Raw genomic sequence first — 461,373 nt, 5'->3', positions numbered from 1 at the left:
CCTATGGCGATGTCTGGGTGACAGGGGCACATACTGCTACCAGTATTTCATTTAATCAGGATTTGTTTATAGAGGGAGTTCGGGTTCCAGCAGGGAAGTATGCGCTGTTCACCATCCCTGGAAAGGAAAAATGGACCTTAATTCTCAACAAGAATTATGAACAGCATTTGGCGGATGATTACAAGGAATCTGAAGATGTGGGTAGATGGGAAGTGGTGCCTTCCACTTTAAAAGAATCTGTCGAACAGCTTCGCTTTGAAGTGGTGGCTTTGGATGGTAAAAATGGCCTGCTGAAATTCGCTTGGAGTCAAACTGGATTTCAGGTGAAATTAAGAGCCAATTGATTTCAGTTTTTTTATTCCCCTATCGAGGTATTCAGATTTACAGAAAGGGCAATGCTTTCTTTGAGGGCATTGTCCAATTTCTCAGCTTCATATTTAAGCATTTGAAGAAGATCTCTATTATTATTAAAACTATTGCCCTGTTCCATTACTTCCAAAATCCCCAAGATATTGGCCAATCTTGCACGCATATCATGGGATTGATAGAAGGTAATATTTTCAAGTAATTTCTTCTGAAGCTGGATCATTTCGACCGTTTTATTTTTACTAAAGAATACAGTTTCAGTTTTATGTCCTACACCTGAAATATCCATCATTTTATTGTCGCTGTACCTAAGGAAAAACTCCCATTTTGACCACTCAAAGTCTTTTCCATCCCTTCTTAACATTCTTAGGTCTATGGTGAAACTTCTTCATTTTTGAGATAGTGTGTTTTCCAAAAGGAATTGATATTTTGAAAAGTCATTAGGAAAAATGTAATCTGATAAGCTGGAACCATTAAGTTTGGATCCTGCAAATTCCAATTCCTGGCTAAGTTTTGGGTTTGCACTGACAATTTGTTGCTTATTATCCAACAAAATGGCAAATAGGTAAGTGGAAGAATACAATTTTTCTTCTGTCTGAAGGCTTGAAAGTGAGTTTGGGTTCATTTTTAAAAATTTGAACCAATATAATTTCCATGAAATTAAAAAGCAAAAAAAAATATTCAAAAAACAATAAAATGGGTTTAAAATGAGTTTAACACATCCTCTGAACAGGTCTGAATTTGGACGAAAAGACGATCTTGGGAATGTCATGTCTTTGCCCCAAGCCATGGATTTGCTAAAAGATTGGGTGAAGAATGAAAAATTGCTTTTCCATATGCAACAGGTAGGTCATTTGATGAAGGAATTTGCAGCAGCAAAGGGTTACGATGAATTTACTCAACACTTATGGCATTTGTCTGGACTCTTGCATGACGCAGATTGGGATCAGTGGCCGGATGATCATTGCAGAAAGATTATTGAAGAGTTGGAGACCAGAAACCAAGATCCAAGGATGATAAAAACCATAGCTTCCCATGGCCCCCGGTATTTTGGAGTGGATCCTGAGTCTGAAATGGATAAAATGCTCTATGCTTTCGATGAGCTCTCCGGATTTGTTCATGCTTATTCATTGATGAGGCCCGAACGCTATGAAGGCATGGAAATCAAAGGGGTTAAGAAAAGGTTAAAAGACAAAAGTTTTGCTGCTCAGGTTAGCCGAGAAGACATAGCAGATGCTTCCCAAAGGGCTGGAATTTCCCTGGAAGATTTGATACAGTTTGTGATTGATAATCAGTTGAGGGCTTGATTTAAAAAGATTGCAAAAATTCTAAAGGAGTAAAAACTTGAAAATTTTCAATTGCATTTTTGTAATCTTTGATATGGGTAATAAAATAATCTGCCCCATGATTTACAGCAGTATAGTATGGTAAGGCATCTTCTTTATTAAAGCTTGGTTCATTAAATTATTGCCTCCAGAAATTACGTGGCATGCCCCTATAAAGTCTTTTAATTTAGAAGCTGCATTTTCAATTTTGTAAATATCGTAGGTTAAATAAATTAAGTTGGATAAGCTACATTCTCCAATAAGGAGGGCAATTTTATCCTTGATTACCGGTTCAAGTAGCTTAACAGAGACCTCGAAATGAGGGGATCTTTTAGAAATGATGTCAAATGCAACATCTGTATCAAGATGAACCTCAGGCAAACTTCCTTTTAACATGCTCTTTTAATAATTCTTCATCAGGTAATGTGTCGATAGATGATGATTTTTCAAGCGTATTTAATAAACTTTCAGCAGCTCTTTGATGCTCGGTTTTGATTGCATTCTCCTCTGAATCTTCAAAAATTTCCTCAATCATTCTTGATAAAGAAATACCTCTGGCTTTGGCTCTTTTTTCCCTGTATCAATGACACTTTTTTTGATGGTTAAGGTGAGTTTAGTTTTCATAGGAATACGTGCTTATGTAAATATGCGTATTTTTTTGTCAAATTGTTCCTAAACTGCTTCAGCTATCTTTTTTGTCAAATCAGAAAAAAAGACCTGGCAAAATTCTTTACCAGGTCTTTATGATTTTTAATCAATTAAATCTATTCAGATTCATCTTCATATTCCATTAGTCTTGGCATCTCTTCTGAAGACGAGCTTAGTTTTTCCATATTTTCCTGCCTGATTGCTTCCCTTCTTTCCTGTTCTGCTTTGACTTCACTCAGGGGTTTTAAATTGGAGGGTGGGGGAGGAAGTAATTCTTCATCGTCACGCTCGTAAGGGAACACTTCCACGATGGGGCTTTCCGTGATGTCAGGTACCCTGAAAGTTACCAACATATTGCTCAAACTTTCATGGATACGGTCATAGGCTTCTTTGACATCATGGGCAGTCACCAACATGTATTGGGTAACTTTTTTTTCCTTGCCACTGTCTGCATCTGCTACCACATAGGTGATTTTGCACTTGTGCCAAATATCAATATCATCGTAAGGGAATACATCCACAAAGTTACTCTTGGAGATATTGGTGACCTGAAAATCACCCCTAATCGTAGAGCCAAGCATATCATAAATCCTCGCCTCCGCCTCAGTAAAGGATACGGCATCAACCAGGTATTGCTCAGAAACATTTTTTAAAAGCCCTTGCTCGTTTTCTTTGGCGTATTTCACCTTGCACAAAAACCAAATTCTCATATTCCGCAAATTAAATTCAGGAAGCGAAGGTAGTGGATTGACTTTAAAGGCACAATGAAATTCAGGATTTAGAATTCATTTAAAATTCCATTATATTTTCAGGGAACAAAAGCCGTATGTGGGATAAGATTATTTACAGTTTTCCTTTTCAGTTACTATTTCTTCACCTCAAGAAAAATCTTTTACTATTAATTACTTGGGGGCTACTGTTATTGATCATTTTCCAAAGATTTGGATCGGTGCTGGGCATCCCGTATCTTTTTTTAGATCCAGAATACCTCAATAAAGTGTCTTTCCAAAGTTTTTTTCTTGTAGGGGTTGCCTTTGCCATTTTTACAATGGCCTTCCACATGACCACCTATATTCTGGATGGGCCAAGATTTAAGTTCCTTGCCATAATACCCAGACCATTTCTTCAGTACTGCCTGAACAATTCGATTATTCCTTTACTCTTTTACATCATCTACCTGATCAGATTTTTACATTTCCAGCTGGATAATGAACTTGAAAACAATTGGGTCCTTTTGGAATACCTGTTAGGCTTTATAGGAGGTACTTTGCTCACTTTTTCCTTACTGTTCCTGTATTTTGGATTTACCAATAAGGATTTTTTCATCCTTTTTGCAGGGACAGTCGAAAAGCAGCTACGGAGGACCAAGCTTTCCAGGGCCAATATGCTCAAGCGCATCAAGGAAAATAAAAGGGCAAAAAATAAGGTCCTGGATTATCTGGATATTTCTTTTCGGATAAAGCCCGTAAGACAGGATCTCTCGGGTTTTGAAGGGCAGCAACTCCTCAGGGTTTTTGACCAGAACCACCTCAACCTGGTCATAATTCAGACAGCCTTGATCAGTTTGATCCTGATCATGGGCATTTTTAGAGAAAACCCCTATTTGCAACTTCCCGCAGCGGCAAGTGGGATTCTTTTGCTTGCCATTGCCACCATGCTGGTGGGGGCAATCTCGTTTTGGTTAAGAGAATGGGGTACCCCTGCGGTGGTCGGAATGGTACTGGTTTTCAATTCGCTTTCCAATACAGAATGGTTCAATAGGCCCCATGAAGCTTTTGGTTTGGATTATGACAGAAATCCTGCCTTATATAATTTAGACAACTTGAATGAACTGCTGCATCCGGATACTATTAAAAAAGACAGGGATTTTACTTTGGAAATTCTGGAAAACTGGAGGGCCAAATTTCCTGTTGATTCCAAACCCAAAATGGTCCTGATCACAGTCAGTGGGGGAGGGCAACGTGCTGCACTATGGTCCTTAAAGGTCCTTCAGGAAGCTCAGGCTGCTACTGAAAACCGGCTTTTTCAACATGCCCAGTTGATATCCGGAGCATCAGGAGGATTGATCGGTGCAGCGATGTTCAGGGAATTATTTTATCGTTCTCAATCCGATCCGACAATCGACCTTTTTAATGAATTGTATCTGGATCAGATTTCCTCAGATAACCTTAACCCTATCATTTTCACCTTGTTGGTCAATGACCTACTTTTCAGAAATCAGTTTTTTGAATACAAGGGAAGAAAATACCTGAAAGACAGAGGTTATGCTTTCGAAAATCAATTGAATATCAATACTGAAGGGTTGTTGGATAAGCCTATTTCGGATTATCTCCTGCCGGAATATGAGTCCAAAATACCTATGATGGCACTTGCCCCTTTGATTACAAATGATGGACGCAAACTATATGTGTCCCCGTTTCCTGTTTCTTATATGGGGATTTCACCTGAAAGGTCTGAGGGAATGAATGAGAAAAGCCAAGGGATAGACTTTCAACGGTTTTTTAGACATCATGATGCTGGCGCTCTCCGGTTTATTACTGCATTAAGAATGAGTGCCACATTCCCTTTTATTACCCCCAACATACAATTGCCATCTACCCCACAGATGGAAATCATGGACGCCGGATTATCCGATAATTTCGGCATGCAGGATGCACTGAAGTTTATTCATGTCTTTAAGGATTGGATCAAGGAAAATACATCTGGTGTTCTATTACTGACTATAAGGGATTCCGAGAAGTTTTCTGAAATCGACCAAAAACTTCCTCCAACCATCCTGGAGAAATTTTTTACTCCTCTCAAAAATATCTATATCAATTGGGACAATGTACAGACACTTTATAATGAGGTACTATTCACCAGAATGAAAGAAGACCTTGATTTTCCTTTAGAAAGGATTGAATTTGAATACTCCACTTTGGAATACCTCAAAGAAAGAGGGCTGGTTGATGATGGGGGGAGTTTTAAACAACAAGAGGAACAGGAAATCCAAAGAGCCTCTTTAAATTGGAGGCTGACAGCAAGGGAAAAGAAATCCATTATCGATAATATCAACTCCCCTTACAACGGGAACTCTTTGAACCGTCTAAGGAATTTTAAACTATTGGAATAACACAATAACACATTAATCAACTTCTACTTCGGATTCAAATTTTTCCAAAGCTTCAGGTCTACCAGCCACATAGACTATGTCTCCCAATTTCAACTTTTCATCGGGTTTAATGCTGGTAATGGTTTTTCCCTCTCTCTTAATGGCAACTACATTGATTCCCAAGTCTTCCCGGATGCCGGCTTCTCTTAGGGGTTTATTGATGTACTTTCCACTGTCCCTTTCTATCATAACGCCCACAAAATTAATTTCAGGGAGGGCTATTTTTACTTTTGGTCTAGGTTCCCCTGAAGGGAAGCGGAACAATTCGTAATTGTGGGACCTGATTTCTTCTGTGAATTCCTCTATGTCATGCCTAGGAATAAGGTACTTACCCAGTACCCTGGTGAAAATTTCGATGGATGTTTCAAATTCCTCCGGTATTACCTCATCTGCACCCAGTTTGAGGTTTTCATCGATTTCATTCACATACCTGGTCCTTACGATAATGTAGGGGTTTTGGGTCAGGTGTCGGATGGATGCCACAATCCTCTTTGTCGCTTCTGCATTGGATATGGCTATTACTGCCACCCTGGCTTTGTTAATGTTAACATGCTCCAGCACTGTTTCATTGGCAGCATCTCCATAAGTGATAGGCTCTCCTTTCATGGATTCCTCTTTGACCGTTTTGGCGTTCATCTCTATGATGGCATAGGGGATTTTGGCAGATTTGGCTGCTTTGGACAGGTTTCTGCCGTTCAAGCCATATCCAATGATGACAAGGTGGTCCTTGAGCTCCTCTTCCAATTCAAGCTCTGGTAAATTTTCATTGCCAAATTTTTTGTTCAGCTGATTGGGTAAGGGTAAATTCAAAATACCACAGGAAAAGTCCTCCCGCTTTTTCAAGATAAAAGGTGTGATGGCCATGGTAAGAATTGAAACGGCCAAAAAATACTGGTAGGTTTCGGCATCCAAAAGCTGGTAGCTCCTTCCCACTTTGGCCAATAACAAAGAAAATTCGCCCACTTGGAAAATGGAAAAAGCCACTATAAATGCCTCTTTGAATCCTTGGCCAATAGCCCTCACCGATATGCTTACGGTAATGAATTTGATGGCAAAGGTCAAAACAGTCAGAGCAAGAATGGGTAATATATGCTCAAATAGGAAGGTAATGTCAAACAGCATGCCTACCGACACAAAGAAAAAACTTAGGAATACCTCCCTGAAAGGCAAGATTTTACCAGTAGCATGATGGCTGTAATCTGATTCACTGATGATGAGTCCGGCTAAGAACGCTCCAAGCCCAAGCGATAAGCCCAACAAGGAAGTGGCATAAGCCACAGCAAAGCAAATCACTATAATACTTAAAAGGAACAATTCCTCGTTTTTGGTTTTTGCAATACGGTAAAGGAGAATAGGTACCAGGTATTTGGCACTCAATAGGGTCAAAATGACCACCAAAGTTCCTTTCACTGCCATCAAAAACAGGGACCAAGCCACGTTATCCGATTCTCCGGCCAGCATTGGTGTAAATAACATCAAGGGCACGATGACTATATCCTGGAATATGAGTATGGCCAAAGTTGTTCTGCCTGAAATTGTATTTACCTGCCCGCTTTCCTGTAGGAGTTTGAGTACAATTGCGGTACTGCTCAGGGAAAATAGAAATCCAATGAAAACAGCTACATTCCAGTTAAACCCAAGGAAATAAGCCACAAAAGTGGTAGCTAAAATGGTCAAAGAAACCTGTAGCGCTCCACCTATAAAAACTGCTTTTTTGATGGCCATGAGGCTTTTTAAAGAAAACTCCATGCCGATTACAAATAGCAGGAGAATAACGCCAATCTCAGATAGGACATCTACCGTAGTGGAAGCTTGTACCAGAGAAAGGCCATATGGACCCGCTATAGCACCTGTGAATAGAAATCCGATAATTGTAGGGATTTTAAGCCGCATAAAAACCAGGATCACCAAAGTGGCCAATCCGAAGATCCAAACAATGTCGGATAGCATGGGTAATTCTACAGCTGTAAAAATAAAATGAAACATATACTGGACTTTTGCTGATTGGTTTATCTAACTTAAAAATAGCAGGAAAAAAATAAAAATCCCTTTGGGTTTTCTAAATACCATTTTTCCAATGCACATAGCCAGCTGATTTTAAATGTTTTGGAAAAAAATCCCCTGTCGAAAAACGACAAGGGATTCCATGGGATTTGGCTTGTATTAATAGGCAAGCCCCAGCTTTTTGTAAATAAAGTGCATTAACCAGGCAGGGCCTATGAGTAGGAATTGTAGATCTTTAAGAAAAGAAGGCTTTTTGCCTTCGATTTTATGTCCCCAAAACTGGAAAATCCAGGCAATCACGAAAATTCCTATGCTGATGGCCCAAAGAGGAATAGGAGATACCAAATCTATCAAATTGGCCAAAGCTAGGCAAACTGCCGAAAAAAAGAACATGCCTAAAGCAAGTGGAGGGGACAAAGAAACATAATAGAAAAGGACTATTATAAGGATGAGTGTTGCCCAGTTGGCAAAACTTCCCAAAAAAGGCAATAATCCGGATAAAAAATCAGGAGGAATACTGTAAATCAAACCAACAATGCTAAAAAATATAGCGGGAACACATATCCAGTGGATGGTTTTGTTGGTTTCATTTTGATGGCTTAGGCCATATTCATAAAGCAAATCATCAATTTTTCTCATGGTATTTTGGGCTTAATCAGCTTTAGGTTGGATAATAGTCCTGAATTTAATAAATAGCCTGAAAATTTATCTCATCTTATGCTGAGTTATTGGGAGAAAAAAAATTTTCTTCAGTACGACCTAATTGTAATCGGAGCGGGGATAGTGGGATTATCTGTGGCCATCCAATACAAAGAGCGCTTCCCTTCCAGGTCTGTTTTGGTGCTGGAAAGGGGGCTTTTTCCTTCCGGTGCAAGTACAAAAAATGCAGGATTTGCCTGTTTTGGGAGTTTGACTGAAATTTTAGATGATTTGGAAGTTTTGCCTGCGCAGGAAGTCCTGGGCTTGGTTAAAAGAAGGTATGAAGGTCTTTTGGGTATCAGAAATAAATTCGGGGACAGGCAGCTTGATTATAAGCCATTCGGAGGTTTTGAATTGATTACGGAAAAAGAGATCCATTTCCTGGAAAAAATGGACCAGGTGAATGCTTTACTTCACCCCATTTTTGAGGCTAAGGTTTTTGACTTGGTAGATGGATACCAAAGCATGGGTTTCGGTAATGGCGTAAAGGCAATAGTTCAAAATGCTTTTGAGGGGGAACTGGATAGCGGAAAATTTCTCAATGCTTTGTGGGATTATTGTTCTGAACTGAAAATCAAGATCCTAACAGGATGTGAAGTATTGGACTTATATCCTGAAGAAATGAGAATAGAAATTTCTACTGCCTCCAATAACCCTATCCTATTTAAGTCAAAGCAATTGGCAATTTGTACCAATGCTTTTACCAAATCCCTTCTTCCTGAACTTGATATCAGACCTGGCAGGGGCTTGGTGATGGTCACTGAACCATTGAAAAAGGAAATTCCCTGGAAGGGCTCTTTCCATTATGACAAGGGTTATGTTTATTTTAGGAATATCGACAACAGGCTTTTGCTGGGAGGGGGAAGAAATATGGATTTCCAGGGGGAAGAAACAGTGGAATTTGGAATAAATCCCAAAATCCGGAGCTACCTTCTCTCCATCATGGAAGAAATTATTTTTCCGGATAGTACTCCCCAAATTGAAATGGAATGGTCCGGAATCATGGCATTTGGGCCAGATAAAAGGCCTTTGGTGCAATCTCCCTATCCTCACATTGGAATAGCTGTCCGATTGGGGGGGATGGGGGTAGCCATTGGCTGGCAGACAGCAGGGGAGTTGGTAAATCTGCTCGGTTCGCATTGATTTTGCAAAATTTTATTAATTCCTAAAATCCGCAGGATTTTAGTTTGGAGATTTGAATCTGCTTGTTTGTGTTCATTTTTGGTCTAGTTCGGGAATTTCTTCCCTTTGATTGAAGAGTGTTCATAGTTTTGAGACAATGGATTTTAGGTTTGAGGATAAAATGGACGGTTTTTTTCCTCAATTTTAATGGAAAAGGCATACCTCTTCCCTGTAAATCTTTATTTTTTGAGCTCCTGAGGGGTTTTTATCTGAATTTAGTTCAAAATCGGCTTGTAATCCTTACTCGTGAACAGTTTGAGCACTTCTCTTCTTCCCGTTCTTATCCACTTGGCTGAAACAGTGATAAATCTGAAGATAAACTTCTTGAGCCTGTCGGTAGGCTTAAGCCAATCAACTTTTCTGGAATACTCTCCAATGATATAGGTGTAAAAATTGGCATACATAGCCGTCATAAGCATAAAGGAGGTATTCTCTGCAAGGAACGAACAGGGCAACTTAGACCAGCCAAAGTCATTGTTGAGTACATCAAACAAGCGTTCGCTTGCACCCCGGGCGTTATAAAACCTTACAACAGCTTCATTGGACGATGTATGTTCATTGGTCAGAATAGCCCTGTAAGTAAATGCATCTCCACTAAACACATCTGCCTGCCCGTCTTTACGCCTGATTCTGGTAATGACCAGCCTGTAAGACCTGTCTTTACCGAAAGGTTTGTAGTCGGATAGGTCAGTAACTTCCATTTCCTGTACACCCAAACGTATTTTCTGCCACTTCTCAGGGGCTATACTTCCAAGGATATTATCCAGTTTGGCACATCTGTTTGCCCGTATATAAAAGCTTTCGGTATGTGCTTCCAGTGTGCGGAGAACTTCTTCCTGATAGGATGCTGAATCGGCTCTGAACCTTCCGATACGGATATTTTCATTGGTAAGCTGCCCAAACATGCGTGTAAGTGTATCAGCCTGCAAATATTTGGCCTGACTGTTGCCATTTCTGCCCTCTACGTACACAGGAATGGCCTGTGAAAATTCAGGATGTGCTATGGAAGCTACACCTGGCTGATATCCATAGACGTGTTTATATGTCTTTTTTGAATCGTACTTTTCAGTTGGAATGACGGTGTTGTCATAATCGAGGTCGTAAGCAACACCTGACTTGAGTAATCCGGTCTTACAAGCTGATTTTAACAACAAGCTGTTGAGTTTTCCATTGATATTAAATTCATGGCTTACTCCACTGGACGGATTTATAAAGAGTTCTGTATCAACAGCAAGCTCTTTGATACCTCTCAGAATTGTATCGGCACTGCATACTGAAAATGAAGGGACCTGTTCAAGTGCGTCTCTCAAGTGAACATTGATATCTTCAGTACAGTCGCCACCATTAAAGAAAATAGCCATATGATTGGCGAAAATGTCACTGTATGAAAACCCTCCCCTTAAGGCTCTAACCCCCAATTGATTATCAATGAGTTCTGGGAGACCAGAATTTTTGAAAGAGTTAAAAACAAAATTAAAACCTCCGAAAGGTGTGATTTTTTCTGTCGAATTCGTAATTTTCATACCGCTTATCTAGTTTGAGTGGTATCATCTAAATAAGTGAAAAAAAACGAGCCGGAAAAGCCTGAATTGAATAAATTCAGCCACTTTTTCGGCTTTTTTTAAATCCGCCCTGCGGATTTAAGGTAATTTCAGATTTTAAAATGTTTTGATCTGTATTGAATGGTAACTAGTCGAAGAGCACCCACCCTACTGGAATCCTTGTTTCCTATTTTATTTTTAATTGTCCTTTTGGTCGTCAATATCATGATTTTCGGTACGGATGGATTGTCAGGATCCAATCAGCTGGTACTGGTTATTTCATCTGCAATAGCAGGTTTGGTGGCTATATTCAGGCTGAAGATCAAATGGGGCAAACTTCAGGACGGTATTGTCAAGAGCATTTCTTCTGCCATGTCCAGTATCTTGATTTTGTTACTGATAGGGGCTTTGGCAGGTACATGGCTCTTGAGTGGAATTGTTCCTGCGATGATTTACTATGGGCTTCAGATCCTGAATCCTACCATTTTTCTGATAGCTGCTTGTATTGTCAGCGCCATAGTGTCCGTGGCTACCGGTAGCAGCTGGACTACAGTGGCCACTGTGGGTGTTGCCCTTTTGGGTATTGGTAAAGCACTTGGTTTTGGTGAGGGGATAATTGCAGGAGCCATTTTGTCGGGAGCCTATTTTGGAGATAAAATGTCCCCATTATCGGATACAACCAACCTGGCACCGGCAATGGCAGGTACAGATTTGTTTACCCATATCCGGCATATGACCAAAACAACGGTTCCTTCCATTGTGATTACTTTGCTCATCTTTGGGGTCATAGGTTTTGTTTCAGGTGCTGAAGGTTCGGTTTCACAGGTAAAGGAAATTTCAGAAGTAATTGTTGAAAACTTTAATATAAACGGACTGTTATTTATTGTACCGGTTTTGGTCTTGGTGATGATCGTCAAAAAAGTTCCCGCTGTTCCGGCTCTTCTGGCCGGGGCTTTGTTGGGTGGGGTCTTTGCGGTCATTTTCCAGCCTCAAGTGATTTCTGTAATCGCAGGCGCTCCTGCTGAGTCTTTTCTTTATCAATCTTATAAAGCAGTGATGATGGCACTATATGGTGAAATAAGCATCACGACCAGTAATGATGTAGTCAATGAGCTCTTGGTCACAGGAGGAATGTCTGGTATGTTGAATACCATTTGGCTGATTATCTGTGCCATGATATTCGGTGGTATTATGGAGGAGAGTGGAATGTTAAAAGTCTTGGCAGAGGCTATTATAGAAAAAGTGCATTCCGTGGGATCTTTGATAGCTTCTACGGCAGCCACCTGTGTATTTTTCAATGTGACTACTTCGGATCAGTACCTGGCTATTCTCGTGCCGGGAAGAATGTACGCGGATATTTACAGAAAAAGGGGGTTGAAACCTGAAAACCTTAGCCGGACCCTAGAAGACAGTGCTACGGTGACGTCTGTGTTGGTTCCCTGGAATACCTGTGGCGCAACCCAGGCTTCTGTCCTGGGTGTTGCTACTTTGACTTATGCACCTTATTGTTTTTTCAATATCATCTCTCCATTTATGACCATTTTATTCGGGTATTTTAAGCTGGGCATGACTTTCTATTCCAAAGAGGAAATGGAGGATATCAAAAAAGAATTGGCTGTATGATCCTTAAGAGAATCACTAAGGAAGAAATTAACGAGTTACCGCTTGGACAGTTTGAAGGTGAAATTGTTTTGGTCAATTCCAAAGATCAGATCAAGGACGTTGCCGACGAACTGAGAAGACATCAATTATTGGGTTTTGATACTGAAACAAGGCCTTCATTCCGAAAAGGATCCCAGTATTATGTTTCCCTGTTACAGTTGGCCACTGATGAAGTCGCCTATCTTATCAGGCTCAATGAAGTCGGGATGCCTGGTTTGATACAGGAAATCTTGGAAGAACCCAGTATTATTAAGATCGGGGCAGCAGTTTTGGATGATCTGAGGGCTTTAAGAAAAGTTGCAGTTGGCTTTCAGCCCAAGAGTTTCTTTGACCTCAATGACGAACTCAAAAAAGTAGGTTTTGAAAATGTGGGCGTGAGAAATCTTGCTGCCATGGTTTTGAATATGCGGATATCCAAATCCGAACAAGTGTCCAATTGGGAAGCATCTGTTCTTACGGATAAGCAAATGCTGTATGCTGCCACTGATGCCTGGGTCTGTCTGGAAATCTATAAAAAACTTCAATACCAAGGGTATTTGGATGAGTTGTTTAATAGGTGAATTTTAGAAGATTTCGGATTTCGGAAGGTTTGGAGAAGATTAACTTTTGCGAACTTATGGATCTTTTGTGGTAAAAAAATCAAGTAAGGACTTAAAGTAATTTTGACCTATAGTAAATGGTTGGTTTAAAATGGAATCACAACAGTGACCAAAATGCACAAAAGAAAGTAATGGTTCTATTTTTATTCGTAGCCTAGGATATGCATTTTCACTCCGTTCAGATCGGAGATTTTATGACTGATTTCTTCCAGGAGTTTTTGCCGTATTTCTACTACGAGCTGACATTGGTTGTCAAAATGCTGATCTGTTATCTGAAGATCATAATCTTTGATCAGTTTCATCACTTCATTCATACTGAGGTAATCAAAATCAAGTTTGACTCTTTCATGTAGTACAGCGGTTATGATTTCATTGTTGGCAATGGCATCCGCAGCGGCTGTTTTATAAGCGTGTATCAATCCACCGACCCCAAGCTTGATGCCTCCAAAATACCTAATTACCACAATCAGCACATTGGTAAGGTGATGGGAGCGGATTTGTCCTAAGATAGGATCCCCAGCAGAATGATTGGGTTCTCCATCATCATTGGCCCTGTAAATGTTCTGGTTTTTACCCAAAATATAAGCATAACAATGGTGGCGGGCATCGTAGTACTTTTTCCTTAACTGATCCAGTATTTCCTTGATTTCAGTTTCATCCTTTACCGGAAAGGCAAAAGCCAAAAACTTGCTGCCTTTTTCCTTGTACAGACCTTCCGATTTTGCTTTTAATGTTAAATAAGTATCAGTTTGCGGGCTTTCCGACATGGTGCGTCTCAAATTTTAGCGTCAAAATTAATAAATTCATACAGGCATAGGTGGTTTTCTAAGGATAAGTTAATTTAGGATCATGAAAGCAAACCTTCATAGACCAGAACTGATCCACCTTAAAAGCCATATTACTGAAACCGGTAAACTTACTTTTTTTGAGGGTAATGGGCTTTTTCCTTTTCCGATAAAAAGGTCATTTTGGATTTTGGGTGTCCCAGAGGGTCAACAAAGAGGGGTGCATGCCCATAAACAGGAAAACCAACTTTTGATCTGCCTTAGCGGCAATGTCCAAGTCAATCTTGAATGCCTGGACGGTAAACAATATATTTTTACCCTTCAAAAAGAAGACGAGGCATTATACATTCCTAATATGACCTGGTCTTCTGTTACATTTGGAAGGGAGGCGGTTTTGCTTGTAATGGCAGATAGGGCATTTGATGAAGCAGATTATATTAGGGACAAGAATTCCTTCAGACAAATGCAGGAGGATTATTTTAAAACCGAGAAAAGATAGACCATGAATTCATCTCCAATGGTCAGTATCATCTGTACCGTATTTAACCAAGAGGATTATGTCAGGGAATCCTTGGATTCTGTTTTGCAGTCAGATTATCCAAATTTGGAGCTGATCATAGTAGACAATGGAAGTACGGATAATTCTGTGAGGCAAATCAAAGGTTGGCTGGAAGAGAATAAGGAAAAAATAAGTGTAATTTTCATTTCCCGAAATCAAAGCATTCCGTACTGTGAAAGTTTCAACCGGGCTTTTGAACAGGCAAAAGGGGAGTACTTCATAGACCTTTCCGGTGATGATCTGATTTGTAAAGAACATATTTTTAAGTCGGTAGCGTGTCTGGAAAAGTACCCTCAGGCCGCTGTTTGTTTTTCTGATGCTTACCTCTTTTCTAATGATGGGAAAATCAGGACTTTTTATCCAAGAAGTAGTAAAGGGAAACTCCAATATGCGGTCATAGATGGGGATGTTTATGAACTCATGGTGGCCAAACACCATATTCTTTCAGTCACCATGATAATCCGTTCTTCTACTTTTCGTTTGGAAGGGGGGTATGATGAGGAATTAAGTTATGAGGATTTTGACATACAGGTAAGGTTGGCAAGAAAATATCCTTTTGTTTTTTCTGACCATTTTGGGATCAAAAAGAGACTTCATCCCAAGGCCATGTCTGTGGACCAATACAAAAGGTACCAATCAGTCATGCTTCCTTCTACTTTGAAGGTCTGTCAAAAAATCAAATCTATGAACAAAAATCCTAAAGAGGATTTGGCGCTATTAATTCGTGTGCAATTTGAATTGAAGCATGCACTCTTGTCTGCCAATTTCCAGGTAGCTAGAGGATTTTTTGAGTTGGCAGATGATTTGGGCGCGAAGGGAATAAGAATGAAATTATACGAAAATTGGCTGAAGCATCACTGTGACATTTCAGCCATTTATGGATTTTTAAAGTCTCTCCGGACAGGTTAACCAACAATAATCTCCACCATTTTTTCTTTATTCAGGTATTTTCTCCCGATCTCTTGGATTTTTTCAGCTTCAAAAGTTTTGATGTATTCCAATTGTTTTTTGTAAAACCCAAAATCCAATCCTGACTGATGGATTGACTTAAACCTCGAGATGAGCTCAAAAGCAGAACTGAAATTGGAAAGCAGATTTCCTACCAGGTAATTGCGTACTGTTTCCAATTCTGCAGTAGGTATTTCCTCATGTTGGAGCTTCTGGATTTCTTTATATATTTCTTCGATTACTTCTTCTCTGTTTTCTTTGATCACATCTGCCATTACCACCCAATAATCGGCTGCTTGGAGGCTGCCTATGCTGCTGTATATGCCATAGGTATGCCCTTTGTCTTCTCGGATATTTTTGATCAGTCTGCTTCCAAAATAACCTCCAAGGAATACATTGAATACCCAAAGTCCGAAATAATCCGGATGGTTTTTTGGGATAAGATGACAACCTAACCTGATGCTGGACTGCAGTGCTTTTTCCCTATCCTCAACTAATCTTGGATGGCTTTGATTTTCAAAGTGGGGGAGGTTTTTGTTTACCTGATGGACCGGAAGGTCACCCAAAACTTCTTCAATGAATTCAAGTTCCGAGTTACTTAAATTACCGGTAAGGAATATTTCCGTATTGGTCCACAGTTGATTGCTGTAGAATGCAATGAGGTCCTCTTTTTGGATTTCCTCCACATCCTTTTCTTCGGTAATTTGGCCATAAAAATGGTCTTTACCGAAGAGCTCTTGACGGAACAATTGGGAAGCTCTGTTTCCTGTTTTTTCTTTCAGAATGTTTAAGCTCAGGATTTTTTGTGATTTCCTTTTGGCAAGTTCTTTTTCAGGGAAAACGGCTTCCGTAAGCAATTCCCTAAATACCGGTAAGACGGTTTGAAAATGTTTTTTCGTGGTCAATAGGGAAAGTCCCTGATGCTCGAAAGTATTGATAACCTCCACCTCCGAGGCATAAGTGTCGAAGAAATCATCCAAGACCGCAGAGTTTTTTCCCTTGGTTCCCTCCATCAGCATGTGAAGGGTAAAATAAGACGCCAGTTTTATTTCTTCTGCCCCAAGGGTGGCCGGCGCATCGGCATTGATCTCCAATCTTACGGCACCGATTTCAGGGGTGGGTATAAAATACAAATGGACTCCATTTTTTAGAGTCCTTGGTATGGGTGAAGGAAAGTCAATTTTATCCGGAATCTGAAAAGCCGGAGCAATTGATCTGTCTACTATCATAATCTTGGAATATTGTAAGTTAACGAGACCCTTAGGGTCTCTGCCAATGGATGGTTTTGGACTTGAGGAACTAAGTATGAAAAATCAAAAGCAAACTTTTCTTTGTAGAGGAATCCTACGCCCATGGTGAAATATCTTCTCCCACCTTTGGTGGGATTTTCAAAGAAATATCCCGTACGGAGGGCAAACATATCATTGTATTTATATTCCATACCGTAGGAAATCATCACCTCTTGCATCTCTTCCCTGAATCCTCCAGGCGCATCAGCAAATGAACCGAACATGCCGGATAATAAAGGACGGTTGGGGTTTCTACCGGATTCTATAATCAGGTTGCCATTGGCATCGGTAGCTAATGAGCCGTCTTCATTCCTTCGCCAAATGGGAGGGGAAGGTACCATCAGTTTGTTGAAATCCAGGGCAAAAGTCATGGAATTCATGTCATTGAAATTGATGGTGTAGGCTGTTCCCAATCTTAAGTTTGTTGGGATAAAATCCAGGTCTTCCGCACTATTATAGGTGATTTTTGGACCAATATTGGTGATGGTGGCTCCCCAAGAAAATACCCCTGATTTATTTCCAGGAAAAACTTCTTTGGTATAGTAGAGGCCTACATCTGTACCCACACTGATACCTGGACGGCTTTCATTGCCCCCAACAGAAGATATATTTCCAGACAGGTTGGAATGTATAAATCTGGCAGAAATGCCCAGACCTAAATTGTCGGAGAGTTTTCTGGAGTAAGTACCGCCGATCGCAATGTCGCGAGGGGTAAACTCTCCCAGTTCGTTTCCTCTTCCGTCGGTCAACTGTATATCCCCCATGTTGAAGTACCTGAGGTCAATACCCCAAGCAGATACATCATCAATCCTTTTGTAGCCAGTCAGATAAGAAACAAACATGTCGTTAACCAGCCTGCCCAGCCAAGGGGAATAGGAAAGAGAAAATGCCATATCGTTTTCTACGAAAGAAAGTTTGCCGGCATTCCAATGGGCTGAAAATGCATCCGGGCTGGTGGCAACCCCTACATCTCCCATCGCTGAAGATCTACTGTCAGGAGCAAAATTCAAAAATGGAACTGCAGTGGTGATGACCCTTCTATTGGGGTCCTGGCCTGTAATAATGGGTGAGTTCTGCGCTAGGGCTTGTATGGACAGTAGGCTTATCCATAAAAAAATAAATGAACTAACTAATGGTTTTGCCGTTATTTTCATTGAATAATAATTTTTCCGCTCCAAGAATCCGAAGTTCCATCCGCTTCAGACCTTAGCTCCAACTTGTAAATATACATTCCTTTTGTGGGATTTTTTGTTTTGTTGTGGAAAAAAATCCACTCCAAATCATCCAAAATATTTTCCGCCTCAACATAACGTTTTGAGGTACGATATATTATATCTCCCTTGATTGAGTAAACCTCCAATGTCAACAATAAGTTTTCTTTGGGCCTATTATGAAGTATCCTGAAATTACTCCTTTCAATCGCAGGATTGGGGTAGTTGATTGCATTGAGGATTTGCATTCTTAGGCTCCCTCTCACTTCTATACTGCTTGTAAGCTCAGAACGGTTGCCTACATTGTCCCAGGCGGTAACTTTTAAAGTGTTGAACCCCTCCTGAAGATTGAGCAATTGGGTGTAAATCGCCCCGATTTTAAACCCTCCAGCTAGGGCAGTAAAGCTCCTGTTCAGCCAAATAGGCGGGTCATTATTCACCTGCAAGGTGATTCCCTGGCCTGGGCTAAATCCGGAAATATTGATGCCACTTTTGTCTTCTAAGGTCATTTTCAAAGGATAGGTCCTTGAAGGAATGACAGGTGCTGTCTCCTCCAAGTTTTCCCCAAAGAATAACCTGATTTTAGGACCATCAGTATCTAGGATTTCCAAAGAATCTTTTCCGCTTATAATAACTCTTTTTGCCCCAAATGCTTCACCCTTTCCATCTTCCAGTGCTGCCAGGATCCTTATGATTCCCTGACCCGGTGCCAGATCAATGCTTCCGGGAAGCATCAACTCTGTCATAAATTCCCCATCATTAACTGTGCCACTTCCCTGAAACAAAAGATTCTTTTCCTCCCAAAATTCTACTGGACTGCTTTCGTCTCCCTGAGTTTTCACCTTTTCAGGCCTGTCAAAAAGGCTGAGGTTAAACCTTCCTTTGGAGTTGACCAAATGGGCTCCGGTCAATGGATCGGTGATTTGGCCTTTAATCCTGACTTGTTGCAAGGCTTTCAGGGTATCCTTTTCCATTTCCAGTCTAATATCCCAGATTTTTTGGGTTTCAGCTGTCAGTTCGGGCAAGGCAAGTCTTAATGATGGATCTCCTATCAATGAGAAGTTTCGGTTAAATGGACCGTTGAGGCTGTTATTTTTGGTGAGTTTAAAAATGCTGCCCAAATCCTGAAAGCTTCCCTCTACTCTCTGAAAAACTGCCTCAATGATAGCTTTGTTCAACGCAAAGTTCACTGAACTGAATACCGGCCTTCCTGTAGTCAGTAATCCAATGGCCCCTTTGTTCCGGGCAAAAAGCAAATCTTCTGCCCCTGACCGGATAAAAGGACTGTCCTGCCTTCCAAACTCGCAGGTGGCAGTGATAAATAAGGGCAGGCGGGAATTTTCAGGCCAGTCATTAATGTCTGAAACTGTAAACACCCGCTCAGCCGTCAAAGTGGTTTCATTTCCATGACCGATATAATTTAATAACAATACCCCATCCTGCAAGGTAGACCGCAAAGCGTCCCTCGCCTGTGGAGACCGCTGTATGTTATTGTCCCTTTCCTGTTCAAACCTGTCCAAATAAAGTTTGATGACTTCAAACTCAGGATGGTTATCATGAATAAAACCAGCATGGATCTCTGCATCATTCAAATGGATATTATTGTCTCCGTCATCTGCGAAAAAGGCCAATTTACGTTTCCAGCTACCCTCCGTTTGTAAATTGGTTTCATAAGAAATGATTTTGTTGACTGCCTCCCTGGCTTCCTGAAAATTGATTGCCGGTATTCTTCCAACTCCAATGCGGAGCAGTTCATCCCCGGCGGCACTTTCTTCCCATTCCCCCTGACCAATTTCCAGGAATCCAAAATAGTCATCGGAACTGTAGGTTGCCAGTGGATTCAAACTGTTTCTGGAACTGTAGGTTGGGACCAAATTGGGACTTCCCCCCAGAACCCCCTTGTAGTCAAAAGTACCTTTTCCAAAAAACAAAACATTTTTTAAGGAGCTATTTTGCTGAAAAAGAAAGGCAAGAAAATTTCTAAAAGCAGTAATGTCTTTATTTCCGTAGCCGAATGCATCATATAATTGAGAAACAGTATAAACCAGCGTGCTGACTCCAATTTGGTTTTTGTGTGCGGCTAAGCGGTTGGCTTGTGAAGAAAGTGATGCTGCGGTGATAATGATCAATTCGGCATTGCCGTTTGCATTTCTTGCATCGAGGTTTAAATTTTCCACGCTATGAATAGGGGGGATGTTTTGCGGGGCAAATAGTACCAATTGATCCCCTGGGCGTGTAATCGAAGGGTTTTCTACAGATTGGACTTCATAAAAATCCCGGATCAGCCATTGTTGCAATCCTGTTCTTCTTGGAATTACGCCACCCTCCTGGATCAAATACCGGCCTGCAGGGGCAGAAGTAGGGGAAAAAGGAAAAGTCAGGAAGGCATGAGCAAGGTAACCCGTTCCGTTCACATCTGCACTGTTGAAATTCACCTGAATATTGTAATTTGAAGTAGTAGATAAATTTGCCCGGAAAGTATTTTCCCTGCCTTTGATGCCGTATTGGGAATTGGGGATATTTGAAATGCTGACATTGCCCACTAAGTTGTTGTTGTGGAAAAATTCCATTCTTCCTTCCGATAAGGATTGCCCCATCACCTTTACGGTTAGTTGAGGGCTGCCCGTAGCCCCTTGCATGGGTGAAAAATTAAAGGATTGTCTGTCCCTATTGAAAATCGGTCTGGAATACCAAGACCTTCCAGAAGTCAAAAGATTGGTTTCTTCCCATTTGATAAACTGGATTCCATAGATTTTTTGTAATTCAGGGGCGGATAATTTCGATTGGCTATCAGGAATTTCCATCTTTTTTTCAGCTGGACCGATCACATAAAATAGGGTATCGGTATAATGGTGTACCTGTAGGTCAAAATTTCCCTCTTTTACAGAAACTTGGTGAGGTCCCGTCAGGAAAAAAAACAGGTCGTTGCCAATCCTTTTGGATGGAATCTGTCTCAAATTTAAGTCAATACTATCCAGCTTTTGGGGCAGCATACCGGGGAAACCATAGACTCCAATTGCATCAAGATCGGTAAAACCCAAAGAAAGTGCCTGCTGGGCGCTTATTTTATAGACGCCATCTTCAAGAATTGGGAATTTGAAAAAAGGTTGGCCCTGTTGGGCCAAAGTCCAAGCCTGCTTACCAAAAAAGAGATAAAAAAAGCAGAGAAAAATGGTATAGAATCTAATTGGCTTTAGCATTTCTGGTAAATAATCCCTCTATCACCGACAGTACAATATAAGAAATTATTACAAATGGTATCCCACCTATACCCAGGGTGAAGACGCAGATTATACCTATCAAAATCGTGAGGTAGCGGAATATATTGTCTTTAATTCCAAAGTTTTTGAATTTCAATGCAATCAAGGGCAATTCAGAAACCAACAAAAAAGACAAAACCAAGGCCAAAACCATGATGAAATGAGGCTGGTTGAGGGTTTGGGATATTCCCGGGAATCTTTCTGCCAAAAAGGGCAAAGTGCTGATCAATAAAGCATTGGCAGGGGTGGGGACACCGATAAACCTGTCACTTTGCCGCGTATCCACGTTGAATTTGGCCAAGCGGATCGCTGAAAATATTCCAACAATGAAAACAAAGAAAGGTAAATATCCCAGGTCTCCGTTTTGATTGATCATTTGAAATAGAACAAAAGAAGGCAAAACCCCAAAAGTTACCAAGTCGGCCAGGGAGTCCAGTTCTTTTCCAATTTCTGAATGAACCTTTAAAATCCTTGCCAAAAAGCCATCCAAAAAATCAAATAGGGCGGCAACAAAAATAAAATATGCGCCAAATTTTATATTTCCTTCCAAAACAAAGTAAATGCCCAACATGCCGGAAAGGAGATTGAGACAAGTGAGGGTATTTGGGATTTGTTTTTTGATCATCAGAACCTCGCTCTTTTTCCGACAAAGGGATTATGCTCTTTTTCAAACCCGATATTGGTCATAGGCCCATGTCCGGGATATACTTTGGTGTTTTCCGGTAATGAAAACATCTGTGTCCTGATGGCATTTAAAAGGGTGTCATGGTCACCTCCCGGTAAATCAGTTCTACCAATGCTTCCTTGGAACAAAGTGTCGCCAGCAATACAAATACCTGTTTCCTCATGGAAAAACACCAAATGCCCGGGAGAATGGCCCGGAACAAACCTGATTTCCAAGCTGCTATTACCAAATTTTAGCTGATCATTTTCATTGATGTAATAATCAGGCTGAGATTCCTCATACCCTGCAAAGCCATAGTTAGAAGCATAAGCGGATACTGATTTTAAAACAGGGTGTTCCCTTTCATGGATGTATAATGGGACTTCATATTTTCTCTTGACATAAGCATTGCCAAGCACATGATCGATGTGGCAGTGGGTGTTTATTAAATATTTTACTTTCAGGTCCTCCTTTTCAATAAAATCAGAGAGTTCCCTTTGCTCATATTTTTCAAAGCATCCCGGATCAAAAATCACAGCCTCTTTCGATTCGTCATAGAGGAGGTAGGTGTTTTCCATGAATGGATTAAAAGTAAAAGATTTAAGTTGCAGCATAGACAATCTTCTCGTTTAAGCCTCAAAATAACGAAGAAAGAATATATTTTTGGGCATGGAAGTAGATTTTTTACTCATTGGGCAGGGGCTTGCCGGTACTGCACTTTCCTTTAGGATGGTGGAAAAAAAGCTCCGTTTCATAATTTACGATACCCCTTCAGGCAATTTGAGCAGTCGGGTTGCCGCAGGTTTGTACAATCCGGTAACCGGCAAGAAAATGGTCAGAACCTGGTTGGCAGATCAACTTTTTCCTGAGATAGAGCCATTTTATCAATCAATAGAGGATTTTTTAGGGGAAAAATTCTTGATCCGTAAATCCATTTACAGGCCGTTCTTAAGTATTGAAGAGCAAAATGAATGGATGGGGCACAGTGGTGACCCTTTGCTGCAGCCGTATTTTCAAAAAATTTATACCGAAGAGCGTTACACCGAAGTAGTCAATCCTTTTGGAGGGATTATGCTTAAGAATTCAGGATATCTGGATATTCCCAAACTTTTGGATGCCTATGCTCAAAAAATGATTCATGGTGGAATGTTGAGGCAGGAACATTTTGAGGAAGATGCATTGCAAGTGGATGAAGGTGGTATCATCTATAAAGACATCATGGCCAAAGGAATCATTTATTGCAATGGGCTAGGGGCCCTTCAAAGTAAATATTTTGGCAATTTGCCATTTGCTCCCGTCAAGGGTGAGATTATGGATATTGAACAAGAATTTCATCCGGAAGAAATTATCAACAGGGGGGTATTTAGGATATCGCTGCCCGATGGCAGGCATAGGGTAGGTTCCACTTACAGTTGGCATGATCTGGATTCAGGGCCCACGGAAAGGGGGAAAAATGAAATTCTTGAGAAGCTGGATAAGCTTCTGAAAATAAAAGAAAAAAAAATTATTAGACATGTCCATGGGATACGTCCAGCCACAAAAGACAGAAGGCCCTTTTTGGGAAAACATCCAGGCTTTAAAAACGTTTACATTTTCAATGGTTTTGGGGCTAAAGGAGTATCCCTTGTTCCTTATTTCAGTAAGGTTTTCATAGAATTGTTGCTTGAAGGAAAAGAACCGGAAATTGAAGCAAACATCATACGTTGTAAATGAACATAATGTATTTTTAAGTATATTTAAGTCGAAGTGTTAATAACCGCATGAAAGAAAAGTTGACGCGTATTTTATTTTCGATTTTAATTCTGCTGGCAGTCCATCCTGCTTTCTCACAGTTTGACAAGGAGAGATTCGGTAAAAGTAGGGTCCAGCATCAAAATATAGAATGGTATCAGTATACCTCCAATAATTTCGAAGTTTTTTATTATGATGGCGGCATGAACAATGCCCGAATGGCCATAGATTACTTGGAGAAAGAATTTGACAGATTGACCCAACAGATTGGTTATGTGGCCTATACCAAGCCTAAAATTTTCATTTATAATTCAGCAGAAGAACGGCTGCAAAGTAATGTCAACCTGAATAAGGATCAATTTACCATAGATGGTCAGAAATTTTTCAGCCGCTTGATAGGTGAGGTCGCTTTTACCGGAACATGGGAACAGTTCAAAAAAGACCTCATTTATACTACCTCAAAGGTCATCATAGAAGAGATGCTATATGGTTCTACCATTGCAGATGCCTTTCAATCTACTTTGATCAACAGTTTCCCTGATTGGTATATTGAAGGTGCAGCCATGTATTTGGCATATGGCTGGAGCAGGGAGATGGATGATTTTGTGAGGCATTATCTAAGGGATACTAAGACTGTTAAATTACACCGCTATAAGGAAAAAGAAGCAGCGCTTTTGGGCCAATCTGTTTGGAATTTTATCGTGGAAAGGTATGGCAGAAGGTATGTCTCCAGTATCCTTAACCTAAGCAGGATCAATAGAAACGAAGAAAACAGCATTGCCAACACCATTGGGGTTAATTTCAATGTTTTCTTAGAGCAATGGAGGCAGTACTATGAAAGTTCCAACCAACAGGTTTTCAATGCTTTCAAAGATATTAAAAAGGATAATGTCATCAGAAGCACCGGTCCTAACCATGAAGGGATCATCAATGACATCAAATTCAGCCCGGATGCAAAGCACCTTGCCTATGTAATCAACAATGGAGGAAGATATAGGGTACAGGTCAGGGAAATGAGTTCCGGAAGAGAAAGGACAATTTATTCCGGGGGCTCTGTGTCCAATGATTTGCCCGTCAATAAAACTTCTCCGATTATTGCCTGGAAGGATACCTTAAATCTGGCTATTGCCACTTTCAGAAGAGGAACCACTACCTTGAGGATGAGGGCTATTGATGGTTCGGCTCAGGATAAGATTTTCCTGCGTAATATCACCCAGATTCTGAGTCTTGATTTTAATTCTACGGGCAGAAATATGGTGCTTTCAGCCATCGCAAATGGGAGGACAGACATCTACAGTCTAAATGCAAGAGGGGTGGGCAGGCGCTTGACCAATGATGTGTTTGATAATATTACGCCTGTATTTTTAAATGACAGTACAGTAATCTATGCCTCCAACTTTACTGAAATTCCTGATTCCCTATTGACCAGGACTCCGGATTTGAAGTTGCTGCCTGATTATTTTAACCTCTTCAAATATGATTTAAGGGACTCCTTGCCTGTTGAAAAATTGACCAATTTAAATCACAAAAGTTATCAGCCCAGGGTATTGAATTCCAACAATATCTTGACGATCAGTGACCAAAGTGGTATCAATAACCTTATGCGGTTGACTATTTCCAATGGGATAGTCAGCCAGGTATCAGCATTTAATAGAAGCATTGAGGCTTTTGATTATTCTTCCAAGACCAACAGAATAGCCTATTCCTACAGAGATGGCAACCAGAGCCGATTGGTTGTGGAGAGCTTTTCCAATATCGACCAATTTACACCCAGCACTCCAAGGATTCAATTGATGCAGGCCAAGGTTTTGTCTGAAAGGTTGGCCACCAGAAGAGCTGAGGATCAGTCGGCTGAAGTGACTTCCCCTGTTCAGGAAGTGACGAGGGAAAGAAGGGCAATGCAGCGGGCTGTTGATCCGCTTGTCACTGATCCGGCCCAGGTTAGACCCGATACACTAAGAAATATCCGATTGGAAGACCTCATGATGGGCATTCCTGTGAGCCCAGCCCCAAGAGTTGAAAGGGGAGATACCTTACGGACAACTGAAGCCGCCGCCCTGGACACCATACCCAAACCCAAGAGTCTTACAGGATCCATAAGTTTGGATAGGTTGAGGTTTGAAAGAAGGGCCGGTATTGATACAGACAACTACGTATTTGACACCATTCCACAACAGCAGCCCCAGGTGACCGAGCGTGCACAGGCAGCAGCAGGTCAAAGAAGCAATCTTTTGGAGAATTTCAGAAGGCAGACTGCCCAGCGAAGGGTTACAGGCCCAAGCAGAATGAAACCTCAGTTTCTTACCAATAATTTAGGGACAGACTGGGTGGTGGATCCATTGAGGGGATTTGGGATAGCACTTTCCGGGAAGATGACGGACATATTAGATGATCATGTATTCCAGGGAGGGATTATGTTTCCCTTGGATTTCAGATCAGGTAGTGATGTATTCTTTGAGTATGAATACCTCAAGCAAAGAATTGATGCCAGGCTAAGGTTTGATAGAAGGGCCCTTCAGATTGCGGAAGGTGAAACCTTCCAAAAATATGTGATCAATAAGGTTGAAATGGGCTTTGCCTATCCTTTCAATACACACAGTAGGTTCAGTTTGGCTCCTTTTGTAGCCAGGACCCAATATTTCAATCTCAACTCAGACTCCATATTGTTTGGACGGATACCTGAACAGAACAGATTTGATGTGCAATATGCAGGTGGAAGGGCTGAATTTGTTTTTGACAAGACAGAGACTCTGGGCTTATTTATGCAGCAGGGGATGAAAGGCAAAGTAGGTTTTGTCCACTACCAAGGGCTCAACCATAGTTCAAGGTCTTTCTCAAATTTTTACCTGGATTTCAGAAATTACCAAAAAATCCATAAAAACATCACTTTTGCATCAAGATTATACGCTGGTTCGTTCTTCGGTCAAAACCCGCAGAATTATTTGGTAGGGGGAATGAATAACTGGTTGTTCAATCAGTTTTATAACCCACCGGCCAACAGACCTGAACAATCTCCTGTCCGGAATCCCTCAGGAGTTGAAAATTCCAATATCCTGTTTGCGGAGTTTGTGGATTTGAGGGGGTATTTATTTGATGAAATAAGGGGTAGAAATGTGATTACCTTCACCAATGAACTCAGAATCCCATTATTTGCCTACCTTTCCAGAGGCAATATCACCTCAAACTTCGTCAGGAATTTCCAGATGGTGGCTTTCTATGATATAGGTTCAGCTTGGAATGATGCTGCTCCTTGGGAGAGGGTAAATGATCAAAACACCGAAGTGATAACCTCTCCAGGTTCTCCGTTTAAAATCACCATCAATAATTTCAACAATCCATGGCTTCAAAGTTATGGTGCCGGTGTAAGGACTGTCCTGCTTAACTATTATTTTAAATTTGATTTGGCAAGGCCTGTACGAAATTATCAACGTGATGATTTGAGATTTTATGTTACCTTCGGGTATAATTTCTAATCCCTATCATTATTATTTATGATCAAATCAATGACCGGTTATGGCCTGGCCGGAATAGAAAATGATAAATTCATTATAAGTGTTGAAGTAAAAACCCTCAATTCAAAATTTTTGGATTTATCCATACGGAGTCCTAAGCAGTTTTCTGAAAAAGAGTTTGAAATCAGGAATTTAGTGACCAAAATTTTGGACAGAGGAAAAGTTAACCTGGTGATAGAGTTTACCAATAAAGAAGGGGCTGAACTACCTGTTGCTATCAATGAGGAATTGTTTCGTTCCTATTATGCCACATACAGTAGATTGGCAGATGCTTCAGGAGCCAAAACAGAGGATTTGTTCAAATTGGCCTTGCAATCTCCCAGTGTCATCACCCATGTTGTAGAAAAAACTTCGGTTTCTGAAGAATGGGAAGCAGTGAAGGTAATTTTAGAAGAGGCCCTCAATAAATGCGATTCCTTTAGGAAAGACGAAGGGGCGGTTTTAGAGAGTAAATTTTTGGAAAACCTCACGGTAATCAGAAATTGCCTTGAAAAAATCAAAACAGCCGATCCGATAAGGAAAGAAAGAATCAGGACCAGAATACGTGCCAATTTCAAAGATTGGTTGGAGGAAAATGATTTTGACAAAAACCGTTTTGAACAGGAGCTCATTTATTATTTTGAAAAAATAGATATCACCGAAGAAATCGTAAGGCTTGAAACACACCTGGATTATTTTGAAAAAAACCTTTTGGAAGAAAGTAATCAGGGGAAAAAACTGGGATTCATTTCCCAGGAAATAGGTAGGGAAATCAATACCATCGGTTCCAAGGCCAATGATGCAGATATGCAGCGTTTTGTGGTGCTGATGAAAGATGAACTGGAAAAAATCAAAGAACAATCTTTGAATATTCTATAAAAAAAAGCGCCTGAGGCGCCTTTTTTTATGCATTGCTTGGACTTGTCCTCTTCAAGTTCTGCCTTTCGTAAGCTGAAATAGGCTCAAATTTTTCATCAATATCTACACCGGAAAGGTATTCATTAATAAATTCCCTTACTTCCTGGAAGGAAAGGTTATGCAGTATCTTTCCATTCTTTGCCAGGGAAACCTGTCCTGTTTCTTCCGAAATCACCAAAACCAAGGTGTCTGTAGCTTCTGACATGCCTATAGCCGCCCGGTGTCTTAAGCCAAATTGGGCCGGTACATCTCTTTCTGTTACGGGTAAGATACATCTTGCTGCTTTTACTTTCCCATTATAGATGATTACTGCCCCATCGTGGAGTGGGCTGTACTTGTTGAAAATGGAGACCAATAACCTTTTGGAAACTACAGCATCCAAAATATCCCCGCTTTCTGCATAAAATTTCAGTTCAGAATTACTGGAAATGACCATCAGAGCACCGGTATTGGTGCCAGAGAGGCTTTTGGATGCCTCAATGATGGGGTTGATGTTAAAAGCCTGTGACTCTCTCTTTTTCCAAAACAGCAGTTCCTGAAGGAAATTCTCATTGGACAATAGAGAAGACCTTCCGATAATCAAAAGGAATTTTCTTATCTCAGGAGCAAAGATGATAATGGCCGCTATCACACCTACCCCCATAAATTGTCCCAAAATGATGGAAAGCAATTCCATTTTGAGGGCACTAACCAAAAGGTATATGAGGTAAATGGAAAGGAATCCCAGAAAAATTTTGATGGCAACGCTGCCACGGAGCAATTTATAAACCTGATAAATAAGCATACTCACCAAGGTGATATCGATGATATTCACAATGGAGATGTCCAAAAATCCTATTTTAAATAAAAGGTTCAAGCCTGTAGTTTGTTAAATAATGATACGGTTTGTTTTGCTTCTTTCACATCATGTACCCTCAAAATATTTGCCCCATTCAAGAGAGCGACCATATTCAGGGCTGTTGTTCCATTTAAAGCCTCCTCAGCCGGGATTTCTAAAGTTTTATAAATCATAGACTTTCTTGAAACCCCTACCAAAATAGGTGACTGAATTGTTTTAAAATAAGATAAATTTTTGAGAATCCAATAGTTTTGCTCCAAAGTTTTGGCAAAACCAAACCCTGGATCAAATATCACATCTTTTATGCCAGCTTTTCTACATTCCTCCTTTTTTTTGGCAAAAAAATACATGATTTCAGAAAGTATATCCCGATAGTCTGTTAAGCTTTGCATGTCCCGGGGAGTCCCTCTCATGTGCATGGAAATGTAGGGTACTTCCAGCTTGCCTACAGTTGCCAACATGTCAGGATCCAGTTCCCCGGATGAGATGTCATTCACAATATCTGCTCCGGTATTAATGGATTCCTCTGCCACTTTTGCTCTGAAAGTGTCCACAGAGACCAATGTTTCCGGGAAATGTTCTTTGATCCTACTGATGGCAGGCAGTACACGGTCAAGTTCTTCCTCAATGCTTACCTCATCTGCACCCGGCCTTGAACTGTATCCTCCGATATCCAGGATGTCAGCACCTTCTTGGATCATCTGTTCCGCTTTTTTTAAGATAACATCTAAATTTTTAAACACCCTGCTGCCTGGATAAAATGAGTCTGGAGTGATATTCAAAATCCCCATAACCCATGGCCGATCCAGTAACAAAAGCTTTCCTTTAATGCGAAGTGTTATTTTTGATGGAAATAATATATCTTCGGAATCCAAAGTTTTAGGGAATAATTCAGTCATTAAAGTTAAAGAATTTGAAAACAGAAACAATCAGCGAATATAATCAAGTAATCAGGCATTGTAAAGAACTTTTCAAGAAGAAAACAATAGATTATGGTACAGCTTGGAGAATTCTGAGATTGCCTTCCATTACAGATCAGATTTTTATCAAAGCGCAACGTATCCGCTCTATTCAGGAAAAGGGTAGTCAGAAAGTAAATGACCCCATTGTGGATGAATTTGTCGGTATCATCAATTATTGCCTTATCGCTTTGATGCAGATTTCCCTCGCTAAAGATGAAAGGTTAGAGCTCAGTTTTGAAGAATTGGAGCCCCTTTACGATCATTGGGTAGAAGCTACCCGCGGTCTTTTGGAGAATAAAAACCATGACTATGGAGAAGCATGGAGGGACATGCGGGTATCTTCCATGACAGATATCATCCTGATGAAATTGTACCGTGTCAAACAGATTGAAGACAATAAAGGTGTAACCCTTGTTTCTGAGGGCATTGAAGCCAATTATCAGGATATGATCAATTATGCAGTATTTTGTTTAATTAAATTAGGTTATCACCATGCTTAAAAATACCCTGTTATTTATCATCCGCTTGCTTGTTGGAGGCTTGTTTATTTTTTCAGGCCTGATTAAAGTGAATGATCCCGTAGGCACAGCCATCAAATTGGAGGAGTATTTTGATGTGTTTTCAAATGACATTGCCTCCTTTTTTTACATCTTCAAGGATATAGCATTGCCTTTGGCAGTTTTTCTGGTGGTGGCAGAAGTAGTTTTGGGAATAATGCTCATTTTAGGAGTAAGGCTTAGGTTTACCGTATGGGCACTTTCCCTGATGATCCTTTTCTTCACCTTCCTGACTTTCTATTCCGCTTATTTCAACAAGGTAACAGATTGTGGCTGTTTTGGGGATGCCATCAAACTGACGCCTTGGGAGTCATTTACCAAAGATGTGATCCTATTGGTTTTAATAGGGGTATTGTTTGTTTTTAGAAAAGACTTTAGCAATGAAGGGCCTTCCTGGGCCAAATGGACTACCCGTATAAGTTTAGTGCTTTCCGTATATTTGGCTATCACTGCCATAAGAAATTTGCCATTTATAGATTTTCGGGCATATAAGGAGGGGGTAAATATTCCAGAAGCCATGCTGCCTTCAGCACCGCTACAGTATAGTTATGTGATGAAAAAAGGGGATGAATTATTTGTTTTTGACCAATATCCAAGTGAAGAGGGCTATGAATTTGTGGAAATGAAATTGGTAAATGAAGAAGCATTGCCAAAGATTTCTGACTTTGCGGTATGGAATGCAGATGGCGATTATACGGATGAGATTCTTTCCGGTAAGAAAGCTGTGGTTTTGATAACCAATATTTCCAAGATGGACAAGTCTCATTTGGATAAAATTGATGCCATGCTAAGTGGCATTCAATCCACCGATATTGTCCCTGTTTTGGTTGCTGCTTCCTCTGAAGAAGAAATAAAGGCACTAATTGCTGAGAGGAAATGGAAGATTGAGGGATACCAAGGTGATGCCACAGTCATTAAGACGATCATGCGTTCCAATCCGGGACTGATGCTTTTGAATGATGGAGTGGTCATTAAGAAATATCATTATAGAAATACCCCAACATCCGCAGAGGTAATAGCATTGCTGAGGTGATGAGAACCCCACTTAAAATTGTACTTGTTGGGCTTCCAGGCTCAGGTAAATCCAGTTTGGGCAAGCAGTTGGCCAAGCAGCTCAATTTTGTTTTTATAGACCTAGACCATTTAATAGAACAGGAAACAGGGAAAAAGATCAGTGAGATTTTTGCTGAACAAGGGGAGGGGAGTTTTCGGGAATTGGAGAGTTTTTACCTTAAAAAAGTCCTTGATGGGGTAGAAGGTTTTGTCCTTTCTACCGGTGGGGGAACGCCCTGTTTCAATGACAACATGGACTTAATCAACGAGAAGTCGGTCTCGGTTTATTTGGATGTGCCTTTGGAAGAGATTCTGAGGAGATTGTCAGGAGATCAGATTGGAAAACGGCCCTTATTTGCAGGTCTTGGTCAGGGGGAGGTGATCTTAAAATTAAAAAACCTCCTTGCTTCCCGAGAGATGTATTACTTACAGTCAAAAATAAAACTCCGGGGAGAGGATATCTCCCCGGAGATGTTGATATCTGAATTGATGACTTTTTTTAGAAATTGAATCCAAAAGTCAGCATACCGGTATTGATTCTGTTTTTAATAGAAATTACAGGTCCAATATTTGCACCATTTTCTATATAGGTATAAGAGCTGTACAGCTGGTCAAATGAGGAGTGGATGAATGCGAAATCCACATAAAACTTGTCCAACCGCATACCTAAGCCTCCTGTAATCTGCTGCATGCTCCTGTCAAATCCGGCCGGATTGGAAAATGGATCACCATATAATCCGTACCCACCTCTAATCCTCCATACATCAAATCGGTATTCGCCACCTACCCGATAGTTGAAAGCTTGTCCATAAAGTGCTCTGATTTCTTGGTTATCTGGTGCTGGATTAAAATCCCTCGACCTGATTGAATTGTTGCTGTAGTCAAGGAAATCAATATCAGCTGTGATAAAACCGTTTTTTCCAAAAAAGTATGTCGCACCGCCACTGAAGCGCATAGGAGTAGTCAGGTTCCATCTTCCTAAAATGATATCAGTGGCAGCCTCTTCTCTTCTAAGGATGATGTTTTCAGGTTCAAAGAAGAAATTGTCAAAATTATTGGTCATCCTGGCTTCATACCGCTCGTCGATGGTATACCAGGTTGGAGATTGGAAATTTACACCAAGATTCAATTGCTCTACAGGCTTGAATATCAACCCGAAATTCAAACTAGCCCCAAATCCAGTCATATTCAGGTTTTCATTGATCCTTGTATCAATCAAAGGTTCGTTGAAAAACTCTTCTCCGTAGGATTTAAAAGAACTATAGTTCAATGAAATCAAACCAAGTCCAGCCCCTACAAATATTTTATTCATGAAATTGGCGCCATAGGAGATATTGGTGCTGCTTGTTCTTCCTTCTGTGATGACGGTTTCATCCTGAAAGGGAAAGCCCAAGACAAATGAATCATATTGCGTGGGATTTGTAATTGGATTACCATTGGCATCCCTTGTAATTGGGTTGATCAGGTATGTTTGGTAAGCCAGACCGGTCAGCCCCATACTTTCAATTTGGCTTTCCGGAACCCCATTTGCCTGTCTTAATAAAAAATCAATAATGGAAGTCTGTCCCTCAAAATCAGAGAAATAGCCAAATTCTGTATTGAAATGATTGTTTCTGTTAAAGCTGATGCCAAATGTACCCCCTCTAAACGCTCCGGAAGAAAGTGGTCCTTTTGGTCTACTTATGACCAAACTCAAATTGGGGACGCTGAAATTATTGGTTTTTGTCTGCTGGAACTGCCCAAGGTAGTCGGTCTCAGTAGCCCATGTTCCATAAGAAGGGGTAAAACTGAATTCAGACCTTCTGAAAAAACCCAGTCCTGCAGGGTTGGTATGGATGTTGGAAACATCTCCCCCCAAAGAAATCTGAGAGCCTCCTAATCCCATGATTCTTGCTGAACCGGTAGAACGGAATTGGCTGAATCTCAATGCATCTTCAAAATAACCAATCTGTGCTTCTGCCCATCCCAAATAGAGCAAAAAGAGGAGGGTTGTCAATAATGCTTTCTTAATTGAAATCATATAAAATAATTGCTATTTAATACAGATGAAGCAAACAAATAATATGCCTTTATTTTGATTTTGGGTAAAAAAAAGGGGGAATTTAATTCCCCCTTCCACCTCTTGAACCTCCGGAGCTGATGCTGCCTCCGCCTCGGCTACCCCCGCTCATGCCTCCAGAGCTAAAGCCTCCACCGCTGCTTCTACTTGGTGCGCCGAAAGAAGAACCTCCGCTGCTTCTGCTTGGTGTGCTCATGCTGCCACCTCTAGAAGGACTTGAGTAAGTACTTCTGCTTGGAGCGGTTCTTGTATTTTGCATGGTTCCGCCCCTATTGTAAGAAGGACTTGCACCTCTTGTACCGGTATTGCTTCTATTGATTGTTCCCGGGCTTGTTCTGTTCATGGTACCCGTATTGCTTCTGGAAGGAGTTGTTCCATAAGAAGATCTGGTATTTGGATTTGTCCTATTGTCATAGGTAGGCCTTGCATTATTTATTCCTGTTCTGGTGCTAGGTCTTGTAGCTGCAGCAGAACCTGTATTTCTTACACTAGGCGCTGCTGAAGTATTGGCAACCCTACTTCTTCCACTTAAGTATTCATTTTGGGTAGAACCAAAGTCCCTGCTTGCGGTTCTGTCTCCTGAAGAAATGGCTCTTGTGCTGGTAGCTGCATCCCTTCTTGCAGCTCTTGCAGTAGCAGGCTGATAATTACCGGCCGAACCTCTTGGACCGGCAACTGCAGTACCCGCACCTCTGCTATATCTTGAACCTCTGACAAGCTGACGACCTTGCTCTCCAGGAAGGACGATGATTGGTGCACCCCAACCCCATCCTGGGCCCCAACCCCATCCGGGTCTCATGCCCCACATTCCTCCCATCCAAGGGTTACCCCAGCCCCATCCGAAGCCTGCGTTCCATCCCCACATGGAATTCCATCCAAAGCCCCAACCTGGTCTCATGCCCCAGCCCCAAGCCGGTCCAAAGCCCATACCCGGTCCCCAGAACGGATCCCAGAATGGGTCCCACATGCCCATCATCGGCATGCCCCAGCCCATCATAGGCATTCCCCAACCCCAAGGGGATCCGAATCCGAATCCTAAACCTAGGTTGAAGTTGAACCTACTCTGGCCAAAGCCTGCGCCATTGAATCCGGAGCCATAGAAATTATTGTATACATTCACATTAGGAGCATTTTGCGCTCCCTGATTTTCATCGAAATAAACCATGCCTGAATCCTCCGTAGCAGTCTGGGACTGATACCTTGCCAGATATTCTGGATTGACATTTCTGGCAGAAAAGTTCTCCTGCTCAAATGCATCAGGAGCGGTGTTGTTCAAAGACTGAAAGTTTTGAGGATTGTTGTTGCGGACTGCAAATTCAGTGGCTACCCTTGCATCAGAGGCCATGAAATACAAATCATCAGATTCGCCGCCTTTCATTGCATTGAAGCTGCTGCTGCAGGAGGACAGCATCAAAACTGCTCCAGCTCCAAGTGTCAATATTTTGTTGAGGTTCATCATGTTGTTGGTTTTTACTAATTACTCTTATATACGTGGGCGAATCCATATGGTTTACATTTTTTGGTTTATATTTGCCACCCACAGTATTTAGCGAAGATAAATAGATTTTTCAAATCAACAAATAACTATGAGTAAAGGATTACCTAAAAGAAGTGAGGACTACTCTTTGTGGTACAATGAATTAGTGAAAAGGGCAGATCTGGCTGAAAACTCCCCTGTCAGGGGCTGTATGGTGATTAAGCCATACGGATATTCTATTTGGGAAAAAATGCAGGCCCAACTGGACAAAATGTTCAAGGAAACAGGTCACACCAATGCCTATTTCCCCTTGTTTATCCCCAAATCCTACCTTTCCAAAGAAGCAAGTCACGTAGAAGGTTTTGCCAAAGAATGTGCCGTAGTGACACATTACAGGCTGAAAAATTCAGAGGACGGAAAAGGTGTGGTTGTAGATCCTGAAGCAAAACTCGAAGAAGAACTTATCGTAAGGCCGACCTCTGAAACAGTCATTTGGAGTACGTATAAAAATTGGATACAATCCTATCGGGATTTACCCCTTCTGGTCAACCAATGGGCCAATGTGGTAAGGTGGGAAATGCGAACCCGATTGTTCCTAAGAACTGCAGAATTTCTATGGCAGGAGGGGCATACCGCACACGCCAGCAAACAGGAAGCTATTGATGAGACAGTGCAAATGATGAATGTTTATGCTGAGTTTGCCGAAAAATATATGGCAGTGCCTGTTGTCAAAGGAGTGAAGAGTGCCAACGAAAGATTTGCCGGAGCGGAAGATACCTATTGCATTGAAGCCATGATGCAGGACGGCAAAGCCCTTCAGGCTGGAACCTCCCATTTCTTGGGACAAAATTTTGCAAAAGCATTTGATGTCAAATTTGCTACCAAGGAAGGTGGACTGGATTATGTTTGGGGTACATCCTGGGGGGTAAGTACCCGATTGATGGGGGCTTTGATTATGGCGCATTCAGATGATAATGGTTTGGTTTTACCTCCAAAGTTGGCACCTATTCAGGTGGTGATTGTTCCCATTTACAAGGGATACGAGGAGCTTGACAGGATATCCGAAAAGGCCAAAGAAATTATGGCGAAATTGAGGGCTAAAGGCATCACCGTCCATTATGACCATAGAGATACCCACAAACCCGGGTGGAAATTTGCCGAATATGAACTAAAAGGAGTTCCTTTGAGGATAGCCATGGGGCCGAGGGATTTGGAAAACAACACGATCGAACTGGCAAGAAGGGATACCTTGACCAAGGAAACCGTCAATCTCAACGATGTCCAAATAGACACTTATTTAGAAGCGCTTTTGGAGAAAATCCAGGACAGCATTTATGAGAAAGCCTTGAACTTCAGAAATGAAATGACGACGGAAGTCAATTCATGGCAGGAATTTGAGGATTTGATTGAAAATAAAGGAGGTTTCCTTGCTGCACATTGGGACGGAACCACCGAAACTGAGGAGAAAATCAAAGAATTGACCAAAGCTACCATCAGGTGTATTCCTATCGATCAGAAAGCAGAAGAAGGAAAATGCATTCTTACGGGTAAGCCTTCTAAAGGAAGGGTACTTTTTGCCAGGGCATATTGATGTAGTAGTTGTAGTAAATATAAGGTGGCTGTCCAAAGGGCAGCCATTTTTTTTAAGGAAGGTCTTTGGGAGAAAAATAAAATGTGTCCAATTGAGTGAGGACCTAAGAATCAATACACTATCCGTAGGTTTTATATAATTTCAAACCTTTTTTGATTCCTGTTCCGTTAAGAGCTTCTAGATCGGGATTCTTCACCGGATCGATTTTGCGAAGCGAATAAAAAAGGTTTTGGTTTCAGGAATATTTAAAAAAGGTTAATTTCAGGAAAAAAAATTAATGACTTGGTTCATTCTTCTTTCCTTGTTGATCGTGGGGCTTCTTTTGGTCCTTACAGAAATCCTGTTCGTTCCGGGAACTACCCTTGTGGGCCTTATTGGTGTCTTTTTCACGGCTGGGGGAATATATTATGCATTCCTCAAATTTGATGCACAGACAGCATGGATCATCCTTTTGTTGGCAGTTGTGGTCAATTTTTCTGCCATCATTTATGGATTTAGATCGGGTGTTTGGAGCAAATTTGCGCTGAAGGACACCATAAACAGCCATGCATTTGATGATAGGCTTCAGGGACTGGAATTGGGCATGGAAGGGACAGCCATTTCAGATATCAAACCTATAGGCAAAGCAGAAATCGGGGACAAAATCTATGAAGTAAAATCAGATTCAGGATTGATCCGGGCAGGTACCAAGATTTACATTCATAAATTGGAAAACAATAAAATCATCATTAAAGCATAACTTATGGAAATTACAGATTCAGCGTTCATTTTATTCGCAGCCTTTGCAGGGCTGATTTTACTCTTTATCTTTCTCTATTTTGTTCCCGTTAATCTGTGGATTACGGCCATATTTGCCAATGTGAGGGTGAGTATAGGGGAGTTGATAGGGATGCGTATCCGAAAAGTACCGCCTAGTGTCATTGTCAATTCATTGATTACTGCTACCAAGGCAGGCCTTCAGTTGACAACCAACGAGTTGGAGACCCATTACCTGGCAGGGGGTAATGTACCGAATGTGATCAGGGCCCTGATTTCAGCAGATAAAGCCAATATCAACCTAAGTTTCAAACAGGCCACAGCAATAGATCTTGCAGGTAGGGATGTATTTGAGGCGGTTCAGATTTCTGTTAATCCTAAAGTGATCAATACGCCGAATGTGGCTGCAGTTGCAGCTGACGGAATCCAGCTGATTGCCAAAGCCAGGGTTACCGTACGAGCAAATATTGCACAGCTTGTAGGGGGTGCAGGTGAAGATACGATTCTGGCAAGGGTAGGGGAAGGAATTGTAACTTCCATTGGCTCGGCCCAAAACCACAAAAGTGTGCTGGAGAACCCGGATAAAATTTCCAAATTAGTTTTGGAAAGGGGATTGGATGCAGGTACTGCTTTTGAAATCCTTTCCATTGATATTGCAGATATTGATGTGGGAACCAATATCGGTGCCAAACTCCAGATTGATCAGGCCTCAGCCGATTTGAAAGTTGCAGAAGCGAAGGCTGAAGAGAGGAGAGCAATGGCAGTGGCCCTAGAGCAGGAAATGAAGGCCAAGACGGTAGAAATGCGTGCTAAAGTAATTGAAGCGGAAGCGGAAGTTCCCAAAGCGATAGCGGAAGCTTTCAGAAGCGGTAATTTGGGTGTGATGGATTATTACCGCATGGAAAATATCAAGTCTGATACAGACATGAGATCGTCCATAGCAGGTACAGATAGTTCCAGTTCTTCTGAAAGTAACAAAGGAAAAGGAGGGGAGAAGAAGTAAATGTGAAGTAGGATTTCCGATTTCGGAAAACCAGATTTTGATGCATAGGGATCCGGCTGAATGCTCAGCCGGATTTTTTATTGCCAACCATTTCTTGGATTTAAGTCAAACCTTAAGAATGTTAAATTTTCTATTGAAGTATTTTGTTTTAATTGACTGATAATTTGTAGTTTAATATCGAATTAGCCAAGACTTAATTTGTTTCGGCTAAAAAAATTAGATTTGTCTAAAAAGCCAAAATGGCTTAAAATTTGATCCCTTGTTTATGATAATGTCATTTAATTCGTACCTTTAATCACTTTTTCCTGATCGATTAGTTTACTTGTAGTAGACCAGGCAAATTGAATTAAAACATTTATCACAAGTTGTAGTTAAAGGTGATGAGCAGAATGGTTAATAGAATAATTTTTGTAGACGACGATACCATCCAACATATGATCAACCGGAAGAATCTGCAGCGGTTGAAACCGGAAATAGAGCTGTTCTTTTTTGAGAATCCCTACAAAGCTTTAGAGTGGTTGGAGGGTAATGAAGCGGATCTTTTAATCTTGGATGTCAATATGCCTGAGATGACAGGTTGGGAGTTTTTAGACTTATTGAGGCAAAAAGAAAGGACCATTGAAGTTAAAATGCTTACCTCCTCCATGGACCCCGTTGACATTGAGATGAGCCTCAATTATTCCATGGTTTCCGGTTTTTTGATCAAGCCTCTTAAGAATGAAATTATGGCTGAGATTTTGGGGATTGTTCCATAAGCTCAATTGTTTTGCCTAATTTAGCGTTTCAAAAGAATTGAATTTAGAGTTTATGGAAGACAATCGACCGGTCATAAGCAAGAAGTTGGATAATTTTTTCAGGGGTCTGGCAGATGCTTTTGCCTTTGTTAAGCGATTTTTTCAGGAGGTTTGGTTCCCTCCCTATGAGTTCAAAGAAATTCTAAGGCAGTGTTATGAAATAGGCTACCGTTCATTGCCCTTGATTTCCCTGACAGGATTTATCATAGGTATTGTATTTACCAACCAATCCAGGCCCTCTCTGGCTGAGTTTGGTGCCACTTCTTGGTTGCCGGCTTTGATATCTATTGCAGTAGTCAGGGCATTAGGCCCACTTGTGACAGCGCTTATTGCCGCGGGAAAAGTAGGTTCGAGTATAGGTGCTGAATTGGGCTCCATGAAGGTGACTGAGCAAATAGACGCGATGGAAGTATCTGCAATCAATCCATTCAAATATCTTGTGATCACCAGAACCCTGGCCACTACATTCATGATACCGGTATTGGTTATGTACACGGATTTTGTGGCTTTGATGGGTTCTTTTATCAATGTCAACCAAAACGAGCTGGTTTCTCTTTCTACCTTTTTTGTTCAGGTGTTTGAATCCATTTCATTTTTGGATATTTTCTCCTCTGTGATCAAGTCTTTGGTATTTGGGTTTACCATTGGAATTGTGGGTTGTTATAAAGGGTATAACTCTACAAAAGGCACTGAAGGGGTAGGACAAGCGGCTAACTCTTCAGTTGTAATGTCCATGTTCCTGATATTTATTGAAGAACTTTTGGCACTGCAAATAGTCAATGCCATACGATATGCTTAATTATGAGGGAGACGGTAATAGAAATCAGAAAATTATACAAATCCTTCGGTGAGAATGACGTTTTGCGGGGAGTGGATCTTGATCTTTATAAGGGAGAAAACCTTGTCGTACTTGGAAAGTCGGGCAGTGGGAAATCAGTTTTGATCAAAATCCTGGTGCAGCTTTTGAAACAGGATGAAGGATATATCAATATTCTTGGTAAGGACCTTTCAAAGTTAAGTTTGAGGGAACTGAACCAATTGAGGTTGAAAATAGGGTTTGCTTTTCAGGCCTCTGCCCTTTATGACAGTATGACCGTCAGGGAAAATCTTGAATTTCCACTGACAAGAAATATAAAAAATCTTACCAGGAAAGAAATTGATTACAAAGTAGAGCATCTCCTTGATTCAGTGGGCCTTCCCCAGACCATCAATCAGATGCCTTCAGAGCTTTCCGGTGGACAAAAAAAGCGGATTGGTGTGGCAAGGACGCTGATCCTGAATCCTGAAATCATGTTTTATGATGAGCCTACAGCGGGACTTGACCCCATCACCTGTATTGATATCAACAACCTGATCAATCAGGTAAGGGAAGAATATAAAACTTCCTCTATCGTCATTACGCATGACCTAACCTGTGCCAAAGTAACGGGAGACAGGATGGCTGTTCTGGTTGAGGGACAATTTAAAGCCGTGGGATCATTTGAGGAGGTATTTGAAAATGCCACAGATCCTAACATTAAATCATTCTATGACTATAATTTCATCAAATAATGAGAAACGATAATAAAAAATCCGTCATTGTGGGCATCTTCGTCCTGATTGGGATTATCATCTTTGTGGCAGGGGTGCTTACCTTGGGGGGGCAACAGAAAAAATTTGTAAGAAGTATTCAGCTGACTGCTGTTTTTGATGATGTAGCGGGTATGCAGACCGGCAACAATGTTTGGTTTTCCGGAGTGAAAATCGGAACGGTCAGGAGAATCAATTTTTTTGGGGATTCCCAGGTGGAAATCGTGATGAATGTGGAGGAGAAGGTGAGAGAGTACATCAGAAAGGATTCCAAAGCTACGATCAGTTCAGATGGTCTCATAGGCAATAAAATCATTGTCATCTATGGAGGGACTACCCAGGCGCCTCCTGTAGAAAATGGGGATAGGCTGATGTCCGAGATGCCTTTGGATACCGATAAGATGATGGAAACCCTTCAGGAGAATAATAAAAACCTGGTCACCATTACTGAAAACCTCAAAGTCCTGACAAGTAAAATTGCGCAAGGAGAAGGGATTGTAGGAGCTGTAATGACTGATAGTGTTCTGGCCGGAAATTTTAAAAGCATCTTGAGTAATCTGGAGAGGGCTTCAGTCAATAGCAACAGGATGTTGGTGGAGTTGAATAAATTTTCAGCCAATTTAAACAAAGAGGGTAATTTGGTTCATGACCTGATGAATGATAAGGAACTGTATAAAAACTTACAGTCATCAGCTCAAGGGCTTCAGGCCACGGTGGACAATGCCAAAATCCTAACACAGAGCTTGAATGAGGTCAGCGAAAAATTCAATGATAAAAACAATGCTCTGGGGATGGTGCTGAATGATGAAGAATTTGCGGCAAGATTGAAGCATACCTTGATTTATGCGGATAGTTCCACCATGAACCTTAACAGGGGGCTAGAAGCGTTGGAATATACCTGGCCATTTAGAAGAGGCTTCAGGAGAATGAATAAAGCCAAAGAGGGCAATTGATGTTGGATAATAAAATTGAATGGAATAGGCCAAATTTCTGAAGGAATTTGGCCTATTTTTTTGGATTATCTGAAACACACCGTTTAGATTTTCTGGTGTTGTCAGTTTAATTGGCTAAATTTAGGGTGCTTGTATTTTTGATAATTCTCACGCAAAACAGATAAATGCCATGTCACAAGACCCTTTTAAAGCCCTAAAGTCCCTTAAAACCGAAAAAGGAAATTTTCAATACTGGAGTTTGGCAGTATTGAAGGAAGCAGGATTTCAAATTGATGCCCTTCCTTTTTCCATTCGCGTACTTTTGGAAAATGCACTGAGGAATTTTGATGATTTTGGAATTACCAGGGATCATATTGAAACTTTGGCCAAATGGTCTCCTGAGCCATCTGATAAGGACATTCCCTTCAAACCGGCCAGGGTGCTGATGCAGGATTTTACAGGGGTGCCGGCTGTCGTCGATATTGCCTCTCTGAGAGCAGAAGCGGTACGAAAGGGAAAAGATCCTGAAAAAATCAATCCTTTGATTCCCGTGGATTTGGTGATTGATCACTCGGTTCAGGTGGACTATTTTGGGACCAACTATTCCTATCAAAAAAATGTAGAAGTAGAGTATAAAAGAAATGGTGAGCGCTATCAGTTTTTGAAATGGGCCCAAAAGGCTTTTGATAATTTTTCAGTAGTGCCTCCCGGTATGGGCATTTGTCATCAGGTCAATCTGGAATATTTGGCACAGGGGGTCATTGCAAGGGATGGAAAGGTTTTTCCTGACACTTTGGTAGGCACAGATTCCCACACACCAATGGTCAATGGGATAGGGGTTGTCGCCTGGGGCGTGGGAGGCATTGAGGCAGAAGCAGCAATTCTGGGGCAGCCCATTTATTTTATCATGCCAGAGGTAGTGGGCCTGAAACTGACCGGCAAGCTTCCTCCTGGTACCACCGCCACTGATATGGTTTTGACCATTACAGAATTATTGAGAAAACACGGTGTGGTAGGAAAGTTTGTTGAGGTTTTTGGCTCAGGATTGGAAACTCTTACAGTCCCCGATCGGGCCACTATTTCCAATATGTCACCTGAATTCGGCTGTACGGTAACTTATTTTCCAATAGATGACAGGACATTGGATTATATGGCAAAAACCAATAGGCCAAAGGATCAAATCCAATTGGTGGAAGATTATTGTAAGTCAAATATGCTGTGGAGGGAAGGAGAAGAAAAAATAAAATACAGTTCCATTGTGGAATTGGATCTTTCATCAGTAGAGCCGACTGTTTCCGGTCCAAAGCGGCCTCAGGATAAAATCTTGGTACGGGAGTTCAAGCAGAAGTTTGGGGAAATCTTGGAAAAAGTTCATGGTAGAACTTACATTCCAATAGATAAAAGGGATGTAGGCAGGTGGTATGGAGAGGGGGGAAGTCAGCCTTCAGAAAGTAGGACTGGTGCTTTGGTAGATATAGAGGTTGAGGCTAAAGCTAATAAAGGATTAAAAACCGTGGCTGTGAGGGTGCACAATGAGGAATTTGTCCTTCATGATGGATCTATTGTAATAGCGGCCATCACTTCTTGTACCAATACTTCTAATCCTTCGGTGATGTTGGGTGCGGGTTTGGTGGCCAAAAAAGCCAGGGAGAGGGGTTTGGATGTTAAGCCTTGGGTAAAGACCTCATTGGCTCCTGGCTCTAAAGTGGTCAGTGATTACCTTAAAAAAGCCAATTTAATGGATGATTTGGAGGCGTTGAGGTTTCATGTGGTAGGTTATGGTTGTACTTCTTGTATTGGAAATTCCGGGCCTCTCCCCAAGCATATCGCAAAAGCCGTTGAGGAATACGACCTTGTTGTTAGTGCTGTTTTGTCAGGCAACAGGAATTTTGAAGCCAGGGTGCATCCACAGGTCAAAATGAATTACCTGATGTCGCCCATGTTGGTAGTAGCCTATGCCTTGGTGGGAAGAGTGGATGTGGATTTGCAGCATGAACCAATTGGTTATGATCCAAATCTTGAGCCAGTCTATCTCAGGGATATATGGCCTTCCAATGAGGAAATTTATGAAGTAATGTCCAAGGTGCTTTCACCGGCTGATTTTGAAAAGAATTATGGGGAAATATTTGAAGGAAATGAAATCTGGCAACAATTGCAGGTTCCCAATGATATGGTCTTCCAATGGTCTGAGGATAGTACTTATATCAAAGAAGCACCGTTTTTCAAGGGTATTTCAGAGGTTGTTGAAGAACCGAGGGATATTGTGGATGCCAAAGTACTGCTCAAACTTGGTGATTCCATAACCACAGATCACATTTCTCCCGCAGGGTCTTTTTCTGAAAATTCCCCCGCTGGGCAGTACCTGATTCAAAGGGGAGTAGAAAAGAAAGATTTCAATTCCTATGGCTCCCGAAGGGGTAATGATGAGGTAATGGTACGTGGTACTTTTGCCAATGTCAGGATCAAAAACCACTTGGTAAGCAGAGAGGGGGGATTTACTTTACATATCCCATCAGGTGAGGAGATGACTGTTTTTGAAGCTTCCCAAAAATACCGGGGAGAAAATACCCCTTTGATTGTATTGGCAGGCAAAGAATACGGGAGTGGATCCTCAAGAGATTGGGCAGCAAAAGGAGCCAATCTTTTAGGAGTGAAAGCTGTTCTTGCAGAAAGCTACGAAAGGATACATAGGAGTAACCTGGTTGGGATGGGAATACTTCCTTTACAATTCCTTCCGGGAGATAGTGCGGACAGATTGGGTTTAACTGGTAAAGAAACTTTTAGCATATTGGGTATAAGCGATGGATTATCAGCTATGAAAAGGCTGAAAATAAAAGCTAACATAGAAGCAAAGAAGGATATTGAATTTGAGGTTTTGTGCAGATTGGACTCCCTGATAGAGATTGAATATTACAAAAATGGAGGGATATTGCATTATGTCCTTCGGGATTTCCTTAAAAAATAGTAATGGGAAATTTTAGGGAGAAAAAACAATGAAAGACTGATTTATTCTTTTGAAATGGGGAAAAAATACCTAACATTAGGTATTTTTAGTGAAGCTGTTTTTGACTAACTTAGTAGTCTCAGTACAATTTGTTCGTTAACTTAAATTATTTTTACATGCAGAGGTTAAAGAGACATTGCCTTTACTGTAATTCGGCGATTTATGGTAGGGCGGACAAGAGATTTTGTGGAGACAATTGTAGGAGTGGCTACAATAACGGAAGGAGAAAAGATGTTGAAGATGAGGTGAGTTTGATTAAAAATATCCTCATGCGAAACAGAAGGATTTTATCTAAAGTTTTGAGAGACGGTGAAGAATCTGTCAAAGTTCAAAAAGACAGGCTTTCTTTAATGGGCTATAATTTCAAATACCATACCCATCATTTTTTACCTGGAAAGGATAAATTGATCTGGTTTAACTTTGAATATGGTTATCTGGATTTGGGTAATGGTATGGTTTTGGTCATAAGGGACATAGGAGAAAATTATCTGAAGAAATTTGGATGATTCAAGGGATTAATTTCGAGCTAAAATCGTTTCTTTAAAGAAAGAAATGAGAAATACTCCTTGACCTACACAGAACATTACGATGAGATAGCTTTGGCTGAAATGACGGCTTGGTTATATAAAACCAAGAAAAGTCCTTCTCTTGTCAATAAATTGACAAAAGGAACGCAGAAAGCCATCAATGACCTGATTCCTGAAAAAGTCCATAAGGTCATTACTTTTGCCATTGAGAATATGATCAAGGGGGTATTATTCGGCACAAAATACATTACACCTCAACCTTTTGCAGCGTCCAATCTTTCCCAAAGGGAGGAAAAGGTCAAAAATATCATCAAAATCTATAAAAATGCAGCATCAGTAGAAGGAGCGATAACAGGAGCAGGGGGACTGTGGCTAGGGCTTGTAGATTTTCCTGCTTTTTTAAGCATCAAAATGAAAATGCTTTTTGAGATCTCGGCAGCTTATGGTTATGATGTTAAAAAATTCGAGGAAAGGCTTTTTATGCTCTATGTTTTTAAACTTGCCTTTTCAAGTCAGGAAACCCGGAATCAAACCATTCATATCATTGAGCATTGGGATGATTATGTGGAAAAGCTGCCAAGGGGAATAGAGGAGTTCAACTGGAGGGAATTTCAATTGGAATATAGAGATTATATGGATCTTGCCAAATTGGCACAGTTGATACCCATCATCGGAGCGGGAGTTGGAGCGGTGGCCAATTATTCGCTAAGTTCTAAATTAGCAGAAACAGCCATGCAATGTTATCGAAGCAGGTATTTCAGCTGGGATGCTAGCTTGTAGCGTGAGTCTTATTTTACTCACTGAAAAAAGCCCTTTCCTAACTGAATTTGATCATTGGTAGAATTCCGGTGCATTTCGCGGAGGACAACTCTTATTTTTGTGAATACCCAAGCACAATTCCCCTTATTTGATGAAAAAAATCTTTCCTTTGGTTCTCCTTTTCGCCGGGATCCAAAGTTTTGCTATCGGACAAAAAATCAACGCTTCCTATAGATTGCATATTTTCAGGACTTTTGATCCAATAGCAGTGGATGGTGTCATGGATGAGCATACCTGGAAGGAGGCAGAGGTGGCGAACGATTTTTTTATGATTACCCCTATGGATACGTGTTTCTCCCGGGTGGAAACAGATGTAGGCATGACCTATGACGACAAAAACCTGTACATTTTGGTCGTCAATCACCATGCGGTTGACGGACCCTATATGGTGGAGTCATTGAGGAGGGATTTTTCTTTTGGGAAAAATGATAATTTTTTTGATTTTCATGGATGCTTTTGAAGATCAGATGAACGGCTTTTCTTTTGGGGTCAATGCGGCGGGCGCCCAATGGGACGGGATCATGTATGATGGAGGAAAGGTTGATTTAAGCTGGGATAACAAATGGATTTCCAAAGTAAAAAACTATGAGGATAAATGGATTTTCGAGGCGGCTATACCTTTTAAGTCCATCCGGTATAAAGCCGGAATAAAGGAATGGGGCATTAATTTTAGCCGGATGGATCTAAAAACAACAGAAAAATCCGGTTGGGCACCAGTACCCAGACAATTTCCCTCAGCTTCCCTTGCCTATACGGGCATTTTGGTATGGGATAATCCGCCTCCTTCTTCCGCCCCCAATATTTCCCTGATTCCTTATGGATTGGGAGGGATGAGGAAGGTGAGAAATGAAAATGGTGCTGCTGCTTATCGCTATGACTATGGAATGGATGCCAAAATCGGCTTGGGGTCTGCCCAAAACCTGGACTTGACCATCAATCCGGATTTTTCTCAGGTAGAGGTGGACAGGCAAGTGACCAACCTGGACCGGTTTGAGTTGTTCTTTCCCGAAAGAAGACAGTTTTTTCTTGAAAACGGAGATCTTTTTGCCAATTTTGGCTATGAAACCATCCGGCCCTTTTTTTCAAGAAGGATAGGGCTTGATGCCCCTATCCAGGCAGGTGCCCGGTTGAGCGGTAAAATCAATCAAGACTGGAAGATAGGAGCCATGACCATGCAAACTGCCCAAGTGGAGGAGAAGGAATTGGATTCCCAGAACTTTTCCGTCATTTCTTTGCAGCGCAGGGTTTTTGCCAGATCCAATATAGGGGCCATTTTTGTCAATAGACAGGTGGGAATATTCAGGCCTCCTTCTTACCTGGACAAACCGGGATGTTCGGATTTTGACAGGAATGTGGGGATGGAATTCAATTTGGCATCTTCCAATAACCATTGGACCGGAAAAGCATTTGTGTTAAAATCTTTTAATGCCTTGCAAAATGGATCTGGTTTGGTATATGCCGCCAACTTAAGGTATACCAGTTGGAATTTGTATTGGAACATGCAGCATGAGTATGTTTCAGAAAATTATACTGCTGAGGTTGGATTTGTGCCCAGGAAAGGATTTAGTAAGGTGCATCCCACCATTGGATACTTGTTTTTTCCAAAAAGTAAAAAAATCCTTAGCCATGGCCCTGAATTCAATTCGCGGATGTTTTTTGATACTGAACTTAATCAAACCGATAATGAAACATGGCTTTCTTACCGGGTAAGGTTTAGAACTCAAAGTAACCTCGTTGTGTGGGGAGCCCGTGATTATATCAAGTTATTGGCACCCTTTGACGCGACCAATTTTCTTGGTGATACTTTGGCCAAAGGGACCGAACACCGTTGGTATGCCTGGGGCACAGAGTACACTTCCAAGCCCCAAAGTATTTTCACCTATGTTTTTTCAACCAGAATGGGGGGGGATTTTGCTGATGGGAAAATTTACAATGCGACGGGAGAGATAGGGTATAGGTTACAACCTTATTTCAGCCTTACCCTCAATGCCAAATACAATGAAATCCATTTAACTCAACCCTGGAATGTGACCAGGTTTTGGTTGATAAGTCCGAAGTTTGACCTGACCATGACCAATAATTTCTTTTTGACCGCTTTTTTTCAGCACAATGAGCAGATTGATAACATCAATATGAATACCAGGTTGCAATAGCGGTTCAAGCCTGCTTCGGATATATTCCTCGTATTTACCGACAATTATTTACCTGCACCCTTTCAGGCAAAGGATAGGTCCATTGCATTGAAATTTACTTATTGGTGGAATATATAAGCCGAAATACGCCTCATTCGGTTTTATAGCCCTAGAATATCCATCTGGTTTTTTAAATACCCTTCTCTTTCAGGAGCATGGGCAAAAAGAGATCCATAAATCCCGGCTTCTTTTGAAAGAGCACGGAGGAAATTTCCTCCGGCCGGCAGTGTTTTGGGTTGGTTTTGATAAATAGGGTCTTCATAGGCCTCCATCGCATCGATGATTTCCCAACCTTCAGCGGCCAGGGCATCTAGCAAATCCCCTAAAAATAGACTGGCTGCCAAATTATGGTGTAATAAAAGTACATGGTTGATTTTTCTATCGGTAAGGACCGTAGCCAGACTATCATTGAAATTTGCCCTTTCCATATGGTGTTTGACGTACCAATCTCTGAAATCAGATATATCAGCTTTTGGGTTTCTCTTCAACCTGCTGAGAAGTCTGCTGTTGATGTACCAGTCAGAACCATCAATGGTCACATGGCCATTCCTAAATCCATTTTCTTCAAGAAATCTTCTGAAACCATCTCTTTTTTCTATGGTTTGTCCTTCTTTAAGGTAAGGGAAGCGGAAAAACGGCACGAAATTATCGAATTGGGAAAGGAATGGATTGTTTTTAAGGAAATCTCTTTTGTAGTCCTCCAGGCTTACTTCTTCGCTGTTGAAACTGGGGTGGGTAAAGGTATGGTTGCCAAGATAATGGCCTGATTGTACCCAATTTTCCAGTAATTGCCGGCCTTTTGGGCTATTGAGTTGTCCCCCTGTAGCGAAAAACACCGCTTTGGCACCATGTTTATCTAAATGCTTTAAGATAAGGTTGTTCCACTCATCCAAAGTGTGACCGGGCATATCCGCAGTATTGCCATCGTCAAAGGAGATGGCCAATTTGGGTTTGGGTTTTGAGTCCTTAATTTCTTGATTTTCAGTAGGGTTTTGGGGTGGTTCTTCCGTTAACGGTTGGGGTTCCGTCGTCATCCAAAAAAGCAGGAAGTACAGTAGGCTGTATGTAAACATCAAATAAATATGGAAATAATATTTTGAATATAACGAAGTAAGTTTGATAAACCAAAGAGAAATTGGCGGGAGTTTTCAAAAATTTTCAGTTTTTTTGATCGTTTAAAATTAAAAATACAGATAATCAGACGATTAATAATTTGTGAAAGTTATTTGGGCTTTGGGATTTGTAAATTCAAACTTATCGGCTACATTTGCAATCCAAAACAAGGTCACTTGTTTGGAATAGAGGAGTGGCAGAGTGGTCGATTGCGGCGGTCTTGAAAACCGTTGTACCGAGAGGTACCGGGGGTTCGAATCCCTCCTCCTCTGCACAAAAAAGACTGAGCAAGTGCTCAGTCTTTTTTGTTTGAGTCGTCGGGGCAGCCCTGCAACCTGGCCCCTCGCTAAATTGCTCCACCGGAGCAATTTTTCACGCTCGGTCCTCTCCTCCTCTGCATTCAAATGCTAAGTGTTAGGTTGGCTTTTTTCATTTTGGGTTGTCGGGAGCGGTCCTGCTTTCTGGCCAAACCTAAAAATGTCCACAATACATTTTCTTTACGGCTTGACCACTCCTCCTCTGCAAAAAAAAAAGCTGTGCATTCGCACAGCTTTTTTTAATATTTTAATTTAGTATTTGGAATTACTTTTTTTTGCCCTATTCGTCCTCTTAATGGAGGACTAGAATTTATCAATATCCTGGATTCTGAGGCAATAAATTTGGATTTCTTAGTAATTCCACAGCCGGTATAGGCCAAATTCTTTTGTTGGGGTCTGTAATACCTAATACAGAACCTAACCTGTCTGTTCTTACAAGATCAAACCATTCATGTCCTTCATAGCATAATTCCAACCTTCGGTCTTTGTACAATTGGTTGATGAATGCATTTTTTTCATTGAGTGATACCGGGCTAAGACCAGCCCGTCTTCTGATTTCATTTAATAATTCCGTCGCTTCAGAAGAAGGGAAAGAAGTTTCGGCTAAGGCTTCTGCCCTCGATAATAGCACCTCAGCCAATCTAAAGACAATGATATTATCTGATCCTGAGTTTGCCCTCGTATATTTATTCACAAAGGGTTGACCGGCTTGCATTCCAATTGTGACATTTTTTCTAAGGTCCCCTGCTTCATAAGCCGAGATGATGTCTGGATTGACTTCGAGCATTCTTACACCACCAAGGGCTCCAGGGAGGAAAGTCCTTGCCATGGTATTGGTGACGATATTGTCATAATTGATTTCCCAAATTGCTTCATCGGTATTCCTGTCGGCATAAAGGGATTGATAGGAATTGGTGAGGCTTCTCCCTCTCAATGAAATTACCTGCTCCGAATTTGAAAGGACTTGGCTATATTCTTTTCGGAAAAGGTGTATCCTTGTTGCCAAAGCAAAAGCTGCTGCTTTTGTTGCCCTTGCTTTTGTTGCCAGCGTACCAGAGAAATTATCAGGTAAGTTTTGCTTGGCAAATTCAAGGTCGGAAAAAATCTGTTCATAGACTTTTTCCGTAGGATCTCTGCTAACCTGAAGACTTACTAGATCTGCGGTGGTGGTAGGTTCTGTAATCAAAGGAACATTTCCGAAATACCTCACCAGATTGAAGTAGGCAAAAGCCCTTAGGAATCGGGCTTCAGCCAAGACCCTGTTTTTGTTTTCCGTTGATAAGTCTTCAATTCCAGGGACTCGTGAAATGATGACGTTTACCCTGCTTATCAAGAGATAATTTTCTCTCCATAAGTTGTTGTAGAACCCGTTGTCATCTAAAAACAACAAGTTGTTCATCTGTTCAAACTGTCTGTTCAATGCATTTCCAACAATATTTTTGGTGGGTATTTCTGCCATCAAAACATAGTTTTGTCCGAGACGGGCTGCAGCTTCATATGCTCCTATTATGGCGGGTTCAGCATCAGAACCTCTAGTGAAAAGCCTTTGGTTTGACACAGCATCAATAGGTTCCTGATCCAGAATATTACATGCCTGAGCAAGGAAAATGAAGCAAATCAGGATAGAAATTTTATGTATTTTCTTCATGTTTATCTTTAAATTAGAACGTAACATTTAATCCAAAAATGTAAGATCTGGCTTGTGGGTAGGAGTTGGCATCAAAACCAAATCTTGCATCATCTTCAAATCCGTTTACCTCTGGATCATATCCTTGGTAACGGGTGAATGTGAATAGGTTATTGGCTGCCAAATAGAGCCTAACCCCTTGTATTCCGATTTTTTCTAATTTTGGATTACTGTGGTTGTAACCTAACGAGACATTTTTGATCCTCAGGAAAGATCCATCTGAAATAGTACGGTCAGACACAGACCCATTTCTTGTCGGATCGCCCCAAGCGGCTCTTTGAACAGTAGTAATATCGCCTGGTTGTCTCCATCTGTTTTCAGCTATTTTTCTGCTTGAATTAAACCAGGTATGAAGTCTTCCATAAGAATATTCCGCTAAATCAAAAATCTGGTTTCCATAGACAAAGTGCATAAATACCGAAGCGTCAAACTTTCCTAATGTAAAAGTGTTGGTTAGCCCTCCTGTGAATTTAGGCTGGGCACTGCCTATAACCTGAACATCAGTGCTTGTGGAAGCAAATGGAATATTACCATCGCCATCAAGATCTTCAAAGTCGAAATTGCCTGTTTCGGGATTCACACGTATTATCCTCCAACCATAGAAAGTTCCCAGAGGAAAGCCTTCCTTGATAATGCTGGCATAACCATTAAATCCTAGCGGTCTGGGGCCTCCAGGAAGATTGGTCACTTTATTTCTGTTGAAGTTGATGTTAAAATCTGATAACCACGAAAATTTATTGTTTCGAATGTTTACAGAATTGAAGGCCAGTTCAAGTCCCCTGTTTTCAACATTACCAACGTTTTGAAGAGAACTGTTGAATCCTGAAGTGGCCGGTAATAAAACATCCAGTAAAAGACCTGAAGTCTGTTTTAAATAAACATCAGTTGAAACATTTAATCGCTTATTCAAAAATGAAAAATCAAATCCAAGATTTGTCTGCTCTGTGGTTTCCCAGGTCAGGTCAGGATTTTCCAGTTGTATTGGAGCTAATCCAGACAAACCAATGTAATTAAATCCACCAGCAAAAAGTCCTCTTGATGTGAAATTCCCTATTTCCTGATTTCCTGTTCTTCCCCAGCTGCCTCTGATTTTGAACTCATTGAGCCACTTGAGATTTCTTAGAAAATCTTCCTGTCCCAAGCGGTAAGCGGCTGATACGGATGGAAAACTTCCATATTTGTTGTTTTCAGAAAATCTTGAAGATCCGTCGATTCTGTAACTAGCGGCTAAAACCAGCTTGTTTTTGAAGGAGTAGTTAAACCTGGAAAAATAAGAGACCAGCCCCCAGCTGCTTCCAGTAGAACTTGAATTTTTTATGGAAGCTGAGGCAAGGGTAGGGATAGATTCCAAAGCAAAATTGGTGGCAGAAGCAATAGTTCTTGAAAATTCAGACGTTTGTAAAGAATAACCTAATAATGCATTAAAGCGGTGATCAGCAGAAAATTCTTTAATATAGGATAAAGTATTTTCATTGATCCATCCTATATCTTGAGTAAAGCTGTTGGTTCCAGAACCATTAGTAGTCCTTCCCACAACGGTCAAATTATTTCTTGGGACAAATAATACTTCTTCCAGGCCAAGATAATCAACTCCCAGGGTGCTTCTTAATGTCAGACCGTCAATGATTTCAAAATCGATGTACCCATTACCAATTACACGGTTATTGAAAGCTTGATTTCTGACTTGCTCAGCTATAATTACAGGGTTGTCAAGATTACTGATATAAGGATCCACAGGATTTAGACTTCCATCCTCTAATCTTACAGGAATAGCGGGTGATTTTACTATTGCTACAGCCACGATTCCCTGCCTGTCACTTGTACTTACACGGTCTTGGGTTGAACGGGTTAAACTAAGGCTTACACCTGTTTTCATTCGGTCATTAAGGTGTTGATCAAAGTTAAACCTGAAATTTCCCCTTCTAAATCCACTGGCAATAACCACACCTGATTGGTCAAAATAACCTCCGGAAAGGAAATATTGTGATTTTTGGGTTCCTCCCGATAAGGATACCTCATAATTTTGTATTGGAGCTCTCCTAAAGATTTCATCCTGCCAGTCTGTAGTGGGAAGGGTAGATGGGTCTTCAAAAATTGGTGCCAGTCCTACATTAGCACGGGCTTCATTTATAAGTTCGCCCCATTCCGGACCATTCATCAATGGTATGCGTCTGGATACTTCTTGAATTCCTGTGTATGCATTGAAGCTAACTCTGGACCGTCCTTCGGATCCCCTTTTTGTTGTGATAATAATTACACCATTGGAAGCCCTTGATCCATAGATGGCAGCGGCTGCAGCATCTTTTAAAACTTCAATGCTTTCAATTTCATTAGGGCTGATATTCGATAAAGGATTTTGAGATACTGCACCCCCTGCTGCCCCGTTGTAATTTCCAACATTGATAGGAATTCCATCAACAACATATAAAGGATCATTTCCGCCTGTAATGGAACTAGCTCCCCTAATTCTTACCGTGGATCGTCCTCCTGGAGTTCCGGAGTTTTGTGTCACATTCACCCCTGCAATCCTTCCCTGCATCAACTGTTCCGGATTCATGAGCGGAAGTTCCGCCAAACGTTTATCTGTGACTGATAGGGATGCTATAGAACCTGAGACATCTTGTTTACTTTGGGTTCCATATCCAATAATTACTACCTCATCCAGGCTTTTATTGTCTTCGTTTAGAGTTATTACTAAAAAGCTTTCATTGCCAACACGGATTTCCTGACTTTCATATCCAATAAAAGAAACCAATAAGGTTTCGTTTCTTTCCGCGTCAATTTTAAACCTTCCTTCTATATCGGTAACTGTTCCTTTCGTGGTCCCTTTAATAAGAATATTCACTCCTGGAAGAGGTTCACCAGTTTTTGCATCTCTGATAACACCCTCAATGTTTATCAATTCATTTACTGATGAATCGATGTCTTTAGCCCTGTTGCTTCGGATGGCAATATTGTTGTTCACTTGCAGAAATGAAAGACCCGATTGCCTTGCTATTTCTTCTAAAAGAGATTCGAGGTCAAAATTGCCTCCCTTAATTACAACCTCCGTAGCCAATAGATGGCTATCGTAGAATGTAAAATTGAAGTCGCTGGATTGTTCGATCTTGCGAATCACCTGTTTTAAGGAAAATGTCCCCTTCTTTGTTTGAATGAAGGTATCTTTCAATTGTTGGGCATCTGTCTCATGTGCCCAGACTATTCCACTTCCGATGTAAACCAAAAAGGCAATAGTCAACATGTGGATGCTTATCCTCATAAATAGGATGAGTAATTTTTTTTTCATAATTTAAGGTTAGTTTTTACAGTTTGTTTGGGCTGGTCTTGTTGGCGCAAGCCAGCCTTTTTTATTTTGTTGTGATTTTTAATTGTTTGTCATTTAATTCATAGGCAATTCCAGTTGAATATGAAATGGATTGTAATATTTCTTTTAAGGTTTGGTTTCTATATTTTCCGGTAATTTTAAATTCATGTATTGGACCAATCTGTTCCAGTTTTTCTAAGCCATACCATTTTTTTAAATCCTCCAAAACAAAATCTAACCTGGTGTTTTCATACCATAAAATGTTTTCAACTTTAGCGAAACTGATTTCCGGATCAATTTTCCTTTTTAAGGGGAGAGGCTCGGTTTTTTCAAAAACTATTTGTTCATTTTTGAAGAGGTTTTCTGAATAATCATGCTCATTGCTGACATTTACAATGCCTGATTTAATGGATACCGAGGAGGTTTGGCTGCTATCTGCCTGAACCAGGAAAGATGTGCCTAACACCTTAATTTTAAATTTTCCGGCATCTATGAAAAAAGGGCTCAGGGAATCATGCCGTACATCGAAAAAAGCCTCGCCAACTAACTTAATCTCCCTTAGTATTGGATAATCTTCATGGATAAATAATGATGTTGGACCAAATAATTTCACTTGGGTTCCATCATTAAGCTTGATGAGTTTTCTTTCTCCAAACTTGGCAGAAATTTCCTGGTAGAAAACAGGCTTCTCCTGCTGAGATTTTGGAAAATCCCTATTTGATAAGAAATACGCGGAAATGGCTATTGAAAAAAGTATAAATACAGCGGCAAATTTTTTGTATTGATCAACTAAAGAATATTTGTACTGTATCTGACTTTTTAAAAATTTCTTTTGACGGTTTTTGATGGTTTTGAGCGACCTGGAACTTAGGGGATAGCTGGGATGTTCATAAGCAAAAAACCATTTGTCTAAATCTTCCTGTTCATTGACCGAGGATTTGCCCCGTAGATCTTTATAGATTAAAAGCCGGATTTTTTTGGGTATGTCCATCATATAATTTGAGACTACATAGATATGTGTCTCAAAACTGACTTTCTTACCCTAAAAAATGATTACCATTTCGTTAATAAATTTTCAAAAAAAGACATGAAAAATTAATAATCAATTTAAAAATAAAAAAAGTAATAAGGGATAGTGTTTTTTCAGGTCCTGTCTAATCAACTGTTTACTTGCTGTCAAACGATTGCTGACTGTCTGGGGCGCAAGCTTTAGTTTGGCGGAAATTTCTGTTATCGAAAGAGACTCATGTTGGCTGAGCTTAAAGACTTCTTTGTATTTTTCAGGCAGTTTTTCAATGCATTGAAGATAACGGTGGTGTAGTTCATCGAACTCTAGGCAGGTCTCAGGTGTGTAGGGATCAATCCCGCATGCTTCCAATTCTTCTCCGTCCAACTGTAAAGTTTGTGTATCAATTGACTTGAAATACATATACTTCGCTACTGCCAAGAGATAATTTTTTAGGTTCGTATGTATATGGAGGCTTTTTCTTCGGTTCCATACCAAAAGAAAGACTTCTTGAACAATATCCTCCGCCTGACTGTAATCACCTGTTTTTTTTTACAATAAACTTAAAGACCATCTCCCAATATTTATTAAATATTGCTTCATAAGACCTGACATTATCTTTGATGATCTTACTGAGTAAATACAAGTCAGAGTTTTCCATGTAACCAATAAAGCCTAAAAATACCTACGCTTTAATAAAACTCTTAACAAAGTCATTTATCAAATTATTAATTATCTATGTCCCTAATGATATCAGTTATCATTATTTATGTGGTTTTTGACCAGGCCAAAATTTTTTGAGATAGGAAATTCATGGATATTGGTTCTTTAATACCGGTCAATTCTTTGAAATTCTGTTAGTGGAATGATGCCGGATGATCATAAAAGAGAATAAAAAAACAGATTGAGAATTTAAAAAAAAATTACTGTCCTCCGAGAACTGAGGCAATATAAAAAATAAAATCCTAGAATAGTACAAAAATCAAAGATGGGCAGCCCTTTTGGAGCTTACCCATCTTTTTCATATTGTTGTTTCGACCAAGAACCAACAACGTGACACAATTTAAGCATAAATTTTTGTCTGGGCATCCTATTATCGCTCAACTCCTCTCTCTTATTCCCAAAGAGCTATTGAATCAGGTCGTTGAGGAAGAAAACTCGGATAGGTACTACAAGAAACTCAAAACAAGTGATCACTTCATCTGCATGTTTTATGCGGTGTTGACCAGAAACAGCAGTCTTAGAGAGGTCTGCAAAAACATCGGCCTGATCATAACCAAGCTTATTCCTTTTGGAATGAAGCAGCTACCTGCCAGGAGTACCCTTTCTGATGCAAACCGTAAACGCAGTTATCGTGTTTTTGAACAACTATACAAAGGGCTGTATTCATACTATAGGGCATCTTTGGTAGGAAATTGGCTCGATATCGGTGGAGAGGTCGACCTCAGCCGTGTTGAGGTTTTTGATTCCTCAACGGTCACGCTGTTCAAGGAAATCCTCAGAGGGGCCGGACGCAATCCCCTGAACGGAAAGAAAAAAGGTGGTGCCAAGATATTTGCCAAAATGAATCTGGCAGAAGGCGTTCCCAACTTCATATGTATCCGTTCTGCGGCCACAAATGAAAATATGTTTTTAAAAGTGATGGATCTGCCTGAGCACGGGATAGCTGTTTTCGACAAAGGATATAACCGCTATTCCTGCTTTGAAAAGTGGGACAGTTCAAACAGATATTTTGTGACCAGAAAAAAAGACAATGCAAGATATGAAGTGGTCAGTGAGTTTGACTGTACGCATGCCTTGGACATCATCAAGGACCAGATTATCTCACTGAGCTACAGGGAGAAGGGAGTTTCTCGGACAGTTGAAGCCAGACTGGTGGTTTATGCTGACCCTGAAAGCGGTGAAACGCTGGAGTTTATCACCAATCTTAAGGGATTGGATGCCCTAACCATAGCTCTTCTCTATAAGAACAGGTGGGTTATCGAAGTGCTTTTCAAGCAGATCAAGCAGAATTTTGAACTCAGATATTTTTTGTCGGACAGCGAGAACGGGATCAAAATCCAGATTTGGGTGGCATTGATACTCAACCTCCTGTTTACAGTTCTACATAAGCGGATAAAAGAGGCTGAAGACTTCTCGACCATGGTCATGGTAGCCGCAAAAAATCTTTGCTCCTACGTCAGTCTTGAAAAGTTCCTACTTTTTCCTGAAGCTTACTTTAAAAGTATATTTCAAAAAGACATCCAAAATGTACAAACCCAATTATTCCTTTCCGGATAGGGGGTGCTTTTTGACTTTCAACAAAAAACACCTCTAAAACTTCATTAGAGGACTTTATTTTAAATTTCTTATTTTAGTCGGACGACAGTAAAAAAAAATATTTCAACAGAAGAAAAGTCAAAGAGCCACTTTGTTCAAATGGCTCTTTTAATTTTTTTCTTTTTAATTCCTGATTTCCCCTTTTTCAGCTTTCTCGACCAGGTTTTCATTGGCAGTGATGAGGATTTCTACCCTTCTGTTTTTGGCCCTACCTTCATCAGTGTCATTGCTGGCAACCGGGCGGTCAAAGGAATATCCTACGGTCTGCATTCTGCTTTCTGATACACCCTGCATTCTTAGGTAATTTCTTACAGATTGTGCTCTCCTTTCAGAAAGTCCCTGATTATAAGATCTGCTGCCCCTGTTGTCCGTATGTCCCTCTATCATGATATCCGTGTCAGGATATTCTTTTAATATTTCTGCAAATTTCATCAGGTTTTCCTGTGATGCCGGTGTGAGGGAATAGGAATCAAAACCAAAGAGAATTCCTGAAGCAAAAGTTACCTTGATACCTTCCTCAACCCGTTCGATCTCTGCATCTTTGATTTGTTCTTCCATCTTCTTGGCCTGTTTGTCCATATAAACCCCGATGGCCGTACCTGCTACACCACCTATGACTGCCCCAATCCCTGCGCCACGTCCTGCCTGACCGCTTTTATTTCCTATGACAGCACCTACAGCCGCTCCGGTTCCCGCACCGATGACTGCTCCTTTTTGGGTGTTATTCCAATTTTTGCAGGCAGCTAGAAAAGAAACTAAGATTAAAATGGATAATAGATTGGAAAATTTGGATACTCGTTTCATTGTCTTTGTGATTGATTTTTTCAATCTCCAAAAACCAATTTCATGCCAAAAAAACTTCATCATCAAACTTAATCATCGTGGGTTTTACTAGAATCTGCTACGAGAAGGTTGATCTCCCTGAGTTCTTGGGGTTTAAGATCCCTCCATTTTCCGATAGGCAAGTCCAAGGGAATGTTCATGATCCTAATTCTTTTTAATTTGGTTACATTATAGCAGAGGTATTCACACATCCGGCGGATCTGTCTGTTAAATCCCTGTGACAGGGTGATTTTGAATTTGTATTTTCCCAGTGATTTTACCTCACATTTTTTAGTAACAGTACCCAGGATAGGAATGCCGTCGGACATTTTACGGATAAAATCTGAAGTTATGATCCGGTCTACTGTCACTATATATTCTTTTTCGTGGTTGTTTTTGGCCCTCAGGATTTTATTGACAATATCCCCATCACTGGTCAAAAGGATGAGGCCTTCACTTGGTTTGTCCAATCTTCCGATCGGAAAGATCCGTTTTGGATGGTTGATGTAATCGATGATGTTGTCCTTTTCTGATTTGGTGTCTGTGGTGCAGACGATACCCACCGGTTTGTTGAAGGCAATATAAACATGTTCTTCCTCAGGCTCAGCAATCAATTTCCCATTGACCCGTATCTCATCTCCGGGCATCATTTTGGTGCCCATCTCCGGGACTTTCCCATTGATGGTTACCTTGCCCTCTTCAATCAGCTTATCGGCAGCCCTTCTGGAACAAAAGCCCACCTCACTGAGGTATTTATTGATACGTGTGCCCTGAGAATCACTCATAATTGTCAAATTGAGGGTGTAAAGTTAGGGAAATGTATTGAGGAGTAATACGAGACAAGGTAAAAGGGGGAAATGTTGAATGAGGGATTAGGAGTTGTCAGGTTGTCAAGTTGTGGAGTTGGAGTTTTGAAAGTAGGAGTGAGTGTATAGCTAACCGTCCTGATGAACGTAGTGAAGCATCTCCTTTAATTATGGAGTATTAGCGGAGAATGTAGAATGAGGAATGAGGAAGTCTTGAAGGGGTGAGGAGCTTTGTTCTTTAATAGGGAGGTTTTCCTAAATAACTCAAGCGTTTTGAGTAGATAAGACGAAAGAAGAACACCAAGCAGCTGGCGCTGGGTCTTCTCAGGTAGATGTAATAGAAGCCTTTTGTGAATCAGGCCGTAGGGCCTGTCTAGTGGTAACCCAGGGTTTTACCCCGGGTATAATGACCAATCCTCTGCCCCCGAGTCGGTGCAGGAATCTGCTGAACAATTGATTCCCGTCCCACGCCGACGATATGAAACCTGAGTGGGATTTGAACGCCCCCGCTTGCACGGACGGGAAGGGATGGTGAGATTATATTGAACCGCGGATGGCTGCAGATGGACGCGGAAAAAAGGCCACGAATTTTACAGATTTTGCCCTCTTTGGGATTTCCTTGGATTCCTTGCGGTTTAAATTACTTCAAAACCATGTACTTTTTAAGGTCGGAATGCAGGATCTCATCCAACTCCCTTTCATTACCTTCACTGGTTTCGGTAAATAGGAAACCGAAAACCCCGAATTTATCCATATTGACCTTGCGGACATGCAGGGGATTTTCAAAATCCTTGGCCAGCGTATCAAAATTAAAATAGGCGATGGACTCTTGTGGCACATCCGATTGGTTGTCCAATAAGATCAAACTGTATTTTTTATTTTCCCTTCCTTTGAAAACTTTTTCCCAATCAGGTTTTTGGGACTTGAAAAAGTATTCATAAGAATTTATACCATATGTAAACCAGGTCAGGTCTGCGGTGGTGCACCAGCCCCCAAAACGCATAGGGTTGACTTCAATCGGGATGATTTTTCCCGGAGCTGTTTCTCTGATTTCTATATGCAAAGGAAAATTCCTCAGGTCAATTTTCTTTCCCACCAAATGAAGAAATTCCATAATGGCTGGGCTTAACCTTTCAATGATTGCTTTGGAACTTGTGTAAACCCTGTCACTTACATCTGCCTCTGACATAAAAACATGGTGAAGCACATTGAGGATGGTAGGCTCACCCTTTTCGTTGAAGTAACAGTCAAAAGCGTACTCTTCCCCTTTGATGTAAGATTCTATGATGAATTCTGTATCGCTGACCACTTCCTGGGGATAAAGATTACTGGTCTTTTTGATCTGTTCTTCAATTTTACTTACTATTTCCGGCCAATCCTCCACCTTATCGACTTTGTGAACCGCGATACTGAAGAATCCAATCGCAGGTTTGATGATGAAAGGGAATTTAAATGCGGATACATCCATTTTCCTCAAATCGGAAAGTTGGGCAGCGCTGAAAAAATAATCCGGATAAGCTTCCTGAATCAATTGTCTGAACCTGAATTTGTTTTTAAAGGTCTCAATTTTTTCAGGGAGGGAAGTATCGGAAAGGTGTTGCTTAATCCAGGCGATGCTGTTTTCTGAATTGGTATATAGGTGCAAAAGTGGATTTTGCCTGATTTGCGCCACTGCCTTTTGTTCAGAAATCCAGTTGGCCGGCCTGTCCTCCATGATGGCAATCGCTTCACTCGTGGCAATTACCGGAAATTGGTTTTGTACAATGGTGTCTTTCAGGAAATCTGAAACGTAGGGATAATCCAATAAAATCATTTGGAAGTAAATTTTTGGCGCAAAAATAAATTATCTCAGGTTGATCTGAACATAATTTTTACCGGCGGTCACCCTGAAAGCGGCTTTTTCAAAACTTGGAGGTCCAAAAGTTCCCATGGCATTGTTGGAAAAACCATAGCCATCCCTCGGAATCCCTAAGGCATTGGTACGTAGCTTACCTGTATTCTGAGAATCATGAAATACCGAAAAGGCATAATTTCCGGTGGGAATATTATCAAAGGTAATACTGGCCTTATTGCCCTCAATCTTCAGGGAAGCATTGGCATAGGCTTTTTCAACCGCATCGGGAAAACCATCCCCGCCCCTGAACAAAAGGACCCTTACTACTCCCTGATTATTTTTCACCTTGGTGACCGTCAGGGTGAGGGAGTTTTTTTCCTGGATGGCTTGAAAAAAGGAAAAAAGCATCAAGATAATGATTGATATTTTCATTGGCTATTTTGAAAGGTTGCAGGTCGGTTGATTTTACCGGATGCTGTTTTTACGAATTCCTTAACATAAAGGATTTCTTTTGGTAAATGGTACCTGTTGAACAGGTTCTTCAATGCATTCCGCAATAACTGTTCCTTTGTAACGTCTTTATCCTCATGACCAATGACCAAAACCAATTTTTGGCCAAGTCTTTCATCTTCTTTGCCAAACAGGAAAAAATGCTGGTGTCCGAAAATAGCTTCAAAAGCCGGTGCAATCTTGGGTTCCATTAGCTCGGGTTGTAGTTTGATCCCCCCGGAATTGATCGTGAAATCAGCCCTGCCCAGCCATTGGAAATGACTTTTGTCTATCATTTTTACCAAATCATTGGTCTGAAGGATTTGATGTGAGGCCATAGGTGCTTTGATCCATAGCCTTTGTTCTTGGTCTGTTCCAATCTCCACTCCCGGCAAAACTTCATAGACGAGTTCCTCTCTGTTGATTTTGGCCAAAGCAATATGGGACACTGTCTCGGTCATGCCATAAGTTTGGTATGCGCGGATCCCTGAATTCAGTATATTTTGGATCAGTGTAGGAGAGGAAGGTGCCCCCCCAATAATCAGGTGTTTGATTTTTTTCAGGACAGGTACAGTTTTTTCATTTTCCAGACAGGCAGACACTTGAAGGGGAACCATGGCCGCAAAATCAAATTCCAAATACAACTCCAGCAAAGGATTGTCACTGGGCTTGACCAGGTAAAGTTCTGCCTCCCATTCCATCGCCCTGACCAACATCATCTTTCCTGCCACCATCCAAATATTCAGACAGCAAAGCATTTTGGCTCCTTTTGGGATTTGGAAAAAATCCCTCGTCGCTGCGGCTGAAATTTCCATTTGCTTCCTGTTGACCTGAATGTCTTTGGGTTCACCGGTGGAGCCTGAGGTGGGCATTTCAAATACCGTTGCCCCCTTAAGCCACAACTGACAGAACGTCAGGGCCTGATGGAAATAGGGGTCATTTTCCAACCAATTTCCTTCCTTGATTTCATCAAAACCATAAGTTCTGTTTTCAATAATGATTTTACCCATAATGATCAATCCTGCACTAAAATTCAACAAAATTCCTGTAAGGCTGTTATCTTGCAGGAAAATTTTAAATCAAATTACCATGGAAATAAACTGGAAAACGGTCAAAGAATACGATGATATCACCTATAAAAAGTGCGATGGGGTGGCCAGAATAGCTTTTAACCGTCCGGAAGTGAGGAATGCTTTTAGGCCCAAGACCACTTCCGAGCTTTTGGATGCTTTCAAGGATGCCCATGAGGATACGAGCATAGGTGTTGTCCTTTTGACGGGAGAAGGACCCTCGCCCAAGGATGGAGTGTATGCTTTTTGTTCAGGAGGTGACCAAAGGGCAAGAGGACATCAGGGTTATGTGGGGGAAGATGGCTACCATAGACTGAATATTTTGGAGGTGCAAAGGTTAATCCGTTTTATGCCCAAGGTGGTGATTGCTGTAGTACCCGGTTGGGCAGTGGGTGGAGGACATAGCCTTCATGTGGTCTGTGACCTGACCTTGGCCAGTAAAGAACATGCCATTTTCAAACAGACCGATGCAGATGTGACCAGTTTTGATGCCGGTTATGGTTCGGCCTATCTGGCCAAAATGGTGGGCCAAAAGAAAGCCAGGGAAATATTTTTTCTGGGGAGGAATTACACCGCTCAGGAGGCCTTTGATATGGGCATGGTCAATGCAGTAATACCGCATGCCGAACTGGAGACAACAGCCTATGAATGGGCACAGGAAATCTTGGCCAAATCGCCCACATCCATCAAGATGCTCAAGTTTGCCATGAACCTGACCGATGATGGAATGGTAGGGCAACAGGTATTTGCAGGGGAAGCGACGCGGTTGGCCTACATGACCGAAGAGGCTAAAGAAGGAAGGAATGCCTTTTTGGAAAAGAGAAAACCGAACTTCAAGCATATCAAGTGGATTCCTTGAAAAATGAGGGATTGGGAGTTATCAGGTTGTCATGGTTTTCGGGTTGGAGTTTTGAAAGTAGGAGTGAGTGTATATCTAACTGTCTTGCTGAACGTAGTGAAGCATCTCCTTTGATTATGGAGTATTAGTGGAGGATGAAGAATAAAAAAAGTCGGATTTGGGAAAAGGAAGAGCATTAAAGGTTCGACGAGCTTGGTTCTTCAATAGAGAGGTTTTCTACATAATTCTAGCGTTTTGAGTAGGACTAGATAAAGGAAGAACACCAAGCAGCTGACGCTGCATCTTCTCAGATGGATGTAATATGAGTCTTTTACAAGACAGGCCTGTAGGGCCTGCCTATTGGTAGCCCGGGGTTTCAACCCCGGGCAAATGGTGTCCGGCCCGTCCCCCGAGTCGGCGCAGGAATCTGCTGAACAACAGAACCTCGTCCCACACCGACGATATGAAACCTGAATGTGATTGGAACGCCCCCGCTTGCACGGTCGGGTAGGGATGGTGCGGATTATATTGAACCGCGGATGGATGAGGATGAACACAGATAGTATCAAAAAAAGAAAGTAACACCCTCACTTTAACAAAGTCTAAAATATTGAACCAAAAAACCCCATTATCGCTTAAAAACTTTTTGTCTGAAGGAATTTGGCTATCTTTCTATTCCTAAAACCCTCCAACTATGAAATTTAGACCCTTAGTCCTTTTTTGGCTTCTATTTCCCATGATGACAATTCCCATAACCGAAACCTTTGGACAGGACAATCAAGAAGAATCCCTAATCTACAGAATCAAGACCAGGGACGGAAATGAGTTTGTAGGCCAGATCACATTGGAAGATGATGAAAAACTGGTATTACTTACTGAAAAATTTGGAGAAGTGACCATCAGAAAGACCGATATTCTTGTTAGGGAACTCATTCAATCGGGTCAGGTGAAAGACGGAAAGTTATGGTTTGATAATCCCCAGGCTACCCGCTATTTTTTCGCACCGAATGGATATGGTCTTCGATCTGGTGAAAGTTATTACCAAAATGTGTGGATCTTTTTCAACCAGTTTTCTTTTGGGATCACTGAGAATTTCTCTATGTCCGCAGGGATTGTCCCCTTGTTTTTGTTTGCAGGAGCACCTACCCCTGTCTGGCTGAACCCAAAGTTTTCGGTGCCGGTAGTTAAGGATATATACAATGTTGGTGCCGGCGCATTGCTCGGAACCGTGATCGGCGGTGGAGGAGCTTTTGGGATTTTATATGGGGTCAATACCTTTGGCAATAAAGATAAAAATATCACTTTGGGCTTGGGCTGGGGTTTTTCAGATGGAGAAATTGCCAGTTCCCCAACAATCACTCTGGGCGGCATGGTCAGAACCGGTCCAAGAGGATATTTTTTAACAGAAAACTACATTATCAGCACTGGCTTTGAGACATTTGGTCTTTTGTCTATGGGAGGGAGGAGAATCATAGGGGATGTAGGGCTTGATTATGGTCTGGTCTTGCCTGTAAGTGGAAACTTTGATGGTTTTGTTGATATTCCTTGGCTTGGAATTACAGTGCCCATGGGAAGAAAATCAAGACTTTAATGGATTTTTTAATTTCCCGAAATTATAAAGTAACAATGAAGCATTTCGAAACAAAATATACCACGCATGATAATTTGGTGCTCTATCTTCAGGCTTGGATTCCCGATCAACCCAAGGCTTCTATGCTGCTTGTCCATGGTCTTGGGGAGCATAGTAGCCGGTATGCACATTTTGCTGACAAACTCGTTGGGGAAGGTATAGCAGTGTTCACATTTGACGGTAGAGGTCATGGAAAGTCCTCAAACCCCAAACCAACTGCCTATTTTGCCAATTATCAGGACTATTTGAAAGATATTGATGCCCTGTTTCTCAAGGTCAAAACCTATATCCCCGGAATTCCTGCATTTCTTTTTGGCCACAGTATGGGTGGGGGAATGACAGCGGCCTATGTCTTGGAATATCGGCCAGAGGCAAAAGGTGTCATCCTTAGTGCTCCTGCTTTGCAGCCAGCTGATGACGTCTCCCAATTGTTGATCGCTGTTTCCAGCTTGGTAAGTAAGTTGGCCCCTAAACTCAAAGTGCTCAAGTTGGACAGTAACAAGATTTCCCGTGATCCTGAGGAAGTGAGGAAGTATGATGCAGACCCTTTGGTGTATCATGATCCGGTTCCCGCCAGGACGGGTTATGAACTGCTCAGGATAATGGATGCAATTAAAGAAAAAGCCGCTTCTTTCCATTATCCCTTGCTCTTGCTTCACGGATCGGATGATCAACTGACTAATCCCAAGGGTTCTGAGATTTTCTTTAGGAATGTGGCTTCGAAGGACAAGACTTTTCACCGCTATCCTGAACTTTTCCATGAACTGATCAATGAACCTGAAAAGGAATTGGTAATCAATGATATATTGGAATGGATTAAAGCAAGAATGTCATCTTGAAAAATCAGTTGCTGCATAGTGATCAAAAGTTCCTGGTATTTCTCTTTTTTTACCATATCGCTTTTTCCTTTTTATTTACCTGGTATCTGGGAGAATATGGAGGCGATGCGATTTCCTTTTGGGAATTAAGGGCAGAAAAAGTAGATCATCCCGAACGTTGGTTTTCACATTGGGGTACCCGATCTTATTTCATGCAATGGCTGACCTATTGGCCTGCTTATGTATTTGGCCTACCATTATGGTCAGGTAATCTGTTTTTTAGTGTTTTGTCTTACTATGGCTATTATCTTCTTTATGGTCTGGTAAGGGAACAGGTGGATACCCAAAAGCATCATTGGATTCAACTAAGCTTATGGGTAGTATTTTTGATGCCTAACCTACACTTCTGGTCTTCTTCTGTTGGGAAGCAGTCCATCAGTTTTTTGGGTATTGTACTTTTTCTCCGCGGGCTGCATGTGATGAGGCCTGCTTGGGGATATCTGATCTTTGGGCTGGGTATTTCATACCTGGTACGTCCCATGCAGGGGTTTATTTTGATGGGGGGATTCATAGGTTTATTGATTTTTACTCCTTCAATATCCAACAAGTTTAAGGCGATTTTTCTTTTGGTGGCCGGGCTGTTGGCTTATGGGATGCTGGATTTTATCCTTTATATTACCCATATTCCCTTTCTACATCCCCAGAAAATCATGGAGTTCAGTGCTTCACAAATGGAATTTCTAGAGGGATTTGCTGCCCAATCTGCCGTGCCTATGAATAGTTACAGTTGGCCTATGAGGTTATGGACCCTATTTTTCCGTCCATTTATGGGAGAGTGGGAAAGCCTTTGGTATGTGGCAGCAAGTACTGAAAATGTACTGAGCCTTTTTTTAATAATAGGAGCTATAGGCTTGATGGGTCGTTCAGGATGGAAAACCGTCCCGTTGTTTACTTGGGGAGGGATTTTGTTTGGTCTGCTGCTGATGGGGGTATATGCTTTGACTTTGAACAATTTGGGAATCATCATGCGTATGAAGTCTTTTTTTATGATTTTTTTCCATTTACTTTTTGTCTTTGGATTGGCTTTTGCTTTTTCAAAAAAAAGAGAAAATAAGAATGATGAGTGAAGAATGAAGAATGTGGGAGTCTTGAAGGGTTGAGGATGTCATTTCTGAGGTGGAAAAGATTTTTTTAGCCACAAATAACACAAATTTCACTAATTAACCAGATTTAGATGTTGATAGGGATTTTGGAATTTTACTTTCATCAAATCAGCATGGGTAATGAAATTAGGCGCGAGGCTTTAGAATTTTCACGAACCCAAGTAGTCGAATCGGTGATTTTTTGGGTGCCAGCCCAGAATGGGCTGAACCATCAGTACCCCCGGGTCTAAGGCGATCGCCAGGTGGGGGCAAGACCCAGGGTTAGGATGATTACCACGGTTCCCGAGTCGGCGCACATATCTTCTAAAGGAATGAATCATCCCACGCCGACGATACAGTGGGGGAATTTTTTGAATGAAGAATTAGGAAATAAGGAGATTGGTGGGTTCATTGAAGGGTCCAAGTCTGCCTTCATCGGACAGGTCTGAATAATTCAACCAAGTAGCCAGGGGAAAATTGATGGAAATCTGCGATTTGTTCTTGGAATTTTGCTAAGTATATAATCAGCTCGAAAAAAATCCTTAAACCTTTGCATAAATCCATTCACTGAGTAAATTTGTTACTCATGAGTAAGATTTTTACTCGATTTTTGCTAGGTCTGCCTGGGACTGAAAGTGCGAAGCTGGGTTGAATGAAGAATGAAGAATGTAGAATGGAGTGTGGAAAAGGTATATATGTTGTCATGGTTGTCCTTGTTGTCGGGTTGGATTTTTTTAAATAGGCGATGCTTAAATAAAATAAATTGGATTGATTTTAAGGAATAAATAACTGTTTTATGAAATCATACAAAGACCTAGAAATTTACAATATCTCTCTTGATCTGTTTTTTCAAACTCATATTTTTTCTCTTAAAATCCCCAACTATGAGAAGTTTGAATTAGGAAGTCAGCTGAGGAGATCTTCAGATTCTATCAATTCCAATATTGTTGAAGGATACGGTAGAAAAAGATATAAGCAGGACTTTATCAAGTTTTTGGTTTATTCTCATTCTAGCAATCTCGAGACTATCAATCACCTTTTTAAAATTTCAAGATTATATCCTGATTTGTCAGAAGAAGCCAATCAACTTATTGAATGTTATGATGGTTTAGGTATCAAAATCCATAATTTTTTGAACTATGTCGATAACAACTGGAGAACATAAAAAAGTCAAAGGAATTCAGTTCTGAACAATGACAACCTGACAACCCGACAACTTTTTTCCAACTGAATAACTTACCCACCGCTCGAATTGCTAGACTCCCTCGTCACATCCAAAACCCGTATCAAGCTCTTGCTGAAGTTTTTTGCGCATAACAATTCAGGTTACCTGCGCTCCCTGGCCAAGGAATTTGATGAATCTACCAATTCGGTGCGGGTAGAACTCAACCGCCTCACCGATGCAGGATTGCTGCTGGTACGGGAAAACGGCAAGACTAAACTCTACCGTGCCAATGAATCGCATCCTTTTTACCAGGAAATCAGGAATATGGTGTCCAAGTTTCTGAGATTGGATGAACTCATGGAAAAAGTGGTCAAACGCATGGGGAATGTGCAAAAGGCCTATATCGTAGGGGATTATGCTCAGGGTATTGATTCAGGAACCATAGAGATGATCTTGGTGGGGCGGGATTTGGACTTGGACTATCTGGATTTTTTGACTGAAAAGACCTACGAAAAGTTGCAGCGTAAAGTAATTGTACAGGTGGTGGAAGCCGACCCGGAGGAGGTGAGTGGATTTTTGGTTTTCGGTTAAGTACGTGTAAAAGAGAAAAAACACTGCGCTTAGCTTTTAATACACAGAGGGGTCCAGAGGAGTCAGAGAGAAAAAGTGATGAAAATCTCAGAAGGGCAAAAAGAGAAAGTGGTTTATCCTTGTCATATTGACGAAGGAGAAATCTTAAAAACGCTTTTTTTTATTAAACAATTTGTCCCTTAATCACGGGATAGTAAAAGCTAAGCTTTCGAAATTGACCACAGATAGACACAGATGAACACTGATACTAAGCTTCGCTTTTTAGAATGAAAAGGCATCTTATATTACATAGATTAGATTTGAATATAGATGTCAGGAAATATGAGGAGCGTTATCGGGAGCAATGGGAAGCATTTATTGACCACTCCGCCAATGGCACTTTCCTGCACAAGCGTTCCTTTTTGGAATATCATGGGGACAGGTTTGAGGATGTATCGGTGATGGTATGGGAAGGAGAGGAGCTTCTGGCAGTTTTTCCGGCGCATCAGGTAGGCAATCAGATTTTTTCGCACAAGGGACTGAGTTTTGGGGGATGGATATTCAAAAAGGATTTATCTTCTTTCAGCCAAACCCAAATCATTAATAGTATTCTTGAATTTTATAAAAACCAGGAAATCAAAAGCCTCAGGGTGGCTCCTGTACCTTATTACTATGGTCAAGAGAAAGGATTGAATTCATTGGATTATGATTCCCTTGGTTTTGAGATTTCAGATAATAAAGAGGTTTATTTGATTGAAGCCCCTTTTGTTTTGAAAGATAAGGGTAAAAAAAAAGGAGTGAGACGGGCGGTAAGGAAAGGGTTGGAAGTTATGGAAGGAGAAGTGTCCCAGGTATTTTGGGAAAAGTTGATGCTTCCCATGTATGCTGCCAAAATAGGTAAAGCCCCAGTCCATAGCTGGAAAGAAATAGCTTTGCTTTCTGAGCGTCATCCGGGGAGAATTCAACTGATCTCGGCTTTTCTAGGGGAGGAGTTATTGGCTGGCATAGTGATTTTCAGGCATCCTCGGGTAATCAAAGTTCAATATTCCGCGGTTACCGAAAAAGGAAAAATAAGTAGGGCCATGGATTTGCTAATGCATTACTTAATGAATCTTCCTAATATTCATTATATAGATTTGGGAACGGTCTATGATGGACAGACAGGAAAAAAGCTTGAAAGTCTGGCTTATTGGAAGGAGAGTTTTGGGGCAAAAACTTACTTTTCGTTTATTTACGAGTTTAGCTTTCATTAATAAAAGATAAGCTCCATTAGGTAAGTGTTTTTTGGATTAGACTTTTGAAATCCAAAAACTCCTCAACCAAACTTTTACTGGTTTTTCGAATCCAAAATAAATCAATATCGAGATCAAGTAAAGAATACTTAAAATCGCAAAATAGTTAAAGCCGTTTTTGGCAAGATAGTTATGGAAGATCCCCATATGGATCAAATAAAACACATAACTGCTTTCACCTAAAATTCTTAATAATTTAGAGGAGAAAAGCTGTCTTAATATGGATGTTTCATGTATTAAACCCCATATTAGAGGTAAAATACCAAATAAAGGTAGAAAAAGGTTGTTTACCAAGATTCCTTGATAGGTTTGGTCCCCAAATCCGCCCGGTTCTGCTAACCAATAAAGAATGATAAGGCATAATCCAATGTTAGTGCAACCCATTACCGTAAAATACCTGAACTTGGTTTTCTTATTTAGAGAAAAAGCTAATCCCATACCTAGAATAAATTCAAGGATTCTTCCGAAAAATGTATAATTAAAAAGATAATACGCACCAGGAATAAATCCATAATTTATTATTTGGTCTGGAAGAATAATCAACATTAGACCTACTGTCCAAATTAATAAAACTAACGTACCAACCAATTTCAATGACTTCCTCCATGCATATGCAAATAGGGGTGCTGAAAGATAAAAGCACTCTTCTACAGTGAGTGTCCAAGCTTGAGGAATACCTGTAAAGATAAAATCACCAAAGAATCCCTTAAGCAGGATCAAGTTCATGAAAAGAGTCATCCATTGGTCAGAAGAAAGCGAAGCCTCTAAACGCCAACTCCATCCTAAAGTAAGTAGAGTTAAAAAAAATAAATAGGATAAATTTTACTAAATCGATTCCAGAGGTAAATAGAAAGGGAGACAGTGGAAAATAAAAAATACCTGTAAGTAATAATAAATCCACTAAGCACAAAAAACAGGGTTACCCCTATATATCCCTCTTGAAAAATTCCGTGCAAATATCCAAGAGAATAATCCTTGGGTATTGTATTAAAATGGTGAAAGTAAACCAAGACAACCGCAAAAAATCGAACGCCAGTAAATGAAGGAATTTGTAAGGATTCTGGGAATTGGGGTTCTTTTGATGAGATCAACATATATTTTTTTTCAAGATATTTAATTTTTCTTGATAGCAGAAATTGTGTCATCAGTGTTTGAAGAAGTAAAAAGTAAAAAAATGGCTTCGGAAAAAAATACACTAATTATTTTAAGTCTTCTTTTTTTTATGATAACTGCTAGCATTTTCCTTAGGGCATGTGCAGGGGCAACAAATTACCAATCGCCGGATTCCTTTTTTTATTTGCAGGCAGCCGAAAACCTGCTTACAGGTAAAGGTATGGTAGCGCCTTATACCTATCCGTTTGACGCTACTAGTCCAGTTCAATATTTTGCTATTTGGCCCATAGGATACCCACTGTTGATTGCTGCTTTGGGACTCTTGATTCCCGATCTGCTGTGGGCGAGTAAAGTGGTCAACCTGCTTTTTTTGGCAGGAATGGTGATACTGCTCTACAAGCGCTTTGGGAAGTTTGGACCCTGGGCAGCTTTGGCCTTTGTTTCTTACGGTATGATGGAGGTTTATTCCCATACCTGGTCAGAAGGTCCTTTCCTGTTTTTTGTTTTAGCTTTTGTCGTTCTTTTGGAAAAAAATAATACCTCAAAATACTGGAAGATCTTGACTTTGGTCTTGATTGGATTATTCACTCTGCGCTATGCCGGAATAATTTTTTGGGCCTTTCTATTTTTCCATTTTCTATACACTTATTTCTATCTGGGGACCAAAAAACAAAAACACTACGCCTATACTTTGGCATTGAGTGCCTTGTATCTACTTGCTTACTTGGGTTTCAATTATTGGCAGACAGGCCATCTTACAGGAGCACCTAGAATATATCCTGGTCAGGAAAGCACCAATACCTTTCTCTATTACCTAGGCAGGGGAGTGTTGAATATCTTTGCCTTTGCCCGAAATTTCTGGAGCTTTGGGGCCAAAGATATCCTGGCATTAGTCTTATTTCTCTTTCAGTTATTGGTGGTTTTCTTTTTGATCAAAAAAACCGGTAGGCCTTCCGGTCTTTTTCAAACTTTACCTTTTCAGGTTGCCATATTCTATTTATTGGGAATTATATTTCTTCGTATTATTTCCCCTTTTGATGCCTTTGATTTCCGTATCCTATCTCCCATTGTCCTACTCCTCTATGTGTACGGACTGGCCCATTTGGGTCAATTGGTGGAAAATGTTCAAAAGAAAAAAGTGGCGCTGCTTTCATTTTTGACAGTCTCTTGGCTGGTTAACCTGCCCAACAAATTCCTTTGGGATAAGTGGTTGGGTTTATGGGGCTGAGGAGAGAAGCGAGAGATGATAAGCGAGAAGCGAGAGGACCGACCGTTAAGAAGTGATCCATTTGGGTCATTTTAGGGCGGAGATAGGATGCAGGGCGGGGAAAATTAGAATTAAGCTCAAGAAACTAGAAACAAGCTTGCCAACCTTTAAGCAGGAGACGATTGGCTAATAAGATAGGGGCTGGATAGCCTAGGATAGGGTGTAGTCCTATCCTGAATATTCTATATTGGATAGCCCGGGACAGGAAAGCTTGTCCCGAGAATCGGGGCCACGGATAAAAATTAACCAAAAGACCTACTTCCAAAAAACCAAGTTCCTTAGGTCGGCTTTGGGTTATTTTTCAGTCAGAAGACTTCGATAAGATGGGGGTGTCCGAAAAGTCGAGACACCCTTTTTTTATTGTTGATTTTCTCTAAAATTATTATTTTAGAGTTGAACAAAATACAACAATGTCTAAGGTAGTTTTTAAAAATCAGACTGGCAATTGTCCAGAATTATTTCCGGCAAATATTTTTGATAAAATCCCTGATAACCACCCTGCTCGATTGGTTGACACTGTGGTTAACTCTTTGGATATCAGTGATATTATAAAGAGGTACAAGGGAGGCGGTACATCAGCCTATCATCCACGAATGATGATTAAAGTGCTGTTCTACAGCTATTTATCCAATGTGTATTCATGTAGGAAAATAGCCAAAGCACTTAATGAGAACATACATTTCATGTTTATCTCAGGAAACTCAACCCCCGATTTCAGAACCATCAACGATTTCCGCGGTAAAATCTTAAAAGACTCCATCAAGACATTGTTTGCCGAAGTGGTAAAAATGCTTGTTGAGATGGGATATGTAAGCCTTGATGTACAATACATTGACGGAACCAAGATTGAAGCAAAATCCAATAAGTACACTTTTGTCTGGCGTAAGACAGTTGAAAAGCACAAAGAAAGGTTAGAAGGTAAGATCAAGAGTGTTTTATCAGATATCGAAGAAAGCATCCTATCAGATAATCAAGAAGTTAATCAAGAAGAATTGCCTAAAAAAATTGATTCTGAAGAATTAAGGGAGCGGCTTTCAGCCATAAATAAAAAGCTAAAAGAGCCTTCAAAGAAGATTGCTAAGGAGCTTCAAAAACTTCAGGAAGAACATCTTCCCAAGCTGGAGAAGTATGAAAAAGACCTGGAGATTTTGGGGGATAGAAATTCGTACAGTAAGACAGATCATGATGCCACATTCATGAGAATGAAAGAGGACCACATGAAAAACGGACAACTAAAACCCGCTTACAATCCTCAGATATCAACTGAAAATCAATTCATTACCCATGCTACTATCCACCAAACAGCAGGGGATACCACCACTTTAAAATCCCACTTGGACAGTTTTGAAAAATCGTATAGTAAACAAAGTAAAGAGATAGTAGCTGATGCAGGATACGGCAGTGAGGAGAATTATGAAATGCTTGAAAAAAAGGGAGTTGATGCCTATGTGAAATACAATTACTTCCACATGGAGCAAAAGAAGAAGACAAAGAACAATCCTTTTCTTCCCCAAAATCTTTTCTACAATGCAGCGCAAGATTTTTACGTATGCCCCATGGGACAGCGGATGGAGAATGTTGGACAAGGAAAGCGCACTTCAAGCAATGGGTATGTATCTCAAGTAACTTATTATCAGGCAAAAAACTGTGAAGGATGCCCCTTAAGAGCACAATGCCACAAAGCGACAGGTAACAGAAGAATCGAAGTGAACCATAGGTTAAACTTCTTAAAACAGCAGGCCAAGGAAAAACTAATGAATAAAAAGGGGCTTGAACACAGGAGCAAAAGACCAATAGAGGCGGAAGCTGCGTTTGGCCAGCTGAAAAGCAATAATAAATTCAACAGATTTACACTCACTGGTTTAGAAAAAGTGGAATTAGAGTTCTTATTGATGGCAATTGGCCATAATCTGAGAAAAATGGTGGCTAAAAGTATGCACTCTGGACTAAAACTATCTAAAAAATCATCTTTGGGTTATAAACCCTACAATAGTCGGCCGGTATTTTACGTTCCAAAGGAAAATTCTAATCAAAGATCACTGGTAATGGCATTGGATTTTCAAAATCAAAAAATAGCGGCATAAAAAAAGCTGCCCTTTTCGGACAGCCCCATATGAGTCTGCTAAAGCCTATAATCAAACATGTAAATATTTATATCTACGCCTGAGGGCAAAAGGGAAAGCACATAAAGTAGCCATGACTGCGGTGGTGAATAAGTTGATTAAACAAGCGTTTGCAGTTGCTAAATCAGGTGTTGGATATGATAAAAACTACAGACATCTTAATCTTATTTTAAAATAATATTTTGATCAAAACTTGAAATCAAACACAATTCATTTAGACTGAAAGGAGAAATCTAATCCTTTATCCGTGACTTAGATTTCTCCTCCTCGTTCCTCGTCGTCGAAATGACAAGGTGAAGCCTAATCCGGTAGTAAACCGGCATAGCTAGGAAAGCAAAAAAACCATTTTATAAGTATGCCAACCAAATACATTCTTCCCATCCTGGGCATCCTGTACCTGATCAGCAGCTACCTGATGTTTCAGTATTTGGGGATCAAAATAGTGGCTGATTCTCCCCGCTATTTGGATTATGCAGCCAATATGAGGGAGCTGGGCTTTTTTGTGGAAGAACACAATATCTGGTACGTAACCTACCCGATTTTTATCCTGCTGCTTTCTTATCTCCATCCTTCCCCGGCGCTGATTGTTTTTGCCCAATACTCCATGGGACTTATAGCCCTGATATGCCTCTACAAGGCCGTAAGGCTTTACTCACAAAACGATTGGGCAGCGGGGGTAAGCGGATTACTGTATCTCCTTTATTTTAAAAACACCCTATATCCAGCTTACATTCTGACCGAATCCCTTTATATCTCCCTCACCTGTTTCAGTCTTTGGTGCCTGGTTCAATGGAGAAGTCAGCAATGGGGGATCCTTGGAAAAGCATTATCCTGTTTCATATTTTTGGCTACCATTTTCTGTAAACCCACAGGTATTGCCCTATTGGGCGCACTGACAGTTCCTGTTCTATATGGCTACTGGAAAAAAAAAAAGCCCATTCCTCAAAACCGGACTGGTTCTATTTACCTTGGCAGGAATGATGCTGCTGTTGAATACCATGTTGGAAACATTTTTTATTTTGTATGATTATGAAAGGGGAGACTTGATTTATGGTATGTTTTTATTTGAAGGCAAAGATTTTTATCCCTATCTGAGCTTGGAGCCACCTGCTGATTTGCGCATGCCGGACAAATCCTACTCCGTTTTTATACAAATCATCCTTTTTGTGCTCTATAACCCTTGGTTTTGGTTCAAGCAATTTGTCGGGAAACTTTTGCTTTTTTTTCTTCATGTGCGGCCCTTTTGGTCCTGGATGCATAATGTCCATTCTATTTTGCTACTCTTACCTTCTTATTACCTTGCCCTACGCTTCCTGAAATCCGGCAGGATGGACCGGTCTGCCCTTCTTTTTTCTGTGGTTTTTATTGGCATTCATGCGCTTACTGTTGGGATTATGACCGAAGATTGGGACGGAAGGTTCCTATCTCCGATCTTACCCCTTATATTTGGATTGGCGGGGATGGGGCTAAGTCAGTTCCCTTTTTTTCCATCGCCTGGTACTCAGTCTATTTCATAATCGGATGTTGCTGCTTAAGAAGTTTGTCCTCAAATACTTTACGCATTTCAGTTACTTTTACCTGCAACTGCGCTACAGGATCTTTGTGGCCCTGGGACTCAGTATCCTAGTAGGCCTGATGGACGGCTTCGGCCTCGCCATGTTTATCCCCATGCTGGAGATGGTAGGGGATGGGACAGCAAGTGCAGAAGGACTGGGCAACCTGGCCTTTCTGGTCAAGGGACTCACCATACTCGGCCTGGAACTTAGCCTGGTGACCGTGCTGCTCACCATGCTCTTTTTCTTTTCCCTCAAGGGCATCGCCAAGTTTGTGGAGCAATATTACAAGGTCATCGTCCAACAGTATTTCATCTCCAAGCTCCGATTGGACAATGTGGACAAGCTTACCCATTTCCAGTACAAGGCCTTCGTGACCTCCGATGCCGGCAGGATTCAGAATACCCTCAGCGGGGAAACCGAAAGGGTGGCCAATGCCTACCGCTTCTACATGAGTACCATGCAGTCTGCCATCATGCTGACGGTCTATGTGCTGCTGGCCTTCTTGGCCAATCCCCAGTTTGCCCTGCTGATAGCGGTGGGAGGGGTGCTGTCCAATTTTCTTTTTCAACAGCTGTACAAAAGGACCAAGGCGGTTTCCAAAAAAATCACCCTCGATGCCCATGGCTATCAGGGACTGCTGATCCAGAAAGTGGCCTTTTTCAAATACCTAAAAGCTACTGCCCTGAACAGCGTCTTTTCCGACAAACTCAAAACCGCCATCCGTTCCATCGAGGACAACAATAAAAAAATCGGCTATTACAATGCCATCTTAGAGGCTACCCGGGAGCCCCTGACCATCGCGGTGGTGGTGGCGGTGATCCTCGTGCAGGTCAAGGTCTTTGGTTCCGGATTAGGGCTGATTATCCTTTCCCTGCTCTTTTTCTTTCGGGCCTTGACCTACCTGATGCATGTGCAGACCATGTGGAACAACTTCCTCAATGTCTCCGGTTCGCTGGAGAACATGACGGGCTTCCAAAAGGAAATCAGCAAGCAACAGGAGCGCTACGGCAAGCAACCCTTGGAGCGCTTCAGGGAAGGCATACAGCTTAGGGGACTGGACTTCCGGTACGGAAACAAAATCATCCTTCAGGACATTGACCTGGCACTGGAAGCCAAAAAGACCTATGCCTTTGTGGGGGAATCGGGCTCGGGCAAGACCACCTTGGTCAACCTGATTGCCGGCCTGATGCCGCCCGAAAAAGGCCAAATCCTGATCGATGGGCAGGACATCCGGGACCTGGATATCCGCACCTATCAGTCCCGCATCGGGTACATTACCCAGGAGCCTGTGATTTTCAATGACACGGTTTTCAACAATGTGACCTTCTGGGCGGTACCGAGTTCGACCAACCGAAAGCGCTTCTGGGAAGCCCTGGACAAGGCAGCCATCGCAGACTTTGTGAGGAGCCTGGAGGGTCAGGAGGGGGCGGTCTTGGGGAACAATGGCATCAACCTCTCCGGGGGGCAGCGGCAGCGGCTTTCCATCGCCCGGGAGCTGTACAAGGAGATCGATATCCTGGTAATGGACGAGGCCACTTCGGCCCTGGATTCCGAAACCGAAAAGGCCATACAGGACAATATTGACCAATTGAAGGGGCAATACACCATCCTGATTGTGGCCCATAGGCTGTCCACCATCCGAAATGCTGATGAGGTGGTGCTGATGAGTCAGGGCCGGATAGAAGAAAAAGGAAGTTTTGAAAAATTGATCCATCATTCGGGAAATTTTAAAAAAATGGTAGAATTGCAGGAAATTCTTTGATTTGGTTCTATCATTTCCATAATTGGCGTCAAAAAAATATTTTACCTAAAATCCGCAGGATTTTAGTTTGGAGATTTGAATCTGCTTGTTTGTGTTCATTTTTGGTCTAGTTCGGGAATTTCTTCCCTTTGATTGAAGAGTGTTCATAGTTTTGAGACAATGGATTTTAGGTTTGAGGATAAAATGGACGGTTTTTTTCCTCAATTTTAATGGAAAAGGCATACCTCTTCCCTGTAAATCTTTATTTTTTGAGCTCCTGAGGGGTTTTTATCTGAATTTAGTTCAAAATCGGCTTGTAATCCTTACTCGTGAACAGTTTGAGCACTTCTCTTCTTCCCGTTCTTATCCACTTGGCTGAAACAGTGATAAATCTGAAGATAAACTTCTTGAGCCTGTCGGTAGGCTTAAGCCAATCAACTTTTCTGGAATACTCTCCAATGATATAGGTGTAAAAATTGGCATACATAGCCGTCATAAGCATAAAGGAGGTATTCTCTGCAAGGAACGAACAGGGCAACTTAGACCAGCCAAAGTCATTGTTGAGTACATCAAACAAGCGTTCGCTTGCACCCCGGGCGTTATAAAACCTTACAACAGCTTCATTGGACGATGTATGTTCATTGGTCAGAATAGCCCTGTAAGTAAATGCATCTCCACTAAACACATCTGCCTGCCCGTCTTTACGCCTGATTCTGGTAATGACCAGCCTGTAAGACCTGTCTTTACCGAAAGGTTTGTAGTCGGATAGGTCAGTAACTTCCATTTCCTGTACACCCAAACGTATTTTCTGCCACTTCTCAGGGGCTATACTTCCAAGGATATTATCCAGTTTGGCACATCTGTTTGCCCGTATATAAAAGCTTTCGGTATGTGCTTCCAGTGTGCGGAGAACTTCTTCCTGATAGGATGCTGAATCGGCTCTGAACCTTCCGATACGGATATTTTCATTGGTAAGCTGCCCAAACATGCGTGTAAGTGTATCAGCCTGCAAATATTTGGCCTGACTGTTGCCATTTCTGCCCTCTACGTACACAGGAATGGCCTGTGAAAATTCAGGATGTGCTATGGAAGCTACACCTGGCTGATATCCATAGACGTGTTTATATGTCTTTTTTGAATCGTACTTTTCAGTTGGAATGACGGTGTTGTCATAATCGAGGTCGTAAGCAACACCTGACTTGAGTAATCCGGTCTTACAAGCTGATTTTAACAACAAGCTGTTGAGTTTTCCATTGATATTAAATTCATGGCTTACTCCACTGGACGGATTTATAAAGAGTTCTGTATCAACAGCAAGCTCTTTGATACCTCTCAGAATTGTATCGGCACTGCATACTGAAAATGAAGGGACCTGTTCAAGTGCGTCTCTCAAGTGAACATTGATATCTTCAGTACAGTCGCCACCATTAAAGAAAATAGCCATATGATTGGCGAAAATGTCACTGTATGAAAACCCTCCCCTTAAGGCTCTAACCCCCAATTGATTATCAATGAGTTCTGGGAGACCAGAATTTTTGAAAGAGTTAAAAACAAAATTAAAACCTCCGAAAGGTGTGATTTTTTCTGTCGAATTCGTAATTTTCATACCGCTTATCAAGGATGTGTGGTAACACCTAAATAAGTGAAAAAAAAACGAGCCGGAAAAGCCTGAATTGAATAAATTCAGCCACTTTTTCGGCTTTTTTTAAATCCGCCCTGCGGATTTAAGGTTTTATATTAATGGAGTGAATATTTCCAAAGTAAAGCCACTAACTTCCTGAATGTTAAAAAAATATCCACTGTTGATTAACACAGGTTTTTTTAAGATTTGAAAAAAGCGTATTTGAATGGCCCTGATAATTATAGATCAAAATTATTTGCCGTAATAGAGAAACATTAACCAAGCTTTGAATACAATGGATTGGGATATGGAACAAACTCTGTCGAATGGACAAAGAATGTGATCTCAGTCTTTTTGGAAACGCAAGGGAAATAAAATGCGACTTTGTTGAATGATTTAGACTTTGACCAAATTAGGTCAATGGGTGCTACCAAATCAAAGTCTTGTAAACTTTCTGCCCTTGAAAATAATTTTAAATGGGAGAAGCCAGTTGAATTTTTCTCTGGTTGGTGATGGAATTGAAGATTTAAATGGTTAATTGATTTTGTTCTTTTTCAAAATCCAGTTAAAGAAAAAGCCGCTCATTGTTTCTGCTTGATAAGAATATCCAAAAGAATGGTCAGGATTGAATCCATAAATTAAAAATGAAATTGTACAGCTAACTTTTAAAGTTTAAATGAAAAAAATACCGTACGGCAGACAGCATATTACCCAAGAAGATATTGATGCTGTAGTGGAAGTGTTGCAATCAGAATGGTTGACACAGGGACCGAATATAAAAAAATTTGAGGAAGCATTTGCCTCTTATGTTGGCGCAAAATATGCGGTGGCTGTATCAAACGGAACGGCGGCCCTTCACTTAAATGCGATGGCATTAGGAGTACAGCCAGGGGATAAGGTCATTACAACTCCGATTACTTTCGTGGCATCGGCTAACTGTGTCCGATATTGTGGGGGAGAAGTTGTTTTTGCAGACATTGATCCAGATACATATTTATTAGATATCAATAAAGTTAGAGAACTACTTGAGGCAGATACTCAAAAAGAAATCAAAGGTATTATTCCGGTAAATTTTGCCGGCAGGGTAGTGGATATGGAAGCATTCAGAGCGTTGGCAGATGAATTTGGCTGTTGGATTATCGAAGATGCCTGCCATTCTCCGGGGGGCTATTTTATCAATAGTGCTGGCGAAAAAGTGATGTCAGGTTCGGGAAGGTATGCTGATTTGGCTATTTTTTCTTTCCATCCTGTCAAACATATTGCAGCCGGGGAAGGAGGGATGATAACCACCAATGATGAAGTATTGTATAAAAAGCTTCTTAACTTAAGAACTCATGGCATACAACAGGATCCAACGCTCAAGATAGAGGATCATGGCGTATGGTATTATGAAATGCAGGAACTGGGCTATAACTATAGACTTACTGATTTTCAGTCTGCTTTAGGCTTAAGCCAGTTAAAAAGAGCTGATGCAGGTTTGCAAAAAAGAAAGGAAATAGCAACCAGATACTTCGAAGCATTTAAAGATTTTACCCCAATCAAACACCAATCTGGAGTGGTTGAAGGACATGCCTATCACCTGTATGTGATTCAAGTGGAGAAGCGCAAAGAGTTAATAAATTATTTGAGAAGCTTGAATATTTTTGCCCAAATCCACTATATACCTGCCCATTTGATGCCTTATTACAGGCAATTTGGATGGAAAGAAGGTGATTTGCCAATGGCAGAAAAGTATTATTCTGGTTGCCTAAGCCTTCCCGTGTATCCCACGTTGACCCTTGAGGAACAGGATTTTGTGATACAGTCTGTATATAAGTTTTTTGATGAGTAAGCTTTGTATAATTCCGGCTAGGGGTGGAAGTAAGAGGATTCCCAGGAAAAATATCAGGGATTTTTGGGGGAAACCTATCATAGCCTATAGTATTGAAGCTGCTTTGCAATCCGGACTTTTTGATAAAGTGATGGTTTCAACGGATGATGAGGAAATTGCAGGAGTTTCAGTAAAGTATGGGGCAGAGGTTCCTTTTATGAGAAGTGCATCCACTGCAGATGATTTTGCAACGACTGCTGATGTGCTGGCTGAGGTTTTAAAGAAGTATGAAAATGAGGGGATAAGTTTTGAATATGCTTGCTGTTGTTATGCAACAGCGCCATTTACAACGGCCCAAAGGTTAGCAGAAGGATTTAATAAACTGATCACAGAAAATGCGGATAGTGTTTTTCCAATTTCTGCTTTTTCTTATCCCATATTCAGGAGTTTCAAAAGATCAGATGATGGAAGGGTTGGCATGATCTGGCCGGAAAACCTGAATAAAAGATCACAGGATTTTCCGGAAGCCTTTCATGATGCAGGCCAATGGTATTGGTTTGTAGTAGATAGGTTTTTGAAGTCTGGGCAATTATTTACAAATAATTCCATTGGTTTGGAGATCAGTACATTGGAAGTTCAGGACATAGACAACGAACATGACTGGCATTTGGCAGAACTGAAATATGGCTACCTACAAAGTATTAAATAGGCAGGTTTACACCTCCGGAAACTATTCAATTGCTCCAATTAGAATGGAGGATAGGTATGCCATTATGAAGTGGCGCAATGAACAGATTTATCACCTTAGACAGAATCAGCCCTTGACAGAAGCTGATCAGGATGCTTATTTTGAAAATGTGGTAGCCCAACTTTTTGAGCAGGATAAACCCAATCAGATTTTGTTTTCCTATTTAGAGAATGGAGAATGCATCGGTTACGGAGGGCTGGTCCATATCAACTGGATAGATAAAAATGCAGAGATATCCTTTATTATGGATACGGCATTGGAAAAGGAACATTTTGAAAACCACTGGGGGATTTATTTAAAGTTGATAGAAGAAGTAGCCTTTCAGGAATTGGAGTTGCATAAAATTTTCACCTATGCATTTGATAACCGTCCAAAACTTTACCCAGCTTTGGAAAAGGCAGGTTTTAAATTAGATGCCAGATTACGGGAACATTGCTTGTTTGAAGGAAAATTCATTGATGTGTTGATTCATACTAAAATCCATACTAAACTCTCATTGAGGAAAGCTACACAAGAGGATGTCAGTTTGACTTTTGATTGGGCCAATCATTCCGAAACCAGGCAATACTCATTTTCAAAGGAATGGATCAATCTTGATACGCATACCAGTTGGTTTACGTCAAAAATTTCTAACCCTGATTGTCTTTATAAAATCCTTGATGATAATGGATTACCCGTGGGTTCTATAAGATTGGATATCAAGGAACAAGAAGGAATCATCAGTTATTTGATTGCGCCCGGACATAAAGGCAGGGGATTTGGAAATAAAATTGTTCAAATGTTTTTATCTGATCTCAAGAACGAAGGAATTGGAGTGAAAAAAGTTGTGGGATTGGTTCAAACTGACAATATTGCTTCGATAAAAATATTTGAAAGTTTAGGGTTTCACAAAATCCAGCATGATAATGGCGTATTGAAATTTGAAATTAAAATTTGACATGCAAATAGGGTCATATAATATTAGCAAAACATCACCCGTATTTATTATCGCAGAGCTTTCAGCCAATCACAATGGAAGCTTGGAAACTGCCTTGGCTACGATCAAAGCGGCAAAACGGGCTGGGGCCGATGCCATCAAATTGCAAACCTATACGGCAGATACCATTACCTTGGATTCTGATAAGGAGGACTTTATCATCAAAGGAACCCTTTGGGATGGAAGGAAACTATATGACCTGTACAAAGAAGCTTATACCCCGTGGGAATGGCATGAAACGCTCTTTAATAAAGCAAAGGAAGAAGGGCTCATCTGTTTCAGTTCTCCTTTTGATAAGACAGCAGTAGATTTTTTGGAGAATTTGAATGCACCTGCTTACAAAATAGCTTCCTTTGAGATCACCGACATTCCTTTGATTGAATATGTGGCTTCCAAGGGTAAACCGGTGATTATTTCAACAGGTATCGCCACCCAGGAAGATATTGAACTGGCATTGGATGCCTGCTACAGAATGGGAAACCGGGAGGTGGCCTTGTTGAAATGCACTTCCAGCTATCCCGCCCCCATAGAGGAAGCCAATATGGTGATGGTGAAAGATATGGCGGAAAGATACGGGGTGATTACAGGGCTATCTGACCATACCATGGGCAGTACGGTACCCATTGTTGCCACCTGTTTTGGAGCAAAGATTATTGAAAAACATTTTATTCTGGACAGGTCCATAGGAGGTCCGGATGCTTCCTTTTCCATGAACGAGCAGGAATTTGGGGATATGGTTAAGGCAGTCAGGGAGGCTGAAAAGGCAATTGGGGTAGTGGATTACAATCTCACCGAAAAACAACAAAAGAGCCGTGATTTTTGCAGGTCTTTGTATGTGGTCAAGGACATTGAAGTCGGAGAAATCATTACCGAGGAGAATGTAAGGAGCATTAGACCGGGATTTGGGATGCATCCGAAGTATCTATCGGACTTTATTGGTAAAGAATCAACAATTAAATATGGAATTGGTGATCGTTTTAAATAAATTTTCCTTTTTTAAGAAAAAATATGAACTATTTACTTCCAATTGAAACCATAAATAGAGAGATTGATTTTAAACTAGTTTTGGCAGCAAAACTTGCCAGTCAAAGGAAGAAATTATGGATAGGTCAATATGATTTTTTAAGTTTAATCACTGAAAGATTGTTTGGTGGTATTTACATTGGGAAAAATATTTTTTTAAAAAGAAGTGATTTAGAAAATGGAGAGCATTATAAATCATTAAAAGCAAGAGGCTTTGAGGTTGTCTATCTTCATGAAGAAGGAGCAGTATTTTCGGGAATTGAGAGTGATTGGAAAAATACTTTGAAATCGCAGTATGACCTCAGATTTTTTAACGAAAAAGATAAAGTTTGTGTATGGGGTGAATTTCAAAATGAATTTGATAAAAATAGAAGTGAAAATGTTAAAATAATTACGACAGGGCATCCGAGATTTGACCTTTATACGAAACAATATTCATGGATATACAATCCTATTTCCTTAAAATTACAAGAAAAGTATGGTGATTTTATTTTGATAAATGGGAATTATGGAGTGGCTAATCATGGCATAGGTTTATCCCATATTTTTTCTAAGATAGGAAATTATCTTGTAGATGACATTCAATCCCGCTTAAAAAGGATAGATTTTTTCTCAAATTCAACCAATCAGATGGTGGCTATGATTCAACTAACCCATCATCTTGCAGTCAAATTCCCTGAAGTCAATTTTGTTTTCAGACCCCATCCTTCTGAAAATCATGAAACTTATAAAATTATTTTCAAGGGTGTAAATAACATCATAGTTAATCATGAAGGTGCTGTTGGACCATGGATTTTGGGTGCAAAAGCTGTAATCCATGATGGCTGTACTACTGCGATAGAAGCAGCGCTATCAGGTGTTCCGGTAATCAATTATAAACCTCATTATGATCCAAATTTGGATATTTGGTTGCCAAATCAAATGGGAGTACAATTAAAAAACCATACCGAAGTTTTTGACTACCTTCGTGATGTGCTTTCCGGTAAAGAAGCTGGATGTAAAATCAATAATATTGAAAAAGTTAGCAGCCTTTTTGAAAATTTCAAGAGCAATGCTTTTGAAAACCTGATTCAGGTAATTAAAGAAGTGGAAAAAGAAAAAGGGCAATGCAAAGTAAAAGAGATGAGTAATGCCCAAATCAAAGCACTTTACTTAAAATTTGAATTAAAAAGGAAATTGTATGCCTTGAAAAACGCTTCATCCAGGAATAAACTCTCCTATCATAACAGAAAGTTTTACGGTTTCTCCAAAGTAGATTTGGAACCAAAATTTAAATTGATCCAAGAGCATATTAATCCGGAGGTGCGTTTTAAAATCCATAATCCATTTTTGATAGAAGTTCAATGAAACAAGCTTTGGTTTCAGTCATTATCCCCACCTTTCAACGCTCAGAATTTCTTGCCAGGGCCATTGATTCTGTACTCAATCAGACGTATAAGCAAATTGAAATTATTGTAGTTGATGACAATGATGGAGAGAATGAATTTAGGAAATTGACCAAGGAATTAATTGTTAATTCTTATGGGAATAAGGGTATTGTTTATGTAAAGCATGAATGGAACAAAGGTTTACCCAGTGCAAGAAATACTGGAATAAATGCTGCCAAGGGAGAATATATTGCTTTTTTGGATGATGACGATGAATGGCTGCCTGAAAAAATCGAAAAACAACTCAGCTTATTTTTGCAATTGCCGGAGGAATTTGGGGTAATCAGCTGTGGTTGGAACCTGATAGATTCCCATCGCAATCATTCTAAAAAAGAATTTCCTAAGGTTAAAGGAGAGGTCCAAAAAGTGCTGGCATTGAATTACTTTTCTCCACCCTCTATGGTGATGGTAAAAAGGAAATACTTGGAACGGGTCAATGGATTTGATGAGCATTTTTTTTGGAGAGAGGATATTGAATTGTATTACCGCTTGGCCTTTATCTGTAAGTTTGAATTTGTGCCAGAGGTTTTGGTCAATTATTATTACCATTCGGGTTCCATGTCCAGAAATTTTCCTAAAAAATTAAGGGCAGTGGAAAATTTTATTGAAAAGCACCAAAAGACACTAAAAAGAAATAAAATCCCATGGTCAGAGATTCATGAAAGAAAAGGGGATTTAGCTGCTGCAAGTGGTGAGTTACATAAAGCTATTCGCGCTTTTTTGATAGCTTATTTCAATAGGCGTAAAAGATTTCAGATCTTGATTAAAATGATTATTTCTTTGTTTGGTGGAGAATTCTATATTAAGCAAAGAAAATTATGAAAAATTCATTTATTAGAAATCTATTAATAAATAAGGTGATCACTTAGTTAAAAATTTAAACCTTGGATATTAAATAGACATAACCATTATTTTTATTTCTTAAAAATATTCTATGAAAAAACTAGCAATCTCCATTTCTCCGCATGTAAGCGGACCTTATACCCAATATCTTAATTTAAAAAAGGGCTTAATTAAGTATGATTGGGAGGTAATTGGAGTCTCTTTAAATCAATGCTGTCCTAAATAATTTTTTCTTCTCTAAGAATATTAGCTTAGAGGTAATTGTGAAGTGATTTATTTATAATCTGGAAAAAGAACCCCCTGTGGGTTATATTTTGGGGGTTTGTCATGATCTTCAAAAGGTCTGTCCAGCCAATTTTGCAATTCAATTTTGACGAAAATATTCAATCTGATAAATGCTACTAGATTTGACAGATGCCATCCGTATTTTGCGGATGCTTTCATTGCTTTTAACAGTAAAATTGTAATCAAGGCAGTCCATATCTGTATCATTACTGCGTTTTTTGAAGTTCCAATGAATGTCTTAATGTGGAGTAGCTGCTTAATATCCCTGAAAAAAACTTCAATTTCCCACCTTGATTTATAAAGGTCTCCGATTGTCTGTGCTGCCCAGGTGAAGTTGTTGGTGATGATTTCTATGGTCTGTTGGTTTTTCTCGTCCCAGACTGCCACTCTTCTGAGTTTTTTAGGATACTTAGTCTTAGACTGTGGGTTGGTCAGTTCTATTTCTTGGTCAATTAGAACATGCTGTGCCATTTTTTCTGGCAGTTCCCGTTCGCTGATCACGGTGTAAGCCAGGTTGTCCTTATGCCTTATGACAAAGAATACCCCTTTGCTGTCCCAAATATTTAGCATCGGAAAGTCATTGTAGTACCTGTCTGCGACGATAACAGAACCTTTTTCCAAAGGTATATTGTAAGCACCTTTATTATCCGCTACGCTTCCTTCTGTAATGTTCACATAAGCAGGAAGTTTACCATCATAATCTAACAGGGTATGCATCTTAACAGCGCCCTTTTTAGTGCGGAATGTGGCCCAGTCGAAGACAGAAAGGCAAAGGCTTATGACTGTTGCATCTAAAAGATATACTGGCACCTTGATTTTAAGTTTGACACGCCTGAGTGATGCCTGCTGTCCTAAACTTCCCAAAAGAGAATAATAAAGGTCTTTAAAAAGATCAGCATCTCTCCGCTTGTTCTGATAGCTGATACTTGACTTGGAAGGAGCCTTTGAAATCCCAAGATGGTTTAGGTTCCCCGTAGCTGAACGAAGACCATTGGATATATCTCTTACCGATGTGCTTTTTGCAAAATGACAGAAAAGCATTGATACTAGATGTGTCCAGCTATCAAAACCTTTACAACCTTTATCTGTCTGCTTATCTTGAACCAGTTTTTTGAAAGTTGAACGGTCAATCTTTTTAATAATCTGTGAAAACAATGTAATATTACACATGAGAGGTCTTTGTTTTTGGTGCAAACCCAAAATACACATTTTGGGCAAAAATTCAGACCTCTCATTTTTTATTTAGGACGCTATTGTCTTTAAATAAATCTGATTTAGAAAATGACATATTTCAAATTGAAGGGGAAAATGATCCTGGCAAACTTTTAGATAGCTTTTTAAGTTTTATTGCAAATCATCATTTGGATATTTTTATTCCGATTAATTATCCTCAATTTAATTCTATTTTAGAACAAATTTCAAATCATGTGAAGGTATTGAAAAGAGCAAGTACCTTGACTTATGAAAACATTATGGATAATTTACAATATTGTTCTGCAATTATAGCAACAACTCCTAGACAACTTAGTGACCTAAAAAAAGCAGGAGTTGATGAAAAATTCATTTTTCAAGTTCCAAACCCAACTATCATTTATGAGGTGAATAAAAATAATTCAAATACGTACGACCTCGGTTATTTCGGAAGGATTTCTCATCCAAGAAAGGGTATTTTATTTCTTCCAAGTGTTTATTCGAATTTAAAAAAAAAAATTACAAATCTTTCAATAGCTTATTATGGTTCAGGTCAGGATTTAAATGCCTTAAAATTATTGCATTCATTCGATATATTGTTAAAAAGAAAAATCTTGTTTTATGGTCATTACCATCCTAATGAAATGTCAAATATGCTTGGGCAGTTTAAAATATTTTTAATGCCTTCTATTAGTGAGGGTTTTGGTATAGCTTTAATAGAAGCAATGTCAGTAGGTACTGTCCCAATAGCCACAAAGATTGAAGGAGTAACTGACTATATTATCCAGGATGGATATAATGGTTTTGTAGTTGATAGAAAAAAGGATGCGTTTGTTGAAAAAGTAGCATTTCTTTTAGAAAATCCGGATGTTTTGGAAAAAATGAAATTGAATGCTATGGAGACAGTTAGAACAAAATTCGAAATTGATGTGGTTGCCCAACAATATTCGGAACTTTTGAATAAAGTTTGTACCCAAAAAGAAAAGATAAAATTTGAATTAGGTCACGATCAAAAATATTTTAAACCAGAATTTGAGAAAGTCCTTATATCTCAAAAAAGAAAATGGATTCCTTCGTTTTTTAAGGATCTTTATAAAATTTATTCTATAACGAAGTCTGATTTTTACAAAAAAACAAGAAGTTGATTCTCTTTTATATCCCTAATTTTAGACCTGGTGGAGCAGAGCGGGTGATGATAACCATTTTGAATAGCCTTTTTAAAAGAGATTATTCGGTAACACTTTTGGTAGGTAAAAGAATAGGGCCTTTGGGAACATTGCTTGATCCTGAAATCCCAGTGTATGTATTGGGCTATGACTCAGCAAAATTTGCATGGATTCCTTTATGGACTTTTTTAAGGAAAAATAATCCAGACCTTTTGATTTCCACCTTAGGGGCTTCTGTGAGTGCAGCCATAGTTAAATCCATTAATAGGCGCTCATTTAAAATGATTTCCAGGTTGGGAAATACAATTGGTGCGGAGAAAAAATTGTATTCAAATCCTTTAAAGAGAAACTTGTTTATTTCCTTGAACAAAATGATAGCCAATGCATCGGATAGGATTGTGGTACAAAGTGAATCCATGAGAAAGGATTTCATTGATGAAACCAACACTTCCCACCAGAAAATCAGCTTAATCTACAATCCTGTTGATGCCCATTTGATTGAAAAAATGGCGGAGAAGGATACGGAAACTTTTGATTTGTTGGCCATCGGCCGCTTGCTTCCCCAAAAGGATTATCCCATGATGCTTTCTGCTCTAGAAATTTTGATTCAATCAGGATTTAAGCTGAAATTGGGAATTATAGGAATTGGTGAACTTCAGCCTGAATTGCAAAATATTATTATGGCTAAAGGCTTGGAGGAGTATGTTCAGTTTTTAGGTTTTCAAAATAATCCTTATGCTTTTATTCCCAGAGCTAAGTTACTTCTTTCCAGTTCTCGATATGAAGGATTCTCTAATGTCATCCTGGAAAGTTTGGCCTTGGGAACTCCTGTAATTGCTACCGATTGTCCCGGAGGCAATGCGGAAGTGATTAAAGATGGTTTCAATGGCTATTTATGCGAAGTAGGAAACCCCAAAGATATGGCCGAGAAGATAATCATGGCTTTAGAAAATATTGAGCATTTTGATAAATACGCCATACAAAGGGAAACGCATGCTCGTTTTAGTATTGAGAAAATTACGGATCAGTATATTCAGGTCATGCAAAATGTATTGGGTAAGCCTTTGTCTTTGAGATGAAGCAAATAGCCATGAAGGACCCCCTTTTAATCACTGATATCTGCGGAACACTCTATAAGTCGAATACTACTTATGATTTTTATAGGTATTATTTCTCCAAGCATCACAAGGTCAAATACATTTATTTTATGTTACTAATGTCCCTTCCTGCAAAGGTCTTGTATGTTTTGCTTTCCAAATCAGGACTTTCCTTACAAAAATTGCGGTACTATTTGATTGGTCTGATTGAAAATGAATCCGTGGAAAAGGTGGAAGTAACGGCGAAAATTTTTTTTGAGCAATATTTAAAGAAAAGAGTCATCCCCGAAACGGAAGTGCTAATCATGCAGTCCAATAGGTTGATATTTTCTTCCGCAAGTGTAGCACCTGTTGTCAGTCTAATCGCCGAGAAATATAATGCGATGGCATATTTTGCCACTACTTTGGAGGTGAAGAATGGTAAATATACTGGAAAGATTCTCCAAGATAACCAAGGAAAAAAGGCCAAACATTTGTTGGCATCAGATTGGAGTTCTCAGATTAAAAATGCGACCTTTATCACCGATAACAAAGAAGATGTAGACTTGCTGAGAAGGGTTGAAAGACCTATTGTAGTCAGTGCTTCAAAAGAACTTTCATTTTGGAAGAAAACGGAAATTCCTGCTTTAGAAATCATTCTAAAATAAAATTCATCATGTCGTTTTTGATTTGAAAATGAACAATTGGTTAAAATTTTCCATACCTACTTACTACTTGTTTTATTCAAGATTGAACAGGAAGTCTGAGATTTTTTCATGGGTGCTGGTTTTTCCATTGATCGTTTTTTTAGGAAACTACAGTTTGACAGATCTGCAGTTTCTTTCTTTTGTCGCTATCTTCGTCTTAGCCTATTGGTCCTGGTTTTCCTTTTATGAAATTGGGTATTTGGAGAATGATGCCCTGACTGTAAAATTGGAGGATAAACCTACCATGCGGATCCCCATGGACGAAGTAGCTTTCATTCAAAAGCACTTTAGATGGATCGCCATCATAAGATGGTTGAGTTTTTTCCTTGGACTTGCTCTATTGCATGTTTTCTTTGAAGGATTGTTGCGGTTGGATTGGATGCTGATTTTGGCCATGCTTACCAGAGCATTCTTTTGGATTCATAACCACTTCAGATCAAGGATAAATATTTTTTCTTATTTCGGTCTTTCAACTTGTAAGTATCTTTTTTTTGCCCTTGTCCTTTACAAGATTTCTTATCCTTTTTTATTAGTGGGGTTTTTCTTGGCTTTTCCATTGATCAGGACGATAGAACATGCCTGTAAAGTGAAATACCAATTACCGATACTGAAAAAATGGGTAGGGGATTTGGATAACTTCAGGGTGAGGTATTACCTGATTATTAGTTTAATCCTTTCAGTCTATCTCTACAGTTTAAATACATGGGGTCAATTGGAAAAGCAACATTTGGTTATGTTCGGGCTGGTCTTCTATTTTTTCTTATATCGTATTCTTGTTTGGCTGGTACTGAAAAACGGCCAATACAAAAGAACTAAATTTGAAGCCCATACTTGGGAGAAATAAGCGCCTATGGATTTTCTTTTTTGGATATTAATCATTTTTGCTGGCCATAGAATTGTGAATTCTAATGCAGCAAGACATGGATTGAATGCAAAACATAAAAATACATTGATCCAATTGTTTTATTGGCACATGCTCATTGGCTTGGCTTATGCATTCTATGCCAAAGGCACGGATGCCTCCTTTTATTGGAATGGTTTTGGAAACAGAGGATTTGTCGGCGAAACCTGGTTTTCTTTTTATGGTATCAGTACCACTTTTATGTTCTTTTTGAATTTCCCTTTTTCCCAAGTTTTGGGATTGAGTTATTGGACTGGTTCTTTGTTATATTCCTTAGTGGGCTATGTAGGTTTTGTTTATTTGTTTCTGATTATAAAGGAAAATTTTCCGGCTAATATCAGGCTTTTTGGCTATGCCTTATTTCCCCTAATACTGTTTTTGCCCAACCTTCACTTTTGGTCATCCGGAGTGGGAAAGGACAGTTTGTCTTTTTTTTGTATCGCAGGATTTTTTTATGCCTTGACTTCACCCAATAAACGGGTTTTACTGTTGATGTTAACTTTCATTTTGCTTTATCATGTAAGGCCACATATGGCTTTGATCATGGTAGTAGGAGGTGGAGCTGCACTTTTATTTTCAGGTGATTTAAAACCACTTCAAAAGGCATTTGCGATTTTTGTTTTGGTAATAGGTAGTTTTTTTATTTATGATAGGGTTTTTTCATTCTTAGGAATTGACGATCCATCAAATCTCGAAGCATTTGAAGAAAAAGCCGAGTTTTATTCACACCATTTGGCAACTTCTAGAGTAGGCTCTGCTGTAGATATTTCCAGTTATTCTTTTCCGATGAGGTTATTCACATACCTGTACCGCCCCTTATTTATTGATGCACATAATTTTGCCACCCTATTATCTTCTTTTGAAAACTTCTTTTATTTATTACTTACCTTCACAGCTATTTATAAGGGGAATATAATAAACGCTTTCAAGAAGTCTCCTATGGTCATCAAGGCGGGGCTTTTTTCGTTTGTTATGGCTGCTTTGGCTTTTTCTAATTCCCTAAGCAATCTGGGTATTATTATGCGTATGAAGAATATGACGATGATTTACTTTTTGTTGTTTTTGTTTTTTGCCATGAGTTTGAAAGTTTTCGAAACGAGAGTCAAAAGGGAAAAAAGAAGGTAGAAACTATTTCAGAAATCAAAGGTAAAATAAGGGTTTATTGCGCTTTGATTTTATTTATCCAATATCCCATTAACAACACCTACACGCTGCAGCATTATTTTTCGGTTTACCTTCAGGTCATTGAGGAACATAAAAAGTAAGTTACTAGCTTTCCTTGACAAGCTGCTGCGTTTTTTGGAAAAGCTTCCCCTTGTCATTCCCCGTTTTCATGAATAAGGAACATTCCACGTTGCGCCACCTGCGTATCCTTTGCGCCCGAGGCGTGAAATCACCTCATGCAGGAGGCACAGATTAAAAAGCTGCGCTTTTTAATCGCGTGTAGTAATGGATTTTTAACCATTTGGAGAATCCAAGACTCTGTTTTTTATGTTACTATTGTGGTTAAAAAAAGCTGAAAGCTCATTGACCAGTGGTCCCGCGGCGCAACCGCAGGACAACACAGAGAAGATCTCTCTCAACGTTCGAGATGACAATGCAAAGCTTTGGACAATAGCTGACCTTATTCCATAGGATGGCTTTAGGGTTGTAGTCAGTTCAATAAAAAGCCCATTGTTGAACATTTTCTTGAAGGCTAGGATGTAGTATGGAAAAGCCAAGGTACTGGCTTTGCCCGGCAGAATATTTTTTAAATTTCCCCGATAAAAAAGATATTTCTATATATTTGGAATTAAGATTGGATTCACCCTGAATATGAGGAACATTTTCATTTTGTTTTTTTTGGCTGCTGTTAGTTTTTCCTGTATCAGCAATAAAAAGATTGTTTACCTGCAAAACCTTCCCGAAAACGAACCCATTGAGCTCGATACCTTTATTCCCTATGCCAAAATGGAGAAGCAGTATATCCTGCAGCCTTTTGATTATGTGGACATTGACTTTGCGGCTACGGATGAGGAATTGATCAAAGGCTTTGAATTCCAGGGGGCCAGGGGGGCACGGGGAGGAGGAGCTAACCGCATGGGCATGATGGGCGGCGGAGATATGTTTTTCTTTACGGGCTATGGCATTGACAAGGATGGCTTTATCGAAGTACCCAAACTTGGGAAAATAAAAATAGGTGGGCTCACCGAAGAACAGGCCAAAATCGTGGTCCAAGAGGCCATCAATGATTATTTCAAGGAAGAAGTCCTGGTCCGCCTAAGGATAGCGGGTGTGAGGTTTACTACCTTGGGAGAATTCCAAAATGTGGGCAATCACGTCCTCCTCAGGGATAGGGTGACGATCTTTGAGGCCGTGGCGGCGGCGGGGGAACCCTCCCTGCTGGGCAAGCGGCACAAGATGTTCATCATCCGGCAGTACGATGAAGGGACAAAATTGCATCAGGTCAACCTCAATGACAGGGCCTTATTGGCATCTCCATTTTATTTTATACAGAACAACGACATCCTCTATCTCGAACCGATGAAAATCAGACAGTACGGAAGGGCAGACAATTTGCTGGGAGTCGTGCAGATTGTCACAGGTTTGGTGGTGACTACCTTACTTTTTGTGAATTTATTCAGTAATTAGCGTTATGGAAGATTTTGATTACAGGGATCAGAAAGAGGGGCAAAAACCGGTTGATCTTGGTTATCTATTACGGAAGTATTTAAGGTTTTGGCCTCTTTATCTGCTGACAGCAGTAGTTTTTTTGACTGCCGTCTTTTTTTACCACCGTTACACTGTAGACAGGTTTGAAGTATCAGGAACTGTCCTGGTGGGCAACAAAAGCACGGTGGAATCAAGGATTTTTGACAGGTCCAATATTTTTACAGGAGAATTGACCCTGGACAATGATGTGCTTTTGCTTACTTCCAAGATTTTGGCCAAAGAGGCATTGAAGAAATTACATTTCGATGTAGAATATTATGCCAAGACGAAAATAAAAACCGTAGAACTCTATGACCGCAGCCCTATCCGGATAGAGGTGGACTGGGACCATCTGCAGGTTGCCGGGATGGAAATGGAACTGCATATTCTGAGTCCGGAGACTTTTATGGTCAAGGATATTGAACCCGGATTCTGGGATCTCAATTCGGCCGTAGCCAATGTGGACACTGGGATCAAAGACCGGGTTTTTAGATTTGGAGAGGAAGTCAAGACCTCCAGGTCAAAGTTTACTGTCTTTTTGGTCAATCCCAATCAGGTGGGAGAGGTGATTATTTTCAAACTGATACAGCCGGCCACTTTGGAAAGCCGTATGGCTTCTGCCCTGAAGGTCAGTATGGTCAAAAGCATGGGTTCAGCTTTGGAGCTTAGCCTGGTTACTACCGTGGTGGAAAAGGGGCGGGATTACATCAATGCCCTTATGGAAGCTTTCATTGAGTATGACCTGCAGGAAAAAAACAGGAATGCTGAAAACACCTTGAAATTTATCAATCAGCAGCTCGCCTATTTGGAGGATTCACTGAAAAAAGCACAGTTGGAACTGCAGAAGTTCAAGGTGGAAAACAAATTGGTAAATGTCTCGGCGGAGTTTTCCAATATCCTTGAAAAAATGAACCGGTTGGAAGAGGAAGGGAAAGATCTGGATTTTCAGCTGTCTTATTATGAAAGTATTGAGCGTTATATCGCAGGGAAAGGCAGAGATTTTTCCCAGGTCATCGCCCCATCGGTAGTGGGGATTCCCGATCCTCTGCTCAACGGCCTGATTCAGACTTTGGTGCATTTGTCTCAGGACAGGAGAAAGCTTTTGGCAGTGGTCAATGATAACCATCCGGAGGTGGTGAAAAATGACATGCAGATGCAGAAGGTCCAGGATGCGCTGCAGGAGAATATTGTCAACCTGATTGCCAATACCAAGGGTAAAAAAGAGGTCATCCAGAAGGAAATCCAGCAGTTGCAGAGGCAGTTTGTGGGGATGCCTGAGTCAGAATCCCAATTCTCAAGCATCAGCAGGGAGTTTAATCTTAGGGAAAACCTGTACACCTACCTGCTCGAGAAAAGGGCAGAAGTGGGAATAGCCAAGGCTTCCAATGTCTCCGACAATACCATTTTGGATTATGCGAAAATAGGCAGTCTGGTCTATCCCAATAAAAGAAACAATTACCTGATTGCCCTGTTGTTGGGTATTTTTCTGCCATTGGGTTTTGTAATGGCCTCAGATCTTTTGGATCCAAGGATCAAGGACCAAAGGGATTTCAAAAACCATTTTGAAGCGCCTTTATTGGGGATTATTGGATTTAGTGACTATAAAAATAACCTGGTGGTCCTCGATCATCCAAGGTCTCCTGTGGCAGAATCCTTCCGTTCTTTGAGATCAGCTATCAGTTTTATAGCTTCCGGGAAAAAGAGCAAAAAAATATTGGTGACTTCCTCTGTTTCAGGTGAAGGAAAAACTTTCTGTGCTTTGAACCTGGCTTCCGTTATGGCATTGGCGGGAAAGAAAACTATAGTAGTGGGTGCGGATTTGAGAAGACCCCGTTTATCTGATTATTTTAACCATAAAGACGTAATAGGTCTTTCTACTTTTTTGATCAAGAAGGCAAAGGCAGAGGACATCATTCAGAAAACCCCGCAAGAAAACTTATTCTTTATCCCGGCAGGACCTGTTCCGCCCAATCCGGCGGAACTGCTTTTATCTGATGGATTGAAGGATTTGATTTCCTATTTGGAGGAAAATTATGATATGATCATTTTTGATACGGCTCCATTGGGCCTTGTTTCTGAGACGACCGACCTGATGAGAAGTTTTGACCTGAATATCTATGTGGTCAGACAGTATTATAGCCGCAAAGAACACCTGGTGATGATCAATGATCTTTACAAAAACCAACAGGTGGGCAATGTCTATGGTGTATTCAATGGAATGAAAGGTGTCGGATATTATGCAAAAGGATTTACCTATGGCTATGGGAATGCCTATATCTTTGCAGATAGGAACAAGTATTTGGGGGAATATTACCAAATGGAAAAGAAGAAGTTTTCATTCTTCAAGTGGTTCAGAAAAAATTAGTATAAGTATATAGTACACTGGTTTTTCAGATAGTTAAACCCGGATTAAGTGGTAAAAACCACGGACTTCCGGGTTTCTTTATTTAAAAGGAAATGTGGAAGAACGCACAGGTACAGTTGATTTTTTTGAGACCGCTACTTTTTCAGGGAATGGGGAGAAAGAAGGGGGATTTTGAAAGTGGGATTTCGGAAGGTGGATTTCGGAAGTTGGTGTCACGTCCTGAAATAGCTTGACAGATTAAGTCAAACTAAAAACAGGAAAAAAATGACAAAAACGGTTCGGGAATTTAACAGGTACAGTATTAGCTTCAAGAAGCAAGTAGTAGAGGAGCTGGAAAATGGAAGTTCCTATTCTTATCTTCAAAAGAAGTATGATATTAGAGGAGCGGAGACGATCCAGAGGTGGGTCAGGTCCTTTGGCAGGGATCATTTGTTGAACAAAAGGGTTAGAATAGAGACTATGGATGAGAAGAGAAGACTTAAGGAACTGGAAGAGGAGAACAAGAGGTTAAAACTTGCCTTGGCCGATTCGATAGTTGCCAACAAGATGCTTGAGACGCTGATAGATGTTTCAAATGATGAATACAAGACGGATTTAAAAAAAAACTTTGGCAACGGACTGTTTCAAAAAGGCCTGAAGAAGTGAGCGTTAAGTCCGGTTGTACTTACTTTGGTTACAGTAGGTCAGCATATTATGGTTGGATGGACTCCAAGTTGAAGGAGGAAGCGCAATACGACCTGGTATTGGAGCTTGTCCGGGATTACCGGAGGACGCATCCGATGATGGGCACAAGAAAGCTTCAGGAGTTGATCAGAGAAGATGCGGTGAGGTTGGAGATCAGCATAGGAAGGGACAGGCTCTTTGAGTTGTTGCGTTCTGAAGGCTTGCTGGTCAAGCGCAAGAGGAAGTATGTTGTTACAACGCAGTCATTTATGCGCTACAGTAAATATGAGGATCTGTTCAATGGCAATGTCTGGACCACTGCCCATCAGGCCTGGGTTTCGGACATAACCTATATCCGTGTCGGGGATTCCTTCAGGTACCTGTATCTTATTACCGATGCATACAGCAGGAAGATAGTAGGATGGTATTTGGGGAATACGCTTGAGTCAAAATGTGCTGTAGAAGCCTTAAAAATGGCGATAGAACAATGTCCGTCAACAGAAGGCATTGTTCATCACTCAGATAGGGGCTTTCAGTATTGCAGTAAGATTTATACTGAATTACTGGAAAAGGAAGGTATAAAGTCCAGTATGGGAGAAGCAGGGAATTGCTATGATAATGCAATGGCAGAGCGGGTTAACGGGATTCTGAAGATTGAATATAAACTTGGGGACAGGTTTAAGAATCTCAAAGAAGCGTTTGCAGCAGTAAGGCATGGAGTATGGGCCTACAATGAAAAGAGGCCACATTGTTCATTAAATATGAAGAAGCCGATTGAGGTACATGAGGGACTAACAGTGTTTTCATCTCTCAAACGCAAAAGTAGCCCAAGACAGAGACCTGTCAAGGCTATATAAACGTCGCTTCGCTCCGGCCTTGACAGGTCTCCTTACTTGGGCTCTAGGGCATTTAAGAGGATTGAAAATAAAAGAAAAAACAAAGAAAAAAGTGTCAAGTAAAATCAGGACGTGACAGAAGTATGATATTAGAGGAGCGGAGACGATCCAGAGGTGGGTCAGGTCCTTTGGCAGGGATCATTTGTTGAACAAAAGGGTTAGAATAGAGACTATGGATGAGAAGAGAAGACTTAAGGAACTGGAAGAGGAGAACAAGAGGTTAAAACTTGCCTTGGCCGATTCGATAGTTGCCAACAAGATGCTTGAGACGCTGATAGATGTTGCAAATGATGAATACAAGACGGATTTAAAAAAAAACTTTGGCAACGGACTGTTTCAAAAAGGCCTGAAGAAGTGAGCGTTAAGTCCGGTTGTACTTACTTTGGTTACAGTAGGTCAGCATATTATGGTTGGATGGACTCCAAGTTGAAGGAGGAAGCACAATACGACCTGGTATTGGAGCTTGTCCGGGATTACCGGAGGACGCATCCGATGATGGGCACAAGAAAGCTTCAGGAGTTGATCAGAGAAGATGCGGTGAGGTTGGAGATCAGCATAGGAAGGGACAGGCTCTTTGAGTTGTTGCGTTCTGAAGGCTTGCTGGTCAAGCGCAAGAGGAAGTATGTTGTTACAACGCAGTCATTTATGCGCTACAGTAAATATGAGGATCTGTTCAATGGCAATGTCTGGACCACTGCCCATCAGGCCTGGGTTTCGGACATAACCTATATCCGTGTCGGGGATTCCTTCAGGTACCTGTATCTTATTACCGATGCATACAGCAGGAAGATAGTAGGATGGTATTTGGGGAATACGCTTGAGTCAAAATGTGCTGTAGAAGCCTTAAAAATGGCGATAGAACAATGTCCGTCAACAGAAGGCATTGTTCATCACTCAGATAGGGGCTTTCAGTATTGCAGTAAGATTTATACTGAATTACTGGAAAAGGAAGGTATAAAGTCCAGTATGGGAGAAGCAGGGAATTGCTATGATAATGCAATGGCAGAGCGGGTTAACGGGATTCTGAAGATTGAATATAAACTTGGGGACAGGTTTAAGAATCTCAAAGAAGCGTTTGCAGCAGTAAGGCATGGAGTATGGGCCTACAATGAAAAGAGGCCACATTGTTCATTAAATATGAAGAAGCCGATTGAGGTACATGAGGGACTAACAGTGTTTTCATCTCTCAAACGCAAAAGTAGCCCAAGACAGAGACCTGTCAAGGCTATATAAACGTCGCTTCGCTCCGGCCTTGACAGGTCTCCTTACTTGGGCTCTAGGGCATTTAAGAGGATTGAAAATAAAAGAAAAAACAAAGAAAAAAGTGTCAAGTAAAATCAGGACGTGACAAGGGATGTTGGATGAGGGGTTGTCGTTGTTGTCGGGTTGTCATGGTTGTTGGGTTGGGGGGATAGTCTAGAATGAAGAATTAGGAATTAATGCCGTTTAGTTAGTGGTTAATTAACTGAAATTCATTATATTAGAGGTATAAAATAAGGCTTCCGAAAGCAGGGAGTGCTGGAAGCCTTAAAACTTTAATTGTAAATGAATTCAAGTTAAAACTAAGTTATGAAAAATTTATCATCGAAAGACACTATCCCGATAAGTGTGTAAACTTCAAATTATGGTTTTATGGTCAGGTTTCAAGAAGCCTGACCCTATCACCAAATATAAGCAGGAAACTGTTAAGAATAGCTCCCCAGTCTCTGATAGGCATAGTCCATTTTTTCGATGCTTCTCTTGCAGCGAGAAAAACAGACTTCATTACGGCATCATCTGTCGGGAAAGAGAGCTTGTTTTTGGTGTATTTTCTGATCTTTCCATTGAGATTTTCAATCAGGTTGGTGGTATAGATGATTTTGCGGATTTCTGCCGGGTAATCGAAGAAAACGGTGAGTTCGTCCCAGTTGTCCCTCCAGCTTTTGATGGCATACGAGTATTTTGAATCCCATTTTTTGGCAAAATCGTTAAGGGCAGCCCATGCGGCCTCCTTGGTAGGGGCAGTATAAATTTCCTTCATATCCCTTGTAAAGGCCCTGCGGTCTTTCCATACGACATATCTGCAAGCGTTTCTGATCTGGTGTACAACACATATCTGGGTGACGGACTGAGGAAATGAGGCCTTTATTGTATCAGTAAACCCGTTCAGGTTGTCAGTTGCTGTTATAAGAATATCTTCAACCCCTCTGGCCTTCAGGTCGGTGAGTACCCCCATCCAGAAAGCCGAAGATTCATTCCTGCCGAGCCAAAGGCCGAGGATCTCCTTGAGACCGTTTGTCCTGAGGCCAACGGCAATGTAAACGGTCTTGTTGACCACTTTGGAGTTCTCCCTGACTTTGAAGGATATACCGTCCATCCAGACGATCAGGTAAACAGGGTCAAGCGGTCTGTTTCTCCATGCAACAATATCCTCCGCTACGGCACCGGTAACCCTTGAGATGGTGGAGGAGGAAACATTGATGTCATAAAGCTCCCGGATCTGTTCCTCGATGTCCTGGTTTGACATTCCCTTGGCATACATGGATATGATCACGTTTTCAACGCCCTCCGCCATGCTTCTGCGTTTGGGCACAAGGGCAGGCTCAAAGCTGCCGTCCCGGTCTCTCGGGACTCTGATTTCAGTCTCTCCAAAAGTATTTTTTATTGTTTTGGTGGAATAGCCGTTCCTTGAATTGGGATTATCGGAATTCTGATGCTTTTCATAGCCAAGATGGGCATCCAGCTCACCTTCAAGCATTTTCTCAACGGCTCTTTTCTGAAGCTGTTGAAGGAAGGAATTAAGCTCCCCGGCAGTCCTGAACTGCTTGAGGAAGTCATCATTTAGGAGATCTTCTTTTTTCATTTTTGTAATCTGTGTGTTATAAAGGTAAGAAATTGTCCACACACAGACCGGGGAGTCGCCTACCGCGGGTTCCTCAAATTCCCTGTGCGATTTCTTCTAAATCACACAGGGAATTTCGAGGTACAACTTTAACTTCGTAAGTAGTAAAACCAACTTACACAGTTTTTGTCATAGTCCCCATCGAAAGTAGGACTTCGGTGAAAGATTTTCTTCGTGACCGTTTCTTTTCCTTTGAAGTTCTTGTGCTTTTTATTTTGTCAAAGAGCAACAAAGGACTTAATATCTGCCTTGAAGAGTTTTTTGGGGAATCTTCCTTATCGCCCACTAAAAGTGCATTTACCCAGGCCAGGAAAAAACTGTGCTATACAGTTTTTAAAAAGCTTAACGGTTTGATCTGCAGTCTTTTTTACCAACATGCAAAGTTCAAGAAATGGAAGGGGCATAGGGTGCTTTCTGTTGATGGTTCAACACTTGAACTCCCGGATCATCCCTCCATGTCAGAGAAGTTCAGCTATCATGGTTTTGGGCCCAATGCGGATGCGGGACATTACATGAGCAGGATATCTTACCTGTATGATGTTTACAACGGCCTTGTACTGGATGCCGGTATGGAAAGCTACACCACTTCGGAAGCCACCCTATGTCATGCCCATCTTGGACATATTAAAGAAGGGGATCTTCTTGTGTGCGACAGGTATTATGCATCACTGAGACTTTTTTTCGAATTGAAAGGAAAAGGGGCCGACTTTCTTTTCAGGATGAAAGACAATTGGTGGAAATGTGTCGAAGATTTTTCCCGAAGTAGTTCCTCTGATGCGGAATATACATTAATACTCCCTCCAAAATACAGATGGCTGCTTGAAAAGTATCCCTCGTTATCCCAAACCATGACCGTAAGACTGATCAAGAAAAAGAATAAGAAGGGTAAGATTTCAATATATGCGACTTCGCTGTTGGACAGGAAAAAATATACAGCCTCCTCTCTAATAAACCTGTACAAACAGAGATGGGGAATAGAAGAAGCATATAAACTGATCAAATCAAGACTTGAAGTATCTGATTTTTCCGGCAAAACAGCATGGGCGGTCCAGCAGGACTTCTATGCTAAGACCCTGATCATATCACTCTGCAATATTCTTTGCTATGATGTGGAGCCAAAAACCAAAACAGGACGGACATCAAAGTCAGCAAGGACCTTGATAATCAATAAAACTTATGCATTGTCAAAAACAAAATCCCTGATTCTTAAAATCAGAGATTTAATTGGTGAATTGGAGCAGATTATCCAGAAATATGTAAAGAAAATCGCTTCCAAAATAGAATATTCAAAAAGAAACCAGGTATTCAAGCGGAAATTCAGAGCTAAACTGAAATACTCAATGAATTACAAATCTATTTAATCACATTCCTTAACTTAACGGCATTAAATTAGGAATGAAGAATGGGGGATGTGGGATGTTGGATGAGGGGTTGTCGTTGTTGTCGGGTTGTCATGGTTGTTGGGTTGGGGGGATAGTTTAGAAGGAAGAATTAGGAATGAAGAATGGGGTGCAGCCAGGAAAGTTTGGGTGTTTTATTCTATATGGGGTCTGGGACGCGGTTAGCGTCCAATACCGAAGGTTATTTGCCCCGGGTCGCCACCCGGGGAAGGTTGATCCGTGTTAACCGCCCCTCAAAACTCCGATAGGAGTTGAATTTACAGTCTTTGATTATAATAAAGAGGTCCAAGCCTGTCTGCCTCGGGCAGGTCAGAAGACTTGAACCAAAGGGGTTTTTCAATTACACCGAGCTACACGGAGAAGTCACTGAGATACAAGGAGGGGAAAGAATGGAGAATGAGGAATGAAGTATGAGAAATGAGGAATGAGGAGTGAAGAATGGAGAATAAAGAGTTGTCATGGTTGTCAGGTTGGAGTTTTGAAGGGTTGAGGCGCTTTGTTCTTTAGGAGATCAATTTTTTGAATTACACCGAGATACACGGAGAAGTCGCAGAGGGTCAGGGAGAAAAAGGGATAAATTTCTCAGAAGATTAAAAAGAGGCGCTGGGTCTCCTCAGATGGATGATTTTGGTCTTAGCTTAACAGGCCTGTAGGGCCTGCCTATTGGTAGCCCGGGGTTTCAACCCCGGGCAAATGGTGACCAGTCCGTTTCCCGAGTCGGCGCACTGTTCTTCAGAATAATTGAATCGTCCGACGCCGACGATATGAAACCGAAATGGGAAAAAGAGGTCCACGAATTACACAAATCTCACTAATTAACTAAATTTTGATGTTGTTAGGGGTTTTGGTCTTTTTCTGCCCTTATACCAAGCAAGGGTAAGAAAATTAGGCGCGAGGCTTAGGGATTTTCACGAAAGCCGGTAGCTGAATCGGTGATTTTTAAGATAAAGGCCTGTAGGGCCTGCCTGTTGGTAGCCTGGGGTTTACACCCCGGGCAAATGGTGCCCAGCCCGTTTCCAGAGTCGGCGCACGGATCTCCTGAAAAAATGAATCGTCCCACGCCGACGATATGGAACATGGATCTATTTAGAACGCCGAAAACCCGGATTTGGGTGATTTTTGCGCCTTTTGGGGAATTCCTTACGTTCGAGGCGGTTAAAATGGGATTGTAAATCCTAAGTATCACGGATCGGGATTATAAATCCCGATCAGAGGGGAATAGAACGCCGATGACGCGGATTTGGCGGATGGTCGCGGATAAAAAGTCCACGCCTGCCTGCCGCAGGCAGGAATTACACAAATCTCACTTATTAACTAAATTTTGATGTTGTTAGGGGTTTTGGTCTTTTTCTGCCCTTATACCAAGCAAGGGTAAGAAAATTAGGCGCGAGGCTTAGGGATTTTCACGAAGGCCAGTAGACGTGTAATCGTTGATTTTGAAAAACAGGCCTGAAGGGCCTGCCTATTGGTAGCCTGGGGTTTCAACCCCGGGCAAATGGTGCCCAGCCCGTTTCCAGAGTCGGCGCACTGATCGGTTAAAGAATTTGATTGTCCGACGCTGACGATATGGAACATGGGTTGGGAATAGAACGCCGATGACGCGGATTTGGCGGATGGTCGCGGATAAAAAGTCCACGAATTACACCAATTTCACGAATTACCTTGATTTTATGTTGTTAGGGATTTTGGTGTTTTTCTATGCTCACCCCATGAAAGGAAATAAAATTAGGCGCGAGGCTTAGGGATTTTCACGAAGGCCAGTAGACGTGTAATCGTTGATTTTGAAAAACAGGCCTGTAGGGCCTGCCTGTTGGTAGCCTGGGGTTTCAACCCCGGGCAAATGGTGACCAGTCCGTTTCCCGAGTCGGCGCACTGCTGTTCTGAAAAAATGAATCGTCCGACGCCGACGATATGAAACCTTGATTTTTATAGAACGCCGAAGTGATTTTTGCGCCCTTTGGGGGATTCCTTACGTTCGATGCGGTTAAAATGGGATTGTAAATCCTAAGTGTCGCGGATCGGGATTATAAATCCCGATCAGCAAGAAGGTATTATGGATTGGGATTTACTGTCGTCCGAGAACTGATACAAGATAAAAAATAAAATCCTAGAATAGTACAAAAATCAAAGATGGGCAGCTCTTTTGGAACTTACCCATCTTTTTTATATTGTTGTTTCGACCAAGAACCAACAATATGTCTCAAGTTAAGCATAAATTTTTGTCTGGGCATCCTATCATCGCCCAACTTCTTTCTCTTATTCCCAAAGAGCTATTCAATCAGGTCGTTGAGGAAGAAAACTCGGATAGGTACTACAAGAAACTTAAAACAAGTGATCACTTTATCTGTATTTTTTATGCCGTGTTGACCAGAAACAGCAGTCTAAGAGAGGTATGCAAAAACATCGGCCTGATCATTACCAAGCTTATTCCTTTTGGAATGAAGCAGCTGCCTGCAAGGAGTACTCTTTCTGATGCAAACCGTAAGCGCAGTTATCGTGTTTTTGAGCAACTGTACAAAGGGCTGTATTCATACTATAGGGCATCTTTGGTAGGAAATTGGCTTGATATCGGTGGAGAGGTCGACCCCAGCCGTGTTGAGGTTTTTGATTCCTCAACGGTCACGCTGTTCAAGGAAATCCTCAAAGGGGCCGGACGCAATCCCCTGAACGGAAAGAAAAAAGGAGGTGCCAAGATTTTTGCTAAAATGAATCTGGCAGAAGGCGTTCCCAATTTTATATGTATCCGTTCTGCGGCCACAAATGAAAATATGTTTTTAAAAGTGATGGATCTGCCTGAGCATGGGATAGCTGTTTTCGACAAGGGATATAACCGCTATTCCTGCTTTGAAAAATGGGACAGTTCAAACAGATATTTTGTGACCAGAAAAAAAGACAATGCAAGATATGAAGTGGTCAGTGAGTTTGACTGTACGCATGCTATTGATATCATCAAGGACCAGATTATCTCACTGAGCTACAGGGAGAAGGGAGTTTCTCGGACAGTTGAGGCCAGACTGGTGGTTTATGCTGACCCTGAAAGCGGTGAAACGCTGGAATTTATCACCAATCTTAAGGGATTGGATGCATTGACCATAGCTCTTCTGTATAAGAACAGGTGGGTTATCGAAGTGCTTTTCAAGCAGATAAAGCAGAATTTTGAGCTCAGAAATTTTTTGTCGGACAGCGAGAACGGGATCAAAATCCAGATTTGGATGGCATTAATACTCAACCTGCTGTTTACAGTTCTACATAAGCGGATAAAAGAGGCTGAAGACTTCTCGACCATGGTCATGGTAGCAGCAAAAAATCTTTGCTCCTACGTCAGTCTTGAAAAGTTCTTACTTTTTCCTGAAGCTTACTTTAAAAGTATATTTCAAAAAGACCTTCAAAATATGCAAACCCAATTATTCCTCTCAGGATAGGGGGTACTTTTTGAAATCAAAAAAAAAGTCCTCTAACATCATTCTAGAGGACTTTATTCTAATTTTCGTAATTTAGTCGGACGACAGTAATTGGGATTATAAATTCCGATCAGCTTGTTCCGGTCAGCAAGTAGACACGCCATAGGTTTAAGCCAAAAAACAAAATTTTGATTGATGAAAGAAGTGGGCTTTGGTATGATTTTTGTCGTTTTTGTTCACTAAATTCCCAAAATAAAATTATAAATAAATAATTTTTTTTGATGGCGTTTAAGATTTAAATAGACTTCAATAGCGTCCTAAATAAAAAATGAGAGGTCTGAATTTTTGCCCAAAATGTGTATTTTGGGTTTGCACCAAAAACAAAGACCTCTCATGTGTAATATTACATTGTTTTCACAGATTATTAAAAAGATTGACCGTTCAACTTTCAAAAAACTGGTTCAAGATAAGCAGACAGATAAAGGTTGTAAAGGTTTTGATAGCTGGACACATCTAGTATCAATGCTTTTCTGTCATTTTGCAAAAAGCACATCGGTAAGAGATATATCCAATGGTCTTCGTTCAGCTACGGGGAACCTAAACCATCTTGGGATTTCAAAGGCTCCTTCCAAGTCAAGTATCAGCTATCAGAACAAGCGGAGAGATGCTGATCTTTTTAAAGACCTTTATTATTCTCTTTTGGGAAGTTTAGGACAGCAGGCATCACTCAGGCGTGTCAAACTTAAAATCAAGGTGCCAGTATATCTTTTAGATGCAACAGTCATAAGCCTTTGCCTTTCTGTCTTCGACTGGGCCACATTCCGCACTAAAAAGGGCGCTGTTAAGATGCATACCCTGTTAGATTATGATGGTAAACTTCCTGCTTATGTGAACATTACAGAAGGAAGCGTAGCGGATAATAAAGGTGCTTACAATATACCTTTGGAAAAAGGTTCTGTTATCGTCGCAGACAGGTACTACAATGACTTTCCGATGCTAAATATTTGGGACAGCAAAGGGGTATTCTTTGTCATAAGGCATAAGGACAACCTGGCTTACACCGTGATCAGCGAACGGGAACTGCCAGAAAAAATGGCACAGCATGTTCTAATTGACCAAGAAATAGAACTGACCAACCCACAGTCTAAGACTAAGTATCCTAAAAAACTCAGAAGAGTGGCAGTCTGGGACGAGAAAAACCAACAGACCATAGAAATCATCACCAACAACTTCACCTGGGCAGCACAGACAATCGGAGACCTTTATAAATCAAGGTGGGAAATTGAAGTTTTTTTCAGGGATATTAAGCAGCTACTCCACATTAAGACATTCATTGGAACTTCAAAAAACGCAGTAATGATACAGATATGGACTGCCTTGATTACAATTTTACTGTTAAAAGCAATGAAAGCATCCGCAAAATACGGATGGCATCTGTCAAATCTAGTAGCATTTATCAGATTGAATATTTTCGTCAAAATTGAATTGCAAAATTGGCTGGACAGACCTTTTGAAGATCATGACAAACCCCCAAAATATAACCCACAGGGGGTTCTTTTTCCAGATTATAAATAAATCACTTCACAATTACCTCTAAGCTAATATTCTTAGAGAAGAAAAAATTATTTAGGACAGCATTGAATAGACTTTAATTACCAAAAAATGGTAATAAATTAATAGAAAAATAGACCGTAATACAGAATTTTATGAGAAAGTACTTTGAACAACTCCAAACCCCCATTTTGATATTGGATGAAAATGGGCTGATCAGGTATGCGAATCCTTCCTTTAAAGAAAAAGTTTTTCAACTGGATAAATTAAGGAAAAGATTTTTGGATTTGTTTACCATAGATAATCCCGATGTTTTTCTGAGTTTTTTGGATTTGGGCAATGCCCAGGGTAAGAGGGAGTTTGAGGTGAAATTGGAAAAAGACCATTCTGTTTTTGATTATGAGATTTCAGTGACCCATTTTACCAATCCAGATAAGATCGTCTTGGAATTTAATGAAATTTCTGAGTTCAAGCAGGTAAGGAAAGACCTGGTCAAAAAGACCACCATTCTTCAAAACCTGAGGGAATACATGGAGGGCTCCAATCACCTGGAAACCACCCAGAATTACATGAAGCGGTCCCTGAACTTTTTGTTGCAGAACCTGGATTTTGAAAAAGGCTACCTGCATTTCGAAACGGAGATTGTAGCGGGCAGTACCAGGTTCAGTGCGGAAGGTAAAGGCATGGACAAGGAGGTGTACAGTCAGCTGGTCAACAAACATTTTTTTGGCAGGTCTGAATCCAACATCCCCACCTTGGTCAGCAAGGTGCTGAGGAATGTTCCCCATTTGGATCCTGAATTTGAAAACAAGTACATGATCAAAAAGCAATTCGGCCAATCTAGCCTCTATTTTGTGTTTGAGCCGGGAAGGACATACGGTTTTGAGGACAGTTTTGATGTGAATATTTTGGTGTCTATTTTAATCCATAGGTTGATCTGGACTGACCTGAGGATCAAGGACCTGAAGATGTACAATCAGTATGTTCAGTGAGGGTTGTCTGGTTGGAGGAATTGAGAATGTAGAATGGAAAGTGAAATAAGAGTCAATGTAAAAAGGTAAAAGTTGGATTTTTTTGTCCACGAATTTCCCGAATTACACTAATTAACTTGATTTAATATTGTTAGGGATTTTGGTATTTTTCTGCCCTCACCCCATCAAAGGAAATGAAATTAGGCGCAAGGCTTAGGGATTTTCACGAAGGCCAGTAGACGTGTAATCGTTGATTTTGAAAAACAGGCCTGTAGGGCCTGCCTATTGGTAGCCCGGGGTTTCAACCCCGGGCAAATGGTGCCCAGCCCGTTTCCAGAGTCGGCGCACGGATCTCCTGAAAAAATGAATCGTCCCACGCCGGCGATATGGAACATGGATCTATTTAGAACGCCGAAACCCCGGATTTGGGTGATTTTTGCGTCCTTTGGGGAATTCCTTACGTTCGATGCGGTTAAAATGGGATTGTAAATCCTAAGTGTCGCGGATCGGGATTATAAATCCCGATCAGAGGGAACCACAGAACTTGTCCCGCATGGTGGAATGAATGAGGATTAACACGGATAAAAAGTATAGGCCTGCGGACCCAACAAAGTAGCAAGAGGGTCTTTTGGGAACAATGGGTTTTACCATTTCTGATTTTTAACTTAAATTCATGGCTTCAACCCATAAACTCATCATCATGAATCTCAGAAAAATATACAGCCTTACCGCAGCAATTGTTTTAATCATTTTACATATCGGTCAGGTAAAAGCCCAGACTGAATCCAAGGACCTGATCGGACGTTGGAACATCACTTTGGATATGGATGGCAGGGAAGCGCCTTCCTGGCTGGAAGTAAAACTCTCGGGGTTTAAGGTATTGGTTGGGTATTTTGTGGGAGATGATGGAAGTGCCAGACCAATTTCCCAGGTACATTTTGACAATGGGAAGGTCCATTTCAGCATTCCGCCACAGTGGCAGGACTCGAATAAGGACATGAAGTTTAAAGGATCACTGACCCAGGGCAAGCTGAACGGAACGATTCAGTATCCCAATGGGAAACGTTATCCTTTTGTGGGAGAACGTGCCCCAGCTTTGGTGAGGGAAAAGGAACCCACTTGGGGAACACCTATAGCACTTTTTAATGGAAGGGATTTAAGCGGTTGGCATGCAGATAAAGACCAAAATCAGTGGGAGGTCAAAAACGGCATATTGACCTCTTCCAAGTCAGGTGCCAACCTGATTTCAAATGAAAAATTTGAGGATTTTCAGTTATTGGTGGAATTCCGCTATCCGGAGGGCAGCAATAGTGGGATTTACCTCAGGGGAAGGTATGAAGTGCAGATTCAGGATGATTATGACAAAGAGCCATCCAATGTATTGTTCGGTGGGGTTTACGGATTCCTCACACCCAATGAAATGGCTGCGGGAAAAGCAGGGGAGTGGCAGACATTTCAGATCAAATTGATTGGAAGAAGACTTACCGTAGTTGCCAATGGAAAAACTGTGATCTGTGATCAGATTATACCTGGGATTACCGGAGGGGCATTGGACAGCAAGGAAGGATTGCCCGGTCCGATAATGTTGCAGGGGGACCATGGCCCCGTGGAGTTTAGGAAGATCGAGTTGGTGAAGGCGGTTTATTGAATGTAGAATGAGGAATGAAGGGTTGTCGTTGTTGTCGGGTTGCCATGGTTGTCGGGGTGTTGCGTGTTGGATGAAGGGTTGTCATGGTTTTCGGGTTGTCGGATGAAGGATGTAGAATGGAAAATGAAATAAGAGCCAAGGTAAAAGGTAAAAGTGGGATTTTTTTGTCCAGGAATTACACAAATCCCACTAATTAACTAAATTTTGATGTTGTTAGGGGTTTTGGTCTTTTTTTGTCCTCAAACCATCAAGGGAAATGAAATTAGGCGCGAGGCTTAGGGATTTTCACAAAAGCCGGTAGCTGAATCGGTGATTTTTAAGATAAAGGCCTGTAGGGCCTTCCTAGTGGTAGCCAGGGGTTTCAACCCCGGGCAAATGGTGCCCAGCCCGTTTCCCGAGTCGGCGCACCGATCTTCTGAAAAAATGAATGGTGCGACGCCGGCGATATGAAACCTGGATTTTATTTAGAACGCTAAAGACGAGGATTTGGGTGATTTTTGCGCCCGTTGCAAAATTCCTTGCGATCATGGCGGTTTAAAATGGGATTATAAATCCTAAGTATCACGGATTGGGATCATAAATCCCGATCAGCGGGCCAACAATAAGATTGGGATTACTTTGTTAATTGAGCACTTCCTGTTCCAATAGTTTTTTCAATAGGATCAGAATGCTGCCTTTTTTCAGATGGGATTCAAAATACCCAAACTGTGATTCATCCCTTTTGAGGATCAGGGTCAGGAGTTTGCAGGCCTTGATTTTATTGATTTTAGCGAAGGGCCTTACCCCGTCCAGAATTTCCTTGCCTTCCATCCAGTCTTCCCAATCGTATCCCACAAGCAAACCGGATTCTGAGATATAGCGCTTGAGTTCTGTTTTGATGCCATCCATATCCAGGTATTTCTGCAGGGAGCCTTCAGTCAGATGCACGGGAACAGCTTTTTTTATTTTTTCAATCTGTCCTTCAATTTCACTGACAAAAGGTGAAAGCCCAAGGACAGCATGTTTTCCCTTTTCTCCTTCGAGAAAAAATCCGATTTCTTCTAATGGGGTGAAGACAGGTTTCATATCATTTTTCAAAAAATGTGCTTTAACAAATCTAAAACTTTTGTCGGACAATGTCTGTCATCCATTTTGTTTTTGGAGCTTATTTTTTTTGTTTTGATAAAATTAGTTTTTGGTTATGGAAAAAACTTCTGCTCCTTTTATCATTTACAAATCTTCTGCAGGCTCTGGGAAAACTTATACCCTGACCATGGAGTACCTCAAATTGGCCCTGTCGTATCCGGATGCCTTTAGGTCTATTTTGGCAGTTACTTTTACCAATAAGGCTACCCAGGAAATGAAGGAGCGTATTCTGAAGGAGCTCAAGCGGATGCGCAAGGGGATTGACGGGAAGGAGTATATGGACAAGGTGCTGATGGAAAGCCTTGAACTGGATACCCAAGGTCTTCAGGTAAGGGCAGCCCAAACACTTACAGCTATACTTCATGATTATGGGAGGTTTTCGGTCAATACGATTGACAGTTTTTTCCAAAAAGTAGTAAGGGCCTTTGCCCGGGAAATGGATCTCAATGCCAAATTTGAAGTGGAAATGGACCAGGATGCTGTTCTGGACCGGGTGGTGGACCGGGTGGTGGAAAAAGTAATGGAGGATGAGCAACTGCACGAGTGGCTGGTCGATTATGCCAAAGAAGAGATAGAAAAGGGCAATTCCTGGGATATACGCAAAAAAATCAAGGAACTGGGAAAGGAGCTTTTTCAGGAGAATTTTAAAAAATTTGCCCCTGAAATCCGGGTTTTTCTGAAAGAGAGGGATAACATTTCCCAACTTCAGCAATTTACGAGAGAGCGAAAAGCAGAACTTTTTAAAATTACCAGGTCACTCAGGGATGAAGCGGAGCGTATCCGCAAAGCCAACGGACTGGAATGGACTGATTTCTCGGGTGGTACAAGGTCCTTTGCCCTGAAGTTTGCCAAACTGGGGGACAGGGAACAGCCGGTGCCGGAATTGACCGATAATCAAATGGCCCGGGCTTACAGCGAAGAGGGTTGGTTTGCAAAAAGCAGTAAACAGAAAGATGCCATTATCACTGCTTATCATCAGGGATTGGGTGAAATTCTTGGAAAAATTCCTGAATTGTATGTCAAATGGATGACCTTGACTGCAATTTCCAGGAATATTTTTGTCTTCGGGGTATTCCGAAATCTTCTCGAAGAATTGACGGTTCTCAAAAACGAGGAAAATATGTTGCTCATTTCCGATGCCAATGAGTTTTTAAAAGAGATAACCCGGGAGAATGAGGCCCCTTTTATATATGAAAAGGTCGGAAACCAATTCAGGCATTACCTGATTGATGAATTTCAGGACACATCGGGATTTCAATGGGCAAGTTTCAGGCCTTTGCTGGAAAATTCCCTTGCCCAGGGAAATACGAATCTATTGGTCGGGGATGTCAAGCAGTCCATTTACCGTTGGAGGGGAGGGGAAATGCGCCTGCTGTTGGAAGAGGTGGAGCAGGAAATTGGTAAGCAATATATCGAGAACAGAAACCTGGATACCAATTACCGCAGCTTGCCAAATGTGATCCAATTCAACAATGCCTTATTCAAAAAACTTCCCCAATCTTTTGAGGATGCTTTGGCACTCAGTCATGTGGAGGAGGAGGGGCATATCCTCAGTAAGGCTTATCAGGATGTTTTTCAGCATGTTTCTCCAGCCAAGCAAAAATCTGCTTTTAAAGGAAAAGTGAGATTGGAGTTTTTGGAGGAAGATAAGAATCAGGAAACAGGGAAATTCAAGGAAATGGTACTTGAAAAACTTCCTGAAATGGTCATGGCCTTGCAAGATAGGGAATATGCCTTGAAGGACATTGCCTTTTTGGTCAGGACCAAGAATGAAGGAGCGCTCATCGCAGATTGTATGATGGAGTTTGCGGCCGCTCATCCTGAAACAAAATATCGTTTTGATGTGCTTTCGGATGAATCCATGTTTTTGTACAAATCTGCTTCCGTAAAGGCATTGGTGGCAGGCTTGAAATACCTTCATAGTCCTGATGACCTGGTGCAGTTTAAGACCATGTGGTATTACCGCTCCGTGTTGCAAAATGAAAAGGTTGACCATGATCTTTTTGCAATAGATAAGGTTCCTGTTTTTCTCAAGGAAAAAGTGGAGGAGTTCAAGAGGACAGAGGCTCGATTACTGCAGTTGCCTTTGATGGAGACTGTTGAGGAACTGATCGGATTTTTAGGTTTACAGGAGGACAATTTGGAATTGGCCTATATTTCCGGTTTTAAGGAAGCGGTCTATGATTTTTCAGTAAACAATAGGGCCGATCTGGCGGGGTTTTTGGAATGGTGGGAAGAGCATAAGGACAAGCGGACGGTAAGGATTCCGGAGAGCCACAATGCCATGCGGATTATGACCATCCATAAATCAAAAGGCCTTCAGTTCAAGGTGGTGTTGATGCCCTTCCTGGACTGGAAGATATTTGATACCAGCAAAAGCAATGTGGTCTGGGCTCCATTTGAAGATAAGCAAAGTAAATTTTCTGCCATTATTCCAATATCCTTGAACAAAGATCTGGCGAAATCCGATTTTAGTTCAATTTATGAAGAGGGGAAGATTCTGGCCTATTTGGATTCACTTAATATGGTCTATGTGGCTTTGACCAGGGCAGAGGAGATTTTTTGGTCCCTGTCGCCATTTACCACTAAGGCAACAGATGGTTCAAATAACCAATTGGCCTACCATCTTCAGATGGTGTTGAGTTCAAGTTATGTACAGGAAATGGGCTTTGATTTCAATAAAGACTTTGATCCGGATGGAAAGGTGTATGATTTTGGAGATTGGCCAGAGAAAGTGGATTCGAAGTCTGAAATAGCTGCTCCGGTTCCTCTTCGCTGGGCTTATCAGAACTGGTCCTCTCTGTTGAAAGTGAAGCAATATGCTGTGGATTTCTCCAAAGAGGGACTTGCCCAAAGAAAAAGACGGGATTTTGGGCTATTGGTCCATGAGTTGCTTGAAAAGTCAAAAAGCAGAGAAGATGCCAAAAACCAAATCAGGGTATTCTATTATGAGGGGCGATTGGACAGGGAGGAATTGATGGAGGTTGAAGCCCAATTGGACAGGCTTTTTGAGGATGCTTTGTTTGCATCCTGGTTTGAGACTGGAAATATATTATTGACCGAGCAGGGGATTCTATTACCGGGAGGCAAGCAAAAAAGACCGGACAGGATCATCCTAAAAGATCAAGAGGCTATTGTTGTGGATTTCAAAACAGGGGAGGAGTATGAGCGTTATGGGAAACAGGTATTGGAGTATATGGATCTTGTCAAGCAACTCAGCGGAAAACCGGTAAAGGGGTATCTGTGCTATCTGGAGACGGGGAAAATAAAGGAGGTCGGAGAATGAGGAGTGAAGAATGTTGAATTTAGAATTAGGAGTTGTTGTCGTTGTTGTCAGGTTGTCGTTGTTTTCGGGTTGTAGGGATAGTTTAGAATGAAGAATAGAAAAAGTCGGATTTCGAAAGTGAGATTTGGGAATAGGGCATCCACGCCTGCCTGCCGCAGGCAGGAATTTACCGAATTACACTAATTAACTTGATTTAATATTGTTAGGGATTTTGGTCTATTTCTGTTATCATAGATGCATGGGAAATGAAATCAGGCGCGAGGCTTGAGGATTTTCACGTCGAAAAGTAACTTGTAATCGTTGATTTTAAGAAAAGGGCCTGTAGGGCCTGCCTAGTGGTAGCCTGGGGTTTCAACCCCGGGCAAATGGTTCCCAGCCCGTCCCCCGAGTCGGCGCACTATTCTTCGGAATAAATGAATCGTCCCTCGCCGACGATAAGAAACCCGGATCTTTTTAGAACGCTGTAGGCTCGGATTTGGATGGTTTTTGCGCCTTTTGGTGAATTCCTTGTGACCATTGCGGATAAAATTGGATTAAAAATCCTGGGTATCACGGATCGGGATTACAAATCCCGATCAGCGGGAGGAATGAAGAATGAAATAAGAGCCAAGGTAAAAGGCAAAAGGTAAAAGAGGGATTTTTTTGTCCACGCCTGTCTGCTGCCAGGCAGAGATTTCACGAATTGCCTAGATTTTATGTTGTTAGTATTTATGATTTTTTTGTCCTCATACCAGCAAGGTTAAGAGAATTAGGCGCGAGGATTGCGGGTTTTCGCCAAGTTGGTTTACGTATTGACGGACCCTTTTTAAAGAACTACCCCATTGGAGCGATAGACATCTTAACATGGCGAATATTTTTTCATAGAGCTTTAATTTGGGTACATTTCCAGATTTTAACACATAGCGCAAAATATTGATAATCAACGGCATTATTAAGTATTGGTAAGTAAGCAGATCTTTCGGTACTTTGTTTGTACAATCTTTTCCTTTTTCAAGCTACTTAGTCGATCTTTTGATCAAAGAATTAAGTATTGTCAGAATCAAAAAATTGTAATGATTCTGAATATTGGGATGTCATGAAATTGGAATGATAATTGAGATTTTCGCTTTGGACCTTGATACAGGGAAGTTGAATTAAACTTGCTTGATGATTCCATTTGAAAGTCATAAAATAGAACTAATGGAAGAAATCAAATCTTACAAATATTTCGGTTTTTTTTATAAATTTCCGCTTCTCAGCGGTTTTTTAGGTTTTCTTTTAGCTTTTATTTTGAGTCAATTGATAACCTTAAAAGATTATCAGATTCTCAAAGACCAGGAAAAAGATGAGGTGTTGTCATATTCTTCGTTGATTGAGGAAAAAATCAATATTATTCTTCAGGAGGCTTATTCTGCTGCAACTGTTTTGACTTTTCTTTATGAAAGGGTAGATTTTGAAAAGGAGTTTGATGGTGTAGGCCAAGAAGTTTTGAGGAAGTTTCCCTTAATTGATGCAATTCAATGGAATGAGGAGGGAGTTATAAAATACGTGTATCCTTTGGAAGAAAATAAAGCTGCAATTGGTTTTGATATTTTTAACGATACAGTTACCCATAGGTATATAGAGGCCTATTGGGCTATTGAGAAAGGAGAAATTTTTTTTTCAGGACCCTATGAACTCAAACAAGGGGGGATGGGAATAGTTGGGAGATTGCCGATTTTTAAAGAGGGAAAATTTTTTGCTTTTTCTGTGGTAATTTTCAGATTGGAAACGTTTTTTGATATGTTGGAATACGATCCAGTAGAAAGCAAATATTATGTGCAATTTTCAAAAATAAACCCCGTAACTCATGTTGAGGAATTTTTTTTACCGCTACAAGAAGGGTATGAAGGGTTTAAAACTGTTAAAACAATAAAACAAGGAAATTGGATTCTTACAGTTCAACTAAAGAAATCTAATGCTGTTTTTCAGATGCTGCCTCCTTTCCTATCCATGTCATTTTTTTCAATACTTTTCGGAATTGCAGTATATTTTTTAGCCAAGTTGCCTTCCATTTTGGAAAAAGAGGTTTCAAAAAAGTCCAGGGCATTGAGAATAATTGTCAGGAGGTTCAGAATGGCAAGTAAAGCAACATCTGATGCGATTTGGGAATGGGATTTAATAAACGATAAGATATATACCTTAAATCCGCAGGGCGGATTTAAAAAAAGCCGAAAAAGTGGCTGAATTTATTCAATTCAGGCTTTTCCGGCTCGTTTTTTTTCACTTATTTAGATGATACCACTCAAACTAGATAAGCGGTATGAAAATTACGAATTCGACAGAAAAAATCACACCTTTCGGAGGTTTTAATTTTGTTTTTAACTCTTTCAAAAATTCTGGTCTCCCAGAACTCATTGATAATCAATTGGGGGTTAGAGCCTTAAGGGGAGGGTTTTCATACAGTGACATTTTCGCCAATCATATGGCTATTTTCTTTAATGGTGGCGACTGTACTGAAGATATCAATGTTCACTTGAGAGACGCACTTGAACAGGTCCCTTCATTTTCAGTATGCAGTGCCGATACAATTCTGAGAGGTATCAAAGAGCTTGCTGTTGATACAGAACTCTTTATAAATCCGTCCAGTGGAGTAAGCCATGAATTTAATATCAATGGAAAACTCAACAGCTTGTTGTTAAAATCAGCTTGTAAGACCGGATTACTCAAGTCAGGTGTTGCTTACGACCTCGATTATGACAACACCGTCATTCCAACTGAAAAGTACGATTCAAAAAAGACATATAAACACGTCTATGGATATCAGCCAGGTGTAGCTTCCATAGCACATCCTGAATTTTCACAGGCCATTCCTGTGTACGTAGAGGGCAGAAATGGCAACAGTCAGGCCAAATATTTGCAGGCTGATACACTTACACGCATGTTTGGGCAGCTTACCAATGAAAATATCCGTATCGGAAGGTTCAGAGCCGATTCAGCATCCTATCAGGAAGAAGTTCTCCGCACACTGGAAGCACATACCGAAAGCTTTTATATACGGGCAAACAGATGTGCCAAACTGGATAATATCCTTGGAAGTATAGCCCCTGAGAAGTGGCAGAAAATACGTTTGGGTGTACAGGAAATGGAAGTTACTGACCTATCCGACTACAAACCTTTCGGTAAAGACAGGTCTTACAGGCTGGTCATTACCAGAATCAGGCGTAAAGACGGGCAGGCAGATGTGTTTAGTGGAGATGCATTTACTTACAGGGCTATTCTGACCAATGAACATACATCGTCCAATGAAGCTGTTGTAAGGTTTTATAACGCCCGGGGTGCAAGCGAACGCTTGTTTGATGTACTCAACAATGACTTTGGCTGGTCTAAGTTGCCCTGTTCGTTCCTTGCAGAGAATACCTCCTTTATGCTTATGACGGCTATGTATGCCAATTTTTACACCTATATCATTGGAGAGTATTCCAGAAAAGTTGATTGGCTTAAGCCTACCGACAGGCTCAAGAAGTTTATCTTCAGATTTATCACTGTTTCAGCCAAGTGGATAAGAACGGGAAGAAGAGAAGTGCTCAAACTGTTCACGAGTAAGGATTACAAGCCGATTTTGAACTAAATTCAGATAAAAACCCCTCAGGAGCTCAAAAAATAAAGATTTACAGGGAAGAGGTATGCCTTTTCCATTAAAATTGAGGAAAAAAACCGTCCATTTTATCCTCAAACCTAAAATCCATTGTCTCAAAACTATGAACACTCTTCAATCAAAGGGAAGAAATTCCCGAACTAGACCAAAAATGAACACAAACAAGCAGATTCAAATCTCCAAACTAAAATCCTGCGGATTTTAGGTATATAGATCAAATAATTTTGTGAAGCTTTTCGGATACTCTTTTTCTTTTTTCAACAAGAGCCAAAAGCTATTCGAGGATCTGATCCATCCAGATGATAAAGAGCGGGTGCTAAATAATTTTAAAAAATTCCTTAGGGGGAAAGATTATCTATGGAGTCAGGAATTCCGTTTTTTAAAAGAAACAGGAGAATTTGCCCATGTGCTGGATAAAGGAATTCTCCTAAGGACCAAGGATGGGCTTCCTAAGAGGTTTTTCGGTGCAATCCAGGATATATCGATTTTGAAAGAAAGGGAGCTACAATTGATTAAACTTTCCCAAAGTCTTGATCAAAGGGCTAATGAGTTGCAAGAAGCAATCCTTCGCTTGGAGGATTCTGAAAAAAGGTATAGGGACCTTTTCGAATTGAGTCCTTTGCCCATGTGGGTGTATGATTTGGAGACTTTAAGGTTTTTGGATGTTAATCAAGCTGCCATTTCTAGTTATGGATATTCCAAAGAGGAGTTTTTGAGCATGACAATAAAAGATATTAGACCTAATAAGGATATTTCATTATTGGAGGAAAAGGTAAATGTGAAAAAAGAAATGGGAGGGCTGTTATTTTCAGGTATTTTCCACCATCTAAAGAAAAATGGTGATTTAATTGAAGTCGAAATCAGCTCAAATAGAATTGAATACAATGGATTAAAGGGGGTATTGGTTCTCGCTGTCGATGTTACCCTTAGAAATCAATATATTGAAGCCATTGAAGTACAGAATGCAAGGCTTAAAGAAATAGCATGGATGCAGTCACATGTAGTAAGGGCGCCTTTGGCCAGGCTGCTGGGCTTGGTAAATATGCTTAAGATAGAAAGGATTCATGATCCTCAACAAAGTATAGAAAATTTTGAAGAATTATTTGAATTTATTTTTAGTTCGGCCCAAGAATTGGATAAGGTGATTCGGCAGGTATCGGAGAAGACAGAGAGAATTCATCTTAAGGGAAAATTTGGGTTGGAAAAAGAGGAGTGAAGAATGTTGAATTTAGAATTAGGAGTTGTTGCCGTTGTTGTCAGGTTGTCGTTGTTTTCGGGTTGTAGGGATAGTTTAGAATGAAGAATAGAAAAAGTCGGATTTCGAAAGTGAGATTTGGGAATAGGGCATCCACGCCTGCCTGCCGAAGGCAGGAATTTACCGAATTACACTAATTAACTTGATTTAATATTGTTAGGGATTTTGGTCTATTTCTGTTATCATAGATGCATGGGAAATGAAATCAGGCGCGAGGCTTGAGGATTTTCACGAAGAAAAGTGAACGTGTAATCGTTGATTTTAAGAAAAGGGCCTGTAGGGCCTGACTAGTGGTAGCCTGGGGTTTTAACCCCGGGCAAATGGTTCCCAGCCCGTCCCCCGAGTCGGCGCACTATTCTTCGGAATAAATGAATCGTCCCTCGCTGACGATAAGAAACCCGGATCTTTTTAGAACGCTGTAGACGCGGATTTGGATGGTTTTTGCGCCCCTTGGGGAATTCCTTGTGACCATTGCGGTTAAAATTGGATTATAAATCTTGGGTATCACGGATCGGGATTACAAATCCCGATCAGCACGAGGGAAGGTAGGACGCGGTTAGCGTCCAATACCGAAGGTTATTTGCCCCGGGTTGCCACCCGGGGAAGGTTGAATCCGGATCTCCCGCCTCTTCCAACTCCGATTGGAGTTGAATTTACAGTCTTTGATTATAATAAAGAGGTCCAAGTCAGAAGACTTGAACCAAAGGGTAATGAGGTCCAAGGCCGTCTGCCTCGGGCAGGTCCGAAGACTTGAAACAAAGGGGACTCAGCCATAATTGTTCCCGCGGTGTAGCCGCGGGATAACAAAAAAAGCCCTGTCCGAAGACAAGGCCATTATTATATTGTCAAATGTTTATCCTTCCAACGCTTAGGAAAGCGACTGGTTTTCCTTAGAAGCCAATTCCAAGATCAAATCGTATTCTTCAGGGGTAAGGTCCTTGAAGAAATAATTCACAGGATTGACATATTTGCCGTCTTTTAATACCTCATAATGAACATGGGGAGCGGTAGAAGAACCTGTGTTGCCGACGGTTCCAATCTGATCTCCCCTTTTGACTTTTTGCCCTTTTTTGACATTGAAATCATTCATGTGGGCATAACGGGTTACAAAGCCAAAACCATGATCAATCTCCACATATTTTCCATATCCCCCAAAAACAGATTGAACTTCGATGACCACGCCATCACCGGTTGCATATATCGGCGTTCCTTTAGGGGCTGTGAAATCTACTCCGGTATGCATTTTCCTTACTTTTAGGATAGGGTGCAATCTCATTCCGAATCCTGATGCCAACAAATTGAGGTTTTCATTCAAAACCGGCTGTATAGCAGGAATAGAGGCCCAATATTCTTCCTTTTTGAGGGCCATTTCAGTAATCTCGTCATAGCTGATGGACTGTACATACAACTGCCTTTTCAAGGCATCTATTTTGCTGTGAAGGGCAATGATCATTTTTTCCTGATTAAGCCCTTTCTCCCTAATGTCGCGGTACCTGTCAGAACCCCCAATACCTGCCTGTCGGATTTCAGGGGCGATGGGCTCACTTTCGAAAATTATCCGGTACAAGTTGTCATCTCTCTGCTGCAAATCTCCCAGCATTTGGTTCATTTTGACGACTTCCTGTTCCAAAAACTCATAATAAAGCTTGAGCTCATTGTTTTCCTTTTGGAGCAACAATTCTTTGGGATTGTCAAAATACGTGTAGAACACCAGGATGAAAACAATGGCCAACATGGAGGACAGAGACAAAAAACCTAAAGCATTCAGTGCAATGTCCCATTTGCTACGCACATACCTTTCGTATTTACATGTCTCGGGGTCGTAGTAATATTTTATTCTACTCATTACGATTTGAAGGGTAATTCTTCTAATTTTGTAGCCCTTAACGGGCTTTGGGTGATTAATTCTCGAAGAGCAGCAAAGATAGCAATTAAATTAAATAATCCGAACATTCTCAAAAGCTTACATGGAAGCAAAAAAAATCAGAAGTACTTTTATTGAGTTTTTCCAATCAAAGCAACATCAATTTGTTCCTTCTTCTCCGATAGTGGTCAAAAACGATCCCACCCTGATGTTTACCAATGCAGGGATGAATCAGTTTAAGGATTATTTCCTGGGCAATGAAACGCCAAAATTCAGCAGGGTGGCCAATAGCCAAAAATGTCTGAGGGTATCCGGGAAGCACAATGACCTGGAAGAAGTAGGGGTGGACACTTACCACCATACCATGTTTGAAATGTTGGGCAACTGGTCTTTTGGGGACTATTTTAAGAAAGAAGCCATAGAATGGGCCTGGGAATTGCTGACCGAGGTATACAAGCTGCCCAAAGACAGACTTTATGTATCGGTTTTTGGGGGAGATGCAGGAGACCAACTTGAAAAAGATACGGAGGCTTTTGAAATCTGGAACCAAATTGTTCCGGCTGACAGGATTCTTTTTGGAAGCAAAAAGGATAATTTCTGGGAAATGGGCGATACGGGACCTTGCGGGCCTTGCTCAGAAATCCATATCGATTTAAGGTCCGATGCCGAGCGTAGCAAGGTAAGTGGATATGATCTTGTCAACAATGACCATCCCCAGGTAATTGAGATCTGGAACTTGGTTTTTATGCAGTATAACCGCCTGGCAGATGGCAGCTTAAAAGAACTTCCAGCCAAGCATGTAGACACCGGGATGGGCTTTGAAAGGCTGGTAAGGGCAATTCAGAACAAATCTTCCAATTACGATACCGATGTTTTCATGCCATTTATTCAGGCTGTGGAAGAAAAATCGGGAAAAAAATATGGGGAAGATGAGAAGGTTGATATTGCGATGCGTGTAATTGTGGACCATATCAGGGCCATAGCATTTACCATTGCTGACGGTCAGCTTCCTTCCAACAACAAAGCCGGTTATGTAATCAGGAGGATTCTAAGGAGAGCTGTTCGTTATGGCTATACTTTCTTGGGATTTCACAAACCCTTCCTCTATGAATTGTTGCCCCTTTTGGCCAAAAATTTTGGGGACATCTTCCCTGAAGTAGCTGCCCAGCAGGAATTTATTGCCAAGGTCATCATGGAAGAAGAGGCTTCTTTCTTAAGAACTTTGGATAATGGGCTCAAAAAACTGGATCAGATCAAAGCCGATCTCACCCAAAGTGGTGAAAAGGTAATTGACGGAAAAACTGCATTTGAGTTGTACGATACTTATGGTTTTCCATTGGATCTGACTTCCCTGATCGCGAGGGAAAACGGCTTTTCGGTAGATGAAAAAGGTTTTGCCCGGGAAATGGAGGTTCAGAAAAACAGGTCGAGAGCCGCTGCAGAGCAGGAAACCGGTGACTGGGTCATTGTCAATGAAGAAGAAGGAGTGGAGTTTGTAGGGTATGATTACCTCAGCAGCCAAAGTAGGATCATCAAATACAGGCAGATCAAGGATAAAAAAGGGGACAGGTTCCAGCTGGTTTTGGACAGGACGCCTTTTTATGCGGAGAGCGGTGGGCAGGTTGGAGATCAGGGTTGGCTTCAAAGTGACGAAGGAAGAATTCAGGTATTGGATACCAAAAAAGAAAATGACCTGATTGTGCATTTCGTGGACCAAATCCCTGCCAATCCACAGGCTGTGTTTCATGCCCAAGTCAATGAAGAAAAGCGCCTGTTGACTATGAACAACCACAGCGCCACCCATTTGCTTCATGCGGCCTTAAAAGAGGTATTGGGTGACCATGTGCAGCAAAAAGGTTCTTTTGTCAATGATGAACTTTTGCGTTTTGACTTTTCCCATTTCGCAAAGATGAGTGAAGAGGAAATCGCAAGGGTGGAACGTATCGTAAATTCAAAGATCAGGGAAAATATTCCTTTGGGAGAGCAAAGAAATGTTCCTATTGAAGAGGCCAAAAAACAAGGGGCAACTGCCCTGTTTGGTGAGAAATACGGGGATTTCGTTCGGGTGATCACTTTTGATATAAACTTCTCGGTTGAACTTTGCGGGGGTACCCACGTGCCCGCTACCGGGAATATCGGTCTGTTTAAGATAGTTTCTGAGGGTTCTATTTCAGCAGGAGTGAGAAGAATTGAGGCCATTACCGCCAAAGCTGCTGAAGAATATATCCAAAGCCACCTGGATCTCGTAAAAGAAATCCAGGAATTGTTGAAAAGCCCTAAGGACCTTAAAAAGGCAGTAGAGGCTTTGATTCAGGAGAGGAATGAACTGAAAAAGGAAATAGAAGCCTTACACCTACAGCAGGCAGTTGCTTTGAAATCCGAGTTGCTTCAAAAAGTAAAAACGGTAGATGGGATCAATCTGATTATCGAACAGGTGAAATTGCCATCCGCTGATGCATTAAAGAAGCTTTCTTTTGAGCTTAAAAATGAAGTCAGTCACGTATTGGCCGTGATTGCAGCGGAGATAGAGGGCAAGCCCCAGGTTGCGGTTGTCATCAATGAAGAACTGGTAAGTTCAAAAGGCTTGAATGCCGGCAACCTGGTCAGGGAACTGGCTAAAGAAATCCAAGGAGGGGGAGGGGGACAGCCCTTCTTTGCAACAGCCGGGGGTAAAAATATTGAAGGATTGCCTTTGGTGATAGAAAAAGCCAAGGCGATGTTCTCCGGGAAATGATAGAATAATGGGTTCAAATTTGGTTTTACCTGAATTTGAACCCATTTTTGGAAACCAAGAAGTAAAAATCAACACAATGCTTTCTGCAGAAATTAAAAATAAATACGAGTTGGTGGTTGGTCTTGAGGTCCATGCCCAATTGCTTACCCAGAGCAAAATGTATGCTGCCGACTCCACAGAATTTGGTAATCTTCCCAATACGCAGGTATCTGTAATCACTTTAGGCCATCCTGGTACCTTGCCCAAGGTAAACAGAAAGGCAGTGGAATATGCCATGAAGATGGGTTTGGCCTGTAACTCCAATATCACCAGGACCAACATTTTTGCCCGAAAAAACTATTTCTACCCTGATCTTCCGAAGGGATATCAGATTACCCAAGACAAAGGGCCAATCTGCGTAGGTGGAGAGGTACCTATTACCTTGCCGGATGGCTCTCAAAAATCCATTGCCCTGACCAGAATTCATATGGAGGAAGATGCAGGTAAATCCATGCACCTGGCAGGTGAGGTGGATACCTTGGTGGATTTCAACAGGGCAGGGGTTCCTTTGATAGAAATCGTTTCTGAACCGGATATCCGTTCTTCTGACGAGGCTTACGCTTACTTGGTGGAGATCAAAAAACTGGTCAGGTACCTGGAAATCTGCGATGGGAATATGGAAGAGGGGTCTTTACGTTGTGATGCCAATATTTCCGTAAGGCTAAAAGGCGCCAAGGAGTACGGTAAAAAGGTAGAGGTCAAAAATATGAACTCCTTCCGCAATGTGGCCAGGGCCATTGAGCATGAATTTGAGCGGCAGATAGAACTGATTGAGGCAGGCGTTGAGATTATTTCCGAAACAAGGACATTTGATGCTACCACAGGGACTACTTCCGGAATGAGGACCAAGGAAGACCTAAATGACTACAGGTATTTCCCGGAACCTGATCTTAGTCCGGTGATTATTTCCGAAGAATGGCTGTCCAGTGTCAAGGAATCCATGCCAGCACTGCCAAGACAACTTTACAATAAGTTTGTACGTGAATATGGTTTGCCGGAATATGATGCTGGGGTCTTGACAGACAGTAAGGAGATTGCCTTGTATTTTGAGGAGCTTTGCAGCTTGACCAACAATTACAAGGCTGCTTCCAACTGGATGATGGGGCCTGTCAAATCCTATTTGAATGAACTTACCTTACACATTGCAGATTTCCCGATTGGACCGAGACGTTTGGCAGAGTTGATAGACTTGGTTGATCAGGGCAAGGTGAGTTTTTCCGTTGCTTCCCAGAAAATTTATCCTATTCTTTTGGAAGACAGGTTAAAAACACCTTTAGAAATAGCCCAGGCCCAGAACCTGATCCAAGAAAGTGATGAGGACAGCATTAAGCCATTTGTAGAAAGTGTTTTGGCTGAAAACCCTGCTAAAGTAGCTGAGTACAAATCCGGGAAAAAAGGTTTGATGGGGATGTTTATGGGGCAAGTGATGAAAAAATCACAAGGCAAAGCCGACCCTAAAGTGGCTACAAAAATATTGACCGAACTATTGGATAATTGATATGAAAAATCTTTCTAAAGTACTGTTTGTATTTTCTTTTTCGCTGCTCCTTATTTCCTGCGGAGGGGTTGGCAAAAAGGAGTTTGATGGAGAAGTTGTGATCTCGGGAAAGCTCAGCCATATGCCTGAAGGTAAGATTGTCCTTTCTGCCCTCAATGATGAAATGTCCGCAACGATAGCTGAAATCATTCCTTCCTCCAATGGTAAATTTGAATATAAGTTGACTTTGGAAGGTCCTGGTTTTTACATGCTCAATCTGATGGATAAGAAAGAGGTCAGATTGGCCTTGTATGATGAAGATGTGGAGCTGATCTACGATTTTTCTGATGAAGGTAGTCTTGTATTGAAAGGATCTCAGGACTCCCAGTATATGCTTCAGATTGAAGCCCTGATGAAAGAATATGAAGAAAGCATCAATGGACTTAACAACGAATATTTTGAGGCCATGAGTGCAAGAGATCAGGATAAGATCAGGGACATACAGCTGAGGGCAATGAATCTGGAATCCGATCTCGGTGAAAAAGTCAAAGAGCTTGTAGGAAATATGAACGGAAGCTTTGCTGCTTTGGCAGCCCTTCCCATGATCAATCCCAAAAAGGATTTCCAGTTTATGGATGAACTTGTTACCAAGATGAACCAAAAATATCCCGGATTTAAGACCGTGCAGAATCTGATGGTTCAATTGGATGAGATGAGGGCATTGTCCGTGGGGCAGGTGGCACCTGAAATTTCTCTTCCTGATCCTTCCGGAAAAATTGTGAACCTTTCTGATCTTAGGGGAAAATATGTGCTGATAGATTTCTGGGCAGCTTGGTGCAGGCCTTGTAGGGAAGAAAACCCAAATGTGGTAAGGCTTTACAATCAATATAAGGACAAAGGTTTTGAGGTATTTGGGGTATCACTGGACAGGACGCATGAAGCTTGGGTTAAGGCCATTGAGGATGACCACCTGACCTGGACCCATGTTTCAGATCTGAAATACTTCAATTCCGTGGCAGCGGCCACCTATCAGATCAACGCCATACCTGCCACCTATATGCTTGATCCGGAGGGTAAAATTATTGCAAAGGATCTCCGAGGGCCTTCTTTGGAAAATAAATTGAAGGAGTTGTTTGATTAAAAAACAACCCATTTAAATAAAAGGCCTGAATGAAAAAAAATCAGGCCTTTTTTATTGGGAAAATAAATTTTATTTTCCTGCAAATTACCTTGTATAAAGTGTAATTATTTTGCTATACATTTGAGCAATTATTTCCGACAATTGCTGCAAGGAGCAGAGGGTTTATAAAAAAATCCTAAAAAAACATGGGAATTACTTCTATGGAATGCTTTTTGTACAATGCGGACTAAGTCAGAGAAAAAACAAACAATTTATTAAACCAAAAATGAAAAGAAGAACAATTCAATCACCTGTAAGCACCCTGCTTACTTTGGCTCTTTTCGGTCTATTGGCCATGGGAGCTTGTAAAAGTAAAAAGAAAGTGGCACCTGCACCAGCGCCAGCTCCGGTAGAACAGCCTGCTCCAACTCCACCTCCTGCTGCTCCTAAGCCTTCTGCTGAAGAGGTTGCCGTAGGTAAATTGGAAAATTATTTCAACAGCATTGCTCAGTCCACTAACGTTGATGCTGCTAACAGGACTATCAATGAAGCTTTGGGTATGTTCTCCAATCCGCAAACTCCGGTGTTGATTGTCATCCACGAGGAAAATGGTATCAAGGACTATGATGAGCCTACCACCATTGAAAAGTACCTTCACTACCTGAAGGATACTAAAAAGAATCTAAACTTTATCAGTGACATCAGGTTAGATGGTAATGGTAGGGTAACCGAATTGGAACTTCGTCGTAAAAAATAATCTGCAGAAATCTTAATCATTATGAAAAAATATATCTCACTATTTCTGATGCTGTTTTTGGCCACTGCAGCAGTGTCAGTAGCGCAATCAGACAATATCAGCCCAGCTAGAAAGCAGGCTATCGACTCCCTTGCTTTGGAAAAAGTTAAGGATTTGAGTAAATATATCAGCATCATTGGTAGCAAAGAAACACAGTTTTCTGAGGCAAATCGAGTAATGGACCGTGCTGAAGAGCTTTTCGCTCCTGGTGCTGAAATGGGGGTTTCTTCCTTGAACAGAAAAGAAATCGCTTACTACAAAGTTAGAAGGTATTTCGAAAGGCTGATGGCGCTTAACTATGACAGAGTGAACATCACCTGGTATGATATCCACTACATTTCCGATTTGGAAAGACAGCCTGATGGCCGTTATGTAGGAGTGGTAACTGTTTACCAAAGATTTGAAGGAACTTCTCTTGAATCAGGTTTGAATTACAGAGATACAACCAAAAAAGACATCACCATTTACGTGGAGAAAAAACAAACTCAGATTGCCGGTAGAACCATTGAGTTCTGGGATGTGATGTTGGGTGATATCCGCGTGACTGAAACCTCCGCATGAGAAAATTAATAGTATCAGTACTCTTATTGATCTTATCCTTAGAGATGGCTCCGGGGCAGGGTTTGTACAGCCCCGGTTCCCCTAAGGACGATGGAAGGTTCGCTGCTTCCACCAAACAGGTTAACCAATTTTTCAGAAGGTTCAATGCTGAAGAAAGTGTTGACGGTAGCCAACGTTATTATAGCGGTGATCCCCTATATAGGGATAGAGAACTTCGGGGCAAGTTTATCAGCATTCTTTTTGATAATGAAACTTCAGGTATTTCCAATGACCTCAAAAGAGAATTTATGGCTGAGGTGCTTTCAGAAGTAATGCCCCAGTATATCAATTTCCATAGGGAAGGATGGTTTGCTGAAGTACAATCCATTTTCACTTACAGAGGAAAAAGAGAAAATGTAACGCTTTTTCTAAAAATCCAGCCGGAAGGTTTGGGTTATGAATGGGTAATTGATAAGGTGATTTTCCAGCCATTCAAAGACATTTTCAACAAACCGGAAGGAGAAAATAAAGGTTTTCTTCATCCTTTAAGCCATGAGTTGGGCTTTATGAACCTTAGAAAAGCTTTCCAGGATTCGGATACGCCGGAAGCTTTTACTCCCAAGGAATACCAGCCGGATTACCTGACGCTTTTTTTGTATGAAATGAAGCGTGGCAATATCAGGTTTGAAACCATATCGGATGTAAAATTCCATTTCTTCCAGATTAACAATTGGTATTTTGAACTCAATCAATTTAATCGTCCTGGTTTCAATACAGGATGGTTGATAAGCAATTTGGTAAAACTCAATCCCGGAGATAAGGAAACCTTATTGAGATACATCTATGATCAGAAATAAACCTCTTTTTTTATTCCTTCTCGCTGTTTTTCTTGGCCAAAGCCATCTAGGCTTGGCCCAAGAGGTAGCAGGATATTCCAAGCAGGAAATCAAGGACCTCTCTTCCAAAGTAGAGGACCAAATCAGGTTTTTAGAGTATTTTTTAAACACGCTCGGCAGTCAGGATACCCCTGCCCGGGACAAAGATGTCATTATCCGGGAATCCTACAAAAAGATTTTCAGGGACGAAAAAGTCCAGGTGGAAGATGACCTGCTGTTGGACAGAAAGGTCATTACCAACAAAGATATTACGGCATACATGAAGGACATTGAGTTTTTTTTCAAAGATGCCAATTTTAAATTCAAAGTGAGGGAAATCAAACCTTTTGCGAGGGACAATGGAGAGCTCTCCTTTTTGGTTTCCATGGACAGGACCTTGACAGCCATTGGACTTAACAAAGAAAAAATCAGCAATACCAAACCAAGGTTTGTTGAGGTCAATGTGGACAAAAGATCCAATGAACTGAAAATTGCCAGCATTTATACCACCAAACTGAGCAGGGATAAGGAGTTGAAGGATTGGTGGAAAAACCTGTCTTACACCTGGGAAAACTATTTTAGAAAGAAAATCGGTTTGAGTGATACAGATTCTGTTTCCTTGGACGACCTTTATAAAATAAGTGCTATAGATAGCATCAACCTTTCGGGCAATGCCTTTGTTCAGGATCTCGATGCCATTGATGCTCTTAGGGAGCTTAAATATCTTGATATTTCCAATACCAATATTCAGGAGCTTAGTCCTATCAGCAATATTACATTTCTAACTTATCTCAATATTGCCAATACACCTACGCAGGACATTCAGTTTATTAAATATTCAGATAGACTTGTTCATCTGAACATTTCAGGTACCCAAATTAGGGATATCAGTGAACTCGGCAACCTCAAACAGCTCCATACCTTGGAAGTCGTCAATACTCCTATTTCAAGTTTTGGGGTGCTTAATTCTTTTGAAGCATTAAGAAACCTTAACCTGAGTAGAAGTGGATTCAATAATATAGAAAATATTGTTGAGCTTGAAAATCTTACACATTTGGATATCAGCGGCAATTACCTGATCAACTTGGAGATGTTGGCTGAATTAAAGAATCTGGAGCAAATCAATTTGCAGGAAACCAATATCGTTGATCTTAGTCCTCTTGCCGGACTTAATCAACTCAAGATGGTAAATATCAATCAGACAGAGGTAGCCGATTTGACCCCATTAAATGATAAATTCACCCTGCAGCGTGTATATGCGGATAGAACCAGGATTTCTGAAGCCAATGCAGACGAGTTCACTAGGCGAAATAGGCGGGTATTGCTAATCCACCATGTGGAAAATCTTCAGACCTGGTGGAATGGTCTGGCAGAAGGCTGGAAGGAGACTTTGATTGCAATCAATCCTGCGCTGTCAAAAGCAGTGCCTTCTGTTGAAGATCTTTCTGCGACGGTAGCCATGGATTCCCTGAACCTTTCAGGAAGTAGGATCTCTAACCTTGGGCCGGTACTCAAGTTCAGGAAAATAAGCTATCTCAATTTTGATAATACGGGGGTTCAGGACTTAGCTCCTTTATCCGATATGAAGACTTTGGTGTCCATTTCCGGTAGAAACAGTCAGATTAGAAATCTTTCTCCTCTTTCTAATTTGTCGGGATTGACACATCTTAATTTTGAAAATTCCCCTATTGAAAATTTTCTTTCGCTCAAAGATTTGCCTGAGTTGGTTTACTTGAATATAGACCGGTCCAGGATTGACGAAGAGGAAGTGCCTGAGTTTTTGGTGACAAATCCCAAGATCAACATCATCTACAGGACCGATGCCCTTAACATGTGGTGGGAACTCCTGACGGATGCCTGGAGAAATTTAATTGTTGATCAATTTGAAAGAGGGAATTTCCAACCGGACAGTGAGACCTTGCACAAATGGACTGCCAGTCCTGAGTTGAAAATTGGCAGGTCTTCCATTTCCAATCTTCAGCCGCTTCTTATTTTCAATAATCTTAGAAGACTGGAAGTTCATGATGTTCCATTGACTGATATCCAGGTGTTGGGAGGCATGGAACTCCTTGAGGAATTGAAAATTTCCAATGCACCTGTAAGTGATATCAATGCCTTATCTTTCCTTAAAAAGTTGAGGGTACTGGATCTTTCCAATACAGGAATTGAGGATTTGAGGTCACTTTCATCATTGAGTGAACTGAGGGTATTGAATGTGTCAGGCACCAACATCAAGGTCTTAAGGGGACTTGAGTCTTTGTCAAACCTTCAAGAGCTGGATATCGCCAATACCAATGTACGGTCTCTTCGTCCCATACAAGGCCTAATGGGTATAGAAAGGTTGATCTGTTTCAATACCAAGCTGAATAAAAGAGCAGTGGATGCCTATCGCAAGCTCAATCCTGCTGCGGATGTCAGATTCTATTGATGGCTGGGTTGTTGGGTGGCTACCATACTGAGCGACTTAGGGATTTAGAGAGGGAGAGAGGGGAATAAGTTGAAATGTTTAAAAGTTGAATGTTTAAAGTTTAACCCAGATTGCAGCTATCCGCCTGTAAGTAGCTGTAATTTGGGTATTTCTGTTTTTTTGAGTTCAAGTTTGTGTACTACGGATTTTCTTTTTTTAAACGGTTGATATTTGGCCTTAAGGATGTCGTAGATTTCTTTTAGGTTTTTGTTTGGAACTGTACACTTGCGTGTGGTAATGATTTTGTCATAGGTGTTTTTCCCTGAAGTAGTGATGACCTTTTGTGTGTTGCCTACTCTTACTATTTCACGCCAGCAGCTTTTTATTCCATTCTGTTTGAGCTGGTACCTTACTGTATTGACTATCCAATATGCAAGGATTCCCAGATGTAGATGTGCCATGGCGGCATCATCATTTTTATGGTAAATCGGTCTGAGGTCCAGGTCGGTTTTGAGGGTACGGAAGGCATTTTCTATTTCCCTGATAGTGTTATAGATATTCCAGATGATGTACTCCTCCTGCACGTTCAGGTTTGTCCGTAAAAAATAGACGCCCAGATTATCGGTTTTTGCCTGCTCCCGTTCCGGGTTTTTCTTCCATGACATTGCTGTTGCCTGTTCTGTTTTAGGGTCACTTTCAACAGTGATCTCATAATAATACTGGACTGATGGATACTTTTCTTTGGCCCTCCCGATGCGCTGGTGGACTTTATCGGTTTTTTTGACTCCTCCCTTGCTGTTGAGGGCATGGTGTATTTTTTGCAGCTCCTGTTCAAACCTTTCTTCGAACTGTAGCTTCATACCTTCCTCTTTCTTCTCTTTGGAAGGGCTTTTGACTTCTAAATAATAGTCTGTGTTTTTTTCTGTGGACACGGCTCTGAGTCTGATGTTCTGCTTTGATTTTGTTTCCAGCAGAGTTGTAAGCCTGTCGGGCACATAGCTATAATCCTTGAGTTTTGTCCTGCTTACACAGAGGTAGCTGTATCCTTTGTTCCGGATAAGATGCAGGTTTTCTTCGGTGGCTATGCCCGCATCGAGTACCACTACCGCAGGTCCTGTACAGGTGTGGACGGAAAGCTTTTCAATCATTGCGGCAAGTGTGTTGCAGTCTGCTATGTTTCCTTCCAGGATTGAGGAGTACTTGATAAACCCTTCCACATTCACTACCAGTGCCAGCACAACAAGTTTCGCATCTTTTCTTTTTTCCTTGCTCCTTCCGTATTGTGCCAGCTTACTGTTCGGCTTTTCTCCCTCAAAGTAGGTGTTGGTCAGGTCATAAAGGATGATCTTATCCTGCAGATCAAAGAGTTCATTGGTACGTTTGGAAAGGTGCTTTTCGAGTGAATCTTTGACTTTGTACAGCTCAAGCGCACTTTTGTACAGCTTGTCCTTGGTTATTTTATCCATATCATAGCCCGTAAGCTCACAGACTGCCGAGTTTTCCTTTATCCAACGGACAGTTTTGAGTTCGGAAGCGGGGTATACCGCACGGGATACAACCTGTGTGGCTGCAAGACTGGCATCTTCGGCGCTGAATCCCGCCGAAAGTAATAAAGGTGTAAGCTGTAGCTTCTCCCATGTCCGGAAAGCAATATTCTCAGCTCCTATTTCCCTGGCATTACTGTGCTGGATGGTATCCATATCCACCATCCGTGACAGCTGCTGTTCCGACTTGATATCCAGCTTCTTGGAAGATACGATCCGATTCCAGAAGTCTTCAACATAGCGTCTGACGATTGGATCTTCCTCCAGGTCAAAAAGAGAAGCCTTCTGCTCATACTTCTCGGTAAGGTGTTTCTGTATTTTGTTGAGCTGCTCGGGTGCAGCATCCTCCATGAAACCTATATTCAGGATAGTGCGATGACACACCCTGTTGTCCGCATTACGGTAACTTTCCACCAGCCGGTAGTATCCGCTGAGTATTCCCGTATCGGGATGTTTACGTAAAGAGAACTTGAAATACATGGTGTAAAGTACTGGTATTGAACCCCAAGATGCAATACCCCTTGTGTACTACAAACCGAAAAATGGCCTTATACAGCCCGTAGAAAAAAAATCACGTAGGGGGGTACGGATAATCGGAGCTAAAAAAAAGAAAATTTCCCGAAATTTTCTTTTTTAACCCCTAAAAGCTGCAATCTGGGTTAAGTTGTCCCGTGCTTGTAGCGCGGGACAATTTTTTTTAATGAGCTGAAAATTCTTTGATGCTGAGGGACTGAGGGATTTTAACTATTTTTTGAGCACTTGTTCAAGGCTGGTCCTCAATAACTGCCCCATATTTTCACAAGCCAAGAAATTGTCATTTTTATAGTGTTTGGCCAGTTCTTTTTTTAACGAATCAATATTTTCTTTTGGAGCAATGATATCTTTTTCCATGCTTCTCAATAGGTCTTCGATTTCTTTGGGAGAACTTTTCAGCCTGTTGGCAATCAAGGCCCTTTCTTCTTTCTGATATTGCCGCATGGACTCCGGTGTGATATGTTTGATCCCCAATTGGATCAGGGCATTGTTCTGTTTGAAATATTGGGGAAGGTATATGGATTTTTTTCCCTCATAAGACTGCTGATCAAAATCAATGGCCCGGATGCGGTAGTGGATTTCCTCAAAATCAGGGGTAATATCCACCACAAAGTTGGAGGAGTGCATGTCACCAAGAAGCCGGACAAAGCAGCGTTCATTGAATTTGACAAATTCTTTAGCCAATCTTATGGGGTTTTGGATATTTTCATTGACATATTGGCGCATAAACTGCTCCCCGGGTATTCCTGCAATGTGTTCTTCAATAAGGGTATTTTGGTGAACCAGATAATTGATCCGGTTTGGGGAAAGCAAATGCTCCAATTCCAAGCCATATACCCGGGAAGCATCTGCGTTTTTTACATAAAAATAATCGAAGTTGTCATTGATTCGGTTGACAATCCTTACCCGAAAGGGCTGGGTATTGCCGTAGACGCAAAGATCGATCCTGTCCACATAGAGGTGCTGCATGACGGACATGTCTCCTTCCGCCTTGAGGAGAGAGTAAATCTTTTTGACGTTGTAATGGATTTCTTCTCTGTCAGATTCGGAATAGAGTACGGTTTCCCAAAGGGTATCGTTTCCTTTGTAATCATACAGCGGGATGGATGAACTATAACGCAGCAAATCAGCATAGTGTATGGGAAAATCTACTTCCCTCCCGTACTTGATGAGATACTCCCTTAGTGTATCACTAATGGGATAAATCTTTTTTTTCTTGCTGATCAGCGCCATAATTTTCCTCTTAGTGTGTCATATTTTTCTCTTCTTTGCTCAAGTATCGGTCAAAAACAAATGGCCCAAAGGGAAGGATGGATGCAACCAATGCAAAAAAAGTTTTGCTGAAATTCCAGGAACATTTTCTTGCAGTGGGAAAAACGACATAGATATAAATCATAAAAAGAATGCCATGTGCCCACCCCACATAGGTAACCGCCAAAGGCATATCCATTACATATTTCAATGGCATGGCTACAAATAGCAAGATCAGAAAGGAAAACCCTTCAATTATACTGATCAATTTGAACCGCTTCAGCCATATGGCCTGTGTGCTAATAGGATTGCTCATGTTATTTTTTTGAAATATTGAAAAGGGCCTGCAATTGTGTCCAGAGAGAAATCTTTAGGTTTTTATCGTCATGGATGGCATTTAATTCATCTGCAAACAGGTATTCAACCCCTTCCAGTATTTGAATTTCATAATTTTTTCTTTTGGAAGCCATGAGGTCGTGCTTTAGGTTTCCAAACACAATAACTTTTTCAGGGCCTAAGGCTTGGATAATCTCCATATTTGTCCCCTCAATTTGGGGACTGCTTAATAGGGCAATATCCTTCAAAGAGCAGCCCACAGCATTCAGGATTTTAAAAAGGAGTTCACTCAGGTGGGGGGAAAGGGTTTGACCTTCATAAGCAATCAATACCCCTTTTTCGAATCCACCTTCAAATTCCATGGAGATACTTTCTTCCTCTTCCCGGATTTCCACTTCCTGAACCGTATTTTTTACTGAAAGAGCAGGCTGTTTTTCCAGATTTTGGATCAGCTGCTTTCTTTCTTCAGGCAACACATACAAGTCTGTATCAAGGAAAAGTGCCAAATCATGAATGCTGTGGTTCTCCATGTTGTGTAGGTTTACATTTTCTGGGCTTCTTTCAGGTTTTCTTGGGCAAGTTCAAAGTTAGGAACGAGTTCAAGCGCCTGACGGAAAGCTTCTACTGCTTCCACTTTATTTTTTTGTCCCATGTAAATCATTCCCTTCAGGTTGAGCGCAGCTGCTTTCATATTTACTTCCTGAGTTTCATTACTGGAAGTAGGGAAACCTACCATTTCTTCCGTGGACTTTCTGTCTTTGATCAGCATATTTACAGAATTCAGCGCTTCTTCTTCCCTGTTGAGGGAATATTGGAGGTAGGCGGATTTGTAAAGGGAAAAGAGCGTACCTGTCAATAAATAATGCCTTTCAAAGTGAGGAAGTGCTCTATCCAAAGCGCCCAATTGTTCTAAGGAATAGGCAGCGATTTCCAGTCCTGTGATGCTTTGGTCATTTCTTTCAAGCAAGTCCAAGGAGGCTACTGCTGCTGAGGCATACTGTCCTGCTTCGAAATAGAGGGTAGCCAAAAGTTCAGGGTACCGGTTGTTGGTTGGATTGCGTTCAATCAATTCCATGAGCTTTATTCTTGCTGCCGGAAGGTCATTGTACCTCATGGCAAGCTGATAGACCCTTTGATCGGCTTCGTTTCTCCTTCTCAAGCTTTCAGGATCCTGTGAGGCAGTGTTTTCTTGCTGTGCAAATGCCACTGTTCCCAAACATAGGGATAATGCAATAATTAGGGTAATTTTATTCATAAGGGTAATTAATGTTGCTTTTTTAATCCTCTTTGATCGGCTAATTTATACAATAGTTCCAAAGCTTCAGCTTTATTGTTCTGAATTTGTCCTTCCAAGATGGCTTCTTTGATTTCTTCCTTCAAATCGCCAACCATTCTGGAGGGGGGAAGACCAAATATTTCCATTATTTCTTCCCCGGAAACAGGGGGTTGGAAGTTTCGGACCTGATCCTTTTCTTCCACTTCCACCAGTTTCTTTTCAACCTTGTCGAAATTGGCCAGAAAGCGCTGTACTTTGTTGTTGTTTTTGGAAGTGATATCGGCTCTGCATAGTTTCATCAGGTCATTGACATCATCTCCTGCATCGAACAGCAATCTTCTGATGGCAGAATCGGTTACTTTGTCTGAAACCAATGCAATTGGTCTTAAATGAAGTCTGACCAGTTTCTGAACATATTTCATACGTTCGTCCATGGGCAATTTCATTCTTCTGAAAATGCCCGGAACCATCCTGGCCCCCTTGTCTTCGTGGCCGTGGAATGTCCAGCCGACCTTTGGGTTGAAGCGTTTCGTGGCAGGTTTTGCGATATCATGCATAATGGCTGCCCAGCGTAACCAAAGGTTATCTGTCATCGCGGAAATATTGTCCAAAACCTGAAGGGTATGGTAGAAGTTGTCCTTATGGGATTTATCACCAACCGAATCCACTCCGTGCAACTCCACCAGTTCCGGAAAAAACTGTTGGAGTAATTTGCTGACAAAAAGCAATTTAAACCCATAAGATGGCTTTGGGGTCATGATGATTTTGTTCAGCTCATCCATGATCCTTTCAGCTGAGACAATCTGAAGCCTGTGTGCGTCATGCACGATGGCAAGAAAAGTATCAGGCTCTATATCAAAATGTAGCTGTGCTGCAAACCTGATGGCCCGCATCATCCGTAATGGATCATCAGAGAAAGTAATAATGGGATCGGTAGGGGTTTTGATGATTTTTCGCTTGATATCACCCATGCCATCAAAAGGATCAATCAGTTCACCAAAATTATGTGCATTGACAGAAATGGCCATCGCATTGATGGTAAAATCCCTCCTTTCCTGATCTTCCTGAAGTGTTCCGTCTTCTACGATTGGTTTTCTGGAATCATGCCTGTAGGATTCTTTTCTTGCCCCAACAAACTCTACCTCCCAGTCATCGAGACGGATATTGGCGGTACCGAAATTTTTGAATACCGAAAGGGGGACATGCTCTTCAAAGCTGTCTGCTACTTTTTGGGCCAGGGCAATTCCAGAGCCAACGCAAACAAAGTCGATGTCCTTACAGGGGCGTTTTAAAATGAGGTCTCTGACATAGCCACCGACGACGTAGGTTTCCAGGCCCATCTCATCAGCGATCTTTCCTACCCTTTTGAATATGTCTATACGCTCTAAATGTTCTCTGAAATTCATGATCTATGGATTTTGATATCCCCCTCGGGACTCAAAAACAATTCTTTTGTCCCTGCACTGAGCAAAGGGAAATAATCGTCGGTCTGGAAATCGAATTCCTGAATTTTGGAATACTGAAGGATAAGGGGATGGGCGTAAGCAAACAATAGTTTGTTCCAAAACTCTTTTTTCAATACCGCGAACCGCACATTACCATGCTCAATCGGTCCGTTTTTCAAGGTGTTGTTGACAGGGGTGTGATAAATAGTGGGTTTGGTGGCAAATTCCACGATGTCCAATGATACATCAGAAAATGGCTTGGCCACAGTCCTGATCTGAAAAAGATCATAAAAAAGGAAAATACCTTCAAAATCGTCAGTTTCAGGATTCCAATCTTCCATACTGATAAGCTCAAGGATGGTTCCGTGGCCTTCCTTGATTTTGACTCTTCCCTTTTCTTTGATTTTATTTACAATTGCCCGAATGTCCACTTTTTGATTTTTTTTCAAAAATAACCCAGATTCTTGACAAATTAAGGTTTTGTGGCAGTGAATTGCTTTTGGAAGGTATTGGTAGACTTAAAAATCATTTCATTTAATGATTTTCGTCATATTTTTTTTCCGTCATTTCCCATAACTTGATTACGCTACCAAAAGCATCAATATGAGCCAATTTGTAATTCCGTTTTCCAAAATCAAAAACAGGGACATTGCCAAAGTGGGGGGCAAAAATGCCTCTTTGGGAGAAATGATGGCTGAATTGTCTTCCCTTGGGATCAATATTCCTGATGGTTTTGCTACTACTGCAGAGGCTTTTAGGGTGTTTTTGAAAGATAATCAGTTAGAAAATGTATTAAAAGACACCTTGGCCCAGCTCCATTCCAAAGACTTGAGCAATCTGGCTGAAATTGGAATGAAATGCAGGGAATTGGTTTCTAAAGGAAAGTTTAATGAAGACCTGAAAAAGGAATTTTTAAAGGCTTATGAAGCCTTAGGACACGGCAGTCCAATTTCTGTGGCTGTAAGGAGCTCTGCTACAGCTGAAGATTTGCCTACTGCAAGTTTTGCAGGCCAGCATGATAGTTTTTTGAATATAGAGGGAGCAGATCAACTGTTGGAAGCCATACATAAATGCTATGTGTCCCTGTTCAATGACCGTGCTATCAAATACCGGGAGGACAATGGGTTTGAACACATGCATGTAGCACTTTCTGTTGGGGTGCAAAAAATGGTGAGATCCGATCTTGGGAGTGCGGGCGTTGCTTTTACCATTGATCCTGAGTCGGGCTTTGGAAATTTCATTTACATTACAAGCGCTTGGGGTTTAGGAGAAAATTTAGTGCAGGGAGCGGTCAACCCTGATGAATTTTACGCCTTTAAGCCTTCCATAGAAAAAGGCATCCAAAGTGTGATTTATAAAAAGTTGGGTGCAAAAGAGAACAAAATGGTGTATTCCAAGGGAACGGAGAGGCCTGTGAAGAATATAAAAACCAGTACTGCAGAAAGGAATAGTTTTTCACTTGATTTGGAAGAGGTAGAATTATTGGCAGACTGGTGCCTGAAAATCGAAAAGCATTATGGCCTGCCCATGGATATTGAATGGGCCAAGGATGGGCAAAGCGGTGAGATTTTTATTGTTCAGGCAAGGCCTGAAACTGTCCATGGGGCCAAAGAGGGAGTAAAAATTAAGGAGTATAAAATTATTGGGAAGAAATCTGCCCCCATTGTCAAAGGTAAGTCGGTGGGCAGTTCCATTGCTTCAGGAAGGGTTTGTATAGTCCATTCTATAGCAGATGCAGGTAAGGTAAAGCAGGGTGATATCATTGTAGCTGATATTACCAATCCGGATTGGAATGCCATGCTTAGAAAAGCGGTCAGTATTGTTACCAACAAAGGTGGGCGGACCAGCCATGCTTCTATCGTCGCAAGAGAACTGGGCATCAATGCCATAGTGGGGACAGGTGATGCCACTGCCAAATTGAAGGACGGCCAGGAGATTACCGTGTCCTGCCTGGAAGGAGATGAGGGCTCGGTCTATGATGGAATTCTGGATTGGACGGTTAAAGAGATTGATTTGGGACAGCTTCCTGCTACCAAAACCAAGCCTATGTTCATTTTGGCAGATCCTTTTAATGCTTTTCGCCTGTCATTTTACCCAAATCAAGGGGTAGGCCTTCTTAGAATGGAGTTCATCATCAGCAACAGCATAAGGATCCATCCCATGGCCTTGGTAAAATTCGAGGAACTACCTGAATCAAATGACAAAAAAGCCATTGAGGCCATCACGCAGCATTATGCGGATAAGAGGAAATATTTTGTTGAAAAGCTTTCGGAAAACATTGCCATGGTGGCAGCAGCTTTTTATCCCAAAGAGGTCATAGTACGGATGAGTGACTTTAAGACCAATGAATATGCCCAACTCATGGGGGGCAAAGGGTTTGAACCTGGTGAAGAGAACCCAATGCTTGGTTTTAGGGGAGCATCGAGGTATTATCATCCCCTTTATAAAGAGGGATTTGGCCTTGAATGTGAAGCCATGCGGGTGGTGAGGGATGAAATGGGTTTGACCAATGTAAAATTGATGATTCCTTTCTGCAGGACAGTCGAGGAGGGTAAAAAAGTATTGGATGTCATGAAAACTTTTGGTCTGGAGCGTGGAAAAAATGGACTTGAAGTCTATGTGATGGCAGAAATACCAAGTAATGTGATTCTGGCTGAGGAATTTGCTGAAATTTTTGATGGATTCTCCATCGGTTCCAATGACCTGACCCAATTGACTTTGGGAATTGACAGGGATTCGGCCATCGTATCTGACTTATTTGATGAAAATAATAAAGCGGTGAAGGCCATGCTTTCTTCTGTGATCCAAACTGCTAGAAAAACAGGGAAGAAGATAGGTCTTTGTGGCCAAGCCCCAAGTGATTATCCAGCCTTTGCACAGTTTTTGGTGGATGAAGGAATAGACAGCATTTCTTTTAATCCGGATGCCTTATTGAAAGGGATTGAAAATATAATCGTAGCTGAATCCAAAAAACATTAATTCAATTATAAACACCTAATACTATGGACAGAAATTCATTTAAACAGGTTGGCGTTTGGATAGATCATTCCAAGGCCCATTTGATCGGTTATAATAATGGTGATGCGGTTTTGTTAGAAACAGTGGATTCCCCGTATGAGTCCATGAGAAGGTACGAAGGGGAAACGGATGATAAAACCAGGTTTTCTCCCAATCCGGAACATTCATCCAATAACGAATACCGAAAAAACAACATAACCCAAAACGAACTCAATGAGTATTTCAAAATGATGGAGGGCAAATTACAGGGCTATGATGATATTCTGCTTTTTGGTCCAGGTACAGTAAAAGACCAAATGAGAAACAGGTTGAGGGAGAACAAGGCATTTAACGGAAAGTGGCTTTCTGTTGAAAGTTCTGATAAACTGACTGAAAATCAACTCTTGGCTTTTGTCAGGGATTTTTACAAAAATGCCACCCCTTGATCAAACCAGTTTTTGAAAGCCTTCCCTGATTTTGGAAACTGCATCGAAGGAGTTGTCAATGTTGACGACTCCTTTTCCCAATTCATGCCAATAGCCATCTCCACAATCAATAAAATGTCCTTGATGGTTCGGGACTTGTTGCTTGGCCTTGGAGTAATCGTAATCCGGGAGAAAAACATAAGAAAGCAGCTCTTTGGTTTTGTCCCAGTCGCCATCAATGATCTTTCCATTTGATTTTATTTCCACTTTTCTGATTGAAAATTTAACAGTCAAATGGATCATTTTTTCCCCTGATTGGGTCCGGATGAGGTAGCGTAGGCTTAAGGGAAGTTCTTTTTTACTGGTTTCATAAATGGCCTGGATCAAATCTTGTGCAAAAATCTGCCATTCCTGTTGATTCTGGGGAATAACTCTTGAAGTTTTACCCTGACGGTCTTTTACCATCAGACTGATTCCTCCCTCTTCATCCATAAGTGTACTGGTCCACTTTGATTTAAGGTACAAATCCTTCAAAGGTTTTTCCCAGATTTTTGAGATTTCCCCTTTGAAGTGGAAATCATCGTCCAAAGAAAATCCTTCATCAAAAATCTCTTCTTCGGAAAGTTCTTCCCTGTCAGTGTAAATCAGATCAAGGGAAGTTTCCAATGATTTTGCCCCAAAACCGATTTTCAGTTTAAAAATATGACTGTAGGGTGGGGGGACCACCCCAGAGTCAAATTCAATTTCCATTGAGGATAAATCTTCGGCTTTAAGGTGCATACTTTTTGTTTATTTTTTGATTTTGGGTTCTTCCATATTAAAAATGGATTTAAGCTCCACCGCATCATTTGGATCCATTCTCTTGGCCAAAACCAGTCTTAATTGCCTTCTTCTCAAGGCGCCTTCATACAGCTCGATTTCTTCAGGGGATTCAGGCAAAACTTCGGGAACCTCTATCGGGCGTCCATTTTGGTCTACTGCTACAAAGGTAAAAAATGCCCTGTGGGTCTGTATTTTTTTATTGGCGGGGATATCTTCTGCCCAAACTTCAATGAAAACCTCCATAGAGGAGTTGAAAGCCCTGGTAACCTGTGCTTTAAGTGTTACCACATTTCCCAGTGCAATGGGATGTTTAAAAGAAATGCTATCTGCTGAAGCAGTGACTACAATCCGGTTGGAATGTTTTTGCGCTGCAATTGCTGCCACGATGTCCATCCAATGCATCAATTTTCCCCCCATTAAGTTGTGAAGGGTATTGGTGTCATTAGGTAGAACCATTTCGGTCATTACCACTTCGGATTGCTTGGCAGTTTTCTTTTTTGTCATAAAAACTATATTTCAGGCAAAATTACAAAATTTTAATCTACAAATAAAAGTCGGTTTTCTTCTATTCGGTATAAAATTTTGTTATTTCCATCCTTCTTCTCCCAATAGCGGTACAAATGCAAAATTTTCGAATTCCTCCTGTTCGATTTTTGTAGCCGTTACTTTGGTAAGGCGCAGCATTTTTTGGGTTTTTCTGTCCCCAACAGGGATAACCAGGATTCCGCCAATTTTCAGTTGTTTTAATAAGGATTTGGGTACTACCGGAGCCCCGGCAGTGACAAGGATTTTGTCAAAAGGAGCCTGCTCAGGTATACCCTGTGACCCGTCCCCAAAATAAAAGTGGAGAGGGATCCCCAGTTTGGCCATGAATTTTTTAGTCCGTTCGTAGAGCTTTTTTTGAAACTCAATGGTATGGACCGCTGCACCGAGAAGATGGAGAATAGCGCCCTGATACCCGGAACCTGTACCGATTTCCAGTACTTTGTCCCCCGGTTTGATCTGTAGCAGCTCTGTCTGAAAGGCCACTGTATACGGTTGGGAAATGGTCTGTCCCTCACCGATCGGAAAGGCCTTGTCTTCATAGGCATGGGAGTCTAGGGCCGTATCGAAAAAAAAGTGTCTGGGGAGGGTATTGATTGCCTGCAATACCGCTTCATTTTTGATGCCTTTTGTTCTAAGTAACTTAACCAGTTCTCGTCTTTGTCCTTTGTGTCGGTAAGTGTCCTCTAATCTCAACATGCCTTATGGAGAAACTTTTGATAAAGATGCGAAGTTAAGGGATTAATTGGCTTAAATTTGAGCAAAATTTATCTTCAGACAATTATCGTCTGACTTATTGCAATTTAAATTCAAAAAATGTTTACAGGCATCATTGAGACTTTAGGCACCGTGGTCAATGTAAAAAAGGAGGGTACCAACGTGCATTTTGATATCCAATCACCCATCACCCATGAATTGAAAATCGATCAATCTGTTGCCCATAACGGGGTTTGCCTTACGGTGGTAGCGATTGATGGGGATGTATACCGGGTAACAGCCATAGATGAGACTTTAAAAAAAACCAATCTGAAGTCATGGGCTGTTGGCAGGAAAGTCAATATTGAAAGGTGTATGCCTGCCAATGGAAGGTTTGATGGCCATATTGTTCAAGGCCATGTGGACCAAACCGGCAGGGTAGAAAATATCAAAGAGCAGGATGGTTCCTGGCTTTTTGATTTTTCTTTTGATCCCGGCAAAGGGAATATAACGGTTGAAAAAGGCTCCATCACTGTAAACGGTACCAGTCTAACCTGTTTCAATTCCAAAAATGGATCTTTTACCGTGGCCATTATCCCTTATACCTATGAGCACACCAATTTCCATGAACTGAAAGTGGGAGATGAGGTCAATTTGGAATTTGATATCATCGGAAAGTACATTCAGCGGATTATTCGGGGGTATGGAGAGTGATGGATTTTGAATGAAGAATGTTGAGTGAAGAATGAATTATGATGAGGTACTAGCGTTAAAAAAAGCTCCGGTAGAGCTTTTGGGTGAGGGCCCAGAGTGAAGAGTAGGAAAAAAAAGAGTGTGAAAATCCGGATTTCGAGATGGCATAGCTTTGAGGGTTGAGAAGCTTTTTTTTTGCAAAAAGGGTTTTTCAATTACAACGAGATACACAAAGAAGACACCGAGATACACAGAGAGGAGAGAATCAGGAGTGTTGAAAGTGTGGGAGTTTTGAAGTTTCGGTAGACCGTATTTGTAAAAGAAAAGGATTTTTTGAAGCAGGTGTGATCAGATTGAACCACAAAGCTTGTCCCGCCAGGCGGGATGAATAATGATGAACGCAGATAAGGAAAAAGCCTAGATGGGGCTTTTTTGGAATACCTCCTTGATTTTAAAGCTCTTCCAGTTCCTCTTTGTATGCCTTGATCGAACGGTAAATGGCTGAGGCGAGGTAAGTTTGGCCTTCTTTGCTGTTCAAAAATTTTTCTTCATTGGTATTGGAAATAAAGCCCAGCTCTACCAGGACGGAGGGCATACTGGTGGTCCACAGCACATAAAACGGTGCCTGCTTAACCCCTCTGCTGGAGCGGTTAACCCTTGTGCTGAAATCATTTTCGATTTTTGCGGCCAAAGATATACTATTGGAGATAAATGCCTTTTGCATGAGGTTGAACATCATGTAAGATTCAGGAGATGAAGGGTCAAAACCCTCATAATTTTCCTTGTAATTATCTTCCAATAGGATTACGGAATTTTCCCTTTTTACGATATCAAAGTTGGCTTCAAAGTTTTTGGTTCCCATCACAAAAGTTTCGGTTCCATAAACCCCTTTGTTGGCGGCGGCATTGCAATGGATAGAGATGAAAAGATCCGCCTTATTCCTGTTGGCAATATTGGACCTTTCCTTTAATTCCAGAAACACGTCTGATTTTCTGGTGTAAATGACTTCCACACCTGGAAGGTGTTCTTGTACATATTTGCCCACCTGCAGTGCCACAGCAAGGGCAATGTCCTTTTCTTTGCTGTAAGCGCCCAAAGCTCCGGGGTCTTTGCCGCCATGGCCGGCGTCTATTACAACACGCTTGAGTCTGTATTCCGGTGCTTTAGAACCGGTGGATGAAAAGCCACTTAGAAGAAAAAATGTAGTCAGTAACGAAATAGTAAGAATATTTTTAACTTTAAATCTTCTCATGCGTGTGAATACTATTAACTTTGCCCGCGTAAAATTTATAAATTTTTAAACAAATAGAAATAGTAAGTGCGTAATACTTGGATCTGTTTGCTCCTGATTCTAATTCCGCTCTGGTCCATTCCCCAGGGTGCTATGGCTCAAAAAAGAGGCCAAACTTCAGCGCCGGAACGAAGAATCGTTGCACCAGATACTGTTTTAAATCCCAACTCTTTGGTTCTTCCTGACCTGGATCCGCTTCAAGAAGTCCAGGACACAATCCCCAAAACAGATACCACCACTGTAGTTCCTCCCAAGAGCGATATCCAAACTACCATCAAATACTATGCTGAAGATAGTATCATTACGGATTTTACCCAGAACAGGGTTTACCTTTATAATGATGCCTGGTTCGAATACGGCAATATAAGGTTAGATGCTGATTTGATCATTATAGATTGGGATAAAAGTGAACTCTTTGCAACCGGAGTGACCGATAGCTTGGGGAATATCATCGGAAATCCCATTTTCAAGGAGGGAAATACCACTTATGAAATCCGCAAAGAGATGCGGTATAATTTCAAGAGCCAGAAAGCCATCATTAAAGATGTGGTCACCGAACAGCAGGATGGGCTTTTGCGCGGTACTACGATCAAAAAAGACCAGGATGGCAGTATTTATCTGGACCATGGGTACTACACCACCTGTAACCTGGCCACGCCCCACTGGCATATCAGTGCGGCCAAGATCAAATCCATCAGGGGCAAACAGGTCGTCACGGGACCTTTTAATCTCTATTTCAATAATATTCCCACGCCTGCTGGCCTGCCTTTTGGTATCATTCCAGATACTCCGGATGAGAAAGCTTCAGGAATTGTATTCCCTTCCTATGGACAGGAACAGGTCAGGGGATTTTTCCTGCGCAACTTTGGATATTACTTTGCTTTCAATGATTATATCCATACCCGTGTGACCGGGGATGTTTATTCACAGGGTGGATATGGTGCCAAAGCTGCCACCATTTATAAAAAAAGATACCGCTTTAATGGTTCTTTTGATCTGGATTACCAAAGATTCAAAAGTCCATTGACAGAGTTGAATCCTCTGGATTATAATACGGTCTGGGTAAGGTGGTCCCATCAACCTGAATCGCGAGGAAATTCCAGGTTTTCTGCTTCCGTCAATGCCGGTACGACCAATTACAACAATGTGGTCATCAATCCGACAAGTTTCATCACCAATGTCAATTCTGAATTTTCCTCCAACGTTTCCTACAGTAAAACTTTTCAGGGAACACCCTTCAGCATGTCTGCGAATTTGAGGCATTCCCAAAACGTGCAGACAGATGAAGTGAACCTTATTTTGCCGGATATTTCCGTTAACATGAACAGGCAAAATCCTTTTCAAAATGTAAAATTTGAGCCGCTTAAGACCTTTAACGTGGCCTGGAATTTTAACCTGCAAAATTCCATCAACAACAGGATTACCCCAAATTTTGGAGTGGAAAACAGTGTACTGCAACAAAATCAAGGTGTGACAGATTTTAATCAGCCCAATGTACTTCCCTTTAACCTGGCTAATCTGCCACAGCTTTTGGCGGATGCGGACAATGGAGCCAGAAATACCATACCTATTACTTCCAATTTTACTTTATTCAAATATTTTACAGGTACGGCTTCCATGAACCTCACGGAACTTTGGTACCTGGAAAGGATTAATTTTTTCTATAATCCGGCAGAAAACAGGGTAGATAAAATCCTCGAGCCAGGTTTTAATAGGGTGAGCTTTTATAATAGCTCATTCAATATGAACACCAATATTTACGGTTTTTACAATTTCAAGGGAAAGAAGAAAATTGAAGCTATCCGTCACCATATGCAGCCCTCCATTGGTTTTAATTACACACCGGATTTTTCTAATCCCGCTTTTGGCTATTACCAATGGGTCCAGGTGGATAGTTCAGGAAGGTCCCAGCTATTCTCCAGGCATCAGGGATTTATTTTTGGCGGTGCTCCACTGGGTGAGGCCAGGGCAATCAGTTTTAATTTGAGAAACGTGGTGGAGGCCAAAATCAGAGGGGATGAGGAATCAGGAGATGGAAAATCGAAAAAAATTCCTTTGTTGCAGTCTTTGAACCTGTCAACCAATTATAATTTCGCCGCAGATTCATTCAATCTCGCGCCTCTCAATTTCAACACCAGGACTTCGTTTTTTGAAGATAAAGTATCGGTCAACTTTTCCGGGAATATTGACCCCTATGCCAGGAGGCAATCCCTGAATAGCCAAGGGCAATTGATAGAGAGAAGGGTAAATCAATTTGCCTGGACTGCAGGGCAGGGGATAGGTACCTTGCGCTCGCTTCAAATGAACATCAATGGTAGCTTAAATCCAAGTAGGAATGGCAGATCCCCTGGGGAGGTAAGGGAACAAATTACAAATGACTTCTTACAACAGGGAGGAATTATGAATGAATTTGTGGAAGAAGAAATCAACAGGATAGTGAATGATCCTTCCCAATATATTGATTGGGATATTCCATGGAATCTTGGATTTGGATACAATATTGCCTATTCCCGCTCACAAAACGGTCAGACCAACATTACTTCTGCCGTCAATATCAATGGGGATGTGAAGATTTCTGATAAATGGAAAATCAATTTTAACGGTGGTTATGATTTTAGAACCGCCCAAATTACCCAAACCATGATCGGAATTGCCAGGGACTTACATTGCTGGCAAATGAACGTCAATTGGATTCCATTTGGGCGGTTCACGTCTTATAATGTGGATATCAGGGTCAAATCATCGATTCTCCAAGACTTGAAAGTTTCCCGAAGAAGGTCGTTCTTCGACAGGTAAGACCCTGTCAGACTTTGATGTAGATTTTTTTCTTGTCCATCCAAAGTCCGATCAGCCAGATTAACAACATGTAGGTAATGGAGAATAGCAGTGAAGCATCCTTGGGACTTAGCCAACTTGTAAAAAGATTTTCGTAGATGATTGCCTTCAAGGTGTTTTCTCCGATCCAAATATTGTACATAAGAGTAATTACAACACCGGATAATATATAAAGTATCAATGGATTCCTACCAAAAACTTCCAAGGGATAGGTCCAGTTTCTTTTTTGCCAAACCTCGATCACAAGCACCAGGAATGCCATGAGGAGCAGGTCTAACCCGACTGTTAAAAGTACATAGGGACTTGTCCATATTTTTTTGTTGATAGGGAACCCCATGTCCCAGATCAGGCATACAACAATCAATCCGATGCCCCAGATAATCAGGTTTTTCACGGTTTTGCTGTTATTGCCCCATTGCTGAATAGCTTTTCCGGCAAAATAGCCTGCAATTACATTGACCACCGATGGAAAGGTACTCAGGATGCCTTCGGGTTCAAAAGGGATGCCTTCTCCCATATACAGATATTTGGCTCCGATTAACCATAAATCCAATTTCAAAACAGCATTTCCTGCCAAAGAATAAGGGTCTTCTGCATCTCCGAAGTAATACAATACGCCCCAATAGGCCAGTAGCGTAACCACACTGAAAATAATGGCACCACGCTTTCCAAAATAATATAAAATGAGTGAGGCCAACATGTAACAAAGCGCTATTCTTTGAAGGACTCCCAATAAGCGTACTTCCAGCCAATTGATCATGGTATACCCTGTTTCAGGGCTGTAATCCACAAAAGGAAAGGCGTTCAGCAACCATCCGATGATGAATATCAGAAATGTTCTTTTGAATACTTTCTTAAGGAAGGGACCTTGTTCCATTTGTTCGAGCTTCTTCATACTGAAACTCATAGCATTGCCTACCACAAATAGGAAAGTAGGGAATACAAGGTCGGTAATGGTAAATCCATGCCAATCCGCATGCATGAATGGGGCATACATATGGGACCAGCTACCAGGGGTATTCACTATTACCATCAGCGCAATGGTAAGTCCCCTCAATACATCGAGGGCTAAATATCTTTCCTGTAATGGAACTCCTAAAGGCGTTTGTTGAGACATAGTGGTTTTGGGTTATGTTAAATATTGTTTTGGGTGAATTAACTTCCTCGAAAATTTAAGAAAAGAATTTGATAATAAAATATTTTTTTGGTTAAAAGCTGGCGGTTTTTATTCGGATTGCCTAACTTAATAGACTTGTAATTCTCTGCTCCTCAAATTATTGTGCCGATGTTGCGACCCTTTCTTTCAATCTTTCTTGTTTTATCCTTTCTTGGATGCGTTTCCGAAGTCAAGCACGTCAATCCGGATGAAATCCATTTGCACTGGGAGTTATTGGATAATAAGGTTGATCCCAGGCCCTCCCATCAGGCAAAATTCACTTTGGCCAATAAGGGGAAGTATGAGATGTTACCCAATTGGGAGATTTATTTCAATACCATTTTTTTGTCCCTTCAGCCCGAAATCCTTTCCGGTGAGGTAGAGATTGAACAATTGTCAGGTGATTTTTTCAGGATGCGGCCCAAGAAAGAATTTCCTGTGTTGAAGCCAGGGGATCAATATGAAATAATTTACCAATCCGGGAATTTTCTGACAAAGAACAGCCATGTTCCGGATGGTGTGTACATTGTTTTTGGGGAGCAGGAAGTGGGTTATGTTTTAGAGAACTATTCCACCAAAGCCTTTACGCTGGAAGACCAATTGAAAGCTGTCGACGGGAAACCCTTTCCCATTCCTACAGCAGCTTATTTGTTTGAGCAAAACATAAATACAAGACTCCTTGATCCAAAAAGCATCAGTCCCTTTTTGCCCAGTCCCAAAGCTTACCAATGGAAAGAAGGTGATTTGGTCTTAAAGGGCGATGTGGGGATAGATGCCGGGGCTTTTCAGGATGCAACCGAATTTTTTGCAAAGCAGCTGAGTCCCTATTTTCAGGTGAAAATCCAAGAAGGAAATTCTAATCCTGCGGCAATAAAGGTAAGGAAAAGCAAGACCGATTTGGGCAAAGAAGGGTATAGGCTTGATGTGGGAGAGCAAATTGTCATAGAAGCTTCCCAAGAGCAAGGGGCTTTTTATGCATTTCAGTCGCTTTTGGCCCTACTTCCGGTGGATTTTTTTGAAGGGAACCAAACTGAACTCCGCTTTAACAAAATTTCCATTCAAGATGCCCCAAGATTTGAGCACAGAGGCTTGTTCTTAGATGTAGCCAGGAATTTTCAGACTAAAAAAGCGGTACTCAAACTCTTGGACCTGATGGCATTTTATAAGTTGAATGTGTTCCATTTGAACCTTGCCAATGATGAGGGATGGAGGATTGAGATTCCAGGGTTACCCGAACTCACCGAAGTAGGCAGCAAAAGAGGACATTCCAAAGAAGAAAAAGACTTCCTTTGGCCCTATTATGGATCTGGACCTGACAAAGATCTATCTCCCAACGGCTCCGGATTTTACACAGTGGAAGATTTCAAGGAAATACTCCGGTATGCCAAGGAAAGGCATATTGAGGTAATTCCTGAAATAGGGGTTCCTGCACATTCCAGGGCTGCTATTCTTGCCATGAGAAAAAGATATCAAACTAAGATGGCAGCAGGGGATGAAGCTGGTGCAAGGGAATTTTTATTGGAGGATTTTGGGGACCAATCGGTATATCTATCTGCCCAGAATTTTAGAGGAAATACCATCTGTATCTGCCAGGAGTCTGCATTTACCTTTTATGAAAAAGTAATAGATGAAATTCTGGCCATGTATGCAGCATCGGGTGTTCCCATACAGACCTTTCATACAGGAGGGGATGAGGTTCCCCGGGGGGTATGGGAAGGTTCTCCAATCTGTCAAAAATTCATTGCCGAACATGCAGATCTTCGGCATGTGCATGATCTGCCCAATTATTTTTATACCAGAATCAGTAAAATGTTCCAAGAAAAAGGAATTCAAACGGCAGGCTGGGAAGAAATAGGTCAGATGGAGGTAGAGGAAAAGGGCAAAAGAACCGCCCGCCCTAACCCTGTATTTGCAGATGCGGGCTTCAGGGTGTATGCCTGGAATGCGGTGGCAGGCTGGGGAGGTGAAGATATGGCTTACCAACTGGCCAATGCCGGATATGAAGTGATTATCTGTAATTCTTCCAATATTTACTTCGACCTGGCTTATAACCTCGATCCCGATGAACCAGGTCATGAGTGGTCAGGTTATGTGGATCTCAAAGCTGCCTGGCGGATGGTTCCCTTGAATAATTTTATTTCCAATGATACAGATATGTATGGAAATCCTATTGACCATAAAGTCCTGGCAAAAGGAAAGGCAAAACTATCAGCTGAAGGGAAGAAAAATATCAAAGGAATTCAAGGGCAACTGTGGACTGAAACAGTAAAAGGTCAGCAGATGATGGAATATTATTTATTGCCCAAAATGTTGGGGCTGGTGGAAAGGGCCTGGGCACCGGATCCGGCCTGGACATCCATGGAAGATGATGCCAAAAGGTTAAAAGCCAGGGAAGAGGATTGGAACCGATTTGCCAATGTAGTGGGGCAAAAAGAACTTCCAAGATTGGATTATTTGTTTGGGGGGGTCAATACCCGGCTACCCAAACCAGGGATTTTGATCAAAGACGGATATCTTTTCGCCAATGTGGAAACCCCTGGCCTGCTGATCCGCTATACAGATGATGGATCGGAACCAAAAGCAGATTCACCGGTCTATATATCTGAATTGCCCTATAATCAAAACATTAAACTTAAAGTGTTTACTTCTTCCACCAAGTAATAACATGTTGAAGTCCTCAGGTCCTTTAGGGGACAGGTTAAAATTTTGATTTTGACTTAGGTTAGGACAATGTTTTGGTTTAGAAATTTGCGTGCAATTAATGTCCGTCAAAACTATTTTTTTTCTCCAATACAAATTAAATTAGCTTCAATCAAACCAAGCACCATGAGATTACAGGTTCCTGCCTTATTTTTTTTGATCCTTTTCCAATTTTCATGTGGCCAAAAGGAAGAAACAGTCTATCCACAAAAAGAAAATATTTCCGAATCTGTTTTTGCTTCGGGTCTGATAAAGGCAAAAGATCAGTACCGTGCATTTGCCAATACTTCGGGGATATTAAAAGAAATTTATGTAAAAGAAGGAGATCGGGTAAATTCCGGTGATGTGATTCTGGAAATTACCAATGAAACCGCCCGTCTGAACAGGGAAACCGCTGAACTTGTACGTGCTTATGCAGACCGCAGGGAGAATCTTGCCAAATTGAAAGACATGGAGATCAATATCGAATTGGCAAAGAGCAGGTATGAAAATGATTCCATCTTGCTGGAAAGGCAAAAGAAATTATGGGCACAGGGAATTGGAAAAGCGGTGGACCTCGAGCAAAGGGAATTGGGTTTTCAAAACTCGAAGACCCTCTTTAACTCTTCCAAGCTAAGGTATGAGGATCTAAAAAGGGAAATTGATTTTAATGAAAAAAATGCCAGCAAAAGCTTGGCACTGTCCAAGTCTCTGGAAAGCGATCTGTTCTTAAAAAGTAAAGTCAACGGGAAGGTATATGCCCTATTGGTAGAAAAAGGTGAAATGGTCAATCCCCAGACTCCCCTTGCGATCATAGGCAATGAGGATGAGTTCCTTTTGGAAATGCAGGTGGATGAGTATGATATAGTAAAAGTCAAAATTGGACAAAAAATCATGGTCACGATGGACAGCTACCGCGGGGAAGTATTTGAAGCCAAAGTGACAAAAATTAATCCCATTATGGATGAGCGGAACAAAAGCTTTACTGTAGAAGGGGAATTTGTTAAGAGGCCGGAAACCTTGTATCCCAACCTCAACTTTGAAGCAAATATCCTCATACAGTCCAAAGAAAATGTATTGACCATTCCCAGGGCCTTCCTTTTGAAGGAAAAATTTGTGATAGGAAGTAGAGGCGATACTATTCCTGTGGAAACAGGTATCAAAGGTTTTCAGAAAGTAGAAATCCTCAGCGGTATTGATGAAAGCACCCAACTCAAAAAACCATAACCATGAGGTTTGCTCTGATTGTTGAGATAGCGAAGGCATTGATGATGGCGAGGATCAAGCAGACCATGGTGGCAGCTGTAGGGGTGACGTTCAGTATCACGATGTTTATTGCTTTGTTAGGCTTCATGAATGGATTGAATGATTTATTGGATGGCCTGATTTTAAACAGGACTGCCCATGTCCGATTTTATAATGATATCAAACCAAATGAAGAGCAGCCGATAAGCTTATCTGAAGAATTCAAAGGTTTTTACAATATTGTCCGCTCCGTAAAGCCTTCTGTCAGCAGGGTAAGTATTCACAATAATCAAGCGATTATCCGCACACTCAAAGAAGATAAGAGGATTTTAGGTGTTGCTTCAAAAATTGCTGTTCAGGCTTTTTTCAATGTGGGCAACGTAGATATTCCGGCGGTTTTAAATGGTATTGAAGTCGAAGAGGAGAACCGTCTTTTTGCTTTCAGTGATTATGTGGTTTCGGGCAACTTCATGGACCTGCATTACACTTCCAATAGTATTATTCTCGGTAAGGGGGCAGCGGACAAAATGATGGCTGAAATCGGCGATTATGTACAGGTCACTACCGCTCAGGGAAACAGGTTGCTGTTAAAGGTAGTGGGTTATTATCAGTCAGGAATTGGGGAATTGGACAATTTACAATCCTATGTGTCTTTGGCCACTGCTCAAAAAATGTTGGGGGAGACCTCTTCTTACATTACTGATATTCAGGTCAAATTGTATGATCTTGATTTGTCGCCTGCCCTGGCCAAGGAATACCGGTCCATGTTTGGAATTGATGCTGATGACATTCAGACAGTAAATGCCCAGTTTGAGACCGGTTCAAATGTTCGGTCCCTGATCAGTTATGCAGTAGGAATCACTTTGTTGGTAGTCTCTGGCTTTGGAATCTATAATATCCTGAACATGATGATTTATGAAAAAATGGACACCATTGCCATACTAAAGGCCATAGGGTTTTCGGGCAAAGATGTCAGGAATGTTTTTATAAGTATTGCAGTTTCAATTGGGTTTTTTGGGGGGCTTATGGGATTATTTTTTGGTTTTTTGGCTTGTCTGGGTATAGAAAGAATCCCCTTTGAAACAGAAGCATTGCCTACCATTAAGACGTATCCCGTAAATTTTAACCCCAAATATTATGTGATTGGGGCGGTATTTAGTTTGGTAACTACCTACTTTGCCGGCTTTTTTCCTTCACTAAAGGCAAGCAGGGTAGATCCAGTTGAAATCATTCGCGGAAAATGATATGGAAGTTAGGAAAGCTATTGAAGGACGGAAAATCAATAAATTCTTTTACAGTCCCAGTAAAACCCAGGTGCTGATAGACATTACCTTAACTGTCAATAAAGGGGAATTTGTGTCTATAATGGGGAAGTCAGGATGCGGAAAGTCAACCTTACTTTATATTCTTTCCACCATGGATACAGATTACGAAGGGGAATTGTACCTGGATGATAAATTGATCACTGGAGAATCTTCAGATTACCTATCCCATTTAAGAAATGAAAAGATAGGCTTTGTTTTTCAGTTTCATTATTTGATCAATGAGTTCACAGTATTGGAAAATGTGATGATACCGGGGCTTAAACTCAATCAAAAATCAAGGGAAGAGCTGGAGCATATCGCCATGGAAAAACTGAAGATTTTCAGTATGGAGACTCATGCCCTAAAAAAGGCCAACCAATTGTCAGGTGGTCAAAAACAAAGGGTGTCAATAGCCAGGGCTTTGATCAACAATCCTTTGATCGTTATGAGTGATGAACCAACAGGCAATCTTGATAAAAAGAATTCAGATTTGGTTTTAGGGATATTTAAGGAACTTGTGCAGGATTTTCATCAGACAATATTGATGGTTACCCATGATCATGATATGGCGTCAAAAACTGACCGCACCATTTTGATGGAGGATGGAATGATTATTTCTCATGGGTAAAAAAAATGTGATTATGCTTCCAAGACTTCGAATTCTGGTTTTTGTTTTTCTTTTGGGCGTACTTTCTTGTTCTGAAAGTGAAGAACCCACGAGTGGCCCTTCCAACCTTTATTTCCCACCTATATCGGGCAATAATTGGGAGAGATTGGATCCTAAAGAGCTCAATTGGAACTTACAGGAACTTGATAAACTTGATGATCTGCTGGAGGCCAATGGCACAAGGGCATTTATCCTGTTGAAAAAGGGGAAAATTGTACGAGAAGTATATTTTGGCAGGAGGATTGCGAATAATTTGCCTTTTGATCAAAACTCCCAATGGTATTGGGCTTCAGCAGGTAAAACTCTTACTGCCTTTTTGATCGGAATGGCCCAAGAGGAAGGGAAACTTTTATTGACAGATCCAAGTACCGATTATTTGGGAGCAGGCTGGACATCCATGACCCGGGAACAAGAAAAAAAAATCACCATTTGGCATCAACTAACCATGACCACCGGTTTGGATGACAGGGTGCAGGATAAAGATGACTTTTCTCCAGAAAATCTAAAATATTTGGCTGAACCCGGTAGCCGGTGGGCTTATCATAATGCGCCCTATACTTTGTTGGATAAGGTCTTGGAAGGGGCCACCGGCAGTAATTTGAACCAATACTATCGCCAAAAACTGGGAGAAAAAATCGGGATGACCGGTACTTGGCAAAAATTAGGGTACAATAATGTTTTTTTCAGTGATGCCAGGTCCATGGCGAGGTTTGGCTTATTGGTTTTGGCCAAAGGAGAATGGGCAGGTGAAAAAATACTTAGGGATGAAAAATATTTCAGGGAAATGGTAAACTCTTCTCAAAACCTTAATGAGGGTTACGGATATTTATGGTGGCTCAATAAGAAAAGTACTTTTATGGTGCCCTACCTCCAAGTGCGGATTCCCGGATCTTTTGCCCCCAATGCACCATCAGACATGATCTGCGGATTGGGGAAAGACGGGCAATATGTGTGTGTTGTACCTTCGATGGATTTGGTTTTGGTGAGGTTAGGCACCAATCCGGATGATGCTGCAGTTCCCTTTACTTTTTTGGACGACATTTGGAAAACCCTGAGAAATATCATTCCGTCATCATAAGGGAATTCTTAAAATGATTTGTAACTTAGTTGACAACCAAAATAAATTTTTATGAGCAATAAAGCAGCCTACAGCCTGTTTGATGATGTTTGTGGTTTTGTGGATGAAGCGGCAAAGCACTTGGATATACATCCCGGATTATTGGAACAGATCAAGCAGTGCAACAGTATCTACAAATTTAACTTTCCCTTGAAAAACGATGATGGTACTTATGAGGTAATTACAGGCTTCAGAATACAGCACTCCCATCATAAGTTGCCGGTAAAAGGCGGTATTCGTTACAGTACGCATGTTGATGAAGAAGAAGTGAAGGGATTGGCCGCCCTGATGACTTATAAATGTGCCCTGGTCAATGTACCTTTTGGTGGTGCAAAAGGTGGTGTCAGCATAGACCCGAGTAAATTTACGGAGTCCCAACTGGAAAGAATCACCCGCCGCTATACAGCTGAATTGATTAAAAAGAAATTTATTGGCCCTGCTTTGGATGTTCCAGCGCCTGATTATGGGACCGGGGCCAGGGAGATGGCCTGGATTGTGGATACTTTTGAGGCATTCAATCCGGAGCTGATCAATGCCAAGGGCTGTGTCACAGGCAAGCCTCTTTCCCAGCATGGAATAGATGGAAGGACAGAAGCTACAGGCCAAGGGGTATATTTCGGCATCAGGGAAGCAGTAAGTGTGGAAGAAGATATGGCGGAATTAGGCTTAAGCACTGGATTGAAAGGGAAAAAGGTGATTGTCCAAGGGCTTGGAAATGTGGGCTATTATTCAGCCAAGTATATTTCAGAGGCCGGCGCCAAAGTGGTTGGGGTGGCTGAGTGGAATGGAGGGATCTGGGACGAGCAGGGGATCAATATTGAAGAACTGAAGGCTTACCAAATGAAGCATATAGGATTTAAGGGATATCCCAAAGGCGAGTTTATTGAAAACAGCAAGGACCTGTTGACCTATCCCTGTGATATCTTGATTCCGGCTGCATTGGAAAATCAAATAACCAAGGAGAACGCTGATAAAATCCAGGCCAAAATTATTGGAGAAGCAGCCAATGGACCGGTAACCCATGAAGCAGAAAGGATTCTTTTGAAAAAGGGGATTATGGTTATTCCAGATATGTACCTGAATGCCGGAGGTGTAACGGTTTCTTATTTTGAGTGGTTGAAAAACCTTTCCAGGGTTTCTTTTGGAAAACTGGAAAAGCGGTATGATATGGAAAAATATAGGAAGCTGCTTGGGACCATAGAAAATGCCACAGGAGAGGAATTTACAGATGAAGAAAAGGAATCATTGATCAGGGGGGCATCTGAGCGGGATTTGGTGCTTTCAGGCTTGGAGGAGACCATGGTGACTGCTTACCATGCCATGAACCAAAAAAGAAAAGAGAAAAATATCAAAAACTTAAGGACAGCGGGATTTATATTGGCCCTGGAGCGGATTTCCAGGAGTTATATGGATTTGGGGATTTTTCCATAAAACTGAGTGGTATGCCATTTTATCCGGAAGCGTCAAAAAAACTGGTTTCAGTTGTTTGACGCTTCTTGTTTTTGAAGGTAGGTTGCGGTTTCTTCAATAAGGGTATTGTGACCGCATTCAAGTTCCAGCCTCTGAAGATGGGCAATTTTTGAACTGAATTTTTTTAGGTTTTCAGTAGTTATCATCATGTCAAATTTTCCCGTCACGAGGGTTATGGGGGTTTGATTGATCCTGATCATTTTTATTATGCTTCCGAGGTCCGGCTTGAGGGGTTTGAATACATTCCAGGTAAAGTACACTTGTGCCCTAAGTGTACGGGTTGACATTTGGGATTGAACAAATTTCATCAAAGAGCTTTGAAGCAGCCCCATGCTGTTCAAAACCTGCATGGTTTTGAAAAACCTTTTGGGATGAAAGACCACATGTTTGAACAGGCGGTTAAGAACGCCCGGAAATGTAGCCATATTGTACCAAAAGCCTGTTTTGATTCCGTCAGGTGCCATCAGAAGAAGGGATTTGACATGGCAAGGGAAAATCTCAAAAGTGATCAGTGCAAATTTTCCACCCATGCTGTATCCCACGAGATGAAATTTGTCAATGCCTTCTTTTTCCCTAAGCTGAAGTATTATTTCTCTCCAGATTTCTTTGGTTAGCTTTTGTTTGACGGATTTCCAGCTGCTTTGTCCATGGTAAAACATATCGAATACCAAAAAGCAATCCCCTTCCTTTCTTAAAGCCAGGAATGGATCATAGGCCCTCATGTTTTGGCCAAATCCATGGAATAATAAAAAATAATTTTTTCCATGGCCATGCTTTTGATAGGCCAGGTGCCCAAATGAGGTTTCCAAAAACTCCATGATCAAAATTAAAATAAATGATGCCTAAAGTTAATACCTATTGAATTTAGATTTCATACAATTTCAATTTGCAGAATAAAAAATTGAAATATATTGAAAATCAGTATTAAGATATACTTAGTTTTTTGTTTTTGTCTTGTTTTGCAAATTTAATTTCATAAAAAACTCAAGAAACTTTGAACTTTCGTAAAGTTTCCTGAGTTTTGCATCCAAATTATGATTGGCTTGGAAAATAGAGAAAAAATTATTGAGACAGCGAAGGAGCAGTTTATGCGTTTTGGGGTAAGGTCTGTGACCATGGATGATATCGCAAGGATGGCCGGAATGTCCAAAAAGACGATCTATCAGGAATTTTCTGACAAAAACCAGCTGGTGTTTGAATCTTTTTCTTCAGCCTTGAATGAAGATATTCATAGCCTTGAAAACCTCCCCAAAATTAATGATGGGGTGATAGAGCATTTGGTGGGTCTTACGGCACATATTAGAAGGAGGTTTGCAGATATGAACCCTCTGGTTTTGAATGAAATACAGCGTTATTTTCCCCAGTGTTGGCAATTATTTGAAGAGTTCAAGAAAGAACATGTTCTAAAGGAAATTACTGAGCTCTTGGAGAAGGGAATAGAAGAGGGGTATTTCAGGCCTGAAATCAATACGGAAGTAATGGCCTTATTACGGATGGAGCAAATGATGATGATTTTTGACCCGGTCAAATTTCCCCTGTCCAAGTTCAACCCGGTAGAACTACAATTAGAAATATTTGAACATTTCCTTTATGGGATTTTTACCGAAAAAGGAAGAGAAGCTTACCTAAACCAAAAGAAACAGTACAATGAAAACCACAATTAAGATGCTATTTAGGATTCCCATTGTCCTGATGGCTATTTTGTCTCCTTTACATCTCAGCGCCCAAAAGGTGGTTGAATTGTCATTGGAAGAGAGCATAAGATATGCCCTTGAGAACAATGTGGATGCTAAAAATGCCCAATTGGAAACATTGATCGCAAAGGCCACGGTGATTGAAAGGCGGTCCCAAGGGCTTCCCCAGATCAATGGCAATGTTGATTTTACCTATAATGCTGCAATTCCTGTGGTATTTTTTCCCAATGAAGGCCCTTTTGCAGACCCTAATTCTGAACTGGATGTAGTTCCATTGCGGTTTGGAGTGCCTTTAACTTCCACGGTAGCTGTACAGGCCACCCAGATGATCTTTGATGGATCTTATTTTGTCGGCCTTCAGGCAGCAAAAACCTATAAAATGTTGACAGAATACGATCGGTTGAAATCGGAAATTGATGTCAAGGAAAGGGTGAAGAAGGCTTATCTTTCGGTTTTGATCAACGACCAAAGAAGGCAATTGATAGAGGCTAACCTCAATAGGTTAGAGAGCCTATTGACCGAAACCAATGCACTGTTTGAGGCGGGTTTTGTAGAGAAAATCGATGTTTCAAGAATCAAAGTCCAAAGAAATAACATCAAGACTGAATTGGATAAAATCATTGCCGCCACTGCCATCAGTGTCGAACTCTTGAAAATTCAGATAGGGCTTCCTTCTGACCATTTCATTTATCTGACACAGACTTTGGATGAATTGAATGATCTTACAGATATACAAAGTCTGATGGAACTTGAGGGTTCAAGACGTGTAGAACTGGATCAGATCAGGACCAATATTGACCTGGTAAAACTCGATTTAAAGAATAACACCGTCCAATATATACCCCGATTATCGGCCTTTGCCACCTATCAGAGAAATGCAGCTGCACAGCAGTTTGGTACTTTAATGGAGAATGAAAGATGGTTTACCGGTGCATTTATAGGGGGGTCTTTGTCCATTCCGATTTTTGATGGCTTATCAAAAAGTGCCAGAATCCAACAAAACAGGGTTCAGATCAAGCAATTGGAAAATCAGGAAAGATTCATTCAGGATAATATTCAACTCGAAAAATTCCAGTCCAGGGTAAATTTGAAAAACAGTCTTGCGGCTCTGGAAGTACAGGCAGAGAATATGGAACTTGCCAAAGAGGTGTTCAGGATGGCAAGGATCAAATACGAGGAAGGGGTAGGCTCCAACCTGGAGGTAGTGGAGGCGGACTCTGCCCTTAAGGAAGCAGAAACCAATTACTTTACTGCCTTGTATGACGCACTGATTGCCAAAGTGGATCTCGAAAAAGCACTCGGAATTCTATAACCAATTATTAAGAAAAACATCACAAAACATATGAAAACAAATTTTCAATTTTTAATCATTGCCATCCTTGTGTTGGTAGCCTCTTGTGGCGAAAAAGATGAATTGGCTGCCAAGAAGCAAGAACTGGCCAAAATGAAAAAAGAAGCCTCTGATTTACGACTGGCCATTGAAAATCTGGAAAAAGAAATAGCAAGCTTAGATCCTGAATTTGGCAGGCAAAACAGGAAATCAGTCCTTATTTCTACTGTAAAGCCTCAGGTGGGGTATTTTGAGCATTTTATTGATGTCACAGGTTCAGTCCTTTCCAAGAAAAATGTAAGCATCAGTGGTGAAGTTTCCGGCAGGGTACAGGAAATATTGGCGATTGAAGGTATGCGGGTTACAAAAGGACAGGTTTTGGCAAGAATAGATGCTGAAGCCATACAAAGAAATATTGAGGAAGTTGAGAAACAACTTGAGTTGGCCGCAGTGGTATTTGAAAAACAGCAGCGGTTGTGGCAGCAGCAAATCGGGACCGAGTTACAGTATCTGGAAGCTAAAAACAGAAAAGAGACCTTGGAAAAGAGCTTGGCCTCTCTGAAAACACAGGAATCCAGGACTGCTGTAAGGGCACCTTTCAATGGCACAGTCGAAACAGTATTGGTTAGGTTAGGGGAATTGGTACAACCTGGCACTCCTATGTTCCAGTTTGTTGGTGAGAGTGATCTGTTTATCGAGGCAGATGTTTCTGAAAGGTACGTGGGAATAGTAAACAGGGGGGATTCCGTAGAAATCAGCTTTCCTTCCATCAATCAGACCCTCAATACCAAAGTATCTGCTGTTGGATCTATTATCAACCCCAATAACAGGACTTTTAAAGTGGAAGTATTTTTACCCACTATTCCCAATGTAAAGCCTAACATGATTTCTGTGCTCAAAATCAAGGATTATGAAAACCCAAAGGCTGTTATGATTCCCAATTACCTGATTTTACAGGATACTAAAGGAGATTATGTCTTCACAGTAGATGAAAATCTAAGTAAAAAGCGCTACATCAAAAGGGGTAGGACTTATAAAGAACTTGCTGAAATTGTGCAAGGACTGGATGGTTCCGAAATCTTGGTAGACAAAGGTTTTAGGGAAGTTGGGGATAATTTCAATGTTAACATCGCACAGTAATTTTTTTGTGAAAAATGGAAGATAAACAAAAAGGAATCGTCCGGGAGTTTGGGCTGAGCTCACTATCGGTCAACAATCAAACTTCTGTGGTCATATTGGTGGTGATCATCACCATTCTGGGTATCCTGGCGTATAGGACTATGCCGAAGGAAAGCTTCCCGGAAATCGTCATACCGACGGTGTATGTGGGTACGGCTTATCCCGGAAATTCACCCGTGGATATGGAAAACCTGATTACCAGGCCCATAGAAAAGGAGTTGAAATCCATCAACAATGTGAAGAGCATCAAGTCTACTTCCGTTCAGGATTTTTCTTCTGTGGTGATTGAATTCAATCCAGGAGTGGAGATTTCGAAGGCCATTCAGGATGTCAAAGATGCGGTGGATAAAGCCAAAAGTGAATTGCCAACTGACCTGGATCAGGATCCGGATGTCATTGAGGTCAATACTTCAGATTTCCCGATCATGAACGTCAATCTTTCGGGTAATTTTTCGGAAGAGGAGCTGAAAAAATTTGGGGAATACCTGGAGGACGAGATCGAAAAGTTGCCTGAGGTTTCCAAAGCTGAACTGAGGGGAACGGTAGAAAGGGAAATCCGCATCGATGCAGACATTTTCAAGATGGAGGCCAATGGGGTTTCTTTCAGTGATATTTCCGATGCAGTTTCTCAGGAAAACGTGACTATTTCAGGGGGTAATATTCTCGCTGGTGATTTCAGAAAGGCGATTAGGATCACTGGGGAATTTAGGAACCCTGAGGAACTGAAAGACATCATCATCAAGACAGAAAACAATAAAATTGTTTACCTGTCGGATGTTGCGGAGGTAAGGGATACTTTTAAAGAAAGGGTAAGTTATGCCCGAAGCAATAAAAACCCTGTTGTCACTGTCAATGTGGTGAAAAGGTCGGGAGAAAACCTGCTGGATGCTTCGGATAAGATTAAAGATATCATAGATAGGGCAAAGAGAGACAGGTTCCCCGAAGGTTTGGAGGTTTCTATTACCAATGACCAATCCAAGACCACCCGCTCTCAGGTCAATGACCTGGAAAATAGTATTATCTTCGGGGTGATTCTCGTGGTATTGGTATTGATGTTCTTCTTGGGGTTCCGCAATGCCCTTTTCGTAGGGGTAGCTATCCCGCTTTCTATGTTCATTTCTTTCTTGGTATTGAATTCTTTGGGTATTACGCTTAACCTGATGGTGCTCTTTGCCCTGATTCTGGCGCTGGGGATGTTGGTGGACAATGGTATTGTTGTGGTGGAGAACATTTACCGGTTGATGCAGGAAGGTAAATCTGCCGTCAGGGCTGCCAAAGAGGGCGTGGGTGAAGTGGCCTGGCCTATTATAACCTCTACAGCGACTACTTTGGCTGCATTTATGCCGCTGGCATTTTGGGATGATATTATCGGGGAGTTTATGAAATACCTCCCTATTACTTTGATAATCGTTTTGTCCTCTTCTTTGTTTGTGGCCTTGGTGGTCAATCCTGTTCTGACCTCTCTATATATGAAAGTGCAGGATGTGGACGTGATCAAGCCAAAGAGGAAAAATCTCCTGGTGGCACTGGTATTTGCAGTCATGGCCATCATCAGCTACCTCGCTGGATGGTGGGCTTTCGGAAATCTATTTTCGATTGCTGCGGTATTGACTGTATTCAATGTGTTTGTTTTAAGGGCTGCCATCCGATGGTTTCAGAACGTTTTCTTGGTTTTTCTGGAAAACCTGTATGAAAAGACACTTAAGTTTGCGCTGAGAGGTTGGAATCCCTATTTCTTTTTGACCGGAACAGTATTCTTGTTGATACTTTCTGTAGGACTCCTTATTGTGAGGGCCCCTAAAGTATTGTTCTTCCCTGACAACCAACCTGCTTTGGTCAATGTGTTTATTGAAAATCCGATCGGTACTGACACCGAAGCGACCAATACTTTTATGCTGAATATGGAAGATGAGTTGTTTGAGGTATTGAGGCCTTATAATAACATCATCGAGTCTATCATTACCCAGGTAGGTGAAGGTACCGGCGATCAGTCCGCAGGACCTAGCATAGCCAATACGCCTCACAAAGCAAAAGTGACGATCAGCTTTGTAGAATACCAGTTCCGAAATGGAATAAATACCAACAGGGTAATGGAAGATATCCGGGATCTGGTGGAAAAATACCCCGGAGTTCTGATTACCGTGGATAAGCAACGTGCCGGACCGCCTGTTGGTAAAGCCATTAACATCGAGGTCAGCGGGGAGGATTTTGAAAAACTGATAGATTATGTGGGTGACTTCAGAGAATACCTGGCAAGTGCCAATATTCCTGGAATCGAGGAACTAAAAACAGATCTGGAATTGGGTAGTCCTGAGGTGGTTTTGAACATTGACAGGGAAAAAGCCAGAAGATTTGGCCTTTCTACGGTGACCATTGCCAATGAACTGAGAACAGCGATTTTTGGTCTTGAAGTATCCAAGTACAAAGAAGGTGAGGATGATTATCCAATTCAACTTCGATTGAAAGATGAGTATAGGTATGACCTTTCTTCACTGATCAACAAGAAGATCAGTTTCAGGGATAAATTGGGTAATAAAAAGATTGTTCCTATTTCCGCGGTCGCAGATTTACAATATGGATCCACTTATGGCTCAGTGAGAAGAAAGGACCTTGAAAAAGTCATCACGATTTTCTCCAACGTGACGGATGGATACAATGCTACTGAGATCAATAATGAGTTGAAAGACTTGGTGGCCAACTATGAAATCCCTGATGGTATAACGGTAAAATTTACAGGGGAACAGGAAGAACAGGCCAAATCTACTGCCTTCCTGGCAAGGGCCTTGTTTATTGCCGTTTCCGTTATCTTCTTGATTATTGTCGCACAGTTCAATTCAGTGACCACTCCATTTATCATTATGGCCTCTGTGGTTCTGAGTACCATTGGGGTGTTTCTAGGGCTTGTGATATTCAATATGGATTTCGTAGTGATTATGACAGGGATAGGAATCATTTCCCTTGCAGGGGTGGTGGTTAACAATGCGATTGTATTGATAGATTACACTAACCTTGTCAGGGAAAGAAGAAGAAAAGAATTGAATACGCCTGAAGGAGAGTATTTGCCTTTTGATGAACTTTTGAACAGTATTATTCAAGGGGGTAAGACCAGGCTGAGGCCGGTATTGCTTACTGCTATCACGACAGTATTGGGCTTAGTACCTTTGGCAATAGGTATGAACATTAATTTCGGAAGTTTGCTGAGTTCTTTTGATCCAGAATTCTTTGTGGGAGGGGATAATGCAGACTTCTGGGGTCCAATGGCTTGGACCGTAATATTTGGGCTAACCTTTGCGACCTTTTTAACGTTAGTAATTGTACCTGTCATGTATTTGCTGGCAGATAAATTAAACATGTTGATTCGCAGAGTGAAATAGCATGATTAAGTAAAGGTTGGTGGTTTTTAAATGTGTAAACCCTTGGGATAATATTCCAAGGGTTTTTTATTTTTCAGCGGATTTTCGGCAAAGGATTAAGAAATTTTAAGGCAGGAAAGAATTTTTAGGTTTTGATTATTGTTAAATTTGAGGATTGTAAAAAAGAAAGATTTTTCATGGCCGAATTAAGTTGGTACGTGTTGTACACCAGTTCCAGAGCAGAAAAAAAAGTAGCCCAAAGGTTACAGGAAAAAGGGCTTGAGGTCTTTTTGCCTATGATTGAAGAATTGCGCCAATGGTCGGACAGGAAGAAGAAAGTCCAGAAAGCTTTATTCAATGGCTATCTTTTTGTTAAGACCAACAGGAATCAACTTTGGGAAGCACTCCAGGTTCCTGGAGCTGTAAAATTTGTTCATTTTGCAGGAGAGCATGCTACCGTGAGACAGGAAGAAATAGATACCATTAAGAGGATTTTGGAAACAGGTGTTGCGGTAGAAACAGACAATTCCGAAATTGAAGAAGGTCAGCAGGTCCGTATTTTGGGCGGCCCACTTCAGGGAATGGAAGGAGAATGTGTCAATAAAGGCAATAAGGACTATTTTATCATTCGTATCCCCGGTATCCATCAAAGCATGCTGATCAATATTCCGAGGAAGTTTTTGGAAGTGTTAGTTTGATCGTAAAATTCATTGGTTGCTTTTTACCAGCTGATTGAGGTATTTCCTTACAATTATCTGTAATTGAAAGGGGATGTCATTTTGGGTATGGGTTGAAGTATTTCCATCAATCTTATCTGTAAAGGTTATCATAACAGTTCCTTCCAGAGAGATGTCCCAAAAATCTGCAGCTTTGAAATTAAGTCCTCCCCTAAACGGGATATAAGGGGTCAATATTTCTGATCTGAATTCCGGTGCCTGATCTTCCATTGAAAATTTTTGTTGGGTAGCACTTAAGAGGACGCCAAATCCCAGTCCTGTATATACATTGAATTCTGGCCTGATCATATGATGATAATCAGGTAAAAGATTGAAATAAGGCATCACATCGATGAAAAAAATATTGCCCCTGAAGGAAACGGCATCTTCATTATTTTTCCATCTTTCGACTAATGAGGGGAGAGGTTTGTCCCAGCTACTGATCCCCTGGATTCCTCCTGTTGTACGGAATGCCATATGGGGTGATAGTCTTTTATCATAAACCAAAGAAAAAGAAGGTCTCCATTTGAAATTGAAGATACTGTATTGGCCTCCGTTGTCGGCATATTTAAAAGAAGGCCCTAAGCCAAATCCAAAAGAATTTTCCCTTCGGTTTTTTTCCCTGAAAAAATTCTGTGCGGATGAATGGAAAGATAAAATGATTACAAGAGTGCCAGTCAACAACAAAAGCCTTTTCATTTAAAACAGTTTAATTCTTATTGGTTTACGATTTAAGGATAAGATGGGAAATACATCTGAATTAACTCTCTTCCTCCAGATTGAGGGCTTTGTTGATTTCCTCCTCAGTCATTCTCAGTTTACCTTTACATTGCTTGACCAGTTCAGCGGCCTCCTTCACCAATTCGGAAAGTTCATCCATTCCTTTTTCGCCTGATTCCAGCACCTGTAAAATTTCTTCAATTCTGCCAATTGCTTTGTCGTAACTGAAGTCCTTATTTTCCATATTTTTCAATTTTTTCAATTTTACTTTCAATTTTCATAACTCCGGAGTAAGTACTCATTATATCTCCGGTTTTTGGTCTCATTTTATGTACAGGTACTCCTGAAATCTCGGATCTTGTGTAACCCATTTCAAAAAAACGGTCGGGGTTCAGCCTGCCAAGGTCGGTTTGTAATCTTTCCAGTTTTTCCTTTTCCATTTTAACCCTGATCCTTCCTGCTTTTTGCAGGGAAACGAGCTGGTTTTCAAGCGAGATTTTATTTACCGTCAGCTGCTTTTGGGAAAGGGTTTTGATCTGTTTGAGGATAAAACTTAGTTTTTCGCCCGATCGGTGAATCAAAGTCCCTGACAATTTACCCAGTTTGTTTTCCAAATCCCTCAATTTTCTTTCTTCCCAGCCCCAAATTTGCGCGGCGTTTCTTTCAATTTGTTTCCATAAGAGTTCCAGATTGTCTTCAAACTCTCTGAATCCTGAAAGGATAAATTCAGCCGTTGCGGTCGGGGTTTTCATCTTGGTATGGGCCACCAAGTCAGCGATGGTCTCATCTCTTTCATGTCCAATGCCGGTAATGACAGGCAGCTCGCTTTTTGCTATTTCAATGGCTAATCGGTAATCATCAAAACAATCCAAATCCAACTGTGAGCCTCCACCTCTGATGAGGACAATGGCATCAAAGGGATGTTTCTGATGTGCTTCATGAACTGATTTTAAAGCCTGTATGATTGTTTCCGCTGCCTCCACCCCTTGAAGAGTAGCCTGAAAAAGCCGGTGGTGTACCTGATAGCCAAAACGGTTATTCTTGATCTGATTGACAAAGTCCCCATAACCGGCCGCTGTAGAGGATGAGATTACCGCGATTTTTTGGGGTACTGCCGGAAGTTTAAACCTTTTGTTGAATTCCAACATTCCTTCTCTTGCCAGCCTGTCTATTATCTCCTGTCTTATCCTTGCCCTCTCCCCAAGTGTGTAATTTGGGTCAATTTCCTTAACATTCAGGCTGATCCCATAAACCTCGTGGAATGTAACTGAAACCTGGGCCAAGATTTTCATACCTGATTTTAAATCCTGTCCGGTAACTGACTTAAAGCGTGAAGCCAGGCTTCTATAAGTATAGGACCAGATGGTTGCCCTGATTTTTGCAGCAATCTGATTGCCCTCTTTTTCGACTAACTCCAGATAGGCATGACCTTGCCTGGCATGGTTGATCTCTGCGATTTCAGCAACAACCCAATAGGTAGGGGCTAGCTGTATATCCAAAGTTTCTTTGATCAGCTGGTTGAGTTCTAAAAGTGAAATGGCCTCATGCATGCGGAAAAATAATCATGAAAAATGGAGAAAGAAACAGAAATTTCCTTTTGGTACAAAAAAAGCCTTTCAATGTAGAAAGGCCCTATATTCTTACAGCATCAATATTAGCGGGGCATATATTTCCTGATTCTTTCTTTCAGGTTTTCGGAACCTTTGACTAAAGGAAGTCTTACCGTTTCCCCACATAATCCCAATTCCTGCATAAGGTACTTCAATCCCACAGGATTCCCTTCTTCGTACATCATAGGATTTACATCCAAAAGTTTAAATGCAGCTTTTTTTGCTGTATCATAGTCAGCATGTGAGATCTCCCTGAATATTTCAGGATAGGCATTGGCAAGTACTGAAATCACTCCATGACCACCAATTACCCTTAAGGAAGGTGTTAAAATATCATCCCCTGAGATGATGAGGAAATCAGAAGGTACCTTGGCTGCAATTCTCATGCATTGGGATAAGTCACCGCTGGCCTCTTTGATACCTATGATATTGGGGTGTTTGGACAGTTCCACTGTGGTCTGGTAGGTCAGGTTGGACATGGTCCTGCCTGGCACATTGTACAATATAACAGGCACTGGACAAGCATCTGCAATGGCTTGGTAGTGGGCTATGATGCCGGCCTGGGAAGGTTTATTGTAATAAGGGCTTACCGAAAGGATGGCGTCCACTCCTGCAAAGTCTGTGGTCCTGATTTCATCCAGGATTGCCTGGGTATTATTTCCTCCTATACCATATACGATTGGAATTCTTCCAGCAGTATATTCAATGGATGCTTTGAGAACGGCTCTTTTTTCTTCCCTGGACAATGTGGCGGTTTCACCCGTAGTACCCTGCACCACCAAATAATCAGATCCTCCCTTGATGACGTGGTCGATTACTCTTTTTAAACCTTCATAATCTATTGAAAAATCGTCATTAAATGGGGTGATTAAGGCTACACCTGTGCCATGAAATTTTAACATGCCTCTTGTATTTTATGTAAATAATTGATCAACTGATAAATATTTTTTTCCAAATCTCCCTCTCCGTACTGCAACATCAAGTCCAGATAGGGTTCATTTTCTTCTGTATAAAAGCCCAAATTGAAATTACATTTATTTGAGAGCAGCAAATAACGCAAATATGGATTAAGGTGTAAAGATGGGACCAAAATTATATCCAACTTTTCAGTCATAAATGCATTGAAATATGCTGTTGGGTTTCCCAGAAGGTCGAAATGCTTGTAAGACATACTGTCTACTGGCTGATCCTTATTTTCTTCATAATAAAACCCGATGACCCTTACTTTATATCCCCATAGTTGGCGTACGGTTTCTTTGGTGAGCTCAAAATCAGCAGAGGAGGCAGCAATAATGCCTATGGTTTTTATTTCCTGTGGAATCCTTACATCCTTTGCTTTGAGCATATGAAGTTTTGCATTTACCTGCCTTTTTACCATCCAATCTTTAATCCACTTCATTTTTAAGATTTTTTACCCACCAACTGAAGAAATTCTTCTTCTGATATCATCTTGATCCCAAGTTTTTCGGCTTTTTCTTTTTTACTTGGTCCCATGTCTTCACCTTCTATGATGAAGTCAAGCGATTTGGAGACAGCTTTCAGGTATTGGCCTCCATTGGCTTCAATAAAGTCTATAATCTCATCCCGCTTGAAATGGTTCAATTTTCCCGAAGCGAGAATCTTCAAGCCTTTTAATACTTCACTTTCCAGAGCTTTTTCTGTGGCTTCCACTTCAAATTTCAGGCCATGGGCTTTGAGCCTTTCGATAATTTGAAGATTTTCAGGGTCCTTAAAGTAGGCATGAATACTTTCCACCAAGGTCTCGCCGACCCCGTTAATCGCCAACAATTCTTCAGTATTTGCTTCCTTAAGATTGTCAATGTTTTTGAAATGTCTCGCTAAAATCTGGGCAGTGTTTTCTCCGATATTCCTAATCCCCAGAGCAAAGAGTACCCTTTCAAAAGGTTGCGCTTTAGATGCCCTTATACCTTCCAGCATATTGGTAATCACCCCTTCCTGGAATGTGTTGGCTTTCATTTTTTTGATCCGCTCTTCCTGTTCACTGCTGATGGGAAGGTTCAGTTTGATCATAATTCCATGGACTGTATTCTCATGCAATGAAGCTTTTATCAAATCCTCTAATGAGATCCAGTTACCTATCAGCACATTTAATACTACAGGGACTGGAAGGTAATCTTCCATTTGAGGCAAATGGCTGGTAAACAGTATTTCTTCCAGCTTTCTGATGGTGCCAATATTCTGGGCGACCTTTTTATTTGAAGTTCGGATAAACATTTCAAAATTATCCAAAACTTCTCTAAGGGGTTGTTCAGCATAGCGTTCACAGAATTTCTGGATGGAAGTCAGGGATAATCCCTCCGTGAGGGCAAAGAATGCCTTGGGAAGTGAAATAAACAAATAGCCATCGTCAGATTTTTGGTATTGATCCTGGCTCATTTCCAATCCAAGAAGTTGGTCTGCTTTGCTTTCCAGTTCATACAGGTCTGCAAAATTGCTGATGTATTTCTGATCGATCAGGGTTTTGATCCTTTCAGTTCCGAGCGAATCAATATCCATGGCCCTCTTATGGACAAAATGCTCTATTCTTCCCAATATCTGTGGAGGGCAGCCTTTGGCATTCGGACAGAAATGTTTGGCTTCTCCTTCCTTTCTAATCAAGGGTGTTTCGCATTCCGGACAATGATCGATATAGGCAATGGGTTTGGAGCCAGGTTTTCTTTTTTCAAGCACCACCCCGGTGATTTTTGGGATAATTTCCCCTCCTTTTTCTACCATCACTGTATCCCCTTCATACAGTCCAAGCCTTTCAATTTCATTGGCATTGTGGAGGGATGCCCTTTTGACGGTAGTGCCAGCCAAAAGCACAGGAGCCAGATTGGCGACGGGAGTAATGGCCCCGGTCCTTCCAACTTGATAAGTGATGGATAGAAGTTCACTAGCGGCACTCTCTGTCTGGTACTTGAAAGCAATTGCCCATCTTGGGATTTTGGCAGTAAAGCCTAATTCTTCCCTTTGGTCATAATCGTTGATTTTCAAAACTACGCCATCTGTATCGAGTGGCAATTCAAATCGCTTTTCTTTCCATAGGGTAATATAGCGGAATACCTCCTCCATATTTTTACATTTGGTGTAGGTTGGGGATACATTGAAACCCCATTTTTCAATCAAATGTATAGCTTCATCATGTTTGTTGACCCCAATGTCTTCACCCAAAAGCTGGTAAAAATAACAATTCAGCCTTCTTTTTGCCACGATGGCACTGTCCTGCATTTTTAAGGTTCCAGATGCTGCATTCCTTGGGTTGGCCAGCAAAGGTTCCCTGTTTGCTTCGCGTTCGGCGTTTATTTTTTCAAACTCCTTCTTGGGCAGAAAAATCTCCCCACGGACCTCAAATTTTGCAGGGATGTCGTTCCCTTTGACATGCAAAGGAATATTTTTTATGGTTTTGACGTTTTCAGTGACCACATCCCCTCTGGTGCCATCTCCCCGGGTCACTGCTCTTACCAATTTGCCGTTTTCATAAACCAGGCTGATGGCCACTCCATCAAATTTCAGTTCACAGAAATACTCATAATTTCTATGCCCCAGGCCTTTTGCCACCCTTTCATCAAAAGCATTCAATTCTTCCTCGGAATAGGTGTTGCCCAAAGAAAGCATGCGGTATTCATGCAAAGCAGTTTCAAATTCTTTGGTAATGGTCCCGCCTACTCTTTGGCTGGGACTATCAGGTTCCAGAAACTGGGGAAATTCTTTTTCCAGTCGGATGAGCTCCTCTAAAAGTTTGTCAAATTCAAAATCTGAAATCTCTGTTCTATCTTCCTGATAATAAAGATGGTTGTGGTAATTTATCTGCCGGGTGAGTTCTTCAATCCTAGCTTTTGCCTGCTCTGGGGTCATGATTTTCAAAATAATTTTTGGCTATCCGTTCAAAATTAAACTTTGTCCAAGGAAACTCAAAGGAATCCTCGATATTGAATCCTTTTTAATTGATGGCTCAGGGAAATCTTTGGGATTAGCTATATTTGAAATCCATAAACCCTACTATGAGTAAAAAAGCAGATATTGAATCTAAAATTTTAGAGGCAGCCTACAGGCTTTTTTTAGTTCAGGGATACAGGAAAACCACCATGGATGATATTGCCCAAGGGCTATCCATGAGCAAGAAGACCCTGTATAAGTTTTATCCTGGTAAAATGGAGTTGCTGGCGGCTACCTTTGATATGTTGAAAAGCAGGCTGTCCATTAAGGTAGAAAGCCTGTTGGACAACAAATACATTCCCTATACCGCCAAGTTAAAGTCTATGCTGACCATCGTGGCGACCGATCTGGCCCCTATCAATCCGGAATTGTTAGAAGATTTGAGAGAACATGCCCCTGAAATTTGGAAAGAACTCCAAGGATATATCAGGCAGTCGGCCTATCTCCGTTTTCAAAGGCTGATTCAGGAAGGAGTGGAAAAGGGGTTTATATCTTCTCAGGTAAATGTGAGCTTGGTGGTCCTGATGTATGCATCTGCCATTCAGAACCTGATTGACCCCAGATTTTTGTCCCAGTTTCCTGATGAAATGAGCCAAAAATTAGAATTAAGCACTGCGGACATTTATGATCAGATCATTCAGATCATTTATCAGGGTATCCTGACTGATGAGGCCAAAGCCGAATTCCGAAAAGTTTGATGGCCTCCAAATCATCCAATTCCCTATCTTTGCAATCCATGAAAAATAAATCATTTAAAAGATATACCATCACTGCTGCCCTGCCTTATGCCAATGGACCGCTCCATATCGGGCATTTGGCCGGCTGTTATATTCCATCGGATATTTATGTCAGGTACCTGCGTTCCAATGAAAAGGATGTAGCCTTTGTCTGTGGATCGGACGAACATGGGGTCGCCATTACCATCAAAGCCAGAAAAGAGGGTATTTCACCACAGGAAGTGGTGGACAGATACCATGAAATGATGAAACAAAGTTTCAAGGAATTTGGAATCAGTTTCGATCATTATTCAAGGACTTCTGCTAAAATCCACCATGAGACAGCTTCTGGATTTTTCAGGGACCTTTATGAAAAAGGCGAGTTTCTGGAGCAGACTACCCAGCAATATTTCGATGAGGAGGCAGGTCAGTTTTTGGCTGACCGCTATATCGAAGGCACTTGCCCAAAATGTGGAAATGAGGGCGCTTATGGTGATCAATGTGAGAAATGCGGCTCCTCTCTCAGCCCGACCGAACTGATCAATCCTAAATCCAAATTGTCCGGCAGTACTCCGGTTCTAAAAGAGACCAAGCATTGGTTTCTCGATTTGGCGAGATATACAGATTTTCTGAAAAACTGGATTTTGGTCGAGCATGAGTCCGATTGGAAAAACAATGTGCTGGGACAATGCCGCTCATGGTTGGAAGCAGGTGAGGGACTACAGGCAAGGTCCATGACCAGAGATATGGACTGGGGGATTCCAGTTCCGGTAGAAGGTGCAGAAGGAAAGGTACTTTACGTATGGTTTGATGCCCCGATTGGCTATATTTCTTCCACCAAAGAATGGGCAGCAGAGAAAGGTATCGACTGGGAACCCTATTGGAAAGATGAGGATACCAAGCTGGTGCACTTTATCGGAAAAGACAATATTGTATTCCACTGTATCATTTTCCCGGCCATTCTAAAGACCCATGGCGGGTATGTATTACCGGATAATGTACCGGCCAATGAGTTTCTGAATTTGGAAGGAGATAAAATTTCAACTTCAAGAAACTGGGCGGTGTGGTTACATGAATATCTTCAGGAATTTCCGGGTAAGCAGGACGTGCTTCGTTATGTGTTGACCGCCAATGCTCCTGAAACTAAGGATAACGACTTTACCTGGAAGGATTTCCAATCAAGGAATAACTCCGAACTGGTAGCTATTTTTGGAAATTTTGTCAACAGGGCAGTTGTCCTGACGCACAAGTTCTTTGAAGGGAAAGTTCCTACTGTTGCTGCCTTGGAACAAATTGACAGGGAAGTGCTGGAGGAATTGAAGGCATTCCCTGAAAAAATCGCTGCATCTATAGAGCGGTACAGGTTCCGTGAAGCGCTTTCTTTTGTGATGGATTTCGCCCGTATGGGTAATAAATACCTGGCAGACACAGAGCCTTGGAAAACGATCAAAACCGACCCCGAAAGAACAGGAACGGTACTTAATATTGCATTGAATATTGCAGCTAATCTGGCCATTGTGGCGGAACCGTTTCTCCCGTTTACTGCTGCCAAAATCTTTGGAATGTTCAATCTGCAAGGCTTAAATTGGCAGGATGCAGGAACTTCTGATTTGCTTAAAGGTGATGCTAAAATCCAGCCTGCTGAATTGCTTTTCGATAAAGTGGAAGATAATGTAGTGGAAGCACAGGTGAACAAATTGTTGGAAGCCAAAAAGCAAAATGAGTTGGCAAATGCCCAGGCTGCTCCCATGAAGGATATCATTACTTACGATGATTTTGCCAAACTGGATATGAGGGTGGTACAGGTATTGGAAGCGGAGCCCATGCCTAAATCGAAGAAGCTTTTGAAGCTGACAATTGATACTGGACTTGGGAAAAGGACTGTATTGTCAGGAGTGGCTGAGCATTTCAATCCAGAAGACTTGGTGGGCAAGCAGGTGGTGATGTTGATCAATCTGGCACCCAGAAAGATGATGGGAATTGATTCCGAAGGTATGATTCTGATGGCAGAAGACCGGGATGGAAGCTTGAAACTCCTTCAACCTCATCAGTCCTTGGCCAATGGGGCAACCATTTCCTAAGGCTTTAATATTCCAATTCAATTTTTGGGATTAAAGGTTTTCCCAATTCGAACAACAGGCATGAGAGAGGTTATTTCTCATGCCTTATTATTTTTTTTTGAACGCTTCCTTAAATCAATCTGAAAAGGGAACGAAGTAGTCTAATTCATCATCTGGGTTTCATACTTTTTTTGGGAAATTCTTTCCAATCCTTGATTTCGATACCATGGGATTTTTGAATCTCAATTAAAAATCTTAGCTTGATAGGCTACATGGATTTTATGGATTTTCAAAAATGGATACAAAAAAATACGAGGTAGGTGAGAATTTTGATGAAATGTTCACTGGTGAGGGTAAATGTAGAGGGCATTACCAGGAATTTCTGAAAGTTTTAGAAAAAACCAGTTCAAAAAGAATATCCCAGCTCCAACATGCGGCCAACAAAAATCAGGTTGCTATGGGAATGACTTTCAATGTCTACCACGACAACCAAGGCATTGAGAAAATTCTGCATTTGGACATCATCCCGAGGATTATTCCCAAACAGGAGTGGGTACGGTTGGAGGCAGGATTGAAGCAAAGAATTTATGCCCTTAATCTTTTCATACAGGATATCTACAATGACCAAAAAGCATTGAAAGATAAAGTCATTCCAGAGGACCTTGTGCTGGGAAGTAAAGATTACCTCAAGCCCTGCGTAGGCCTGACACCTCCCAAGGGTATTTGGTGCCATATTACAGGGACAGATTTAGTAAGGAACAATGACGGAAATTATTATATCCTGGAAGATAACCTCCGTTGTCCTTCAGGAGTATCCTATATGTTGGAAAGCAGGGAAATTATCAAAAGGGCTTATCCCGATCTGTTCAATAAGTTGGGAGTAATGCCGGTATCGGATTACCCCGTCAAGTTGTTGAAAATGCTTCAATACATTTCCAACAAGGATAAGCCGGTTGTTGGGGTTTTGACTCCTGGAATTTACAATTCTGCCTATTTTGAGCATTCCTACCTTGCCCTGCAAATGGGAGTGGAATTGGTGTCAGGCGTAGATCTGGTTACCAAGGGGAAAAAAGTATTTATGCAGACCACTAAAGGCTTGGAACAAATAGATGTGTTGTACAGGAGGATTGATGATACTTTTTTAGATCCTCTGACTTTCAATCCGCATTCTATGTTAGGTTTACCTGGGATTTTTGAGGCCTATAAAGCTGGAAATATTTCTATTGCCAATGCGCCTGGTACAGGAGTGGCGGATGACAAGGCTGTTTATGCTTACGTTCCAAGGCTAATAAAATACTATTTAGGGGAGGATCCCATCTTGGAAAATGTTCCCACTTTTCTCTGCAGGGAGGAGAAGGACAGGAAATATGTGCTGGAAAATATTGAGCAGTTGGTGGTCAAAGAAACCAATGCTGCAGGGGGATATGGTATGCTTATCGGTCCCAAAGCAAGTAAAGAAGAACATTCCAAATTCAGGGAATTGATCAAAAAAAATCCTACCAATTACATTGCCCAGCCCACCTTGTCCCTGTCCACTGTCCCTACCTGGACAGAAGAAGGATTGCAGGGAAGGCATGTGGACCTCAGACCTTATATTCTTTATGGAGAAGAAATTGAAGTGATTCCGGGTGCTTTGACCAGAGTGGCCCTGAAAAAGGGGTCATTGGTCGTGAACAGTTCCCAAGGTGGTGGAAGTAAAGATACCTGGGTGCTTTATAATTGATGTAAAACTTTGAATTGAGAAAATATGCTAAGCCGAGTCGCTGATTCTATATACTGGCTGGGAAGGTACTTAGAAAGGGCCGAGAATTATGCCAGATTTATCGATGTCAATTACAATCTGATGTTGGACCTCCCTCCTGATATGAAGGCCCAGTGGGAGCCTTTGGTTTATGCTACGGGCGATGATGAACTGTATTTGAAAAAGTACCAATCTTTTGATAGGAAAGATGTGGTTTATTTCCTGACCTTTGATACCGATAATCCCAATTCGATTATTTCAAGCATCAATTTTGCCCGAGAAAATGCCCGTGTGATCAGGGAAAACCTCACCAAGGAAACTTGGGAGAAATTGAATGAGCTCTATCATTATGTGAAAAAAAGATCCGATAAAAAGGACTGGAGCAAAGAAGATCCAAGGTCTTTTTTCGAAAGTGTCAAAAACCAGGTACTGCTTTTGTATGGATTGGCGGACAGCACCGTAGCAAGGACAGAGGGCTGGTATTTCAGGCAATTGGGTTTGTTTTTGGAAAGAGCAGATAAGACCAGTAGGATAATGGATGTCAAATACCATATCCTTCTTCCATCGCCTAACTTGGTAGGCACACCCTTGGATTTCCTGCATTGGACAGCTTTGCTTAAATCAGTGACCGCATTTAATACCTATAGAAGGTTGTACGGGAATATAGAGCCTGCCAAAGTGGTCGAGTTCTTACTTTTGAACAAGTATTTTCCAAGGTCAGTATTTTATTGCTTAAGGGAAGCGGAGAACTGCCTGCATAAAATTTCCGGTAACCATGATACCGGATATAAAAATTCTGCTGAGAAAGCAATTGGAGAACTCAGGTCCCAGCTGGAATTTACAGATGTGTCCGAAATCATTGAAAATGGCCTGCATGAATACATCGACAGTCTCCAAATGAAAATAAATAAGGTTTCTGATAAGATAAATGCCAACTTCTTCCAAATTAAGGATAACTTTATATCTCAAAATAGCATGCAGGAATGACCTATTGCCTTGGAATAAAAACAAAATATGGGATTGTAGGGCTTTCAGATACCAGAATTACTTCCGGAACTGAGACCACCACTTCCAAAAAGGTATTTACCGTAAACAGAGAAAAGCACACTTTTTTTATCATGACCTCAGGTTTGAGATCGGTGAGGGACAAGGCAATCACCTATTTTTCTGAGATGATTGAAGAGCAGGACCAGGATTTCACCAAATTATATAAGATGGTGAATGAGTTTGGGAATCAAGTGAAGCGCGTAGCGGAGGAGGATAAGAGAAATCTGGAAGATGCAGGACTTTCTTTCAATCTGTTTTCCATAATCGGAGGCCAATTGGAAGAAGACAAGTCCCCTAAACTTTACCTGCTTTATCCTCAGGGCAACTGGATTGAAATCAGAAGGGGAACCCCTTTTGTGTCTATCGGTAATACCGGTGCAGGTAATCCGGTACTCCGCCGCTCACTGCATTATGAGGATTCTCTGGAATATGCAATGAAATGTGCTTTTTTAGCATTTGATGCCACGAGGATATCAGCCAATGATGTGGATTATCCCATTGACACAGTGGTCCTGCAAAATGACCACTACCATACTGTGGAGAGGAGATTTGAACAAAAGGAATTGGAGCATATTTCCAATTTTTGGAATGAAAGAATTAAAGAGGCCATCAAGGAACTTCCTGCGGAAGTATTGGAAAAAGCATTTTTTGAAGTTTCGCATTCAACGGACAATTCATGAGATTGGAGATTCAGCACTTTACGCAGTACCAATATTCTGAAAATGTAATACTGAATCCACATTTTTTATTTTTAATCCCCCAGCAAAGGTCTTACTTTCAGATTGAAAAGGGGCAGATTAAATGTGATCCGGAGCCAATTGCCATTCATGAAAGGATAGATATGATGGGCAATGCGCATTACCAAACTTGGTTTCAGGAGGAAACGGATCATTTGTCTATTGATGCAGATTATATCATCGAACTCAAACCTTTCAACCCATTTGGTTTTCTTTTTACTGAGTTTATAACATATCCTTTTTCATTTTTCCAATACAGCCCAGAAAAACATATTTTTCTGAAAGCCTTTCTGGAAACAGACACCCATGAAGCATTTCAAAGGTATGTCCACCGTCTCATCAAGGCCTCTGGGGATATGGTTGCTTTTTTGTTTTCATTGACAGAGAGTATCCATGCCCAATGGGGGCATATTATAAGGGAAGAGCAAAGTCTTTGGTCTCCGGATTTTACTTTTGATCAAAAAAAGGGCTCCTGTAGGGACCTCAGCTGGATGCTTGTGCATATGCTGAGAAATGTAGGTCTTGCATCACGGTTTGTCAGTGGCTATGCTTTCAATCCTGAGTTGACAGAAGGCCATGAATTGCATGCATGGGTGGAGGTTTTTCTTCCTGGTGCTGGATGGGTGGGTTTAGATCCGAGTTTGGGATTGTTTTCAGATAATCATTATATCCCCCTGGCTGCAGGCTATTCCCCGGAATTGGTCGCACCTGTCCAGGGTTCCTTTGGCGGGACCGCCTTAACTGATCTAAAAACTGAGGTGTGGATCAAGTTGCTTTGATTTTTTGAATAACTGATAATCTTTTTGGAACCATTTTGGGTCAAGCTTAGTATTTAGATGAAAACTAGACACATTCATATGAATTTATTGGGAGCCACTATTTTCCTCTTGGCGATTTTATTATTTTCTACTTTTTTGAACTGGTATGTATTCCAGGCGGTAAAGACACTTTCTCAGGGAATTTCCACAGAAAAATACAGAAATGCAGTCCACATTGGCTATTGGTTGGTATTTGGTGGAATCTCGGTCTGGTATATCTATACATTTGTCAAAATTTCCATTACAGGTGAGTTTACACTTTCTACCCAAACCCTACTGAATGTTTTTCTAACGGTAGTGGTCACCCAGTTAGTTTGTATTATTTTCCTTTTTGCAGAGGATATTTTCAGAAACATTCAGGCAGGAGTGTTGTACTTGTCCAATGGCTCAGAGAATTTCGTTTTTCCAAGCAGAAAGACCTGGGTGAGTATAGTGGCTGTCAGTGTGGCCATGATTCCTTTTTTTGGTTTTGTCTATGGAATGGCTTTCGGAAAACACAATTTTAAAGTACATAAGGAGACCATCTATTTTGAAGATTTGCCGGAGGCTTTTGATGGATTTACCATTACTCAGATTTCGGATATTCATATAGGCAGTTTTAAAAATCCAAACCATGTCCAAAAAGGCATTGATCTGGCTATGGAACAGGGGTCTGATCTATTTGTGTTTACAGGTGATTTGGTCAATCACAGGGCCGATGAAATAGATCCCTTTATTGAGCAATTTTCAAAAATAAAAGCAGCCTATGGACAGTTTTCCATTATTGGGAACCATGATTATGGGGATTACATCCCATGGCCAAGCAAAGAGGCCAAAGAAGAGAATTTTAAGTCCTTTCTAAAGCAACATGAAAGATTAGGTTTTCAATTGCTTAGAAATGAAAACGTGCGGATTGAAAAAGATGGGCAGCATCTGGTTTTGTTGGGAGTTGAAAACTGGGGAGTGGGTTTCGGTGCAAGAGGGGACTTGGAAAAAGCAATGGAAGGAACATCTTCCGATGAGTTTAAAATATTGCTTTCACATGATCCATCCCATTGGGATGAAGAGGTGAAAAGACAAAAGAATACCGTTCACCTGACCCTTTCGGGACATACCCATGGGATGCAATTTGGAATAGAAACTCCGATTATCAGATGGAGCCCTGTTCAATACAGGTATCCCAATTGGGCAGGTTTGACCTCTTTCAATGGGAGATATCTGTATGTTAACCGTGGTTTTGGTTTCCATGCTTTTTCAGGAAGGGTAGGTATCTGGCCTGAAATTACAGTTATTGAGCTAAGAAGAAAGTAGAAGTGGTTTTCGACAAAACAGAAGTTAAAAGTTGTCTTTTTTGCAAATCATTGAAAACCAATGCCGGGCTACAACGGTTATTAGGTAATGAGATTTCTTCTTTGTTTTTTTCTAATGGCAATGATGATGGGAGAAAAGCCCCAAAAAATTGAGGACCTTCGATGGAAGAACCGGATTGTCCTTTACTTTCCAGGAAAGTCGGGGACTTTTCCAAAATTAAGCCATGAATTGGAGGAGGGAGTCAGGGAAAGAAAAATAGTTTATTTTGTTTTTGATGAGATCCTAAATTCCAATTCTCAGGTAGATTTTTCAAATGCTTACATTTCAGAAATCAGAAAAAAATTTGGGGCATCCTGTGAGGAGGCATGCTGGGTGCTGATAGGTTTAGATGGAGGGGTTAAATTGCGTAAAGAAGGAGAATTGGATTGGGGTTACATTTTTAAAACCATTGACAGTATGCCGATGAGAAGATCAGAGATTGGGTCAAAAACATGACTAATCTACTATCGAGTTGAATAAAACCGCTTTTTTTAAGTAAAAAATACCCTATACAGGGTATTTTTTTTAAGGTAGCATAGGCTTAATTTTGGAAATAAACATGTACATATGAAATTCTTTTACATATCAATTGAAAGTAATCCAAACGGCATTTATGAAATACATGACAGGAACTGTTTGTCCTTACCACCTGTCGAAAAAAGAGAATATATAGGCCATTATCAACATGCAAAAGAGGCATTGAAAAAAGCTATTCACTTCAACCCCAATGCCTCCTTATGTCCCCAATGTTGTCAAAGGGGATCAAAAAGTGTGTTTCAGGCAACCGATCAGTCCTTAGAAAAGTGAATTGATCTCCTAATACTGATCGAGCATGTATTGTATGATATCTGTGGTAGTGACGATTCCTTTGAGTTCTTCACCATCCACCACAGGTAAGGCATGAAATTCTTCATTGGCAAAGATTTCCGCTACATCCCTTATGGAATCCTCCGCGTTTACAACTTTTAGTTTGGATGTCATCACCTGAGGAATGCTTAAAATTTCCAAGATTGCTTCATCCGCACCTTCCTGGTTTTCGAATAGTGCTCCGAAGGTCAATCTATTGATATCTGTTCTACTTATTATTCCGGCAATTTTCTTTCCTGAAAGGACCGGAACGTGCCTGATTTTGTGTTTTCTGAATAGGGCAACCACATCCTGTAAGGTATCATTTTCCTGTACAGCATGAACTTTGGTGGTCATGATCTTGCTGGCGGGCTCTCTATTTTTCATGGCTAAAAGGGTTTTAGTTTGATATACCCTAAGCTATTTTAAAACTTTGACTTAAACCCTGATAAAAATCACATAAGTTATTGATTTTTTGCCTTTAAATCCCTGTCCATTATTTTCAAGAATATGAACCACCCTGCACCATGTCACTTGTTCCTGCTTTGGAAGCGGGGATTTAAAATTTCATACAAAAAAAGCTCTTGTAAAAACAGTGTTTACAAGAGCCATAGTGAAGTGTTAAATTTCAATTGTCGGGGTGACAGGATTACAACCACCTCGTGCAAATCTTTATGTATCAGTAAGTTACAAAACGTAATTTCAGCGGGTTCACCGTTCAGTTCTCAATTTATTCGAACTGGTTTGAGTGCATTTGGTGAACTCCGAAACCTTTGTAAATATACAAAAAAGCCCGCTTTTTGGGTTCAAATCGTGGCAAAAAGTGCTAAATTTTATTGGTAACTGGCGATAGATTTTAGTGCCGTTTGACTGCCTTCATCTGGCAAGGTCAATCGGTGATGTAGCGCTCTACAATGGACGGTGCAAGGCCAGTGAATTCGCAAAATTCGTTTACGCTCACGAACTGGTGTGACTCTTTAGCAAGCTCCTCCCTAATCCTGTTAAGGAGCTTCCTGCCGTATCGTTCACTCTTGCCAGTGATCCGCTGCACGTCTTTTGGATAAATACAGGCTCGTTTGGTTTCGATCATACTTTATCTATACTTCATGTATGCTTTTGGTGTACTGTAAATATACGGAATGCCATTGGCAGTTCATTTTGAACCATTCGGAATAAACGGTATTCAATGTTCCTAACCGGAACCTGTTTTTTGTCTGCCCTTCGTAATTATCGGATTTTCGAAGAGTTGCAACGAAGCAACAAATCAAAATTCAAATGATATGGCAAGACAAGCTGGGATTATCAAGTTGAAGGGCAAAGTCGGTGACATGTCCTTTTACAAAACGAAAGATGGCTACCTGGCCCGGGAAAAGGGTGGGGTGGACAAAGACCGGATCCAGAATGATCCGGCTTTTCAGCGTACCCGTGAAAACGGTGCTGAGTTTGGCCGTGCCGGTGCAGCCGGACGGACTTTGAGAACGGCCTTTAGGCCGCTACTTCTGCGTACCTCTGACAGTCGGTTGACCTCCAGACTGACCAAAGAAATGGTGAAGGTGATCAAAGCGGATGCAACCAGTGCCCGTGGAGAACGGAACGTTCTCGATGGTGAGCTGGAGCTTTTGCAGGGCTTTGAATTCAATGCAAATGGCCGTCTGGGAGCTACAATATATGCGCCATTTGACGCAAGTATTGACAGAGCTACTGGTGAAGCTGTAGTCAATGTGCCGGGCTTTGTTCCCCAAAATACCATTGCTGCGCCTCAAGGTGCTACGCACCTGAAATTTGTATCTGCTGCGGTGGAGATTGATTTTGAGGCCGATGACTTCACCCTGGTTGCTTCTGAAAGTGGAGAGATTGAAATCGGGCCACAGGCGGAAGCTGCGGTGAACCTGTCCAATGGTTTGCCTGCAAACAGTACCAAGGCACTAATGCTGGTTTTTGGTGTGGAGTTCTATCAGGAAGTGAACGGTAGCTTCTACCCACTAAAAAACGGCTCCTACAACGCCCTGGCGTTGGTGGCTATTGATGGTGCTCCTGCAGTTCAGCAAACCTAATGTTGGTTCGGATGGAATTGATTCTCACAAGAAGCTATTATCCGGAGGGAACCAACGGAAAGCTCTGTGATGGTGAGCAGCTGGTCTGCTCCACCATCGAGCTTCCCTGGAGGGAAAACCAGCGGATGGTATCGAGCATCCCGGAAGGGAGGTATGAGCTTGTAAAGCGATACACCGATAAACGGGGCTGGCATTTGCTGGTGAAAAATGTACCCAATAGAAGCGGCATCCTTTTTCACCCTGCCAATGACGCCCTGAAGGAACTGAAGGGCTGTATAGCCCCGGTTTCAAAGGTCATCGGTCCAGGTAAAGGGACGGATTCCAAAACTGCCGATTCCAGGCTGAAAACACTTGTGTTTGAGGCCATGGAAAGAGGCGAAAATGTATTTCTCAATATTCAAAAAGCAAAAAGCGTATGACGATCATAGAAAGGGCGAAAGCCCCAACACCCAAGTTTTTCAAAGTGCTCCGAAACGTGGGTTTGGCACTAGCGGCAGCTGGTGGCGCTCTGTTGGCAGCACCAATCAGTTTACCGGCCGGAATAGTTGCCCTGGGCGGCTATCTCACCGTAGGTGGGACGGTACTGACTGCAGTCAGTCAGGTGACTGTAGAGGATGGTGCAAAAGCGGACAGGAAAGATGGCTAACCTGGTAAGTGGAGGAGGCACGAAGGCAGGAACTGCCGGAGGCACGTTGCTGAGTGTCCTGGTGAATATCAGCTCCGGGGATATCCTCCACACCTGTGTATTAGCTGCTGTTGGAGCGGTAGTGAGCTTTACCGTGTCCATTCTGCTAAAGGTGCTATTCCAACGGTTCAAAAGAAAACATCCACCTCCGAAGGGGATGTGATTCCCGCAAGTCGGGAAAGTTTGTGTTCCTCTCAATTAAAAGGCCTCCTCGTGGGGTCTTTTTTCATTCCAGGAGGATCCGGAACATAATTGCTCTTTTTACCTGCTTCACAAGCTCCACCTGCTTTTGGAGAATCTTGGCTTTCTTCTCAAAGTACTGAAGGAGTGCCAATGACTTTAGGTACTTCCCACGGTCTTTCAAGGCCTTTTCCTGCCCTGCCAGCAATACCGCTCTGGCATCACCTATCCTGATGAATGGGACAACAGAACCGGTCAAGTGTGGCGTGAACGCCTGTGCCTGCCAAAGACCGTAAGAGAGCCAGAAATAAAAGTTCCGTGCCTCTTCCGATTCTGTGGTGATGGCGAAGCAATTGGGACAAGGGGTATCGAGCGGCTTTCCCGCATTCAGCCCTTTGGACAAAATGAAGAAATGTGGCCGGGCACTGGAGAAGCCTGCATTGTAGGTTTTGATCTGAAAAGTGTGCATAGTATGAGCATTTAAAGTTTTGCTCGCTGCGCTTCGCACACATTTCAAAAGAGAAAAGAAAAAAGGGAAAAAAAGAAAAGAGAAAGCCTTTGGTCAGGTGGGCATGGACAGGGCAGTCAAGGTTTTTTGGAAAAATACTTCCGCCAATTGGCGGAGGAGATTTTTTCAAAAACCCGAAGGGCTTGACCTTGACGGTCCTGATTAGGGTTGGCCTAGTGCGGCCCGCCTAACTTAGTTGCACTCTTTGTTTTTGTTCTTCTTTGTCCGACACCAGAGAAAAAAAGAGCCCCCCTAAAAGGGAAGCTCTGAAAGGCACAACTCGAACCATAGAAAGCGAAGCGTATAATCTGTGATACCACAATGCTGAACGCCTGCATGGAACGGACGACCTGAGGTGCGAACGCCCGCCAGCAACCACCGGCTGCCGCAACGGACTCTAAATAATAACTTAAACATAATGCCCTTCATCACAGGAACGGTGTGATTGCGGCAAGGGCTGTGAAAAAAAAATACTACCTGAAGGGTGGAGATTTTTTTTGAAACAGGCGAAGCGGACCCTTGCAAGCTCTCACATCCGCATGCCTGTAACTTTGCTTTATGTTTTGGTTATTTTGAACCCGCTCTAATTGATGTTATTTACAATATCTCTTTCATTCAAGTAGTTGTTCAATTCATCAAACCTTAAATCCTTTAATTCATTATTCTCCCTGAGCTGGTCTATCATTATTCTTAACGAACGCCTTTGTCTATCCTTCCCTACTATTTCATTAAACCACTCAATACCATTGAGATTAGGGTCGGGTGACCTTTTATTGGTGAATTTGACGATGCTTTCGAGTCCTGACTCTGGAATAATATCCCATGAAATACAAAGCATATTAATTGCGGTAAGTAGCTCCCGATTGAAGGGATGTATTAATGCTTTGTCCTTGGATCCGGAAGAATTACTGTTGCCTGGAGAGTGATTCCCCTGCTCATGTATTAAAGGATTAAAAAGAGGAAGTGGGTCGTGTTTGATAATATCTAGAAATTCGTTGGCACAATGAGTACCGACAAAAAAGTATTTCGATTGAGCGTCATAATCACCCCTGGGTCTATACGAAAAGATGTAGTATTTGTCATCCAATGCCCCACAACAGCCTTGTTTGTGTTGACCATTAAGAAGTTTTAAGTAGTTAACGGGTTGAATATAAAATTTTCGGTTGAGTTCTTCCTTTCTTTTTCTGGTTCTACAATTCATAAATTATCAATATTGTTAGCTGTGGAAATTGAATTTAGTGCGGGAACGCAGGAAAACCAAAACGGCTGGACGGAGGCTGTGGAGCGCAGCGTAATGGACGAACGGCCAAGCCAGCCGAAGAGAGGAACGAGCGGAGGCTTGCGAGCCGTCTGCGAGTGGAGCAAGGGGGCTAGACCGGAAAGCAGTGAGGTACGAACTGCGGGGGCTTGCTATGTGTGAAGTGGAATGCAGGGCTTTTGTAATTTGATCCTCCACAAAAGCCCGGAATGGAACGGAACTACACAAGGGCTGGCGTGATTTTTTGCCTTTTGAGCGTTGGCCGGGTATAAGCGATTACCTGTGTGTTGGGAACCGGGGTTGGTGCAAAAAGCATGACAGTCCCGCAGCCCGCAGCGACCCGCAGGCGAGCAAAAACACTGGCAGCCGGTGGATTTTTTGCGGCTGAACGAAGTGCAGTGAGCACTGCCAAGCTGAAGCAGACCGCTTTCAATTAAACAATTCCTGCAAAGCCTGGCAAGCGCAACGAAACGAAGAGAAGCGGCAAAAAAGACAGAGTAGGCTGCCGTGAGGATGACAACCGAGTTGCAAGCAGCATGACAGGCTCGGAGCTTTAGCGGAGACCTGTAAGGCAACACAGCTTATTTTTTGACCTTAGAAAATAGACCCTTTCAAAAAATGGGCTGTGGTGGCCTGGCATGATGCTATGCCGAGGGCGGAAGACGAACACCGCTTTTCCTGCGTGGGGTCAGGGTTGGGAAAAGCAAGTGTGGCACGGTATGGAATGGAGCGAAGTGGAATGGAATAACGTGCTACTCTTGCTGTGCGGTGCTGGAAGCTTGTGAGTGCAGCGCAGCGGAATGAGCAGGCTGGAGGCACAGGGGTGTGGGGAGAGACTATCTTCGGTAAGGGATTGACCTTAATTCGCTTCTCTTTGAAGGAGATCATGATGTATGTTAGACATCACTCAGTAATTCCGCTTTACACTTTCTTAAAAAGTACTTGAATTGAAGTAAATCAGATTGGCTTCTGACATCATTATTGAAAGTAGAAGGCTTACCATAAATCAAGGATTCAAAAGTGATTAATACTTTGTTCGTGCTAAGGCCATCGTAAAGGTTTATAAGCCCATCAAATATTTGGTCTCCCATCATGATGAAAACTCCTCGGATATTCAGGCTTATGCCGTGTTCAAAACTCATTATTTCTGATTCTAATAATTCCTCAGAAATTAGACCTCTATCTAACAGCTGTTTTACAAATTTCTTTCTAGCCTGATAGGCATTAAATTTTTCTTGATCAAAGGTATACTCGTTAATCTGGACTGTAACTTTTTCCAAATCGAGAAATTTGCACAAAGTCATTCTGTGCTGGCCGGTGGTAGTAAAATAAAGAGAGCCAAACTTTGAAACTGTTCTGGATTCGTTGTAATCACTTTGGGCGTGCTCGATCAACTCTTCATGAGTCATGTTTGAATGACGAATATCCTTAAACCTTTTCAAATTGTTCAATAAGTCAATCCAGGTAATATCACTCTCATCGTTATAAGCATAGGCGTATTGAATACCTTTTATATCTAGCGGACTAATGATTCCTCTGTAAGTCTTTGTTGAATTCCGAGAATAGAACCTATAGTTCTCAATTTCATTTATTCTGAGAACCTTTTCAGTATGCCACTTTTTAGGACGAATTGGGCATCTTTTTTTCAGCCAATCAAGATTGCTCTGCTTACTCTCCACCATAGATTTCATCAAATGTTGAATAGTTCTTAAAGCCTTTCCCTCTGTTGATCCTGCCTTGCTTTGTATTGTCGATGCGATGCTGGAGGAACAAACATAGAGCCTCAAACTGGGCTTCTGGGACTTGGTAGGCACTGGCTTTAAATTCCTTTTTGATGATGCCCCAAATGGCAGCATAGTTCATTTTGGATTTACCAACATCGCCTTCCTTGTATTCGTTATATCGATCTATCAGATGCTTCACATAGTTTTTCAATTCCGCTTTTTTACCTATGGCACCATCAGCGAATTCCATCTTTGGTTTGCTTCTGGATTTATAAACAATGGTCTGTGCACTGATCGAATTGGCCACTGTAGAGTTGGACACATTGCCTTTGATGTTGATGGTATTTGATGACTTTGCACTGGATTTGCCTTTAGCTTTAATCATAAGATAGTTCTTGATTTGTTTGACCTCCTCCTCACTAATATCACCTTTTGTAATCTTGGAATGGCAAATCGGGCAAAGCATCAAAAGGTTGTCAGGGGAATTGTTTTCGGGAATTTCGTCAATATGATGAATTTCAAAATGATCTACATTCTGATCATCACAGATTGGGCACTGGGAGTTAATCTCTTGCTGTAAAAGAGATTTCGTTTTTTGGGGTATGGATTTTCGAGCTTTGGCCATGGTCTAACTTTGCTTCAGTAGTTGGTACAATTGCTGGTTGATGAAAATATTCTCTTTCCCGATAGGTTCGAGTTTTAGGATTCCAATGGATTCCAAAGTCTTTAAGTACCTGGAAGCGGCTTTTCTTTCTACGCCCAGCCCATTAGAGATATATTCTATTTTGGTATAGGGGTGAACAAACAATTGTTCGATCAAGTCTTTCGAGTAGATTTTAGGGGCTTCATTTTTTACCTTATCCTGAATCTCATTGAAGATGCTGTTGATCCCATGGATCTGGGAAATGGCCTTTGTCGCAGTATCCTCAATGGCCTTAAGCATAAACAATATCCAACCTTCCCAATTGTCTTTAGTCCTCACCTCTTGTAGCAATTTGTAGTAAGCTCCTTTGTGGCCTATAATGTAGCCACTGAGGTACAGCATGGGTATTTCCAACAGATTGTGAAGGATGAGGTAAAGCACGTTAATAATCCTGCCCGTCCGGCCATTTCCATCATAGAATGGATGGATGCTCTCAAACTGGTAGTGTTGTATGGCCATCCTGATCAGGGGAGACATTCTATCGGGTTCATCATTGATAAAGTCTTCCAGATTTTTCATCAGTCTGACTATTGTTTCTTTATCGTCCGGTGGTGTATAGATGGTTTTACCCGTCAGATCGTTTTTTAGGGAAGTACCAGGTAGTTGTCTAATTCCGGCCTCATTCTCTTCCAATATGGATTGAATCCGGACAATACCATTGGTGTTTAGGAAGCCTTTCTTTTTAATCTCCTCAAAACCATAGAGCAGGGCTTCCCTGTACCGTAGGACTTCCTTGGTCGAAGGATCAATTGTCATCGACTTGGCTGCCAGAGCCTGATAGAGCTTGTCATGCGTGGTAATGATGTTCTCCACCTCTGAGCTAGCCTGTGCTTCTTTGAGTACAATGGCATTGATCAAAATACCCTGGTTGGGCAAGGTCCTTGCCAATCCCTTCAGCTCTGCAAGGGCAACAGCAGCTTTACTTTCCTGTTTGAGGATTTGGATAGTCTCTACTTTTTCCACCGGAGGAGGTAGAAGAGGCAAATCATTGAGTGGTTTCGATGGATCGATATTCTTCATTCCTATTAATTACGTGAGACAAAAATACAAAAATTGGGACATGAAACAAGTTATATGTACCGTGATGGGACATGAGACAAAAACATTAAAAACGGGACATGAAAATCTGCACATGTACCACTAAGGGACACGTCATATCCTTTTGTCCTTCGCTTCCTTCTCAAAAGCAATCACGTTCATCATCTCCCTCATCCTTGATCTAACCCTATTCCCATAACAGTTCTCTATCTCACTGGCGGAAAGGTTGGTCGTGGCATGCGTGAGCATGTGGCGGCTGATGAACATATCATAGCGGCTCAAAAGAATCTCGGCCATTACATTGGTTTCGTTTCCATAATACTTGATGTTGGATTCCACGCCCAAGTCATCAAAACAATAGGCTTTAGGGATCAGCTCTCCGCTTGTTTGCTGGAAGGCTGCTTTGGAGTATTTGTTGATAACAGGATAGCCGTCCTGGATGAATTCCAGGGTGATATCACGAGCGGATTTGATGATGTATTGCTCTTTGGGAGCCAACATAAACCGTAGAAGGGTCATCAGGGAAGTTTTGCCACAACCGACCGGGCCGGTTAGCAAAATGCCTTTGTGTAGGTCAATGCCGTGCTTTTCAGCATTGGGTTTGTCCTGGTAGAAGTAGACCAGAAGTTTGAATATAATCAAGTGGTCTTCCTTCCATATCCGGAATTTTGGACTGGTGTAGGCCTTGCCTGCTTTCTCCAGAAATTCAAGGCATTTGTCGAATTGGATGATGTTGCTTTGAACACTCTCTGAGCAAGACTTAGAGTGGCTCGCCATAGTCTTTGCCGGTTCCTGAGTGGAGGTTTCCGGGTTTAGGACGTGGCTGATGGTTTCGCTGATCTTTTGCATAGGTATTGAATTTTTGAGCGTTCAGCATCCAGTTGCGGGCGGCTGCTTTCCAGTCTTTCATCTTGGAGCGGCCACCTACCAGCCAGCCATTGCTTTGGAAGTAATTATAAAACTTCTCAGCCTCCACGGATGGATAGCCTTTTTCATCAAAGTAGATTTTGACATGTTCTTCCAGAGGTGGAATTTCCGGGCCATAGCCGGTCATTCTTTCTCTTTTAGCGGAACTTTTCTCTTTCTTCATTTCCGAATCATTTGAACTTGTCTCAAAATTTTTAGCTCGCTTACCCAAGTTTGTTTCGTTTTCATAGTTTAAAGGGTTTGTATTGTTTGTATAAGGTCTCACAGCTATTTCACTGCCTGTATCAGTACCCTTATCATCACCTTTATCAAAACTGGACAGGTAAATGAGGCTGCCCCGGTGCGGATTGTAGGAAGGTTCATATCGGATAAATCCGAAACGATCCAACTCCTTCAAGCACTTGGTATAAGTATTTACCGAACCAATTTTTGACAACCTCATCAGCTCATCCCTGGATACAGAAATGGGGTTCTTGAAAAAGTTAAGGTTCCATCGCCTGAACAAGGCCATATACAAACTGATATGGTAGGGCGTGAGCCTGGTATCTGCATCCATCTGCTGGAACGCTGCGGAAAGGTGCTTGATGTAGTTCATGCCCGGCCATGTGCTTTACCTCAAGCGGTTTTGAAACTTGTTGGACTGGAGCATCGCCTGAATGTCCGCATAGTCGTAATAGATTACTCCTCCGATCTTGGTAAAGGGTAATGTGCCGTTTACCCGTAGGTTCTGTAAAGTGCCGGGCGAAATGCCCAAAAGCTTGCGGACCTCATAGGATTTTAGCCATTTCTTTGTAGGCTGACCGGAATGTTCTTTGAGTAATCTTTTGAGGTCTTCCAGGAGCTCGATCTTGAACTCACGCAGGTCGTCTGTGGTAATTACTTCTGCTGCCATATGTTAACAAATGTTTATTGAACAGCGAAGATGTTCCCGTTTAGTGGGTTTTATTCACAAGCTAATCCGAAGTTCGGAAAGATTTTATCCTATTTTTCATCAGCTTCATCCATTCTACGAATGATACTTTCCTGGAGGGAGTCCAGAAACTTGGTACGTCCGGTCTTGCGGATGCGAATTTCGAGGAAAGTACGATGATATTGCCCCAATTCGATACCAAAGGTGTCTTCAAAAAATGCTGCAACTTCTTTAAGATCCGCAGTGCCATTGTTGAACACTCCACGAGCCTGAAGAGCATACATCAGTTCGATAAGAGAGACTTTGGACTCTGTCCATGTTAATTTCCCCTTCGGTTCGACTTGTGTTTTTTCGTTGTTTAAATCTGTCAAGCTCAGCTTGTTCAACTCATCTTCCAGATAGACATTGAGCAAATCATTTGCAAGAATGTTAGAAACCTTGAAATCGTGGCTGGTAGAGAAATTTGGATCAGTCTCGAAAAAAAATGAATCAAGGGTTAAGCGTATATCTTGCTTGCCACGGACAAAATACTTGTGGTCTAGGTAGTTGCTGTGGGTACGGTAATAGCGGTAAAATTCCAGGTTATTATCAAAATACCGTTTGAGCTTGTCTAGCTCATTCTGATAGTATTTACGTTTTACCTTGATTCCTCCGTTGGGTTTGTTGGTTTCGATATTGAACACACTGAGGTGGTAGATGAGCTTACTAACAAATTTTGGCTTAATTTCCTTAAAAAACGAGATTTCATCGCTTTGTAAACGCAATCGATCACCCTTCAAATCATCTCTCAACTGATTAATTGCCTGAAGGGCTATTTGAAAGCTTTGCTCTGATTTTTTGAGAATGCTGTCCTCTTCCAGATCAATCATTCGAAGCTTATCCTCTAATTCTTCATATTTTAATAAATACTCCTCCAAATTTGAATTATAGAAAGTTTCTTATTTCGCATAGTATCTTAATAAAATCCCCTTCCACAGCGGAAGGGGGTATGGCCTCAGCTTATCATCTTCCTTTTCAGCAATTGCGCATTAATGGCCACAATGACCGTACTCAGGCTCATGAATACTGCACCTATTGCAGGACTGATCACCAGACCTGGAATAAAGCCTGTGGCCAGCGGCAATGCAATCGCGTTGTAGCCGGTAGCCCAAGCGAGGTTCTGGATCATTTTGTTGTAGGTGGCCCTGCCAAACAGTACCAGGTTGGCAATGTCTTTTGGGTTGCTGTTGACCAATATGATATCGGCTGTCTCGGCAGCCACATCGGTACCGGAACCTACAGCAATGCCCACATTGGCTTGTGCCAATGCAGGGGCATCATTTACCCCATCACCCGTCATAGCCACAAAGTGGCCTTCCTTCTGAAGCTTCTTGATAATCTCTACTTTTTGGTGTGGAAGCACCTCGCTATAGTAGCCATCCAGCCCAAGTTTATCGCTTACTGCTTTGGCCGTTTTCTCATTGTCACCAGTGGCCATATACAGTTTCATACCTTTTTCCCGAAGCGTTTCGATGGCCTTGGAGCTTTCTTCCCTGATCTTATCCGACAGGGCAATGAACCCAATAAGTTTTTCTTCCCTGAGGGCAAACACTATGGTTTCAGCTGCATCAGAGCCAGCTTTTTCTGGTATCTCTATTTTGTTTTCCTTCAGGTACCTTGGGCTGACCACCTTCCAGCTTTTCCCATCGATCTTGCCCTGAATACCCTTGGCCGTCAGCGATTCAAAATTTTCTACCTTTTTCAGTTTTAGTTTTGCCTCTTTCGCTGCTTTCACAATTCCCTGCGCTATGGGATGCTCCGATTGCTGTTCTAGCGAAGCGACAAATGACAAAAGCTCCTCTTTGGCTATGTCATCCGACAGACTCTCATGGCGGGAAACCCCAAACTTTCCTTCGGTCAGTGTCCCGGTTTTGTCAAATACCATTGCGGTAATCTTCCGGGCATTTTCAAAAGCGGTACGGTTACGGATCAGCAAGCCTTTGCTTGCGGAAACAGCCGTAGAAATGGCTACCACGAGTGGAATAGCCAAACCCAGTGCGTGTGGACATGAAATGACCATGACGGTCACCATCCGCTCCAGGGCAAAGTCCAACGGTTTGCCCAGACTGATCCAGGTTACTAGTGTAATCGTACCGGCACCAATGGCAATGAACGTGAGCCATCTGGCGGCAATGTTGGCCAGATTTTGGGTTTTGGATTTGGCTTTCTGAGCCTCTTCCACCAAGGTGATCACTTTGTTTAGGTAGCTCTCTTTGCCGGTTTTGGACACTTTCACCTTGATGGATTGGCTGCCATTTACTGATCCGCCAATGACCGGGTCGCCCTTGGATTTTTTCACCGGCTTGCTCTCACCGGTGAGCATGCTTTCGTCCAGGTGGCTTTCCCCATCCACCACTGTACCGTCCGCAGGTATTTTTTCATTGGCTTTTATCAGGATGATATCCTCCTTTTTCAGTTGATCAACCTTGATGTCCTTGATTTGGTCTCCCTGAACCAAATGAGCTTCGGAAGGCATCATCTGCACCAGTAATTCGAGCGCTCTTGATGCACCCATTACCGATTTCATCTCGATCCAATGCCCCAGCAGCATGATGACAATAAGGGTCGCCAGCTCCCAGAAAAAATCAATCCCCTCCAAGCCAAACACCACAGCCGAGCTGTACACATAAGCCACAGTAATGGCCACTGCAATCAGGGTCATCATGCCCGGGTTTTTGTCCTTCAACTCGTCCCAAAGTCCTTTGAGAAAAGGCCAGCCCCCATAAAAGAAGACAATGGTGGAAAGCCCAAAAAGGACGTACTGATCACCAAAAAAGGTTAGCTCAAATCCCAGTAATTGCTGGATCATATGAGATAGTGCCAGGATCGGTACGGTGAGCACCAGAGAAATCCAAAAACGCTTTTTAAAATCTTCGATCATCATGGCATGGTGGTCATGGTGCCCATGCTGATGGTCTGATTTGTTGATGGTTTGATGATCTGATGATTGGCTCTTTTGGTGACCCTCGTGTGTATGATGCTTGTGGTGTTCGTGATTATGCTTTTCCATGAGAAAAAATTATAGTGGTTAATCTGTTTTAAATGGAAGGGAAACACTTAGCTTCTCCCATGACATGCGTATAGCGCCTGAGCCCTCTCCCTTTTCTTCAATGGTATAAGTAAGCCGCTCGGCAAGGGGCATTCCTGTTTCAGGAGTTACTTCTATCCTGATGACATCCTCTGCCTGATCGTAATCATCAGCCAGGTGCTGCTCCCAGTTTTTGTTCAGGATCAATGTCCAGCGTTCCTGTCCGGGAATGGTAAAGAAGGCATATTTGCCTTTGGGGATGGTCGTACCTGCTATCTTGATTGCTTTGGAAAACTCCACGCTGGTAGCACTGTGGGCACCCGCAACCCAAACTTCTTCATAAGGTACCAGGCCGCCCCAAATGACCCTACTTCGAACCGCAGGTGAGTGGTAGTACACAGAAACATGGGCATTACCCACATTGCCATGCGCTTCCTGAGGGATGCTCTTTTTTGAATTTTCGGGTTGCGTGGCGGATGCAGCTTCAGGCTGGTGGTGTTCGTGACCACCTTGTTCGTTTTTTTTTGTTTTGGCAGGATGCGATTAGCAATCCCAGTGCAAGTGTGTAAATCAATTTGTTCATCATTTTTTCCTTTTACGTTTTGAAGTGGTTTTTATAAAAGTTTTAGAGGATACTGCGTAAAGTGTAAAGCCTGAAAGCACTGTAAAAAGGCCAAAGACTGAAAATGCCCTGAGCAGCCAATTGTTAAAGTTGTCCCGCCCGGCATAATCCATGGTGTGAAACATCCAGAGAAAATCGAACCAACGCCAACTGTTGTGCCTTACCCGCTCAAAGCGGCCATTGGAGGCATCAATATACGCTACCAGTTTTTCGGGATGATCAAAGTGGACAGCCCAGGCTGGTAGCGGCCTGCCACGGTATTCATGATGGTTGTCGGTTTCAGTAATCCATTCGGTTTTCAGGATTTTCAGGTTTTTTACGAGATGGTTCTGTGCGATTTCGACCGCCTCCGTTTCGGTTATGCCCTTTTTGATTTGCCCGGTCTGGGCATTGTAGAGCAGACTATCGTTGACCCAATAATGCGGTTGGTGATTGATGTAGCGAAGCTCAAGGGATGAAATACCAAGCGTTGAATCTAACTGAGCCGGACTGATTAAGTCCGGGGGTGAATGCGTCATTACATGTTCACGATGGAACTGGTCTCCATGGATTTTGTCAATATCCGTCCAACTAAAATAGAGGCCACTGATCGTCCACCCAATAAACTGAATGCCTATAAAAAGCCCCAGATACCGGTGCGTTTTGCGGATGTAGTAGTTTCTGTTTCGTTTCATTTCTCCATCTTTATCCCCTCATAATAGCAAAATGACCCGATTCGGGTATTGATAAAACCCGTTTCCTCCACATCCGAGAAACCTGCCTCACGGATGTAATCCGGCAGCAAGCCCTTTACATTGGCCGTAGTGGTTTTGAAACCGTCCAGAAGCTGCACGGTGTAAAAAACTGTGCGCATCCATCGGTTTTTTGCCTTGCCCCAATCGCCAATGATGAGCTTGCCGCCAGGCTTTAGAACCCAGTGGATTTCCCTTAAACAATGTGCTTTTGTTTCATCGTCCAATTGGTGAAATACCAGACAACTATATGCCTTGTCAAAAACAGCATCATTGTACGGAAAAATGCCCCCGTTGTAAAGTTGAAGTTCAACCAGAATGTCTTTGTTTTTGAGCTTTGAAAAGGCTATCTCCCTTACCTTCGGGTCAATGTCTAATCCGAAAAATGAAGTGTTGGGAGACCGTGAAGAGGCAATCGCCAGATTGGCTCCTGAACCAAAACCAAATTCGAGTATCGTTTCATCCGCTTGAGGATCCAGCTTCTGTATCAGCTGGTTCCTGAATTTCTTTTCAGGCATGGTCAGCCTTATGGTGGTGTCATAGAGGCCGGTAAGGAAATTATAGCCTAAAGCAGGAATGAATTCCTTCTCAACTTTATGTTCCTGATTTTTCATTTTTTCTCTTAATTGTTTTTGTTCTAATTTCTCCCAGCCTTGGCTGACTAAGCATTTATGAGAGCCGAATGCACAAAAAATGCAGCACTGATCGCCTGGAACTGTAATCTCGCATTCACATCCCTTACAAATGAAGCTATCCGACCGCACGTTATAAGGTATTCTACAAACCTGCTTCTGGCCGCATACCGGACAGGTAAGTACCGAATCAAAAAATAGCCCAGGCATACTGGTAATTTCAAGTCAATTAATGGTCATGCTCCAGTTCCAAAAATTTACCTTCCGGCCCTACACCTTCTATGTGTACCAATTGTGCTCCGTAATGCCCTGCCTGTGCTACAGCATACGCTGCGCTCAATAGCACAACTGCCACAATAGCCATTGCCCATCTTTTCGATTTGAAAATAAATAGATTGATCCCTTGTAACAGCAGGCCGATAAACCCAAGATTGATTGTCCAGTCAGCCCAGAAGTCGTGTTGTTCCAATACGAGCTTGGCATGTTCTGTTAGTCCGTGAGTATGCGGATGGAAGTATCTGCCAGCTAAGTAGGCAGCTACAAAACCTACCAGCACCATAGCGAATGCTGTCCACGCCAATTCCCTTTTGATGAAAAAGATGTTGACGACCGCCAGAATGGCTCCCACAATCAGCAATACAATAGCGAAATGCACAATTAACGGATGAATTGTGGGAAAGTCCGCAAGGTCAGCCTTAACCTTTTTTTCGTGGTGTGCATCTTGTGGATGCGCATCATGGCTGTCTGCCTCGCTGGTATGGGTGTGGTCTTTATGCCCTTCCTCGGTGGAATGAGCATTCATCACGGTATCCGCTTGTTGGGCGGTACTGTCTTGTTTGCTTTTGTGGCCGTCATGAGCCGATACGGTTGCTGTATCAAATAGTACCAGTACAACTGCTTTTAGAGTATTTTTCATTGTCAATTTCATAGATTTGGGGTTACAGGATTGTTTTTAGTTTTTCTTAAATGCGCTGTAATTAGCCTCTGATTCAAAGTATGCAACTGCGCCTTGCGTGTTAGTCACTACAATAAATGCTTCCGATTTATCTACCTGATTGCCACTAAAAGGGTCGATGGCGATCCTTGCACTTTCTATATTGTTGAGCTTATCCACGCACATTTCGCAGCAACCATAATAGGTTTTGCCATTGACCGGTACAGGGATTTGGGCTACACCCATATAGGCGTCATTGACCATACATACTAAGCTTGGGTCAATTGGAGTCTTTATCTCATCAGTGGCTATACCAACCGATGAGCCTATGCGGTAACCCTGAATCCAAAACACCGCTACAGTAGCTACAACTATCAGTGATACCAAGGTCAGATAAGCCACTAGTTTGTCTTTGCGCAATGACTTTGGACTAGCGTTGTGTTTTCTCGTTTTCATCGTATTAAGAGTTTGGTGCCTGATGGAAGAGTGGCGGCAGTGTAGGATGCAAGACTACACCTGCACAAAGGCCACTCTCCAACAGGGCTTTACTTTTTACTTATCTTCCTCTTTTTTCATTTCCTGTTCCAAGAAGAAACAGTGAGCAGCACACGCATGTAGTTTATAGTTTTTGTGTACCGTGCCTTTTTTGTGACCTTCTGGATCCAGGATTTCACATTTATCACCCATCGTTTTGGTGCTCAGAATGAATACTCCATCGTTGTTGTAATAGCGACCATCTTTTTTGGCTTTGCCAAGGGGATTACCTTCGGCATCATACACTTTGCCGTTTTTGATAAAGCCCAGTTTTTGATTCTGATTGTTAAAGACTATGTCTTCTTTACTGATGTATCCGAGTTTGGTGCCCCGGTCATCCGATACCTCGCCTTTTCCATTGATGTGGATGAGGCGTTGCTCTGTTTTGCTGCTTGGCTGAGCCAAGAGCCCATGTGCTGCCAGCAGCATTCCTCCAAGGAATGCGATGGTGAAAATGATGTTCTTTTTCATTTCTCATTGTGTTTGTGCCTGGTGTCAGGATTGGGCTCAGCTTATCGTGAACCCAATCCCTTATGCCAGGACTTGTGTCAGTTAATTGTCTCTTTTACGCTTCCGCACTTCAGCATCTTGTCACCGAAGTAAGGGTTGCGGATCTCCTTTTCGTTGGAGAGCCAATAGCCTCCTGTGTTGCCATTGGCCATTGGGCAGTATTCCAGGTAGAGTTCTCCCATGCTGATATCAGCGCCCTTCACCAAAGTGGCCATCTCATTGCTTAAGGCGGTAAAAGCCTTTCGCTGGTTTTCCAGTGAACCTGCCTGCGCCACTTTGGCCGCCTCTGCATGGACTTTATCACTGCCCTTTACATTGTGAAGGGCTTTCACCAAAGATTCAGAAGCAGATTTTGCTTTCTGAAAATCAGACGCCACCAAAGCATTCTTCAAAGTGATGTAGTGTGTGTAGGAAGAACCCAGTGCCTTGTCTTTGAACATTGGTTCCATCTTTTGACTGCTCGTTTGTGCTCCATGCGCTGCATGGTCATGTTGTGCGGTTGCTCCCCAGCTTACTAAAGCCAGGCATAGCATGATCATTGTTTTTTTCATTTTTCTATTTGTTTAAAGGTTAAATACTTGAATCAGGGCTAAACCAGTGACCAGAAGAATGACTATTCCCCAAGTAATCCGGCTGCCCCATTTTTTTATTTTAGATAGAGATGATTCATCTCCTGTTTTGCAGCAAGATTTCATTGCTTTAGTGATTATGCCCACCAGCTACTTGCTTGGCTGGCTCTCCTTCCTCAAAGACTTTTTGGCCTTTGAGATAAGTCTTTTTTACCTCACCACAGGAGAGCATGGCCTCACCGAAATAGGGGTTGAGAATCTCTTCCGTTTCACTGAGCCAAAATGCGCCTTGGTTGTCAAAAGCCATCGGGCAGAAATCTTTGAACACTTTGTCTTTTTCCAGTCCGAAGGATTCGGTGACTTCCAGCATGTTTTCAGAGAGCATTGAGAAATGCTGCCTTAGGCCGACAAGGGTTTCTTCACCCTGCATCATTTTGGCTGCCTCAGCCAGCTGCTGCTTCAGCGCCATCCAATGATCATGGGTCTTGCCCTTCAGCCCGTCCATACTTACCTTGCCCAAGGCTAAGTCCAATTGGCTCAGGGCGGATTTTGTAGCCTTTGTATCATCCGCCACCAAGCCATCTTTGATTTTGAAGTATGCATCAGCCAAGGCTGTGATTTGTTGACGGAAAGACTGGGGAACTTCCATAGTTTTGGTTTTTGGTCGCATGAGCATGCTGTAGTTCCCTGAAAGCTGTGCGGCAGCATCAATGGAAAATACTCCATTGGTCACTATCTCTTCACCCGCTTCCAGTCCGGCTTCCACCAGCCACATTTCGCCCATACGTGGGCCAATGGTGATTTCACGCATTTCGTAGGTAGGGAATTCTGTGTCGGGTACCTTGACATATACAATGGAGCGTTTGCCCGACCAGAGCAAAGCGGTACGGGGTATGGCCAGGGATGATTGTCCTTGTCGAAGTGTGGTTTTAACCTGTGCATTGACAAACATCTCAGGCCGTAGTTCCCCACTTCTGTTATTAGCTTCTGCACGAACAGAAGCCGCCCGTGTATTTGGATTAATCACCGGGTCTATGTAAGTGACCTTTGCTGTGAATGTTTGTCCGGGGATCCCGGCAGCCGTAAAGCTTACTTCATCACCAATTTTTACAAATGGCAGATCGGATTCGTACGCATCGATCATGATCCAGACTCGGCTCAGATCGACCACATCAAACAATACTGATCCGGTACCCACATAGTCGCCCACGGCAATGTTTCGCTGGGTCACTATACCTCCTTTGTCTGCGAGAACATCAAATTGATCCCTTACTTTTCCTGTTTTTTCTATTTCATCGATTTGGTTTTCGTTGAGTTTCCAAAGCCTGAGCTTCTCACGTGCGGCAGTGTAAAGTTCTGGGTAGGTCTCTTTAGTAGAGGCAGCTTCCAATAATTCCTTTTGGGCTGTAACCAACTCAGGCGAATAAATGGTGGCCAATCGCTCCCCGGTTCGTACCACCTGCCCGGTAAAGTTTACAAAGAGCTGCTCTATTCGCCCGGGAAATTTGGCCGTAACGGAAGCCAACTGGCGTTCATCGGCCTTCACTTTACCGGTAAGGAAAAGCTCACCTTCAGGTGACACTCCTGTAACCCTGGAGGTATGGATATTGGCCATGGCCACCGCCTCGGGTGTCATTTCATGAACCAATGGATTCGAACTGGCTGATGACCGTCTGGTAGCAGCAGGTATTAAATCCATTCCGCAGATCGGGCACTGACCGGGTTCGGATTGCCTGATCTGAGGGTGCATGGAACAGGTCCAAACCTCATTACCTTCATCATGGTTATGCACGGCTGCTTCCGTCTCCTGATGACCTGAAGATGGTTTTACCATCCAGCCGAGTACGCCTCCCAATGTCAGCGCTACGAGCACGATCAGTAGGAGTTTTTTATTTTTAAATATTTCTTTCATCGTTTTAACTTTTTAGATCAATTAATTCAGTTCTGTTGCTGCCAGGTTTTCCAGCATGGCAATGGTGACGTGCTGATCTACTATTGAAGTGATCAGCTTGAGTTGATAATCGAGCAATTGCTGTTGTACCCGCAGCACTTCCTCGAAATCCCGTCCGTCAGTAGCGTAGCTGGTCATCAGCAGGTTCAGAGTTTGCCTGGCCAGGTCGGTTTGCTCCCGGTACAGCTTTGTCCTTCTGGTTGCATCGTCCAAATCCCGCAAGGCGGTTGACCATCGGGTGGTCAACTGATTGACGGTGTTTTCCCTGCGCTGCTGAACGGCCAATTGTTTCAATTCCGCCTCTTTCTGTAAAGCATTGTACTTTTTCCGATAGATGGGTATAGTCAGCCTCAACATGGGCATCACCATGTCATTGCCGCCCATCGGCATTCCATTTTCTGTCCTTGGACTAAAGGGCATATAGTTGACGCCTGCCCCCAACATAGGCCTGCCTTCCAGTTTTGCCATTTTCTTCTGTGCCTCGTAGGCCTCTGCTTCAGCATCCAGCATTTTCAGCATGGGATTGTTCTGCGTAATGCTGTCCAGCAAAGCCTGGCGCTCCCAAGAGACTACTGATCCGCTCAATGAATCGGCTATGCTTACCACTTCATTGATATCCCGGTTAAGCAACTGATTGAATTCGGCTTTAATGGGCAGTCGGGAGTCTTCAAGCAAGGCAAGTGTGTTTTCCAGTTCCTTGATCTGAATCCTTACCCTGAGCACATCACTCATGCCTGACCCGCCCCCGTTCATTGATGAGGAAGTACCCATTGAAGAACCACCTTTTGAACTGCTTTTACCGGAAGTGCCACTGGTCATTCCACCGCTCATTCCACCCATTGACGATGCTGATGAGGTGGAGGAACCGCTGTTCATGCTTGTAGCTTGCTGCATATTGCTAGGGCCGGAACCGGTTCCTATATCTGCACTCTGAAAACGAATGAGCGCCAGCCGCTCATACTGTTTAAGAATCTCAAGGTTTTCCTCCGTAATGCGGATTTCCTCTTCTAGCCGATACAGTTGATACCAGGTGTTTTTTACCTGATAAAACAAGCGGTATTTGGCATCCTGAAACACTTCGTACTGCGCCAGTGCCATTTTGCTTGCTTCATCCTTTTGGGTTTTCAGCATGCCGAACCAGGGAAACATCTGCATCAACTGGATGTCGGCTTGCTGGTTGCCCATGAACCGCTCCATTGGTTGAAAGAAGAAACCCATGGTCAGTTCAGGATCAGGAAGTGCTCCCACCTGAGGTACTTTTTCCAAAGAGGCCAGATATTCATTGAAGTAGGCTTTTAACTCCGGGTTGTTTTCTGCTGCTACTTTCAGGTATTCATCCAGGCTTTGTGAAAAGCTTGTGGACTGAACTCCTAAAAACAACAGGAATATGATTGCTATTTTTTTCATCTTCCTCTATTTATGATTCAGTAAATACTTCGGGATTGCGTCTTAACTTGCGCTCTGCCCACCAGCAGTATAGGACTGGCACCAGCAGTACTGTAATGATCTCGATGATCATACCCCCGAATGAGGGAATGGCCATTGGGATCATGATATCCGAACCCCGGCCTGATGAAGTAAGCACCGGCAAAAGTGCTAACAAGGTGGTGGCTGTGGTCATCATGGCTGGCAATACCCGCTTTTGTCCGGCCTCCAAAACTGCTTTACGCACCTCTTTCACGCTTTCCGGTTCCCGTTTTTCGAAGCTTTGCTTCAAATAGGTGGCCACTACAACGCCATCATCTGTGGCAATCCCGAACAAGGCAATAAACCCGACCCAAACGGCCACACTCAGGTTATACACCTTCATTTGGAAAAGCTCCCGCATGTTGGTGTCGAAGACCGAAAAATTCATGAACCAGTCCTGACCGTAAAGCCAGATCATAATAAAGCCACCCGCAAAAGCCATGGTAATGCCTGAGAACACAAACAAGGTGGTGGAAACGGCCCTGAACTGGAAGTACAGTATCAGGAAGATGGTCATCAAGCAAAGCGGAACAACTATGGCCAATCGCTTTTCGGCCCTTACCTGGTTTTCGTAGCTTCCTGAGAATTCGTAGCGAACGCCTGCCGGTACGATGAGTTCACCCGAGTCAATTTTTTCCCGAAGGTGGCGTTGCGCATCTTCCACTACCGTTACCTCCGCAAATTCCGGGAGCCTGTCCAAGAGCACATACCCCACCAAAAAACTGTTTTCCCCCCTGATCATTTCGGGCCCAGGCCGGTAGGTGATGTCTGCAAGCTGCCCAAGTGGGATATAATTGCCCAGTGGCGTAGGCACTTGCATGGATTCTATAGCCGAAGGGTCATCCCTGAACTCACGGGCATAGCGCACCCGTATGGGGAATCGCTCCCTGCCCTCTACAGTAGTACTAAGTTTCATACCACCAATGGCCGTTTCTATGTAGTCCTGTACATCCCGGATGTTGAGCCCGTAGCGGGTAATCTGATCCCGGTCAATGTCAATTTCGAGATAGGGTTTTCCTACAATGCGGTCAGCAAAAACGGCCTCTTTCTTTACTGAAGGAACTTCTTTGAGGTATTTTTCCAACTGTAAGCCGAATTCTTCGATGGTTTTCAGGTCGGGCCCATAAACCTTGATCCCCATGGGCGCCCGCATACCCGTTTGGAGCATTACCAGCCGGGTTTCGATCGGTTGAAGTTTGGGAGAGGATGTGACACCCGGAATATTGACCACAGAAACAATTTCATCCCAGATATCATCAGGCGTTTTAATATGGTTCCTCCATTGGCGGAAATACTCGCCACTGCGGTCTTCAATGAGTTGCTTGACGTCAATTTGTTCAGGGGACATGGTCTCTGGGTCATAGGTGGTTCCATCTTTCAGTTCAAAGTGACCATTATCATTTACTTTAAACCGCAGCTTGTTTCCATTGATATCGGATACGTATTCGCTTTTGTAGTTAATGGTGTTTTCGAACATCGAAATGGGTGCAGGATCGATAGCCGTTTCTGCCCTGCCTGCCTTACCCACCACCATTTCCACCTCAGGAATGGCGGTGACCATCATGTCCAGTTTTTGTAATACTTCCCGGTTCACTTCAATGCCGGAGTGTGGCATGGATGTAGGCATCAACAAGAATGAACCTTCATTGAGCGAAGGCATGAATTCTTCCCCCAAACCGGGGAAAACCTCTGATGCTGCCGTCCATCCGGAAGTTTCCCTCAGGTTCCATCCCAGCTTTTCGGTAGCCTTGGGTATAATGCCAAATACCCGATCAAAGCCCAGCCACACATTGGCACCAATTAAAATAATAATTACAGGGGTTATAAGGAAAAGCCCTTTATGATCCAGACACCACATGAGTATTTTAGGATAGAGGCGTAAAAACAAGGCAAATGTCCCCAGTACTAAACCCAATATGACTGCAATGAACAGGAAGTTGACCAGCAAGCTGTTGGACACACCCAGCGGTACCCATTCGGTGGCCAGTAGCCAGGCAACCGCAACTACAGTGATGCCTACCCGCATCAGGTCTTGGTAGCGACCCAGCCTGTCAGGAAAGTAATGCAGTAGCAAATTGATGACGCCAAAGCCAAAAAGCACCCAGCCTGCCCATGACCATACGGTAAAGGCAATTACGGGCCCGGCAATTAGCAAAAGATAGTTCAGGTACAGTCCCGTTTTGCCTTTTGCCTTTTTCATGGAAAATATCCAATGCGAAAAAGCCGGCATGATGACAAGGGTAAAAATCACGGCAGACACCAGGGCAAAAGTTTTGGTGTAGGCCAATGGCCCGAAAAGTTTGCCTTCGGCAGCTTGTAGTGTAAATACCGGCAGGAAACTGACGATGGTAGTACTAACAGCCGTGATAATGGCTGTAGCTACTTCGGTAGTGGCTTCATAAACGGTTTTTAATTTTGACTGGCCTTCGGGGGCAATTTCCAGGTGCCGGAGAATGTTTTCATTCAGGATAATCCCCAGATCGACCATGGTGCCGATGGCAATAGCGATACCCGAAAGCGCTACGATGTTGGCATCCACTCCGAAGTACTTCATAAAGATAAAGCACATGAGCACAGCCAAGGGCAGCAGGGCGGATATCAGAATGGAAGCCCGCAGGTTGTACACCATCACGATGATGACTATGATAGTAATCAGGATCTGCAGGCTGATGGCTTCATACAATGTGCCGAGGGTCTCATAGATCAGGCCGGTGCGGTCATAGAAGGGGACGATGGTCACTTTGGATACTGTGCCGTCTTCCAGTGTTTTGGACGGAAGGCCATCGGCTATGGTGTTGATTTCTTCTTTTACTGCATTGATGATTTTCAGCGGATTATCACCGTAGCGGGCAATGACCACACCGCCCACTGCTTCGGCTCCTGATTTGTCCAGGATGCCGCTCATGTTTCTTGGTTGGGGGCCAATGTTTACCTTGGCAACATCTTTTACCCGGATCGGGACATTGTCCGTTACTTTTACTACAGCCTTGTCCAGATCAGCCAGCTCTTCTACATAACCCAGGCCTCTTACGAAATAATCCACCCGGTTTACTTCAATGGTGTTGGCTCCCACATCGATATTGCTGTTTCTTACGGCCTGCATCACATCCATGAGGCTAACCCCATGCGCTTTCAGTGCGGCAGGGTCAACATCCACCTGGTATTCTTTTACATATCCACCTACAGAAGCCACCTCTGCCACCCCTTCCACTGCAGTGAGGGCGTAGCGTATGTAATAGTCCTGGATGGTGCGCAGTTCGTGGAGATCCCAACCTCCGGTAGGGTTTCCGTCTTTATCCCGGCCTTCCAGCGTGTACCAATACACCTGCCCCAGGGCGGTAGCATCAGGGCCAAGTTTTGGCTGCACATCCGGTGGAAGCAAACCTGCCGGTAAAGAGTTGAGTTTTTCCAGCACCCGTGACCGGCTCCAGTAGAACTCAATGTCTTCATTAAAAATAATATAGATGCTGGAAAAGCCGAAGGCAGAACTACTCCGCACACTTTTTACACCGGGAAGGCCCAGCAAAGCCGTGGTGAGCGGATAGGTGATCTGGTCTTCCACATCCTGCGGAGACCGCCCCATCCATTCGGTGAAAACGATTTGCTGGTTTTCCCCAATATCCGGGATAGCATCCACGGGTACGGGATCACGAGGGAGGAAGCCCACCTCCCAGTTGAACGGGGCTGTAACAATGCCCCAGGCTACAATGAGTAGCAATACGAGAACAGTAACGAGCTTATTCTCGAGAAAGAATTTGATGATGGAATTGAGCATATTTTGATTTTGTGATGAATACAATGATTTGATGGTCTGATGGAGTAAATCCAACAATCCATGAAGCATAGTTGAACCGAACCGATAAACGCATTACCGGAAGTTCAGGTCATCAAAAATCAAATAAGGAAGGACTGAACGAGTACAATAATGTCACGCTCAATCAATGGGGGGGAATAGTCGTTAAACGAATAATAATCAACTGCAGGGGCTCTGAAAAGAAACGATACCACAGCGTAGAGCACTGCGATCATTTGAAAGTCAGGAACCGCCACTTTGGACACTTGGGTAAGGTCTTCATGTCCTTCCATTACTACAGTCTGGTCTTCGCAACAACCCTTTTTAGTGACCTGCTGATGTTCGCAATCTGGATCATGCTTATCCGTGGCACAAGGTGATTTCTGTGTGGCCATTTCGCAGGGCTCAGCCCCGGAAAAAAGTGCAATGCTCTCCAACTGCCCCATGCAAAAATGCATACCAAAGGTGAAGCTCGTGGAACTGAGCAGCACCAATATGGAAAGCAGGATGGCCGATATTTTTCTAAAACGTTGCACTTTGGAGAAAGTCTAATGCAAATTTACGGAATTTAGTTCAGAATGTTCGATTTTAACGTCAAAAATGACGGTTTGCATTTCAAATAATTCAACATGTGGATGTTCATGCTTTATTTCTATTGGAAAATCATAGTTTGCTGATGCTTATTTTTGGAGTCATTATCTTTTACACAGCAGTAAAAAGAATCCCGTGTGGATGAGTCACCCACACGGGAGTTCCGTCAGAAACTAATCACCGCTTCAACCACGACTCCACTGAACTCAGCCCCGGCAAAACGCCCTGTCCAGGCATTCCCTTCATACTGCTGCTTCATGTACTCAACTTTCGTTAAAACGTTCTTTGAAAGATACCAGCCTCCACCAAAGTTGACCCTGCTAATATCGAGATTCTCTGATGCACTTTCACGCATCTTGCCACTCACTGTATTGTATCTGCCCCCAAGATAGAAACGTTCATCTGCTCCAAATCGGTACAATACCTCTGCGGCTATTTGTGTGAATGCACCCTCTGTGTCAGCTTGAGGTGTTGTGAATTCATTGCTTCCATCAGCCAGCTCATAAATACCAAAGAACTCCAAGCCTTTGTACTTGATGAATGGGTTAATCTGCAAGGCTGTGAGTTTTGTGAACCTGGCATTGAACTGACCATCACGAGGGCCACCTTCGGTATTGCCATCCACATCCGGTACTGTAAAAAGCACATTGTAATACCTAGAGCCTCCTCGGTCTCCACCATAGAGATATGTGCCAGTTGAGGTACCTTTATTGATGTACCAGGATCCGGTCAATCGTACCCTCAAATCCTCGCTCAGTTGTTTATCGTACCCCAACTTACCGAAGAAAGAAGGCTTATTATCTGTATTGTCGTTCACAGTTACATTTTGATTGAGCTTGCCGTTTGTCAACCCAACCACTGCCAATAAACCATTCTTTTGAACTGTAAGCTCTCCGAATGCCTCGGTGGAGAATGCATCCATAAGATAATTTCCTACAAAAGGGTTGAAAATACCTCTCGCATTGTCCGTTCTCCTGAAATGTGCGTCTCCATAGTTGAACTCATCTAACCCTATGGTGATGCTTGCATATTTCATCACTCCGTCCAGAAACCCGGGTTTAACAAAGTCAAGATTATCCACTCTCATGTATCCGCCCTTAATCCATGCTTCGTTGTGTGCTCTGGAAGAAAGATAGGTCCTGAGGTGCATCCGAACTCCGTCCAATACCTGGACGTCCAGGTTGAGGTTGGCAGACGGCAAATTGAAGTCTGATCCCAGTTTGGTCAGGTTACCTGCCGTATTGCTTTGCCTAATACCTTGAAATTGCATGGCGAAATCACCGCCTACTCTTACTTTGAGGCCATCAAAGATAACTGTATCCTCTTTTGAGGGCTCGAATACATTCAGGCCGTTTTTATCGTTTGGCCTGAAATACTGCAAGGCCGGTTGCTGGGCATACACTACGCCAGATGCCAATATTAGAATGGCAACAAGCAAGGATTGAATTATTTTATTTCTCGTTTTCATTTTGTTTGAATTTTTAATTGTTTGATTGTTTAAAAAAGGTTTCGAAAGAAATCTTCAGGTCATTTCCTGTCTTTATGGTACCAAATACTGCTGTTGGCGGATCCATATTGAACTGACTGAAAGTCACGGGCAGGCTTCCTTTGAAGCGAATGTTTTTTCCAGAAACCCGATAGTCTACCTTGAACTCAACTGGCCTGGTAGTACCGGCAATGGTGAGCCTGCCACCGGCAAAGATGGTGAGGTCATCCACCTGTGCCCTGGTCAGTTCAAAGTGGATGTTGGGATGTTGCTTCGCTCTCAGCGCCTTATAGGCATTTTCGTCCATCCCACTTTTGCCGCTTTTCAACGTATTTACCGGTATGGTTACCGACAAGGACACTATTTCCTTGATCCGCTCACCGCTCAGGGTAATACTTGCCGAACCCTCCGGTTTTTCAGAAACCATCTCCCAATCGTGTAGGGTGGAGGTTCCCGCTACCTTCAAAGATTGACTGCCCATCAGCTCATAGTGCTGTTGTGCAGTTGCCGGTAGGGAAAGCGCTACGACTGCCAAAAGCAGGAAATATGTTTCTATTTTTATGAATCGTTTCATTGTTAGGTGGGTTAATGACCAATATCCAGTACCATACGGCCTTCTATCTGTCCCTTTTTCATTTGATCAAAGATTAGGTTGATATCTTCCAGCGGAGCGGATTTTACCGTGGTGGTTACCTTTCCTTCCATTGCAAAGTCGATAGCTTCCTGCAGGTCTTTCCTGGTGCCAACAATGGAGCCCCGTACCGTATAGCGATTCAATACGGTTTCAAAAATGGGCAGATCAAAGCTACCGGGAGGAAGTCCATTCATTACCAGCGTTCCTTTTCTGCGTAGCAGGTCCAGCGCCTGCAGGAAAGCCACTGGTGACACAGCCGTGACCAACACGCCATGAACACCCCCTGTTTCTTTTCGGGCATTCATCACTTCATCGGGATTCTTACCGTTGACGGCCATATCGGCTCCAAGTTTTTTGGCCAAGTTCAATTTGTCATCTGCCACATCCACTGCAAGCACATGCAGCCCCATGGCTTTGGCGTATTGCACTGCCACGTGACCTAAGCCACCTATACCGGAAACGGCCACCCACTGCCCCGGTCGTACTTCGGTTTCTTTTAGGCCTTTGTACACCGTTACGCCTGCACATAAAATAGGTGCCATCTGTACAAAGTCTATGGTCCCACTGAAACGACCAACATAGTTAGGGTCGGCCAACACGTATTCCGCAAAGCCGCCATCTATGCTGTAGCCTCCGTTTACCTGCGACTCGCACAGTGTTTCCCAACCCGTAATGCAATGCTCGCAATGACCGCAGGCACTGTAGAGCCAGGGAACACCCACGATATCTCCTTCTTTGGTATTTTTTACATTGGAGCCCACAGCCGCCACATAGCCAATGCCTTCATGGCCAGGAATGAGCGGCAACCTGGGCTTGACAGGCCAGTCCCCATCAGCTGCATGCAAATCCGTATGGCATACTCCTGATGCCATTACCTGCACCAGGATTTGGTTTTCATTTGGGGCCTTTACAGGCATCTCTTCAATTTTAAGCGGTTGGCCAAACTCTGTAACCACAGCCGCTTTCATGGTTTTTGGTAACATGGTTATTTATTTAAATGAATACTTTCTAACATTGACACATCAGTCAAATTGACATTTAGTCTGTTCCTTTCGCATCCTGCGTTTGGTTGTAGACCGCCAACCGAACGAATCCAAATAGCGCCAAACGCCTGCAAATTTATTGGCTCAACAAGCCTGATCTTTTACGTAATTTTCTTGGTGTTCCATTTTGAAGTTTAAAATTTAAAATCATCTACATTATTGATTATCAACTATTTAATTGTGATAAATTCAAGCTATCTCACATTTTGAATAGCGTTCGTTCAGGAAATTATAGTCTGTATATCCGTTTTTTACAGAATTATTGACTAGCATAGCCGATCAATAAACTTTCTCCTGTTGAGAAAGAGCTTTTGAAATTCTTAAGGGGTCATTCCTGTATATTGCTTAAACTGGCTGGTCATATACTGAACCGTGCTGTAACCCGCCTGAAAGGCGATGGCGCTCAAGGTTTGTTCATTGTAGATCAGCAGTTCTTTCACCCGCTCAATCCGTTGCAGGATGAGGTAGCGTTCAATGGTAATGTTTTCAAAAGACGAAAACAGGGTGCTTAAATAGCCGTAATCGTGTTCAAGATGTCGGCACAGATAGCTTGAAATTTTTTCTTCCTGCACTTGGTACCCGGAGCGTGCGTAATCGATTACAAGGCTTTTGATGTGCTCAATGAGCCGGAGCTTCTTTTCTTCGATAAGTTCAAGTCCTGATTGCTTTAGGAATTACTGAATCAGGCTGATCCGTTCATCATTGAGCTCCCCAATAATCACTGCCTCACCCAAATGGATGCAGGCTATTTGGAAACCGAGGTTTTCGAGCCCCTGGCGCACCACCATGATACACCGCTCGCACACCATGTTTTTGATGTAGATATGTGAAGTTTTCATTTCTTCTTTTGTTTAGATTTTACATTTGATAAAGTATTGTACACTACAGGAAGCTGTGTGTGTGACAATACAATTGAACGTCAAATGTAGAATTACAGAAGAAATGACTGGAACAGGATAGAGCGATACCGCCCTGACCAGCCGGGGGGAGCCTTTTTAGGAGTTGTGTAGTTTCTTGACTCGAAAAAATGTGTAGAAGGCAAATGGAAAGATGGCTGAGCCATTGCCGCTGGTGAAGAAGCAATGACAGGAATGTCAGAATGAGGTGTCCTGAAATCATCGAGAGAGAAGATGGTTTCCTGATCCTCACAACCATCACAAGGGTTGCTGTGATCGTCACAGCATGGTTCGTGGTGTTTTAGAAAAAGCTCGAAGCTGATCAGTTCGCCCCCACAAAAGTGCTGAAACACTGCCATCCCTTTGCCAGGGAGAAGCATTGCAATGAGCAGGACGATATATAAGTTGCGTTTCATGAGCCTTTTTGATGTAAAATGCCATCCATTGAAGGGGCATCCATTTGTATCCCCTTCAATATGACTCAAAAGTACGCAACGGTTATTGAGAGGGCTATAACATTGCACATGTCAAAACATGATGTATGTCACATAAAGCATTGTCTACCCTAGCAACATGCTTGATCAGAATCCAATTGTACTGGTGGACAAGGTGCTGAACCATAGGAGCAATACACACAGCAATCTCCTGCTTTTGGCTTTAATACCTGGTGGCAGTTTTCACATTCATAGAAATACTGACAGGCGTCAGTGGGCATGGTTTCATCTTTTTGATGTCCGCATTCCGGGCAGGAGATGGTTGATTCTAATATGATTTCCATTTATTTCTCTGCTTTATTGGTCACGGAATATCCGGTTGAGTTGATGGCTTCCTCAATTTTCGGGATACTTGTTTTGGACTTGTCAAACTCCACGATGGCATTCCCCTGGTCGGAGGAGGCGGTTACATTCAGGATGCCGCTGAGCTTATTTACTTCATGCACTACATGCGCTGCGCACCCCTGACAAGTCATGCCTTTGATTTGAAAATTTACGGTCTGAATGTCTGACTTATCAACGATGATCACTTGCTTTTCAGATTTAGGGTAGAAAATGTGAGCATAAAGCGGGAACACCAACATCAGGGCAGCAAAGACCGTGATTATTGAAAGGAACTTTTTTGTTTGCCAAAAGGAGGGCTGAAGGTCCTCCTCACAGGCACATTCTTTTTCCTCTTTGGCCTTTGGTTTGAATTTCTGATACCAGGCAAAGCCTAATACAACCACTGTGATGCCGACAAAAAAAGGCCTTGCCGGATCGAGCCATGAGAAAGTGGACGCAATCCCGCTTGCACCGGCCACTAATGCAAGCACCGGGGTGATGCAGCAAAGTGAACTTACTAAAGCAGCTAAAAGGCCGCTGGTTAAAAGGGAATTTTTCATATACTTAATTTTCAAAAAAAGAAGGGCTCTGCGCCCTCCCAGTTACTTTTTCTTACAGCAGGCGGGTACTTCCGCCACTTTCATATCATAAGGACATTCCGGAGTGCCTGCCAAAGGGCAGCTAACTTTTGGACAATCTGGAGTACCTTCCAAAGGACAAGCTTTTGGAGATGAGTTGATCCCGTAAGCAAGGCCACCAATTGCGAGAATACCCGCTGTGGCGAAAATCATGAGTTTACTTTTCATATCAATCTATTTTAATGAAACATCTCTCCAAAGGTCAGTCACGGGGGGAGGGGGTATCCAAACGTTCGGATAAAAATTTCTTCAATTCTTCTTCCACCATGCGGGCTTCTCGTAGTTTTTCAGGCACTTCTTCAAGTTTAAGCTCTGGAAATAGTGTTCTCAGCTTTTCTATTGTTTCTTCATTGCCACAGTCGCCAGGGCAGCTCTGGTAAGCTGACGAGATCCTTTCTGCTAGTGCTTTCCTGTAGGTATCATCCAATAGCTCATAAGTAGTCTTAGTAAGCATGGACTGCACAGCTTTTAGCTGCAAAAGGATATTTTCAACCTGGTCCACATCATCTATTTTGCTAAGGATGTATCCCAGCTGACCTGTTGCTGTTTTTAGCGAAACCTTTATGCTTTGAGTGAGATCATGGGGTATCATAAGGCAGGAATTGAATTTGGGAGCTTAAACAATTCGAGCACAGATGAAATGATTCGCTGACTTTGCGCTTCTACTGAATAGAATATAGTTTGTCCGGATTTTTTGGTCGTCACGATCCCAGCATCCTTTAGTTTTTTCAGATGTTGGGAGACGGCCGGCACGGTCATGCCCAAGATGTCTGACAAGTCGCACGGACAAAGTTCATTTTCCTGTTTCAAGAGGTACAGGATTTTGAGGCGAACCGCATTACCGGCAAGATTCAATACATCTGCCAGTTCTAAAAGACCTTTCTCCTTGCTTTTCAAGTCCTCCCTGCACCTATTGATCTGGTCGCTATCGGCAAAGACACGGATACATGTATTCATAACTTTTTATTTAAGCATTTGCTTAACAAAGTTAGGGAATGCCGAGTATTTAAGCAAGTACTTAAATACAGAAAAGGGCTATTTCGCCCTCTTCATCAATTTTGGTGCTGCCAGCCTTTCACGGAGAGCCTGCATGTCTTCACTCACTTTCTTCTCCACCACCTTTGCATAAACCTGAGTAGTGGTGATTTTTGAATGACCAAGCATCTTGCTCACAGTTTCCAAAGGCACACCATTGCAAAGGGTAACAGTGGTAGCAAATGTATGTCTGGCCAGGTGAAAGGTGAGGTTCTTTTCAATTCCGCAGAGGTCGGCAATTTCTTTCAAGTAGGAGTTCAGCTTTTGGTTAGAAATCATTGGAAATACCGATCCTTTCTGCAGTGCCCTTGGATGGGTCTTGTATTTCTCTATTATTTCCCAGGCTTTGGGAAGGATAGGAACCCTTACCGGCTGGTCGGTCTTCCTGACTTCGACACTGGGACACCCAAAATCAAAAACCGAACATTTTTGCGAGTTTTTGTTGACTTTCGTTCAAAAGCAGGGTCTTTCTCAGCTTTTTACCTGAAGATTTGAGCTGTATTTCAACAGTGTAAATCCCTTTTGCTATTTCTATGGCTTTCTGAGGAGAAAGTTTTGATCCTTTTTCCAATAACTGCCTTTCCAGTTCCTTAAACACTTTGTAAGCGACGAATGCGATGCTTATATGTGCTTCGATCCTGCGTTGTTTATAATGGAAAACAGGCCTGACTTTGATTTCATTTTTTGTTATCCTGAAGGCCTTTTCTATTTTCCAAAGGTTGTTGTAATTCTCAATGACCTCGTCTTTGTCAAGGTTTGTGTTGGTAATATACCCTTTGAGACCGTCCCATTTCCCATCCTGTTCAAACTTTTCAATATCAAGTGCAATCTTTACCTCCCCTTCCATTTTAAGATACTTGTTATAGCCCCTGTTGTTGATGTGGCTTTTGTTGAGCTTTCCTGATTTTAACTGTTTCTCGAGCTTTTTAAGACCTTTCTCCCTGTTGATCCTGTCTTTTTTGGCTCTTCTGTCTGAATAACTGACAACCATTCTGAGCCCGTCCTCCCAATCCAGCAGCCTGCTCTCGCCGTTTTCAAGTTCAAAAGCCAATATCCTCTCTTTACTTTTATCAGGGGAAGCTTTCAGCCTTGCTCCCAGAATAAACTCGTAACCGTTGTCCCGTAACTCTTTTACATTGCTTTTTGACAGTAAACCTGAATCGGCAACAACAATCGGAGCAGGTAAGCTATACTTCTTTCTAAAAGCTTCTATCACAGGGATCATCGTATGCCCTTCAAACTTGTTTCCCTCAAAAATCTCATAAGCCAGAGGATATCCCTCTAGTCCAACCAGCAGACCCAAAACAATCTGTGGATTTTGATGCTTTCCCTCCTTGGAAAAACCACTCTTTCTAAGATCATCTTCATGATCCACTTCAAAATAAAGCGTAGTAACATCATAGAAAACGATATTGATACTCCCTCCGAGTATTCTCTTGGTATGTTCAAAGCTGATCAGCTGGACCGTTTCCTTATAGTTGTTGTAAAGCTTGTCCATGTACCTGTAAAGGTCCTGAACCTGGAATTCGAGGCCGTGGTAGGTGAGCAGGTAATCACAGGTTTTAAGCTTGCTGGCAGGAAAACAGATCCTGGAATATACCAGCCACCTGAAGATATCATCTTGGATTGCGCTGAACCCAATATCATTGAAAATCCTGTCCAAAAGCAGCTCGGTACCTGAAACAGTGATGTTTTCAACACTTTCCAGAACAGAATCGGCAATCCGTTCTTCATCACTGAAGGGGATTTCAAGTGCTCCTTTATGGTTTTTTATCCATTCCTCCCCAAGAATAAAAAGTCTTTCAACCTCAGATCGATCAGAACTGCTTCCGATCGTTTTTACAACCTTGCTTTTACCTTTGATCTTCTCAATTACCTGAACACTGATCTTGCCACTTTTATTGGGTTTTCTCCGAACAAACATGCCTAAAAGTACAAAAAACCACCCCGGGACACCCAAATTGAGAATCTGAAAATTATAATGATCTATATTTCAATACTTTATGTAAAAATGGGACTGACGACTGTCGAAGTCAGGACAAAGTTCATTTTCCTGTTTCAAGAGGTACAGGATTTTGAGGCGAACCGCATTACCGGCAAGATTCAATACATCTGCCAGTTCTAAAAGACCTTTCTCCTTGCTTTTCAAGTCCTCCCTGCACCTATTGATCTGGTCGCTATCGGCAAAGACACGGATACATGTATTCATAACTTTTTATTTAAGCATTTGCTTAACAAAGTTAGGGAATGCCGAGTATTTAAGCAAGTACTTAAATACAGAAAAGGGCTATTTCGCCCTCTTCATCAATTTTGGTGCTGCCAGCCTTTCACGGAGAGCCTGCATGTCTTCACTCACTTTCTTCTCCACCACCTTTGCATAAACCTGAGTAGTGGTGATTTTTGAATGACCAAGCATCTTGCTCACAGTTTCCAAAGGCACACCATTGCAAAGGGTAACAGTGGTAGCAAATGTATGTCTGGCCAGGTGAAAGGTGAGGTTCTTTTCAATTCCGCAGAGGTCGGCAATTTCTTTCAAGTAGGAGTTCAGCTTTTGGTTAGAAATCATTGGAAATACCGATCCTTTCTGCAGTGCCCTTGGATGGGTCTTGTATTTCTCTATTATTTCCCAGGCTTTGGGAAGGATAGGAACCCTTACCGGCTGGTCGGTCTTCTGGCGGCAGGTAGATAACCAGTATTCCCCATCAATGCCAATGGTAATATTGGATGGGGTAAGGTTCATAGCATCGATGTAGGCCAGTCCGGTATAGCAACTGAACACAAACAAATCTCTTACCCACTGCAGGCGGACAATTTTGAAGTCCTTGTTCTCTACGGCCTCCAGCTCTTCATCATTGAGGAAATCCCGATCCACCCGATGGAATTTGAGCTGGTACTTGTCAAATGGATCCCTGCTTACCCATTCCATTTTCACGGCCATTGTCACCATCTTCCGGAACCTCTCCAGATGCTTCATCACTCCATTGTTGCCAAGCGGCTTCTGGTGGTCTTTGGGTTTATAGTTTCGGAGGTAGAATTCAAAATCGGTGATGAATTTATAAGACAGTTCCGAAAGGAACATGTCGGTAGTACCAAAGCGCTCTTTCAAAAATCGATGGATATACTTCTGAGTGGTGAAGTAGTTTTTCATCGTGCCCCAAGCCAGTGTATCCCGCATTGTCTGGTTGTGATAATCCACCAGCTTGCATAAGGTGAAGTCCTTTTGGTCTGTACCCAGGAACATACTCTTGATGGCATCAGCAGTGATCAGTCTTTTTTGGACCTGCATCTCCTGGTAGCACTCCATAATCCTTGCCCGGACTTCATCCAGGTAGTGATTGAGCGATTTGATTTCTTCCCGGCTGCCCTTGGCCATGCCTTTTGAGCTGTTCCAGTCGCATGGTTTGATCCAACGCTTCAATGATATTTCTACCCTGCGGCCATCAACGGTGACCCTGGCATAGATTGGGAGTAGGCCATCTTTGGCCTTGTTCGTTCTTGTGATGAACTGAACTCCGAAGGTGTTTGTAGTTCTCATGACAATTCAGCTTTTGAGTGTTTGTGTTAAAATGATTCCTCTCGTGGTGAACTGCTTCCACAAGGTCACTCAAACAGACCTAAAACAGTTCAAATTATGCGATGCAACTATCTGTTTTACAGCTATTTGTATCAATCTGGTGAACTAAAATAAACCATTCATTTGGTTCACCGGATAGGTCTCATTTTTGCTGAAATTGTCTAAATCGAACTGATACGTAAAAAATAAAAAAGCCCGCAAATCGTAAGATTTGCAGGCTTTTGGGTTCTGATGAACCTTTGTTGTCGGGGTGACAGGATTTGAACCTGCGACCACTTGCACCCCATGCAAGTACGCTACCGGGCTGCGCCACACCCCGAATCGGAGTCCGAAATTAATACGCATCAGCTAATAATTCCAAAAAAATGCTTCATTAAAATTCTACCTGTTAATTTCACTCCAGATGAGAAGAAATAAAGCAGATTAATATCTGTTTGATAATCAATCAGTCAACTGATGTCAACAGTTCTTCCAAAACCATCGAAGGATTTCTGAGCGCTGTGATTTTTTCTATCTCGATTTCCTTTTGAAGCTTGAGTTCCAATTCATAAATCAAACCATCCACAAAAACCTTGTCCATTTTCAGTTCTTGGAAAAAATCTGCTGTTTTCTTCTTTCCTGTCAGAGCAATGCCATAGGTTTGGAATACTTCAATGGCTTTTTTCTTTTTCTCGAAATTTTTCATAATTCTTGGCCAATAAAAGTTTGATAAACGCTTTCAAATTGTTGACGGCAAAAAAGTCCAAAGCGTTGCATTGGTCCTGTGAAAATTTCTTAAAAAAATAAGGGTTTCATTTGGCTCTAAAATAAAACAGGCATTGAATTTCAATTTAACAGCAGTTGCGCTCATCATAAAATAATGTGGATTTCTTGTATTTTTCCCAATCTTCAGCTGTGTCAATATCAGTTAGGGTCCGGATAGTTTGAAAGCTTATTTGGTTCTGCTTGAGGTATTGGATGGAAATTTCCAAAACGGAATCTGTACTCCAAGGAATATTTTGGAATAATCCATCTTGTGTTTTTTTCATGCCCAACAAATAATAGCCACCATCCATTGCCGGTCCAAAAACCACATCATGATGCTCCAGTTCTGCAGCTGCTTCATTTAAGATTTTTGCTGTGATTTCTGGACAATCTGTTCCTATGATTAAGACTTTTTGGTATCCTTCCAGAAATACTTCATCAAAGGCCACACGCATTTTCGCTCCAAGGTCCTCTCCCTTTTGCAATCTGTAGGATATTTTTCCTTCTTTTGGTTTCCAGCCTACCGCTTCAAGAAAGTCAGAATAGTAGAGGAATACATCCCAATCAGTCAATTGTGCAAGTTGTTCATGGGTTTTCTGGACCAGTACACGATAAATTTCCAGGGCTTTTTCATTCCCCAATTGCTGCGCAATCCTGGTTTTAACCCTGCCCAAGACCAAATTTTTCTGAAATACAATAATGGCAATATTTTGGCTATTCATCAGGCTGTAGCACCTCCGCAACTTGACCCGGCTCCTGCAGTGCAGCCGTAGCAATGTTGGTTGATGACAATTTCTCTATTGTTCAGTGATTCAAGGCTCCAGTCTTTGATGTGTTGGCTGGTAGTGCAGGACACCCTCAATTCCAGCATCTGGTTGAAGTCACAGTCATAAAGGTATCCATCCCAGCCTACCGAAATGGTATTCCTGCACATGACATTTGCTGCGGCGATAGGGTTATAAGCTTCTATAAGCTTTTCCATATAGCTTTGATAGTTACCACTTCTCAAAAGATATTCCAGGAACCTGCTGATAGGTAGGTTGGTTATGGTAAAAAGGGAATTAAAAGAAATGGAGTATTGACTTCCCAAGCGTCTTTTGAACTCTGCCTCCAAACCTTCCTGAGATCCGGGAAGGAATGCGCCAGCCGGATTGTAAACCAAATTCAGCATCAGTCCAGAATTTTCCTGACCGTAACCGGCTGCATTGAGCATTTGCAGTGCTTTGATGGATTTTTCAAAAACACCCTCGCCTCTTTGGGAGTCCGTTTTTATAGCTGTAAAATAGGGCAGGGAAGACACTACCTCGATTTGGTGATTTTTGAAAAACTCCGGTAAATCATGGAATTTCGGATTTGCCAGAATAATGGTCAGGTTGCAGCGGACGATTATCTTGGCATCAGGTTTTATTCGGCGGATTTCTTCCACAAACCATCTGAAATGAGGATTCATTTCAGGTGCACCCCCTGTAAGGTCAATTGTACCGATGTCATGTTTTGAAATAACTTCCAGGCATTCCATCATGGTTTCCTGGTTCATGATCTCTTTCCTGTCCGGTCCCGCATCAACATGACAGTGTTTACAGACCTGATTGCACATTTTCCCCAGATTGATCTGAAGGATTTCTATTTGGGTGGGAACTAAAGGATACAAACCGCTTTCTGCCAGTTTCTCTGAGAAGGGAATACCCGTCTCCTGAGATTCCAGTAGTTGCAATTCATATTGTGTGTCGGATAAGGGATGGTTTTGTGCCTTAAGGGACTTCATTATATGGAGATTTCTTTGACCTTGTTCATCATTTGGGTACTATGGACCAGGGATGCGCCACCCCGGATTGCGGCCGCTACATGGACAGCTTCCATCATCTGCTCTTCATCACAACCTTTTTCCATGCTGTCCACTGTGTAAGCATCAATGCAATAAGGGCATTGGATGGCATGTGCCACGGCCAAAGCGATCAGGGATTTTTCCCGGGCTGTAAGGGCCCCTTCTTTGAAGACTTCTCCATAATAAGCAAAGAATTTGTCTGCCATGGATTTTTGAAATTCACCAATCTTTCCGAATTTTTTCAAGTCTTCCGGGTCGTAATAAGTTTTCATAGGGTGTTGTAAATATTATTGGTTAGGACCTTGTTTTTCAAATTCAAATCCCAATCTACTAAAAATGTTTTCAAATTTCCTTTGAAAAAAGCACTTTTAACTTCAATCCAGGGCTAGTGTGTTGATAGTCTTTCAGATAGCGGGTAAAGAATTACTTAAATATATGTTGTGGCATTTGAATATTTGTGTCAATTTTGTTCCAATAATAAGGGTATGAGTTTTTTCGGCAAATCTTTCACCCATTTAGAAGGGATTTCAAAATGCTATTTCAATTTTTGACTTAGGGTGGAAAGTCATGACATTCAGAAACTTCATAAAACATTTTAAAAAAGCTGTCAGGGGTGAAGAGGCTGATTTTACCGGTATCAGTATCAAAAAAGCCATATTTTACCTATCGATACCCATGATTTTGGAAATGGTGATGGAATCGCTGTTTGCTGTCGTGGATATATTCTTTGTTGGAAAATTGGGGGTATATGCGGTTGCTACTGTGGGCTTGACTGAGTCTGTTCTCACCATCATTTATTCAATTTCCATAGGTTTAAGTATGGCAGCTACTGCCATCGTGGCAAGAAGGATAGGTGAAAAACAATCCGAAGCAGCTTCTTCAGCAGCCTTTCAGGCTATTGTGGTCTGTTCTTTTTTTGCAGTTGCGGTGGCAGTTTTGGGAGTGGTCTATGCCAAGGAATTATTGACCTTGATGGGAGGTGAAGAAGAAGTGATTAATTCGGGTTATCGATATACCCAAATCATCTTTGGAGGCAATGTCTGTGTGATGCTCCTGTTTTTGATCAATGGTATTTTCAGAGGTGCCGGCAATGCAGCAGTAGCCATGCGGGCACTCTGGATTGCCAATGGTTTCAATATGGTTTTGGACCCATTATTGATTTTTGGTTTGGGGCCCATTCCTTCTTTAGGTTTGGAAGGAGCCGCCTGGGCGACCACTACTGGTAGGGGTATTGGGGTTTTGTATCAGTTTTACATTCTGTTGAATGGCAAATCTTTGATCAAGTTTACCCTGAGCAATATGCAAATGAGATTGGGTACCGTATGGACGATTCTCAAAGTAGCTTCGGGAGGTATGGGACAGTTTTTGATTGAATCAGCTTCCTGGATTTTTTTGATGCGGATCATTTCGGAATCCGGTTCAGTGGCTTTGGCCGGATATACCATTGCTGTCCGTCTGATTATTTTTGCACTTTTGCCTGGCTGGGGTCTGTCCAATGCGGCAGCAACTTTAGTCGGGCAGAATCTGGGGGCTCTTCAGCCGGGTAGGGCAGAGCGTTCTGCCTGGTTGGCAGCGCACATCACTGCCGTGTTTTTGGGTTTATGCTCCCTAGTGTTTATTGGTGGAGCAGAATTTTTTATCGGGATCTTCAATGAAGATCAGGGGGTAATTGAAATTGGAAGGCTTGGCTTGACTATTATTTGTTTGGGTTATGTTTTCTTTGCCTATGGTATGGTCATGAGCCAATCACTGAATGGGGCAGGCGATACCCGGACCCCAACTATCATCAATTTGACTGTTTTGTGGGGATTTCAGATACCCTTGGCTTACTTATTGGCCAATTATTGGGAGATGGGAGCGGTAGGTGTATTCATTGCTATTGCTATCAGCCACTCAGTGCATGCCATAGTCAGCACACTGGTCTTCCGTCGGGGAAGATGGAAATTGGTGCAGGTATAAATCCATTGGGAAGTTTTGGTAATTGTTATAAATTGCCGCGATGATACATGAAGATATCCTCGAGAATTTTAGGACTTATGTTCCCTTTACCAAAGAGGAGGTTAAAGATTTTTTTGGTAAAGCGAAGCATGTAAAATACCACAAGAATGAAGTTTTAGTTGAAAAAGATGCCCAGGTATCGCCTTTTATTTTTATCAGGAAAGGTTGTCTGATGACGTATTATACAGACGGGAAAAAATTCAACCATGTAATACAGTTTGGTCTTGATAAGTGGTGGACAGGTGATCTGCAGAGTTTTATGCAGGGTACACCTTCCAATTACACCATCAAGGCCATGTCTGATACAGAAGTTTGGACATTGGATAAAAATGGGTTTGAAGGTTTGTGTGCAGATCAGCCTGCTTTTGAAAGGTACTTTAGGATCATCTTTCAAAATTCCCTAGTCAGCCATCAAAAGCGGATTATCCGGAATATTTCTTATTCTGCGGAGGAAAAGTATCTCACCTTTATCAAAAATTACCCAAGACTGGAGCTCTTGATTGCCCAAAAATACATCGCATCCTATCTGGGGATTACCCCGGAGTTTCTCAGTATGATCCGCCGAAAGTTGGCCAACAAGTCGTAAAAGCTTAAAGTAATTTAATAAATCAGCTGAATGGCATCTAATCAATGCTAAAAAGAAAACATCTGGGAGAAGGGTTATGTTGAAATCAAGTGAATGTTAACTAAAACCCATTAACCAAATGACTAATCCAGCTGAATACATCAAAGGGATTCATCACCTAACTGTGAGTGTGGGCTCTGCCCAAGAGGACGTTGATTTTGTGACCCAGGTCCTGGGCATGCGGATGATCAAGCAAACCGTACTTTTCGATGGAGCCGCAAGTATTTATCATCTTTATTATGCCAATGCAGATGCCGAAGTAGGGTCGGTGTGGACCACTTTTCCTTTTAAGAAGGCAGGAGTTTATGGGAGAAAGGGCTCTGGTCAAATTGAGACTGCATCCTTTTCAGTGCCAACAGATTCCCTCGACTTTTGGGTAAAACATCTCAAAAACCATGGAGTTGAGAACTCTGGAATCATTGAAAGATTTGGTCAAAAAATGATCACTTTCGAGGATCGTTCCGGGATCGGTATGGCCGTAGTAGGGGAAGATAATGACCACAGAAATGCCTGGCAGACTGATGAGATATCCAAAGAAAATGGCATCAGGGGGATTTTTGGAGCCACTATCCGATCAAGGGATATCATTGAGATGGATGCTTACCTGACCAAAACCCTTAACTTCAAAAAAGTAGGTCAGGATGGAGATTTCCACCGTTACCACATTAAGGACGGAGGAGCCATGAAAACCATTGAACTGCACCATGTGCCTGATATGGAGCAGGGTTCCTGGACTTTTGGCGTAGGGATTCCCCATCATATTGCCTTTGCGACAGAAAAGGATGAACACAACCTTGAGTTGAAGGCTTATATTGAAGGATTTGGATATACGGATGTGACCGAATTGAAAGACAGGAATTACTTCCATTCCATCTACAACAGGACTCCTTCCGGTGTGCTGTTCGAGTACGCTACTTCAGATATTGGATTTGCTATTGATGAGCCTGCTGATCTTTTGGGACATCAGTTGCTGCTTCCTCCAATGTTTGAATCTAGGAGATCAGAAATCGTGGAGCCTTTGGAGCCGATCCAACTTCCAAAATACCTCAATAAATAAACTGGGTGGTATTTCCTTAAAGAAGCCTCATCAAGGGGCTTCTTTATTGTATTTCTTTAATGATTTAGCTTGAAAAATATATGCTTGACAAATTTCAACCCTTGTCAGTTTTGATACAAAATCATGTCAATGATGGTGATCAGATTGCGCTGGAGGGTTTTACGCATTTAATCCCATTTGAAGCAGGTCATGAAATCATCAGGCAGGGTAAAAAAGACCTTACCCTGATCAGAATGACACCTGATTTAATTTATGACCAGTTGATAGGTATGGGCCTGGTGAAGAAGGTGATTTTTTCCTGGGGAGGAAATCCCGGAGTAGGTTCGTTGCACCGCTTGAGAGAGGCAGTTGAAAAAGGCATTCCTACCCCCCTGGAAATTGAAGAACATAGCCACGCGGCCATGGCCTGTGCTTATCAGGCAGGAGCTTCAGGATTACCATTTGCAGTTTTGAGGGGATATACAGGTACAGATCTGGCCAAGGAAAACACTGAGTACATCAAGTGGGTAACCTGTCCTTTTACAGGAGAACAGTTTGCTGCAATAAGGTCAATAAAACCTGATGTTGGAATCATTCATGCCCAGCAGGCTGACAAAAAAGGAAATGTTAAAATCTGGGGTATTACCGGTGTTCAAAAAGAAGTAGTCTATGCTTCCAAAAAAGTTCTTGTGACAGTAGAAGAAGTAGTAGATGAATTGGATACCCAAAACCAGGGTGTTGTCATCCCTCACTGGCTGGTCACAGGCATTGCCCTTGCTCCTAAAGGTGCCCACCCTTCTTATGCCATGGGCTATTACAAGAGAGACAATAGTTTTTATAAACAATGGGATGAGATCTCAAGAAGCCAAGCCAGCTTTGAGGAGTGGATGAATGCCCATGTTCTATCCAAAAGTCTAAAAAGAGTCCTATAAACCCAGCATTCAAAAAAACCTATGGAATATTCCAAAGAAGAAATGATGATCATTACAGCTTCCCGATTACTACATAATGGGGAAGTTTGTTTTGTGGGCATAGGTCTTCCGAGTACTGCCTGTAACCTGGCCAGGTTGACCCATGCCCCTGATATTGTCCTGATTTATGAATCAGGGACCATTGATACCAAGCCACACATTCTTCCACTTTCTATTGGGGATGATATTTTGGCAGAGACGGCCAGCACTGTGGTTTCTGTGCCGGAAATTTTCAATTACTGGCTTCAGGGAGGAAAAGTGGATGTAGGTTTTCTTGGCGGTGCACAGATTGATAAATTTGGGAATATTAATTCTACTGTGATTGGTTCTTATAAAAAACCGAAAGTCCGCCTGCCGGGAGCTGGAGGAGCACCTGAAATAGCCTCCAATGCCAAAAGAACCTTTGTGATTATGAAGCATAACAGCAGGGCTTTTGTAGACAAAGTGGATTTTATCACTTCAGCTGGATACCTTAGTGGGGGTGATGAAAGGGAGAAATTGGGAATCCCTGGTGAAGGACCTCAATTTATCATTACAGATATGGGAATCCTTAGGCCGAACCCTGAAACAAAAGAATTTGAATTGACCTCAATTCATCCGGGAGTTTCCATACAGGAGGTGAAGGACAATACCGGTTGGAATTTAAAAATTTCCGAAAACCTGATGGTTACGGAAGAACCGTCCTTCGAATACTTGGAAATCCTTAGGGATCTTCAAAAAAGAACATCTATCGCCCATAGCCAGTCCCAAAAATGAGGAATGTATATATCATTGATGCTGTAAGGAGCCCAATTTCAAAATTTAAAGGCAGCTTGTCCTCTATGCGGGCAGATGATCTGGCTGCTTATGTCATTAAGGGGCTGATGGATAAATTTCCTGAGCTTCCAAAAGAAGCCATAGATGATGTGATTTTGGGTTGCCATAACCAAGCAGGTGAAGATAACCGGAATGTAGCTAGGATGGCGTCCTTGTTAGCGGGGCTTCCCGTGTCCGTTCCCGGAGAGACCATCAACCGACTTTGTTCCTCAGGCTTATCTGCCATAGTCCATTCCAAAAGAGCCATTATGGCCGGTGATGGAGATTTGTTTATTGCTGGAGGCGTAGAACATATGACCCGTGGGCCATATGTCATCGGAAAGCCAAGCTCAGCCTTTGGCAATGATGCCCAAATGTACGATTCCAGCTTTGGATGGCGCTTTGTGAATCCCAAAATGGAACAGATGTATGGTGTAGATCCGATGGGGCTCACGGCTGAGCATTTGGTAGAGATGTATGGCATATCGAGAGAAGATCAGGATTTGTTTGCCTATCAAAGCCAGATGAAAGCTTCCCAAGCCAGGGCAAATGGACGTCTAGCCAGAGAAATCATTCCGGTTGAGATTCCTATAAAGAAAGGTGAATCTCTTCGACTTGTTGAGGATGAATTTATCCGGGAAGATACATCTTTGGAAAAGCTGGCGGCATTGAAACCAGCTTTCAAAAAGGATGGGACGGTTACAGCCGGGAATGCATCGGGTTTAAATGATGGTGCCGCAGCCATGTTGATTGCTTCTGAGGATGCAGTCGATAAATATGGATTAAAGCCAAAAGCAAGGATTTTAAGTTCCCAAGTAGTTGGAGTGGAACCGAGAATTATGGGGATCGGTCCAGTGGAAGCTGCAAATAAAGCATTGGCTAAGGCAGGGCTTAGTTGGGAGGATATGGATGTGATTGAACTCAATGAGGCTTTTGCCGCTCAATCTTTGGCCTGTATTAGGCAATGGGGACTCGAGGATAATGATCCACGTATCAATCCCAACGGAGGAGCCATAGCCTTGGGCCATCCTTTGGGCATGACAGGAACAAGGATAATACAAACCGCAGTGGAGGAATTAATCCTCAAACAAAAAAGTTATGCCCTAGCTACACTATGCGTAGGTGTTGGGCAGGGCTATGCCCTTGTGATAGAACGGGTAAGCTGATCGAAATACTTATTAAAAAACAACGATGATTTCATTTGATTATAAAACCCATGCTGTAAAAGTAATTTTTGGAAAGCCGATTTTGGAGGCTTTGGAGCAAGAACTGCCATCAAGCAAATCAAAAATCGCATTTATTGGAAGTCGTAGGTATGGGGATCTGGTCGAAAAACTCATGCTTCATGATAAAGTAGGAGAGGTCTTTCATTTTGATAAAATCATCCAGCATGTGCCTCTTGAATTGGTAGAGGAGGCCGAAAGATTCCTAGAGGGAAAGGAAGTGGATATAATACTTTGTCTAGGTGGGGGCTCTGCAATTGGCCTGGGAAAAGCCCTGGCGTTAAATTCCAAAGCGGAACTTTGGGCGGTACCTACTACCTACTCAGGATCTGAAATGACCAATATTTATGGCATTTCCCACAAAGGTGTCAAAACCGTCAAAAGAGACGATAAGGTTCATCCGCATAAAGTGTTTTATGATCCTTATTTATCTATAGGGATGCCCCTCGATTTGGCAGTTCCTTCGGCTTTTAATGCCATGGCCCACCTGGTGGAGGCTATTTATTCCCCTGAATCCAATCCAATTATAAATGCTTTGGCAGATTTGGGGTTAAAAAATCTCTTGGCAGGCTTAAATTCCTTGTCCCATGAAAAAGTGATGACAGCAGACATCAATGAAAAGTTATTGTTTGGGGCCTATGTTGGTGGAAAGGTGCTTTGCGAGGTAAGCATGGGACTTCATCATAAGGCTGCCCATGTTCTTGGGGGCAACTTTAATCTGGAGCATTCAAAAATCCATACCCTTCTTTTGCCTTTTGTCCTCAAATATCAATGGGACTTTTTGACTGAAGATTTACAGTTGAATTTTCAGAGTATATTTGAAGATCCTTTGCCCTATAAGACATTGAGAGAGTTACAGGAAAAATTGGGTTCAGGTTTTAGTTTGCATGAGCTTGGACTTTCTAAGGAAGATATTCCAAAGGCGGTGGATTTCTTGATGCAGATGACCTATCCCAATCCTGCCCCGATGATCAGGGATCACTTAAATATGATGTTGGAAGGGGGTGTCCGAAAAGTCGAGACACCCTTTTTTTATTGTTGATTTTCTCTAAAATTATTATTTTAGAGTTGAACAAAATACAACAATGTCTAAGGTAGTTTTTAAAAATCAGACTGGCAATTGTCCAGAATTATTTCCGGCAAATATTTTTGATAAAATCCCTGATAACCACCCTGCTCGATTGGTTGATACTGTGGTTAACTCATTGGATATCAGTGATATTATAAAGAGGTACAAGGGAGGCGGTACATCAGCCTATCATCCACGAATGATGATTAAAGTGCTGTTCTACAGCTATTTATCCAATGTGTATTCATGTAGGAAAATAGCCAAAGCACTTAATGAGAACATCCACTTCATGTTTATCTCAGGAAACTCAACCCCCGATTTCAGAACCATCAACGATTTCCGCGGTAAAATCTTAAAAGACTCCATCAAGACATTGTTTGCCGAAGTGGTAAAAATGCTTGTTGAGATGGGATATGTAAGCCTTGATGTACAATACATTGACGGAACCAAGATTGAAGCAAAATCCAATAAGTACACTTTTGTCTGGCGTAAGACAGTTGAAAAGCACAAAGAAAGGTTAGAAGGTAAGATCAAGAGTGTTTTATCAGATATCGAAGAAAGCATCCTATCAGATAATCAAGAAGTTAATCAAGAAGAATTGCCTAAAAAAATTGATTCTGAAGAATTAAGGGAGCGGCTTTCAGCCATAAATAAAAAGCTAAAAGAGCCTTCAAAGAAGGTTGCTAAGGAGCTTCAAAAACTTCAGGAAGAACATCTTCCCAAGCTGGAGAAGTATGAAAAAGACCTGGAGATTTTGGGGGATAGAAATTCGTACAGTAAGACAGATCATGATGCCACATTCATGAGAATGAAAGAGGACCACATGAAAAACGGACAACTAAAACCCGCTTACAATCCTCAGATATCAACTGAAAATCAATTCATTACCCATGCTACTATCCACCAAACAGCAGGGGATACCACCACTTTAAAATCCCACTTGGACAGTTTTGAAAAATCGTATAGTAAACAAAGTAAAGAGATAGTAGCTGATGCAGGATACGGCAGTGAGGAGAATTATGAAATGCTTGAAAAAAAGGGAGTTGATGCCTATGTGAAATACAATTACTTCCACATGGAGCAAAAGAAGAAGACAAAGAACAATCCTTTTCTTCCCCAAAATCTTTTCTACAATGCAGCGCAAGATTTTTACGTATGCCCCATGGGACAGCGGATGGAGAATGTTGGACAAGGAAAGCGCACTTCAAGCAATGGGTATGTATCTCAAGTAACTTATTATCAGGCAAAAAACTGTGAAGGATGCCCCTTAAGAGCACAATGCCACAAAGCGACAGGTAACAGAAGAATCGAAGTGAACCATAGGTTAAACTTCTTAAAACAGCAGGCCAAGGAAAAACTAATGAATAAAAAGGGGCTTGAACACAGGAGCAAAAGACCAATAGAGGCGGAAGCTGCGTTTGGCCAGCTGAAAAGCAATAATATATTCAACAGATTTACACTCACTGGTTTAGAAAAAGTGGAATTAGAGTTCTTATTGATGGCAATTGGCCATAATCTGAGAAAAATGGTGGCTAAAAGTATGCACTCTGGACTAAAACTATCTAAAAAATCATCTTTGGGTTATAAACCCTACAATAGTCGGCCGGTATTTTACGTTCCAAAGGAAAATTCTAATCAAAGATCACTGGTAATGGCATTGGATTTTCAAAATCAAAAAATAGCGGCATAAAAAAAGCTGCCCTTTTCGGACAGCCCCTTTTTCCTTAGATTCCTTTCCAGTTGATAGCTTTTCAATTTCATATTTTTTAACTTTCCTTAAAAGCATCCTTATGGAGTCAATTTGGATCTGGATTGCCATTTTTGTTTGTATTACCCAATCTGCCACTTTTTCTGGGCTCAATATCGCCTTGTTCAGCCTGAGCAGGTTACGTCTGGAAGTTGCTGCCGACGGGGGAGATTTATTGGCAGAAAGAGTCCTTTCCTTGAGAAGAGATACCAATTATACTTTGGCAACTATATTATGGGGCAATGTGGGAGTAAATGTGTTGTTGACCCTTTTGGCTGATTCTGTTTTGCTGGGTCTTGGTTCTTTTTTCTTTTCTACTTTTGTTATCACATTTGCAGGAGAAATATTCCCTCAGGCCTATTTTACACGGCATGCTTTGAAAATCGGGGCAAAACTCTCTCCTGTTTTGAAATTTTATAAAGTTGTTCTTTGGCCATTGGCCAAACCTTCAGGTGTGCTTTTAGATCATTTTTTGGGATTAGAGCCTATCCCTTGGTTACAGGAGAATGAACTGATTTCTTTATTGAAATATCAGGCAAAAAACGCCAAAACTGAGCTGGGAAGGTTGGAAGCAAGAGGGGAGGTCAATTTCCTGAGGTTAGACGATCTGCCGGCCTATAGAGAGGGGGAGAATATTGATCAGTTGAGTATCATCACCCTGCCCTATATTGGTTCAAAACCGATTTTCCCTGAAATAAAAAGGAGTTCCAAAGATCCATTTCTCCAAGAATTGGCCAAATCGGGTAAAAAGTGGGTTGTCATTCTGGATGAGGCTAACGGGCACCCACGTAAGGTTTTGAATTTTAATTCTTTTGTCAATAATTTTCTCCTTAGAAATAAAGCCAGTAATCCTTTGGAATTTTGTCATATTCCTTTGGTAATCTACGAAGCAGAGTATCCTATTGGAAAAATTTTGGAAAGATGGAGGGTCCAGCCACAGGGACCGGAGGATGATGTTATAGATGAAGACCTGGCTCTTCTTTGGACGGACAAATATAAAAAGATCATATCAGGATCTGATATTTTGGGAAGATTGATGCGGGAAATAGCAATTGAAGAAGCCTAATTATGTAATTTCTATACTAAAATGAATGATTTAACCATTCCGGCATGTTTTTACCGTGTTTCGGTCAAGGCCCTGATCTTAGATGAGCAAAATCGATTTCTCCTTGTAAAAGAAGAAAATGGCCTTTGGGAACTACCTGGAGGCGGTTTGGATTTCGGGGAGAGCCCCCATCAGGGAATAGCCCGTGAGCTTATGGAAGAGATGGGGCTTGAAGTAACCTATATTTCAGCGCATCCACTATATTTTTTTCCTGTGATCAATCCTAAGAACCAACACATTGTGAATGCTGTCTACGAGACAAGAGTCCATCATCTGGATTTTGTCCCAAGTACGGAATGTTTGGAGATAAAATTTTATTCTACAGAGGAAGTCATTCAATTAAAGGAATTGATGTACCCAAATGTGTTGGAATTTGTCAAACACTTCAATCTTTAAGGCCAAGTCTTCTCCAAGCAAACCAGCCCACTACAATAAAGCAGCAAAGTGGCAGAATAAAGGAAAAATTCACCTCAGGAACACCGAGGATAAGCATGTCATTGTAACCCGATCCACCAATATCCAAAATTACTCCCTGTAAAGTAGGCATAATGGCACCTCCTACGATGGCCATCACCAAAAAAGCGGCTCCGTATTTGGCATCTTCACCCAAATCATCCAAGGCGATGCCGTAAATGGTGGGAAACATCAAAGACATGGCAAATGAAATACCCACTAAACTGTATAGTCCTAAAACACCCTGAATAAAAATTGCCCCTAGGGTAAATGCAGCAGCCAAGAAAGAGAAGTATAACAAAAGACGGGCTGGTTTCAGATATCTCAGTAAGAAAGTACATATCCATCTTCCAACAAGGAACAAGCCTAGGGCAGTGTAAGCATAATTCACAGCAGAAGCATTGTCGATTCCGAGAACTTCCGCATATTGGTAAATATAGGTCCAGACCATGATCTGTGCTCCTACATAAAACATCTGGGCTATCACCCCTTCCACAAATCCCGGGTTTGTGGAAAGTCTTTTCATGGAAGGCCAAAAGTCTAATTTGTTATTCCCGGACTTATTTTCAGGCATCTTAGCGACAGCAATTACTACAGCCAAAACAATGACTACAAGACCCAGCATGACATAAGGATCTCTGATTACCATCAGGTCATTGGTGCGGATGATGGCTTTTGCGCTTTCGTCCAAGGTATTGAAAATCAGGTTACCACTTTCGTCTGTATTGTTGGATTGTAATGCATTTAAAATAAATTCTTTGGCTACAAAAAGTCCTGCAAGGGCACCCATCGGATTGAATGCCTGGGCTAAATTTAATCTTCTGGTGGCAGTTTCCACGGGTCCCATCGACAGCACATAAGGATTGGCAGTCGTTTCCAAAAATGCCAGACCAAAAGTGAGGATGTACAAGGCTATCAGGAAGAAGAAGTAGCTTTCCCAAGCGGCAGCCGGATAAAACAGCATCGCGCCAAATGCATACAGACCCAAACCTATCAAAACACCTGTTTTATAGCTGTATTTTTTGATAAATAAAGCTGCAGGTAAAGCCATTGTAAAATACCCTCCATAAAAAGCCATCTGTACCAAGGAAGCCTGAACATTGTTGAGTTCAAGGACTCTTTTAACCCAGATTGCAGCTATCCGCCTGTAAGTAGCTGTAATTTGGGTATTTCTGTTTTTTTGAGTTCAAGTTTGTGTACTACGGATTTTCTTTTTGTAAACGGTTGGTATTTGGCCTGAAGAATATCGTAAATTTCTTTTAGGTTTTTGTTTGGAACTGTACACTTGCGTGTGGTAATGATTTTGTCATAGGTGTTTTTCCCTGATGTAGTGATGACCTTTTGTGTGTTGCCTATTCTTACTATTTCACCCCAGCAGCTTTTTATTCCATTCTGTTTGAGCTGGTACCTCACTGTATTGACTATCCAATATGCAAGGATTCCCAGATGTAGATGCGCCATGGTGGCATCATCATTTTTATGGTAAATCGGTCTAAGGTCCAAGTCGGTTTTGAGGGTGCGGAAAGCATTTTCTATTTCCCTGATAGTGTTATAGATATTCCAGATGATGTACTCCTCCTGCACGTTCAGGTTTGTCCGTAAAAAATAGATACCCAGATTATCAGCTTTTGCCTGCTCCCGTTCCGGGTTTTTCTTCCATGACATTGCTGTCGCCTGTTCTGTTTTAGGGTCACTTTCAACAGTGATCTCATAATAATACTGGACTGATGGATACTTTTCTTTGGCCCTCCCGATGCGCTGGTGGACTTTATCGGTTTTTTTGACCCCTCCCTTGCTGTTGAGAGCATGGTGTATTTTTTGCAGTTCCTGTTCAAACCTTTCTTCGAACTGTAGCTTCATGCCTTCCTCTTTCTTCTCTTTGGAAGGGCTTTTGACTTCTAAATAATAGTCTGTGTTTTTTTCTGTGGACACTGCTCTGAGTCTGATGTTCTGCTTTGATTTTGTTTCCAGCAGAGTTGTAAGCCTGTCGGGCACATAGCTATAATCCTTGAGTTTTGTCCTGCTTACACAGAGGTAGCTGTATCCTTTGCTCTGGATAAGATGCAGGTTTTCTTCGGTGGCTATGCCTGCATCGAGTACCACTACCGCAGGTCCTGTACAGGTGTGGACGGAAAGCTTTTCAATCATTGCGGCAAGTGTGTTGCAGTCTGCTATGTTTCCTTCCAGGATAGAGGAGTACTTGATAAACCCTTCCACATTCACTACCAGTGCCAGCACAACAAGTTTCGCATCTTTTCTTTTTTCCTTACTCCTCCCGTATTGTGCCAGCTTACTGTTCGGTTTTTCTCCCTCAAAGTAGGTGTTGGTCAGGTCATAAAGGATGATCTTATCCTGTAGATCAAAGAGTTCATTGGTACGTTTGGAAAGGTGCTTTTCGAGTGAATCTTTGACTTTGTATAGCTCAAGCGCACTTTTGTACAGCTTGTCCTTGGTTATTTTATCCATATCATAGCCCGTAAGCTCACAGACTGCCGAGTTTTCCTTTATCCAACGGACAGTTTTGAGTTCGGAAGCGGGGTATACCGCACGGGATACAACCTGTGTGGCTGCAAGACTTGCATCTTCGGCGCTGAATCCCGCCGAAAGTAATAAAGGTGTAAGCTGCAGCTTCTCCCATGTCTGGAAAGCAATATTCTCAGCTCCTATTTCTCTGGCATTACTGTGCTGGATGGTATCCATATCCACCATCCGTGACAGCTGCTGTTCCGACTTGATATCCAGCTTCTTGGAAGATACGATCCGATTCCAGAAGTCTTCAACATAGCGTCTGACGATTGGATCTTCCTCCAGGTCAAAAAGAGAAGCCTTGTGCTCATACTTCTCGGTAAGGTGTTTCTGTATTTTGTTGAGCTGCTCGGGTGCGGCATCCTCCATGAAACCTATATTCAGGATAGTGCGATGACACACTCTGTTGTCCGCATTACGGTAACTTTCCACCAGCCGGTAATACCCACTCAGTCTTCCCGTGTCGGGATGTTTACGTAAAGAGAACTTGAAATACATGGTGTAAAGTACTGGTATTGAACCCCAAGATGCAATACCCCTTGTGTACTACAAACCGAAAAATGGCCTTATACAGCCCGTAGAAAAAAAAATCACGTAGGGGGGTACGGGTAATCGGAGCTAAAAAAAAGAAAATTTCCCGAAATTTTCTTTTTTAACCCCTAAAAGCTGCAATCTGGGTTAAATGCGGCCACCATTGGATTGGTGATGTCATTGGCAAATCCCCAAAGGGCAAAAAGGGAAGTGATCAGAACAAATGGGAGGATTAAGTTGCCTGGGATTAAGGGTGTTTTTTTCATGTCGATGGTTGGGTAATCTTGGGTTTGGGGTAAGGAAAGCCTGCGCGGTAAGAATATGATTGTATTGATTCTACTGATCCCTTCCGATGGCCCTATCCAGATGGGTATAGCCTCCATCCACATAGATCCATTGTCCTGTGGTATGGGAAGACCTATCAGAAAGCAGGAAAACCACCATGTCAGCAATTTCCTGTGCAGTGGTCATTCTTTTTTCCAAAGGGATTCTTGACTGGATGAGATCAAATTGTTCCTGAGGGTTTTCAAAAGTGTCTATCCATCTCTTGTATAAGGGGGTCATGACTTCTGCAGGAATGACCGCATTTACGCGGATGCCATAGGGCAATAGTTCCACAGCCCATTCCCTTGTCAAAGACAATTGTGCACCTTTTGCAGCGGTATAGCCACTGGTATTGCCTTGACCAGTCACAGCGGTTTTGCTGCTGATGTTCACGATGCTTCCTTTAGTTTTCTTTAAGTGGGGTAGGGCAAAATGGACCAGGTCGTAATAATGCCCTAGGTTTTTTTCTACCGATTTTCTGAAGATTTCGGGATTTCCGCTTTCCAATCCTACCCCATCATTGGCACCGGCATTATTGACTACCCCATCTATTCTGCCAAACACTTCAATTGCCTTTTCAACAGCCTCCCTGGCATTCTCGGGATGAAGTAGTCTGGTGGGGATTTGTAGTGCTTTTTGGTTCATCCTTTCTATTTCTGTCAACAGTAATTCCCCTTCTCCCAGAGAGGGGTCAATGAAAACAGGTATGCCGCCTTCTTCAGCAATGGTCTTGCTTATGGCGGCCCCTATGCCTTTAGCTCCCCCAGAGATCAAAAATACTTTTTTGTTCAGTTGTAAGTTCATTTTATAAGTGTTCTTATTAAGCATTGATTCCATAAAATTCGCAGGCATTGTCTCCGAAAATGGCTGCTTTTTCATCCTCAGAGAAGGGCTGAAAATATTCCCAGGCCAGATCAAATACCTGAGCATAGCTTGCTGCCACCAAACAAACCGGCCAGTCGCTTCCATAGACAAGTCTTTCTGTTCCGAAGCAGTCGGTAATATGGTCCAGATAGGGGATGAAATCCTCTTTCTTCCATTTTTTCCAGTCGGCTTCGGTGACCATTCCCGATACTTTACAATATAGGTTGGGGATTTCGGAAAGTTCTTTTATCCCTTTTGACCAATGCTCAAATTCCCCGCTTTTGATAGCTGGTTTGGCCAAGTGATCTATGATAAAAGCCTGGTTAGGAAATTTTTTCACAAATTCCAATGCCGCAGGAAGATGTTTGGGGAAGATCAGGATGTCGTAGGTGAAATGGTATTTTGATAGCAGGCTGATGCCTTGTAGGAATGCTTCTTCTTCCATCGCAGATGGGGGCAGTGCCTGCAAGATTTTTCTAAATCCCGCCAGATTTTTTTCTGCTTGATACCTCTCGAGTTGACTTTCGATATCCGGGGCACTTAAATCCACCCAACCTACCACTTTTTTGATATATGGGTGCTGATGGGACAGCCCCAATAAATACTGGGTTTCCTGTGGAGATTGGTCTGCCTGTACGGCGATGCAGCCATCGATTCTCTTGCTTCTTAACTCAGGCAGAAGGTCTTCTGGGGAAAAATCCCTCTGGATGACTTTCATGCTGTCATCAATCCAGCTGTCTCTTACAGGATCAAAGTTCCAAAAATGTTGATGGGCGTCTATTCTCATTACAGATGTTACAGATTTTTTTATTCAAACTTTGACCTGAAATGTTCATAATCCATGGCCACCTGTTTGGCTGTTCCAAGTCCATCTATTCCCAGTTCTACTACATCTCCATCATTGAGGTATCTTGGTGGTTTTAAGCCTAAGCCTACACCTGAAGGGGTGCCGGTGGAGATCACATCACCAGGCAAAAGGGTCATGTATTGGCTGATATAGGAAATCAAGGTGGGAATGTCAAAAACAAGATCTGAAGTATTGCTGTCCTGCATTTTTTCTCCATTGACATTTAGCCAGAGTCTTAGCTTATGAGGATTCGCAATTTCATCTTTGGTGACTAGGTATGGGCCTAATGGAGCAAAGTGGTCAGCACTTTTGCCTTTTACCCATTGGCCACCGTGGTGCAACTGGAAGTCTCTTTCGCTGACGTCATTATGAAGACAATACCCGGCTACATAGTCCATGGCATTTTCTTTTTCTACATAACTGGCCTTCTTTCCAATCACTACCGCCAATTCAACCTCCCAGTCAGTTTTGGTGGAGTTTTTTGGAATAATAATCGGATCATTTGGGCCGCACAGAGATGAGGTTGCTTTCATAAATAAGATCGGTACCTCAGGTAGGGGCATTCCACTTTCTTTGGCATGAAGTGAATAATTCAGACCCACACAAATAACTTTAGAAGGTCTTCCTATAGGTGAACCTAATCTTTGGGATGGATCAATTTCCTCCAGCTTTTCTTTATTGTTTTCAAGCCAAGTTTTGAGCCTATCGATACCATTGCTGCCCAAAAACTGTTCTGTCCAGTCTTCACCAAAGGAAGAACAGTCGAACCTTTTTTCATTTATTTCTATGCCTGGCTTTTCATGACCAGGTCTTCCGAATCTGATTAATTTCATATTGATATTTTATAGTGATTGAATATTGTTTTTCGGTGCTTTAAGCTTTTAATCCCAGAAATCCCCCATCAATAGGGAAGTTACTGCCTGTAATAAAGGAAGCTTCATCAGAAGCCAGGTAATACACCATTGCGGCAATTTCTTCAGGTTTGCCCATACGTCCGATGGGTTGTGTTGCAGCCAGTTTGGCAAACATTTCTTTTTCCTGTCCCGGATAATTTTTGGCTAAAAAACCATCCACAAAAGGGGTATGCACCCTGCCAGGTGAAATGCAATTGCAGCGGATTTGTTCGGCAACATAATCCCTCGCTATGGAAAGGGTCATAGAAAGAACAGCACCCTTGGTCATGGAATAAGCGAATCTATCCGGCAATCCCATGGAAGCGGCTACAGAACACATGTTGATGATGGACCCTCCTCCATTTGTCCGAAGCTTGGGAATAGCTTCAATAGAACAGGTGTAAACTCCTTTTACATTAACCTGAAACAGTCTATCAAGATCTTCTTCTGAAGTATCTTCCAAATTACCCACATGGGAAATTCCGGCATTATTGACCAGAACATCTATTGTTTCCGGTATCTGATCAAAGGCTGTTTTGACACTGTTTAAATCCGAAACGTCAGTTTGAATAAAGGTAACATCTCCTCCCTTAGCCTTAAATTCTTCTGCTACCTGATTTCCACTGTTTGAGTTAAAGTCAAGAAATATTACCTGATGGCCTTTATCGGCAAACAATCGGGTAATGGCCAGGCCTATTCCGCTTGCTCCACCTGTGATGACTATCGTTTTTTTTTGCTTCATGGGCTATATTTTTTGATTTTTTGAGAATTAAGCCAATCTGTAACCAATCTACTGAATTTCTTTCCAAATTTTACCCGCATTGAAATCATAATCTTCCAAATTTTTGTATTCAACCAGCATGATGAAGAGGGATTTGCTTACTTATCCGATTTGAAGTGCCTATTCTTGATGTTGACAGGTATGTTGCAAATTGACCAAAATATGCAGCCCTTTCTACCAAGATTTGTTATATTTTACGTATTATTTTTGCATCATTGCTTAGTGTTTGCAAAAAAAAGGCAAAATTTGGGTATGAAGGCTAAATTACTTGAGAGAAGGAACCCATTTGATAAATCCTTCAATTCAGATATTCATTCTTATCCTCATTTCTTGAATGTGTGGCATTACCACCCAGAATTTGAATTGGTATATATCATTCAATCTAAGGGGGCCAGATTTATAGGTGACAGTATCAAGCCTTTTCAGGAGGGTGAATTAGTACTGATAGGGGAGGGCTTGCCCCACATGTGGCAGAATGATCCCGAATATTTTGAAAAAGACAGCAGGCTAAAGGCAGAAGCCATTACCATTCATTTTCGAAAGGATTTTGCAGGAGGAAGTCTGTTGGAAATTCCCGAGATGATCGCTGTACAGCAAATGCTCGAAAGGGCTAAACAGGGATTGGTTTTTGACCAGGAGACCTCTTCAACTGCCAGACAAAAAATGATGGAGGTTCATGAATCTGAAGGCTTTTCAAGATTGATGTTGTTCTTTGAGCTATTGAATATTCTTGCCGGCTGCAAAAACTTTCAGCAATTAAGCACCAAAGGGTTTGTACATCCCAGCGAAAAAAACGGGGATTTAAGGATAGATAAAGTGTATTCCTTTACCTACAATAATTTCAGAAAAAACATCTCCCTGGAGGAAGTGGCCGATGTGGCCAATTTGAACCCGACAGCATTTTGTAGGTTTTTTAAGAAGCATACCAAGAAAAATTATTCGAAGTTTTTAAATGAAATCCGGATAGGGTATGCCTGCAAACTACTCCTCGAAGAAGGGCTGAATATTTCTGAGGTGGGTTATGAATCAGGATTTAATAACCTTTCCAATTTCAACAGGCAGTTTAAAAGCCTGATAGGAGTTTCTCCCAGTCAGTATCTTATCAAACATCAAAGGGGAAAGAAATAAAAGGAGCAGGAATCTTCACTACATCAACAATTGAACTGCAATAAAAAAAATGTTAGCTACATAGAAGATTGCCTGCTCCAAAAAATACCTTAAAAGTCCTACCAGATTAAAGTACCGGCTTCACTGTTTACCCCTCCTTTTCTGAATAAAAAGAAAGAGACCATAAATTCATGGGTGGGATTCGGGATTAGATAGGATTTGCTTACCGGAATTTCGTAGGCATATCCAAACCTGATGTTGTTCATCAAGAATCCAAAATGGTAGCTATTGGCATAATTGACCCGATGACCAACGCCCAACCAGAACTTGTCCATTGCCATTAATTTTACATTAAACTCTAAATTATAGGGTAGATCATCCTGTATCCTGTACATGATGTTCGTTAATACACTGAAATTGGAAGACATGGTTTGTCTAAAACCTGTTTGCAACACGTTGACAAATGGCCTTTCTTTGATAAATGCTTCTCCTTGATGTAATCTTCCCCTGGCTATGTTTTGAAGGCCATAAGCGAAGTAATAGTTTTGATGGGTAATCGCCAATCCTGCATTGAAATCCAATACCCTCATGTCAGCAAACTGATTGAGAAAAACATTAACCGTAGGATCATTTGCCTGTTCGGTAGTCAGGTTATTTCCGTCCAATCTTGCATTGGTATAATTGACGGCTACACCCAAGCGAAGGTTAGTAGATCTTGATATTCTTACCCTTGCGCCATAACTCAAGAGCATTTCAGTCTGTCTGATCGGGCCAAAAGTATCATGTACCAATTGGAGTCCCGCTGCGGTATTGCCCAAAAGGGCGGCATCTTGGCCAGCACTGATCTCCATAGGGTCAATTTCCACATTCAGGAAATAGGTCTGTGGTGCACCTTCAAAACCTGTCCATTGGTTTCGTACCAAGCCTCTCACCACAGACCCCTCATATCCTGTCAGAGCGGGATTAAAATAGCTCTGAAGAGAATTAAAGTGGCCAAAGTATTTTCTTGTCTGAGCCTTTGTTTCAGACAATGGAGAAAAAATCAGTAAAAAAATCAATAGGATGCTGAAGCCAAAAGCAGATCGGGATGCTTTTAGTCCAATAATGGATCTCAAAGCCCAAAAAAATTGATTAGAGTATTGGCGTTTCATCTTAGTTTCTTCTTAAAAGGTTCAAAATTCCTTTTCTGGATTCTTTGTTGTCATCTACCTCAATCACATAGTAATAGGTGTCAATTGGTAGTGGTTTACCCATGTAGGTACCGTCCCATCTATCAGTAGGCTTGTTGGTGAAAAATACCCTCAGACCACCTCTTTCATAGATGTGCATTCTAACACTATTGAACATTTCCAATAATGGAATTCCCCAATCATCATTGATGCCATCACCATCTGGAGTGAAGGTGTTGGGAATTTCCATTTCCTGTAAAAGTTCAGTCAGGTTTCTGGTGATGGTAAATTCCTTGGTGATCACATTTCCATCTCTATCGGTAACTGTCACAATGATGGTGAATATGTTTTTTCCAGGAGCCAAATCAGTATTGTTCCAATAGAGCTGACCATCAATGATGGAGAAAAGATCATTATCTGCCACTCCTGGAGCCAATTCTATGGTGTGGATATCATCAATCGGATCGATTACAGTAAATTCTCCTACCAAAATCGGGGTATTCATATTGGTCTGATTGAAGAAATCATTGCTCAAAATCAGATCCAATGGAGGGTCCTTTGGCAAAACCAGTACAGTGATACTAGGTATCCTGTCAAATTGAGGTTCCCAACTGTTTGGTAACTGAATTACTCCTTCCAGGATATATGGACCGCTTTGATAAGGATCATAGCCAATTGGACTCCATATGATAGGGAAAGTAAATGTTAGTCCATCTTCTGTGGTCACCTGAACTTCAGTAGGTAAGCCAATTTGATCAAATAGGGTACCCCAGGGAACTTCAATCATGGCAAAGTCCTCGAAATCTACCACTATAGTAGGTTCTAATTCGTTGACAGAGCAACCGTATTCGTCCACCTCTTCACCTTCTGGAGTATTTGGGCAAAGGTCCTTATCATCAGTTACACCGTCCTTATCTGTATCTTTTTGTGAAAGTGCACATCCATTTTCATCTACTTCTGCTCCTTCAGGGGTGTCAGGGCATAGATCCATATCATCGGTTACACCATCATTGTCAGTATCTTTTTGTGAAAGTGCACATCCATTTTCATCTACTTCTGCTCCTTCAGGAGTGTCAGGGCATAGATCCATATCATCGGTTACACCATCATTGTCAGTATCTTTTTGTGAAGGAGCGCAGCCATTTTCGTCCACTTGCTCGCCTTCTGGAGTGCCAGGACACTGGTCTAAATAATCAGGAATACCATCCTCATCTGTGTCAATTTGGTCTTTAGAACAGCCATTTTCATCTACTTCAGCTCCTGCCGGAGAATCTGGACATTGATCGAGGTAATCTGGAATACCATCCTGATCGGTATCAATCTGATCTTTGGAGCAGCCATTTTCATCTACTTCTTCTCCTTCAGGTGTATCAGGACACTGGTCTTTGTCATCAGTAACGCCGTCATTGTCAGAGTCTTTCTGGGAAGGGGCACAACCGTTTTCGTCTACTTCTTGGCCTACAGGAGTGTCGGGACACTGGTCTTTGTCATCAGTAACGCCGTCATTGTCAGAGTCTTTTTGGGAAGGGGCGCAGCCATTTTCATCAACTTCTGTACCCGCAGGGGTATCGGGGCACTGGTCCACGTCATCGGTCACACCGTCATTGTCAGAGTCTTTTTGAGAAGGGGCACAACCGTTTTCGTCTACTTCTTGGTCTTCAGGAGTGTCGGGACACTGGTCTTTATCATCAGTAACGCCGTCATTGTCAGAGTCTTTTTGGGAAGGGGCACAACCGTTTTCGTCTACTTCTTGGCCTTCAGGAGTGTCGGGACACTGGTCCAGATAATCCGGTATCCCATCTCCATCTGTATCAATTTGGTCTTTTGAACAGCCATTTTCGTCAACTTCTGCTCCTGAAGGAGTATTTGGGCAAAGGTCTTTGTCGTCTGTAACGCCATCCTCGTCAGTGTCTTTCTGAGAGGGAGCACAGCCATTGGCATCCACTGCTTCACCTGCTGGAGTGTCTGGGCACTGGTCTATTATATCAGGGACGCCATCACCGTCTGAATCGGGTAAAGGACAACCATTTTCATCAACCGTTGTTCCTGCGGGAGTATTGGGACATTGGTCTTTGTCATCAGTCACCCCATCCCCATCGGAGTCTTTTTGTGAAGGTGAACAGCCATTGGCATCTACTGTTTCACCTTCAGGAGTATTGGGACATTGGTCTTTGACATCAGTGACCCCATCGCCATCAGTATCTTTCTGTGAAGGAGAACAGCCATTGGCATCAACAGTTTCACCTGCGGGAGTATTGGGACATTGGTCTTTGTCATCAGTGACCCCATCGCCATCAGAATCTTTTTGAGAAGGAGAACAGCCATTGGCATCTACTGTTTCACCTTCAGGAGTATTGGGACATTGGTCTTTGTCATCAGTGACCCCATCGCCATCAGTATCTTTCTGTGAAGGAGAACAGCCATTGGCATCAACAGTTTCACCTGCGGGAGTATTGGGACATTGGTCTTTGTCATCAGTCACCCCATCGCCATCAGAATCTTTTTGAGAAGGAGAGCAGCCATTGGCATCTACTGTTTCACCTGCAGGGGTATTAGGGCATTGGTCTTTGTCATCAGTGACCCCATCGCCATCAGTATCTTTCTGAGAAGGTGAGCAGCCGTTTTCATCCACCGGTTCACCTGCCGGAGTATCAGGGCATTGATCCAAGTCGTCAGGAACCTCATCTCCATCACTATCTACAACAGGTTCTATAGGACATCCAAATTCATCTACAGGTGTGCCGGGAGGGGTTCCAGGACAAAAATCTAGAAAATTTGGAACCCCATCTCCATCATCATCTCTCGTTGCAGCGGCACATGCGTCCTCATCAAAAAAATCACTATTTCGATCGCATTCAGGAAGGTCCCATCTCATATTGACAGTAACGTTTCCTGCAGGGGCATTTCTTGTAAAAAAGATTTGATAAGTTCTCTGCGTTCCATCAGGATTTCTGACATCCACAGCTACTTCATTTTGCCCCGGATACAAAAAAATCTTTTTGGTACTTGCTCCATTCCTTATTTCCTGGCCTTGGATAAAAATCCTCGCATTTCTTTCGATGGAGGTTGGAGTAAGTGTTACGGAAAAAGTATAGAAGCTAAGGTTAACCCTGTAAGTAGTGACATCAGGGTTAAACCTTGGCTCCAACCTACCTTCACTGATTTGAAGGTTGCTCAGTCCAGCTCCATTGGAAAAAATATAAAAGTCATTTCGGTCTATATTAAAAGAATATAACCCATTGCTGGAAACCAGAAAAATAATCAGCCAGAGCCAAAGGCCCCAAGCATGTTTCTTTAGAAATATTTTCATTTTTTTAAGGATCTAATGTAAAACCGTTGATGTTAATTGCAGTTCGTAGCTGCTGTAAAAATCATAAAAAAAATCAATATCCAAAAAATTATTTTTTGCATAAAACTCAAAAAACCAAATAATGTTCCATGTTCAATTTTTTTTTAGTGATGAAATGCAAAAAAAAATGTGCACAAAATTTTAAATTTTTTTCAAAAAATGATCCCGAAAATAGAAAAGTAAGAGTTTCCCGACATTTTCAAACTGAATTTAACTCAGCGAAAACCTTTCATTCTTATGTTTTTTAAGTTTTTACGGAATTTAAATAGTAGGGGCTTTTTAATTTTTGGCATTTAAATTGTCAATTGTGTAGTCCCTGTGTTTTACCAAATTATGTATGGTTATGTTTAAAAAGAGGTATGGCTTGTATAGTTTAATGATTTTTCTCCTTTTGGGAAGCTGTTTGTCGGATGCTGTTGATGAAAGCAATCAGGATTCAAGTTCCACCGGAGATGCTGTTTTTTTGTTAATTGATGAGGACAGTATAGATAATGGAAATGAACCCAATAATTTTTCAGATGTAGACATCAATGATCAAATTGCCCGGATAGGCCTTAGAGATCAATTGAGGTACTTTAAACAAAATGTTGGACAAAGAATTGATCTATACACTGGACAAGTGGGGGATGAGGGTTGGTTTGCACTTACTTCTATACCAAACAGATGGATCAATGCAGGTCCAACCAATAATGGTCTTAGAAATTACCTGGCTCCAGGTCCTGGTTTGGGATCTCCCAATGTTGATGATGATAGAGAGGTACTCTTGGACGAAATCCCCAACGTTATTCCACTTCGGGCAACCGGTTTGAGAATGTTGGTGGGACAAACCGTTTTATCCGTAGTTTATGACAGTGATATCAGTATCAATTATTCCCCAATCGAAGGAAATTTGAAAGGAGATAATCTTGGCATAGTTGCCTTTAAGGTTGTGGATGTAAGAGAGAGAACAAATGGAAGCAGCTCTTCCTTGCCAATAGTTACTGTAGAGATAATGGATGCGGAGCTTGTGATCCAAAGAGATCTGGTTTTGTTTTCAAATGTTCCCCGTCCCAGATCCTCTTCAGAGCCATTTGATATACGTCCTCCAGGAAATGTCATTGCCCCCGAATTTATAGATGCCAATTAATCAAAAAACCCATCCAGAATTGAAAAGGATGGGTTTTTGGTTTATTGTCTATACGAGAATCAAAGTGTCACCATTTTCCCTGTTTTAACGGATTCGTCACAGGCAAAGGCAATTTTTAGGCTGTTCAGTGCATCTTCCAAATGATCTGACAGATCCAAATCCTCTTGAATCGCTTTTAAGAAATACCTTTGTTCTCTATTGCAAAGTTCCTGATGATCGGGTTCATCCTTCATGTCTATCCAAAGGTCTTGCTTAACAAAGTGATTTTTATCGTCCAAATCTGAAAAGTGAACTTTTAGACTTTCCGTTTTGGTGTGTGAGTCCACATCATCTGATTTACCTGCTGCTCCGGCGGTTTTGGCTACTATGGATACCGCTCCTTTTGGACCAAATACATCTTTGATAAAAAAGGCATTGTCAGAAATCATCGGTCCCCATCCTGCTTCATACCATCCCACAGATCCATCTTCAAAGCGTATCTGCAGTTGTCCGTAGTTGTAGTTGTCTTTGGAAATATCCTCTGTCAATCTTGCCCCTATGGCAGATACAGTCATAGGTCTTGATCGGGTCATCTGGCACATAACATCAATATAATGAACGCCACAGTCCACGATAGGACTGAGGGTTTTCATCAGATTCCTGTGCACATCCCACATGAAGCCATGGCTTTGCTGATTGAGGTTCATTCGCATCACCAGAGGTTTTCCTAATTTTTGAGCTTCTTCTATGAACCTTTCCCAAGAAGGATGATGCCTTAGGATGTAGCCTACGACAACTTTTTTATTGGCTTTTTTAGAAGCTGAGATGATTTTTTCTGAACCCTCTACAGTATCGGCCAATGGTTTTTCAATAAAAATATGACATCCATAATCCAGGGATTGCAAGGCGATTTCTTCATGGGTATCTGGATATGTTGAAATACAAACTGCATCCGGTCTGGTGTCCTCAAGGGCTTTTTTATAATCTTCAAAGAGTGGATAATCTGCCTCAAGTTTTTCATTCAATCTTTTTTTGCTGTCTCCTCTAGATACCAGTCCACAGATTTCGAATTCCTGCATATGATGGTAGGCTGCAGCATGGGAGGCACCCATATTTCCACAGCCAATGACCAAAATTCTGATTTTTTTCATGGTCGAAATTTTAGTTTTTAGATTGGAGTAGTTTGTTATAAGCTTCCTGGTCGAGGTAAACAATTGAAACCTTAAGTGTAATTGGATCCAAAGGAGCATCTGATGTATTTCTTTCCACAGAAACTATGGTGTCAACGACCTCCATACCTTTGATTACCTGTCCAAAAACAGTGTAATTGCCGTCCAGTCTGTGAAGCCCATCTTTATTTTGTACGATATAAAACTGGCATCTTGCCGAAAGTTTTTCAGGATTGTCATCTCTCCCGGCCCCTATAGCACCATACACATGGGTAAGGGAGGGGTGAAATTCCGGTTCTAAAAGATATTCAGGATCATTGAACCCTTCTTCAGTATCAGGGCAGCCTCCTTGGGCCACAAAATTGGGTATTACCCTGTTGAATGTCAATGAATCCCAATAACCAGCTTCAGCTAATTCAATAAAGCTTTGTTTATGCATGGGGGTTTCATCAAATAATTGGATGAATATTTCCCCCTTAGGGGTTTGAATATGACCAACCGGAATATTAGACTGGCTAAAACCATGAAAACTTAAACCAATCAAAAAGAAGACTAAGAGAAGGTAGTTTTTCATGATTTTTTAGGTCTTGGTTTTATTAGTTTTTGACTTCTTCCAGCAACCTTTTTTGGTTTAAAACCGGATTGGCATACATGGACAAGAAGCTTTTGACTGCTACAGGGTTATTTTGGTCAACGCCTCTTCTGAACCTTGCCTCGAAGAAAGCTTTTTCTTCAGGAGTATATTCGGAAGCAAATTGATCGGTACCGGTTAGCAGGTCACAAGCAATATATTTGGTCGGCCATAGTTTGTAACCAGTGATGATCTGATAATCTATCAGGTCTGCCAGAGCCTGCATTTGTTTGACATTCCCTGAAACAGTGTTTTTTATGTGCTCAATTTCTTCATTGAGTAAGTCCCCGACATGGATATGAATTCTTTTCTTTTGTCCGATTATTCCACTGAGAAGGGTCTTAAAATCTTCATTCTCTGCTTTGATATAAGTTTCCTGATTGGCTTTTGCCAGTAATTCAGGCATTTTGAGAATATCAGTAGGGTCATACTCATAGGAAATACTGACCGGGACTACATTGAGCCGTTTGAAATAATCCAGAAAATGCTCTCCCTCATCAGCAGCCATAGAAATCATTTTCAATACACCTTTCTGGGTAAGGTCGTTCCCATCTTTTGTTCTTCCTTCTCTTTGGGCAATCCAAACAGAGCGGTTTTCTCTTAATAAGGAGTGGCGGATGTAAGCTGAAACCACCTTTGAACTTTCCAATAATTCTCTGGCTGGAAGCCCCCTTTTGATAATGAAATTTCTAGTAAGTCTTGAAAGATGGTTTAAAAAAGGTTTTTTGACCAAATTATCCCCTATAGCCGATGTGGTCATAAACAAACCTTTTTCGTAGAGGCTTGCATTGAGTAAGGATGTATCCAAAATGATATCCCTATGGTTGGAAATGAAAAGGTATGAGGTGTTAGCTTCAAGTTTTTCAAAACCTGAGGTGGTTAACCCCTCAGAACTTTTTTCCAATACTTTCTTAACTCCAGGGTAGATGAAATTAATCTGGAAGTCTCTGATCGAATGACAGTGCATCATCAAATCTTTCCAATAACTATCCTGCCAATCCGGAAATGTGAAGTTCATCATGGCCTTGAGCATAGGATGATCTATGATTTGGCGGATCGCTTGATTGACTTCTGTATCGTAATAGGGCCTTATATCTTCAAAGGGTGACATGATTTCTGGGTTGGATGCCTTGCAAAGAAAATAAAAATTGATCAAAAAAAAGAAGCCGCTCCGAAATGAAGCGGCCTCTTTTAAGGATATTTATGGAATATTAATCAACTAACAAACGCTCTACCGCCGTCTGACCGAAGCGGTCTGTGATGATAATCAGGTATACACCTTTCATCATTCCACTTACATCAAACTCGGCATAACCTGTAGATGAGGTCTGTCTCGCTACCTGTAATCCTGCACCAGTACGTAACTCTACTGTAGCCGGTCCCTGAATATTTCTCATCAGGACAGAAACCTTCGAACTGGCAGGATTTGGGTATATGCGTATACTGCTTGCCTGAATCTGCTGAGGGAATCTGAAGAGAACAGAAGAAGCCTGGCAACCTCTTTCATCTTCAATGACTACCTGATAATTGCCCGCGCCATTAATCCTGATGGAGTTATTGGTTGTGGTTGCGATCAACTCTTGGTCTTTATACCAATAGTAAGTATAGTTTCCTTCAATGCTTATTAGCATACCTCTGTCAAACAGAATAACTGGCTGAGGTAGTTGTGTTACTTCAACCTCAAAAGCTTCAGTGGTTACAGGCGCACAAGATTCTGAATCCAGAATAGCCCTGAATAAGGCAGAGGAAGTAAGATCAGTGATGCGAAGTACATCTTTCCCTGCTGATTCTTCCACCAGTGCCCAGGTCTGACCTCTGTCAAGAGAAATTTCCCATCCAAGTATGTTTTCGTACATACCACCAACAAGCATCAGTTCCGCTGTACTATTTGCTCCGCAGACTTCTGTAGTTCCGAATATCTGTGCTGGAATGATATCACAGAATAAGCTGAACCTCATTTTTACAGGAATATGGTCCGATGTGGTGTTGCTGTAATTTGGAATCAAATCGAATGGTGCCACTATTCTTTCGGAATTCACCATCCAGTTTTCTTCCAATTCATTGGAGATGATGATATGGTCAATCACATTTTCAAAAGTTGGGAAGGTTCTAAGACCTGCCAAACTCAGGTTTAAGGTAACAGGAATGTAATTTTCCCTATCATTGATGAAATTGATGAAGGATGTTTCGGAAGTGTTCACTGTTGGAGCAAACTGATCCGCTACGGTTTCATCTAAGTCATCATTAAAGTCACCAAGAATAACAAGTGGTACATTTGCATAATAGCGGTCCAGAGAATCTTTCAATACATTCACGTCATACCTCCTCATGGCATATCTTGGATTTCCAGCACTTTCACCGCCACCGTTTGAACGGGTATGAACATTGACGAAATTTATTTTCTTCTCGGCCCCATTGATGGTAGCTTTTGCTTCGAAAAGGAAAGGCAATCTTCCACTGGCCCAGAATCTGTCAGGAGAAGATGGGTAGCCGACCAATTGTTCTGGCTGAACACCTTGGAGTAATACCCTGGTGCTTACCGAATCTATGGTTGCAGTTTTGTAAAGGAAGGTTAGCTTTTGCGCTTCTTCGAAGGTGCCGCCTCCCGAAACTGCCGGAGAGTGGAAACCTCTGTAGGCGGGCAGTGCTGCTACCAGTTCATAGAACTTATCCAAATTGGTTATCTCCTGGAATGCATAAATATCTGCATTCAAATCTTCGATCACTTTCTTAACATTTTGCAGCTGAAGATCAATATTGGCCGGACCTTGGTTAGGGAGTGAAGAACCAAACCATTCTATGTTCCAGGTCACCACATCCAAAGAATTCGATCTTTCCACAGTTGCACCTGTCAAATAACCTCTGATAACTTCAATATCTCCGCTTTTAAATTTGATTGGGCTACTGAAAGCCCCTTCAGAATTGGGCTGGAACCTTACCCTTACGGTATTGGTATTTGCCGCCTCAGTAGGAGAGAAAGTAAGGGTAGGAGAGTAGCTTATTCCGTCTTTAGAGAATTCGAACCCGTCTCTGGCACTGATAATAAGGTCCGTCAATCCATCGCTTAAGGAGAAAGTGAAAGTTCTTTCTTCTGAAGAAGATGTACCTACAGGAATGACTCCAAAATGCCAGTAATCCACATTTCCGATATTATTGGTCAGGAATGGTGCCGGAGCCGTTTGTGAATTTCTTAGAGAGAAATCATCCAGGGTCCATCTTGCCGCACTGGCTTCCGGCGAAGAGGTATATACAAAGGCTATTCTAACATGAGGAGCCTTGAATGCTGCTAAGTTGATGTCGCCGGAACTTGTCCATACATCCCCTTGCGCAAATCTATCAGCCAATTCAGTCCAGGTAGCCAAATGGGGATCACCATCTACATAATCCGTGGACACCAATAGTTTTAATCTTGGCCCAGTGAAAGCAACCCTGCTCCAGAATTGAAGTAGAGGAAAATCAAAACCGGTCAGGTCATAAGTAGGAGAGATCAGCCAATCCTCATTCAGCCTTGCAGCACCTGCTGCAAAACCATTGATCTGGACTCCGAAAGGTGCAGAGGCAGTAGCTGTAGTCCCTGCTCTACCAAAGTTGGAGCAGGACCATGTTTGATCACCCTGAACACTTATTTGATTCCAACCGCCTGCTATTGGGCCAAGATTAGCCAAACAGATACTGTTGAAATCTTCCACAATATTGAATGGATCAAATACATTTGCATTGACCTGTAAGGAAACAGGAAGTGTGCCGGAAGTACTGTGAATGATCTGGGCACTGAAACCTCCTGCTACAGAATTGTCGAACTTTACAAATACAGGAAGCACAGATGCCAATTCCCCCGCAGTGAATGTGATGGATTCAGAGAAATTGTTTCCGTCCTTGGAAACGCTCAATCTTGTAGGGGCAGTTATCGTTAAGTTTCCAATTAGGTTAGTGGCGGTTAATTCATACGAAAGGACAGGGTTGGCTGCATTCAAGGACAGGTTCCCAAAGTCCAAGGTTTGTGGGGAAATAGAGATGCCAGGGATAATTACGCCCTCTCCATCTTTAACAATACCGATAAGTCTTGTGCCTCCTGTGTCCCCACCTTCAAAATAATTGGTTACCCTGAAAGTACCACCAGATCCAATCGCCCCGTTATTGGCTGAAATTCCACTGGTAGTGACAATCCTGAATTCTACAGTGCCACTGAGATTTCGTAAACCGGATAAGTCGATAGTCTGATTCAGGAATTGGGCAGCAGGTTGTGTCCATGTTGCTAAAGGCGTATTGAAATTATCTCCACTGTATAACAAGGCCATATCTCTCGGTCCCGTTCCGGAAGCATTTGTTCCTATCTGAAGCTGACTAAGGTCCACTAATTTGCCGGGTGCCACAGTAAAGCCAAATGAAAAAAACCTGTTTTCACCTTCATTCCAACCATTGGAACTTATCGAATTGTTTGCCGAGGCAGGATTAATTCCCGACCCTCTGGTAAAGTTCAGTCCGGCCAATCCATCAGATACAAAATTTGGAGCAGTGAATGCCTGATTTCCTGGTTGCCCAGCAAAATTGTAGTTTATGATTTGTTCAGGTTCCGGAGTGACTCTTATAGAAAGTTCGGCAATACCGATCACTTTGCTGGACCCTGCAGGTCCTCCTCTTTCGGACGACCAGCTAATGGTGAAAATTTGGTTAGGTGCAATATTCAGGCCGCTTACAGTTGCTGAAACCCTCTGGTCAACACTGTTGAGGGTAGAGTAGGCAAGGGCTGGAATTTCTGTTCCATTGACAAGCACTGTATAAGCGGGACTTCTGCCTTGTGTGGCCCTTCCGACTCTTCCTAAATAGGAAATATCAAGACTGTTGATGGTTTTTCCTGTATTATTGATGAGGGTTAAGGTTTTGACCAATACACCGGAAGTGCCGGTATGTTGGTAGGCCAAGACATTGTTATTGCCCCGAAATCCTCCAGGAGTCAAATTATCATTGGTGAAGTCTCCCGTATAATTTAGCTGTGCCCCGGAAAATGACCATTCATTTTGGTTGCCAAATGAACTGATGGGAGTGTTTAAGGCAAAGTTAAATCCTGAAAAGTTTTGAGAATATGGCAAGTTGGCGGCTGCTACCGCCTCAGGATCGGGATCAGGATCAGTACTTCCTCCACCAGCGACCGGAATTATGATTATATCGTCAATTGCCAATGCTTGTGCATTGGAGGTAGTATTCCCGGTGGTGACGGAGTAATTCCATGCTAAATAAACAGTTTCTCCAGGCACTAAGGACAATTGTAAGGTTCCTGAAACCGTCTCAGATACACCCGGAGCATTGGCAAAACCTGTATTGTCCGAATCGCTGTTAAAGCTTTTTATGAAATCAGTTGCTTCAGTCCAATTTTCGCCGTCTTTGGAATAAAATAGACGGATACTAAACCCGGAAGCATTTGATCCATTTCTATATTTTTCAACGTTGTAGCTGATTTCAAAAGAATTGATGACTTGATCGCCAGCATTTATCCCTTCAAAAAACAGGTTACCGCTCTGTGTCGCTGTTCCGGAAGAAAGGAATCCGATGGCACGGTCTTCTGCTGAATTAGGAGCCCCTGCTCCAAAATTGTAAATGCCATTTGCGGCATTGGTGGCAAGACTATTGCCTCCGATTCTTTCTGTATTGGATACCGCTTCCGCAAAATTTACTATTCTGGCCGGTATGCCTTTGCTTACTTTCCAGTTAGCAGGAAGTGCAGCAGTAGCACTTGTACCGATTAAATCGAAATTTTGGGAAACGCTATTACCTGGTGTTAGATTTTCCTGTGCCCGGGCTTCAAAGAAAAAACCCAAAAACATAAAACCTAACAAGATTTTGGGTAAGAAGTGTTTCATACGCTTTGATTAAGGTTTATTGAAATAAAATGCGGTTAAATATAAGAGAATTGTTGGGGTGTCTGCCAAATATTATTGTTAAGTGTGTGTTAATAAAATGTTTGTTTAAAATTTTATGCTGAAAAAAGTTGAAAAGTTAAACAAAAAACAAAGTTTCCCTTTTTAGTAAAATCATCAAAACCAGGGCTTTAGGGTATAAGTATTTTCATGCTTTTTCAGTTTTGGCTCAGTTTTTGGTATGGGTCATAAAGCACAAAAAACACTCACTTTTCATCAGGAAATCAGTGTTTTATATAGATGATTAAGTTGACAAGAATTGAATTAAAGGAGGGGATGAGTTGGGTATTTGGATTATAAATTAACTAGACCGATATATTTATGATAAGTTTGAAAAGAGCCTGGATTGGCATGTTCTTGATGATGTCTCTATTCATGACATCTTGTTTGGATTTGGGGCTTTCTGATGAGAGGCCGCAAGAAAGTATTGAATTAAAAGAAATTCCGGAAGGGACAAGGGTAGAGGTTAGCGCTGAACCCAGGCCAGGTTTTAATTTTTCCCACTGGGCCATTGGCAATGAGATTGCCAGCTATGATTTGACTTATGTGTTTAATATGCCCCCAAGAGACATAAGCCTAACAGCTCATTTTATAAGAAGGAATTGATAGTGGAAATTATGGGGTAATTGATTCAATCAAGAGGGGTAAAAACAAAAAAGGCAGTTTTAAACTGCCTTTTTTGTTGACCGACTAGGGCTCGAACCTAGACTCTTCTGAACCAAAATCAGACGTGTTGCCAGTTACACCATCGGTCAGTCTTGATACCCTTCCTTCAAAAGGTGTCACAAATGTAGGGGCTCTTTCTTTTTTTTGCAAATATGGCTATAAAGTTTTTTTGGTATTCTGTCTAACTTTCTAAATTTCAATTGGAAAAAATTAGGCCTGAATTTCAGTCAGCATAAACAGGATGGCAATAAAATGAAATACAGTGCCTGCAAGTACGAAGATGTGCCAAATAGTGTGGGCAAATCTTTGATGCGGCCGGGTATAAAAAAGGGTACCAAGGGTGTAACTGATTCCTCCCCCAGCAATTAGCAGCAAAACGGTAGTGCTAAGGTTTTCTACAAGAGGTTTGATTAAAAAAATGGCCATCCATCCCATTCCCAAGTAGAGTATGAGCGATGCTTTTTTGAATCGGTGGGTGTAAAATATTTTAAAAATTACCCCGAACAGTGTCAGGCTCCAGATGATCCCAAAGAAAACCCATCCCCAAAACCCTCCAACTGCCAAAAGTAGAAAAGGCGTATATGTTCCTGCTATAAGAAAATAAATCCCTATATGATCAAAGGTTCTCAGCCAGGATTTGATTTTCTCTTCCTGAAAAGCATGATAAAGCGTAGAAAATGTATAGAGAATCAATATAGAGGCTCCGAATATGCTGCAACTGACGATGTGGATGGCAGTACCGTTCAGCATGGAGAAGGTTACCAAAAGGGAGATGGCGACTATACTGAATAAAATACCGAAGCCATGGCTAATACTGTTGGCGAATTCTTCTTGTAAACTTTGTTTCCTTTCCATCGGATTTTTTTCTGCCAAGATAAGGACTATTTGAAGAAAAAATTTCCTTTATTTTGGCCGGCGAAATCGATTTCATGTTGATTATCAATCAATAAGGGTTGATTTTTTTTGTTATTCCGAAAATAAATTCCTTGTTTTGTTGAAAATTTATAAAAGAAAACAACAATTTATTAAATCTATAAACTCATGTCTGTAAAAATTTCCGAAAAAACAATTGTTTCAACTTTGGAGAAACTTGAAAAACTTAAATTGGATGAAAAGCTTCATGCTGAGCTTTCTTGGTGCTGGAACAGTTACAAGTATGACAATAATCCAGTAGGTGTGATTGAAAAAAGTAAAAAAGCTTTGGAGCTTTTTAAAGCCAAACGAGAAGAGAACAGTAAGGCTGTTGCCAAAAAGTTGGTGGATGATCTTGAAAAAATCGTTATGAACTGATTCAATTCTTAGGATTGACTTGTTTCGAAAGACCTTATGCAATAAAAAAGCCATCTAATTTTAGATGGCTTTTTTAATTTTTTGAAGTAGGGTAAATTATTCTCCTACTACTACAAATTTCACTGCACTTTTCACTTCTCTGTGAAGATCAACTTCAGCTTCGAATTCACCAGCAGTCTGAACAGGTACATTGATTGAAATTTTCTTTCTGTCAATGTTAATTCCATTTTCAGCCAAGGCATCAGAAATCTGAAGTGTTGTAACTTTACCGAAGATTTTGCCTGATTCGCCGATCTTAGCTTTGATTTCCAAAGTGATTCCGGCAAGTTTAGCTGCAATTTCTTCAGCTTCTTTCTTGATCTTTTCAGCTTTGTGTGCAGCTTGTTTGATATTTTCAGCCAAGATTTTTTTGTTAGAATCTGTGGCTAAAACTGCATATCCTTGAGGGATTAGGTAGTTTCTTCCGTAACCTGGCTTTACTTCTACCAAGTCATTTTTATAACCTAGTCCTTTTATGTCTGTTTTTAGAATAACTTCCATTGTCTTACGATTTTTTTAATGAATGATTCGAGCAAAAACGGATTATTTCAAGCCGTCAGTTACGAATGGTAAAAGCGCCAGATGTCTTGCTTTCTTGATTGCATTGGCTACTTTCCTCTGATATTTCGCAGAGTTACCAGTCAATCTTCTAGGAAGGATTTTTCCTTGCTCATTGACAAACTTCAAAAGGAAGTTAGGGTCTTTGTAATCAATATACTTGATACCGTGTTTTTTGAAACGGCAGTATTTTTTTCTGTTTTCAACTCTGTTGATGGGTTCGTTCTTAAGTGTCATTAGGCTTGCTCCTCCTTAGCTTCAGCTTTTTTGTTAAATTCACCTTTTCTTCTTCTTTCAGCATAAGCAATTGCGTGCTTGTCCAACACTGTGGTCAAGAAACGCATTACTTTCTCGTCTCTTCTGAATTCAATTTCCAATTTGTTGATCACAGTTGGAAGTGCTTTGAATTCAACCAAAACGTAGAAACCGGTGCTTTTTTTCTGAATTGGGTAAGCCAGTTTTTTAAGACCCCAATTTTCAACATTGATGACATCTGCTCCCTCTTCTTTTAACAAGTTTACAAACTTGTCTACGGTATCCTTCATCTGAATTTCAGACAAAACGGGAGTTAAAATGAATACCGTTTCATAATTTTTCTGGAACATGTTTGTATAAGTTTATCTGTATTAATTAAACAGAGCGCAAAAGTAGAATAAATCCCCTTATTTTCCAAGTGGACATAAAAAAAAGAGGGGATGATCATCTTCACCGGTCAGCCCCCCCCCCTTTTTTTTCTTTTTAAATCTTATTTTACCTCAAATGTTTTATTGCCGATTTGATGACCTTCTGCAAAAATTCTTACTTCATAGATGCCAGGTGCATACCTGCTTCCTTTTTCGTAATAATAGGTCAAGGTCTGTTTGGTGTTGTTGAAGTAAATATCCTGATGTACTGTATAGAATTCTTCTCTGCCATCAATGGTAAATGTTCCGCTTCCTTTCGCCACATCAAATATGGGCTGGTTATTAGGAGCGATTACCTGCACATAGACATCTTTATTTCCATGCTCTGCTACTTTGTTGTCAGCCAAGTTAAAAGAAATTTTTAGTTTCTCTATTTGGCGGTTTCTAAAACCGTCTTCCCGCTCTCTTCCCCTTGAATTTACAGCGGCTATATTGATGTTTTCCGCCCTTAAAACTGCAGCAATATTGACTTTTTCCTGTAATTCCTGCTGTTTCTGATTCAATTTGACTACCTCATCTTCAATCTGGGCTTGCGTGCTTTTCAAGCTTTGGTTTTCCGTGACAAGCTGTTGATTTACCTCCCGGAGCTGAAGAATCTCTGCGTCTTTTTCCTGGAGTGTCCTTGCATAATTATCAATTCTACGATTGAGTGCCGCTATTTCTTCGGCAGAACGTTTTCTATCTGAATTCCTTTCAGCTATCAATTGCTCCTTCATTTCTTCCAGGGCCTTGACATCCCCTCCCAATTTTTCAATTTCCTGAATTCTAAGGTCCAATTGAAAGGTCATGGAATCAAGTCTTCTGTTGAGATCATTGTTTTCTTCTGACAGGATAAGGATTTCTTCAGATTTTTTTGTCTTATCTCTGTAATCAGCGTAGAGCTTGATACCGCTGATAATGACCAAAATCACCAAAACGATAATCAATATGTTCTTACCGTTTTCACTTTTTTTTGGTTTGTCTTGGAGGTTGGTTTCCATTGTATTTTCCTTGTATTTTTGTCTACTTATTAAATTTGAATGACATGTTTTTAGATGAAGCTTACTGGACCAACCGATATAATGAAAAATCTACCGGCTGGGACATAGGATCACCTTCAACACCCCTAAAGCAATATTTAGACCAAATTTCCAATAAAGATCTAAAGATTTTAATTCCGGGAGCAGGAAACGCCTATGAAGCCGTCTATGCCTTTGGTATGGGCTTTGAAAAAGTTCATATTCTTGATTTCTCTCCTGTTCCTATTGCTCAATTTAAGAAATCTTGTCCTGATTTTCCAGTTTCCAATATTTTTCTTGAAAACTTCTTTTCACATGAAGGAAAATATGATCTAATTCTGGAACAAACCTTCTTCTGCGCCCTGGATCCCCAATTGAGAAAGGATTATGTCCGGAAAATGCATGATCTTTTACTTCCAGGAGGGAAACTTACAGGGGTGATGTTTGCAAGGGAGTTTGCCCATGAAGGACCTCCTTTTGGGGGCAGTAAGGAAGAATATAGCCAATATTTTATGCCTGAGTTTGAAATATTGAAATTGGAACCATGTTACAACTCCATTCCCCCAAGACAGGGCAGTGAATTGTTTGTGCAGCTAAGGAAAAATTAAACATCCAGGATAAAATGGGATTTTTGAATGCCTTTTTTGAAAATCAGGATTCCGCACTCAAAGAAATCAATGCTTAAAGAGACCTGTTCTGTTTGACAGATCTTATTCCATGCCTTGTACATTTCATTGGACCAGTGGATATCTGCGACCGCCACGATGCTTTCCTCATGGAGATAGGGTAGCAGGGTTTGAAAATACCCAAAAGTCCCCTCAAAATTATGAGTTGCATCGATAAGTGCGAAATCAACTTTCCGGATTTTCTGAACTATTGGGGCGAGGGTTTCTTTTATGTTTCCTTGGACATAAATTGGTTTTTCGGCCCCGGGACCTTCTTTTGCTTTGTGAATAAGGCTTTCTGCTCCCTCAAAAGTAAAGAGTTCACCTTTGGTTACTCTTGAAAGGTATAAGGTGTTTATCCCTGTACAAGTACCCAACTCTAAAACCTTCAAGCCAGGAGTTTGAAGGCAAAAATATTGATAGATTTGACTGAATTTTCTCCCGGTAGTACTATATCGGGTTACATCTTTGGTCTTCCGAAATTGACTTTTTTTTAGCTTTTTCGAACCCTCTCCAAAATCTTCAATTACTAAGATGTCACTGTCTTTGAGAAGTTTTTTTCTCCAATCTTCGAGGTCCAGATCATTTGAACTGGAGTTTTTAAGGTATTTTAATAAGCCATTATAAAGATCTGAAATGTATGGCCCCTGAAGAGAAAATCTATCCTCCTTCAATAGCCAATACCGAATAGATTCGGAAATAGGGTAGAGGTATTTTTTCAAATCAATTGTCAAAAATGTCGGAGATTAATTGGAATTCAGGAATCCGAACTTCAATCAATTTGCCGTCAAAAAGTTTTTCCATGATGTATACCCCCCTCATTTTGCCCAAACCGGACTTAAGGTTACAACCAGAAACATATTCATGAGAAGCACCGGGTTCAAGAACTGGCTGTAGTCCAACCACTCCATCCCCTTCTACGAATTTTGTATTGTCCCCTGCATCAACAATTTCCCATCTCCGGCGCATCAATTGTATGGTATGACTGCTGTTGTTTTCTATCTTTACCTTGTAAGTGAAAACATAATGGTGCTGATGGGGACTTGAAAATTCTGCCTGATAGGTAGTCTCAACACTTACTCTTATACCTTCTGTAATGGCGGTGACCATAGTTCAATTCAAGGAGTTAATCAAAAACTTAAAGTTAGAATTTTAAATCTTTATTAACAACGTAATAGAGTCAAAATGGATGTCAAAATTGAGGAAAGCTGGAAAGAAAGACTGGAAGAAGAGTTCAAAAAGCCTTATTTCGATAAATTGGCTGAATTTATAAGAAGTGAATACCAAAACAATCAAATCTTTCCCAAGGGAAAGGAAATTTTCAATGCCTTTAACCATTGTAGTTTTGAAAAAACGAAGGTGGTCATATTGGGTCAAGACCCCTACCACGGACCGGGCCAGGCGCATGGACTTTCTTTCTCAGTGAGGGAAGGCGTCCCTTTTCCACCCAGCCTTTTGAACATTTTTAAGGAACTCAACAGGGATTTAGGGCTGTCCATTCCTTCTAATGGTGACCTTTCCCGGTGGGCTGATCAAGGGGTTTTGTTACTCAATGCTACCCTGACGGTCAGGGCACATCAGGCAGGATCACATCAAAATCAAGGATGGGAGATTTTTACGGATGCGGTGATCCGTAAAATTGCCCTTGAAAAAGAAAACGTGGTTTTTATGCTTTGGGGAGCCTATGCACAAAAGAAGGCTGCATTTATTTCGGATGATAAGCATCTCAAACTTCACGCTCCACATCCATCGCCGCTTTCTGCACACCGTGGATTTTTGGGATGTGGTCATTTTTCGAAAACTAATGCTTATCTGAAAGAAAAGGGATTAGCAGCGATCAATTGGTAAAAAAAAAATGCCCCACATAAATCTGTGAGGCGTTTTTTTATTTAATACCCTTGAAGAACCTGTTCCAACGGATTTTGCTGAACATGGATTTGTGCTTATCCAAAGACAGCCACAAGAACCAGGCTTTTCCTACAATATGGTCTTCGGGAACAAATCCCCAATACCTGGAATCCAATGAATCATGACGGTTATCTCCCATCATAAAGTAATAATCCTGCTTGAAGGTATATGTTTCCACTTTTTGGCCGTCAATGTAGAGTTGGTTATCCCTGACTTCCACATTTTTATGCCCCTCAAATTTTTCAATGGTATAAGAGTATTTTGCAATATTTTCGGTGTCCATTGTAATGGTCCATCCTTTGGCAGGGACTTTTAAAGGACCAAAATTATCTTTATTCCAACCAAAATAAGCGCCATCAGGAAAAATCTTTGGATCTCCCATTCCTTCTCTCTCCATACGAATGGTTACATTGCCAATAGCTGGTGATTTACGCAATCTTTCTGCAGTTTCTTCCGTGGTCATTACAAGATAACCGGAACCATTTGTGAAAGACATAAAGCCTTCCGGACTGATGCCATAATCACTGAAAAAATCAGCACTGAGGTTCCTGCTGGTCATTACATCATAGGAAAATTGTAACCCTTCCGGTTTATAGGCAGGCTCTCCATTGATAAATACGTTGGTCAGTGCTATTTCAATCTCGTCTCCAGGAATGGCCACTGCTCTTTTGATGTAATTGGTTTTGAGGTCAACCGGATATTCAAATTCCGAGGGAAAATTAAAAACGACAACATCGTTTCTTTTAACGGAAGAGAAGCCCGGTAACCTGAAATAAGGGAGTTGGATCCAATCAACATAGGAATTGGTCTCTGTGCCCCATATTTTTTGATGCGTCAAAGGAATCTGAAGAGGAGTCCTTGGGATTCGGGTTCCATAATGCATTTTGCTCACAAAGAGAAAGTCTCCTACTAGAAGGGATTTTTCCATTGAAGCTGTAGGAATAGTAAATGGTTCCAATAGTAGCCATCGGATCAGAGAAGCTGCAATGACTGCGAATACCAAAGCATCAAGCCATTCTCTTGCGGCTGATTTTTTCTTTTTTACTTCTTTCATTTCACTCAAAAATTTTAGAAAGATAGGAAATCATCCATTGATAATACACCTTTTTTGTCTTTAATCCATTCAGCCACCAAAACTGCGCCAAGTGCAAATCCTTTGCGGCTATGGGCAGTATGACTGATTTCAATATCATCTATTTCAGATTGATAGCGTATAATGTGTGTGCCCGGGGCAGGGTCGATCCGTTTTGATGTAATGATCACATCATGTTCATTAGCGGTCGGGTCGCCGGACAGTTTCCAACCGGTATAATGTGGATTTTGTTGTATGATCCCTTCTGCCAAGGTAATGGCTGTTCCACTAGGAGCGTCTTTTTTCTCGGTATGGTGGATTTCTTCCATGCTGACTTTATAGTCGGATTGATCTTTCATCAAGGAAGCCAGAAATTTGTTCACTTTAAAAAAAACATTGACCCCTATGCTGTAATTGGAAGCATAGAAGAATGCCGTTTCTTTTTCCAATGCCAAAGCGGCAATGGCAGGTTTTTTATCAAGCCAACCTGTAGTACCTGAAACTACAGGTATGCCTCTATTTATGGCCCAACTTATATTTTCGACTGCTGCATCCGGTTGACTGAATTCGATTGCCACATCAATATTTTCAGGATTTAAGCCATCCAATTCTTCTCTATTGTCAATGTTGATTTTGGCAATGATATGGTGACCTCTGGACTCGGCGATTTCTCCGATTATTTTTCCCATTTTGCCATATCCCAATAATAGTATATTCATATCAGAAGTTTATTTTCATAGATAATCCAAATAAGGTTCCCCCTGCTGTTAAGGTTTCAATATTTGGTTCAAACCGAAAGCTTAAATCATCACTGACATCAAAGGTTGACAGATGGGCGTCCACCTGTGCATCGATGATGTTGAGTGCATAGATACCGATGAATAAGAAATAATTCAAATCTCTGTTCCTTCGCCAAAAGTTGACCTGTCTCACTAACCCATCCCTGTTTAGATTGGGAAAATTGTTAGGTTCCTGCCTATCAAATTGAAATAGGGCCTCCTTTAAAGCTTGATATCTGCGGTTATTGAAATCGATAAAATAAATATTAGTAGCAAATCCGCCATAGAGTATAGGCACTTTCCAAGCTTTGCCGTTATACACTTGTCCTGCGCCTGGAATTATGGCTGATAGTATGGTTGCTTTTTTCGGATCTTTATAACCTTCCGGCCTTAGGTTGATGGATAGAGTATCTGCTTTTATTTGTTGGGCTATGCCATCCAAGGGATGCAAAACCAATAAAACAAAAACAGCAATGAAACCTTTCAGTATCATTGCCCTTTTCATATTGTAAGTTTTTGGATGGTCAACTGCCGTAATCAAGGCTTTATATTATGTCCAAGATTTCAAGAATTCGGTTCAGGTCATCAGCAGATTGGAAAGGGATTTTGATTTCTCCTTTATTTTTTCCGTCTGCTTTAAGTTGTACCTTGGTTCCGAAATGGGAGGCCAACCTTTGTTGGATTTTGCCGATTTCGTACTTTTTGACAGGATCTAATCCCTGGGTTTTAGATGCAAGTTTTTCTTCAGGTTCGCTGTTCAAGGCTTTTACTAGGGCTTCTACTTTACGGACACTGAGTTCTTCTGCAATGGTTCTTTTATAAATAGCCAGCTGTTTGTCAATATCTTCAACATTGATAATTGCCCGGGCATGCCCCATGGAAATCAGGTTATCCCGTAATCCTGCCTGAATATCCGGTGGCAATTTCAATAGGCGCAGGTAATTGTTAACAGTAGTTCTGTTTTTGCCAACCCTTTCGCCAAGTTCTTCTTGTTTGAGGTTACATTCTGTCAATAACCTTTGATAAGAATGGGCGATTTCTAGAGAGTTAAGGTTTTCCCGCTGAATATTTTCGATCAATGCCATTTCCAGCATCTGCTGATCATTGGCGGTCCTTACATAGGCAGGCACTTTTTCCAAACCTGCCATTTTGGAAGCCTGGAACCTCCTTTCGCCAGAGATCAATTGATACTCCCCATCAGCGAGTTTTCTTACTGTAATAGGCTGTATAATACCCTGAACTTTTATGGATTCGGACAGTTCCTGTAAAGCTTCTTTGTCAAAATGCGTTCTTGGCTGATAGGGGTTTACCTGGATCTCTGACAAAGGTATCTCATAGATGCCTACTACGGGTGCAGCAGGTGCTTCATCTTGGTTTTTTCCTTTCTGCGGAGAATCCTGAAGTAAGGCTCCCAATCCTCTTCCGAGTGCATTTTTTTTAACTATAGGTTTTTTGTCCGCCATAATCAATATATCAGTTTACTCTCTCCATCCCGTTTTTGGTGGCAATTTCATTGGCTAGATTGAGGTAAGCCATGGCTCCTTTTCCCTCCGCATCAAACGCGATAACAGGAAGCCCAAAACTTGGTGATTCACTCAATTTGACATTTCTTGGAATAATCGTTTCAAATACCAGGTTTTTGAAATGCATTTTGACTTCATCTACGACTTGGTTGCTGAGTCTTAACCTGACATCATACATGGTAAGCAAGATGCCTTCAATCTCAAGATTTGGGTTCAGCCTCGTTTGAATGATCTTAATCGTATTGAGTAATTTTCCCAAGCCTTCCAAAGCAAAATATTCACACTGCACCGGTATGATTACTGAATCCGCTGCCGTTAATGCATTGATTGTGATTAGACCCAAAGACGGAGAACAATCAATTATCACAAAGTCATACTTATCCTTCACCTTTGAGATTACCCCTCTCATTTTTTCTTCCCTGTTTTCCAGGTTAATCATTTCCACTTCTGCACCGACTAAGTCTATGTGCGATGGGACAAGGTCTAGATTGTCGATTTCTGTTTTTAAGATGATTGATTCGATATCTGTACCATCCACCATGCACTCATAAATACTGGTGTCAATATTCTTGGGGTCATGCCCCAATCCTGATGTGGTGTTGGCCTGAGGATCAGCATCAATGACCAATGTTTTAAATTCTAAAACAGCCAAACTGGCAGCCAAATTCATCGCGGTAGTGGTTTTTCCGACTCCACCTTTTTGGTTCGCAATGGCAATAACTTTTCCCATTTTTTTATTTATAGGGTGATTGAATCTCCAATATTAAGTAAAATCAATTCTTTTCCTGCCCTCCCAGCAGCTTTTTTTGCCGCTTCGAGATCGATCTCTATATATGGAAAAGTATCGTAGTGCATGGCTATGATTTTTTTTGTTCCTACAAAATCAGCCGCTTTGATGGCATCATCAATGCCCATGGTAAAATTGTCACCGATCGGAAGAAAAGCAAAATCAATCTTGAACTCCTCCCCAATAAGTTTCATGTCATAAGTAAGTGCCGTATCACCGGCATAGTAGAAACAGCCTTTTTCATGCTGCACCACAAAGCCACCAGGATTACCACCTGGACTTCCATCAGGAAGTGTACTGCTGTGCACTGCGTTTACATACTTGACTTTTCCAAAATCAAAAACTTTTTTGCCTCCATGGTTCATAGGATGGTATTTTTCCACTCCTTTCTGAGCAAACCATACGGCTATTTCATAATTTGAAACCAATATCGCATCTGAGGCCTTTGTTATTTTCTCAGCATCCGCAACATGGTCTTCATGTCCATGACTAAGCAATACATAATCCGCTTTGATCTTATGGATATCAATATGGGTGGCCTTTCCATTGGGGCTAATAAATGGGTCAAACAATATTTTTTTATCTCCAATTTTCACCAAAAAGGTAGAATGTCCGTAGTAAGTTATATCGATCATGTTGCTTTCGGTCTTTTGGTTTTCTCAGCTTACAAATATAGGATTTATATCCAGTCCAAAAACGAAATATTTTCCACATTGTCTTGTGGATATTTTTAAAGAATTGATTTTTACCACTGTATACTCCATCGGTCAGTTTGAAATATCAATCGATAAATAAAAAAAAGCTGTCCTAATTTAGAGGACAGCTTCGTTCAATTTTTAATCTTTTTTCTTTTTGTTGGCTTCCGCAGCTTTCATGGCTTCTTCCAACTTTTGCTGAAACTTGGATTTCTTTTTGTTGACATTCTTCTTTCTGTACTCCTCAATTTTCTCCCTGATTTTTGCATCATCAACAAACATCTTGATCAAGGCTTGCTGACCGAATGTGACCATGTTGGACACAAAATAGTAGAAGCTCAATGCCGCAGGGAAAGAGTTTAGGACAAACATGAAAATAACAGGCATAATGTAACCCAGGTTTTTCATAGGCCCAGTCTGAGCAGTCAACTGATTGTTGAAATGGGTATAGGCTATTTGCGATATTGTCATCAACAAAGTAAATAAACTGACATGTGCCCCATAGAAAGGAATGGTAAAGGGAAGTCTTACTATGGCATCATAGGTAGAAAGGTCATGTGCCCATAAGAATGATTCCTGTCTCAATTCTATAGAATTGGGGAAGAAGAAGAACATGGCAAAGAGGAATGGCATTTGCAGCAACATCGGCAAGCAACCAGAAATAGGGCTTACTCCCAATTGTCCGAAAAGTTTCATTTGCTCTTGCTGCATTTTGGCGGGATCATTACCGAATTTTTCTTTCAATTCATCAATTTCAGGTTTGATTACCCTCATTTTGGCCATGCCAATGTAGGACTTATAGGTCAAGGGGAATAGTGCAAGCTTGATGATCAAAACAATCAGGATAATGATGACACCATAATTGCTGAAATATTTCTCCAAAAACTGGAACAAATTGACGATAATGTATTTGTTTACCCAGCTTACAAAGAAATAACCCATGTCCACGTTATGCTCAAATCCCGGGGTGACTTTTTTCAGGATATTGTAATTGTTCGGTCCAAAGAAATAAGTTAATTCTGCCCTTCCATTATCCAAAGGCAAAAGCATACTTGCTTTCATGTTTTTGATAGAAAGGGTATCGGAAGGCGTTTCCTGTTTCAGACTGACATTGTTGAATTGACTACCTGCAATAATAGCAGAGGTGAAGAATCTTTGACTGAAACTTACCCACTTGACAGGTTCTTTTATGTCTGCTTCATCAGAAGAGGAGGTTAGGCTTAGGTCGTCATGGGATCCAGCAGTTGTGAAAAAATTGATATTTGTTTTTCTCCTAGACTCCTCTATGTCCTGTTCCTGCCTTTGAAGGCGGTCATCCCACAATATTTGAACTTGATTTTCCTTTAGGGTATTTCCCAGTCCGGAAAACTCAAGGTTCTTCTCCAGGGTATATTGGCCTTCCCTCAATTCATAGGTTCTGGTAATTCTGGCATTTCCGGCTTGAGCTGTAAATGTCAAAATGTTGGACTTTATTCCTTCAGTTTCTGAACTGGAGAGGGTGGGGTTGAAGAAAAGCTGGTTGAGGCTTAAAGGTCCTTTGTCTGTTTGGATGGAATAGTCAATGTCGGAACTGTTTTCATCTAAAATCACCAATGGCCTCTGGTCCCAGGTTTTAAAATCTTTGAGCTCTACCCGGGAAATTTCTGCTCCTTTGGTTGAAAAAGTAACTATCATTTTATCATTTTCCAATGTGACAGTTTCTTCTGTTCCCCTGGTCATGGGCGCAAAAATTCCAAATTGCCGTTGGGCAATGATATCCTGTATGCTGTCAGGTTCCGCTGCAAACTGGATCAGCAGGTCTCCGCCTGTCTCTGTTTCTTCAGTTTGGGAAGGTACAGTCGTTTGTTGGTTTTCTTCCCTGACCGGTTCCGGTGTTGTCGCAAAGAAAATCGAATACACCAGCAATACTACTGCGAAAAGGATTAATCCTGTCGCTTGGTTTCTATCCATACTTTTTACTTTAATAGTCCTTCAAAAACCAAAGGTAACTTAAAGCAATTAAGGTCTACCTTTCTTGTCTTTGAGTTACCTTTCGGTGAAGAGGGCCGAAATATTACTTTATTTTTTTGTTTTCCAATGTTGCCGAAATAAACCTCACAAATAATGGGTGGGGATTCAATACGGTACTTTTATATTCTGGATGGAATTGAACGCCTACAAACCAAGGATGTTCTTTGATTTCCATGATTTCAACCAGTTTGGTATCGGGGTTTATTCCTGTGGCCAGCATTCCTTTTTCTTCAAATTGAGCAAGAAAATGGTTGTTGAACTCATACCTATGTCTGTGTCTTTCATGAATTTTTTGTTTCCCATAGGCCTGAAAAGCTTTACTACCTTTTTTCAATTCGCAAGGATAGGAACCCAACCTCATCGTACCGCCCATCAATTCCAGGTTTTTTTGCTCTTCCATCAAAGCTATGACAGGATAAGGGGTGTAAGTATCCATTTCCGTACTGTTTGCATCGATGAGCCCCAGTACATTCCTGGCATATTCAATTACCGCTACCTGCATACCCAAACAAATTCCAAAGAAGGGAATGTTGTTTTCGCGGGCAAATTTAACAGTTTCTATCTTACCTTCAAGTCCTCTTTCTCCAAAGCCGGGAGCCACCAGGATTCCATCCATGTTATCCAGCTTTTTAGTGATATTATCAGCATTGATTTCTTCTGAAGAAATCAGGTGCAGATGCACTTTGCATTCAACAGCTGCGCCCGCGTGCACAAAGGACTCAATGATAGATTTATAGGCATCCGGTAAGGACACGTATTTTCCGACCAGCGCAATATTGGTCTCCTGGGTCGGGTTTTTGAGTCTTCCCAGGAAGTCTTTCCATTGATCGAGTTCAGCCTTGTTTTTTGTAGTGAGTTTCAGTTTTGACATCACCCGCTCATCCAGTTTTTCCTTTTTCATCAAAAGGGGAACATCGTAGATGGTTTCTGCATCCATCGCTTCAATCACACAATTCAGCTCTACGTTACAGAATAGCGAAAGTTTCTTTTTCACTTCCAATGGAAGAGGGTGCTCAGTCCTGCAGACCAATATATCTGGCTGTATACCTGCTTCAAGCAATTGTTTGACGGAATGCTGGGTAGGTTTTGTTTTTAGCTCCTTGGCAGCAGCCAGATAGGGGATCAGGGTTAGGTGGATGACCAAAAAATTGTTAGCACCGATTTCCCATTTAGCCTGTCTCACGGCTTCAATAAATGGCAAAGATTCTATATCACCGACACATCCTCCAATTTCTGTGATGATGACATCATATTTTTCATCTTCTCCCAGTTTGAAAAAATTCCTTTTGATTTCATCCGTGATGTGGGGAATTACCTGAACGGTTTTTCCAAGAAATTCTCCCTTCCTCTCTTTGGTGATGACATTATTATAAATTCTTCCTGTAGTCACATTGTTTGCCTGGGAAGTAGGGGTGTTCAGGAAGCGCTCATAATGTCCCAAATCCAAGTCGGTCTCTGCCCCATCCTCAGTCACATAGCACTCTCCATGCTCATAAGGATTAAGGGTACCCGGGTCGATGTTCAGGTAAGGGTCAAATTTTTGAATGGTCACACTGAATCCCCGGGCCTGAAGTAACTTGGCCAATGAGGCTGCAATGATTCCCTTTCCAAGAGAGGAGGTAACCCCTCCGGTAATAAAGATGTATTTGGTGGATGAAGCCATAAGAATGGTAGGAAATTTTTGTTTGAATTCTTATGGGATTCAAAGGTACGCTAAATATTTGATTTGAGAGTTTAAATCGGAAAGGAAATTTTGATGGAGAAGTTGCCCGATTCTTTAAATGAATTTTAAATCGGGCAATATTGGAGTTAGCTCACACTGGATGGTTGAACTTATTTTAAAACATGATAAGCCAGTAGCTGCTGTACCTCATAGACATTAACTGGTTTGTTAAACTGTTTTTTTATGCTTGGATGTACCTCACTTGAAATCCAGATTTTCAATTCCGCATCCAGATCAAAAGTCCCGGCAGTTTCCACACTGAATTTTGAGATACTTTTGTAAGAAACCGACAGGTATTCGGTTTTGCTTCCTGTACAAGGATTAATAGTTGGCTTTTATGTATTTCAGGACCTTTTCCATTTCCCTTCTGATCTCGGAAGCCTTGTTCAAATAATTATTGTTCATAAAAGAAAAAGCATATACTTTTCCGGAATCGGTACGAAGTAATCCAACCAAGGAATGATTGTTGCTGATTGTACCTGTTTTGGCAAAAACATAAGGCCTTGGTGCAGCATAATTGTTTTTCAAGGTTCCATTTACCCCTCCCTGCGGCAACAATTGCATGAGTTGAGCCCTTGGCATGAGTTGATCCAATTTGACCATTAAGGTTACCATGCTTCTTGGTGTAACCAAATTATGCCTTGATAGTCCAGAGCCATCTACCCATTGAGGCTTATCCGGAAAATCTGCCATGTGATTTTTCTTAATGAAATCAATGGCCCTTTCACTATTGAGTTCCCCAAACAAAGCATCCGATACCATCAAGAGCAGCTGTTCAGCGACAAAATTATCGCTTTCCTGCAATACCTCCTTCCATAATGGGGCAAGAAGTCCTCCTTTATAAACTTTTGCATCTGCAGGAGCTTTCTCTCTTACCAAAGTCACCGGTTTACCAAGACTTTCCTCCATTAATTTTAATTTGACCTCTGGGATGGTGATAAAAGGCATTGTTGAAAATTGGTTGACATAGAGTGAAGGATTATAATAAAAGGTGTTGGAATTGAAATCCCTTTGAACACCTCTTATTTCCCTGTCGCTTCTTGCTACCATGGACCTAAACAGCGGAATGTCCGGAACAGGAGTTTTGTTCGTATTGGTGAAGGTTACAATGTTTCCATAAACAGGAAAAGCAGACCTTTCAGGGGAATAGGCAAAGTAATAATCATCCCACTGCCATCCATAACCAAAAGGGGTGTCTTTCCAATTTTCCAGAGAAAAGTTGATTTTTTTATAGGGCCTGAAGAATTCCTGCAATTTGGGTTGAGGCAGGGGCTTGTATTTCCATGAAGGATCGCCGGATCCCCAAATGGTGATCTGATCTCCATTTTTGACATATCTAAATGTCCGGGTGCTATCTTTTAAAATCAAAACAGAGGCATAGAAGGTCAACAGCTTAGTGGTTGAGGCGGGTATGAAGTTCATGTGGCTGTTTTTTTCGAACATCACCCATTGGCTGTCCAGGTCATAAAGCATGAATCCGGTAAGGTGGTTATCGAAAAAGGAATTCTCTCCCAAAAGCTCATTTAAGCCTTCATATTTCCTTCTTGCATCATCTTCCTGAGAAAATCCGGGAAGAAATAATAGCCAAAAAAAGATGATGCCTATAACCCTCAACTTCATGCTTTATCGTTTTTTGCTGCCAAAATAATAAGAAGCCAGCCCATTATGAAGGCCACTCCGCCAAAGGGGGTAATTGCCCCAAGCCAAGTAATGCCTGACAAAGAGAGGACATAAAGAGAACCGGAAAAAACCAAAATACCAATCAAAAAAGACCACATAGCAGGTTTTAACCATTTTCTTTCAGGTTGTAGGCTATGCCAGATTCCTACAACTAACATGGCCAAAGCATGGTAAAAATGGTATTTTACTCCCGTTTCAAAAGTTTCGATTCTGCCATGGGATTCTAAAATTCCCTGCAGGCCATGGGCACCAAAAGCGCCAATACCTACTGCCAAAGCACCCAGCAGCCCGGCAACTTGAATAAAAGCCATTTTCTCCATTTCAATTGTAATTTCTCTCTCCAAAAATAGCTGTACCGATTCTGACCATTGTACTACCTTCTTCTTGGGCAATCAGATAATCCCCACTCATGCCCATAGATAGTTCTTTCATTTCCACATTTTCAGGCAAATTCCTGGCCTTAAGTCTTTCAAACAAGCGCTTTAAGCCTGCAAATTCGTTACGGATCTGATCTTCATTGTCGGTGAATGTAGCCATACCCATCAGCCCAATGATTTTAATGTTTTTCAAGTCCTTAAGTTCTTCTGACTCGATAAGCAACATCAATTCTTCTTCCGAAAACCCAAACTTTGATTCTTCTTCTGCGATGTGCACTTGCAGTAGACAGGAAATGATACGGTTGTTTTTCTCGGCTTGTTTGTCTATTTCCTGTAATAATTTTATGGAATCTACTCCATGGATCAAATAGACAAAAGGCGCGATGTATTTTACCTTGTTCCTTTGAAGGTGACCGATCATGTGCCAGCGGATATCCTTGGGGAGTTGGGGAGCTTTTTCAGTAAGCTCCTGTACCTTATTTTCGCCAAAATCCCTGACTCCTAATTCATAGGCCTCTTTAATGGCGGATACAGGATGTGTTTTGCTAACGGCAATCAACAGGCAATTTGGGTTGATGAATGTATTTTTTATGGAAAGAAGGTTTTCTTTTAAAGGCATTCTTTAAATTTGGTTTGTCAGAATTCAAAATTCAGTTAAGCAAAGATATGGCGATATTAGGTACATTACTAAAAAAAGGCATCAGATTAAGAGAATCACTTGAGCAGGAATACAGTAATCCGGCCGAACTCCAAAAGCAGGAATTGAAGAAACTGTTGATCCAGGCTAAAGATACCGAATTTGGTAAGAAATACCGTTTTGATTTGATATTGAAGGAATTCAAGAAGCAAAATAAGGATTTTTACAGGGCCTTTTCCTCCATGGTTCCAACATACAACTATGAAAAAATTTACAATGAATGGTGGTACAGGCTCAAAGCAGGGGAGAAGAACATCACATGGCCGGGGGCTATCCGATATTTTGCACTGACCTCCGGTACTTCAGGGGCTTCATCCAAATACATTCCCATTACCCAGGACATGGTGAAAGCCATAAGAAAAACCGGTGTCAGGCAAATTTTGTCCCTTTCAAAATACGATTTGCCCGACTCACTTTTTACCAAAGGCATTCTGATGCTGGGAGGGAGTACTGATCTGGATTTCAATGGTACTTATTTTTCTGGTGACCTTTCTGGCATTACTGCCGGCAGGCTTCCTGTTTGGTTCCAGCAGTTTTATAAACCCGGAAAGAAAATTTCCAAAAACAGGGATTGGGGAGAAAAAATCGAGCAGATCGTGGAAATGGCGCCTAAGTGGGATATTGGAATCATTGTAGGTGTACCGGCATGGCTGCAGATCTTGTTAGAAAAGATCATCGAACGGTACAAGGTCAAGACCATCCATGATATCTGGCCCAATTTGCACATTTTTGTCCATGGAGGGGTATCTTTTGAGCCTTATAAAAAAGGATTTGAGCAACTTCTGGAAAGGCCCTTGATTTATATGGAAACTTACCTGGCCTCTGAGGGCTTCCTGGCTTTTCAGGCATTGCCCAATAGAAGGACCATGCGGCTTGTATTGAACAACGGTATTTTTTATGAATTTGTCCCCTTCAATGAGGATAATTTTGATGAAAATGGAGAACTGAAACCTGAGGCCCAAATCTACAAAATAGATGAAATCAAGGAAGGTGAAGATTATGCTATCCTGATAAGTACTTGCGCAGGTGCCTGGCGTTATCTAATAGGCGATGTTATACGCTTTGAATCCAAAGCTGAAAATGAAATCCTGATCACAGGAAGGACGAAGCATTTTCTGAGTCTTTGCGGGGAACATTTGTCTATGGACAATATGAACAGGGCCATTGAACTGGTATCGGAGGAAATGAATTTGAATATCAGGGAATTTACCGTATTAGGTTTGCCGGATGGAACGCTCTTCAGACATCAATGGTTTGTAGGGACGGATGACAAAGTAGATCCAGATAAACTGATGGAAAGGATAGATGCCCACCTCAAGGACCTGAATGATGATTACATCACAGAGAGGAAGCATGCCTTGAAAAGGGTATCCTGTACAGTCATTTCTCCCAAGCTTTTTTATGATTGGATGCGAGAACAGGGAAAAGAGGGAGGACAGAATAAATTTCCGAGGGTGTTGAAAGGTGAAAAAATGGATCAATGGCTAGATTTTCTTAAATCCCACAAAGTAAGCCTATGATGCATGCATTAATAGAAGGTATCTACATGGGCCTTTTGCTTTCAGCCATGATAGGCCCTGTTTTTTTTACCTTGATCCAAAGCAGTCTGGAAAATGGGTTTAAATATGCCGCAGCACTTGCTTTGGGCATTTTTTTGAGTGATTTGCTTTATGTGGTCATTACTTATTTTGGGGTTAGTTTTTTGGCAGAATTTCCTGATTTTGAATGGTATCTTGCTGTATTTGGTGGTATTGTATTGGTAGGATTCGGAATTTCCAATTTTTTCAAAAAAGGAATGGACAGACCTTCCACCGGAGGTATTCCTGTTCTTAGGGCAAAGAAAAGAACTGCTTTTATTAAAGGCTTCAGCATTAACGGAATCAATCCTTTTGTGTTGTTATTTTGGATTTCAATAGCCGGACTGCTTGCCGTAAACAATGAGTTTGATAGCATGGATGTGGGTATTTACTATCTAGGTATCCTTTTGACTGTGTTTTCGATTGATTTAGTCAAAGCATTTGTGGCAAAAAAGCTAAAAAACCTGATCACAGCCAAAGTAATGACGGTACTCAATAAGGTGGTAGGGACAGCACTTATACTTTACGGGTTTAGGCTTTTTTGGTTTGCGAATACTTTGTGAAAAATATTGAGAAGGGATAATTCTGACAAAGGAGCCTTTTCTTGTTGTGGCATGCTTTCAAACTATCCTGCAAATGTCTACCTTTGTGACTTCTAAAAAAGGCTTCAACAAACAGCACATGATCCTCTTTTTCCAATCCCCCCAAAGCCTGGTATATGCAGTTCAGGCAAAACACCCATTGAACCAACAGGACATTGACAAGCTTATCTGGCTTTTTGGCCAGTCCCAGTTACTATCTTCCGAAAAAGTAGTGGGAAAATTTGCCGGTCCAAGAAAAGAAATGATTACCCCTTGGTCTACCAATGCGGTGGAAATTACCCTGAATATGGGGATACAGGGAATCCAGAGGATAGAGGAATATTATCCTCTCGCTGCAGGACAGAAGATAGACCCTATGTTGCAGAAGGTATATGAGGGATTGGATCAGGATATTTTTGATATCCACCTGCAGCCGGAACCTATAATTCCTGTGACCAATATCAGAGAATATAATCAAAAAGAAGGGCTGGCGCTTTCGGATGAAGAAATCGACTATCTTGAAGGTGTAAGCAAGCAGTTGGGAAGGCCATTGACAGATTCTGAAGTGTTTGGTTTCAGTCAAGTGAATTCTGAACATTGCCGACACAAAATTTTCAATGGCACATTTATTATCAATGGGGAGGAGAAGGAAAAAACACTTTTTCAGCTGATCAAAGAAACATCTAAAAGACACCCCAATAAAATCGTTTCAGCCTACAAAGACAATGTAGCTTTTATTGATGGTCCAAAAGCCCAACAATTCGCTCCCAAAACACAGGACAAACCTGATTTTTTTGAACCTGAAACCATTGATACGGTAATATCCCTAAAAGCCGAAACTCACAATTTCCCCACCACAGTGGAGCCATTTAACGGAGCTGCTACAGGTTCAGGTGGTGAAATCAGGGACAGATTGGCCGGGGGGACAGCGTCTATACCATTGGCAGGAACTGCTGTATATATGACCTCTTATCCCAGGTCAGAAGCTGGCCGGAGCTGGGAGAAAAACCTGACAGAAAGGAAATGGTTGTACCAAACACCTATGGATATCCTGATAAAAGCTTCCAATGGGGCAAGTGATTTTGGGAACAAATTTGGTCAACCCCTGATCTGTGGTTCAGTTCTCACTTTTGAGCATGAGGAAGGGGGTAAAACCCATGGATTCGACAAGGTGATCATGTTGGCCGGAGGTGTTGGTTTTACAAGAAAGGAATATGCCAAGAAACATGAACCGGGCAAAGGTGACAAAATCATTGTCATGGGGGGAGACAATTACCGCATTGGTATGGGCGGTGGGGCTGTTTCTTCCGTAGCAACCGGAGAATTCAGTAACGCCATTGAATTGAATGCCATTCAGCGCTCCAACCCGGAAATGCAGAAAAGGGTTTCCAATGTGATCAGGGCCATGGCTGAAAGCCACGATAATCCAATTATCTCTATCCATGATCATGGAGCGGGGGGACATTTGAACTGTCTTTCAGAATTAGTTGAAAGTACCGGAGGGACCATTCATTTAGACAAATTGCCTGTAGGTGACCCGACCCTTTCTGCCAAAGAAATTATCGGGAATGAGTCTCAGGAAAGAATGGGCCTGGTTGTAAAGGAAAAAGATGTTGCAACTTTACAGCGCATCGCTGAAAGAGAAAGAGCGCCTTTCTATGTGGTGGGGGAAACCACGGGCGACATGCATTTCAAGTTCGAAAACCAACAGACCGGAGAAAAGCCCGTAGATTGGGACCTGGCCTACATGTTTGGAAGTTCTCCCAAAACAATTTTGGAGGATACAACCCAAGATAACGTTTTTGCAGAACCTGAATATTCCCCTGAACAATTGAAATCCTATATCGAGGATGTACTTCAATTGGAAGCCGTGGCTTGCAAAGATTGGTTGACCAATAAAGTGGACCGTTCAGTAACGGGACGTGTAGCAAAGCAACAAACCGTGGGTGAAATCCAAGTTCCCCTGAATAATGTGGCCGTGATGGCTCTTGATTTTACAGGTCAGAAAGGTATAGCAACGTCAATTGGGCATGCTCCAATTGCTGCACTTGCCAACCCAGAAGCTGGTTCAAGGTTGGCAATAGCGGAGGCTTTGACAAACCTGGTTTGGGCGCCAATTACCGATGGATTAGCAGGAGTGTCTTTAAGTGCCAATTGGATGTGGCCAGCTAAAAATCCCGGAGAAAACGATAGGCTATACAGGGCAGTTCAGGCAATTTCAGATTTTGCGATAGCGCTGGGTATCAATGTTCCTACTGGAAAAGATTCACTTTCCATGACACAGAAGTATCCAGATGGAAAAACAGTGTATTCTCCTGGTACTGTTATTATCTCTACAGTCGCAGAATGTGCTGCACCGGTCATGACAATTTCTCCAGACCTGAAGCCGGTACCGGGGAGCAAGGTCTATTATATTGATTTTTCCAAGGACAGTGCAAAACTGGGAGGTTCCAGTTTGGCACAGGTTCTGAATACCGTGGGGAATGAAACCCCTGATGTGAAGGACAGCCAATACTTCAGTACTGCCTTTATGGTGATTCAGAAGTTGATTGAAAAGGGTGAGATTTTAGCAGGGCATGATATTTCCTCGGGTGGAATGATTACCGCTTTATTGGAAATGTGTTTCCCTTCCAACCAAATAGGTTTGAAAGTTAAACTTGACCGTTTGGGAGAAAGAGATTTGGTAAAAGCTCTCTTTGCAGAAAATCCAGGTGTACTGATTCAAGTGAAGAACATGGAAAGGACAAGAGCGGTTCTTGAGAATTATGGGATAGCCTACACTTCCATAGCTGATGTTACTTTGGATGGCCATGTTGACTTGACGGGAACCAATCTCAATCTGGATGTTGCTGAAATGAGGGATATATGGTTCAGGTCTTCCTATTTGCTTGATAGAAAGCAAAGCGGTGAGGAACTGGCCTTAGACAGGTTCAATAATTATAAACTACAGCCTTTGCAATATCAGTTTGGTATGAACTGGCAAGGTACTTTGGATGCTTTTGGCCTGAACCCATACAGGAGAACAGCCTCAGGTAAAAGGGCAGCCATTATCCGTGAAAAAGGAGTGAATGGGGATAGAGAGATGGCCTATTCTCTTTGGTTGGCCGGATTTGATGTGAAAGATGTGCATATGACTGATCTGATTTCAGGAAGGGAAAATCTGGAAGATGTGCAGATGATTGTTTTTGTGGGTGGTTTCTCCAATTCTGACGTCTTGGGCTCTGCAAAGGGATGGGCAGGTGCCTTCCTTTACAACGAAAAGGCCAAGCAGGCCTTGGATAATTTCTATGCCAGAAAAGATACCCTGAGTTTGGGGGTTTGTAATGGCTGCCAATTGATGGTGGAATTGGGCCTGGTTGCATCTGAGCACGACGAACGTCCTAAAATGCTGCACAATGCCAGCCATAAATTTGAATCCGCATTTGTCAATGTAAGCATACCGGAAAACAACACGGTGATGTTAAAGAGCCTTGCAGGTCAACGTTTGGGGGTATGGATTGCGCATGGGGAAGGAAAATTCCATTTGCCAAAGCCAAAAGAAGCCTATCATATTGGTATGACCTATTCCTATACTGCCTATCCTGGCAATCCTAATGGGTCTGATTATGCAGTAGCCGGAATTGCCTCTGCTGATGGAAGGCATTTGGCTATTATGCCCCATATTGAACGGTCCATTAAGCCTTGGAATTGGCCATATTATCCATCAGAAAGACAGGGTGATGAAATTACCCCTTGGGTGGAGGCGTTTGTGAATGCTTATAAGTGGGTGAGTGAGAGGTAGCAGGGGCGAGATGTGAATAGCAAGAGGCAAGGATTTCGGAAGGGTAAAGTCCGGTTTCGGAAGGGGATAATGGATTTAGAAAAAATACGGAAGAGTTAATGAATTAAGCGTTTCATTAAGGATTTTTTGTCCAGAGCTTTCAGCTCTGGACTTTACTTAATTGGCCTTTTGTGGGATTGACGGATCAATCTCCGGTAATGTTAAAAGCCACAGTCCTGACCCTTTTGGTAATTATGCCTTCCATTTCCTGTTCCAAAATCAATTTCTTAGCCTGATCTTCTTCAAATACTGCTTGTAGGTCCTTGATCTGGCCAAAAGGGATATGTTGCTCCAACATCATACCTGCCCATTCCGCTATAGGTTTTTTTAAAAACTGCTCTTTGAATTTGATAGCTAATTCAGATCTATGCTTTACCCTACCGGCATTGGTAATGAATCTTAAATCTGATTTTAATTCCTGCATTTTCAGTATCCCACACAACCTGTAAAACTGCTGATCACTTCCAATCGCCAATACTATCCATTCGCCGTCCTTGCATTGAAATGTTTCGCCATATGGAGCAATGTTGGGATGCAATGACCCTGTCCTTTGTGGGATCTGCTTGTTCATTAGCCAATTAGAGGCCTGATTGGTCAAGGAAGCAATCGCTGAATCGTAAAGGGAAACCGTTACCTTTCGCCCTTTTCCATCTACTGATCTTTGTAACAAAGCGCATAAGATACCTTCTTTAAGTTGATGGGCTGTGAGTATATCAATCATTGCCAAGGGCATCTTTAGGGGAGGGGAGTCCGGTTCGCCATTCATGGACATATAGCCTGTCTCTGCCTGCAATACCACATCATAGGCTACCCTTGGATCATTTTCACTGAAACCAACGATTTCACCATATACCAATGATGGATTGACCTGAAGTAAGGATTCAAAATCTAACTCGAGCCTAAGCGCATCTCCAGGCTTGAAATTGACCAAAACGACATCCGCCTTTTTGATCAGGGATAAAATTTCCCGATGGTCCGAATCATCACTTAAGTTCCTTAATATGGAAGTTTTTCCATAATTGGCTGATGCATAATAGGCAGAAAGGCTTTGTTCAGGATTTTCCCCGGATAGTTTCCAGCTGCGGGTCACATCTCCTCCTGTTTTGCTGTTTTCGACTTTGAGCACTTCTGCGCCCAACTCTGCAAAAAATGTCCCAACCAATGGACCAGCCAGTACACTGGATAGTTCGATGACCTTGAGGTTGTTGAAAATATTCATTTTGCAAGGATCAAAAAAATCCCCTCTTTTTACCAAAGAGAGGATTTTGTGTATCAATCAAATTTCATTTCAGGGATTTCACCTTCTACTATCAGCCTTCCTTCAGTTTTGGATTGGATTTCCTCTACACTGATGCCAGGTGCCCTTTCCAGTAGTTTAAAACCACCCTCAGGCATCACTTCCAGTACGGCAAGGTCGGTTACAATTTTCTTGACGCAGCGTATTCCTGTAATTGGAAGGCTACATTTTTTTAAAAGCTTGGATTGACCATCTTTGCTGCAATGCTGCATGGCCACAATGATGTTTTCGGCAGATGCTACCAAATCCATAGCACCTCCCATTCCTTTTACCATTTTTCCTGGTATTTTCCAGTTGGCAATGTCTCCATTTTCTGAAACTTCCATGGCTCCTAAAATAGTTAACTGCACATGTCCGCCCCGTATCATGGCAAAGGATTCCGCCGAACTGAAAAGTGCTGAGCCTTTGACCATGGTGATGGTCTGCTTTCCGGCATTGATCAGGTCTGGATCAATCTGATCTTCTGTAGGAAAAGGACCTATCCCCAATAAACCGTTCTCTGACTGAAGTACGACATTGATGTTCTCAGGGATGTAATTGGCTACTAAAGTTGGAATGCCAATCCCCAAGTTGATATATTGTCCGTTTTTTACCTCTTTGGCTATTCTTTGGGCTATTTGGTTCTTGCTAAGCATGGTTTTGGGTTATATTCTATTAAAGAAATGTTTTAAGTACTTTTTGGATTTTTGAGGTTCCACTATCGAAATCAAAATTGGCACCTCCGAAATCCATCCTGATTCTTGCCAGTTGTTGATTGCTTCTCCTCTAACCTTTTGCTTGGCTTACAGTTCTCTGTTCAATTCGCTTTTCATAATTCACCCCCTGGAAAATTCTTTGCACGTAGATTCCAGGCGTGTGGATTTGGTTAGGGTCCAACTCTCCGGCTGGCACTAATTTTTCAACTTCTGCAATGGTGATTTTGCCCGCAGCAGCCATCATCGGGTTGAAATTTCTTGCAGTGCCTTTATAAATGAGGTTTCCGGCGGTATCCCCTTTCCAGGCTTTTACGAGAGCAAAGTCGGCTTTCAGCCATCTTTCCATCAAATAAAGTTTCCCATCAAACTCTCTAACTTCTTTTCCCTCAGCTACCTCTGTTCCCACGCCTGCAGGGGTAAAGAATGCCGGAATACCGGCACCACCTGCTCTGACTCTTTCAGCAAGGGTTCCTTGTGGAATTAATTCCACTTCCAATTCCCCCGATAACAACTGGCGTTCAAATTCTGCATTTTCACCCACATAAGAGGAGATCATTTTTTTGACCATGCGCTTTTTGAGCATCAGTCCGATTCCGAAATCGTCCACGCCTGCATTGTTGGAAATACAGGTAAGGCCATCAATCTCTTTTTTAAGGAGTGCAGAGATGCAGTTTTCCGGAATACCACAAAGCCCAAATCCACCCAGCATCAATACCGCACCGGATGGGATATCGTTGATTGCTTCCTCAGCATTTGCAACAGTTTTATTGATCATATAAAGTTATATTTTGGGTTGATTTTTAAGATTGCAGGATATGGAGTGCATCAGCTTTGTCTTTTCGGAGTTGCTGCTGTAAGGCCTCTAATCCTGAGAATTTAATTTCTGGCCGTAGATAGGCTTTTAAGCGCACACAGATCCTTTTGTCATAGAGATCCCCTTCGAAATCAAAGAGGTGGACTTCAATAGTCTGGCTATTTCCATTTACGGTAGGGCGCATGCCTATGTTAAGCATGCCCTTGTATTCCTCTCCTTCCATATTGGCCATCACGGCATAGGCTCCATCACAGGGAATCAATTTGTAATCGTGTGGAATATGGATATTGGCCGTGGGAAAACCTATGGACCTTCCAAGTTGCTGTCCTTTGATGATGATCCCGTTTAATTCGTACTCCCTACCCAAATATTCATTGGCAACTTGGACGTTTCCTTCCTCTAGTGCTTTTCTGATTTTGGTGCTAGAGACCCCCACATTGTCCACATCCTCCCTGGAAATCTCCTCCAAATCAAATCCATATTGATCAATATGTTCTTTGAGGTAATCAAAGCCACCTTCTCTGTTTTTTCCGAACCGGTGGTCATAACCGATGACTAATTTACGGGTTTTGATGGTTTGGATAAGGATTTGTTGGATGAATTCTTCTGAACTTAGTTCGGAGAATTCTTTTGTAAAGGGAATGGTCAACAAATGATCTATGCCAAATTCCCTTAAGAGTTTGGCCTTTTCTTCGAAAGTACTTAGTAGTCTGAGGTTATGTTCATTGGGATATAATACGAGTCTGGGATGTGGCCAAAATGTAATGAGGACAGTTTCCCCGCCAATTTCATCTGCCAAACTGCGGATTCTTTTAAGGATTTTTTGATGGCCCAAATGAACTCCGTCAAAAGTTCCGCTCGTGACTACCGGATTTTTGACCGGTCCAAAATGTTCTGTTCCCTCATAGATTTTCATGGGGTCTCTCTTTGATTTCTTTGATCAATTCTTCCATTTCCTGAGCCTCTTCCAGCTTAAATTCCCCTATCCTGGTCCGGCAAAGGGAGGACATATACGCACCCACACCCAAAATGTCTCCTAAATCCCTGGCCAAACTTCGGATATAGGTTCCTTTGGAACAAACAATTCTAAAGTGAACATCCGGATTTTTAAATTCGGTGATCTCAAAAACAGAAACTGTAACAGGTCTTGCTTCTAACTTTACTTCCTTACCTTTTCTGGCTGCTTTGTAGACCCTTTTGCCATCTACTTTGATAGCAGAATGTGTGGGGGGTACCTGCATGATATCTCCGGTGAGTTGGGCAGCTGCAGCTTTTACCTCCTCCACAGTAAGGTGGAACGTATCAGCTACCTTCACCACCTCCCTTTCTAAATCAAAGCTTTCTGTAGTTTTCCCAAGGACAAAGGTACCGGTATATTCCTTTTCTTGCCCCATATAAGTCTCAATAGACTTGGTTTTTTTGCCTGCACAGACAATCAATAGCCCCGTTGCCAAAGGGTCCAAGGTACCGGCATGTCCGACCTTTTTGATTTTAAGGGTATTTCTGATTTTTTTGACTACGTCAAAAGAAGTCCATTCATAGGGCTTATTGACCAAAAATACCTCTCCGTAGGGTTCTTTTTCTTGCATGTTACGAATAAATGCCTGCAAATATGGCTATTAGACCCACAATGGTACAGTAAATGGCAAAATAGGTAAGCTTGCTTTTTCGTACCAGCGCAATCATCCAGGTACAGGCAAAATATCCCGAAATGAATGCCGCTACAAAACCCGCAGATAAGTAACCAAAACTGTCACCGTTGTAAGTCAAGGCTCCGTCCAATATATCTTTGACAATTTTTCCCAAAATCAGGGGTACTACCATAAGAAATGAAAATCGGGCAGCCTTGTTTTTATCTATCCCCAAAAGCACTGAAGTGGAGATAGTGGCTCCGGACCTGGATATGCCGGGCAGCATGGCGACTGCCTGCGCCAGACCAACAATAATCGCATTGGAAAAAGTTACTCCCTTTTCCGTATTTTTTGCTTTATCCGCAAGAAACAACAAGAGTGCTGTTACAAGCAACATAAAGCCGACAAAGGTCACTTTTCCACCAAAAAACTGCTCCAGCTGCTCTTCAAAAAACAAACCAATGATCACTGCGGGTATCATGGATAATATGATTTTTGCGGAGAACTGGGTCTCTTCATTCCATTTAAATTTAAACAGTCCTTCTAAAATGGCAACTATATCTTTTCTAAAAACCAAAATGGTAGCCAAGGCCGTAGCGAAATGAAGTACCACTGTGAACAAAAGACTTTCTTCTGGTAATTTTTGGTCTCCCAATATAGCAGCCCCTAACTCTAAATGCCCACTGGAAGAAACAGGTAAAAACTCGGTCAAACCCTGAACTATGCCCAGGATGATCGCATCAAGGATTTCCATAAATTACTTGGATTCTGATTTTTTGAAAATAGCGTAAAACTGAAAAAGGAAGCCGGCTAAGGTGACGATTGGTCCTAAGGTGAGGCCCAAAAAGCCAAAACCATGAGGTTCCTTGTCCAAACCAATGATGATAAAACCTAAAATAATGATTCCCAGGCCTATCAGCATCAACCTGTAGTTGTGTTTGTCAAAAGGGAAGTTAGTATTTGCCATTATTAATAAAGTTCGTCAAGTGACATATTTAAATACTTATTCACTGCCTGTAAAGTGCTGAATAATGAAAGCATGGCCCCTATTAGGACCAATCCACCAAACAGGTAAAATAGTAAGTTGTAATCTTGGAGAAGGGCAAAACCATCGATATTGGCTTTGGTATATTCAATGATTACAAATAACAAAGCAGAAGCTATCAAACCGGCCAAAATGCCAAAAAAGAAAGCCCGGGCAAGAAATGGTCTTCTGATAAATCCTCTCGTAGCACCTACCAATTGCATACTTCGGATAAGGAAACGTTGGGAGAATAAAGCCAATTTGATGGTGTTATTGATCAACATTACTACGGTAAACATCAAAATAAGGATGAATCCCCCCATTACAATGGCAACTTTTGTGAGATTTTGGTTGATTGAATCTACCAGGTCAGCCATGTAAGTCACTTCAAAAACACCTTCCATCTTTTTGATTTCTTCAACTATATTCTGAATTTGTTCAGAGGTCTGATACTCCTCGGCAATGGAAATGGTGTAGCTGTCTCTCAAAGGATTGTCATCCAGAAATTTGGTAAAGTCTTCCCCGGTATCCTCAAGGAATACCTTTGCTGCATCATCTTGGGAAATAAACTTAATTCCTGTTTTGTCTTCTTTTTTCAGGACATAAGGTTTTGATTCCAAAGCCTTTCCAATATTATTTATCTGAGCTGCAGAGAGATTTTTATTGAGAAAAACCTGAATCTCAATGTTTTCCCTGATCAGCGTGGTCAAAGTTTTCGCTTGAATTACGATGACCCCAAAAAGTCCTACGATGAAGAGAGAAAGGGTAGTACTGAAAAGTACAGAGAGGAATTTGAATCTCCCCAGCTTGGTTTTTTTTCTAGGATTTACCCTCATATCACATTAGAATTCTGCCAAAATTAAACAGCTTGACCAATTTAACCAATCTTAAGGCATGAAATTGACTGGAATTACTTTTTTCCCTGTTATCGCAAAGACCCTGTCATTTTTTTCACAGGGCATTTTAGCCAATCCGGTAAATCTTCCAAAAGCAGGAAGAATGATCCGGTTGGGACTCACATGGAAACAGGGTAGAGTGAGTTTTTGCCTGCCTGATCCATAAAGAGATATACCTGGGTGAATATGGCCACAAAGGTTAAGATTTCCTTCACTTATTTCCATCAATGGTTCATGGGAAAGGATCAGCTTTCCCAATTTCATGGTTTCATTATGGACATGCCAAAACCCTGAACGGTAAAATTGTTCCGGAAGTATATCGTGATTGCCTTTGACCAAATGAAAGTCAACTTCGGAAAAAAGAGACCTAAATGCTTCCAGATCAAACCATGAAGTATTGAAATCACTGTGAAACAGATCTCCCAAAAAGATAAGCGATTGGGGCTTTTTGAGTTCAATAAGTTTTTTGATCTTTTGATAGTCCTGTGAATGGACTGTTTCGGGTACCGGTACGCCAGCTTTACGAAAATGTGCAGCTTTTCCAAAATGAGGATCTGCGATCAAAAGGGCCTTATGATCAGGAAGGTAAACGGCTTTCTCGGGTAAAAATTGAAAGCAAAATTCCTCCTGTTTCCATTCGAAATAGTTGTCAGTGTTGTCCTTTTTTGAAACTAAATTATCTCCTATCATCACCCAAGATCCCTTCCATTGAAACATTTGGAGTCATAAAAGTATTATAATACTTTGAAATCCGGACAACAAAAAAAGTTAAGAAATGATAAAAAAAACAGTACTGATTTTGGCTTTGCTGATATTCAATGTTTTGGAAGTCTCCATGGCTCAAAAAGCTACTTCCATCATTGGAAAGTGGTACAATACAGAAAAAGACGCCATAATTGAAATTTTCGAGGAAAGAGGGAAGTTCTTTGGCAGAGTAGTCTGGCTAAAAGAGCCTTTGGAAAACGGTAGGCCTGTATTAGACAGCAATAATGCTGATAGGACCAAGAGAAATAATCCTATCATTGGGCTAAAATTGTTAGAGAATTTTGAATTTAAAGCTGGAATATGGGAAAATGGAACCATCTACGACCCTCGAAATGGCAAGACATATTCCAGTACCATCAGGCAAAAAAGTGAGCGTGTCCTTGAGGTTAGGGGATTTATTGGCCTGTCCCTCATTGGAAGAACAGTAGAATGGACCAGGGCGGAATGATTATTCCCAGATTCCTTTTGGGACAATTTCTAGGACGTGTCCAAAAGGGTCTTCAAAGTAAAAACTCTTTAATCCCCCTTTCCATTCTTGCTCATGGGTAATGATAATTCCTTTTTGCAATAGATTACTTTTGACTTTCAGGTAATCTGCTTTATTCACTTCAAAGGCGATATGTTGTTTTCCTTTGGCATAATGGGGAGGGAGTGTCGTTTCATTTTTAGTGATTTCAGGAAGGAAGCAGAGCAATACCGATGTCCCACACCTAAAGAAGATATGTCTCCCAGGTACTTTGGAAATGACAGGCATTTCCAATATGCCTTGGTAAAAATCCTCTGCCAGATCCAGGTCAGAAAGGTAAAGGCAGCTTTCTTTGATCTGAATGAAATTCATCTTAACAAAATAGGACTTTTATATCCAAGCCCCAAAGGGATTAGGAGGAGTCGCATTTATTGTTGCTAAACGGAAAAATTTAGGCAAAAAAGCTAAGTAAATACTCAGAATTCCTCAAGTTGGAAATGTGCAGTATGTTCGAACAGTCCCCTTTCCTTAAAAAAGGAAGGGGATTCTTAGGGATCAAATGGGGAAAAACCATAATAAATAAATATTCAGGTGTTCGTGTTGCTTTCCAGGTAAAAACTGCTCAAAATATATTGAAGTTGATCATATTCTATCAAAAAAGCATCATGCCCATAAGCAGACCGAATTTCTTGGTAGGTACCTTTTAGGGCATGTTGTGCTATCATTTGTGATTCTTCTTTGAGGAATAAGAGATCCTTGTCCACACCAATTGCCAATACTCTGCATTTTAATTTCGAAAGGGCTTTTTCAACCCCGCCCCTTCCTCTTCCAATGTCATGACTGTCCATTGCTTTGCTTAAGACCCAATATGAAAATGCATTGAATCGGTTGGCAAGTTTTTGACCTTGATACCTCAAATAGGAAGAAATTCTAAAATTATCTAATTTGTCCTCATTGTCTGATTGTTTTATGGCGAAATCCTGTGGATGTCTATAGGAAATCATAGCAATTGCCCGCGCTGCTTCGAGGCCTTTTTTACCTGCTGCTGGATTTTTATCGCCCCAGCTGGCGTCAGCTTCTATGGCCATTCTCTGGCATTCATTGAAGCCGATTATCCATGGAGAGGTCTTGGCATTGGAAGCAAGAATGATGGAGTTTTTGACCTTTTCTCCCAATGTATAAGCCCATTCCAAAGCAACCTGGCCTCCCAAAGACCCTCCAATTAAGGTGTGGATGCCGGAAATTCCCAAATGAATCCGTAATGTTTCCAGACTATTGGCCAAATCCCGGGTGGTCAGGTTGGGGAAATCATAATAATATGGCTGTCCAGTACCGGGATTCTCTGAAAGGGGATTGGTGGAGCCGTAGCATGACCCCAATAAATTGGCACAGACGATGAAATGCCTCGAAGGATCATAAAATTTGTCTTCACCGACCAATCCATTCCACCAGTCCTGAACATTGGCATCGCCAGTAAGGGCATGGATTACCCAGACCACATTGTCTTTTTCAGGGGTTAGATGTCCTTGCGTAGTATATGCTATTTCAAATCCATTCAGTTTTTCTCCGGATTCCAATTCCAATTCACCTTCATATGTGTAGGTTTCCTGCGCCATGTCTAATATCAGGTAATTACTTGCTAAATTCATTTTTGAAAAGGCTTAACGCGCTTTTTTTTTAACCCATTGGGGAGATATTCCCCAAAGGAAAGGTTTATATAGGTTTTCTAATGCTTTAGTTCTGCTCAATCACTTACGAGATTTTGTCAAAAGCCTGTTGTAGGTCTTCCTTGATGTCCTCAATGTGTTCGATGCCAAGTGAGAGACGTAATAGGGTTGGGGTAACCCCGGCAGCCAGTTGTTCCTCATGGCTCAACTGTTGGTGCGTGGTGGCAGCAGGTTGAATTATAAGGGTCTTGGCATCTCCTACATTGGCCAGGTGGGAAATCAATTTGAGGTTATTGATAAAGTCAGAGGTACTTTCTTTATCTCCTTTGATCTCAAAACTCAATACTCCGCCATATCCGTTTTTCAAGTATTTTTTTGCCAGGGAATGATAGGGCGAAGATGCAAGGCCAGGGTAATTTACTTTCTGTACCTGAGGATGAGACTCTAGCCAATTAGCTATCTCAAGTGCATTGTCTACTGTTCTCTGAACCCTAAGGGAAAGGGTTTCCAAACCCTGTAACAATAAAAAAGAGTTGAATGGGCTCAAAGCTGGGCCAAAATCCCTCAGGCCTTCCACCCTTGCCCTGATGGCAAAGGCGATATTCGGTAGCCCTAATGGGTTATTTTCTCCAAAAACTTCCCAGAATTTCAATCCATGGTAGCCTTCAGAAGGCTCTGTAAACTGAGGGAATTTTCCATTTCCCCAGTTGTAATTGCCTCCATCTATAATGATTCCACCGATTGATGTGCCATGGCCACCAATCCATTTGGTAGCAGAGGAAGTAACAATGTTGGCGCCATGCTTTAAGGGCTGGAAGAGGTAACCTCCGGCCCCAAAAGTATTGTCCACCACTAAGGGAAGGTCATGCTTTTTGGCCAAATGGGCAATGGCTTCAAAATCAGGTATATTGAACTCCGGGTTGCCAATGGTTTCCAAATATAGGGCTTTGGTTTTGTGATCGATGAGCTTTTCAAAATCTGCTGGACTGTCGCCTTTTGCAAATCTCGCCTCAATTCCAATACGCTTAAATGCGACTTTGAACTGATTATACGTACCACCATAAAGAAAAGAGGTAGATACGAAATTTTCTCCAGCCTGAATGATATTGTTCAAAGCCAGGAATTGTGCAGCTTGTCCGGAGGATGTGGCAACAGCTGCAACCCCACCTTCGAGAGCGGCCACTCTTTTTTCAAAAACATCTGTTGTAGGGTTCATGATCCGGGTATAGATGTTCCCGAATTCCTTGAGGGCAAAAAGATTAGCGCCATGATCAGCGGAGTCAAAAACATAGGAAGTGGTTTGGTAAATTGGCACTGCCCTTGAATTGGTGGTAGGGTCTGGGCTTTGGCCTGCATGCAATTGTAGGGTTTCAAATCTGTAGTTAGCCATTGAAATGAGATTTAAAGGTGGGAAATTTTTTAAATCCTATAGAGTAAATAGGAAAGATGTAATTTAACAACAAAATCACATGCAACAATGCATGATGTTGATTTTAGAGCAGGAAATGGATTTTTGATTATTTACCTGTACAGAGGGCTGTTGTAAATTCATATGTTCAGAATTTATATTTCCGGATGACGATATTATCTACCGGCAGGAATTGGCACCTTGGATTTTCCAGGTTGCCAGAGGGTCTGTGAGCCTGTCTCTCGCCTCTTCTTTATAAATCCTTCACGTAAAAAGTGAAAGATATCACAAAATAATAGGGGCTTATCTTTTAAAGCAAGTAATGGTATGAAAATATTTTTTCTTGGGTTAGTTTTTTAGAAAAACTGGCATTTGTTTCGCGGTGTAAATTTCATTGTTAAATATTTAATCGTTCCATGAAAAACATCTCATTGCAATTCGGATTCAAGCCTTTGTTTTTCCGATCAAAAATCACCCAATCCTTACGTTTATTCCTGATAGGACTTGTTTTGAGTTCACTTACAAGCTGCCTAGGGGATGATTTATCAGTTGTTTCCGAGATTCAGCAGGATTTTGAGGGCATTACCAAAATTGAGGTTGATGCAGAGTTTCTTGAGGTACAATATACTGGGGCGAGTGGGAGACAGGTGTTGAGTTTGAATGCAGAACTGCGTTCCAATTCCAATAAAAAATTTGAAGTGAAATACAGGGTAGTAGGAAGTACCCTTGTAGTTACTGTTGAAACGAACAACAGGCTCTTCAGTGGAGGAGCTAAAGGTGAAGGTTTTATCAGACTTACAGGCCCGAGGAATATGCTGCTTGATCTGGAAGCAGACTCTGGCAAAGTAACTGTAGAAAATGTAGTGAGCAATTCAGCTGAAATAGAAGTGGGCTCGGGAGAGATTTTTGTGAAAAATGTTGCCATCCCTCGCTTGAATGTGGAATTGGTTTCAGGAAGAGGTAAATTGGAAGATGTTTTAGGGGATATTGAAGGGAATGTTTCTTCCGGTAAATTGGAGATAATCAGGGTAGAAGGGAATGTGGAGGCATCAGTATCCAGTGGAGAAATTATCCTGAGAGACGTAACAGGTTTGGTTACCGCTCAAACCAGTTCGGGAAAAATTGAGATGTCCAATGTTCGGTCAATTGGAAGCATTTACATATCCTCTGGCCAATTGTTTGCCACCAATTCTGGATTAAGCCCCCAGACTGCTTTAAGAGCGTCTTCTGGAAATATTTACATTCAGACTACCAGCAATCTGAGGGATTTTAATTATAACATTACCGTTGGAAGCGGTTCGGCCAGGGTCGGGACTTCTCAGTCTACCTCAGGCACTTTGAATATCAATAACGGTTCTTCCACCACCATTCGGGGAGAGGTAGGGTCTGGGAAAATTGAAATTGTCAATTAAAGACTTTTTCTATCTTAACCGCTGTTCCGGCAGCGGTTACCATCAACATGCCGTCTCTAATCGTTTCATAATCCAGGTCAATGCCTATGACTGCATTAGCTCCCATAGCTTTGGCCTGCATTTCCATTTCTGCCATTGCTGTGGCCTTTGCTTCCCGCAATACCCTTTCGTAGGCACCGGATCTGCCGCCCACAATATCGGTAATACTTGCAAAAAAATCTTTGAAAACATTTGCACCTATGATGGTTTCGCCCGATACAATGCCCAGGTAAGCGGTGATTTTATAACCCTCTAATTGTGGTGTAGTACTGACTATCATATTGTTGATTTAAAAACAAAGCCGCAGCCAATATCGGCTGCGGCCTAAACTTAAATCAGATTTAGTTTTTTTCCAAACCTGGTGATCTTTCCAGAAATTCCTGATATAATTTGATATGCCTACTGCTCATCGGTACCCTGTAGCCATCAATAAATACATGCAATATTTGTGATTTGGTTTCAAAGGGATCTCCGGTGGAAACAAAAAGGGTGGCGTCTTTTCCAACTTCAATGGAACCCATCCTGTCTGCAATGCCAAAAACTTCTGCAGCATTGATGGTGATCGCTTTTAGGGCTTCTTCTTTCCCCATGCCATAGGCAGCAGCAAATCCGGCATTAAAAGGCAAGTTCCTTGTATTTTCTGCATCATTGCTTCTTATAACCACTTTTACCCCTGCTTTTGCCATTTTTCCAGGATTGGTATATGCGGCATCATACCTGTCTGATTGTCTGGTAGGAATAGATAGCATTGGGCCAACAATTACCGGAATGCCTGCTGCTGCAATTTTATCTGCAACTCTCCAACCTTCTGCGACTCCCATAAGTATAGCCTTTACTTTTTTTGATTTTATCCAATCAATTGCGGATAAAATATCCGAAGCTGCATTCACCTCAACCAATAGTGGCAATTCTCCTGCAATTACTTTGGCTAATTGCTCCATTTCAGGATAGTATTGCAATTCTGCCTTAGCTTTTTGCAACTGATAATAGGTTTCAGCTCTTGACCAAATATCATTCAGGGTCTTTTGTGCTGCTTCAGCCTCTTTCTTTATATCTTCATCACTTCTTCTGTCCCAGGTACTTCGGCGCGCAGAGGAAGGAAAGTTAAGTACGACCCCCTTGAATCCCGCAAACATTTGGTCAGGGGTATAGCCGTTCAGATTGATCAAGGCAGCAGTACCAGGGAAAAGGCCTCCGGAGGGTACTGCCAAAGTAGTAGTTACACCGCTGACTCTGGTAACCGGAATGGCAACTGAATTGGGGTTTACCGCTACCAAGGCCTGCATGTTGGGAGTAACCTGGCCTATTTCCGCATAGTCTTGGGTTTCAGGCAATGAATTGACTTCCACAAGTCCCAATCTGCTTCCGGCATCCACCATTCCAGGATAGATGTAATGGCCACTACAATCAATGATTTCAGCATCAGCTTCCTGGATATTCTGACCTACTGCCAGAATTTTTCCATTATCAATCAAGACACTGGTTTTTTCCAAAGTGCCTTTAGTAACTGTAACGACAGTTGCATTTTGGAGTAGGAATTTTCCTGTTCTGGGCTTGACGAATTCCCCATCAAATTGTGCCTGCACTAAGAAAGGCAACATTGAGATGGCAAAACTATATAGTAATTTTTTCATGTTTTTCATGGTCTTTCTATTTAATCCCTTTCAGGAAATTAATGTGAATGATTAAATAGGTTTCTACCAAAATTGGTAAAGAAGAAATCCACCCCGTGCATACACCTATGTTCGTGCTCTCTGAGGAAGATGGGTTCCAGGGCTTCACTGGCGCTGACTTTTAGCCTCATATCATCAGGGTCCTCATTGATGTCAAAATACTTTACCCCATCGACAAAAGTCATCTGTGGAATGGCATAGATAGAAAGTGGATGTCCTTCAAATATCACCAAATCAGCCTGCTTTCCTTCTTCAATAGATCCCACCTTATCGGCTATACCCAATTGTTTGGCCGGATTGATGGTGATTAAAGCCAAGGTCTGATCATCATCCAATTGTCCATAACGTTGGGCTTTTCCAGCTTCATGGTACAAATGTCTGATCAGTTCTCCTGAATCAGAATTGATGGAAGTGATGACACCATTTTCCATTAAGATAGCGGCATTGTAGGCTGTGGAATAATAGACCTCGAACTTATAGGCCCACCAATCTGCAAAGACTGAAGCTCCCATTGTATATTCCGCCAATTCCGGAGCAACTTTGAAGCCTTCATTGACATGGGAAAATACAATGTTTTTAATTCCAAATTCTCTGCAGGTATTGATCAAAGCATAAATTTCATCGGCTCGATAAGAATGACAATGGATGATGATTTTCCCATCCAAAACATCTGCTAAAGTTTCCAACCTGCTGTTATATTGTGGAGGGATAGGCTTGGCTCCCTTTTGTTTGAGTGCGTTTTCATAGTCCGCCCATGCTTTTTTGTACTGAATGGCTTCATTGAAACCATTCCTTATTACTGCATCAACCCCCATTCTGGTCCTAGGTTGAATTCCATTTCCCCTTCCATGAACCCTGGTAGGATTTTCTCCCAATGCAAATTTTATTGTCCTAGGGGCTTCTTTCATGTATAAGTCCTCAGGGTTGGAGGAGCCATATCTATGTTTGAGGGTAATGTTCTGGCCCCCTATTGCATTGGCAGATCCGTGCATGGCATGGGAAATGGTTACCCCTCCAGCCAAGGCCCTGTACAATCCTATGTCATAAGGATTGACTACATCTGCCATCTTTACTTCTGAAGTAATTGGTGCTGTGGCTTCGTTGACAGCATCCAAGGCTACGTGGGAGTGGGCGTCAATGATTCCCGGCATGAGGTATTTTCCTGATGCATCGATGACCTGGATATTGGGAGCATTTAGGTTTCTGCCTATTTTTTTAATGATGCCATTTTCTACAAGCACGTCAGTGTTTTCCAGTGTTCCCTTTGTCACTGTCAGTACTGTGGCATTTTTAATTAAAACTGAGCCTTTTGGAGTTTGGGCTTTTGATATTAAACAACCCAATACCAAAAAGCAGCTTAAGATATATTTTATCGTTTTCATTTCTCTTTGAATTATTGGTTGAGTTGATTTGGCTTTTTTACAGCGTTCAAAGGAAAGCTTCCAAAATCACTTAATGACATGGTTCCACTAAAATCGTTATCTGTTATTTCCCCTGAAACAGACACTTCTAAGGACATTCCCCCAGCTGTAACATTAAAAGTGAAGGATAAACTGTTGCCCGATAAAGTGATATTGTTCATTTGTGAGCTGGCTTTTCCGCTACCGGCAGGGTTGTCATAAGTTATGGTACCTTTGTAAGAAGTCCCTTCTCTTTTGATTTCCATCGTTCCACCTGAACTGCCGGCCGGTGTATCAGAAGTATAGTCCCAAACGCCTGTTATATCCACTGGTTTTCCGTTTCCATTATTGGAAGTGTCTTGTTTTTTATTGTTTACCTCGTACTCAAAAACATATCCATCAGCAACAACATATTTGATTTGCGCTTCCTCAGAAAATATAGGAGCTGTTGCAACCACCATGTTGGCAAGTTTGCCTTTTTCCAAAGTTCCCGTAAACTTTTGTATCCCCAGGATATTGGCATTGTTGATGGTCAAGGCTGCCAAGGCAGTGTCTTCACTTAAACCATTGGCAATCATTAAGCGGATATTTTTGAACATTTCATTGCTTCTTCCTCCCAAAGAGGTAAAGCCAAAAGGAATGCCTGCTGCTTCCAGTTTTGCGGTTTCTTTAAGTAATTGAGTATAGGCTTCTTTTACCTTTTGGGTTCTACCTTTCATTTCTTCTGAAAGTCCGTCAGTATTGGCATTGGCAGTTTTGTCGTTGGGTAGTCTAAAACTTACCAATACCTGTGCTTTGGAAGATTTTATGGCATCTATTGCAAAGTCCATATCTGTAATGCCTGCAATGACAAGCCTGAATCCATTTTCTTTTTGGAGCATTACCGCTCTTCTCAGCTCAAGATCATTTGAAACTTCAAAGATGACCGGAATGCTCTTATCCAGGACTGGGAAAAAGGCTTCCAAAGTTTTGTTTATTTCAGGTCTGGCTATTCCTGAATTTGAAGCAAATAGCCTCATATGTTGGGAGGATAATTCCGCATTTTTGTAGAGGTCCCTAAATTTGGCCATGATGCCCAGTTGTGTTCCTGGATACATTCCCCTTCCACCTCCTGAGCTTCTGAATCTACCTGCTAAAGCAGTGTTTCTTGCCAAAATATTACTGGACTCTTTTCCCCCATAGGTTACAATAGCAGTTTTTCCGGGTAGCATTCCTCCCTCAGGAATTATTTGGGCTACCGTAAAACCAACTTTCCTCCAGTCATTGATCTGGCTGTTTTTGATGTCATAATAGTCCAGAGCACTTCTCCAAGGGGTAATTCCCGCAATTTCATCCGGAGGATTAGAAGGGTCAAAGTTAGCGGGTCTTTCTGGCTCGGTAGGACGGCTTATTCCCGCAGTTGTGGCTCCGTCAATAAAACCAGGGTATATAAATAAAGAATCCCCTTTGATGACCTGCGCCTCTACAGGTATCCGGATATTGGAACCAATAGCCTCAACAAGTCCATTTTTGATGATGATAGTGGCCCCTTTCTGTGTTTTTCCAGGAGAGGTAGTAACAGTAGCATTGGTAATGGCAAAGGTACCTGTAACCCTCCTTTCACCAGTAGGATCACTTTGTCCAAATGAAATTGAAGTGATACAAAATACCAAATAAAATAGGCTACTGAATACCTTTTGATTGAATCGGATATTCATGTCAGTTGGATTGATTTTTGGTTTTTATTCAAAATGAAAGCTAACAAAAGAATTTTTTTTCAAAAATGTATTTTTTTTTAAATGTCTAAATCGGTTAAGAACGGCAAATAATTTCCTACATAATACAAATTAATTTATTTGTATTTTTTTATAAAAAAATTATACATTTTTAAGTCGGTCGGTGCTTGTTTTTTATATTTTTTAATTTTTATATTTATCCCGTTAATCATTCAAATCACTTGATTATGAAGAATATATTGGTAATTGAGGATGACAAGCTCATATCGGGTTTGGTCAGCTTCAGGTTAAAAAAAGAGGGGTTTAATATAACCCTGGCAGAAGATGGAATGGAGGGTATTAAAAAATTTGATGCCCTTGAACCGGACCTGGTAATTACAGATGTGTTGGTGCCTTATCGAAACGGTATTGAAATTGTGGAATACGCCAAGAAGAAGAGGCCTAATTGTCCTGTAATTGTTTTGAGTTGTATGGGGGAAGAAGAGGAAACGGTTATTAAGGCGTTTCAGGTGGGAGCTTCGGATTTTATGCCAAAACCTTTTCATCCGAATGAGTTGGCTTTTAGAGTAAAAAGATTGATTGAGAACTGAACTGCCTCAATTTGATTTTTCAATTTCTTTTTGATCTAAACGGCTACATTAATCACACTACATTAACACAAAATCAAAATGTCACAATTCTTGTCACAAATGACAGGCTGGAATTACTTTGGGAATTTCGAAAATGGCTGGTTAAGTGCAAAGCTCTCCATTATATCTGATTATTTGATAGTTCTCCTGGTCCTGTCGGTCACTCTTGTTATTTTTCTCTTACTCTTTATTCGATCAAGAAAAAATTTCTTGGAGAGAAGTAAGAAACTTGTTCAATACAGGATCAATGGATTTTTTTCTGAAATTATTTTTTCAAATGAGCTATCAGGGGAGGTTTATGATGAAAAAGTCAACGAATTCAAAAAGAAGATTCCGATCCATAAGGATTGGTGCAAGGATTTGTTGATCCAGAACATCATTGACCTGGATAAGAACCTAAAAGGTCAAAGCAAAGATCAACTCCTTTCAATTTTTTTCAACTTGGGACTTTTGGGTTATACTGAAAAATTAGTCAATTCAAAAGCTTGGTATCTCAAAACCAAAGGGATTTATTATTGGAAAGAACTCAATTATAGTAAAGCGGCAGAAAAAGTTTATCCCTTGATATTTCATAAAACTCCAAATATCAGGTCTGCAGCTTTGGTCGCTTACATTTCCCTTTCTGAAGCCAACCCCTTAGATGTTTTGGAGAAATACGGAGACTCCATCAGTTATATAGAGGGGCTAAACCTGATGGAAGTAATCCAAAGGAGAAGGTTTAAAAAGCCTAATAACCTTGTTCATTGGTTAGACTTTAAGGAGGATTCAAAACTGATTTTTGCACTTAAGCTGGTGGCACACTATAATGATGTCCAATCAGCGGAATCTGTTGTAAAGTTATTAAGCTCTTCTAACAGCAAGGTCAGGCAAGAAGCCATCAAATGCATTGGAAAGCTTTACTTTTTTAATGCTGAGCCAGATTTGATTTCTATGTTTTTTCACGAATCGGAGGAAAATCAAATCGAGATTATCCGTGCATTGAAAGACATTGGAGGTCCACAATCAAAGGAATTTTTACATTATGTATTGAGCCTCAACAAAAACTCCGAAATAAAAATCAATGCTATGTATGCTCTGAAATCACTGGATTCGGGATTTACACGTAAAGAAATCCAAAATAATACAGAGCTGGAATTGGTCCGAAAACATGTTGAAAACCCATATCTGGAAGTATAATGGAAGTTTATCTGAAATCATTCGAATGGTTTGTGGCCGGTTATGCCACTTTATATATTGTCATCTATTTTATGATGGCTATTTTATCTTTTTGGGCCATCAAAGTGTATAATAATGCAAAATACATCATTAAAGATGAGGTTTTGGTTAAGTCCAATCATTTATTGGGGGTGTCAATAGTTGCCCCTGCCTACAATGAAGAATTGAACATTATTCATAATGTAAAGTCTTTATTGTCTTTAAATTACCCCAAATTTGAAGTGGTTATTGTAAATGATGGAAGTACCGATAATACCCTACAAAAACTGATTGATGAATTTGAACTGGTTAAGGTTGATTTTTATTATGATGAAAAAATTCAGACTAAACCGGTTAGGGGTCACTACAAATCAGTCAATCCTGTTTATTCAAAACTTTTGGTGGTAGATAAAGAAAATGGGAAAAGCAAAGCTGATGCTTCAAATGCTGGAATTAATTCCGCCAAGTATCCTTTATTCATTTGTACGGATGTAGATTGTATCCTCCGCAATGATACCATCATGAAATTGGCAAAACCCTTTATGACCAGTAAAGAGAGAGTAATTGCGACGGGAGCACCAATCAGAGCCTCCAATTCATGCGAAGTGAAAGATGGTTTTATGGTAAAGGTTCACTTCCCTAAAAATTGGTGGGCATCTTTCCAGGAGTTGGAATACATTAGGGCATTTTTGCTGGGCAGAATGGCTTGGAGTCAGGTCAATGGTTTGCTTTTGGTTTCAGGAGGCTTAGGGATGTTTGATAGGGAAATTGCCATAGAAGCCGGTGGTTATTGGCATAAATCCTTGGGAGAAGACATGGAACTCATCACGCGCATGAGGAAAGTTATGTATGAGAGAAAAGAGAAATTTAAAATCCTCTATATTCCTGAATCACTTTGTTGGACGGAAGTCCCGGCTACCAAGGAAGTTTTCATCAGACAAAGGGTGAGATGGGCGAGGGGCTTGATTCAGACTCTTAACCTTCATAAAGAAATGTTTTTAAAGCCCAAATATGGGAAAACAGGTTTTTTGATCATGCCCTACTTCTTTATTTACGAATTTCTAGTTCCGATCATAGAAATCTTAGGTATTATCAGTTTGATTCTGGCTTTGGTTTTCCTCGATTTTAATGTTTTTTCTTTATTAAAATTCACCTTTGTGGTTTACCTTTTTTACCTCCTAGTTACTTTATTGTCGGTCTTATGGGATGAAAGTTTCTATGGTCATTATGCCAAAAGGCGTGAGTTACTGCATTTGGTAGGAAAGGCAATGATTGAGCCTATTGTTTATCATCCTTTCAATTTATATGCTTCCATCAAAGGTTATTGGTACTTTTTTACCAACAAGGAGCAAAAGTGGGGCAATATGCAAAGACAAGGTTTTAAAACTGCAAATAAGATTTAGAAATGAAAATCAGAGTCATTTATTTAATAATTGGCCTTTTTATCTCATGCGCATTTTATTCTGAATCAAATGCACAAAAGATTGATTCCGATAGTTTACTTTTTACCGCTTTGGAAATTGCCAAGGAGGGAAAAGACAGGTCGAAAGCCATCGCCATGGCAAAGCTGGGCATACAGGAGGCCCCTGATTATTTGGATTTCCATTTGTTATTGGGCAGACTTTATAAAGAAGAAGGTCAGGTTGACAGTGCCCGGTATTTTCTTCATTATGTAATTGATCACAATCCTGCTTATAAAGATGCCTTCAGTTATCTTTTGGGCTTGGAATATGAAGAAAGAAATATCCAAGAAGGGCTTAATATGGCAGATAATGCGATCAGAGAATATCCAAATGAAGAAAGGTTTTACACCTTTAAGCATGCTTTTTTACAATTGCAGCGTGATGAGCGAGTTGAATTTGATTTTCTAAAGTCCGCTATAAAACAATTCCCCGATCAATCCTCATTTCGTCAAAGGTTGAATTTATTGGAAAACCGGCTGGACAATGATAGAATAGGTACTCACTATAGTTTGACACTTTTTGATAGGGATGCTGTTGGTCCTTGGCATTTGACGGGCTTGCAATATATCAGGGAACGTAGATGGGGCTCTTTAATTGGAAGGGTAAATTATGCTAACCGATTGAGTTCCGGAAGTACCATCGATTCAGGTTTTCAATATGAATTAGAGTCTTACTTTTTTACGGGAAGGAGATCGTATTCTTATGTGGGATTGGCATATAGCCCGAGCCTTGTGTTTCCAGAGCAACGATACGGCTATTCTTTCTTTCAAAATCTTGACAAAGGCTGGGAATGGGAAATTGGCGGAAGGTTTACATCTGTGGTGCCACCGGAAGGGAGAAGGGATTTTAGGTCTCTGATATTTGGTCTTGGTAAATATGTGGGTTCCTGGTGGATCAACCTCCGGTCTTTTATACAAAATGAGGATACCCAATATTATCCTGCATTTACATTGACTTCACGATATTATTTGAATACGAGATTTGATTATTTCACTATGATTGCAGGTTACGGGACCTCTCCGGACGAAAGGCAGACTTTAGGACAGTTCGAAAACCGTGTTGCTTTGGATTCCTGGAGGGTAGGGGGAGGTTACTTCCGTTTACTTGGCGAAAAGTTTGTAACTGGAACGCAGGTGATGTACAATTACCAGGAATACCATCCGGGAAGAACCCAACAGGAACTGGAATTTTCCTTGGTTTTTCAAATGATTTTCTAAGACCTTAATTTTGAAAAAAATATAGTTATTCTCATGATAAAGCATGAAATAAATAAATTATAAAGGTTAAAAAGTTTAATTCATGTTGATATCACCTAACTTTGGCAGAAGAAATAAAATATTAAGGTTCATACCCAATACTGCTTGAACTTTATCGGGTATAAGTAAATTTTACAATCATCATTAATGAAGAAGATTTTACTAATAGAAGATGATGAACTGATTTTGAAAATGCTTCAATTCAAGCTTAAAAAGGAAGGTTTTCAAGTTTTTATTGCCAAAGATGGTGATTCTGGGATCAAAGCAGTACATGAAATCAAACCTGATCTTGTGGTTACAGATATAATGGTCCCATTTAAATCTGGATTAGAAATTACATACCTCGTAAAAAAGAGTTATCCCGAGTTACCTGTTATCGTACTTTCTGCATTAGGTGAAGAGGAAAATTCAGTTCAGCAAGCCTTCAAATTGGGTGCTAGTGATTTTATTTCCAAGCCTTTTAATCCAAATGAATTAGCTTTTCGTGTAAAAAGATTTATTTAATCTTGATTTTTTAGGTTTTTCTGTAACTTTTTGTTTTTCATACTTTTGTTTACATTTGATAATTGTTTGAATAATAAATTATTCTTTTTGAATCTTATTAAATGAAATTGATGCTGATTGATTTTTCATTTGTAGAAAATGGTATTTTATCCATTTATGGAGTATTGTTCATTTTATTTTTTGGATTATTAACTGCATCAATTTTTCTCACGCTTCAATTTCAAATAAAAAGGAATTACATAAAGAGGAAAAGAGAGAAAATTAAATTTGAAATCTATGACTTTTTCTCTGAATTGGTTTTTTCAGATGACCAATCCGAATACCACTATGACAATCAAATTCAAAATTTCAAGCAAAAAATACCGGTAGATGCGTACTGGTGTAAAGATCTTTTGTTATACAATATTATCAATCTTGCTAAAAATTTTAAAGGGGAGCAGTATAACCGGCTTCTCGCCATAACATTTAAGTTTGGTCTTATGGATTATATCCATAGTCTTTTATCATCAGGTTTTTGGTATATGAAATCCAAAGGAATCTATTTTCTAAAGGAACTAAATTATTATCAATCAGCAGAATCGATTTTTCCTTTTATTTTTTCGAAACAAGCAAATTTGAGATTTCCTGCTTTATTAGGTTATATTTCTCTGGCTAAAAAGAATCCATTGGATGTTATTAAGGAATATTCCAATAGCCTTTCGCCGCTGGAAATGATAAGCTTGATGGATGTTATCAAAAAAAGAAAATTAAAAAAACCAGATAACTTAAAAAATTGGTTAAGCTTAAAGGAGGATACACTTTTAATATTTGCATTAAAATTAGTGTCTTATTATAATGATTTGGATTCGGCCCCAGAGGTGATGAACTTGATTGATAATCCGAATCAACGTGTTAGAAATGAGGTTTTTAAATCCATTGGGAAACTTTTGCTTTTTGAGGCAGAAGAAGTTTTAATAAAATCATTTTATCACGAAAATGATCAAAACCAAATTGAAATCATTAGAACCCTGAAAGAAATAGGTGGGCAGGATACTATTGAATTTCTTTATTATATCTTGACACTAAAAAGGTCTTCGGAAGTAAAAATGGCAGCAATGAATGCATTAAAGGCTTTGGATAAAAACTTTTCAAAAATCAATTTTCTAGAAGATAAAAAATTGGATTTAATGAAAAAACATGTTGAAGATAGATATTTAGAGAACTCTTGATGATTATTGAAGATATTTTAAAAAACTTCGAAGGCTTTGTTATTGTGTATGCCTCGATCTATATTCTTATTTTTATTTTGATGGCGTTTGTCTCTTTTTTTGCTATCAAAATATACAATAATGCTAAGTACACTATTAAAGATGATGTTTTAGTTAATTCAAATGATATGGTGGGAGTTTCCATTGTTGCTCCAGCATTCAACGAGGAACTGAATATAGTCTATAACGTCAAATCTTTATTGTCATTAAATTATCCCAATTATGAAGTAGTTATAGTAAACGATGGGAGTACAGATAGTACCCTGCAAAAGCTTATTGATGAATTTGAGCTTGTAAAAGTCAATTTTTTTTATGAAGAAAAAATTAAAACGAAACCGGTGAGAGCTCATTATAAATCCACTAATCCTATTTATTCAAAATTATTGGTGGTTGATAAGGAAAATGGGAAAAGTAAAGCAGATGCATCAAATGCCGGGATCAATTCTTCAAAATTCCCCTTGTTTCTATGTACTGACGTTGATTGTATTTTGAGAAACGATACAATTTTAAAACTTGCTAAGCTATTCATGGGCAATAAAGAGAGGGTGATTGCAGCTGGGGCTGCCATTCGAGCTTCAAACTCATGTGAAGTAAAAGATGGTTTTTTGGTCAAAATTCACTATCCTAAAAATTGGTGGGCGTCTTTTCAGGAAATTGAGTATGTCAGGTCTTTTCTTTTAGGTAGAATGGCCTGGAGTCAAGTTAATGGTCTATTATTGGTTTCAGGAGGTCTCGGAATGTTTGATAAAGAGATAGCAATAGAAGCTGGAGGTTACTGGGCCAAGTCATTAGGGGAGGATATAGAGTTGATTACCCGTATGAGAAAAGTCATGAGTAGAAGAAAAGAGAAATTCAGGATAGTTTATATACCAGAGTCCCTTTGTTGGACCGAAGTACCAGCTTCTTTAAAATCATTTTGGAGACAACGAGTAAGATGGGGGAGAGGATTGGCCCAGACACTTTTTATTCATAGATCGATGATTTTTAACCCTAAATATGGAGTGACTGGATTGGTTTTGTTGCCATATTACCTAATTTTTGAGTTTTTGGTCCCAATTATTGAATTACTAGGGTTAATAGGGATAGTTTTGGGATTCATATTTTTGGAAATCAGTTTTTTAGGAGTTTTTAAGATGGTATTTTTGGTATATTGTTTTTATTTGCAGATTACAATTCTCTCTGTCTTATGGGACCAATGGATTTATGGTCATTATTCAAATTTGAAGGAAATGTTGCATCTCCTTATAAAAGCAATCCTAGAACCTTTTATTTACCATCCATTTAGCTTGTTTGCTTCGTTAAAAGGATATTTGAATTTCTTGCTTAAAAAAGAACATAAATGGGGAGTTATGCTGAGACAAGGTTTTACCAGGTAATTAATTTAGAAAAATGAGGTTGTTAATTTTATTTTTTTCCGCTTTGCTTTCTACTATGTTTATTAATCCAATAAACGCTCAGGTTATAGATGCAGATAGTTTACTTTTTGCTGCAATTGAAAAGTCAAAAACACCTTCTACAAAGCAAGAGGCAATAATTATGGGTAGGATTGGGATTAAAGAATTTCCTGATTATCTGGATTTTCATCTTCTCCTTGGTAGAATATACAAAGAACAAAATCGCTTTGATAGTGCAAGATTTTTTTTGAACCATGTTATTGAAAAAAATCCAAATTATAATGACGCATTTTATTTACTATTAAACTTGGAATTCATTGAAAAAAATAGTTTGGAAGGTTTAAGGATTTCAAATTATGCAATTGCCTGTTTTCCTGATGATGTTAAATTGTATTCTTATAAGCTTTCATTTTTTCAATTAGAAAAAGATGAAAGAAAAGAATTTGATTTTTTGAAGCTTGCAATAAAAAAGTTTCCAACTGAATCGTTGTTTAGACAAAGGATGAACATGCTCGAAATGAGGTTTGATAATGACCGGATAGGCGTAAATTATAGTTTAACGCAATTTAATAGGGAAGAGGTTGGTCCTTGGCATTTAATAGGAGTTCAGTACATATATGAGAGAAGGTGGGGGTCATTAATTGGACGTATGAACCATGCAAATCGGCTTAGTGCCGGCAATACTATAGATTCAGGTTATCAGCTTGAGCTCGAATCTTACTTTTTTACTGGAAAAAAGTCTTATTCTTATGTGGCTGCAGCTTACAGTCCAAGTTTGGTTTTCCCTGAATACAGATTTGGCTATTCTTTTATCCAAAATTTAAAGAATGGTTGGGAGTGGGAAGTTGGAGCGCGTTACAATTCTGTAATACCTCCTGAGGGAAGAAGAAACTTTAGGTCTCTAATTATTGGTGGAGCAAAGTATGTGGGGTCTTGGTGGCTAAGTTTAAGATCATTTGTTCAGAATGAAAATGATCAAATCTTTCCCGCTTTCACATTTTCAAGCCGATACTATATGGAATCTAGATTTGATTACTTCTCTATAATTGCTGGATATGGAACCTCACCTGATGAAAGGACCACTTTAGGACAATTTGAAAACAGGATAGCATTGGATTCTTGGCGAATAGGTACAGGGTATAATAGACGAGTAGGGAAAAGATATATAACGGGGATGCAGTTATTGTATAATTACCAAGAATATGCCCCTGGAAGAACTCAACATGAATTGGAATTGTTCTTTAGTTTACAGTTTAAGCTTTGAAATTTAAACTCATGTTAAAAAGACTAATATTATTGATAGTCTTGGTTTCAATTTTTGCTGTTGAAGCGAAATCTAAAACAGATAGTGCGTTGTTTTCTAATGAAAGTTTGCCGAAGACCATTTATGCAAATGAAGAGCATTTATTATTGGCGGAAGAACTCAAATCATTTTTAGAGGAAGCAATTAAAAGTGAAGTTGAAATAATTAAAGGCATAAGTGATAGGGATAAGCCAGGTATTTATTTAATCTCTGAACCTAAAATTTTCGAAAATAGTGCCTATTACTATGCTTTTAAATCAACATACAATACTATTAAACTTATAGGTAGAGGTAATAAAGAACTGGAATATGCGCTTTTTTCATTTTTGGAGGAACTTGGCTTGAGAATGTACCAGCCCTATGAAGTTTTCTATCCAAATATAGGGGCAATAAATTTCCCTAAAAATTCAGTGAAATTTTATAAGCCTTCTTTTAATTATCGGGCTTTATTTTATCCGGCTTCTTATGATGAATTGTTTAGGAGATGGCATAAGTTGGATTGGCACCTTGAAGATTTTGGAATATGGGGACATACTTTTGATAAACTGATTTCCCCACAAAAATTCTTTGAATCCCATCCTGAATTTTTTGCCTTTTACGAGGGGTCAAGGAGATATGAGTCTCTTTGTATGACCAATAATAAAGGTTTTCAGGTATCATCTTTATCTCTGAAAAACATTTTGAAAACTACGCCTGATTCTAGGTTTTATTCTATAAGCCAAAATGATGATTTGGTCTATTGTGAATGCCTTAGGTGTGAATCCTTGAATAAAAAATATGGGTCTCCTTCTGGAAGTCTCTATTTTTTCTTGAACAGGCATGCAAAAATACATCCAAAGAATGAATTTGTAACATTGGCATATCTCCATACCTCAGATCCTCCAAAAGGGATTTTTCCTCAAAAAAATGTTACAACTCTTTATTGTCCAATTGAAATGAACAGGGGAATGGCTATTAACTCAGATCCTAGAAGCGAGTTGTTCAGGGCAAGGATCAAAAATTGGAAAGCTTTCAATCCCAACCTTTTTTTATGGGATTATACAGTTCAATTTACTCATTACCTTTCACCTTTCCCGAACATACATACTTATCAGGATAATCTGAAATTTTACGAAGAACATGGGGTTTTGGGACTATTTTTACAGGGGTATGCAGATGTTCCTGGAGATTTTGTTGAATTAAGACAATATTTATTGAGCAAACTTCTTTGGAACAATAGTTTGGATATGGACCTATTGACCAAAGAGTTTTTAGAGTATTTTTATGGACCTGCACATGATTACGTCTGGGAGTATTTAAAACTTTTGAAAGAAGCACAAGAAGAATCAAATCGGTTTTTGGACATTTATTCGGGGCCCGTTCAAAAAACAAATGATTTTTTGTCACCTTTTTGGATGGATCAATTTGATAAAATTATATCTAAAGCGGAAAATGCTGTTGAAAACATCCACCCCTTTTATGAAAGGGTTGATAAAATCAGGCTCGGTTTAGAGTATGTATATTTTGAACAGGCCAAATATTATGGGAAAGAAAGATTTGGGATGTTTAAATGGATTGAAAACGAATGGAAAGTGCCTGAAAGTTTGACTTCAAGGGTCAAAAATTTTGTCAGCAAATGTGAAGAACTTGGGATTTATGAATTTGGAGAAGGAGGTTTCACCCCTCAACAATATTATAAGAATTGGATCTCTTTGGCAAATAACGGCATAGTTGATCACTTAGGGATAGGGATAGAAGGGCATTGGTTAACGGAACCAGCGGCTGAATATAATCCAAAAGGCTTTTCAGGATTAGTAGATGGAATTTACGGTTCTGAGGATTTTAATATTGGTTGGACAGGTTGGTACGGAGATGATGCCGTTCTCATCTTCCATACTAAGAAAAAGAATATTCAGTTTGTAGAATTTAGCTTTTTAAATAATCAAAGGCACTGGATTTTCCCTGCTAAATCTGTTTTGATTGAGGGTTTTCAAGATGGAAAATGGACATTGATACAAAGAGAGATTTTACCCGAAGTTGAAGAAGATTTTGAAATAAAAAGTCAAAAAATTCAGGTTACTTCAGAAAATTTAAATAAATTTGAAATACTAAAAATTGTAGTGGAAAATCAAAAAAGTGTACCTGAATGGAGAAAAAGAACTGGAAAGAGACCATTACTTATGATTGATGAAATAGTATTTCGATAATTCTTTTTTTACTGATTAAAATATGAAAAAAATTTTGTTTGCTGATGATGATGAACTTATCCTGAAGATGATTGCATTTAAGTTGAGACAGGAAGGATATTCCGTAGCGATCGCAAAAGATGGTAATGAGGCAATGGAATGTTTTAATACTGAAAAGCCTGATATTGTACTTACGGATATAATGATGCCTTATAAATCAGGTTTGGAAGTTACCCAATTGGTAAAAAAATCTGAACCTGAAATACCGGTAGTAATTCTTTCTTCATTAGGTGAAAATGGTAATACAGTCAAAGAGGCTTTTGATTTAGGGGTCAGTGATTTTGTATCAAAACCTTTTAATCCTAAAGAGCTCATGCTTCGAATACGAAGGCTTGTTTAAATTTTGATAAGAGCTGTTTAGGGGAATTTCAAGAAAATTCCCTTTTTTGTTTTATGGATAAAGAAAAAAGAGATGATACTATTCTGGAGATTGCCATTATGGAAATGGGCAGGATGAGAAAAGGAGCTTCTTTTTGTCCATCCGAAGTGGTGAGATGGTTGTACCCTCAGGATTGGCGTTTTTTTATGGATGAAATCAAACAGGAAATGATGAAATTGTACAGGGAAGGAAAAATATTGGTTACCCAAAAAGACAAAGCGGTGGATCCTGCAATTCTCCCGAAAGGACCAGTGAGAATAAAAGTGATAAAACTTCTCTAAAAGTTTTCTGTTTAATATGAAATTGAGGTAATGTTATGAAATACCTGTATGTTCTTATCCTACTAATTTCAACCATGAATACGGCCTGTGCACAAGGTCCGTCAAAAAAAGAAAAAGCGATGCAAGATTTACCAAAAACAGTGGTAGAAGTGCCCCAAGGTTTGGAAATAGCCACTTTGGGTGCTGGTTGCTTCTGGTGTACAGAAGCCATTTATCAAAACCTTAAAGGTATTGAGCAGGTAAAGTCAGGGTACAGTGGAGGCCATGTACAAAACCCCTCTTACAAGCAAGTAACCACAGGTACCACGGGGCATGCAGAGGTAATACAGTTTTATTATGATCCCAAAATCATTTCTTTTGAAGAAATCCTTGAAATTTTCTGGTCTACCCATGATCCAACGACACTCAATAGGCAAGGCGCCGATGTAGGCCCTCAGTACCGTTCGGCTGTTTTTTTTCATTCGGACGAGCAAAAGGAGCTGGCGGAGTTTTATAAGAAAAAATTAAATGAATCCGGAGCTTTCAATAAGCCCATAGTTACGGAAATTACTCCATTTAGTAATTTCTATGTAGCAGAAGACTATCACCAAAACTATTACAATGACAATGGTATGCAGCCTTATTGTCAGTTTGTTATCAGACCAAAACTTGAAAAATTCAAAAAAGCTTTCGCCGAAAAATTAAAATAACAGTATTTCAGGTGGTTTTGGAGAAGAGTTCCATTCTGATTAGTTTTGAAAAAAAACCTACTATGAGAAATTTATTCATTTTCAGCCTGTGTTCTGTTCTGGTTTTAGCAGCTTGTTCCGGAAATCAATCAGATAAGTCTAGTGAGTCAGCAGATAAAGCCGCGCTACCTACCGGTAAATTTGGAGAGGAAATCAATGATTCAGATTTTGTTTCTTTGCATCAATTGGTTTCAGCTCTAGAGGAGTCAGAAGAATTTACCGGAAAAGTTAAAGGAGAAATCAAGGAGGTTTGTTCCATGAAGGGCTGCTGGATGACCATTGACCTGCCAAATGGCCAAACTATGAGGGTAACTTTCAAGGACTATGGATTTTTTGTTCCTAAAAACTCTCAGGGTTATCCTGTAATTATAGAAGGAGTAGCCACCAAAAAAGTCACAGATGTAGCTACTTTGAAGCATTATGCTGAGGATGCAGGAAAATCTCAGGAGGAAATAGATGCCATTACTTCTCCCAAGCAGGAATATGCATTTGAGGCAATTGGTGTGATCATTCAGGAAAATGCGTAAACCCCTTTTACGGATTCTTGTTTTTTTGACTTTGATAGGGTGGAGTGGCTGTAGCCAAAAGACCGAATCCGAGGTCAAAATGGCAAACAGATTTCCAAATGAAGATGCACCTTTGGCCCTCTTGATGCGTGAAATGTTTTCAGACATGGAGGAAATCAAATACAGCATCGAAAGAGGGGATGAAATTAAGGCATATTTGAAAAAGCATTCAGAACTATTGCATGCTAGGCCAACCAATCCACAAGTGAAGACTGCGACTTTTGAGCTTATGGGTTCAGCCTATTTGGAAAGTTTAAAAATGTTGGAAGAAAGCCCTAAAGCTTTGTTGCAGGATAATTTCAAAATGGTAATTCAGACCTGTTTGGGTTGTCATCAGCAATACTGTCCGGGACCTATCAAAAGAATTAATTTATTGAACAAAGAAGCCTCTTAATTTATGGCAATAGCTTTGGATAATTTGCGAGTTGGTAGATTTTATGAATTCACCAATCAGGGTGAAAAGAGAAGATTGGAAATTCTGGCAAGACTTTCATCCGATAATTTTAAAGTTAGGGATGTTGATACCACCGAGGTTTATACCATGGAAGAACTATTAAGATGGGGGAAAGGAAAAGACTATGAACTTGAGGAAATAATTGGCTTAGAAGGAAGAGGAATAGTTCCCAAGCAGTTTTAAAAAAAGTGTCCTACTTATTGCTCTATTTTAATGGAATGTTCTAAATCCAGGTTCATAGATGATCCTCACAAAAGAGCTTAAACTTTCCCTTTCTCTATTGATTGGGATACCAGTAACAATTCCTATCATCAGATTTTCAGCCAATCCAACGCGCATCTGCGGCCTCAGAACGGTTTCCAATTTGCCATGATAGATTTCTTTATTGATTTCTACACCGATAAAGTTTCTCGTTCCCGTGATCATATAGTGAAAATTGGTGTGGATTTCATAGGTTAACTCCCTGCGCTGATTAAATTCTTTTTCAATTCTTGGACCTGTATAGACAAGGGTATGGTAATTCATACCCCATCGCTTGGCTGCGACAAAGAATGGATTATAGATATTTCCTTTAAAAAGATCCCCTTTTCCCAGTTTATTCAGGTCCACAAATTCGAATTCGTGGATATAACCCAAGGCCAAGGTTGTTTTTGCTTTTTCTGATACCAAGAAAGACCATTGAGTAGCCATTTTGAGGGATTCTACTCTATTGGAGGGTCTTTCAAGATCACTCGGCAGACTTCCACGGGTACTGTATAAAGTTACAGGAACTTCAATCTCAAAACCAAGCCGGTCAACAGGTGCCCATTCATATTCCACCAAAGCTTCATATTTATCAAAATCCCTTTTGTCAAACATGCCAAAACCTATATTCCATTCTTTTTCTCCTTTTCTGGCACCAAGATCCCTGATTAAGTCAATGTACAAAGGCTCGGCATGTAGGACTTTTGGTTTTTGGTTAGGTTTCGCTTCCTCAAATTCCTGAAGAAACAAACTGTCTAAAATTGCCCTTTCTATTTTCAAACTATCAATCTCATCTTGGGCATGTGCCTCGATCCCAATTGAAATAAGGAGGAGAACTGTCCAAATTCTAGTTATTTTCATTTTGAAGGATATTTTTATTTTCAGATTCACCCTAGTCAGATAAAGACCATGAGAATTTTTTGAAGATTATTACTTTCTTTTTTTCAGGATTGTTACACCAAATCGCTCCAAAATCTATTTGTTCTTAAAGACAGGAGAATTAAGTCAAAGAATAATCCCATTATAAGACTAAATCTTAACTCACGAATAGTCTATTTAAAATATTGATAATCAATATTTTATAATTATAATGAAAATTAAGATAAAGAGCTTAAAGTATTTGGATTAAACGCGGGGGAGGGGCGTTTACATCCATTTCCAAGGATTTAAAAAGTTTGGAATAGTACTCAGAATAAGCAGATAGGCTATAATTATTTTTTTTTAAACAAGTAGAGATCTTAGAAGGAAGGTTTAATTTTATGTCTGAAATTTTCTTTTTCTCATGAGGTATATCAGTGTCAGGAATGGTTTCTTCATCCATGTCCAAAACAAATTCCAAAACCAGTTCTGCCAGAGAATCTATAGGGTCATGATGAGGTAAAAGCGTAGAATCCATTACCGAAGCATGATAAAAATTTGCTGTGAGATTGATAAAGTTGAACAGCAAAGTGAATATTACAAGCCTTGAAAGTATACTTCTTTTCAGTCTTACCAACATGATCCAAAATTATACAAATTTTGGTGATTTATTTATGCTGGCCTGGTTTCTATGACTAAACAAATGATAAAAATTAGGGGGCTTCTTTTATGTAAAATTGGTTTTCGACATGGTTTAAATTAGAGAAAAATGCGGTTTTTCCCTTCCCAAAAGTTCAAAAAAAGAAAGAACAATTGGGTCTTCAATAGTGATTTTGATCACTAATTAGATAAAAATTATCCGTATTTTAGCGTATTGTTTGTTGAAAAGTATGAAGAACAAAAGTTTAGGGGCAGCTATGCTCCAAGGTAAGTGTCCACGGTGCCGAGAAGGAAGCATATTCCCTACAGGGATATTTAGCTACAGGAAACTGACAGAAGTAAACCATAAATGTCCCAATTGCAATGCTGTGCTGACCCCGGAACCTGATTTTTTTTATGGAGCGATGTACATTTCTTACGCGTTTTCAGTTGCCTTGATGGTTACAGTTTTTACTGCAATCAATGTTTTGGTAGATCACGCGCCATTATCGACCTATTTGATTACTATCATCATCAGTAATGCCTTGCTTTTGCCTCTTATGTTGAGGTATTCGAAAGTATTATACCTTTACTGGCTTGGGAAACTGAAATATGATCCCGAAAAGGTAAAGTCTAGTCAAAATGGAATCAGGTAGCATGATTGCTACCTGATTCTTTTAAAGGTAAAATCTATTATATTTTGTTGCCGACCAATATTTAGACAAAAAGCCCCCTCTCAGCTCCACAAGCCTCCAACATGAAATTATGCAATTCAAAATTGCGGACAAAACCGGTCAATTTTTCACTTCCAGGTCCAAACATGGCCAATTCTACATGGTCAGCAGAATGGTTGGTTCCTGCCCATTGTACAGAGGTATAAACTGACTGCATTCTTGCCAATTGATGAAACGGAAGATTGGCAGGGTTATAAAGTCCATCAGCTCCTACTTTGTAAGATTCCAAAATAACTTCAGCTTCTTCTTTTTTTAGGGGTATTTGTTGGTATTCCATAAAAATCTCCCTGACTTTTTCTGCACTAAAATCAGGATTGATCTGGTTTAAAATCCATTCATTGGAAGCTTTGGTTTCATAGAGGCGCTCAAAATTTTTATTTGCCTGATTTCCGTAAAAGAGACCAGGGTTGGAATTACCATGGTCAGTAGTAATTATGACCAGGGTGTCTTTATTATTTTGGGCAAAATCCATGGCCACTTTGACAGACTCGTCGAAATCCAACTGGTCATAGAGTAGGGCGGGGGCATCATTCCCATGTGCAGCCCAGTCCACTTTGCCTCCTTCTACCTGCATGACAAACCCATTAGGGTTTTTGCTCAATAGCTCTATTGCCTTTTGGGTCATTTCCGCCAAAGAGGGAACGGTTTGCCTTAAATTGGCATCATTGATCCGGTCGATGGCATAGGGTAGACCTTCCTCGGCAAAAATTCCCATGATGGGTTTGTCGCCTTTAGTTTTCTTTAATTCTTCTGAATTCCTAACCAAATCAAACCCCGTTTGTCTATAAGCTTCAAAAAGATCCCTTTGGTCTGCTCTTTTTTCAGGGCTGAAATAATTGGCACCTCCACCTAGCATGACGTCAAATCTCAACTTCAAATAGTCTTCCGCAATCTCAGGCATGGCATTTCTACTGCCATTATTAACACAAAAGGAAGCGGGAGTAGCATGTGTGATCTGAACACTCGTCACGCATCCGACTGCTTTGCCCATGGACTTGAATTTTTGCAATATCGGGACAGGACGTTCTCCCTTGGGTCCAATATTGAGCGCGCCATTTCTAACCCTCATGCCTCCACCCCAGGCAGATCCTGCTGCTGCCGAATCAGTAATGAATGAATTGGCGGAAGCAGTATCCATCAGTGCCCTTTTTACCATATTGGTTTCATAGAGATTGATCCATGTAGAGGGTTTCCCATATTTGTGCCGCATGAGGATATCAGCCATATTCATTGTCCCTGAACTCATTCCGTCACTGACCAAAAAGATGATATTTTTGGCAACACCGATATTTTTTTGATGAGTAGCCAATGCTGGATATGAGCCAAATGCTCCCAATCCTAAGGTTGTCAATAACCCATTTTTAAAGAAATCCCGTCTTTTCATATTTATTTTGTTGTAGTTGCTTGAAATAAGATGCCCAATTTAAGGGCTTCAATTTCTTCAAAGTTAAAATAAGGATTAGCATATTGTTACCAATTCATTATTAAACCAATGGTTGCAAAAGGTGTTATACTGGCATGAAATTAACACTAAGGTTGGCAGCGATCTATAATTTGTTATGGGGTGCATGGGTGGTGCTTTTCCCTCAGCAATTCTTTTTCTTGACAGGCATGGACCCTATCAATCACCCCATGGTTTGGCAGGGCATGGGCATGGTCATAGGGGTTTATGGTTTGGGATATTGGTGGGCAAGTTTTGATCCACTAAAGCATTGGCCCATTGTTGCTGTTGGTTTCTTGGGGAAAATATTTGGACCAATTGGCTTTCTTTACAATTACCTTATGGGAAATGTACCCCTAAGTTTTGCTTATACCCTCATAAGCAATGATCTGATATGGTGGATTCCTTTTTTTATTATTTTAAAAAATGTTCATTGTCAGACCAAATGGGCACTAAAATGAAAAAAAATCTATTGAAATTGGTTTTAGCGGTATTCTTTATAGTGGCAGGGATAAATCACTTTATCAATCCACAGTTCTATTATCCCTTGATTCCTGATTACCTTCCTTTCCATGGTTTCATCAATTATTCTTCTGGCATTTTGGAAATAATCTTGGGTGCTGGGCTCATATTTACAAAAACCTCAGCCTGGGGAATTATTATTTTGTTGGTTTTATTCATTCCCTCTCATGTATATTTCGTACAAATTGGGAGTTGCGTGGATGGGGGACTCTGTGTACCGGAATGGGTGGCCTGGGTCCGGTTAGTGATTATCCACCCAATTCTCATATTGTGGGCATGGTTGTTTACAAAATAAAGAAATAATGGCAAAAAATGTGTTTGGAGAAAATTTGATTCCCTGTAGCACAGCTCCCATGACTGGTTTCTACAGAAATGGTTGTTGTGAAACAGGTCCGGATGATTTAGGGACTCATACGGTATGTGCAGTGATGACGGATGAATTTTTGGAATTCAGTCTCAGTAGGGGAAATGATCTGATTACCCCAAGGCCAGAGTATGCATTTCCAGGCCTTAAGCCAGGGGATAAGTGGTGTCTATGCGCCAGTAGATGGATGGAAGCTTATCAGGCCGGTGTGGCTCCTTTGGTAGTATTGGAAGCAACTCATGAAAAAACTTTGGATTACCTGCCCTTAGGTGAATTGGTGAAGTTTGCTGCGAAGAAATAATAAACAGAAAGGTTAGTTTTTGTTTTTGTTTTCTTTATTTTTGATCTAACCAAAAAATAATTTTTATGAGATTCTTTGTTGTGCCATTGCTGGCTACAATTCTTTTTCTCAATACCAGTTACGGACAGGAGGCTTTTAAGAGAAAGACGATTTATGGAGAATTCTTGGGGGCAGGTGGACTGGCTTCTATCAATTTTGATTACCGGTTTGGGAAAAATCCTGAAGGTTTTGGAATCAGAACTGGAATAGGTTATTTCCAATGGAACAATTCCTCTTTGGTAAGCATACCGGTGATTGGCAATTACCTACTAGGGAAGAATGGTAAATATCTTGATCTTGGAATTGGAGCTAGAATAGGATATGAAACAATGGTATATGAGGAGCCAATTAATCCAGATCAACATTTTGAAGAAGGCTTTAGAGTAGGGGCTCCCATTTTAAATATTGGATATAGATATCAGCCTCTTAAAGGAGGTTTTAATTTTAGAGCAGGTTTTTCTCCTTATATAAATATCTATACAAATGGTGGATCTGATATTTTTTGGATGCCACACCTCTCTTTCGGCTATACATTTTAATCAGACCCTTATTTGGCCATTACCCTTTATCACCCACTTATAAGAGGTCAGTTCTTTCAAGGCCATTGGACCTCTGGCATGTAATTTTTGTGTGCTGATTCCAATCTCTGCCCCTAAGCCAAATTGATTGCCATCTGTAAACGCCGTTGATGCATTGGCATAAACAGCAGCGGCATCCACTTCATTCAAAAACCTTTCGATATTCAATGGGCTCTCGGAAATGATAGCTTCACTATGATGCGAGCTGTATTTAGCAATGTGATCCAAAGCTTGGTCCAAGTTTTCTACTGTTCGGATCGCCATTTTCAAGGACAGGAACTCAGTTCCAAAGTGTTCAGGTGAGGCTTTTTGTATCAAAGGGTGGGAGGGAAGTGCATTGAAAGCTTTATTGTCTGCAAATAGGATAACCTCTTTTTCCAACAGGGGTTGGACAAGTAGGGGCGAATCATCCAAACGGCTTTCGTGGATAATCAAGCAATCCAAGCTATTGCATACACTTGGTCTTCGGGTCTTGGCATTGAGGATGATCGATTTTCCTTTTTCCAAATCTGCTGTTTCATCAAAATAAGTATGTACTATTCCTGCACCTGTTTCAATGACCGGAACTTTGGAGTTAGAGCGGACGAAATCAATCAATCCCTGACTTCCTCTAGGTATGATTACATCTACATATCCCACAGCTTCCATTAAAGCCTGTGCGGCTTTTCTGTCAGGTGGAAGTAACTTATAGGCATCGGTGGGAATTCCATTTTGCTCCAAGGACTCATGGATCACTTTCATGATGGCCCTATTGGAGTGATCTGCATCTGAACCACCTTTGAGGACCAGGGCATTTCCGGACTTTAGCGCAAGACAAAATACATCATAGGTTACGTTAGGCCGGGCTTCATAAATAATACCTAAAACACCAAGTGGCACAGTGATTTTTCGAAGTTCCAGTCCATTATCAAGGGATCTTTTTTCCAATTCAAGTCCCAAAGGACTTGGTAGGTTTTTTACCTGAATTACCTCTTTCAAAATGGCAAGGATTCTCTCTTCTGTCAACAATAACCTGTCATATTTTGGATCTTTGGGATCCATTTTGGCAAGGTCTTCCTTATTGGCATCCAATATATCAGGAATAGCTTTTTTACTAAGTATAACCAAATCATCCAAAGTGCCCTGGATTTGCTTTTCGGTCACTTGGTTCAATTTCCTGGCAGCGTTTTTTATTGCTTTAAAAATTATTTCAAAATCAATCATGGGTAAAAAGATAAAGGTAATCGTAATGGATAATAGGTTTCTGGTTTTTTAAGCCGATTTTTTCTGTCAATGATTTGATGCCATATTCTGCTCTTCCAAGGCCGATGCGGTTACCGGCCTCATCTATAATCCTTAGAATATCACCTTTTTCAAAATCGCCCGAAAATGAAATGACTCCCACGGGGAGAAGGCTGCTGATCTTTTGGGAAAACAATGCTTTTTTTGCTCCTTCGTTGATCTTGATTTCCCCTTTATAGTATTGTTCCCCATGGGCCAACCATTTTTTTGGGCTATGCTTGACAGGAGAAGGTTCAAAGTGGGTACAAATGGCATTTCCATCCAGGATGTCATCTAAAACCCCTTCTTTTTTACCATTGGCAATAAATACCCGAATCCCTAAGTTGGCAGATTTTTTTGCCATATTCAATTTGGTTAACATACCCCCTCTTCCAAAAGAAGATTTTCCTGCCTGAATATATTGGGATAAATCCAGTGATTTTGAGTCAACATGATGAATAAGTTCCGAATCAGGATGATCCGGAGGTCCTGTGTAGATGCCGTCTACATTGGTCAACAAAATGAGGGTATCTGCATTGATCATGGCAGCAGTAAGGCTGGCCAATTCATCATTGTCAGTAAACATCAATTCTGTGATAGCCACTGTATCATTTTCATTGATTACAGGAATTATTCCCTGAGAAAGCAATCCCTCTATACAATTTTTCATGTTGAGGTAATGCTTTCTGTCCCTGAAATCCTCTTTAGTGACTAAAATCTGGGCAATGGCAAAGCCTAAATCAGCAAACAGGTTTTGATAGGTGTTAATCAGGGCAATTTGCCCATTGGCTGCCCAAATTTGCTTTTTGAGTACTGGATTGGTCTTTTCCGGTAATTTTAAGTTTTTTCTTCCAAAGGCAACTGCTCCTGATGTGACCAAAATTACCCTTATTCCTTTATTTTTTAATGAGGCAACCTGCACGCAAAGCGACTTTATCCTTAAAAAATCAGGCATTCCAGACTCTTGAGTGATCACATTGGATCCGATTTTTATGACGCAGGTTTGCAAAGGAATTGCTGTTTGATTGTTAAAATTTAACAAAATTAACCTTTCTGTTGAAAAAACGCTAAAATTACCTGTATTTAATGGGTTCAAAAAAATGTGGTGTTTAGAACCACCTTTTCCTCTTAAAGTAAAAGACCATTATGATCGAAATACCAAGAAATATGATCCAAGTAAACCAATAGCCATATTTCCATTTCAATTCCGGCATGTATTCAAAATTCATCCCATAGACCCCCGCCAAAAAAGTTAAGGGTATAAAAATCGTAGCAATAATGGTTAGTGTCTTCATCACATCATTTTGTCTCAGGGATATGTTAGTCATGAAGATTTCGACAAGTGTAGTGATAGACTCTCTTTGCATCTCCAGGTTATCCATGATTTGAACAGATTGCTCATATATGTCATTGATGAAAGGCAGGGTTCTCCTTTTGATAAGAAAGGATTCAGTCTTTTTGAGGGTAGAAAGCAATTCTCTTGTGGGCCAAATTACTTTTTTGAGAAGCTGGATGGATTTCCTTTGGGTGTAAATTTCCCCAAGTCTTATTTTTTTGTCTTCATTGATGATTTTTTCTTCAAGGACCTCAATTTGATCGGTAATTTTCTCCAAAATGGCGTAGTATTCATCTACAATTGCATCCAGAAGCGTATAGGCAAAGTAATCTGTTCCATGCTTTCGGATTTTTCCGGATGGATTCTCCAGTCTGGATCTAATGCCGTCAAAAACATCATACTTGTTTTCCTGAAAGGAGATCACATAGTTTTTTCCAATAACTATACTGATTTGTTCAGTCTCCAGATCAACAATTTCTGTTCTGGTGTATAGCATTTTGACCACAATAAGTATAAAATGATCGAAAACCTCCACTTTTGGCCTTTCTTGGGTGTTGAGGATATCTTCCAATGCCATGCTGTGAATATCAAAAATAACTTTGATCTCATTCAGAAGATCTAAGTTGTTCAGAGAGGTGACGTTGAGCCAAAACTTATGTTCCTGTTCCAAAAATGGGGGGATTTGGCTTAAATCGGTAATGTGGTGTTTTTCAAAATGACCCTCGCCGAAGCAGATCAATTCTAAACTAATAGGGTTATCATTTATTGGAGATAAATCCGTCATAGAATGCTTTTCATTTTCTCAATGGTGAGGGGTTTTTCCAAAAATGCTTCCACGATATTGTATGAGAGCGCCTTTTGTCTGTCCTGAAAATCGATTGAGCTTGAGAGTACTACAATCTTATCATTACGATCCTGAAATTTTTCCATATAAAAATTCAAAAAATCCCAACCGTTCATTACAGGCATATTGATATCCAATAAGATTAATATTTTGCTGTCTTTGCTGAAATCTTTGATGCGGTCCAAGGCATTCTCTGCTTCCAAAAATTCTTCTACTTGATCGGCTATATGCAATTTGCTTATCAACCTCTTGTTGATTAAGTTATTGACAGGGTCATCATCTACAAGAATAATGGACTGATAAATAGCCATGGGCAATGGTTTCACAAAAAGAAAAGCGAAATTTTTTTGAATCCAATATCAAATATATGGAATTAACGTCAGGATGGTATCCATATGATATTGATTTCTTCAAAAAATCTACTGAATTAGTAGGTTTGTCATCTTTTAAAATTAAAAAGGGAGCAAATCGCTCCCTTTATTTATCTGGATGGTCTTGAGATTACATCATTCCGCCCATTCCTCCGCCGCCCATAGGTGGCATAGCTGGAGTATCTTCTTTCACGTCAGCTACCACACATTCGGTAGTCAACAGAAGGGCTGCAATGGATGCTGCGTTTTCCAAGGCCAATCTTGTCACTTTAGTTGGGTCGATTACACCGGCCTCAAATAAGTCTTCGTATACGTCTGTACGGGCATTGTAACCAAAGTTCCCTTTGTTTTCTTTGATTTTGTTAACCACTACAGAACCTTCACCTCCGGCGTTTTCAACAATAGTTCTCAATGGTGCCTCGATAGCCTGTCTTACGATATTGATACCTGTATCTTGGTCATCGTTGTCACCTTTGAGATTATCCAAGGCAGAAGATGCTCTTACCAAAGCAACACCACCACCTACTACTACACCTTCTTGTACAGCAGCTCTGGTAGCATGTAGGGCATCATCTACTCTATCTTTTTTCTCTTTCATTTCTACTTCAGTAGCTGCGCCTATGTACAGGATGGCTACCCCGCCTGACAATTTGGCCAATCTTTCCTGAAGCTTTTCTCTGTCATAGTCAGAGGTTGTTTTTTCAATTTGAGATTTGATTTCAGCAATTCTTGCCTGAATATGACTGGACTCACCCGCACCATTGACAATGGTGGTATTGTCTTTGTCGATGTTAACTTTTTCTGCAGTACCTAAGTAATCTACAGTAGCATTCTCCAATTTATAACCTCTTTCTTCAGAGATTACTGTACCACCGGTAAGAATGGCAATATCTTCCAACATTGCTTTTCTTCTGTCACCGAAGCCAGGAGCTTTAACAGCAGCTACTTTCAAGGCACCTCTGATTTTGTTTACTACCAAGGTAGCCAACGCCTCACCATCCACATCTTCAGCGATGATCAGTAATGGTTTGCCGGACTGAGCTACTGGCTCAAGGATAGGAAGCAGTTCCTTCATTGAAGAAATCTTCTTGTCGTAGATCAGGATATAAGGTCTATCCAATTCAGCTTCCATTTTCTCTGTGTTGGTCACAAAGTATGGAGAAAGGTAACCTCTGTCAAACTGCATACCTTCTACAGTTCTCACTTCGGTTTCGGTACCTTTTGCTTCTTCCACTGTGATTACACCGTCTTTGCCCACTTTGTCCATGGCATCAGCAATCATCTTACCGATCTCTTCGTCGTTGTTGGCAGAAACAGTAGCCACTTGCTGGATTTCTTTGGAGGTCGAGATGGCTTTGGAATTGGCTTTCAACTGGGCTACCACTGCCGCAACCGCCTTGTCAATACCTCTCTTTAGATCCATTGGGTTTGCACCAGCAGCTACGTTTTTGATGCCTGCATTGAAGATGGCCTGAGTCAAAACAGTAGCAGTGGTAGTACCGTCACCTGCATTGTCAGCTGTTTTGGAAGCTACTTCTTTTACCAACTGGGCGCCCATATTTTCAATTGGCTCAGCCAATTCGATTTCTTTTGCTACGGAAACACCATCTTTGGTAATGGTAGGAGCACCAAATTTTTTGTCAATGATTACGTTTCTACCTTTTGGACCCAAGGTAACTTTAACTGCGTCAGCAAGAGCATCCACACCTTTTTTCAATCTGTCTCTTGCGTTGGTATCGAAAAATAATTCTTTAGCCATTTTTTTTGTTCTTTTAAGTTTTTGATTGTTTTTGATAGATGATTAGAGAATTGCGAAGATGTCAGACTCTCTCATGATCAAGTAGTCATGACCATCTACAGAAAGTTCTGTACCGGCATATTTGCCATAAAGTACAGTGTCACCTACTTTTACAGTCAATGGTTCATCTTTTTTGCCAGTTCCTACTGCTACTACAGTTCCTCTTTGAGGCTTTTCTTTTGCAGTATCCGGGATGTAAAGTCCGGAGGCAGTTTTCTCTTCAGCTGCAGCAGGTTCTACCAGAACTCTGTCCGCAAGAGGTTGGATGTTAACTTTTGACATAATTATTAAACTTTTAAAGGTTAGTTCTAAAATGTTACACTCCCTAATAATCATTTCCTGTGCCAAATTTGATGGCAGATTTAAACATGACATAAAGGCGTAAAAAATTGTCAGTTTTGTGTCAGTCTTTGCTTTTCAAAATTGTCCTACTGTCAATTTTTCCCCACTCCTTTTTTCTTTTGTCAGTTTTTGTTAAATTTTTGCCAAAGTATGTACCTATGAAAACCTTGTCAGAAAATTGGATTACTGAAGGATGGATTGATTTTGAATATAAGAAATACGTCCTTTTGGCCTATCTCCAGCATGTGGAGTCACAATTCAAGGAAGTTAAACTCTATCCCCCTTTGGCGGAATTGATCCAACATTATTCCAAGCTAAAAACCTTTTCCGAAAATAGGGAACAACTCAAGTCTTCCTTTCCAAAAATGCTTCAAGGGCCGGATTTTCAGGAAATGAAATTAAAGTATAAGCCTTTGGTTTTTGATGACGATCTCATGCAACAATTGGAGGAAATTGTAAACTATTCCCTTCCTCAGATCAAAAAGGCTATTGAAGAAGGGAGAGGTATTTATGATTTTCTTGAACAGGAAATGTCCATAGAACCTGTTGGGCTTTCCCCCATCTATCAGAAGGAAGGTTATGCGCTTCTTTCATTTGAAAAAAGCAAAGATATCTATGTTTACAGGTACAAAGTGAACCTTTTTCAAACAAGCCTGGACTCTTTCAAGGGTATCATGATGCAGCTTGTCCATAAGGTAAGAAAAAGTATCACTCAGACCTTTGAACAGATAAAACTTGACCTTATTAAAACCTATAAAGAGCTTCCTAATCCCGCGACCTATAGGATCAACAGTCCGCATGTTATTCCTTTGCATGAGAGCTTTTTGCCTATCAGCAAAAGGTTATTGTTGAAAACGGTGGATTAGTAATTGAGAAAAAAAAGAGGCTGTCCAAAAATTAGGGACAGCCTCTTTTTTGGGAGAAGAATAGTTTTTATTCGTTTTCAGGATTGTTTTCTCCCTCTTCCTGAGCGGTATCCTCACTGCTGGAAGGAAGGAGGCTTTCAACGTCTCCAAATGTAGGATTGATAATCTGCTTTTTGGCATTTTCAATGTTTGGGGAAGTGAAATCACCGCTGTTATCTTTGCTGTAGAATGCAGCGGAAGTCAGGGACAAAACCAAAATAGCGATGGATAGAATCCAAGTAGATTTTTCAAGGATATTTCCTGTTTTGGTAACACCCATTATTTGGGACGCACTGCCCCCAAATGCTGCACCAACGCCTCCTTTGGAATCCTGAGCCAGGATAACCAAGACCAACAGAACAGCCAATACGATAATGATACTGATGAGTAAGGTAAACATATTTTAATCTTTAATTTCTTCCAATTCTTTGATCAGGTCCGCAAAATAAGTGTTTTTATCCGGAAACTTCACCATTAATTTCTTATAAATTTCTTTTGCCCTTTCTTTTTTTCCCTGCTTAGTCAAAATCCGTGCATAGGATTCTGTGATTAGAGATGGATTGAGCTTGGTGCTCTTTTCAGAAAGGTCGTCTTGCTTCTGAATATCCTCAATTTCTTTGAGGGTGGCCAGTTTAATTTCTTTTTTGCTGAATGCTTTGATGATATCAATTTGCTCCAGCTTCTTTTTATCAAGTATTTCTTTTTTCTCTTTTTTCCTGATCGATTCGATCAGTTCATCTTTGTGATGGTTTCTTCTTTTTGGTTTTGTGGTAACCTCATTGTTGGTTTCGCCGGTTTTGGCCTCCACTTTTAATTCCTCTGAAACTTCTTTTACACTTTCTACCTGCGGGACTGGTGAAGGGCTTTCAGTAGGTTCAACTTTGGATTCGGTTTTTTTACTCAGTCCGTCAAGCTTTTCCAGCGCCTTCAATTTACTTTGGGCAAGGTCTTCCCCTAGTTTTTTTAGGGTAGCGGTAAGATCTTTGGTAGTTGTACTTTTTTTTGTTTCCGGAATCAGGTGACCTTCTAAGTCATCTATAAAATTTTTGCCTTCTTCAATTTTTTTCTTTTCCTCCAGTTCCTGTAGTCGTTTGGAAAGGGCTGGGCTTTGTTCTTCAAAAAGCTGATCTGTTTCAATAAGTTTTTTTAGCCAAGCCCTATCAGGGGAGGTGATGGCAGCCCACGGAAGGATTTCATTTTCACTTCTTCCTGCCTTCTTGTACTCAAATTTTGCCAATAAAACTTTTGGAATCTGGAAATAGGGGAAGGTCTCATGCAGCTTGAGCAGTTCCGTTACATCATCTTTGTCCAAATGATGTGCACGTTGAATGATTCCAAGAAGCTGTATCGGATTCACTGTTTTAGATTTTGTTTTTTGCTCAATTTACTAATTTTTACCAATTGGCCACTGTGGCGGTGAAAATATCCTGGATGATACTATCGAAAATCCGCTCAATCAAAACACTTTCCACCTGCAAAATAGAAGTGGTCCTTGGGTCATAATCTTCGAAGAAAGAAAAGCTCCTTTTCAGGCTTTCCTCTTCTTTTACCGTATTGGTATATTCTACTTCCACAGTAATGCTTAACCTCATTTGTCCCGCTCTGTCGGGAAGGTTGGGGTCTCTTGTACTTACGGTGGCTTGCGGAGTAATGGTATATCGGGTGATCGAACCGGCAAATTGAAGATCCCCGTTATTCCTTACCAATTCCAATTGGGTATTTCTTTGGTAAAAATCCTTCAAAGATTCAGTGAAGGTTTGCTCCATATTAGCTGGTCCTCCTCCGGAATCATTGAAGAAATTCTCTACAGAAAAAGTCTTGATAACATTATAATCAATATTGGTACCGGTGAAACTGTAACTTACCGAACATGCCTGCAAAGTCCACAAAGTGAAGATCAGCAAAATGCCTGTCAGTATATTTTTAATCGATGCCATACTGCTTGATTTTTCTGTAAAGCGTCCTTTCTGATATGCCCAGGTCACTTGCCGCATATTTTCTTTTGTTATTATGCTTCCTAAGTGCCTTTAGGATCATTTCTTTTTCCTTTTTCTCCAGAGAAAGCGAATTGTCATCTTCCTCATGGATGATATCCTCAATGGCTTCATCCTCATACACATCATCCTTGTCCTGTGTTTTTTGTGCATCTAATACGATTGGCACATTGGAAGTCTGTACCGGAGCGGTATGCTGTTCAAAGGGAATAGGTGTTTCAAGATCTTCAAAAAGCGTTTGGTGCTTGTTGATGATACTGGCATTCAGACCGCCTGACTGATAGGTTTCAAGAACTAGTTTTTTCAACTCAGTCATATCTTTTTTCATGTCAAAAAGGACTTTATAGAGTAATTCCCTTTCTGTAAAGTCTGTGGACTCTCCTCCACCTGAACCTGCAAATATTGCCGGAAGTCTTGTCTGTTCTGAAGGCAAGTATTTAGATAGGGTAGCAGCATCAACCTCCCGTTCCTGTTCCAATAACGAAACCTGCTCTGCGATGTTTTTGAGCTGGCGAATATTTCCGGGAAATGGAAACTGCATCAGGAGTTTTTTGGCATCCTCTGTCAAGGTGATGGGTTTCACTTTATATTTTTCAGAAAAATCAGTGGTGAATTTTCTAAATAGCAAAATTACGTCTTCCCCACGCTCTCTTAAAGGAGGAACATAAATCGGAACAGTATTTAAACGATAATATAAATCTTCCCTGAATTTACCTTTTTCTACCGCCTTAATCAGGTTCACATTGGTAGCAGCGATGACCCGGACATTGGTTTTTTGTACTTTGGAAGAACCTACCTTAATGAACTCCCCATTTTCCAGTACCCTCAACAATCTTGCCTGGGTTCCTAATGGCATTTCTCCAATTTCGTCCAAAAATATAGATCCACCGTCGGTTACCTCAAAATAGCCCTTTCTTGCTTCATGGGCTCCTGTAAATGATCCCTTTTCATGACCAAATAATTCCGAGTCAATTGTCCCCTCTGGAATAGCCCCACAGTTGATAGCGATGAATTTACCATGCTTTCTGGTGCTAAGAGCGTGGATGATCTTGGAAAAAGATTCTTTCCCGCTACCGCTTTCCCCGGTTATGAGAACGGTCATGTCCGTGGGTGCGGCCTGCATGGCCACTGAAATGGCATGATTGAGCAATGGGCTATTGCCGATTATGCCGAAGCGCTGTTTTACACTTTGGATTTCTGATGCTGAATACATAGGCTGGAAATGATTTTAAGCTACAACCTCCCCAAAAAGCGTAGCTGCAGAACAATCCAATATCCTTACATGGACATAATCCCCTTTCTTTAGGCTTCCGTCATTTGGAATAATCACCACTTTATTGGCGGAATTTCTTCCTTTTAGCTGGTCATCAGATCTTTTTGAAGTGCCCTCAATAAGGATTTCCTGTACCTTGCCAACATCTAATTTATTCCTTTCTAAGGATAGTGCGGTCTGCTTTTCTATGATTTCCGCCAATCTCCTCTTTTTCACTTCCAAAGGAATATCGTCTTCATATTTTTTGGCAGCAAGTGTGCCCGGTCTTTCAGAATAGAAGAACATGTATGAAAAATCATATTTCACAATGTCCATCAAGGTCAAGGTATCCTGATGCTCCTCTTCCGTTTCGGTGCAGAATCCGGCTATCATATCTGAAGAAATCCCACATTCTTCTCCCAAAATCTCCCTGATGGCCCTTACCCGGTCAAGATACCAAGCTCTATCATATGTCCTGTTCATCAACTCCAAAATCCTTGAGTTTCCACTCTGAACGGGCAGGTGAATGTATTTGCAGATATTGTCGTATTTTTTCATGGTATAAAGGACCTCATCGGTGATGTCCTTGGGATGCGAGGTTGAAAACCTTACCCTCAATTTCGGATTTACCAGTGCCACCATTTCAAGTAGGTTGGCGAAATTGACAACCTGAGACACCTCTTCTTCTTTTTTGTTCAACCTTGCCTTATTGTTTTCTTCTGGTGACCACTTATAGGAATCTACGTTTTGGCCCAAAAGTGTTACCTCACGGTAACCTTTTTCGAAAAGTTCCTTTGCTTCATTGACAATGGAATAGGGATCGCGGCTTCTTTCCCTTCCTCTTGTAAAAGGAACCACGCAGAATGAACACATGTTGTCACAGCCTCTCATGATGGAAATAAAGGCGGTCACTCCATTGGAATTCAATCTAACAGGGGAAATATCAGCATAAGTTTCTTCTCTTGAAAGGAATGTATTCACACCTTTATTGCCTTCTTCTGCAGAAGATACCAGATTGGGAAGGTCCCTGTAAGCATCAGGACCTACTACGATATCCACAATTTTCTCCTCTTCAAGCAATTTATCCTTCAAACGCTCTGCCATGCAGCCTAAGACTCCGATTGTAAGTTCGGGCTTTGATTTTTTGACAGCATTGAAATGGTTAAGCCTGTTTCTGACTGTCTGTTCTGCTTTTTCCCGGATAGAGCAAGTATTCAGAAAGATCACATCAGCCTGCTCAAAGTCAGAAGTGGTGTCGAACCCATTGTCCTTCATGATAGAAGCCACAATTTCTGAATCCGAGAAATTCATTTGGCAACCATAGGATTCGATGTATAATTTTTTGGATTTGCCAGTATTCTCCTCTTCTGTCGTTTTGAAATCGCATGCCTGTGCCTCTTCCGGTGCGATGATGTCTATGTCCTTGATGAAATTTTCCATTTAGTATTGCAATTCAAGTTGCGAAATTAAGAAAATACCGACAAAATGACAGGGGTTTTTGTGACATATCTTGTTAATATTCCCCAAAAATGAGGATGAGTCAAAAAATGGGATAGGAAAATTTTAAAATAATGCGCCCTGCGTATGGCAGAGCGCATTTTTGAAAATTTAGTGGGAATTTTTGATTTGGATTTTATCCTCAATGATTTGTCCAAATCTGCTTTTGTTTTCAAATGAACTCCCTATTTCGGTTCTCTCCACCAGGTTAACCCTTGCACCTACCCCTGTGATTTGTTGGATAGCAAGACTTAGAAGGTATTCATTTCGGTCACCTAAGGGTAGCAGCACCTGTTGTGAAAGTTCATTCGCCTCTATATTAGGGGTAAATCCATTGGTATAATCCGAGTTCCCGTCTTTATTAAAGATCATGGTAACGATCGGCAAAATGCCATATTTGTTATTAGGGTTGCCCTCATCTTCAAATGCTATGGAGCCCACATTTTTCCCGACTGTCCTTCCTCCGATCAAAAATACATTCATGTAAGGTTTAAGTCCATTGATAATCAGTTCACTGGCAGAAGCTGTTCTGCCTGAGGTGATGATATGTACCCGGTTACCCTCTAAGGTGTTTCCCAAATTCTGGACTTTGGTATTGAATCTCCTGATTTCCAAATCCCGGATTTGTTGGAACTGAGAAAGGAAACTGTTGTACTTGGTTCTGGAAAAGATATCCTGAGAGGTAACATTGGGAGCAATGAGACTAGCCAAATTCACCGCACTGCCAACGAATCCTCCTCCATTATACCTAAAATCCAATATAAGGTGGTTGATGCCTTCAGCCTTAAATCTTCCAAAAATCTCATCCATCTGGTTATCATATCTGTTGTCCCCGTCAACTCCTGGAGCAAAAAAATGGTAGACTACATAACCGATTTTCTGGTTATTGACGGTGTAGATGGTATCAAGGAAATTGGGGTTTTCCGCGAGGCTAAGTGTCTGTAGTGAAATTTGGGGCTGGGGACGATAGGTGCTAGTAGAAGGGTCAAAACGGAAGAAGTTTACGGTATGGTTTTCAGATCTTTGTCTCAAGAGGCTTTGGTAGTTGCTGAGGGTCATGGTCTGACCATTGATCTGGGTGATGATGTCTCCTCTCAATAAACCTGCAGACTGTGCCGGACTGCCTTTTTTTGTATATACCACAAAGGCGAGAACATTTTCATTCTGGTTGCTTTCTCTTGCCAAAAGAATTTCATATCCTGCTTCTCTATTGACACCCTGAAGGCTGTTCATTAATTCCTGATAATCAGGGAATATGTCTGAAAAGCGATCTGTTGGCCTATTTAATAAGGATTCAAAATAATCTTCAGGATCTGAGTTTTTAGCTAATGGGGTACGCATGTCCTCCAGCCAATAATACACTTCATCCATTACATCCTTGATCCATTCATTGATGGCCACATTAGGGGAGGCGTTGGGATCTGGCTGGTCCTCTTTATCCTGGCAAGCCCCTAATCCAAAAACCAACAACACTGCCAAAGAAAGTCCTGCAAGATTTTTTCTTAAATATGTTTTCATCATGGTACTCTTTTATCTAAAAAACCAATAAACTACTGCCAAAGTTTAATTTTAACAAATTCTTTCCAAAATGAGTCGAAAATGGACAAAAAAAAAACACCTCTTAGTAGTAAGAGGTGTCTATACTTATGTCTGAGGTTTTACTATCGAGTAGTTTTCCCTTTTCACATTTCAGGACCCTGTAGGGATATTTTCTTAAGAGGTCATGGTTATGTGTCGCCATCAACACTGCAGTACCCTCTTTGTTGATTTCCTGAAAAAGTTTAAAGATTCCATCCGCCACATCCGGATCAAGATTTCCAGTGGGTTCGTCTGCTAATAGAATAGCCGGTTGGTTGATCAAAGCCCTTGCGATTACTACCCTTTGTTGTTCCCCTCCAGAAAGCTGGTGCGGCATCTTGGAAGAAGCGTCTGCCAGCCCGACTTTTAAGAGTACCTCAATCATACGGTTTTTCATTTTGGCCTTGTCTTTCCAGCCAGTAGCCTTCATGACAAAAAACAGGTTTTCAGCAACAGACCTATCGTGAAAAAGTTGGAAATCCTGGAAGACTATCCCCAGTTTTCTTCTGAGGTAGGGGATATCCTTCTTTTTGATTTTTTCCAGTTCAAAGCCAACAATTTTGCCTTTTCCCATTTTCAGGGGGAGGTCCGCATATAAGGTTTTGAGTAAGGAACTTTTTCCACTGCCTGTTCTCCCGATCAAAAAAACAAACTCGTCTTTTTCAATAGTGAAATCAACATCCTGAAGAATAGCATCAAGGCCCTGAAAAATACAGGCTTTCTCTATATGGATGATGGGCTCGCTCGTAAAAACCATGTTTAAAGTTCCAATTTTTGAAGTTTTCCAAATGGCATTTCATTGATCAATGCTTCCAAAGCATCTTCTTTTCCCTCTAACCCAAACTTTTCAAGGTTTTTCATGGGACGGTCTGCCCTGAAGTAGGCTACTAAAACGAAATTCTCGTCCCTGATCTGTATATAATCAGGTATTTTGGCTTTGCCTTTTACTTTGATAATGTACATGGAAAAAGGTTTTACTTTAATTAGGTTGTTCAAGAAGGTATTACTCAAAAGTTAGGGATTTGTTTCAAATAAAGAGGAGAGGATTCTAAAATAAGAAAACCTCTCCCAAAATCGATTACTTTCCTGCTGCCTTGGCATGGTCTGCCAAAAACTGGGCAAGACCACTATCAGTCAATGGATGGTTCAATAAACCAGTGATGACTTTTAGCGGACAAGTAGCTACATCAGCACCGATTTCAGCACATCTGATCAGGTGCATGGTATGTCTGATAGATGCAGCCAATACCTGTGTGGCAAAGCCATAATTTTCATAAATATTCACAATCTGCTCAATCAGGGCAATGCCGTCATAAGAAATATCATCTAAGCGGCCTACAAAAGGAGAAACATAAGTAGCACCTGCTTTTGCAGCCAAAATGGCCTGTCCGGGTCCAAAGATGAGGGTGCAGTTGGTCCTGATACCCTCACTGCTGAAGTATTTGATGGCTTTTACACCATCTTTTATCATTGGGATTTTAACAACAATTTTGTCATCAATCTTTGCAAGTTCTTTGCCCTCCCTGATCATTCCTTCAAAATCAGTGGCAATAACTTCTGCACTAACATTATCATCTACAATGTCGCAAATGGCTTTGTAATGTGCTCTGACATTGTCTTCTCCGCTGATGCCTTCTTTGGCCATTAGGGAAGGATTGGTGGTTACACCATCCAATACACCAAGATCGTAAGCTTCCTTTATTTCACTTAGGTTGGCGGTATCGATAAAGAATTTCATAGGAAAAACGTGGTTTTTTGTTCTGTCAGCAAAGTTAAAGGAATAATGGGGAAATGGAAGTTAGGAAAATCGAAAGATGGTAAAAAAAAGAGCGGCATCGCACCGCTACAACCGCCTACCCTTGCTTCCTTCCGGACCTGGGGGATTCAGCAGGAGCTGGTCGTGCCGCTTGGGTACAAAGGTACTCCAAATTTAGATACCTGCAAAAATCTTGGAAAAATTACAGGGAGATGCCTGCTAATGGCCTAATTTTCAGGACTAAATTTTATGGCAAAGTTTTTGTTTCAATTAGGGGGAGAAAAACAAATTTTATTATGAAAAAAGTATTCATTTTATTCGTGACAGTTGTTTTATTGGGATCTTGTGGGGTTAGGCCTGAATTTCAGCAAGGTATGACCGAACGTAAGTTCTTGAGGCAGAACAAGGAAGCGGTACTTTCTGGAATTGACGGGAATCAGAAGACGTACAGGGTCAATAGAGGGGATAGATTTTATGTGCTTGCTACCTTTGAAGAAGGTAAACTTGTAAAATTAGAGGAAAGGGAATTGGCTCCGGCCTGGATGCAAAATCAGCCTTCCAACCAACCGGAGGGTAATAGAAGGAATTAATTAAAAAAGAATAGGACCAGGGATGTAAATCCCTGGTTTTTTATATTTTCTCAAAAAGACCGATGGTTCCCCCCACCCAATCTTTGTCTTTATTGAATTTGACCCCAATCATTTCCCCTCGGCTAAGTCTGACCACATTGCCCACAAGTGTGGGCTCAGCATCTGATTCAGGCCATAGGCAAAGTATTCTAACTTCTGCTTTTACAAGGCCGTCAGGAGATTTCAGAATAGGTTTATATTGCACTTTTCTCTGGAGCACATAGAGGTCTTTTTGCCGAACTGATTCAATATCTGAGCGATTCACATGATAAATTACGCCAGAACCGGAGAAAGAAAACAAAGGTTTGAGCACATAATTTTCCAAATCTTCCGGTATTTCATTCAAATCACTCAATAATTTGGTTTCAATAAAATAAGGTCCCTGCAGATAGGGGAGGATAAACTTACTGATTCTATAAAACCAGTTGGGATGTCCCGCCCATTGTAGGTCAAGGTCATCCATGAAGGAAAAATTCAAATGAAGGTCTTTTCTGCTTTCCAGTTCATCAAAAATTACACGGTTGTAAATCCTTTTGATCTGAACTTCCTGACCATCCTGGTTTTTGTAAAAAAGCTGTCTTCCTTTTTTGATTACCTCCGTGACACATACTACCGGGATCCCCAATTCTTTTCTGCAGTAGTAAAAATCAATTTTGGTGTTCTGTTTCTCGGGTTCAATTTCCAACAGGACCACATTTTCCGGAGAGATTCCATTCAAGATGGTCTTTTGGAGTAATTGGTAATAGGAAGCTTCATCTACCCCATCTAGATAAGGGGTAAGGTCTGCCAGGAATGGATAATACTTGGTGAATTTTTTGTATAAATTAGGCTGGAAATTGAAAATAGAGGGGAAACCCTGCGCTTCTATTAATTTTGGTATTATTTCTCCATTTTCTTCACAAATTCCAAAGTCTATGGCGAGAAAATTGGTATGTGTATCTTCATTTGGGACATTGTAATTGACCAATAAAGATTTATCGGTCATTGACCTGAAATTCTCTTTCTTTATGAATTCAATCAACTGCCAGCACCCTTCCAATATCTGTCTTTTAAGCTTGTCTGAAATAAATAAAGGAGACTCTGCTATCCTAAAGGTTGGCATGTAGCTGAAATCTCCCTCAATGTCTTTCAACATTGCCTGATATGTTTCCTGGCTGAACTTCTTGTTGAAAAGTTCCCTATATTTTTCTACCATATATTTTTGATCATATAAGTATACTTTCCTGTTCCCTTATTTTTTGTATGGACCTTCTGAGAAAATTAGGGATAAGGGTTTCATTGGTCTTATAAATGGTATGCTCTTCTACCACGTGTTCGAGCATGAATAGGTACTTGGCCTTCCCTTTTAAAGCAATGATTTCTTCTCTTACCTCATGTTTTTTTAGATGGTTGAAGAAACCTACAGGATCTGCTTCTGGATGGAATTGGGTTCCCACCAATTCATCGGAAAATCGAACTCCCATGATTGCCCGCTCATATTCTACATGGTTTCTCAATTTTTCGAGAGCGATAATCTTTGCATCCATTTCCTTAAACTTTTTGAAATGGGGTTTGACTACCTGATAATCTCTCGAATCAATAGCCCAGAAAGGATTGTCCAAGCCTTCGAACAAGGGATCCTGCATTCCTTCTTCAGTCTTGTGGACGGTCAAAACCCCAAAAGAAGTGGATTTCCTTTTATTGACTTCTGCCAAACCAAAATGCTTTACGGCCATTTGGAAAGAATGGCAAATGAAAAGCATGTATTTTTTTTTGGGATGACTTTGGTTCCAATTGTAAATATCATCCAGGAGCTGACCGAATTTCACATCCCAAATACCGTCCCCCTCCAATGGATTTCCAGGTCCCCCGGAGGAAATAAACAAATTATAATCCTCGAAATTGGGCAATTCATGTTTTTGCCTGACATCGAAAACATCAAGGCTTAGGTCATTCGGAAATCTCCCCACAATATCATGAATACAGCGCATGCCCTGATTGGGCTTTCCATTGTACATGTCCAACAAAGCAACCTTGATTTTTTCTTGCATGATGATTCAGTTTGAATCCCGAAATTTAAGCCGAATTCCCCAATGTATCTACCAATGACAAATTATTTGAACAGTCACCCGGAGAGAAGCGAAGGGCTTCTAAATCAAAGGAGATCATTCACCTACGTCAGTTCCGATTACTTTTAATAGAGATTACCGGAGTCTTTACTCTGATCCTGATGGCTTTCGGGATCAGCATGAGGCAAGATATTGCCATCACCTTTACTATTTATTTTTCTAATTTTAAAATCTCAGAAGGACGAAATGGAAGCCAAAGAACAGCTTGTTGCTGTCCTTAACTTCCTTGATTCTAGAGTCCCTTTGTAAATTCACCCACTATGAAATCTACAACCTTTTTCAGATCTTGGGTTTCATTGTAGACGTTGAGTTGCCTGTCTGCGCCAGTTCCATCTGCCAATATTTTATGGATGTAGTTGATGTCATCTCTGCTTCCCAGTTCGTCCACTACATCGTCTATAAACTCCAACAGTTCTAACATCAGGGCTTTATACTCCACTTCTTTTTTTTGCCCAAAATCAATCATCAATCCATCAGTACCATATCTGGCAGCCCTGAATTTATTTTCCCTGATCAATGCAATCCTGTAGATGTTGAAACTGGTATTCATCAGGTGCATTTTGTACAATTTTGCCACTACTGCTTGTATCAAAGCCACGATACAGATGGTCTCATCTACAGTTAGGCACATGTCGCAGATCCTGAATTCTATGGTGCTGAAAAAAGGATGCATCCTCAGGTCCCACCATATCTTTTTTGGATTGTCAATACAATTGGTTTTGACCAAGGTGTCGAGAAAATTGTCATATGCCTGCACGGAATCGAAATATTCCGGCAAACCTGTTCTTGGGAATTTTGCAAAAACGTGGGCCCTGTAGGCTTTGAAACCCGTGTACCTCCCTTCCCAGAAAGGAGAATTGGTGGACAAAGCATATATATGGGGCAGGAAATAACAAGCCTGATTCATAATCTGCATGGCTATTTCCCGATTTTCAATACCAACATGCACGTGAAGCCCAAAAATCAAATTCGACCTTGCGGTGTCCTGGAGTTCATTGATGATCATGTGGTACCTTGGGTCATCTGTGATAGGCTGCTCCTGCCATTTTGAAAATGGATGTGTCCCGGCAGCTCCTACAATCAGGTTTTGTTCTGCGGCAAGATCCACAATTTTTTTCCGCAAAAAGGACACTTCTTTTCTGGCATCTGCTACGCTTTGGCAAATGTTGGTGCCCACTTCTACCACAGATTGATGCATTTCTGCCTTTACCTGTTCTTTCAAAAATATTTTAGCCCCTTCCACAATTTTTGACATGTGGGACCTCAAATCTCTGGTCTCAGGGTCAATGATCTGATACTCTTCCTCAACTCCAAGAGTAAAAACCGGTAATTTTCTCATTTTTAAAATCTTTTGGCCATACTGACTGCATCTTTCATAAAAGTACCCCAAGTAAGGTTGATTTTTCCGGGCTTTTGGGATTTGGCATAAGCAATTGCCATTTTGGCTGCTTCTTCCACCACCCAATCAAAATTTTCCTGGCCTACTGAATTGACATCTGCATCCGGAGCAGGATTACCAAAATCAATGGCATAGGGAATCCCATCTCTTACTGCAAATTCAACAGTATTGAAATCATAACCCAAGCCTTGGCAAAGCCGGATGGTATAATCTTTTACCTGTGCCAGCAGTTTTTTGGCAGCAGGAGGTCTATTGACTACATAACGCAAGTGGTGAGGGTTTCTTGGCTCATATTCCATAATCCTTACAGCCTTACCCCCTAAGCAATATACCCTGAAATAGTCTTGAAACTGGATTTCTTCCTGAAGCAGCATCACCAATTGCCCTGTTTCCCTGTGTTTTTGGAAAAACTCTTCTTTGTTTTCCAAACGGTACACGTTTTTCCAACCTCCTCCTGCATAAGGTTTCATGTAAGCAGGAAAGCCCACATAATTAAAAATTGACTGCCAGTCTAAAGGCATTTTTAAGTTTCTAAAAGATTTGGCGGTGGTATCGGTAGGGTGTTCTGCTGAAGGAAGTATGGCTGTTTTTGGGAGTGGGACCCCAAGCTGATCTGCCAAACAGTTGTTGAAAAATTTATCATCAGCACTCCACCAAAAGGGATTGTTGATGACCGCGGTGCCTGTAAGTGCCGCATTCTTCAGGTAAGTTCTGTAAAAAGGCACGTCTTGGGAAATCCTATCAATGATGACTGCATAGTCGGTGAGGCTATTTTGAAATACCTTGTCTATCAAAACGGGCTCGGCCACTATTCCGCTAACCTTTTTTTCATTGACTCTTTCAACAAAAGCATGGGGAAAAGTGTCTTCCATGCCAAAAAGAATTCCTATTTTTTTCATAAAGCTATGTGTTGATTAGTTGAATTTGATTCTTGATAAATAATGAGGAAACATTTCTCTCCAAACCGGCCAGTCATGATGCTTGTCCCTTCTCACATCCAGCCAGTGTCTGATTCCTTTGGCTTCTAGCACATCGCTCAATCTAATATTGGAGTCAAAGCAAATGTCCCAGTTGGAAGTGCCCAAAACGATATCCATATTCCACAATTCTCTGTCATGGAGACCGGGGAGGAACTCCAACGGAGAATTATAATAAATGTCATCATGTTTGTACCCGTCCATAAAGTTCCGGATTTCGAAAGCACCTGACATGGAAAACATGTGGCTGACATAACCTGGATGCCGAAAGGCAAAATTGGCTGCATGGTAGCCCCCAAAGCTACATCCAGCTACTGTAACTTTGCCGGTGCCTGTATTGTGCCTGACTCTTTCTACAATTTCATGACAAATCATTTTGTCATAAGCAATGTGGTTTTGGATCCGCTGATGGGGGTGGATATGTTTGTTGTAAAAACTGTTTCGGTCATTACTTTCAGGACAGTAAATCTGAACAAGCCCCTGTTCCAAAAACCAATGCGCGGAACCGACAAGACCCATATCTCTATTTTCATGAAAAGAACCCATGGAAGTAGGGAAAAGGACCACAGGATATCCTCTATGTCCAAAAACCAGCATTTCTACATCCCGGTGGAGGTGGGGAGAGTACCACTTAAAATATTCTTCTTTCATATTTTCAGCTTGATGGTTAATAAAAATAGTGGGCTTTTGGGTATATCCAAAAAAATAAAGTGAAAGAATTTCGACACGGAAGTAAATTATAAAATCACAGAATTTTATTCCCAAAAAAGAATTCTTTTATGGGTGACATGGAATTTTAAACTGAAAGTTTTTTGTCATTTTTTGAACCATTCAGCATACATTGGATAATTTCTGGCAGTCCTTTGAATGACTTCCAACATCTCAGGGCCTGTATCTTTCACTTTCTTGGCGGGCATACCAGAATAAATACTGTTTGGTTCGACAACTGTTCCGGCCAACACCACTGCCCCTGCAGCAATTACGGCTCCTGAATGAACTATAGCATTGTCCATCACAATGGCGCCCATTCCTATCAGCACATTATCATGGATAGTACAGCCATGAACTATGGCATTGTGGGCTATGGATACTTTACTGCCAATATAAGTCCCGGCTTTTTGATAAGTACAATGAATTACAGCTCCGTCCTGAATATTGGTGTCATCACCGATTCTGATCTCATGTACATCCCCCCTTACCACTGCATTGAACCAAACAGTACAGTTTTTCCCCATTTTTACATCCCCCACAATAGTGGCATTGTCTGCCAGCCAGCAGTTTTCTCCAAACTCCGGCTCAAATCCTCTTACACTTTTTATTAAGGCCATTTTTTTTGATTTGATTTTCTGATGCTTAGCAAATTGATGGCTTCAAAGTTATTTTTTTTTGAAGAATTGTGAACTTTTTTTAGCCGTTTAAGTTTTCGTGTATATACATTTAATTTATGAAACTAAACGATCAAAACTTATGAAATTATTGCAAAAAACTGGTTTGTTTCTAGCAGCAGTGTTAATGGTAGTTGCTTGTGGTCCTGGTAACAATACCGTTGAAACAGGCGATGCACAAGAAGTAGCAGCAGGTTCCGGTGTAACCTTGACTGTGGATCCTTCTTCGAGCAAAATCAACTGGACGGGTTATAAGCCAGCAGGCAAGCACTGGGGCTTCATACCTGTGACAGAAGGAGAAGTAATGGTAGAAGGCGATGCTTTGACAGGTGCAAGGTTTGTTTTTGACATTACAGGTCTAAAAATTGAGGATATGGAAGAAAGTAACGAAAACTATCCTAAGCTCTGGGGTCACTTGCAGTCTGCAGACTTCTTTGATGCCGCAAACTTTCCGCAGGCAGTTTTTGAATTGACAGGTGTTGAGCCTTTCTCTGCTGGTTCAATCGAAGACAAAGACGAGTTTGTTACTGACTTCACTCCAGCCAAAGATTCTGAGTTGGCAGGTAATCCAACGCACTGGATCTCCGGTAACCTGACTATGAGAGGCACTACCAAAAACATCAAATTCCCTGCAAGAGTGTCTGTTTCCAACGGAACTGTTACTGCCAAGGCAGGTTTCAATATCGACAGAACTGCCTGGGGCTTATCTTACGGGGACGAAAGCAATGCAGTAGACAAAGCAAAAGATCAGTTTATTTACAACACTGTAAGTGTTCAGTTTGATATTCAGGCAAACTAATTGAAGTGATTTTAATAAAGAAAGAGTCTGTCTCATAAGTCTCTTTAAAAATTTGAAAGGCTTCCTGATTTCTCGGGCAGCCTTTTTCTTGTTTTACTCAAAATGGTTATTTTGAGGTGTGGAAAAAACAAGACTTAAATATAGTCTTTAAAGACTATGATCCCAACCAGTTGATGCTTCTTCCTAAGAATTTGTGTGACCTTCTTTTTTCTTTTCCATATCTACTAAGTTAATCTAGCTAACTTAATGTCCAATCAAATGTAGCAGGTCCATTAGAAAGTACGGCATTTCCTGATCTTTGATCTGATAAGCATCTCCCATACCTAAAGTAATGTGTAAAAACTGGAATTACAAATTCCAAAAATAAGAAGGTAGGGGCGAACGTTATGGATAGCTTCGGTGAAGCTATTTAGCGAGTAGCCGGAAGGTAGAGTGGGCAATCTACACCTAGCCCTTGGCTAAACTTCACCCAGTTGGGGAGACTGAGGACAGGGAACTGCTCAAAGACCCCTCCATGCTCAAAAGGCTCAATGATATCGCCAAGTTCCCCGATCAGGATAAAGCATGTATCCTGTACGCCCTCGATGCCATGATAAATAACGTAAAGCTCAAAGCTATTCAATGAAAAAGCCAAAGCATCTTGCCTTGGCTTGTTTTATTTTACCTCATTCAAAAACTACAGGCTTTTTATAATGATTCAAATAGACATTATAGTAATACCAGTGTTTACTTATAACTATATATTTCCCTTTTTTAAAATCAGCAACTAATTCGTAGGGGAGATCATTAATGTGTATAATGATTCTTATCCTGTTTGATTTTTGAAAAGGTTTACTTTCAATCAGATTTAATTTTTGATCAAAAATCATTAAACAGTCATTTTTAAATTGGATACTTGCCCCTTCTCCAATTCCTGTAATAGGGTCACTGTTTAAAACTATCTGGCATGCAATCTTTACATCATTGATGAATAAGGATATAGTATCACTTCTAAACCCTGATCCAAAAATTATATAAAATTCTGTCGGCTTTTTCTGCAATCCAATACATTCAGACGGATATAGAAGAACATTGCCAATCAAAATGAAAAATAGCACAAGTTGTCTCATCGTTGTCTTCCCCTGTTAAGTGCTGGAATGCTATATAGTCTCTGGATTTTTTGAACTTGCCATCCTTCAATTTTGGTTCCTGCCACTGGCTGACCCGCAGAATTCCTATCCTGTGACTGATGCATCAAGTTGCCAGGGAAATCATTAGTAGTATAAGGAGCGCCTGTTGCTGGATTAATTTCATTTTTAGGATGCCCCAGACCTGCACTATGTCCTAGTTCATGTGCTCCTGTTCTAGAATAGTTTCCGCCTCTTTCCACGTAAACGACATTTTGCCCAACGGGTCCAAATCCCTCTATATTCCCTCCGGGTGGATCAGTTTGACCAACCGCAGTAGCAACATCATCAACAATGCGGAAGGCATGGTCACTTGATTGCAGAGGATTATTCGCATCAGCAACGGAAATATCTGTTGTAGCTCTAAACTCTATATTGGAGTCCTTGCCAGTGAAAGATTTTTCAATTTGCTTACTAATTTGGGAAGAAATTCTATTGAGTTGTTTAAAACTCATTCCTTTGGAAGTGTTATCAACTATTTTTCCACTAACATGTATTTGATACAGATCCCTTCCGTTTTTCCCTCCTCCTTGAATTACATTAACAGAGATTGAATCACCATTTACATCAATATACCTTATTGGATTATTTGCTGCATATTGGTAGGGAGACATCCCATAGTATTTCTCAAAAAACCTGTCTATGCGGTTAAAACGGCCTATTGCTGGGTCATACATTCGTTGTCCAAAATCAAAGAGATTTACACTTGTGTAAGTGATGGTCTCAATTAAGCTTTTTTATTCCCTTTTTCGCAAATACCTTTGAATAAAGTTTTCTTGAAAATTCTCAAAAGCAATGCTATCTACTCTTAAATCAAAATAACCTTCTGTTAATATAATTCTATTTAGAATAAGTTCCTCATGATCAGATGTAAGAATTAGTATAGAATCTGAAATCTGTACTGTTTTCCAGTTTTTTGAACGTCCATTGCTATTGGTAAATACCTTAATGGAGTCATCATAGACTCTGTATTTATACTCGATTGGTCCATACGCTTCGTGATTAAACACAAATTCTTTTTCGTTAAAATATATTTCAAAATATGTAGAATCTTCTTGAGTTCCCCACCAGGCTCCCAAAAGCAGATTTTTAAGATTTTTTGAAGAACACCCGGATAGAATCAGGATAATGAATATTAAATACCTTAAATTAATCATAGTCCAATACCTTTTAATAGAGTTTGGGAGAAGTTTTCAAATAGGCTCCAATCGTTAAAGCGTATGGTTCCAATATTACTTCTTCTTTCATCAAAAAAGCCTTTTAACCTTATACCATAGGGATTAGAAAATTCCTTATTATTTAGAGGATTGACTTTTGGGAAGTTTGACTCTAATAGGTTTTCTCTTGTAAAACCAAATTCATAGGACCTAGCCCTGCCTTCTCCATAAAACACAAAGCGATTAAATGTTATATTTTCACCTGTATACATTTCTATGCTTGTACCATTAATCTTCCCTGAATTTCTGTACCCGCCTCCGAGATCTCCCACCTTTTTGAAATTATCGAAAAAATCGAATTCTAAAAAATCACTTAGTTTATCTCCTGGTTTGGCCTTGGACAACATATTTGCCAAATTTTGTAGACTACTCTGATTGTCTAAAGTACCTCGGCCGGTGGTAATTGAAATTTCACTTCCATCATCTATTTTTATTGTTACCGTTTTCGAGGGCAATATATCGTTTCCTTCGAAATCCATCGTACTACCACTATAGTAAGCCACGCTACCAACCTCGATCATCTCTCCATATCCTCCTCTTACATACTCAAACATCCCATTCGGATCGATAAACTTAACAGGATTGTTGAAACCATAGCGGTAAGGTGTCCAATCTGGTGCTGCCTCCGCCAGCGGATCCACCCTTAAAAACCTCTGTACGCTTTTTTGCTCCGCTGCTGCCGTTCTATATACGACTTTCAGCGGGGTTTCAAAAGCTTGGTTATATGTCAGTTTCAGGCAACCCATTGGCGGCAAAGATACTAATTTTCACCTTACTTTTTTCTTTCATCTGAACAAAAGCCCCGCAGGGATTTGACCCTTTTTCAGTTCACTGCGTGGCCGTTCATTTGAAAAAAGAAAAAGCGACTTTGGAGTTTTTTAAGCAAGTAGTTTTGAGCTGCTCGATTTATTTCGGGCTGCTCAAAACACAACTTGCCGTGTCCGGTTGGACACTGTGCCTGCCTGCATCGGAACAACCCCTTCAACATTATTTTTCCAAAAGAAAAAAGGAAAAAAAAGAAAGCCCTCCATCAAGTGGAAGGATGCAAAAAAGCAAGGGCGGTGAGGAACGAGCCGTTTATATACCCTTGCTTTTTTGTCAGCCTGGAACTTAGCTTTGCTGCCCTTTTTTATTCTTTTTGGACGAATAATCAACCCTTAACCATTCCTTACCTGTCGGGGATCCTGTGGGTCGGATGGAGCGTAAACGCAGGAAAAACAGCCTTGAGCTAAACGGCTGGACGGAGGCTGCAATGAGTGGAGAGAGGCACGAACGGAACGGGTTGCAGTCCGAACGGCCAAGCCACCGGAGAGAGGAACGAACGGAGGTTGCGAGCCGCCAGCGAGTGGAGCAAGGGTGCTGCAAAGGAAGCCCGCAGGAACGAGGGCGTTTTGCAGCTATGTGTGGAGCGTAACGCAGGGTTTTTGTAATTTTTTCTTATACAAAAACCCGGAGTGAAGCGGAACTTACACAAGGCTTACCTACCTGCCGGAGGCAAATAAACAAAGTCAAGCCGCAGCCCGCAGCGACCCGCAGGCGAGCAAAATTATGGCAGGCGGTGGATGCGTTGCGGCTGAACGTAGTGAAGTGAGGAACGAACGTAACGAAGTGAAGCGGCAAAAGCAGACAAAGTAGCCTGCCGTGAGGAAGAGGGAGGAACTGCAAAAGACATGACAGCATCCGCCGCGGCGGACCCGAAGGGCGAACGGCTCTGTTTTATGCCTTAAAAAACAAACACTCCATAAAACAATGCCGTGAGTGCTGGCGTGGCTTTTTGCCGGATGACGATGACGAACGCCGCTTTACCTGTGACCGTTGTCTTTACTGCAAACCTCCCTTCGGAGCACTACCCCAGCGGATGGTGTTTCTGTACCGCAGCTTTCAGTTCATCCAAGCCCGTCTGCCTGTACCGCTCCGTCGAACTCGGGTTTTTATGTCCTGCGAACACCTGGACTACCCGTAAGTCCTTTCCCTCTTTCAACAGGTTGGCGATCACGCTCTGCCGGATGGTCTGGGCATTCAGTTTCCTTTCCGGAAAGAGATCCCGGAAGGTTTCCACCAAGTAGTTGATATCATCGGCTTTGATGGCCTTTCCCCGGATGTTCAGGATCAGTTGATCGGTGTCTTCGCTGATGGTTTTGGGCCGTATTTCGTGGATATACCTGTAAAAAAGCATGATCTGTTTGGGCTTCATCTTCAGGGTTCTTGGCAGTGTCTTGGCCATGCCCCTGCTGTGGACTGTCCCTGCTTCCAGGTCAACATCCTCTAACCGCAACTGTTCTGTTTCCTTCAACCGTAAGCCCTGGTAGATCAGCAGACTGACGATTACTTGGTTCCTGGTCCTTACGCTTTCATAGCGTTCCTTCCTTTCCATCAGCTGTTCGAGTTCAGTTGAAGAAAAAAGATCCTGCAACTGGATGTCCTGCCCTTTGGCATCCCTCAGCCTCAAAAACCTGCAGGGATGGTCTTCCCGCTTTCCGGTATGCAGCAGCCAGTTGTGCCAGGACTTTGCCCCGTAAAGCATCCTGTTGACCGTCCTCGGGTTTTTGTGTTTCTTCCTGAGGTAGTCCACGTACTGCAGGATGTCTTTGTAGGTGGCTTTTTCCGCCCTTTCCCCGGTCATGTAGTCCAGGTATATCCGGATGTCCCGAAGGTAGATCTTCGCCGTCTCCGGGGTGTGCCTTTCCAGCAGGTATTTTTCCAGTTCCCTTTCCTTTCCCGGTACTCCCTCCGGTCGACCGGGATTTCGCTTGTCCGGTTTGTTTTTATCGGTGCTCAACATATCTGTTTGGATAGGTAATGTTTGCTGATTTTGGCATAGAGCTGGGTCGTCTCAAGATGGCGGTGGCCGAGAAAGTCCCTGACCTGCTCGATGCCCAGTCCGCCTTCCAACAGGTGCGTGGCGATGCTGTGCCGCAGGCAGTGAAGCCCGATCCTGTCCGTAAAGCCCGCCTGTTCCGCCAGATATCCGAGCCGTCTCCAAAAGCTGTCCCCGGACATCCTGTTCCCGTGGTTGTTGAGCATAAAAGCCTTTAGGCTGTCGGCTGTGGCCCCGCTTCTGTAGGATTCCCTTTCATGCAGGTAATAACCTTTCAGGTCTTGGGCAACCTGTACGCCCATCGGCACCGCCCTTCTTTTCCCGCCCTTTCCCGATCGCACGTACAGCAGTCCACCTTTAAAATGGATGTCGGATATGTCCAGCTTTTCCGCCTCCGACCTTCTCAGCCCGCAGCCGTAGAACAGGCTCAGCATGGCATGGTCACGAAGGGTCTCACATGCACCGTACAGGGCTTTGATCTCTTCGGTGCTTAACACCTTCCTGGGCGGATGTTCCGGCTTGGGGAAGGCCAGTGCGCCGAAGGGGTTGCTTTCAAGATCCCCAAGGGCTTCCCGGAAGTTCATAAAGGTTTTCAGGGCATACAGGTGATGGTTGATCTGGCTTTCGCTCAAACTGCCTCCCCTTTGGCTCGGTCTTGTCCTCAGGTACTCCCAATGTTCCAGGATATGCCCGGGCATGATGCCGTCCAGTCCATGGATGCCAAGGCCTTCCATCCGGTAAAAAAACTCCCGCAGGCAGGATGGCAGGGCTTCACAGCTCCCTTTGTTGTAGCCCGTCCGTTCCAGATACAGCTTAAAGTCCAGCAACAGGCCATTATATTCTTTGTTGTATATCGGTAAGTGCTTCATCGTAGTAGATATTTTCAGGGGGGCTCACGTTCTTTCGGAACACGGAACGCCAGGGGTATTTTGTTTGGTTGCAGCAGGTATTGGCCGGTTTTGGGTCTTTCTGGCGTTCCGGCTGGCGTTCCAAGGGTATGGAACACCAGCCTATAAAATTTCAAGCTGGTCAAGCTGCCCCTGCAGGTGCCTTTTTGTTTTTGCCCGCAATGCCTCGATGTTGTCCCACCAGACCACTTTGTATTGATAGCCCCGGTTCGCATGGCCGCCCGTCTGCCGGATGTATTCCAGGGCCAGCAGGTCATGGATGTAGCGGTGAAGCTGGGTCTTGCTGATGTTCAGTGCCTGCCTGATCTCACGCTGCCCGAAGCTGTACGATTCGTATGCATCGCCTTTGCCCTTGATGTAGGTTTTCAGCTGCTCGTAGAACAGCCGCAGGCTGCCGTCCAGCTCGTCTATCTTCAGCACGATGCTGTCAAACATGATCTCCGCCGCTGTCTGCAGATCCTCTTTCTCCGTGATCAATCTCCCTTTCTGATCCTTTTTCCTCCTGTACTGGTTCATCAGGGTCATCTGCTTGACGAAGCTCTGGTACAGCCCGTTCAGCCGCCTGATCTTGTGGGCCTCTTCAGGAAGGTTCACTTTGTCTGCGTATGGATTGACCACTTCATACGGTTTCAACATCCGGATACAGTTCTGTATAAACTCCGTGGCCTTCCTTTCTTCCTGCCCGTCTATTTTCCCGGATGCCTTTTGGTTCTGGTACTGGATGATCCTTTGCGTCTGCACCCTGGTCTCGTCCACTGCGATCAGAAAACAGCGGTTCATGTTGTCCTCGTAGATCTCCCCCTTGGTCGTGCAGGCCATCGATGCGATCGGCCCGTAGACGGTCTTTTCATACGCCCGGTTGTTGCCCTTCTCGTCCTGGCCGGTGGTGCTTGAGGAGAGCATTTCCCTTGATTGTAATTCCCTAAAAGCCAGCTGCGCCTCTTCCTTCATCCCGTCCAGATCCTCCAGACAGATCAGCTTGTTTTTCAGGTCGTACATGCCATAATTATAAAAACTGCTCTCCGTGACCCTTGTAAACCTTTTTACATCTTCATCCGGGATAAAACTGCTGATTTTGACCAACAGGTGCGTCTTGCCCGATCCGCTCGATCCCTGGATCAGGGCATGCAGCGTGTCGGGCATCCCGTAGCTGGCGGCGATGCAGAACAGGAATACCCGGTTGTTTTCCTCCCCGACGACGCCCGCCTTTCCTATCAGTCCGTTGAACCGCTGGATCAGGTTGGGCTTGCTTAAAAAGTCCCTGCACCGGCCGCTTGCCGTACTGTCCAGGGCTGTCCTTGCGCTTTCCGGCTTTTGCCCCGTTTCCCGGCTGTCACGGTAATCTTCCAGAAGGTCGGCCAGGCGGCACAGGTCGAGCTCCAACAGGTCGGCCCTGAGGTTGAGTTTTTCCGCCGCTTCCCTTGCTATCCGTTCCGTCTGCTTGTTCTCGTACAGGTCCAGGCGGTTGCGGTAGCGGTTGTAGGCACTGTTGCCCTTCCCCTCGACCATCAGGCTGATCTGCAGCCTGTCCGGCTCCTGTCTCACCCCGCCTTTTACATAGTAATGCGCCGTGTCGGTAAAGTAAATGATCCTGTGTGGATTACTGGTATCAAAGCGACCTGCCGCATGGTCTGGGCCGGAAGTTGGTTTCTGACTGCCTGATTTTGGCTGTGGGGTGGTTTGGGGTGGTTTCTGGGCGTTGGTTTTTGGTTGCGGTTCGGTTTCCTGCTTCTGAACCTCTTTCTTTTCATTTGAAACAGGTTCATTTGAAGAATAAAAAGATCCGTTTGGCGATTCAAAAGGGGTACGGCTGTCGAGCAGGTGTTTAAAGAGTTCTTCCGAACTGTCCGCATGGTTTACGTACAGGCTGTTTACATCCTCGCCCTCCGGGGTATTTATCCGGCTGATTTTCACGTTCGGCAGCAACTCCTTCAGCTTTTCGCCTTGTTTTCTTGCGCCTTCCAGTCCGGCGGCATCCCCGTCAAAAAAGAAAACAATTTCCTCTAAGTTGTTCAGTGATTGGATGGCGTTTATATGTTCCTCGGTCAGACCGTTGGTGCCGTAGCAGGCAAGTATTTCGTATTCCGCAGTAATGCCGGGGATTTGGAGCAGGGTGGCAGCATCGATGATGGCTTCGGTCAGGATCAGTTTGGCGGCCTCCTGTTTCGGATAACACGGATAAAGCCCCTGCCTGTCCCTGAGGTAAAAGTGGCGTGCCTGTCTGTCCTCTGCCGTGCTGCGGAAGTACAGGCTGGTTATTTGGTTCTCACTGTTCCGGAGCGGGAAAACGATCCCGCCCTTCCCAAAGGGGCTGTGTAGGCCTTCTCGCCCGTACGGTTGTTTGTATGCCCTTTGTCCAGCAGCAGGCCGTATTTCAGGCAGGCTTCTATCAATGTTCCGTCCTTTCTGCTCCCGTGGTGGAACTGGCCGCTGTTGTAACCGATCTCCGTTTTACCATGGTCCAGTCCACGGCTTTCCAGGTATTCACGGGCAGGCCTGCTGTTGTGTATGGCATTCTTGAAGTAGGTGAACATGTTTGTGAGCAGCACAACCCTAGTCAGTTTCTGGGCAGGGGAAGCCGTACCGTTGATCAGTTCCCCCGCCTTCAGGATCGCCTGGTGTTTGTCTGTCTGTTCCATGTGCATAATAAAGTCGATCACGTCCAGGCTCTTGCTGTGGGTGGGGCAGTTGGAACTGAAGCAGTAGGCCGTCTGGGTCTTGTAGTACACCTGCATGCTCGGGGTCCTGTCCGGGTGGAACGGGCAGTTCAGACGGCTTTGCTTGTCCGGTTTCAGCCCGTAATGTTCCAGGACTTCCTTTAGCGTCAGTCTGGTTTTGATCTCGGTGATCTCCATAATCGAAAGATTTTAGAAAAATATTTCTTGTTCCTATCAGAGACAAAAGTATCCAATTATTTCAATCATACAAAAATTATAAGATTTTATTCTATCTTTTATTTACGTAAATTTGCCTTAAACATGGATTAAGGAGTACAATTACATCTTATCAGGTATGGAAACAGGCAAAATAATTGCAACTTTAAGGGATTCCAAAGGCTGGTCACAGACCGATTTGGCCAACAACAGCGGGGTATCCCGTGTAATGATCGGTAAATACGAACGGGGGGAAGCCGTTCCGTCCATCGATGCAGCCAAGAAAATCGCAGATGCCTTTGAGGTGTCTTTGGATTATCTCGTAGGAGAAGGGCAAAATGCCAAGTTTGACAAAAAGACTGTACAGCGGCTGCAGGATATTGAAGCCCTGAACCCAACGATAAAGGACAAACTTTTCTTTTTGATCGATACGGTGATCCGGGATACAAACGCCCAAAAAGCTTACATGCAATGAGAACACAATTTATAACAGACGACCACGGCAAAAAACTTGCCGTCATTCTTCCAATCAAGGATTACAACAAAATGGTGGATGATCTGGAAGAATTCGAAGACATTAAACTCTATGATGCCGCCAAAAAAGGCAAACAGGAGTTTATAGACGCGGAACAGGCTTTCAGGGAGATTGAGAAAAAACGCGGACAAAAACAAAAGTAATGTACAAAGTCCGTGTTGAGCGCAAAGCGCAGAAAAAGCTCGCCAAGATTCCGGAACCGTATTATTCCAATATCAAGACCGCCATACTCGATCTGGGGAACGACCCACGCCCAGAAGGCTGCAAGAAGCTAAAAGGAAGGGACGGCTACCGTGTACGTGTGGCCGATTACCGAATCATCTACGAGATACAGGACAGTGTCCTGCTTGTGGATGTGATCGATCTGGGACACAGAAAGGATATTTATTGAAAAAGCCCGGCAGTGCCGGACTTAGAAAGAATCAATGACAAATACCCTAATTTACGTTAGTTATAATATAGATCAGTAGGGCTATTATTAATCCGATAATCAATATAATTAGCTGTAATCTTGCAGACTTAGTAGACTCTGATTCTCTTATTTTGTTACTTTTCCTCTCGTTCTCCATATAAAAAATCAATGACATAGTTAGATATTTTATTCACTCCTTTATTTATCGTTTGAAGAATTGATTCTTGGGCGATGTCATTCACAGCTGCATTTCCAACTCGTTTAGAAACGTCTACTGCTTTACCTACTGAATAACCCGTCGTAGCGGAAACCCCTGCTTTGGTAAATTCAGCTCCTGCCAAATTATACTCACCTGCTATGATATAACCGATCCCCTTTGAAGAAGCTCCAAACGCAGAAACTCCATCACCGAATTTCATAACTGTTAACCCTAAAGGACCCGTTATGGGAGTTGAGGCAAGTCCACCAGCTGAAATTACTTCACCTCCTTTATCCAATACATCGCCAACATCAATCGCAGCCTCCTGAGCCAAAGTTTTCCCAACACTAGTTATTTCATTTAGATCTGAAGATACCCCGGTAATCCTAATGGCTGCCCTCGTGGTTTCATTCATCCCGATATTTGAAGGGGTGCTTCCTGAATCTCTCGAAATCAACCTTTGAACAGGAGCATTGGCTTGACTTAGTATTCCCGAATATTTTGCTTTCATCCCTTGATATGCGGCATAAAACGTAGGCCAGCAGCTGGGACATTTCCCATCTGGATCATTATATCGGATCGGGTTGTTCCAGCTGAATTGATACGGAGACAATCCTATTTGATTGGGATGGTCGGCAAGTACATCAATGCTTATAAACCTGCCTATCACCGGATCGTAAAACCTTGATTTGAAGTCGTATAGATTCAGGTTCAGATCACTTAGGATCTCGTTGCCGTTGTAGAGGTACTTGTTGACCTTTATTCCCGGCTCCTGATACCCCAGCCCCTGTAATTCCACACCCCACGGATCGTAATGGGTTTCCTGAACCACTATCGGACCAGTACTCTGTATGGAGAAGTTATCGTACCATACATTCTCTGATGTCTCATTGACCACGAAAGCTTCAATATACCCGTCCTTCTCTACAAATATATCTTTTTTCAGCTCTTCATGCTTGTTCCGGGCTTTTTTTGATAATAGAATTTTACCACTATCATATTGGTTACTATCCCTATCATAAAGGGCATATGCCATATATGCTTCGGGAACTGGCTTTTTGTTCAGCTCCGAAAGCACCAACATGATAGCGTTGGCCAGTAACAATTGATTGGGTCCGCTTCCAGCATACTGCTGTCCAAGTTCGTTGAGCTGACTGGCCACAGCAGACAGGTCTCCTGTCCTGATGAAACTGGCAGGCCAGAGCCTGAATTTCTTCGGATCAATGTATTTTCCAAAGACAGAAAGCTTAATGGTGTCACCTTCCTGGATTTCTTGGGTTCTGGCAGGGCCTTACCCCCCTGCAACCTGGCCCCAAGCTAAAATAGCCCACTGGACTGTTTCTTAACGCTTGATCCCCTGTGTCTGGATTCGGTGATGTTTTCAAAGAATGGGATTTCAAGTTCCAAAGATAGAAAAGTGTAGTTTTGAACTACTCTTAGCGCCTACGATATGCCTCAGCCAATAGGGACTTCATTTGTTAAAGTATTCATCAATTTTATTTGGGAAAAATTGACGATGAAAATAGTAAGTTTCATCATTATCATGGAGGACGCAAATCACCTTATCTTTAAATGTCTTTTTATCCATTATAGGATAATCACAATTTTTTATTTCAAACTTTTCTGAATTAATTTCAATTACCTTTTCAGGTAAATTTTTCAACCCTAATATATTGAATGAAAAAGTTCTAATTTTCATAATATTATTTTCAAAGCTTAAAGATTTCACTGTGTTATTAATTATCCTTCCACGCCTTACAGAACCTCCATAAGTATATAATCCTAAATAAAACATCATTCCAAGAACTCCTAACAAAAACCATAAGTAATTACCGTTTGATTTCTGAAACATTAGAATTGAAAACAATCCCACAGCAAATATTCCAAAAATTGTCTCATAGATAGCTGATTTTTGAGATTTTAACACCCAATTATTAAGTTGATCCACACAATAAATTTCAATATTATTTTTGTTGATTCCCATAGTTCCAGACTGTATAATAATTGTTTAATGTTGAATACAAATGAGCACCTCTATTTACGCCTTGAGTATTAATAATCCCATTAATACCCGCACCAGTTCCACCTGAGATAACGAATGATCCAACATCATTTGTAACACCCAATCCTATTTGCCATGGTCCGACATCAAAAAAATCTCCACCATTGGCACCATCAATAATCTTTCCAGCCATTCCACCAAGATTATTTGGAAGCGCATTACCAACCTTTTCATTATAAGTAAGGTATGAGACTAATCTAAAGGAGTTCATTCCAACCCGATAAACACCATCGACTATTAAAACCGTACTTAATCCTGCCGTAAATGCCTCTCCTGCTACACCAAGTATAATTTCTGCTGCACCTCCTACAATTCCAATACTTGAATCAAATACACCTCCTAAGTCAACACCTTTATCACCAGTATCTGATGCTTTAGCCGAGGATTTTGAATTTTTTCTCTCTGATCCATTTGAAGACCCTTTAGTTTTACCCGAAAAACCCCCACCTTCATCTTCTCCCACATATCCCTCAAAAGTTACTTGACCGTCGAGAGGTATAACTTCTTTTCTCTCAGGATCACTTGCGGTTATTGGAACCGCCTCCATCCCATCTGGGTCTATGACGTTTAGTGGACTGTTCAGTGCATAATTATAAGGAGAAAGGCCTATAAACTTCTCCGCCAACGGGTCTATAACGCTCCATCTCCCTATTGCCGGGTCATACATCCTGGCTCCGTAGTCATAGAAATTAAGATTTAGGTCAGAGATCAGTTCCTTTCCGTTGTACAGATACTTATTGAAATCTATCGATCGAGACTCACTTTACCTTTTTAAATTTCGGTTTTCCTTTGTTCTTCCAATAGAGCTTGTTTCCTTTTATATCAATAGTATCGTTTTTGATTGTTTCGTACAGGAACATGCTTCCCCTAAAAGGGAATGTTATCAGATAATAATCGTTTTGTGTTTCCTGTACTTCATATTCTTCTGTCGAAACTGACTCTCTGGTGGTATGTATTTCGGGAAGATTCCTATAAACATAGTAAGCGTTTATTTTGATTGTATTTAACAAATTATTTTCTGGTAAATTAAATATTGGACTTTGCTGTCTTACCGTATCTACTTGATTGGTAATTAGCTCATAATCAATATTATGAAGTAAATCCGAATCAAATTTATCATCAACCAAAATCTCGATAGTTTTTTGAGGTAAGTTTTTCTTCTTTTCAATTACTTTCAAAGGAAGATTTTCTATATCAATGTGAGAGTTTAAAACAATTTGTTTTGGGTTAATCAATTTCCAAGTTCCAATAGATTGAGCTTCCAAAGTCATTACCCTTCTTTTATATACAAATATTGAATCCTCATTTAATTGTAGAATGTTAGACATCCTAGAATATTCACCCGAAAGATGCATTTCTTTTGCACTTGAACAGGAAAACAATAATAAAATTAAAGTATACCTTTTCATTGTTTTTATTTTGTAAACCCGAAGTTAGAATAAGGCTTGACTTTACCTCCTAATGATGGATGGATATAATATATCCCCCTAATATAGTGTGGGGTAATTTCATTTATTGAGGTAGGCCTTCCACCATCTGAAGATGGGACCTTTTGAGTTACGGAATACTGTCGTCTGTATGCCTCTATCTCCGAATCCCCTCTTTTTAAACCGATATATTTAAACTCCTCACTACCCAAAATCCCTTTGATCAACCCTTCTCTGGCCTGAACTGCATGTTTTAACTCATGCACCTCATTCCCAAGACTTCCCTTGAAAGTATTAATAACCGTGGTGCCGTCAGAATCAGTAGAAAGAAAGCCGTACGGACTGGTAGATGGATCTAGATTATTAAACCTAAACATTATACCATCTTTTTCCCCAAGCTTTGCAAGCTCGGTTTGTGCATTAGATATTTCATTCCGCATTGCAGAAACTTCAGCTTTTTTACCAGAAAGAGCCTCAGCTTTTTTTTCATTTCCTTTTGCCTCAGCTTTTGAAATTCTGGATTCAAGACGCTTCTCGTCTCTAGCGTAGACTTTGTCGATATAGCTTAGTCTTGCAGATATTTGATCAGCGTGATCCTTGTCCTCTTGGGTTTTCCATTCATCCCCTAAAGGATCTGAAATAGAAATGGGATTATTTCCCATCCCATGATATGGTGACCAATCATAATATTTCTCGGATTTAGGATCGATTTGCCACCAACGGCCAATAGTTGGTTCATAGCTCCTAAAAAAAGCCGAATAAAAATTCAGGTTGAGGTCGTCTACATATTCCATGCCATTATACAGATATTTATTGACCTTTATTCCCGGCTCCTGATACCCCAGCCCCTGAAGCTCGACACCCCATGGATCATAATGCGTTTCCTGGACTATAATTGGACCAGTGGATTGGATACTGAAGTTATCATACCAGACATTCTCGCTTGTCTCGTTGACGACAAAAGCCTCAATATACCCGTCCTTCTCTACAAATATATCTTTTTTCAGCTCTTCGTGTTTGTTTCTGGCTTTTTTGGAAAGTAAAATTTTTCCGGAATCATACATGTTGCTATCACGGTCGTATAGTGCATAGGCCATATAGGCTTCTGGCGCTGGTTTGTTGTTCAGCTCCGAAAGCACCAACATGATAGCGTTGGCCAGTAACAATTGATTGGGTCCGCTTCCAGCATACTGCTGTCCAAGTTCGTTGAGCTGACTGGCCACAGCAGACAGGTCTCCGGTCCTGATGAAACTGGCAGGGAACAGCCTGAATTTCTTAGGATCCATGTATTTTCCAAAGACTGAAAGGTTGATGGTGTCGCCTTCCTGGATTTCCTGGGTTCTGGCAGGGCCGAGGATCCTTCCCCGGTCCGCATTCAGCCAGGCCACGGCATAGCCGCCCTCGGTCACATTGTGCTCGGCTGCGCCTTGACGGGACTCGGTGATGTTCTCAAAGTATTCCTTTTCAGACTCCTCGTTTTCAGGTTCCATGGTAGCTACCCTGAATACACCTCCCTCAGGCCCACGGATCACCTGCCTCACATTACCGAGATGATCCTTTACAAAGAATTCATACCTTGGTGTGCCGGACTCATAGGCCACCCGGCCTTCTTCATGGATAAGGTGATCTATGGCATTGTTGACAAAGACAAACTCTCCTATATAATCCCTGGTCACGGTGGTTCCACCGTTTACCAATACCTCCCTGACCTTGTTGCCTTCCGCGTCATACTGGTAGGTTACCCTGCGGTTGGTTCCCGTAAGTAAAACCGTATCCGGAAGGTTGAGATAATTATAGCTGATTTTGCTGATCTCCTTGTCAAGGTTGGACACCAGGCTGCCGTTGTTGTTATAGGTATAACTGGCGGTATTCCTTTCCTTGAAATCCTTGGACAGATAAGTATTGTTTGTTACGGCATCGGCCACCTGCTGCAGCCGGTTGCCGTGGGTATCATAGGTATAGGTCAGGTTGTCCACCATTCCAAAGGTTGAGGCGGTCATCTGGTTATGCCTCTGCATTTTTTCTATATTCCCGTTGGGGTCATATTGGATGCCTGCAAGGTTGTACCTGCTGTTCTGGGAAGTGGCCGAAGGGACTGTATAATTTGCAGCGGTGATCCTGTTGGCCCTGTCGTAAAGGTATCTGTATTCCCTTTTCACATCGTCCCTTCCCCTCCAGTCCGAACGGGTAATATTTCCGTTCCAGTTGTTGTCCGTTGCCAGGACTGCACCTGTTTCATAGAACAGCTCCTGTGCAAACAGTTTGGTCGCCGAATTGCTCACCTGTGGGTTGTTGATCTGCTTCAGCCATCCCCTGATGTTGTAATTATAGGCAAATCCCGCATTCCCCGCCCCTGGGAATGATTTGTTGGACAGCTGGTTCAGGCTGTTGTAGCTGTGCTGGGCAAGGGTGACAGTGGTCCCGCTGCCTATCCGGTGGGTGATATGGGAAAGCTGTCCCGCTGCATCATAGACATAACTTCTGGTAATATTGTAGGTCACGGGTGTACTGTACTGGGTATAGGTTGCCAGAGGTTTGTTCTCAAAATCATATCTTGTGGAAACCCTCAGGGTTCCTCCGAGGTGATGGTCCGAGACAGTCTGTACCAGCCTTCCCTGTTCGTCATAGTATAAGGCTGTCTCGTACCTGGTCCCTGTGATCAGGTTTCTCACCAGTTTGCCTGTCAGCAGACCGTGGGTACGGGAGGTCTGGTCATGGTAACCTGTAGGTTTGACATAAGTCAGGGTGCTCTTTCTGAAACTGTAACTATCATAGTAGTTTACTGTAAGCACTTCCCCTTCGCCGTTGCCGTCAGTTGATCTGGGGTATCCCCCGGCATTGGTGGTCCCTGATTTTCCGGAGGTGGCATTGATCACGGCATTGTTTGCCCCCAGTCCGTCCAATAGGTTCTGCAGGTTTGCCCTTGTAATGTTATGGGTAACCAGCCCGGTCATTACTGTCCTGTCGAGTATATCGTATTTGGTATACTGCCATTTATTCTGTGCTGTCAACAGGGCATCCCTCCATGCCACTAAGCGGTCATTCCTGTCATAGACCATCTCTTCTGTGTTTTTTCCGGGAAGTTTTTTGGTGATCATTCTTCCCCTTGCATCATAGTTGTATTGGTAGTATTGTGCATTTGCAAGGGTTGTATTGGTGGACTGTGAGGTTGACCAAGAGTTTTTCCTCAGATGGTCCACTGCCTTGGGAGGAATGACGACAGCGAGTCTTCCAAAGTCATCGTAAACATAATAGGTACACAGCCATCCATCGTGGGGTGAGGCGGGCGTGGCAACTGACTGGACCTTTTTAAGGATCAGTCTTCCAAGTTTATCATGGAATTCCTGGATTTTCTGTTTGTTTTCATCAAGGTTTTCCTTTTTCCATAGGGTACCTGAAGCATAGATACCTGAGGTAATTGGAAGTCTGCTTGAATTTAAGGTTAATATCCTGACACTATCTGCCGCTGCATTTGATGATTCAAGTAATTCGAGTTCTTTTCCAGACCCCATCCTCCAGGCATTTCCTGGATTGGATATTTTCCTGATCCTGTTAAGGGGAGATGCTTCGAACTGGGTTTCGGAATATCCGTAGGTATCACCGAAATTCGAGTTGTAAAATGAACTGTGGAGACTTAAGCCTGTGGGCCTGAACCTGCCCGGGTTTGTGCTGTTGTCCGCAAAAGGCAGATAGTCCCTGTAATTCCTTCCCAGGGCATCATACACTACGGGGGTAACGTGGTCCATTCCTGTGGCCGTTGCCTGGATGGTCACTTTTTGCTCGGGTCTTCCCAACCCGTCATAATAGACAGTCTCTTTGTAGGATCCTTTCTGGCCAGAGGCACGTACCTGGTGTCCGTGCAAAAGGGAATCCCGCATCGAGTATGTCCTGATCCAGTTGTAATTTTCCGCATAACGGTTTACCCTGACAGGTACCTTGGCTGTTATACAACCTGTTGCCATATGCCTGTAGGCAAGATAGTAGGTTTTGGAACTGCTCAGACTGGGAGTTGTGTAATTCTGGTTACTCGAAAGCAGAGTGGTCTGATTTGTATCATACCATTGATAGGTAAACCCAGAAGGTGCTGGATTTGCCGAAAGCACCACACTGGAATTGGAAAAAATCGTATGCTCCGGAGCGGAGGGAACCACTGCCGGGCAGGGGCTGACGGCACTGTTAACAGTAATATTCCTGGAAGCAAAAAAAGAGTTCCCAAATTCTGTTACCTCAAAATAAACGGTGTATGTTCCCGCATTGGAATAAGTTACATTCAAAGTGGAAATATCCTGAATAGAAGAATTTCCACCGGGGAATGACCAGTAGTAGGTTGCGAAGGAAGGTGGCCCTACCTGCATCCCCTCACTGTAGAAAAGAACTGTAAACTGGGCGGTCTGGCCGGTATTCACAGAAGTAGGTCCGCTGAGCTGGATGCTGGTGATCCCCTGACCCCATACATTCATTGCCAGAAAGAATAAAAATATAAATAGGTATATGTTTTTCATTATTCGATCTTTTTAAGGTGGAGGACATCAGTTATTCCTTCTGTTTTTCTGACAGGGTTGAGCATCATGGACTTTTCCTCCATGGTAACCATGTAATCCAATGTTGATTCCTTGGTGGCTAAGCGGAGCAGATTGTCCCTTTCAATCGAATAGGTGCCCTTTACCGCCATAAACTGTCCCCTTGAGGTCCATTGGAGTTCAAATGAACCGTCTTCAAAAAACATGTATATTCTTGATAAAAGGGTCTGGTCGAGGGATTCTTCCTGCTCTGTGGCCAATGCCGTCAGGGATTCCGAGCGGGACAATGTGATTTCTGATTTCTGCCTGTCGAAGTTAAGTCTCCACACACCGCTGATAGGCAGTTCCATTTTAATCCCGAGATCCTGGGAATACCCGGAACTGTAAAAAAGGAACAACAGGATGGAGAGGCAAACAATATGTTTTTTCATGATGCTTTATTTCTTGTAGGTGTATTCATTATGGGAAAGGATATTTCCATCTTCATTTAAGACTGTCTCCAGTCTGCCAAAATGGTCGTAGTGGTAATATGTACCCCTTCCCCTTGGGTCCATTGCACTCTGGATACCTATGGAAGGATGGTAGGTATAGGTTACCGGCATGGAGTTAAGTGGGGCTATCCTGAGTTCATCGATATAGATATTGCTTCCTGAAATGCTAAAACCGGAAGAAGTGACTTCTCTTTCTATCAGCTTCCAGGTGGTATTAAGGGCTTCAGTAGTTCCCATGAAGGACCAGTTTTGACTTCCTGAGATGGTACTGGCCCAAAAACTGACCTTAAACCTATTGGCAGTGCTTGCTCCTGATACCGTCCTGCTTATGGCTCCGGAACTTAGGTTGTAAACATTTTTCCCTGTTTTGGCTTCTCCAAGGGACAGGATAGTTTCCTGGCCTGAATAGGTCCAGCCTCCTTTTTCATTGGTTTCAAAAGAAGTATATGCCACTTGTGTTGATAATGCGTTTGTAAATTCACCGACGGCATAGGCACCATCATAAGCCCATAGGTAGGCCACAGGAGCGGCATCCACTTTTGATATCTGGGTAATATTGCCCCTTGAATCATATGAAGTGAAACTCAGTCTGTACCGGTATCTTGAATCTTTGATGATCCAGCCCACTGATGTGGAGGTTGTTGCCAATGCAAATCCGGTAGAGGTGATGGGGCTTGCGGTCTCGAGCATCCATATACTGTCAGCTTTATATCTTGCAAATCCGATATCCCGGAAGGTGGTTATCTGGCCGGATACGATTCTTTGGTTGGAACCGTTGGTATTCTGTGTTATCACATACTGCTCAACAGGACTTGCAATCATGTTTTTGAGCACCATCTGTTTGAGTATGTTTGGGGTGCCAGTGTAATTGGAAGCTGTATTCACAAGGTTGAAGGGATACCGGAATTTAGTCACCACGGCTTCGGGATTGCTGCTGGCCCTAAGTTCATCATGAAGTACCTGAAGATAATTTGGATCATACTGTTTGATATAGGTAGTGACGTGGTTCCCCGCACCGGAATACAGGGTTTCGGTCCTGTTGGATTCAAGGTAAATGCCTTTGGTTTTGGGAAAGTTGAGAATATGATAGGTAAAGCCGTCAAACGGACTTCCCAGATAGGTACAGTTCATCATCAGTCCACCCTGCCATGTCCCTGTTATATACTGGATACCTGCCTGCCCGACATTTTTTGTCTGGCCTTTCAGCAGTGTATAGGTAATCTGGGTCCTTGATACCAGACTTCCGCTGCTGTTGAAAACTGATTTCTGGGTCAGTTTGCCCCTTGCCCAGGACATGGAATTCCTGAAGGTCCTGTTGGAATAGGGGACTGTAAATAGCGGATCTCCAATATGGGTATTGTCATCAAAAACATATTCTGTTTTGCCGTTTACATTTGTTCCGTTTTCATACTCTGTAACAGTGGGATAAACTACGGGACTGTCCTCATATCCCGGTCCAAGTACAGAGTTTGAAAAGAACATCCTGGATCTCAGTTCTTGGTCGCATGGTGTAAGAGCACAGGAACTGCGTACCCTTTGGGTGTGGTGAAAGAAAAACCCGTTCTGTTCAAAATTTTTGATGCCGAGCCCGTTTTCAGAAGTACCGTATCTGTACTCTTTCATTACCTGGGAAGAACCTGTGACACTGGTTATTCTTCTGACCCTTAGGCCCCCACCGTACTTTGTCTGTCCACCGTCTGAATACCTGTGTGGCTCAAACTGGAATTCCGTATATCCCCCGGTAGGAAAGGTTATCCTTCTGAGCACAGCTTCCTTCAGAAAAGTGGTATCCGGTTCCCTATTTGCTCCTCCTATTGAAATATTTGAAACGGCTGAACTGGTATTCTGCTGGTACTGGATTGAAGTGGTAGGGATTAAATTACTGTTGTTCCTCCCGTTGAAAAAACCGAACCAGTCCCTTCTGGTACTGTGGTTGGGCATATTCCAGGAAAAGTTGTTGGTATGGTAGGTAAAGGAATAACTGTTGATTTCTGTTCCTGCTCCGTCCAGAACGGTGATTCCGTCCAGTTTAAGCCTAAGGTTCTGGTTGTTTGCCAGGTTTCTGAAATAGCTGTTGTTGTTTAACTGATAAGTTTTAAGAAGGACAAAAGTATTGCCCTCTTTTCTGTAGATTTCTATGCGATCCAGCCTTTTTACATTAGTGGAAAAGGGAAGGTCCAGCCTGTTGGGACCCAGAACAAACTTCACTTTTCCGGTTTTGAAGATTATTTCGTCTATACCGATCTGTGTGGTGGTACTTGTGGTCTGGACCTGGGTAACTGTCAGGTCAAGATTTGGGCATGGAAGACCGGTCTGGGAATTTGTGTAACACTGGTCAAGTACTGTGATGTTGTGTTCAATATCGCTCAATTGAACAGTGCCAACTGTCTGGTAGGTGATCTGAATAACATCGTCAGAATCAGGGGAGTGTATTTCCACCAGGTGCCATGCAGTTGTATTTCCACCTCCGGTGGTGGACGTACTTTCCCTGGCGCTGCTTCCCGAGGAACTCTGTCCAAACCTGTACCTTATCCCTTTCTCATCTGTGATATCAAAGAAATTGACCCCGTTCCTTGTTATTGAAATCGGTGCTTCGGGAAATAAGTAGGGAGGTTCGTTGTTCTGGCTGAGATAGAATTTTCCTGTTTTTCCCGGGAAACTGTATGAAAAAAGATCAGGTTCCCTATCAGAGATTCCCATGGCGAGCTGCTCCTTATAAGATATATCGTTGCAGTTAGGGGCCGTAACATTGTAGTTGTTTACGGCATTGAGGTAACCTGAATTTGTTCCTCCCGTTTCATCTGGCTTACCCTGGATACTTCTTGAAATCTGTCCCCCTGCACTGACCGTCCAGCCGAGTCCTGCCCATGTGGCCTGATCGGTGTATTTGAAACCGGCAGCATGATAGGTAAAACTGATGGGGAGCTTCAAAGGTCCACTGGTGACCTCAAAAACCGGAATGGAAATCTCAGGTAACCCATGGTAGAGGTTGACCCCATAATCCCCATATTTTTCCATTGCAGCAACATTGGGCGATTTCTGTACTGGACGTGGGATAAGACTCTGTATCTGTTGCTGGACACCGGACGGAAGTTGGGCTTTTGCCGGGCAAATTGTGAAAAACAGCAACACAGGAACAACCGCCCTAAAAAAAGAATAATGTTTTACCAAAGTACGATTCTTAAAAATGTAGAGACATATTAACCTGTTTACCATAAAGCATTATTTGTTTGTAAAGGAAATTTTCGAAAAAATTAAGCTTAAGATCTGAATAAAAAAATCACCTGTAATGGGGATTTTTTGAAACAAAAACTATTTCTAAATTACTAGGTTGTACATGCTGCTAAGCACTGAAAACCTATATTTTATATATACCTAAAAATGGATTTTGAACCTATTGGATGTGCTTTTGCACCAACTTTAAATAAAGTACTTAGTAATTAAATTTCAAGAGAAATATTCTTCGGGTTTCAGCCCCAAAAAAAAGTTTAAAATTACTGTCGTCCGAGAACTGAGGCAATATAAAAAATAAAATCCTAGAATAGTACAAAAATCAAAGATGGGCAGCCCTTTTGGAGCTTACCCATCTTTTTCATATTGTTGTTTCGACCAAGAACCAACAACGTGACACAATTTAAGCATAAATTTTTGTCTGGGCATCCTATTATCGCTCAACTCCTCTCTCTTATTCCCAAAGAGCTATTGAATCAGGTCGTTGAGGAAGAAAACTCGGATAGGTACTACAAGAAACTCAAAACAAGTGATCACTTCATCTGCATGTTTTATGCGGTGTTGACCAGAAACAGCAGTCTTAGAGAGGTCTGCAAAAACATCGGCCTGATCATAACCAAGCTTATTCCTTTTGGAATGAAGCAGCTACCTGCCAGGAGTACCCTTTCTGATGCAAACCGTAAACGCAGTTATCGTGTTTTTGAACAACTATACAAAGGGCTGTATTCATACTATAGGGCATCTTTGGTAGGAAATTGGCTCGATATCGGTGGAGAGGTCGACCTCAGCCGTGTTGAGGTTTTTGATTCCTCAACGGTCACGCTGTTCAAGGAAATCCTCAGAGGGGCCGGACGCAATCCCCTGAACGGAAAGAAAAAAGGTGGTGCCAAGATATTTGCCAAAATGAATCTGGCAGAAGGCGTTCCCAACTTCATATGTATCCGTTCTGCGGCCACAAATGAAAATATGTTTTTAAAAGTGATGGATCTGCCTGAGCACGGGATAGCTGTTTTCGACAAAGGATATAACCGCTATTCCTGCTTTGAAAAGTGGGACAGTTCAAACAGATATTTTGTGACCAGAAAAAAAGACAATGCAAGATATGAAGTGGTCAGTGAGTTTGACTGTACGCATGCCTTGGACATCATCAAGGACCAGATTATCTCACTGAGCTACAGGGAGAAGGGAGTTTCTCGGACAGTTGAAGCCAGACTGGTGGTTTATGCTGACCCTGAAAGCGGTGAAACGCTGGAGTTTATCACCAATCTTAAGGGATTGGATGCCCTAACCATAGCTCTTCTCTATAAGAACAGGTGGGTTATCGAAGTGCTTTTCAAGCAGATCAAGCAGAATTTTGAACTCAGATATTTTTTGTCGGACAGCGAGAACGGGATCAAAATCCAGATTTGGGTGGCATTGATACTCAACCTCCTGTTTACAGTTCTACATAAGCGGATAAAAGAGGCTGAAGACTTCTCGACCATGGTCATGGTAGCCGCAAAAAATCTTTGCTCCTACGTCAGTCTTGAAAAGTTCCTACTTTTTCCTGAAGCTTACTTTAAAAGTATATTTCAAAAAGACATCCAAAATGTACAAACCCAATTATTCCTTTCCGGATAGGGGGTGCTTTTTGACTTTCAACAAAAAACACCTCTAAAACTTCATTAGAGGACTTTATTTTAAATTTCTTATTTTAGTCGGACGACAGTAGTTTAAAATTCTTTTCCCTAAAAAATTTTTTACCAATAAAAAACCCAAGTTCCGCGGGGTTTTCCAATACTTTCCAAAATTAATAACTGGGAGTCTGTCTCATAAGTCTCTTTTAAAAATTTGAAAGGCTACCTGATTTCTCGGGCAGCCTTTTTCTTGTTTTACTCAAAATGGTTATTTTGAGGTGTGGAAAAACAAGACTTAAATATAGTCTTTAAAGACTATGATCCCAACCAGTTGATGCTTCTTCCTAAGAATTTGTGTGACCTTCTTCCATTGGAGCATCCGGCACGCACAGTAAGTGCCGTTATAGACAGGATAAATATCCACCTGATTATCGGGCATTACAGTCGTATTGGAGCCAGCAGTTACCATCCGAGGATGCTTTTGAAGGTTCTGCTTTTCGGATATCTGCGCAACATTTATTCCTCACCTAAACTTGAAAAAGAAAAAGAGCTGGCATAAAAAAGGATTTTTGAACAGTATTCAAAAAAAATAGAGGTCGATTTTCATTAAATCGGCCTCGATCGATTAATTGGGGTTATTCCATGAATTTGAATTTATTCTGAGACAGCCTCTTTTTTTTGTCTTTATCTTAATTTTGCCCTATGGCTTTCCAATCAAAAATACCCATCCCCCAGAATGACGCCTGGTTTTTTTCCTTATTGCAGTGGTTTGATCAACATTACAGTCATTTTTGCCTATTTCTCGATAATCAAGTTGATTATCCATTCGGCGGTTTTCCAAATAAAATCCAGGCAGGCCAAAAAAGTTTCAGCTTGGAGGAAGTATCAGCCGTTTTCGGAAAAAATGAACTCGTTGGTGTGATCTCATATGATTATAAAAATCAAATTGAGGCTAGTTCTAGCCTTAACCCCGAAATTATACCTTGCCCGAATACTGTGTTTTTTATTCCTGAGATCACCCTTGAGTGGGATGAACATTTTATTGTCTTCCAAAGTGACTGTGAATTGAATGTGGAGGGACTTTTTGATGGGAATTTATATTCCAATCCCAAAGTTTCCATAGTGGCTTTAACAGATAAGGAAAAATACCTCCAGGATGTACAGGCTATCAAAAACCATATTGAAGAAGGTGACATCTATGAAATGAATTATTGCATGGCTTTTGTTTTTGAGAATAAAAGCTGGAATCCACTTGTTGGATTTTTGGAGCTCATGAAGGTTTCGCCCATGCCTTTTTCTGCCCTTTTTAAGTCCCAAAACACCTTTTTGATCAGTGCATCGCCGGAGCGTTTTCTAAAGAAAGACAAGAACAGATTGATTGCCCAGCCTATTAAGGGAACTGTCAAAAGGGGTAGGGATCCGGAGGAAGATGAAGCGTTGAGAATGCAGCTTTTAAATTCTGAAAAGGAAAGGGCTGAAAATCTGATGATTGTGGACCTGATGCGGAATGACCTTTCCAAGGTGTCTCTAACAGGTTCAGTCCAGGTAAATGAATTGTTTGGGGTTTATCCCTTCCCAAGGGTGCATCAGTTGATTTCAACTGTCAGTTCGGAATTAAAAGAGAATATGGATTTTAGGGAAATCATCCATGCTACTTTTCCCATGGGCAGCATGACAGGGGCCCCTAAAATTAAATGCATGGAACTGATAGACCGCTATGAGAACTTTAAGAGAGCGTGGTTTTCGGGAGCTTTAGGATATATCAATGCGAATGGTGATTTTGATTTCAATGTGGTAATTAGAAGTATTATTTTTGACCGATCCTTAGGAAAAGGATATTTTGCAGTGGGAAGCGCCATTACATTTGATGCTGATGCAGCCCTTGAATATGAGGAATGTTACCTGAAAGCATCCGCCATCATGGAAGTTCTGAAAAAATAGGTACCATGGAAAAAATCAGGAAAATAATCCATGTGGATATGGATGCGTTTTATGCTTCTGTAGAGCAAATGGATAATCCTGGTCTGAAAGGCAGGCCTGTAGCAGTAGGAGGGAACCAAGAAAGGGGAGTGGTTGCCGCTGCTTCTTATGAAGCGCGGAAATTCGGAGTAAGATCTGCCATGTCGGGTAAAATTGCTTCTTTGAGATGTCCACAGCTTATTTTTGTCAAACCGAGATTTGAAAGGTACAAAGAGATTTCCTACCGCATCAGGGAAATTTTTTTTGATTATACCGATCTCGTGGAGCCACTGTCCCTTGATGAGGCGTTTTTGGATGTAACAGAAAATAAAGTCAATAATCCTTCTGCTACCCTGATTGCTATGGAAATTAGAAGAAGAATCAAGGAAGAGATTGGGTTGAATGCTTCTGCGGGTATTTCATACAATAAATTTTTGGCCAAAACAGCATCAGATATCAATAAACCCAACGGGCAGGCTGTAATTTTACCTACAGAAGCGGAGGCATTCCTTGGAAAACTACCTATTGAGAAATTCTTTGGTATCGGTAAAGTTACAGCAGAAAAGATGAAGGAAATAGGCATACACAATGGCTATGACCTTAAGCAATATTCCCTGCAATACCTGACCAAGCGTTTTGGTAAGTCAGGTTTACATTTTTACAATATCGTCAGGGGGATCCATTTATCGGAAGTCCAGCCCAACCGTATCCGGAAATCCCTCAGTGCTGAAAATACCTTTGAAAAGGATTTGACGGAAAAGGAACAGTGGGTTGAGGCCTTAAAGGAAATTTTTGAAGAACTAAAAAGAAGGATTTCAAAAAGCGGAATCAAGGGAAGAACCATCACTTTGAAAATCAAATACCGTGATTTTACCCTCCATACCAGAAGCAAAACCTTTGAGCAATATCCGGAGGAAATAAAAATCTGGGAAACAGTGATGGAGCTTTTATATCAGGATGCACTTCTGATGCCCGTGCGCTTATTTGGAATTGGTTTGTCCAACTTGAATATAGATATGGAGCGTTCCCACTTTGGCAGGCAACTTTGGATTGATTTCGAAAATCAGTACAAAGATCAGTCAGGAGTGTAACTTACATCACATTTTTTCGATTTATCACATAATATCTTTGTTTGAGATTAAAAGAATTTACCCAAGTAAACCCAACTATATGAAACGATTACTCATCGCTCTTGCCATGGCCATAACATCCTTTTATTCAACCTTAGCCTTTCAATTTGATCAGTTGATCAAACCGGCCACCTTTGAGCAAGTAAAAATCAAGCAATTTGAAGATGATGGCCTCGCACACTATAGCTATGCCATTCATGTAGAAGATAAAATGTACTTGGTTGATCCCGGAAGGGATCCACAACCCTATTTTGATTATGCGCTTTCCCAAAATGCCAAAATTGTAGGGGTCATCAACACCCATCCCCATGCTGACTTTGTAAGTTCCCATCTTGAAATTCATCAAACAACGGGTGCAGACATTTATGTGAGCAGTTTAGTAGGTGCAGCTTATCCCCATATTGCTTTTGACGAAGGTGATGTCATTGTACTTCCTAAAGGTGTCAGGTTAAGGGCAATTCATACTCCGGGCCATTCACCGGATGGAATCAGCATTGTAGTGGAAGAAAACGGTAAGGATGTGGCTGTTTTTACAGGAGATACGCTTTTTATTGGGGATGTGGGAAGACCGGATTTAAGAGAAAGTGTGGGTAATATCATGGCCAAAAGAGAGGAATTGGCAAGGATGATGTACCAAAGTACAAGAGAAAAACTGATGCTTTTGGATGATGCCGTAGTTGTTTACCCTGCGCACGGTGCAGGTTCCCTGTGCGGTAAGGCCATTTCTGATGCCAATAGCAGTACAATCGGTCAGGAAAAGTTGACCAATTATGCCCTACAGGATATGACAGAGGATGAATTTGTGGCTTTGTTGCTTCAAGATCAGCCATTTATTCCAAAGTACTTCCCGTATAATGTGGATGTCAATAAAGAAGGAGCTCCTGCCTATCGGGTTTCTAAGCTCGCTGTCAGAAGATTGGAAAAAAACTCAAAACCCCAAAAGGGTCTCACGGTTATTGATGGCAGGAAGCAGGCAGATTTTAAATCCTCCCATATCCCTGATGCCATCAATATAATGAACGGCGCTAAATTTGAAACCTGGTTAGGAAGCCTATTGGCACCGGAAACACCCTTTTACCTGGTAGCAGAGTCCCATGAAAGTTTAGAGGAGTTGATTTCCAAAGCTGCAAAAATAGGATATGAACCCTTTATTCAGGGAGCATTTGTATATGAGCAAAGTGGGGGTGATAAAATGGCTTTCTTCGATAAAGAAGAATTTGATAAAAACCCGGATTTGTTTACCATCATTGACATAAGAAACGCCGGAGAGGTAGCTCAGGGTAAAATATTTGAAAATGCCATTAATATTCCTTTGCCGGAATTAAAAGATAGGATAGGAGAGATCCCTACCGATAAACCAATAGTGGTGCATTGTGGTACTGGTTACCGTTCCGCAGCCGGCAGCAGTATCATCCAAAATGCCCTCAAAAAGTCCAAAGTCCTGGATATGAGTTCACATATCATGGACTATAAATAACATTAGTTGTGGTTTATGGGAGTATCGAAAGAGGGCAATCACGTGGATTGTCCTTTTTCTTTAAATTTGAGAAGATGAATTATGGAAAAATACATTAAAATCGTTCTGGATTCTTACTACGGGTATTTCAATTACCTGGTCAATGAAATGTTTTATCCATCCTGGAAAAACTATTTCTGGTGGCTGCTCGGACTTTCTGTTGGGGTGTGGCTTTTGGAAATATTTTTCCCATGGAGAAAGAAACAGGCCATTTTCAGAAAGGACTTCTGGCTGGATGGTTTTTACATGTTCCTTAAATCCGCAGGGCGGATTTAAAAAAAGCCGAAAAAGTGGCTGAATTTATTCAATTCAGGCTTTTCCGGCTCGTTTTTTTTTCACTTATTTAGGTGTTACCACACATCCTTGATAAGCGGTATGAAAATTACGAATTCGACAGAAAAAATCACACCTTTCGGAGGTTTTAATTTTGTTTTTAACTCTTTCAAAAATTCTGGTCTCCCAGAACTCATTGATAATCAATTGGGGGTTAGAGCCTTAAGGGGAGGGTTTTCATACAGTGACATTTTCGCCAATCATATGGCTATTTTCTTTAATGGTGGCGACTGTACTGAAGATATCAATGTTCACTTGAGAGACGCACTTGAACAGGTCCCTTCATTTTCAGTATGCAGTGCCGATACAATTCTGAGAGGTATCAAAGAGCTTGCTGTTGATACAGAACTCTTTATAAATCCGTCCAGTGGAGTAAGCCATGAATTTAATATCAATGGAAAACTCAACAGCTTGTTGTTAAAATCAGCTTGTAAGACCGGATTACTCAAGTCAGGTGTTGCTTACGACCTCGATTATGACAACACCGTCATTCCAACTGAAAAGTACGATTCAAAAAAGACATATAAACACGTCTATGGATATCAGCCAGGTGTAGCTTCCATAGCACATCCTGAATTTTCACAGGCCATTCCTGTGTACGTAGAGGGCAGAAATGGCAACAGTCAGGCCAAATATTTGCAGGCTGATACACTTACACGCATGTTTGGGCAGCTTACCAATGAAAATATCCGTATCGGAAGGTTCAGAGCCGATTCAGCATCCTATCAGGAAGAAGTTCTCCGCACACTGGAAGCACATACCGAAAGCTTTTATATACGGGCAAACAGATGTGCCAAACTGGATAATATCCTTGGAAGTATAGCCCCTGAGAAGTGGCAGAAAATACGTTTGGGTGTACAGGAAATGGAAGTTACTGACCTATCCGACTACAAACCTTTCGGTAAAGACAGGTCTTACAGGCTGGTCATTACCAGAATCAGGCGTAAAGACGGGCAGGCAGATGTGTTTAGTGGAGATGCATTTACTTACAGGGCTATTCTGACCAATGAACATACATCGTCCAATGAAGCTGTTGTAAGGTTTTATAACGCCCGGGGTGCAAGCGAACGCTTGTTTGATGTACTCAACAATGACTTTGGCTGGTCTAAGTTGCCCTGTTCGTTCCTTGCAGAGAATACCTCCTTTATGCTTATGACGGCTATGTATGCCAATTTTTACACCTATATCATTGGAGAGTATTCCAGAAAAGTTGATTGGCTTAAGCCTACCGACAGGCTCAAGAAGTTTATCTTCAGATTTATCACTGTTTCAGCCAAGTGGATAAGAACGGGAAGAAGAGAAGTGCTCAAACTGTTCACGAGTAAGGATTACAAGCCGATTTTGAACTAAATTCAGATAAAAACCCCTCAGGAGCTCAAAAAATAAAGATTTACAGGGAAGAGGTATGCCTTTTCCATTAAAATTGAGGAAAAAAACCGTCCATTTTATCCTCAAACCTAAAATCCATTGTCTCAAAACTATGAACACTCTTCAATCAAAGGGAAGAAATTCCCGAACTAGACCAAAAATGAACACAAACAAGCAGATTCAAATCTCCAAACTAAAATCCTGCGGATTTTAGGATGTTCTTCAATTATTTCCTGTTTTCACTGATAGCTTACAATGCCATTTCCAATGTGGCGGTAGAAGCTTTCAATGATTTTCTTGGGATATTTGGTATTGAAAATCTGGTTGCCATTCACGTTGAGACCTGGCCAAGGTGGGCGCAGTTTTTATTATTGTTTTTGGTCGCTGATTTTATCCAATGGAATGTGCACCGCTTACTTCATCGTGTTCCTGTATTATGGGAATTCCATAAAGTCCATCACTCTGTGGAGGAGATGGGATTTGCAGCTCATTTGAGGTTTCATTGGATGGAGACCATTATTTACAAAACCGCCCAGTATATTCCTTTGGCCATGATAGGGTTTGGGCTGGAGGATTTCTTTATAGTTCACATTTTTGCTACAGCCATTGGGCATTTGAACCATGCCAATCTCAGGATCACTTATGGTCCATTGAAGTATATCTTAAATAATCCCATCATGCACCTATGGCATCATGTGAAAGAATTGCCAAAAGACAGAAAATATGGGGTCAATTATGGAATTACATTAAGTCTTTGGGATTATTTGTTCAAGACAGATTATATCCCCCATCAAGGTAGCGATGTGGCCTTGGGATTCGATGGCATGGAAAAATTCCCAAAAACATTCTGGCAACAGGTTACCTATCCTTTTGTTAAAGGGAAAAATATGGATGGATTACAGACTCCACCGATCGGGAAAATGAATAAAGTAACCGCAACCGTAAAAAAATGAAAGAAACGATCAATAACTGGAGATTTGTCATCTTATTGAGTTTGACTTTGGGGCTGGCACCATTTGTACCCGAACCCCACATTTGGGGCAAGATCAAATGGATGGCTGGTGGGGCCAAAGGTATGGCTGTACTGGATTGGTTTGATTTTGTTTTCCATGGGTTGCCATGGTTGCTGCTTATTAGGTTAAGTATATTGAAGTTAAAGGAGAAGTTGAAAAAGCAAGCTTTTGTTGGTGGGAAGCATTAAGGTTAATTATTGCTCCAATCCAAGCTAAGTCCATGATTGTCATTACTCAGAGCTTTATGCTTTTTCGGGCTTTTTTTGGACTATCTGCCCCTTAACTGGCCTTTATGTGATCTTGGTTACTTTTTTGGAGATGTAGGCAAGCTAACTTTGTATCATAAACCAATAAGAACCATGTTTAATTTCTTTAGAACACAAGCAAAAAGCTATACAGACCTCTCCAATGAGGATTTCAAAAAAGGAATGACCGCACCTGACGCAGTAATCATTGATGTGAGAACAGCCGGTGAATTCCAATCTGGAAAAATCAAAGGGGCAAGAAACATCGATCTGATGAGTCCCGGATTTATGGGGCAGATCCAAAATCTCCCTAAAGACAAAAAATATTACGTGTATTGCCGCAGTGGAAACAGAAGCGGTCAAGCCTGTGATATCATGTCACAATTAGGTTTTGAAAACACGTATAATCTGGCCGGAGGCATCATGAACTGGCCTTATGAAATAGTTTAAATATTGATTGGGTTGAATGGTAAAAAGTCCACCGTCAGGACCTCTGTACGGTGGATTTTTTTTATCCCGACCCTTCAGTTTTATCTTAGTTCGGTCCTTCAAACCTGTGGGGGGATGGGGATGGTGTTTCATTCGGGGATATTTTCCCGGCTTGGACAGCTAGGCCATTCAGGTAGGGCTATTACCAACCGGACTTTTTAGAAAGACAAGGGATTTTGGCCTCATTTGAATTAGGGTCTTAATCTTAATTAATACTTGATGTTTTTTTCAGAACTCAATTTAAATTGGGTACCAAAACCAACTTCCCTACGCCCATTTTTTCCACCTGTTCTTTACCAAAGGGGACTATAAAAAATTCATCATTTGCCCATTTCGGAAAAAGGTCTTTGTAAAAAGGGCTGTCAGGATTCCCAGATTGCCCAGGCGTATTGATGCCTATGGTACTTTCCCAGTTTCCTGTGTCCACTACTATTCTGAAAGAGGCTCCGGAGGAGTTGTTGTCCCCATAGGCGTTTGCCGCCGGAGTATAGCTATAACCACCCCTTGGTAAAGGCCCCACATCCAGTTTTTCCTTCCATTCCCGGGAAAGTGCCGGACTAAGAGGATGTCTGAAAAGTGCATGTTTATAGGCAGCTTGTCCGTATTGCCATTTGTTTTGGTCTGGCCCCAATTTACCTTCAAGTTCCTCAACCGCGTCTTCAAAAGATTTGCTCAACCAGTTATCGCGCTCTCTTTCTGGTTTTTTTTCAAATAGGAGAGATGGCTGTTCAGCCCATTCTAATACCCTGGTCATCTGAATGCTTCCCACCAGTTCCCTTACTTCCTCAGGGACTGCAATGGATTTGATGTTTTCTCTTAATTTCCTTTCCCACATGACATAAATTCCTGCTGCAATAGATTCTTTTTCAAGTTTAAAGTCCCAGTTCTTTAGGAATGATTGGGCAATTTGGTATTTGGACTGATCAAATTTCAAGGTATTGAGTAAGGGAACCAATCTTCGGGCCGGCAAAGCCAGATAATCATTTTGTAATTCCCCCATTTGCTCCACCGTAAAGCCTTTGCCTTGAGACAGCACTTCCCTGATTCTATCCCCGCGGAATGAATCTGCCCACTCAAAACCTATGGTATGCTGCAAAGGATAATCTTTGGGAGTGACATGCTCATTGGCTGTTACAAAGAAACCGCTTTCTGGATTGGTCAGATGGGGTCTGTCTTTTATGGGCAAATACCCTTCCCAGTCCATGCTGCCATCGCCTAGAGAAGCTACCAGACCTGAATGTTTTTTTCTGATAGGCGTAATTCCGGTGGCCTGCCAACCTATATTTCCTTCTTTATCAGCCCATATCATATTTTCAGCGGGAATATGGTTAAAGGAACAAGCTTCACGGAATTCTTCCCAGGTCTTGGATTGGTCCATTCTTAAACTTGCAAGATAGGGTGCACCTCCGGGTTCCAGCCATGCACATTCCACTGCTACTGCTTTTCTTAATTCCTGATCAATAAAGGTCACTGGCCCATGGATGGTATAGTAATGTTGGACAATTTCATCCATTTGCCCTTTAACTTTGATGGTATCCTGAATCATTTTCATATCCCTCCATTCTCCTTTGTAAAAATATCTATGAGGGTTGTCCGGATGGATGTCATAAATCCGAAGATCTTCATTGTCCGTTTCAAATATGGTAAGGCCCCATGCTCCATATTCATTATGCCCTATGGATATACCGGGAATGACAGGTTCTCCTGCGCCGACCACATTCCATCCCGGTGCATGCAGATGAACCCAATACCTCAAAGATGGGATGGCATGAAGCCTATGAGGATCATTGGCCATGATCGGGTAGCCACTTGCCGTTAATTTACCGGATATGATCCAGTTATTGCTGCCTATGTTGAATTTTTCAAATTCCAGGGTTTCCTTTAGCTCTCTTTCCAAAAGGCCGTTTTCTGATAAATAAGACTTGGTATCATTCCGGTATTTGGGATGAATGTCTTCTGGCTGAAAGGTCAAATTGTTTCTGAAAGCATCGTAAGGTGCTAAAATATCTTTGAATAGGAGTTCCTGAGGGATACCTTCTGGGATGATGAGATTGGGCTCATGGGGATGGAAGTAATAAAAAGATTTGGCTTTTTCAGGTCCTACAAGACTGACCACCTGACTGTATTTGAGTTCATCCTGGACATTTTGAAGAAGCCCCTGATGCCTGGATACGACGACTTCCCAAGTCCAATAACCTGGTAAAATATCCAATAATTGAAATTCAATGGGTAATAATTCAGGGTTTTCCCGAACTTCATTGATGTAGGTATTTACCCCTAAAACGAAAGCATCCACGATTTCAACGCCATTGGGGTGGTAATGCCTGAGTTCTGTTTCTTTATCTCCTCTGAACTGAAATAAGCGGGCTCCTTTATCCCTTTCCAGCTCCCTGGATCCAAGTATTTCTGCTACTGTGCCCGTTGCCCTTCTTCTCCATATTTCGAATTGGAAAAGACGATCTTTTGCAGCCAGATAACCTTGGCTAAAAAAGAGGTCATGTTCATTTTTTGCGTAAATGTGGTTGATGCCATTTTGGTCGCGGATTACCTCAACCTCCTCCTTTAGTCCGTTTACCGGAATTATTTGGCTTTTGGATTGGATTATGAAAATCCAGCTAATGACTAAAACGATAAGGATCTTTGTTTGCATGCTGTTATTCTAAAGGTTGCTTCTGATAAATTTTGCAAAAAAAATAATATGCAACATCAATATTCTATGAGCGGTAAATTGCAATATCTTTTATTTTGCAACTTCGGATATCAAAAACCTAATTGACCATGAAAAAACAAATCAGCGCATTGCTTTTTCTGTTGATTTTGGCTGCTGCCTGTCAGGCACCGCAAAAGGAAAAAGTTGAAGAAAAAATTATTGAAAAAAAGATTATCAAGATGGACAAAGCCTTAAGACATGTTGTGTTGTTCAAGTTCAAAGATGAATCTTCTGAGGAGGAAGTACAAAAAGTGGTAGATGCTTTTATGGCATTGAAGTCTAAAATTTCTGAAATAGAGGATTTGGAGTGGGGTACCAATAACAGTCCCGAGGGGTTGGCCCAGGGTTTCACCCATTGCTTCTTTGTCACCTTTAAATCGGAAGAGGACAGGGATATTTATTTGCCTCACCCTGAGCACAAAGCCTTTGTAGAGATTTTGGGCCCCCATTTGGATAAGGTGCTGGTCATAGATTATTGGGCAAAGAGGGATTAAAAAAATTGAATTTCAGTGTCTTTGGGATGGAGTACAGTTCTCTTCAGGACAAAATCCCAAAGACTTGAATTTTTTACTTACAGGTCAGGGGCATTAATCCCGATTGACCGGTAATTCATTGTTCCTGCTTCCATCCCTATCCCCAATTTCAATTACTTCATAGACAATAAAGCTTGAAGCACCTCTCCAGGGAAGGGGGTTGAGATACTCTTTGTATCTTAATTCCACAAACTTTCCTCCGGCTCTTTCCAGTTGCTTGGCCACTTCGTCACCTTTGGCGCTGAACCTGAACTCATTACTTTGCAAGGCTCCGGCGGTAGGGCTTTGGAAACCTTCCTGTACGATCCGGCCTTCCCACGTTTTGAAGATATAACCTTTCTTTTCAAAGTAATTTAAAGTACCTCCTTTTACTCCTTCGCTAAAGACAAAGTAATAGCGCCAGTACCCCACTGCAGTTAGGATAATAACAAGTGCAATGATACCAATGGTGATGAATTTTTTCATGGGAATTTTGATTGGTTAAAAATGGTTTTTAAAAGTTTCTGGCTTATAATTTCAGGTAAAAGAAGGAATAAAACAATAGGTAGCTCGCAATATCCAACCTTTTGATCAAAATAGGGTTTAACAAGATTATGGATTTATTCGGGGATTTTGAAAGAAAAAACATCTTACCTGAAAAGGGAGAGGCATACTATTATCAGAATTTTTTCTCTCCTGCACAAAGTGATCTGTATCTGAAAAGGTTGATAGAGGAAATCAGTTGGAAGCAGGAGCCCATCTGGATGTTTGGAAAGCAAGTGATGCAGCCTAGATTGACAGCATTTTATGGGAATCCCGGTGTGAATTATGGGTATTCTGGAATTCAGATGAAGCCTTATCCCTGGAATGAAGTCCTTTTGGAAATCAAAAATGATATTAATAAAGCATCACAAACCCAATTTACCCATGTGCTGCTCAACTACTACAGAGATGGGCAGGACAGTATGGGCTGGCACAGGGACAATGAACCTGAATTGGGATTGAACCCGGCAATTGGTTCGGTCAGTTTTGGTGCATCAAGAATTTTCCAGTTCCGGCTTTATCATGATAAAACTGTCAAAAGGGAAGTACTTCTGGAACATGGCTCTTTTCTGCTGATGGCGGGTGAGACCCAGCACTACTGGGAACATCAGATTCCGAAAAGCAAAAAGGTGTATGGCCCAAGGATAAACCTGACTTTTAGAAGGATTCAATAAGTGATTGGGATGCTCACTTGACCAATGCTTTTCGAAATTACAAATTTCGAAAAGCGCTAATTGCGGATTTCAAATCCTCAAAATCAAAGTTAGGGATTTTAAATCCCGAACAGCGGTTCCAATATCAAGGTTCGGAATTGAAAATTCCTAACAGCTATTTTGAAAACCCAGATCGGCTTTAGTGCAATGGCGTTTAATTCAATATCCACATCCAGGCCCCATATCCCTCTTTTTCCATATCTTTTTTGGGGATAAATCGCATGGCTGCCGAATTCATGCAGTAACGCAGATTGGTAGGTTGGGGCCCATCATTGAAAACATGCCCTAAATGCGAATTGCCCAGTTTGCTTCTTACTTCCACTCTGGTCATTCCAAAGGATACATCAGTGGGTTTCTCAAGCAATCGTGCATCAATTGGTTTTGTGAAACTTGGCCATCCTGAATAGGACTCATATTTGTCTTTGGAAGAAAAAAGCGGAGCACCTGATACAATGCATACATAAATACCTTCTTCTTTATTTCCATTGTATTCATTTTGGAAGGCCCTTTCCGTTGCCTCGTGCATGGTGACATCATATTGCAACTTGGTCAATCGCTTTTTCAATTCTGCATCTGAGGGTTTTTTGTACTTTTCCTCCAACTTTACCGGCCAATGTTTTGCAATAAATGCATCTCTTCCAGAACCTTTACGATAAGCATAGTATTCACTTGGGTTCTTTTTATAATAATCCTGATGGTAATCCTCTGCAGGATAGAAATTGCTGAATTTGATAAGGGGAGTTACAATAGGTTTTTGGAAAATTTTAGCTTCCTCGAGTTTTTGTATGGATGCCTTTGCCACATCCCTTTGGCTATTGTCATGATAAAAAATGGCCGAGCTGTATTGGAATCCCCGGTCATAGAAAGAGCCGCCCTCATCGGTTGGGTCAAATTGTTGCCAGAAAATATCCAAAAGCTCACTGTAGGAGATGATATCCGGATCGAAAGTAATCTGAACAGCCTCCCTATGACTGGTTTTTCCGCTGGATACCTGTTCATAAGTTGGGTTTTTTTCCTTTCCACCGGCATAACCCGATATCACGGCAATTACCCCATCCACATTTTCAAAAGGGGCTTCAATACACCAAAAGCAACCCCCGGCAAAAGTTGCAAAGGCCTTTTTTCCGGGATATTCCTCTGGAGATGTGATTTTGGTCTGCTCCTCTTTTTTGTTTTCTGCTTTGGTACAGCTGCCAGGTACCAAACTAAATAGGGCTAAGATTACCGAGAAGAAGATTTTGCTTAATGATTTCATGTTGTTTTTACTTGCTTTTCAACCTTTCATTTAAATTGGGCACAATTTTGGATAATACCAGCATGGAGAGGCTGGGATAAAATTTGTGTTTGGAGTAATGTTGTATTTGTAACTTGAAAATACACCCTATTAAACCGAATTTTAAAGGATGGTGTTTGATTAAATCGAATTTTGTTTCCCTCGATTTTGACAATTAAAGATATAATCCAACTATTTTAAATCAATCACAAATGAAAACTGTTCTTCGATCAACTTTGCTCCTATTGGCCTTCATGATGGTGGTCCAATTGGCCAATGCACAAACCGGTTCCGGATTTGGAATCAAAGGTGGCCTGAATTACAATTCCAATGGCAAGTACTTCAAAGATGCCGAAGCAATTTGGGGCGATCCTCTAAGCAATTTGGGATATCACTTGGGTCTGTTCGGCAAGGTGAATCTTGGGCCTGTATTTCTGAGACCTGAATTGAACTATACCCAGTTAAATTCTGAGGTAAATTCCAATAAGTTAAGGACCCAAAGATTAGATGCTCCAATCTTGGTGGGACTTAACCTTTTAGGATCTTTAATTTCCGTTTCTGCAGGTCCTTCCATTCACTATTATCTGGAGGATGAACTCAGGAACTATGATTTTGAAAAATTCAATGCCGGATATCAGTTTGGAATTGGCCTGAGCCTGGGAAGGGCAGGACTAGACCTCCGTTATGAAAGGGTTTTGAACGGACAGACTATCGATATTGATAATGTGTTTACAGGACAGGGTGATTTTAGGTTCCAGCAGCTGATGCTTGGACTCTCTTGGAAATTCTAAGCAGTACTTAATTTGCCATCCTTACAAATCTCCTCGCCATGGGGAGATTTTTTTTATTATCCTGTAGCTTTCTTTTTTATCTTGGAAGATTGTAAAATCCACCAAGCTATGAGAATGAAATATATTCCAATCATTGCCCTCCTGATTGGTTTATGGGCCTGTAAAAAGGAATCAGAGAAGTTTGTTTTTGAAAAGCCAGAAGAAACCAGATTTACGAAGGTCACCTTGATCGAACGATTAGATGAGCCAATGGAAATTGAGGTATTAAAGGATGGGAGGATTATTTTTATTGAGCGGAAAGGGAAAGTCCGGATGTTTGAACCCAAAACAGGTTTGGCGAAGGATATTGGCTTTTTGAGGGTCTATTCTGAAGCGGAAGATGGCCTTTTGGGTTTGGCCAAAGATCCTGATTTTTACAACAACAATTGGATTTATTTATACTATTCTCCTGAAAGAGAACAAAGTATCAATAGGCTTTCCAGATTTACCTTAGTTGATGATATTTTAGATCTTGAATCTGAAATTATCATGCTGGAGATTCCTCATTTCCGGGGCTGTTGTCACAGTGGAGGCTCCATAGAGTTTGATAGTAAGGGGAATCTTTACCTTTCTTTGGGGGATGATACCACTCCCTTTGAATCTGACAATTACAATCCTATAGATGAAAGGGCAGGTAGGCCTGAAAATGTAGATGCCCAAAGAAGTTCATCTAATTCCAATGATCTCAGAGGTGCCATTTTGAGAATTACCCCACAAAAAGACGGAACTTATATTATCCCTGAAGGGAATTTGTTTCCGGTAGGTACTCCCAATACCCGTCCGGAAATTTATGTCATGGGCAATCGCAACCCTTTTAGAATTTCGGTTGATCCCAAAACAGGTTATCTCTATTGGGGGGAAGTAGGCCCTGATGCCCAAGCGGACAGTTTGCGAAGAGGTCCCAGGGGCTATGATGAAGTCAATCAGGCCAAATCAGCAGGATTTTTTGGCTGGCCCTATTTTATTGGGGACAATAAGCCCTATTGGTACTATGACTTTGAAAAGCAGGAAGCTGTTTTTGAATATGATCCTAAAGCTCCGGTTAATAACTCTCCTAATAATACTGGAATTAAAGTGCTGCCACCCGCTCAGAAGGCCATGATTTGGTATCCTTATGCGGAGTCTGAAGATTTTCCCATGGTAGGATCCGGAGGAAGAAACGCTATGGCCGGACCAGTCTATTACTATGACCTTTTTCCTAATTCAGAGGTAAAATTCCCCAAATATTATGATGGAAAACTTTTCATCTATGATTGGATGAGGAATTGGATTTTCACCGTGAGTTTTGATAAGGAAGGAAATTATGCAGGCATGGAGGAATTTATGCCAAGTACCCGGTTTGATAAACCCATGGACATGCAGTTTGGGCCGGATGGGTCTTTGTATATCCTGGAATATGGTACATACTGGAGCGCCCAAAATGATGATTCTGGAATATACAGGATTGAGTTCAGTGCAGGGAACAGAAAACCCGTTGCAAGGGCCAATGCAGACAAAAAACAGGGTTCAGTTCCTTTCAAAGTCAGTTTTTCCAGTGAGGGCAGTATGGATTTCGACGGGGATCAACTCGAGTTTGAATGGGATTTTTATGGCGATGGCAAAACTATTTCCAGAGAAGCCAACCCAGTTTTTGTTTATGAACATCCTGGAGAATTTAAAGCATTGCTCACAGTGAAGGATGCTGAGGGCTTGAAAAGTCAGGCTACTATATCCATTACAGTAGGAAATGAGCCACCTGTGATCAGCTTTGAATGGGAAGGTAACAGGAGTTTTTATTGGGGCAAACCGTCCAAAGCTTACCGGGTGAAGGTAGAAGATAAGGAAGATGGTAGCTTGGGAGATGGAGGTATTTTGCCTGAACAGGTCATTGTGACATTGGATTTTCTGAAGGAAGGCTTTGACAGGATTGAGTCTTCTGAAGGACATCAGCAAACAGAAAGTACATCTCAACTTATCGGTCAGAACCTAACTGTCAAAAGTGGCTGTAATGCCTGTCATGGGGTAGATAATGCTTCTGTAGGTCCAAGTTATAAAGAAATTGCAACCCGATATGAAACCAATACCGGAGCCTCCAAGATTCTTGTCCAAAAAGTAATCCAAGGTGGTAATGGAGTTTGGGGAGAGAGACTTATGCCTTCCCACGCCCATTTGCAGGAGGCTGATATTGTCCAAATGGTTGATTATATTCTGTCCCTTTCTCCCAATGCGCTTATCCATCAAAAAAACAGGTTGGGAATTGAAGGAAAATTCAACTTGAACCAACATGATACCCAGGGTATATACCTTTTGACAGCAAGTTATAGGGATAAAGGAGCAAACGGAATAGCTCCAATTTTGAGAAGAGAGCAATTGATTTTAAGGCATCCTTTGGTGTTGGCAGCCGATGCTGATTTTTTCCGGGGGACTGCTAAAGCTAATAACCAAGACTCCAGATTGATCAAATTTACAGAAGATAATTCCTATATCGGGTTTAAAAAAATTGACCTAAGCCAAGTAGAAAGCTTGGTCCTATCGATTGATCCCAATAGGAGGGAAGGTTGGTTTGAGGTCCGCTTGGATAATCCTGAAGGAGTGTTGATCGGAAAATCCGAGATAATAAGCAGTAAACTAAGACCGGAAAACAGTAAAGGGAGATGTGTTCTTCCCTGAATAGCGTTGACCGTTTGGTTCAACATTCATTAAATATTTCCATCGGGCAATCATGAGCCAGAGGTTCTTCTCTTGGGCAAACTTCGAAGGGGCTCGATGCCCCTAAGAAGTTTTTTCTTCCTTCGGTATAAACAATCACCGTCGGTCTTTCTTGGGCTTTTAAATTTAGTATATTTTTATAAAATCCCATGGGGGTGTATTTCATTTTAAATCCCCTGTGTAGTCTTATGCTGTTGTAGTTGGCTACAGCTTTCGCCACTTTTCTTTTCAGGTCGCTGAAATCTTTGATTATCCACCTTTTGAGGTATTCATTTTTTATGATTCCATTGATTCGTTCTGCGTAGGGGTTTTCCCATGCGATATTTCCCATACTGATATGGATATTGTTTTTGTTGAGCAAGGAGGTGTATTCTTTACTACTGTACTGGGAACCTTTATCTGAGTGGTGGATCAGGCCCCAAGGCTGGTATCTCAAAGTACTGAGGGCCATTTTCATAGCTTTGATATTACCTTCTGTGCGCAAGTTGTCGTTGACCGAATATCCCACGATGATCCTGGTATAAACATCAATAATGAAGACCAAATAATAGAATTCACCATTGAGGTAAAAGTAAGTGATATCGGTTTGGATGACCTGAAAAGGTCTGTTTATGGCCATACCTTCGATAAGGTTTGGATAAGAATAAAGGCCTGCGTAAGTGGTTTTCTGGTAGTTTTTTATTTTTTTGATACCATATCCCATTTCCATGAAAATTTCACAGAATTGATCCCTTCCCATGAATTCGGGTTTCAATGTATAATACATTTTTTCGACCCCACATCCTGGATGGTCTTCCCTGAGCTCATCGGCCAGGATTACCAGTTGGGCAATTTCAAGATCGAATGCTTGCTGCCTTTTTTTGGCTTGTTGAACGGCCTGCTTGGTTACTCCAACAGTCCGATAAAGTTCATTGAGCGAATGGTTTATCATACTTTTGTTGGATTGGAACCACCAGAGTGTGGGGTTTTGGAGTTTTTTTTAATATCGATTGAGTAAGTTTCTTTGGCCAAATCAATCATTTTTTCCAAATAATCAATCATGATCTGTTTTTGGCCAACGGTACGCTCGAGATCTTTGACCTTTTCTTCGAGTTCTTTGAGCCTATTGGTTTGACTGTCTTTCATCTCAATTATCCTGATATTTTTTTCATTATAGGTCGAATACTTATAAATCCAATGATAAATAACTGAGTTCACAATTCCATAATGTCGCTCCATTTGCTGAACTGTCATGATTCCTTTCTCAAAATCATCAACCAACTTACGTTTAAATTCCTCTGAAAATCTACGCTGAGAATTAATCCTTTTTCCTGTTTTTAACATCTTTTTTCTCGGTTAAAAACGGTCAACCTATTTCAGGGAAGGACAATGGTTTGATATAACCATCCCCATTGAGTCCCTTCAAAAACAAGTTGATTTTTACATTGTTTTTAAAACGGAAACGGGAGTTGATATCTGGAATTCTTTCTTGCTAAACACCTTATACTTCAATGGAAAATAACTTGTAAAAGCGCTAGGAATACGAGTGAGGTGATTTGATTTTGTTGGGTATTAAATTAAACCCAAAAAACCCGGTTCATCATGTACCGGTTTTTTTGGGTTTATGGGGGTATTATTTGAATTTGCCTTGTAGATAGCTCAATGCCATTCCATATGCTTCTTTGGTGGCCTCTTTATCATGTTTTGCGTTGGAAGGGTTGGCAAAACCATGGACAGCATCAAAGATTTTGTATTCCAGGCTTTTTCCTGCTTTATCCATAGCTGCTGCAAATTCCTCTATAACGGCCTTGGAGATATACTCTTCTGTAGCAAATAAACCAAGAACATCAGAGTTCAATTTTTTCAATTGCTCAACATCCCTTACCGGCATGCCATAATAAATGATGGAACCCACATTTTGCTGGCCGAGCAAAAGGGCAGATTTTAGGGACCATGCTCCGCCGAAGCACCAGCCTACATTGGCTATTTTAGCATCTTTTCCAGCAAAATTTTTCGCCGCAAGGACTATATTTTCCAGCCTTTTTTCGTCTGTCCCCCTCATAAATGTACCTGCCTCCTGAGGGTTAGAGGTTACTTTGCCGTCATACATATCCAAGGCCAGGACATTGACTTTTCCTCCAAGGTCATTGTAAAATTTGTCAGCCTCTTCTTTGATATTATCGTTTAGTCCCCACCATTCCTGATAGACAAACAACCACTGATTGGAAGGTTCTTTTGACTTGATCAGGTAACCTGAGGCATCTTTGCCGTCAGCTGCAGGGAATGTTACCATCTTACCCAAACCTTCGAAATCAAAAGCTATAGGAGCAGGATGGAAGGCCACAAATTTAGGATCATCCAGAAAAGCGATCATTTCCGATGGACCAGTGTGACAGAGGGTGATTTCATTGTTGGCTTGTTTTTCTTCGCTTTGAAAAAACAACCAACCCAATAAGCCCAAAAGACTAAATTGGAATAATAGAATGATTTTTGACATGGTATGGTGTTTTAAAAGGTTTAACATTGCTAAAATTCGAATTGTTGAGAATTTACGATTTTTTACACCAATGGCAATTTGAGCAAGTAGAGAAAAAACCAATTAACCCTTATTCCTTCCGATTGTATTTCAATTTTTGTTTCAGAATCCCAATGCTATTAAATTAAGGCTATCAAATAATAACTTCGCTATGAGAAAATTTTACTTCTTGTGGGCAGTTTTGGGATGGTTAAGCCTTTCCATTGCACTGGCACAAAAAATCCCTACTCCAAAGGAACATTTTGGGTTTGAAATTGGAGAGGATTACAAGCTCGCTACTTTCACTGATCTGGAATCCTATTTCAAAAAAGTGGCTGAAATATCGGATAGGGCCATTTTTACAACCATTGGACCTACAGAGGAAGGCAGACAAATGCCTATGCTGATCATTACTTCTCCAGAAAATCATAAGAAACTGGACCGCTACAAGCAGATTTCCCAAACTTTGGGCAGGGCTGAGGTGGACGAAGCTGAAGCTTTGAAACTTGTGGCAGAAGGTAAACCTGTAGTCTGGATCGATGGAGGACTGCATTCTACAGAGACAGTGGGTTCACATCAGTTGATTCCGACCGTATATGAACTTTTGACCAGGACAGATGAGGAGAATATGAGAATTCTCAACGATGTCATTATCCTGGTGGTCCACACCAATCCTGATGGACATGAAATTGTGACCAACTGGTATATGGGGCCTTCAGATGTCAAGAAAAGGGACATGAGAACACCTTATATGTACCAGAAATACGTCGGGCATGACAATAACAGGGATTTTTTCATGAACAACATGAAAGAGACCATCAATGTATCTAGGGTCCAGTACATAGAATGGTTGCCACAGATCATCTTCAACCACCATCAGACTTCTCCTGCCGGAACAGTTGTAGCTGGGCCTCCTTACAGAGATCCCTTCAATCATGTGTTTGATCCTTTGATCATGACAAGTTTAGATGGTGTAGGCGCAGCGATGATCAACAGGTTAAACCTTGAAGGAAAGCCTGGATATACCCGATTGGGCGGTTCTGTGTTTTCTTCCTGGTGGAACGGGGGATTGAGGACCACTCCCTATTTCCATAACATGATCGGAATCCTGACAGAAATCACGGGAGGACCAACTCCTTCTGAGATTCCTTTGGTGCCAGAGCGCCTGATCCCTACCCATGCGACACCCTATCCAATAGAACCCCAGCCTTGGAATTTTAAAAAGTCCATCGATTATTCAGTTTCAATGAATTATGCGGTGTTGGATTTTGCCAGCCGTAATGGTGATGCCCTCTTACATAATATTTATAAAATGGGGAGAAACAGTATTGAAAGGGGAAATATGGACCATTGGACCAAGTACCCCAAAAGATCTGCTGAAGTCCAATCGGCCTTTGATGCAGCAAAAGAAAAAGCTGCAGCCGATGATCCTGAAATGGCCTACTATGGCATGAGAAGTGGACTTCCGGTAAAATATTTTGATACAGTTTTTAAAGATCCCAACTTAAGGGATCCAAGGGGCTTTATTATCCCTGCTGATCAGGCTGATTTCCCCACTGCAGTGCGGTTTATCAATGCACTGATCCGGTCCGGAATACAGATACACAAAGCAACGGCTTCTTTTTCCGTGAACGGTAAAAATTATCCTGCTGGATCTTATGTAGTTAAAGCTGCACAAGCCTTCAGACCCCATGTTCTGGATATGTTTGAGCCACAAGATCATCCCAATGATTTTGAGTATCCAGGAGGACCTCCCAAGCGTCCCTACGATGCCGCAGGTTGGACCTTGGCTTTCCAAATGGGGGTAGAGTTTGACAGGGTTTTGGATGCATTTGACGGTCCTTTTGAGGTACTCCCTTATGGTGTTGATGAAAAATTCCCTGCACAAAGAGTTCCGGGTGGTTCAGGCTTTCTCATTGATGCCAGAGGAAATAATGCTTTTATTGCTCTAAACGAACTCCTGAAATCTGGAGCGAATGTATACAGGACCACAACTTCCGTGTCAGGAATGCCGGCAGGGAGTTTCCATGTCTCTGGTTCAAGGGCTGTTCTTGAAAAGGCAGCTAAGGAATATGGCGTAAAAATGGTTGCAGCCGGCAGGCCTTCGGCTGCGGTAAAAATTAAACCTGCACGCATTGCCCTCTTTGATCATTACGGTGGTTCCATGCCTTCAGGATGGGTAAGGTGGATTTTGGAACAATATGAGTTTCCCTTCCAGGTCATCTATCCACAGGATATTGATAATGGTAACCTGAATGCCAAATATGATGTGATCTTATTTATCGGTCCCGGTGCTCCTGGCACAGTCCGAAGCTGGGGAGGTATGCCTAAGCCAGAAGACATAGATCCTCAATACCACAAATTATTGGGCAATCTTACCAAAGAAAAGTCCGTACCTGAATTGAAAAAATTCATGGAAGCCGGAGGGAATGTGGTAGCAGTAGGAGCAAGTACTTCTTTGGCTTTTGATCTTGGCTTACCGGTTACCAATGCATTGATTGAAAAATACCGGATGGTAGGGAGAGAAATTTACCGGGAGATAAGTATTACATCCCAGGAAGTATCCTGAAAGCAAATTTGGATTCCAGTGACCCTGCAAACTGGGGGATGGGAGAAGCTGCCCATATGGTTTTCAACAACAGTCCTGTATTCAACCTCGCACCGGATGCTCTGCTTCAAGGGGTAAAACCTTTGGCCTGGTTCGGTACAGAATCTCCATTGGTTTCTGGTTGGGCATGGGGAGGTTCTTACCTGAGAAATGGAGTAGTAGCTTTTGAAGCCCCAATTGGAAAAGGTAAACTTTATGCATTTGGTCCGGAAATTACCTTTAGGGCCCAAGCGCACAATACCTTCAAGCTCTTGTTCAATCAGTTGTATGTAAAATGAGCAGAATATAATATTTAAATCAAATGGCACGGAGGTTATTACTTTTGTGCCATTTGTTTTTTAGATTCCGTTACAAATAAACCCAATCTGCTATGTTCAAAAGATTTTCTTCAAACTCCCTGATCTTTTTATTCCTTATTAGTGCTTTAGGTGTTTTTTCTTGTCAGCCTAAAGAAGGGGAAAATATTACAGAAGAGAGCCGCTCTTCCACCTTGTTGAAGGATTATGTCCATGCCCCTGACCCTTCTTTTCGTTATGAACTCATTCATTCTGTAGAAAAGGAAGGTTATGTTTACCATGTTGTAAGAATGGTTTCCCAAAACTGGTTGAGTAAGGAGATCGTCAATGAGACCGAGTGGTGGCACTGGGTATCCATGGTGGTGCCCAAAGATGCTGCATTTGATACAGGATTGATGTGGATTGGCGGTGGCAGCAAAAATTCAAAATTGCCGGAACAACCGGATCCTTTGATTTTGGAAGCTGCAACACGGACCAATTCGATTGTGGCGCAAATCCATAATGTTCCTTTTCAGCCTTTGGTTTTTGAAAATGATACTTTTGGTGATCGTTATGAAGATGCCATTATTGCTTATGGTTGGAGAAAATTTTTAGAAGGAGGAGCGAAAGATGAGGATGCCATTTGGTTAGCGAGATTGCCCATGACCAAAGCAGTGAAGCTGGCCATGGATGTTGTTTCTGAGGTAGCGAAAGATAAACACGGTAAAACTTTGGATAAATATGTGGTCGCCGGAGCTTCCAAAAGGGGCTGGACTACCTGGACTACGGCAGCGGTGGATGATAGGGTAGTGGCCATGGTTCCCATTGTTATAGATCTTTTGAATATCGTGCCGTCTTTCCAGCACCATTGGAGAAATTATGGTTTTTGGGCACCTGCAGTGGATGATTATGTACGAGAGGGAATTATGGATTGGCAGGGAAGCAAGGAATATGACAGGTTATTGGAAATTACCGAGCCCTATTCCTTCCGGGACCAATATGATATGCCCAAACTGCTTATCAATGCCACAGGAGACCAGTTTTTCCTGCCTGACAGTTGGAAATTTTATTGGGATGGATTGAATGGAGAAAAACATTTGCAGTATATTCCCAATTTTGGCCATGACCTTAGGGAATCAGATGCCCTTCCCAATATGATCTCTTTTTATGCTTCGGTATTAAACGGTACTCCTAGGCCAAAATATGATTGGAGAATTGAAGGAGAAAAGATCATTATTACCACCGATCCCAACCAAAAACCGGCTTCTATCAAGCTTTGGTCAGCGACAAATGAAGAAGCCAGGGATTTCAGAATAGATGTTTTGGGACCAAAATGGACCTCCTCTGAAGTTTTGGTCAATGAAAGCGGGAGATACGAAATTAATTTAAAAGAACCGGCAAAAGGATTTACAGGATACTTCGTAGAAATCACCTATCCAGGTCAGGCCCCTATCAAAGTGACAACAGGTGTGGAAGTATTGCCAAAAACTTATCCCTTTGCGGCCTTTGAAGCGGAAGCTCCAAAAGGGAGTTTTTGATAAAAATGATTCTTAGGCACAGCTTGGTGGAAGCTGGGTGAAATGCTTACCGTAATAAAAAAATCCCCTCCATACCTAGCGAGGGGATTTTTGAATTAACAATTAACAACATGATGAAAAAATGTACCAAACAATCAAATACTGTGGTAGTTGGTTTTTATTATAGTTGGTTTGGGATTATTCAATCATGGCAAAGAATTTATCTAGATCAGGGATGATCACAATACGGGTTCTTCTGTTCCGGGCCATATTTTCAAGACTATCATTTTCAACAACAGGGATATAGCTTGCTCTTCCAGCTGCGATAAGCTTTTCAGGAGCTACATTGTATTTGTTCTGTAATAATCTTACGATAGAAGTTGCTCTTTTTACGCTCAGGTCCCAGTTGTCCTGCAGAACCCCGGTCTGAATGCTCCTCGGATCGGTGTGTCCTTCTATCATGACTTCCACTGCAGGTTCTGCATTGATCACATCAGCCAGTTTTTTCAAAAGTCCTTCCGCATTTCTGGACACTTGATAAGAACCGGTGTTGAACAATAACCTATCTGAAACATTGATCATCACCACGGTTTTGTCCACACTGATGGAAATGTCTTCATCCTGTTCTGCGGAGCCATCAGAGATGGATTTTTTCAAATTGTAGGAGATCGCCAGATTGACAGAATCTTCCAATGTTTTAGCATTGGCCAAGTCATAGGGGTCTACCTTTGCCAAGGTAGCATTCATTTTTTGCTTGGTGTTTTTGGACATGGGCGTTTTGCTGTTCAGGTCAAACAGGGCATCATTTTCACTGCGAAGAGAGTTGATCCTGGCATTGTATTCATCTACTCTGGCCTGGATGCGTCCCATTCTGTCTTCGAGGATTCTCTTTTCTGCCTCTAGGGCCTCCTTTTCATTTCTTGTTTCCGCCAAGGTAGCTTCTGTGCGGAAAAGGTCATTTTGCAGTTCTACGTATTTCTTTTTTGAAACACAGGAAACGGTCAGGGTAGCTAAGGCTACAGAAAAAAGCATGAGTTTTTTCATATCGGTCGGTTTTTTTTAAAATGCTCTTTTCCAAAAATGAAGCCATCTAAAAAACACTTGTTGAAATGCTCCTAAAAATGGCAGGAAATTCAGGTATTTAGTTTTAAATTACCTGAAAAACAACCTGAAATGAAAAAACAACTATCCCAGCTTCTGCTATTGTTATGCTTTCTATCAGTAATTTCTTGTCAAAAAAAAGAGAGAAATGAAGTGAAAAAAGAAATTGACTTTGATATCCATGTCCACAACATAAAAATGGGGGACAATCAGGCAAAAGTATTCCATCTGAAAAACGGAAAGGGCATGGAAGTGGAACTGCTCAGTTATGGAGGGATTTTGTCAAGGATTGTTGTTCCGGACAAAGATGGTAATTTTGAAAACATCCTGCTGACCTATGATAGACCGGAGGATTTTTTTAAGGATACTTATTTTTTTGGAGCAACTACGGGAAGATATGCCAATAGAATTGCCAAGGGTAGGTTTGAACTGGATGGTAAGATTTATGAGCTGGCCAAAAACAATGGTGAAAACCATTTGCACGGAGGAAGGGAAGGATTCAATAAAAAGTTTTGGGAAGCAGAAATTATGGAAATGGATGAGGCTGTAGGGGTGAAGATGACTTATGTCAGCCCAGATGGTGAAGAAGGTTATCCCGGTAATTTACAGACTACCATGACCTTTGTATTGGACCATGACAATAAATTGTCTATCACCATGAGGGCAGAAACAGACCAACCGACTATCGTAAACCTGACCCATCATGGATATTTTAACCTGAGCGGTATGAAGGAAGACATCCTTGGGCATGACCTCACAATCCATGCGGACTATTACACTCCGGTAAATGAAGGTTTGATTCCCACAGGTGAATTGTTACCTGTAAAAGGCACTCCATTTGACTTTACCAGTCCACGTAAAGTTGGGGAAAGTATAGAAGAGACTGGTATGGGCTACGACCATAATTTTGTAGTCAAAAAGGAGCATGATGGCAAACTCAGTAAAATGGCAGAGCTCGTACACCAGCCTTCCGGAAGGAAGTTCACGCTTTATTCCAATATGCCTGGTGTGCAGTTTTATTCCGGTAATTTCCTGGATGGAAAACAAGTGACAGAGGGAGTGAGGTATTCCAAAAATTTTGGATTATGTCTTGAGCCTCAATTTTTTCCTGATTCACCTAATCAGCCACATTTTCCTTCTGCGAGACTCAATCCAGGAGAAGTTTATGAACACCATATTGTCTATGAGTTTGAAGTCCTGAAGTAAATTTCAAGATTTTCATTCACCGAAGGCAATAAAAAGTTAAATTTGGCTTTTTAAAATTTAAAAACTGCATGCCAAAATTAATTCGAGTTACCACAGTACCCCTTTCTCTCAAACTTTTATTGGCAGGACAGATGAAGTTTATGAAGGAAGCCGGTTGGGATGTATTGATGGTGAGTGCAGACGGGAGAGAGGTTAATGAAGTGACCAAGAGGGAAGGGGTTCCGCATCATATTATTCCTTTTACGAGAAAAATTACCCCTTTCAGGGATTTATATTGCTTATGGTTGCTTTTTAGACTTTTTAAAAAGGAAATGCCGGATATTGTTCATTCACACACTCCGAAAGCAGGACTGCTATCCATGTTGGCAGCAAAATTGGCGGGAGTAAGGGTAAGAATCCATACTGTAGCAGGGATGCCATATATGGTGGCCGAAAAGAATAAAAAGAAACTGCTTATTTTGATGGAGAAGTTGACTTACCGTTGGGCCACGGAAGTTTGGCCAAACTCCCAGTCTCTTAAGGAATTCATGTTGAAGGAAGGCCTGGTACAGGAGTCCAAAATAAATATCATAGGTATGGGATCCTCCAATGGGGTGGATATTAATAAATTTAACAGAAGTTCCCTTTCAGAAAACCACCTCATTGCCGCAACCATGCGTATTGCTCCTTCTGAAAATGATTTTCTGATATTAGCGGTAGGCAGGTTAGTCAAAGACAAAGGTATTGAAGAACTTGTTGAGGCTTTCTTGGCCTCTAAAATCGTGAATTATTCCAAATTGGTCCTTTTGGGATCATTTGAACAGGAACTCAAACCAATTAATGGGGAAATTGTAAGGAAAATCCAGGATCATCCTAGAATTGTCCAGATTGAATGGACAGATCATGTGCCCCACTACCTGGCCATGGCTGATGTTCTCGTACACGCTTCTCACAGGGAAGGCTTTCCCAATGTGTTGCTTGAAGCCGGTGCCATGCAGGTACCTGTTATCTGTTCCGATATTATAGGAAACGTGGATGTCATTACCCACAGAAAAACAGGTTTAATTTTTCCAGTGAAAAAGAAGGATATCTTGAAAGAAGCCTTGGAATTTGCTTTCGTAAAAAGGGATTTTATGCAGGAATTGGCAGATAATCTTTATCAGGAAGTTTTGGAAAAATACCAACGAAACAAAATGCACCAATTGATCCTTGACAATTATGAGCGGCTTTTGTCAGATAAATGAAAAAAACCCTGTAAAATTGGGCTTTGAATTACTTCATGAATCTAATTTTTGAATGTATTGAAAAACAAAATGAAATATTTGATAACCGGTACAGCCGGATTTATTGGATTCCACTTGGCTAAACAGCTTTTGGAAAGAGGCGATAGGGTAGTTGGCCTGGATAATATCAATGATTACTATGATGTCAACCTCAAGTTTGGAAGGTTGAAAGACTCCGGTATTGACAAGGAGGAGATAAAAGACCATGAACTCGTTCAGTCCAAAAAATATGAGGGGTATTCATTTGTAAAGGCGGATTTAAGTGAAAAGGCATTTTTGTTTGAATTGTTCCAAAAAGAGCAGTTTGATGTGGTGGTCAATTTGGCTGCACAGGCAGGTGTTAGGTATTCTTTGATCAACCCTGACGCTTATATTGATGCCAATATTACCGGATTTTTAAATATTTTGGAGGCTTGTAGGGCTTTTCCTGTCAATCATTTGGTGTATGCCTCTTCCAGTTCTGTTTATGGGGCAAATACTAAAATGCCTTTTTCTACATCTGATAATGTGGACCATCCATTAAGTTTGTATGCCGCATCCAAGAAATCCAATGAACTGATGGCGCATACTTACAGTCACCTGTTCAAAATTCCCACTACCGGACTCAGGTTTTTTACTGTATACGGGCCTTGGGGAAGGCCGGATATGGCGTTGTTCCTGTTCATTGAAGCCATGAAAAAAGGAGAGCCAATTCAGGTTTTCAATCATGGAAAGATGAAAAGGGATTTTACTTATGTAGAAGATATTGTAGAGGGTATCATCAGGGTGGCGGACAGGCCGCCCAAAGGAAATCCGGAATGGAATGGAAATAAGCCGGATCCAGGTAGTTCTTATGCCCCATTTAAAGTGTATAATATTGGCAATTCAAGCCCAGTTGAGCTTATGGATTATATTGGGGCTTTGGAAAAAGCGCTTGGTATTGAAGCCAAGAAAGAATTGCTTCCACTTCAACCTGGTGATGTTCCGGCTACTTTTGCTGATGTATCCGACCTGATGAGGGATACAGGATATAAACCCAATACACCGGTAGAAGTTGGCGTGGCAAGATTTGTGGAGTGGTACAATACCTATTATGGAAATTAAAACCTCTTTTTGGGGCTAAGTTTTTGGAAAACACACTGTTTAATAAATGAACAATATGAAAAAAAGTATTTTGATTACAGGAGGTGCTGGCTTTATCGGGTCCCATGTGGTTAAACTTTTCGTTGAAAAATATCCGGAATACAGGATAGTAAACTTGGATTGCCTTACCTATGCTGGAAATCTTGAAAACCTCAAAGAAATAGAGGGTGCAGATAATTATCACTTTGAAAAGGTCAATATTTTGGATGAAGCAAGCCTGGTAGAAGTATTTGAAAAGCATAGCATCACTGATGTTATTCATTTGGCAGCAGAATCTCATGTGGATAGGTCCATTACAGATCCTTTGGCCTTTGTCAAGACCAATATCATTGGAACCGTTAACTTACTGAATACGGCCAAGTCATTTTGGAGAAATTACGAAGATCATCTTTTTTATCATATTTCGACTGATGAAGTTTATGGGTCTTTGGACGAAGGAGGTTTCTTTTTGGAAACCACCCCTTATGATCCGCAGTCACCGTATTCAGCATCTAAGGCCTCATCAGACCACTTTGTAAGGGCCTATGCCAATACCTATAAAATGAGGACTGTAATCACCAATTGTTCCAATAATTATGGTCCCAATCAATTTCCAGAAAAACTGATACCACTTTGTATCCATAATATAAAAAACAACAAGCCATTACCTGTTTATGGCAAAGGAGAAAATATCAGGGACTGGCTTTACGTTGTGGACCATGCGCGCGCTATTGATTTGGTATTTCATGAAGGGAAAAAAGGTGAAACCTATAATATCGGCGGTTTCAATGAGTGGAAGAACATTGATATTGTGAGGCTTCTCTGTAAAAAAATGGATGAAAAGCTAGGTAGGGAGCCCGGCACATCCGAAAAGCTGATCACTTTTGTAAAAGATAGGGCGGGGCATGATCTTCGTTATGCAATTGATGCCACCAAAATCCAGAAAGAGTTAGGGTGGGAACCTAGTTTGCAGTTTGAGGAAGGCATTTCCAAAACCATAGATTGGTATTTGGAAAATGAGGAATGGTTGAAAAATGTAACTTCGGGAGCTTATCAGCAATATTATTCAGAACATTACCATAACCGGTAAAACGTTCAGAAATAAAAAGAGGCTGTCCTTTATGTCAATGCTTTAAAACCTTACCCAAATTTCATTTGGTATTCAATTAGTAAAACTTTGAGCCTTAGAGCCTTCGGGGTATTTTTTGCCACAAAGCCACTAAGTCGCCAAGGAATTGATGCTTAAACAGCATTTTTGTTTGGGTAACAAATATCAAGTTCTATTGATAAGACAGCCTCTTTTTTTATCTTATCCCTTGCCAGCTACTTGGATCTTTTCTCCATTCCACCAAAGAGGCAAGGGTATGGTCATCAATATAATCATTGGCCAAAGCCTGGGGAAGCATGGCAGAATAATTGCTTAAACAGACCAATTTAACATTGGCATCGGAAAAATTGCTATTGGCTATATCAAAGCCATAGGTGAAAATAGCTACCATCCCCAATACCTCAAACCCAGCATTTTTTAAATCCTGAACAGCTTTCAATGAACTTCCACCCGTAGATATCAGATCTTCCACAACCACTACTTTCTGGCCTTCTGTAACTTTTCCTTCAATCATATTTTCCATTCCATGACCTTTTGGTTTGGATCTAACATAAAGGAATGGAAGATTTAAACTATCTGCGATTAATGCACCTTGAGGAATTCCAGCTGTTGCCACTCCTGCTATTGCTTCCACTTCTGGGAACTTAGATTGCACAGCTTTTACAAGATTTTCTTTGATAAAAGACCTAACCTCCGGATAGGATAGTGAAAGTCTATTATCACAATAAATTGGTGATTTCCAGCCGGATGCCCATGTGAATGGTTTTTCAGGTTGAAGTCTGATTGCCTTGATTTCCAATAATTTTGCTGCCACCTGGGCAGCTATCTGATTGTCAAATATGTCCATGGCTCAAAATTAAAGGATAAAAAATAAGGGGGTACTGTGAGGGGTGAAAAATTTTATGCATTTTTGGCAGGAATTCAATTGTTTTTGGCAAACCCGACCCAGCCATGAAAATTTTCATCAATGACAAGCCTTTGGATATTGCTTCATCCGATGAATTGCCAAAGGAAAAGACTTATGAATGTGTCTATGACCATCCCGTTGACTTACCGTCTTCATCGGAATTTCATGAGGATGTACTGATAATTGAACCCAGTAGGGATGTTATCATTAAGCTTTTGTATGTGCTGCGGACCCGAAAATTAAAGCATCTTGATTCAGTTACTATCCTTACAGAAAACAAAAAAGAAATCAAGGATTTTATCAAAAGTAGGTTTACTGTGATCAAAGCAGCAGGTGGAGTCGTGACAAAGGAGCAGAAAGTTCTTTTCATTTACAGGTTTGGCAAATGGGACCTTCCCAAGGGGAAATTTGATAAAGGGGAATCGCCTGAAGAATGTGCAGTTAGGGAGGTCGAAGAGGAATGTGGTATCAAAGTCAAACTGGGACCGGAAATCTGCAAAACCTGGCATACCTATACCCACAACAGGAAAAGTATTTTAAAGAAGACTTATTGGTATGCCATGGAATGCATCAACGATTCAGGCCTTAAGCCTCAAAAAGAAGAAGGGATTGAAGATATCCGCTGGATGGGGCACCATGAAGCCAAAGTGGCCTTGGTGAATTCCTATCCTTCTATGCGGTACCTGTATAAGCGTTTTTTAAAACTTGTCCCCAAGGTTCATACCTCGTAGGGTAGATAATCGCTTACATCTCCACCATAGCGATGCACTTCACGGATAATGGTTGAACTGACAGCTGCATATTGCGGAGAAGTGATAAGGAAGACAGTTTCCAAATCAGGATTGAGTTTCCTGTTCATTTGGCTGATGGTGTTTTCATATTCAAAATCCGTAGTATTTCTCAGCCCTCTGACTAAAAATTTTGCTCCATATTGTTTCGCAACCGTTGAAGTCAGGTCGTTGTAAACCAGTACACTTACTCTTGGATTATCATTGTAAAGCTCTTCAATTTTCCCGACCATGGTTTCAATTTCAAAATAGCGGTTTTTTTTGGCAGAATTATAGCCAATGCCAATGATCACTTCATCGAAAATATTGAGACTTCTTTGGACGATGTCATGATGCCCTTTGGTGAATGGGTCAAAAGATCCCGGGAAGATGGCTATTTTTTTCATGTGAAATTTTGAGATTGCTTAATCGACGTTTTAAAATATTGTACTTTTTCTCTTCAATAAACATGGCTAAGGATCACAGCCAAAATCTACTGATATATCAAGCGGTTTCCCAATGGGATTCAAAATGGTTGGTTTTGGCAAAAGACTCCGTTCCCGGTTGATAGCTTTGGTTGAAATGGATTTGTTCTATTTTAAAATTTTTGAAGTAATCCATAGCCCAATCAGTTTTTATTTCAAAAAGACCATGTTTGCCAAATACCGTAAACCTGCAGTGCTTTCTGTCAAAGCCCAATTGACTGGTAATGCCAAACAGGTACTTCAACAGGTCCTCTTTAGTTTTCGCATTGAATTTGTTAAAAAGTACTAACCCTTGTTTATTGAATGCCGAAACATAAAATGATTTATCGAACAAATAAATCAATATTTCTTGTGGAAGTAACTTAGATTTTTCATTCAGACAATAGGATAAAAAAGAACTGGCTCCATGGTGAAATACAACATTGGACTTCCCATCACTTAGTAATTGGAATAACTTGGTGTCCATACCTCCCACCAATTGTATGTTGTTGCTGTCCAAGGAGGTGTAGAATGTTTTTAACCCAAAAGCAAGATCACCTGAAAAAGAGAGATATACATCCAAAAAGTCAGGATTGAATACAGCTCCGGGCACTAAAGAGAAATACTGGTTGTGCACAAATACTTTGGTAGGAACATCTAATTTATAGAGTTCATCTTTCCAAACTTGGGAAATCGGCTTTTCAGCAGAAGCCAGAAGATTCCAAGTGTGTACAGCAACGACCTTCTGATTGATGTCCTTGGCCAAAAGGATCCTTATATCATCATATAAGAAAAGCGATAAATACGAAACCATTTTGGAATCATATTTATCGCAGTATAGTTTTTTCAAGATATTTTCAGTCGTTTGAACCAAAATTACTCCCAGTTTCCTGAAGTAGATGAATCAGTCCTAGAACCTACCCTAAGGGCTTTTTCTTTGTTATTCATTCTCCTTTTAGGATTGATCGGATCAGGATCTCTGATTTCAAATACACCGATTTGTCTTTGGCTTCTTTCAATTTTATCTGCAAAGAATTCAAATTCTTTTCCACCGGATCCCGGAACGATATTCAAGTTCTCCAAATTGAAATTAGGATATCTTCTTTCATTGAATAGAGAGTCAATAACAGGTACTGATCCTAGGGTATCATAGGATACGGTAATTTCTTCCTTACCGTAAGCCAAAAGTTTTGTGGTTTCTTTTCTTTGGACAATCCAGATATCACCTTCCTCAATGAATTTTTTAAGATCCTGCCAGTTTGAAGCATATTCTCCATTGGCTGCCATATAGGCAATCTGTGCATCTCTTAACATTTGAAGCTTTTCAATAATTCTGGACTCGATGGCTGCAATTCTTTTTTCTTCTTGCATCACATCGTCAACACTCTTGTAAAGCATATAGCCTAAACCAAGAGCCCCCAATAAGAAAACTACGGATAAAATTCTGGTTAGCGTCATTTTTAAGATGTTTTAATCTTTTATAAAGGTTGATGGTAATTTTTATAAGGTGCTATTTTATAGAATTATTTTCAAAATTAAAATATCCATTCCATTTTCTCACATCATTCAGTGATTTTATTCCCCAAAAAATGGGATGTTTTTCTGGATTTTTGATCAGACTCAGTTTTTCAAGGTTCAAATAGCCAATTTCTATGATCAACTGCTTGCTATCATCAAGCTCAGGATCTATTCCCATTTTTAAACTTCCTCCAATTTCTTCTACCGAAAAAAAGAGTTCAATTGCATGTAAAGGTGGTTCCAGGAATTCATGGGCGCATACAAAATCTTTGACTTGTATGACCAAACCGGTTTCTTCCAAAAATTCCCTTTCCAGATTTTCTTGTACAGAATAGCCATACTTCATCCCGCCTCCGGGAACATTCCAGAAATACCTATTTACAGACATTTTATGTTTGATCATTAAAATTTTGTCATTTTTGATCAATATGCCATTTACTCTTGTTCTAAGCCTTCCCCCAAATTTATCTACTAGCTCTTTTTCCAATTTTGTCATATTACACTTAGATTGCTTCTGCAATGATGAGTAAAGATAAAGAAGTAGAAATAAAGCCTTCGGTTCTCCTGTCAAAATATTTTCCATTCGTTCCCACTGAGGGACAAAAGGTTTTTTTTCTGAAAATGGACAGGTTTTTTGATAAGGGAGCGCTTGAAACCCATGCCTTTATTTTGAAAGGGTATGCCGGTACCGGTAAAACATCTCTTATTTCGGCCTTGGTCAGGATCCTTCCCCGCTTAAAGACTAAGTCAATGCTTTTGGCTCCGACCGGCAGGGCAGCCAAGGTAATGGGTAATTATAGCCGAAAATCTGCTTTCACTATCCATAAAATAATTTACCGCCCCAAGGATCAAATTGGGGAAATGGGAGCAGGTTTTGAACTGGTCAAAAATTACCATAAAGATACCCTGTTTATTGTAGATGAGGCTTCCATGTTGGCAGATGAAGTTGTGGGAGGAAGGAGCCTTTTGAGAGACCTGATACACTTTGTGTTTCAGGATTCCAGTAACCGCCTATTACTTGTCGGAGATACGGCCCAGCTCCCACCGGTGGGAAGCAGTCAAAGCCCGGCTTTGGTTGCCGATTACATGATCCGGAATTTTAGACTTAAAGTTGAAAGTATTGAACTAACCGAAGTCATGCGGCAAGAGCTTGAATCGGGAATTTTGTTCAATGCTACCCATCTCAGAAATCAAATTCATTCCAAGCTGCCTGAAATTACATTTAGGACTAATGGATTCAAGGACTTTTTTAAAATGACCGGAGAGAGGCTGGAAGACGGATTAAGGTATGCTTACAACAAATACGGGGTTGAAAATACAGCCATCATCACCAGATCCAATAAAGCAGCAGTACAGTATAATCAGTACATCCGTAGGACCATTCATTTTTATGATGATGAAATCAGTGCAGGAGATTTTTTAATGATTGTGAAAAATAATTACACCTACATGGCAGATTCTGACAAAGTTAATTTTTTGGCCAATGGAGACTTTGTGGAAGTGATTAAAATAAGATCCTTCGAAGAAATGTATGGTCTAAGATTTGCTACTTTGGAATTGAGGCTTCTGGATTATCCGGAAGAACCTTTCTTTGAGGCAAAAGTCATTATGGATACCCTGTATTCTTCAGGACCTTCTTTGAGCCATGCAGAGTATAAAGAGTTGTACAGACAGGTATCGGAAGATTATTCAGATGTAGCCAATAAGGCGGAAAGAATGGAATTGATAAAAAAAGATCCTTATCTTTCAGCCCTTCAGGTTAAATTTGCGTATGCACTGACATGTCATAAATCGCAGGGCGGTCAGTGGGATGCCGTATTTGTGGATCAAGGCTACCTGACAGACGATATGGTCAATGCTGATTATATCAGGTGGCTTTACACCGCAGTAACAAGGGCAAAGAAGGAGTTATTCATGGTAAACTTCCATTCAAAGTTTTATATTAGCAACAAAGAATAAGTAACAAACGAAAACTAAATACAATCACTATGAAAAAGTTGTTTTTGCTTGCAGTAATGGCCTTGATGGTATTTGCTGTACAGGCTCAAACCGAGAAAAAAGGTGCAGTGATCGATTTCAAAGAGAAATCCATTGATTTTGGTGACATCACTCAAGGGGATAGGGTAGAGCATACCTTTGTTTTTACCAATAGTGGAGATGCTCCTCTTGTCATTTCCAATGTGGCCGTGACCTGTGGATGTACTGCTCCAAATTGGCCAAAACAGCCAATTGCGCCGGGAGCGACCGGTGAGCTAAAGGTAGTCTTTAACTCAGCTGGTAAAATGGGAAAGCAGAATTCTGTAGTCAGGATTTATTCCAATGCTACTGAACCCATTGAAAAAGTTTCCCTGATCTCCAATGTGTTGCCAAAAGGGACTAAATGACCCTAAATATAAAAAAGGAGGCAGAAGGGCCTCCTTTTTTTAATCAACATTTTTAAGTACCATTCTGATTTTCCCCTCTTCATCCAACAACGACAATTTTGAACCAGAAAACCTGTACTGTTTGATCTCTTTTAAGATCTCTGCATATTTCATTTCTAAGTCCATATATTCAGGCCCGCAATACATCCGGGTCATAGCGCCATTGCCGAAAACAATTTCTTTTTCAGTAATACCCAAAGCGGCTCCTCTAATGGTATTACAGCCCGAAAAGCCGAAATATCTTCTTTCCGCGACATTGATTTCCAATGTAAGTGCTTTTTCCATTCCTTTAGGATTTTCTATATCTTCCAGCTTTTCCACCATCCAAATATTGCTTAATCTCAATCTTTTGTCGGGATATTCTTCCAAAACCTCAACAAGACGGTAACGCAATGAAGAGGCATCCGCAGGCACCTGATCAGGCAATTTTTCAATTTTCACCTTGATTCTGTACCTGTTGCCGGGTTTAAAATCAAATCCTTCAATCTGTGAGTAAAAAAAGGTCCATTTACCTTCATCAATTTCACTGTTTTCCTGGACTTCCAGGCAATTCATCGGGGCAACGCCGGTACAGGGAACTTTACTGCTGTTGACCCAAAAAACTTTTTCCTCCTGACTGTTGGCGGAAGTTATTTTTTCTGTTTTACAGGACATCATGGCAAGTAAAAGAATCATTAGTCCAATGGTTATCAAGGCCCTCATTATTTATAAGTTTAAGTCAAAACACATCGTGCAATTCTCTTGCCAGGAATTGTAAAACAAGAGTCAAATTAAGCTAAAAAAGAAGGCTTTAATTGATAAGGTTTCAAAACTGCATTTTTTGTTCTATAATTCTTGCCAATTCCTTGGCCCATTCTTGATACACCAAGTGACTGGGATGTAAGTTGTCATCTACCACCATTTCCGGATTAGCACCGATTTCTCTGTATCTGTCCGTGATATTGATGTAATGAACGCCCAATTTTTGGGATATTTCTTTCTTGGCTTTGTTAAAAAGATCAATTTCATTTCTTACCTTTTGCTGATCTGTCCCTCTTTCCATTGCAAAAGGTGTAACTCCCCAATCCGGAATGGAAATTACCACTACATGGTTGGGATTCCCTTTGGCATATTTGATGGATTTTTTGAGTAAGCCCTCAAACTCTTCTTTATAGTTTTCGATATCCCTGCCTCTATATTGGTTGTTTACCCCAATTAAAAGGGTTACCAAATCATAGGTATTGTTTTCTACACCCGCAGCGATTATTCCTTCATGGAGTTCATCCGTTGTCCAGCCTGTCTTGGCAATGATGGTTGGTTTTTTGAATTCAATGCCATCCTTTTTCACCAATTCCACAACCTGATTGGGATATCTACCGGATTCTTCCACCCCTTCTCCTATCGTGTAAGAGTCTCCCAAAGCCAAATAGGTAAGTTCCTGTGTATCCATATAATTTTCCAAAGTTTTTTTCTGATTACAGCCCATATACAGGCTCAATAAGAGGAAGGTCAAGTAAGTTAAGTGTTTCATATTCCCTTTTTAATCTTGAAATACTTTTTCCAAGAGTTTAAATGTGCCCGCATTGGCATTCATCTCTACCTGGCCGCCAACGGGTACGATAAATTGTTTGGGGACATGGCCTATCATCGCCCCTTTATATGCAGGGATATTCAAGGGAAGAATATAATCATCAAGAATATCATCTAAAGTAAGTGAACCAAAGCCCCCTGATGGATTGCAATCTGTACATTGGCCAAAAATAAATCCTTTGATTTTGGATAAGGTGCCATTGAGTAACAGGGTGCTCATCATGCGGTCAATTTTATATGGATCTTCACCGATATCCTCTACAAATAAAATGGCATTTTCAAAATCGGGGAGGTAAGGGGTTCCGGATAATGCAGTTAATACAGTAAGATTTCCGCCCAATATCTTGCCACTGGCAATTCCCGGCCTTATGGTCTGGATACGGTTTTGTTTGACAATCAGATCATCTCCTTTGACCTGTTCATTTTCAAAAGAGACCATTTCCTTTTTGAAAAACATGTTTTCGAATTGTTTGACATTGAAGCTGTTCCAGCTTCCACTTCCATTTGGCCCATGAAAAGTGATCAAACCGGTCTTGGCATGGATAGCGTTGTGGAGAGCAGTAATGTCAGAATAGCCCAAAAGAGGTTTTGGATTTTTTTTGATGATATTATAATCAATCAAAGGCAATATCCTGGCAGCACCTGATCCTCCCCTGATGCAAATAATGGCCTTGATGTCTTTGTCCGCAAACATTTCGTTGAGGTCAGCAGCCCTTTCTTCATCGGTTCCTGCAAGATGTCCTCGCCTGTTTTTTAGATTTTCTCCCAATTGCACCTCAAAACCCAGGGCTCCCATGGTTTCCTTAGCAAAATCAAATTGGATTCTATCGGCTGTGGCAGCAGAAGGACTGATGATGCCGATTTTATCTCCCTGTTGGATACCCCTTGGTAATATGGTTTTTTTGGCAAGCTCGCCATTGTCATTTGCGAGGGCATAGTTCAAGGGTAAACCGGCAATTCCAAGTCCTAAGGTTTTTAAGAACAGTCTTTTATTCATCATATAATTTTGGGGCAGTCAATTCGGTAAAAGTAAAGGTAAAATCCATCTCTTAAAAGGAAGTGGATCAGATTTGTGTTTCTCAATCTCTGACAAAAAGTGTCAGGAAAATGTATCGCATTTATTTTCGTTTCTTGCCAAATTCCGTCTCAAATCATTTAATTTAGGCCATTAAATTAGTTTAAAGGCCTAAAGTATTGACCTGGCTTTTGGATTGGATGGATTAAGCAACCTAATTTCTGATAACTTTTGGAAACATTATTTGGTGACCTTGAAGACATAAAGGCAGGAGAGTCCGCACTTTTTGCAGATGTGATTCTGCCTGTTCCAATTCCCAAAATGTTCACCTATAAAATCCCCCGCAATCTGAAAGAAGAAATCGGTATTGGTTTTAGGGTGATAGTACAGTTCGGAAAGAAGAAAATCCTTACGGGTATAATAGGTAAAGTTCATCAAAAACCACCTTCTGCCTATGAGGCAAAGCCTATCTTGGATGTCCTGGAATCGCACGCATCGGTAAATCCCATTCAGATACGGTTTTGGGCTTGGATGGCCGAATATTATTGCTGCCATATTGGAGAGGTCATGAATGCAGCTCTTCCATCAGGTCTTAAATTGAGTAGTGAAAGTAAAATACAGCTCAATCCTACCTTTGATGCAGATACCTCACCCTATCCTTTGGATGATAGGGAAGCGCTTCTTCTTCAAGCCCTTAGCAATAAAGAAGAGATGAGCTATGAGGACTGTGAAGTTGTTCTTGGGATCAAATCCATTCATGGCATCATCAAAAGCCTGGTGATCAAAGAGGCCATTTTGGTATTTGAAGAGGTGAAAGAAAAGTATAGCCCCAAAGTGGAGTCACGGATCCGGTTCAGAACTGATTTAGCCAAAGACAAGGAAGCCTTGGAAGCGGTTTTCAACGAGGTCAGCAATAAGCCTAAGCAAGAAGAAATTTTATTGAAGTATTTGCAGGAGGTCCCTGTTTACCGAAATCCTGAGCTTAACCAAAACGGCTTGGAAAAAAAAGTGCTCTCGGATGCCGGATTGTCCCTTTCAAGTCTGAAAACCCTGATCAAAAATGGGATTTTGGAAGAGTTCAAAATTATTGTAAGTAGGTTTGAAGATGAGCAGGGGCACAATGAAGACATTGTGCTTTCACCAGAGCAAGAGCAGGCCCAAAATACAATCAAAGAGGCTTTTGAGGAGAAGAACACTGTGCTTTTGCATGGCATTACAGGAAGTGGAAAGACTGAATTGTACATTAAGCTTATCCAAGAGGCATTGGAAGGTGGGTCTCAGGTTTTATTGTTGCTGCCGGAAATTGCCCTGACAACACATATCGTAGGCCGTTTGAGGCAGGTTTTTGGAAGCAAGATGGGGGTTTACCATTCCAAATATTCTGACAACGAACGCGTAGAAGTATGGAATGGTGTATTGAGCGGGAAATTTTCATTTGTAGTGGGGGTAAGGAGTTCTATTTTCCTGCCATTTGATAGTTTGGGCTTGGTCATAGTGGATGAGGAACATGAAGTTTCTTATAAGCAGTTTGATCCTGCGCCAAGGTTTCAGGCAAGAGATGCAGCCATCATGTTGGCCTGGTTGCATCAGGCTAAAACACTTTTGGGTTCTGCTACGCCTTCTTTTGAGTCGTTTTATAATGCCCGTTTAAAAAAATACGGTTATGTGACTTTGGAAAAACGCTTTGGTGATGCCCAATTGCCAGAATTCCAACTTGCAGACATTTTGGTGGACAAAAAGAAAAACCTCTTAAAATTGGATTTTACCAGATTGATGAGGGAAAAAATCCAGGAGGCCCTGAAAAATCAGGAACAGGTACTGATTTTTCAGAACAGAAGGGGGTATGCACCTTACATTTCCTGCGAAGAATGTGCCTGGATTCCCGAATGTGAACATTGTGATGTCAGCTTGACCTATCACCAGTTTGGGGAAGAAATGAGATGCCATTACTGTGGATTCAGGGAAAAAGTCCCCCAATCCTGTCGTGCCTGTGGAAGCTCCAAACTCAGCGCAGTTGGATTGGGTACAGAGAGGATTGAAGAGAGTCTAAGTTTGCTTTTTCCAGAGGCAAGGATTGCCCGTATGGATTTGGATACGACCCGGAGTAAGTATGGTTATCAGCGGCTGCTAGAGGATTTTGGATCAGGCAATGTAGATATTTTGGTAGGCACACAAATGATCACTAAAGGACTGGATTTTGATAAAGTCACTGTGGTAGGCATAATGGATGCGGACAGGATTCTTTATTTTCCTGATTTCAGGGCAGGGGAACGTGCTTTCCAACAACTTACCCAAGTAGCTGGAAGGGCAGGAAGAAGGGAAAAAAAGGGCACAGTGATCATTCAGACTAGGAGGCCTGAGCAGCAAATATTCCAGCAGGTCATGTCAGGTGATTATAAAAATTTTTATATCCAGGAGATGGGGGAAAGACAGCGGTTTTTTTATCCCCCATTCGTAAAAATGCTTAAAATTACCACCAGACATAAGGATTTTAAAACAGCTGAAAAAGCGGCGAGGTACCTGCATAACCTCATGGCGGAAATTCAGGTCAAAAAGATTTTATTAGGTCCTGAAAAAGGCTTGATAGGGAAAATCAAAAACCAGTTTATTTTTGAGTCTATAGTAAAATTGGATAAATCGGGAAATGCCCAGGCCCAATTTAAGCATGAGCTTCAATTACTTATAGAAGAGCTACAGGTCCAAAAAGATTTTAGGGCTGTCCGTTTTATTGTCGATGTAGATCCATATTGAAGCAGTACCTTAAATCCGCAGGGCGGATTTAAAAAAAGCCGAAAAAGTGGCTGAATTTATTCAATTCAGGCTTTTCCGGCTCGTTTTTTTTCACTTATTTAGATGATACCACTCAAACTAGATAAGCGGTATGAAAATTACGAATTCGACAGAAAAAATCACACCTTTCGGAGGTTTTAATTTTGTTTTTAACTCTTTCAAAAATTCTGGTCTCCCAGAACTCATTGATAATCAATTGGGGGTTAGAGCCTTAAGGGGAGGGTTTTCATACAGTGACATTTTCGCCAATCATATGGCTATTTTCTTTAATGGTGGCGACTGTACTGAAGATATCAATGTTCACTTGAGAGACGCACTTGAACAGGTCCCTTCATTTTCAGTATGCAGTGCCGATACAATTCTGAGAGGTATCAAAGAGCTTGCTGTTGATACAGAACTCTTTATAAATCCGTCCAGTGGAGTAAGCCATGAATTTAATATCAATGGAAAACTCAACAGCTTGTTGTTAAAATCAGCTTGTAAGACCGGATTACTCAAGTCAGGTGTTGCTTACGACCTCGATTATGACAACACCGTCATTCCAACTGAAAAGTACGATTCAAAAAAGACATATAAACACGTCTATGGATATCAGCCAGGTGTAGCTTCCATAGCACATCCTGAATTTTCACAGGCCATTCCTGTGTACGTAGAGGGCAGAAATGGCAACAGTCAGGCCAAATATTTGCAGGCTGATACACTTACACGCATGTTTGGGCAGCTTACCAATGAAAATATCCGTATCGGAAGGTTCAGAGCCGATTCAGCATCCTATCAGGAAGAAGTTCTCCGCACACTGGAAGCACATACCGAAAGCTTTTATATACGGGCAAACAGATGTGCCAAACTGGATAATATCCTTGGAAGTATAGCCCCTGAGAAGTGGCAGAAAATACGTTTGGGTGTACAGGAAATGGAAGTTACTGACCTATCCGACTACAAACCTTTCGGTAAAGACAGGTCTTACAGGCTGGTCATTACCAGAATCAGGCGTAAAGACGGGCAGGCAGATGTGTTTAGTGGAGATGCATTTACTTACAGGGCTATTCTGACCAATGAACATACATCGTCCAATGAAGCTGTTGTAAGGTTTTATAACGCCCGGGGTGCAAGCGAACGCTTGTTTGATGTACTCAACAATGACTTTGGCTGGTCTAAGTTGCCCTGTTCGTTCCTTGCAGAGAATACCTCCTTTATGCTTATGACGGCTATGTATGCCAATTTTTACACCTATATCATTGGAGAGTATTCCAGAAAAGTTGATTGGCTTAAGCCTACCGACAGGCTCAAGAAGTTTATCTTCAGATTTATCACTGTTTCAGCCAAGTGGATAAGAACGGGAAGAAGAGAAGTGCTCAAACTGTTCACGAGTAAGGATTACAAGCCGATTTTGAACTAAATTCAGATAAAAACCCCTCAGGAGCTCAAAAAATAAAGATTTACAGGGAAGAGGTATGCCTTTTCCATTAAAATTGAGGAAAAAAACCGTCCATTTTATCCTCAAACCTAAAATCCATTGTCTCAAAACTATGAACACTCTTCAATCAAAGGGAAGAAATTCCCGAACTAGACCAAAAATGAACACAAACAAGCAGATTCAAATCTCCAAACTAAAATCCTGCGGATTTTAGGCAGTAACAAAAACAATTATTTAATTTGGATGTTATTTTTCTGGATCTATATTTGCAGGCAAATGAACAGACCTATTTACCATAAACCAGTTTTTTGTGCCACTTTTAGAGTCGGCACTGTTCATCATTTCCATCATTCCTCCTGAGGAGGAAAATCTTTTACATTTCGCCCGCGGTAGGCTGTTGGTCCAGTTATTCAGCCATATTATCCAAATTCCCTATTTTCATTTTGATACTAAACGTATATTGCATTCATGAATTCTATTATCCGTATAGCCGTACAAAAAAGCGGTAGATTAAGTGATGATTCTTTGGCATTGATCAAGGAATGTGGCATAAAATTTTATAATGGCACAGGGAAACTCAAGTCTGTTTCCACCAATTTTCCGATAGAGTTTTTATTCCTTAGAGATGATGATATCCCCGGATATGTGGAAGACGGTGTAGCGGATCTGGGTATCGTGGGCGAAAATGAACTCGTAGAGAAAGATAAAGATGTTACTGTTCTCAAAAAGCTAGGTTTTTCTAAATGTAGGCTATCATTGGCTATCCCAAAAAGTCAAGAATATACCAATATCCACTATTTTCAGGGAAAAAGTATTGCTACTTCTTATCCGAAAATCTTGGGAGATTACCTTGCCCAACACAATATTCAGGCAGATATCCATGAGATTTCAGGTTCTGTGGAAATAGCCCCCAGTATAGGATTGGCAGAAGGAATCTGTGATATTGTAAGTTCCGGCTCCACCCTTATGATGAATGGACTGAAAGAGGTTGAGGAAATTTTCAAATCAGAGGCGGTATTAATTGCCAATAAAAAACTTACAGAGGATAAATTGGCCATAGTGGACAAGCTTCTTTTCCGAATCAATGCTGTCCAAAAGGGGAAAAGCAATAAGTATGTACTGCTGAATGCACCCAATGAATCTTTGGAGAAAATAGTAAGCCTCATGCCGGGCATGAGAAGTCCTACGATTTTGCCTTTAGCACAGGAAGGATGGTCATCTGTACATTCTGTATTAAGTGAAGATCAGTTTTGGGAAAAAATCGAAGAACTCAGGGCTGCAGGAGCAGAAGGTATTTTGGTGGTGCCAATTGAAAAAATGGTAATTTGAAGGTAAAAGCGAGAGAGAAGAATCAAGAAGGGTGAGGTACATTGGGTTAGGAAGGGAGTAAATGGGTAAAGTACCATGTACCAAAAACCAAGTACCATGTACCATGTACAAAGAATATAGGGGTGCTTGTAAGTAGATTTTGGAAAATGGTGATTCAAATTTTGCCCCAAAGACCTTGTGCCCCCAAATTGAAGGGGAGTGAAATTGTAATCTGATTGCCACAGGACCAATATGAATAATAGACAATTGAAAAGCATTGATTAACATATGAAAACGATATTGAACCCAAGCAGGTCTGAATGGACAAAGTCTTTGAAAAGGCCGGTTCAGAAAACTAAAGATATTGAAAAAATCGTCAAACCTATCTTGCGAAAAGTGAAGCGCTCGGGAGATAAGGCCTTGAAGAAGTTTGCACTGGAATACGATCATGTTCAGATAAAAAACCTTTGTGTGACCGCTGAGGAAGTTAAGAAGGCCAAAGAATTGGTTGATCCTCAACTGAAATCAGCCATATTGGTTGCCAAAGAAAATATTGAAAAATTCCATGCTGCCCAAATAAGCCCTGAACTTAAACTGGAAGTCATGGAAGGTGTGACCTGCATGAGAAGGTCCGTGCCCATTCAAAAAGTGGGCCTATATATCCCCGGAGGAACAGCCCCTCTGTTTTCAACAGTATTGATGTTGGGGGTTCCCGCTAACTTGGCAGGTTGTGAGGAAATCGTACTCTGCACTCCACCAGATGCAGAAGGCAACATTCATCCTGCGATTTTATACACTGCAGATTTGATCGGCATTGATAAAATCGTCAAAGCAGGTGGTGCACAGGCTATCGCAGCGATGACCTTCGGTACCGAGTCTGTTCCCAGGGTTGACAAAATTTTTGGGCCAGGTAATCAGTATGTTACAGCCGCCAAGCAGTTGGCTGTCAAAAAGGGTGTAGCCATCGATATGCCTGCAGGCCCCTCCGAAGTATTGGTCTATGCTGATGAAACGGCTATTCCCTCATTTGTTGCGGCTGATTTGCTGTCTCAGGCCGAGCACGGGGTGGATTCTCAGGTTGTCCTTGTAACCACCACGGAGAAGTTTGCATCCAAAGTCCAAAAGGAAATAGAAAACCAGCTTGAAAAACTACCAAGGAAAGATATTGCCAAAAGGGCTTTGGATAATTCAGTTGCCGTGGTCATGGCCAAACAGGAAAAAGCCATAGAGCTGATCAACGACTATGCTCCTGAGCACCTCATCATTTGTGTAGAAAATGAGGAAGAGGTAGTAGACAAAATAATCAATGCCGGATCTGTTTTCATAGGCAATTTCACCCCGGAGTCCGCTGGGGATTATGCCTCAGGAACAAACCATACGCTACCTACATATGGTTATGCAAGAAACTATTCAGGAGTTTCCTTAGACAGTTTTTTTAAGAAAATCACCTATCAAAAAATTACTGAAAAAGGGATACAAAAACTCGGGCCAACCATTGAAATCATGGCTGCCAACGAACTTCTGGATGCGCATAAAAATGCTGTAAGCATCCGGCTCAACTATCTTAAAGACAAGAAGTAATGGCTTTTGTGTTAGAAAAATTATTACGACCCCATATCCTTCATATAAAACCTTATTCTTCAGCCCGAGATGAGTATACCGGGAAGGTAGGAGTTTTTTTGGATGCCAACGAAAACCCATATGGCGCCCTCACAGGTGAAGCTTTTAATAGGTATCCAGACCCCTATCAGTCAGATATCAAAGAAAAACTGGCCCTCATTAAAGGCTTGAGCACTGCTCAGATTTTTTTGGGGAATGGCAGCGATGAAGCGATTGATTTATTGATGAGGGCATTTTGTGTGCCCGGCAAAGACAATATCATACTTCTGCCCCCAACCTATGGCATGTATGAAGTATCCGCATCCATCAATGACATTGCGGTTAAAAGAGTCAATCTTTCAGAAGAATTTCAGATGAGGACAGAAGCCATCTTGGAGGCAGTGGATGAATTTACCAAGATTATCTTTATCTGCTCTCCCAATAATCCAAGTGGCAACAAAATGGACCGAGATGCTATACGGAAAATCATCACCAGTTTTCATGGTTTGGTGGTAGTAGATGAGGCTTATATTGATTTTAGCGATGAGCCAAGTTTTACAACAGAATTGTCAAATTTCCCCAATTTATTGGTAATGCAGACTTTCTCCAAGGCATGGGGACTTGCCAATCTGCGTATTGGGATGGCATTTGCTTCAGAATCGATTATCCGGATACTCAACCTGATAAAACCTCCCTATAATATTTCAGGCCTAACCCAACAGAAAGTCCTGGACTCCTTGGAACAGGCTGACAAAATTGATGGGCTTGTAAAGAATGTGCTAACCGAAAGGATTTATCTGAAACAGGAATTGGAAAAGTTACCTTTTGTGTTGAAAATTTATCCTTCTCATGCTAATTTTCTTTTGGTCAAAATGGATCATGCGAGAAAAATATATGAATTTCTGATCCATGAAATGATTATTGTCAGGGATCGGTCCAAAGTAGTTCTCTGTGAGGATTGCCTTAGGATTTCGGTTGGAGCCCGGGAGGAAAATAAGCAGCTAATTGAAGCATTAAAGCGATACGAACCTATTATCAAAAACCTTAATTGATGAAAAAAGTACTTTTTATTGACCGGGATGGAACTATCGTTGTGGAACCTCAGACTGATTTTCAGATTGATAGTTTGGAGGACCTGGAGTTTATCCCTAAAGTAATTTCCAATTTAAGAAAGATAGCTGAAGAGACAGAATATGAGTTGGTAATGGTGACCAATCAGGATGGATTGGGGACACCTTCTCTTCCGGAAGAGGATTTTTGGCCTGCTCATAACAAGATGATGCTGACCTTGGAAAATGAGGGTGTGAAATTTGCAGCTGTGCATATTGACCGGTCTTTTGACCATGAAAATTTACCAACCCGTAAGCCCGGTACAGCGATGTTGACCCAATATATGAACGGAGATTATGATCTTTCTAATTCTTATGTGATTGGAGACAGAAAAACCGATATCCAATTGGCAAAAAACCTTGGATGCAAGGCTATTTATCTTGGAGAAGAGATGGAAGGGGCAGATTTTTCTACCAAAGATTGGGACGAAATTTACCGCTTTCTAAAGATGCCAGACAGGGTGGGTGAGGTGTTCCGGAAAACATCTGAAACAGATATTCATATTAAAGTGAACTTGGATGGATCCGGAAAATGCGAGATCTATACGGGCTTACCTTTTTTTGACCATATGTTGGAACAACTGGGCAAGCATGGAGGTGTTGACCTTACCATTGAGGTCAAGGGTGATTTGCATATTGATGAGCACCACACCATTGAAGATACAGCTTTGGCATTGGGAGAAGCATATTTAAAGGCTTTAGGGGATAAAAAAGGTATTTACCGATATGGTTTTTTACTTCCGATGGATGATGTACTCGCTCAGGTGGCCATTGATTTTGGAGGAAGACCCTGGATTGTGTGGGATGCTGAATTCAAAAGGGAAAAGATTGGGGATATGCCGACAGAGATGTTTTTCCATTTCTTCAAATCCTTTAGTGATACTGCCAAGTGTAATCTGAATATCAAGGCTGAAGGCAGCAATGAACACCATAAGATAGAAGCCATTTTCAAAGGACTGGCCAGAGCCATTAAAATGGCAGTTGCCAGAGATAAAACCGCTTTGAACCAGCTGCCGAGTACGAAGGGAGTTTTGTAGAAGTGGGATTTCGAAGGGCGGATTTCGGAAGTAAGATTTCGGAAACATTAAGAATTTAAGGAAATTAAGCGTTTCATGAAGTGTCTGATTATCTGTGATTAGGAAGAGGTTGAAAGTCTTTCAACTGAAAGATTTTCAACCTCTTCCATTTAAAATTATTTTTTTTAGAAATTTCCAAATTTCTATTGTAAAGCCCCGTTGATTGTCCGGGCAACCCTGGATTACTTTTTTCCATCAATAAACATTCCCTTCATTGGGAATTTTTAAAATAATTTATTAGTTTTGAAAAGGGTAATTATAGTTTCGTATGAGGCGTCTTTTTCTGTTTGGAACATGGATTTTGTTTTCTTCCTGTTTTGGTAGTTTTTCGGAAGGGGAGCGGCTGTTCAGGAGAGGTGCTTATGAAGAGGCCATTGCTGAATTTTCCAAAGCTTTGTTTCTCAATGTTACGGATATCAAATCCCTCCATTTAAGAGCAAGGGCTTATGAGGAACTGGAGGCATTTGAGGATGCACTCAAAGATTATCAAACTATTCTGAGGTTCGATCCGAGCTATGCACAGGCCCATGCAGGAATAGGAAAACTCTATTGGAAATTAGAGGATTTCAGGAAAGCTGAAAATCATCTTTTGTTAGCTGCCAAGCATGATCCCCAAGACTTTGAAATTATATTTTTGTTGGGTAGGACCTTGTTGTTGAACGAGAGGTACGAGCGTGCAGATGAGTTTTTTCAGATTGCGAAGGAATTAAATCCCAGGGATTCCAGGGTATATTTTTATCAGGGAATGGCCCGCTCCCAGATTGGGGATATTTTAGGGGCGGCAGGCTCATTCAATATGAGCTTAAAGTATGATCCAGACAATTTGGTGGCCAAATATAACAGAGGATTGGTACTGATGCGGATTGGATATTACTCCTGGGCTTTGGAGGATTTTGAAACTGTCTTAAAAGCCAAACCAGAGCATGTCGAGGCTTTGGCCCAAAGAGGATTGGCTAAACTGAACCTGAAGGATCCAAGTGGCTGTTCAGATCTAATTCAGGCAGTTGCAAAGGGAAGTCTTACGGGGAAGAATAATATTGATAAGTGTCCTTAGTAGTTGTAAATTCTTTTGGTTTTTTACAAATTCTAAAATAATTGGTCTCCATTTTATCCTTCAATTGCGCTATATTTAGATAAATGCTTTCCCATGCGCAATTTTCCTTCCTATAAACAAAGCAAACCATCCGGGCAATATGATGCGATTGTCATTGGTTCAGGACTGGGTGGACTGACTACTGCTGCTCTTCTTTCCCAAAATGGCAAAAAGGTACTGGTGCTGGAGAAGCATTATACCATTGGTGGCTTTACCCATGTATTCAAAAGGAAGGATTATGAATGGGACGTTGGCATTCATTATGTAGGGGATATACAATCCAAAAATAAATTGATGCCTAGGCTTTTCCAGTACATTACCGACGGGAAACTGCAATGGGAGGATATGGGGGAAGTGTACGACAGGATTGTTTTTGAAGATAAAACCTATGATTTGGTAAAAGGAAGGGAAAACCTGGTGTCAAAATTGAAATCTGAATTTGATACACCTGAAGATCAAGCCGCCATAGACCGCTACATGGAGGCTGTAAAAAATGTCATTAAGGCCAGCAGAAATTATTACAGCATGAAAGTGATTCCTGGTTGGCTGGGTAGATGGATTAGGAAATGGAATTCGCGGAAATTCCTCAAATATTCCGATAGGACTACTTTGGACATCTTGCGTTCTATTACAAAGAATGAAAAGCTGATAGGGGTACTCTGTGGGCAATATGGGGATTATGGCCTTCCGCCTGGCCAAAGCAGTTTTGCTATGCATGCGATTTTGGTCAGTCATTATTTTAATGGAGGATATTTCCCGGTGGGAGGTTCATCTAAAATTGCCGAATTCATTTATCCTCAAATCAAAGCAGGAGGAGGAGAGATCTACTCCAATGCCGAGGTCAAAGAAATCATCATGGAAGGCAATAAGGCTGTTGGGGTGCTAATGGCGGATGGTAATGAGCTGAAAGCAGAAAAAATTATCAGTAATGCCGGGGTTTTCAATACATTTCAGCGGTTGATCAATCCCCAACATCCGCTTCGTCCTAAGTTAGAACGTCAATTGAAAGGCCTAGCACCTTCTGTGGCACATATTTGCCTGTATATTGGACTGAAGAAAGATAGTCAGGAACTGCAATTGCCCAGGTCCAATTTTTGGATTTATCCGAGTTATGACCATGATAAGAATGTCCGGGAATATCTCGATAATCCGGAAGACAATCCATTTCCTGTAGTATATATCTCCTTTCCTTCAGCTAAAGATCCCGATTGGGAAAGACGTTATCCCGGAACTTCCACGATTGAAATTATCTCCTTGGCGCCTTATGATTGGTTTAAAAAGTGGGAAAATACCCGTTGGGGAAAAAGGGGAGAGGATTACGAGGCATTAAAAGAAAAATGGTCTCTTCGCTTGTTGGATAACCTTTACGGACAGCTGCCTCATCTTAGAGGAGAGATTGATTATTATGAACTATCCACCCCTTTGTCCACGAAGAACTTTACTGCTTACCAATCCGGAGAAATCTATGGACTGGACCACAGTCCTGCGAGGTTTCAGAATGAGTTCCTCACCCCACATACTCCCATTAAAAATTTATACCTTACTGGACAGGATATCGTTTCATGCGGTATTGGAGGGGCGCTCATGAGTGGTTTGATCACCTCATCTGCCATTTTGAGGAAAAACTTGATCAAAACCATTATCACTTGATTGGTATGGTTTTTTGAAATAAGTAAAGGAAAGGATGAAGGGACTGTGAGAAAGAAAGACTGAGAAATGAGGGAGGGGTTTAAAGTTTAATTGCTTAAAGTTTGAAGGGGTTTTGAGATAATGGTTTCAGTAGAGGGATTTTTTTTGATAAATTAAACCCTTATTCATTTGTTATTATGCGTTTCTGAAAGCGGATGGTGAATATTGGGTTTAGGACTTAATGGTAAAAAGGGAGTCAATTAGTGTAGTTTCTTAATCTTGTCCGCAATCGCCTTTTTGTAATTCTCTTGGGCTTTTTCTGAGGTGAACAAGAAAAGATAAGGCTCAATCAGTTCCAATTCCATCAGGTAAAATACTTCTTCTTTCCAAACCCCATCCACACGGGCATACAAGGTGCCTTGAGCAAAAGCATCTACAATTTGTTGCATGTAGCCCAATTCACGTTCAGTAGGTGCAATGGAATGGATTTCTCCGCCAAAGAAATGCTGCACCCGGAATTCGCCTTTTTTAGGACTTTTCAGCACAGCATGTGAAAACCTGCTGTTGAAAAAGATATAGGAATACTCACCTGTTTTGGCTACCTCATCCATGAAGGGTTGGATCATGAAATCCTCTTCTTCCAACCAAGCCTTAATTTCTTCTTCATATTCCTTCCGGTTGCTTTGCTTCAGTTTCAGGGTTTTTTTTGCACCTCCGCTGACTGTGGGCTTAATGACCAAAGTGTCTGAATTGAATATTTTAAAATACTCCTCCAAATTGAAGGTTTCCTTTTTCTTTAAAAAATGTGTAGGAACAATGGGGAAGCCTTTATCCTGAATATCTTTTAGATACCACTTGTCAGAATTCCAAAGAACGGTATCCATTGCATTCAAGGTCGGAATGTCAAGTTCCTGGATCTTTTGGCACCAGGTTCTGAATTCAGCGTAACGATCGAAATAATCCCAAGGGGATTTGATCAGGAGGAGTGAATAATCCTTCCAATTGACGTTGGGGTCAGACCAGATTTCGAAGGAAAAGTCTAAAGCCAGTTCTCCGAGCAACTTATCTACGAGTACATCCTCATTCACTTCGTTGGAGGCATAAGCCCCCTTGTTATCATAGGTAATGACAGCTATTTTCATTTTTTCGGACCCAATTCAGACCGCAATGATAAGGCAATTTTGGTATTTTTTGATTTTTAGGCTGAAAATCCCTGCTAGAAATCATATTTTTGAGCTTTGGATTTTATGGAAAAAGAAAAACTCGTCATCATTCCTACCTTCAATGAAAAGGAAAACATGGAGGACATGGTCCGTGCCATCATGGGGCTGGAAGGAGATTTTGAATTGCTGGTGATTGATGACAATTCTCCTGATGGTACTGCCGAAATTGTAAAGAGGCTGCAAAAGGAATTTCCGGAGAGGCTACACCTTATCCAAAGGACAGGTAAGTTGGGTTTGGGGACAGCTTATATTGAGGGATTCCGGTATGGTCTGATGAATGGGTATCAATTCATTTTTGAAATGGATGCTGATTTTTCGCATAATCCCCAGGACCTGATCCGTCTTTATAAGGCCTGCGCTGAGGAAGGATATGATTTGGCTATAGGTTCCCGCTATATCAAAGGAGTCAATGTGGTGAACTGGCCGATGGGCAGGGTACTGATGTCGTTTTTTGCCAGCAAATATGTTCAGTTCATTACGGGTATGCCTATCAAGGACGCTACAGCTGGCTTCAAATGCTACCATCGAAGGGTCCTCCAAGCCATTAATTTGGAGAAGATCAGATTTATTGGCTATGCTTTCCAAATAGAAATGAAATTTACTGCCTGGAAGCTGGGTTTTAAGATCATAGAAGTACCGATCATTTTTACTGACAGAACCAAAGGAACCTCAAAAATGAGTACCCATATTTTCCGTGAGGCGGTTTTTGGCGTGATTTACATGAAGGTAAAAAGTCTTTTTGTCCGCTACAGACCTAATCGAAGCGAATAGATTTTATCGGCTGTATGTTGCTGATGACCATTGCCGGAAGGAAAAGCACCAAGCTGGTTACAATTAAGACCAAAATGTTCAAAATGATAAATACAGGCCAGTTCCAATAAATGGGAACAAAGCTCATGTAGTAATTTTCAGGATCCAATGGGATGAGTCTGTACTTATCCTGGAGCCATCCAAAGCCCAAAGCAAGCGCATTTCCGATGAGCATTCCCCTGCCTATAATCCGGATCCCGTTCCATACAAAAATCTTCCTGATTTGACTATTTCTGGCCCCAAGGGCTTTTAATATCCCAATCATCTGGGTTCTTTCCATGATCAGGATAAAAAGGATAGAAACCATGTTGAATGCTGCCACAAACAGGATAAGCCCAAGGAAAATATACACATTGTTGTTGAGCAGGTGAAGCCAGTCAAATATTTCCATGTACTTGTCTGTAACTTTGACAAGTTTGAGGTCATAATCCAGCACTTCATAAAGTGGATCAACGTAATTTTCTAATTTCTTGGAATCTTTCACGAAAACTTCAAATCCACCCACTTGGTCTTCTGTCCAGCCATTGAGGTTACGGATGGTCTGAATGTCACCGATAATGATTTTATCATCAAAGTTTTCCAAAAGCGTTTCATAAAGCCCAACGATTTCTAGCCTTCTGAACCTGGGCGGATCCTGCACAAAATATATGGTCACCCTGTCACCTACATCCAATAAAAGCTTGTTGGCAATTTTGGCGCTCAGCAATACCTCATTGGAGGCAGAAGAATCAGAAAATTGTATAAAGCGTCCCTTTTTGATGGAGTTTCTGAAGGCCAAAGTATCAAATTCGGGTCCAACACCTTTCATCAATACCCCTTCTACTTCATTGTCTCCTTTGAGCAAACCGGCCTTATGGGCAAAGGTCTGCACATGGACTATATAGTCCTGGCTTGCATAATCGCGGAAAAAATCTGATTTCTTGGTGGTTGGGGATTCTTCGAAAGCATTGCCAGACATGAAACGCATGACCTGAAAATGCCCCGTAAAGGAAAAAACCTTATTGGAAATTTCATTTTGAAACCCTCCCAAAATCATAAAAGAAATCAGGGATATCGCTATCCCTATGGCTACAGAGGCCACTGCAATTCTATGGATGGTTCCGGTAAAACCGCCCGTCCTCTTAAAACTGATTCTTTTGGCAATGAAATAAGAAAGGTTCAAGGAATTTCTTAATTTGGTCGAAATCTTGCGCAAAATAACTATGAAGTCCTTCAAATTGATGATTCTTTTCAGTTTTTTAATGGCTTCTCTGGCTTTTTGTAAGAATCCTACAAAAAATTCAGAGGAAAAATCCATTGAAGTTCAAAAAATCATATTGCCTGCTGCAGATCAGCCTGAGGTGTATTTGCCTCTCTTAGAAGGGAAAAGGGTAGGGCTTGTAGTCAATCAGACCTCAATTTTGACCCAAAGCAACAACATGCATTTGGTGGACTTCCTCATGATGGAGGGAGTGGATGTGAAAAAAGTTTTTGTGCCGGAACACGGCTTCAGGGGAGATGCAGACGCAGGGGAAGCCATCAAATCTGAAGTGGACAAAAGCACAGGTCTGCCCATTGTATCATTGTATGGGGATAATAAAAAACCATCCAAAGAAAGCCTGAAGGATATTGATGTCCTGATTTACGATTTACAGGATGTAGGCATCCGGTTTTATACCTACATCAGCACCATGCATTATGTTATGGAAAGTTGCGCAGAGAATAAAATGCCCCTTCTGATATTTGACAGGCCTAATCCCAATGGAAACTATGTGGACGGCCCAGTCCTTAAAAAGGGTTTTGAAAGTTTTGTAGGAATGCATCCCATACCAGTAGTTCACGGGCTTACGGTAGGGGAGTTGGCAAAAATGATTAATGGAGAGGGATGGTTGAAAGGTGGGATTCAGGCGCCCATTGAGGTTATTCCGGTTAAAAATTGGGACCATAGCATGGCCTATTCTTTGCCGGTAAAGCCTTCGCCAAATCTTCCCAATGATACTGCTATCAGATTATATCCATCGCTTTGTTATTTCGAAGGAACTGATGTGTCTCTGGGTAGAGGAACCTATTTCCCGTTCCAGGTTTATGGCTATCCTGATCCCAAGTTTGGGGATTTTACCTTTACCCCGGTCAGTATTGTAGGCATGTCCAAAAATCCCCCACAGCAGGGTAAATTGTGTTATGGGGAAGATTTGCGAAATGAACCTTTAAACCATCAGTTTACTCTCAAATACCTGCTCAGGGCCTATGAACTGTCAGGGAAAAGAGAAAAGTTTTTCAATAATTTCTTTGATAAACTGGCAGGAACCGACCAATTGAGAAAGGATATCCTGGTAGGAAAAAAGGAGGATGAAATCCGCGCCGGCTGGCAGAAAGATCTGGAAGCTTATAGGGCAATTAGGGAAAAGTACAGGATATATTGATTTCGATAAGTAAGCATGAAAGGATTAATCTCAAACTTTAGGGTGATTTGCCAACAGCAGAGAATCCCTAAAGGGGATAAAGGTGGATAAGTATTTTTGGCTAAAGTCGGCGATTCCCAGAGAGATTTTAATTTTCATTCAACCTTGGGTAAGCAGACAGCCCATTTTGTATACAAGTCTCTTAATCCAAAATGGGCTGTCTGTTAAATATATGATAGGATGCTGATTGCTTTCTTCTTAAACCAATACCTCCTCCAAAGGCCTCCTGAAGGAGTAGGGCATTTTTTCAGAATAGCCCAATCTTATGAGTAACATGGGTTCCATACCATCTTTCAATTTCAGGTAAGCAGCGAGTTTTTTCCGAACAGGAACTTCCTCACAGGGCATATTCATGTGGGCATGGTGAACGCCCAATGCCGTAGCTTGGAGCATGGCCCGTTCGAAGCTTCGGCCTACATTGATCCAGGCTTTTTTATCATTCCGCTCAGCTATGAAAAGCATAAGTCCGGAAGAATTCAAAATCAGTTCTTCATATTTATGCGCTTCTTTTTCTGGGGAGATAGAAAGGCCCATGAAGATTTTACCCAGCCATTCTGGAACGGATGGATTTCCAGAAACTTTACTGGAAAGCCCGTCGCGTGTTTTTTCCGCTTTGCTTTCATTGAAACGGATCCAGTGCATCAATTCTTTTAAAAACTCCTTATTTTCGAATTGGCTGATAGCTCCTTCTTTGACAAATGGGGTAATCGACTTGATTTCTTCTGGCGCATTGAATACCAATACATTCACATCCTCTTGGAGGGCTGCTTTCTTTATTTTATTCCAATCTTCCTCGGGAATAGTTTTTCCATCATATTCATTTCTGGTACTTTGACGGATTGGAATACTTTCAAACAAACCATCTTGATTGATGGGAACTCCCTTTTCCAATGATACCACAATCCTTTCTTTTCCCGGATGTTCGAGGTGGAAGGAGACCTTGGTTTCCCAGTCAAACTGGTGGGCTGCGATCAAGAGGTTTTCCAAAGCGCATCCTAAACTGATAAATAAGGCGTGGTCATCTGCATCCACCACTGGCAATCTCCTGCTGTAATCAGGCAGAATCTCTATGGTATGGTCCATTACCTTGAACTTCCAAGGTTGGGTATTGTGTCCCGAAGGTGCTTTGATAGCACATTCCAAAATGGTTTTGATTTTAGTTTCCATGATGGTTGATTTTTTTATGTCAGCTTTTTGGTTCTATTCCTTCAAAAAATCCAAATTACACCAAGACCAAGTGAGATATATTTTAAATTGGCATCAACAGAGGAATTACCAAAAGGATATTCCCTAGAAAGGGATCTGTAACGGATGCTGGGCTGTATTTTCCAACGGTCAGCAAATGGAACGGTAAGCCCAGATTCCAGTTGCCATCCAAACCCGTGTCCTGTATCTCCGATGAGTTCCCCTTCATTGTTTTCCATTTCAATATGGTTCCAAAGTCCCCCGGTTCTAATGAATACTTTGGTGTCTCCGGTAATTCCTAGGGGGATAAAATATTGCAGCCCATAGGTATATCCCGTTTCTTCAAAATCCACATTGGGACCAGCGAAAGACTGATCTGAAGAAAATTTGTTCCATCCCCATCCTGCATATACACCAAAGTTTGAAATGAAATTGTAAGATACAATTCCATCAACGCCCAAACCGGTTTTTATAGGGGTATTACTGTTCATGTCCGCAACAGGAAAATTAGCCCCTGGCCTGAATTCCACTGTCCAGTTTTTTTGGCCCCAACTTCCATGGGAAAAGCCCATGAAGACTACATAGCACAAGCCGAACATCCAGAATCGGATGGTAGATAAATTTTTGAGAAAAGTTTTCATGTTTTAATTGGTTTGGATAAACCAAAGCTGGTCAAAAAATGAGATTTAAAGAATGACTAAAATCATATAAACGTTTGATTTTTAACCATGTAAGGTTAGTTATTAATGGAGTTTTCGATTTGAAATATGCCAAAGCAGGGGAGAGGAGACAGGGTCCGCTTCTATAGCTTGCATTACCTGATCGGTATTCTTTGTTCCAAATAAATCTGTCCTTGTTCACCCTTGATATAAAAAGTCATCCACTCATTTTCCCAATCCAGTTTTAGGGTTCCGTAGTGTAAGGAGGCGATCAAGTTCCCAATCCTGTACGGATTGTATTCCTCCCTGTAGCTTGACCAGGTATGGGTCATGCCACTGGATGTTATTTCAACAATACCCAAAGGAAACCTTTTGTCTTTTAATTGGGAAATTTCGGCGATATGCCTGTCCCCGCTAAGAAGTATGGGGTTTTTTACCTTAGAATTGGCAATCAGGTCTAGAAGTCTTTCCCTTTCATTGGGGAAGTTTGCCCATTTCTCAAATGGATGCTCAGTGGGAATAATCTGAATCCCTGAAGCAATGATGTTTATCCTTGCAGTACTGTTTTTAAGTTCCCTTTCCAACCAATTCCACTGTTCCTCTCCAAGGATTGTCCCATTCAGGTTGGGGAGATATTTTCCGCTTTCTCTGAACAAGGTATCCCTATGGTATCTGGTATCCAGTAAGATGACCTTTATTGAATTTTCGCCAATCCCATAGGTGTAGGAAGCATAGGCCCCCTCTTGTTTTCTTCTTGGACTGTCTTTAGGCTCATCCAGAAAATCTAAAAGGATTTGCTGGGACTCTTTCTTCTTTCCATAATACTTTCCCCCATCATTGATTCCATAGTCGTGGTCGTCCCAAATTCCTATGACGGAAGTATTTAATCTTAACCTGCGATAATCTATCAGATCTTTCTGTTGGGAATATTTTTCATTCAAAAGGGCCATTTCATGGGTGTCCCCATAAATTATATCCCCTAACCATATCCAAATGTCAGGGTCGTCCGCTATGATGGAATTCCAAAGAGGCTGTGGAAGATCATGTTTATTGCATGAACCAAAGCTGATGGTTTCTACAAAAATTTTACCTCCTTTTTTGTTTTGGGCATTAATTTCCACAACCAAGGCCAACATGAAAATACAGAAGAAAACCGGTTTCAGGACTCTTTTTAGCATATTGAATCATTATCTCTCTGGAAATTCATCAAATGATTACAATTCTCAATTTCAATTCAGAGAATTTGATTAAAAGATAAAATTGGCTTAATGTGAACATAATAAATGGAAACCATTCAAGAGGATTCCTTTACATCTGCCTAACATGTAACAAACATCACCAAAAAACAGGGGGAAAGTTTGGACTTTTGTTTATCCAATTGGGAAAATCATGATTTCCCAGATGTAAATTCATTAAATTAGAGAAAAACAGAACATGAATAAAAGTATTGCCGCTAAGATCAAGGGATTCTTTCCCATTTTGGATTGGTTGCCAAATTATAAAAAGTCTGACCTCCAAGGTGACCTTTCTGCCGGCCTTACAGTAGGGATCATGTTGATTCCCCAAGGGATGGCCTATGCCATGCTTGCCGGACTGGAACCCATTCATGGGCTTTATGCCGTTACAGTCCCCCTTTTGTTGTATGCCATTTTCGGTACATCCCGGCAGCTGGCTGTTGGGCCCGTAGCCATGGTGTCATTATTGACAGCAGCAGGGATTGCCAGTTTGAATCCAGCTTCCCCCGAGCAATATTTGCTTTACGCACTTTCTTTGGCTTTTTTGGTAGGGCTTATCCAGTTTGGAATGGGATTGCTTCGATTGGGGTTTGTTGTCAATTTTCTTTCCCACCCCGTAATCAATGGTTTTACTTCTGCAGCAGCGATCATCATAGGATTGAGCCAGGTCAAGCACCTTTTCAGGATCAACCTTCCCAATTCTGAACATATCCAGGAAATGGTGGTAGCCATCGCCCAGAATATCGGGGACATACACTGGCTGACTTTTGGGATCGGCGTGTTAGGGATCATCATTATCAAGTATGGTAAAAAAATCCATAAAAGCTTCCCCGCACCATTAGTAGCTGTTATTGTGGGTATTGCATTGGTAGCAGGTTTTGATCTGACTTCCCAAGGGGTGAAGATTGTAGGCAATGTGCCAAGTGGCTTGCCTACCATGTCCTCTCCTTCATTTGATATGGAAGTTTGGAGTACTTTATTGCCTATCGCATTGACCATTTCACTGGTAGGTTTTGCGGAAAGTTTTGCCGTAGCCAAAACCATTCAGGCAAAGCACAAAAACTACCGATTGGATGCCAATCAGGAGTTGATCGGATTGGGTATGGCCAATTTCGGAGCTGCGTTTTTCAAAGGTTATCCCGTAACAGGAGGATTTTCCAGGACAGCGGTCAATAATGATGCCGGCGCAAAAACCGCTTTGGCATCTATCTTTAGTGCTGTTTTGATTGTGTTAACCTTGTTATTCTTTACCGGATTATTCTACAACCTTCCAAGTGCCATTTTGGCGGCTGTGGTTTTGGTAGCGGTATCCGGATTGATTGACTATAAAGAGCCTATTCATTTATGGCATAAGGACAAATCAGACTTCGCCATGTTGATTGCCACCTTTATCATCACGCTGACCTTGGGTATTGAAACAGGAATTATTTCAGGTATGGTGTTGTCACTTATCGTGGTAATTTACAGGGCTTCAAGACCTCATATGGCCCAATTGGGAAGGGTTCCGGGCACCAATATATTTAGGAACGTGAAAAGGTTTAATAACCTGATCGAAAGGGATGATTTACTGATGATCAGGGTGGATGGTCCAATATATTTTGCCAATGTGGAGTATATCAAGGACAAGATTGATAAATGGATTGCCAAAAAGAATGACAAAGTCAAAATGATAGTATTCAATATGGAATCTGTAACCAATATCGATAGTACAGGAGCCCATGAATTGAATGAATGGATCAATACCTGGAGAAAGTCAGGAATAGATGTATGTATGAGCAGTATTAAAGGTCCAGTCAGGGATGTACTTAACAGATGGGGGATACTGGAATCTGTTGGTTCAGACCATGTCTTCCTTGATGACAATTCTGCTGTGGCTGCCTTTGATCATGAATTGGATACAGAATTTCTGGAAAAATATTCACCTTACGCGATACAAACCGATTCTAAATAATGTGCCAGATAGATCTCAATAAATACCTCGAATACAATAAACAATGGGCAGCTGAAACATTGGCTTCCCATAAAGGATATTTTGATAGCCTCAAGGAAGGTCAAGCACCCAAGGCGCTTTTGTTGGGTTGTTCTGACAGTAGAGTTTCACCCTCCAAGGTTCTGGGTACGGATTTAGGAGACCTGTTTATTCACAGGAACATTGCCAATCTGGTTTCTCATACTGACCTGAATTTCCTTTCAGTCATGCAGTATGCAGTAGAAAATCTGGGAATCAGGGACATCATTGTCTATGGCCACTATGGCTGTGGAGGGATAAAAACTGCCTACGAGAACAATAACAATGGATTGATAGATAACTGGTTGGCAACTATCAAAGATGTGATCCGTCACCATAAGGCTGAATTAGATTTGATTGCAGATGAAAATGAAAGATTGAATAAGTTGGTGGAGTTGAATGTTTTGGAACAGATACAGAACATCAAGCAAACATCCATTTACAAAAATGCGATTGCCAGAGGTGATAAAATTAATCTACATGCCTGGGTGTTTGATTTCTCTACAGGCTTGGTCCATGACCTGAAAAAGAAATACAATATTGTTCCGACAACAGTTTGATATATTGATTGACATATGAAAATGAAGAAAATGCCGCCTTCTGGGCGGCATTTTTTTTTTTGCATTCAGGAGCACTGCTCTTCGGGATTGCAAATCCCTAAGAGCGATTTAAAGGATTTTCCAATCCTTCCTTTTTTATGTGGCTTCTAAGCGCACTTAAAATCCTATTGTCCACTTCTTGAAACTTTAATTTTCGTGAAATTTCGAGGTTAAACCTAAAAAAAACATAATAAAACTTGCTTTTTAATTGTGAGGGATGGTATTTTTAACTGAAAGTTTAATAATACGGATTTTTAACTTTTTTGGAATAAAAATCTGCCAAGCATAGTGCAAAAGAGATTGTTTCAAATTTATTTATATGAATATCCGCCTACATACAAGTGGGCAAATTTTATACTTTGACAATAAGTGTCAATAACTTTCAGGGCTGAATTGTAAGTGTTTAATTGGCTGTAAATAAATAAGAAGGCCATGAATATTCTACAATTCAATGAAAGATATCCTGATGAGGCAAGTTGCATCCATTACTTGAAGGAACAAAGGGAAAGAGAAGGTGTCATTTGCAAGAATTGTAATTCCAAGGATCACTACTGGCTTAATTCTCTCAATATGTTCCAATGTAAACATTGTAAATTTAGGACAGGACTGAAAAATGGTACTATTATGGAAAACAGCAAGTTACCATTGAGGACTTGGTTGCTTGCAATGACTCTTGTAAGCGCAACCAAGAAGGGATTTAGCTGCCTTGAACTACAGAGGCAGATGGGTCATAGCAGATACGAGACTGTTTTCAGACTGTATCACAAGCTCCGGGAAGCAATGGGTAAACGTGACAGCCAATATAAACTAGAAGATATGGTTGAATATGATGAGGCTTTTGTAAGCAAGGCAACAAAATCTTCGGAAAAGACGAAGCTGAAGAAAGGCCGTGGAAGCCAAAAACAAGCTACTGTCGCTGTTATGGCTGAATCATCTATTCTTGAAGACCTAATTACTGGAGAAAAGGACAAAAGCTGCAGATATTTCAAGATGGTCAAAATAGATAACTTGAAGGCAAAAACAGCCGAAAAACTGATAAAAGGACTGATTGACAAAAAAGCCGTGCTCCAAACTGATGAAAGTACGACTTATGCTAACCTAGAAGATTGTATCGATGTTCACGTGAGCGAATTATCTTCCACAAAAGAGGGCAAGTTCAACCTCAAATGGGCACATATAGCAATAAGCAACCTTAAAAGGGATTTACAGAAGTACCATATGGTTTCAGAAAAGATGCTTCAAAACTATCTCAATGAATTCTGTTATAAACTAAACCGAAGATACTTTGGTAAAAAACTCTTTGATAGACTTGTTATTGCGAGCATTTGCCCCTACTTGTATACAAGCGGATAATCATATTTATTTATATAAAAAATTACTGTCGTCCGACTAAAATAAGAAATTTAAAATAAAGTCCTCTAATGAAGTTTTAGAGGTGTTTTTTGTTGAAAGTCAAAAAGCACCCCCTATCCGGAAAGGAATAATTGGGTTTGTACATTTTGGATGTCTTTTTGAAATATACTTTTAAAGTAAGCTTCAGGAAAAAGTAGGAACTTTTCAAGACTGACGTAGGAGCAAAGATTTTTTGCGGCTACCATGACCATGGTCGAGAAGTCTTCAGCCTCTTTTATCCGCTTATGTAGAACTGTAAACAGGAGGTTGAGTATCAATGCCACCCAAATCTGGATTTTGATCCCGTTCTCGCTGTCCGACAAAAAATATCTGAGTTCAAAATTCTGCTTGATCTGCTTGAAAAGCACTTCGATAACCCACCTGTTCTTATAGAGAAGAGCTATGGTTAGGGCATCCAATCCCTTAAGATTGGTGATAAACTCCAGCGTTTCACCGCTTTCAGGGTCAGCATAAACCACCAGTCTGGCTTCAACTGTCCGAGAAACTCCCTTCTCCCTGTAGCTCAGTGAGATAATCTGGTCCTTGATGATGTCCAAGGCATGCGTACAGTCAAACTCACTGACCACTTCATATCTTGCATTGTCTTTTTTTCTGGTCACAAAATATCTGTTTGAACTGTCCCACTTTTCAAAGCAGGAATAGCGGTTATATCCTTTGTCGAAAACAGCTATCCCGTGCTCAGGCAGATCCATCACTTTTAAAAACATATTTTCATTTGTGGCCGCAGAACGGATACATATGAAGTTGGGAACGCCTTCTGCCAGATTCATTTTGGCAAATATCTTGGCACCACCTTTTTTCTTTCCGTTCAGGGGATTGCGTCCGGCCCCTCTGAGGATTTCCTTGAACAGCGTGACCGTTGAGGAATCAAAAACCTCAACACGGCTGAGGTCGACCTCTCCACCGATATCGAGCCAATTTCCTACCAAAGATGCCCTATAGTATGAATACAGCCCTTTGTATAGTTGTTCAAAAACACGATAACTGCGTTTACGGTTTGCATCAGAAAGGGTACTCCTGGCAGGTAGCTGCTTCATTCCAAAAGGAATAAGCTTGGTTATGATCAGGCCGATGTTTTTGCAGACCTCTCTAAGACTGCTGTTTCTGGTCAACACCGCATAAAACATGCAGATGAAGTGATCACTTGTTTTGAGTTTCTTGTAGTACCTATCCGAGTTTTCTTCCTCAACGACCTGATTCAATAGCTCTTTGGGAATAAGAGAGAGGAGTTGAGCGATAATAGGATGCCCAGACAAAAATTTATGCTTAAATTGTGTCACGTTGTTGGTTCTTGGTCGAAACAACAATATGAAAAAGATGGGTAAGCTCCAAAAGGGCTGCCCATCTTTGATTTTTGTACTATTCTAGGATTTTATTTTTTATATTGCCTCAGTTCTCGGACGACAGTAATAAAAAATCATTAAAAAATGGCTTATTGGCTCTTGGTGTTTTCTCGGCCTTTATGTTTCAAATTAATTATGCAAATGCAGTTGAATGCAAATTAGTAAAAATCAATCCGGACAGAGTAACTGCTGTTTATGATTGTGATGGGAAATTAGTCACAGTTGTAAGACCTGTTACTGTTAGATGAAATTGATTTGATTATTAATGGTAATGGATGGGTGTTTAATTTATTAAACACCTGTCCTTTTTAATGAAGGAACATGCGCAATAAATATTTATTATTCTTGCTAATCTGTTTATCTTGTGTGAAACAAGAGCGGAAAAATAATTTATTTTCTATAATACTCCCCAAAATTGAGACCAGAGGTTAAGTTAAAAAAAACTGTTTAAATTTAACCTTATGAACAAGCAAACAAGACGAAAGTTTTCTCCTGAGTTCAAGGCAAAAGTAGCCCTTGAAGCAATCAAGAATCAGTTTACATTGGCTGAATTGTCCAAGAAGTTCGATGTTAGCCCTGTGATTATATCCAAGTGGAAGGGTGAGTTTTTGGATAATATGTCAGCTGTATTTGAAAAGGAGCATTCAAAGAAAAAGGAAGAAGGCCCTGCCCTTGAGCAGCTCTATGCCCAGATCGGAGAGCTAAAAGTAGAGAATGACTTTTTAAAAAAAAGCTGCAAGAAACTGGGGATATGAAAGATCGGGCGACATTGATTTGTTCTGATTATAAGGGGCTGTCTATAAGGAGACAGTGTGAAGTATTGGAGGTTCCCCGAAGCAGTCTATATTACAAACCAAAAGGGGAAAACGAGGTCAATCTGAAACTTATGGGAATCATGGACAGGCATCTTACCGATCACCCTACTGAAGGCGTTGTGTCGATGGTCTATCTGTTGACAGGACTGGGCTTCGTTGTCGGCCCAAAGCGCATCAGGAGGCTTTTCAGGCTGATGGGCAGGGAAACCCTTTACAGGAGGAAGAACCTTACCAAATCCGGTTTGCGTGAATATATCAGGCCTTATCTTCTCAGGAACTTAAAGATTGAAAGACCCAACCAAGTGTGGGTAACCGATATCACCTACATTCCGATGCAGAAGGGGTTTATGTTCCTGACCGCAGTCATGGATGTTTACAGCAGAAGGATACTGTCATGGGGTATATCCAACAGTCAGGACGCCAAATGGTGTAAGCAGGTAATCGAAGAGGCCATCAGAGAATATGGTAAGCCAGAGATAGTCAATTCCGATCAGGGAAGCCAGTACACATCAGCCTTATGGATCAATTACCTTGAAGGGCTGGATATCAAAGTATCAATGGACGGAAAGGGAAGGGCTTTGGACAATGTATATATTGAAAGGTTCTGGAAGTCGATCAAGTATGATTACATCTATCTGAACCCAAGCGAGGACGGTTATGACCTGCTCAAAGGTGTCAAAAAGTATATTGAATATTACAACCAAAAGGTCCATCATACCACCAGGGAGAAGCCCGGGGAAAGGTATTTTGGGGCAACCCAAAAAGCAGCATAAAGCAAAAGTTAGTTGTCTTATTTCCCAAGGGTCCCCTTGGGAAATAGGACAACTAAGGATATATTAACAAATAAATAAATTAACTTAGCAACTGATACTTTTGGTCCAACAAATGGGGAGTATTATACACAAAAGAAAAAATTTTCAAAATAACCTGGGATGGCAAATTGGCTGGGGAGTTACCTATAAAGCATCAACTTCCCAATCATAAAACAGAATATGATGGGGTTTTTAAGGTATTAGATAAGGGTATTTATGTAAGTTCAGTTTACAATGGAACCCTTAAGGAATATTTTAAGAATTCAACGCTGGTTTCATTTTTTGATCATAATGGGAATTTTATTGAAGGTTTTGGTGAATTTCCTAAAGCTTATCTTGGGGGAAATTTAGTACCATCAAAAACAGAAAATATAATTGTAGATGATAAAAATTCTTATGTTTTAAATGTTTTGGGTATTCCGCAATTGAAGGTCTATGATGAAAATGGGCAATTTCAACTTGAGTTGACTTGGAAGAGTAAGCAATTTGATTCAAAGATCAATTTTTTTGATAATGACCCTTTTGAATGGGATTTTAATGATCAATGGATAGGCCTTCATCAATTGACTAAAGAAAATAAAAATTACCTAATAACTAGCATGGTTTTGTTTAAAGACAAAGACTGGCAGACTGGCTTGAATAGTTTTGAATGGTACTTAGTGGTTTTAGATTTACTTAACCGAACTTTTTCTGAGGTGAAGTTAGGTGGAAAAGAGTTAGTCGGAAATCCATATTTGGTTTTTTCATGGGACTATGACACAAACTGTGTAAGTTGGTTTCACTACTTACGAAGTTAAAGTTAAACCTCGAAATTCTCTGTGTGATTTAGAAGAAATCGCACAGGGAATTTGAGGAACCCGCGGTAGGCGCCCCCCGGTCTGTGTGTGGACAATTTCTTACCTTTATAACACACAGATTACAAAAATGAAAAAAGAAGATCTCCTAAATGATGACTTCCTCAAGCAGTTCAGGACTGCCGGGGAGCTTAATTCCTTCCTTCAACAGCTTCAGAAAAGAGCCGTTGAGAAAATGCTTGAAGGCGAGCTGGATGCCCATCTTGGCTATGAAAAGCATCAGAATTCCGATAATCCCAATTCAAGGAACGGCTATTCCACCAAAACAATAAAAAACACATTTGGGGAAGCTGAAATCAGAGTCCCAAGAGACAGGGACGGCAGCTTTGAGCCTGCCCTTGTGCCCAAACGCAGAAGCATGGCGGAGGGCGTTGAAAACGTGATCATTTCCATGTATGCCAAGGGAATGTCAAACCAGGACATCGAAGAACAGATCCGGGAGCTTTATGACATCAATGTTTCCTCCTCCACCATCTCAAGGGTTACCGGTGCCGTAGCGGAGGATATTGTTGCATGGAGAAACAGGCCGCTTGACCCTGTATACCTGATCGTTTGGATGGATGGTATATCCTTCAAAGTCAGGGAGAACTCCAAAGTGGTCAACAAGACCGTTTATATTGCCGTTGGCCTCAGAACTAACGGCCTTAAAGAGATCCTAGGCCTTTGGCTTGGCAAGAATGAATCTTCGGCTTTCTGGATGGGGGTACTCACCGACCTGAAAGCCAGAGGGGTTGAAGATATTCTCATAACGGCAACTGACAACCTGAACGGGTTTACTGATACGATAAAAGCTTCATTCCCCCAATCAGTCACTCAGATATGTGTCGTCCACCAGATCAGAAACGCATGTAGATATGTCGCATGGAAAGACCGCAGGGCGTTTACAAGGGATATGAAGGAAATTTATACCGCCCCTACAAAAGATGCTGCTTGGGCTGCCCTGAACGATTTTGCCAAAAAATGGGAATCCAAATACGCTTATGCCATCAAAAGCTGGAGGGACAACTGGGATGAACTCACCGTTTTCTTCGATTACCCGGCTGAAATCCGTAAAATCATCTATACCACCAACCTGATTGAAAATCTCAATGGAAAGATCAGAAAATACACCAAAAACAAGCTCTCTTTCCCGACAGATGATGCCGTAATGAAGTCTGTTTTCCTGGCTGCAAGAGAAGCATCGAAAAAATGGACTATGCCTATCAGAGACTGGGGAGCTATTCTTAACAGTTTCCTGCTTATATTTGGTGATAGGGTCAGGCTTCTTGATACCTGACAATAAAACCATAATTTGAAGTTTACACACTTATCGGGATAGTGTCTTTTTCATCGAAAAACGCTGAAAAGATTTGGACAATTACAAGGACGAATGAAGATGAAAACCTTTACCTAAGATCATATTCATTCAGTCATTGATTTTGATTTAAATTTTTAACCCAATGTAAAAGAATCAAAAAGACGACTAATCTTCCTTCTATTTTTCTAGTATTGACCTGTGGGATTACAAATCCGCCATATCACTTCCCGAAATTACAAATTTCGGGAAGCTTTTAAGCACTGATCAACTCCTCGAAGTCGTCTCTGATATAAATGATATTTCTACCTAATTCAATCCACTTTTTCTTTTCCAACTGCTTTAAAAGTCTGGAAATCACTTCTCTGGATGTGCCCAATTCATTGGCAATTTCCTGATGGGTGATATGGAGTTCATTGGTTTTATGCTGCTTCATCTTGGTGACTATATAGCGCATCAACCTTTCATCCATTCTCTTGAAAGCTACGGCATCCAAAGCTATCAGCATTTCCTGGAACCTGTTTTGGTAAGTCATGGCTACAAAATCTTTCCACTGCTTGAATTGATCCAGCCATTGTTCATGTTTGGCGATTGGAATACCTAGGATGACGGTTTTTTCTTCAGCTACAGCCTTGATTTCACTGGGTTTGGAGGCAGAACAACAGGTCAAAGACAAAGCACAAGTTTCCCCAGGCTCCAGGTAATAAAGGAACAACTCTTTTCCATCTTCGTCCATTCTTAGGATTTTGATTGCTCCTTCCAGTACGATCGGAACCATTTTGATGAATTGACCGGGTTCGGTAATAATTTTACCCGGTAAGAACTCATAGATAGTGCCATTTTCCAAAAGTGCATTCAATAAGTTGGGGTCTGTGATATTCGGGAGTTTAACTTTGAGTTCCTCTAGTTCCATATTGTAATTTTTGGTTAAAAGTAGGTTTTGGTGTTCCCCTAATTTAGTGATAAATGTTACAATAGAAAAAGGCCGGATAATTTACCCGGCCCTTTTCAACCACCAAACCTATTATTTAAGCACTAAAACCACCGTCAACCACGAAAGTCGCTCCGGTAATATATTTTGCATTATCGGAGGCCAGATAGGCCGCCATATTCGCAATATCTTCATTGACAGCATACCGGCCCAACGGGACCATGCTTTCAAAGCCTTTTTTGACTTGCTCACCTGCCCCTGGTGCCATTTGGTCTTCCAGAGAGCGCATCATCCTATTTTCCACTGGTCCTGGATGGATGGTGTTGACACGGATATTGAACGGGGCACCTTCTTTGGCTGCTACCCGCATGGTTCCGATTACCGCATGTTTACTGGTCGTATAAGCCACCATTTTTGCGGTTCCCGTTAATCCTGCTACCGAAGAAGTGATCATAATTGCCCCACCAGCCTTTTGCATGTGAGGGAAGGCATATTTTAATCCCAGCCAACCCCCCTTGACGTTCACGTTCATCACCAGGTCAAATTCCTCCTCAGAATATTCGGTCAATGGTTTTACCACACCTTCAGTACCGGCATTTAGGAAGACAATATCCAACTGCCCGAATAATGCAACAGCTTTATCAGTGTAGGCTTTAACATCTGAAGGCTTGCTTACATTGGATGCATGCGTATGTATCCTTTTGTCCGCAAGTTCTTTTTTTGCCTCTTCAAGGTTTTTCTCGCTCAAGTCTACCAAAAGTATTCCGGCAGCCCCTTCATTCAAAAACAGCTTGGCAGTTGCTTTTCCGATTCCTCCTGCTCCTCCGGTGATGATGGCGTATTTTCCTTTTAAAGTCATGGCTAAGTAATTTTGGTTTATTAATCTTACAGATCAAATTTAGTTCTCTGATTGTTTTTTTCTGACAGTAATAATCAGGCTATTACATGATTTTCATCAGGGTTTGGCAGCAAGGATTTTTGGATATTTGGCTTAAGAGATAACCAAAACTAACGCAGCCATGAAACGTATCATTGTTCCTATCGATTTCTCTTCTTATGCTGATAGCGCCTTCTTAACGGCACTTAAAATTGCTGACAAAGAGAACAGCAGTATAACCTGTGTCAATGTTGTGAATTCAGCACTGGACTGGAAAAACCTGAGTGCAGATAAAAAGAAACAACATCCCGATATCCTGGATGCAGAGGCTGAAGCCAAGGATAAATTAAAAGCTTATGTCATGGAACATAAATTGGGAGGTGTACCGGTAGAATCGGTTGTAGGGGTTGGGGTTCCTCATGAAATCATTCTTGATGTAGCCAACAAACACAAAGCTGATCTAATAGTCCTTGGAGCCCACGGCAAAGAGCATAGTAAAGAAAAATTTGTAGGCTCAAACCTTCAAAAAGTGATCAGGAATGCGGATTGCCCCGTATTGGCAGTCAAAAAAGCCATGAATGGTAACCACCTTAGAAAAATGGTTTTTGCTTCCATGTTCAATGAAGAATCCAAGCCGGCATTCGTAAAAATGAAGCCCTTTATCAAAGCCTTCCATACCTCGGTCCATTTCCTTTTTGTCAATACCCCAAGTGCCTTTGTCAATTCCAGCGAGGCACAAAAAAGGATGGACCACTATGCTAAAGGATTAGAGGATATGGTCATTCACAAGCATATTTACTGCCATCAGGAACCCGAAAAAGGTATCATTGAGTTTGCCGAAAGCCATAAAATCGGTTTTATCGGTATTGCTTCTTCTGATAGGACAGGGAAAAGTTCTTACCAGATAGGAGTGACGGATACAGTCCTTTATAAAACTGAAATCCCGGTACTAAGCGTAAAATTTGAATAAAACCCCAGCAAGAAAAGCCTACAAAGCTTTTGAGGTTACTTAGATTCTGATTGAAGGAAATTTTATTCCATTTCAAAAGGATGAAAAGTAACCTTTTTTATTCCACATCAAGCACTTCTTTTTTCTTCAGTTTCCAATAAATACTGGAACTGCCCAGGTTATCCAGACTGGATATTACCTGTTTGATGACATTGGTCAAGGTAGAAACCGGAAATTCCGGTGTAGTGGTTTTAATGATTTCATAAAGGTCATGGATCCATTTTTTATACTGCTTGGCATTATCACCTACCCAGTCAGGTGCCGGTACTTGGGGATCTTCTTCATGAATGTATTTTTTCACTTTTCCAATGAAGTCAAAGGTGTATTTTTTTAGCTTTTCATAGTATTCCCTGGCGATAGGATCATCCTCATCTGCCATGTCTTCTATGTTGTGCATGACATCCTTCAGGTCCTTGGCTGCATAAACCATGGTTCTCAAGGTAAGCATCAGTGATGTTAGCAATTTTGCTTCTTCTAAAGTGAGGTTTTGTTCCTGAAGGTCAATGTGATAAGCGGTTAATTCATCCTCCAGTTTTTTGATGGCCCGATATTCTGCCATCAGGTCTTTTGGCTGGAATAATATTTTTCTCCAAATGGATACATTATTATTGCCATATCCATCCCAGACATTTACCATAAAATTGATGGTTTTGTCAAAAGCTACCTGTATTTCTTTCTTCAGTGCAGCTATGGCTGCTTCAGGAATCTGAACGCTTACATTTTTGATATATAGGGAAACACCTTCCGGTTCCGCAGAAGTAAACCTGGTTTTTAGCCATTTCTCCAGCTGGGAAATAAAAGGGAAAAACAGAATGATGCCTATCAAATTGATAACCGTATTTAAGAGCACAAGTTCCATCAAGGGATCTTTGATAGAGAATACGGACATGGTGACATCTACGAGTTGACGGACAAATGCAAATACCAAAATTCCAGTAATCAAATTGAATAGAAAATGGGACAAAGCAAGCCTCTTTTTATCAGCTGACCCATTCAATGAGCCTATTGCTACGGTGATGGTCGTACCGATATTAGCTCCAATAATCAAAACAGCACCTTCCAATAAGGTGATCAAGCCTGCGCTCATAGAGCTTAGAATAATCACCACCATGGCTGAACTAGATTGGATCAGCGCTGTCACCACAATTCCTATGAGGAGATAGATCCATAAGCCATATTGATGGAATCTTTCCAGATCAATTTGATCTGCAACTGCCTCTATGGCTGTTTTCATAAAGTCCAGGCCCAAAAAAAGCAAACCAAAACCCACCAAAAAAATACCGGTCTCTCGCACTTGGGGCCTACTGGAAAAAAACAGGGAAAAAATACTGCCTAAGGCTAAAAAAGGCATGGCGAAATCTGCCACACTGAGTTTAAATCCAAGGGTAGCCACTATCCAGGCCGTTACGGTGGTTCCTAAATTTGCGCCCATTATTACTCCTATCGCATTCTTGAGTTGGATTACCCCTGCTCCCAAAAAGGCCAAAACCATCAAGGTCACCAAAGAACTGCTTTGAAGAACCGCTGTGATCAGTGTTCCGATCAGGATGCCTTTGATGGAGGAGTCCGTGAACCGCTGCAGTAGGTTTCTGAAGGACTTACCTCCCAGTTCTTTGATGGCATTTTCCAATTGGTGCATGCCCCAAAGAAAAATGCCTATACCAGCGAAGAATTGCCAAAAATCAAAAACCTCTTTTTCCATATTAGGGCCACGCTTTTAAGCAAATATAAAAATAAGGCTAAAAAAACCTGTTTGCTAAAGTTTTATCCAGATCCTTTTTTGAGCTTTTTGATTCTTTTGGGATTGTACCATAAATAAAACCCCGATATCCCTAAAAAGATCAAAGCTAAAGAGGTCAAAGTAGAATAGATCAACTTGCTGTTTTCGGAATCTGTCCTGCTCAAAAAATCCAGGATACTTCCGTCATGAATTTTTTCAATCAGGTCTGAATTCCGCTGGGCTACAGATACTATTTCCCCTGAATAGCCGTCTATTTGGATTTCAGTGAAGTGGTATTTAAAAATGATTTTGACAATGCCCTTGTCCGGGCGGATATCCAAGCGGTCAATTTCGCTTTCTTTATGTAAGCTATCCCGCATATAGTGACTGCCAATCTCCAGGATTTTTTCAACAGGAATCCAATTTGAGGGCGTTTCCACCCTGGTTTTTTGTGTTTTTGGTATTAAATGCAGTTCTTTTTTCCAAGCCAATAATATGGCAGTGATTCCTATCAGGATAAGAAAAACAACAAATGGAATGCTGATCCATTTGTGGATTCGTCGGTGGATCCTGGTAATATTGGCTATTATGGAAATTCTGTTCATGAGCTTCTGTTTCCAAAGATAAACCTATCCTTAGCGCAAAGAAAAATTAAACTTCAAGCGGTTAATTTTGAGGATTGATCAGCCAAAAACCGCCTGGGCCAACTTCATGGCTTCAGAAAATTCGTTTTTATCCAAATTGGGGGCATATCCGTTTTCTTCCAATATTCTGATCAGGTTTTCAGTCGCTACGTTTCCTACCAGTTCATCTTTTGCCATAGGACATCCTCCATAACCTTTAAGGGCTCCATCAAATCTTCTGCAGCCTGCTTTTAATGCAGCCTCAATTTTCGGTTTTAAATCTTGTGGCCTAGTGTGGAGATGCATTCCAAATTCAATTTGAGGATAAGCCTGTGCATTAACCTGATAGAGTTCAGCTATAAGTGAAGGCTCTGCAGTACCAATGGTGTCAGCAAAGGAAATGATTTTTATTTCCAGGTCGTGGAGGTGTTGTACAAATTCAGCAACAAGATCCGGAGAGTAGGGGTCTCCATAAGGATTTCCAAAACCCATACTCAGGTAGGTGACCAAGGTTTTACCTTTATTTTCACATAGATTTTGGATTTCCTCTACTGTTTCAAGAGCTTTCTGAATGGACCTGTTGGTATTTCTTTGTTGGAATGTTTCGGAAACCGATAACGGGAAGCCCAGGTAATCAATTTCCTCAAACAATAAAGCTTCATTGGCCCCCCTTTCGTTGGCTACAATGGCAAGTAGCTTTGATTTGGATTGGTGCAGGTCCAATAAAGAAAGAACCTCTGCGGTATCCCTCATTTGGGGAATGGCTTTAGGGCTTACAAAACTACCGAAATCAATGGTGTCAAAACCTACCTGTAGCAACTGATTGATATAAGCTGCTTTTATGGCCGTATCAATGAAAACTTCTCTGCCCTGCATCGCATCTCTAGGGCATTCTATCAATTTTATCATGGCTTGAAGCTAAGGCCAGTATTGTCAATTTCCAAAAATCAGGTGTTTTTGTGCCTTACTTTGTTTTTGAGACTATCCTTATATGCCCCAAATGGTGTTTACAATGCCAAGAATACACCCTAAAAGTACCAACAGGGTATTTTAATTGTTCGGTCATAAAAGGTAATCGTTACAACAGTGAAGGTGTTGATGCTTTGTTACTTAAATTTAAAGGATTTTGATATGATTTTTTCAAATTTTTCCAGAAGTTTTCTTTATGGACATGGCTTTTAGTTTTTCCAGGAAAATTATTTTCGAAGATTATTTTGAACTCATTGAATAGTTGGATATCGGTTTTCGGGCTTTACAAATTTGCGTATATTTCAAAATGAAAAAAATACAGGATAATGAAGTCAGATGGGGTGTGATTGGGGTTGGAAATGTGTGTGAAAGAAAATCTGCCCCTGCGATGAACTTGGTGCCCCACAGCAAATTGGTGGCAGTCATGCGAAGGGATGAGGAAAAGGTTAAGGATTATGCCAAGAGGCATGGGGTTGCCAAATGGTATACCTCTGCACAGGAACTCATTGAAGATCCTGAGGTAAATGCCGTTTATATTGCAACTCCTCCCCACATGCATCTTCCCTATGCCAGATTGGCGGCGCAATTCGGGAAACCTGTTTATGTGGAAAAACCCATGGCTAGAAACTTTGCTGAATGTCAGGAAATGATAGCTGTTTGTGAAAAAGCAAATGTGCCACTTTATGTTGCCTATTACCGAAGGGCCTTACCTCATTTTTTAAAAATCAAGAAACTGATAAATGATGGAGCTATAGGGGAGGTGAGGACTGTTCATATCAATTTAAAACAGGTATTGAGGCCGGATGTGGTTGTTCACTTGGAAAACAACTGGAGGGTTGATCCCCGGATTGCGGGAGGGGGGTATTTTTTTGACCTGGCTTCCCATCAACTGGACCTGCTGGATTTCTTTTTCGGTCCCATTATTAAAGCGCATGGAATTGCTGTCAATCAGGCCAAAGCTTACGAAGCAGAGGACATGGTTGCAGGAAGTTTTTTATTTGAAAGCGGAGTACTTGGTACAGGGAATTGGTGCTTCAGTTCTTCTAAAGATGCCCAGATAGATGAAGTGGTTATTTATGGCAGCAAGGGCAAAATTACTTTCGAAACTTTTGGAAAAGGTGCATTTATTCTGGAGGCTGATCTGGATTCATTGCAGCATTTTGAATTGGAACTTCCTTATCATATACAGCAGCCTTTGATTCAAAGTATTGTGGAGGACTTGCTGGGTACGGGTGAATGTGCCAGTACCGGATTGACCGGGGCCAGGACCAATTGGGTGATGGATGAAATGGTGAAATCCTTCTATGATAAAAAATCATAGAAGGATTCTAATATGAGAGTTTAGCCTTTTTTAAATGCTTCCCATTTCTTTTTCCATTCTTCTGAAGAGAGGTCATTGTCATAAATGTAGGCAGCGATCAATTTTATATCATCCTCATCTACATAAATACCCGGCATAAGGCCGAAATTTTTTATGGCCCCCTTCATTCTGGATTTTTCTTCACTGGGATTTTTGACAAAACTCACTATACCGGCAATGAATTCGTCTTTCGAAACCCCTTCATGGTAATAATGTCGGCGGACCATAAACATAGGCGGTCCAAGCCTGCTCTGAGGGCCTCCTGTCATATCAGGGTTGTGGCAGCTGAAACATTGCTGTGCCATCAACTTGAGGGCTTTGATGTCATGTTCTTGCTCAATTGGAAGTAAGATATTGGCCCCCTCTTTTGATGGGGATTGAAGTGCGTCTTTTGCCTGGACTGATACAAGAACTATCAATCCCAAAGTAATAAGGACCAACCTGAAAGTTGCGGGGAAATTAAACTGGGGCTTCATATTTTTTTGATGTGATGATGTTCTATTTGATCAATTTTAGTCCCTCCAGTGCTGACTCATCCTCAGGATGGTACATCAATACTTTCTGGAACAGTACTTTAGACTCGCGCATCTTCTGAAGGTACAACTTATTCCAGGCCAACAAGAGCAAGCCGTCATAATCAAATGGATAGAGGTTGACCACTTTCTCGATGTAAGGATCTGCTTTGTCATAATTGCCCCTATTGTAATAAATCAAGCCCATCCTATAATTGACCAATGAATTTTGGGGGTCAATCTGCAGGATTTTCTGGTAGATTTCGATGATCTTGTCCCATTCTCCCTGCACGGATAGGGGTAATACCAAGCCCAACTTGGGTTCTATGGCATAAGGCTTGAGATTTACTGCCTTCTGATAGTAGTCAATTGATTCTTTCAGCTGCCCGCCCTGATAGCTGAGCCAACCCAAACGTAGATTGATCTCGTAGCTATCATCTTGGTAGACTGATCTTAGCTGATCTGCAGCAGATTTGAAATTTCCCTTTTTTTCCAGGTCATAACTCTTCTTAAATGCATGAATGATATTTTCCTGGGCCATTGTCTGACCTGCCAATAATAGGGCTAGGACAATGAAGACATATTTCACAGGCCTGAACAGTATTTGCTGAAATCCTGCTGTCTGATTTGAGATTGGGATTAAAATTTCCATGATGATATCGCGGTTATGGAATGAATTTGATAATTCTTTTGATTGAAGTTTTCTCCTGTGAAAGGAACCTGAATAAATTGACTCTGATTGCTCATGTAAGAATAATCCAAGGTCAATGACCATTTTGGGGCAGGGAGCAATATCAGTCTTCCCCCCAATCTTTGCTTGACCAGATCCATGCGGTTAAAAATGACAAGGCCATCTTTCAGGAAAAAATTTTCCAATTCGCCAAAGGTGCCATAAGCTTCTGCCCAAAGCCAATTATTTATTTTTGCCCCAATTTGTTGATCTAAAATGGTTCTATTATTGATATTGCCATCCTTGTAATCCTGATTTTGGTAAGACCCCGTGGTTATGGTATAGAGGTTTAGGTTTCCAAAAGGATACAAGATCAACCGGATATCGGTCTGATTCTGTATGAAATCAGCAACGGTACCTCTATAATAGCTGGCACCCAATGTGATGAAATCAAACCTTTTGTAAAGAGAAGCAAAGGCTACCAGGTCATTATTGTTGACCCGGGTGGCTACGGAGCGGATGGTTGGCCTTCCCGGTGAACCACTCACGATTTGAGTGATGGAATTGTACCCGGAATTGATAAAATGGATTCCTCCCGATACGCTAAACCCTTTGGCAACCAAAAGATTGGCGCTGGCATAGTATTGATGTAGAGTAGAGGGGAAATCATTTTCCTTAACAGCTTCTTCAGAGGCCTGTACGTACCTGAGGTGGCTTACCTGGAGGTGGGAATATCCATGATAAAAAGACAACCTCGGGGAAAGATGGTGTTGCAAGCCAATAAAGAAGTAGTGGTGTTGCCTGGGAATGAATTGCGCACCATCCCTATCTAAAGGAACATTGCTGGTAAAATCATCAAGAATTGCCGGATCTGCTATCCCCGTGTAATTGTAGGCCAAGTCCAAACCTGTCACAAAACCCGGTTGATCTGTATTTGTTTTCCTTTTTAACGAATCAGGGAAGCTTGAAGCCAAAACCTGGGCATCTGCTTGTCTTCCGGAAAACAGATAGGAATAATAAAGATACTCCTTGACATATTCCTCGGTATAATTCATTTCCAGAGCTTTTTCAAAATGCCGGGCAGCCAAATGGTAATTTTGTTTCTCATAATAGGCTATGCCCATCCTTACCCTGAGGTAGTAATAATCCATGCCCTGATTCAAGGCTTGATTTCCTTCAGCAATCAGTCCATCCCAGTTTTTTTGCAGGAATAGCTCATAAGTGACTCTATCCACTTCCGAAAGACTCTTCTGCTGTTGGGCATATACGACTTTTGGCCAGGTAAGCATCAAGATGATGCCCATGGCTAGGATGCTTCTATCCATGATAAATCATGTTTTGAACTTTTGGATGGAAACTGAAATCTTTTGATTCCAGTATGATCTAAGACAAATTCAAAAGAGGAAGTCTCTAAACTCCTTCCGAAGGAGCTCTTGATAACTTTACTCTTTAATTCAAGGGGCTTAAGCGAAAGTCCCTTACCATTTTCCGGGTATTTCAAGCTGTAATCTCCTTTCAGGTATCGGTAGAACGGGGCGAAAAAGTCCTGAAGGATTATTTTTCTTGGGTCAAAAATGATATTTACAGGAAAGCTGTCTTTTAATTCCAGCCCGTTGGTAAAACCAAAGCTGACTTTGTAGGCAGCCAAAAAGAATAGGTACAAAACAGATTTGCGGTCACCTTCAAAATGGGTGAAATGGAGCATAGCATCATCCAGTCTGAAATAGGCTTTTGACCCACTTGTTTCACATTCCAAATACCTGATAAGGGTGTAATAATCTCTTTTTACATGCCATACAATTTCTTTTCCATCTTCATCATTGAACTTCAATTGATCCCCTATCACAAAGGAGAAGGCCTTTTTAAGAACAGGATGTGGCGTCAAAGAGGATACCACTGCGCCCATGGGAGGATTGGCTACAGACTTTAAGGATTCCTTTCCCTGATATCTCATCCATACATCTGAAAGTGGGTAATCTATGGTTTTAGAGCCGATATAAGGGGTCGCTTGAATTTGGAAATGAAGATGAGGGTAGGGAGAATTACCTGAATTTCCCATTCTGGCTATGATATCCCCTCTTTTTACCTTATCTCCTTTTTTGGGAATGATGCTTCCTTTTTTCAAATGGCTCAATTTACTGTAAAGAAAATCGGCATGCTTGATGATGATTGTATTTCCCCAATTTTTTTCCAGATTTCTGGTTCCAATGGGATTTTCTTCAATCTCATTGACCACTTCCTCTATTGTGCCATCGGCCGGAGCCAAAATGTTCTTGTCATAACCGTAATAATCAGAAGGAAAATCCCCTTGATTTTTAAAGGTTTTACCTTCTTCATCCATAATTTCAAAATCCCAAGCATGCTTCCAGTCATCCTTGTGGGTATAGGGGCCATTGTGTCCTTGAGTGACTGTCCATTCGCCAAAAAATGGGAGATAGATGGGTATAGGGCTTTTCTTACCGAAACGTTCCATAAAATTCGTGAATTGGTAGAGGTTTTTTTCCGGGGAGTTCTGCTGCCAGAAAATGGTACTCAGGCCAATCCTGTTGTCTGTTCTAAATTTCAGTCCATACAAAACTGTCAAAACGGCCAGATTAAAGGGGAAAGAATGAACGGGCAAATAAAAAATGTTTAATATTTCCTGCAAAGAAATACTAAGCACAGTGACCATAGGAATGATCAGCAGAAGGCTGAGGTAAGAGCTTTTGTTCGGAATTATAAAAAAACCTCCCAATGCTACAGCGGTAAGTATGTAATTGAAGCCGATGTAACTAAATGAGATTTCTGTAAAGGGCACTTTTAGTAAAAAATAAAAGAGGTAGGCAGTATAGAAGCCCAACAAAGAAAGGGTAAACCCTATCCTGGAATAAATCAGTAAGCCTAAGGCAGCAAATACCCCGGCGAAAACGTTTTGTTGAAAAAAGATGGCCCCTAAGGATAGAAAGTAGGTTTTGAGTGAAGAGGGGAATGGAATCTGATTCCACCATTCATACATGGTTACCAGTTTGCTTCCTCCCAAAATGTATAATTCATTGAGTACATAAATCCCCCTTTCGCTCAAACCCAAAGCTTCGAACTGACGGGATGCCAAGCGAAGAAGCCAAAAAACTGTAATGAAGGGCAAACTCAGAAAAGGCAGGCCATATTTCCCCAAAAAGCCCTCAAAGGCCAGGGAAATAAATAGGGTCAATATCCCGGAAACTACGATCAGAAAGAGCAACAATGGTCCCGGCTGAAAGTAAATGGCCAAACCCACACCCACGAGCAGAGCGTTAAAACCATAATAACCCTGACGTATGTTGAATTCATAGAGTCCAATGAAATAGGCCGTCAGGAGTGCTGTGGCCACGGAAATCAAGCCGTAAAGCCCCACATAGAAATCAATAAAGGTCAATAACAAAAGGATGATTCCAAACCATTTGTTGTTGGAAAAGAATACCTGTGCATAGCTATTGAACAGGGCCTGTGGGAACCATTGGAGCCTTTTCATGGTCTACCGTAATCCATTTAAATATGGAAGTTTTTGAGGTGCTCAGGTGTAATTTCCTGGGAATTGATGGTTTCTAAAGTTTCCTGCTTTCTGATCAGGTGGGCTTTGCCATCTTTGTCCAGAAGAATGATGTTTGGGCGCATATTGATGAATTGGAGCCATTGGGTATTATTGTAAGCTCCAACTCTCCTTATGACATAATGGTCACCTTTTTTAAGGAGAGGAAACATCACATTGCCCCTGATGACATCTATATTCATACACAAAGGACCATAGATGGTAGTGTCTTCACTCTGCTCTGAAATAGGCTCGATGGGCCGTATATCATGTTCATACCAAAATGCGGTAAAGAGCAGGTTGACACCAGCATCAATGATGGTAGCCCTTCTTCCATCGGAAAGCCTTTTGTTAGCAAGGACTGTACCTGCCAGATAACCTGCTTCATCTATCAGTGCCCTTCCTGTCTCCAGTAGGAGCATTGGCAGATGCTCCGGTTTGATTTCGGAACTGAGCAATGCAGCCGTAATGGCTTCGGCAAAATCATCAAAGGAAGGTGCGGTGTCCGTTCCGGGGTAATAAGCCCCCCGCAGGGTGTTTTTAGAAGCAAATCCGCCTCCCATATCAATGTACTGAATGACATGCCCATGTTTTTTTTCCAGACCAACAGTCAATTGGGCCAATTTGGATGCTGCGATCCGATATGCCTCTGTGGTCATCATGTAAGTACCTATGTGGGTGTGGAGTCCTATGAGATCCAGGTTTTTGCTGGCCATTATCCTATTAAGAGCATCCCAAGCTTCTCCGTTCTCAAAGTTGAAACCAAACCGGTCCCATTTAGGATAAATTCCCACATCCATATTGACCCGGATGGCTACTTTAGGCCTTTCTTTCATCTCCTTGGATAGATGGATGATTTCATAAAGTTCATCGAAATGGTCAATATGGATCAAAGAACTGTTTTGAATGGCTTTTCGGAGATCTTCCGTGCTTTTGTCAGGTCCATTGAAAATGACCATTTCACCCGGAACACCATTGGCAATCGCTTTGTCATATTCAAAGCCTGAAACTACCTCAGCCCATGCTCCTTCCTGATGAAAAATGTTGCAAATGGCATTGAGATAGTTGGTTTTATAAGACCAGGCAAATTGTACTTTTGGATAGCGTGAACTGAATGCCCTGTATGCTTCCTTGTAAGTCCGGCGGATGGTAGTTTCCGAAAGGATGAAAAGGGGAGATCCAAATTCATCAATCAGTGATTTTATAGAAACTCCGTCTATATGGGAAATAGGGTCCAGTTTCCTTGCCATGCCATATTTGCTGGGCAATCCGGCATTAAGTCTTTGGATGATGGGTCTTTCAAAAGTTAACTTTTCCATGGCTTTGAAGAATTTATTGTTAGAGCTCACCTTTGGTGGCCAATTGTTCAAATTCGTGTAAATCGGTAATCATGTCAAAAGAATATCTTATGAACATCTTTCCGACCTGATATCCTTGGAAAGGCTTTACGTCTTCACCTAAGGCAAGTCGGACCAATGCCTCAGGAAGGTTTTGGCCGGCGGCAACAGCCAGATAAACCCAAGCAGGTAATCTGGGGTTGATTTCGATCATATAGAGTTCGTCTTTGGATGTTCGGATTAGCTCCAATTCCATTCCTCCCCTCCATTGGGTCTGGGATATGATCTTATCAGTCAATTCCATCATTGCCGGATCTTCCAAAGTGATGCCGCCCCAGGCTTTTCCTTTGTCTGTGATGTAAGTTTTTCGCATGGGTACAGCACCAATGGTATTGCCTTTACCATCTCCAAGGGCTATGACATTTACCTCCGTCCCTTTGACAAATTCCTGAATTACAATAGGTAGCCCCCACTTGGCGGCAATCTTATTAAAGTACATAGCGACTTGATCCAAATCATAAGCTATATGAGCATCGTAAAACTTGCCCTTTACTACTACCGGGAATTCGAATTTGTCACGGTGCTGTACAAAATCCTGAACACTCGTGATTGGCTCGCTGTATGGAACTTTCACTCCGTATTTTTTGCCATATTCCGGCAGGTTGGATTTATGTCTTTCTTCAAATTGCTTTAAAGTTGGCAGGAATGTCTTGATGCCCATATCCTGAAGTACTTTTTCAGACTTCATAAAGGTGAAAAGCTCCGAATCAAAATTGGGAATCAGAACATCCAGATGTTCTCTTTCCTGAATGTACCGAAGCCGGTCCAGCAAGGGTTCCACACCGTCCGAAGGGTAGGGGACTTTATAGGTTTTGTCCACCAGGTCATGCATGTAGGCTCCAGGCTCCAGGTTTTCGTAAGCCAAACCAACAATCCTTGCATTCAATATTTTGGAATCCTTAATGCCCCGAATTACCGGGATTCCAGGACCAGGGCTGTCGATGTTGTTGAGGCCGGAAAGACCTATGGTTAATTTTTTCATCTCAGTCAGGTTCAGTAAGATGGAATAGCTTCAAAGTGGCAAGGAAGTCGTAATAATACCTTTCAAATGTTTCGGCATCCACTTCGTATTTTTCCAAAATATGCTTTGATACAGCCTCAAAAGACTGCCCATTTTTGATCAATTGGAGAATCTCCAATCCTATTGGATTCAGTGAATAGGACTCCCCGGAAAGCGGGTCGAAAACAAATCCTGAATCACTGATGGCGATATTTTTCCTGATTTTAAGCATAGTCGTAACGGTCGTGATATTCGAAACTTCATCCTAATAAAGATAAAAAATATAGTTAGTCCTTTTTATGACATTTGTCACCTGAATGCATGAATTTTCCCGAATTTGAAAGGCGATGTGAAGGAGTTGGCATAAAAAAAATGCACCGATTAAGTTGGGTTTTTAAAGAGTAAATTGAAATACCCAATTCCTACCTTGATCCTTACATTTTTAACAAAGCAAGTCTTTGAAAAATCTTTCTTTGAGGAATAAATGGGATTCGGAAAAACTGATTTTTCTCCTCTTGCAGAGGAAAATAATGATATCTTATGTGGATTGTTTTACAGGATTCAAAGATAAAAAATCCCAGCCTTTAATGACCGGGATTTTAAGTTAAATCTTGATAAACAATTTGTCTTTTGGCCTTCTTACTTTTTTGGCATTTACCATATGGTCTTCTTTCTCGTCTCTATACCCCAATGCCAGCAAGGCGGTACTACCCATTCCTTGTTCATTTAGCCCTAAGATGCGGTCCACTTCTTTGGCATTGAAGCCTTCCATGGGCGTGCTGTCCACTTTTTCCTCTGCAGCGGCAACCAAAGCAGTTCCCAGCGCGATATAGGCTTGCTTGGATGCCCAGCCGAATTGTTCCTCCTCTGTCTGTTTTCCAAAATGGCTTTTCAAAAAGTTGGCATATTGTTCTAATGAACCTTGCTCTAAGTTCCGCTCTTTATACACCATATCAAAATAGGTGTCGATTTGATCCGCTGTAACTTTTTTCCAGGCTGCAAATACTAACAAATGGGATCCTTCCACTACTTGTGGTTGTTTAAAAGCTGCTTCATGGAGTTTTTCCCTTGTTTCTTTGTCCTCTATGACCAAAATGGTAAATGGTTGAAGTCCATTGGAGGTGGCTGTCAATCTGATGGCTTCCAGAATATTTTCCAATTTTTCAGCTGGCACTTTTTGACCGTTCATTCTTTTGGCCGCATAGCGCCAATGTAAACTATTTATGGTATGGTTCATTTTGTTGTTGTATTAACTTATGTATATACATTTAATTTTAAAAATTGGTTCATTACTGATTATTATTTTTTGATGTTGTTAGGATAAATTTTTACTGGATCAAAAAAGACGAAAATAACTTTGAGACCAGCTAATATATACATGTAAAAAGGGAGTCTCTGCTCCCTTTTTAAATAATCAATCAAACAACTTGCTCAGTTTTGAAAAACCTTCTTTGAAAGAATCTCCCGCTGAGGCAAATAGATGTTTGGCCTCTTCCCATTTGTCTTCTGCTTCATGGGAAAGTTCTTCGTATTTTGCCTGCAGCTCTGCTTTTTTTGCTTTCAGTTCAGCCATTTTTTCCATGTATTCAGCTTTAGCTTCGGCTTTGGAGCTTTCGAATTTGGCTTCGAGGATTTCAATTTGATCTTTCATTTCCTCTAATTGTCTTTTTGCTTTTTCTTTGAGGCTCATATCTTCTTTAGGGTTAAAGTTTTTATAAAAATAACCATATTGTCCCTCAGTTCCATTGGAAAGGTTGGAAAAAATTGATTGAATAGCATTAATCTAAAATTTCGCTTTAAAGGTTTTTGGAAAATGATTTTTTAGAATTTCAAAATGAATTCCTGAAGGTTTTCACTTCTTTCCAACTGAAGTTTCTTTCTCAACCGGTAACGCGCTATTTCCACTCCCCGGGGACTGATATTCATCAAATACGCAATTTCCTTAGTGGAAAGATTCATTCTCAGATAGGCAGTCAATTTGATTTCCTGTGGACTTAAAGTCGGATGAGCTTTCTTGAACCTATCCATGAAATCCCCATGAACTTGATCAAAATGGATCTCAAACTGATGCCAATCATCATCTTCCGCTATATTTTTATCTATACTTTGAATGACTTTTTGAAGCTCATTTTTTACCTCCTGGTTTTTACTTTTTTTGATGATTTGGGCTAAATGGCTTTTTGTCTGATCAATAAACCCGTTTTTGTTCAATAAGTGCATGGTAGCAGATGCCAGTTCCTTGTTTTTGCTCTGGATTTCTGCTTCTAATTTTTCGGTTTTTAGTTTTTTTAATTCCTTTTGTGAATTTTTGAGATCATTGGATTTTTGTTCCAATTCTTTTCTTTGTTCAGCGGTGATGGCCTGGGTCTTTTTTTGGTATTGTTTGTCCACTCTTCTGGAAACAATAAATAAGGCCAAAATGGCGGCTGACAAATAAAAAAACCAGGCCGTTGTTGTCCTGTACCAAGGAGGCAATACCGTAAAAGTAAATGGTATGGCCTCTGAAATCTGGCCATATAAATCTTTGCTTTGAAGATAAAATGTATAATTACCTTCGCTCAAATTGGTATAGGCTTTATCCCTCTTTTGGGTCCAATCTCCAAATTCTTTTTCCAGTCCTTCCAACCAAAATCTGAATTGTGTGGTATTTTCATTGTTTGGAATGCTATTGGTAAATTCAAAGCGTATATCAGCTTGGTTAAAAGGGAGCTGTAAACCCTTGCCTTTGCTTTCTGATCCGAATTTTTGTTCCATCAATTCTACATGCTTTCCCAAGGCCAAAAGTGAATCACTGGGTTTGGTCAAATAAACTGCCTTAATAAAAGTCGGATAGGGGGGAGGCAACACCTTATTGATATCAAGCTTGTACCAGATAAATCCTTCATTGGCTGCGAAAATCACCTCATTGGACCTCAGCAGGGATACATTTTGCAGGTCATCATTCAATAGGGGAATTATTTTATTGAATATCTGATGGTTTTTTTGATAAGAACCATCTGCTTGTTTTTCCAATACCCCAACTTCCATGCTTCCGATATAAAAAATATTGCCAATAGGATCTTCAACCAAACTGGTGACCAAGAAGTCCTTTTCAAAATATGGATTAAGGACCTGATCTTTTTCAAACCGGTTTGTTGCTGGGTTATACACATAAATTCCATATTCTGTGGTAAAGACAAGCCTGCCCCCAATTTTCCAAACGGAATTCAACAAATTGGTTGGTAAGCCGTCTTTGTTTCCGTAAAACCTTGCCGTAACTTCTGTGAGGTCTTCAGAAAGGGTCAATTTATAGACCCCTTTATATCCATGTGACATCCATAGGTTTCCTAATTCATCTTGTTGGATCAGTCTAGATGATTCTTCAAACCCTTTTATTTTTCTGATAAAGGCGTATTTTCCTTCCTTTTCCTCAAATAAAGCCAGTCCATTGTATGTGCCAGCTATGATTAATTTGGGGTTATCTTTTAATGGTAGAAAACACCATATCCCTTTTATTCCCGGGATGTATTCCGCCCTGTTGTTTTTTATTAAATATGCACCCTCATTGTGTCCCAGCAAAAGATTTTTTTCAATGAGGCCAAAACTATAAGCCTGTCCTTCAGAATTGGAGATTTTGGTCAATATTTCTCCATTGGCGGAGATTTTGTTGACCTCCACATTGGTCCCAAGGTATATCTCATCCTCAAAAAACTTTGCAGTGTAACCGGTACCGAAAACGCCTTTTTGTGGACCGATCAATCTAAATGGTAAGCTTAATTCAAGAAGTGTAATCCCATTGTTGTGTCCCAGCCATAAATTGCCCCCTCTATCTTCAAAAATTGAAATCACCGTATTGTTTTGCAATCCCTTTTCCAGATTCATATGGAGTTCCAGGCTGCCATTTTCTTTGATAATATAGATACCATCATATTGCGTTCCGATGGCGATATTTCCATTTCTAAGTCTAATGGCTTTATTGACTTTACTGAATTTGGGAAGCGCAGTAGGTGTCCAGGCTGATAGGTTTTGTGTAGTCAAAAGGAAAACCTGACCTTTTTCTGTAAAAATTTTTAATGCCCCTGTAGTACTTTCAAGAATTCCACTGATCAGATCATTTTTGAGACTGGGAATGTCTGAAATAAGAATGGCCTTATTTTTTTCGAGTTTCATTAAGCCCCTTTCAGAATCCTGAAAATAAAGCTGATTATTACTCAGGTGAAAACTTTCAAAATCTCCCAAGCTTTCAACGATGTTCACCAAGGAACCATTTTGGTCAAAAATGAAAATGTTTTTAAAAGTACAGAATACATATTTTCCATTTATTTTAAACACTTTCCAAACCTCCTCCACATTTTGGTATTTCAAGGGTAATTGGGGAAGCCAAGAAATGAATTCCAAGTATCCGATTTTATTGGGTCGAAAATATCCCAATTGCCCTTGACCTGCAATGTAAACCCTTCCGTTGTTCTCAATGAGTAAGTCCCTGATCTTAGTGCTATTGGGTAGCGCATACCTGTCCCAGGAGGTCCCATCGTATTCCAAAAGACCGAAATTATTGGCCACGTAAATCAAACCATTTTGATCTTGACCAATGGAGAAATTCTGGATGCCACCATTGTATTCCTTACTGGAGTAATATTTTGAAAATGGTATGCCAAATTCCTGTGCCTGAACTTGGATGATGAGGGAAAAGAAAAGAATACTCTGTAGAACCTTTGTCATTTGGTTTGATATCATTGAAGGACTGATTTGAAATTTAATAAAAATTAGTGATGTAGTAAAAGCTTGAATATATGAAATTTTATTTTGAAATGTAATTGCCGTTTTTGATATAAAAATTCCTGATTTTTTAATTAAATGATGAGTTTTTGTGAAATGGTACTTTCACGATTGATGTATTATTGATGTAGTAATTTTTTTTGATTGACGAATTTAGTTTTCGTCATTGTGCAGGTATTATAAATCCAAAATACATGAAAAAATTATTTACTTTACTCATCATGCTGTGCATTCAGTTGTCAGTGTTTGCACAGACAGGTTCCATTAGGGGGCAGGTATTGGATGACAGGGGGGACCCTATTCCAGGGGCCAGTATTTTAAAGGTGGGCACGACTTCCGGTACAGTGACCGATTTAGACGGTTATTTTACGCTTTCGGTTAGCCCTGGTGACCAATTGAGGGTCAGTTTTGTAGGTTTTCAGTCCAGGACCATAGCTGTTGGGGCTGAATCATCTATTGTGGTGAATTTGATTCCAGAAATAACTTCACTTGGTGAGGTGGTTGTGGTAGGGTATGGTACTGCTACCCGTAAGGAATTAACAGGGGCCGTCTCACAGGTACAAGGTGCAGATGTGGCAAAAATGAATATGCCTCGGGTTGACCAGGCATTGCAGGGTAAACTTTCAGGGGTAACGATCACTACCAATTCAGGAGCTCCGGGAGGAACTTCCAATATCAGGATCCGGGGATTAGGTACTTTTGGAAACAACAATCCATTGATATTGGTGGACGGGGTTATTTTTGATGCTGCAGGCCTCAACTCACTCAATCCCAATGATATCGAATCCATCAACGTTCTTAAGGATGGTACAGCTGGTATCTACGGTGTAAGAGCTGCCAATGGTGTAATTATCATTGAGACGAAGAAAGGTTCTTTGGGCAGCAAGCCTTCAGTGGAACTGAGCAGCTACTATGGTGTTCAGGAAGCCGCCCGCAAACTCAATCTTTTGAATGCCAGGGAATATGCTATTCTAAAAAATGAAGCATTTGCGGCAGGAGGAATGGCTCCTCCATTTGCTAATGTAGATCTGGGTTTGGGTACCGATTGGCAAAGGGAAGTTTTCCAAACTGCTCCCATCCAGGAGCATACAATTTCAGTAAACGGAGGATCTGAAAAAACATCTTATTCTATTGGTGGAGGATATTTCGGCCAACAAGGGATTGTAGGAGGACCTAGGTCCAACTTTGAAAGGTACAATGCCAGAATCAACTTTGTGACGGAGATTGCTCCAAAATTGAAACTCACAAGTGTGTTCCTCTATACGCATGAGCAGGCAAGTGGTATCCCACAAGGTGGAATCGGTTCTGTACTGTTCAATACTATCAACGCCTATCCAACAGAGCCGGTTTTTGTAGGGAATAGATTTTCTTATTTGGAGAATGTAGCCGATATCATCAACCCTTTGGCCCAAATTGAAAATACTTTCAATGAGACTTTTGTCAATAAATTGGTTGGCAAGCAGGAACTTTCCTACAAGATCAATGAGCATTTTAACCTAAACGGTAGGGCGGGTTATAACTTTGCTTTGGTGGATGGGAAAGCATTTTCACCCTTAGCTTGGTTTGGCCCCGGAAAATTTGCCAATACTGCCAGAAACGAAAACCTAGATCCTGTACTGGTTGATGTTGGCGGTACATTGATTGAAAGGGGTGCCTCCGTATTTGAAAATAGGGATTCTTTTTTGGACTACAACTTAGAGTCATTTCTTAATTATGACAGGAGATTTGATGATGTTCATCGGGTCAAAGGCACCTTAGGGGTCAGTTACTTTGGGAATAGAAACATGGGGTTAAATGGTACTGCTTTCAATATTCCGAACAATGATTTTGCTTTTGCTGATATTTCTGCCAATCAGGCACCTGGTGGATTTTTGAACCAAACAGGCTCCTTCCAGACCCAGCAGCGATTGATTTCATCCTTTATCAGGGGTGAATATGAATATAAAGGAAGGTATATGTTTTCTGCTATCCTAAGAAGGGATGGTTCTACCAATTTTGGTCCAAATAACCGGATTGGTTACTTTCCTTCTGTGTCTGGTGGTTGGGTAGTATCCGATGAGAATTTCTTCAGTTCAAATGCAATTGACTTTATGAAACTTCGCGCCAGCTTTGGTGTGTCGGGTAATGACCAAATCGGTCTGTTCAGGTACAGAGGCCTGATGAATGGATTGGCCCGTTATGTTTTTAATGATTTTATCATAAACGGAGCAGCAATTGGTGCTACAAGTAATCCCGATCTAAAGTGGGAGACAACCTTGCAGACCAATATTGGTTTGGATTTTACTTTATTCAGAACCATTGATTTTACAGCAAACTACTTTGTCAAAGATACCAGAGATCTTCTTTTCCAGCCTGAGGTATCCGCCTTATTGGGTTCTTATGGTCCAGGAGGTTTTCCGCCTGTAATCAATGCGGGTAATGTATCCAATAAAGGTCTTGAGCTGGAAATCGGTTATGGAACTTCAAAACCTACAGGGGTTAATTTTAGAGTAGATTATAATGCTACTTTTATTAGAAACAGGGTTACCAAAGTCCCTGAGGGTTTGGATTTTATTCCGGGAGCGGCATTCGGTGTGGGCGGAAACATTGCTACCAGGTTCCAAGAGGGATTCCCAATTGGTTATTTTGTGGGCTTCCAAACTGATGGGATCTGGCAGACTGCTGAAGAAATTGCCTCCAGTCCTGTCAGACAGCCAGATGCAAGACCTGGAGATCTCCGTTTTGTGGACATCAATGGCGATGGCGTCATCAATTTCAGTGACGATTCAGACCGTACCATGATAGGTTCTCCAATCCCTGATTTTATCATGGGACTCAACCTGTCAGTGGATTACAAAGGTTTTGATTTCTCTGCAAATGTGTATGCCGCTATTGGTCAGGACATTATCAGAAACTATGAGAGACAGCAGCCTTTTGCCAACCAACTGGCTTATAATGTAAACCGTTGGACAGGACCAGGGACTTCCAATGATATCCCAAGATTGACTACTGGACAGACTAGAAACACTGTTTTTTCAGACTTCTTTGTTGAAGATGGTTCTTTTGTAAGACTTAGAAATGTCCAAGTGGGTTATACACTTCCTGAACAAATTTCAGGAAAGATTGGAATCAAATCCATGCGTTTCTATGTGGCAGCCAATAATCTGATCACCTTAACCAGGTATATGGGCTTTGACCCAGATGTGGGATCTGGCAATCCTCTTTTTGCAGGTGTAGATAACGGTATATTTCCACAGGCGAGAGTAATCATGGGTGGTTTAAACTTTAGATTTTAAGAAACATGAAAAAGCTATATATCATTATTTTGGCCTTAACCATGTCCTTGGTCTCTTGTGACCACTGGTTGGATATTGAACCTGAATTTGTTCAGGATGCAGAAAATTTCTTCAATACCGAAGAAGATTTTCAAAGGGCTGTGATCGGGGTTTATGATTTGATGCAGACCAATTACCTGCAGGTTTGGATAGGCGAAATCGCATCCGATAATTCCATAGCAGGTGGTGAAAGTGTCAACGATACTCAGGGCCTTCATGAGATTGATGGCATGAGGCATGGGGGAGTCAACAATGAATTAAGAGATGTGATGCGCTTTAATTATGCGGGAATTGCCCGTGCAAATTTCATCTTCGAAAATGAAAATAAGATTGACTTTCCTTCAAAAGAGCGTCTGATGGCTGAAATTTCTTTTATCAGAGCCTACTACTACTTTACCTTGGTGAATTACTTTGGAGATGTCCCCTTGATTGTCGATAGAAGAGCATCCATCAATGAAGTATTCCAAATAAATAGAACTCCCAAAGCTCAGGTATATGAGCAGATAGAAAGAGATCTGGACCGGGCGATACGCGTGTTGAATTGGACCAATCCTGAAGTGGGTAGAATAACGAAAGGTGCGGCTATGGCCCTGAAAGGCAAGGTTTTATTGTACCAGCAAAAATTTGGTGAGGCAGCTCAGGTTTTTGATGAATTGATCACTACCAACCAAGCTGGCTATGCATTGGTGCCTAATATGTCAACCATGTGGTTGGTGGCCAATCAGAACAGCAGTGAAGATGTGTTTACCATCCAACATTCAGGTTTACAGGGCGGTGATTATGGCTGCTTGGTTTGTCTGCAAGGTAATCCGGCACCTGGTTTCCATGGTATCCGGAATTATGTAGGTCCCTTCTATGGAGATGGCAACAGCTACAATCTTCCTACTCAGAATCTGTATGATTTCTTCGGAAATGATCCCCGTAGGGAAGTTACCATTCTTGATCTGGATGCGTTCATTGCAGCACAACCCAATGCATCAGAGATTTCTTACATGATTGGCGGAGGAGGTCATACCGGCTATTACAATAATAAATACATCAAGAGAGATTTTGAAAGAGGTCTTCCTGACGATGATTTGACGAGTCCCTTGAATTACCGCGCCATCCGTTATGCGGATGTACTGTTGATGGCAGCAGAGGCTTTTGCCCAGATTGGGAATGATGCCCGTGCCAGAACGGAGTTGAACAAGGTAAGACAAAGAGCCGGAGTTCCGGACATCACCAGCTCAGGTTCCCAATTGTTGGAGGACATTTACCGTGAGCGAAGATTGGAGCTTTCTGGAGAGGGCTATAGATTTTGGGATTTGGTAAGGACTGGAAAAGCAGTAGCAGCTATTTCCGGGTTTCAGGTAGGAAAGCATGAGCTGTTTCCTATTCCTCAGGTGGAGATTGATTTAGCAGGTGGTAGATGGGCACAAAACCCAGGTTATTAATTCAGACAAAATGAAAAGAATATTCAGATTAGCAGCATTCTTATTACCTGTCCTATTCATGTGGGCATGTATAGAAGAATATAGATTGGATGCAGAGCCGCCAACAGTACAGGAGGCAGGCTTCAGCTTTGTTCCTTCCGAGGAAAGTGATAATATCCTGCAGTTTACCGCAGATAATGACTTCTTCCTGATGGTTTGGGATCTAGGTAATGGTGTCAAAGCAGAGGGCAGAAAAGTGACAGGTTTCTATCCTTTGGCAGGCACATATAAAGTAACGCTTACCATTTACAGCAGGGGAGGAAGTGCTACATTTTCCAAAGATGTAGTTATTGAAAATACAGATCCTACATTGCTGGACAGACCGGTTTTCAACTTATTGACAGGTGGCATTGATGCCATTAATGGTAAGACTTGGGCTATCGACTCGACTAGGGCTGGACATCTTGGGGTAGGACCTATTGGCAGTGAGTTCCCTGAATTTTATCAGGCCCGTCCAAATGAAAAAGTAGGTAGCGGTATGTACAACACCCGTTATACTTTTAAATTACGTGATTTCGTTTTCGATTGGAATACAGGCGGTTTGGTGTATTTGAATGCCGCTCAAGGCGCCAATTTCCCGGGAGCATTTGATCCGGGAGTAGGGGATTTGTCAGCTCCTTTTGTTTCGCCAGGAGGATTGAACTGGAATATTGTAGAAGAATCAGGAAGGCATCCTGTATTGAGTGTCACAACTCCTGGATTCATTGGATACTTTACAGGAACCCGATCTTATCAAATCTTAAGGTTAACAGAAAATGAAATGTTCCTTCGCTTTACAGACCAAGCAAATGGTGCTTTGGCCTGGTATGTGCGATTGATTCCTGCAGGATTTGCAGCACCTACTGACCCTGAACCTGAGCCTGAAAATCCAAATGTGAACTTCAGTTTGAGTGATTTGGTAGGAAATGGTAGAAAAACATGGAAGCTTAAACCTGCCGCAGGGGCTTTTGGTGTTGGGCCAGCTAGAGGAAGTGATGCATTTTTCCCGAATGGAAATAATATTTCAGGCGATAGACCTTGTCTATTCAATGACCTGTTTATATTCAATCAAAATGGAACATATGAATATGATGCCCAAGGAGATATTTTCGGTGAATTCTATATGGGTCTATCCTCTGAGGGATGTCAGCCGGAGTCTAATTTAACAGGAACTCCTGGAGCTGCATGGGCTTCTGGTCAACATCAATTTAACTTTACACCGGGCACTGCCAATAGTCTTCCAAAAATCACAGTGACTGGAACCGGGGCCTTTATAGTGCTGCCAAAAGCCTTTAATGGTGGTGAATATACCCAAGGACCTCCACGTCCGAATGAATCAGTCACCTATGATGTAATTGGCTATGATAGGGCAACAGGTGAATTGCAATTATCGATCGACATCTCAGGAAATGGAGCTGTATTCTGGAACTTTACCTTGGTCCCAGCTGGAACAGATCCAGAGGTTCCTCAGGAAAATGGTCTGAGGTTGCAGGATTTGATCGGAACTGGTTCACAGGCATGGAAACTGAAGCCGGCTGTAGGTGCATTTGGCGTGGGTCCTGCACCAGGAAGTGATGCATTCTTCCCAAATGGTCAAAATATTTCAGGAGACCGTCCCTGCCTTTTCAATGACCTGTTTATCTTCAAAGAAAATGGTATATTTGAATATGATGCACAAGGGGATATTTACGCCGAAGATTACATGGGTATATCCGGTGGGGGATGTCAACCTGAATCCAATCTAACAGGGACCCCGGGGGCGGCCTGGGCTTCAGGTACACATCAGTTTAGTTTCCAACCTGCTTCAGGCAATAACAGGGCAAAAATAACCGTTACTGGAACGGGCGCGTTTATTGTATTACCTAAGGCGTTCAATGGAGGTGAATATACCCAAGGTCCTCCAAGACCCAATGAATCTGTCACTTACGATGTCTTAAATTACAATCCGACTACACGTGAGTTGACATTGGTTATTGATATAACCAACAATGGCGGTGTTTGGTGGACCTATGTATTAGTACCTGCTAATTAAAATGGTAATGATGCTGATTAAATTAAAACATACACTAATTTTCCTTCTTGCGGCAGTCCTCACACAGGCCTGCCAGCAAGAGGAAGTTGATGCAAAATTAGTGTTGCCTACCAACTTGGAAGTAAATATCGTACAGGGAGAAAGGGGTGCGGTAACAGTAAGTTTTACTGCTCAAAATGCCAATTTCTTCAGGGTAGGTTTTGGAGTTGGACCACAGTTACCTGAACTGGTTCAAGGAAACCAAGTGACATTCTTATACAGGCAAGCAGGCACTTACACCATTACCGTTCAAGCCCATGCTACCGAAAATGATTTTATCAAAGAAGAAAGACAAATCAGTATTTCTGAGGCAGTTTTCGGGCTTGCCATACCTCAAACAGGATATACAAGTCCCGAAAGTTATGCGGGCTACAGACTGGTTTGGAGAGATGAGTTTGAAGGAAATGCCTTGTCATCTGATTGGGTATTTGATTTAGGTGATGGTTGCCCCACACTCTGTGGATGGGGGAACAATGAACTGCAATGGTATAGAAGAGAGAATGTCAGGGTTGAAAACGGAAATCTGATCATCCAGGCAAGACAGGAAAGCGTTGGAGGAAGAAATTATACCTCCTCCCGCATCAAAACTCAGAGCAGGCGATCATTCAAGTTTGGCAGGGTGGATATCAGGGCTGCTTTACCCAAAGGGCAAGGCATTTGGCCAGCACTATGGATGCTGGGTGATAATATAGATCAGGTGGGTTGGCCAAGATGTGGGGAGATTGATATTATGGAAATGGTCGGTGGACCAGGCACTGCCAGGAACAACACCGTTCATGGCACCGTTCATTGGGACAATAATGGAAGCCATGCTGAGTTTGGTGGCTCGGTAACTTTGCGGGAAGGGATCTTTAATGATAATTTCCATGTATTTTCCATCATTTGGGATGAACAAAAAATCGTTTGGTTATTGGATAATGAACCTTATCATGAAATCGATATCACTCCAGCGGCTTTATCGGAATTAAGAGAGTCCTTCTTTTTCCTATTTAATATCGCAGTTGGTGGAAATTGGCCCGGTAATCCAGACGGAACCACTACATTCCCACAGCAAATGGTCGTTGACTATGTGCGGGTATTCCAAAAAGAATAATAACCTATTCAATCAGAATGAAAAAGCGACACTCAAATTGAGTGTCGCTTTTTTTTGCTATAAAAAAAGCCCGGATGACCGGGCTTTTAAACAATTTATTAACCATTAACCTTTAATTAATTCTGCTTCTTTGGCAGACCAGTCTGCCCATCCACCGGCATAGTTTTCTACATTATCGAAGCCGCTGGCTTTCAAGATGGAGTAGGCGATTGCCGCTCTTGCTCCACTTTGACAATGGATGATTACTGGTTTGTCCTTGGATACTTTGTCCAGATTTTGAGGTAATTTACCTACAAAGAGATTGTCTGCCTCTTCAATATGGCCTTTTTTGTACTCGGCCACACCTCTTACGTCAATGACCTGTACATTACCTTCTGCGATTTTGGCTTCTACAGCTTCTTTATCGATCGGATTGAAAGTTTCCAAATTACCTTTTTCATACTCTGCCAATTGTGCAGGAGTGATATAACCATATAAATTGTCCAGACCGATTCTCATCAGCTTTCTGGTCAAATCTTCCACCTGTGCTTCTTCAGCGATCAATACGAAGTTTTCATCATAGTTCAGGTACCAACCCATCCAAGTGGAGAAGGAGTTGTTGTTGGTGATGCTGTAAGTACCTCTTAGGAAACCTTCAGCATATTCCTGCCATGGTCTGGTATCGATGGTTTTCAACCCATCAGCTTTTACCTTGGCATAAGCAACTTTGGATAAATTTTGAACTTTAGGTACTTCGGTCAAAAGCTTTCTGTCCACCTTGTTCAATTTCTTCATCATTGCGAAGTACTTAGGCGGCTCAGGCTGATCTGCCAGCAATTCTTTGGCAAAGGCAGTCTTGTCATTCAACAGTTGTAATGCCCAGTTTCTGATTTTTTCATATCCTACGGTGGTCATAGGTACTGCACCCAATGCTTTACCACAGGCAGAACCTGCACCGTGACCTGGCCATACTTGGATATAGTCACCCAATTTGCTGAATTCCTGCAAGGAATCATACATCTGAGCTGCACCTACATCTTGTGTTCCTTTGATACCGGCAGCTTGTTCCAACAAGTCAGGTCTTCCCACGTCACCTACGAACACAAAGTCCCCGGTGAACAACATCACAGGTTCGCTGGATGCTGGTTTGTCAGTCAATAGAAAGCTGACACTTTCAGGAGTGTGACCTGGGGTATGGATGACTTCAAAAGTCAGGTTACCCATTTTTACGACATTTCCACCTTTGATTTTGTTATGGGGAAACTCGTATTTCCAGTTTTCATCTCCTTCATCGGACAGGTACATCTCAGCACCGGTCAATGCCGCCAACTCTCTGGAACCACTTAGGAAATCCGCATGGATGTGGGTTTCCAAAATATGCGTGATTTTCATGTTATTGGCTTTGGCAATTTGTAGGTAGGTATCTACGTCTCTTTTAGGGTCGATTACGGCTGCAACACCATGTGCCTGACAACCGATTACATAACTGGCCTGGGCCAAACTTTTGTCATAAACTAGTTCGAAGAACATATGCTATTTCTGTTTTGATTGTTCGTTTTGTTTGAAATTATAAGACAAAATTCAGCAATTTCTAATTCGGTTTTTGTGAGAATTGTTACTTTTCAGCCTTATTCAAAATTTATCCGGAGCTGATAGTCCATTTATTTCCTTTTGAGACAGCAGAAACTATAGTTTTGAGTTACGCCGGAAGGGGTAATGTGATCCGTATTAAAACTTTTTACGCAATCAAAGGACATGCTAAAAGTTTCTGCCAGTGCTACTGTTGAATACCTTTGGACTGGAAGTCCGCTGCAGGTTTCTGGTCCGGTTTCTGAAAAGACCCCAATAAACAGCCATCCTCCCGGTTTAATATGCAGGGATGAAATTTTAAGGTAGATGTCGATTTTTTCTTTATCCATCAAAAAATGGAAAACAGCCCTGTCATGCCAAACATCATATTTCCGATCCGGATTAAAATCTATAATATCTGAATGTATCCATTCGATTTTATCTGCATTTTTCCCCAATCTTATTTTCGCTTTTTTCAAAGAGGTGGAAGAAATGTCAAGGACAGATATATCCTTATAACCTAAGGCCAACAAATGATCAACCAATAAACTGTCACCACCTCCTACATCTAAGATAGCTGAATTTTTGTTAATCCCGAATTCTTCAATTAGATCGAGAGAAACAATTGGTTTTTCCTGGAACCAACCAACTTTTGTGGTATCCTTAGTTTCATATACATTTTCCCAGTGGTCCTTTGTTACTGCCATCAAATCTGTTTTTTTTATGTTGCTTGTAAGTTGATGAAACTCTTCCAATTTCTTAAATCCTATGAACTGGTTTGTGACAGAATGTCTAAGATTAACAACTGGCCTTTACAGCAAAGAAACTGGAGGATTATTAAAGTTGGAAAGGGAGGGAGATTTGCAGTTATACCACAATCCCCACTCCCTTATGATTTTTAACCTCTCAAATTTTTTAGCTTGTATGGATCGCTTGAAGAATCAAAATGAGACCCTTTTGAATAAATAGCTATTTTGTTAGTATTTCAGAAATACATTTACTCTACACCTATACCCTCAATTGTCTAATCAATCATTTCTTAACTAGGTAATCCATTAAGCCAACAAGCCCTAGACCCACAACTTAACCAATTTCATAATCTCCAAGTTCATTCATGCCTAAAAGCCGGCCCCTCCATGACCCTAAAAATATGCAAGATAGCAGGGAAAATAGCATCCATGGATTCTTCTGCTCCTTTTGTAGATCCCGGTAATGCAAGAACAAGGGTTTTGCCAATCAATCCTGCAACAGAACGGGATAACATGGAGTAGGGGGTTCTTTGCTGACCGTAAGCCCTTATAGCTTCCTCAATTCCCGGTACTTCTGTTTTTAGTAGCGGCTTGATGGCTTCAGGAGTTACATCTCTAGGTGAAAGTCCCGTTCCTCCTGTAAAAATGACCATATTGACTTTTTGTTCCACATATTGGTTTAACCGATTCCGTATCTCGTTTACTTCATCAGGGATGACAAGATAATCGTGGATTTGTACCTTGGAATTTTCAAGTTTTCTGATGATGGCTTTTCCTGCACTGTCTTCCTTCTTTCCGGCAGCTATAGAATCGGAACATACAATGACAGCCGCTTTAAGAACCTGAATGTTTTCTTTTGAAAAATCAGTTTTGCCTCCTTTTTTCTCTATCAGTTTAATTTGCTCAATACTGATTCCTTTATCCAATGGCTTGAGCATATCATACATCGTCAAAGCCACTACTGAGGCCGCATGCATGGCCTCTACTTCTACGCCTGTTTTGTAAATGGTATGGATTTCAACAAAAATGAAAATTTGTAAGTCTTTGATTTCATAACTGACTGCTGTGAATTCTACCGGTAATGGATGACAGTCAGGAATCATATCCGCAGTCCTCTTTGCTGCAAATAATCCTGCGACTTTGGCCATTTCAAAGACATCTCCTTTTGGAACCTTCTTTTCAATTACAGCTTGAATGGTTTCCTGGGAACTCACCTTTACTATGGCCTGGGCAATGGCTTTTCTTAAGGTGTTGGATTTATGTGTGATGTTGATCATTTTTCAGTTATTAAAATTGAGAGGCCAGAATTCTGGAATGAAGTTAGATTCATTGTACTGGACCCTAGATTCAGGATTAATCAAATTCCATTAGGAAGCGGTTTACATTGTTTCAATTGATTAGCCTACGAAATTACCTGTTTCCTGTATATTTCCTGATGACAATTCTTCAAGAAATAGGTTCAATAAGGTTAAATGAAATTTAATATCTTTCTATTTCACCCGATCAATTTTATTGGCTATTTCAGGGGATTCTGCTTTGATTAGTTTTCTGGTCACCTGCAACATCCAATATAGGCAAAGTACAGATAAGATAAACATCAGGATCCAACTACTCGTCCAGAGACCTGTCCAATCAAGTAGGTAACCAAAGAGGATTGGGCAGACAAACCCTCCAAGGCCACCGATGACGCCTACCATACCACCTACAGTGCCCACTTCATTTGGGAAGTAATCTGGTATAAACCTGTAAACACCTGCTTTTCCAATTCCCCAGACGATACCGATCAAAAGTACGAGAATGGCATAAACCCACATATTGGCTTCAAAAGAAATCTGTGTCACTCCTTTAGCAAGCAATTCTTTTTTAACTACTTGTTGGCCTTCGGTAACTACGGGTTCCTGCCAATTATATTTTTGGGGCAGGAATGATGCCAAAGTATTGGGGTCTTCCATTTTTTGATTGGCCAATGCTTTGGAGGCCAATCCATAACTTTTTTCTTCAACAATGATTTCACGGTCACTTACTGATTGGACCTGACCTGCTCTTTCGGCCATTATTCCTTTGCCAGGTGTAATGATATCCATACGGGGAACCATCAACAAGGCCGCCAAGATCACTGACCAGCGGAATGTGCCCAACATGACCCTACGGGCTCCAATTTTGTCGCTCATCCATCCGCCCAATACCCTGATTACTCCGGAAGGGAATGAAAATAGTGAGGCAAATAGCCCAGCTACTACCAAACTTGCCCCATATACATTCACAAAATAAGGCACCAACCACTGAGCAAATGCAATGAAACAACCAAAAACAAGGAAATAATAGAATCCGAATCTCCAAACTCGGATACTTTGAAGTGGTCTTAGGATCTGGCCCATAGTACGGGCAGGTGCTCCGGTCTTTTTATTTACTGAGAACAAAATAAATGTCAAGGCCATCAACACAAGTACACCTGCATAGTACTGGGGTAAAAGCCTCCAATTTTCCGGATTGGAACCATGGTCTGTGAACCTATTTAATAGGGTGGGGGCCAAAAGTGTGGTCAGCGCTGCTCCGGCATTTCCGGCGCCAAAAATCCCCAAAGCCCTTCCCTGCCAATTTTTGGGAAACCATACAGAGGTATAGCCAATACCGACAGCAAATCCAGCACCTGCAAAGCCAAAGAAGAAGCTTAATACAGCATAAAAAATAAAGCTGTCCACATATGCAATCAAATACATTGGAATGGCGCAAAACAGCAATAAGCCTGCAAATATCCATTTCCCCCCATATTTGTCCGTAATAATTCCCAATGGTAATCTCAGTACAGCTCCGGTAAGGATTGGAATACCAAGCAACCAACCAATTTCTACCGGTCCCCACTCAAAAATATTGTTATCAACAAGGTAGGTGACCATCACCCCGTTAAAAGTCCAAACAGCAAAGCAAATGGTGAATGCCAAGGTGTTCAGAAAGAGCATTCTATAAGACAGTGAATTGATATTCTCTTGCATAGTCTGTGGTTTTGGTGGAGAAGTAGGTGAGTTGTTTAATTTAGTTAATTCTTTTATTCCCCCAAGTCATGGCCTTTTCCCTGTCTTGAGGACTGTTGATATTTTGGAAAATTTCAGGGTGATTTTGATATTCCTCGTCCAAGTTGAACTTAAGATGAGCTGTGTTTAGTATAAACTGCTGGAATTTCAACCTGTCATTTTGGAGATGTGAATGGATTACCTGTAGAAGATTTACCGGATAGATTCCTGGGAAAGGAAGGATATTATTATGAAGTTCCGCAATGACAATTTGATTTTCCTTTTTTTGCTTAATGAGGTCTTGAATGACCTCTAGGCTTAGAAAGGGCATGTCACAGCTCAATAGAAGTACAAATCTTGAAAGTGAATCACTCAAAGCTGTATAAAGACCGCCCATTGGTCCCTTTTCAGGTACTATGTCTTTGATAACTGGAAATCCAAACTGCTTGTATCCTTTATGGTGAGCTACAATCTTTACAGGTAGGTCTAATTTACTTACACTTTCCAGCAAGTGCTTGATCATAGGCTTCCCGAGCAGGTCGATTAGACCTTTGTCCTGGCCCATTCGGCTGCTTTTTCCCCCTGCCAAGATGTATATGCTCAAATCATCCATGCCGTTTTCTAAATATGGTGAGAAAGCTGAAATTAAATCATTCTTCTACAGTGTTATGTCTTCAAGGCCTCAAGACTATTGTCATCATGAAACCTGAATCCATTCAATATTAAGCTGCCCTAGCTGAACGGTTGAATGGAATTCGGTTTAACAACTTTTTTCATTGGATCACCAGTAATAAACGGCAATTTTTTCTCCCGCTTTCAACTGTTCGATTTCCTCGGGTACTTCCGCAAGGCAATTGGAAGAACCAAAGGAGATCATGTTAAATGATTCCTGCCCGTTCAGGATGTGTACTACTCCTTGTTCCACCCTTGCTTTAAGAAAAAAGGTCAGTCCGGCTTTCCTTATGTAATCATTAGCTAAAGGCAGTACTTCACTGGCTTTCCAGGAGGCTGTATGCCCCAGCCATTGCAACAGGGAGGGTCTGACATATTGGTTAAAGCAGGTAATCACCGATGCAGGATTTCCAGGTAAAGCAAATACCATTTGCCTCCCTTTCTTTCCTGCAAATAATGGTTTACCGGGCTTTTGCCGTATTTTATAAAACAGTTCCTTCACGCCGGCATTTTCCAGACCATTTTTTACATAGTCATAATCGCCCACAGAAATACCTCCTGTCAGTAATACCACATCTGCTTTTGCTAATGCTTCTTCAATGATCTTTTGGGTGGCTTCAGGCTCATCTTCAGCTTGATAGGCTAGTATATCATGGATTCCAAGTTTTTTGAGGTAGGATTCCAATACCGGACCGTTGGAATTGTAGATCTGTCCAAAAGCCAAAGGTTTCCCCAACTCCTGGAGTTCGTTACCGGTTATGATAATCGCTACTTTGGGCGGAGTGAAAACCGGAATTTCGGATATTCCCACAGAGGCCAGCAAACCAATGGTACCCGGAGTTATTTGGCTACCTTTTTTTAAAATGACTTCCCCGGTTTTTGTCTGTGCACCCTTAAACCTTACATTGCTGCCTTTTTGGAATTTACCCTTATCTATTATTCTAATAAGGTTTCCTTCCCGATGAACAAATTCCTGAGGAATTACGGTGTCAGATCCTTTAGGTAGCGGAGCACCGGTAAAAATTCTACCAGCTTTACCATATTGAAGTTGATGTTGTTTCCCGTTTCCAGCGGCAATTACATCTGTTATTTCCCAAGTATCTAAATTATCCTCCCAAGTAATTGCATACCCGTCCATAGCAGAATTATCAAAAGAGGGGACCTCAATGGGAGAGAAGATGTCTTCAGCTGCTATTAAATCCAACGTTTTTGAAAGGGGGAGATGTTTAATCTCTCCAGTTGAAACAGTAGCTTTTAAAATATCCTTTGCCTGGTTTACTGAAATCATTATTTGAAGTGAAAATGGATAAACGAAGCTAAATTAAACAGAAAAGCCCAAATGGACTTTTCTGAAAGGTTTATGTTTGAATTTGAGTCTTCGTTTTGATATTGAGACAATAGGTATTATTCCTTAATTCTTGGCTTTCTGGGTTCCGGCAAATAACGCAAAAGCCAAGCCGCAGTAATGAATAAAACCAAGGATCCGATGAATGTGCCAACAGCTATGTTAAAGTTGTCTGTCAAGGCATTGTTCAAAGCAGAATAAAGAAACCAAATCTGAATGCTCACCAATAAAACAAGTAAAAGGATAATACCTGTCATTAGGGTATTGGTTTTATTTGGGTGTGCTTCTTTTTGAGAATATCTAAAATTGCTCATAGTGATTAGGCTTTATGGCTTTTTGCTTTGACAAACACTTTTCCATTCTCTACTACCACGTCCAATTGTGGTAAGGGCCGTGGTGGAGGTCCTTGTGTAACTACTCCAGTCCTTGGATCAAAATAACCTTTATGACAAGGACATTCTATCAGATCCAAATCTTTCCTATAAATGACTGCACATGCCAAATGGGTGCACTTTTGCTCAAAAGCTCTCCATTGTCCATCTTCCAAATGGATCAGAATATAAGGAATGACTTTATCTCCTTCTATGTCGAACTGCAACATTTCACCCATGGGCAACTGATTTTCTTCACAGATAAAATGCTGACCTTCCAATTCTTTTTCCGGGAAGGCAATGCTTTTGAGTACGATGGCACCATTGCCCAAAGCTAAAGCACCAGAAAATAGCGTAAGGAATTTTGCAAACTCTCTTCTGGAGACATGGGTAGCTTCTTCCTTGTCAAATGGAAAATCATTTTTCCATTTTGGGGTTATATCTGAATTGTCTTTTTTCATAAATAGCGGTGATTAATGCACTTTTAAATAATTGCTGCCTTTGGGCATCATGATTTTAACTTTTGTTTTAACCTCTTGATTTCCGAAAATAAAGGTATCTACAGGCACACTGTCAGGCCTTTTAAGTTCAATTTCTTCTCTAGTCCCAAAGAACAGCGCACCACTTGGACATACTGTTGCACACATTGGTTTTTTACCCGCAGAAGTTCTGTCATAGCACATGTTGCATTTCATCATGAGCTCTGCTTTTTCCTGTTTTTGGGGAACACCAAATGGACATGCAAGGACACAGTTAGAGCAACCTATACATCTGGATGTTTCGGCAGTATGTACTACTCCAAATTCATCTTTGGTTATGGCATCTGCTGGACAGACATTGGCACAGGCAGGGTCTTCACAATGCATGCACACCTGCACGGTAGTTTGTGTG

The 461,373-nt window shown here is 41.3% G+C and carries 413 protein-coding genes, 3 tRNA genes, 1 other RNA gene, 11 pseudogenes and 1 riboswitch (2 of these 429 only partly in view); of the genes and pseudogenes, 198 read left to right on the top strand and 230 right to left on the bottom strand.

Annotated elements, in window-relative coordinates; genetic code table 11:
- A protein-coding gene (locus BC751_RS19330; RefSeq protein WP_130277054.1) for an efflux RND transporter periplasmic adaptor subunit crosses the window boundary here: on the top strand, positions 1-344 show its end. 1,915 nt of this gene lie to the left of the window's left edge; 344 of the gene's 2,259 nt are visible here — the last part of the coding sequence; the start codon falls outside the window, past its left edge; it ends in the stop codon at positions 342-344.
- A gap of 11 nt (positions 345-355) precedes the next feature.
- On the opposite strand, the gene BC751_RS22155 is transcribed toward BC751_RS19330, so the two are convergent.
- Both BC751_RS22155 and BC751_RS22150 read right to left on the bottom strand, forming a co-directional pair.
- Positions 356-730 (bottom strand): histidine kinase, encoded by a 375-nt coding sequence (locus tag BC751_RS22155; RefSeq protein ID WP_207226920.1) that lies wholly within the window; start codon positions 728-730, stop codon positions 356-358.
- A 24-nt stretch (positions 731-754) separates the two neighbouring features.
- Positions 755-991, bottom strand: coding sequence for a PAS domain-containing protein (locus BC751_RS22150; protein ID WP_207226919.1), 237 nt, complete (start codon positions 989-991; stop codon positions 755-757).
- An 82-nt stretch (positions 992-1,073) separates the two neighbouring features.
- On the opposite strand from BC751_RS22150, the gene BC751_RS19320 reads away from it, so the two are divergent.
- Positions 1,074-1,673: a hydrolase gene (locus BC751_RS19320; RefSeq protein WP_130277053.1), complete on the top strand. Its 600-nt coding sequence runs from the start codon at positions 1,074-1,076 to the stop codon at positions 1,671-1,673.
- 102 nt (positions 1,674-1,775) lie between these two features.
- Here the strand turns inward: BC751_RS19320 and BC751_RS19315 are convergent, their stop codons facing one another.
- The 3 genes from BC751_RS19315 to BC751_RS19310 form a co-directional block, all read right to left on the bottom strand.
- Entirely contained in the window at positions 1,776-2,087 is a 312-nt protein-coding gene (locus BC751_RS19315) for a hypothetical protein (RefSeq protein WP_130277052.1), read from the bottom strand.
- A complete protein-coding gene (locus tag BC751_RS21980) occupies positions 2,065-2,226 on the bottom strand; it encodes a hypothetical protein (protein ID WP_165389864.1) in 162 nt (53 codons plus the stop codon). The genes BC751_RS19315 and BC751_RS21980 overlap by 23 nt, the downstream gene beginning before the upstream one ends.
- Positions 2,227-2,455: 229 nt before the next feature.
- Complete coding sequence (locus BC751_RS19310) at positions 2,456-3,049, bottom strand: DUF4494 domain-containing protein (RefSeq protein WP_130277051.1); 594 nt, start codon at positions 3,047-3,049, stop codon at positions 2,456-2,458.
- Positions 3,050-3,165: 116 nt separating this feature from the next.
- Between BC751_RS19310 and BC751_RS19305 the strand changes: the two genes are divergently transcribed.
- Positions 3,166-5,451: a patatin-like phospholipase family protein gene (locus tag BC751_RS19305; RefSeq protein ID WP_130277050.1), complete on the top strand. Its 2,286-nt coding sequence runs from the start codon at positions 3,166-3,168 to the stop codon at positions 5,449-5,451.
- Between the two features lie 12 nt (positions 5,452-5,463).
- Here BC751_RS19305 and BC751_RS19300 read toward each other — a convergent pair whose 3' ends face one another.
- Both BC751_RS19300 and BC751_RS19295 read right to left on the bottom strand, forming a co-directional pair.
- On the bottom strand, positions 5,464-7,476 hold the full coding sequence (locus BC751_RS19300; RefSeq protein ID WP_130277049.1) for a monovalent cation:proton antiporter family protein: 2,013 nt from the start codon (positions 7,474-7,476) through the stop codon (positions 5,464-5,466).
- 177 nt (positions 7,477-7,653) lie between these two features.
- Entirely contained in the window at positions 7,654-8,133 is a 480-nt protein-coding gene (locus BC751_RS19295) for an Mpo1 family 2-hydroxy fatty acid dioxygenase (RefSeq protein WP_130277048.1), read from the bottom strand.
- Positions 8,134-8,211: 78 nt separating this feature from the next.
- Here BC751_RS19295 and BC751_RS19290 point away from each other — a divergent pair, with 78 nt between their 5' ends.
- The gene (locus tag BC751_RS19290) at positions 8,212-9,336 is read left to right on the top strand and encodes an NAD(P)/FAD-dependent oxidoreductase (RefSeq protein ID WP_130277047.1); all 1,125 of its coding nucleotides are present in this window, start codon (positions 8,212-8,214) and stop codon (positions 9,334-9,336) included.
- 254 nt (positions 9,337-9,590) lie between these two features.
- Here BC751_RS19290 and BC751_RS19285 read toward each other — a convergent pair whose 3' ends face one another.
- The gene (locus tag BC751_RS19285; RefSeq protein ID WP_130273823.1) at positions 9,591-10,898 is read right to left on the bottom strand and encodes an IS1380 family transposase; all 1,308 of its coding nucleotides are present in this window, start codon (positions 10,896-10,898) and stop codon (positions 9,591-9,593) included.
- 159 nt (positions 10,899-11,057) lie between these two features.
- Between BC751_RS19285 and nhaC the strand changes: the two genes are divergently transcribed.
- Complete coding sequence (nhaC, locus tag BC751_RS19280; RefSeq protein ID WP_130277046.1) at positions 11,058-12,539, top strand: Na+/H+ antiporter NhaC; 1,482 nt, start codon at positions 11,058-11,060, stop codon at positions 12,537-12,539.
- Positions 12,536-13,138: a 3'-5' exonuclease gene (locus tag BC751_RS19275; protein WP_130277045.1), complete on the top strand. Its 603-nt coding sequence runs from the start codon at positions 12,536-12,538 to the stop codon at positions 13,136-13,138. Before nhaC ends, BC751_RS19275 begins: the two co-directional genes overlap by 4 nt.
- A gap of 182 nt (positions 13,139-13,320) precedes the next feature.
- On the opposite strand, the gene BC751_RS19270 is transcribed toward BC751_RS19275, so the two are convergent.
- Positions 13,321-13,944 carry a YigZ family protein gene (locus tag BC751_RS19270; RefSeq protein ID WP_130277044.1) on the bottom strand — a complete coding sequence of 208 codons (624 nt, stop codon included), beginning with the start codon at positions 13,942-13,944 and terminating at the stop codon, positions 13,321-13,323.
- An 82-nt stretch (positions 13,945-14,026) separates the two neighbouring features.
- On the opposite strand from BC751_RS19270, the gene BC751_RS19265 reads away from it, so the two are divergent.
- Together BC751_RS19265 and BC751_RS19260 are read left to right on the top strand one after the other, a co-directional pair.
- Positions 14,027-14,461, top strand: a complete 435-nt coding sequence (locus BC751_RS19265) for a sugar 3,4-ketoisomerase (protein ID WP_130277043.1) — start codon at positions 14,027-14,029, stop codon at positions 14,459-14,461.
- A 3-nt stretch (positions 14,462-14,464) separates the two neighbouring features.
- Positions 14,465-15,430 carry a glycosyltransferase gene (locus BC751_RS19260; RefSeq protein ID WP_130277042.1) on the top strand — a complete coding sequence of 322 codons (966 nt, stop codon included), beginning with the start codon at positions 14,465-14,467 and terminating at the stop codon, positions 15,428-15,430.
- On the opposite strand, the gene BC751_RS19255 is transcribed toward BC751_RS19260, so the two are convergent.
- Genes BC751_RS19255 through BC751_RS19235 form a run of 5 tightly spaced genes read right to left on the bottom strand, consistent with a single transcriptional unit; the run spans position 15,427 to position 22,507 of the window.
- Complete coding sequence (locus BC751_RS19255) at positions 15,427-16,698, bottom strand: M16 family metallopeptidase (RefSeq protein ID WP_130277041.1); 1,272 nt, start codon at positions 16,696-16,698, stop codon at positions 15,427-15,429. The two genes, BC751_RS19260 and BC751_RS19255, sit on opposite strands and share 4 nt — an antisense overlap.
- Complete coding sequence (gene porV, locus BC751_RS19250; RefSeq protein WP_130277040.1) at positions 16,695-17,912, bottom strand: type IX secretion system outer membrane channel protein PorV; 1,218 nt, start codon at positions 17,910-17,912, stop codon at positions 16,695-16,697. Before porV ends, BC751_RS19255 begins: the two co-directional genes overlap by 4 nt.
- Complete coding sequence (gene porU / locus BC751_RS19245; RefSeq protein ID WP_130277039.1) at positions 17,909-21,169, bottom strand: type IX secretion system sortase PorU; 3,261 nt, start codon at positions 21,167-21,169, stop codon at positions 17,909-17,911. The genes porV and porU overlap by 4 nt, the downstream gene beginning before the upstream one ends.
- Positions 21,153-21,857 carry a CDP-diacylglycerol--serine O-phosphatidyltransferase gene (pssA, locus tag BC751_RS19240; protein WP_207226972.1) on the bottom strand — a complete coding sequence of 235 codons (705 nt, stop codon included), beginning with the start codon at positions 21,855-21,857 and terminating at the stop codon, positions 21,153-21,155. Before pssA ends, porU begins: the two co-directional genes overlap by 17 nt.
- Positions 21,854-22,507 carry an MBL fold metallo-hydrolase gene (locus tag BC751_RS19235; protein WP_130277037.1) on the bottom strand — a complete coding sequence of 218 codons (654 nt, stop codon included), beginning with the start codon at positions 22,505-22,507 and terminating at the stop codon, positions 21,854-21,856. The genes pssA and BC751_RS19235 overlap by 4 nt, the downstream gene beginning before the upstream one ends.
- A gap of 55 nt (positions 22,508-22,562) precedes the next feature.
- On the opposite strand from BC751_RS19235, the gene BC751_RS19230 reads away from it, so the two are divergent.
- Genes BC751_RS19230 through BC751_RS19220 form a run of 3 tightly spaced genes read left to right on the top strand, consistent with a single transcriptional unit; the run spans position 22,563 to position 27,994 of the window.
- Entirely contained in the window at positions 22,563-23,606 is a 1,044-nt protein-coding gene (locus tag BC751_RS19230) for an NAD(P)/FAD-dependent oxidoreductase (RefSeq protein ID WP_130277036.1), read from the top strand.
- 47 nt (positions 23,607-23,653) lie between these two features.
- Positions 23,654-27,097 (top strand): WD40 repeat domain-containing protein, encoded by a 3,444-nt coding sequence (locus tag BC751_RS19225; RefSeq protein ID WP_130277035.1) that lies wholly within the window; start codon positions 23,654-23,656, stop codon positions 27,095-27,097.
- 18 nt (positions 27,098-27,115) lie between these two features.
- Positions 27,116-27,994, top strand: a complete 879-nt coding sequence (locus tag BC751_RS19220; protein WP_130277034.1) for a YicC/YloC family endoribonuclease — start codon at positions 27,116-27,118, stop codon at positions 27,992-27,994.
- Positions 27,995-28,019: 25 nt separating this feature from the next.
- Here BC751_RS19220 and cdaA read toward each other — a convergent pair whose 3' ends face one another.
- Positions 28,020-28,889 carry a diadenylate cyclase CdaA gene (gene cdaA, locus BC751_RS19215; RefSeq protein ID WP_130277033.1) on the bottom strand — a complete coding sequence of 290 codons (870 nt, stop codon included), beginning with the start codon at positions 28,887-28,889 and terminating at the stop codon, positions 28,020-28,022.
- On the bottom strand, positions 28,886-29,770 hold the full coding sequence (folP, locus tag BC751_RS19210; protein ID WP_207226918.1) for a dihydropteroate synthase: 885 nt from the start codon (positions 29,768-29,770) through the stop codon (positions 28,886-28,888). Before folP ends, cdaA begins: the two co-directional genes overlap by 4 nt.
- A 14-nt stretch (positions 29,771-29,784) precedes the next feature.
- Between folP and BC751_RS19205 the strand changes: the two genes are divergently transcribed.
- From BC751_RS19205 to BC751_RS19195, 3 genes are read left to right on the top strand one after another with little or no spacing between them, the layout of a single operon-like run.
- Positions 29,785-30,333 carry a DUF1599 domain-containing protein gene (locus BC751_RS19205; RefSeq protein WP_130277032.1) on the top strand — a complete coding sequence of 183 codons (549 nt, stop codon included), beginning with the start codon at positions 29,785-29,787 and terminating at the stop codon, positions 30,331-30,333.
- Entirely contained in the window at positions 30,326-31,423 is a 1,098-nt protein-coding gene (locus BC751_RS19200; protein ID WP_130277031.1) for a BT_3928 family protein, read from the top strand. The genes BC751_RS19205 and BC751_RS19200 overlap by 8 nt, the downstream gene beginning before the upstream one ends.
- On the top strand, positions 31,423-31,953 hold the full coding sequence (locus BC751_RS19195) for a shikimate kinase (RefSeq protein ID WP_130277030.1): 531 nt from the start codon (positions 31,423-31,425) through the stop codon (positions 31,951-31,953). Before BC751_RS19200 ends, BC751_RS19195 begins: the two co-directional genes overlap by 1 nt.
- Here BC751_RS19195 and BC751_RS19190 read toward each other — a convergent pair.
- A complete protein-coding gene (locus BC751_RS19190; protein WP_130277029.1) occupies positions 31,943-33,463 on the bottom strand; it encodes an OmpP1/FadL family transporter in 1,521 nt (506 codons plus the stop codon). The two genes, BC751_RS19195 and BC751_RS19190, sit on opposite strands and share 11 nt — an antisense overlap.
- 82 nt (positions 33,464-33,545) lie before the next feature.
- On the bottom strand, positions 33,546-34,961 hold the full coding sequence (locus BC751_RS19185; protein WP_242617544.1) for a hypothetical protein: 1,416 nt from the start codon (positions 34,959-34,961) through the stop codon (positions 33,546-33,548).
- Positions 34,962-35,088: 127 nt separating this feature from the next.
- Between BC751_RS19185 and proS the strand changes: the two genes are divergently transcribed.
- The 11 genes and pseudogenes from proS (at position 35,089) to BC751_RS19130 (ending at position 48,244) form a co-directional block, all read left to right on the top strand.
- A complete protein-coding gene (gene proS, locus BC751_RS19180) occupies positions 35,089-36,570 on the top strand; it encodes a proline--tRNA ligase (protein WP_130277028.1) in 1,482 nt (493 codons plus the stop codon).
- A 277-nt stretch (positions 36,571-36,847) separates the two neighbouring features.
- Positions 36,848-37,309 carry an NfeD family protein gene (locus tag BC751_RS19175; protein ID WP_130277027.1) on the top strand — a complete coding sequence of 154 codons (462 nt, stop codon included), beginning with the start codon at positions 36,848-36,850 and terminating at the stop codon, positions 37,307-37,309.
- A gap of 3 nt (positions 37,310-37,312) precedes the next feature.
- A complete protein-coding gene (gene floA, locus BC751_RS19170; RefSeq protein WP_130277026.1) occupies positions 37,313-38,329 on the top strand; it encodes a flotillin-like protein FloA in 1,017 nt (338 codons plus the stop codon).
- A gap of 389 nt (positions 38,330-38,718) precedes the next feature.
- The gene (locus BC751_RS19165; RefSeq protein ID WP_242617543.1) at positions 38,719-39,084 is read left to right on the top strand and encodes a response regulator; all 366 of its coding nucleotides are present in this window, start codon (positions 38,719-38,721) and stop codon (positions 39,082-39,084) included.
- Between the two features lie 52 nt (positions 39,085-39,136).
- Positions 39,137-39,922: an MlaE family ABC transporter permease gene (locus tag BC751_RS19160; protein ID WP_130277024.1), complete on the top strand. Its 786-nt coding sequence runs from the start codon at positions 39,137-39,139 to the stop codon at positions 39,920-39,922.
- A 2-nt stretch (positions 39,923-39,924) separates the two neighbouring features.
- The gene (locus tag BC751_RS19155) at positions 39,925-40,674 is read left to right on the top strand and encodes an ABC transporter ATP-binding protein (RefSeq protein ID WP_130277023.1); all 750 of its coding nucleotides are present in this window, start codon (positions 39,925-39,927) and stop codon (positions 40,672-40,674) included.
- Entirely contained in the window at positions 40,674-41,645 is a 972-nt protein-coding gene (locus tag BC751_RS19150; protein ID WP_130277022.1) for an MlaD family protein, read from the top strand. Before BC751_RS19155 ends, BC751_RS19150 begins: the two co-directional genes overlap by 1 nt.
- Positions 41,646-41,814: 169 nt before the next feature.
- Positions 41,815-44,589 carry an aconitate hydratase AcnA gene (gene acnA / locus BC751_RS19145; protein ID WP_130277021.1) on the top strand — a complete coding sequence of 925 codons (2,775 nt, stop codon included), beginning with the start codon at positions 41,815-41,817 and terminating at the stop codon, positions 44,587-44,589.
- Positions 44,590-44,744: 155 nt separating this feature from the next.
- The gene (locus tag BC751_RS19140) at positions 44,745-45,134 is read left to right on the top strand and encodes a DUF2116 family Zn-ribbon domain-containing protein (protein ID WP_130277020.1); all 390 of its coding nucleotides are present in this window, start codon (positions 44,745-44,747) and stop codon (positions 45,132-45,134) included.
- Positions 45,135-45,236: 102 nt separating this feature from the next.
- On the top strand, positions 45,237-45,935 hold the full coding sequence (locus tag BC751_RS19135; protein WP_130277647.1) for an EcsC family protein: 699 nt from the start codon (positions 45,237-45,239) through the stop codon (positions 45,933-45,935).
- Positions 45,936-46,065: 130 nt separating this feature from the next.
- A pseudogene (locus BC751_RS19130) lies at positions 46,066-48,244 on the top strand (DUF5916 domain-containing protein).
- Between the two features lie 23 nt (positions 48,245-48,267).
- Here the strand turns inward: BC751_RS19130 and BC751_RS19125 are convergent.
- A complete protein-coding gene (locus BC751_RS19125; RefSeq protein ID WP_242617542.1) occupies positions 48,268-49,239 on the bottom strand; it encodes a polysaccharide deacetylase family protein in 972 nt (323 codons plus the stop codon).
- A 227-nt stretch (positions 49,240-49,466) separates the two neighbouring features.
- Here BC751_RS19125 and BC751_RS19120 point away from each other — a divergent pair.
- A tRNA-Ser gene (locus BC751_RS19120) sits at positions 49,467-49,551 on the top strand.
- Positions 49,552-49,909: 358 nt separating this feature from the next.
- On the opposite strand, the gene BC751_RS19115 is transcribed toward BC751_RS19120, so the two are convergent.
- The 4 genes and pseudogenes from BC751_RS19115 to BC751_RS19100 form a co-directional block, all read right to left on the bottom strand.
- Complete coding sequence (locus tag BC751_RS19115) at positions 49,910-51,244, bottom strand: RagB/SusD family nutrient uptake outer membrane protein (RefSeq protein ID WP_165389863.1); 1,335 nt, start codon at positions 51,242-51,244, stop codon at positions 49,910-49,912.
- A 13-nt stretch (positions 51,245-51,257) separates the two neighbouring features.
- Positions 51,258-54,569: a SusC/RagA family TonB-linked outer membrane protein gene (locus BC751_RS19110; protein WP_130277017.1), complete on the bottom strand. Its 3,312-nt coding sequence runs from the start codon at positions 54,567-54,569 to the stop codon at positions 51,258-51,260.
- 61 nt (positions 54,570-54,630) lie between these two features.
- Entirely contained in the window at positions 54,631-55,578 is a 948-nt protein-coding gene (locus BC751_RS22620; protein WP_278043612.1) for a FecR family protein, read from the bottom strand.
- A 111-nt stretch (positions 55,579-55,689) separates the two neighbouring features.
- A pseudogene (locus BC751_RS19100) lies at positions 55,690-56,127 on the bottom strand (RNA polymerase sigma factor); the annotation flags it as partial.
- Between the two features lie 519 nt (positions 56,128-56,646).
- Between BC751_RS19100 and BC751_RS19095 the strand changes: the two are divergent.
- Positions 56,647-57,873 carry an IS4 family transposase gene (locus BC751_RS19095; RefSeq protein WP_130273774.1) on the top strand — a complete coding sequence of 409 codons (1,227 nt, stop codon included), beginning with the start codon at positions 56,647-56,649 and terminating at the stop codon, positions 57,871-57,873.
- A gap of 162 nt (positions 57,874-58,035) precedes the next feature.
- Here BC751_RS19095 and BC751_RS19090 read toward each other — a convergent pair whose 3' ends face one another.
- From BC751_RS19090 to BC751_RS19070, 5 genes are all read right to left on the bottom strand, one after another.
- A complete protein-coding gene (locus tag BC751_RS19090) occupies positions 58,036-58,716 on the bottom strand; it encodes a YiaD family glycine zipper/OmpA-like lipoprotein (RefSeq protein WP_130277014.1) in 681 nt (226 codons plus the stop codon).
- Between the two features lie 68 nt (positions 58,717-58,784).
- Positions 58,785-59,519: a 23S rRNA pseudouridine(2604) synthase RluF gene (gene rluF / locus BC751_RS19085; protein ID WP_130277013.1), complete on the bottom strand. Its 735-nt coding sequence runs from the start codon at positions 59,517-59,519 to the stop codon at positions 58,785-58,787.
- A 661-nt stretch (positions 59,520-60,180) separates the two neighbouring features.
- Positions 60,181-61,353, bottom strand: a complete 1,173-nt coding sequence (locus BC751_RS19080) for an ATP-grasp domain-containing protein (RefSeq protein WP_130277012.1) — start codon at positions 61,351-61,353, stop codon at positions 60,181-60,183.
- A 30-nt stretch (positions 61,354-61,383) separates the two neighbouring features.
- Complete coding sequence (locus tag BC751_RS19075) at positions 61,384-61,806, bottom strand: DUF2141 domain-containing protein (RefSeq protein WP_130277011.1); 423 nt, start codon at positions 61,804-61,806, stop codon at positions 61,384-61,386.
- A complete protein-coding gene (locus BC751_RS19070; RefSeq protein WP_130277010.1) occupies positions 61,803-62,873 on the bottom strand; it encodes an AMP-binding protein in 1,071 nt (356 codons plus the stop codon). The genes BC751_RS19075 and BC751_RS19070 overlap by 4 nt, the downstream gene beginning before the upstream one ends.
- Before the next feature lie 79 nt (positions 62,874-62,952).
- Between BC751_RS19070 and BC751_RS19065 the strand changes: the two genes are divergently transcribed.
- The 7 genes from BC751_RS19065 (at position 62,953) to BC751_RS19035 (ending at position 70,349) form a co-directional block, all read left to right on the top strand.
- Positions 62,953-63,792, top strand: a complete 840-nt coding sequence (locus BC751_RS19065; RefSeq protein ID WP_130277009.1) for a 1,4-dihydroxy-2-naphthoyl-CoA synthase — start codon at positions 62,953-62,955, stop codon at positions 63,790-63,792.
- 673 nt (positions 63,793-64,465) lie between these two features.
- Entirely contained in the window at positions 64,466-65,362 is an 897-nt protein-coding gene (locus tag BC751_RS19060) for a hypothetical protein (RefSeq protein ID WP_130277008.1), read from the top strand.
- A 35-nt stretch (positions 65,363-65,397) separates the two neighbouring features.
- Complete coding sequence (locus BC751_RS19055) at positions 65,398-66,240, top strand: alpha/beta hydrolase (protein WP_130277007.1); 843 nt, start codon at positions 65,398-65,400, stop codon at positions 66,238-66,240.
- The gene (locus BC751_RS19050) at positions 66,237-67,346 is read left to right on the top strand and encodes a hypothetical protein (protein ID WP_130277006.1); all 1,110 of its coding nucleotides are present in this window, start codon (positions 66,237-66,239) and stop codon (positions 67,344-67,346) included. Before BC751_RS19055 ends, BC751_RS19050 begins: the two co-directional genes overlap by 4 nt.
- 811 nt (positions 67,347-68,157) lie before the next feature.
- Entirely contained in the window at positions 68,158-68,526 is a 369-nt protein-coding gene (locus tag BC751_RS19045; RefSeq protein ID WP_130277005.1) for a four helix bundle protein, read from the top strand.
- An 87-nt stretch (positions 68,527-68,613) separates the two neighbouring features.
- Positions 68,614-69,117, top strand: coding sequence for a winged helix-turn-helix domain-containing protein (locus BC751_RS19040; protein WP_130277004.1), 504 nt, complete (start codon positions 68,614-68,616; stop codon positions 69,115-69,117).
- Between the two features lie 266 nt (positions 69,118-69,383).
- Positions 69,384-70,349 carry a hypothetical protein gene (locus BC751_RS19035; RefSeq protein ID WP_130277003.1) on the top strand — a complete coding sequence of 322 codons (966 nt, stop codon included), beginning with the start codon at positions 69,384-69,386 and terminating at the stop codon, positions 70,347-70,349.
- Positions 70,350-70,385: 36 nt separating this feature from the next.
- Here BC751_RS19035 and BC751_RS19030 read toward each other — a convergent pair.
- Positions 70,386-71,192 (bottom strand): annotated as a pseudogene (locus tag BC751_RS19030) (acyltransferase family protein); the annotation flags it as partial.
- A gap of 418 nt (positions 71,193-71,610) precedes the next feature.
- Between BC751_RS19030 and BC751_RS19025 the strand changes: the two are divergent.
- The 6 genes and pseudogenes from BC751_RS19025 to BC751_RS19005 all read left to right on the top strand — a co-directional run bounded on the left by BC751_RS19025 (position 71,611) and on the right by BC751_RS19005 (position 78,209).
- Entirely contained in the window at positions 71,611-72,729 is a 1,119-nt protein-coding gene (locus tag BC751_RS19025; protein WP_130277001.1) for a hypothetical protein, read from the top strand.
- Between the two features lie 449 nt (positions 72,730-73,178).
- Positions 73,179-74,852 carry an IS1182 family transposase gene (locus BC751_RS19020; protein ID WP_130273766.1) on the top strand — a complete coding sequence of 558 codons (1,674 nt, stop codon included), beginning with the start codon at positions 73,179-73,181 and terminating at the stop codon, positions 74,850-74,852.
- Between the two features lie 34 nt (positions 74,853-74,886).
- Positions 74,887-75,069, top strand: a pseudogene (locus BC751_RS22510) (hypothetical protein); the annotation flags it as partial.
- 177 nt (positions 75,070-75,246) lie between these two features.
- A complete protein-coding gene (locus BC751_RS19015; protein WP_130277000.1) occupies positions 75,247-75,918 on the top strand; it encodes a hypothetical protein in 672 nt (223 codons plus the stop codon).
- Entirely contained in the window at positions 75,890-76,408 is a 519-nt protein-coding gene (locus BC751_RS19010; protein ID WP_165389862.1) for a hypothetical protein, read from the top strand. The genes BC751_RS19015 and BC751_RS19010 overlap by 29 nt, the downstream gene beginning before the upstream one ends.
- A 4-nt stretch (positions 76,409-76,412) precedes the next feature.
- Positions 76,413-78,209, top strand: coding sequence for an ABC transporter ATP-binding protein (locus tag BC751_RS19005; RefSeq protein WP_130276998.1), 1,797 nt, complete (start codon positions 76,413-76,415; stop codon positions 78,207-78,209).
- A 277-nt stretch (positions 78,210-78,486) separates the two neighbouring features.
- On the opposite strand, the gene BC751_RS19000 is transcribed toward BC751_RS19005, so the two are convergent.
- Positions 78,487-79,794, bottom strand: coding sequence for an IS1380 family transposase (locus tag BC751_RS19000; RefSeq protein ID WP_130273823.1), 1,308 nt, complete (start codon positions 79,792-79,794; stop codon positions 78,487-78,489).
- A gap of 691 nt (positions 79,795-80,485) precedes the next feature.
- Here BC751_RS19000 and pseC point away from each other — a divergent pair.
- The 6 genes from pseC to BC751_RS18970 are packed head-to-tail and all read left to right on the top strand — an operon-like array spanning position 80,486 to position 86,615.
- Entirely contained in the window at positions 80,486-81,640 is a 1,155-nt protein-coding gene (pseC, locus tag BC751_RS18995) for a UDP-4-amino-4,6-dideoxy-N-acetyl-beta-L-altrosamine transaminase (RefSeq protein WP_130276997.1), read from the top strand.
- Positions 81,633-82,328, top strand: coding sequence for a pseudaminic acid cytidylyltransferase (gene pseF, locus BC751_RS18990; protein ID WP_130276996.1), 696 nt, complete (start codon positions 81,633-81,635; stop codon positions 82,326-82,328). The genes pseC and pseF overlap by 8 nt, the downstream gene beginning before the upstream one ends.
- Complete coding sequence (locus BC751_RS18985) at positions 82,303-83,304, top strand: GNAT family N-acetyltransferase (RefSeq protein ID WP_130276995.1); 1,002 nt, start codon at positions 82,303-82,305, stop codon at positions 83,302-83,304. Before pseF ends, BC751_RS18985 begins: the two co-directional genes overlap by 26 nt.
- Position 83,305: 1 nt before the next feature.
- Positions 83,306-84,328, top strand: coding sequence for a pseudaminic acid synthase (pseI, locus tag BC751_RS18980; RefSeq protein WP_130276994.1), 1,023 nt, complete (start codon positions 83,306-83,308; stop codon positions 84,326-84,328).
- 23 nt (positions 84,329-84,351) lie between these two features.
- On the top strand, positions 84,352-85,713 hold the full coding sequence (locus tag BC751_RS18975) for a surface carbohydrate biosynthesis protein (RefSeq protein WP_130276993.1): 1,362 nt from the start codon (positions 84,352-84,354) through the stop codon (positions 85,711-85,713).
- Positions 85,710-86,615 (top strand): glycosyltransferase family 2 protein, encoded by a 906-nt coding sequence (locus BC751_RS18970; protein ID WP_130276992.1) that lies wholly within the window; start codon positions 85,710-85,712, stop codon positions 86,613-86,615. The genes BC751_RS18975 and BC751_RS18970 overlap by 4 nt, the downstream gene beginning before the upstream one ends.
- 294 nt (positions 86,616-86,909) lie before the next feature.
- On the opposite strand, the gene BC751_RS18965 is transcribed toward BC751_RS18970, so the two are convergent.
- Positions 86,910-88,130, bottom strand: a complete 1,221-nt coding sequence (locus BC751_RS18965; RefSeq protein ID WP_242617437.1) for an IS4 family transposase — start codon at positions 88,128-88,130, stop codon at positions 86,910-86,912.
- 44 nt (positions 88,131-88,174) lie between these two features.
- On the opposite strand from BC751_RS18965, the gene BC751_RS18960 reads away from it, so the two are divergent.
- The 11 genes from BC751_RS18960 to BC751_RS18910 all read left to right on the top strand — a co-directional run bounded on the left by BC751_RS18960 (position 88,175) and on the right by BC751_RS18910 (position 99,810).
- A complete protein-coding gene (locus tag BC751_RS18960; RefSeq protein ID WP_130276991.1) occupies positions 88,175-89,257 on the top strand; it encodes a glycosyltransferase family 4 protein in 1,083 nt (360 codons plus the stop codon).
- Positions 89,254-90,357, top strand: coding sequence for a glycosyltransferase (locus BC751_RS18955; protein ID WP_130276990.1), 1,104 nt, complete (start codon positions 89,254-89,256; stop codon positions 90,355-90,357). Before BC751_RS18960 ends, BC751_RS18955 begins: the two co-directional genes overlap by 4 nt.
- Before the next feature lie 11 nt (positions 90,358-90,368).
- Positions 90,369-91,022, top strand: coding sequence for a haloacid dehalogenase-like hydrolase (locus BC751_RS18950; protein ID WP_130276989.1), 654 nt, complete (start codon positions 90,369-90,371; stop codon positions 91,020-91,022).
- Between the two features lie 28 nt (positions 91,023-91,050).
- Positions 91,051-91,905 (top strand): hypothetical protein, encoded by an 855-nt coding sequence (locus BC751_RS18945; protein WP_130276988.1) that lies wholly within the window; start codon positions 91,051-91,053, stop codon positions 91,903-91,905.
- A gap of 6 nt (positions 91,906-91,911) precedes the next feature.
- Positions 91,912-93,087, top strand: coding sequence for a hypothetical protein (locus BC751_RS18940; protein ID WP_130276987.1), 1,176 nt, complete (start codon positions 91,912-91,914; stop codon positions 93,085-93,087).
- 690 nt (positions 93,088-93,777) lie between these two features.
- On the top strand, positions 93,778-94,593 hold the full coding sequence (locus tag BC751_RS18935) for a polysaccharide biosynthesis/export family protein (RefSeq protein WP_130276986.1): 816 nt from the start codon (positions 93,778-93,780) through the stop codon (positions 94,591-94,593).
- 4 nt (positions 94,594-94,597) lie between these two features.
- A complete protein-coding gene (locus BC751_RS18930; RefSeq protein ID WP_130276985.1) occupies positions 94,598-97,018 on the top strand; it encodes a GumC family protein in 2,421 nt (806 codons plus the stop codon).
- A gap of 264 nt (positions 97,019-97,282) precedes the next feature.
- Positions 97,283-97,663 (top strand): transposase, encoded by a 381-nt coding sequence (locus BC751_RS18925; protein ID WP_130275476.1) that lies wholly within the window; start codon positions 97,283-97,285, stop codon positions 97,661-97,663.
- Positions 97,660-98,538: an IS3 family transposase gene (locus tag BC751_RS18920; protein WP_165389788.1), complete on the top strand. Its 879-nt coding sequence runs from the start codon at positions 97,660-97,662 to the stop codon at positions 98,536-98,538. The genes BC751_RS18925 and BC751_RS18920 overlap by 4 nt, the downstream gene beginning before the upstream one ends.
- Positions 98,539-98,749: 211 nt before the next feature.
- The gene (locus tag BC751_RS18915; protein ID WP_130276984.1) at positions 98,750-98,935 is read left to right on the top strand and encodes a hypothetical protein; all 186 of its coding nucleotides are present in this window, start codon (positions 98,750-98,752) and stop codon (positions 98,933-98,935) included.
- Positions 98,932-99,810 (top strand): IS3 family transposase, encoded by an 879-nt coding sequence (locus BC751_RS18910; RefSeq protein WP_165389788.1) that lies wholly within the window; start codon positions 98,932-98,934, stop codon positions 99,808-99,810. Before BC751_RS18915 ends, BC751_RS18910 begins: the two co-directional genes overlap by 4 nt.
- A gap of 403 nt (positions 99,811-100,213) precedes the next feature.
- On the opposite strand, the gene BC751_RS18905 is transcribed toward BC751_RS18910, so the two are convergent.
- Positions 100,214-101,419, bottom strand: a complete 1,206-nt coding sequence (locus tag BC751_RS18905; RefSeq protein WP_130276983.1) for an IS256 family transposase — start codon at positions 101,417-101,419, stop codon at positions 100,214-100,216.
- Positions 101,420-101,616: 197 nt separating this feature from the next.
- Here BC751_RS18905 and BC751_RS18900 point away from each other — a divergent pair, with 197 nt between their 5' ends.
- The 5 genes from BC751_RS18900 (at position 101,617) to BC751_RS18880 (ending at position 110,429) form a co-directional block, all read left to right on the top strand.
- Positions 101,617-102,819, top strand: a complete 1,203-nt coding sequence (locus tag BC751_RS18900) for an IS4 family transposase (RefSeq protein WP_165389808.1) — start codon at positions 101,617-101,619, stop codon at positions 102,817-102,819.
- Between the two features lie 2,234 nt (positions 102,820-105,053).
- A complete protein-coding gene (locus tag BC751_RS18895) occupies positions 105,054-106,280 on the top strand; it encodes an IS4 family transposase (protein WP_130273777.1) in 1,227 nt (408 codons plus the stop codon).
- Between the two features lie 333 nt (positions 106,281-106,613).
- The gene (locus BC751_RS18890) at positions 106,614-107,834 is read left to right on the top strand and encodes an IS4 family transposase (protein WP_242617437.1); all 1,221 of its coding nucleotides are present in this window, start codon (positions 106,614-106,616) and stop codon (positions 107,832-107,834) included.
- 131 nt (positions 107,835-107,965) lie between these two features.
- Positions 107,966-108,802, top strand: a complete 837-nt coding sequence (locus BC751_RS18885) for a PAS domain-containing protein (protein ID WP_130276981.1) — start codon at positions 107,966-107,968, stop codon at positions 108,800-108,802.
- A 652-nt stretch (positions 108,803-109,454) separates the two neighbouring features.
- Positions 109,455-110,429, top strand: a complete 975-nt coding sequence (locus BC751_RS18880) for a 3-keto-disaccharide hydrolase (protein WP_242617539.1) — start codon at positions 109,455-109,457, stop codon at positions 110,427-110,429.
- A 621-nt stretch (positions 110,430-111,050) separates the two neighbouring features.
- Here BC751_RS18880 and BC751_RS18875 read toward each other — a convergent pair.
- Positions 111,051-111,494 carry a DUF6508 domain-containing protein gene (locus BC751_RS18875; protein ID WP_130276980.1) on the bottom strand — a complete coding sequence of 148 codons (444 nt, stop codon included), beginning with the start codon at positions 111,492-111,494 and terminating at the stop codon, positions 111,051-111,053.
- 115 nt (positions 111,495-111,609) lie between these two features.
- Here BC751_RS18875 and BC751_RS18870 point away from each other — a divergent pair, with 115 nt between their 5' ends.
- The 5 genes and pseudogenes from BC751_RS18870 to BC751_RS18855 all read left to right on the top strand — a co-directional run bounded on the left by BC751_RS18870 (position 111,610) and on the right by BC751_RS18855 (position 119,672).
- The gene (locus BC751_RS18870; RefSeq protein WP_130276979.1) at positions 111,610-114,840 is read left to right on the top strand and encodes a UvrD-helicase domain-containing protein; all 3,231 of its coding nucleotides are present in this window, start codon (positions 111,610-111,612) and stop codon (positions 114,838-114,840) included.
- Positions 114,841-116,019: 1,179 nt separating this feature from the next.
- On the top strand, positions 116,020-117,045 hold the full coding sequence (locus BC751_RS18865) for a CHASE domain-containing protein (RefSeq protein ID WP_165389861.1): 1,026 nt from the start codon (positions 116,020-116,022) through the stop codon (positions 117,043-117,045).
- A 76-nt stretch (positions 117,046-117,121) separates the two neighbouring features.
- Entirely contained in the window at positions 117,122-118,429 is a 1,308-nt protein-coding gene (locus BC751_RS18860) for an IS1380 family transposase (protein WP_130273823.1), read from the top strand.
- A gap of 244 nt (positions 118,430-118,673) precedes the next feature.
- Positions 118,674-118,952 (top strand): annotated as a pseudogene (locus tag BC751_RS22615) (PAS domain-containing protein); the annotation flags it as partial.
- Positions 118,953-119,081: 129 nt separating this feature from the next.
- A complete protein-coding gene (locus tag BC751_RS18855; RefSeq protein ID WP_423191597.1) occupies positions 119,082-119,672 on the top strand; it encodes a PAS domain S-box protein in 591 nt (196 codons plus the stop codon).
- A 907-nt stretch (positions 119,673-120,579) separates the two neighbouring features.
- On the opposite strand, the gene BC751_RS18850 is transcribed toward BC751_RS18855, so the two are convergent.
- Positions 120,580-121,557, bottom strand: a complete 978-nt coding sequence (locus tag BC751_RS18850) for a M23 family metallopeptidase (RefSeq protein ID WP_130276976.1) — start codon at positions 121,555-121,557, stop codon at positions 120,580-120,582.
- Positions 121,558-121,678: 121 nt separating this feature from the next.
- On the opposite strand from BC751_RS18850, the gene alaS reads away from it, so the two are divergent.
- The 7 genes from alaS (at position 121,679) to BC751_RS18815 (ending at position 131,584) form a co-directional block, all read left to right on the top strand.
- The gene (gene alaS, locus BC751_RS18845; protein ID WP_130276975.1) at positions 121,679-124,309 is read left to right on the top strand and encodes an alanine--tRNA ligase; all 2,631 of its coding nucleotides are present in this window, start codon (positions 121,679-121,681) and stop codon (positions 124,307-124,309) included.
- A gap of 76 nt (positions 124,310-124,385) precedes the next feature.
- Positions 124,386-125,846, top strand: a complete 1,461-nt coding sequence (gatB, locus tag BC751_RS18840; RefSeq protein ID WP_130277645.1) for an Asp-tRNA(Asn)/Glu-tRNA(Gln) amidotransferase subunit GatB — start codon at positions 124,386-124,388, stop codon at positions 125,844-125,846.
- 1 nt (position 125,847) lies between these two features.
- Positions 125,848-126,966 carry a TlpA disulfide reductase family protein gene (locus tag BC751_RS18835; RefSeq protein ID WP_130276974.1) on the top strand — a complete coding sequence of 373 codons (1,119 nt, stop codon included), beginning with the start codon at positions 125,848-125,850 and terminating at the stop codon, positions 126,964-126,966.
- Positions 126,967-127,231: 265 nt separating this feature from the next.
- Complete coding sequence (locus BC751_RS18830; RefSeq protein ID WP_130276973.1) at positions 127,232-127,702, top strand: nucleoid-structuring protein H-NS; 471 nt, start codon at positions 127,232-127,234, stop codon at positions 127,700-127,702.
- Between the two features lie 21 nt (positions 127,703-127,723).
- Positions 127,724-128,302 carry a hypothetical protein gene (locus BC751_RS18825; RefSeq protein WP_130276972.1) on the top strand — a complete coding sequence of 193 codons (579 nt, stop codon included), beginning with the start codon at positions 127,724-127,726 and terminating at the stop codon, positions 128,300-128,302.
- Positions 128,299-129,138 (top strand): hypothetical protein, encoded by an 840-nt coding sequence (locus BC751_RS18820; protein ID WP_130276971.1) that lies wholly within the window; start codon positions 128,299-128,301, stop codon positions 129,136-129,138. Before BC751_RS18825 ends, BC751_RS18820 begins: the two co-directional genes overlap by 4 nt.
- Positions 129,125-131,584, top strand: coding sequence for a leucine-rich repeat domain-containing protein (locus BC751_RS18815; protein WP_130276970.1), 2,460 nt, complete (start codon positions 129,125-129,127; stop codon positions 131,582-131,584). The genes BC751_RS18820 and BC751_RS18815 overlap by 14 nt, the downstream gene beginning before the upstream one ends.
- A gap of 116 nt (positions 131,585-131,700) precedes the next feature.
- Here the strand turns inward: BC751_RS18815 and BC751_RS18810 are convergent, their stop codons facing one another.
- The 7 genes from BC751_RS18810 to BC751_RS18780 form a co-directional block, all read right to left on the bottom strand.
- On the bottom strand, positions 131,701-133,587 hold the full coding sequence (locus tag BC751_RS18810) for an IS1634 family transposase (RefSeq protein ID WP_242617319.1): 1,887 nt from the start codon (positions 133,585-133,587) through the stop codon (positions 131,701-131,703).
- A gap of 264 nt (positions 133,588-133,851) precedes the next feature.
- Entirely contained in the window at positions 133,852-134,874 is a 1,023-nt protein-coding gene (locus BC751_RS18805) for a hypothetical protein (protein ID WP_130276969.1), read from the bottom strand.
- A 10-nt stretch (positions 134,875-134,884) separates the two neighbouring features.
- A complete protein-coding gene (locus BC751_RS18800) occupies positions 134,885-135,208 on the bottom strand; it encodes a DUF3817 domain-containing protein (protein ID WP_130276968.1) in 324 nt (107 codons plus the stop codon).
- A 1-nt stretch (position 135,209) separates the two neighbouring features.
- A complete protein-coding gene (locus tag BC751_RS18795) occupies positions 135,210-135,758 on the bottom strand; it encodes a hypothetical protein (protein ID WP_130276967.1) in 549 nt (182 codons plus the stop codon).
- An 11-nt stretch (positions 135,759-135,769) separates the two neighbouring features.
- Positions 135,770-136,483, bottom strand: a complete 714-nt coding sequence (locus tag BC751_RS18790; protein ID WP_130276966.1) for a tetratricopeptide repeat protein — start codon at positions 136,481-136,483, stop codon at positions 135,770-135,772.
- An 8-nt stretch (positions 136,484-136,491) separates the two neighbouring features.
- Positions 136,492-137,910 carry a CCA tRNA nucleotidyltransferase gene (locus BC751_RS18785; protein WP_130276965.1) on the bottom strand — a complete coding sequence of 473 codons (1,419 nt, stop codon included), beginning with the start codon at positions 137,908-137,910 and terminating at the stop codon, positions 136,492-136,494.
- Positions 137,907-138,380 (bottom strand): hypothetical protein, encoded by a 474-nt coding sequence (locus tag BC751_RS18780; RefSeq protein ID WP_130276964.1) that lies wholly within the window; start codon positions 138,378-138,380, stop codon positions 137,907-137,909. Before BC751_RS18780 ends, BC751_RS18785 begins: the two co-directional genes overlap by 4 nt.
- A 172-nt stretch (positions 138,381-138,552) precedes the next feature.
- Here BC751_RS18780 and ppsA point away from each other — a divergent pair, with 172 nt between their 5' ends.
- Complete coding sequence (gene ppsA / locus BC751_RS18775; protein WP_130276963.1) at positions 138,553-140,928, top strand: phosphoenolpyruvate synthase; 2,376 nt, start codon at positions 138,553-138,555, stop codon at positions 140,926-140,928.
- Positions 140,929-140,951: 23 nt separating this feature from the next.
- Positions 140,952-141,392 (top strand): hypothetical protein, encoded by a 441-nt coding sequence (locus BC751_RS18770; protein ID WP_130276962.1) that lies wholly within the window; start codon positions 140,952-140,954, stop codon positions 141,390-141,392.
- Here BC751_RS18770 and BC751_RS18765 read toward each other — a convergent pair whose 3' ends face one another.
- The 3 genes from BC751_RS18765 to BC751_RS18755 all read right to left on the bottom strand — a co-directional run bounded on the left by BC751_RS18765 (position 141,393) and on the right by BC751_RS18755 (position 143,435).
- Entirely contained in the window at positions 141,393-142,151 is a 759-nt protein-coding gene (locus BC751_RS18765; protein WP_130276961.1) for a hypothetical protein, read from the bottom strand.
- A gap of 9 nt (positions 142,152-142,160) precedes the next feature.
- On the bottom strand, positions 142,161-142,697 hold the full coding sequence (locus tag BC751_RS18760) for an acyl-CoA thioesterase (protein ID WP_130276960.1): 537 nt from the start codon (positions 142,695-142,697) through the stop codon (positions 142,161-142,163).
- An 81-nt stretch (positions 142,698-142,778) separates the two neighbouring features.
- Complete coding sequence (locus BC751_RS18755) at positions 142,779-143,435, bottom strand: protein-L-isoaspartate(D-aspartate) O-methyltransferase (RefSeq protein WP_130276959.1); 657 nt, start codon at positions 143,433-143,435, stop codon at positions 142,779-142,781.
- Between the two features lie 117 nt (positions 143,436-143,552).
- Between BC751_RS18755 and BC751_RS18750 the strand changes: the two genes are divergently transcribed.
- A complete protein-coding gene (locus BC751_RS18750) occupies positions 143,553-144,146 on the top strand; it encodes a riboflavin synthase (RefSeq protein ID WP_130276958.1) in 594 nt (197 codons plus the stop codon).
- A 430-nt stretch (positions 144,147-144,576) separates the two neighbouring features.
- Here BC751_RS18750 and BC751_RS18745 read toward each other — a convergent pair whose 3' ends face one another.
- Positions 144,577-145,377 (bottom strand): N-acetylmuramoyl-L-alanine amidase family protein, encoded by an 801-nt coding sequence (locus tag BC751_RS18745; RefSeq protein ID WP_130276957.1) that lies wholly within the window; start codon positions 145,375-145,377, stop codon positions 144,577-144,579.
- 132 nt (positions 145,378-145,509) lie between these two features.
- On the opposite strand from BC751_RS18745, the gene BC751_RS18740 reads away from it, so the two are divergent.
- Positions 145,510-148,212: a putative LPS assembly protein LptD gene (locus BC751_RS18740; RefSeq protein WP_242617538.1), complete on the top strand. Its 2,703-nt coding sequence runs from the start codon at positions 145,510-145,512 to the stop codon at positions 148,210-148,212.
- A 7-nt stretch (positions 148,213-148,219) separates the two neighbouring features.
- Here BC751_RS18740 and BC751_RS18735 read toward each other — a convergent pair whose 3' ends face one another.
- Positions 148,220-149,368 carry an acyltransferase family protein gene (locus BC751_RS18735; protein WP_130276955.1) on the bottom strand — a complete coding sequence of 383 codons (1,149 nt, stop codon included), beginning with the start codon at positions 149,366-149,368 and terminating at the stop codon, positions 148,220-148,222.
- A gap of 168 nt (positions 149,369-149,536) precedes the next feature.
- Here BC751_RS18735 and BC751_RS18730 point away from each other — a divergent pair, with 168 nt between their 5' ends.
- From BC751_RS18730 to BC751_RS18705, 6 genes are all read left to right on the top strand, one after another.
- The gene (locus BC751_RS18730) at positions 149,537-152,068 is read left to right on the top strand and encodes a family 20 glycosylhydrolase (RefSeq protein ID WP_130276954.1); all 2,532 of its coding nucleotides are present in this window, start codon (positions 149,537-149,539) and stop codon (positions 152,066-152,068) included.
- 165 nt (positions 152,069-152,233) lie between these two features.
- On the top strand, positions 152,234-153,313 hold the full coding sequence (locus BC751_RS18725; RefSeq protein WP_130276953.1) for an efflux RND transporter periplasmic adaptor subunit: 1,080 nt from the start codon (positions 152,234-152,236) through the stop codon (positions 153,311-153,313).
- Positions 153,314-153,315: 2 nt separating this feature from the next.
- Positions 153,316-154,575, top strand: a complete 1,260-nt coding sequence (locus BC751_RS18720; protein WP_130276952.1) for an ABC transporter permease — start codon at positions 153,316-153,318, stop codon at positions 154,573-154,575.
- Between the two features lies 1 nt (position 154,576).
- Positions 154,577-155,263 (top strand): ABC transporter ATP-binding protein, encoded by a 687-nt coding sequence (locus BC751_RS18715; RefSeq protein WP_130276951.1) that lies wholly within the window; start codon positions 154,577-154,579, stop codon positions 155,261-155,263.
- 13 nt (positions 155,264-155,276) lie between these two features.
- Entirely contained in the window at positions 155,277-156,380 is a 1,104-nt protein-coding gene (locus tag BC751_RS18710) for a serine hydrolase domain-containing protein (RefSeq protein ID WP_130276950.1), read from the top strand.
- Between the two features lie 51 nt (positions 156,381-156,431).
- A complete protein-coding gene (locus BC751_RS18705) occupies positions 156,432-157,850 on the top strand; it encodes a Glu/Leu/Phe/Val family dehydrogenase (RefSeq protein WP_130276949.1) in 1,419 nt (472 codons plus the stop codon).
- A gap of 47 nt (positions 157,851-157,897) precedes the next feature.
- On the opposite strand, the gene BC751_RS18700 is transcribed toward BC751_RS18705, so the two are convergent.
- Positions 157,898-158,707, bottom strand: coding sequence for an alpha/beta fold hydrolase (locus BC751_RS18700; protein WP_130276948.1), 810 nt, complete (start codon positions 158,705-158,707; stop codon positions 157,898-157,900).
- Between the two features lie 225 nt (positions 158,708-158,932).
- On the opposite strand from BC751_RS18700, the gene BC751_RS18695 reads away from it, so the two are divergent.
- From BC751_RS18695 to BC751_RS18675, 5 genes are all read left to right on the top strand, one after another.
- The gene (locus BC751_RS18695) at positions 158,933-159,553 is read left to right on the top strand and encodes a TetR/AcrR family transcriptional regulator (RefSeq protein ID WP_130276947.1); all 621 of its coding nucleotides are present in this window, start codon (positions 158,933-158,935) and stop codon (positions 159,551-159,553) included.
- Positions 159,537-160,895, top strand: a complete 1,359-nt coding sequence (locus tag BC751_RS18690) for a TolC family protein (RefSeq protein ID WP_130276946.1) — start codon at positions 159,537-159,539, stop codon at positions 160,893-160,895. Before BC751_RS18695 ends, BC751_RS18690 begins: the two co-directional genes overlap by 17 nt.
- Positions 160,896-160,925: 30 nt before the next feature.
- Positions 160,926-162,053 carry an efflux RND transporter periplasmic adaptor subunit gene (locus BC751_RS18685; protein ID WP_130276945.1) on the top strand — a complete coding sequence of 376 codons (1,128 nt, stop codon included), beginning with the start codon at positions 160,926-160,928 and terminating at the stop codon, positions 162,051-162,053.
- 14 nt (positions 162,054-162,067) lie between these two features.
- Complete coding sequence (locus tag BC751_RS18680) at positions 162,068-165,466, top strand: efflux RND transporter permease subunit (protein WP_130276944.1); 3,399 nt, start codon at positions 162,068-162,070, stop codon at positions 165,464-165,466.
- Between the two features lie 176 nt (positions 165,467-165,642).
- Positions 165,643-166,143 carry a UpxY family transcription antiterminator gene (locus BC751_RS18675; protein WP_130276943.1) on the top strand — a complete coding sequence of 167 codons (501 nt, stop codon included), beginning with the start codon at positions 165,643-165,645 and terminating at the stop codon, positions 166,141-166,143.
- Between the two features lie 9 nt (positions 166,144-166,152).
- Here the strand turns inward: BC751_RS18675 and BC751_RS18670 are convergent, their stop codons facing one another.
- The 6 genes from BC751_RS18670 to ligA all read right to left on the bottom strand — a co-directional run bounded on the left by BC751_RS18670 (position 166,153) and on the right by ligA (position 172,349).
- Complete coding sequence (locus tag BC751_RS18670) at positions 166,153-166,860, bottom strand: hypothetical protein (RefSeq protein ID WP_130276942.1); 708 nt, start codon at positions 166,858-166,860, stop codon at positions 166,153-166,155.
- A gap of 61 nt (positions 166,861-166,921) precedes the next feature.
- Positions 166,922-167,125 (bottom strand): exodeoxyribonuclease VII small subunit, encoded by a 204-nt coding sequence (gene xseB / locus BC751_RS18665; RefSeq protein WP_130276941.1) that lies wholly within the window; start codon positions 167,123-167,125, stop codon positions 166,922-166,924.
- Complete coding sequence (gene xseA / locus BC751_RS18660; RefSeq protein ID WP_130276940.1) at positions 167,115-168,431, bottom strand: exodeoxyribonuclease VII large subunit; 1,317 nt, start codon at positions 168,429-168,431, stop codon at positions 167,115-167,117. Before xseA ends, xseB begins: the two co-directional genes overlap by 11 nt.
- A 104-nt stretch (positions 168,432-168,535) precedes the next feature.
- Positions 168,536-169,393 carry a 4-hydroxy-tetrahydrodipicolinate synthase gene (gene dapA, locus BC751_RS18655; protein ID WP_130276939.1) on the bottom strand — a complete coding sequence of 286 codons (858 nt, stop codon included), beginning with the start codon at positions 169,391-169,393 and terminating at the stop codon, positions 168,536-168,538.
- Complete coding sequence (locus tag BC751_RS18650; RefSeq protein ID WP_130276938.1) at positions 169,387-169,890, bottom strand: DUF6913 domain-containing protein; 504 nt, start codon at positions 169,888-169,890, stop codon at positions 169,387-169,389. The genes dapA and BC751_RS18650 overlap by 7 nt, the downstream gene beginning before the upstream one ends.
- 2 nt (positions 169,891-169,892) lie before the next feature.
- Positions 169,893-172,349: an NAD-dependent DNA ligase LigA gene (ligA, locus tag BC751_RS18645; RefSeq protein WP_130276937.1), complete on the bottom strand. Its 2,457-nt coding sequence runs from the start codon at positions 172,347-172,349 to the stop codon at positions 169,893-169,895.
- Between the two features lie 146 nt (positions 172,350-172,495).
- Between ligA and BC751_RS18640 the strand changes: the two genes are divergently transcribed.
- The 9 genes from BC751_RS18640 to BC751_RS18600 all read left to right on the top strand — a co-directional run bounded on the left by BC751_RS18640 (position 172,496) and on the right by BC751_RS18600 (position 181,685).
- Entirely contained in the window at positions 172,496-173,128 is a 633-nt protein-coding gene (locus tag BC751_RS18640; protein ID WP_130276936.1) for a TetR/AcrR family transcriptional regulator, read from the top strand.
- 38 nt (positions 173,129-173,166) lie between these two features.
- Positions 173,167-175,227, top strand: coding sequence for a methionine--tRNA ligase (gene metG / locus BC751_RS18635; RefSeq protein ID WP_130276935.1), 2,061 nt, complete (start codon positions 173,167-173,169; stop codon positions 175,225-175,227).
- 274 nt (positions 175,228-175,501) lie between these two features.
- Positions 175,502-176,929, top strand: a complete 1,428-nt coding sequence (locus BC751_RS18630) for a circularly permuted type 2 ATP-grasp protein (RefSeq protein ID WP_130276934.1) — start codon at positions 175,502-175,504, stop codon at positions 176,927-176,929.
- 24 nt (positions 176,930-176,953) lie between these two features.
- Positions 176,954-177,934 carry an alpha-E domain-containing protein gene (locus BC751_RS18625; RefSeq protein ID WP_130276933.1) on the top strand — a complete coding sequence of 327 codons (981 nt, stop codon included), beginning with the start codon at positions 176,954-176,956 and terminating at the stop codon, positions 177,932-177,934.
- Entirely contained in the window at positions 177,931-178,674 is a 744-nt protein-coding gene (locus tag BC751_RS18620) for a proteasome-type protease (protein ID WP_130276932.1), read from the top strand. Before BC751_RS18625 ends, BC751_RS18620 begins: the two co-directional genes overlap by 4 nt.
- Positions 178,671-179,510: a transglutaminase family protein gene (locus BC751_RS18615; protein ID WP_130276931.1), complete on the top strand. Its 840-nt coding sequence runs from the start codon at positions 178,671-178,673 to the stop codon at positions 179,508-179,510. The genes BC751_RS18620 and BC751_RS18615 overlap by 4 nt, the downstream gene beginning before the upstream one ends.
- Positions 179,511-179,588: 78 nt before the next feature.
- A complete protein-coding gene (locus tag BC751_RS18610) occupies positions 179,589-180,839 on the top strand; it encodes a metallophosphoesterase (RefSeq protein ID WP_130277644.1) in 1,251 nt (416 codons plus the stop codon).
- An 87-nt stretch (positions 180,840-180,926) separates the two neighbouring features.
- On the top strand, positions 180,927-181,334 hold the full coding sequence (locus tag BC751_RS18605) for a DUF4174 domain-containing protein (protein WP_130276930.1): 408 nt from the start codon (positions 180,927-180,929) through the stop codon (positions 181,332-181,334).
- Positions 181,335-181,445: 111 nt separating this feature from the next.
- Positions 181,446-181,685, top strand: a complete 240-nt coding sequence (locus BC751_RS18600) for a hypothetical protein (protein ID WP_130276929.1) — start codon at positions 181,446-181,448, stop codon at positions 181,683-181,685.
- 9 nt (positions 181,686-181,694) lie between these two features.
- Here the strand turns inward: BC751_RS18600 and BC751_RS18595 are convergent, their stop codons facing one another.
- Positions 181,695-182,111 carry a CBS domain-containing protein gene (locus BC751_RS18595; protein WP_130276928.1) on the bottom strand — a complete coding sequence of 139 codons (417 nt, stop codon included), beginning with the start codon at positions 182,109-182,111 and terminating at the stop codon, positions 181,695-181,697.
- 893 nt (positions 182,112-183,004) lie between these two features.
- Here BC751_RS18595 and BC751_RS18585 point away from each other — a divergent pair.
- From BC751_RS18585 to BC751_RS18570, 4 genes are read left to right on the top strand one after another with little or no spacing between them, the layout of a single operon-like run.
- Positions 183,005-183,778 carry a hypothetical protein gene (locus BC751_RS18585; protein WP_106565249.1) on the top strand — a complete coding sequence of 258 codons (774 nt, stop codon included), beginning with the start codon at positions 183,005-183,007 and terminating at the stop codon, positions 183,776-183,778.
- Positions 183,778-184,197 (top strand): DUF5675 family protein, encoded by a 420-nt coding sequence (locus BC751_RS18580; protein ID WP_242617537.1) that lies wholly within the window; start codon positions 183,778-183,780, stop codon positions 184,195-184,197. The genes BC751_RS18585 and BC751_RS18580 overlap by 1 nt, the downstream gene beginning before the upstream one ends.
- Positions 184,194-184,424, top strand: coding sequence for a hypothetical protein (locus BC751_RS18575; RefSeq protein ID WP_084121500.1), 231 nt, complete (start codon positions 184,194-184,196; stop codon positions 184,422-184,424). Before BC751_RS18580 ends, BC751_RS18575 begins: the two co-directional genes overlap by 4 nt.
- Positions 184,417-184,626, top strand: a complete 210-nt coding sequence (locus BC751_RS18570) for a hypothetical protein (protein WP_084121501.1) — start codon at positions 184,417-184,419, stop codon at positions 184,624-184,626. The genes BC751_RS18575 and BC751_RS18570 overlap by 8 nt, the downstream gene beginning before the upstream one ends.
- A gap of 63 nt (positions 184,627-184,689) precedes the next feature.
- Here the strand turns inward: BC751_RS18570 and BC751_RS18565 are convergent, their stop codons facing one another.
- The 4 genes from BC751_RS18565 to BC751_RS22505 form a co-directional block, all read right to left on the bottom strand.
- Complete coding sequence (locus tag BC751_RS18565; protein ID WP_106565250.1) at positions 184,690-185,112, bottom strand: DUF6943 family protein; 423 nt, start codon at positions 185,110-185,112, stop codon at positions 184,690-184,692.
- Positions 185,113-185,734: 622 nt separating this feature from the next.
- Positions 185,735-186,352, bottom strand: coding sequence for a hypothetical protein (locus tag BC751_RS18560; protein WP_106565252.1), 618 nt, complete (start codon positions 186,350-186,352; stop codon positions 185,735-185,737).
- 953 nt (positions 186,353-187,305) lie between these two features.
- Positions 187,306-188,091, bottom strand: coding sequence for a hypothetical protein (locus BC751_RS18555; protein ID WP_130276927.1), 786 nt, complete (start codon positions 188,089-188,091; stop codon positions 187,306-187,308).
- Complete coding sequence (locus tag BC751_RS22505) at positions 188,078-188,632, bottom strand: hypothetical protein (protein WP_423191596.1); 555 nt, start codon at positions 188,630-188,632, stop codon at positions 188,078-188,080. Before BC751_RS22505 ends, BC751_RS18555 begins: the two co-directional genes overlap by 14 nt.
- On the opposite strand from BC751_RS22505, the gene BC751_RS22610 reads away from it, so the two are divergent.
- Positions 188,579-188,713: a hypothetical protein gene (locus BC751_RS22610; protein WP_278043593.1), complete on the top strand. Its 135-nt coding sequence runs from the start codon at positions 188,579-188,581 to the stop codon at positions 188,711-188,713. The genes BC751_RS22505 and BC751_RS22610 overlap by 54 nt on opposite strands.
- Positions 188,714-188,761: 48 nt before the next feature.
- On the opposite strand, the gene BC751_RS18545 is transcribed toward BC751_RS22610, so the two are convergent.
- From BC751_RS18545 to BC751_RS18370, 37 genes and pseudogenes are all read right to left on the bottom strand, one after another.
- Positions 188,762-189,856: a Fic family protein gene (locus BC751_RS18545; RefSeq protein ID WP_084121506.1), complete on the bottom strand. Its 1,095-nt coding sequence runs from the start codon at positions 189,854-189,856 to the stop codon at positions 188,762-188,764.
- Positions 189,857-189,988: 132 nt separating this feature from the next.
- Positions 189,989-190,651 (bottom strand): P-loop NTPase family protein, encoded by a 663-nt coding sequence (locus tag BC751_RS18540; protein WP_106565257.1) that lies wholly within the window; start codon positions 190,649-190,651, stop codon positions 189,989-189,991.
- Positions 190,635-191,396, bottom strand: a complete 762-nt coding sequence (locus BC751_RS18535; RefSeq protein WP_130276926.1) for a transcriptional regulator — start codon at positions 191,394-191,396, stop codon at positions 190,635-190,637. Before BC751_RS18535 ends, BC751_RS18540 begins: the two co-directional genes overlap by 17 nt.
- A gap of 15 nt (positions 191,397-191,411) precedes the next feature.
- Positions 191,412-191,693, bottom strand: a complete 282-nt coding sequence (locus BC751_RS18530) for a helix-turn-helix domain-containing protein (RefSeq protein ID WP_084121509.1) — start codon at positions 191,691-191,693, stop codon at positions 191,412-191,414.
- A gap of 89 nt (positions 191,694-191,782) precedes the next feature.
- Positions 191,783-192,628 (bottom strand): RteC domain-containing protein, encoded by an 846-nt coding sequence (locus BC751_RS18525; RefSeq protein WP_242617535.1) that lies wholly within the window; start codon positions 192,626-192,628, stop codon positions 191,783-191,785.
- Positions 192,629-192,705: 77 nt separating this feature from the next.
- Positions 192,706-194,760: a copper-translocating P-type ATPase gene (locus BC751_RS18520; protein WP_130276925.1), complete on the bottom strand. Its 2,055-nt coding sequence runs from the start codon at positions 194,758-194,760 to the stop codon at positions 192,706-192,708.
- A gap of 18 nt (positions 194,761-194,778) precedes the next feature.
- On the bottom strand, positions 194,779-195,177 hold the full coding sequence (locus BC751_RS18515; RefSeq protein WP_242617534.1) for a DUF2911 domain-containing protein: 399 nt from the start codon (positions 195,175-195,177) through the stop codon (positions 194,779-194,781).
- A gap of 183 nt (positions 195,178-195,360) precedes the next feature.
- Positions 195,361-196,074, bottom strand: a complete 714-nt coding sequence (locus BC751_RS18510; protein WP_130276924.1) for a PepSY domain-containing protein — start codon at positions 196,072-196,074, stop codon at positions 195,361-195,363.
- A complete protein-coding gene (locus BC751_RS18505; protein ID WP_130276923.1) occupies positions 196,071-196,745 on the bottom strand; it encodes a class I SAM-dependent methyltransferase in 675 nt (224 codons plus the stop codon). The genes BC751_RS18510 and BC751_RS18505 overlap by 4 nt, the downstream gene beginning before the upstream one ends.
- A gap of 247 nt (positions 196,746-196,992) precedes the next feature.
- Positions 196,993-197,679 carry a DUF2231 domain-containing protein gene (locus BC751_RS18500; RefSeq protein WP_165389860.1) on the bottom strand — a complete coding sequence of 229 codons (687 nt, stop codon included), beginning with the start codon at positions 197,677-197,679 and terminating at the stop codon, positions 196,993-196,995.
- A gap of 36 nt (positions 197,680-197,715) precedes the next feature.
- The gene (locus BC751_RS18495; protein WP_242617533.1) at positions 197,716-198,084 is read right to left on the bottom strand and encodes a hypothetical protein; all 369 of its coding nucleotides are present in this window, start codon (positions 198,082-198,084) and stop codon (positions 197,716-197,718) included.
- 165 nt (positions 198,085-198,249) lie between these two features.
- Entirely contained in the window at positions 198,250-198,702 is a 453-nt protein-coding gene (locus BC751_RS18490) for a 5-fold beta-flower protein (RefSeq protein WP_130276920.1), read from the bottom strand.
- Positions 198,703-198,779: 77 nt separating this feature from the next.
- Complete coding sequence (locus BC751_RS18485) at positions 198,780-199,292, bottom strand: DUF3347 domain-containing protein (RefSeq protein WP_106565271.1); 513 nt, start codon at positions 199,290-199,292, stop codon at positions 198,780-198,782.
- A 148-nt stretch (positions 199,293-199,440) separates the two neighbouring features.
- Complete coding sequence (locus BC751_RS18480; RefSeq protein ID WP_130276919.1) at positions 199,441-201,222, bottom strand: efflux RND transporter periplasmic adaptor subunit; 1,782 nt, start codon at positions 201,220-201,222, stop codon at positions 199,441-199,443.
- 21 nt (positions 201,223-201,243) lie between these two features.
- Entirely contained in the window at positions 201,244-202,668 is a 1,425-nt protein-coding gene (locus tag BC751_RS18475) for a TolC family protein (protein WP_130276918.1), read from the bottom strand.
- A 10-nt stretch (positions 202,669-202,678) separates the two neighbouring features.
- Entirely contained in the window at positions 202,679-206,503 is a 3,825-nt protein-coding gene (locus tag BC751_RS18470; RefSeq protein ID WP_130276917.1) for an efflux RND transporter permease subunit, read from the bottom strand.
- A gap of 119 nt (positions 206,504-206,622) precedes the next feature.
- Positions 206,623-207,057: an HYC_CC_PP family protein gene (locus BC751_RS18465; RefSeq protein WP_242617532.1), complete on the bottom strand. Its 435-nt coding sequence runs from the start codon at positions 207,055-207,057 to the stop codon at positions 206,623-206,625.
- 221 nt (positions 207,058-207,278) lie between these two features.
- Complete coding sequence (locus BC751_RS18460) at positions 207,279-208,580, bottom strand: hypothetical protein (protein WP_130276916.1); 1,302 nt, start codon at positions 208,578-208,580, stop codon at positions 207,279-207,281.
- 13 nt (positions 208,581-208,593) lie between these two features.
- On the bottom strand, positions 208,594-209,172 hold the full coding sequence (locus BC751_RS18455) for a YceI family protein (protein ID WP_130276915.1): 579 nt from the start codon (positions 209,170-209,172) through the stop codon (positions 208,594-208,596).
- Between the two features lie 11 nt (positions 209,173-209,183).
- Positions 209,184-210,200 (bottom strand): alcohol dehydrogenase AdhP, encoded by a 1,017-nt coding sequence (adhP, locus tag BC751_RS18450; RefSeq protein WP_242617531.1) that lies wholly within the window; start codon positions 210,198-210,200, stop codon positions 209,184-209,186.
- 395 nt (positions 210,201-210,595) lie between these two features.
- On the bottom strand, positions 210,596-210,847 hold the full coding sequence (locus BC751_RS18445) for a helix-turn-helix domain-containing protein (protein WP_165389859.1): 252 nt from the start codon (positions 210,845-210,847) through the stop codon (positions 210,596-210,598).
- Positions 210,848-210,949: 102 nt separating this feature from the next.
- Positions 210,950-211,114: a hypothetical protein gene (locus tag BC751_RS21975; protein WP_165389858.1), complete on the bottom strand. Its 165-nt coding sequence runs from the start codon at positions 211,112-211,114 to the stop codon at positions 210,950-210,952.
- Between the two features lie 92 nt (positions 211,115-211,206).
- A complete protein-coding gene (locus BC751_RS18440) occupies positions 211,207-211,587 on the bottom strand; it encodes an HYC_CC_PP family protein (RefSeq protein WP_041779258.1) in 381 nt (126 codons plus the stop codon).
- Positions 211,588-211,736: 149 nt separating this feature from the next.
- Positions 211,737-211,949, bottom strand: a complete 213-nt coding sequence (locus tag BC751_RS22500) for a GDCCVxC domain-containing (seleno)protein (protein ID WP_130276912.1) — start codon at positions 211,947-211,949, stop codon at positions 211,737-211,739.
- On the bottom strand, positions 211,950-212,549 hold the full coding sequence (merTP, locus tag BC751_RS18430; protein ID WP_130276911.1) for a mercuric transport protein MerTP: 600 nt from the start codon (positions 212,547-212,549) through the stop codon (positions 211,950-211,952).
- A 42-nt stretch (positions 212,550-212,591) separates the two neighbouring features.
- On the bottom strand, positions 212,592-212,795 hold the full coding sequence (locus tag BC751_RS18425) for a hypothetical protein (protein ID WP_130276910.1): 204 nt from the start codon (positions 212,793-212,795) through the stop codon (positions 212,592-212,594).
- Positions 212,796-212,829: 34 nt separating this feature from the next.
- Complete coding sequence (locus BC751_RS18420; protein WP_130276909.1) at positions 212,830-213,219, bottom strand: metal-sensing transcriptional repressor; 390 nt, start codon at positions 213,217-213,219, stop codon at positions 212,830-212,832.
- The gene (locus BC751_RS18415; RefSeq protein ID WP_130276908.1) at positions 213,216-213,584 is read right to left on the bottom strand and encodes an ArsR/SmtB family transcription factor; all 369 of its coding nucleotides are present in this window, start codon (positions 213,582-213,584) and stop codon (positions 213,216-213,218) included. Before BC751_RS18415 ends, BC751_RS18420 begins: the two co-directional genes overlap by 4 nt.
- Before the next feature lie 78 nt (positions 213,585-213,662).
- Positions 213,663-214,061 (bottom strand): annotated as a pseudogene (locus tag BC751_RS18410) (site-specific integrase); the annotation flags it as partial.
- A 13-nt stretch (positions 214,062-214,074) separates the two neighbouring features.
- Positions 214,075-215,586, bottom strand: coding sequence for an IS1634 family transposase (locus BC751_RS18405; protein ID WP_130273763.1), 1,512 nt, complete (start codon positions 215,584-215,586; stop codon positions 214,075-214,077).
- A 69-nt stretch (positions 215,587-215,655) separates the two neighbouring features.
- Positions 215,656-215,871 carry a hypothetical protein gene (locus BC751_RS18400; RefSeq protein ID WP_242617530.1) on the bottom strand — a complete coding sequence of 72 codons (216 nt, stop codon included), beginning with the start codon at positions 215,869-215,871 and terminating at the stop codon, positions 215,656-215,658.
- Between the two features lie 78 nt (positions 215,872-215,949).
- Positions 215,950-217,197: a site-specific integrase gene (locus BC751_RS18395; RefSeq protein ID WP_130276907.1), complete on the bottom strand. Its 1,248-nt coding sequence runs from the start codon at positions 217,195-217,197 to the stop codon at positions 215,950-215,952.
- A gap of 284 nt (positions 217,198-217,481) precedes the next feature.
- A tRNA-Pro gene (locus BC751_RS18390) sits at positions 217,482-217,555 on the bottom strand.
- A 126-nt stretch (positions 217,556-217,681) separates the two neighbouring features.
- On the bottom strand, positions 217,682-217,921 hold the full coding sequence (locus BC751_RS18385) for an acyl carrier protein (RefSeq protein WP_130276906.1): 240 nt from the start codon (positions 217,919-217,921) through the stop codon (positions 217,682-217,684).
- Positions 217,922-218,066: 145 nt separating this feature from the next.
- Complete coding sequence (locus BC751_RS18380; RefSeq protein ID WP_130276905.1) at positions 218,067-218,702, bottom strand: TIGR04282 family arsenosugar biosynthesis glycosyltransferase; 636 nt, start codon at positions 218,700-218,702, stop codon at positions 218,067-218,069.
- Complete coding sequence (arsS, locus tag BC751_RS18375; protein WP_130276904.1) at positions 218,702-219,745, bottom strand: arsenosugar biosynthesis radical SAM (seleno)protein ArsS; 1,044 nt, start codon at positions 219,743-219,745, stop codon at positions 218,702-218,704. Before arsS ends, BC751_RS18380 begins: the two co-directional genes overlap by 1 nt.
- Positions 219,745-220,077 carry an arsenosugar biosynthesis-associated peroxidase-like protein gene (locus BC751_RS18370; protein WP_130276903.1) on the bottom strand — a complete coding sequence of 111 codons (333 nt, stop codon included), beginning with the start codon at positions 220,075-220,077 and terminating at the stop codon, positions 219,745-219,747. Before BC751_RS18370 ends, arsS begins: the two co-directional genes overlap by 1 nt.
- Before the next feature lie 295 nt (positions 220,078-220,372).
- Here BC751_RS18370 and BC751_RS18365 point away from each other — a divergent pair, with 295 nt between their 5' ends.
- The 10 genes from BC751_RS18365 (at position 220,373) to BC751_RS18320 (ending at position 230,770) form a co-directional block, all read left to right on the top strand.
- Positions 220,373-221,764 carry an MATE family efflux transporter gene (locus BC751_RS18365; RefSeq protein ID WP_130276902.1) on the top strand — a complete coding sequence of 464 codons (1,392 nt, stop codon included), beginning with the start codon at positions 220,373-220,375 and terminating at the stop codon, positions 221,762-221,764.
- Between the two features lie 40 nt (positions 221,765-221,804).
- The gene (locus tag BC751_RS18360; protein WP_130276901.1) at positions 221,805-222,389 is read left to right on the top strand and encodes a Crp/Fnr family transcriptional regulator; all 585 of its coding nucleotides are present in this window, start codon (positions 221,805-221,807) and stop codon (positions 222,387-222,389) included.
- Positions 222,390-222,507: 118 nt separating this feature from the next.
- Entirely contained in the window at positions 222,508-223,485 is a 978-nt protein-coding gene (locus tag BC751_RS18355) for a VOC family protein (protein ID WP_130276900.1), read from the top strand.
- An 80-nt stretch (positions 223,486-223,565) separates the two neighbouring features.
- The gene (locus tag BC751_RS18350) at positions 223,566-224,396 is read left to right on the top strand and encodes a CoA transferase subunit A (RefSeq protein ID WP_130276899.1); all 831 of its coding nucleotides are present in this window, start codon (positions 223,566-223,568) and stop codon (positions 224,394-224,396) included.
- A gap of 21 nt (positions 224,397-224,417) precedes the next feature.
- A complete protein-coding gene (locus BC751_RS18345; RefSeq protein ID WP_130276898.1) occupies positions 224,418-225,191 on the top strand; it encodes a CoA-transferase subunit beta in 774 nt (257 codons plus the stop codon).
- Positions 225,188-226,396, top strand: coding sequence for a 3-oxoadipyl-CoA thiolase (pcaF, locus tag BC751_RS18340; protein WP_130276897.1), 1,209 nt, complete (start codon positions 225,188-225,190; stop codon positions 226,394-226,396). Before BC751_RS18345 ends, pcaF begins: the two co-directional genes overlap by 4 nt.
- Positions 226,397-226,421: 25 nt before the next feature.
- The gene (locus BC751_RS18335; RefSeq protein WP_130276896.1) at positions 226,422-227,495 is read left to right on the top strand and encodes a maleylacetate reductase; all 1,074 of its coding nucleotides are present in this window, start codon (positions 226,422-226,424) and stop codon (positions 227,493-227,495) included.
- Between the two features lie 43 nt (positions 227,496-227,538).
- Complete coding sequence (locus tag BC751_RS18330; RefSeq protein ID WP_130276895.1) at positions 227,539-229,212, top strand: IS1182 family transposase; 1,674 nt, start codon at positions 227,539-227,541, stop codon at positions 229,210-229,212.
- Positions 229,213-229,312: 100 nt separating this feature from the next.
- Positions 229,313-230,335 (top strand): DUF21 domain-containing protein, encoded by a 1,023-nt coding sequence (locus BC751_RS18325; RefSeq protein WP_130276894.1) that lies wholly within the window; start codon positions 229,313-229,315, stop codon positions 230,333-230,335.
- Between the two features lie 21 nt (positions 230,336-230,356).
- The gene (locus BC751_RS18320) at positions 230,357-230,770 is read left to right on the top strand and encodes an NUDIX hydrolase (protein WP_130276893.1); all 414 of its coding nucleotides are present in this window, start codon (positions 230,357-230,359) and stop codon (positions 230,768-230,770) included.
- Here the strand turns inward: BC751_RS18320 and fucP are convergent.
- The 7 genes from fucP to BC751_RS18290 form a co-directional block, all read right to left on the bottom strand.
- Positions 230,760-231,959 (bottom strand): L-fucose:H+ symporter permease, encoded by a 1,200-nt coding sequence (gene fucP, locus BC751_RS18315; RefSeq protein ID WP_278043610.1) that lies wholly within the window; start codon positions 231,957-231,959, stop codon positions 230,760-230,762. The two genes, BC751_RS18320 and fucP, sit on opposite strands and share 11 nt — an antisense overlap.
- Positions 231,960-231,964: 5 nt before the next feature.
- Positions 231,965-233,851, bottom strand: a complete 1,887-nt coding sequence (locus BC751_RS18310) for an IS1634 family transposase (RefSeq protein ID WP_242617464.1) — start codon at positions 233,849-233,851, stop codon at positions 231,965-231,967.
- A 161-nt stretch (positions 233,852-234,012) separates the two neighbouring features.
- A complete protein-coding gene (locus BC751_RS21970) occupies positions 234,013-234,150 on the bottom strand; it encodes a hypothetical protein (RefSeq protein WP_165389767.1) in 138 nt (45 codons plus the stop codon).
- 70 nt (positions 234,151-234,220) lie between these two features.
- Positions 234,221-235,012: an L-fucose dehydrogenase gene (locus tag BC751_RS18305; RefSeq protein ID WP_130276891.1), complete on the bottom strand. Its 792-nt coding sequence runs from the start codon at positions 235,010-235,012 to the stop codon at positions 234,221-234,223.
- Positions 235,013-235,028: 16 nt separating this feature from the next.
- Positions 235,029-235,859 (bottom strand): amidohydrolase family protein, encoded by an 831-nt coding sequence (locus tag BC751_RS18300; protein WP_130276890.1) that lies wholly within the window; start codon positions 235,857-235,859, stop codon positions 235,029-235,031.
- 20 nt (positions 235,860-235,879) lie between these two features.
- Complete coding sequence (locus BC751_RS18295) at positions 235,880-236,752, bottom strand: fumarylacetoacetate hydrolase family protein (RefSeq protein WP_130276889.1); 873 nt, start codon at positions 236,750-236,752, stop codon at positions 235,880-235,882.
- A 40-nt stretch (positions 236,753-236,792) separates the two neighbouring features.
- Positions 236,793-237,554, bottom strand: a complete 762-nt coding sequence (locus BC751_RS18290) for an SDR family NAD(P)-dependent oxidoreductase (RefSeq protein WP_130276888.1) — start codon at positions 237,552-237,554, stop codon at positions 236,793-236,795.
- Between the two features lie 291 nt (positions 237,555-237,845).
- On the opposite strand from BC751_RS18290, the gene BC751_RS18285 reads away from it, so the two are divergent.
- Positions 237,846-238,721 (top strand): AraC family transcriptional regulator, encoded by an 876-nt coding sequence (locus tag BC751_RS18285; RefSeq protein ID WP_130276887.1) that lies wholly within the window; start codon positions 237,846-237,848, stop codon positions 238,719-238,721.
- 98 nt (positions 238,722-238,819) lie between these two features.
- Here the strand turns inward: BC751_RS18285 and BC751_RS18280 are convergent, their stop codons facing one another.
- Positions 238,820-239,851, bottom strand: coding sequence for a PorP/SprF family type IX secretion system membrane protein (locus BC751_RS18280; protein WP_130276886.1), 1,032 nt, complete (start codon positions 239,849-239,851; stop codon positions 238,820-238,822).
- Position 239,852: 1 nt separating this feature from the next.
- Positions 239,853-243,179, bottom strand: a complete 3,327-nt coding sequence (locus tag BC751_RS22605) for a thrombospondin type 3 repeat-containing protein (protein WP_130276885.1) — start codon at positions 243,177-243,179, stop codon at positions 239,853-239,855.
- Positions 243,180-243,561: 382 nt separating this feature from the next.
- Between BC751_RS22605 and BC751_RS18270 the strand changes: the two genes are divergently transcribed.
- Positions 243,562-244,344, top strand: a complete 783-nt coding sequence (locus BC751_RS18270; RefSeq protein WP_130276884.1) for a hypothetical protein — start codon at positions 243,562-243,564, stop codon at positions 244,342-244,344.
- Positions 244,345-244,403: 59 nt separating this feature from the next.
- Here BC751_RS18270 and BC751_RS18265 read toward each other — a convergent pair whose 3' ends face one another.
- The 4 genes from BC751_RS18265 to BC751_RS18250 all read right to left on the bottom strand — a co-directional run bounded on the left by BC751_RS18265 (position 244,404) and on the right by BC751_RS18250 (position 251,981).
- Positions 244,404-245,474, bottom strand: coding sequence for a Gfo/Idh/MocA family protein (locus BC751_RS18265; RefSeq protein WP_130276883.1), 1,071 nt, complete (start codon positions 245,472-245,474; stop codon positions 244,404-244,406).
- Between the two features lie 10 nt (positions 245,475-245,484).
- Complete coding sequence (locus BC751_RS18260; RefSeq protein ID WP_130276882.1) at positions 245,485-246,066, bottom strand: peptidylprolyl isomerase; 582 nt, start codon at positions 246,064-246,066, stop codon at positions 245,485-245,487.
- Between the two features lie 22 nt (positions 246,067-246,088).
- Positions 246,089-247,234 (bottom strand): 1-acyl-sn-glycerol-3-phosphate acyltransferase, encoded by a 1,146-nt coding sequence (locus BC751_RS18255; protein ID WP_130276881.1) that lies wholly within the window; start codon positions 247,232-247,234, stop codon positions 246,089-246,091.
- Between the two features lie 100 nt (positions 247,235-247,334).
- A complete protein-coding gene (locus tag BC751_RS18250) occupies positions 247,335-251,981 on the bottom strand; it encodes a T9SS-dependent choice-of-anchor J family protein (RefSeq protein ID WP_242617529.1) in 4,647 nt (1,548 codons plus the stop codon).
- A 378-nt stretch (positions 251,982-252,359) separates the two neighbouring features.
- On the opposite strand from BC751_RS18250, the gene BC751_RS18245 reads away from it, so the two are divergent.
- On the top strand, positions 252,360-252,644 hold the full coding sequence (locus BC751_RS18245; protein WP_207226916.1) for an InlB B-repeat-containing protein: 285 nt from the start codon (positions 252,360-252,362) through the stop codon (positions 252,642-252,644).
- Positions 252,645-252,720: 76 nt separating this feature from the next.
- On the opposite strand, the gene BC751_RS18240 is transcribed toward BC751_RS18245, so the two are convergent.
- Together BC751_RS18240 and trhA are read right to left on the bottom strand one after the other, a co-directional pair.
- A tRNA-Gln gene (locus tag BC751_RS18240) sits at positions 252,721-252,793 on the bottom strand.
- 121 nt (positions 252,794-252,914) lie between these two features.
- On the bottom strand, positions 252,915-253,559 hold the full coding sequence (trhA, locus tag BC751_RS18235; RefSeq protein ID WP_130276880.1) for a PAQR family membrane homeostasis protein TrhA: 645 nt from the start codon (positions 253,557-253,559) through the stop codon (positions 252,915-252,917).
- A 186-nt stretch (positions 253,560-253,745) separates the two neighbouring features.
- Between trhA and BC751_RS18230 the strand changes: the two genes are divergently transcribed.
- Positions 253,746-253,994: a hypothetical protein gene (locus BC751_RS18230; RefSeq protein ID WP_130276879.1), complete on the top strand. Its 249-nt coding sequence runs from the start codon at positions 253,746-253,748 to the stop codon at positions 253,992-253,994.
- A gap of 96 nt (positions 253,995-254,090) precedes the next feature.
- Here BC751_RS18230 and rplI read toward each other — a convergent pair whose 3' ends face one another.
- The 4 genes from rplI to BC751_RS18210 form a co-directional block, all read right to left on the bottom strand.
- Positions 254,091-254,534 (bottom strand): 50S ribosomal protein L9, encoded by a 444-nt coding sequence (gene rplI / locus BC751_RS18225; protein WP_130276878.1) that lies wholly within the window; start codon positions 254,532-254,534, stop codon positions 254,091-254,093.
- Positions 254,535-254,576: 42 nt separating this feature from the next.
- Positions 254,577-254,828, bottom strand: a complete 252-nt coding sequence (rpsR, locus tag BC751_RS18220; RefSeq protein ID WP_010610122.1) for a 30S ribosomal protein S18 — start codon at positions 254,826-254,828, stop codon at positions 254,577-254,579.
- On the bottom strand, positions 254,828-255,196 hold the full coding sequence (gene rpsF / locus BC751_RS18215) for a 30S ribosomal protein S6 (RefSeq protein ID WP_130276877.1): 369 nt from the start codon (positions 255,194-255,196) through the stop codon (positions 254,828-254,830). Before rpsF ends, rpsR begins: the two co-directional genes overlap by 1 nt.
- 140 nt (positions 255,197-255,336) lie before the next feature.
- Positions 255,337-256,254: a hypothetical protein gene (locus tag BC751_RS18210; RefSeq protein WP_130276876.1), complete on the bottom strand. Its 918-nt coding sequence runs from the start codon at positions 256,252-256,254 to the stop codon at positions 255,337-255,339.
- 44 nt (positions 256,255-256,298) lie between these two features.
- On the opposite strand from BC751_RS18210, the gene BC751_RS18205 reads away from it, so the two are divergent.
- The gene (locus BC751_RS18205; RefSeq protein WP_130276875.1) at positions 256,299-256,880 is read left to right on the top strand and encodes a class I SAM-dependent methyltransferase; all 582 of its coding nucleotides are present in this window, start codon (positions 256,299-256,301) and stop codon (positions 256,878-256,880) included.
- On the opposite strand, the gene BC751_RS18200 is transcribed toward BC751_RS18205, so the two are convergent.
- On the bottom strand, positions 256,877-257,659 hold the full coding sequence (locus BC751_RS18200) for a class I SAM-dependent methyltransferase (protein WP_242617528.1): 783 nt from the start codon (positions 257,657-257,659) through the stop codon (positions 256,877-256,879). The two genes, BC751_RS18205 and BC751_RS18200, sit on opposite strands and share 4 nt — an antisense overlap.
- Position 257,660: 1 nt before the next feature.
- Positions 257,661-258,047: a Co2+/Mg2+ efflux protein ApaG gene (gene apaG, locus BC751_RS18195; protein ID WP_130276873.1), complete on the bottom strand. Its 387-nt coding sequence runs from the start codon at positions 258,045-258,047 to the stop codon at positions 257,661-257,663.
- Between the two features lie 75 nt (positions 258,048-258,122).
- Between apaG and ung the strand changes: the two genes are divergently transcribed.
- Positions 258,123-258,785, top strand: a complete 663-nt coding sequence (gene ung / locus BC751_RS18190) for a uracil-DNA glycosylase (protein ID WP_130276872.1) — start codon at positions 258,123-258,125, stop codon at positions 258,783-258,785.
- Between the two features lie 37 nt (positions 258,786-258,822).
- Here the strand turns inward: ung and lepB are convergent, their stop codons facing one another.
- The 12 genes from lepB to BC751_RS18130 all read right to left on the bottom strand — a co-directional run bounded on the left by lepB (position 258,823) and on the right by BC751_RS18130 (position 270,110).
- Complete coding sequence (lepB, locus tag BC751_RS18185) at positions 258,823-259,899, bottom strand: signal peptidase I (protein WP_130276871.1); 1,077 nt, start codon at positions 259,897-259,899, stop codon at positions 258,823-258,825.
- Positions 259,900-259,913: 14 nt separating this feature from the next.
- Positions 259,914-260,636 carry a 4-hydroxy-tetrahydrodipicolinate reductase gene (gene dapB, locus BC751_RS18180; RefSeq protein ID WP_130276870.1) on the bottom strand — a complete coding sequence of 241 codons (723 nt, stop codon included), beginning with the start codon at positions 260,634-260,636 and terminating at the stop codon, positions 259,914-259,916.
- 1 nt (position 260,637) lies between these two features.
- Positions 260,638-261,201: a DUF5683 domain-containing protein gene (locus tag BC751_RS18175; RefSeq protein WP_242617527.1), complete on the bottom strand. Its 564-nt coding sequence runs from the start codon at positions 261,199-261,201 to the stop codon at positions 260,638-260,640.
- A gap of 40 nt (positions 261,202-261,241) precedes the next feature.
- Positions 261,242-262,159 (bottom strand): ParB/RepB/Spo0J family partition protein, encoded by a 918-nt coding sequence (locus BC751_RS18170; RefSeq protein WP_130276869.1) that lies wholly within the window; start codon positions 262,157-262,159, stop codon positions 261,242-261,244.
- 10 nt (positions 262,160-262,169) lie between these two features.
- Positions 262,170-262,949, bottom strand: coding sequence for a ParA family protein (locus BC751_RS18165; protein WP_130276868.1), 780 nt, complete (start codon positions 262,947-262,949; stop codon positions 262,170-262,172).
- An 8-nt stretch (positions 262,950-262,957) separates the two neighbouring features.
- On the bottom strand, positions 262,958-263,641 hold the full coding sequence (locus BC751_RS18160; RefSeq protein ID WP_207226915.1) for a metal-dependent hydrolase: 684 nt from the start codon (positions 263,639-263,641) through the stop codon (positions 262,958-262,960).
- A gap of 201 nt (positions 263,642-263,842) precedes the next feature.
- A complete protein-coding gene (yidC, locus tag BC751_RS18155) occupies positions 263,843-265,651 on the bottom strand; it encodes a membrane protein insertase YidC (protein ID WP_130276867.1) in 1,809 nt (602 codons plus the stop codon).
- A 103-nt stretch (positions 265,652-265,754) separates the two neighbouring features.
- A complete protein-coding gene (locus BC751_RS18150; protein ID WP_130276866.1) occupies positions 265,755-267,374 on the bottom strand; it encodes a CTP synthase in 1,620 nt (539 codons plus the stop codon).
- 170 nt (positions 267,375-267,544) lie between these two features.
- Positions 267,545-267,760, bottom strand: coding sequence for a PH domain-containing protein (locus BC751_RS18145; protein ID WP_130277637.1), 216 nt, complete (start codon positions 267,758-267,760; stop codon positions 267,545-267,547).
- Entirely contained in the window at positions 267,756-269,054 is a 1,299-nt protein-coding gene (locus tag BC751_RS18140; RefSeq protein WP_130276865.1) for a D-alanyl-D-alanine carboxypeptidase, read from the bottom strand. The genes BC751_RS18145 and BC751_RS18140 overlap by 5 nt, the downstream gene beginning before the upstream one ends.
- Positions 269,051-269,434: a DUF423 domain-containing protein gene (locus BC751_RS18135; RefSeq protein ID WP_130276864.1), complete on the bottom strand. Its 384-nt coding sequence runs from the start codon at positions 269,432-269,434 to the stop codon at positions 269,051-269,053. Before BC751_RS18135 ends, BC751_RS18140 begins: the two co-directional genes overlap by 4 nt.
- A 1-nt stretch (position 269,435) precedes the next feature.
- Positions 269,436-270,110 carry a YggS family pyridoxal phosphate-dependent enzyme gene (locus BC751_RS18130; protein ID WP_130276863.1) on the bottom strand — a complete coding sequence of 225 codons (675 nt, stop codon included), beginning with the start codon at positions 270,108-270,110 and terminating at the stop codon, positions 269,436-269,438.
- A gap of 47 nt (positions 270,111-270,157) precedes the next feature.
- Here BC751_RS18130 and BC751_RS18125 point away from each other — a divergent pair, with 47 nt between their 5' ends.
- The 3 genes from BC751_RS18125 (at position 270,158) to purL (ending at position 276,127) form a co-directional block, all read left to right on the top strand.
- Positions 270,158-271,708, top strand: coding sequence for a GH3 family acyl-acid amido synthetase (locus tag BC751_RS18125; RefSeq protein ID WP_130277636.1), 1,551 nt, complete (start codon positions 270,158-270,160; stop codon positions 271,706-271,708).
- Complete coding sequence (locus BC751_RS18120; protein WP_130276862.1) at positions 271,705-272,328, top strand: LysE family translocator; 624 nt, start codon at positions 271,705-271,707, stop codon at positions 272,326-272,328. Before BC751_RS18125 ends, BC751_RS18120 begins: the two co-directional genes overlap by 4 nt.
- Before the next feature lie 118 nt (positions 272,329-272,446).
- Positions 272,447-276,127 (top strand): phosphoribosylformylglycinamidine synthase, encoded by a 3,681-nt coding sequence (gene purL, locus BC751_RS18115; RefSeq protein WP_130277635.1) that lies wholly within the window; start codon positions 272,447-272,449, stop codon positions 276,125-276,127.
- A 184-nt stretch (positions 276,128-276,311) separates the two neighbouring features.
- Here purL and BC751_RS18110 read toward each other — a convergent pair whose 3' ends face one another.
- The 9 genes from BC751_RS18110 to pdeM form a co-directional block, all read right to left on the bottom strand.
- Positions 276,312-277,385 carry a CaiB/BaiF CoA transferase family protein gene (locus BC751_RS18110; protein WP_130276861.1) on the bottom strand — a complete coding sequence of 358 codons (1,074 nt, stop codon included), beginning with the start codon at positions 277,383-277,385 and terminating at the stop codon, positions 276,312-276,314.
- A gap of 53 nt (positions 277,386-277,438) precedes the next feature.
- Positions 277,439-278,098 carry a CoA transferase subunit B gene (locus BC751_RS18105; RefSeq protein ID WP_130276860.1) on the bottom strand — a complete coding sequence of 220 codons (660 nt, stop codon included), beginning with the start codon at positions 278,096-278,098 and terminating at the stop codon, positions 277,439-277,441.
- A 130-nt stretch (positions 278,099-278,228) separates the two neighbouring features.
- Entirely contained in the window at positions 278,229-278,933 is a 705-nt protein-coding gene (locus BC751_RS18100; protein WP_130276859.1) for a CoA transferase subunit A, read from the bottom strand.
- Between the two features lie 25 nt (positions 278,934-278,958).
- Positions 278,959-279,888: a bifunctional riboflavin kinase/FAD synthetase gene (locus BC751_RS18095; RefSeq protein WP_130276858.1), complete on the bottom strand. Its 930-nt coding sequence runs from the start codon at positions 279,886-279,888 to the stop codon at positions 278,959-278,961.
- Positions 279,875-280,561, bottom strand: coding sequence for a tRNA pseudouridine(55) synthase TruB (gene truB, locus BC751_RS18090; protein WP_130276857.1), 687 nt, complete (start codon positions 280,559-280,561; stop codon positions 279,875-279,877). Before truB ends, BC751_RS18095 begins: the two co-directional genes overlap by 14 nt.
- 1 nt (position 280,562) lies before the next feature.
- Positions 280,563-281,357, bottom strand: a complete 795-nt coding sequence (locus tag BC751_RS18085; RefSeq protein ID WP_130276856.1) for an undecaprenyl-diphosphate phosphatase — start codon at positions 281,355-281,357, stop codon at positions 280,563-280,565.
- 3 nt (positions 281,358-281,360) lie between these two features.
- Positions 281,361-281,570 carry a DUF3098 domain-containing protein gene (locus BC751_RS18080; RefSeq protein ID WP_130276855.1) on the bottom strand — a complete coding sequence of 70 codons (210 nt, stop codon included), beginning with the start codon at positions 281,568-281,570 and terminating at the stop codon, positions 281,361-281,363.
- Positions 281,571-281,572: 2 nt separating this feature from the next.
- Positions 281,573-282,463 (bottom strand): cell division protein FtsX, encoded by an 891-nt coding sequence (locus BC751_RS18075; RefSeq protein WP_130276854.1) that lies wholly within the window; start codon positions 282,461-282,463, stop codon positions 281,573-281,575.
- 51 nt (positions 282,464-282,514) lie between these two features.
- A complete protein-coding gene (gene pdeM / locus BC751_RS18070; protein ID WP_242617525.1) occupies positions 282,515-283,240 on the bottom strand; it encodes a ligase-associated DNA damage response endonuclease PdeM in 726 nt (241 codons plus the stop codon).
- Positions 283,241-283,298: 58 nt separating this feature from the next.
- Here pdeM and BC751_RS18065 point away from each other — a divergent pair, with 58 nt between their 5' ends.
- Entirely contained in the window at positions 283,299-283,736 is a 438-nt protein-coding gene (locus BC751_RS18065) for a DUF2147 domain-containing protein (RefSeq protein WP_130276853.1), read from the top strand.
- Here BC751_RS18065 and BC751_RS18060 read toward each other — a convergent pair whose 3' ends face one another.
- From BC751_RS18060 to BC751_RS18050, 3 genes are all read right to left on the bottom strand, one after another.
- Positions 283,737-284,126 carry a VOC family protein gene (locus tag BC751_RS18060; protein WP_130276852.1) on the bottom strand — a complete coding sequence of 130 codons (390 nt, stop codon included), beginning with the start codon at positions 284,124-284,126 and terminating at the stop codon, positions 283,737-283,739.
- Positions 284,127-284,341: 215 nt separating this feature from the next.
- Positions 284,342-285,403 (bottom strand): homoserine O-acetyltransferase family protein, encoded by a 1,062-nt coding sequence (locus BC751_RS18055; RefSeq protein WP_130276851.1) that lies wholly within the window; start codon positions 285,401-285,403, stop codon positions 284,342-284,344.
- A gap of 103 nt (positions 285,404-285,506) precedes the next feature.
- Complete coding sequence (locus tag BC751_RS18050) at positions 285,507-286,811, bottom strand: O-acetylhomoserine aminocarboxypropyltransferase/cysteine synthase family protein (RefSeq protein ID WP_130276850.1); 1,305 nt, start codon at positions 286,809-286,811, stop codon at positions 285,507-285,509.
- 170 nt (positions 286,812-286,981) lie between these two features.
- Positions 286,982-287,091: riboswitch (SAM riboswitch) on the bottom strand.
- Positions 287,092-287,245: 154 nt separating this feature from the next.
- Between BC751_RS18050 and BC751_RS18045 the strand changes: the two genes are divergently transcribed.
- A complete protein-coding gene (locus tag BC751_RS18045) occupies positions 287,246-288,241 on the top strand; it encodes a DUF4097 family beta strand repeat-containing protein (RefSeq protein WP_130276849.1) in 996 nt (331 codons plus the stop codon).
- Here the strand turns inward: BC751_RS18045 and BC751_RS18040 are convergent.
- From BC751_RS18040 to BC751_RS18025, 4 genes are all read right to left on the bottom strand, one after another.
- Positions 288,234-288,560 carry a YbjQ family protein gene (locus tag BC751_RS18040; protein ID WP_130276848.1) on the bottom strand — a complete coding sequence of 109 codons (327 nt, stop codon included), beginning with the start codon at positions 288,558-288,560 and terminating at the stop codon, positions 288,234-288,236. The genes BC751_RS18045 and BC751_RS18040 overlap by 8 nt on opposite strands.
- Positions 288,561-288,621: 61 nt before the next feature.
- Positions 288,622-289,914 carry an amidohydrolase family protein gene (locus tag BC751_RS18035; protein WP_423191588.1) on the bottom strand — a complete coding sequence of 431 codons (1,293 nt, stop codon included), beginning with the start codon at positions 289,912-289,914 and terminating at the stop codon, positions 288,622-288,624.
- A gap of 38 nt (positions 289,915-289,952) precedes the next feature.
- Complete coding sequence (locus tag BC751_RS18030; protein WP_130276846.1) at positions 289,953-291,335, bottom strand: amidohydrolase family protein; 1,383 nt, start codon at positions 291,333-291,335, stop codon at positions 289,953-289,955.
- 11 nt (positions 291,336-291,346) lie between these two features.
- On the bottom strand, positions 291,347-293,050 hold the full coding sequence (locus BC751_RS18025; protein ID WP_130276845.1) for an amidohydrolase family protein: 1,704 nt from the start codon (positions 293,048-293,050) through the stop codon (positions 291,347-291,349).
- A gap of 245 nt (positions 293,051-293,295) precedes the next feature.
- Here BC751_RS18025 and BC751_RS18020 point away from each other — a divergent pair, with 245 nt between their 5' ends.
- From BC751_RS18020 to BC751_RS17950, 15 genes are all read left to right on the top strand, one after another.
- Positions 293,296-293,658, top strand: a complete 363-nt coding sequence (locus BC751_RS18020; protein WP_130276844.1) for a response regulator transcription factor — start codon at positions 293,296-293,298, stop codon at positions 293,656-293,658.
- A gap of 78 nt (positions 293,659-293,736) precedes the next feature.
- Positions 293,737-294,873, top strand: coding sequence for a HEAT repeat domain-containing protein (locus BC751_RS18015; protein ID WP_130276843.1), 1,137 nt, complete (start codon positions 293,737-293,739; stop codon positions 294,871-294,873).
- Positions 294,873-296,294, top strand: coding sequence for a glycosyltransferase family 2 protein (locus tag BC751_RS18010; RefSeq protein WP_130276842.1), 1,422 nt, complete (start codon positions 294,873-294,875; stop codon positions 296,292-296,294). The genes BC751_RS18015 and BC751_RS18010 overlap by 1 nt, the downstream gene beginning before the upstream one ends.
- 2 nt (positions 296,295-296,296) lie before the next feature.
- Entirely contained in the window at positions 296,297-297,571 is a 1,275-nt protein-coding gene (locus BC751_RS18005) for a YaiO family outer membrane beta-barrel protein (RefSeq protein WP_130276841.1), read from the top strand.
- A 186-nt stretch (positions 297,572-297,757) separates the two neighbouring features.
- Positions 297,758-298,114, top strand: a complete 357-nt coding sequence (locus tag BC751_RS18000) for a response regulator transcription factor (RefSeq protein ID WP_130276840.1) — start codon at positions 297,758-297,760, stop codon at positions 298,112-298,114.
- 101 nt (positions 298,115-298,215) lie between these two features.
- A complete protein-coding gene (locus BC751_RS17995; protein ID WP_130276839.1) occupies positions 298,216-299,322 on the top strand; it encodes a HEAT repeat domain-containing protein in 1,107 nt (368 codons plus the stop codon).
- Positions 299,322-300,737, top strand: a complete 1,416-nt coding sequence (locus BC751_RS17990) for a glycosyltransferase family 2 protein (RefSeq protein WP_130276838.1) — start codon at positions 299,322-299,324, stop codon at positions 300,735-300,737. Before BC751_RS17995 ends, BC751_RS17990 begins: the two co-directional genes overlap by 1 nt.
- Before the next feature lie 13 nt (positions 300,738-300,750).
- A complete protein-coding gene (locus BC751_RS17985) occupies positions 300,751-302,019 on the top strand; it encodes a YaiO family outer membrane beta-barrel protein (RefSeq protein WP_130276837.1) in 1,269 nt (422 codons plus the stop codon).
- Between the two features lie 11 nt (positions 302,020-302,030).
- On the top strand, positions 302,031-304,244 hold the full coding sequence (locus tag BC751_RS17980; RefSeq protein WP_130276836.1) for a DUF4838 domain-containing protein: 2,214 nt from the start codon (positions 302,031-302,033) through the stop codon (positions 304,242-304,244).
- Between the two features lie 22 nt (positions 304,245-304,266).
- The gene (locus BC751_RS17975; protein ID WP_130276835.1) at positions 304,267-304,623 is read left to right on the top strand and encodes a response regulator transcription factor; all 357 of its coding nucleotides are present in this window, start codon (positions 304,267-304,269) and stop codon (positions 304,621-304,623) included.
- 53 nt (positions 304,624-304,676) lie between these two features.
- Entirely contained in the window at positions 304,677-304,943 is a 267-nt protein-coding gene (locus tag BC751_RS17970) for a DUF3253 domain-containing protein (protein WP_130276834.1), read from the top strand.
- Positions 304,944-304,978: 35 nt separating this feature from the next.
- Positions 304,979-305,632 carry a peptide-methionine (S)-S-oxide reductase MsrA gene (gene msrA, locus BC751_RS17965; RefSeq protein WP_130276833.1) on the top strand — a complete coding sequence of 218 codons (654 nt, stop codon included), beginning with the start codon at positions 304,979-304,981 and terminating at the stop codon, positions 305,630-305,632.
- A 62-nt stretch (positions 305,633-305,694) separates the two neighbouring features.
- Positions 305,695-306,198: a DUF4920 domain-containing protein gene (locus BC751_RS17960; RefSeq protein WP_130276832.1), complete on the top strand. Its 504-nt coding sequence runs from the start codon at positions 305,695-305,697 to the stop codon at positions 306,196-306,198.
- Positions 306,199-306,277: 79 nt separating this feature from the next.
- On the top strand, positions 306,278-306,631 hold the full coding sequence (locus BC751_RS17955) for a hypothetical protein (RefSeq protein WP_242617523.1): 354 nt from the start codon (positions 306,278-306,280) through the stop codon (positions 306,629-306,631).
- Between the two features lie 3 nt (positions 306,632-306,634).
- Positions 306,635-306,874: a hypothetical protein gene (locus tag BC751_RS17950; RefSeq protein ID WP_130276830.1), complete on the top strand. Its 240-nt coding sequence runs from the start codon at positions 306,635-306,637 to the stop codon at positions 306,872-306,874.
- A 27-nt stretch (positions 306,875-306,901) separates the two neighbouring features.
- On the opposite strand, the gene BC751_RS17945 is transcribed toward BC751_RS17950, so the two are convergent.
- A complete protein-coding gene (locus BC751_RS17945; RefSeq protein ID WP_130276829.1) occupies positions 306,902-307,795 on the bottom strand; it encodes an HAEPLYID family protein in 894 nt (297 codons plus the stop codon).
- Between the two features lie 250 nt (positions 307,796-308,045).
- On the bottom strand, positions 308,046-308,330 hold the full coding sequence (locus BC751_RS17940; RefSeq protein ID WP_242617522.1) for a hypothetical protein: 285 nt from the start codon (positions 308,328-308,330) through the stop codon (positions 308,046-308,048).
- Positions 308,331-308,682: 352 nt separating this feature from the next.
- Between BC751_RS17940 and BC751_RS17935 the strand changes: the two genes are divergently transcribed.
- The gene (locus BC751_RS17935) at positions 308,683-309,087 is read left to right on the top strand and encodes a DUF983 domain-containing protein (RefSeq protein ID WP_130276827.1); all 405 of its coding nucleotides are present in this window, start codon (positions 308,683-308,685) and stop codon (positions 309,085-309,087) included.
- Between the two features lie 61 nt (positions 309,088-309,148).
- On the opposite strand, the gene BC751_RS17930 is transcribed toward BC751_RS17935, so the two are convergent.
- Complete coding sequence (locus tag BC751_RS17930) at positions 309,149-310,549, bottom strand: alkaline phosphatase (RefSeq protein ID WP_130276826.1); 1,401 nt, start codon at positions 310,547-310,549, stop codon at positions 309,149-309,151.
- A 134-nt stretch (positions 310,550-310,683) separates the two neighbouring features.
- Here BC751_RS17930 and BC751_RS17925 point away from each other — a divergent pair, with 134 nt between their 5' ends.
- From BC751_RS17925 to BC751_RS17910, 4 genes are all read left to right on the top strand, one after another.
- A complete protein-coding gene (locus BC751_RS17925; RefSeq protein WP_130276825.1) occupies positions 310,684-311,067 on the top strand; it encodes an alkyl hydroperoxide reductase in 384 nt (127 codons plus the stop codon).
- Entirely contained in the window at positions 311,064-311,423 is a 360-nt protein-coding gene (locus tag BC751_RS17920; protein ID WP_130276824.1) for a DoxX family protein, read from the top strand. Before BC751_RS17925 ends, BC751_RS17920 begins: the two co-directional genes overlap by 4 nt.
- A gap of 7 nt (positions 311,424-311,430) precedes the next feature.
- Positions 311,431-311,793: a DUF2237 family protein gene (locus BC751_RS17915; protein ID WP_130276823.1), complete on the top strand. Its 363-nt coding sequence runs from the start codon at positions 311,431-311,433 to the stop codon at positions 311,791-311,793.
- A 65-nt stretch (positions 311,794-311,858) separates the two neighbouring features.
- The gene (locus BC751_RS17910) at positions 311,859-312,371 is read left to right on the top strand and encodes a hypothetical protein (protein ID WP_130276822.1); all 513 of its coding nucleotides are present in this window, start codon (positions 311,859-311,861) and stop codon (positions 312,369-312,371) included.
- On the opposite strand, the gene BC751_RS17905 is transcribed toward BC751_RS17910, so the two are convergent.
- The 6 genes from BC751_RS17905 to BC751_RS17880 all read right to left on the bottom strand — a co-directional run bounded on the left by BC751_RS17905 (position 312,372) and on the right by BC751_RS17880 (position 318,301).
- Positions 312,372-313,613 carry a glutamate-5-semialdehyde dehydrogenase gene (locus tag BC751_RS17905; RefSeq protein WP_130276821.1) on the bottom strand — a complete coding sequence of 414 codons (1,242 nt, stop codon included), beginning with the start codon at positions 313,611-313,613 and terminating at the stop codon, positions 312,372-312,374.
- A complete protein-coding gene (gene proB / locus BC751_RS17900) occupies positions 313,606-314,685 on the bottom strand; it encodes a glutamate 5-kinase (RefSeq protein WP_207226970.1) in 1,080 nt (359 codons plus the stop codon). The genes BC751_RS17905 and proB overlap by 8 nt, the downstream gene beginning before the upstream one ends.
- 94 nt (positions 314,686-314,779) lie before the next feature.
- On the bottom strand, positions 314,780-315,790 hold the full coding sequence (corA, locus tag BC751_RS17895) for a magnesium/cobalt transporter CorA (RefSeq protein ID WP_130276820.1): 1,011 nt from the start codon (positions 315,788-315,790) through the stop codon (positions 314,780-314,782).
- Positions 315,787-316,161 carry a response regulator gene (locus tag BC751_RS17890; RefSeq protein WP_130276819.1) on the bottom strand — a complete coding sequence of 125 codons (375 nt, stop codon included), beginning with the start codon at positions 316,159-316,161 and terminating at the stop codon, positions 315,787-315,789. Before BC751_RS17890 ends, corA begins: the two co-directional genes overlap by 4 nt.
- A gap of 190 nt (positions 316,162-316,351) precedes the next feature.
- Positions 316,352-317,980 carry a chaperonin GroEL gene (groL, locus tag BC751_RS17885; protein WP_130276818.1) on the bottom strand — a complete coding sequence of 543 codons (1,629 nt, stop codon included), beginning with the start codon at positions 317,978-317,980 and terminating at the stop codon, positions 316,352-316,354.
- A gap of 42 nt (positions 317,981-318,022) precedes the next feature.
- On the bottom strand, positions 318,023-318,301 hold the full coding sequence (locus BC751_RS17880; RefSeq protein WP_130276817.1) for a co-chaperone GroES: 279 nt from the start codon (positions 318,299-318,301) through the stop codon (positions 318,023-318,025).
- A 218-nt stretch (positions 318,302-318,519) separates the two neighbouring features.
- On the opposite strand from BC751_RS17880, the gene BC751_RS17875 reads away from it, so the two are divergent.
- Entirely contained in the window at positions 318,520-319,227 is a 708-nt protein-coding gene (locus tag BC751_RS17875; protein ID WP_130276816.1) for a hypothetical protein, read from the top strand.
- Between the two features lie 67 nt (positions 319,228-319,294).
- On the opposite strand, the gene secG is transcribed toward BC751_RS17875, so the two are convergent.
- The 10 genes from secG to ffs form a co-directional block, all read right to left on the bottom strand.
- Positions 319,295-319,666 carry a preprotein translocase subunit SecG gene (gene secG / locus BC751_RS17870; protein ID WP_130276815.1) on the bottom strand — a complete coding sequence of 124 codons (372 nt, stop codon included), beginning with the start codon at positions 319,664-319,666 and terminating at the stop codon, positions 319,295-319,297.
- 3 nt (positions 319,667-319,669) lie between these two features.
- Positions 319,670-320,623 carry a hypothetical protein gene (locus BC751_RS17865; protein ID WP_130276814.1) on the bottom strand — a complete coding sequence of 318 codons (954 nt, stop codon included), beginning with the start codon at positions 320,621-320,623 and terminating at the stop codon, positions 319,670-319,672.
- A gap of 37 nt (positions 320,624-320,660) precedes the next feature.
- Positions 320,661-321,203 (bottom strand): LPS assembly lipoprotein LptE, encoded by a 543-nt coding sequence (gene lptE / locus BC751_RS17860; RefSeq protein WP_130276813.1) that lies wholly within the window; start codon positions 321,201-321,203, stop codon positions 320,661-320,663.
- Positions 321,190-322,473 (bottom strand): sigma-54 interaction domain-containing protein, encoded by a 1,284-nt coding sequence (locus BC751_RS17855; RefSeq protein WP_130276812.1) that lies wholly within the window; start codon positions 322,471-322,473, stop codon positions 321,190-321,192. The genes lptE and BC751_RS17855 overlap by 14 nt, the downstream gene beginning before the upstream one ends.
- Before the next feature lie 15 nt (positions 322,474-322,488).
- A complete protein-coding gene (gene miaB, locus BC751_RS17850) occupies positions 322,489-323,952 on the bottom strand; it encodes a tRNA (N6-isopentenyl adenosine(37)-C2)-methylthiotransferase MiaB (protein ID WP_130276811.1) in 1,464 nt (487 codons plus the stop codon).
- Between the two features lie 168 nt (positions 323,953-324,120).
- Positions 324,121-325,527: a S41 family peptidase gene (locus BC751_RS17845; protein WP_130276810.1), complete on the bottom strand. Its 1,407-nt coding sequence runs from the start codon at positions 325,525-325,527 to the stop codon at positions 324,121-324,123.
- Between the two features lie 103 nt (positions 325,528-325,630).
- Positions 325,631-326,344, bottom strand: a complete 714-nt coding sequence (locus BC751_RS17840; protein ID WP_130276809.1) for a cell division ATP-binding protein FtsE — start codon at positions 326,342-326,344, stop codon at positions 325,631-325,633.
- Positions 326,345-326,346: 2 nt separating this feature from the next.
- Positions 326,347-326,550 (bottom strand): fructose-6-phosphate aldolase, encoded by a 204-nt coding sequence (locus BC751_RS17835; RefSeq protein ID WP_130276808.1) that lies wholly within the window; start codon positions 326,548-326,550, stop codon positions 326,347-326,349.
- Between the two features lie 115 nt (positions 326,551-326,665).
- On the bottom strand, positions 326,666-327,325 hold the full coding sequence (fsa, locus tag BC751_RS17830; protein WP_130276807.1) for a fructose-6-phosphate aldolase: 660 nt from the start codon (positions 327,323-327,325) through the stop codon (positions 326,666-326,668).
- Between the two features lie 85 nt (positions 327,326-327,410).
- Positions 327,411-327,497, bottom strand: an RNA gene (gene ffs, locus BC751_RS17825) — signal recognition particle sRNA small type.
- Positions 327,498-327,639: 142 nt separating this feature from the next.
- On the opposite strand from ffs, the gene BC751_RS17820 reads away from it, so the two are divergent.
- Positions 327,640-327,933, top strand: coding sequence for a hypothetical protein (locus tag BC751_RS17820; protein WP_130276806.1), 294 nt, complete (start codon positions 327,640-327,642; stop codon positions 327,931-327,933).
- 40 nt (positions 327,934-327,973) lie between these two features.
- Here BC751_RS17820 and BC751_RS17815 read toward each other — a convergent pair whose 3' ends face one another.
- The 6 genes from BC751_RS17815 to BC751_RS17790 form a co-directional block, all read right to left on the bottom strand.
- The gene (locus BC751_RS17815; protein ID WP_130276805.1) at positions 327,974-329,167 is read right to left on the bottom strand and encodes a hypothetical protein; all 1,194 of its coding nucleotides are present in this window, start codon (positions 329,165-329,167) and stop codon (positions 327,974-327,976) included.
- Between the two features lie 10 nt (positions 329,168-329,177).
- Positions 329,178-330,002, bottom strand: a complete 825-nt coding sequence (locus BC751_RS17810; protein ID WP_130276804.1) for a type 1 glutamine amidotransferase — start codon at positions 330,000-330,002, stop codon at positions 329,178-329,180.
- Between the two features lie 310 nt (positions 330,003-330,312).
- Positions 330,313-331,419 carry a carboxylate-amine ligase gene (locus BC751_RS17805; RefSeq protein ID WP_130276803.1) on the bottom strand — a complete coding sequence of 369 codons (1,107 nt, stop codon included), beginning with the start codon at positions 331,417-331,419 and terminating at the stop codon, positions 330,313-330,315.
- Between the two features lie 2 nt (positions 331,420-331,421).
- On the bottom strand, positions 331,422-332,378 hold the full coding sequence (locus BC751_RS17800) for an ATP-grasp domain-containing protein (RefSeq protein ID WP_130276802.1): 957 nt from the start codon (positions 332,376-332,378) through the stop codon (positions 331,422-331,424).
- A 15-nt stretch (positions 332,379-332,393) separates the two neighbouring features.
- The gene (locus BC751_RS17795; protein WP_130276801.1) at positions 332,394-333,107 is read right to left on the bottom strand and encodes an esterase family protein; all 714 of its coding nucleotides are present in this window, start codon (positions 333,105-333,107) and stop codon (positions 332,394-332,396) included.
- A 164-nt stretch (positions 333,108-333,271) separates the two neighbouring features.
- Complete coding sequence (locus BC751_RS17790) at positions 333,272-333,784, bottom strand: gamma carbonic anhydrase family protein (protein ID WP_130276800.1); 513 nt, start codon at positions 333,782-333,784, stop codon at positions 333,272-333,274.
- 139 nt (positions 333,785-333,923) lie between these two features.
- Between BC751_RS17790 and BC751_RS17785 the strand changes: the two genes are divergently transcribed.
- Both BC751_RS17785 and BC751_RS21965 read left to right on the top strand, forming a co-directional pair.
- Positions 333,924-334,640, top strand: a complete 717-nt coding sequence (locus tag BC751_RS17785; protein ID WP_130276799.1) for a YceI family protein — start codon at positions 333,924-333,926, stop codon at positions 334,638-334,640.
- Between the two features lie 454 nt (positions 334,641-335,094).
- Positions 335,095-335,265, top strand: coding sequence for a hypothetical protein (locus BC751_RS21965; RefSeq protein WP_165389857.1), 171 nt, complete (start codon positions 335,095-335,097; stop codon positions 335,263-335,265).
- 40 nt (positions 335,266-335,305) lie between these two features.
- On the opposite strand, the gene BC751_RS17780 is transcribed toward BC751_RS21965, so the two are convergent.
- From BC751_RS17780 to BC751_RS17765, 4 genes are read right to left on the bottom strand one after another with little or no spacing between them, the layout of a single operon-like run.
- Positions 335,306-335,749 carry a hypothetical protein gene (locus tag BC751_RS17780; RefSeq protein ID WP_130276798.1) on the bottom strand — a complete coding sequence of 148 codons (444 nt, stop codon included), beginning with the start codon at positions 335,747-335,749 and terminating at the stop codon, positions 335,306-335,308.
- Complete coding sequence (locus BC751_RS17775; RefSeq protein WP_278043609.1) at positions 335,746-336,525, bottom strand: RHS repeat-associated core domain-containing protein; 780 nt, start codon at positions 336,523-336,525, stop codon at positions 335,746-335,748. Before BC751_RS17775 ends, BC751_RS17780 begins: the two co-directional genes overlap by 4 nt.
- A gap of 18 nt (positions 336,526-336,543) precedes the next feature.
- Positions 336,544-336,963 carry a hypothetical protein gene (locus BC751_RS17770; RefSeq protein ID WP_130276796.1) on the bottom strand — a complete coding sequence of 140 codons (420 nt, stop codon included), beginning with the start codon at positions 336,961-336,963 and terminating at the stop codon, positions 336,544-336,546.
- A complete protein-coding gene (locus tag BC751_RS17765) occupies positions 336,960-337,664 on the bottom strand; it encodes a hypothetical protein (RefSeq protein ID WP_130276795.1) in 705 nt (234 codons plus the stop codon). The genes BC751_RS17770 and BC751_RS17765 overlap by 4 nt, the downstream gene beginning before the upstream one ends.
- A 206-nt stretch (positions 337,665-337,870) precedes the next feature.
- Between BC751_RS17765 and BC751_RS17760 the strand changes: the two genes are divergently transcribed.
- A complete protein-coding gene (locus tag BC751_RS17760) occupies positions 337,871-338,137 on the top strand; it encodes a hypothetical protein (RefSeq protein ID WP_130276794.1) in 267 nt (88 codons plus the stop codon).
- Between the two features lie 732 nt (positions 338,138-338,869).
- Here BC751_RS17760 and BC751_RS17755 read toward each other — a convergent pair.
- From BC751_RS17755 to BC751_RS22090, 5 genes and pseudogenes are all read right to left on the bottom strand, one after another.
- On the bottom strand, positions 338,870-339,805 hold the full coding sequence (locus BC751_RS17755; RefSeq protein WP_242617521.1) for a tyrosine-type recombinase/integrase: 936 nt from the start codon (positions 339,803-339,805) through the stop codon (positions 338,870-338,872).
- Complete coding sequence (locus BC751_RS17750) at positions 339,799-340,710, bottom strand: tyrosine-type recombinase/integrase (RefSeq protein ID WP_130276793.1); 912 nt, start codon at positions 340,708-340,710, stop codon at positions 339,799-339,801. The genes BC751_RS17755 and BC751_RS17750 overlap by 7 nt, the downstream gene beginning before the upstream one ends.
- Before the next feature lie 141 nt (positions 340,711-340,851).
- The gene (locus tag BC751_RS17745) at positions 340,852-342,675 is read right to left on the bottom strand and encodes a hypothetical protein (RefSeq protein ID WP_207226914.1); all 1,824 of its coding nucleotides are present in this window, start codon (positions 342,673-342,675) and stop codon (positions 340,852-340,854) included.
- A pseudogene (locus tag BC751_RS22735) lies at positions 342,676-342,843 on the bottom strand (toprim domain-containing protein); the annotation flags it as partial. It abuts the gene before it with no gap.
- 161 nt (positions 342,844-343,004) lie between these two features.
- Positions 343,005-343,604: a CHC2 zinc finger domain-containing protein gene (locus BC751_RS22090; RefSeq protein WP_207226913.1), complete on the bottom strand. Its 600-nt coding sequence runs from the start codon at positions 343,602-343,604 to the stop codon at positions 343,005-343,007.
- A 157-nt stretch (positions 343,605-343,761) separates the two neighbouring features.
- Here BC751_RS22090 and BC751_RS17735 point away from each other — a divergent pair, with 157 nt between their 5' ends.
- The 3 genes from BC751_RS17735 to BC751_RS17725 are packed head-to-tail and all read left to right on the top strand — an operon-like array spanning position 343,762 to position 344,548.
- Positions 343,762-344,097, top strand: coding sequence for a helix-turn-helix domain-containing protein (locus tag BC751_RS17735; protein ID WP_130276792.1), 336 nt, complete (start codon positions 343,762-343,764; stop codon positions 344,095-344,097).
- Positions 344,094-344,300: a hypothetical protein gene (locus tag BC751_RS17730; protein ID WP_130276791.1), complete on the top strand. Its 207-nt coding sequence runs from the start codon at positions 344,094-344,096 to the stop codon at positions 344,298-344,300. The genes BC751_RS17735 and BC751_RS17730 overlap by 4 nt, the downstream gene beginning before the upstream one ends.
- Positions 344,300-344,548 carry a type II toxin-antitoxin system RelE family toxin gene (locus BC751_RS17725; RefSeq protein WP_130276790.1) on the top strand — a complete coding sequence of 83 codons (249 nt, stop codon included), beginning with the start codon at positions 344,300-344,302 and terminating at the stop codon, positions 344,546-344,548. Before BC751_RS17730 ends, BC751_RS17725 begins: the two co-directional genes overlap by 1 nt.
- A 155-nt stretch (positions 344,549-344,703) precedes the next feature.
- On the opposite strand, the gene BC751_RS17720 is transcribed toward BC751_RS17725, so the two are convergent.
- From BC751_RS17720 to BC751_RS17690, 7 genes are all read right to left on the bottom strand, one after another.
- Positions 344,704-345,930 carry an RHS repeat domain-containing protein gene (locus BC751_RS17720; RefSeq protein WP_130276789.1) on the bottom strand — a complete coding sequence of 409 codons (1,227 nt, stop codon included), beginning with the start codon at positions 345,928-345,930 and terminating at the stop codon, positions 344,704-344,706.
- A gap of 309 nt (positions 345,931-346,239) precedes the next feature.
- Complete coding sequence (locus BC751_RS17715; protein ID WP_130276788.1) at positions 346,240-346,752, bottom strand: hypothetical protein; 513 nt, start codon at positions 346,750-346,752, stop codon at positions 346,240-346,242.
- Positions 346,733-347,560: an RHS repeat-associated core domain-containing protein gene (locus BC751_RS17710; protein WP_278043608.1), complete on the bottom strand. Its 828-nt coding sequence runs from the start codon at positions 347,558-347,560 to the stop codon at positions 346,733-346,735. The genes BC751_RS17715 and BC751_RS17710 overlap by 20 nt, the downstream gene beginning before the upstream one ends.
- 28 nt (positions 347,561-347,588) lie before the next feature.
- On the bottom strand, positions 347,589-348,239 hold the full coding sequence (locus BC751_RS17705; protein ID WP_130276786.1) for a hypothetical protein: 651 nt from the start codon (positions 348,237-348,239) through the stop codon (positions 347,589-347,591).
- Between the two features lie 5 nt (positions 348,240-348,244).
- A complete protein-coding gene (locus tag BC751_RS17700; RefSeq protein WP_130276785.1) occupies positions 348,245-352,759 on the bottom strand; it encodes a DUF6443 domain-containing protein in 4,515 nt (1,504 codons plus the stop codon).
- Positions 352,759-353,208: a hypothetical protein gene (locus BC751_RS17695; RefSeq protein WP_130276784.1), complete on the bottom strand. Its 450-nt coding sequence runs from the start codon at positions 353,206-353,208 to the stop codon at positions 352,759-352,761. The genes BC751_RS17700 and BC751_RS17695 overlap by 1 nt, the downstream gene beginning before the upstream one ends.
- 6 nt (positions 353,209-353,214) lie before the next feature.
- Entirely contained in the window at positions 353,215-356,439 is a 3,225-nt protein-coding gene (locus tag BC751_RS17690) for an RHS repeat domain-containing protein (protein WP_130276783.1), read from the bottom strand.
- A 453-nt stretch (positions 356,440-356,892) separates the two neighbouring features.
- Here BC751_RS17690 and BC751_RS17685 point away from each other — a divergent pair, with 453 nt between their 5' ends.
- From BC751_RS17685 to BC751_RS17640, 10 genes and pseudogenes are all read left to right on the top strand, one after another.
- Entirely contained in the window at positions 356,893-358,119 is a 1,227-nt protein-coding gene (locus tag BC751_RS17685) for an IS4 family transposase (protein WP_130273774.1), read from the top strand.
- 276 nt (positions 358,120-358,395) lie between these two features.
- Positions 358,396-358,656: pseudogene (locus BC751_RS17680) on the top strand (transposase); the annotation flags it as partial.
- Between the two features lie 161 nt (positions 358,657-358,817).
- Positions 358,818-360,056, top strand: coding sequence for an anthranilate synthase component I family protein (locus BC751_RS17675; protein ID WP_130276782.1), 1,239 nt, complete (start codon positions 358,818-358,820; stop codon positions 360,054-360,056).
- A 5-nt stretch (positions 360,057-360,061) separates the two neighbouring features.
- Positions 360,062-361,165 carry a DNA polymerase IV gene (gene dinB, locus BC751_RS17670; protein WP_130276781.1) on the top strand — a complete coding sequence of 368 codons (1,104 nt, stop codon included), beginning with the start codon at positions 360,062-360,064 and terminating at the stop codon, positions 361,163-361,165.
- A gap of 79 nt (positions 361,166-361,244) precedes the next feature.
- Positions 361,245-362,681, top strand: coding sequence for an MBL fold metallo-hydrolase (locus tag BC751_RS17665; protein ID WP_130276780.1), 1,437 nt, complete (start codon positions 361,245-361,247; stop codon positions 362,679-362,681).
- A gap of 81 nt (positions 362,682-362,762) precedes the next feature.
- Positions 362,763-362,972, top strand: a pseudogene (locus BC751_RS17660) (sterol desaturase family protein); the annotation flags it as partial.
- 123 nt (positions 362,973-363,095) lie between these two features.
- The gene (locus tag BC751_RS17655) at positions 363,096-364,403 is read left to right on the top strand and encodes an IS1380 family transposase (RefSeq protein ID WP_130273823.1); all 1,308 of its coding nucleotides are present in this window, start codon (positions 363,096-363,098) and stop codon (positions 364,401-364,403) included.
- Positions 364,404-364,630: 227 nt separating this feature from the next.
- Positions 364,631-365,374: pseudogene (locus tag BC751_RS17650) on the top strand (sterol desaturase family protein); the annotation flags it as partial.
- The gene (locus tag BC751_RS17645) at positions 365,371-365,622 is read left to right on the top strand and encodes a hypothetical protein (RefSeq protein ID WP_130276779.1); all 252 of its coding nucleotides are present in this window, start codon (positions 365,371-365,373) and stop codon (positions 365,620-365,622) included. The pseudogene BC751_RS17650 and the gene BC751_RS17645, both read left to right, overlap by 4 nt.
- Positions 365,623-365,793: 171 nt before the next feature.
- The gene (locus tag BC751_RS17640) at positions 365,794-366,129 is read left to right on the top strand and encodes a rhodanese-like domain-containing protein (protein WP_130276778.1); all 336 of its coding nucleotides are present in this window, start codon (positions 365,794-365,796) and stop codon (positions 366,127-366,129) included.
- Between the two features lie 274 nt (positions 366,130-366,403).
- Here BC751_RS17640 and BC751_RS17635 read toward each other — a convergent pair whose 3' ends face one another.
- On the bottom strand, positions 366,404-368,818 hold the full coding sequence (locus BC751_RS17635; protein WP_130276777.1) for a penicillin acylase family protein: 2,415 nt from the start codon (positions 368,816-368,818) through the stop codon (positions 366,404-366,406).
- A gap of 128 nt (positions 368,819-368,946) precedes the next feature.
- On the opposite strand from BC751_RS17635, the gene BC751_RS17630 reads away from it, so the two are divergent.
- Positions 368,947-369,372 carry a Dabb family protein gene (locus tag BC751_RS17630; protein ID WP_130276776.1) on the top strand — a complete coding sequence of 142 codons (426 nt, stop codon included), beginning with the start codon at positions 368,947-368,949 and terminating at the stop codon, positions 369,370-369,372.
- A gap of 93 nt (positions 369,373-369,465) precedes the next feature.
- Here BC751_RS17630 and BC751_RS17625 read toward each other — a convergent pair whose 3' ends face one another.
- A complete protein-coding gene (locus BC751_RS17625) occupies positions 369,466-369,876 on the bottom strand; it encodes a hypothetical protein (RefSeq protein WP_130276775.1) in 411 nt (136 codons plus the stop codon).
- A gap of 128 nt (positions 369,877-370,004) precedes the next feature.
- Between BC751_RS17625 and BC751_RS17620 the strand changes: the two genes are divergently transcribed.
- Positions 370,005-370,607, top strand: a complete 603-nt coding sequence (locus BC751_RS17620) for an alpha-ketoglutarate-dependent dioxygenase AlkB family protein (RefSeq protein ID WP_130276774.1) — start codon at positions 370,005-370,007, stop codon at positions 370,605-370,607.
- A gap of 193 nt (positions 370,608-370,800) precedes the next feature.
- Here BC751_RS17620 and msrB read toward each other — a convergent pair whose 3' ends face one another.
- The gene (gene msrB, locus BC751_RS17615) at positions 370,801-371,901 is read right to left on the bottom strand and encodes a peptide-methionine (R)-S-oxide reductase MsrB (RefSeq protein WP_130276773.1); all 1,101 of its coding nucleotides are present in this window, start codon (positions 371,899-371,901) and stop codon (positions 370,801-370,803) included.
- A 230-nt stretch (positions 371,902-372,131) separates the two neighbouring features.
- Here msrB and BC751_RS17610 point away from each other — a divergent pair, with 230 nt between their 5' ends.
- Both BC751_RS17610 and BC751_RS17605 read left to right on the top strand, forming a co-directional pair.
- Positions 372,132-372,710 carry an outer membrane beta-barrel protein gene (locus BC751_RS17610; protein WP_130276772.1) on the top strand — a complete coding sequence of 193 codons (579 nt, stop codon included), beginning with the start codon at positions 372,132-372,134 and terminating at the stop codon, positions 372,708-372,710.
- Positions 372,711-372,824: 114 nt separating this feature from the next.
- Positions 372,825-375,398, top strand: coding sequence for a PQQ-dependent sugar dehydrogenase (locus tag BC751_RS17605; RefSeq protein ID WP_242617519.1), 2,574 nt, complete (start codon positions 372,825-372,827; stop codon positions 375,396-375,398).
- A 19-nt stretch (positions 375,399-375,417) separates the two neighbouring features.
- Here the strand turns inward: BC751_RS17605 and BC751_RS17600 are convergent, their stop codons facing one another.
- The 3 genes from BC751_RS17600 to BC751_RS17590 all read right to left on the bottom strand — a co-directional run bounded on the left by BC751_RS17600 (position 375,418) and on the right by BC751_RS17590 (position 377,913).
- Complete coding sequence (locus BC751_RS17600; protein WP_242617320.1) at positions 375,418-376,368, bottom strand: IS3 family transposase; 951 nt, start codon at positions 376,366-376,368, stop codon at positions 375,418-375,420.
- Positions 376,365-376,760 carry a transposase gene (locus BC751_RS17595; protein ID WP_130273830.1) on the bottom strand — a complete coding sequence of 132 codons (396 nt, stop codon included), beginning with the start codon at positions 376,758-376,760 and terminating at the stop codon, positions 376,365-376,367. The genes BC751_RS17600 and BC751_RS17595 overlap by 4 nt, the downstream gene beginning before the upstream one ends.
- A gap of 289 nt (positions 376,761-377,049) precedes the next feature.
- Positions 377,050-377,913 carry a dienelactone hydrolase family protein gene (locus BC751_RS17590; RefSeq protein WP_130276770.1) on the bottom strand — a complete coding sequence of 288 codons (864 nt, stop codon included), beginning with the start codon at positions 377,911-377,913 and terminating at the stop codon, positions 377,050-377,052.
- A gap of 190 nt (positions 377,914-378,103) precedes the next feature.
- Here BC751_RS17590 and BC751_RS17585 point away from each other — a divergent pair.
- A pseudogene (locus BC751_RS17585) lies at positions 378,104-380,817 on the top strand (M14 family metallopeptidase).
- Positions 380,818-380,909: 92 nt separating this feature from the next.
- Positions 380,910-382,352, top strand: a complete 1,443-nt coding sequence (locus BC751_RS17580; RefSeq protein ID WP_130276769.1) for a PhoPQ-activated pathogenicity-related family protein — start codon at positions 380,910-380,912, stop codon at positions 382,350-382,352.
- Positions 382,353-382,529: 177 nt separating this feature from the next.
- Here the strand turns inward: BC751_RS17580 and BC751_RS17575 are convergent, their stop codons facing one another.
- The gene (locus tag BC751_RS17575) at positions 382,530-383,375 is read right to left on the bottom strand and encodes an OmpA family protein (RefSeq protein ID WP_130276768.1); all 846 of its coding nucleotides are present in this window, start codon (positions 383,373-383,375) and stop codon (positions 382,530-382,532) included.
- Between the two features lie 129 nt (positions 383,376-383,504).
- On the opposite strand from BC751_RS17575, the gene BC751_RS17570 reads away from it, so the two are divergent.
- The 4 genes from BC751_RS17570 to rfbB all read left to right on the top strand — a co-directional run bounded on the left by BC751_RS17570 (position 383,505) and on the right by rfbB (position 388,091).
- Positions 383,505-384,638: an aldose epimerase family protein gene (locus BC751_RS17570; RefSeq protein WP_130276767.1), complete on the top strand. Its 1,134-nt coding sequence runs from the start codon at positions 383,505-383,507 to the stop codon at positions 384,636-384,638.
- A gap of 68 nt (positions 384,639-384,706) precedes the next feature.
- Complete coding sequence (locus tag BC751_RS17565; protein ID WP_130276766.1) at positions 384,707-385,861, top strand: glycosyltransferase family 4 protein; 1,155 nt, start codon at positions 384,707-384,709, stop codon at positions 385,859-385,861.
- Positions 385,862-385,930: 69 nt separating this feature from the next.
- A complete protein-coding gene (locus BC751_RS17560; RefSeq protein WP_130276765.1) occupies positions 385,931-386,983 on the top strand; it encodes an NAD-dependent epimerase in 1,053 nt (350 codons plus the stop codon).
- Between the two features lie 55 nt (positions 386,984-387,038).
- Positions 387,039-388,091, top strand: a complete 1,053-nt coding sequence (rfbB, locus tag BC751_RS17555; RefSeq protein WP_130276764.1) for a dTDP-glucose 4,6-dehydratase — start codon at positions 387,039-387,041, stop codon at positions 388,089-388,091.
- 214 nt (positions 388,092-388,305) lie between these two features.
- On the opposite strand, the gene pyrE is transcribed toward rfbB, so the two are convergent.
- Positions 388,306-388,956 (bottom strand): orotate phosphoribosyltransferase, encoded by a 651-nt coding sequence (pyrE, locus tag BC751_RS17550; RefSeq protein ID WP_130276763.1) that lies wholly within the window; start codon positions 388,954-388,956, stop codon positions 388,306-388,308.
- 104 nt (positions 388,957-389,060) lie between these two features.
- On the opposite strand from pyrE, the gene BC751_RS17545 reads away from it, so the two are divergent.
- Positions 389,061-389,747 (top strand): NUDIX hydrolase, encoded by a 687-nt coding sequence (locus tag BC751_RS17545; protein ID WP_130276762.1) that lies wholly within the window; start codon positions 389,061-389,063, stop codon positions 389,745-389,747.
- Here the strand turns inward: BC751_RS17545 and coaD are convergent.
- From coaD to BC751_RS17525, 4 genes are all read right to left on the bottom strand, one after another.
- Complete coding sequence (gene coaD, locus BC751_RS17540) at positions 389,735-390,190, bottom strand: pantetheine-phosphate adenylyltransferase (RefSeq protein WP_130276761.1); 456 nt, start codon at positions 390,188-390,190, stop codon at positions 389,735-389,737. The two genes, BC751_RS17545 and coaD, sit on opposite strands and share 13 nt — an antisense overlap.
- Before the next feature lie 97 nt (positions 390,191-390,287).
- Positions 390,288-391,097, bottom strand: a complete 810-nt coding sequence (locus BC751_RS17535) for a DUF3822 family protein (RefSeq protein ID WP_242617518.1) — start codon at positions 391,095-391,097, stop codon at positions 390,288-390,290.
- Between the two features lie 26 nt (positions 391,098-391,123).
- The gene (locus tag BC751_RS17530; RefSeq protein ID WP_130276759.1) at positions 391,124-391,705 is read right to left on the bottom strand and encodes a hypothetical protein; all 582 of its coding nucleotides are present in this window, start codon (positions 391,703-391,705) and stop codon (positions 391,124-391,126) included.
- A 52-nt stretch (positions 391,706-391,757) separates the two neighbouring features.
- Positions 391,758-392,261 (bottom strand): NUDIX domain-containing protein, encoded by a 504-nt coding sequence (locus BC751_RS17525; protein WP_130276758.1) that lies wholly within the window; start codon positions 392,259-392,261, stop codon positions 391,758-391,760.
- Between the two features lie 23 nt (positions 392,262-392,284).
- Between BC751_RS17525 and BC751_RS17520 the strand changes: the two genes are divergently transcribed.
- Positions 392,285-393,724 carry an ATP-dependent DNA helicase gene (locus BC751_RS17520; protein WP_130276757.1) on the top strand — a complete coding sequence of 480 codons (1,440 nt, stop codon included), beginning with the start codon at positions 392,285-392,287 and terminating at the stop codon, positions 393,722-393,724.
- 29 nt (positions 393,725-393,753) lie between these two features.
- A complete protein-coding gene (locus BC751_RS17515; protein ID WP_130276756.1) occupies positions 393,754-394,149 on the top strand; it encodes a DUF1573 domain-containing protein in 396 nt (131 codons plus the stop codon).
- Between the two features lie 39 nt (positions 394,150-394,188).
- Here the strand turns inward: BC751_RS17515 and BC751_RS17510 are convergent, their stop codons facing one another.
- From BC751_RS17510 to BC751_RS17500, 3 genes are all read right to left on the bottom strand, one after another.
- The gene (locus BC751_RS17510; protein WP_130276755.1) at positions 394,189-394,890 is read right to left on the bottom strand and encodes a DUF4377 domain-containing protein; all 702 of its coding nucleotides are present in this window, start codon (positions 394,888-394,890) and stop codon (positions 394,189-394,191) included.
- A gap of 103 nt (positions 394,891-394,993) precedes the next feature.
- The gene (locus BC751_RS17505; protein WP_130276754.1) at positions 394,994-395,698 is read right to left on the bottom strand and encodes an SGNH/GDSL hydrolase family protein; all 705 of its coding nucleotides are present in this window, start codon (positions 395,696-395,698) and stop codon (positions 394,994-394,996) included.
- A gap of 9 nt (positions 395,699-395,707) precedes the next feature.
- A complete protein-coding gene (locus BC751_RS17500) occupies positions 395,708-396,754 on the bottom strand; it encodes a S66 peptidase family protein (protein WP_130277631.1) in 1,047 nt (348 codons plus the stop codon).
- A 249-nt stretch (positions 396,755-397,003) separates the two neighbouring features.
- Between BC751_RS17500 and priA the strand changes: the two genes are divergently transcribed.
- The 8 genes from priA to BC751_RS17460 all read left to right on the top strand — a co-directional run bounded on the left by priA (position 397,004) and on the right by BC751_RS17460 (position 408,814).
- Positions 397,004-399,523, top strand: a complete 2,520-nt coding sequence (gene priA / locus BC751_RS17495; RefSeq protein WP_165389856.1) for a replication restart helicase PriA — start codon at positions 397,004-397,006, stop codon at positions 399,521-399,523.
- Positions 399,524-399,653: 130 nt separating this feature from the next.
- Positions 399,654-400,961 carry an IS1380 family transposase gene (locus BC751_RS17490; RefSeq protein WP_130273823.1) on the top strand — a complete coding sequence of 436 codons (1,308 nt, stop codon included), beginning with the start codon at positions 399,654-399,656 and terminating at the stop codon, positions 400,959-400,961.
- Between the two features lie 486 nt (positions 400,962-401,447).
- Entirely contained in the window at positions 401,448-402,308 is an 861-nt protein-coding gene (gene hisG / locus BC751_RS17485; protein ID WP_130276753.1) for an ATP phosphoribosyltransferase, read from the top strand.
- A 267-nt stretch (positions 402,309-402,575) separates the two neighbouring features.
- Positions 402,576-403,868: a histidinol dehydrogenase gene (hisD, locus tag BC751_RS17480; RefSeq protein WP_130276752.1), complete on the top strand. Its 1,293-nt coding sequence runs from the start codon at positions 402,576-402,578 to the stop codon at positions 403,866-403,868.
- Complete coding sequence (gene hisC / locus BC751_RS17475; RefSeq protein WP_130276751.1) at positions 403,868-404,938, top strand: histidinol-phosphate transaminase; 1,071 nt, start codon at positions 403,868-403,870, stop codon at positions 404,936-404,938. Before hisD ends, hisC begins: the two co-directional genes overlap by 1 nt.
- The gene (gene hisB, locus BC751_RS17470; RefSeq protein WP_130276750.1) at positions 404,938-406,032 is read left to right on the top strand and encodes a bifunctional histidinol-phosphatase/imidazoleglycerol-phosphate dehydratase HisB; all 1,095 of its coding nucleotides are present in this window, start codon (positions 404,938-404,940) and stop codon (positions 406,030-406,032) included. The genes hisC and hisB overlap by 1 nt, the downstream gene beginning before the upstream one ends.
- Positions 406,033-406,339: 307 nt before the next feature.
- Complete coding sequence (locus BC751_RS17465) at positions 406,340-407,125, top strand: tetratricopeptide repeat protein (protein ID WP_130276749.1); 786 nt, start codon at positions 406,340-406,342, stop codon at positions 407,123-407,125.
- Positions 407,126-407,218: 93 nt separating this feature from the next.
- Positions 407,219-408,814 carry a phytoene desaturase family protein gene (locus BC751_RS17460; protein WP_130276748.1) on the top strand — a complete coding sequence of 532 codons (1,596 nt, stop codon included), beginning with the start codon at positions 407,219-407,221 and terminating at the stop codon, positions 408,812-408,814.
- Positions 408,815-409,053: 239 nt separating this feature from the next.
- Here the strand turns inward: BC751_RS17460 and BC751_RS17455 are convergent, their stop codons facing one another.
- Entirely contained in the window at positions 409,054-409,935 is an 882-nt protein-coding gene (locus BC751_RS17455; protein WP_130276747.1) for an ATP-grasp domain-containing protein, read from the bottom strand.
- Between the two features lie 105 nt (positions 409,936-410,040).
- On the opposite strand from BC751_RS17455, the gene BC751_RS17450 reads away from it, so the two are divergent.
- Positions 410,041-410,787 (top strand): polyprenol monophosphomannose synthase, encoded by a 747-nt coding sequence (locus tag BC751_RS17450; RefSeq protein WP_130276746.1) that lies wholly within the window; start codon positions 410,041-410,043, stop codon positions 410,785-410,787.
- On the opposite strand, the gene BC751_RS17445 is transcribed toward BC751_RS17450, so the two are convergent.
- Positions 410,771-411,988, bottom strand: coding sequence for an ABC transporter permease (locus BC751_RS17445; RefSeq protein WP_130277629.1), 1,218 nt, complete (start codon positions 411,986-411,988; stop codon positions 410,771-410,773). The two genes, BC751_RS17450 and BC751_RS17445, sit on opposite strands and share 17 nt — an antisense overlap.
- A gap of 40 nt (positions 411,989-412,028) precedes the next feature.
- Between BC751_RS17445 and BC751_RS17440 the strand changes: the two genes are divergently transcribed.
- Positions 412,029-413,228 (top strand): exo-beta-N-acetylmuramidase NamZ family protein, encoded by a 1,200-nt coding sequence (locus tag BC751_RS17440; protein ID WP_130276745.1) that lies wholly within the window; start codon positions 412,029-412,031, stop codon positions 413,226-413,228.
- A gap of 237 nt (positions 413,229-413,465) precedes the next feature.
- On the opposite strand, the gene BC751_RS17435 is transcribed toward BC751_RS17440, so the two are convergent.
- The 3 genes from BC751_RS17435 to BC751_RS17425 all read right to left on the bottom strand — a co-directional run bounded on the left by BC751_RS17435 (position 413,466) and on the right by BC751_RS17425 (position 416,289).
- Positions 413,466-414,434 carry an Acg family FMN-binding oxidoreductase gene (locus tag BC751_RS17435; RefSeq protein WP_130277628.1) on the bottom strand — a complete coding sequence of 323 codons (969 nt, stop codon included), beginning with the start codon at positions 414,432-414,434 and terminating at the stop codon, positions 413,466-413,468.
- 41 nt (positions 414,435-414,475) lie between these two features.
- The gene (locus BC751_RS17430; RefSeq protein WP_130276744.1) at positions 414,476-415,093 is read right to left on the bottom strand and encodes an outer membrane beta-barrel protein; all 618 of its coding nucleotides are present in this window, start codon (positions 415,091-415,093) and stop codon (positions 414,476-414,478) included.
- Between the two features lie 173 nt (positions 415,094-415,266).
- Positions 415,267-416,289 carry an alkaline phosphatase D family protein gene (locus BC751_RS17425; protein ID WP_242617517.1) on the bottom strand — a complete coding sequence of 341 codons (1,023 nt, stop codon included), beginning with the start codon at positions 416,287-416,289 and terminating at the stop codon, positions 415,267-415,269.
- Positions 416,290-416,545: 256 nt separating this feature from the next.
- On the opposite strand from BC751_RS17425, the gene BC751_RS17420 reads away from it, so the two are divergent.
- The 3 genes from BC751_RS17420 (at position 416,546) to BC751_RS17410 (ending at position 420,306) form a co-directional block, all read left to right on the top strand.
- Entirely contained in the window at positions 416,546-418,297 is a 1,752-nt protein-coding gene (locus tag BC751_RS17420; protein ID WP_130276743.1) for a SulP family inorganic anion transporter, read from the top strand.
- Positions 418,297-418,914 (top strand): carbonic anhydrase, encoded by a 618-nt coding sequence (locus BC751_RS17415; protein ID WP_130276742.1) that lies wholly within the window; start codon positions 418,297-418,299, stop codon positions 418,912-418,914. The genes BC751_RS17420 and BC751_RS17415 overlap by 1 nt, the downstream gene beginning before the upstream one ends.
- 471 nt (positions 418,915-419,385) lie before the next feature.
- Entirely contained in the window at positions 419,386-420,306 is a 921-nt protein-coding gene (locus BC751_RS17410) for an IS1595 family transposase (RefSeq protein WP_130274191.1), read from the top strand.
- 113 nt (positions 420,307-420,419) lie between these two features.
- Here BC751_RS17410 and BC751_RS17405 read toward each other — a convergent pair whose 3' ends face one another.
- Positions 420,420-421,646, bottom strand: a complete 1,227-nt coding sequence (locus BC751_RS17405) for an IS4 family transposase (protein ID WP_130273774.1) — start codon at positions 421,644-421,646, stop codon at positions 420,420-420,422.
- Between the two features lie 524 nt (positions 421,647-422,170).
- Between BC751_RS17405 and BC751_RS17400 the strand changes: the two genes are divergently transcribed.
- From BC751_RS17400 to BC751_RS17385, 4 genes are all read left to right on the top strand, one after another.
- Positions 422,171-422,464, top strand: coding sequence for a transposase (locus tag BC751_RS17400; RefSeq protein ID WP_130273826.1), 294 nt, complete (start codon positions 422,171-422,173; stop codon positions 422,462-422,464).
- Positions 422,461-423,297: an IS3 family transposase gene (locus BC751_RS17395; protein WP_130273825.1), complete on the top strand. Its 837-nt coding sequence runs from the start codon at positions 422,461-422,463 to the stop codon at positions 423,295-423,297. The genes BC751_RS17400 and BC751_RS17395 overlap by 4 nt, the downstream gene beginning before the upstream one ends.
- Before the next feature lie 167 nt (positions 423,298-423,464).
- Positions 423,465-424,133 (top strand): NHL repeat-containing protein, encoded by a 669-nt coding sequence (locus BC751_RS17390; protein ID WP_130276741.1) that lies wholly within the window; start codon positions 423,465-423,467, stop codon positions 424,131-424,133.
- 127 nt (positions 424,134-424,260) lie between these two features.
- On the top strand, positions 424,261-425,466 hold the full coding sequence (locus BC751_RS17385; protein ID WP_130274032.1) for an IS256 family transposase: 1,206 nt from the start codon (positions 424,261-424,263) through the stop codon (positions 425,464-425,466).
- A gap of 274 nt (positions 425,467-425,740) precedes the next feature.
- Here BC751_RS17385 and BC751_RS17380 read toward each other — a convergent pair whose 3' ends face one another.
- Complete coding sequence (locus BC751_RS17380) at positions 425,741-426,397, bottom strand: Crp/Fnr family transcriptional regulator (protein ID WP_130276740.1); 657 nt, start codon at positions 426,395-426,397, stop codon at positions 425,741-425,743.
- 115 nt (positions 426,398-426,512) lie between these two features.
- Positions 426,513-427,274 carry an SDR family NAD(P)-dependent oxidoreductase gene (locus tag BC751_RS17375; RefSeq protein WP_130276739.1) on the bottom strand — a complete coding sequence of 254 codons (762 nt, stop codon included), beginning with the start codon at positions 427,272-427,274 and terminating at the stop codon, positions 426,513-426,515.
- 160 nt (positions 427,275-427,434) lie between these two features.
- Here BC751_RS17375 and BC751_RS17370 point away from each other — a divergent pair, with 160 nt between their 5' ends.
- Positions 427,435-428,262, top strand: a complete 828-nt coding sequence (locus BC751_RS17370; RefSeq protein ID WP_130276738.1) for a universal stress protein — start codon at positions 427,435-427,437, stop codon at positions 428,260-428,262.
- A gap of 97 nt (positions 428,263-428,359) precedes the next feature.
- Here BC751_RS17370 and BC751_RS17365 read toward each other — a convergent pair whose 3' ends face one another.
- From BC751_RS17365 to BC751_RS17355, 3 genes are all read right to left on the bottom strand, one after another.
- Entirely contained in the window at positions 428,360-430,003 is a 1,644-nt protein-coding gene (locus tag BC751_RS17365) for a Na/Pi cotransporter family protein (protein ID WP_130276737.1), read from the bottom strand.
- A 62-nt stretch (positions 430,004-430,065) separates the two neighbouring features.
- A complete protein-coding gene (locus BC751_RS17360) occupies positions 430,066-430,626 on the bottom strand; it encodes a PepSY-associated TM helix domain-containing protein (RefSeq protein WP_130276736.1) in 561 nt (186 codons plus the stop codon).
- Between the two features lie 78 nt (positions 430,627-430,704).
- Positions 430,705-431,553 carry a hydroxymethylglutaryl-CoA lyase gene (locus tag BC751_RS17355; protein ID WP_130276735.1) on the bottom strand — a complete coding sequence of 283 codons (849 nt, stop codon included), beginning with the start codon at positions 431,551-431,553 and terminating at the stop codon, positions 430,705-430,707.
- A gap of 367 nt (positions 431,554-431,920) precedes the next feature.
- On the opposite strand from BC751_RS17355, the gene BC751_RS17350 reads away from it, so the two are divergent.
- Positions 431,921-432,934 (top strand): Gfo/Idh/MocA family protein, encoded by a 1,014-nt coding sequence (locus BC751_RS17350; protein WP_130276734.1) that lies wholly within the window; start codon positions 431,921-431,923, stop codon positions 432,932-432,934.
- 20 nt (positions 432,935-432,954) lie between these two features.
- Here the strand turns inward: BC751_RS17350 and BC751_RS17345 are convergent, their stop codons facing one another.
- The 10 genes from BC751_RS17345 to BC751_RS17300 all read right to left on the bottom strand — a co-directional run bounded on the left by BC751_RS17345 (position 432,955) and on the right by BC751_RS17300 (position 444,800).
- A complete protein-coding gene (locus BC751_RS17345) occupies positions 432,955-433,449 on the bottom strand; it encodes a c-type cytochrome (protein ID WP_130276733.1) in 495 nt (164 codons plus the stop codon).
- Positions 433,450-433,471: 22 nt separating this feature from the next.
- On the bottom strand, positions 433,472-434,137 hold the full coding sequence (locus BC751_RS17340) for a tetratricopeptide repeat protein (RefSeq protein WP_130276732.1): 666 nt from the start codon (positions 434,135-434,137) through the stop codon (positions 433,472-433,474).
- Complete coding sequence (locus BC751_RS17335; RefSeq protein ID WP_130276731.1) at positions 434,125-435,480, bottom strand: tetratricopeptide repeat protein; 1,356 nt, start codon at positions 435,478-435,480, stop codon at positions 434,125-434,127. The genes BC751_RS17340 and BC751_RS17335 overlap by 13 nt, the downstream gene beginning before the upstream one ends.
- Complete coding sequence (locus tag BC751_RS17330) at positions 435,462-437,645, bottom strand: urea transporter (protein WP_130276730.1); 2,184 nt, start codon at positions 437,643-437,645, stop codon at positions 435,462-435,464. Before BC751_RS17330 ends, BC751_RS17335 begins: the two co-directional genes overlap by 19 nt.
- A gap of 17 nt (positions 437,646-437,662) precedes the next feature.
- Positions 437,663-439,021 (bottom strand): alanine racemase, encoded by a 1,359-nt coding sequence (locus BC751_RS17325; RefSeq protein ID WP_130276729.1) that lies wholly within the window; start codon positions 439,019-439,021, stop codon positions 437,663-437,665.
- 19 nt (positions 439,022-439,040) lie between these two features.
- Complete coding sequence (locus tag BC751_RS17320; protein ID WP_130276728.1) at positions 439,041-440,081, bottom strand: ATP-grasp domain-containing protein; 1,041 nt, start codon at positions 440,079-440,081, stop codon at positions 439,041-439,043.
- A gap of 1 nt (position 440,082) precedes the next feature.
- Positions 440,083-440,331: a PqqD family protein gene (locus BC751_RS17315; RefSeq protein WP_130276727.1), complete on the bottom strand. Its 249-nt coding sequence runs from the start codon at positions 440,329-440,331 to the stop codon at positions 440,083-440,085.
- A gap of 372 nt (positions 440,332-440,703) precedes the next feature.
- Positions 440,704-441,336: an NAD(P)H-dependent oxidoreductase gene (locus BC751_RS17310; protein ID WP_130276726.1), complete on the bottom strand. Its 633-nt coding sequence runs from the start codon at positions 441,334-441,336 to the stop codon at positions 440,704-440,706.
- A gap of 177 nt (positions 441,337-441,513) precedes the next feature.
- A complete protein-coding gene (locus BC751_RS17305; RefSeq protein WP_130276725.1) occupies positions 441,514-441,789 on the bottom strand; it encodes a sll1863 family stress response protein in 276 nt (91 codons plus the stop codon).
- Positions 441,790-441,920: 131 nt separating this feature from the next.
- Positions 441,921-444,800, bottom strand: coding sequence for a ligand-binding sensor domain-containing protein (locus BC751_RS17300; protein ID WP_130276724.1), 2,880 nt, complete (start codon positions 444,798-444,800; stop codon positions 441,921-441,923).
- A gap of 251 nt (positions 444,801-445,051) precedes the next feature.
- On the opposite strand from BC751_RS17300, the gene BC751_RS17295 reads away from it, so the two are divergent.
- The 4 genes from BC751_RS17295 to BC751_RS17280 are packed head-to-tail and all read left to right on the top strand — an operon-like array spanning position 445,052 to position 452,786.
- The gene (locus tag BC751_RS17295) at positions 445,052-448,132 is read left to right on the top strand and encodes a SusC/RagA family TonB-linked outer membrane protein (RefSeq protein ID WP_130276723.1); all 3,081 of its coding nucleotides are present in this window, start codon (positions 445,052-445,054) and stop codon (positions 448,130-448,132) included.
- A gap of 5 nt (positions 448,133-448,137) precedes the next feature.
- Positions 448,138-449,604: a RagB/SusD family nutrient uptake outer membrane protein gene (locus tag BC751_RS17290; RefSeq protein ID WP_130276722.1), complete on the top strand. Its 1,467-nt coding sequence runs from the start codon at positions 448,138-448,140 to the stop codon at positions 449,602-449,604.
- Between the two features lie 10 nt (positions 449,605-449,614).
- The gene (locus BC751_RS17285; RefSeq protein ID WP_130276721.1) at positions 449,615-451,654 is read left to right on the top strand and encodes a PKD domain-containing protein; all 2,040 of its coding nucleotides are present in this window, start codon (positions 449,615-449,617) and stop codon (positions 451,652-451,654) included.
- A 7-nt stretch (positions 451,655-451,661) separates the two neighbouring features.
- Positions 451,662-452,786, top strand: a complete 1,125-nt coding sequence (locus tag BC751_RS17280) for a glycoside hydrolase family 16 protein (RefSeq protein WP_242617516.1) — start codon at positions 451,662-451,664, stop codon at positions 452,784-452,786.
- A 105-nt stretch (positions 452,787-452,891) separates the two neighbouring features.
- On the opposite strand, the gene BC751_RS17275 is transcribed toward BC751_RS17280, so the two are convergent.
- From BC751_RS17275 to BC751_RS17235, 9 genes are all read right to left on the bottom strand, one after another.
- Positions 452,892-454,295, bottom strand: a complete 1,404-nt coding sequence (locus tag BC751_RS17275) for an MBL fold metallo-hydrolase (RefSeq protein WP_130276720.1) — start codon at positions 454,293-454,295, stop codon at positions 452,892-452,894.
- A gap of 131 nt (positions 454,296-454,426) precedes the next feature.
- Positions 454,427-455,041, bottom strand: coding sequence for a class I SAM-dependent methyltransferase (locus BC751_RS17270; RefSeq protein ID WP_130276719.1), 615 nt, complete (start codon positions 455,039-455,041; stop codon positions 454,427-454,429).
- Between the two features lie 401 nt (positions 455,042-455,442).
- The gene (gene moaCB / locus BC751_RS17265; RefSeq protein ID WP_106565843.1) at positions 455,443-456,360 is read right to left on the bottom strand and encodes a bifunctional molybdenum cofactor biosynthesis protein MoaC/MoaB; all 918 of its coding nucleotides are present in this window, start codon (positions 456,358-456,360) and stop codon (positions 455,443-455,445) included.
- A gap of 213 nt (positions 456,361-456,573) precedes the next feature.
- On the bottom strand, positions 456,574-458,076 hold the full coding sequence (locus BC751_RS17260) for an MFS transporter (protein WP_130276718.1): 1,503 nt from the start codon (positions 458,074-458,076) through the stop codon (positions 456,574-456,576).
- Between the two features lie 40 nt (positions 458,077-458,116).
- On the bottom strand, positions 458,117-458,707 hold the full coding sequence (gene mobA, locus BC751_RS17255; RefSeq protein WP_130276717.1) for a molybdenum cofactor guanylyltransferase: 591 nt from the start codon (positions 458,705-458,707) through the stop codon (positions 458,117-458,119).
- 168 nt (positions 458,708-458,875) lie between these two features.
- Positions 458,876-460,054, bottom strand: coding sequence for a molybdopterin molybdotransferase MoeA (locus tag BC751_RS17250; protein ID WP_130276716.1), 1,179 nt, complete (start codon positions 460,052-460,054; stop codon positions 458,876-458,878).
- A gap of 116 nt (positions 460,055-460,170) precedes the next feature.
- Positions 460,171-460,425 carry a DUF6755 family protein gene (locus BC751_RS17245; RefSeq protein ID WP_106565839.1) on the bottom strand — a complete coding sequence of 85 codons (255 nt, stop codon included), beginning with the start codon at positions 460,423-460,425 and terminating at the stop codon, positions 460,171-460,173.
- Positions 460,426-460,430: 5 nt separating this feature from the next.
- Positions 460,431-460,943, bottom strand: a complete 513-nt coding sequence (locus BC751_RS17240) for a QcrA and Rieske domain-containing protein (RefSeq protein WP_106565838.1) — start codon at positions 460,941-460,943, stop codon at positions 460,431-460,433.
- A gap of 12 nt (positions 460,944-460,955) precedes the next feature.
- Positions 460,956-461,373 carry the 3' portion of a 4Fe-4S dicluster domain-containing protein gene (locus tag BC751_RS17235; RefSeq protein ID WP_130276715.1) on the bottom strand. Its footprint extends 152 nt past the window's final position, so 418 of the gene's 570 nt are visible here — the last part of the coding sequence; the start codon falls outside the window, past its right edge; its stop codon occupies positions 460,956-460,958.

Source organism: Cecembia calidifontis, from assembly GCF_004216715.1.
Classification (GTDB): Bacteria; Bacteroidota; Bacteroidia; order Cytophagales; family Cyclobacteriaceae; genus Cecembia_A; species Cecembia_A calidifontis.
This window is presented reverse-complemented; position numbering and strand designations above follow the sequence as displayed.

Coding starts and splice junctions, on each gene's coding strand:
- lptE (WP_130276813.1), bottom strand. CDS start 321,203: ATGGCATCGATTAAAAATATACTGACAGGCATTTTGCTGATCTTCACT.
- BC751_RS18675 (WP_130276943.1), top strand. CDS start 165,643: ATGGCCGAATTAAGTTGGTACGTGTTGTACACCAGTTCCAGAGCAGAA.
- BC751_RS19060 (WP_130277008.1), top strand. CDS start 64,466: ATGAAATTTAGACCCTTAGTCCTTTTTTGGCTTCTATTTCCCATGATG.
- porU (WP_130277039.1), bottom strand. CDS start 21,169: ATGCTAAAGCCAATTAGATTCTATACCATTTTTCTCTGCTTTTTTTAT.
- BC751_RS19295 (WP_130277048.1), bottom strand. CDS start 8,133: ATGAGAAAAATTGATGATTTGCTTTATGAATATGGCCTAAGCCATCAA.
- BC751_RS18795 (WP_130276967.1), bottom strand. CDS start 135,758: ATGGAGAACCACAGCATTCATGATTTGGCACTTTTCCTTGATACAGAC.
- BC751_RS19260 (WP_130277042.1), top strand. CDS start 14,465: ATGAATTCATCTCCAATGGTCAGTATCATCTGTACCGTATTTAACCAA.
- BC751_RS17795 (WP_130276801.1), bottom strand. CDS start 333,107: ATGAAAGAAGAATATTTTAAGTGGTACTCTCCCCACCTCCACCGGGAT.
- BC751_RS17955 (WP_242617523.1), top strand. CDS start 306,278: ATGGCAAACAGATTTCCAAATGAAGATGCACCTTTGGCCCTCTTGATG.
- BC751_RS18530 (WP_084121509.1), bottom strand. CDS start 191,693: ATGGCAGCAGAAGTAATTACCACAGACGACCTGCGTGAGTTCAAGATC.
- BC751_RS17695 (WP_130276784.1), bottom strand. CDS start 353,208: ATGAAAAAACATATTGTTTGCCTCTCCATCCTGTTGTTCCTTTTTTAC.
- BC751_RS18365 (WP_130276902.1), top strand. CDS start 220,373: ATGACATTCAGAAACTTCATAAAACATTTTAAAAAAGCTGTCAGGGGT.
- BC751_RS18745 (WP_130276957.1), bottom strand. CDS start 145,377: ATGAGAAGATTTAAAGTTAAAAATATTCTTACTATTTCGTTACTGACT.
- dinB (WP_130276781.1), top strand. CDS start 360,062: ATGGAAAAAATCAGGAAAATAATCCATGTGGATATGGATGCGTTTTAT.
- adhP (WP_242617531.1), bottom strand. CDS start 210,200: ATGAAAGCGGCTGTGGTTACAGAGTTTGGCCAACCGCTTAAAATTGAA.
- BC751_RS21970 (WP_165389767.1), bottom strand. CDS start 234,150: ATGAAAAAAACACCCTTAATCCCAGGCAACTTAATCCTCCCATTTGTT.
- apaG (WP_130276873.1), bottom strand. CDS start 258,047: ATGGTCACCGCCATTACAGAAGGTATAAGAGTAAGTGTTGAGACTACC.
- BC751_RS19270 (WP_130277044.1), bottom strand. CDS start 13,944: ATGTCGGAAAGCCCGCAAACTGATACTTATTTAACATTAAAAGCAAAA.
- BC751_RS18505 (WP_130276923.1), bottom strand. CDS start 196,745: ATGAAAAATCAGGAACATAAAGTTGAGAAGGAATTCATTCCTGCTTTA.
- secG (WP_130276815.1), bottom strand. CDS start 319,666: ATGTTTACCTTACTCATCAGTATCATTATCGTATTGGCTGTTCTGTTG.
- BC751_RS22620 (WP_278043612.1), bottom strand. CDS start 55,578: ATGGACATACCCAAAAAAATCCGGCTTTTAATCTATAAAGATCTACGG.
- BC751_RS18260 (WP_130276882.1), bottom strand. CDS start 246,066: ATGAAAAACTACCTTCTCTTAGTCTTCTTTTTGATTGGTTTAAGTTTT.
- rpsF (WP_130276877.1), bottom strand. CDS start 255,196: ATGTTCCAGAAAAATTATGAAACGGTATTCATTTTAACTCCCGTTTTG.
- BC751_RS17800 (WP_130276802.1), bottom strand. CDS start 332,378: ATGAAAAAAATAGGAATTCTTTTTGGCATGGAAGACACTTTTCCCCAT.
- pyrE (WP_130276763.1), bottom strand. CDS start 388,956: ATGGACATATTTGACAATCAGATAGCTGCCCAGGTGGCAGCAAAATTA.
- BC751_RS18565 (WP_106565250.1), bottom strand. CDS start 185,112: ATGCACACTTTTCAGATCAAAACCTACAATGCAGGCTTCTCCAGTGCC.
- ligA (WP_130276937.1), bottom strand. CDS start 172,349: ATGACCCCAGAGCAGGCAAAAGCTAGGATTGAAGAACTCACCCGGCAG.
- BC751_RS18755 (WP_130276959.1), bottom strand. CDS start 143,435: ATGTTGAGATTAGAGGACACTTACCGACACAAAGGACAAAGACGAGAA.
- BC751_RS17350 (WP_130276734.1), top strand. CDS start 431,921: ATGAAAAAAATACAGGATAATGAAGTCAGATGGGGTGTGATTGGGGTT.
- BC751_RS18935 (WP_130276986.1), top strand. CDS start 93,778: ATGAGGAACATTTTCATTTTGTTTTTTTTGGCTGCTGTTAGTTTTTCC.
- BC751_RS19185 (WP_242617544.1), bottom strand. CDS start 34,961: ATGATGAACCTCAACAAAATATTGACACTTGGAGCTGGAGCAGTTTTG.
- BC751_RS17915 (WP_130276823.1), top strand. CDS start 311,431: ATGGCAAAAAATGTGTTTGGAGAAAATTTGATTCCCTGTAGCACAGCT.
- BC751_RS18735 (WP_130276955.1), bottom strand. CDS start 149,368: ATGTCTCAACAAACGCCTTTAGGAGTTCCATTACAGGAAAGATATTTA.
- BC751_RS18060 (WP_130276852.1), bottom strand. CDS start 284,126: ATGAATTTCATTCAGATCAAAGAAAGCTGCCTTTACCTTTCTGACCTG.
- BC751_RS17320 (WP_130276728.1), bottom strand. CDS start 440,081: ATGAAAAAATTAACCATAGGTCTTTCCGGCCTCAACAACATCGACAGC.
- BC751_RS18025 (WP_130276845.1), bottom strand. CDS start 293,050: ATGAATATCCGATTCAATCAAAAGGTATTCAGTAGCCTATTTTATTTG.
- BC751_RS17315 (WP_130276727.1), bottom strand. CDS start 440,331: ATGCTTAAAATCAGGAAAAATATCGCCATCAGTGATTCAGGATTTGTT.
- BC751_RS18170 (WP_130276869.1), bottom strand. CDS start 262,159: ATGGCGGACAAAAAACCTATAGTTAAAAAAAATGCACTCGGAAGAGGA.
- BC751_RS17855 (WP_130276812.1), bottom strand. CDS start 322,473: ATGTATTCAGCATCAGAAATCCAAAGTGTAAAACAGCGCTTCGGCATA.
- BC751_RS18470 (WP_130276917.1), bottom strand. CDS start 206,503: ATGCTCAATTCCATCATCAAATTCTTTCTCGAGAATAAGCTCGTTACT.
- BC751_RS18725 (WP_130276953.1), top strand. CDS start 152,234: ATGAGATTACAGGTTCCTGCCTTATTTTTTTTGATCCTTTTCCAATTT.
- BC751_RS17275 (WP_130276720.1), bottom strand. CDS start 454,295: ATGTTCTTCGAACTAGTTTATGACAAAAGTTTGGCCCAGGCCAGTTAT.
- BC751_RS17345 (WP_130276733.1), bottom strand. CDS start 433,449: ATGAAGCCCCAGTTTAATTTCCCCGCAACTTTCAGGTTGGTCCTTATT.
- BC751_RS18050 (WP_130276850.1), bottom strand. CDS start 286,811: ATGGCTAACTACAGATTTGAAACCCTACAATTGCATGCAGGCCAAAGC.
- BC751_RS18630 (WP_130276934.1), top strand. CDS start 175,502: ATGGATACAAAAAAATACGAGGTAGGTGAGAATTTTGATGAAATGTTC.
- BC751_RS18820 (WP_130276971.1), top strand. CDS start 128,299: ATGAGAAAATTAATAGTATCAGTACTCTTATTGATCTTATCCTTAGAG.
- BC751_RS18765 (WP_130276961.1), bottom strand. CDS start 142,151: ATGCACCTTAAAGCCGAAGATTTATCCTCAATGGAAATTGAATTTGAC.
- BC751_RS17395 (WP_130273825.1), top strand. CDS start 422,461: ATGAAAGATCGGGCGACATTGATTTGTTCTGATTATAAGGGGCTGTCT.
- BC751_RS17995 (WP_130276839.1), top strand. CDS start 298,216: ATGAAATTGATGCTGATTGATTTTTCATTTGTAGAAAATGGTATTTTA.
- BC751_RS17780 (WP_130276798.1), bottom strand. CDS start 335,749: ATGAGACAACTTGTGCTATTTTTCATTTTGATTGGCAATGTTCTTCTA.
- BC751_RS17290 (WP_130276722.1), top strand. CDS start 448,138: ATGAAAAAGCTATATATCATTATTTTGGCCTTAACCATGTCCTTGGTC.
- BC751_RS19320 (WP_130277053.1), top strand. CDS start 1,074: ATGAGTTTAACACATCCTCTGAACAGGTCTGAATTTGGACGAAAAGAC.
- BC751_RS22090 (WP_207226913.1), bottom strand. CDS start 343,604: ATGGAGATCACCGAGATCAAAACCAGACTGACGCTAAAGGAAGTCCTG.
- BC751_RS18970 (WP_130276992.1), top strand. CDS start 85,710: ATGAAACAAGCTTTGGTTTCAGTCATTATCCCCACCTTTCAACGCTCA.
- BC751_RS19195 (WP_130277030.1), top strand. CDS start 31,423: ATGAGAACCCCACTTAAAATTGTACTTGTTGGGCTTCCAGGCTCAGGT.
- BC751_RS17970 (WP_130276834.1), top strand. CDS start 304,677: ATGGATAAAGAAAAAAGAGATGATACTATTCTGGAGATTGCCATTATG.
- alaS (WP_130276975.1), top strand. CDS start 121,679: ATGGAAGCAAAAAAAATCAGAAGTACTTTTATTGAGTTTTTCCAATCA.
- BC751_RS17880 (WP_130276817.1), bottom strand. CDS start 318,301: ATGTCAAAAGTTAACATCCAACCTCTTGCGGACAGAGTTCTGGTAGAA.
- BC751_RS17430 (WP_130276744.1), bottom strand. CDS start 415,093: ATGAAAACTTTTCTCAAAAATTTATCTACCATCCGATTCTGGATGTTC.
- BC751_RS18760 (WP_130276960.1), bottom strand. CDS start 142,697: ATGACAAAAAAGAAAACTGCCAAGCAATCCGAAGTGGTAATGACCGAA.
- BC751_RS18605 (WP_130276930.1), top strand. CDS start 180,927: ATGAGATTTCTTCTTTGTTTTTTTCTAATGGCAATGATGATGGGAGAA.
- BC751_RS18500 (WP_165389860.1), bottom strand. CDS start 197,679: ATGAAAAATACTCTAAAAGCAGTTGTACTGGTACTATTTGATACAGCA.
- BC751_RS19225 (WP_130277035.1), top strand. CDS start 23,654: ATGAAAGAAAAGTTGACGCGTATTTTATTTTCGATTTTAATTCTGCTG.
- BC751_RS18705 (WP_130276949.1), top strand. CDS start 156,432: ATGAGCAATAAAGCAGCCTACAGCCTGTTTGATGATGTTTGTGGTTTT.
- BC751_RS17715 (WP_130276788.1), bottom strand. CDS start 346,752: ATGGGAATCAACAAAAATAATATTGAAATTTATTGTGTGGATCAACTT.
- BC751_RS17575 (WP_130276768.1), bottom strand. CDS start 383,375: ATGAAAAAACTCATGCTTTTTTCTGTAGCCTTAGCTACCCTGACCGTT.
- gatB (WP_130277645.1), top strand. CDS start 124,386: ATGCTTTCTGCAGAAATTAAAAATAAATACGAGTTGGTGGTTGGTCTT.
- BC751_RS17450 (WP_130276746.1), top strand. CDS start 410,041: ATGGAAAAAGAAAAACTCGTCATCATTCCTACCTTCAATGAAAAGGAA.
- BC751_RS19070 (WP_130277010.1), bottom strand. CDS start 62,873: ATGGGTAAAATCATTATTGAAAACAGAACTTATGGTTTTGATGAAATC.
- BC751_RS18800 (WP_130276968.1), bottom strand. CDS start 135,208: ATGAGCAATCCTATTAGCACACAGGCCATATGGCTGAAGCGGTTCAAA.
- BC751_RS18890 (WP_242617437.1), top strand. CDS start 106,614: ATGTGTATTTTGGGTTTGCACCAAAAACAAAGACCTCTCATGTGTAAT.
- BC751_RS17435 (WP_130277628.1), bottom strand. CDS start 414,434: ATGGAAACTAAAATCAAAACCATTTTGGAATGTGCTATCAAAGCACCT.
- BC751_RS18000 (WP_130276840.1), top strand. CDS start 297,758: ATGAAGAAGATTTTACTAATAGAAGATGATGAACTGATTTTGAAAATG.
- BC751_RS18680 (WP_130276944.1), top strand. CDS start 162,068: ATGGAAGATAAACAAAAAGGAATCGTCCGGGAGTTTGGGCTGAGCTCA.
- rpsR (WP_010610122.1), bottom strand. CDS start 254,828: ATGACACTTAAGAACGAACCCATCAACAGAGTTGAAAACAGAAAAAAA.
- pseI (WP_130276994.1), top strand. CDS start 83,306: ATGCAAATAGGGTCATATAATATTAGCAAAACATCACCCGTATTTATT.
- BC751_RS19110 (WP_130277017.1), bottom strand. CDS start 54,569: ATGAAAAAAAAATTACTCATCCTATTTATGAGGATAAGCATCCACATG.
- BC751_RS18475 (WP_130276918.1), bottom strand. CDS start 202,668: ATGAAAAAAATAGCAATCATATTCCTGTTGTTTTTAGGAGTTCAGTCC.
- BC751_RS18245 (WP_207226916.1), top strand. CDS start 252,360: ATGATAAGTTTGAAAAGAGCCTGGATTGGCATGTTCTTGATGATGTCT.
- BC751_RS17930 (WP_130276826.1), bottom strand. CDS start 310,549: ATGAAAAGACGGGATTTCTTTAAAAATGGGTTATTGACAACCTTAGGA.
- lepB (WP_130276871.1), bottom strand. CDS start 259,899: ATGAAAGAAGTAAAAAAGAAAAAATCAGCCGCAAGAGAATGGCTTGAT.
- corA (WP_130276820.1), bottom strand. CDS start 315,790: ATGACGGATTTATCTCCAATAAATGATAACCCTATTAGTTTAGAATTG.
- BC751_RS18915 (WP_130276984.1), top strand. CDS start 98,750: ATGGATGAGAAGAGAAGACTTAAGGAACTGGAAGAGGAGAACAAGAGG.
- BC751_RS18830 (WP_130276973.1), top strand. CDS start 127,232: ATGAAAAGAAGAACAATTCAATCACCTGTAAGCACCCTGCTTACTTTG.
- BC751_RS18965 (WP_242617437.1), bottom strand. CDS start 88,130: ATGTGTATTTTGGGTTTGCACCAAAAACAAAGACCTCTCATGTGTAAT.
- mobA (WP_130276717.1), bottom strand. CDS start 458,707: ATGGATGATTTGAGCATATACATCTTGGCAGGGGGAAAAAGCAGCCGA.
- hisG (WP_130276753.1), top strand. CDS start 401,448: ATGAATTCTATTATCCGTATAGCCGTACAAAAAAGCGGTAGATTAAGT.
- BC751_RS17600 (WP_242617320.1), bottom strand. CDS start 376,368: ATGATAAACCATTCGCTCAATGAACTTTATCGGACTGTTGGAGTAACC.
- BC751_RS18350 (WP_130276899.1), top strand. CDS start 223,566: ATGCTTGACAAATTTCAACCCTTGTCAGTTTTGATACAAAATCATGTC.
- BC751_RS18740 (WP_242617538.1), top strand. CDS start 145,510: ATGGCTCAAAAAAGAGGCCAAACTTCAGCGCCGGAACGAAGAATCGTT.
- BC751_RS17840 (WP_130276809.1), bottom strand. CDS start 326,344: ATGGTTTTTACGAGCGAGCCCATCATCCATATAGAGAAAGCCTGTATT.
- BC751_RS18545 (WP_084121506.1), bottom strand. CDS start 189,856: ATGAAGAATATCGATCCATCGAAACCACTCAATGATTTGCCTCTTCTA.
- BC751_RS18135 (WP_130276864.1), bottom strand. CDS start 269,434: ATGGAGAAAATGGCTTTTATTCAAGTTGCCGGGCTGCTGGGTGCTTTG.
- BC751_RS17305 (WP_130276725.1), bottom strand. CDS start 441,789: ATGAGCCTCAAAGAAAAAGCAAAAAGACAATTAGAGGAAATGAAAGAT.
- BC751_RS18835 (WP_130276974.1), top strand. CDS start 125,848: ATGAAAAATCTTTCTAAAGTACTGTTTGTATTTTCTTTTTCGCTGCTC.
- BC751_RS18975 (WP_130276993.1), top strand. CDS start 84,352: ATGAACTATTTACTTCCAATTGAAACCATAAATAGAGAGATTGATTTT.
- BC751_RS17755 (WP_242617521.1), bottom strand. CDS start 339,805: ATGTTGAGCACCGATAAAAACAAACCGGACAAGCGAAATCCCGGTCGA.
- BC751_RS17295 (WP_130276723.1), top strand. CDS start 445,052: ATGAAAAAATTATTTACTTTACTCATCATGCTGTGCATTCAGTTGTCA.
- BC751_RS19065 (WP_130277009.1), top strand. CDS start 62,953: ATGGAAATAAACTGGAAAACGGTCAAAGAATACGATGATATCACCTAT.
- BC751_RS17975 (WP_130276835.1), top strand. CDS start 304,267: ATGAAAAAAATTTTGTTTGCTGATGATGATGAACTTATCCTGAAGATG.
- BC751_RS18320 (WP_130276893.1), top strand. CDS start 230,357: ATGAATGATTTAACCATTCCGGCATGTTTTTACCGTGTTTCGGTCAAG.
- BC751_RS18850 (WP_130276976.1), bottom strand. CDS start 121,557: ATGAGTAGAATAAAATATTACTACGACCCCGAGACATGTAAATACGAA.
- BC751_RS17910 (WP_130276822.1), top strand. CDS start 311,859: ATGAGATTCTTTGTTGTGCCATTGCTGGCTACAATTCTTTTTCTCAAT.
- BC751_RS18640 (WP_130276936.1), top strand. CDS start 172,496: ATGAGTAAAAAAGCAGATATTGAATCTAAAATTTTAGAGGCAGCCTAC.
- BC751_RS17310 (WP_130276726.1), bottom strand. CDS start 441,336: ATGAACCATACCATAAATAGTTTACATTGGCGCTATGCGGCCAAAAGA.
- BC751_RS18335 (WP_130276896.1), top strand. CDS start 226,422: ATGATTTCATTTGATTATAAAACCCATGCTGTAAAAGTAATTTTTGGA.
- BC751_RS18535 (WP_130276926.1), bottom strand. CDS start 191,396: ATGAACTACATCAAGCACCTTTCCGCAGCGTTCCAGCAGATGGATGCA.
- BC751_RS17270 (WP_130276719.1), bottom strand. CDS start 455,041: ATGGCAGTAACAAAGGACCACTGGGAAAATGTATATGAAACTAAGGAT.
- floA (WP_130277026.1), top strand. CDS start 37,313: ATGGAAATTACAGATTCAGCGTTCATTTTATTCGCAGCCTTTGCAGGG.
- BC751_RS19265 (WP_130277043.1), top strand. CDS start 14,027: ATGAAAGCAAACCTTCATAGACCAGAACTGATCCACCTTAAAAGCCAT.
- BC751_RS17565 (WP_130276766.1), top strand. CDS start 384,707: ATGCCAAAATTAATTCGAGTTACCACAGTACCCCTTTCTCTCAAACTT.
- BC751_RS18510 (WP_130276924.1), bottom strand. CDS start 196,074: ATGAAACGAAACAGAAACTACTACATCCGCAAAACGCACCGGTATCTG.
- BC751_RS19310 (WP_130277051.1), bottom strand. CDS start 3,049: ATGAGAATTTGGTTTTTGTGCAAGGTGAAATACGCCAAAGAAAACGAG.
- BC751_RS17335 (WP_130276731.1), bottom strand. CDS start 435,480: ATGGATAGAAGCATCCTAGCCATGGGCATCATCTTGATGCTTACCTGG.
- BC751_RS17415 (WP_130276742.1), top strand. CDS start 418,297: ATGTGCCAGATAGATCTCAATAAATACCTCGAATACAATAAACAATGG.
- BC751_RS19140 (WP_130277020.1), top strand. CDS start 44,745: ATGCAGAGGTTAAAGAGACATTGCCTTTACTGTAATTCGGCGATTTAT.
- BC751_RS19175 (WP_130277027.1), top strand. CDS start 36,848: ATGACTTGGTTCATTCTTCTTTCCTTGTTGATCGTGGGGCTTCTTTTG.
- BC751_RS19150 (WP_130277022.1), top strand. CDS start 40,674: ATGAGAAACGATAATAAAAAATCCGTCATTGTGGGCATCTTCGTCCTG.
- BC751_RS18875 (WP_130276980.1), bottom strand. CDS start 111,494: ATGAAACCTGTCTTCACCCCATTAGAAGAAATCGGATTTTTTCTCGAA.
- BC751_RS17500 (WP_130277631.1), bottom strand. CDS start 396,754: ATGAATAAAAGACTGTTCTTAAAAACCTTAGGACTTGGAATTGCCGGT.
- BC751_RS18895 (WP_130273777.1), top strand. CDS start 105,054: ATGTCTCAAGTTAAGCATAAATTTTTGTCTGGGCATCCTATCATCGCC.
- BC751_RS17245 (WP_106565839.1), bottom strand. CDS start 460,425: ATGAGCAATTTTAGATATTCTCAAAAAGAAGCACACCCAAATAAAACC.
- BC751_RS19190 (WP_130277029.1), bottom strand. CDS start 33,463: ATGATTTCAATTAAGAAAGCATTATTGACAACCCTCCTCTTTTTGCTC.
- rfbB (WP_130276764.1), top strand. CDS start 387,039: ATGAAAAAAAGTATTTTGATTACAGGAGGTGCTGGCTTTATCGGGTCC.
- hisC (WP_130276751.1), top strand. CDS start 403,868: ATGGCTTTTGTGTTAGAAAAATTATTACGACCCCATATCCTTCATATA.
- BC751_RS17325 (WP_130276729.1), bottom strand. CDS start 439,021: ATGGAAAAGTTAACTTTTGAAAGACCCATCATCCAAAGACTTAATGCC.
- BC751_RS17920 (WP_130276824.1), top strand. CDS start 311,064: ATGAAAAAAAATCTATTGAAATTGGTTTTAGCGGTATTCTTTATAGTG.
- ung (WP_130276872.1), top strand. CDS start 258,123: ATGGATGTCAAAATTGAGGAAAGCTGGAAAGAAAGACTGGAAGAAGAG.
- BC751_RS18310 (WP_242617464.1), bottom strand. CDS start 233,851: ATGTATTTCAAGTTCTCTTTACGTAAACATCCCGACACGGGAAGACTG.
- BC751_RS18720 (WP_130276952.1), top strand. CDS start 153,316: ATGAGGTTTGCTCTGATTGTTGAGATAGCGAAGGCATTGATGATGGCG.
- BC751_RS18690 (WP_130276946.1), top strand. CDS start 159,537: ATGAAAACCACAATTAAGATGCTATTTAGGATTCCCATTGTCCTGATG.
- BC751_RS17370 (WP_130276738.1), top strand. CDS start 427,435: ATGAAACGTATCATTGTTCCTATCGATTTCTCTTCTTATGCTGATAGC.
- BC751_RS19290 (WP_130277047.1), top strand. CDS start 8,212: ATGCTGAGTTATTGGGAGAAAAAAAATTTTCTTCAGTACGACCTAATT.
- dapA (WP_130276939.1), bottom strand. CDS start 169,393: ATGTTAAAATTTCATGGCACAGGTGTAGCCTTAATCACCCCATTTAAT.
- BC751_RS18790 (WP_130276966.1), bottom strand. CDS start 136,483: ATGAATAAAATTACCCTAATTATTGCATTATCCCTATGTTTGGGAACA.
- BC751_RS18415 (WP_130276908.1), bottom strand. CDS start 213,584: ATGAATACATGTATCCGTGTCTTTGCCGATAGCGACCAGATCAATAGG.
- BC751_RS18620 (WP_130276932.1), top strand. CDS start 177,931: ATGACCTATTGCCTTGGAATAAAAACAAAATATGGGATTGTAGGGCTT.
- BC751_RS18075 (WP_130276854.1), bottom strand. CDS start 282,463: ATGAGGGTAAATCCTAGAAAAAAAACCAAGCTGGGGAGATTCAAATTC.
- BC751_RS18855 (WP_423191597.1), top strand. CDS start 119,082: ATGTGGGTGTATGATTTGGAGACTTTAAGGTTTTTGGATGTTAATCAA.
- BC751_RS18165 (WP_130276868.1), bottom strand. CDS start 262,949: ATGGGAAAAGTTATTGCCATTGCGAACCAAAAAGGTGGAGTCGGAAAA.
- BC751_RS17990 (WP_130276838.1), top strand. CDS start 299,322: ATGATTATTGAAGATATTTTAAAAAACTTCGAAGGCTTTGTTATTGTG.
- BC751_RS18750 (WP_130276958.1), top strand. CDS start 143,553: ATGTTTACAGGCATCATTGAGACTTTAGGCACCGTGGTCAATGTAAAA.
- BC751_RS17260 (WP_130276718.1), bottom strand. CDS start 458,076: ATGCAAGAGAATATCAATTCACTGTCTTATAGAATGCTCTTTCTGAAC.
- BC751_RS18035 (WP_423191588.1), bottom strand. CDS start 289,914: ATGAAAAAATTACTATATAGTTTTGCCATCTCAATGTTGCCTTTCTTA.
- BC751_RS18020 (WP_130276844.1), top strand. CDS start 293,296: ATGAAGAATATATTGGTAATTGAGGATGACAAGCTCATATCGGGTTTG.
- BC751_RS18125 (WP_130277636.1), top strand. CDS start 270,158: ATGGCGATATTAGGTACATTACTAAAAAAAGGCATCAGATTAAGAGAA.
- BC751_RS19035 (WP_130277003.1), top strand. CDS start 69,384: ATGAAAAGGCATCTTATATTACATAGATTAGATTTGAATATAGATGTC.
- BC751_RS17640 (WP_130276778.1), top strand. CDS start 365,794: ATGTTTAATTTCTTTAGAACACAAGCAAAAAGCTATACAGACCTCTCC.
- BC751_RS19025 (WP_130277001.1), top strand. CDS start 71,611: ATGATAACTGCTAGCATTTTCCTTAGGGCATGTGCAGGGGCAACAAAT.
- BC751_RS17465 (WP_130276749.1), top strand. CDS start 406,340: ATGAGGCGTCTTTTTCTGTTTGGAACATGGATTTTGTTTTCTTCCTGT.
- BC751_RS18105 (WP_130276860.1), bottom strand. CDS start 278,098: ATGCTTAGCAAGAACCAAATAGCCCAAAGAATAGCCAAAGAGGTAAAA.
- nhaC (WP_130277046.1), top strand. CDS start 11,058: ATGGTAACTAGTCGAAGAGCACCCACCCTACTGGAATCCTTGTTTCCT.
- BC751_RS18685 (WP_130276945.1), top strand. CDS start 160,926: ATGAAAACAAATTTTCAATTTTTAATCATTGCCATCCTTGTGTTGGTA.
- BC751_RS17400 (WP_130273826.1), top strand. CDS start 422,171: ATGAACAAGCAAACAAGACGAAAGTTTTCTCCTGAGTTCAAGGCAAAA.
- BC751_RS18330 (WP_130276895.1), top strand. CDS start 227,539: ATGTCTAAGGTAGTTTTTAAAAATCAGACTGGCAATTGTCCAGAATTA.
- BC751_RS17340 (WP_130276732.1), bottom strand. CDS start 434,137: ATGGAAATTTTAATCCCAATCTCAAATCAGACAGCAGGATTTCAGCAA.
- BC751_RS17655 (WP_130273823.1), top strand. CDS start 363,096: ATGAAAATTACGAATTCGACAGAAAAAATCACACCTTTCGGAGGTTTT.
- coaD (WP_130276761.1), bottom strand. CDS start 390,190: ATGAAAAAAATAGCCATCTTCCCGGGATCTTTTGACCCATTCACCAAA.
- BC751_RS17280 (WP_242617516.1), top strand. CDS start 451,662: ATGATGCTGATTAAATTAAAACATACACTAATTTTCCTTCTTGCGGCA.
- rplI (WP_130276878.1), bottom strand. CDS start 254,534: ATGGAAGTTATTCTAAAAACAGACATAAAAGGACTAGGTTATAAAAAT.
- msrA (WP_130276833.1), top strand. CDS start 304,979: ATGAAATACCTGTATGTTCTTATCCTACTAATTTCAACCATGAATACG.
- BC751_RS18230 (WP_130276879.1), top strand. CDS start 253,746: ATGTCTGTAAAAATTTCCGAAAAAACAATTGTTTCAACTTTGGAGAAA.
- BC751_RS17845 (WP_130276810.1), bottom strand. CDS start 325,527: ATGAAAACATATTTAAGAAAAAATCTTGCAGGACTTTCTTTGGCAGTG.
- BC751_RS18555 (WP_130276927.1), bottom strand. CDS start 188,091: ATGGTGGAGAGTAAGCAGAGCAATCTTGATTGGCTGAAAAAAAGATGC.
- BC751_RS18940 (WP_130276987.1), top strand. CDS start 91,912: ATGGATTTTCTTTTTTGGATATTAATCATTTTTGCTGGCCATAGAATT.
- BC751_RS18885 (WP_130276981.1), top strand. CDS start 107,966: ATGAGAAAGTACTTTGAACAACTCCAAACCCCCATTTTGATATTGGAT.
- BC751_RS18065 (WP_130276853.1), top strand. CDS start 283,299: ATGATAAAAAAAACAGTACTGATTTTGGCTTTGCTGATATTCAATGTT.
- BC751_RS18085 (WP_130276856.1), bottom strand. CDS start 281,357: ATGGAAATCCTTGATGCGATCATCCTGGGCATAGTTCAGGGTTTGACC.
- BC751_RS19300 (WP_130277049.1), bottom strand. CDS start 7,476: ATGTTTCATTTTATTTTTACAGCTGTAGAATTACCCATGCTATCCGAC.
- BC751_RS17545 (WP_130276762.1), top strand. CDS start 389,061: ATGAAAATTTTCATCAATGACAAGCCTTTGGATATTGCTTCATCCGAT.
- BC751_RS17645 (WP_130276779.1), top strand. CDS start 365,371: ATGAAAGAAACGATCAATAACTGGAGATTTGTCATCTTATTGAGTTTG.
- BC751_RS17730 (WP_130276791.1), top strand. CDS start 344,094: ATGAGAACACAATTTATAACAGACGACCACGGCAAAAAACTTGCCGTC.
- BC751_RS18860 (WP_130273823.1), top strand. CDS start 117,122: ATGAAAATTACGAATTCGACAGAAAAAATCACACCTTTCGGAGGTTTT.
- BC751_RS17330 (WP_130276730.1), bottom strand. CDS start 437,645: ATGAAAAGGCTCCAATGGTTCCCACAGGCCCTGTTCAATAGCTATGCA.
- BC751_RS17285 (WP_130276721.1), top strand. CDS start 449,615: ATGAAAAGAATATTCAGATTAGCAGCATTCTTATTACCTGTCCTATTC.
- BC751_RS18825 (WP_130276972.1), top strand. CDS start 127,724: ATGAAAAAATATATCTCACTATTTCTGATGCTGTTTTTGGCCACTGCA.
- BC751_RS19285 (WP_130273823.1), bottom strand. CDS start 10,898: ATGAAAATTACGAATTCGACAGAAAAAATCACACCTTTCGGAGGTTTT.
- BC751_RS18055 (WP_130276851.1), bottom strand. CDS start 285,403: ATGAATTTAGCAAGTAATTACCTGATATTAGACATGGCGCAGGAAACC.
- BC751_RS18540 (WP_106565257.1), bottom strand. CDS start 190,651: ATGGCGAGCCACTCTAAGTCTTGCTCAGAGAGTGTTCAAAGCAACATC.
- BC751_RS18250 (WP_242617529.1), bottom strand. CDS start 251,981: ATGAAACACTTCTTACCCAAAATCTTGTTAGGTTTTATGTTTTTGGGT.
- BC751_RS19275 (WP_130277045.1), top strand. CDS start 12,536: ATGATCCTTAAGAGAATCACTAAGGAAGAAATTAACGAGTTACCGCTT.
- BC751_RS18560 (WP_106565252.1), bottom strand. CDS start 186,352: ATGAATTGTAGAACCAGAAAAAGAAAGGAAGAACTCAACCGAAAATTT.
- BC751_RS18570 (WP_084121501.1), top strand. CDS start 184,417: ATGGCTAACCTGGTAAGTGGAGGAGGCACGAAGGCAGGAACTGCCGGA.
- BC751_RS17725 (WP_130276790.1), top strand. CDS start 344,300: ATGTACAAAGTCCGTGTTGAGCGCAAAGCGCAGAAAAAGCTCGCCAAG.
- BC751_RS17620 (WP_130276774.1), top strand. CDS start 370,005: ATGGATTTATTCGGGGATTTTGAAAGAAAAAACATCTTACCTGAAAAG.
- BC751_RS18460 (WP_130276916.1), bottom strand. CDS start 208,580: ATGAAAACGAGAAATAAAATAATTCAATCCTTGCTTGTTGCCATTCTA.
- BC751_RS18670 (WP_130276942.1), bottom strand. CDS start 166,860: ATGAAAAGGCTTTTGTTGTTGACTGGCACTCTTGTAATCATTTTATCT.
- BC751_RS18305 (WP_130276891.1), bottom strand. CDS start 235,012: ATGAACTTACAACTGAACAAAAAAGTATTTTTGATCTCTGGGGGAGCT.
- BC751_RS17665 (WP_130276780.1), top strand. CDS start 361,245: ATGAAACGATTACTCATCGCTCTTGCCATGGCCATAACATCCTTTTAT.
- yidC (WP_130276867.1), bottom strand. CDS start 265,651: ATGGATAGAAACCAAGCGACAGGATTAATCCTTTTCGCAGTAGTATTG.
- BC751_RS18385 (WP_130276906.1), bottom strand. CDS start 217,921: ATGAAAAATTTCGAGAAAAAGAAAAAAGCCATTGAAGTATTCCAAACC.
- BC751_RS18425 (WP_130276910.1), bottom strand. CDS start 212,795: ATGAAAAGTAAACTCATGATTTTCGCCACAGCGGGTATTCTCGCAATT.
- BC751_RS18405 (WP_130273763.1), bottom strand. CDS start 215,586: ATGTTTGTTCGGAGAAAACCCAATAAAAGTGGCAAGATCAGTGTTCAG.
- BC751_RS17300 (WP_130276724.1), bottom strand. CDS start 444,800: ATGACAAAGGTTCTACAGAGTATTCTTTTCTTTTCCCTCATCATCCAA.
- BC751_RS18930 (WP_130276985.1), top strand. CDS start 94,598: ATGGAAGATTTTGATTACAGGGATCAGAAAGAGGGGCAAAAACCGGTT.
- groL (WP_130276818.1), bottom strand. CDS start 317,980: ATGGCTAAAGAATTATTTTTCGATACCAACGCAAGAGACAGATTGAAA.
- BC751_RS17355 (WP_130276735.1), bottom strand. CDS start 431,553: ATGATAAAATTGATAGAATGCCCTAGAGATGCGATGCAGGGCAGAGAA.
- ppsA (WP_130276963.1), top strand. CDS start 138,553: ATGAGCCAATTTGTAATTCCGTTTTCCAAAATCAAAAACAGGGACATT.
- BC751_RS18255 (WP_130276881.1), bottom strand. CDS start 247,234: ATGTCACCCTTTGAAGATATAAGGCCCTATTACGATACAGAAGTCAAT.
- merTP (WP_130276911.1), bottom strand. CDS start 212,549: ATGAAAAATTCCCTTTTAACCAGCGGCCTTTTAGCTGCTTTAGTAAGT.
- BC751_RS17510 (WP_130276755.1), bottom strand. CDS start 394,890: ATGAGGGCCTTGATAACCATTGGACTAATGATTCTTTTACTTGCCATG.
- BC751_RS18040 (WP_130276848.1), bottom strand. CDS start 288,560: ATGATAGTCAGTACTACACCACAATTAGAGGGTTATAAAATCACCGCT.
- BC751_RS17375 (WP_130276739.1), bottom strand. CDS start 427,274: ATGACTTTAAAAGGAAAATACGCCATCATCACCGGAGGAGCAGGAGGA.
- BC751_RS18950 (WP_130276989.1), top strand. CDS start 90,369: ATGAAGGACCCCCTTTTAATCACTGATATCTGCGGAACACTCTATAAG.
- BC751_RS18595 (WP_130276928.1), bottom strand. CDS start 182,111: ATGAAAAATAGAGAGCCCGCCAGCAAGATCATGACCACCAAAGTTCAT.
- fsa (WP_130276807.1), bottom strand. CDS start 327,325: ATGAAATTCTTTATCGATACCGCCAACCTAAGTGAAATAAAGGAAGCT.
- BC751_RS18625 (WP_130276933.1), top strand. CDS start 176,954: ATGCTAAGCCGAGTCGCTGATTCTATATACTGGCTGGGAAGGTACTTA.
- BC751_RS17790 (WP_130276800.1), bottom strand. CDS start 333,784: ATGGCCTTAATAAAAAGTGTAAGAGGATTTGAGCCGGAGTTTGGAGAA.
- BC751_RS18150 (WP_130276866.1), bottom strand. CDS start 267,374: ATGGCTTCATCCACCAAATACATCTTTATTACCGGAGGGGTTACCTCC.
- BC751_RS19115 (WP_165389863.1), bottom strand. CDS start 51,244: ATGAAGAAAATACATAAAATTTCTATCCTGATTTGCTTCATTTTCCTT.
- BC751_RS17520 (WP_130276757.1), top strand. CDS start 392,285: ATGATGAGTAAAGATAAAGAAGTAGAAATAAAGCCTTCGGTTCTCCTG.
- BC751_RS18700 (WP_130276948.1), bottom strand. CDS start 158,707: ATGGAGTTTTTGGAAACCTCATTTGGGCACCTGGCCTATCAAAAGCAT.
- BC751_RS18455 (WP_130276915.1), bottom strand. CDS start 209,172: ATGAAACGATTCATAAAAATAGAAACATATTTCCTGCTTTTGGCAGTC.
- xseA (WP_130276940.1), bottom strand. CDS start 168,431: ATGCATGAGGCCATTTCACTTTTAGAACTCAACCAGCTGATCAAAGAA.
- BC751_RS17820 (WP_130276806.1), top strand. CDS start 327,640: ATGAAAAAAGTATTCATTTTATTCGTGACAGTTGTTTTATTGGGATCT.
- BC751_RS18810 (WP_242617319.1), bottom strand. CDS start 133,587: ATGTATTTCAAGTTCTCTTTACGTAAACATCCCGATACGGGAATACTC.
- BC751_RS22610 (WP_278043593.1), top strand. CDS start 188,579: ATGGCAAATCGGGCAAAGCATCAAAAGGTTGTCAGGGGAATTGTTTTC.
- BC751_RS17770 (WP_130276796.1), bottom strand. CDS start 336,963: ATGATTAATTTAAGGTATTTAATATTCATTATCCTGATTCTATCCGGG.
- proS (WP_130277028.1), top strand. CDS start 35,089: ATGAGTAAAGGATTACCTAAAAGAAGTGAGGACTACTCTTTGTGGTAC.
- BC751_RS17700 (WP_130276785.1), bottom strand. CDS start 352,759: ATGAAAAACATATACCTATTTATATTTTTATTCTTTCTGGCAATGAAT.
- BC751_RS18870 (WP_130276979.1), top strand. CDS start 111,610: ATGGAAAAAACTTCTGCTCCTTTTATCATTTACAAATCTTCTGCAGGC.
- BC751_RS19160 (WP_130277024.1), top strand. CDS start 39,137: ATGGAAGACAATCGACCGGTCATAAGCAAGAAGTTGGATAATTTTTTC.
- BC751_RS17360 (WP_130276736.1), bottom strand. CDS start 430,626: ATGAACAGAATTTCCATAATAGCCAATATTACCAGGATCCACCGACGA.
- BC751_RS19155 (WP_130277023.1), top strand. CDS start 39,925: ATGAGGGAGACGGTAATAGAAATCAGAAAATTATACAAATCCTTCGGT.
- BC751_RS18815 (WP_130276970.1), top strand. CDS start 129,125: ATGATCAGAAATAAACCTCTTTTTTTATTCCTTCTCGCTGTTTTTCTT.
- BC751_RS18600 (WP_130276929.1), top strand. CDS start 181,446: ATGAAATTCTTTTACATATCAATTGAAAGTAATCCAAACGGCATTTAT.
- dapB (WP_130276870.1), bottom strand. CDS start 260,636: ATGAATATACTATTATTGGGATATGGCAAAATGGGAAAAATAATCGGA.
- BC751_RS18285 (WP_130276887.1), top strand. CDS start 237,846: ATGAAGGCTAAATTACTTGAGAGAAGGAACCCATTTGATAAATCCTTC.
- BC751_RS19055 (WP_130277007.1), top strand. CDS start 65,398: ATGAAGCATTTCGAAACAAAATATACCACGCATGATAATTTGGTGCTC.
- BC751_RS19235 (WP_130277037.1), bottom strand. CDS start 22,507: ATGCTGCAACTTAAATCTTTTACTTTTAATCCATTCATGGAAAACACC.
- BC751_RS17420 (WP_130276743.1), top strand. CDS start 416,546: ATGAATAAAAGTATTGCCGCTAAGATCAAGGGATTCTTTCCCATTTTG.
- BC751_RS18325 (WP_130276894.1), top strand. CDS start 229,313: ATGGAGTCAATTTGGATCTGGATTGCCATTTTTGTTTGTATTACCCAA.
- BC751_RS17455 (WP_130276747.1), bottom strand. CDS start 409,935: ATGAAAATAGCTGTCATTACCTATGATAACAAGGGGGCTTATGCCTCC.
- BC751_RS17815 (WP_130276805.1), bottom strand. CDS start 329,167: ATGGTAGAAAAATATAGGGAACTTTTCAACAAGAAGTTCAGCCAGGAA.
- BC751_RS17250 (WP_130276716.1), bottom strand. CDS start 460,054: ATGATTTCAGTAAACCAGGCAAAGGATATTTTAAAAGCTACTGTTTCA.
- hisB (WP_130276750.1), top strand. CDS start 404,938: ATGAAAAAAGTACTTTTTATTGACCGGGATGGAACTATCGTTGTGGAA.
- BC751_RS19135 (WP_130277647.1), top strand. CDS start 45,237: ATGACGGCTTGGTTATATAAAACCAAGAAAAGTCCTTCTCTTGTCAAT.
- BC751_RS18770 (WP_130276962.1), top strand. CDS start 140,952: ATGGACAGAAATTCATTTAAACAGGTTGGCGTTTGGATAGATCATTCC.
- BC751_RS19005 (WP_130276998.1), top strand. CDS start 76,413: ATGTTGCTGCTTAAGAAGTTTGTCCTCAAATACTTTACGCATTTCAGT.
- BC751_RS18985 (WP_130276995.1), top strand. CDS start 82,303: ATGGCTACCTACAAAGTATTAAATAGGCAGGTTTACACCTCCGGAAAC.
- BC751_RS19165 (WP_242617543.1), top strand. CDS start 38,719: ATGGTTAATAGAATAATTTTTGTAGACGACGATACCATCCAACATATG.
- BC751_RS17410 (WP_130274191.1), top strand. CDS start 419,386: ATGAATATTCTACAATTCAATGAAAGATATCCTGATGAGGCAAGTTGC.
- metG (WP_130276935.1), top strand. CDS start 173,167: ATGAAAAATAAATCATTTAAAAGATATACCATCACTGCTGCCCTGCCT.
- BC751_RS18045 (WP_130276849.1), top strand. CDS start 287,246: ATGAAAAACATCTCATTGCAATTCGGATTCAAGCCTTTGTTTTTCCGA.
- BC751_RS18945 (WP_130276988.1), top strand. CDS start 91,051: ATGAACAATTGGTTAAAATTTTCCATACCTACTTACTACTTGTTTTAT.
- BC751_RS19125 (WP_242617542.1), bottom strand. CDS start 49,239: ATGTTTACATACAGCCTACTGTACTTCCTGCTTTTTTGGATGACGACG.
- BC751_RS17785 (WP_130276799.1), top strand. CDS start 333,924: ATGAAATTATTGCAAAAAACTGGTTTGTTTCTAGCAGCAGTGTTAATG.
- hisD (WP_130276752.1), top strand. CDS start 402,576: ATGAAAACGATATTGAACCCAAGCAGGTCTGAATGGACAAAGTCTTTG.
- BC751_RS17630 (WP_130276776.1), top strand. CDS start 368,947: ATGAAAAAACAAATCAGCGCATTGCTTTTTCTGTTGATTTTGGCTGCT.
- BC751_RS17515 (WP_130276756.1), top strand. CDS start 393,754: ATGAAAAAGTTGTTTTTGCTTGCAGTAATGGCCTTGATGGTATTTGCT.
- moaCB (WP_106565843.1), bottom strand. CDS start 456,360: ATGATCAACATCACACATAAATCCAACACCTTAAGAAAAGCCATTGCC.
- BC751_RS18480 (WP_130276919.1), bottom strand. CDS start 201,222: ATGAAAGAAATATTTAAAAATAAAAAACTCCTACTGATCGTGCTCGTA.
- BC751_RS17590 (WP_130276770.1), bottom strand. CDS start 377,913: ATGTCAAAAATCATTCTATTATTCCAATTTAGTCTTTTGGGCTTATTG.
- BC751_RS18925 (WP_130275476.1), top strand. CDS start 97,283: ATGACAAAAACGGTTCGGGAATTTAACAGGTACAGTATTAGCTTCAAG.
- BC751_RS17890 (WP_130276819.1), bottom strand. CDS start 316,161: ATGGCTATTTATCAGTCCATTATTCTTGTAGATGATGACCCTGTCAAT.
- BC751_RS18100 (WP_130276859.1), bottom strand. CDS start 278,933: ATGATCAATAAAACTGTTGCAAATGCTGAGGAAGCAATCAACGATATC.
- arsS (WP_130276904.1), bottom strand. CDS start 219,745: ATGAAGTCCCTTAAGGCACAAAACCATCCCTTATCCGACACACAATAT.
- BC751_RS18295 (WP_130276889.1), bottom strand. CDS start 236,752: ATGAAATTAATCAGATTCGGAAGACCTGGTCATGAAAAGCCAGGCATA.
- BC751_RS17905 (WP_130276821.1), bottom strand. CDS start 313,613: ATGATTGATTTTGAAATAATTTTTAAAGCAATAAAAAACGCTGCCAGG.
- BC751_RS18015 (WP_130276843.1), top strand. CDS start 293,737: ATGTCACAATTCTTGTCACAAATGACAGGCTGGAATTACTTTGGGAAT.
- trhA (WP_130276880.1), bottom strand. CDS start 253,559: ATGGAAAGGAAACAAAGTTTACAAGAAGAATTCGCCAACAGTATTAGC.
- BC751_RS17460 (WP_130276748.1), top strand. CDS start 407,219: ATGCGCAATTTTCCTTCCTATAAACAAAGCAAACCATCCGGGCAATAT.
- BC751_RS19315 (WP_130277052.1), bottom strand. CDS start 2,087: ATGTTAAAAGGAAGTTTGCCTGAGGTTCATCTTGATACAGATGTTGCA.
- BC751_RS18440 (WP_041779258.1), bottom strand. CDS start 211,587: ATGAAACGCAACTTATATATCGTCCTGCTCATTGCAATGCTTCTCCCT.
- BC751_RS21975 (WP_165389858.1), bottom strand. CDS start 211,114: ATGAAAACTTCACATATCTACATCAAAAACATGGTGTGCGAGCGGTGT.
- BC751_RS17960 (WP_130276832.1), top strand. CDS start 305,695: ATGAGAAATTTATTCATTTTCAGCCTGTGTTCTGTTCTGGTTTTAGCA.
- BC751_RS17805 (WP_130276803.1), bottom strand. CDS start 331,419: ATGAGAAAATTACCGGTTTTTACTCTTGGAGTTGAGGAAGAGTATCAG.
- pseF (WP_130276996.1), top strand. CDS start 81,633: ATGAGTAAGCTTTGTATAATTCCGGCTAGGGGTGGAAGTAAGAGGATT.
- rluF (WP_130277013.1), bottom strand. CDS start 59,519: ATGAGTGATTCTCAGGGCACACGTATCAATAAATACCTCAGTGAGGTG.
- BC751_RS18395 (WP_130276907.1), bottom strand. CDS start 217,197: ATGAGAACTACAAACACCTTCGGAGTTCAGTTCATCACAAGAACGAAC.
- BC751_RS19000 (WP_130273823.1), bottom strand. CDS start 79,794: ATGAAAATTACGAATTCGACAGAAAAAATCACACCTTTCGGAGGTTTT.
- BC751_RS19075 (WP_130277011.1), bottom strand. CDS start 61,806: ATGAAAATATCAATCATTATCTTGATGCTTTTTTCCTTTTTTCAAGCC.
- BC751_RS17240 (WP_106565838.1), bottom strand. CDS start 460,943: ATGAAAAAAGACAATTCAGATATAACCCCAAAATGGAAAAATGATTTT.
- BC751_RS18380 (WP_130276905.1), bottom strand. CDS start 218,702: ATGAATAGCCAAAATATTGCCATTATTGTATTTCAGAAAAATTTGGTC.
- BC751_RS18485 (WP_106565271.1), bottom strand. CDS start 199,292: ATGAAAAAAACAATGATCATGCTATGCCTGGCTTTAGTAAGCTGGGGA.
- BC751_RS19305 (WP_130277050.1), top strand. CDS start 3,166: ATGTGGGATAAGATTATTTACAGTTTTCCTTTTCAGTTACTATTTCTT.
- BC751_RS18615 (WP_130276931.1), top strand. CDS start 178,671: ATGAGATTGGAGATTCAGCACTTTACGCAGTACCAATATTCTGAAAAT.
- BC751_RS18140 (WP_130276865.1), bottom strand. CDS start 269,054: ATGAAGTTGAGGGTTATAGGCATCATCTTTTTTTGGCTATTATTTCTT.
- msrB (WP_130276773.1), bottom strand. CDS start 371,901: ATGAAATCATTAAGCAAAATCTTCTTCTCGGTAATCTTAGCCCTATTT.
- pseC (WP_130276997.1), top strand. CDS start 80,486: ATGAAAAAAATACCGTACGGCAGACAGCATATTACCCAAGAAGATATT.
- BC751_RS17490 (WP_130273823.1), top strand. CDS start 399,654: ATGAAAATTACGAATTCGACAGAAAAAATCACACCTTTCGGAGGTTTT.
- BC751_RS17625 (WP_130276775.1), bottom strand. CDS start 369,876: ATGAAAAAATTCATCACCATTGGTATCATTGCACTTGTTATTATCCTA.
- truB (WP_130276857.1), bottom strand. CDS start 280,561: ATGCAAGAAAAAGAACCCTACGGAGAGGTATTTTTGGTCAATAAGCCC.
- BC751_RS18370 (WP_130276903.1), bottom strand. CDS start 220,077: ATGAAAACTTATTACGACCCGGAAGACTTGAAAAAATTCGGAAAGATT.
- BC751_RS18270 (WP_130276884.1), top strand. CDS start 243,562: ATGTTTAAAAAGAGGTATGGCTTGTATAGTTTAATGATTTTTCTCCTT.
- BC751_RS18880 (WP_242617539.1), top strand. CDS start 109,455: ATGGCTTCAACCCATAAACTCATCATCATGAATCTCAGAAAAATATAC.
- BC751_RS19200 (WP_130277031.1), top strand. CDS start 30,326: ATGCTTAAAAATACCCTGTTATTTATCATCCGCTTGCTTGTTGGAGGC.
- BC751_RS17945 (WP_130276829.1), bottom strand. CDS start 307,795: ATGAAAATAACTAGAATTTGGACAGTTCTCCTCCTTATTTCAATTGGG.
- BC751_RS18650 (WP_130276938.1), bottom strand. CDS start 169,890: ATGAAGTGGATTAAAGATTGGATGGTAAAAAGGCAGGTAAATGCAAAA.
- BC751_RS19090 (WP_130277014.1), bottom strand. CDS start 58,716: ATGAAACGAGTATCCAAATTTTCCAATCTATTATCCATTTTAATCTTA.
- BC751_RS18610 (WP_130277644.1), top strand. CDS start 179,589: ATGAATTTATTGGGAGCCACTATTTTCCTCTTGGCGATTTTATTATTT.
- BC751_RS18520 (WP_130276925.1), bottom strand. CDS start 194,760: ATGGAAAAGCATAATCACGAACACCACAAGCATCATACACACGAGGGT.
- miaB (WP_130276811.1), bottom strand. CDS start 323,952: ATGGAAAATTTCATCAAGGACATAGACATCATCGCACCGGAAGAGGCA.
- BC751_RS17705 (WP_130276786.1), bottom strand. CDS start 348,239: ATGAAAAGGTATACTTTAATTTTATTATTGTTTTCCTGTTCAAGTGCA.
- BC751_RS18490 (WP_130276920.1), bottom strand. CDS start 198,702: ATGAAAAAGAACATCATTTTCACCATCGCATTCCTTGGAGGAATGCTG.
- BC751_RS17605 (WP_242617519.1), top strand. CDS start 372,825: ATGAAATATATTCCAATCATTGCCCTCCTGATTGGTTTATGGGCCTGT.
- BC751_RS17925 (WP_130276825.1), top strand. CDS start 310,684: ATGAAATTAACACTAAGGTTGGCAGCGATCTATAATTTGTTATGGGGT.
- BC751_RS22155 (WP_207226920.1), bottom strand. CDS start 730: ATGTTAAGAAGGGATGGAAAAGACTTTGAGTGGTCAAAATGGGAGTTT.
- BC751_RS19220 (WP_130277034.1), top strand. CDS start 27,116: ATGATCAAATCAATGACCGGTTATGGCCTGGCCGGAATAGAAAATGAT.
- BC751_RS18005 (WP_130276841.1), top strand. CDS start 296,297: ATGAAAATCAGAGTCATTTATTTAATAATTGGCCTTTTTATCTCATGC.
- BC751_RS17580 (WP_130276769.1), top strand. CDS start 380,910: ATGTTCAAAAGATTTTCTTCAAACTCCCTGATCTTTTTATTCCTTATT.
- BC751_RS18175 (WP_242617527.1), bottom strand. CDS start 261,201: ATGAAAAGGGCAATGATACTGAAAGGTTTCATTGCTGTTTTTGTTTTA.
- BC751_RS18805 (WP_130276969.1), bottom strand. CDS start 134,874: ATGGCGCTGATCAGCAAGAAAAAAAAGATTTATCCCATTAGTGATACA.
- BC751_RS19015 (WP_130277000.1), top strand. CDS start 75,247: ATGCCAACCAAATACATTCTTCCCATCCTGGGCATCCTGTACCTGATC.
- BC751_RS17505 (WP_130276754.1), bottom strand. CDS start 395,698: ATGAAACACTTAACTTACTTGACCTTCCTCTTATTGAGCCTGTATATG.
- BC751_RS17810 (WP_130276804.1), bottom strand. CDS start 330,002: ATGCAAGAAAAAATCAAGGTTGCTTTGTTGGACATGTACAATGGAAAG.
- BC751_RS22150 (WP_207226919.1), bottom strand. CDS start 991: ATGAACCCAAACTCACTTTCAAGCCTTCAGACAGAAGAAAAATTGTAT.
- BC751_RS18905 (WP_130276983.1), bottom strand. CDS start 101,419: ATGAAAAAAGAAGATCTCCTAAATGATGACTTCCTCAAGCAGTTCAGG.
- BC751_RS19045 (WP_130277005.1), top strand. CDS start 68,158: ATGAAATCATACAAAGACCTAGAAATTTACAATATCTCTCTTGATCTG.
- BC751_RS18160 (WP_207226915.1), bottom strand. CDS start 263,641: ATGATCGATATAACTTACTACGGACATTCTACCTTTTTGGTGAAAATT.
- xseB (WP_130276941.1), bottom strand. CDS start 167,125: ATGGAAAATAAGGACTTCAGTTACGACAAAGCAATTGGCAGAATTGAA.
- BC751_RS17875 (WP_130276816.1), top strand. CDS start 318,520: ATGAAAACCTTGTCAGAAAATTGGATTACTGAAGGATGGATTGATTTT.
- BC751_RS18400 (WP_242617530.1), bottom strand. CDS start 215,871: ATGAATACATGTATCCGTGTCTTTGCCGATAGCGACCAGATCAATAGG.
- porV (WP_130277040.1), bottom strand. CDS start 17,912: ATGAAAATAACGGCAAAACCATTAGTTAGTTCATTTATTTTTTTATGG.
- BC751_RS18585 (WP_106565249.1), top strand. CDS start 183,005: ATGGCAAGACAAGCTGGGATTATCAAGTTGAAGGGCAAAGTCGGTGAC.
- BC751_RS18300 (WP_130276890.1), bottom strand. CDS start 235,859: ATGAGAATAGACGCCCATCAACATTTTTGGAACTTTGATCCTGTAAGA.
- BC751_RS17385 (WP_130274032.1), top strand. CDS start 424,261: ATGAAAAAAGAAGATCTCCTAAATGATGACTTCCTCAAGCAGTTCAGG.
- BC751_RS19010 (WP_165389862.1), top strand. CDS start 75,890: ATGTTGGAAACATTTTTTATTTTGTATGATTATGAAAGGGGAGACTTG.
- BC751_RS17595 (WP_130273830.1), bottom strand. CDS start 376,760: ATGTTAAAAACAGGAAAAAGGATTAATTCTCAGCGTAGATTTTCAGAG.
- BC751_RS21980 (WP_165389864.1), bottom strand. CDS start 2,226: ATGATTGAGGAAATTTTTGAAGATTCAGAGGAGAATGCAATCAAAACC.
- BC751_RS17750 (WP_130276793.1), bottom strand. CDS start 340,710: ATGAAGCACTTACCGATATACAACAAAGAATATAATGGCCTGTTGCTG.
- BC751_RS18120 (WP_130276862.1), top strand. CDS start 271,705: ATGATGCATGCATTAATAGAAGGTATCTACATGGGCCTTTTGCTTTCA.
- BC751_RS19230 (WP_130277036.1), top strand. CDS start 22,563: ATGGAAGTAGATTTTTTACTCATTGGGCAGGGGCTTGCCGGTACTGCA.
- BC751_RS18715 (WP_130276951.1), top strand. CDS start 154,577: ATGGAAGTTAGGAAAGCTATTGAAGGACGGAAAATCAATAAATTCTTT.
- BC751_RS18280 (WP_130276886.1), bottom strand. CDS start 239,851: ATGAAACGCCAATACTCTAATCAATTTTTTTGGGCTTTGAGATCCATT.
- BC751_RS18095 (WP_130276858.1), bottom strand. CDS start 279,888: ATGAAAATCTATGAGGGAACAGAACATTTTGGACCGGTCAAAAATCCG.
- BC751_RS19080 (WP_130277012.1), bottom strand. CDS start 61,353: ATGATTTTATTGGATTATCCCTACGTTTCAGATTTCCTGAAAGACACC.
- BC751_RS18080 (WP_130276855.1), bottom strand. CDS start 281,570: ATGGCAAATACTAACTTCCCTTTTGACAAACACAACTACAGGTTGATG.
- BC751_RS18265 (WP_130276883.1), bottom strand. CDS start 245,474: ATGAAAAAAATCAGAATTTTGGTCATTGGCTGTGGAAATATGGGTGCC.
- BC751_RS19020 (WP_130273766.1), top strand. CDS start 73,179: ATGTCTAAGGTAGTTTTTAAAAATCAGACTGGCAATTGTCCAGAATTA.
- BC751_RS18290 (WP_130276888.1), bottom strand. CDS start 237,554: ATGAAGCAAAAAAAAACGATAGTCATCACAGGTGGAGCAAGCGGAATA.
- folP (WP_207226918.1), bottom strand. CDS start 29,770: ATGACTGAATTATTCCCTAAAACTTTGGATTCCGAAGATATATTATTT.
- BC751_RS17560 (WP_130276765.1), top strand. CDS start 385,931: ATGAAATATTTGATAACCGGTACAGCCGGATTTATTGGATTCCACTTG.
- BC751_RS18110 (WP_130276861.1), bottom strand. CDS start 277,385: ATGAATATTTTCAACAACCTCAAGGTCATCGAACTATCCAGTGTACTG.
- BC751_RS18355 (WP_130276900.1), top strand. CDS start 222,508: ATGACTAATCCAGCTGAATACATCAAAGGGATTCATCACCTAACTGTG.
- BC751_RS18865 (WP_165389861.1), top strand. CDS start 116,020: ATGGAAGAAATCAAATCTTACAAATATTTCGGTTTTTTTTATAAATTT.
- BC751_RS17365 (WP_130276737.1), bottom strand. CDS start 430,003: ATGGAAAAAGAGGTTTTTGATTTTTGGCAATTCTTCGCTGGTATAGGC.
- BC751_RS17530 (WP_130276759.1), bottom strand. CDS start 391,705: ATGACGCTAACCAGAATTTTATCCGTAGTTTTCTTATTGGGGGCTCTT.
- pcaF (WP_130276897.1), top strand. CDS start 225,188: ATGAGGAATGTATATATCATTGATGCTGTAAGGAGCCCAATTTCAAAA.
- pdeM (WP_242617525.1), bottom strand. CDS start 283,240: ATGTTTCAATGGAAGGGATCTTGGGTGATGATAGGAGATAATTTAGTT.
- BC751_RS18710 (WP_130276950.1), top strand. CDS start 155,277: ATGCTTCCAAGACTTCGAATTCTGGTTTTTGTTTTTCTTTTGGGCGTA.
- BC751_RS17635 (WP_130276777.1), bottom strand. CDS start 368,818: ATGCAAACAAAGATCCTTATCGTTTTAGTCATTAGCTGGATTTTCATA.
- BC751_RS17610 (WP_130276772.1), top strand. CDS start 372,132: ATGAAAACTGTTCTTCGATCAACTTTGCTCCTATTGGCCTTCATGATG.
- BC751_RS18130 (WP_130276863.1), bottom strand. CDS start 270,110: ATGCCTTTAAAAGAAAACCTTCTTTCCATAAAAAATACATTCATCAAC.
- BC751_RS17525 (WP_130276758.1), bottom strand. CDS start 392,261: ATGACAAAATTGGAAAAAGAGCTAGTAGATAAATTTGGGGGAAGGCTT.
- BC751_RS18360 (WP_130276901.1), top strand. CDS start 221,805: ATGATACATGAAGATATCCTCGAGAATTTTAGGACTTATGTTCCCTTT.
- BC751_RS22500 (WP_130276912.1), bottom strand. CDS start 211,949: ATGGAAATCATATTAGAATCAACCATCTCCTGCCCGGAATGCGGACAT.
- BC751_RS17735 (WP_130276792.1), top strand. CDS start 343,762: ATGGAAACAGGCAAAATAATTGCAACTTTAAGGGATTCCAAAGGCTGG.
- BC751_RS17980 (WP_130276836.1), top strand. CDS start 302,031: ATGTTAAAAAGACTAATATTATTGATAGTCTTGGTTTCAATTTTTGCT.
- BC751_RS17675 (WP_130276782.1), top strand. CDS start 358,818: ATGGCTTTCCAATCAAAAATACCCATCCCCCAGAATGACGCCTGGTTT.
- BC751_RS17380 (WP_130276740.1), bottom strand. CDS start 426,397: ATGGAACTAGAGGAACTCAAAGTTAAACTCCCGAATATCACAGACCCC.
- BC751_RS18210 (WP_130276876.1), bottom strand. CDS start 256,254: ATGGAAACCAACCTCCAAGACAAACCAAAAAAAAGTGAAAACGGTAAG.
- BC751_RS17440 (WP_130276745.1), top strand. CDS start 412,029: ATGAAGTCCTTCAAATTGATGATTCTTTTCAGTTTTTTAATGGCTTCT.
- BC751_RS18030 (WP_130276846.1), bottom strand. CDS start 291,335: ATGAAAACGATAAAATATATCTTAAGCTGCTTTTTGGTATTGGGTTGT.
- BC751_RS17935 (WP_130276827.1), top strand. CDS start 308,683: ATGAAGAACAAAAGTTTAGGGGCAGCTATGCTCCAAGGTAAGTGTCCA.
- BC751_RS19255 (WP_130277041.1), bottom strand. CDS start 16,698: ATGATAGTAGACAGATCAATTGCTCCGGCTTTTCAGATTCCGGATAAA.
- BC751_RS18420 (WP_130276909.1), bottom strand. CDS start 213,219: ATGATACCCCATGATCTCACTCAAAGCATAAAGGTTTCGCTAAAAACA.
- BC751_RS18785 (WP_130276965.1), bottom strand. CDS start 137,910: ATGAATTTCAGAGAACATTTAGAGCGTATAGACATATTCAAAAGGGTA.
- BC751_RS17985 (WP_130276837.1), top strand. CDS start 300,751: ATGAGGTTGTTAATTTTATTTTTTTCCGCTTTGCTTTCTACTATGTTT.
- BC751_RS18575 (WP_084121500.1), top strand. CDS start 184,194: ATGACGATCATAGAAAGGGCGAAAGCCCCAACACCCAAGTTTTTCAAA.
- BC751_RS18345 (WP_130276898.1), top strand. CDS start 224,418: ATGGAATATTCCAAAGAAGAAATGATGATCATTACAGCTTCCCGATTA.
- BC751_RS17425 (WP_242617517.1), bottom strand. CDS start 416,289: ATGCTAAAAAGAGTCCTGAAACCGGTTTTCTTCTGTATTTTCATGTTG.
- BC751_RS17940 (WP_242617522.1), bottom strand. CDS start 308,330: ATGGATTCTACGCTTTTACCTCATCATGACCCTATAGATTCTCTGGCA.
- BC751_RS17570 (WP_130276767.1), top strand. CDS start 383,505: ATGAAAAAACAACTATCCCAGCTTCTGCTATTGTTATGCTTTCTATCA.
- BC751_RS18205 (WP_130276875.1), top strand. CDS start 256,299: ATGTTTTTAGATGAAGCTTACTGGACCAACCGATATAATGAAAAATCT.
- BC751_RS17835 (WP_130276808.1), bottom strand. CDS start 326,550: ATGTACATTATCAAAGTAAAAGGCAAAGCCAAAATACCTGATTATATA.
- BC751_RS17950 (WP_130276830.1), top strand. CDS start 306,635: ATGGCAATAGCTTTGGATAATTTGCGAGTTGGTAGATTTTATGAATTC.
- BC751_RS18580 (WP_242617537.1), top strand. CDS start 183,778: ATGTTGGTTCGGATGGAATTGATTCTCACAAGAAGCTATTATCCGGAG.
- purL (WP_130277635.1), top strand. CDS start 272,447: ATGATCCTCTTTTTCCAATCCCCCCAAAGCCTGGTATATGCAGTTCAG.
- acnA (WP_130277021.1), top strand. CDS start 41,815: ATGTCACAAGACCCTTTTAAAGCCCTAAAGTCCCTTAAAACCGAAAAA.
- BC751_RS22605 (WP_130276885.1), bottom strand. CDS start 243,179: ATGAAAATATTTCTAAAGAAACATGCTTGGGGCCTTTGGCTCTGGCTG.
- BC751_RS18010 (WP_130276842.1), top strand. CDS start 294,873: ATGGAAGTTTATCTGAAATCATTCGAATGGTTTGTGGCCGGTTATGCC.
- BC751_RS18730 (WP_130276954.1), top strand. CDS start 149,537: ATGTTGCGACCCTTTCTTTCAATCTTTCTTGTTTTATCCTTTCTTGGA.